This is a genomic window from Pseudomonas oryzihabitans (assembly GCF_014522265.1).
In the GTDB taxonomy this organism is placed as follows: domain Bacteria; phylum Pseudomonadota; class Gammaproteobacteria; order Pseudomonadales; family Pseudomonadaceae; genus Chryseomonas; species Chryseomonas aestiva.
Window position 1 is genome coordinate 2,979,248 of the sequence record NZ_CP017024.1, and the last position, 451,420, is coordinate 3,430,667.

The following is a 451,420-nucleotide window of genomic DNA, read 5'->3' on the forward strand; positions in this document are numbered from 1 at the left end:
GCGGCCGGTGCCCACCGCCAAGGTCCCGGTGCTGTTTTCCCCGGAAATGGCGGCCGGTCTGTTCGGCACCTTTCTCGCCGCCATCTCCGGCGGCAACCTCTATCGCAAGTCGTCCTTCCTCGAAGGCGCCCTGGGCCAGCAGGTGTTTCCCGACTGGCTGACCCTGGACGAGCGGCCGCACCTGCCGCGCGCCCTGGGCAGTGCCGCCTTCGACGGCGAGGGCCTGGCCACCTACGCCAAGCCCTTCGTCGAGAATGGCCGCCTGGTCTCCTATGTGCTCGGCAGCTATTCCGCACGCAAGCTGGGCATGCAGAGCACGGCCAATGCCGGCGGCGTGCACAACCTCCATGTCAGCCACGGCTCGGCGGGCCAGGCCGAACTGATCCGGCAGATGGGCACCGGCTTCCTGGTCACGGAAATGATGGGGCAGGGCACCAACCTGGTCACCGGCGACTATTCCCGTGGCGCGGGCGGCTTCTGGGTCGAGAATGGCGAGATCCAGTTTCCGGTCCAGGAGGTCACCATCGCCGGGCGGCTGGGCGACATGTTCCGCCAGATCCTGGCGGTGGGCAGCGACGTGGAACGCCGCGGCAGTCTGCGCACCGGCTCGGTGTTGATCGATGGCATGACCCTGGCGGGCAGCTAGTGCAGGTCACCGCAGACGTCGTGGAAAGGAAAATCCTGTCGAACGGGAGACAGCCCACCCCGTTACTCGTTAGTATCCTAGCAATGCACTAGGACATAGCCGTGCGGTCGAATCTGCTGACCGGACGGCCCAGGCTTCAGACGGTGCGCCGTGGCGCACCAGCCGTACACCCCATCGCCCAAGGGCAATGGGTCCTTACCAAAGCCACCATGGAGACAATCCGCATGCCGCATACTCTGCCTCAGCTGCCCTACGCCTACGACGCGCTGGAACCGCACGTCGATGCCCAGACCATGGAAATCCACCATACCAAGCATCACCAGACCTACATCAACAACCTGAACGCGGCGCTGGAAGGCACCGAGTTCGCCAACCTGTCGGCCGAAGACGTGGTTCGCCAGCTGGACAAGCTGCCCCAGGACAAGCGCGGCGCCGTGCAGAACAACGGTGGCGGCCATGCCAACCACAGCCTGTTCTGGACCGTGATGGCCCCCAACGCCGGTGGCAAGCCCGAAGGCGCCCTGGCCGAAGCCATCGAGTCCCAGCTGGGCGGCTTCGATGCCTTCAAGGAAGCCTTCACCAAGGCTGCCCTGACCCGCTTCGGCAGTGGCTGGGCCTGGCTGAGCGTCACCCCCGAGAAGAAGCTGGTGGTCGAGAGCACCGGTAACCAGGACAGCCCGCTGATGACCGGCAACACCCCGATCCTCGGCCTGGACGTCTGGGAGCACGCCTACTACCTGCGCTACCAGAACCGCCGTCCCGAGTACATCGGCGCCTTCTTCAACGTCATCAACTGGCCGGAAGTGACCCGTCGCTACGAAGCGGCGCTGAACGCCTGAGTCGACGCCCAATAAAAAAGCCGCCCTCGGGCGGCTTTTTTATTGGGCGATGCTGGAGGAGGGCCGATCACTCACCTTCGTCGAAGTAGTTGTTGATCAGCTCGACCAGGGCGCGCATGGCCTCGTCGCTCTGTTCACCCTCGGTTTCCAGTTGCAGCACCGTGCCCTTGCCAGCGGCCAGCATCATGACCGCCATGATGCTCTTGCCATCCACGGGCGGCTCGCCACTGCGGCCGACACGAATGCTGGCAGGATAGCGGCCGGCCACGCCGACGAACTTGGCAGCCGCACGGGCGTGCAGGCCCAGCTTGTTGATGATGGTGATCTGTTGGGCAGGCATTGAGTCTGTCCTTGTCGAAACAAAACGGGCGTCAGAGATCGCGGTGACGAATCTGGACGTTCTTGAGCAGGTCTTTGAGTTCGCGACCCAGGCGATCGGCCAGATAGACCGAACGGTGGTGACCACCGGTACAGCCAATGGCCACGGTCACATAGGACCTGTTGTTGGCGGCAAAACGCGGCAGCCACTTCACCAGGTAATCGCGGATGTCATTGTACAGGGTCTCTACCTCGGGCTGTTGCTCGAGATAGTCGCGTACCGGCGCATCCAGTCCGGAAAAGTCGCGCAGGTCCGGTTTCCAGTAGGGATTGGGCAGGAAGCGCACATCGAACACCATGTCCGCGTCCACCGGCAGCCCGCGCTTGAAGCCAAAGGATTCCACCAGGTAGGCGGTACCGGGCTCCGGCGCGTTCAGCAGGCGCAACTTGAGGATGTCACGCAGCTGATAGAGATTCAGGTGGGTGGTGTCGATCTTCAGGTCGGACAGGTCGGCGATGGGCGACAGCAGCACCTGCTCGTCATGGATAGCTTCGGCCAGGGACCTTTCCTGGTTCGACAGCGGATGCCGGCGGCGCGTCTCGGAAAAGCGCTTGAGCAGCGCCTGGTCATCGGCATCCAAGTAGAGGACGTCGCAGCGGATGTTGCGACTGCGCACCTGTTCGAGCAATTCGGGAAAGCGTTGCAACTGACTGGGCAGGTTGCGCGCATCGATGGACAGGGCGACCTTGGGCTGGGGGCGCTCCATGTCGGTCAGCGCATGCTGGGCCAGATCGGGCAGCAGACTGGCCGGCAGGTTGTCGATGCAATAGAAGCCATTGTCCTCAAGCACGTTGAGCGCCGTACTCTTGCCCGACCCGGAACGTCCGCTCACGATGATGAGGTGCATGTCAGTGTCCGCTCTGGGCCTCGACGACGATCTGATAGAGCGCCTGGCTATCCCTGGCCTTGCGCAGCCGCTCGCGGATGTCGGCGCGATCAAGGATGCCGGCGATCTGGCGCAGCAGGGTGAGGTGCTGCTCGGTGGCGGCTTCCGGGACCAGCAGGACGAACACCAGGTCTACCGGAGCGCCGTCCAGGGAATCGAAGTCCACCGGTTGCTGCAGGTGGAAGAGCACGCACAGCGGTTGTTGCAGACCCGCCAGGCGGCAGTGGGGAATGGCAATGCCATTGCCGAAACCGGTCGAGCCCAGGCGCTCGCGCGCCATCAGGCATTCATGGATGTGCGCCGCGTCGTGGCCGGGCAGTTCCTGCGCGGCCAGTTCGGCAATGCGCTCCAGTACAGCGGCTTTGCTGCCACCCGGCGCACCCGTCTGGGTGCGGCCGGGGGTCAGGATGTTTTCGAGTCTGATCATAAAGCGGCGATCGAAACCTCAGCGGACGCCGACGCCCTGCTGGCGTTCGATCGATTTTTCCTTGTGTTTAATCAATTGGCGGTCGAGCTTGTCGGCCAGGAGATCGATGGCGGCATACATGTCGTCGTGCTCGGCATTGGCAACCACCGCGGCGCCGGCGACGTGCAGGGTGGCTTCGGCTTTCTGCTTGAGCTTGTCCACTTCCAGGATGACCTGGACGTTGGTGATACGGTCGAAGTGCCGTTCGAGGCGGGCGAGTTTCTCGCCGATGTAGTCACGCAGGGCTTCTGTCACTTCAAGCTGATGGCCACTGATGTTGACTTGCATACCGCTTCTCCTTATTGCCGGGCTGCGATCGGCGAAGCTGCTCGCCGACATGACAAGGATCGAACGAAGCACGGTCACACATCAGGACGCGTCAGATGAGACGCTTGCGTTCGCTGGACGGAGCGATACCCAGGGATTCCCGATACTTAGCCACCGTGCGACGAGCGACTTGTATACCTTGCGATTCCAGTAAACCAGCGATCTTGCTGTCACTCAACGGCTTTTTCGCGTTTTCCGCCGCCACCAATTTCTTGATGATCGCGCGGATCGCGGTGGAGGAGCATTCGCCCCCCTCGGCGGTGCTGACGTGGCTGGAGAAGAAATACTTGAGTTCGTAGATGCCACGCGGGGTGTGCATGAACTTCTGGGTGGTCACCCGGGAGATGGTCGACTCATGCATGCCTACCGCCTCGGCGATGTCATGCAGGACCAGCGGCTTCATCGCCTCTTCGCCGTATTCGAGAAAACCGCGCTGGTGCTCGACGATCTGGGTCGCCACCTTCATCAGGGTCTCGTTGCGGCTCTGCAGGCTCTTGATGAACCAGCGCGCTTCCTGCAGCTGGTTGCGCATGTAGGTGTTGTCGGCGCTGCTGTCGGCGCGCTTGACGAAGCCGGCGTACTGGGGATTGACCCGCAGACGCGGCACGGCTTCCTGATTGAGCTCCACCAGCCAGCGCTCGTTGTGCTTGCGGACGATGACGTCCGGCACCACGTATTCGGCTTCGCCGGATTCGATCTGCGAGCCGGGGCGCGGATGCAGGGTCTGGATCAGTTCGATGACGGGCTTGAGCTCGTCTTCCTTGATCTTCATGCGCCGCATCAGCTGCGCATAGTCGCGGCTGCCGAGCAGATCGAGATAGTCACTGACCAGGCGCCTGGCCTCGCCGAGCAGGGGGAGATTGGCCGGTAGCTGGGCCAGCTGGATCAGCAGGCATTCGCGCAGATTGCGGGCGGCGACGCCGGCCGGCTCGAATTGCTGGACGCGTCTGAGCACCACCTCGACTTCATCGAGATCGACTTCCAGCTCGGGATCCAGCGAGGCATGGATGTCTTCGAGGCTTTCCTGCAGATAGCCGTCGGTGTCGATGCCGTCGATGATCGCCACGGCGATCAGGCGATCGAGATCCGACATGGGCGCCAGGTTGAGTTGCCAGAGCAGGTGGGTCTGCAGGCTCTCGCCCGCCGAGGTGCGGGTGGTGAAGTCCCACTCGTCGTCGTCATTGCTGGGCAGGCTGCTGGCGCTGGTCTGGTAGATGTCTTCCCAGGCGGTATCGACCGGCAGCTCGCTGTCGCTGGGAATACGCTCGCTCCATTCGGAGTCGTCGGCCATCTCGTTGACGGCGACCGAGGTTTCCTTGAAGGTGGTTTCCAGGTTGCCCGCGCCCGAGCTCTCATCGCCTTCGCTCGAGGCTTCGCTCTGGTCGAAGTCTTCACCTTCTTCCTGGCGTTCCAGCATCGGATTGGATTCCAGGGCTTCCTGGATTTCCTGCTGCAAGTCGAGCGTCGAGAGCTGAAGCAGACGTATGGCTTGTTGCAGCTGCGGCGTCATCGTCAGCTGCTGGCCCATCTTGAGGACTAGCGATGGTTTCATGGCTGCGGAAATACACCTTGTCTACCGACGCGAACAGCGCCACCGAACCTCGCGAACCCTGCGAGCGTTAGCAAATTATATGCCTTGTTTCCCCGGGTTTGCCTAGAGGCGGAATTCGTGGCCCAGATAGACTTCCTTGACCAGATCGTTGGCGAGGACTTCCTCGGCGGTACCCTCGGCGATGAGCTGGCCGTCGTTGACGATGTAGGCCGTTTCGCAGATGGTCAGGGTTTCCCGGACATTGTGGTCGGTGATGAGCACACCGATGCCCTTGGCCTTGAGGTGGCGAATGATCTGCTTGATGTCGCCCACCGAGATGGGGTCCACGCCGGCGAAGGGTTCGTCCAGCAGGATGAACTTGGGTGCGGTGGCCAGGGCGCGAGCGATCTCGACGCGACGTCTTTCGCCACCCGACAGGCTCATGCCGCGATTGTCGCGGATATGGGTGATGTGGAATTCCTGCAGCAGGCTTTCCAGTTCGCGCAGGCGACCGGCCTTGTCCAGATCCTTGCGGGTTTCCAGGATGCCGAGGATGTTGTCGGCCACAGTCAGCTTGCGAAAGATCGAGGCTTCCTGCGGCAGGTAGCCGATCCCGGCGCGGGCCCGGCCATGCATGGGCAGGGCGGTGACATCCTGATCGTCGATCAGCACGCGACCCTGATCGGCCTTGACCAGGCCGACGATCATGTAGAAACAGGTGGTCTTGCCGGCGCCGTTCGGACCGAGCAGGCCGACGATCTGACCGCTGTCGATGCTGACGCTGACGTCGCGAACGACCTGACGACCCTTGTAGCTCTTGGCCAGATGCTGGGCTTTGAGCGTGACCGTCATTGTCCCTGCCCCGACTGCTGCTGATCCTTGGGCTGGATGACCATGTCGATGCGCGGCCGCGGCGTGGTGACCTTGCTGCCGTTGGCGCGCCCGGCGTTGACGATCTGGCGCTGGGTGTCGTAGACGATCTTCTCGCCTTCGAAGGTGTTGCCCTGTTGGACCACCTTGGCCTGATCGATCAGGATGATGCGATTTTCCTGGGCGAAATACTGGATCGTCAGACCATAGGCCTTGACGATGTCCTTGTCTGCCGAGGGCTTCTGCTCGTAGTAGGCCGGTTTGCCCACTGCGGTGGCGACCTTGATGTTGCCCTGATTGTCCTGGGTCAAGGTCACCGTGTTGCCGGTGATCTTCATGCTGCCCTGGGTGATGACCACGTCTCCGCGGTACACGGCCACGCCCTGCTTGTCGTCGAGCTCGGCGCTGTCGGCCTGCACGCGGATCGGCTGGGTGCGATCGGTCGGCAGGGCCCAAGCCGCGGCACTGCCAAAGGTGGCGCCGAGGGTGAACAGGAAGGGGAGGGTTTTAACGAACCTCATGCTGGCCTCTTACGTTGGACAGCAGGAGCATTCTGCCGTCTTCTAGATACGCTTTCATGCCATTGGCCGTGGTCACCCCATTGGCGGCCTCGATTCTAACGGCTTGCTCGGTTTGCGCATATTGTTTGTCAGGAAAGACGGTCATGCGGGTGGTGGTCAACACCACCGGGCGGCCTTTTTCATCGGTACGCTCGACACGCACGTCATCGATCAGCTCCGCCTGACTGCCACCGGGGGCGACCTCGGCGCGGGCACTGCGAATGTGCCAGGGATAGTCGGTGCCGCGAAAGGCCAGCATGTCGGGCCGGGTCACCAGGGTGACGTCGGTCGCCTTGACGTGTTCGCTGCGCTCCGCCTTGAGTTCGTACTGGATCTTGCCGTCCAGGCGATACTGGATCGTCCGGGTATTGAGGGCATAGCCGTCGATGGCGCTGTCTTGCGGGGTCGACGAGGCCGGAGCATCGACGAAGCGCTGCGGCAGGATGTTCCAGTAGCCGATCGCGATGAGCGCGGCGGCGATCAGGACCAACAGCACGGGGCGGCGCAAGCTGCGAAACATGAGGGTACCTGTGGTGGGCCGCACCAGGGGCGGCGGGTTGAACACGAGATTGCGGCGTATTAGTCGGGCAGTATAACCCGGCCTACAGCACCCCGGCGCGTAGCAGGTCACCCATGTTGAGGGCGCCGATCGGCCGGTGCTCGTCATCGATCACCACCAGCGCGTTGATCTTGTGCTCTTCCATGATCTTCAACGCCTCGGCGGCGAGTATCTGCGCCCTGGCGGTTCGACCGCCACGGGTCATCACGGTTGCGATCGCCGTGGTGCGCACGTCGATGCCGCGATCCAGGGCGCGACGCAGATCGCCGTCGGTGAAGATACCGGCCAGACGACCATCGGTGGCGAGCACGCTGGTCATGCCCAGCCCCTTGCGCGACATCTCCAGCAGGGCATCGGAGACCAGGGTGTCTTCGCTGACCTGCGGCAGGTCGGCGCCGGCATGCATGACGTTTTCCACCTTGAGCAGCAGGCGCCGACCCAGGGCGCCACCCGGATGGGAGAAGGCGAAATCCTCGGCGGTGAAGCCGCGGGCCTCGAGCAGGGCGATGGCCAGGGCGTCGCCCAGTACCAGGGCGACGGTGGTGGAGGAGGTGGGCGCCAGATTGAGCGGGCAGGCCTCAGTGGCCACGCTGGTATCCAGGTTGACGTCCGCGGCCTTGGCCAGCGGCGAGGCCGGATTGCCGGCAAAGCTGATCAGCGGGACGCCAAGGCGCTTGATCAGCGGCAGCAGGGTCAGGATCTCGCTGGAGGTGCCCGACTGGGAGATGGCGATGATGACGTCATCGCGGGTGATCATGCCCATGTCGCCATGGCTGGCTTCGGCCGGGTGTACGAAGAAGGCCGGACTGCCGGTGCTGGCCAGGGTCGCGGCGATCTTGTTGCCGACATGCCCGGATTTGCCCATGCCCAGGACCACGATGCGCCCACGGCAGGCGAGCAGGTGGCGACAGGCGGCGGCAAAGCTTTCGTCGATGCGTTCGCCCAGGGCGGCCACGGCCGCTCGCTCTACATCTATGGTGCGCTTGGCGGAAGCGATGAAATCTATTGAGTCGGGCATGGGTCAGAAGGCAGGTGACGGGACAATCGGAAATTATATGCGCAAAGCCGCGACACTCAGCAACGCCGCCCGCAGTTCAGGAGTCACATCGGCAACGAATGCTATAGTGCCGCCCTTTTGCCGGGGTCGCCGAACGCGAGAGCCGCGTGCCCTGAAGCGGCGGAGCGGCGTCTCCCTGCACAGAGTTGAACCTTAGGAGTCTCGATGACCGTCGATAGCCCGTACGCCGTGGAGCTAAAGGGCGTTTCCTTCAAGCGCGGCACGCGTCTCATCTACGACCGGGTCGATATCCGCATCCCGCGGGGCAAGGTCACCGGGATCATGGGACCGTCCGGCAGTGGCAAGACCACCCTGTTGCGCCTCATCGCTGCCCAGTTGCGACCGAGCAGTGGCGAGATCTGGGTCAATGGCGCCAACCTGCCGCAGTTGTCCCGGGGTGAGCTGTTCGACATGCGCCGGCAGATGGGCGTGCTGTTCCAGAGCGGCGCGCTGTTCACCGATCTCGATGTGTTCGAGAACGTGGCCTTTCCACTGCGCGTGCACACCAAGCTGCCCGAAGAGATGATCCGCGACATCGTCCTGCTCAAGCTGCAGGCGGTGGGCCTGCGCGGTGCCGTCGAGCTGATGCCGGACGAGCTGTCCGGCGGCATGAAGCGTCGGGTCGCCCTGGCGCGGGCCATCGCCCTGGATCCGCAGATCCTCATGTACGACGAGCCCTTCGTCGGCCAGGACCCCATTGCCATGGGCGTGCTGGTACGGCTCATCCGCCTGCTCAACCAGGCGCTCGGACTGACCAGCATCGTGGTCTCCCACGACCTGGCCGAGACGGCCAGCATCGCCGACTACCTCTATGTGGTCGGCGATACCAAGGTGCTGGGGCAGGGCACGCCGAAGGAGCTGCGCGAATCGCCCGATCCGCGGGTTCGCCAGTTCATGCAGGGCATCCCCGATGGCCCGGTACCCTTCCACTACGCCGCGCCTGATCTGCGCGATGCCTTGCTGGGGAAACACTGATGCGTAAGGTCTCCGCCGTGGAGCGGATTCGTCGGCTGGGCAAGGCCGGGCTGGACGTCGTGGCGGCCATTGGCCGCTCGGTCATCGTCCTGCTCCTGGCAGTGTTCGGTCGCGGTGGCGTGGGCAGCGGCCTGCAGCTGCTGGGCAAGCAACTCTATTCCGTGGGCGTGATGTCACTGCCCATCATCGTGGTGTCGGGCTTCTTCATCGGCATGGTGATCGCCCTGCAGGGCTACAACATCTTGGTCAAGTACGGCTCCGAGCAGGCGGTAGGGCAGATGGTCGCCCTCACGCTGCTGCGCGAGCTGGGCCCGGTGGTGACGGCCTTGCTGTTCGCCGGTCGGGCCGGTTCCGCGCTGACCGCCGAGATCGGCAACATGAAATCCACCGAGCAGCTGTCCAGCCTGGAAATGATCGGCGTGGATCCGCTCAAGTACATCGTCGCGCCGCGTTTCTGGGCCGGCTTCATTTCCATGCCCTTGCTGGCCGCCATGTTCAATGTGGTGGGTATCTGGGGCGCGGCCATGGTCGCTATCGACTGGCTCGGCGTTTACGACGGCTCCTTCTGGGCCACCATGCAGAACAGCGTGATGCTCAGTGACGTGCTCAATGGCGTGATCAAGAGCCTGGTGTTCGCCTTCGTGGTGACCTGGGTCGCCGTCTTCCAGGGGTATGACTGCGAGCCGACCTCCGAAGGCATCGGTCGCGCCACCACCCGTACCGTCGTCTATGCGTCGCTTGCCGTGCTCGGCCTCGACTTCATTCTTACCGCCCTGATGTTTGGAGATCTCTGATGCAAACCCGCACCCAGGAAATCGGTGTCGGACTCTTCCTGCTGGCCGGCGTGCTCGCATTGCTGCTGCTGGCGCTGCGGGTAAGCGGTCTGACGATGAGCGACCATCACGATACCTACAAGGTCTATGCCTACTTCGACAACATCGCCGGTCTCACCGTGAGATCGCGGGTGACCATGTCGGGCGTGACCATCGGCAAGGTCACCGCCATCGATCTCGACCGCAACAGCTACCGGGGTCGGGTCACCATGCAGATCGACAAGCAGGTGGACAATCTGCCGACCGACTCCATCGCCTCGATCCTGACTGCCGGCCTGCTCGGCGAGAAATACATCGGCATCAGCGTGGGCGGGGACGAACAGGTGCTCAAGGAAGGCTCGACCATTCGAGATACACAATCCTCCCTGGTTCTCGAAGACCTGATCGGCAAATTCCTGCTCAATTCGGTCAATAAAGACTCTTCCGCCAATAAATGATGAGAGGCTTCTCCATGCTCAAGCTACTTCGTCACGGAGTGATCGCGATCCTGGCCCTGCTGCCCCTGGTGTCCCAGGCGGCACCCTCGGCCCACGACGTGATCCAGCAGACCACCAGCACGCTGCTCAGCGATCTCGAGGCCAATCGCGACAAGTATCGCAGCAGTCCGGAAGCCTTCTACGAGTCGCTCAACAACATCCTCGGCCCGGTGGTGGATGCCGAAGGCATCTCGCGCAGCATCATGACCGTGCGCTATAGCCGCAGCGCCTCGCCCGAGCAGATGACGCGCTTCCAGGAAAACTTCAAGCGCAGCCTGATGCAGTTCTATGGCAACGCGCTGCTGGAGTACAACAACCAGGGTATCCGGGTACTGCCCGAAGGTCCGTCCGATGGTCCCGATCGCACCAGCGTGGGCATGGAGGTCAAGGGCAACAACGGCGCCGTCTACCCGGTGCAGTACAGCATGGTCAAGCAGGGCAATGACTGGAAGGTGCGCAATGTCATCATCAATGGTCTGAATCTCGGCAAGCTGTTCCGCGACCAGTTCGCCCAGGCGATGCAGGAAAACGGCAACGACCTGGACAAGACCATCAACAACTGGGCGGGCACCGTGGCCAAGGCCAAGGATTCTCCCGAGGCCCAGAAGGCCAAGGTCGGTTCGTGAGTCGCGCCGCCATCACCCGCGAGGGCGCCCGGCTGCAGCTGTCGGGCGTACTCGATCACGCCAGTGTGCCGTCCCTGCGCGAGCAAGGTCGTACCCTGATCGCCCAGGGCAGCGGTCCGCTGGTGCTGGACTGCGCTGGCGTTGAACATTCCAACAGCGCCGGCCTGGCGCTGTTGCTGGCCTGGTTGCGCGATGCCCAGGCCGCAGGGTGCTCGCTGACCATCGCTGGCCTGCCCTCCGAGTTGCGGCAGATCGCCGAGGTCTCGGATGCCCTCGAACTGCTGCCCCTGGCGGACGACGCTCACGGGTAACGGTCATCGCAGTCGCCGTACAGCCGGTTTTTTTGTATGATCGCCGGCTGTACTAGATTGCCGAGGTGCCGCCATGCAGGCCCAAGAAGTCAAAAGCCTCCTTGAGGCAAAACTGGCCGATACCCAGGTCGAAGTGGAAGGCGAGGGCTGCAATTTCCAGCTCTACCTGATCAGCGACGAGCTCCAGGCACTCAGCCCGGTCAAGCGTCAGCAGCAGGTCTACTCCCATCTCCAGCCGCAGATCGCCGATGGCAGCATCCATGCTGTCACCATGAAATTCTTCACCCGTGCTGCCTGGGCCGAACGCGCCTGATTCGCAGCGCCGAGAACTCGCTATGGACAAACTGATCATTACCGGCGGCAACTGCCTGAACGGTGAAATTCGCATTTCCGGGGCCAAGAACTCCGCCCTGCCGATCCTCGCCGCGACCCTGCTCGCCGACACCCCGGTGACCATCGCCAACCTGCCGCACCTGCACGACATCACCACCATGATCGAGCTGTTCGGCCGAATGGGCGTCCAGCCGGTGATCGGTGAAAAGCTCAATGTCGAGGTGGATGCGTCCAGCATCAAGACCCTGGTCGCGCCCTATGAACTGGTCAAGACCATGCGCGCCTCGATCCTGGTGCTGGGTCCGATGGTCGCGCGCTTCGGCGAAGCGGAAGTCGCCCTGCCCGGCGGTTGCGCCATCGGCTCGCGTCCGGTCGATCTGCACCTGCGCGGCCTGGAGGCCATGGGTGCCAAGATCACCGTCGAAGGCGGCTACATCAAGGCCAAGGCGCCGGCCGGTGGCCTGCGTGGTGCCCACTACTATTTCGATACCGTCAGCGTGACCGGTACCGAGAACGTGCTGATGGCCGCCACCCTGGCCAAGGGTCGCAGCGTCATCCAGAACGCCGCTCGCGAGCCCGAGGTCGTCGATCTGGCCAACTGCCTGATCGCCATGGGTGCCAACATCCAGGGCGCCGGTACCGACACCATCACCGTGGAAGGCGTCGAGCGCCTGGGCGGCGCCACCTATTCGGTGCTGCCGGACCGCATTGAGACCGGCAGCTACCTGGTCGCCGCCGCTGCCACCCGCGGTCGCGTCAAGCTCAAGGACACCGATCCGACCATCCTCGAGGCCGTGCTGGCCAAGCTGGAAGAGGCCGGTGCCCACATCTCGACCGGCAGCAACTGGATCGAGCTGGACATGAAGGGCAATCGCCCCCGCGCGGTCAACATCCGCACGGCGCCCTACCCGGCGTTCCCCACCGACATGCAGGCCCAGTTCATCTCCATGAACGCCGTCGCCGAAGGCACCGGTACCGTGGTCGAGACCATCTTCGAGAACCGCTTCATGCACGTTCACGAGATGGTGCGCATGGGCGCCAACATCGCCATCGAAGGCAATGCCGCCATCGTCACCGGCGTCCAGCGCCTCAAGGCCGCCCCGGTCATGGCGACCGACCTGCGCGCCTCGGCGAGCCTGGTCATCGCGGCCCTGGTGGCCGAAGGCGATACCCTGATCGATCGCATCTACCACATCGACCGCGGCTACGAATGCATCGAGGAGAAATTCCAGCTGCTCGGTGCCAAGATCCGTCGTACGCCCAAGTAAGGACCTCCGATGCTGACCATCGCCCTGTCCAAGGGCCGTATCCTCGACGACACCCTGCCGCTGCTGGCAGCGGCGGGGATCGCGCCGACCGAGAATCCGGACAAGAGCCGCAAGCTCATCATCCCGACCACCCAGGACGATGTGCGCCTGCTCATCGTCCGCGCCACCGACGTGCCCACCTACGTGGAGCATGGCGCCGCGGACCTGGGCGTGGCCGGCAAGGACGTGCTGATGGAATACGGCGGCGATGGTCTCTATGAGCCGCTGGACCTGCGCATCGCCCGCTGCAAGCTGATGACCGCGGGTGCCGTGGGCGCTCCGGCGCCGCGTGGCCGGCTGCGGGTGGCGACTAAGTTCGTCAATGTCGCCAAGCGCTACTATGCCGAGCAGGGCCGCCAGGTCGACATCATCAAGCTGTACGGCTCCATGGAGCTGGCACCGCTGGTGGGGCTGGCCGACAAGATCATCGACGTGGTCGACACCGGCAATACCCTCAAGGCCAACGGTCTCGAACCCCAGGAGCTGATCGCCCACATCAGCTCGCGCTTGATCGTCAACAAGGCCTCGATGAAGATGCAGCACGGTCGTATCCAGGCGCTCATCGAGACCCTGCGCCAGGCCGTCGAGGTGCGAGGCGCCTGAGAACCTGTTCAAAGCCTGCTGCGCGTCGGCCAAACTACGTTGAAAATGGCTTCGGAATGCTCATTTACCACTCGTAAACTCCGCTTCCTCAGCCACTTTTGCCTTGTTTGTCTCTAGCTCGCGAGACTTTGAACAGGCTCTGGGTCCTGGCCGGCAGGTTGATGCCGGCCCGGACCGCTTCCATCCCTCCAGCTTCGCCTATCCGTGCCATAGCCAAATTGTCGGGCGCCCACACGGAGCCGGCTGTTACTCTCGGGCGCCCCTTTCGCTCTCCTGAAGAGGATCCGCCATGACCGCTCCGCTCGCCATCCGCCGACTCGCCGCCGCCGCTCCGGATTTCGCCGAGCATCTGGATCATCTGCTGAGCTGGGAAGGGGTGTCCGACGCCGACATCAACCAGCGGGTCCTGGCGATCATCGCCGACGTGCGCCACCAGGGCGACGCCGCGCTGCTCGAATACACCCGCCGCTTCGATGGCGTCGAGGCGACCGCCATGAGCGATCTCATCCTGCCGCGCGCGCGCCTGGAAGAAGCCCTGACCCGCATCACGCCGGAGCAGCGCACCGCGCTGGAAGCCGCCGCCGAGCGCGTCCGTCGTTATCATGAAAAGCAGCGCCAGGATTCCTGGCAGTACCAGGAGGCCGATGGCACCGTGCTCGGCCAGCAGGTCACCCCGCTGGATCGTGCCGGTCTCTATGTGCCGGGGGGCAAGGCCTCCTATCCGTCCTCGGTGCTGATGAACGCCATCCCCGCCAAGGTCGCCGGTGTGCGCGAGGTGGTCATGGTGGTGCCGACGCCCCGCGGCGAGGTCAACGAACTGGTGCTGGCCGCTGCGGCCCTGGCCGGTGTCGATCGCGTCTTCACCATTGGCGGCGCCCAGGCCGTGGCCGCCCTCGCCTATGGCACCGAAAGCGTACCGCCGGTGGACAAGATCGTCGGTCCCGGCAACATCTATGTCGCCACCGCCAAGCGCCACGTGTTCGGCAAGGTCGGCATCGACATGATCGCCGGCCCATCGGAGATCCTGGTGGTCTGCGATGGCCAGACCGATCCCGACTGGATCGCCATGGACCTGTTCTCCCAGGCCGAGCACGACGAGGACGCCCAGGCCATCCTGGTTAGTCCGGACGCCGCCTTCCTCGACGCCGTGGCGGCCAGCATCGCTCGCCTGCTGCCGGAGATGGAGCGCGCCGACATCATCCGCGCCTCCCTGGAAAGGCGGGGTGCCCTGATCCAGGTTACCGACATGGCCCAGGCCATCGAGGTGGCCAATCGCATCGCCCCCGAACACCTGGAACTGTCCGTCGCCGAGCCCGAGCAATGGCTGCCCAAGATCCGCCACGCCGGCGCCATCTTCATGGGTCGCTACACCGCCGAGGCCCTGGGCGACTACTGCGCCGGTCCCAACCATGTACTACCGACGTCGGGCACCGCGCGCTTCTCCTCGCCCCTGGGCGTATACGACTTCCAGAAGCGTTCCTCGATCATCCACTGCTCGGCCGCTGGCGCTTCCGCGCTGGGCCGGGTCGCCTCGGTCCTGGCGCGTGGCGAGTCCCTGACCGCCCACGCCCGCAGCGCCGAATACCGCATTCAGGAGGAGCAGGCATGAGCGAACTCTGGAGTCCCTTCGTCAAGAATCTGGTGCCCTATGTACCCGGTGAGCAGCCCAGGCTGACCAACCTGGTCAAGCTCAACACCAACGAGAATCCCTACGGTCCGTCGCCGCGGGCGCTGGACGCCATCCGCGCCGCAGCCACCGACGACCTGCGCCTCTATCCCGACCCCAACGGCCAGGCGCTGAAGGACGCCGTCGCCCGCTACTACGGCATCCAGAGCGACCAGGTGTTTGTCGGCAACGGCTCGGACGAGGTGCTGGCGCACATCTTCCTGGGGCTGTTCGGCCATGGCCGACCCGTGCTGTTCCCGGACATCAGCTACAGCTTCTATCCGGTCTATTGCGGCCTCTACGACATCGCCTTCGAGACCCCGGCGCTGGACGAGGATTTCCAGATCGTCCCCGAGGACTATCTGCGCCCCAATGGCGGCATCATCTTCCCCAACCCCAATGCACCGACCGGCAGCGCCCTGGCGCTGGACGCCATCGAGCGCATCGTCGCCGGCAATCCGACCTCGGTGGTGGTGGTGGACGAAGCCTATGTCGACTTCGGGGCGGAGTCGGCGGTTGCCCTGATCGAGCGCCATGCCAATCTGGTGGTGACCCAGACGCTGTCCAAGTCCCGTTCCCTGGCCGGTCTGCGGGTAGGCCTGGCCATGGGTCAGGCGCCGCTGATGGAGGCCCTGGAGCGGATCAAGAACAGCTTCAACTCCTATCCGCTGGATCGCCTGGCCCTGGCCGGCGCGACCGCTGCCTTCGAGGATCGCGCCTATTTCGACGAGACCTGCCGGCAGGTGGTCGAAAGTCGCGAAGCCCTGGTCGGCCAGTTGCTGGAGCGCGGCTTCGAAGTCCTGCCCTCGGCCGCCAACTTCATCTTCGCCCGTCATGTGCAGAAGGGCGGGGCGGTGCTGGCCGCGGGCTTGCGCGAGCATGGCGTCATCGTGCGCCACTTCAGCCGTCCCGAACGCATCGCCGACTTCCTGCGCATCACCATTGGTACGCCCGTGCAGAATCAGGCGTTGATCACGGCCCTCGATACCCTCTGAGCTTAGGCTCTGTTCGAAAAGTTGCCGAGCGATGGTCAAGCGAGGCGAAAAGCGCTGATGAAGCGGAGTTTACGAATGGTAAAAGAGCATTCCGAAGCGCTTTTCAACGAAGCATCACCGAGCGTAGGCACTTTACGTATAGAGCCTAGCGTGCCTTCTCCATCAAGGGACGCAGCCCGACGGTAACCTTGACCTGCACGGTCTTGTCCTGGCGCAGCACCTCGATGGGGATGCTGTCGCCGGGTTGCTTGCGGGCGATCTGGTTCATCGCCAGCCGGCCGTCCCTGATCGGTTGGCCGGCCAGCTTGACCAGCACGTCGCCGGCACGCAGACCGCCCTTGTGCGCCGGTCCTTCCGGATCGATATCGGTCACCACGATGCCCTGGTCGACCTTGAGGCCGTAGGTCTTGACCAGCTCTGGCGTGATGACTTCCACTGCCACCCCCAGCCAGCCGCGGATAACCTGGCCATGCTGGATGATCGAGCGCATGACCTCCATGGCCAGCTTGATCGGGATGGCGAAGCCGATGCCCTGGGAGCCGCCGGAAAGGATGGCGGTGTTGATGCCGATCAGATTGCCGTTGGCATCCACCAGCGCTCCGCCCGAATTGCCCAGGTTGATCGCCGCATCGGTCTGGATGAAGTCCTCGTAGGTATTGAGACCCAGCTGGTTGCGGCCGGTGGCGCTGATGATGCCCATGGTCACCGTCTGGCCGACGCCGAAGGGATTGCCGATGGCCAGCACCACGTCGCCGATGCGGATGGCGGTCGAATCGCCCACCGAAATGGCCGGCAGGTTGGGCAGGTCGATCTTGAGCACGGCGAGGTCCGTGGCTGGATCGTTGCCGATCAGCTTGGCCAGGGTCTGACGCCCGTCGGCGAGCGCCACCACGATGGATTCGGCATCGAGGGTCACGTGGTTGTTGGTCAGCAGATAACCGTCATGGCTCATCAGCACGGCCGAGCCCAGGCTGAGCTCCTCCACCGGTTTGGTCACACCCTTGCGGTCACTGGCCGTGTCACCGGCCTTGCCCGGCTTGGCCGCCTTGGTCGAACGCAGCGACACCACCGCTGGCGCGGCGCGACTCGCCGCGTCGGCATAGGAGACCGGTCCCTGCTGGCGCGAATGCGCGGGCGCCTGGGCCGCCTCGAACAGCGGCGGCTGGGCGGGCAGGCCGAGCCATTGCGGATAGCGCTGCATGATCAGGGCTGCAACGAGCAGACCGCACAGCACGGGCCAGCCGAGATAACGCAAAGCCTTGTACATCGATCACATCCTTGAATTTGTCCACCCGGGGTGCGCCGGATAAGCTGGTGGGCATTATAAGGAGCGGCGCCACCCGAAGACACGCTGTGGCGCCGCCAGTGAGGAGGTAAGCCGTCCGTGACCCTGTCCCTTGATCAATTGGTGGAGACCGCCGATCGCTACCTGGAATCGGCCCGGATCCAGGATTATTGCCCCAATGGCCTGCAGGTCCAGGGCCGCGAGCAGGTGCGTCTGCTGGTCAGTGGCGTCACCGCCTCCCAGCAGCTGCTGGACGCCGCCGTGGCGGCCGGGGCCGATGCCATCCTGGTGCACCATGGCTATTTCTGGAAAAACGAAGATGCCCGCCTCATCGGCATGAAGCACCGGCGGATCAAGACGCTGCTGAGCCACGACATCAGCCTGCTGGCCTACCACCTGCCGCTGGACGTCCATCCCGAGGTGGGCAACAACGTCCAGCTGGGTCGCCGCCTGGGTCTGCAGGATATCCGGCCGCTGCCGGGTGACGCCAAGGGACTGATCTGGCAGGGCGAGTTGCCGCAGGCGCAATCCGCCGTCGACTTCGCTCGGCGGGTGGCGGACGTGCTGCAACGCGGGCCGCTGGTGGTCGATGGCGGACGGTCGATCCGGCGCCTGGCCTGGTGCACCGGCGGTGCCCAGGGCTACATCGATCAGGCCATTGCCGCGGGAGTGGATGCCTATCTCACCGGTGAGGTGTCCGAGCAGACGGTGCACAGTGCCCGCGAGAACGGGGTGAGTTTCTTTGCCGCCGGCCACCATGCCACCGAGCGCTACGGGGTCCAGGCGCTGGGCGACTTTCTGGCCGCGCAGCTGGGCATCGAGCATCGCTTCATCGACTGCGACAATCCCGCCTGAGCGTCATAAGCATATAACTTCTGGATCTAGATGGCCTGGCGGGCCATAACCGTTGCCTATGGTAAGGTTGAGGTTCGTCCACGGCCCGCTCTGTCCGGTGTGTCCAGTCGACTGGATGCCGCAACGGACATCTCCTAGGCCACCTTTCTGCAATCGTGAGTAGCCATGCTCGACAAACAGACGCACCTCAAACAGCTTGAGGCGGAAAGCATCCACATCATCCGTGAAGTGGCCGCCGAGTTCGACAACCCGGTCATGCTGTATTCCATCGGCAAGGATTCGGCCGTGATGCTGCACCTGGCCCGCAAGGCCTTCTTTCCCGGCAAGCTGCCGTTCCCGGTACTCCACGTGGACACCGGCTGGAAATTCCAGGCCATGTACGAATTCCGCGATCGCATGGTCGCCGACATGGGGCTCGATCTGCTGGTGCACAAGAATCCGGAAGGGGTCGCCCAGGGCATCAATCCCTTCACCCATGGCAGCGCCAAGCACACCGACATCATGAAGACCCAGGGCCTCAAGCAGGCGCTGGACAAGTACGGCTTTGACGCGGCCTTCGGCGGCGCGCGCCGCGACGAGGAGAAGTCTCGCGCCAAGGAGCGCGTCTATTCCTTCCGCGACAGCAAGCACCGCTGGGATCCCAAGAACCAGCGTCCCGAGCTGTGGAACATCTACAACGGCAAGACCAACAAGGGCGAGTCGATCCGCGTCTTTCCGCTGTCTAACTGGACGGAGCTGGACATCTGGCAGTACATCTATCTCGAAGGCATCCCGATCGTGCCGCTGTACTTCGCCGCCGAGCGCGAGGTGATCGAGAAGAACGGCACCCTGCTCATGATCGACGACGACCGCATCCTCGAACACCTCTCGCCCGAGGAGAAGGCACGCATCCACAAGCGCCAGGTGCGCTTCCGTACCCTCGGCTGCTACCCCCTGACCGGCGCGGTGGAGTCCCAGGCGACCACGCTGACGGACATCATCCAGGAGATGCTGCTCACCCGCACCTCCGAACGCCAGGGCCGGGTCATCGACCACGATGGCGCCGGATCCATGGAAGAGAAGAAACGTCAGGGGTATTTCTAAGATGTCGCACCAATCCGATCTGATCGGCCAGGACATCCTGGCCTACCTCGCGCAGCACGAACGCAAGGAGCTGCTGCGCTTCCTCACCTGCGGCAATGTCGACGACGGCAAGAGCACCCTGATCGGGCGCCTGCTGCACGACTCCAAGATGATCTACGAGGATCACCTGGAAGCCATCACCCGCGATTCCAAGAAGGTGGGGACCACCGGCGAAGAGGTCGACCTGGCGCTGCTGGTGGACGGCCTGCAGGCCGAGCGCGAACAGGGCATCACCATCGATGTGGCCTATCGCTATTTCTCCACCGCCAAGCGCAAGTTCATCATCGCTGACACCCCCGGCCATGAGCAGTACACCCGCAACATGGCCACCGGTGCCTCCACCTGCGACCTGGCGATCATCCTGGTCGACGCCCGCTACGGCATCCAGACCCAGACCCGCCGGCACAGCTACATCGCCTCGCTGCTGGGTATCAAGCACATCGTGGTCGCCATCAACAAGATGGACCTGCTGGGCTTCGACGAAGCGGTGTTCGAGCGTATCAAGGACGACTACCTGGCCTTCGCCCAACGCATCGAGCTGAACGCCAAGGACATCCATTTCGTGCCCATGTCGGCGCTCAAGGGCGACAACGTGGTCAATCGCAGCGAGCAGACGCCCTGGTACAGCGGCAAGCCTCTGATGGAGATCCTCGAAAGCGTCGAGATCGCTGCGGATCGCAACCTCGACGACCTGCGCTTCCCGGTGCAGTACGTCAACCGGCCCAACCTCAACTTCCGCGGGTTCGCCGGGACCCTGGCCTCGGGCGTGGTCACCAAGGGCGATGCCGTGGTGGTCCTGCCGTCGGGCAAGGGCAGCCGGGTCAAGTCCATCGTCACCTACGAAGGTGAGCTGGAGCAGGCGGGTCCTGGCCAGGCGGTGACCCTGACCATGGAAGACGAGATCGACATCTCCCGTGGCGATGTCCTGGTGCATGCCGACAATCGTCCGCAGGTGACCGACAGCTTCGAGGCCATGCTGGTGTGGATGGCCGAAGAGCCCATGCGCCCGGGCAAGAAGTACGACATCAAGCGGGCCACCAGCTATGTGCCGGGTTCGCTGCCGAGCATCGTGCACACGGTGGACGTCAACACCCTGGAGCACGGCGCGGCCAGCGAACTCAAGCTCAACGAGATCGGCCGGGTCAAGGTGGCCCTGGATACCGCCATCGCCCTGGACGGCTATGGCGTCAACCGCACCACCGGTGCCTTCATCGTCATCGATCGCCTGACCAATGGCACCGTGGGCGCCGGCATGATCATCGCCGAACCGGTGGGCGCTACCGGTCACGGCCAGGGCGCGCATCAGTTGCACGTCGCCACCAGCGAGCGGGCGGCGCGTTTCGGTCAGCAGCCCACCACGGTGCTCTTTACCGGTCTTTCCGGTGCCGGCAAGACCACCCTGGCCTATGCGCTGGAGCGTCGGCTGTTCGATGCCGGGCGTGCGGTCTTCGTGCTGGACGGCCAGAATCTGCGCCACGACCTGAACAAGGGGCTGCCGCAGGATCGCGCCGGTCGTCGCGAGAACTGGTTGCGCGCCGCCCAGGTGGCCCGCCAGTTCAACGAGGCTGGCCTGATCGCCCTGGCTGCCTTCGTTGCACCCGATGCCGAGGGCCGGGCCCAGGCCCAGGCGCTGATCGGCGCCGAGCGGCTGCTGACCGTGCATGTCAAGGCATCGCCCAAGGCCTGTGCCGAGCGCGATCCCCAGGGGCTCTATGCCGCGGGTGGTGACAATATCCCGGGCATCTCCTTCGCCTACGATTCCCCGGAAGACGCCGATCTGGTGCTCGACACCGAGCAGCTGTCGGTGGAGGAGGGCGTCCAGCAGATCCTCGACGTCCTGCGTCGGCGTCAGGTGATCTAGGGCGTTCAGTCATGAAAAAACCCGCCTCTCGGCGGGTTTTTTCATGGGCCTTTACCAGCGCGGGGGCGGGCCGTAATAGTAGGCGCCAGGCGGCGGGCCGTAGTACACGGGGCGCGGCTCCACCACGCGATATTCGTAGACCGGTGCCGGTTCGTAATAGACCACGCGCGGCGGAGGCGGCGGCGGTGGCCCTTCGACATAGACTGGCTCGCGGGCGTAGGAATGGGAGACGATGGCTCCGCCAACCACGGCGCCCACTACGGCACCGAGAAAGGCCGGACCGGGGCCACGACCGTGGGCGGACGCCTGACCGGCGATGGCGAGGCAACCGGCAAGCACCACGACTTGAGTGATGCGACGTAGCATGATCATTCTCCTGCAACCCGGGGATATGAAACCGGGTATGTCTATCAGACCGCAAGGGCGGCGAGTCGCCTAGATCGACACGGGTAAAGTTTGGGTAAAACCAAATACGGGGACATCAGTCCCAACAACTCGAGGTCGACGTGTCCCCACTCCCGCGGGATGCATCTCCTGTATCTGGTACCGCGACCGGTACCCTGACCACGAGACCACCGTGCAGATTCTCTATACCGCTCTGATCCTCCTGCTGATGGTGGGTGCCACCCGTCTCAGCGTCCATCTCATTCCCATACCGCTGCCCCTGATCCAGGTGGTGGTTGGCGCCTTGCTCGCCTGGCCCACCCTGGGGCTGCATGTCGCCCTGGACCCCGAACTCTTCCTGCTGCTGTTCATCCCGGCATTGCTGTTCTCCGATGGCTGGCGCATGCCCAAGCGGGAGTTCTGGCGCCTGCGCCGACCGATCTTCGTCCTGGCCTTCGGCCTGGTGTTCCTCACGGTGCTGGGCGCCGGCTGGTTCCTGCACTGGATGTTGCACCTGCCCTGGGCGGTGGCCTTCGCCCTGGCGGCGGTACTGTCGCCCACCGATGCCGTGGCGGTCTCCAGCATCGTCCGCGGCCGGCTGCCCAGCGCCCTGCTGCACGTCATCCAGGGCGAGGCCCTGCTCAATGACGCCTCGGGTCTGGTGACCTTCAAGTTCGCCGTGGCGGCGGCCCTGACCGGCGCCTTTTCGCTGAGCCAGGCCAGTCTGGAATTCGTCATCGTCGCGGTGGGCGGCGTACTGGTCGGCGGGGTGCTGAGCTGGCTGGTCGGCCAAGCGCGCGCCTGGATGGTGGTGAAGCGCGGCTGGAGCGACGCCGCGCCCCATGTCGTCTTCATGCTGTTGCTGCCCTTCGCCGCCTATGTGCTGGCGGAGCGACTGGGCGTTTCCGGCATCCTGTCCGCCGTGGCCGCCGGAATGATGCAGAGCCGGGTCGACATGCTGCCCCGCCAGACCGCTACCCGCCTGCTCAATCACAGCGTCTGGGGGCTGGTGGAGTTCGCCTTCAACGGCCTGGTGTTCCTGATCCTAGGTCTGCAGCTGCCCGACATCCTGGCGGCCGCGCTGCCGGCCTCCCAGGCGCTCTGGCCGGCCGCGGGCTGGCTGATGCTCTATGTGCTGGGTGCCTACGGGGTGATCATGGCCATTCGCTTCGGGGTCATCCTCGGCTACTGGCACCTGACCCAGCCTGGCAGCGGGCCCATCACCATCGCGGGCGACCCCCGCCTGATCGCCGCCATCGCCTCGCTCAGCGGGGTGCGCGGCGCCGTGACCCTGGCCGGTGTGCTCTCGCTGCCGCTGATGCTTTCGGATGGCACGCCCTTTCCCCTGCGTGACATCCTGGTGTTCATCGCCGCGGGCGTGATCCTGCTGTCACTGGTGGTGGCGAGCATCGGGATTCCGTTGCTACTGGCGCGCTTGCCGGAGCAGTCCAATGACCTGCTGGAGCGGGAGCGTTGCGAGGTGCGAATCAATGCCGCCCGAGCCGCCATAGCGGCGCTGGAAGACGTGGCATCGAGCGATGCCGACGAGCCGGCGCGGGCCGCGCTGCAGGCGGAGATCAAAGCCGGCATCATCGCCGAATTCCGCGACGAGCTGAGTTCCGCCGATGACAGCGAGGATGCCCGTTCCCTGGCGCGGCTGAGGGATACCCTGGATGGCGAGCTGCGCCTGCTCGCCATCCGCGCCCAGCGCCGCGAACTCTATAGGTTGCGTATCGCCGGGGTGATCGATGACCTGGTGGTCAGCGAATTCCTGCGTGAGCTGGACATCCAGGAGACCGCGCTGATGCGCGATCAGGGCAACCGCTAGCCCTGGCAGAAGCGGCGGATGCGCTCCGCCGCCTCCACGCACTCGGCCAGGGGCGCGACCAGCGCCATGCGGATCCGACCGGCGCCCGGATTGACGCCCGCGACGTCCCGCGACAGGTAGGAGCCCGGCACCACGGTCACGTGTTCGCGGGCGAACAGATCGCGGGCGAAGGCTTCGTCATCGCCCGGTGTCCGGGCCCAGAGATAGAAGCCACCATCCGGCAGCGACACTTCCAGGTTGCCCTGCAGGATATCCAGCACGGCGGCGAATTTCTGCCGATAGAGCTCGCGGTTCTCACGGACATGGGACTCGTCGCGCCAGGCCACGGCACTGGCCTTCTGCACCTGCACCGGCATGGCGCAGCCGTGGTAGGTGCGATAGAGCAGGAAGCGCTTGAGAATGGCGGCATCGCCCGCGACGAAGCCCGATCTCATGCCCGGCAGATTGGAGCGCTTGGACAGGCTGTGGAAGACCACGCAGCGGGCGAAGTCGCTGCGACCCAGTTCGGCGCAGGCGGTAAGCAGGCCGGGCGGAGGGCTGGCTTCGTCGAAATAGAGTTCGCTGTAGCACTCGTCGGCGGCGATCACGAAGTCATAGCGATCGGCCAGGGCGATGAGCTTTTTCAGCGTCGCCACCGGCAGCAGGGCACCGGTAGGGTTGCCGGGTGAGCACAGGAACAGCAGCTGGCAGCGCTGCCAGACCGCGTCCGGCACACTGTCGAAATCGGGATTGAAGCCCTTGTCCGCCAGGCACGGCAGGTAGTGGGGCTCGGCGCCGGCGAGCAGGGCCGCGCCTTCGTAGATCTGATAGAAGGGGTTGGGACTCAGCACCAGACCCGCCTGGCTGCGATCCACCACCGCCTGGGTAAAGGAGAACAGCGCCTCCCGGGTACCGGTCACCGGCAGCACGTGACGCGCCGGATCCAGCCAGCCCGCGGGTACGCCAAAGCGCTGGCCGGCCCAGCTGGCGATGGCCTCGCGCAACTCGGCGATGCCAAGGGTGGTTGGGTAGACCGCCAGCTGATCCAGGTTGGCGGTCAGGGCCTCGGCGACGAAGGCCGGTGACGGGTGCTTGGGCTCGCCGATCGACAACGGAATCGGCTTGAGCGCCGCCGGCGGGGTCACGCCAGCGAGGAGGGCGCGCAGCTTCTCGAACGGATAGGGCTGCAGCAGGTCGAGGGTGGGATTCATCGTCGGGTGGTCCTTCGTTCGAGGCGTTAGATCAGGGAGCTAGATGCTGATACGACTGAGCGGCGGCGTCTGGCTGTCCGGCTCGCGCAGCTGTTTGATCAGGGCCTGCTGCAGGGCGCTGCACAGGCCGGGATCCGCCAGCGGACGACCCTCGGCGTCGGTGACGTAGAAGACGTCTTCCACGCGTTCGCCGAGGGTGGCGATCTTGGCGTTGAGCACGGACAGGTCGAAGTCGAGGAAGATCCGCCCCACCCGCGCCAGCAGTCCGGGTCGATCCGGTGCCGTCAGTTCGATCAGGCTCGCCGAGCGCGTGGTGTCGGTGTAGATGTTCACCTGGGGCGAGAAGGCGAAATGCTTGAGCTGGCGGGTCACGCGGCGGTTGATGATGCTCGGGTATTCCTCGGGATGCTTGAGCGCCTCGATCAGGCCGCCGCGGATCTGGGCAATCCGCGCGGGATTGTTGCCGATCGAGCCACCATCGGTATCCAGCACGATGTAGGTGTCCAGGGTGAACTGGCTGCTGGAGGTGATGATGCGCGCGTCCTGAATGTTCAGGTTGAGCTGGTCCATCACCGCCACGGTCACCGCGAAGAAATCGTGCTGGTCCGCGGCATAGATGAAGATCTGGGTGCCACCTTCGGAATCGCGCTGGGTGGTCTCGCGGATCAGCACCAGCGGCTCGGCGGTATCGCCATGGCCGAGGATGGCCTCGGTGTGCCAGGCGACGTCCAGCGCGGTATGTCGCAGGAAATAGGTGTCGCCCAGCTGCGACCAAAGCTGCTCGGCGTCATCGGCATCGATGCCGCGCCGCATCAGGGTGTCCAGCGCCGATTGCTGGGTGCTGCGGATCTGCTCTTCGCGATTGACCGGATTTTCCAGGCCGCGCCGCAGGGCGCGCTTGGTCTCGGTATAGAGCTGGCGCAGCAGGGTCGCGCGCCAGGAATTCCACAGCGACGGATTGGTCGCGGTGATGTCGGCCACGGTGAGGACGTACAGATAGTCCAGGTGGGTGTGATCTCCGACCGTCAGGGCGAAATCGTGGATCACCTGCGGGTCGGAGAGATCCTTGCGCTGGGCGGTGGTGGACATCACCAGGTGATTGCGCACCAGCCAGCTGACCAGGCGGGTATCCCATTCCGGCAGCTGGTGGCGCCGGCCGAAGGCTTCGACGTCTGCCGCGCCCAGTTCCGAGTGATCGCCACCCCGGCCCTTGGCGATGTCGTGGTAGAGCCCGGCGATGTAGATCAGCTCCGGCTTGGGCAGCTTGTGGATCACCCGCGTCGCCAGCGGATACTTTTCCGCCAGGACGTCGTAACTCATCTTGCGCAGATGCTTGATGAGATTGAGGGTGTGGGCGTCGACCGTATAGATGTGGAAGAGGTCATGCTGCATCTGGCCGACGATCTGGCCGAATTCGGGCAGGTAGAGTCCCAGCAGGCCGTAGCGATTCATCCGCCGCAGGTTGCGATGGATGCCGGATTCGCTCTTGAGCAGTTCGATGAAGAGGCTGGTGTTGCGGATGTCCTGGCGAAAGGCATCGTCGATGAGGTGACGGCTGTCGCGCAGCAGACGGATGGTGCCGGCACTAGGTCCCTTGATCGCGGGATTCTGCGCCAGCAGCACGAACAGCTCCATCAGCGCGAAGGGGGTGCGCAGGAATACCTGGGGGTGCACCACCTCCAGGTAACCGTTGCGGATCTGGAATCTGTTGTTGAGCGGGGTCACCGCCACCGGTACCTGCTCGTCGCGCAGATTCACTTCCTCGAAGTGCTGCATGACCACATCGCTGAGCTGGGACACGTCCATCACCACCCGGTAGTACTTCTGCATGAAGCGCTCTACCGCCAGCTTGGCGTCGTTGTCCTCGTAGCCGAGCAGGCTGGCGATGCGCCGCTGGTGGTCGAACAGCAGCCGATCCTCGGCGCGCCCGGCCAGCATGTGCAGGGCATAGCGGACCTTCCACAGGTATTCCTGCGCCGAGATCAGCAGGCTGCATTCGCTTTCGGTCAGGAAGCCCTGGCCTACCAGCGCCTGCAGGTTGAGGGTGCCGAACTGCCGCCGGGCGATCCACAGCAGCGTCTGGATGTCGCGCAAGCCGCCGGGCGAACCCTTCACGTTGGGTTCGAGGTTGTATTCGGTGTCGTTGTACTTGGCGTGCCGCGCACTCTGCTCGGCGCGCTTGGCCAGATAGAAGGCGCGTCCCGGCCAGAGGTGCTCGACACTCGTGGCCGCCAGCATCGCCTGGCGCAGGTGCTCGGGGCCGGCGAGGGTACGGCTTTCCATCAGGTTGGTGATCACCGTCAGGTCGGCCAGGGCTTCGGTGGTGCATTCGCGCAGGGATCTGACGCTCTGCCCCACGGCCAGGCCCACGTCCCACAGCAGGGTCAGGAAGCCCTCGATGGATTCGCGGAAGCGTTCCTGTTCCTCCTCGGCCAGCAGGATCAGCAGGTCGATGTCCGAGTGCGGATGCAGCTCACCGCGGCCATAGCCGCCCACCGCGAGCAGGGCGATGCCATCCTCCGGCCAACTGAAGCGATTCCAGGCGGCGATCAGCATCTGGTCGATGAACCAGGCGCGATCCTCGACCAGCCGGCGCACGCTGCGGCCCGCCATGAAGCGGGCATCGAGAGTGGCGTTCGCGGCCCGGATGAATTTCTTGAAGGCCGCGAGAGGGCTGGCTTTCAGCGAAAGCTCAGCCTGGAACTGACCGGCGTCGAACAACTCCGAATCGACCTGGGGCATGGGCGCTCACTCACGCAGAAACGCGGGGAAAGGTTTCGTCCTTGCGCAGGGTCAGGATCTCGTAACCCTCTTCGGTGACCAGCACCGTGTGTTCCCACTGCGCGGACAACTTGCGGTCCTTGGTGATGGCGGTCCAGCCATCGCCCAGCAGGCGGGTCTCGTAGCGGCCCTGGTTGATCATCGGCTCGATGGTGAAGATCATCCCGGCCTGCAGTTCGAGGCCCGTGCCGGCACGGCCGTAGTGCACCACCTGCGGCTCCTCGTGGAAGCCCTTGCCGATCCCGTGGCCGCAGTATTCGCGAACCACCGAGAAGCCGTTCTTCTCGGCGTGCTTCTGGATCACTTCGCCGATATCGCCCAGCCGCGCGCCGGGGCGCACCAGGTCGATGCCCTTGTAGAGGCATTCCTGGGTGACCTGGCAGAGCCGGTCGGCCCACTCGGGCACGTCGCCCACCAGGTACATCTTGCTGGTGTCGCCGTGGTAGCCATCTTTGATGACGGTGATGTCCACGTTCATGATGTCGCCGCTCTTGAGCGGCTTGTCATTGGGAATGCCGTGGCAGACCACGTGGTTCAGCGAGGTGCAGATGGATTTCGGATAGCCCTTGTAGTTCAGCGGGGCGGGGATGGCCTGCTGCACGTTGACGATGTAGTCGTGGGCCAGCCGATCCAGTTCTTCGGTGGTGATGCCGGGACGCACGTGTTCGTCCAGCATTTCGAGCACTTCGGCGGCCAACTGGCCGGCGATGCGCATCTTGGCGATGTCTTCAGGGGTCTTGAGGATGACGGTCATCGGAAATCTCTAGGTATCACGCCGGGTGTCAGCTTTCGATCCGCTATTCTATCAGAGCCGGCGCCCGCGCTGTGGCTGCCGGCGGTACCCCGGACCTCCGGCATGCGGCAATCGCCGCTGGTGGTATCCGGCAGGGCGTGATATAAAGTCGCGCGCTTTTTCGGGGCTATGCCCTTCAGCGCTCCCAACCCCACACACGCATCGACACGATGACCTGGGTGCTTCCCGATGGGAAGTTGGTCATTGGGATGCGTGGAGGCCCAACCCGACTACGAGGAACATCTAAATGTCTCAAGTCTCCATGCGTGACATGCTGAAAGCCGGCGTGCATTTCGGCCACCAAACCCGTTACTGGAACCCGAAGATGGGCAAGTACATCTTCGGCGCGCGTAACAAGATCCACATCATCAACCTCGAAAAGACCCTGCCGATGTTCAACGAGGCCCTGACCTTCGTTGAGCGCCTGGCGTCCGGCAAGAACAAGATCCTGTTCGTCGGCACCAAGCGCGCCGCCGGCAAGATCGTTCGCGAAGAAGCCGCGCGTTGCGGTCAGCCCTTCGTTGATCATCGCTGGTTGGGCGGCATGCTGACCAACTACAAGACCATCCGTGCCTCGATCAAGCGTCTGCGTGATCTGGAAGTCCAGTCCCAGGACGGTACTTTCGACAAGCTGACCAAGAAAGAAGCCCTGATGCGTACCCGCGACCTCGAAAAGCTCGAGCGCAGCCTGGGCGGTATCAAGGACATGGGCGGTCTGCCGGATGCCCTGTTCGTGGTCGACGTTGACCACGAGCGCATCGCCATCACCGAAGCCAACAAGCTGGGCATCCCGGTCATCGGCGTCGTCGATACCAACAGCAGCCCGGAAGGTGTTGACTACATCATCCCCGGCAACGATGACGCCTTCCGCGCCGTTACTCTGTACCTGAGCAGCGTTGCCGATGCCGTGATCCGTGGCGGCAGCAATGGCGGTGCCAACGAGCAATTCGTCGAAGAACCCGCTGCCGAAGCCGTCGAGGGCTGAGCATTTCGACCCTAGGGTCGAGCGGTTCGACGTGCGAGAAGGGGGCCTAGCCCCCTTTTTGCCTACTGGCGTTTCATTGGCTCCGCCTGCGTGCGGAGTGACCTCGAAACCGATTCAAGAGGATTTCAAACATGGCAGAAATCACTGCAGCCCTGGTCAAAGAACTGCGCGAGCGCACCGGCCAAGGCATGATGGATTGCAAGAAGGCCCTGACCGCTGCCGGTGGCGACATCGAGAAAGCCATCGACGACATGCGTGCCGCTGGCGCCATCAAGGCTGCCAAGAAAGCCGGTAACGTGGCTGCCGAAGGTTCCATCGCGGTCAAGGTCGCTGACGACCACAAGGCTGCCGTCATCATCGAAGTCAATTCCCAGACCGATTTCCTGGCTCTGCAGGACGACTTCAAGGGCTTCGTCGCCGCCAGCCTGGACAAGGCCTTCGCCGAGAAGATGAGCGATGCCGCTCCGCTGATCGCCGCTCAGGAAAGCGCCCGTGAAGCGCTGGTCGCCAAGTGCGGCGAGAACGTCAACATCCGTCGCCTGACCCGTGTCGAAGGCGATGTCGTTGGCGCCTACCTCCATGGTCACCGCATCGGTGTGGTCGTTACCCTGCAGGGTGGCACCGCCGAACTGGCCAAGGAAATCGCCATGCACGTCGCGGCGAGCAATCCTCAGTTCCTGAATCCCTCCCAGGTTTCCGAAGAAGCTGTCGCCAAGGAAAAGGAAATTTTCCTGGCGCTGAATGCCGACAAGATCGCCGGCAAGCCGGAAAACATCGTGGAGAACATGGTCAAGGGTCGTATCAACAAGTTCCTGGCCGAAGCCAGCCTGGTTGAGCAGCCTTTCATCAAGGATCCGGAAGTCAAGGTCGGTGAGCTGGCCAAGAAGGCCGGTGCCGAAATCGTTTCCTTCGTGCGTTACGAAGTAGGCGAAGGCATCGAGAAGGCTGAAGTCGACTTCGCTGCCGAAGTCGCTGCCCAGCTGGCTGCCAGCAAGCAGTAAGACCGGCATCCGCCGTTGACCAGGAGGCCGCCCGCTTCGAGCGCGCGGCCTCTTTGTCAAATTGGAAGGAAGGTCTGATTTCTGGTCTTCCAAGGAGTTTTTTGCCGATTGGAGTGAACGCAACTGCGGTTGCGCTTTCCTATCGCAGGATCAAAATCCCCCGCACATGTTCATCGCCACAGGAGAGAGTGAATGGCACAGCAGATGAGTGGTCGCCAACCCCGTTACAAGCGTATTCTGCTGAAGCTCAGTGGCGAAGCCCTGATGGGAAGTGAAGACTTCGGGATCGATCCGAAGGTGCTGGATCGCATGTCGCTGGAGATCGGCCAACTGGTGGGCATCGGTGTCCAGGTCGGTCTGGTGATTGGCGGTGGCAACCTGTTCCGCGGTGCGGCGCTGTCCGCCGTGGGTATGGACCGGGTGACCGGCGACCACATGGGCATGCTGGCTACCGTGATGAACGCCCTGGCCATGCGCGACGCCTTGGAGCGTTCCAACATTCCTGCCACGGTGATGTCCGCCATTTCCATGGTCGGCGTGACCGACCAGTACGACCGCCGCAAGGCCCTGCGTCAGTTGAAGGACGGCGAAGTCGTCATCTTCTCCGCCGGTACCGGCAATCCGTTCTTTACCACCGATTCCGCCGCCTGCCTGCGGGCCATCGAGGTCGAAGCCGATCTGGTGCTCAAGGCCACGAAGGTGGATGGTGTATACACGGCAGATCCCTTCAAGGATCCCAACGCCGAAAAATTCGAGCGTCTGACCTACGACGAGGTGCTCGACCGCAAGCTGGGTGTCATGGATCTCACGGCCATCTGTCTCTGCCGTGATCACAACATGCCCTTGCGGGTTTTCAACATGAACAAGCCCGGCGCCCTGCTCAATATCGTGGTGGGCGGAGGTGAGGGCACCCTGATCGAGGAGGGAGCAGCATGATCAACGAGATCAAGAAGGATGCGCAGACGCGCATGACCAAGACCCTGGAAGCCCTGGGCCACGCCTTTGCCAAGATCCGTACCGGACGCGCTCATCCGAGCATTCTGGATAGCGTCATGGTGTCCTACTACGGCAGCGATACCCCGCTGCGTCAGGTGGCCAACGTCACCGTCGAGGATTCGCGGACCCTGGCCCTGAGCGTGTTCGACAAGAGCATGATCCAGGCGGTCGAGAAGGCCATCATGACCTCCGACCTGGGCCTCAACCCGGCCACCGCCGGTACCACCATTCGCGTGCCGATGCCGGCGCTGACCGAAGAGACCCGCAAGGGCTTCACCAAGCAGGCGCGCTCCGAGGCCGAGCAGGCGCGCGTTTCCGTGCGCAACATCCGCCGCGATGCCCTGGCTCAGCTCAAGGATCTGCTCAAGGAAAAGGAAATCAGTGAAGACGAGGATCGTCGCGCTCAGGATGAAGTCCAGAAGCTGACTGATAAATTCGTCGCCGAGGTGGACAAGGCTCTGGAGGCCAAGGAAGCCGACTTGATGGCTGTTTGACAACGGTTGGGATGTAACATGGGCATGAGCAAGCCAGGCAAGGTGGTGCCGCGTCACGTGGCGATCATCATGGATGGGAACAATCGCTGGGCGCGCCGACGGTTGCTGCCGGGCGTCGCCGGTCACAAGGCCGGAGTGGACGCCGTGCGCGCGGTCATCGAGGTGTGTGGCGATGCGGGCGTCGAGGTGCTGACGCTGTTCGCCTTCTCCAGCGAGAACTGGCGGCGTCCGGCCGACGAGGTCGGCGCTCTGATGGAGCTCTTCCTTTCCGCCCTGCGGCGGGAGGCCAAGAAGCTGCACCAGAACGGCATCCGGCTGCGCATCATCGGCGATCGCTCGCTGTTCCATCCGGAACTGCAGGCAGCCATGGCGGAAGTCGAGGCACTCACTGCCCATCACACCCGGTTCGTGCTGCAGATTGCCGCGAACTACGGGGGGCAGTGGGACATCACCCAGGCCGCCCAGCAGCTGGCGCTGCAGGTTCAGCAGGGCACGCTGCAGCCGGGTGAGATCACTTCCGAGCTGTTGCAAGGCCGTCTGGCGACGGCCGACCTGCCACTGCCCGATCTGTGCATCCGCACCGGCGGCGAGCGGCGGGTGAGCAACTTCCTGCTCTGGCAGATTGCCTATGCCGAGCTGTATTTCTCCGACCTGTTCTGGCCGGACTTCAAGCACGAGGCCATGCGTGCCGCGCTGGCCGACTTCGCCACCCGCCAGCGGCGGTTCGGTCGGACCTGCGAACAGGTGGAAGCGGAGCTACGCGCCTAATGTTGAAGCAGCGAGTTATCACGGCGATGGTGCTCCTGCCCATCGCCCTGGCCGGATTTTTCTGGCTGGAAGGGGCGACCTTCGCCCTGTTCATCGGTGCGGTCGTGGTCCTGGGTGCCTGGGAGTGGGCGCGCCTGGCGGGGCTGGAAACCCAGCCGCTGCGTTGCGCCTATGCCGCCGTGATCGCGCTGGCGCTGCTGCTCTGCTGGTGGTTGCCCGGCGGTGCTCATGGGCTGCTGTTCATCAGTCTGGCCTGGTGGCTCTATGCGACCGTGCTGGTGCTTACCTATCCCGACAGCGCCCGGGCCTGGCAGGCTTCCTGGCGGCGTCTGCTGATCGGTCTGGTGGTGCTGGTTCCGGCCTGGCAGGGGCTGATGCTGCTCAAGGCGGCACCGGGTGGCAATCTGCTGATTCTCGAAGTGATGATGCTGGTGTGGCTGGCCGACATCTTCGCCTATTTCTCCGGGCGGGCCTTCGGCAAGCGCAAGCTGGCGCCGGCCGTGAGTCCGGGCAAAAGCTGGGAAGGCCTCTACGGCGGCCTGGCCGCCGCGCTGGTGGCGACCCTGGTGCTCGGCCTGGTGCGTGGCTGGGGGCTGGGTGATCTCTTGCAGGCGCTCATCGGCGCCGCCTGCGTGGTGCTGATCTCCGTGGTCGGCGATCTCACCGAGAGCATGTTCAAGCGCCAGGCCGGACTCAAGGACAGCAGTCAGCTGCTGCCCGGACACGGTGGCGTGCTGGATCGCATCGACAGCCTTACGGCTGCCGTTCCGTTGTTTGCCCTGCTGCTCTGGTGGGCTGGCTGGGGTGTTCAGTGAGTCTCCAGCAGCTTTGCGTGCTGGGTGCGACCGGCTCCATCGGCGCCAGCACCCTGGATGTCGTGGCCCGGTATCCCGATCGCTATCGAATCTTCGCCCTCAGCGGACATCGTCGGCTGCAGGAGCTGGCTGACCTTTGCCGGCGTTTCCAGCCGATCTATGCGGCCGTGCCTGACCAGGCCTCCGCCGAGCAGTTGGCTGGCCTGCTGCAGGATGTCGAGCAGCGCCCGAGATCCTCGTGGGGGAGGGTGGCCTGGAGGCTATCGCGGCTCATCCGGAGGTCGATACCGTCATGGCGGCGATCGTCGGCGCAGCGGGTCTGAAGCCGACGTTGGCTGCGGTCAAGGCCGGCAAGCGCGTGCTGCTGGCCAACAAGGAAGCCCTGGTCATGAGCGGCGCGCTCTTCATCGAGGCGGTGCAGGCCAGTGGCGCGACCCTGCTGCCCATCGACAGCGAGCACAATGCGATTTTCCAGTGCCTGGCCGATCCGGCGACGCCGGGGTTGGCTCGTAAGGGTGTGCGCCGAATCTTGCTCACGGCCTCGGGCGGTCCGTTCCGTGAGACACCGGCCGAAGAGCTGATCGGCGTGACACCGGACCAGGCCTGTGCCCATCCCAAGTGGTCGATGGGGCGCAAGATTTCGGTGGATTCGGCCACCCTGATGAACAAGGGGCTGGAGCTGATCGAGGCCTGCTGGCTGTTCGAGGCGATGCCGGAGCAGGTCGAGGTGGTTATCCATCCGCAGAGCGTGATCCATTCGCTGGTGGACTACGTGGATGGGTCAGTGCTGGCCCAGCTGGGCAATCCCGATATGCGCACGCCGATCGCCCATGCCCTGGCCTGGCCCGAGCGGATCGACTCCGGTGTTGCGGCGCTGGATCTGTTCGAGATCGGCCGCCTCGACTTCGAGCGGCCCGACGAAGAGCGCTTTCCCTGTCTGCGCCTGGCGCGAGAGGCGGCTCAGGCGGGCGGTTGCATGCCGGCGACGCTCAACGCGGCCAACGAGATCGCCGTCGAAGCCTTTCTCGAAGGGCGGCTGGGCTTCACCGAGATCCCCCTGCTGATCGAAGCGGTCCTCAAGGGTGTCGAGCCCGGTGCGGCCACTGATCTCGCTGCGGTCTTCGCGGCCGACAACACCGCTCGGCGGCTGGCTGGGGAGTGGCTGTCGAGACGCTGATCCCGCGCCTCGACACCTGGCCTGCGAGTCCGCAGAATCTGCACACTGAGGTAGCGGAGGCAGCCAATGTCCATCCTTTATACGATACTGGGAACCCTGATCGCCCTGGGCGTGCTGGTGACCATCCACGAGTATGGCCATTTCTGGACGGCGCGCCGTTGCGGCGTCAAGGTCCTGCGTTTTTCCGTAGGTTTCGGCAAGCCGCTGTTGCGCTGGCACGACCGTCAAGGCACCGAATTCGTGGTGGCCGCGATCCCGCTGGGCGGTTACGTGAAGATGCTGGACGAGCGCGAAGCGCCGGTGGTGCCCGAAGAGCAGCATGCGGCCTTCAATCGCAAGACGGTCCGTCAGCGTATCGCCATCGTCGCCGCCGGACCGATCGCCAATTTCCTGCTCGCCATCCTGTTCTTCTGGCTGCTGGCCATGCTTGGCTCCCAGCAGCCGCGCCCGGTCGTGGGAGCGATCGCGCCCGATACTCCGGCTGCCACTGCGGGCATTCCCGTCGGCGCAGAGTTGACCGCGGTCGATGATGCGGCGGTAGACAGCTGGTCGGCGGTCAATCTGCGGCTGGTCGATCGCCTGGGTGAAAGCGGTCCGCTGCGCCTGAGCTACCGGGTGCCGGGCACCACCGCCGAACAGAGCAGCGTCATCCAGCTCGATGCCTGGTTGCGTGGTGCGGAAGATCCCGATCCGATCCAGGCCCTGGGCCTGAAACCCTGGCGACCGCAGATTCCGGCGGTCTTCGCTGAGCTCGATCCGGCCGGCCCGGCGAAAGCGGCCGGCCTGCAGGCGGGAGACCGCCTGATCGCCCTGAACGATACTTCCATCGGTGACTGGCAACAGGCCGTGGACTGGGTACGGGCGCATCCCGGTCAGCAGGTCAGGCTGACCTATGAGCGCGAGGGCCAGCAACGGGACCTGACCCTGCGCCTGGGCGCGCGGCGCGTCGATTCCACCGAGAGCGGTTACCTCGGTGCGGGTGTGGCCCCGGTCAAGTGGCCAGCGGAAATGGTTCGCGAAATCAGCTATGGACCCGTGGCTGCCGTAGGCGAAGGTATCGGCCGAACCTGGCAGATGAGCGTGCTGACGCTGGTTTCCCTGAAGAAGATGCTCTTGGGAGAGCTGTCGGTAAAAAACTTGAGCGGGCCGATAACCATTGCTAAAGTGGCGGGCGCTTCAGCTCAGTCAGGCCTGGGGGATTTCCTCAATTTTCTGGCGTACCTGAGCATAAGCCTGGGGGTTCTGAATCTGTTGCCTATCCCTGTGCTCGACGGTGGTCATCTGGTCTTCTACTTCGTCGAGTGGATTCGCGGGCGGCCCTTGTCCGAGCGTGTACAGACATGGGGCATGCAGATCGGTATTAGCCTCGTCGTGGGTGTGATGCTGCTGGCCTTGGTCAATGACCTCGGTCGCCTCTGACACTCTGCTGATTGCCGAATCTGCCGCCCAGTGCGGCAGATTCTTTATTTGCCAGTTGGAATAAAAGGGACTCATGAAACGCCTGCTGCTACCTGCGGTAATAGCCGCGCTGATGATCGGCGAGGTACACGCCGAGTCCTTCACCATCTCCGATATCCGCGTCAACGGACTGCAACGAGTATCGTCCGGCAGCGTCTTCGGTGCCCTGCCGCTCAACGTCGGCGAGTCCGTCGACGACAACAAGTTGGCCGAAGCCTCGCGCTCGCTCTTCCGTACCGGATTCTTCCAGGACATCCAGCTGGGTCGTGACGGTAACGTCCTGGTCGTGAACCTGGTCGAGCGTCCCTCCATTTCCAGCATCACCCTGGAAGGCAACAAGGCGATCTCCAGCGACGACCTGATGAAGGGTCTCAAGCAGGCCGGCCTCGCCGAAGGCGAGATCTTCCAGCGTGCGACGCTGGAAGGCGTGCGCAATGAATTGCTGCGCCAGTACGTCGCCCAGGGCCGTTATTCGGCCAGCATCGACGCCGAAGTGGTGCCTCAGCCCCGTAATCGGGTGCAGCTGAAGATCACCATCAACGAGGGCGAGGTCGCGACCATCTCCCACGTCAACGTGGTGGGCAACACGGTCTTCCCCGAAGATGACCTCACCTCGCTGTTCGAGCTCAAGCCGAGCAACTGGTTGTCGTTCTTCCGTAACGATGACAAGTACTCCCGGGAAAAGTTGTCAGGTGACCTCGAGCGCCTGCGCTCCTATTACCTGGATCGTGGCTACATCAACATGGACATCACCTCGACCCAGGTGTCCATCACGCCCGACAAGAAGCACGTCTACATCACCGTCAACGTCAACGAAGGGCAGAAGTACACCGTTCGTGAAGTCAAGCTGTCCGGCGACCTCAAGGTGCCGGAGGAAGAGCTGCGCAAACTGATGCTGGTCCAGCCTGGCCAGGTCTTCTCGCGCAAGGTCATGACCAGCACCTCGGATCTGATCACCCGCCGATTGGGCAACGAAGGCTATACCTTCGCCAACGTCAATGGTCTGCCCGAGCCCCATGACGACGATCACAGCGTGTCCCTGACCTATGTGGTCGATCCGGGCAAGCGTGCCTACGTCAATCGCATTAACTTCCGCGGCAACACCAAGACCGAGGACGAGGTGCTGCGTCGCGAGATGCGTCAGATGGAAGGCGGTTGGGCTTCCACCTATCTCATCGACCAGTCCAAGACCCGCCTCGAGCGCCTGGGCTACTTCAAGGAAGTCAAGGTCGAGACGCCCCAGGTACCGGGCACCGACGACATGGTCGACGTCAACTACAACGTCGAAGAGCAGCCGTCGGGCTCCATCACCGCCAGCATCGGCTTCGCTCAGAGCGCCGGTCTGATCCTCGGTGGTTCCATCAGCCAGAACAACTTCCTGGGCACCGGCAACCAGGTCAGCATCGGTCTGACCCGTTCCCAGTACCAGAGTCGCTACAACTTCAGCTTCACCGATCCCTACTTCACGCCGGACGGCGTCAGCCTGGGCTACAACATCTTCTATCGCAGCACCGACTACAGCAAACTGTACGACAGTGACGTCTCCTACTACTCGATCAACAGCCTGGGTACCGGTGTCACCCTGGGCTATCCGATCAGCGAGACCTCGCGCCTGACCTATGGTCTGAGCGTGCAGAACGACGAGATCAACCCCGGTACCTACAGTGCCGACGAGATCTACGATTTCGTCGAGCGCGAAGGGGACAACTTCACCAACTTCAAGGCCAGCATCGGCTGGTCGAGCTCGACGCTGAACCGTGGCGTCCTGCCGACCCGTGGCGCCTCTCAGAGCATGACCGGCCAGATCACCATCCCGGGTAGCGACCTGAGCTTCTACAAGCTCGACTATCGCGGCCAGCTGTTCACTCCGCTGACCGACAATACGGCGCTGCGCTTCCACACCGAGCTGGGCTATGGCGACAGCTATGGCAGTACCGACGGCCTGCCGTTCTATGAGAACTACTACGCGGGTGGCTTCAACTCGGTACGGGGCTTCGAGGACAGCAGCCTGGGTCCGCGGACTACACCGCCACGAATCAATCCAGCGACTGGTCAGACCAACTATGGGCCTCAGGGGCAGGGTTATCGTGACCGTGATAAGTCAGAGGCATTCGGTGGCAACGTCCTGATCACAGGCGGCGTGGAATACCTCTTCCCTCTGCCGTTCGTGAAGGATCAGAAATCGCTGCGTACCGTGTTGTTCTGGGACGTGGGTAATGTGTTCTCGACGGGCAACTGCTACAAGGCGGCTGATGGCGTCGGCGGTACATCGAATTGCGGAGATATCAGCCTCTCCAACATGGCCAGCTCCGTTGGCGTCGGCGTGACCTGGGTTACCGCCCTGGGCCCGCTGAGCTTCAGCCTGGGCGTCCCGGTCAAGAAGCCGACCAACTCCGATCCGCAGGTCTTCCAGTTCTCGCTGGGTCAGACGTTCTGACCCAGGCAACACCTTTGCGCTTTACGCAGGAGTCAACTGTGCACAAGTACACTCGTTACGCTCTGTTCGCTGCCGTTCTCGTTGCCGCTCCGGTCTTCGCCGATACCAAGATCGCTGTCCTGAACTACCAGATGGCCCTGCTGGAATCCGATGCCGCCAAGAAGTACGCGGTGGATTCCGAGAAGAAGTTCGGTCCCCAGCTGAACAAGCTCAAGGGTCTGGAAAGCTCCGCCAAGGACATTCAGGACAAGCTCAACAAGGGCGGTGACAAGCTGGCCCAGGCCGAGCGTAGCCGTCTGGAGAACGACTTCCGCCAGAAGGCCCGTGACTTCCAGTTCCAGTCCAAGGAACTCAACGACGCCAAGGCCGCCTCGGATCGCGACATGCTCAAGCTGCTCAAGCCGCGCCTGGACAAGGCCGTGGAAGAGGTGCTGAAGAAGGGTGACTACGATCTGGTGCTCGAACGTGGCGCCGTGGTTGACGTGAAGCCGCAATACGACATCACGCGCCAGGTCATCGAGCGCATGAACGCGGGTCGTTGATGAGTCATAGCACCTTTACGCTGGGCGAACTGGCGCAGTGGCTGGAAAGCCGCCAGTTGACCGTGGAATTGCGCGGTTCGTCCGAGCGCCTGGTCACCGGTCTGGCTACCCTGCCCGAGGCCGGTCCCGACCAGTTGAGTTTTCTCGCCAATCCGCAGTACCGCCGTTACCTGGCCGATACCCAGGCCGGGGCCGTGCTGCTGACGGACAAGGACGCCGACGGCTATGCCGGCGATGCCCTGATCCTGGCGAATCCCTATCTGGCCTACGCGCGGCTTTCCCACCTGTTCGATCGCAAACCGCGCAGCGCGGCCGGTATTCATCCGACTGCACTGGTCGCGGCGGATGCCCAGGTCGATCCGACCGCGGCCATTGGTCCCTATGTGGTGATCGAGGCGCAGGCATGCATCGGCGCAGGTGTCAGTCTCGGTGCTCACTGCGTGGTGGGTGCGCGCAGCGTCATCGGCGCCGATAGCTGGCTGGCGCCGCGGGTCACGCTCTATCACGACGTAACCATCGGTGCGCGCGCCGTCGTGCAGTCCGGGGCCGTGATCGGCGCCGAGGGCTTCGGCTTCGCCAACGAGCGTGGCCAGTGGCAGAAGATCGCCCAGCTGGGTGGCGTGCTGATCGGCGACGACGTCGAGATCGGTGCCAATACCACCATCGACCGCGGCGCCCTGGCGAACACGGTCATCAGCGATGGCGTCAAGCTCGACAACCAGATCATGATCGCGCACAACGTCCAGGTCGGTGAGCACACCGCCATGGCCGCCTGCGTCGGCATCTCTGGCAGTACCAAGATCGGCAAACACTGCACCATCGCCGGCGGCGTGGGCATGGTCGGTCATATCGAGGTGTGCGATCACGTGTTCGTTACCGGTATGACCATGGTGACCCGCTCGATTACCGAGCCTGGCGCCTATTCCTCCGGCACGGCCATGCAGCCGGCCGGTGAATGGAAGAAGAGCGCCGCGCGGATTCGTCACCTCGACGACATGGCCCGCCGTCTGCAACATCTGGAAAAAATCGTTGCTACCGTGACCTCGCGGGATGACGCTGCTTCTGATGCTTGATTCTGCATCGGATGTTCCCCCTTTCTTAACAGGCCTTCCCCGACCATGATGGACATCAACGAGATCCGTGAATATCTCCCGCATCGCTATCCCTTTCTGTTGGTGGATCGCGTGCTGGAGCTGGATATCGAAGCCAAGCGCATTCGCGCCTACAAGAACGTCAGCATCAACGAGCCGTTCTTCACCGGCCATTTTCCCCAGCACCCGATCATGCCGGGCGTGCTGATCGTCGAGGCCATGGCGCAGGCCGCTGGCGTGCTCGGCTTTAAGATGATGAATTCCTCGCCGGCCGATGGCACCCTGTACTACTTCGTCGGATCGGATAAGCTGCGTTTTCGCCAGCCGGTGACGCCGGGTGATCAGCTGATGCTCGACGCTCGCTTCATCAGCACCAAGCGCGGTATCTGGAAGTTCGAATGCCACGCCAGTGTGGACGACAAGCCGGTCTGCTCGGCTGAAATCATCTGTGCGGAACGCAAGCTATGACGTTGATTGACCCCAGGGCTATCGTCGACCCCAAGGCACGGCTCGCTGCCGATGTCCAGGTCGGCCCCTGGTCGATCATCGGGCCCGATGTCGAGCTTGGCGAGGGGACCGTCGTCGGTCCTCACGTCATCCTCAAGGGGCCGACCGTGATCGGGCGTCACAATCGTATCTTCCAGTTCTCGTCCATCGGTGAGGACACCCCTGACCTCAAGTATCAGGGCGAACCGACCCGGCTGCGGATCGGCGATCACAATACCATCCGTGAAGGGGTCACCATCCATCGCGGTACCGTGCAGGATCGGGAAGAGACGACTATTGGCGATCACAATCTGCTGATGGCCTATGTGCACATCGGGCATGACAGCGTGATTGGCAATCACTGCATCCTGGTCAACAACACGGCCCTTGCCGGGCACGTGCATGTCGATGACTGGGCGATCCTGTCCGGCTATACCCTGGTGCATCAGTTCTGCCGCATCGGCGCCCACAGCTTTTCCGGCATGGGCACGGCCATTGGCAAGGATGTACCGGCCTATGTCACGGTGTTCGGCAATCCGGCGGAAGCCCGCAGCATGAACTTCGAAGGCATGCGGCGGCGGGGTTTCTCGGCCGAAGCCATCAAGGAATTGCGCCGCGCCTACAAGGTGGTCTACCGCCAGGGCCTGACCGTCGATGACGCCCTGCGCGAGCTGGAGCCGGTGGCTCAGCAGTTTCCCGAGGTGGCGGTGTTCCGCGATTCCATTCTGAGTGCGACGCGTGGCATCACCCGCTGAGTTCGCCCAGCGCCCGCTGCGCGTGGCGCTGGTGGCCGGGGAGGCGTCGGGTGATCTGCTGGGCGCCGGCCTGATGCAGGCGTTGCGCGAGCAGCACCCGAATATCTCCTTCATGGGGGTGGGCGGTCCGCGGATGGAAGCCGAGGGCCTGGTGTCCGAATTTCCCATGGAACGCCTGGCGGTCATGGGGCTGGTCGAGGTGCTCGGCCGCCTGCGCGAACTCCTGGGGCGGCGCAAGGCGCTGATCGCTCAGTTGCTCGACGCCCGTCCCGATGTCTTCATCGGTATCGACGCCCCGGATTTCGTCCTCGAGATCGAAGCCCAGCTGCATCGCGCGGGCATTCCCGCCGTGCATTACGTCAGCCCCTCGGTCTGGGCCTGGCGGCAGAAGCGCGTATTGAAGATCCGCGATGGCTGCGACCTGATGCTGACCCTGTTCCCCTTCGAGGCGCGCTTCTACGAAGAACAGCAGGTGCCGGTGCGCTTCGTCGGCCATCCGCTGGCCGATACCATTCCCTTGGACAGCGACCGGCTGGCGGCCCGGCAGGCCCTGGGGCTGCCGCAAGACGGTCAGGTCGTCGCCCTGCTGCCCGGCAGTCGCGGTGGCGAAGTAGGGCGCCTCGGTGCGCTGTTTCTCGACGCCGCCGCTCAGTTGCTGGCCGTACGTCCTAACGTGCGCTTCGTGTTGCCCTGTGCCAATGCCGCGCGGCGGGCGCAGGTGGAGCAGTTGCTGGAAGGGCGGCCGCCTTTGCCGCTGCTGCTAACCGATGGCCGTTCCCATGAGGTGCTGGCCGCCTGCGACGGCGTGCTGATCGCCTCGGGCACAGCCACCCTGGAGACACTATTGTTCAAGCGACCCATGGTGGTCGCCTATCGAGTGGCGCCCCTGACCTATCTGATTCTCAAGCAGCTGGTGAAGAGTCCCTACATTTCGCTGCCGAACCTGCTGGCCGGGCGCAAGCTGGTGCCCGAGCTGATCCAGCACGAGGCGACGCCGGAACGGCTGGTGGCCGAGCTCCTGCCGTTGCTGGAACAGCCACAGCAGCAGACCGATAGCTTCGCGGCCATCCATCACAGCCTGAGGCGCGATGCCTCGGTAGAGGCGGCCGCTGCCGTGCTGGATCTCCTGCGGTCGCGCAGCTGATGCAGCTGGGTCTGGACTTCAACCTGGTCGAGGCACTGGTCGCCGGGGTGGATGAAGTCGGCCGCGGTCCGCTGTGCGGCGCCGTGGTCACGGCCGCGGTGATCCTCGATCCGGGCAAGCCCATTCTTGGGCTGAACGATTCGAAGAAGCTGTCGCTGGCGCGCCGCGAAGCCCTGTTCGACGAGATCCAGGAAAAGGCCCTGGCCTGGTGCGTGGCCCGTGCCGAGGTCGCCGAGATCGACCAGTTGAACATCCTGCACGCTACCATGCTGGCCATGCAGCGCGCGGTGGAAGGCCTGCAGGTGCAGCCGCGGCTGGCCCTGATCGATGGCAATCGCTGTCCCAAGCTGGCGGTGCCCAGTTCGCCGGTGGTGAAGGGCGACAGCCAGGTCCCGGCGATCGCTGCGGCCTCCATCCTGGCCAAGGTGAGTCGCGATCGCGAGATGCAGGTGCTGGACGCCCTCTATCCGGGCTATGGCCTGGCCGGGCACAAGGGCTATCCCACCGCCGAGCACCTGGATGCGCTCAGGCGCCTGGGGCCCACGCCCATCCACCGGCGTTCCTTCGCGCCGGTGCGTGACGCCTGGCACGCCCTCGAGACCCAGGCCTCCACCCAGATCATCGCGACCTACTGACGGCCGTCGCGGCGGTCTGACCCCGGGTCGACAATCCAGTACAATCTCGCGCCTCATGCATCAAGGGGTCTCTGCCATGTCCGCATCCTTCGTCCACCTGCGTCTGCACACGGAATACTCCCTGGTCGACGGGATCGTGCGGGTGAAGGGGCTGGTAAAGGCCGCCGAAGCGGCCGGAATGCCGGCCGTGGCGGTGACCGACCAGGGCAACCTCTGTTCCCTGGTCAAGTTCTACAAGGCCGCCATGGGCGCCGGGATCAAGCCTATCGCCGGCGCCGACATCTGGCTGGCCGGTCGCGATGGCGATGCGCCGCTGAGCCGCATGACCCTGCTGGTCATGAACGCCAAGGGTTATCGCAACCTCACCGAGCTGCTGTCGCGGGGCTTCCAGGAAGGTCAGCAGGATGGCCAGATCGTCATCCAGCGCGACTGGGTGAAGGCTGCCAGCGAAGGCCTGATCGCCCTTTCCGGCTCCAAGGAGGGCGAGGTCGGCCTGGCGCTGCTCGAAGGCGATCTGGCCCTGGCCGATCAGCTGTTCGCGGAATGGCAGCAGGTCTTCCAGGATCGCTTCTATCTGGAAGTACAGCGCACCGAGCGCGTCGGTGACGAAGAGCACCTGCATGCCGCCGTGGCCCTGGCCGATCGCTGCGGTGGCGCCCTGGTGGCGACCAACGACGTGCGCTTTCTCAAGGCCGAGGATTTCGAGGCCCACGAGACCCGTGTCTGCATCGGCGAGGGCCGCCCGCTGGATGATCCTCGTCGCGAGCGCAAGTACAGCGACCAGCAGTACCTGAAGTCGGCGGCCGAGATGGCCGAGCTGTTCAGCGACCTGCCCGAGGCGCTGGAAAATACCGTCGAGATCGCCAAGCGCTGCAACATCGAGATCCAGCTGGGCAAGTATTTCCTGCCCAACTTCCCGATTCCCAACGGGATGACCATCAACGACTACCTGCGCCATGTGTCCTTCGAGGGCCTGGAAGAGCGCCTGGCCGTGCTCTGGCCGCGCGAGACCACGCCGAACTACGAAGAGAAGCGCCAGGAGTATGTCGACCGACTCAACTTCGAGCTCGACATCATCATCCAGATGGGCTTCCCCGGTTACTTCCTCATCGTGATGGACTTCATCAAGTGGGCGAAGAACAACGGCGTGCCGGTCGGCCCCGGCCGGGGCTCGGGTGCCGGCTCCCTGGTGGCCTATGTGCTCAAGATCACCGACCTCGATCCGCTGGCCTACGACCTGCTGTTCGAGCGCTTCCTCAACCCCGAACGGATCTCCATGCCCGACTTCGACGTCGACTTCTGCATGGACGGTCGCGACCGGGTGATCGAGTACGTGGCCGACCTGTATGGCCGCGAGGCGGTGAGCCAGATCATCACCTTCGGCACCATGGCGGCCAAGGCGGTGGTGCGCGACGTGGCGCGGGTGCAGGGCAAGTCCTATGGCCTGGCCGATCGCCTGTCGAAGATGATCCCCTTCGAAGTGGGCATGACCCTGCAGAAGGCCTTCGAACAGGAAGAGGTGCTGCGCGACTTCCTGGCGACCGACGAGGACGCCAAGGAAATCTGGGACATGGCCCTGAAGCTGGAAGGCATCACCCGCGGCACCGGCAAGCACGCCGGGGGCGTGGTGATCGCGCCGACCAAGCTGACCGACTTCTCGCCCATCGCCTGCGACGAGGACGGCAACGGCCTGGTGACCCAGTTCGACAAGGACGACGTCGAGCAGGCCGGCCTGGTTAAGTTCGACTTCCTCGGTCTGCGTACCCTGACCATCATCAAGTGGGCGCTGGAGACCATCAACCGCACGGAAGTGGAGGAGGGGCGCGAGCCGCTCAACATCGACTTCATCCCGTTGGACGACAAGCCGACCTACGCCCTGCTGCAGAAGGCCGAGACCACCGCCGTCTTCCAACTTGAATCCCGCGGCATGAAGGAGCTGATCAAGAAGCTCAAGCCGGACTGCCTGGAAGACCTCATCGCCCTGGTGGCGCTGTTCCGCCCCGGTCCGCTGCAGTCCGGCATGGTGGACGACTTCATCAACCGCAAGCACGGCCGCGCCGAGTTGGCCTATCCGCATCCGGACTACCAGTACGACGGCCTGCAGCCGGTGCTGGCGCCCACCTACGGCATTATCCTCTACCAGGAACAGGTGATGCAGATCGCCCAGGTCATGGGCGGCTACACCCTGGGCCAGGCGGACATGCTGCGCCGGGCCATGGGCAAGAAGAAGCCCGAGGAGATGGCCAAGCAGCGCGGCGGCTTCATCGAGGGCTGCGCCAATAACGGCATCGATGGCGAGCTGGCGGGCAACATCTTCGACCTGGTGGAGAAATTCGCCGGTTACGGCTTCAACAAGTCGCACTCGGCCGCCTACGGCCTGGTTTCCTACCAGACCGCCTGGTTGAAGACTCACTATCCGGCGCCCTTCATGGCCGCGGTGCTGTCGGCGGACATGCACAACACCGACAAGGTGGTGATCCTCATCGAGGAATGCCGCCACATGAAACTGCGCATCGACACGCCGGACGTGAACATCTCCGAGTTCAAGTTCACCGTGAACGAGGGCGGACGCATCGTCTACGGCCTGGGCGCCATCAAGGGCGTGGGCGAGGGGCCGGTGGAGGCCATCGTCGAGGCGCGTGCCGAGGGGCCCTTCAAGGACCTCTTCGATTTCTGCGCGCGGGTGGATCTCAAGCGTATCAACAAGCGCACTCTGGAAGCCCTGATCCGTTCCGGTGCCCTGGACCGCCTGGGGCCGCACTATCACGATGAGCTCAAGGCCTATCAGGCGACCATCGACCAGAATCGCGCCGTACTGCTGGCGGCCATGGAAGAGGCCATCGCCTCGGCCGAGCAGACCGCCCGCAGTCACAACAGTGGTCACGTGGATCTCTTTGGTGGCGTCTTTGCCGAACCCGAGGCCGACGTCTATGCCAACCACCGGCGCGCCCGCGAGCTCAATCTCAAGGAGCGTCTGCGCGGGGAAAAGGAAACCCTGGGGCTGTACCTGACCGGCCACCCCATCGAGGAATACGAAGGCGAGGTCCGGCGGCTGGCGCGTCAGCGCATCGTCGACCTCAAGCCCTCGCGCGAAACCCAGACCGTGGCCGGTCTGATCGTCAACCTGCGGGTGATGAAGAACAAGCGCGGCGACAAGATGGGCTTCGTCACCCTGGACGATCGCTCCGGGCGCATCGAAGCCTCGCTGTTCGCCGAAGCCTTCAATGCCGCCCAGGCGCTGTTGCAGACCGATGCCCTGGTGATCGTCGAGGGCGAGGTCAGCCAGGACGATTTCTCCGGTGGCCTGCGCCTGCGCGCCAAGCGCGTGCTGGGGCTGGAAGAAGCCCGGACCGCTCTGGCGGAAAGCCTCAGGATCGCCGTGCGCAGCGAGGCGCTGGCCGGCGATCGGCTGCGCTGGCTGGGCGAGTTGTGCGGTCGCCATCGCGGCGCCTGTCCGGTCACTATCGACTACCAGGGGCCCACCGCGCGGGCGCTGCTGCAGTTCGGCGAGAACTACCGGATCGACCCGGCCGATGGCCTGATTCAAACCCTGCGTGACCAGTTCGGCAGGGAGAACGTCTTTCTGAACTATCGTTAAGTCCGAGCGCCTCGTGCGCTCCGTCCCAACCCTCGCCAGCGGCGGGTGCCGGTGATGTGGCAGGAGTCTCGACCTGTCCCGTCCGATCCCTTAAGGTAGGCGCCCCGGCCCCTGGCTCTAGATTGTAATAACGGATGCCCATGAACCCGAACTATCTCGATTTCGAACAGCCTATCGCCGATCTCCAGGCCAAGATCGAAGAACTTCGACTGGTCGGTAACGACAATGCGCTGAACATCAGTGACGAGATCGCCCGGTTGCAGGAGAAGAGTCAGGCGCTCACCAAGAGCATCTTCAGCGACCTGTCCAGCTGGCAGGTGGCTCGTCTGGCCCGGCATCCGCTGCGTCCCTATACCCTCGACTACATCAGCTATCTGTTCAGCGATTTCGAAGAGCTGCACGGTGACCGCCACTTCGCCGACGATCCAGCCATCGTCGGTGGCATCGCCCGCCTGGAAGGTCGTCCGGTGATGATCATCGGTCACCAGAAGGGCCGTGAGGTACGCGAGAAGGTCCGCCGCAACTTCGGTATGCCGCGTCCGGAAGGCTATCGCAAGGCCTGCCGCCTGATGGAAATGGCCGAACGCTTCAAGATGCCGATCCTGACCTTTATCGACACCCCCGGGGCCTACCCGGGCATCGACGCCGAAGAGCGCGGTCAGAGCGAGGCGATCGCCTGGAACCTGCGGGTCATGGCGCGCCTCAAGACCCCCATCATCGCCACCGTGATCGGCGAGGGTGGTTCCGGTGGCGCCCTGGCCATCGGCGTCTGCGATCAGCTGAACATGCTGCAGCACTCCACCTACTCGGTGATCTCGCCGGAAGGTTGCGCCTCCATTCTGTGGAAGACCGCCGAAAAGGCCCCCGATGCCGCCGAGGCCATGGGCATCACCGCCGAGCGGCTGAAGAGCCTGAACATCGTCGACCAGGTGATCGACGAGCCCCTGGGCGGTGCCCATCGCGATCCCCAGACCATGGCCAACAGCCTGCGCAGCGCACTGCTGGAGCAGCTGGATGAACTCAAGGACTACGACCTGCCGGCGCTGCTGGATCGTCGTTACAAGCGCCTGATGAGCTACGGCATTTCCTGATACCGCGGCCATGAGTCTGCTGGACCGGCTGCACGCCCGCCTGGAGCGGCAGCCGCCCACCCGTCACTGGCGAGTGGGCTTCTCCGGCGGACTCGACTCCACCGTTCTCCTGCACCTCTGCGCGCGATTGCGCGCGCGCGGCCTGCTGGTCGACCTGCAGGCGGTGCATGTGCACCACGGCCTGCAGGCCGCGGCGGATGCCTGGGTCGCGCATTGCACCCGGGTCTGCCAAGGGCTGGCCATTCCTCTCGCTATCCTGCACGTCCGCACCGATGGCGCCGCCAGTCTTGAGCGAGCCGCCCGCGAAGCGCGCTATGCCGCCTTCGCCCGGGTGCTGCCGGAGGATGGCTGCCTGGTGCTGGGCCAGCATCGTGACGATCAGCTGGAGACCCTGTTGCAGCGGCTGGTACGTGGCGCGGGTGTGAAGGGCCTCGCCGGCATGCCGGAGACCCGATCGCTGGCGGCCGGTCGCCTCTGGCGCCCGTTGCTGGACGAGCCCCGCGCCGCACTGCTGGCCTATGCCGAAGCCGAAGGGCTGGACTGGATCGAAGACCCCAGCAATGCCGATACCGGGCTGGATCGCAATTACCTGAGACACAAGGTGCTGCCACGGTTGCGCCAGCGCTGGCCAGGGGTCGATCAGGTCATGGCGCGCAGCGCCCGTCACCTGGCCGAAGCCGACGAACTGCTCGGCGAACTGGCCAGCCTGGATCTGCAGCAGGCCCGGCTCGTCGCCCAACCCTTCCCCTGGATTCCCTTGCCCAGTCTGGCCCTGGCGCCCTTGCAGCGCTTGAGCGAGGCCCGCCAGCGCAATGCCCTGCGTGCCTGGCTGGCTGCGCTGACGCGCCAGCCCGACAGCGCCCATTGGGCCGGCTGGCAGGCGGTGCGCGAGGCGGGCACGGCCAGCGATCCCGTCTGGCGCCTCGAAGGCGGCAGTGTGCGCCGTGGAGCCGGGCGGATCTGGTGGGTGCCGGACGCCTGGCAGGTCATGCCCTCTCCCCAGCCGGTCGCCGCTCGGGTCGGCACCCTGGAACTGAGGGGCAATGGCCGCCTGATCTTTACCGGGCAGGCCGTCGAAGCCGGCTGGCGAATCGGCTATCGCCAGGGCGGCGAGCGACTGGTCGTACCCGGTCGCGGCAGTCGCGATCTCAAGCGCCTGCTCAACGAGCGGGAGGTCCCGCCTTTCCTGCGCGGCCGTTTGCCGCTGCTCTGGCGAGGCGACGAACTGCTGGCCGTGGCCAATCTGCCCGGCCTGAGTGCTCTGCCAGGGGGAGGGCGGCTTGAGTGGCAGCCCGCAGACGGCATGGGTGGGTTTGAGCTGGGATGACCTTTAGGCTAGACTACGCTCCCGTCTTATACCGCATTTTCCGCTCGCTCCGAGTGGACGGTGTGCATTGGTCCGGCGCCAGGCCGACCGCTCTCGCTTTCATCGGCGGCTCTCCGCCTCAACGCAGATTCTAGGAATTTTCATGACGCGCTTTATTTTCGTCACGGGCGGTGTTGTTTCTTCTTTGGGGAAAGGCATCGCCTCGGCTTCCCTGGGCGCCATTCTGGAAGCGAGAGGGCTGAAGGTCACCATGCTCAAGCTGGATCCCTACATCAACGTGGATCCCGGCACCATGAGTCCCTTCCAGCACGGCGAGGTGTTCGTCACCCATGACGGCGCCGAGACCGACCTGGACCTAGGTCACTACGAGCGGTTCATCCGCACCACCGTGACCCAGAACAACAACTTCACCACCGGTCGCATCTACATGGACGTGCTACGCAAGGAGCGTCGCGGCGACTACCTGGGCGCCACCGTGCAGGTGATCCCGCACATCACCGACGAGATCAAGAGACGCATCATCAAGGGCGCCGGCGATGCCGACGTGGCCCTGGTGGAGATCGGCGGTACCGTCGGCGACATCGAGTCGCAGCCCTTCCTCGAAGCCATCCGCCAGTTGCGGGTGGAGATCGGGGCGCGCCGCGCCATGCTGATGCACCTGACCCTGGTGCCCTATATCGCCACCGCCGGCGAGACCAAGACCAAGCCGACCCAGCATTCGGTCAAGGAGCTGCGCTCCATCGGCCTGCAGCCCGATGTGCTGATCTGCCGGTCCGACCACACCGTCGACAGCTCCTCGCGTCGCAAGATCGCGCTCTTCACCAACGTCGAAGAGCGCGCGGTCATCTCCCTGGAAGACGTCGACACCATCTACCGCATTCCCTCCGTGCTGCACGCCCAGGGCCTGGACGAGTTCGTCATCGAGCGCTTCGGCCTGGAGTGCAAGCCGGCCGATCTGTCCGAGTGGGATCGCGTGGTGGACGCCAAGCTCAACCCCGCGCAGGAAGTCACCATCGCCATGGTCGGCAAGTACATGGAACTGCTCGACGCCTACAAGTCGCTGATCGAGGCCATGACCCACGCCGGCATCCAGAGCCGCACCAAGGTCAACCTGCGCTATATCGATTCCGAGCACATCGAGCAGCAGGGCACCCATCTGCTCAAGGGCGTGGACGCCATCCTGGTTCCCGGCGGCTTCGGCCTGCGCGGCGTGGAAGGCAAGATCGCCACCGTGCAGTACGCTCGCGAGAACAAGATTCCCTACCTGGGCATCTGCCTGGGCATGCAGGTGGCGGTCATCGAATTCGCCCGTAACGTGCTGGGCTGGAAAGACGCCAATTCCACCGAATTCGACAAGGCCAGCGGGCACCCGGTGGTCGGCCTGATCACCGAGTGGCAGGACGCCACCGGCGCCACCGAGATCCGCACCGAAGGCTCGGATCTGGGTGGCACCATGCGTCTGGGCGCCCAGGAGTGCCAGCTGAGCGAAGGCACCCTGGTGCACGACTGCTACGGCCAGGACGTCATCGTCGAGCGCCATCGTCACCGCTACGAGGTCAACAACAACCTGCTGCCGCAGATCCAGGCCGCCGGCCTGAAGATCTCCGGTCGCTCGGGCGACGGCGCCCTGGTGGAGGTGGTGGAAGCCCCGGACCATCCCTGGTTCGTCGCCTGCCAGTTCCACCCGGAGTTCACCTCCACCCCGCGTGACGGCCATCCGCTGTTCAGCGGCTTCGTCAACGCCGCCCTGCGTTACGCCAAGAAGGATTGAGCATGACCGTGCAGAAGATCGTCCGCGCCGGCAACATCGAGATCGCCAACGACAAGCCCTTCGTGCTGTTCGGCGGCATGAACGTGCTGGAATCCCGTGACCTGGCCATGCAGGTCTGCGAGCAATACGTCAAGGTGACCGAGAAGCTGGGCATCCCCTATGTCTTCAAGGCCAGCTTCGACAAGGCCAACCGCTCCTCGGTGACCAGCTATCGCGGTCCGGGCATGGAAGCCGGCCTGCGCATCTTCGAAGAGCTCAAGGCCACCTTCGGCATGCCGGTGATCACCGACGTCCACGAGCCCTATCAGGCGGCTCCGGTGGCGGCGGTGTGCGATATCATCCAGCTGCCGGCCTTTCTCTCGCGGCAGACCGACCTGGTGGTGGCCATGGCCAAGACCGACGCCGTGATCAACATCAAGAAGGCGCAGTTCCTCGCGCCCCAGGAGATGAAGCACATCCTCGCCAAGTGCGAAGAAGCCGGCAACGACCAGTTGATCCTCTGCGAGCGGGGCTCCTCCTTCGGCTACAACAACCTGGTGGTCGACATGCTCGGCTTCGGCGTCATGAAGAGCTTCGGCTACCCGGTGTTCTTCGACGTGACCCATGCCCTGCAGATGCCGGGCGGTCGCGCCGATTCCGCCGGCGGCCGCCGCGCTCAGGTCACCGACCTGGCCAAGGCGGGCATGAGCCAGGGCCTGGCCGGTCTGTTCCTCGAAGCCCATCCGGATCCCGAACATGCCAAGTGCGACGGCCCCTGTGCCCTGCGCCTGGAGAAGCTGGAGCCCTTCCTGGCCCAGCTCAAGGCGCTGGACGAGCTGGTGAAGTCGTTCACGCCGATCGAAACTGCCTAAGCGGCGGCTGAACCAAAAGGCCCAGGCGCAGCCGAAGGCTGATCCGTCAATGACCGGTAACATGGAGATCGATACAAAAATGGCTAACATCGTCGACATCAAGGGACGTGAAGTCCTGGATTCCCGCGGCAACCCCACCGTTGAAGCGGACGTTATCCTGGACAATGGTATCGTCGGTCGCGCCACCGCGCCGTCCGGCGCGTCCACCGGTTCGCGCGAGGCACTGGAGCTGCGCGACGGCGACAAGAGCCGTTATTTGGGCAAGGGCGTGCTGAAGGCCGTGGGCAACATCAACGGCCCGATCCGTGACCTGCTGCTGGGCAAGGATCCGAGCGACCAGAAGGCCCTGGACCGCGCCATGATCGAGCTGGACGGTACCGAGAACAAGGCCAAGCTGGGCGCCAACGCCATCCTGGCCGTGTCCCTGGCGGCCGCCAAGGCCGCTGCCGAAGACCAGGACCTGCCGCTCTACGCCCACATCGCCAACCTGAACGGTACCCCCGGTCAGTACTCCATGCCGGTGCCGATGATGAACATCATCAATGGCGGCGAACATGCCGACAACAACGTCGACATCCAGGAATTCATGGTCCAGCCGGTCGGCGCCAAGAGCTTTGCCGACGCCCTGCGCGTGGGTGCCGAGATCTTCCATCACCTCAAAGCCGTGCTCAAGGCTCGGGGCCTGAGCACCTCCGTGGGTGACGAAGGCGGCTTCGCGCCGAACCTGGCTTCCAACGCCGACGCCCTGGCCGCCATCGCCGAAGCGGTGAAGAATGCCGGCTACGCGCTGGGCACCGACGTGACCCTGGCCCTGGACTGCGCTTCCAGCGAATTCTACAAGGACGGCCAGTACGACCTGTCCGGCGAGGGCAAGGCCTTCGACGCCAACGGTTTCGCCGACTACCTGGCCGGGCTGACCGAGCAATTCCCGATCATCTCCATCGAAGATGGCATGGACGAGTCCGACTGGGCCGGCTGGAAGGCGCTGACCGACAAGATCGGCAGCAAGGTGCAGCTGGTGGGCGACGACCTGTTCGTCACCAACACCAAGATCCTCAAGGAAGGCATCGAGAAGGGCATCGGTAACTCGATCCTGATCAAGTTCAATCAGATCGGCTCCCTGACCGAGACCCTGGAAGCCATCCAGATGGCCAAGGCCGCCGGCTACACGGCGGTGATCTCCCACCGCAGCGGCGAGACCGAAGACTCCACCATCGCCGATCTGGCCGTGGGCACCGCCGCCGGTCAGATCAAGACCGGGTCGCTGTGCCGCTCCGATCGCGTCTCCAAGTACAACCAGCTGCTGCGCATCGAAGAGCAGCTGGGTGCCAAGGCGCCTTACCGCGGCCGTGCCGAGTTCCGCAGCTAAGGGCTGCGCGACCGGGGAGGTGCTGACTCAGGTCAGCGCCTCCCGCCACGTCCGACGGACCACAGGATAGATGCCCAGTTTACAAGCGTAGAGCTGGGCTTCTATCCTGTTTTCGTCTCTGCCGCCGCCTTTGCGGCATCCGCCGTCCGCGAATCCGTTATCTCCCATGCGAAGTCCCTACTGGCTGTTCCCCTTCCTGCTCCTGCTGCTCGGCGGTCTTCAGTATCGCCTGTGGGTCGGTGATGGCAGCTTCGCCCAGGTGCGCGAACTCAAGCAGCAGATTGCCGACCAGAATGGTGAGAACAAGCGCCTGCTGGAGCGCAACGAGATCCTCGAAGCCGAGGTCGTCGAGCTCAAGAAAGGCATGGAGACCGTCGAGGAGCGTGCCCGCCACGAACTCGGCATGGTCAAACAAGGCGAAACCCTCTTCCTGCAATCCAAATAATGTCCCTCCTGCCTTCCTTCTGGGCGGTCATCCCCGCCGCGGGCGTGGGTGCGCGGATGCGTGCCGACCGACCCAAGCAATACCTCGACCTGTGCGGCCGCAGTCTGCTGGAGCGCACCCTCGACTGTTTTCTCGACCACCCGCGCCTGCGCGGCCTGGCGGTGAGCCTGGCGCCGGAAGACCCCTGGTGGCCGACGCTGGCCTGCGCCCGCGATGCCCGCATCCTGCGCGCACCGGGCGGTCGCGAGCGCGCCGACTCGGTACTCGGTGGCCTGCTGCTGCTGAGCGAGCAGGGCGCCACCGACGGCGACTGGGTGCTGGTGCACGATGCCGCGCGACCCAATCTCTGTCGCGAGGATCTGGACCGGCTGCTGGCCGAACTGGCCCAGGACCCGGTGGGTGGCCTCCTGGGCGTGCCGGCACGGGATACCCTCAAGCGCGTTGGCCGCGATGGCCGGGTGAGCGAAACCGTGGATCGCAGCCAGGTCTGGCTGGCCTATACGCCGCAGATGTTTCGCCTCGGTGCCCTGCGTGACGCCCTGAGCGCCGGCCTGGCTGCGGGCGCTGCCATCACCGATGAGGCGTCGGCGATGGAATGGGCCGGTCATGCGCCGCGCCTGGTCGAAGGCCGCGCGGACAACATCAAGGTCACCACCCCCGAAGACCTGCAGCGGCTGCAACAGGTCTTCGCCGAGGCCTAGGACCCAGGCCCGCAGTGGCCCATCGCTGAAAAGACTCGCTCGCTGCGCTCAATCCACTGGGTGGCGAGCCCCTGGGCGCGGGGTGCCCAGGCCCTGCTTGAGGTGTTCCACCAGCAGGCGAATCTTCGGCGAGAGAAAGCGCCGCTGCGGATAAAGCGCCCAGACCGCGCTATTGGGCGGCTGACGATTGTCCAGCAGGGCGCGCAGCTCGCCGCGGGCCAGATGCGGCTGCACGTAGTAATCCGGCAGCTGGCAGAGGCCGAAGCCACGCAGGGCAGCGTCGAGCACCGCCTGGCCGCTGTTGCAGCGCCAGGAGCCCTGGACCCGGTGCAGCACCTCGCGCTCGTTTTCGCGAAAGCTCCAGATATCGCTGGTACCCACCAGGCAACGATGGCGACTCAACTCGGACAGGGTATGGGGCGCACCGAAGCGCTCCAGATAGCTCGGCGCGGCGCACAGATAGAGCTCCCGTGGTGCCAGGCGCGTCGCTACCAGACGCGAGTCGGCCAGGCGGCCCAGGCGGATGGCCAGATCGTAGCCCTCGTGCAGCAGGTCGACGGTGCGGTTGGTCAGGTCCAGTTCCAGACTCACCTCGGGATGGCGGGCGAGAAAATCGTTGACCAGGGGCACGACGAAGCGTTCGCCATAGGTCACGGCGCAGGTCATGCGGATCAGCCCCTTGGGCTGGCTGGAGAGATCGCTGACCTCGCGCAGGGCTTCGTCGCGTGCCTCCTGCAGGCGGCGGCAGTGCTGGAGAAATGTGTGACCGGCTTCGGTGAGGGCGACGCTGCGGGTGCTGCGATAGAGCAGACGCGCCTGCAGACGCTCCTCCAGCCTTGCCACCTGACGGCTGACGTGGGACGTGGAGGTGCCCAGGCGATCGGCGGCCTGACCAAAGTGCAGGGTGTTCGCCACCGCGACGAACTCATCGATACCCTCCCAACCCATCATTGTTTCCCTGTGGCAAAAATGAATTCCAGTATGCCCGATTGTTCCAGGATTTCTGGCGTCTAAACTGATCACCTCGTTTTTTCGTCCTACTGGAGTCGAGCATGATCAAGTCCCGCGCCGCCGTAGCCTTCGCGCCCAATGAGCCCCTGAAGATCGTCGAAGTGGACGTCGAGCCGCCCAAGGCCGGTGAGGTGCTGATCCGCATCGTCGCCACCGGCGTCTGCCACACCGACGCCTACACCCTGTCCGGCCAGGACTCCGAGGGGGTCTTTCCCTGCATCCTCGGTCACGAAGGCGGTGGCATCGTCGAGGCGGTGGGCGAGGGCGTGACCTCGGTCGCCGTGGGCGATCACGTCATCCCGCTGTACACCGCCGAATGCGGCCAGTGCAAATTCTGTAAATCCGGCAAGACCAACCTGTGCAGCTCGGTGCGCGCGACCCAGGGCAAGGGCCTGATGCCCGACGGCACCACCCGCTTCTCCTACAACGGCGAGCCGATCTACCACTACATGGGCTGCTCGACCTTCTCCGAGTACACGGTGCTGCCGGAGGTCTCGGTGGCCAAGATCCCTGCTGAGGCACCCTTGGAAAAGGTCTGCCTGCTGGGCTGTGGCGTGACCACCGGCATCGGCGCCGTGCTCAACACCGCCAAGGTGGAAGAGGGCGCCACCGTTGCGGTCTTCGGTCTGGGTGGCATCGGTCTGGCCGCCATCATCGGCGCCAAGATGGCCAAGGCCAGCCGCATCATCGCAATCGACATCAATCCCTCGAAGTTCGACATCGCCCGCGAACTGGGCGCCACCGACTTCGTCAATCCCAAGGATCACCAGAAGCCGATCCAGGAGGTCATCGTCGAGCTGACCGACGGCGGCGTCGACTACAGCTTCGAATGCGTCGGCAACGTCAACCTGATGCGTGCGGCCCTGGAATGCTGCCACAAGGGCTGGGGCGAGTCGGTGATCATCGGCGTGGCCGGGGCTGGCCAGGAGATCAGCACCCGGCCGTTCCAGCTGGTGACCGGTCGCGTCTGGCGCGGCAGCGCCTTCGGCGGCGTCAAGGGCCGCAGCGAGCTGCCCGGCTATGTGCGCAAGGCGCAGAGCGGCGAGATCCCGCTGGACACCTTCATCACCCACACCATGGGCCTGGAGCAGATCAACGAGGCCTTCGAGCTGATGCACGAAGGCAAGAGCATCCGCACCGTCGTCCATTACTGATCACCAGGCGGGCGCCCAGGGGCGCCCCCTGTTCGGGAGATGACCATGAGTCTCGAACTGCTCTCCAGCAACAAGAGTTTCGGCGGCTGGCACAAGCGCTATCGCCATCGCGCGCGCAGTCTCGACTGCGACATGACCTTTGCCGTCTACCTGCCGCCGCAGGCGGAAGCCCGTAGCGACCTGCCGGTGCTCTACTGGCTGTCGGGGCTGACCTGCACCGACGAGAACTTCATGCAGAAAGCTGGCGCCCAGCGCCTGGCGGCCGAGCTGGGCCTGGTGCTGGTGGCGCCGGACACCAGTCCGCGCGGCGAAGGCGTACCGGACGACCCCGAAAAGGCCTGGGACTTCGGCCTGGGCGCCGGCTTCTACATCAATGCCACCCAGCAGCCCTGGGCCAAGCATTACCGCATGCACGACTATGTGGTGGAGGAGCTGCCGGCGCTGATCGAGGCCAACTTCCCGGTCTCGGATCGCCGCGGCGTCAGCGGTCATTCCATGGGCGGCCACGGGGCCCTGATCTGCGCCCTGCGGCATCCGGGTCGCTATCGTTCGGTGTCGGCCTTCTCGCCCATCGTCAATCCGCTGGATTGTCCCTGGGGGCACAAGGCGTTCTCCCACTACCTGGGTGACGACCGCAGCAGCTGGGCGGAGTGGGATGCCTGCGCGCTGCTGGCCAAGGCCGAGGAGCGCCTGCCGCTGCTGGTCGACCAGGGTGAGCAGGACAGCTTCCTCGCCGAACAGCTCAAGCCCCAGGCCCTGCAGCGGGCGGCGGAAGCCACGGGTCATCCGCTGGAACTGCGGCTGCAGCCAGGCTATGACCACAGCTATTTCTTCGTCGCCAGCTTCATCGACGACCACCTGCGGCATCACGCGGCGGCCCTGTCGACCTCGTAAGGGCGACGGCGCCTGTCCACAGCCGGTAGAATCGACGCCCTGTCATTTTCCAGGGCGTCTCTGTTCATGCGCATAGGTCACGGTTTCGACGTTCACGCCTTTGGCGAGGGCGACTTCATTACCCTCGGTGGCATTCGTATTCCCCACCACCACGGCCTGGTTGCCCACTCCGATGGCGACGTGCTGCTGCATGCCCTGGCCGATGCCCTGCTGGGTGCGGCCGCCCTGGGCGACATCGGCAAGCATTTCCCCGATACCGATCCGCGCTTCAAGGGCGCCGACAGCCGGGTGCTCCTGCGCCATGTGGTCGAGCTGGTCCGTGAACAGGGCTGGAAGGTCGGTAACGTCGACGGCACCATCGCCGCCCAGGCGCCCAAGATGGCGCCGCACATTGAGGCCATGCGCCAGGCCATCGCCGAGGACCTGCAGGTCGAGCTGGGCCAGGTCAACGTCAAGGCCACCACCACCGAGCGTCTGGGTTTCGTCGGGCGCGAAGAGGGCATCGCCGTGCACGCCGTGGCCCTGCTGTTGCCACTATGACCGAAGACCAGCTGCTCGGGCCGCGCGCCCATGGCGAGCCCTGCGGCCAGGCGATTCTCAAGGCCAGTGCCGAGGACTTTCAGGTGGACGAGGTGCTGGACATCCCGCTGAGCGGTGATGGCGAGCACCTCTGGCTGTGGGTCGAGAAGCGCGGCCTCAACACCGAGGAAGCCGTGCGCCGCCTGGCGCGTGCCGCCGGGGTGCCGCAGCGGGCGATCAGCTACGCCGGCCTCAAGGATCGCCAGGCCCTGACCCGCCAGTGGTTCAGCCTGCACCTGCCCGGCAAGGCCGATCCGGACCTGGCGGCCGCCTGCGACGAGACGCTGGTGATCCTCCAGCAGGGTCGGCACCGGCGCAAGCTGCAGCGGGGCGCCCATGCCGCCAATGGCTTCCGCCTGCGCCTGACCGGGCTCCAGGCCGATGCCGCGCTGCTGGAGGCGCGGCTGCAGGCCATCGCTACCGGCGGCGTACCCAACTATTTCGGCCCGCAGCGCTTCGGCTACCAGGGCGGCAATCTGGCCGACGCCCAGGCGTGTGCTCGCGAGCAGCGTCTGCCCGAACAGCGCAACCGGCGTTCACGGACGCTGTCCGCCGCGCGCAGCTGGCTGTTCAATCAGGTGCTGGCCGAACGGATCGCCGACAACTCCTGGAATCAGGCGCAGGAGGGCGATCTGCTGGCCTTCACCGACAGCCGCAGCCACTTTCCGGCGACCGCCGCCGATCTGGCGGATCCGCGCCTGGCGGCGCTCGATCTGCACCCCACGGGCCCGCTGTGGGGCGCCGGTGAATCCCTGGTGCAGGGTCCGGCCGCGGCCCTGGAACAGGAGGTGGCCAGGGCCGCCGGAGAGCTGCCCGCCTGGCTGGCCGGTGCCGGCCTCTCGCATGAACGGCGCATCCTGCGCCTCCCCATCGGCGGCCTGACGTGGCATTATCCCGCTCCTGACATTCTGCAACTCGAATTCGTCCTGCCGGCCGGCTGTTTTGCCACCGCAGTGGTTCGCGAGCTGGTAACGCTTGGCGAGGCAGGGCAGACGGAACATCCATGCGACTTCTGATCGCCAACGACGATGGGGTGCTGGCCCCCGGTATCGCCGCGCTGCATGCCGCGCTCTCCGCCCGTGCGGACTACGAGTGCCAGGTAGTCGCGCCGCTCTATGACATGAGCGGCGTGAGCAGTGCCCTGACGCTGGACCGCCCCCTGCATCCGCAGCGCCTGCCCAACGGCTTCCTGGGCGTCAACGGCACGCCTACCGATTGCGTTCACCTCGGCCTCAATGGCCTGTTGGAAGCTACGCCGGACATGGTGGTGGCCGGGATCAACCTGGGCGCCAATCTTGGCGACGACGTCCTCTATTCCGGTACCGTGGCCGCGGCCATGGAAGGGCGTTTTCTCAACCGCCCGGCGCTGGCCTTCTCGCTGGTGTCGCGCAGTGCCGACAACATGGCGGTCGCGACCGAGATCGCCGCCCGTATCGTGGCCTTGCACGAGCGCTTCGATCTGCCGCCGCGCACCGTCCTCAACGTCAACATCCCGGATCTGCCGCTTGCGCAGATCAAGGGGCTGCAGCTGACCCGTCTGGGTCATCGCGCCCAGGCCAAGCCGCCGGTGCGCGAGGTCAATCCGCGTGGCAAGGCGGGCTACTGGATCTCGGTTTCCGGCGATGCGGTGGATGGCGGACCGGGCACCGACTTCCATGCCGTGCTGGAAGGCTATGTCTCGGTGACGCCACTGCAGTTCGATCGCACCTTCCGCGAGGGTTTCGCCGGCCTGCAGGCACTGACGGAGCTGCTGGCATGACTCAGGGGCAAGAGCATATGCAAAGACACGGCATCGGCATGACCTCCCAGCGCACCCGGGAGCGCCTCATCCAGCGCCTCTACGAAGAGGGGCTGTCCAACGCCCAGGTGCTGGAGGTGATCCGCCGTACGCCGCGTCACCTGTTCGTCGACGAGGCCCTGGCCCATCGCGCCTACGAAGACACGGCGCTGCCCATCGGCCACAACCAGACCATTTCCCAGCCGTTCATGGTGGCGCGCATGACCGAGCTGCTGCTCGCCGGCGGTCCGCTGGACAAGGTCATGGAGATCGGCACCGGCTCCGGCTACCAGACCGCCATCTTGGCGCAGACCGTGGAGCGGGTGTTTTCCGTGGAGCGCATCCAGTCGCTGCAGGACAGAGCCAAGGAGCGTCTGCTCGAACTCAATCTGCGCAACGTGGTGTTTCGCTGGGGCGATGGCTGGGAAGGCTGGCCGGCGCTGGCGCCCTACAACGGCATCATCGTCACCGCCGCGGCGCGGGAAGTGCCCCAGGCGCTGCTCGACCAGCTGGCACCCGGCGGTCGCCTGGTGATCCCGGTAGGCGTCGACGAGGAGCAGAAGCTCCTGCTGATCGTGCGCGAAGCCGAAGGCTTCGTCCGCCACGAACTCAATGCCGTCCGTTTCGTGCCCCTGCTCAATGGACCCCTGGCCCAGTGAGCGACAGGGAACGTTACCCCGGTACCGCGCTCCAAGGCTGCCTGGCGGCTGCGGCCGCTTGAGGCCGGCGGGATGGCCGGACGGTAGATGATCAGACTCTGCGGGAGGAACGGGTGAAGGCCCGAGCGCAAGGATTTCCAGGACGAGGGCGTTCAGGCTGGCTGGCGGGGATGCTCGTGGCTCTGCTGCTGGCGGGCTGTTCGAGCAACGGCTCGCGAGCGCCGGTGGTCGACCGCGGCGATGGCCGCAGCAGCGTACCCCAGGTCACTTCCGGGCAGTATCGCGTCAAGCGCGGTGACACCCTGTTCTCCATCGCCTCCCGCAATGGTTGGGAATGGCGTGCCCTGGCAGCCCAGAACGGCCTCGGGGCACCCTATGTCATCCATGTCGGCCAGGTCATCCGTTTCGGCAGCGGTTCCAGCGCCAGTGGTTCCAGTCGCATCATCCGTCGACCGGCCACGGTAGCTTCTGCTCCGGCACCCGGCACTCCGGTGGCGACACCAGTGCCCATCCTGCCGCCCGTCACCTCCAGTCCCACTGTCGCCACCCCGGTGGTGACCCCCAATCTGCCCGCCGCGCCCCCGCCGACGCCGGTAACGCCCGCTCAGACGCCGACCCGTGATGTCCCCAATCCGCATCCGGTTGGGCCTGGCCGACGAAAGGTACGTTGATCAGCCGCTTCTCGGCCAGCAGCAGCCTAAACAAGGGAATAGACATCGCCGGGCAGGAAGGTCAGCCCGTGATGGCCGCTGCCGACGGTACCGTGGTCTATGCGGGAAATGGTCTACGGGGTTATGGTGAACTGGTTATCGTCAAACACAGCGAAACCTACGTTAGTGCCTACGGTCACAATCGTAGGTTGATGGTTCGGGAAGGTGAGCGTGTCAAGATAGGGCAGACGATTGCCGAGATGGGTTCGACCGGGACTGATCGGGTCAAGCTCCATTTCGAGATTCGCCGTCAGGGCAAGCCGGTGGATCCCTTGCAGTTTTTGCCCAATCGCTGATTCGCTAGGCGCCGACTCGATCCCGCAGCTTTTTTGGGGCGAGTCATGGCGCATCGGCAACGTATCGATACGCCCTGGCTCGAAGCGCAGACGAGCAAGGGTTACTCAAGATGATCCAGAACAAACAAGAAACCGAGTACGACCTCGGCGATGATGTCCTGCTTCTCGATTCCAATCCCTTCGGTGAGGAATCCGCCGATTCAGCCATGACCAAGGCGCTCTCCGGGCGCGGCAATCAGGTCTTGCGGGGGGCGAAACTGGCCGACTACGGCCGAGCGCTCGACGCTACCCAGCTCTATCTCAACGAAATCGGCTTTTCGCCGCTGCTGTCACCAGCGGAGGAAGTGCATTTCGCCCGTCTTGCCCAGCGTGGCGATCCTGCCGGTCGCAAGCGCATGATCGAAAGCAACCTGCGCCTGGTGGTGAAGATCGCTCGACGCTACATCAATCGCGGTCTGTCGCTGCTCGATTTGATCGAGGAGGGCAATCTCGGCCTGATTCGCGCGGTGGAGAAATTCGATCCCGAGCGAGGTTTCCGATTCTCCACCTATGCCACCTGGTGGATCCGGCAGACCATCGAGCGGGCGATCATGAATCAGACCCGCACCATTCGCCTGCCGATCCATGTGGTCAAGGAACTCAACCTGCATCTGCGCGCCGCGCGCGAACTGACCCAGAAGCTCGACCACGAGCCTTCACCCGAGGAAATCGCCGCCCTGCTGGAAAAGCCGGTAGCGGACGTCAAGCGGGTGATGGGCCTGAACGAGCGGATCAGCTCGGTTGACATGGTCCTCGGCCCCGATTCCGACAAGACCCTGCTCGACACCCTGACCGACGACCGCCCCACCGATCCCTGCGAATTGCTGCAGGATTCGGATCTCAACCAGAGCATCGACCAGTGGCTGCTGGAGCTGCCGGAAAAGCAGCGCGAGGTCGTGGTGCGTCGCTTCGGCCTGCGTGGTCATGAAGCCTGCACCCTGGAAGAGGTCGGGCAGGAGATAGGGCTCACCCGCGAGCGGGTCCGGCAGATCCAGGTCGAGGCGCTCAAGCGGTTGCGCGAGATTTTCGAGCGCAATGGCCTGTCCAGTGACTCGCTGTTCTGAACATGCCTAGCTGAATGTCAGCCAAACGGAGCCCGGATTTATCCGGGCTTTTTTCTGCGTGTCGTTGTAAGCCAAGGCTTACAGTCCGCGTAAGCATGCATCGCTTCAGGCTGCCGGAAAGTATCGCTTGAGCAGCTCGACCAATAGCCAAGTGCTTGCCGCGTAACGTTTTTTTGTTTCGAGGGGCGTGCTTAGCGAGTTCGCCGTGACCGACTGTGGCAGATTGCCAGCCTTCGGCAGAAGCGTACTATCGGCGCTGTGTCTGGGACGACGCGGATCGGCAGGAAGCGGATCGGGAACACCTCGGGACGAGGTTCACCAGGACGGTGACAGGATTACAGGGACAGGGACGAAGGGGGCGGAGCGATCCGCCCCCTTTTTTTTTGGCCTGGATTTCCAGGCGCGGCCTAGCGCTCGAGCTGGGCGAGCTTGCCGGTCTTGCCATCCCATTCGGCCGCGTCGGGCAGGGCTTCCTTCTTCTCGGTGATGTTCGGCCAGATGTTGGCCAGCTCACTGTTGAGTTCGATGAAGGCTTCCTGGCCGGCCGGTACCTCGTCTTCCGAGAAGATCGCCTGGGCCGGGCACTCGGGCTCGCACAGGGCGCAGTCGATGCACTCGTCCGGGTGAATTACCAGGAAGTTGGGGCCTTCGTAGAAGCAGTCCACCGGGCAGACTTCCACGCAGTCGGTATATTTGCATTTGATGCAGTTGTCAGTGACGACGAAGGTCATCTGCTCGTTCTCCTCAGGCTAAGGCGGCGGATTCTAGCAGCATTGCCGGAACCCTCGTATCCGTTAACTCAGATACGCTTTTTCCATTCGTAGATAAGCTCCATGGCCCGTCTGGGTGTGATGTCGTCCGGCTGCAGGCGTTCCAGTTCCTCGATGAGAGGATGGGTGGCGCTGGCGAACAGATCGGCCTGCAACGGACGACCCTTGGCCGGCGCGCTTACCGGCAGGGGGGCACCCACCTCACCGTTGAAACTGGCCGCTTCCAGGCGGGCGAGATGCTCCCGCGCGCGCAGGATGACGTCCTCTGGCACGCCGGCCAGTTGGGCCACGGCCAGGCCATAGCTCTGGCTGGCCGGACCGGGCAGCACATGGTGCAGGAAGACGATGCGGTCGTTGTGCTCGGTGGCGTTGAGGTGGACGTTGGCCACGCTCGGCTGGCCTTCCGGCAGCACGGTCAGCTCGAAGTAATGGGTGGCGAACAGCGTCCAGGCGCGCAGGCGCGCCAGTTGCTCGGCGGCGGCCCAGGCCAGGGACAGGCCGTCGAAGGTACTGGTGCCGCGGCCGACCTCGTCCATCAGCACCAGGCTGTGTTCGCTGGCGTTGTGCAGGATGTTGGCGGTCTCGCTCATCTCCACCATGAAGGTGGAGCGGCCACCGGCCAGGTCGTCGCTGGAGCCGATGCGGGTGAAGATGCGATCCACCAGGGACAGCTCGCAACTCGCCGCCGGGACGAAGCTGCCGACATGGGCCAGCAGCACGATCAGCGCGGTCTGGCGCATGTAGGTGGACTTGCCGCCCATGTTCGGGCCGGTGATCACCAGCATGCGGGTGTCGTTGTCGAGGGTGACGTCGTTGGCGACGAAGGGCGTTTCCAGCACCTGCTCCACCACCGGGTGACGTCCCTGGCCGATTTTCAGGCAGGGCTCCGCGACGAAGCGCGGCTTGTTCAGGTCCAGGTTGAGGGCGCGCTCGGCGAAGTTGGCCAGGACGTCCAGTTCGGCCAGGGCCGCGGCGCTGTCCTGCAAGGGCGCCAGGTGACCGATGAGTTCCTCCAGCAGCGCCTCGTAGAGGGCCTTTTCCCGCGCCAGGGCGCGACTCTGGGCCGACAGCGCCTTGTCTTCGAAGGCCTTGAGCTCCGGGGTGATGAAGCGCTCGGCGCCCTTGAGGGTCTGGCGGCGGATGTAGTCGGCCGGTGCCGACTCGGCCTGGCGGCTGGGGATCTCGATGAAATAGCCGTGGACGCGGTTGTAGCCGACCTTGAGGCCTTGCAGGCCGGTGCGGGCCTTTTCCCGGGCCTCCAGGTCCATGAGGAACTGGCCGGCGTTTTCGCTCAGGGTCTGCAGCTCGTCCAGCTCGCTGTCGTAGCCGCGCTTGATGACGCCGCCGTCGCGGATCACCGCCGGCGGATTGTCGATGATGGCGCGAGCCAGGGTCGCAGCCAGTTCCGGATAGGTCTTGATGCTTTTGGCCAGGTCGAGCAGGTGCGGGGCGATCATCTGCGTCAACCCCTCCTGCAGCGCCGGCAGCGCGGCCAGGGCGTCTCTCAGGCGCGCGAGGTCGCGCGGGCGGGCGTTGCGCAGGCCGATACGGGCGAGGATGCGCTCCAGGTCGCCGATGTCCTTGAGTTGCGGCTGCAGCGTCTCGAAGCGATAGCCTTCCAGCAGGCAGGTGATGGCGTCCTGGCGCGCCTCGATCACCGCGCGATTGCGCAGCGGCCGATTCAGCCAGCGGGTCAGCAGACGACTGCCCATGGCGGTCTGACAGCGGTCCACCACCGACTGCAGGGTGTTGTCGCGGCCACCGGCCAGGTTGACGTCCAGCTCCAGGTTGCGGCGGCTGGCGCCGTCGAGGATGACGGTGTCGTCCAGGCGCTCGTGCCTGAGGCTGCGCAGGTGCGGCAGGGCGGTGCGCTGGGTTTCCTTGGCATAGGCCAGCAGGCAGCCGGCGGCGCCGAGGGCCAGGCCCAGCTTGTCGCAGCCGAAGCCCTTGAGGTCGCCGGTACCGAATTGCTGGCAGAGACTCTTGAGCGCCGAATCGCAGTCGAAGTCCCAGGGCGCCCGGCGGCGCACGCCGCGGCGCTTCTCGGCGGGAAGGCCGGCGGGCCAGTCGTCGGGGATCAGCAGCTCGGCGGGATTGAGACGATCAAGCTCGGCCAGCAGGGTCTCCCAGCCGGCCAGTTCCTGCACGGTGAAGCGGCCGCTGGCGATGTCCAGCACGGCCAGGCCGAACAGGCGCTCGTCGCCCAGCACGGCGGTCAGCAGGTTGTCGCGGCGCTCGTCCAGCAGCGCTTCGTCACTGACGGTGCCAGGGGTGATGATGCGCACCACCTGGCGTTCCACCGGGCCCTTGCTGGTGGCGGGGTCGCCGATCTGCTCGCAGATCACCACGGATTCGCCGAGCTTGACCAGCTTGGCCAGGTAGCCTTCGGCGGAGTGGAAGGGGATGCCGGCCATGGGGATGGACTTGCCGGCCGAGGCGCCGCGGGCGGTCAGGGTGATGTCGAGCAACTTGGCGGCACGCCGGGCGTCGTCATAGAACAGCTCGTAGAAATCGCCCATGCGATAGAACAGCAGCTGCTCGGGATGCTGATGCTTGATCTTGAGGTACTGTTGCATCATGGGCGTGTGCGCGGAGAGATCGCTCATGCGGGTGTTTCGATCCGGTTGCCTGTGGATAGCCGCGTATTGTCCACCAACTGGCGGCGTTTGTCGGCCCCGCTCGGCTCAGTGCAGCGGTATCAGGCCTGCGGCCCTTGTTCGCGGGCAGCCAGCAGCTGATCGATGCGGGCCATCAGCCGTTCCAGGGTGAAAGGCTTGGCCAGCACCTCGACATCTGGAACAGGCAAGGCCTCGCCAGGCAGGTTTGCCTCGGCATAGCCGGTGATCAACAGGGTCATCAGACCCGGGCGGCGTTCCCGGGCCAGGGCGGCGAGCTGGCAGCCACTCAGCCCGCCCGGCAGGCCGACATCGGCAATCAGCAAGTCCAGCGAGATATCCGATTCCAGTACCTGCAGCGCCGCGGCGGCATCGGGTGCCTCCAGGGTATGGATGCGATGTTCGCGCAGGGCTTCGTCCACCAGCATGCGCACCAGAGGTTCGTCGTCCACCACCAGGACGGTCATGCCGTCGGGATAGCGCAGCGCTGGAGCCGACGGCGTCTCCACTGACGACGCTGAAGGCTCCACCAGGCGCGGCAGATAGAGGGTCACGGTGGTGCCTTGGCCGGGTGCCGAGGCGATATGGGCGACCCCGCCGGATTGCCTGGCGAAGCCATAGATCATCGACAGGCCAAGCCCGGTGCCCATGCCCACCGGCTTGGTGGTGAAGAAGGGATCGAAGGCCCGCGCCAGCACCGCGGGCGGCATCCCGGAACCGGTGTCGAGCACTGCCAGGGTCACATAGTCGCCAGCCGGCAATTCCAGCGCGGCGGCCTGGGCGTCGTTGAGTCGGCGATTGGCGGTGACGATGCGCAGCATCCCGCCCTCGGGCATGGCATCCCGGGCGTTGATGCACAGGTTGAGCAGGGCGTTCTCCAGCTGATGGGGATCGCACAGGGTGAGATTCAACGCCTCCGCCAGTTCGATATGGATCTCGATCTGGGGGCCGACCGACCGGCGGATGAGTTCCTCCATGCCCAGCACCAGTGCGTTGGTCTGGGTGGCCGAAGGATCCAGCGCCTGGCGACGGGAAAAGGCGAGCAGGCGGTGGGTCAGGGCCGCGGCGCGCTCGGCGGCACCCTTGGCGCCACTGGCATAGCGCTCGAGATCGGTGAAGCGGCCTTGTTCGAGTCTCAGACTGAGCATGTCCAGACTGCCGATCACACCGGTCAGCAGGTTGTTGAAGTCATGAGCGATGCCTCCGGTCAGCTGGCCCACGGCTTCCATCTTCTGGCTCTGGCGCAGCTGTTCCTCGGTCTGGCGCAGGGCTTCCTGTTGCTCACGGATGGCGGTGACTTCGCGCACCGCAGAATAGATGAGGCCATCCTGCAACACCGAATTCCACGACAACCAGCGATAGCCGCCTTCTCGATGCCGATAGCGATTCTCGAAGCCGAACACCGGTTCGCCGTGCTTCAGGCGTTCCAGGGCCGCCTCGGTGCGGGCGCGATCCTCGACATGCACGAAGGCCATGAAAGGCTCGTGGCGCAACTGCTCTTCGCTCCAGCCCAGGGTGCTGGTCCAGGCTGGATTAAGGTCCAGCAGCTGGCCCTCCAGGGTCGCCGTACAGAGCAGATCGGGGCTGGCCTGCCAGATCAGATCACGCTGGCGGGTGCGCAGGGTGACCTGTTCGCCGAGATTGCCGGCGAAGCGATAGAGGGACTCCAGGCTGCGGCGCTGGGCCGCGCAGACCACCGCCATGATGACGTTGACCAGCACGAACAGCGCATGGGACACCCAGCGTTCCGAGAACAGTGCGAAATAGGCGGGTGCCTTGACGAAGAGGGTCTCGGCCAGCAGCACCGACAACAGGGTGGCGAAGATGCCGGGACCCAGGCCGAACCAGAAGGCCGCGGCCATGATGAAGGGAATGAACAGCAGATAGGGCAGGCTGTCGATGCCCAGGCTCAGGCGGATTCCGGCCGCGATGGCGATCAGCAGGGTAGCGCCCAGAAAGCGCAAGGAAGCCGGCGTCTCCCGCGGGACCAGCTTGAGCAGCCGGCCGAGCAGGGTATGGGTGGCAATGGGCACTGGCGCTAGACCTCGGGGCGCTGATCGCTCACGGTATCGAACGGGTCACGACCGGCAGGCCGGCTCAGGTGCCCTCGTGCCGCTCGAATTCCTCGACTGCGCGTACCACGCCAGCGTTGTCCGCCGCCGTGCTGCGGGCCTGGCGCTCGAAGGCGGTGGCCAGCTCATTGACCAGTTGCAGCAGACGCGGGATGTCGCCGCTGCGTTCGGCATCGGCGGCCTGCTCGCGCACGCGGTTGACGAAGGCTTGGGGATCGTCGAAGGCGGTCATGGGGCGTTCTCCGTTGTGATGATACTTGTCTGACCACAAATGACGGCCAAGGCTCACTCGCGCCGCGTCCAGGCCTGCGGATTGACCAGATTTGCCGGTCGCTGACCGCCCAGGGCGGCCAGTAGGTTGTCCACCGCGCAACGGGCCATGGCCTCGCGCGTCTCCCGGGTCGCCGAGCCCAGGTGCGGCGTGGGCACCACGTTGGGCAGCTGCAGCAGGGGCGAGTCCGGCGCCACGGGTTCCCGATCGAAGACGTCCAGCCCGGCGCCACGCAGCCGGCCTTCCTGCAAGGCGGCGATCAGGGCGGCTTCATCGATGACCGGGCCGCGCGAGACGTTGATCAGGATGGCGTGGGGCGGCAACCGGGCCAGTTCGGCGGCGCCCAGCAGGTGATGGGTCTCGTCGCTCAGGGGTACGGTGATGCAGAGGAAGTCGCAGCTCGCCAGCAACTCGGGCAGCGGCAGGAAGCGCGCGCCGAAGCGCTCGTCCACCTCGGGCTTGGCGGCGTGGGCGGTGTAGTTGACCTGCATGCCGAAACCCAGGTGGGCGCGGCGGGCGATGGCCTGGCCGATGCGGCCCATGCCCACCAGGCCCAGGGTCTTGCCATGGACGTCGCAACCGAAATGCGCCTCGCCCAGACTGGCCTGCCACTGGCCGGCGCGGACCCAGTCCGCCAGTTCGACAATGCGCCGCGCGGTGGCCAGCAACAGGGCGAAGGCGGCATCGGCGACGCTTTCGGTGAGCACATCCGGGGTGTTGCAGAGCAGGATGCCACGCCGCTCCAGATAGGGCAGGTCATAGCTGTCGAAGCCGACCGAGACGCTGGCGATGGCTTCCAGCCGGGGAGCCAGGTCCAGCAGTTCGGGCGTCAGCTTGTAGCTGGAGCCGAGCAGCCCCTGGGCCTCGGGCAGGCGTTCGCGCAGGCGGGCCTCCCCGCCCGGCGCCTTGACGTCGACGTATTCCAGATCGAAGGCTTCGTCCAGTCGCGCGGTCAGCGCCGGCGACAGGGCCTTGTAGTGGATCACCTTCTTTTTCATGGACAGCGCTTCCTCTAGTGACTGGTGGCGGGCTTGAGCGCCGCGGCGCGGGTGACCTGTTCCTGGCGCAGCAGCAGGGTCAGGACCACGGCCACCAGCAGGGCGCCGCCCATGAAGCCGAAGGACGCGCCGGGACCACCGGTCACGCCGTTGAGATAGCCCACCAGGTAGGAACCGGCAAAGGAGCCCAGGGCGCCCATGCTGTTGATCAGCGCCATGGCGCCGCCGGCGACGTTGCCAGGCAGGATCTCCGGAACGATGGCGAAGAAGGGGCCGTAGGGGGCGTACATGCAGGCACCGGCGACCACCAGCAGGGCATAGGACCACCAGAAGTGCTGGGTGCCGAGGGCGAAGGAGCCGAGGAAGGCCAGGGCGGCGATCAGCAGCGGCGGCCAGACGAACAGCTTGCGATTCTGCATGCGGTCCGAGGCCCAGGACACCCCGAGCATGGCCAGTACCGCGGCCAGATAGGGCAGCGAAGACAGCCAGCCGGCCTGAACGATGTCCAGATGGGCGCCCTGGCGCAGGATCGACGGCAACCAGATGACGAAGCCATAGACGCCGATGCTCCAGCAGAAATACTGCAGCGACAGGAGGATGACCTTGGGCGAACGGAAGGCTTCGGCGTAGTTCTTGACCGGCTTCATGCCCTGCTGCTCGGCCTTCAGCGCCTCTTCCAGGCGGGCCTTTTCGTCAGCGGCGAGCCACTTGGCATCCTTGGGCCGCTCGGCGGCCAGGCGCCACCAGATGAAGGCCCAGATCACCGCCGGCAGGCCTTCGATGATGAACATCCAGCGCCAGTCCAGGGCATGGATCAGATAACCCGAGACCACCGACATCCAGAGGATGGTCACCGGATTGCCGAGGATCAGAAAGGTATTGGCCCGGGAACGCTCACGCTTGGTGAACCAGTGGCAGAGATAGACCAGCATCGCCGGCATCACCGCCGCCTCGACGACGCCGAGCAGGAAGCGGATGGCGATCAGCAGGGTGACGTTGGGTACCAAGCCGGTCAGGGTCGCCAGACCGCCCCAGGCGATCAGGCTCCAGAAGATCAGTCGCTTGACGCTGCGCTTCTCGGCATAGATGGCGCCGGGCACCTGGAAGAAGAAGTAGCCGAGAAAGAACAGCGCGCCGAGCAGCGAGGACATCGCCGGGGTGATGCCCAGGTCGTCGGCCATGCCCGAGGCCGCGGCGAAGCCGTAGTTGGCCCGGTCGAGATAGGCCAGGCTGTAGGTGATGAAGACCACCGGCATCAGATACCACCAGCGGCGTGGAGCGAGAGGGGAAGCGTTCATGGGGTCACCTGCTTGATTGTTCTTGTCAGGGGGTTGGCGTCGATCAGGGGAGTTCGTGGCGGTAGGGCAATCCTTCCATGTCACCGACCACCTGCACGGCGCGGGCGCCGATCCAGTTGCCGCGGGCGACGGCGGCGGCGACATCGAGACCGTCGAGCAGGGCGCTGACGAAGCCGGTGGCGAAGCCATCGCCGGCGCCAACGGTGTCGACCACCTCGGCCACCGCTACGCCGGGGACCTCGCCCTCGGCGTCGGGCGTGCGCCAGTAGCCACCCTCGGGGCCGAGCTTGATGGCCACGGCCTTGGCGCCGCGATCCAGGTAGAAGGCGGCGATGTCCGCCGGGGTGTCGTAGCCGGTCAGCAGCCGGCCCTCGGCCAGGCCGGGCAGCACCCAGTCGGCCAGGGCGGCGAGGTCATTGAGTTCGCGGCGCATCTGGTCTTCGCTGTCCCACAGCGACGGCCGCAGATTGGGGTCGAAGGAGATGCTGCGGCCAGCGTCGCGCATGGCCTGCAACAGGTGGCGGCTGAAGGCGCGGGCGCTGGGCGAAAGGGCAGGTGGAATACCGGTGGCGTGCAGGTGGCGCGCCTGCAGCAGGCTGGGGTCGAAGTCTTCTTCGATGTTGAGGTGGCTGGCGGCCGAGCCGCGGCGGAAGTACTCCACCACCGGATCGCTGCCATCGGTGGCGCGGGACTTGAGCTGGAAGCCGGTGGGGTGCCGGGGATCGACGGTGAGGCGGCGGCAGTCCAGGCCCTCGGCCTCGAGACTGGCGCGCACGAAGCGGCCAAAGGAATCATCGCCCACCCGCGACAGCCAGGCGACCTTGAAGCCCAGGCGACTCAGGCCGATGGCCACGTTGTTGTCGGCGCCGGCGATGCGCTTGCCGAACTGGTCGACCGTGGCCAGCTCGCCCGGCGTCTCGGCGACGAACATGGTCATGGTTTCGCCAAAGGCGAGGATGTCGATGTCAGCCATGCCGGCGCTCCTCCCGGATCTGCCCATCCAGGGTGCGTAGCGCCGCTACCTGGCGGCGGGTCTCGGCCAGCAGATCCGCCCCCATCAGCGGAAATTCGATGGCGCGGCGCAGGCCGCTGGGGAAGTGCGCCATCAGGCCCTGCCAGGCCAGCAGGTCGGCGGCTTCCGGCGGTACGGCGTGCAGGCCACCGGCCCGCCGGCGCACCGCCTTGCAATGCAGGTAGCGGACGTCGGGGCCGAGCAGGCGAGCAGCCTGCAAAGGGTCTTCGTCCTGCCAGCGCCAGTTGCCGACGTCGAAGGTCAGCGCCACCGGCAACTGGATTGCCCGGGCCGCCTGGATGAAGGCGCGCAGTGGCTCGACCCGGCCGCCCTGGGCGGTCTGGTCGTTTTCCACCAGCAGCTGTGGGCCGTCGCCCGTCAGCAGGCTGGCGAGCGGCGCCAGATCGGCCGCCGCGCGGTAGTGCCCGAGGGACACCTTGAGTGTATCGGCGCCCAGCAGGCGGGCTTCCGCGAGGGCCGAGGGCAGACGTGGCGAGAGGGCCGCGCCGGCGTCGGGCCAGAGTTCGAGGGGGACCGAATAGACACAGCCCAGACCAACTGCCTGGATGGCGGCGCCCAGGGCGGCGAAATCGGGCGCCTCGGTAAAGAGTTCGGCGCGGATTTCCACATGGGTGGCGCCCGCGGCGGCGATCAGGTCGAGCCAGGCGGCCTGACCCTGGGTACGGACCCCGTTGGCACCAAAGGCCGAGGTGGTGATGGCGATCTCCGGTGGCATTGTTGTTCTCCTGAAACCGGTTTCAACAAAAGACGAGCAAAAGGGCGAAAGGTGCCTCTAGGTTCGGGCGCGAGTCGACTGACGGATGCGCAATTCCGCGCCGAAGGTCTGCTGCACCGGGGCGCTGCGATCCCCGTCGATCCGCCGCTGCAACCGCTCGAAGGCGGCTATGCCCAGGGCATGGGTCGGCTGGGCGAGGGCGCTGATGCCGCCACCCACCAGGGGAAACCAGTCGAGGTCGTCGAGAGCGAGCAGGCCGAGGCGTTCGAACAGGGGTTCGCCTAGGGCCTGCAGCGCCAGGGTCGTCGCCAGGGTCGCCACGCCATTGGCGGTGAGCAGCGCCTTGGGGCCGGGTCCGGGGCTGGCGAGAAAGGCGGCCAGTGCCGTCTGCAAGGCCAGGGCATCGTCGGCCTGGGCGCAATGCCCGCCACGACAGCCAGGATGGTCGGCCAGGGCCGCGTCGAAGGCCGTCAGCCGCTGGCGGCGGGAGCTGGTGCCGTCCAGAGGTTCGCTGACCAGCAACAGGTCGCGATACCCCTGACACTGCAGGTGGGCCACGCCTTCGGCGATGGCCTGGTGGTTGTCGAGGCCGACCAGATCGGCCTCGACGCCCGGCAGTTCGCGATCCAGCAGCACCAGCGGCAGGCGGCTGCCCAGGTGGCGCAGGTCGGCGGCGTGCTGGCCAAAGGTGTTCACGATCAGGCCTTCGATGCTGTAGGACTGCAGCGCGGCCAGTTGCTGGCGCTCCTGGCGGGCGTCCTGGTCGGTGTTGCAGATCAGCAGCGAATAGCCCTGCTGGCGGCAGGCGGTTTCCACGCCATGCATCACCGCGGTGGAGTAGGGATTGAGCAGATCGGCCACCAGCATCCCGATCAGGCGGCTGCGACCGCGCTTGAGGCCACGGGCCATCTGGTTGGGCTGGAAATCGAGGGCGACCACGGCCTGCTCGATACGCGCGGCGAGGGAATCGGACAGCAGGCGGCGATCGTCGCTGATGTAGCGAGACACGCTGGCCTTGGACACGCCGGCGGCGGCGGCCACTTCGGCGATGGTCGCACGGGTGGCGCGCGGACCGGGGAGAAAGACATCGTTCATGGCGTACCGCTGTTAGGATTTTGTAGGTGCCTGAAACCGGTTTCAGTAAATCTTTTCTCACGCGGACCGGCAAGCCGGTCTAAGGTGCAGGCCGACCAGTGGTCGCCGCAGGCGGTCGCTGGCCGCGGTCACCTTTTATGTTCTCCTTTGCACAGGAAGGTCTCGATGGACTCCCTCGACAGTCTCGCCCAACAACTGGGTGAAGCCCTGCAGGCGGCCGGCGCCCAGGTCACCACTGCCGAATCCTGCACCGGTGGCGGCATCGCCGAGGCGATCACCCGCGTCGCCGGCAGCTCGGCCTGGTTCGAGGCCGGCTTCGTCACCTACTCCAACCGCCAGAAGACCCTGCAACTGGGCGTGCCCGAGGCGCTGTTCGAGCAGGTCGGCGCGGTCAGTGAGGAGGTGGTGGCGGCCATGGCGCTGGGCGCGCAACAGCGTGCCGGTGCCCGCTTCGCGGTCGCGGTGAGCGGTATCGCCGGGCCGGGCGGCGCGGTGCCGGGCAAGCCGGTCGGTACCGTCTGGCTGGCCTGGCGCGACGGCGAAAAATTGCACACCGAACGGCAGGTATTTGCGGGTGATCGCGCCGCCGTTCGCCAGCAGACCCAGGTCCGCGCGCTGGAGGTTTTATTGGCCTTCCTGACCGAGGAAAAAGGCCCTCAGGTGTAGCAACCAGGGGGTGAATATGGTTTAATACTGTTCACTTATACAGGTATCCACGGCCGTCTGGCCCTTTTTTCTCCGAGAGGAATCTAATGGACGACAACAAAAAGCGTGCCCTGGCCGCGGCCTTGGGACAGATCGAAAAGCAATTCGGCAAGGGCACCGTGATGCGCATGGGCGATCACGAGCGCCAGGCCATTCCGGCGATTTCCACCGGCTCCCTGGGCCTGGACATCGCCCTTGGCATCGGTGGTCTGCCCAAGGGCCGGATCGTCGAAATCTACGGTCCCGAGTCCTCGGGCAAGACCACCCTGACCCTGTCGGTCATCGCCCAGGCCCAGAAGCAGGGCGCCACCTGCGCCTTCGTCGACGCCGAACATGCCCTGGATCCGGACTACGCCGGCAAGCTGGGCGTCAATGTCGACGACCTGCTGGTGTCCCAGCCGGATACCGGTGAACAGGCCCTGGAAATCACCGACATGCTGGTGCGCTCTAACGCCGTCGACGTCATCATCGTCGACTCCGTGGCCGCTCTGGTGCCCAAGGCCGAGATCGAAGGCGAGATGGGTGACATGCACGTGGGCCTGCAGGCGCGCCTGATGTCCCAGGCGCTGCGCAAGATCACCGGCAACATCAAGAACGCCAACTGCCTGGTCATCTTCATCAACCAGATCCGCATGAAGATCGGGGTGATGTTCGGCAACCCCGAGACCACCACCGGCGGTAACGCCCTGAAGTTCTATTCGTCGGTCCGCCTGGACATCCGTCGCATCGGCGCGGTGAAGGAAGGCGACGAGGTGATCGGCAGCGAAACCCGCGTCAAGGTGGTCAAGAACAAGGTGGCACCGCCGTTCCGCCAGGCCGAGTTCCAGATCCTCTATGGCAAGGGTATCTACCTGAACGGCGAGATCATCGATCTGGGCGTGCAGCTGGGTCTGATCGAGAAGTCGGGTGCCTGGTACAGCTACCAGGGCAGCAAGATCGGCCAGGGCAAGGGTAACGCTGCCAAGTTCCTGGAAGACAATCCCGAGATCAAGGGCGCCGTGGACAAGGCGATCCGCGAAAAGCTGCTGAGCCAGCCGACCAATCAGAAAGCCGAAGTGGCTGCTGAAGAAGGCGCTGACGTCGATCTCTGATCGCCTGCCAGTGTTCCAGACGACCCCCGCCCCGTGCGGGGGTTTTCGTATGAGGAGGATCACCCTTGGGCAATCCGCTGGATACCACCGCTGCCATCCGTTTCGCTGCCATGGATCTGCTGGCGCGTCGCGAGCATGGCCGTGAAGAGCTGTCGCGCAAGCTGCGTCGGCGCGGGGCCGAGGAGGAACTGCTCGGTCCGGTGCTGGATCGCCTGGCCGAGGATGGCCTGCTCGATGAAAGTCGCTATCTGGAGAGCTATATCGCCAGCCGTGCCCGCTCCGGTTACGGGCCCATGCGCATCCGCGAGGAACTGGGCCAGCGTGGCCTGAAAAGAGAGCAGGTGGAGATGGCCCTGCGCGAAGCGGACGTGGACTGGCAGGCGCAGCTGGAAGAGGTATGGCGCCGGAAATTCGGTACGCCGCCGGCCGACGCCAAGGAGCGTGCCAAGCAGGGGCGTTTCCTGGCCTACCGAGGCTATGCCATGGACGGGATCAACCGGGTGCTGAGTCGGCGGTAGTGGGGTGTGGCTTGCGGTGTTGGGCTTCGCTGTGATCAGCGCCAGCCTGCAGGTCCATCCCGCCCAAGGTGAGTGATTGATTGCGGGAAATGAACGCGCGCACGACTAACCCCCTCTCCCTGAGGAAGAGGGTTGGGGTGAGGGGGTGCTTCGCGGTGATGCCGAATGGAAAGGAGGCGCCATTTTCCGTGCGTTTGCCAGGACACGAATCGAGTTCAGAGCCATCGCGGCCATGGGCCGCTCCTACAGTCAAATCAGTGTCTGTAAGAGCGGCCCATGGCCGCGATGGCAGCGATCACTTCGGTCCCGCACCGCAGGTTCGCGCTGAGCACAGTGGAGCCTAGCATCGGTTCTGGTGTTGGATATCGTTGGGCTTCGCTGCGCTCAACCGAACCTACGGGAGAGTGCTGCAGGTTGGGTTGAGACGGCCCCATCGTCGAAGCCCAACATGGCGGCAGAGTCTGGATAGGTTGGGCTTCGCAGTGCTCAGCGCCAACCTACGTGACTGCCCAATGCTCCGGCCGATTGAGTTCGTCCACCAGTTCGCGCAGACGACCGTAGTGACGGCCATGGAAGTCGAAGGCGAGGCGCGTCAGATGGGCGAATTCCGCTTCGTCGGGCTGGCCTTCCCCGGGCGCCAGCTGGGTGAAGCCCGGGGTCCGGCAGAGGTCGCCGAAATCCGTTGCCAGGCGCTCAAGACAGGCCGGTGTCAGGGCGTGCTTGAGGCGGATATGCAACAGGCCGTCACGTCGGCGGGTGGAGTGGTAGTTGCCATAGAAGTGCTCGATCTCGGCGGCGGCGGCTTCCGGTGAGCGTACCAGCCTGACCAGCTTGAGATCGGCTGGCAGGATGTAGCCTTCCTCCAGCAGATTGCGCTGCAGATAGGCCAGGGTGTCGTCCCAGAAGTGGCCGTCGGGGGTGTCCAGCAGGACCAGCGGCACCAGCGGACTCTTGCCGGTCTGGATCAGGGTGAGCACCTCGAAGGTCTCGTCCAGGGTGCCGAAACCGCCGGGGCAGAGCACCAGGGCATCCGCCTCCTTGAGAAAGAACAGCTTGCGCACATAGAAGAAGTGAAAGGACAGCAGGTGATCCGTGCCCTCGATGGTGGGATTGGCGCGCTGTTCGAAAGGCAGGGTGATGTTGAAGCCGAGACTGGCCTCGGGCCCTGCGCCTTCGTGGGCCGCGCCCATGATGCCGGCGCCGCCGCCGGTGATGACCATCATGTCGCGGCGGGCCAGGGCACTGCCCAGTTCGCGGGCGAGGGCATAGAGGCCATGATCGATGCGGGTCCGCGCCGAGCCGAACACCGTGACCTTGCGTCGCCGGCGGAAACGCTCGAGGGTGCGGAAGGCCTGCTCCAGCTCCTTGAGGGTCTGCAACATGATCTTGGCGTCCCAGCGTGCCGGATTGGTCTGCGCCATGCGCACCACCGTCACCAGCATCTCGCGGTAGAGGCCCAGGTTGGGACTGCCGCCCGGGAGGGCGTGCTCCAGCAATTCGTCGATGCGCTGACCGAGGTCGGCGGCGCTGGGCTCCACGTGGCGGGCCAGGTAGCTGTCGTCGCTGTCCTCGGTCATGGCCGCGGTCTCCGCTTACTTGCCCAGGCCGCAGTCGGCCGCCTGGAAGCGCTCGACCATGACCGGCTTGTTGGTCTGGTATTCGGTGAAGTCATAGACCAGGGTGGCGCCACGGGCCAGCAGCTGGCGATAACCATTGTTTTGGCAGACGCTTTCGGCGAGCTGTACCCGCACCGTGGCCGGATTCTCGCGCATGCGGGCGGCATGGGCCGGGCGGACGCTGAGGTTGTTGATCAGCTGCTTGCCCTGCACGGTATAGCCGCGGTCGAGGATGTCTTCGTTGATGGCGCGGGGCGTGCCCTGGCTGCTCTCGGTCGCCACCTTGCGCAGCATCTGGTTGAGCTCGTGGTCCTTGAGCGACTCGGCCGCCTGGACGGTGAAGGGCAGGGCGAGGGTCAGGGCGAGCAAAGCAAAACGAGGCATCGTGTTCTCCAGCGTAGAGGAGCCCGTTTCGACCGTGGTCGCGGGCGGGGGTTCGCAGGGCGTCTGCGCAGGGTAACCTGCCTGGCCGCCGCGGGCATCCCGATCGCTCTGGTAAACTGCGCTTTTGCCCCGCGAGCCCGGCATGACCCCGATCAGCGACACCCCTCTGCATGCCGTGGCCCGTCTGCGCCAGGAGCGCCTGGCGCGCAGCATCAAGCCCTTCATCGCCCGTGGCTCGCGCATGGCGCGCTGCCCGAATTGCCGCCTGGCACCCAGCCACTGCCTCTGCGACCTGCGTCCCCTGCGCCAGACCCACGCCGGCATGTGCCTGCTGATGCACGACGTCGAGCCGCTCAAGCCGAGCAACACCGGTTGGCTGATCGCCGACGTGGTGGCCGACACCCATGCCTTCGGCTGGAGTCGCACGGCGGTGGATCCGGGGCTGCCGGCATTGCTCGCGCAGCCGGAATGGCAACCGCTGCTGGTGTTTCCCGGCGAGTACGCCGCGCCCGAGCGGGTGGTCGAGAGCCTGCCGCTGGCGCCCGGTCAGCGCCCGCTGTTCGTGCTGCTGGATGCCACCTGGACCGAGGCGCGCAAGATGTTTCGCAAGAGTCCCTATCTGGACCGCCTGCCGGTGCTGAGCTTCCAGCCCAACGCCCTGTCGCGCTATCGCCTGCGGCGCTCGACCCGGGGCGAGCACCTGTGCACCGCCGAGGTCGCCGCCCTGTGCCTGGAACTGGCCGGCGAGGCACCGGCCGGTCGGTTGCTGGAGGCCTATCTGGATGTCTTCAGCGAGCGCTACCTGGACGCCAAGCATCACCTGCCGCTGGCGGCGGACAGCCCGGCCAGCCGGCAACTGAAGGCCCTGCGAGATTAGTTGACCGGCTTGATCTCCACCGGCGCCTGGCGCGGCCAGAGCTGGGCCGCGAGCATGCCGGCGAACATCAGGCCGCAGCCCAGGTAGCCACGACCGCTGAGGGCCTCGCCCAGCAGCCAGGCACCGAAGAAGGCGGCGAACACCGCCTCCAGGGAAAAGATCACCGCCGCATGGGAGGCGATGGCGCCGCGCTGGGCGAACACCTGCAGGGTGTAGCCGATGCCGGCGGCGATCACGCCGCCATAGAGCAGCTCGGGCAGGGCGAGGACGATCCCGGTCGACTGGATCGGCTCGAAAGCCAGTGCCAGCGCCAGGCTGAGCACGGCGCAGACGCCGAATTGCAGGATCGACAGCACCGTGGCGTCGTGGCGACTGGAATAGTGCCCCACCAGCAGCACATGGATCCCCCAGGCCAGGGCGCCGGCCAGTTGCAGCAGATCGCCCGAGGCCACGTGGAAGTTGTCGCCGATGCTCAGCAGCCCCATGCCGACCACCGCCAGGCTGGCGCCGATCCAGGTGCCCAGGTGGCTGCGCTGGCCGAGCAGCAGCCCCAGTAGCGGCACCACGATGACATAGAGGCCGGTGATGAAGCCGGAATTGGTCACGCTGGTGAACAGCAGGCCGACCTGCTGCAGGTTGATGCCCAGGGTCAGTACCAGGCCCATCAGCAGGCCGCCCTTGAAGGTGTCGCGGGTCAGACGCTGCTGGCGGCCGCGGCGGCGCAGGAACAGGAGCAGCGGGACCAGGGTGAGGGCGCCCAGGGCGAATCTCAGGCCGGTATAGAGAAAGGGACCGATGTGCTCCATGCCGCCGGTCTGGGCGATGAAGGCGCTACCCCAGATGAGGGCGGTGAGCAGCATGAGCAGATCGGCACGCAGGGCGGCGCTGGGCATGGGACGTCTCTTGGGCAAAACGGCAACTGTGCCGCAAACCGCAGGGCCTTGCCTACCGTCCGCGGTCCGCCCGGCCTTGCCCCCGTCCGCGCCGTTCGGCATGCTTGCGTGCAGCCCGTGCGCCAGCTACCTGGTCGACGTGGGCGCTCACGACAACAAGGAAAGCTACACCATGGCGGCTGCCTACCAGATACTGATCGCCGACGATCATCCGCTGTTTCGCAGCGCGCTGCAGCAGGCCCTGACCCTGGGCCTGGGCGCCCAGGCACGGCTCACCGAGGTGGCCGACATCGCCGAACTCCAGGCCTGCCTGGCCGAGCGCACCGACTGGGATCTGGTCCTGCTCGATCTCAACATGCCCGGCGCCTATGGCTTTTCCGGACTGGTCCTCCTGCGGGGCCAGTATCCCCAGGTGCCGGTGGTGATGATCTCGGCCCAGGAGGAACCGGCGGTGGTGCAGCGCGCCCGGGAATTCGGCGCCAGTGGCTTCATTCCCAAGTCCAGCGATCTGAGCACCCTGCAGCAGGCGGTCAGTCAGGTGCTGGATGGCGATACCTGGTGGCCGCCCCAGGTGGAAGGCGCTCCCGCCCTGAGCGAGGAAGCCAAGGCCGCCAGCGCCGGACTCGCCAGTCTCACCCCCCAGCAATTCCGGGTGCTGACCATGCTCTGCGAAGGCCTGCTCAACAAGCAGATCGCCTTCGAGCTCAATGTCTCCGAGGCCACGGTCAAGGCCCATGCCACGGCCATCTTCCGCAAGCTCGGCGTCCGCACCCGCACCCAGGCGGCGCTGCTGCTGCAGCAACTGGAGAGCACCTCCAGCTGACCCAGGCGCTGTCGGCGCCTGAACCGGGCGCGACCCTCGACTTTCACTTTCTGGCAGCTGCCGTCCATCCGGATCGGCGGTTCGCCCCTGCTGGATGGAGCTTTCGGTGATCTCTCCCTACAAAGGCAAGACCGGCCTGCGCCGGGTCATCAATGCCACCGGCTATTCCCTGGCCGGCCTGCGCACGGCCTTTCGCCAGGAAGCGGCCTTTCGTTCGCTGGTGATGCTCAATGTGGTGCTGGTGCCCCTGGCCTTCTGGCTGGACGTCAGTCGCGGCGAGCGGGCGTTGCTGGTGGCGGTCTGCCTGCTGTCGCTGGTGGTCGAACTGTTCAACGCGGCCATCGAGGCGGTGGTGGACCGCATTTCCCTGGATTGGCACGAACTGTCGAAGAACGCCAAGGATCTGGGCAGCGCTGCGCAGTTCGTGGCCATGATCATCATCGCCGTGGTCTGGGGCATCGTCCTGCTCGGGTGAGCAGGACCCCGGTCAGAGGGTAGCGCCCAGGGTGGCACCCGCCGTGGTGTCATCCGCGGCCAGGCCCTGTTCCAGCACGCTGGGCTGGGCCGAGTGGATGACCTTGTGGATGAAGTGCAGCTTGGCGATCACCGGGGCGGGCAGGGCGAAGGGATAGAAGTCCGGCTGGCCCATGCTGCGCGACAGCTCGTTGAGCATGGCCGCCAATTCGATCCAGGCATTGGCGAAGCCGAGGAATTCGTCGTCGCTGCGATCCTCGGCCTCGTACAGCGCCTCGCGGGTGAACGGCTGGAAGTCCAGCTGCAGGCTGCCGGCGTTCATGCCCAGGCTGGCGGCGGTGGCCAGGGTGTCCATCATGTGCAGGTAGTGCGCCCAGGTTTCCGCCCAGTCCTCCCAGGGGTGCATGGTGGCGTAGGCGCTGACGTACTGGCTCTCCCAGCCTGGCGGTGCGCCCTGCTCGTAGTGGTGCTGGAGCGCCTGGCCATAGTCGGCGCGTTCGTCACCGAACAGGGCGCGGAAGGGTTCTTCCCAGTCGGTGCCGGCGACCAGGCGATCGAAGTAGTAGTGGCCGACCTCGTGGCGGAAGTGCCCGAGCAGGGTGCGATAGGGTTCGTGCATGTCGGCGCGGACCTTTTCCCGGTGGGCATCGTCCGCTTCGAGGATGTTCAGGGTGATGAGGCCATTGGCGTGCCCGGTGGTGGGGGTGCCGGTGGCATCGGGGGCGAGGAAGTCGAAGGCGAGGCCGTGCTCGGCATCCACGGTCTGGGGGATCACCTGCAGCCCCAGGCCCAGCAACTGGGCGACCAGTTGCCGCTTGGCCAGCTCCAGCTTGCGCCAGCGCTCGCCGTTGCCGTCGAAGGACAGGTCCGGGATGGTGTGATTGAGCTGGCAGGCCACGCAGAAGTTTTCTCCCGAGTCGGCCGGTACCAGCCAGTTGCAGGCGGCGGGCATGTCCAGGTTGGCGCAGCGGCGATAGAGCGCGCTGGTCGCCTCGGGCAGTTGCCAGAGGCCGCCTTCGCCCGGCAGCAGCGCCGTCGGCGTGCCCTGGTCCGGGGCGTAACCCAGGGCGTTGCCGCAGGCCAGGCACTCGCTGTTGGGAAAGAAGATGGCCTGGCCGCAGGTGCAGTTGGCGACCTTGCGCTGGACGGGCAGGGCGCGCAGGGCGTTGCGTTGCTGACGATTCGAGCTGTAGCTTCCGAGAAAATTGCGCATGGGGCTGATACCTGGCGAGAGCGGCCGCGTCGGACGTCGGCGGAGCGCCGGCGTCTTGCTAGCGGATTAGTAGAGCGGCTCGACCCGGGAGTTCCGGGTTGTTCGTCGCCTGGGACGGCCGGCGAGGGCTCTGGGATCGGCTCCCGCACCGGGCGACGCGCCACAGGCAGCGGCGGCCAGCGTTAGCGGTGGCGCATCCCGACGCACATCACTACCCTAGGTTACCGGTCGCGACCGGCGCGTGCGGTCCGGCGTGCCCGTCGAGGCGACCTCTCCGAACCTGCTCGCGCACCCTGTCAGCCGTCCTCCGACCATGCCCCCGAACGCTTCCCGCAATGCCAGTGACATGACCGGCAGCTACCACGAACTCTGGAGTCCGCGGGGTGGCGTGCGGCCGCCCTGGCGCCGCTTCTACGGCCATCTGGCCGGACTGCGACCCGCGCAGCTCGATCAGCGCCAGGCGTTGATCGCCCGGCAGATCCAGGAAAACGGCGTGACCTACAATGTCTATGCCGATCCCAAGGGCAGCGACCGGCCCTGGGCACTGGACCTGCTGCCGCAACTGATCTCGGCGGAGGAGTGGGCGCCCCTGGCGGCGGGCGTGGCGCAGCGGGCGCGTCTGCTGAACCGGGTACTGGGCGATCTCTATGGCGAACAGCGGCTGCTGCACGAGCGGCTGCTGCCGCCGGAGCTGGTGTTCGGCCACAACAACTTCCTCTGGGCCTGCCAGGGAATGCGCCCGCCGGGCGATACCTGGCTGCACGTCTATGCGGTGGATCTGGCGCGCGCGCCCGATGGCCGCTGGTGGGTGCTGGCCGATCGCACCCAGGCGCCCTCCGGCGCCGGCTATGCCCTGGAAAACCGCCACATCGTGGCGCGGGCCTTTCCCGAGTTGCACCGCGATCTGCAGGTCCAGCCACTCAATGGCTACTTCCAGGCCCTGCAGCGCACCCTGAGCACCGGCCTGGACACCGGCGAGGAGGCACCGCTGGCGGTGCTGCTGACGCCGGGACGCTACAACGAGACCTACTTCGAGCACCTCTACCAGGCCCGGCAACTGGGCTTTCCGCTGGTGGAAGGCCAGGACCTCACGGTGCGCGACGCCTGCCTCTATCTGAAGACCCTGAGCGGGCTGAGGCGCGTCCACGCGGTGTTCCGCCGGCTGGACGACGACTTCTGCGATCCGCTGGAATTGCGCACCGATTCGGCGCTGGGCGTACCCGGCCTGCTGGAAGCGGTGCGCAGGGGCAACGTCATCATGGCCAATGCCCTGGGCAGCGGCTTGCTGGAGTCGCCCGGCCTGCTGGGCTTTCTGCCCGGCGTCTGCCAGGCGCTGCTCGGCGAGACCCTGGCGCTGCCCTCCGTCGCCACCTGGTGGTGCGGCGAGACACCGGTGCGGGAAGCGGCCCTGGCGCGGCTGGCGGAGCTGGTGATCAAGCCGGCCTATCCGGCCCAGGGCTTCGAGCCGGTGTTCGGCAAGGCGCTGGATGCCGCGGGACTGGCCGATCTGCGCGCGCGCATCCTGGCCACGCCCCATGCCTATGTGGCCCAGGAGCGTATCCAGCTGTCCCAGGCGCCGGTCTGGCAGGGCGGCAGTCTGCAGTCGCGCGCCATCGGCATGCGCGTCTATGCGGTGGCCAGCGAGGACGGCTACTGGGTGATGCCCGGCGGTCTGACCCGGGTCGCCCACGAGGGCGCCGCGGTGGTGTCCATGCAGCGCGGCGGGTCGAGCAAGGACACCTGGGTGCTGGGTGGCAGTCGCGGCGCCGCCGAGGTGCCCGGAGCGCGGGTGCTGGGGGTACGCGACCTGGTGCGCAAGGACCCCTTCCTACCCTCGCGTACCGCCGAGAATCTGTTCTGGTACGGTCGCTACAGCGAGCGCTGCGAGGATGCCGCGCGCCTGCTGCGGATCGTCCTGAGTCGCCACCTCGATGCCGATGACGGCGGGCCGGCGGTGCAGTCGGCCATCGATCTGGCCACGGCCCTGGAATTGCTGCCGGCGGGTGGCCGGCTGGCGGAGCAACTGCGCGCGGCCCTGGGGCCGGGTGACTTTCCCAGCGGCCTGGGCGCCAATCTGCAGCGCCTGCATTGGGCCGCGGCCCAGGTGCGTGGCCGGCTGTCGCCGGAGAACTGGCGCGCCATCCGCGAGGTGGAGCGTGAGGCCCATGGCCTGGGCCAGGTCGGCAGCGAGCCGGGCGAGGCGCTGCAGAGTCTCAACCGCCTGGTGATGGCGCTGGCGGCGGTGGCCGGCTTCACCTTCGACGACATGACCCATGACGAGAGCTGGCGCTTCCTGATGATCGGCCGGCGCATCGAGCGGGTGCAATTCCTCGCCGGCAGCCTGGCGCACTTTCTCGAAGGCGGCGCCACCTGGGACGCGGCCGGCCTGGAATGGCTGCTGGAACTGGGCAACAGCATCATCACCTATCGGTCGCGCTACCAGGCGGCGCCCCAGCTGATCCCGGTGCTGGACCTGCTGATGCTGCACGAGCACAACCCCTATTCGATCCGCTTCCAGCTGCATGCGCTGATCAACGCCGTGGAGCACCTGGAACGCTACTACGGCCTGCCCCGCGATCCGGCGCTGCACGATGCCTACGATCGCCTGCGCCGCTTCGACCTTGCGACCCTGGAGAACACCCTGTTCGGCGACGCCGGTCGGGTCGAGGTGCAGCAGGGGCTGGCGCGCCTGCTGCGGCAGGTCGCCGAGGCCAGCAGCCAGCTGTCCGAGCGGGTCATCTATCGCTGCTTCGCCCATGTCGACGCCGTCAGCCAGCGCACGGTGTCCATGTGATGAACCAGGTCCGCTATCGCATCCAGCACGACACCCACTATCGCTACGCGACGCCGGTGTCGCTGTCGCAGCAGCTGCTGCATCTGTTGCCGCGCGACTGCGCCTGGCAACGCTGCCTGTCCCAACAGTTGGTGATCCTGCCGCAGCCGACCCAGCGCCAGGACGCCTGGGACGCCTTCGGCAACCCGCTGACGCGATTGTCCTTCGAGCGACCCCACGACGAACTCTATGTCGGCACCGAGCTGGAAGTGGAGGTGGATTCCCGCGCCGGTCTCAGGCTGGCGGATTCGCCCGCTTGGGAGGGGGTCCGTGACGGCCTGCGCTATCCCGCCGCCCAGGTATCGCTGGACGTCCATCACTTCCGCTTCGAATCCCCGGCGGTGCCGCTGGACGGCATCTTCGCCCGCTTCGCCGAGGAGTGTTTCCCACCGGGCCGTCCCCTGTTGCTGGGCTGCCGGGCGCTGATGGAAAAGATCCACCGCGAATTCCGCTTCGATGCCACCGCCACCCAGGTGGCGACACCCCTGCGCGAGGTGCTGGAGCACCGCCATGGCGTCTGCCAGGACTTCGCCCACCTGATGCTGGCCTGCCTGCGTGGCCTGGGGCTGGTGGCGCGCTACGTCAGCGGCTATCTGCTGACCCGGCCGCCACCCGGCAAGCCGCGGCTGATCGGCGCCGATGCCTCCCACGCCTGGGTCAGCGTGCATTGCCCGCTGCAGGGCTGGGTCGACTTCGATCCCACCAACGACGTCCTGCCGGACCTGGAACACATCACCCTGGCCTGGGGCCGCGACTTCACCGACGTCTCGCCGCTGCGCGGGGTGATCCTCGGCGGCGGCGATCACGATCCGGTGGTCGAGGTGACGGTAACGCCGCTGTAGCGTGTTTGGCTTGGCAGGAACTCCAGCTAAGGAACACCTACCTACAGCACCGTAGCGTGGAAAACGGCGCAGCCTTTTCATCTGGGACTGCGTGGCGAGGGGCGCCCTCACCCCAGCCCTTTCCCGCGGGGAGAGGGGGGTGTCGGAGCAGGCGTTCAGCTCTGTCACTCCTGGCGAGACCGCGATCGACTGTCGCACGCGCTTGTAGAGGCGGCTCTGGCTGTGGCGCTTTTCCAGATAGCGCCCCAGGTGCCGCCGGCCTGCGCTGAGTCATGGCAACAGGCGAATCGCCCCTGTGTCTCCGCATATGTCTTATTGTCTATACAAAATGACTGTCGTCTTTCCCCGGAACCGAGCTCCGTTGCCTTGTCATTAGCATTCCGCTGGCTTCGTAAATAGGGAGCAGCTCTGCCTGCTTGACGATCGATCGACTCTGGATTAAATGTATATACATTAACCGGAGAGGTCACCATGTCCGTCGCTACCCAACCGCTGCTCTGGCGCCACGTCACCCTGTTCGATGGTCTCCAGACCTGGCCCGCGCCCATGGCCGTGCGGGTGGACGCTGGCCGCATCACGGGTCTTTGGCCGGAAGCCGACTTCCAGCCCGCGCTGGGCGAGGGGGCCGAGCTGGCCGGGGAGGGCGGGGTCATGACGCCCGGGCTGGTGGATTGCCACACCCACCTGGTCCATGCCGGCCAGCGCGCCGGGGAATTCGAGCAGCGGCTGGAGGGGACGAGCTACGCCGAGATCGCCCGTGCCGGTGGTGGCATCCTCGGCACGGTGCGCGCGACGCGGGCGGCCAGCGAGGCCGAATTATTCGCCGTCGCCCGACCGCGCTTGCAGGCGCTGATCGATGAGGGCGTCACCACCGTCGAGATCAAGTCCGGCTACGGCCTGACGGTGGCCGACGAACTCAAGCTGCTGCGGGTCGCCCGCCAATTGGGCGAGGCGCTGCCGGTCCGGGTGATCACCACGCTGCTGGGCGCCCATGCCGTGCCGCCGGAATTTCAGGGCGATGCCGACGGCTATGTCGAGCTGGTCTGCCAGGAGATGATCCCGGCCGCGGTGGCCGAAGGGCTGGCCGATGCGGTGGACGTCTTCTGCGAGGGGATCGCCTTTTCGCCGGCCCAGTGCGAAAGAGTCTTCCAGGCGGCGCACGCGCACGGTCTGCCGATCAAGGCCCATGCCGAACAGCTGTCCAACCTGGGCGGCAGCGCCCTGGCCGCGCGCCTGGGCGCCTTGTCGGCGGACCATGTTGAGTATCTCGACGAAGCCGGGGTGCGCGCCCTGGCGGCCGCCGGCACCGTCGCCGTGCTGCTGCCCGGCGCCTTCCTGATGCTGGGCGAGACTCAACATCCACCGGTCGAACTGCTGCGTCGCCACGGGGTGCCCATGGCGCTGGCCAGTGACGCCAATCCCGGCACCTCGCCGCTCTATCTGCCTACCCTGATCGCGCACCTGGGCTGCACCCTGTTTCGCCTCACGCCCCGCGAGGCCCTGGCCGGCATGACCGCCCACGCCGCCCAGGCCCTGGGGCGCCCGGAGCTGGGCCGCATCCAGGCGGGCGCCCCGGCGGAGCTCTGCTTGTGGGACGTCGGTCAGCCGGCGGAGCTGGCCTATGAGGTACGTCCGGGCCGCCTGCGTCAGCGCGTCTTCGGCGGCGAGGTGCAGCATGTTCGCTGATCGCCAGACCCTGGAGCTCTGGACTGGCCGTACCGATCCGGAAGCCGATGCCTTGCGCTGGCACCAGCGCATCGAGCCGCTGGCTGCGGACAGCGCGCCCGGCGTGGCCCTGCTGGGCTTCGCCTGTGACGAGGGCGTGCGGCGCAACCAGGGTCGCCCCGGCGCTGCCGAGGGTCCTGGCGCCCTGCGGCGTGCCCTGGCCAATGTCGCCTGGCAACGCCAGGGCCCGGCCTATGACGCCGGTGATATCCGCTGCGCCGACGGTGATCTGGACGGCGCCCAGCAGCGCCTGGCCGAGGGTGTGTGCCTCTTGCTGGAGGCCGGTCACCTGCCGCTGGTACTGGGCGGCGGTCATGAGGTGGCCTGGGCCAGTTGGTCGGGCCTGGCGCTGCACCTGGCCAGGACCCTGCCCAAGCCGCGCATCGGCATCGTCAATTTCGACGCCCACCTGGACCTGCGCGATCCGACTCGGGGCCCCACCTCCGGCACGCCCTTCGCCCAGATCGCCGCGCACTGCGCCACCCATGGCTGGCCTTTCCGCTATGCCTGCCTGGGCCTGAGCCTGGCGGCCAATACCCGCACGCTGCTCAGGCGTGCCGCCGAGCTGGACGTGCTGATCCGCGAAGACCACGAGATCCGCGAAGGCAGCCTGGAGCGCATTGGCGCCGAACTGGACGCCTTCGCGGCTCGCTGCGATGCCCTCTATCTGACCTTCGACCTGGATGTGCTGCCCGCGGGCGAGGCGCCGGGGGTCAGCGCCCCCGCCGCCCATGGCGTGAGCCTTGCGCTGCTGGAACCCCTGATCCGCCGGCTCAAGGCCAGCGGCAAGTTGCGCCTGGCCGATGTGGCCGAACTCAATCCCGCGCTCGACCAGGACGGCCGCACGGCCCGGGTCGCGGCGCGGCTGATCCATACCCTGGCACTGGACCTCTAGGGCCTGCCGCGAACAACAAGAGAGGAAGATTCCATGACCCGCTTTCGTAGAGGTGAGATCCGCGCCCCCCGCGGCACCCAGCTCAATGCCAGGAGCTGGCTGACCGAGGCGCCGCTGCGCATGCTGATGAACAATCTCGATCCCGCGGTCGCGGAAAATCCCGAGGAGCTGGTGGTCTACGGTGGCATCGGCCGGGCGGCGCGCGATTGGGAAAGCTACGACCGCATCGTCGCCACCCTCAAGGAACTGGGCGACGACGAGACCCTGCTGGTGCAATCGGGCAAGCCGGTGGGGGTATTCAGGACCCACGCCGACGCGCCGCGGGTGCTGATCGCCAACTCCAACCTGGTACCGCACTGGGCCAGCTGGGAGCACTTCAACGAACTGGATGCCAAGGGCCTGGCCATGTACGGCCAGATGACCGCCGGCAGCTGGATCTACATCGGCAGCCAGGGCATCGTCCAGGGTACCTACGAGACCTTTGTCGAGGCCGGGCGTCAGCATTACCAGGGTGACCTGCGTGGCCGCTGGGTGCTCACCGCCGGTCTCGGCGGCATGGGCGGTGCCCAGCCGCTGGCCGCGACCCTGGCCGGCGCCTGTTCGCTGAACATCGAATGCCAGCAGAGCCGTATCGACTTCCGCCTCAAGACCCGCTATGTGGACGAACAGGCCAGCGACCTGGACGACGCCCTGGCGCGCATCGCCCGGCACACCGCCGCCGGTGCCGCGGTCTCCGTCGCCCTGCTGGGCAACGCCGCCGAGATCCTGCCCGAACTGGTCCGCCGCGGCGTGCGCCCGGATATGGTCACCGACCAGACCAGCGCCCACGACCCCCTCAACGGCTATCTGCCGATCGGCTGGACCTGGGCCGAGTACCGGGATCGTGCAGTCACCGATCCGGCGGGGGTGGTCACGGCCGCCAAGCAGTCCATGGCCGTGCACGTCCAGGCCATGCTCGACTTCCAGAAGCGCGGCGTCCCGACCTTCGACTACGGCAACAACATCCGTCAGATGGCCCAGGAAGCCGGCGTCGCCGATGCCTTCGCCTTCCCGGGCTTTGTCCCGGCCTATATCCGCCCGCTGTTCTGCCGCGGCATCGGCCCCTTCCGCTGGGCCGCGCTGTCGGGCGATCCCGAGGACATCCAGCGCACCGACGCCAAGGTCAAGGAGCTGATCCCCGACGATGCCCACCTGCACCGCTGGCTGGACATGGCCCGCGAGCGCATCGCCTTCCAGGGCTTGCCGGCACGCATCTGCTGGGTCGGCCTGGGCCAGCGGGCCAGGCTGGGCCTGGCCTTCAACGAGATGGTGCGCAGCGGCGAACTCAAGGCGCCCATCGTCATCGGTCGCGACCACCTGGACTCCGGCTCGGTGGCCAGCCCCAACCGCGAGACCGAGGCCATGCAGGACGGCTCCGATGCCGTCTCCGACTGGCCGCTGCTCAATGCCCTGCTCAATACCGCCAGCGGTGCCACCTGGGTCTCACTGCACCACGGTGGCGGGGTGGGGATGGGCTTCTCCCAGCACTCCGGCATGGTCATCGTCTGCGACGGCAGCGACGCCGCCGCGGCCCGTATCGCCCGGGTCCTGCACAACGACCCGGCCACCGGGGTGATGCGTCACGCCGACGCCGGCTACGACATTGCCATCGACTGTGCCCGCGAGCAGGGCCTGAATCTGCCCATGATCAAGAGTTGAGCGTCCTGACGCCGGTGGTAGCACCGGCGTCCCGTTCCCGACAACAACAAGAGCGCCGACCTTCGGCGCCGTGGAGCGTGAACCATGCCCAAGGCCAACACCCCCCTGATCGAGCGGCGCTCGATCGACTTCATTCCCGAGACCGAGCGGCACGGTCGGCTCTACAGCCAGTTCACCCTCTGGCTGGGCGCCAACCTGCAGATCACCGCCATCGTCACCGGTGCCCTCGCCGTGGTGCTGGGAGGTGATGTCTTCTGGTCGTTGATCGGGCTGTTCATCGGCCAGTTGCTGGGCGGTGGGGTGATGGCGCTGCATGCCGTCCAGGGCCCCCGGCTCGGCCTCCCGCAGATGATCTCCAGCCGGGTGCAGTTCGGCGTCTATGGCGCGGCGATTCCCATCGTGCTGGTGTGCCTGATGTACCTGGGCTTCACCGCCACGGGCACCGTGCTGTCCGGCCAGGCGATCGCCCAGCTGGCCGGCATCAGCGACAGTGCCGGCATCCTGGTCTTCGCCACCTGCATCGTGGTGGCCACGGTCCTCGGCTACCGGGTGATCCACTGGGTCGGTCGACTGGCCAGCGTCCTGGGCATCCTCGCCTTCTGCTACCTGTTCGCCCGGTTGATCAGCCTGGGCGACCTGGGCGACCTGGGCGCCTTGCTGCAGATCCGCCACTTCAGCTGGGCGTCCTTTCTACTGGCCGTGTCCCTGGCCGCTTCCTGGCAGATCGCCTATGGCCCCTATGTGGCGGACTATTCCCGTTATCTGCCGAGCGCTACTTCGAGCTGGAAAACCTTTGCCGCCGTGGGGGCCGGTTCGATACTCGGCGCCCAGGCGGCCATGATCCTCGGCGTGCTGGCTGCAGCCTTGGCGAACGGCCAGTTCGCCGGGCGCGAGGTGGCCTATATCGTCGGCCTTGGCGGCAGTGGTGTTACCGCGGCGCTGCTGTACTTCAGCATCGCCTTTGGCAAGATCACCATCTCCACGCTCAATTCCTATGGCAGCTTCATGTGCATCGCCACGGTGATCAGTGGCTTTCGCGGTCATCTGGAGGTGTCGCGGCTCCAGCGGCTGTTCTTCGTGCTCGCCATCGTCGGCGCCGCCACCCTGGTGGCGCTGCTTGGCCAGCGGGAATTCCTCGGCGCCTTCAAGTCATTCATCCTCTTCCTGCTGACCTTCTTCACGCCCTGGAGCGCGGTCAACCTGGTGGACTACTACGCCGTCAACCACGGCCGCTACGACCTGGCCGCCCTGGCTGATCCTGACGGGCGCTACGGTCGCTGGAATCGGGCCGGCCTGCTCGCCTACGGCGTCGGGGTGCTGATCCAGCTGCCGTTCCTCTCGACCAAACTCTACACCGGCCCGCTGGTGGCGCATCTGGGCGGCGTGGACATCTCCTGGATCATCGGCCTGCTGGTGCCGGCGGTCCTCTACTACCTGCTGGCCCGTCGCCAACCACTGCCGAACACGCGCCCGGCGGCAATCTGAATTTCTCGATCAACGCCGACACCTGCGGTGTGCGGCTCTGGAGTCCTAGATGAACACCCTGACCCTGAAACCTGGCACCCTCGATCTGACCCAGCTGCGCCAGGCCTATCAGCAGCCGCTGCGCGTCGAGCTCGATCCGGCGGCCTATCCGGCCATCGATGCCAGCGTGGCCTGCGTGGAAAACATCCTGGCCGAAGGCCGGACCGCCTATGGCATCAACACCGGCTTCGGCCTGCTGGCCTCGACGCGGATCGCGCCGGCGGATCTGGAAAAGCTGCAGCGCTCCCTGGTGCTGTCCCATGCCGCCGGGGTGGGCGAGGCGCTGGACGACGACCTGGTGCGGCTGATCCTGCTGCTCAAGGTCAACAGCCTGGCCCGTGGCTTTTCCGCCATCCGCCGCCAGGTCATCGAAGCCCTGATCGGCCTGATCAATGCCGAGGTCTATCCGCACATTCCGCTCAAGGGTTCGGTAGGGGCCTCCGGTGACCTGGCGCCGCTGGCGCACCTGTCGCTGGTGCTGATCGGCGAGAGCAAGGCGCGCTACCGGGGCCAGTGGCTGCCGGCCCGCGAGGCGCTGGCGGTGGCGGGTCTCGAACCCATAACCCTGGCCGCCAAGGAGGGCCTGGCGCTGCTCAATGGCACCCAGGTGTCCACCGCCTATGCCTTGCGCGGGCTGTTCGAGGGCGAAGACCTGTTCGCCGCGGCCACGGTCTGCGGCGGCCTGAGCGTCGAGGCCATGCTCGGTTCCCGGGCGCCCTTCGATGCGCGCATCCATGCCGCGCGGGGCCAGCGCGGCCAGATCGACGTGGCCGTGGCCTATCGCGAGCTGCTCACTGACAGCAGCGAGGTCTCCCGTTGCCATGCCAACTGCGACAAGGTCCAGGATCCCTATTCGCTGCGTTGCCAGCCCCAGGTGATGGGTGCCTGCCTGACCCAGTTGCGCCAGGCCGCCGAGGTCTTGGAGGTGGAAGCCAACGCCGTGTCCGACAACCCCCTGGTATTCGCCGAGGAGGGCGACGTCATCTCCGGTGGCAACTTCCACGCCGAGCCGGTGGCCATGGCCGCCGACAACCTGGCCCTGGCGCTGGCCGAGATCGGTGCCCTGTCGGAGCGGCGCACCTCGCTGATGATGGACCGACACATGTCCCAGCTGCCGCCTTTCCTGGTGGAGAACGGCGGGGTCAATTCCGGCTTCATGATCGCCCAGGTCACCGCCGCGGCCCTGGCCAGCGACAACAAGGCCCTGGCCCATCCGGCCAGCGTCGACAGCCTGCCCACCTCGGCCAACCAGGAAGACCACGTCTCCATGGCGCCCAATGCCGGCAAGCGACTGTGGGCCATGGCCGAGAACGTGCGCGGCATCCTCGCCATCGAGTGGCTGGGCGCCTGCCAGGGCCTGGACTTCCGTCACGGCCTTAAGAGTTCGGAGCGCCTGGAAAGGGCGCGCAGCCTGTTGCGCGAGCAGGTGCCCTACTACCAGGAAGACCGCTTCTTCGCCCCCGACATCGAGGCCGCCAGCGCATTGCTGGCCAGCGGCTGCCTGAACGCGCTGGTCACGCCGCGGCTGCTGCCCAGTCTCTGAGAGGGACGCGGTCCGGCAGCCAGAACGCCGGACCGCGCGTTATCATCGGCGTCCCATTTTTCGGCCTGGAGTTCGCGTGAGCAGCACGACACCCCCGCGCTACAAGGTGATCGAGGACTTCCTGCTCGAACGCATCCAGGGTGGTGCCTACCCGGTGCATCACCAGATTCCCACCGAGGAGCAGCTGGCGCGGGATTTCGCCGTCAGCCGCATGACCGCCAACAAGGCCATCACCCGCCTGGTGCAGCAGGGCTACCTGATGCGCCAGGCGGGGCTCGGCACCTTCGTCATCGAGCGCAAGGCCGAATCCTCGCTGCACGAGGTGATGAACATCGCCGCCGAGGTACGCGCCCGGGGGCATGCGTATTCCAACGAGGTGCTGCGCAGCGAGGCCATCGCCGCCGACGACGAGGTGGCCTTGCGCCTGGGGCTGCGGATCGGCAGCCAGGTGTTCCACAGCATCCTGGTGCATCGCGAGAACGGCCTGCCCATCCAGTTGGAAGATCGTTACGTCAATCCGCGCTGGGTGCCGCACTACCTGGAAAGCGATTTCAGCCGCCAGACCCCCAACGAGGTGCTGGTGGCCAGCTGTCCGATCAGCGATGTGGAGCACATCGTCGAGGCGGTACTGGCCAATGCCCAGACCGCACTCTGGCTGGATATCGCCGAAGGCGCGGCCTGCCTGTCGATGATCCGCCGGACCTGGTCGGACGAACACCTGGTCAGCTATGTGCGGCTGCTGCATCCGGGCGACAGGTACAAGCTGAGTTCAACGACCCGGCATCGCTGAGGGGCGTGGAGTGGGGAGGGGTGTTGGGCTTCGCTGCGCTCAGCCCAACCTACGAGACTGCCCCCTCTCCCTCTGGGAGAGGGTTGGGGTGAGGGTGTTGTGAGTTGGCAGCGGGTGTTGGGCTTCGCGGTGCTCAGCCCAACCTACGAGACTGCCCCCTCTCCCCCTGGGAGAGGGTTGGGGTGAGGGTAGCCCCTGCAGCCAGCGATCAGAGCTTGCCCACCAGCGCCACGGCGTCCTGTTTGGCCTGGTCGCGTGAAGCCTGGTCGACCTCGGCACCGAACAGGGTCTTTTCCACCACCACGGTATGCATCCGGTCGATGCCGACCATCTCGCACCAGGTGCGCAGATAGGATTCCTGGTGCTCCTGGCGATCCAGGGCCGCACCGCGCGCGGCGATCACCAGCGCCTGGCGACCGCCGAGCAGGCCATTGAGGCCGCGCTCGTCGAAGGTGAACAGCAGGTCCTTCTGGCTGACCACGTCGAACAGTTGCTTGAGCTTGTAGGGGATGCCGAAATTCCAGCAGGGCACGCCGAACACCAGCACATCGGCGGCCTTGAAGCGCTGTGCCAGCGCCTTGGCCACTGTCCAGGCGTGCGCCTGCTCGGCGCTGAGGGACTCGCCCTGGATGCCGGCGTACTTGGCGTCGAGGATGGGACCGTCGAATTCCGGCAGGTCGCAATGCCAGGCATCGAGGGTATCCACCTCGGCGTCGGGATGTTCGCCCTGCCAGGCCTGGATGAAGGCGGTGGCGACTTCCAGCGAGGCGGAGCGATCCTGGCGGGGCGAACCTATCACGTGCAACAGACGAGGCATGGCAGATCCTTGGATGATGGGGATTGCGATAACTATAAGCGTCTCGCTGGGGTGCGCCAGCCTCGAAGGGGGTATGCCGATGGATGGTCTGAAGGGATTCTCGGCCTGACAAACCGTGTTGGGCGGACCCTCACCCCAGCCCTCTCCCGGAGGGAGAGGGCTGGGGTGAGCGGGAGGCTGCATTCCACGCGTTCGGGATGGACCCAGGTGGAAAACACTGCGCGATTTTCCACGCTGCGGCTGCGATTTGGGGCGGGCCCTCACCCCAACCCTCTCCCAGGGGGAGAGGGGGTGGTCTGGCGCGTACGGGAGGCTGCATTCCACGCGTTCCGCATAGGCACAGGCGGAAAACGCTGCGCGATTTTCCACGCTGCGGCTGCGATTTGGGGCGGGTCCTCACCCCAGCCCTCTCCCGGAAGGAGAGGGGCAGCCTGGCGCAGGAGGGAGGCTGCACTCCACGCATTCGGCATTGGCACAGCGCTGTAGAGTGGACAACGGCGTAGCCTTGTCCACGCGTTCGGCGTCGCCCAGGCGGAAAACGCTACGGCTGGGTGAGGAAGGCTCCGTAGGTTGGGTTGAGCGCAGCGAAGCCCAACAGCTACCCAGCCCACCTCAAGCCGAGCCGGCCTCCGTGCGCAGTGCCGGGCCGCGCAGGCCGAGCAGGGTGTCCAGCAGCAGGAACAGCAGCAGGCTGCCGCCCAGCACCGGCAGGCACAGACCGATCAGCAGGGCCGTCGCCGGCACCAGCAGACGCGGCAGCGGCGACAGCTGCCGCCATAGGACGAGCAGCCCGGGTTGCGCCGGATCGCGGCTGGGCCGGCGGCGCCACCAGAGCAGATAGCCCCAGACGGTCATCACCAGCAGGCCGAGGGCGATGGCCGCCAGCACCAGCTGGTTGGCCAGGCCGAACAGCACGCCCATGTGGGCATCGATGCCCCAGCGGGTCAGCTTGGCCGGCAGCGAGTACTGGGCGAAGCGCACCTGATCGATCACCTTGAAGCTGGTCGGGTCGACGGCGACGGCATCCACCCGGGTCGGCCAGCGCCGGTCGATCTCGCTGACCGTCCAGGCCTTGTCGGCACTGCGGGCCGGGCGGATCTCCAGTTTGCCGGCGTCGATGCCGGCGGCGCGGGCGCTGGCCAGTACCCGGTCGAAGGTGGCCGGATCCAGAGCCGGCCCATGGCCATGTGCATGGCGCCATGGTGATCGGCGTGCTCGTCATGGGCCATAGTGGGTGTCGGCGCGGTGCCTAGGGCAGTCTTCACGCCTGGCGTGGACCAGCCGTAGTGGGCGCGCAGCACGCCGATGTTGTCGCCGGCGAAGCGCGACCAGGTCAGGCCGGTGGCGGAGAGGAACAGCAGGCCACCCAGCAGCCAGACGCCGGTGCTGGCGTGCAGGCCGCGCAGGCCCCGGGCCGGGCGGCGCTGGCGGCGGCGTGCCAGCCACAGGGTCAGCCCGCCGAGGGCCGCGACCCACAGCCAGGAGGCGGCCAGCTCGCTGTAGAGACGACCGGGCTCGCCCAGAAGCAGGCTGCGGTGGAACTGGTCGATGGTGGTGCGCAGCGGCAGGATGCCGCTGGTGCCATAGACCGCCAGATCGCCGCGGATGGCGCCGGTGACCGGGTCGATGAACAGCGCTCGATGGGTCGACTCGCCCAGCGCCGGATCATTGAACATCACCCGGGTGGTATCGCCCTCGGCAGGGGCCGGGCGCACCGCGCCCAGGGTCAGGGTGGGACCTACCGCGGCCTGGGCGATATGGACCTGCTCGGCCAGCGGCAGGGGCTTGCCACGGCTGGGGGTGTGCAGGGCCTCGGCATAGAGGTGCGCCTCGAGTTGCGGCGTGAGGGCATAGATCAGGCCGCTGGCGGCGGCCACCAGCAGGAAGGGACCGACGAACAGACCGATGAGAAAATGCAGCCGCGCCAGCAGCTGCAGCAGCGGCCCCGGCGTCTTGGCGGCCGGAACGGAGGGGTGCGAAGTCATAGCGTTCACCACGGAGCGACGCGCAGCCAGCGAGAGGCCACGCGCGGGATTACGAAAAAGGAGGACAGCCGTCTTTCGTCGCCGGAGTGTCAGGGGGCCTGGGGATGGAGCGTGGAGCGTCGTGCGCGCGGTGGCGGCGGCAGGGCGCTCTGGTAGCGAGGACGATGAGGATCGCCGGGGCGCAGCAGCCACTGCAGCACGACGGCGGCCAGCGTGGCGAGGAACAGGGTGGCGGCGAAGACGCAATCACCCGTGGGGGAAAGGGTGGTCACGCTGCCGCTCGGCAGTCCCGCATGCATGCCGGCCATGTCACCCTGGGCGGTCTGGGCGTGCAGACCGTGATGGTGCTCGTGTGCCTGGGTAAGGGGCGGCAGGACCGGCAGGGTCAAGCGCGCCAGCATCTGACCGTGGCCCAGGGCGCAGACGAGTCCGTTCAGCAGGATGCAGGCGAGCAGCATCCAGGCGAGCGAGGCGCGCGGTGAACGGACGGTTTTCATGGCGAGGGACTGTATCATCGTCGCGGGCGGCGCACAGCCCGGCCGGCGCGGCCCTGCGCCGAAATGTCGCGCCCCTGCCACTGCCAGAGAGACGCACAGGACCATGAGCGAAGCGCCACCCATTACCCTCGAACGGCTCACCGTGGCAGATGACGAGACGCTGAGCTTTTTGCTGGCGAGCTATCACGAGCTGTTCGGTAGCCGGGTCGAGGCGACGGCCGTACCCCGGGATCTACGGCGCTTCGCCGACCACTATGGCGCGGGTCATGGCTGCCTGCTGATCGCCCGGGGCGCCGCCGGAGAGCCCCTCGGCAGCATCGGCTACCGGCCCTACGACCGGCGCTTTGCCCAGCTGGCCTATCCCGGCGAGCGGGTGGTGGAGGTGGTCCGGCTGTTCGTGGTGCCCCGGCAGCGGCGCCAGGGCCTGGCGCGGCGGCTGTTCGCAGCGCTGCTGACCCAGGCGCGGCGCGATACCGTGGAGCGCCTCTACCTGCACACCCATCCCTTCCTGCCCGGGGCCGAAGCCTTCTGGCTGGACCAGGGCTTCCGAGTCGTCGCGCGGGAGTCGGCCTTGCCCTGGCAGACCCTCCATCTGGACCGATGGCTGGACAGCCCTCAGGCGTCCGCCGGCCCCGACAGAGCAGATAGGTGTCCATGATCCAGCCGTGTTCTTCGCGCGCAGCGCTGCGCACTCGGTGGATCTCCTCGGCTACCTCCTGCAGCGGACCGGCGATGAGGATCTCGTCCGCCGTACCGACGTAGGCACCCCAGTAGATATGCAGACCGGGCTCGTCCAGGCGGCGATAGGCTTCGTGGGAATCGAGCATCACCACCAGGCTGTCCAGGTGCGCGGGGAAGCGCTCCAGGCGCCGGCCGGGGGTGATCTCCAGGGCCTGGCCGATGCGATTGAGCGGCACCCGGTGGCGCGCGGCCAGGGCCTGGACGCTGGAGATGCCGGGGATCACCTCGTAGTCGAAGTCCAGCCGGCCTTCGCGCCTGATCGCCGCCAGGATGCGCAGGGTGCTGTCGTACAGCGCCGGATCGCCCCAGACCAGGAAGGCGCCGCATTCGTCGTCCGCCAGCTCGTGCTCGATCATCTCCACCATCAGCGCCTGCTTGGCGGCGTTGAGGTCGTCCACCGCCTGGCGATAGTCGCCTTCGCGGCGGCGCTCGGGGATGGGCGCGGTGACGAACCGATAGTCCGCCTGGCGGATGTGGCGGGCGCAGATGGTTTCGCGCAGGTGGATCAGGCTGTCCTTTTCCGTGCCCTTGTCGAACAGGAAGAAGGTACTGGCGCGATTGAGGGCGGCGACGGCCTGGAGGGTGAGGTAGTCGGGATCGCCAGCGCCGATGCCGATGACCAGCAGGGTTTTCATGGGGTGGCCTCGAAGGAAAGAGCGGCGCCCAGTGTAACGGGGGATGTCTTCTCCGTAGAGACTCGGGCAATCGTCATGCTAGTTTCGACCGGTTTGCCTGCTGCCAGGCAGGGATGGACAGGATCAAGGAGGACAGGGGCGTGACGATGACGGCGAGCTGGCGACGGATACCCCGCGGGGTCTGGATTCTGGGTGGGGTGAGCATGTTCATGGATATCTCCTCGGAGATGATCCACAGCCTGCTGCCGCTGTTCCTGGCCACCGGCCTGGGCCTGAGCGTGCTCTATATCGGCATCCTCGAAGGGGTGGCCGAGGCGACCGCGCTCATCACCAAGATCTTTTCCGGCGTCATCAGCGACTACCTGGGCAAGCGCAAGGGCCTGGCGGTGCTGGGCTATGGCCTGGGCGCCTTGAGCAAGCCGCTGTTCGCCCTGGCCAGCGGTGCCGGCCTGGTGTTCGGCGCGCGCTTCATGGATCGCATCGGCAAGGGCATCCGCGGGGCGCCGCGCGACGCCCTGGTGGCCGACGTCACGCCGCCGGAGATCCGCGGCGCCGCCTATGGCCTGCGCCAGTCGCTGGACACCTTCGGCGCCTTTCTCGGTCCGCTGCTGGCGGTGGGGCTGATGCTGCTCTGGGCCAACGATTTCCGCGCGGTGTTCTGGGTGGCGGTGATCCCGGCCTTTATCGCCGTGGCCCTGCTGTATTTCGGGCTGGATGAGCCCCAGGCGGCCATCGTCCAGGCACGCACCAATCCGCTCACTCGCAGTCAGCTGCGCAAACTGCCGGCGGCCTTCTGGCAGGTGGCGCTGCTCGGCGGCGTCTTCACCCTGGCGCGCTTCAGCGAGGCCTTCCTGGTGCTCAAGGCCGAGCAGGTGGGCGTGCCCCTGGCGCTGGTGCCGCTGGTGATGGTGGGCATGCAGCTGGTGTTCTCGCTGTCGGCCTATCCGCTGGGGGCGCTGTCCGACCGGGTCAGCCATCGCGCGCTGCTGGCCTGGGGCCTGGTGCTGCTGATCCTGGCCGACCTGGCCCTGGCCTTCAGCAGCAGCTGGACCGGTCTGGCGCTGGGCGTCCTGCTCTGGGGCCTGCACATGGGCATGACCCAGGGCCTGCTCGCCGCCATGGTCGCCCGCACCGCCCCGGCCGAATTGCGCGGTACCGCCTTCGGCCTGTTCAACTTGGTCAGCGGCATCGCCCTGCTGCTGGCCAGCAGCATTGCCGGTGCGCTCTGGCACTTCCTCGGCTCCGCCGCCACCTTCCAGTTCGGTGCCCTGGCGGCGACGCTGACGCTGCTGGTGCTGGCAGCCTGTCGCCGCAGCGTGGCACCGCTGGCAGGCTAGTCGAACAGGGGGCGCAGATAGGGCGCCGTGGGACTGGCGGGGTCGTCCGCCACCGCCCGGGGCGTGCCGCAGGCGACGATGCGGCCGCCCGCGGTGCCGGCACCGGGACCGATGTCGATCAGCCAGTCGCTGCCGGCCACCACCTGCAGGTTGTGTTCCACCAGCACCACCGTGTTGCCTTCGTCGACCAGGCCGTGCAGCTGGCGCATCAGGCGCTCCACGTCGGCCGGGTGCAGACCGGTAGTGGGTTCGTCCAGCACATAGAGGGTGGTGCCTCGGCTGGTGCGCTGCAGTTCGGTGGCCAGCTTGATGCGCTGGGCCTCGCCGCCGGAGAGTTCGGTGGCCGGCTGGCCCAGGCGCAGATAGCCCAGGCCGATGTCGGCCAGCACCCGCAGCGCGCGCGCCACCGGGGCTTCCTCGGCGAAGAAGGCCAGGGCCTCGTCCACCGTCAGATGCAGCACCTCGGCGATGGTCTTGCCCTGCCAGCGCACCTCCAGGGTCTCGGGGTTGTAGCGCGCGCCCTGACAGGTGGGGCAGGCGGCGTAGACGCTGGGCATGAACAGCAGTTCGACGCTGACGAAGCCCTCGCCCTCGCAGGTCGGGCAGCGGCCCTTGGCGACGTTGAAGGAAAAGCGTCCGGCGTCGAAGCCGCGTTCCTGGGCCTCGGGGTGGCGGCGAACAGCTTGCGCACCCCGTCGAACAGGCCGGTGTAGGTGGCCAGGTTGGAGCGTGGGGTGCGGCCGATGGGCTTCTGGTCCACCGGTACCAGCCGACGGATGCCGCCGAGGCCATCGACCACCTGGCCGGTGGTGGCGGGCAGGGCATCGCCGTCCAGTTCCGGGGCCTCGTCGCCATCTTCGGCGGCGCGCTGGCCCAGGTCGGCGCCCACCAGTTCCAGCAGCGCCTGGCTGACCAGGCTGGATTTGCCCGAACCGGAAACGCCGGTCACCGCCGTCAGGCAGCCCAGGGGGAAGGCGGCGTCCAGGCCCTGCAGGTTGTTGCGGGTGACCCCGGCCAGCCGCAGCCAGCCCTGGGGTTCACGGGGCGGCCGGGTCTCGCGTTGCGGCGCGGCGAACAGATAGCGCGCCGTCACCGACTCCTCGACCTCGGCCAGACCGGCGGGCGGGCCGCTGTAGAGTACCCGGCCACCGCCTTCGCCGGCCGCGGGACCGACATCCACCAGCCAGTCGGCACGCTTCATGGTGGCCAGGTCGTGCTCCACCACGAACAGCGAATTGCCCTGGGCCTTGAGGCCGTCGAGGGCTTCCAGCAGCGACTCGCCATCGGCCGGATGCAGACCGGCGGAGGGTTCGTCCAGCACATAGACCCCCCGAACAACTGGGACACCAGCTGGGTCGCCAGGCGCAACCGCTGCAATTCGCCGGAGGAGAGGGTGGTGGTGCTACGTTCCAGCGCCAGGTAACCGAGGCCGAGGCGAGTCAGGGTCTGCAGCCGTTCCAGCAATTCGGTGGCCATGCGTTGGGCGGCCAGGCGCTTTTCCGGGGAAAGATCGGGGGTACGGCGCACGTCCGGGGCACTGGCGTGATCGCTGCCGCCGGCGGCCTTGCGCCGGGCGCGATCCTGCTTGCCGGCCTTGGCGTCCAGCACGCGGCCATCCTTCGCCTCGTCGAAATCGCCGGCAGCGACCCGACGCAGCAGCACGGTGAGGTCGTCCAGCGGCAGCCGCGACAACTCGCCGATGTCCAGGCCGGCGAAGGTCACCGAGAGCGCCGCCCGGGTCAGCCGCTTGCCGTTGCACAGCGGGCAGGTCTGGCCGATCATGAAGCGCGCCGCGCGCTGCTTCATCTTGGCGCTCTGGGAGTTGGCGAAGGTGTGCAGCACATGGCGCCGCGCCCCGGTGTAGGTACCCTGGTAGCTTGGCTCGGCCTTGCGCTTGAGCGCGGCGCGGGTCTGCTCGGGGTGAGGCCGGCATAGACCGGCACCGTGGGCTGCTCCTCGGTGAAGAGGATCCAGTCGCGCTGCTGTTGCGGCAGGTCGCGCCAGGGGATGTCGACGTCATAGCCCAGGGTGACCAGGATATCGCGCAGATTCTGCCCGCCCCAGGCGGTGGGCCAGGCGGCAATGGCGCGCTGGCGGATGGTCAGCGAGGGGTCCGGCACCATGGAGGCCTCGGTCACCTCGTAGACCCGGCCCAGGCCGTGGCACTCCGGGCAGGCACCCTGGGGCGTGTTGGGCGAGAAGTCCTCGGCATAGAGCATCGGCTGGTCGGCGGGGTAGCGCCCGGCGCGGGAGTAGAGCATGCGCACCAGGCTGGACAGCCCGGTCACGCTGCCCATGGACGAGCGACTGCTGGGCTGGCCACGCTGCTGCTGCAGGGCCACCGCCGGTGGCAGGCCTTCGATGGCCTCCACCTGGGGCACCCCGACCTGGTCGATCAGCCGCCGCGCATAGGGCGCCACGGATTCGAAATAGCGCCGCTGGGCCTCGGCATAGAGGGTGCCGAAGGCCAGCGACGACTTGCCCGAGCCCGACACCCCGGTAAAGACCACCAGGGCATCGCGGGGGATATCCACGTCGACGTTCTTCAGATTGTGCTCGCGGGCACCGCGGACGGAGACGAAACCGGGACGGGGAGAGGAGGGCATGACGGGCGGAAACCTTGTCTGAGAGCGTGCAGATTCGGACCGCGGCACGGCGCAAAGGATCGCCGGGCGATGGCGGACGACGGGACGGAGGTCTCGGCGGCCGCCTGCCCAGTCTCAGAAGTTGTAGCTGACCGACAGCGTCGCGTTGCGTGGCGCACCGTAGTTGCCACTGGTGGCGTTGTTGTACAGCGACAGCAGGTATTTGCGGTCGGTGAGGTTGTTGAGATTGAGCTGGGTGCTCCAGTGCTCGTCGAAATCGTAGCTGCCCAGCACATCCACCAGCGCGTAGGCGTTCTGGCGGATGCGGCTGTTGTTGTCATTCTCGATACCGCTCTGCCATCTCAGCCGCGCGCCGACCTTGGCCTGGGGCAGGCCTGGCAGGCGATAGGTCGCCAGGCCTCGCAGGCTGTGGCTGGGCACGAATTTGCGCGCCCGCTCGCCGTCCGCGTCGTCGATACGGACATAGGTGTAACCGGCCAGCAGGTCCAGACCGGGCAGCGCCTCGCCGGAGACCTGCAGTTCCAGGCCATGGCTCTGGTAGTCGGTGGTGTCATAGAGATAGCGCGAACCGGCGAGCACCGAGGTGGCGGCCACGTTGCGCTGCGTGGTCTTGAACACCGCGGCAGTCAGGCTCAGGCGATCGTCGAGCAGGTCGCCCTTGATGCCCGCTTCCAGGCTCTTGCCCTCCAGCGGATCGAGTAGCCGGCCATCCAGGCCGAAACTGTGTTGCGGGCTGAAGATCCTGGTCCAGCTGGCATAGAGACTCCACTGCGGATTCAGGTCGTAGACCAGGCCGGTATAGGGGGTGACCTCGCCATGGGCACGGGTGTAGTAGTCGTCGCCATAGCTCAGGCCGCTGGCATCGGCGCTGAGCATCCGCGCACCGACGATCCAGTGCAGGTCGTCGATCAGGTTGAAGCGGGCGCCGGCGAACAGGCTCTTCTGGCGATCGATGAAGTCCTGGGTATGGCCGCTGTCGTCGGTGTATTGCAGCGACGGCTCGGGGACGCCGGCCAGGGAGCCGGAGAGGGTGGTGGGGTAGTAGCCGTCCTCGGCGAGGATCTTTTCGCGCAATTTCTGGTGGGTCCGGCCGTAGCTGGCGCCCAGGGTGAGTTCGTGGTCGCGGCCGAACAGTTCGAAGGGACCGGACAGCCTGGCCTCGCCGATCAGCTGGTGCGCCTTGCTGGCGGAGTGGTCGCCGAAGGCAGTGGCGTCGTCGCCGCTGACTCGGAAGATGTAGTACATGTCGGCGTTCTGCCGCTCGGTGACGCCGGTCGCCGTGAGGGTACCCTGCCAGCCGTTGCCGAAGTCGTGGGTGAATTCACCGAAGACACGCTGGGTATCCAGATTCCAGTAGGTCCAGTCCTGGCCGATGCTGGAACTGCGACGGCCGTAGTGCAGCGGAGCGCCGTTCGCGTCGGCCAGCGGCAGGTTGCCCCAGGAGCTGCCGTTGGCGTCGCTGTTGTGCTGGGAGAAACCCAGGGTCAGGGTGTCGGCGTCGCTGAGGTCGAAGGCCACCAGACCGGCCGCTATGTTCTTTTCATGGCCATAGCGATCCAGCCAGGAATTGCCCTTGTCGTGGGCGTAGATGAAGCGTCCGCGCACGTTGCCGGTCTCGGTCAGGGGGCCGGAGACATCGGCATCCACCCGACGGTTGTCCCAGGAACCGACGCTGGCGCCGAGCCTGGCCTGGAACTCGGCGGTGGGCCGCTTGCGGACGAAGTTGACCGCCGCGGAGGGATTGCCGGTGCCGCTCATCAGGCCATTGGCCCCGTGCAGGACGTCCACCTGCTCGTATTCCGCCAGATCCTGGTCGCCCACCAGGGTGGTGCTGACGAAGGGCATGCCCATGCCGTCGTACTGGAAGCTGTTGATGTCGAAGCCGCGCGAGGTAAACTGGGTGCGGTCGGTCTCGGTCTGCTCGACGGTCACCGACGGGGCGGCGCGCAGGGCTTCCTTGATGCTCTGCAGGCGGAAATCCTCGACCTGGTCGCGGGTCAGGGTGGTGATCGCCTGGGGCGTCTGGCGTTCGCTCAGTCCCAGGCGCGTGGTGCTGGTGCTGACCGGGCGCCGGTAGCCGACATCGGCGCCGCCGCCTGCGGCACTGGCCTGAATGACGGTCTCGGGCATCGCGAGGGCGGCCTCGGCGCTACCACCTTCCAGGGCGTAGATACCGGCACCGCGTTCGCTCCAGCGATAGCCGCTGCCACGCAGCAGGTGCTCGAAGCCCTGGTCGAGGGTATAGCGGCCCTGCAGCCCCGGACTGCTGCGACCGGCCAGCGGCGCCGGATCGAACACCAGCTGGACCCCGGCCGTGGCGGCGAAGCGGGCCAGTACCGCGTTCAGCGGACCCGCGGGAATCCGGTAGTCACGCCCCTCCGCGGCGGCCAGGGCCGGCAGGGGCAGCAGGGCCAGTCCGGCACCGGCCAGGGGCACGCCCTGCAGGGCGACGGCCAGGATCAACGGAGTGAAGCGTCGGGTGCCGGGTTGCTGCCGGTGGATCTTTGCCATGTCGTGTTGCCGTCCTCTAAAGCGCACCAGGCGCGGGCTGCCACCGCTCCCCATGAGGGTGTCTGCAGCTATCCCGGACGAGCGCGGAAAAGTGCTCAGGGGGCGGGGACTTTTTTCGGCGACGTCGTTGACGTTCAGGGGGCGCCCACCGCCACCCAGTAGCGGGTGCGACGGGTGATGCGGATCGGCAGGGTGCGTTGCAGCGCCAGCAGGGCCTGGTCGGTATCGTCCAGTGACAGGGCGCCGGACACCCGCAGCCCGGCGACGGCCGGGTCGCAGCGCAGCAGGCCTGGGCGATGGCGACCCAGTTCTGCCAGCACCTCGTCCAGCGGGCGGTCGTGGGCGACCAGCATGCCGCGCGTCCAGAGGCTGGCATCCTCGTCTACCGAGGCAAGGCGCCGCACGCCGTAGGCATCGAACCAGGCCTGTTGCCCGGCAGCCAGCCGTACGGCAGCGCCCCGTTGCGGACGCAGCTCCACGCCGTGGGCGAAGACCGCGACCCGGCACAGCGCCTCTTCCAACCGCACGCTGAAACGGGTGCCCAGGGCCTCGATCCCGCCTTGTGCCAGGTCGATCACGAAGGGTCGGCGCGGCACGACCGGATCGGCATGGGTGGTCACCAGCACCTCGCCCCGTCGCAGGTGCAGGCGGCGGGTGCCTTCGTCGAAGCGTACGTCCAGGGCAGAGTCGCTGTTCAGCACCAATTGGCTGCCATCGGCGAGTAGCAGGGAGCGCCGCTCGCCGATGGCGGTCGTCAGCTCGGCACCCAGCGTATCCAGTCGCAGGGTGCGCAGGGCCAGCCAGCTGCTGGGAGCCCCCACCAGCAGGGCGGTGAGCAGGCGCAGGGTGCGCCGCCGGCTGAAGGCCCGGTCACCTGCGCGGCATAGCGCCTGCTGACCGATATCCAGCGGAACGCTGGCGAAGGTACCCATGACCCGCTCGGCCCGTGCCCAGGCTGCGCGATGGGCCTCGCTCTGCGCTCGCCAGCACTCGAAGGCCTGGCGCTGCGCCTCGTCGGCGTCGTCGAAGTTCAGCGTGAGTAGCCACTCGGCCGCTTCTTCGAGCAGCTGCGACGCGGGAGGACTCATGCTTCGCCGGCCACCAGGCAAGCCACCAGGGCGCGCTGGATGTAGCGACGTACGGTGATCACCGCCAGATCCAGCCGCACGGCGATTTCGGCCAGGGTCAACCGCTGGAATTGCGCCAGCAGGAAGGCTTCCCGTACCGGGCCGGGCAGGCCGTCGAGCATGGCATCGATGCGCAGCAGGGCGTCGACGATCAGCCAGTGCGTCTCTGGCGAAGGCACCTGGGCCTCAGGGAGATGGGCGATGGCTTCGCGATAGGCGCGCTCCACCTCCTGGTGTCGCCAGAGGTCGATCACCAGCCCCTTGGCCACCTGCACCAGATAGCGCCGCGAGTCCTCACGCAGCGGCAGCCGTCCGGAGCTGAGGATGCGCAGATAGGTGTCCTGGGCGATGTCCGCCGCATCCGGCGCGTTGCCCAGCCGCCCGCGCAGCCAGCCGCTGAGCCAGCCGTGATGATCGCGATAGAGCCGATCCAGGGCGACGGTGGGCGAGCCGGAAGACAGGGCAGGGCGCATGGAAGATCCTTGGCGCGAGCGCCGGTCTTAAATGATAAAGCGTCTCATTTTAGTTAAAGCCTGAAGGGCGCACAATGCGTGATCGAGCGGATCGACGAAGCGGGCAGGTGGTCGAGGGTCAGGTGGGCTCCGCCTGCCGCTCCAGGGTTGGACCGGTCAGGCCGCTGGAGAAAGGGCGGGAGGGAGAAGCGCGGCCCGAGGCGGTTAGCCTTGGGCCGGTCTCACGGTGGCCTCAATCCTGCGCATGCTCCAGGGCATAGGCGCGGCAGTGGGCCAGGTAGCCCATCTCGTGGGCGCCCACCAGTTGCACCACGCTGCTCCACAGCCAGGAGGGCGCATCCAGGGTGCGGGTGCGATTGCGCTGCAGATCGCTCATCCACTCGACGCGGGTGGCCAAGTCCATCTGCCGGGCGTGGGCGCGGCCGACCACCCGGGCCAGGTAGGCCGCGGCGCTCATGGCTTCGCGGGCGCTGAGTTCGTCCAGTTCCAGCTTGAGATCCTGGGGCAGCAATTCGCGGATGAAGAAGGAGTGATCCAGCAGGCGCACCGCCAGCATGCGATTGCCGAGGGCCGGGGAGAGCTGGCGGGCGCCTTCCACCACCCGCTTGCCGTTGTCGCGGGGCATGGTGGCATGGGCCACGCGCGGAGCGGCGGCGGCCACCGCCTGCTTGACGTCGATCAGGCAGTAGTCCTGGTCATCGCCATCGTCCACGCCCAGCAGCACGGCGTAGCGGCGCAGGCCCAGGGAGCTGCAGCCCTTGACCCAGTAGGCACTGTCGAGCAGTTCGACGCGGCTGTCGTGGCTGCGGCCCTTGAGCGAGGTCACCAGGGCATGGATGCCCGGCGTCTCGCACAACTCGGCGATGGCCTGGCGCTCGGCCTTGCTCAGCTGCCAGAAGTGCTTGCCCAGCGGCAGCTTGGGTCGAGTGTTTTCCATGCGCTCCTTGGCCAGGTGCTTCCAAGTGCGCTGCACCGCGCTGCGCATGCCGGCCTTGACCTGGGCCGGCCGCGGCACCTCGCGCTCGAGATCGTCCTCGAAGGCTATCTCGTAGCCGCGCATCATCTCTTCGAGCATCCGCGCCGTGGTCACCCCCGGCAGGTCGGAACCGCGCGCCGCGGTGGCCAGCGACAGCGCCAGGCGCACCAGGTCATGGGCCGGATTGCCGACCACGGTCTGGTCCAGGTCGCGGATGTTGACGTCGGTGGAACCGTGCAGGTCGCCGGTGGGGCCCAGGTTGCCGGCATGGCAGTCGCCGCAGATCCATACCGCCGGCCCATTGGGCAGGTTGCGGCCGGGCTGGCTGTGCAGCCACTCGTAGAACTGCACCGTGCTGCCGCGCACATAGGCGTGGGCGGAACGGGCCATTTTCAGATTGCGCAGTTGGTTGAGGCGGGGGAGACGATCGACGGGACGCGGGGTTTTCATGCAGGGCGCAGGCCTTGAGGGAGACGCCTTTGTGACCGTTGCGCTGGATGAATGTTGCGAGGTGTTTCGGCAAGTCGATCCCGGCCAGGTGCCGGGATCTAGGGGACAGGCTACGGGGAGGCCTGGCGCTAGCAGCGGAACTGGCTGATCTGGCGATTCAGGTCGTTGGCCAGGGCGTCCAGGGACACCGCGGTCTGCACCGTCTCGCCGATGGCTTCGCTGTTCTGCTGGGCCATCTGCGCCAGACGCTCCACGGTACGGGCGACGTCGTGGCTGGCAGCGGTCTGCTCGCGCAGGGCCAGGGAGATCTGGTTGACCACCCGCACCACCTTGTCCGAGGCGGTGTTGATGCTGACCACCGCCTCACCCGCCTGGTTGGCCAGGTCGACCCCGCCATTGACCTGGCGGACGCCCACCTCCATGTCGCTCATGGCCGCCTGGGTCGCCGCCTGGATCTTCTCGATCATGGCGGCGATCTCCTGGGTGGAATTGGTGGTGCGTTGCGCCAGCTGGCGCACCTCGTCGGCCACCACGGCGAAGCCGCGTCCCTGTTCGCCGGCCCGCGCCGCCTCGATGGCGGCATTCAGCGCCAGCAGGTTGGTCTGGTCGGCGATGCCCTTGATCACGCTGACGATGGAGGACACCCGCTCGGAATGCTCGCCCAGTTCGCCGATGCGGGTGGCCGAGGACTGCACGGTACCGGCGATGGATCTCATACTGTCCACCGAGGCCTGGATGGTCTGGCCGCCATCCTGGGCCAGCCGGCCCGACTGGCTGGAGAGGTCATGAGCCTCCCCGGCATTGTCCGAGACATGGTTGATGCTGACGGTCAGCTCTTCCACGGTAGCCGCCATGCTGGAGGCGGCGCTGGACTGTTCCTGGGCGGCGGCGGACAGCTGCTGGGAATTGGCCGAGATGCTATGGGAGGCGGCGACCAGGTGATCGGTGCCCTGCTTGATCCCCTGGATCATGCCGCGCAGCTTGTCCTGCATCTGGGCGAAGGCGGTCAGCAACTGGCCCAGTTCGTCGCGCCCGCCAGCGGGAATCGGTGAATCCAGTTGGCCGGCGGCGATGGTACGGGCGACGGCGACGGTCTGGGCCAGCCGGCCCACGATGGTGCGGGTCAGCGACCAGGCGATGCCCAGCGCCAGCAGGGTAGCGAGCACGCCGCCACTGATCAGGATCGTCAGGGCCTGCTGCTTGGCGTCGTCCATCGACTGGGTGCGGCCGTCCAGCAGGCGATTCTCGCGGGTCTTGAGCTGTGCCAGCAATTCGCGCATGCCATCCATCCTGCCCTTGTCCTGGGCGGTGGCGATGCGCGCGGTCAGAGCGTCCAGCGGCTGGGTACCGGCATTGACCTGCCGGCGCAGGGCCAGGATCTGCTGCACGGACTCAGAGTTCCACTGCTGCTTGGCCTGGCCCAGCTGAGCCAGGCCGGCCTGCTGCTCAGGGTTGTCGCGGGTGAGTTGAGTGAGTTCCTGCAACTGCTCGGCGAACTGCTGCTCGCCCTTGTTCAGGGGATCGAGAAATTCTTCCTTGCCGGTCAGGGCGAAACCGCGCATCCCGGTTTCCATGTTGACCAGCGCCAGCAGGGCCGCATCCGAATCCTGCAGGACGTGGTAGGAATGGATGTTCTGCCGGACAGCCTGGTTGACCTGGTTGAAGCCCTGCCAGGCCGCCAGGATCAGCGCCAGGATGATGACCAGAATGGCACCGAAGCCGAGTCTGAGTTTGTTCGCGATGGTCAGCTGTTGCAGCATGGAAAGGCCTCACGCGCCAGGTTGTCGACTCACGCCCAGGGGGCAACGTTTGGGGTACAGCAAGCTAGCGGAGGGGAACGCGACTGATCCGTGTCTTGCGTCGACGGTGGGGACGCGTGGCTCCTGATAGTGCCGATACCGCGGATGACTCCAGTCGCGCCGCGCCTAGCCGAATGCAGGCCGAAAAAGGCCGGTATTCCGCGCGAGAGTGGCAGGCTAGAGCCTCCGAGCCTGGTCTTTGAGCGGACCCTCCTGAAAAAGTTTTGTGTGACGCAATAAACATTTTTGCGCTTCGCAGAGGCGCTGGCGGACGGTCCGCCGCAAAGGACAGGCGCGAAGAAGGTGCCGTCAGCGTTCCAGGCGGGCCAGCCGGCGAGCCAGTTCGCCGGCTTCCACCGCGCTGGCGACATTGGTGAACCCCAGCAGCAGCCCCTGGGCCTGGGGCGTTTCCAGATACCAGCGCGACAGGGCCTGAACCCCCAGGCCGTCGGCCCGGGCGGCCTCCGCCCAGCGGCGATCACCGCCCTGCGGCAGGCGCGCCAGCAGGTGCAGCCCGCCGGCCTGCAGGTCGATCCGCACCGCGTCACCCAGGCTGTTCGCCAGTGCCTCGGCCAGCCACTGGCGGCGCTGTCGGTAGAGACTGCGCATACGGTTGAGATGGCGGGCGAAATGCCCTTCTTCCAGAAAGCTCGCCACCGTGGCCTGCAGCAGCAGGGGCGCATGGTTGTGCAGCCGGTCGGCGCTGCGACCGAAGGCGGCGACCTGCGCGGGCGGTACCACCAGGTAGGCGAGGCGCAGACCGGGAAACAGCACCTTGCTGAAGGTCCCGGTGTAGAGCACCCGACCGCCGTCATCCAGGCTCTTGAGCGCGGGCAGCGGCTTGCCCTGGTAGCGGTATTCGCTATCGTAGTCGTCCTCGATGATCCAGGTGTTCTGCCGCATCGCCCAGTTCAGCAGTGCCAGCCGCCGAGGCAGGGCGAGGGACACGCCCAGCGGACTCTGGTGACTGGGGGTGACCAGGGCGCACCGGGCGGCCGGGGCCCGGGCGAGACCGGCGGCGACGTCCAGTCCCGCCGCGTCCACGGGCACCGGCACCAGATCCAGGCCGGCGCCCTGCAGCGCCTGGCGGGCGATGAAATAGCCGGGCTCCTCGAACCAGCAGGCGTCGCCAGGTGCCAGCAGCGTCTGGACGACCAGGTCCAGGCAGGCGCGATAGCCCGCGCAGACGAACACCTGCTCCGGACGACAGGCAATCCCGCGGGACAGGCCCAGGTAGGTGGCGATGCCGGCGCGCAGACCGGCGTGACCCCGGGCATCGGGATAGATCAGTCCTTCCAGGCCCTGGCTGCGCAACTGCCGCGCGGCGAGGCGCGTCCAGCCTTTGCGTGGAAAGGCGTCCAGCGCCGGCAGGCCCAGCTGCAGGGGCAGCGGCGCGCCACCGGCATGAATCGCCGCGGCGTCCGGTGAGGAGGGTACGGCCGGTGCTGGAGCGGCCGGGCAACGCCACTGGGGCGAGACGATGGTCCCGGCCGGACCGCGCGGCAGCAGAAAGCCTTCGGCGATCAGCTGCTGATAGGCCATCTCCACCGTCCCCCGGGCCACGTTCAGCTCCGCCGCAAGGGCGCGCACCGCAGGCACCCGGTCACCGGGTCGCAGGCGCCCTTCGTCCAGCGCCTGGCGAAAGCGCTGATAGAGCTGCCGGTAGAGCGGCAAGGCGAGGCGACTGTCGAGGGCAGCGGTGAGGGTCATGGCCTGGTCGTTTGTATCTTTCTTGGCTCTATAGCCTAGGCCATCGGCTGCCTAGAGTGGGTCATCTTTCCCGGAGACAGCCGTCATGCCCCTGACCTTCCAGCCTTTGTTGCCCGATCATCCGCTGTGCCTGGCCAGCCTGACGCTGATGCGGATATTGCGCCCGCATCTGGACGATGCCGAACGTTACCAGGCGCAACTCCAGCGCCAGGCGGCCCAGGGCTACCGGCTGCTGGCCGCCCTAGAGGAGGGCGAGGTGGTCGGCCTGGCCGGGTATCGCGAGCTGGAGAATCTGCTCTACGGCCGCTTCCTCTATGTCGATGATCTGGTCGTGCAGCCGGCCCGTCAGCGCGACGGCCTGGGTGGACGGCTGCTGGCGGCGGTCCGCAGTGAAGCCCTGGATCGCGGCTGCTCCCACCTGATCCTGGATACCGGTCTGCACATGCCGCTGGCCCAGCGCTTCTATTTCCGCCAGGGCCTGCTCGCCCGCGGCCTGCATTTCGCCGAGCGGCTGACGGGGGCGGTGACGCCATGAAGACCGCCCTCCATGTCAACGCCAGCCCACGTCCGGCCACCTCCCAGGGCTATCGGCTGGCCGGTGAACTCCGGGCCGCGCTGAGGCTGAGCTGGCCTCGCCTGGAAGTACTGGAGCGGGATCTGGCCGCCATGCCGCTGCCGCCGCTGAGCACCGACTATGCCGAGGCCCTGACCCGGCGCACGCCACCGCAGGCAGCGGTATTCACCCTGTCCGAAGCCCTCATTGGCGAACTGGAGGCCAGCGACCTGCTGCTGATCAATACGCCGTTGCACAACTTCACCCTGCCTGCGGCGCTCAAGCTATGGCTCGACTACGTGCTGCGCATCGGCCGCACCTTCGCGTCCACCGCGGAGGGCAAGCGCGGTCTGCTGGCAGACCGGCCGGTCTACCTGCTGGTCGGCTCGGGTGGTCATCACCGTGGCCCCCAGGCGCGGCAGCCGGACTTCCTCACCTCCTACCTGCGCCATGCCCTGGGCACGCTGGGGCTGTTCGACCTGCACTTCATCTATCTGGAAGGCCTGGTCGGCGACCCGGCTGAGGTGGCTGACACCCTGGCGTCTGTCCGTGAACAACTCTCCCGCGAGGTGCCATTCCGCGCGCTCGCCAACCCTGTGACCGCTACCCGGAGTAAACCATGAGCCAACTGCGACTGCCGTTTTCCACCCTTTCACCCGCCGCCTACCAGGGCCTGATCGCCACGGGCCAGGCCCTGGCGCAGAGTTCGCTGGGCCTGGAACTGGTGGAGCTGATCTATCTGCGCATCTCCCAGATCAATGGCTGCGCCTTCTGCCTGGGCAAGCACGCCGAAACCCTGCGCGAGCAGGGCGTCAGCCAGGCCAAGCTGGATCGTCTGGCCGGCTGGCGCATCAGCAACCTCTTCGATGCCCGCGAGCGCGCTGCCCTGGAATGGGCCGAGACCCTGACCGCTGTCGCCGAGAAGGGCGCCCCCGACGCGCTCTACGAACCACTCAAGGCGCAGTTCAGCGACGCGGAAATCGCCGACCTGACCTTCGCGGTGGCGCTGATGAATGCTTTCAACCGGCTGGCAGTGGGGATGCGCCTCTAGGCGAAGGCAGGCCGCAGCGAAGGACGATTTCCGGACTTCGCTGCGCTCCCGGCAGGCAGGGCGCTCGGCAGTCGGAGTCAATGACGGGCGCTCACCGGCCAGGCCGGGCCCGGGCTATACTGGGCCTTTCTACCCGACTACCCAGGTGCAGCATGGCTACCGATACCTCGAAGCTGGATCGAATCCTCGCCGAGACCCAGCGCGAGCGCGAACGCGGCTACCGTGACAAGGCGCTGAAGATGTATCCCCACGTCTGCGGTCGCTGCGCCCGCGAGTTCGCCGGCAAGCGCCTGAGCGAACTGACCGTGCACCATCGTGACCACAACCACGACAACAATCCCCAGGACGGCTCCAACTGGGAGTTGCTCTGCCTGTACTGCCACGACAACGAGCACAGCCGCTACACCGATCAGCAGTACTTCAGCGACAGCTCGCTGAGCACGCCCAAGGTGGCCCAGGCCACCCACAACCCCTTCGCCGGGCTGGCCGGGCTGCTGAAAAAGGACTGAGTGCGCGGCGATCAAGGCAGGTCGCCCTGCCTTAAGCCGATCTTAAGTCTCACGCTCTAGCGTTTCAGGTCTTTGGCCGGTTGCCGACCTGGGAGCGAGCAGGGATGAGACGTTCGAACGTTGCGAAGCGATTGTCCGCCGGGGCCTTGGCCTTGCTGGCCGCAGGCTGCCTGACGGAGGCCTCCGCCGAGATGACCGTCATCCGCGGAGAAGGCTCTGCTGCCAGTGCCGACACCGCGTCGGTGTACTTCAACAGCGGTATCAGCGACCGCTCGGTCAGCTCCCTGCTGGCTGCCCTGAGCGACATCGCCCTCAAGTATCCCGCGACCAAGAACGTCAATCTCTACCTCAACAGCCCTGGCGGCAGCATGGAGGCGGGCTATGTCGCCTACGAGTTCATCCGCCACTATCCGCTGCACATCAATACCATCGACGCCGCTGCGACGGATTCATCCGCCACCATGATCTATTGCGCGGCCGAAGATCGTTATGCCGCGCCACTCGCCAGCTTTCTCCTGCATCCGGCCGCGGCGGCCATCGCCGTCAACGGCTACATGAAGCCGGACCAGGCCAAGCAGGCGTTCGAGGACGTCGAGCGTGAGAACCTCAAGTTCCGCGAGATCTACAAGGGCTGTCTCAAGCTGACCCCGGAGGAGCTCACCACCCTGCTGTCCTCCGAAAGCAACAGACGACGATTGGGCTACGACGCAGCCAAGGACATCGGTTTGATCACCCGGACGCCGGACCGGTTGCCGCGTGGGATCGACCGGGCTACCTACCTTGTCAGCGATGGCGGTAGCCGGTGAGGGCAGGTTGACGCCCAGCCACACCGGCGGGCACGGTCTACAAGCGCTCGTTCTTTCGTGATACCCTCGGCGCATGCATTTCCCTTCCCGCGACTGGCAACCCAGTCCCCCATAGCTCGCGCCTCCCTCGTCCTTGCCTCGCTGCAAGGACCTCTGCCGTCCTGTCGCGCCCGCGACGTGGCGGCTGCCAACCCTGGAATTCACGCCTGATCCGGCGTCTGCCACTCGCTTGACGGGTCAGGCACAGGTGCGAGTTGTCTATGTTGAATACCCTCAGAACACATTGGTTTTCCAATGTGAAGAACGATGTATTGTCCGGATTGGTCGTCGCCCTGGCGCTGATCCCCGAAGCCATCGCCTTTTCCATCATCGCCGGACTCGATCCCAAGGTGGGGCTCTATGCCTCCTTCTGCATCGCCGTGGTGATCGCCTTCGTCGGCGGTCGCCCCGGGATGATCTCGGCGGCTACCGGCGCCATGGCGCTGCTGATGGTGACCCTGGTCAAGGAGCACGGCCTGCAGTATCTGCTCGCCGCGACCCTGTTGACCGGGGTGCTGCAGATCGCCGCCGGCTACCTGCGTCTGGGCGCGCTGATGCGCTTCGTGTCCCGTTCCGTGGTGACGGGCTTCGTCAACGCCCTGGCGATCCTGATCTTCCTGGCCCAGTTGCCCGAGCTGACCCATGTCGGCTGGGAGGTCTACGCCATGACCGCCGCCGGGTTGGGCATCATCTATCTGTTCCCGCTGCTGCCGATGGTGGGCCGGCTGCTGCCGTCGCCGCTGGTGTGCATCCTGGTGCTGACGGGCGTCTCCCTTGCCCTGGGGCTGGATATCCGCACGGTGGGTGACATGGGACAGCTGCCCGATACCCTTCCGGTGCTGCTCTGGCCCCAGGTGCCACTGACCCTCGACACCCTGCTGATCATCCTGCCCTATTCCCTGGCACTGGCCGTGGTGGGGCTGCTGGAGTCGCTGATGACGGCCACCATCGTCGACGACATCACCGACACGCCCAGCGACAAGAATCGCGAGTGCAAGGGGCAGGGGATCGCCAACATCGCCGCCGGCCTGCTGGGCGGCATGGCGGGCTGCGCCATGATCGGCCAGTCGGTGATCAACATGAAATCCGGCGGGCGAACCCGGCTGTCCACCCTCTGTGCGGGTGTCTTCCTGCTGCTGATGGTGGTGTTCCTTGGCGACTGGCTCGCGCGGATCCCCATGGCGGCGCTGGTCGCGGTGATGATCATGGTGTCCATCGGCACCTTCAGCTGGGATTCGATCCGCAATCTGCGGCGCCATCCGCTCTCCACCAACCTGGTGATGGTGGCCACCGTGGTGGTCGTGGTCGCTACCCACAACCTGGCGCTCGGCGTGCTGGTCGGGGTCTTGCTGGCCTCGCTGTTCTTCGCCAACAAGGTGGGGCACCAGCTGAGGCTGACGTCCCGTCTGGAAGCGCCCGGCATTCGTGTCTACGAGGTGCGTGGCCAGGTGTTCTTCTCGTCCACCGCGGCCTTCATCGACGCCTTCGACTTCAAGGAGGTGCTGGACGAGGTCCGCATCGATCTCAAGGCGGCCCAGTTCTGGGACATCACCGCCGTCGCCGCCCTGGACAAGGTCGTGCTCAGGTATCGCCGGGAAGGCGTGACCGTGCAGGTCCTCGACCTCGACCAGGCCAGCGCGACCCTGGTCGATCGCTTCGGCATCCACGACAAGCCGGGGGCCTGCAGTGAACTGCTGGGCCACTGAGGAGAGACACCTATGAGCAAGATCATCGCCTGTATCGACGGCTCGCCCCTGGCGGGCAGCGTCTGCGACCACAGCGCTTGGCTGGCCCACCGCCTAACGCTACCCATCACCCTGCTGCATGTCCTGGAACGCAGCCTCTATCCGAGCTCACCCGACACCAGCGGCGCCATCGGTCTCGGCTCGCGCGAGCACCTGCTCGAAGAGCTGGCCCGCCTGGACGAGCAGCGTGCCCGTCTGGCGCGGGCTGACGGCGCGGCGCTGCTGGATGGGGCTCTGCAGCGGTTGCGCGAGCGAGGCATGGCGGCGGTCCCAACGACGCTCCAGCGCCATGACTATCTGGCGGATACCCTGCACGAGCTGGAGGCGGAGCTGGGTGTGCTGGTGATCGGCAAGCGCGGGCAGCATTCTGGCAGTCGTGGCATCGGCAGCCAGCTGGAAACGGTGGTGCGGACGCTGCACAAACCCATCCTGGTCTGCGCTACCGACTTCACCGAGCCCCGGCGCTTTCTGGTCGCCTACGATGGCAGCGAAGCCACCCATCAGGGCTTGTTGCGTGTCGCGAAGAGCCTGCTGTTGTCTGGGCTCGAAGGCGAGATCCTGCAGGTCGGCGACGCCACTCCGGCCCGGCTGGCCGGACTGGAAGCCGCCGCGGATCTCTTGAGGTCCTGTGGCAGTGTGGTGACGACGCAGCTCGTTCCCGGGCATCCGGAAGAGGTGATTCCCAATCGGGTCCAGGCTACCCGGGCCGATCTGCTGGTGATGGGCGCCTACAGCCATTCCGCCGCCAGGCGCTTCCTGTTGGGCAGTCAGACCTCTCACATGCTGCGGCACACCGACATCAACATCCTGGTACTGCGCGCCTGAGCGCGCGGCCCTGGTCAGGATCGCGACCAGGGCCCTGGCCGGATTTCGGCTGCAAGGCCTGTTCGAGAAAGTCGATGAAGGCCCGCACCTTGCCGGTCAGTGCCGAGCGTTCGGCGACGCAGGCATAGATATCCATGGCTTCCGACCGGGCCGACGTGACGCCCTGGCCCTCTGCGCCGAACAGCGGTACCAGCTGCCCGCCCTCGATCAGCGGCAGGGCGACGAAGTCCGCCAGGCGCGCGATGCCACCACCGTTCACCGCGATCTGCGCCAGCATGTCGATGTCGTCGCAGACGAAGCCGGGGCGCGTGGCCGCCTCGAAGACCTGGCCGTCGCGCTCGAACCGCCAGGGCAGATAGCGACCGTCGGTAGGGTAGCGAAACAGCAGGCAGGCGTGCTGCTGCAGGTCTTCCGGAGTGTGTGGCGTGCCCGCGTGCGCCAGATACGCGGGCGCCGCGCAGAACAGGAAGGCGCGGGACGCGATGCGCCGGGCGACCAGGCTGTCGCTGAGCTGCGCCTTGATCCTCAGGCTGACGTCTATCTGTTCCAGGCGATGATCCAGGCGCCGATCGGAGCCGATCAGTTCGATGTCGATGCCGGGATAGCGGCGCTTGAATGTCGGCAGCAGCGGCGCCAGCAGATGCCGGCCGAAGGCGGCGGTGGTCGCCACTCGCAGCGCGCCCTGGGGTTCGCTTTCCAGGGTCACCGACTGGGCGGCGCTCTCGACCTCCTGCGGGATGTACCGGACCTTGTCGAAATAGCGGGCGCCGCTTTCCGTCATGGCCAGGCGGCGCGTGGTCCGCGACAGCAGGCGCACGCCCAGATGGGCCTCCAGCCGGGTCAGGCTCTGACTCACCGCGGCCGCACTCAGGCCCAGGCCGCGGGCAGCCCCGGCGATGCTGCCGGCTTCCACGACCTTGATGTAGGTACTGATCAAACCCAGGATGTCCACGAGATTCCTGTCGGTGTATTCGTTGATTTCTGTTGAAGGTGAACCAACGACGAGGCGGCTACCGGCCGGTTCCGGTGCTTGTTAGCTTGGCCTCGCTCATCCACCAGAGACTAGCCGATGAATTCCCAGACTCCAGCGCTTCCCGCCAGACGACGCCTGCCCAAGGGTGTGACGCCCTATGTGTTTGCGCTCTATATGTCGACCATCATGGCCTTGCTGATGTGCCTGGTGATCACCCTGGCTGAGTTCGGGTTCGATGCCCATTACTTGAGGAATGTGATGAATGCCTATCAGGTGGCGATGCCTTCGGCGTTCGTCTGCGTGTTGCTGGTGCGACCGCTGGTGGCGCGACTGGTCGCCCTGACCGTACAGGCCTGAGGCGTCCGCTGTGGCGCTCGCCGCTGTTCGTCGATTACCCGCGTTCGCGCCGGGCCAGCCAGACCAGGACCGCGAGCCAGCAGACGCCCGCGGCGTAATTGAGGCGCTGGTACAGGCCGAAGCCCTGGCCGTCGGTGACCGCTCCGGCCATCAGGGCCGCGGTGACCAGCGCCATGCCGGTACAGAGGATCGAGAAGCAGGCAAAGCCCGGCGAGGCCAGCAGGCGCCTGCCGAGCCAGCCCCAGAGTGCGCTGGCGAGGGTCAGCGACAGGAACATCACCAGGCCCGCCAGGTTGTGCAGCGCTTGCGAGCGCGACGGCTGCACCGGGGCGCAGCCCTGGTCGCACGGAAAAAGCCCGGTGGCGAAGCTGGCCAGGCCATGCAGCAGGATCAGGGCTGCACTCAGGCAGGCCAAGCGCGATCTGCGAAAGCGCCGGACCAGACCCAGGCCGACCAGCACGAAGAGCACTCCGAGCGGCATGTTGTTGATCCAGGCGGAAAAGCCCTGCGTGGGGGCATCGACTGCACCCAGCCGACTCAAGGCATGGTCCATATGGCTATAGCCGGGATAGGCCAGGGCGGTCAGTCCTACACCGATCGCCAACCAGACAGGAATCACCAGACCCATGCCCAGCAGAACCCGGTCGGTCCTGTTCAAGGTGGACGTCCTCGTCATCATGGCGCGCGCTTCCTGGGTCTCGAGATCCGCTCATGCTAGGAGGCGCTGGCGGCGAGCGTTACCGATTTTTTTGCAAGGCAGCTTGCCCAGGCGTCATCCTGTGCCGTTCCGCTGCCAAGGATGACCGCTGATGACTAGACGCCTGCCCAGCACCACGGCGCTGGTGGCCCTGGAAGCGGCCGCCCGCCATCTCAGTTTCGCCAAGGCCGCGCAGGAGCTGGCACTGAGTGAGGGCGCGATCAGCCGGCAGATCGCCAAGCTGTAGGCTGCTCTGGGCGTCCGGTTGTTCAATCGGGTCGGCAATCGCGTCGAGCTTTCCGCCGCCGGTGCCGGCTATGCCACTCATATGCGCACTGCGCTCGCCGACATCGAGCGCCATACCCAGCAACTGATCGCCCAGGCCCGCGGCGCCACGGCACTGGAAATCGGCGTTATCCCGACCCTGGCCGGTCGCTGGCTGATTCCCCTGCTGGCGCGCTTCCGCGAGCGCCATCCGGACATCGAGGTCAACCTCCGTGAGCGGACGCAGCCCTTTGCCCTGGAAGACAGCGGTCTGCATGCCGCGATCAACTACGAGCATCCGAGCTGGCAGAGCCTGAGGGTGCAACGGCTGTTCGAGGCGCAACTGGTGGCGGTCTGTCATCCCCGTCTGGCTGACCAGCCTCCCGTCAGTCTGCCGCTGTTGCACAAGCGGGAGAGCCCGCACAGCTGGACCCGCTATGCCGCACTTGCAGGGCTATCCCTGGGCGCCCCGACGGCTGGCCCCACCTATGATCGTTACTCGCTGCTGATCGAGGCCGCCAAGGCCGGCTTCGGCATGGCCCTGGTACCTGAGCACTACATCGAGGAAGAGCTGGTCGCCGGGCGGCTCCAGGCGCCGTGGCCGGTCCTGCCGGAACTGCGCGAACGCTATGTGCTGGTCACCCGTCCAGCGGAGGAGAGCGATCCGGCGCTGGCAAACTTCGAGCGGTGGTTGCTGGAAGAGGCGAGAGTGAGGTGAAAGAAATCCAGCCGTAGGTTGGGCCGAGACAGCTCCACCGTCGAAGCCCGACGATTCAGCGTTCATCCGACAGGTGTTGGGCTTCGCTGCGCTCGGCCCAACCTACCTTCTGTGCCGCGTTTTCCTTCCCGCTGCAAGTCCATCCCAGGCGCCCCTCTCCCTTGGGGAGAGGGGCGGGGTGAGGGGAACGAGCGTCCGTCAGGATCACACCTTGAAGCGCGCCGTCATCTCCTGCAGGCGTACGCCGATGCGGGCCAGCTCCATGCTCGAGGAAGCCGTCTCTTCACTGGCGGCGGCGGTCTGATCGGAGATGTCGCGGACGTTGGTGACATTGCGGCTGATCTCTTCGCCAGCCGAACTCTGCTGCTCGGCGGCGCAGGCGATCTGTTCGTTCATCGACTCGATGTCCTTCACCGAGCGGGTGATGCGCTTGAGCATCTCGCCCGCCTCGCGCGACAGGCCGACGCTGCTTTCGGTCAGTTGCACATTGTGGTCGAGCACCGTGCCCATGCGGTCGGTGCTCTGATGCAGACCGGTGATGAGCTGAGCGATCTCGTCCGTCGAGGAGCGGGTGCGCTGGGCCAGACCGCGGACCTCGTCGGCGACCACGGCGAAGCCGCGTCCCGCCTCGCCGGCGCGGGCGGCTTCGATGGCGGCATTGAGCGCCAGCAGATTGGTCTGCTCGGAAACCGCCTTGATCACGTCGAGCACGCCGCCGATGCTGTCGGCATGGCCGCGCAGGGTGGCCATGGCCGTCTTGGTCGATTCCATTTCCCGGGCCAGCACCTCGATCTGGTCGACCGCCTTGCTCACCGACTGCTCGCCCTGCAGGGCCTGGTGACTGGCTTCCAGCGCGGACTTGGCCGCGTTCCCGGCGTTGCGCGCCACCTCGTGGGTGGTGGCGGTCATCTCCTGCATGGCGGTGGCGATCTGGTCGGTCTCGACCTTTTGCGCTTGCACGCCAGCGCTGGTCTGTTCGGTGACCGCCGACAGCTGCTCGGCGGCACTGGCCACCTGGACCACACCGTCGCGTACCTCGCCGATCAGGCGGCGCAGGTTGCCGGTCATGCCTTGCATGCTGGTCTGCAGGGCGCCCAGTTCATCCTTGCGGGTGACCTGCTGCTGATGGGTGAAATCACCGTTGGCGACCTGCTCGGCCAAGGCCACGGTGTCCTGCAAGGGCTTGACGATGGAACGGGTGATCAGCCAGGCACAGGCCAGGCCCAGGGCGATGGCGACGGCCAGCCAGATCAGCAGCAGCTGACGGGCACCGGCCACGTCGGCCGTGCGGAATTCCTGCTGGATGCCGGTGAGCTTGTCGGCGATGCCGAGCAGGGTGGTGATGGTCGTGGTGATACCGCCCTGCGCCTGATCCACCTGCGCCTGCGCGGCCACCAGCTGATCGAGACGCTGCCCGTAGCCGGAGATTTCACCGACGAGCTTTTGCACGGTCTCGGTCGACAACGCCGTGGCGCCGAGCGCCTTGGCCTGGGTGAGGGCGGTATTGACTGAGGTGCGCGCGGTCTGCTCGCTGTCCTTGCCGGGTGCGGTGGCGTAGCCACGGAAATCGACCCTCATCCGCTGCACACCGATGAAGAGCGTCGCCAGCTGCTGGCGATCGGCAGGACGACCGGTCTCGCCATTCGCCTCTTCGGCCAATGTCAGCAACTGGGCATTGGCTGCCTCTGCCGCGCTGCTGGCGATCTTGCGGATGGATTCCCGCTCGCGGGTGGCGGTGATCGTCTGGTTGTAGAACTCGCGATAGCGTTTGAGCGCGGCCCCGGCCTCGTCTAGCAAGGCCTTGTTCGCCGGCGAGTTGAAGTGTGGAAGGATGGCCTGCAGCTGGCCTTCGGTCTTGTCCAGGGCGGCAAGCCACTTGGCCGCCTGGGCGTCATCGGCCTTGGTGAAATACACCAGCCGTTCGATGCGCATGTCGCGGGCCAGGGTGCTGTAGCCGGCGATATCGTTCATGCGCTCGCTGCGATCGCGCAGGGTATCGGTGGCCGACCAGCCGGTGTAGGCCACCAGCAGGATCATGCCGATGAGCAGGGCGAAGCCAAGGCCCAGCTTGGCCCTGACGCTTATATTGCTTAATGGATTCCAGCCAACTTGCTGCATGTGGACTACCTGGATAGCGGAGCGTTGGAAGGTGCGGGCCTGGAGACCTCGCGCCTCGTGCTTCGCGGTTACGGCAGCCTCTTTCGATTCGTCAACCGCCCGGCAGGACCGGTCGGTGCGAAGGGGCGCTTGGCCGCTGGTGCGGGTAACCACGGATTGGCCCCAAGGAATCGTCGGGTCTTTGGCGCTCGATCCGCCACCGCGCCGAGGGGATGGCAGGCGACAGCGAGGGCTCAAGGACGGGCATATCCATGGCTACGATTCTTAAGGCCTGCTTAATAGAACGCGAATCGCCGTAATATTCGAATCTGGACGATAGGCTGCGTGATTACCTGGATATTCGGCAGTATCCGGAGTAATCACATGTCGTATCTGTTTGTTTTTACTGGGTTTTCCCGTCTATTAGTTTGACGATATGAGTGGTGGATTGAGGGTCCGGAGAGGACGGGGTATTTCCTTCGGCCGCAATGAAAAACGCCCCGGCCTGGAGGCCGGGGCGTCAATTGGATCGTTGGGCTAACCGATCAGACCGCCGCGCTGCGTTCCTTGATGTCCTGGTGCAGGATGCGGTCGTTCTCGGAGTAGTCCACCGGGCAGTCGATGACGTGGACGCCAGGGGTGTCCAGGCAGTGCTGCACCAGCGGCGCGAAGGCGGCCGCGCTTTCCACGCGATGGCCATGGGCGCCGTAGCTTTCGGCGTAGCGGACGAAGTCCGGATTGCCGTAGTCCAGGCCGAAGTCCTCGAAGCCCATCTGCGCCTGCTTCCAGCGGATCATGCCGTAGCCGTCGTCGCGCAGGATGATGACCACCAGGTTCATCTTCAGGCGTACCGCGGTTTCCAGTTCCTGGCTGTTCATCATGAAGCCGCCGTCGCCGCACACCGCCACGATGGGGGTGCCGGGATGCACCAGGCGCGCGGCCATGGCCGACGGCAGGCCGGCGCCCATGGTGGCCAGGGCGTTGTCCAGCAGCACCGTGTTGGGCATGTAGGCCTTGTAGTTGCGGGCGAACCAGATCTTGTAGATGCCGTTGTCCAGGGCGACGATGCCGTCGGACGGCAGCACGTTGCGCAGGTCGGCCACCAGGCGCTGCGGATAGACCGGGAAGCGGTCATCGGTGGCGCCTTCGGCGACATGGGCCTCGTTGGCTTCGCGGATGTGCAGCAGGCGGTCGAAGTCCCAGGTGGGCTGGACCTCGATGCGCTCCTTGATCTCCCAGATGGCGTTGGCGATGTCGCCGACCACCTCGACCTGGGGGAAGTACACCGGATCGACTTCGGCGGAGCGGAAGTTGATGTGGATGACCTCGGTGCCGCCCCGGGTCATGAAGAACGGCGGCTTCTCGATCACATCGTGGCCGATGTTGACGATGAGGTCGGCGGACTCCAGGGCGCGGTGCACGAAGTCACCGGCGGAGAGGGCGGCGTTGCCCAGGAAGCGCGGGTGGCGCTCGTCGACCACGCCCTTGCCGAGCTGGGTGGTGACGAAGGGGATGCCGGTCTTCTCGATCAGCTGCCGCAGCACCCGCGCGGTCATCTTGCGGTTGGTGCCGGCGCCCAGCACCAGCACCGGGCTGCGGGCGTTTTCCAGCTTGGAGACGGCGGCGGCGATGGCCTTGGCTTCGGCGACCGGACGACGGCTCAGGCTCGGCGGGACCGGCAGGCTCTCGGTGTGCTCGTCGGCGATGTCTTCCGGCAGTTCCAGGTGCACGGAGCCGGGCTTTTCTTCCTCGGCGAGGCGGAAGGCCTCGCGGATGCGCGACGGGATGTTGTCGGCGGAGGCGAACTGGTGGGTGTACTTGGTGAGCGGTGCCATCATGCGGCACACGTCGAGAATCTGGAAACGCCCCTGCTTGGATTTCTTGATCGGCTTCTGGCCGGTCAGCATCAGCATCGGCATGCCGCCCAGGTAGGCGTAGGCGCCGGCGGTGACCAGGTTGGTGGCGCCTGGACCAAGGGTGGAAAGGCAGACACCGGTCTTGCCGGTGAAGCGGCCGTAGGTGGCGGCCATGAAGCCGGCGGACTGCTCGTGGCGAGTCAGGATCAGCTTGATCTGCGAGGAGCGCCGCAGGGATTCCAGCAGGTCCAGGTTCTCTTCGCCGGGAATGCCGAAGATGTATTCCACACCCTCGTTTTCCAGGCAGCGAACGACCAGATCGGAGGCCTTCATCATGAGTGTCGTGTTCCTTGTAGGGTGGGTGGCGAGCGCCTGAAGCGCCTCCTCTATGAGGCGCGGCGGTCACTGTACTCAGGAACGGCGAAACATTTCAAAACAAGGAACCACCCAGTTTTACTTCTGTGACGAAAGGCCGCAGCGGAAACGATTCAGGCGACGCAGCGCTGCAGCGAGGCCCGGGCGTGGCGCAGGTGCAGGCCGGCGAACAGCAGGCCCAGCGCGGCGATCACCAGGGCCGGTTGCAAGTTGCCGGCAAAATGACTGCTGGCTGCGCCGAGCAGCGGACCGACGAGTTGGCCGCTGGCGAAGCTGGCGGTCAGCACCCCGGCATTGCGCTGCGGCGTGGCCGGTGCCAACTCGCGGCCGTACTGCATCACCAGCTGCATGCAGGCGAGGAAAGGGCCACCGCAGAGCAGCACACCGAGGAACAGCGCCAGGCTGCCCGGCAGGAGGCAGAGCAGCACACCCGCGGCCTGCAGCCAGAGGGTGGCGATCAGCCAGCGGCGGGTATCGGTGCCCGGGCGTCTCAGGCTGACCAGCACCACGCCCAGCGCCGCCGCCAGGCCATAGCCGGGCCAGAAGAGGTCGGCCTGCCACTGGCCGTGGAAGCGGCTGGCGGCCATCTGCGAAAGGAAGGTCGCCGGCAGGATGTAGCCGACGCCTACCAGGCCATAGGCCAGGATCAAACGATTGAAGGCGGGTGAGCGCTTGGCCGGCGCCGCGGCGGTGTTGGGTAGCGGGGTGGCCGGACCGCGCCGCGGCAGCAGGGGCAGCAGGGCCAGGGTGGCCACGCTGGCAAGCAGGCCGTAGCTCAGCCACAGCTGGTTGGAATCGCCACCCAGGCGATTGCTGACCAGGGCCATTAGCCCGCTGATGAGAATGCCTACTCCGGGCCCGGTAAAGACCAGGGCGCCCAGGCGTGGCCGGCCGGCTTCGGCGGCCAGGGGCTGGCTCAGACCGGTCACCATCACCAGTACCCAGGCGCTGGCCAGGCCGGTGCCGAAGCGCAGTAGCGCCTGGGCGGCCAGGCCATCGGCCAGCAGGGAAGCCAGGGTCAGGCCGGCGCAGAGCCAGAGTCCTCCGACCAGACGCGCATGGGTCCGACGGGCGAAGAGCGCGTCCAGGGCGCCGAGCAGATAGCCCAGGTAGTTGGCCGCGGCCAGCAGGCTGGCGCCGGTGAGGTCGATCTGACCCTCGGCGATCAGGTGGGGCAGGGCGGGGGTAAGGGCGAAGCGGCCGATGCCCATGGCGGTGGCCAGGGCCAGCAGGCAGGCCAGCAGGCGGGTAGTGGCGGTCATCGCAGGACTCCAGTAGCGAGCGGATGAGTACAGCCTAGGCCTTGAAGTTGATCAATAAAAACGAATAATAGAGAAATAGATGTTCAGCTAAAGAGAAAGGTGGTGATCCATGGAGTTCGCAGAGCTACGCATCTTCCAGGCGGTGGCCGAGGAAGGTTCCCTGGTGAAGGCCGCCGAGCGACTCAACCGGGTGCCGTCCAATCTCTCCACGCGCCTACGCCAGCTGGAAGACAAGCTGGGGGTGGAGCTGTTCCTGCGCGAACGCCAGCGGCTGCACCTGACCGCCGCCGGCCACCGAATGCTGGACTACGCCCATCGCCTGTTCGCCCTGGCCGACGAGGCGCGCAGCGCGGTGCAGGGCGGCGAGCCGGCCGGTACCTTCGTCCTGGGGTCCATGTTCAGCACCGCGGCCATCCATCTGCCAGGGCTGCTGGCGCGCTATCACCAGCGCTATCCCAAGGTGAATCTGCAGGTGCACAGTGGCCCCAGCGGCGAACTGGTGGAAGGCTTGCTGGCCGGTCGCCTGGACGCCGCCCTGGTGGACGGCCCGGCGCCCGACGCGGCGCTGGAAGGCCAGCCCTGGTTCGAGGAGCGGCTGGTGCTGATCACCGGGCTGGAACTCGGTCCGGTGCGTTCACCTGCCGACGTGGCGGGACGCCCGGTGTTCGGCTTTCGCGCCGGCTGCTCCTATAGACGCTACCTGGACACCTGGTACGCCGCGGCGGGGGTGCCTAGCGGACCGGTGATGGAGATCGAGTCCTACCACAGCATGCTGGCCTGCGTGATCACCGGCGGGGTGGCGCTGATGCCGGAATCCATGCTCGACAGCCTGCCCGGCCGCGAGCGGGTGCAGCGTCATCCGATCCAGGCGCGCTTCGCCCAGGCCACCACCTGGCTGATGTGGCGCAAGGGCCGTGAGGGGGCCAATCTGCGCAGCTGGCTGGAGTTGCGCGAGAGCCTGCAGACCGACCGCGAAGCTGTTGCTTTGGTGTGATGATTGCCCGATCCTAGGCGGCGGACTCCTACCGTCTACCGAGGACGATCATGATAAGAATAGCCATCGTCGGTTTGGGCAAGATCGCCCGTGACCAGCACCTGCCGGCGCTCGCCGCCAATTCCGACTACGAGCTGGTCGCCGTGGCCAGCCGCAACGCCCAGCTCGACGGCGTCGCCCACTATCCCAGCCTGAGCGCCCTGCTCGAAGACGGCCCGGCGATCGACGCCGTGTCGCTCTGCGCGCCAGCGGCGGTACGTTACGAACAGGCCCGCGAGGCCCTGGCGGCGGGCAAGCACGTGATGCTGGAAAAACCGCCGGGGGCGACCCTGAGTGAAGTGGAAGCCCTGACGCGGCAGGCCGAGATGGCGGGTCTGTCGCTGTTCGCCACCTGGCATTCCCGCCATGCCCAGGGCGTCCAGCCAGCCCGCGAATGGCTGGAAGGCAAGCGCATCCAGGCGGTGCGGATCGAGTGGAAGGAAGACGTGCGCGTCTGGCATCCGGGTCAGGCCTGGATCTGGGAGCCGGGCGGCATGGGCGTCTTCGATCCGGGCATCAATGCCCTGTCCATCGTCACCGCCATCCTGCCACGGCCGTTCTTTCTCAAGGAGGCGACGCTGCAGGTGCCCGGCAACTGCCAGACCCCGGTGGCCGCGCAACTGGCCTTCGTCGACAGCGCCGGCGTGCCCATCGCCGCCGACTTCGACTTCCTGCAGACCGGTCCCCAGACCTGGGACATCCATGTCGACACCGATGGCGGTCGCCTGACCCTGAGCAAGGGCGGCAGCGAGCTGTACCTGGACGGGCAACTGAGCCACCAGGGCCCGGACCGGGAGTACGCCGGCCTCTATGCCCGCTTCGCCGAGCTGGTGGCCCAGAACCGCTCCGATGTGGACGTGGCCCCGCTGCGCCATGTGGCGGATGCCTTCCTCTATGGCCGTCGCGAGACGGTGGCGGAGTTTCATGAGTAGGGCGACCCTCACCCCGGCCCTCTCCCCGAGGGAGAGGGGGCGTCATGATGGGCTCTTGTAGGTTGGGCTGAGCGCAGCGAAGCCCAACGCTACCCGGGCCTGTTGGGCTTCGACGATAGGGCCGTCTCAGCCCAACCTACGGGTTGGCGGTCCCCTCACCCCAACCCTCTCCCGGAGGGAGAGGGGCGTTCGAACCAGGCGTAGGGTGGAAAACGGCGCAGCCTTTTCCGCGTGCGGTATCTCGTAGGTTGGGCTGAGCGCAGCGAAGCCCAACGCTGCCCGGGCCCGTTGGGCTGCGACGATAGGGCCGTCTCAGCCCAACCTACGGGTTAGCGGTCCCCTCATCCCAACCCTCTCCCGGAGGGAGAGGGAGCGTTCGGACCAGGCGTAGGGTGGAAAACGGCGCAGCCTTTTCCGCCTGCGGTATCTCGTAGGTTGGGCTGAGCGCAGCGAAGCCCAACGCTGCCCGGGCCTGTTGGGCTTCGACGATGGAGCCGTCTCAGCCCAACCTACGGGTTGGCGGCCCCCTCACTCCAACCTGATCCTCGAGGGAGAGAGTGCGCTTGGACCAGGTGTAGGGTGGAAAACGGCGCAGCCTTTTCCACGCGGGCTAGCTCGATGCTCAACGCCGCTCCAGCAATACCCCACTTTCCATATGGTGCGTCCAGGGGAACTGGTCGAACAGGGCGCAGCAGGTGATGCGGTGGGTGTCCTGCAACTGGGCGATGTTCTCGGCCAGGGTCTCCGGATTGCAGGAAATATAGAGGATGCGCTCGAAGCGGCGGGTCAGCTCGCAGGTGTCGGGGTCCATGCCGGCGCGGGGCGGGTCGACGAAGACGGTGCCGAACTGGTAGCTCTTGAGATCCACGCCGGCCAGGCGGCGGAAGGGACGGACCTCGTTGAGCGCCTGGGTCAGTTCTTCGGCGGAGAGACGCACCAGGGTGACGTTGTCCACGCCATTGCTGGCCAGGTTGTGCAGGGCGGCGTTGACCGAGGTCTTGCTCACCTCGGTGGCCAGTACCTTACGGACCCGGCTGGCCAGCGGCAGGGTGAAGTTGCCGTTGCCGCAATAGAGCTCCAGCAGATCGTCGTCGCGCTCGCCCAGGGCGGTATGGGCCCAGCTCAGCATCTTCTGGTTGACGGTGCCATTGGGCTGGGTGAAGCCGCCCTCGGGTTGGAGATAGCGGTAGGTCGTCCCGGCCACCTCCAGTTCTTCGAGCACATGGTCACGCCCGATCACCAGGCGCTGGCCGCGGGAGCGACCGATCAGGCTGACGCCCAGGTCGGCGGCCAGGCGCTCGGCGGCGGCTTGCCAGGCGGCGTCCAGGGGGCGGTGGTAGGCCAGGGTGATCAGGGCGTCGCCACTCAGGGTGGTGAGGAATTCCACCTGGAACAGCTTGAACGACAGTGCCACGTCCGCCTGCCAGCCGGCCTTGAGGCGCGGCATCAGATCGTTGATGCGCTGGCTGGCGATGGGGAAGGCCTCGATGAGGATCGGCGTGCGCTTGTCGCCCGGGGCGAACATGGCGTAGTGGCGTTCCTCGTTCTCCCGCCACAGGCGGAATTCGGCGCGCAGCCGGTAGTGCTGCAGCGGCGAGGCGAAGACCTCCGGCTCGGGGGCCTGGAAAGGCGCCAGCAGTTCGCGCAGGCGGTTGGCCTTGGCGTCGAGTTGAGCCTGGTAGTCGGCGGGAACGAAGGAGGGTTGGGACATGGTAGATCCGGAGCAGGGTGGGGCGGGGAGACCTCGGGCCGGAGCCCCGAGGGGAGGGGTCAGGCGTTGAACCAGCCCAGCTTGATGACGAACAGGATCGACAGCACGATCAGCGCCGAATTCAGCTCGCGGGTACGGCCGGAGAGCAGCTTGATGACCGTCCAGGTGATGAAGCCGAAGGCGATGCCGTTGGCGATGGAATAGGTCAGCGGCATGGCCAGGGCGGTGACCAGCACCGGGGCGGCGGTGGTCAGGTCGTCCCACTCGATCTCGGCCAGGCCCGAGGTCATCAGCACGGCGATGAAGAACAGCGCCGGGGCGGTGGCGAAGGCTGGCACGCTACCCGCGAGGGGAGCGAAGAACAGCGCCAGCAGGAACAGCACCGCGACCACCACGGCGGTGAGGCCGGTACGCCCGCCCGCGGAAACGCCGGCGGCGGATTCGATGTAGCTGGTGGTGGTGGAGGTGCCCAGCAGCGAGCCGAACATGGCGGCGGAGCTGTCGGCGATCAGGGCGCGGCCCATCTTCGGCAGATGGCCGTCCTTGCCCATCAGGCCGGCGCGCTTGGCCACGCCGATCAGGGTGCCGGAGTTGTCGAACAGGTCGACGAACAGGAAGGCGAAGATGACGCTGATCAGGCCGACGTCCAGGGCGCCCCGGATGTCCAGCTGCAGGAAGGTCGGTGCCAGCGACGGCGGCATGGAGACCAGGCCGCCGAAGGCGCTGACGCCCAGGGCGATGGCGATCACGGTGATCACCAGGATGCCGATCAGCACCGCGCCGGTGACCTTGCGCGCTTCGAGCACGACGATCAGGAAGAAGCCGAGGATGGCCAGCAGCGGACCCGGCTTGGACAGGTCGCCCAGGCCCACCAGGGTCGCCGGATTACCCACCACGATGCCGGCGGTCTGCAGGGCGATCAGCGCCAGGAACAGGCCGATGCCGGCGGCGATGCCCGAGCGCAGCGGGAGCGGGATGCTGTTGATGATCCATTCGCGGATGCGAAAGATCGACAGCAGGAAGAACATCAGCGCCGAGAGGAATACCGCGCCCAGGGCCACCTGCCAGGTATGGCCCAGGTGCAGGACCACGGTGTAGGTGAAGAAGGCGTTGAGGCCCATGCCCGGGGCGAGGGCGATGGGGTAGTTGGCGATGAGTCCCATGAGCGCCGAGCCGATGGCGGCGGCCAGGCAGGTGGCGACGAAGATCGCGCCCTTGTCCATGCCGGTGGCGCCGAGGATGCTCGGGTTGACGAACAGGATGTAGGCCATGGCCAGGAAGGTGGTGACCCCGGCCAGCAGTTCGGTGCGGACAGAGGTGTTGTGGGCCTTGAGTTGGAAGAGTCTTTCCAGCATGGGATGCCTCGTGCGCGCCGGTCTGATCGGAAAAAGGCGCGCATCATAACAGGTCGGTAAACACGGGTAAGACGCTAAGCCCTAACCCCCAATCGACATCGCCTGGAGCCCTGTCCGCCTGGTCAACTTTCAGAGGTATGACCGCTGACCGAATCGCCTGCGTTGCGGACCAGGCGGAAGGCATCCAGGGTGCTCAGGATGCCGAGCACGGCCACTATGCAAAAGGCTAGCCGAAAGTCCGCCAGTTGCGGGTCGAGGTGGCCGTGCCAGTCCATCGAGGCGCGTAGCAGCAGGGCGGCGATGGCCACGCCCAGGCCCATGGCCAGCTGGAAATTGGTGCTGAACAGGGTGGAGGCATGGCTCAGCCGCGACTTGGGGATGTCGGCGAAGGCCAGGGCATTGCTGGCGGTGAACTGCAGCGAGCGGAACACCCCGCTGAAGAACAGCAGGAGCAGGATCGCCGGCAAGGGCCAGTCCGGAGTGAGCAGGCCACAGGCCAGCAGGCTGAACGCGCTGAGCAGGCCGTTGACGGTCAGGATGGTGCGCAGGCCGAAGCGGCGCATGGTGGCGGTGGTGAAGGGCTTGGCCGCCAGGTTGCCGGCGAACAGTGCCAGGAGCAGCAGGCCGGCCTGGAAGGCGTCCAGGCCAAAGGCCAGCTGGAACAGCAGGGGCAGCAGGAAGGGCGCCGTGGCGATGGTGACGCGGAACAGGCCGCCACCGAGGATGGCCGCGCGGTAGGTGGGGATGCGCAGTGTGCCAAAATCGATCAGCGGGCGTTCGATCCGGGTCATGTGGCGCACCGCCTTGGTGCCGAGGATCAGCCCTATGCCCATCCAGGCCAGGTTGGCGCCCAGGCTGCCATGGTTCTGGCCGAGGCGCTCCACGCCCCACATGAAGGCCACGCAGGCGCCGCCCAGCAGCAGGAAGCCGCGCCAGTCCAGCGGATGGCGCTGGGTCGGCAGGTCGGCGGGCACCAGGCGCCAGGCCAGCAGCAGGGCGATCAAGCCCAGCGGCAGGTTGAGGTAGAAGATCCAGCGCCAGTCGGCATAGGTGGTGATCAGGCCGCCCAGGGGCGGGCCGAGCACAGGGGCCACCAGGCCCGGCCAGGTGATGAGGGCGATGGCGCGCACCAACTCGTGCTTTTCGGTGACCTGCAGGACCACCAGACGCCCCACGGGCACCATCAGGGCGCCGCCGAGCCCCTGGAGGATACGCGCGGCGATGAAGTGTTCGAGGGACAGGGCCATGCCGCAGAGCAGCGAGGCCAGGGTGAAGACGCCGATGGCCAGGGTGAAGACCGGGCGGGGACCGAAGCGCTCGGCGATCCAGCCACTCACCGGGATGCCCACGGCGATCGCCAGCAGATAGGCGCTGATGCCCAGGTTGAGGTCCACCGGCTCGCGGCCGAAGGACAGGGCCATCTGCGGCAGCGCCGTGGCGATCACCGTGGCGTCCAGGTTTTCCATGAAAAAGGTGAAGCTCACCAGGCCGGCGAGAAGCTTCCAGCGTTCCAAGGGCTGCACCTCTGGGCAGGGGGGGTGGGCTACTCTGCCTGAGGTGTCGCAAGGCGCGCCAGCCCTGGCTTGCCGATAAAAAGTCAAAGGATTCACCACCCTGTTCGGACGGGCTGCTAAAGTCGAGAAGAAACAGGTTCGATAATTGTCATCGCCACGAGGAAACCGTTGCATGAAGGACGTGACCGACAGCCACATCGTGGCCATGGCGGAAGCCCGGCGCCTGCTTGAACGGGGTAGCCAGGCCAAGCGTCAGCACCAGCGCTATTTCCTCAACTTCCTCACCTTGCGCCAGGAAGCCTCGCGACTCAGTCAGCAGTCCTATCGGCTGAGCTGCGCGCTGGACGCCTTTTCCACCGAGCGCTCGCGCCAGTTGCCGCGGGTGCTGACCCTGGTAAAGGCCGACCGGGACGAACGGTTGTAAGGCCAGCAGCGCAACCGTAGGTATTCGTGGAGCTTTTTCTCCGGCCCCAGGGTCAAAACCTCGAACGCAGAGGAGAAACACCCCATGACCAAGCAATCACTGCTCTCCCTGGCGCTGGGCGCCGTCGTCCTGACCGGAGCCCTGCATGTCCAGGCCGCGCCCGAATCCATGACCCCGACCAAGCCGGCCGCCGACAAGGCCGCTTCGGAGCCCACCAGCTCGCAGTACCAGAACAAGGTCAACAAGAAGGACGCCAGTCAGAGCGATGAGGCGGTCACCCACGACCCTGATCATCCTACCTTTGAACTCGAAGAGGGTGGCCGGGCGCCGCGCAAGTACATCCGTGACGAGTACGTGATCAAGGATTTCAAGAAGCATGGTCTGGAGCAGCCGGGCGAAGACAGCCAATGGGTCAAGATCGGCTCCGACTATGTGCTGATCAAGCGCAGCAATGCGGTGATCGACAAGATCGTCAAAGCCAAACAGTGATCCACCATGACCGGGGCCGGCCCTCGGCCCCGGTGGCATTCAGGGTGTCCAGTCGCCAGGCTGAAGCACCCCTTCTGGAGTTTTTGCATGACCAGTGAAATCCATGTCGTCGCCATTCTGCAGGCCAAACCCGGTCAGGCCGAGGCTGTCGAAAACGCCATGCGTGCCATCGTCGCGCCGTCCCGCGCCGAAGCCGCCTGTCACTTCTATACCCCGCACCGCGATCCGAGCCATGCAGGTCGCTATGTCTTCGTCGAACGCTGGGCCAGTCGCGAAGCCCTGGCCGAGCACGAGCAAACCCCTCACTTCAAGCAGTTGCTGAGCGATCTGGACGGTCTACTCGTCGACGCGCCGCAGGTCATGATCCTCGAGGAATTGCCGCTGGCCTGAGCCGCCGACATGCCGTTGTCACCTGCCTGAGCCACCCTGGCCTCTTTTCCTGGAGGCCAGGATGAGTACCTCTCGACGTCAAGCGCTGGGCCTGCTCGGCCTGGGTCTGAGCGCACCCTGGTTCGCCGGTTGCAGCGCTCGCACGCCACAGCCGGATCCCTTCACCCTGGGCGTCGCCAGTGGTGATCCTGCTACCGACGGCTTCGTCATCTGGACCCGCCTGGCGCCCGATCCGCTGGCCGAGGACGGCCTGGGCGGTCTGCATGGTCCGGTCAAGGCTGGGTGGGAAGTGGCCCTGGATCCGGGGCTGCGCCAGGTGGTGCAGCGCGGAGTGATCCAGGCACAGCCACAGTCTGCTTTCTGCCTGTCCATCCCCCTGACCGGTCTGCTGGCGGGACGGCCCTACTGGTACCGTTTCACCGCGCTGGGCCACCAGAGTCGTATCGGGCGCGCCACTACGCTACCGCCGTCAGCCAGCGCTCCGCAGCGGCTGAAGCTGGTGGCCGCTTCCTGCTCCCACTATGAGAAGGGCTTCTTCAGCGCCTATCGGCACATGGCGGACGAACAGGCGGATCTGGCGCTGTTCCTCGGGGACTATATCTACGAGGCCAACGTGCCCCTGCTGCTGCCGGCCGTGCGTCGGCATGGCCTGCCGGAAGCCCGGGACCTGGCCAGTTACCGCCGGCGCCATGCGCTGTACCGCACCGATCCCGATCTGCAGTACCTGCACGCCAATGTCACCAGTCTCATGACCTGGGACGACCACGAGGTGCAGAACGACTATTCCGGTCCCTGGGCGGCGGACCCCAGGGTCAGTCTGGCTGCCTTCGCCGCGCGGCGGCAGGCTGCCTACCAGGCTTTTCGCGAACATGCGCCGCTGCGCGGGTGGCGGACCCAGGGCAGCGCGCTGCGCCTCTATGACCGGTGGCGCTTCGGTGACCTGGCGGAGATCCATCTGCTCGATGGTCGGCAATACCGCAGCGAACCGGCCTGCACGACGCCCAGGACCCGCGGTGGCCAGCTGGTCGCCCCGGATTGCCCGGGTCTGCGCGACGCCGCGCGCAGCATGCTCGGGCAGGCGCAGGAGCGCTGGCTGCTGGATGGCTTTCGCCACAATGCCACCCGCTGGAATCTGATCGCCCAGGATCTCCTGCTGGCACCCCTGCGGCAGCGCCTGCCGGAGGGCGATCCGGCGCGCTGGACCGATGGCTGGGACGGCTATCCGGCGACTCGCGAGCGGCTGCTCGCGGCCATGGCTGACAGCCGCCTGGCTAATCCGGTAACCCTGGGCGGGGACATCCATTCCTTCTGGGTGACGGACCTGCACCGCGAGCCGGAAGACGAGCGGAGCCCGGTGGTGGCGAGCGAATTCGTCGGCACCTCCATCACCTCTGACGGACCGGACTACCGCCGTTTCCAGGCGCTGTTGCCGGAGAATCCCCAGGTGCGCTTCTTCGACAGCCGGGAGCGTGGCTATCTGGCCCTGGAGCTGACGCGGGAACGGTTGCAGGTGGACCTGCGCACCATCAGTGATCGAACGCGCCCGGATGCCGGACGCGGCACCCGGGCAAGCTTTGTGGTGGAGGCGGGGCGGCCAGGGGCCGTCCCTGCCTGAGAGCCTGCTCCAAAGCTGCTGCGCGTCGGCCAATCTGCGTTGAAAATGGCTTCGGAATGCTCATTTACCCTACGTAAACTCTGCTTCCTCAGCTATTTTCGCGGGGCCGCCTAGGCCTTGCTTGGCTCTAGCTCGCTAGCCTTGGAACAGGCTCTGCGGGGCTCAGACGAACAGCGACAGCAGCATGATGAAGGCCAGGGCCACCACCGAGAGGATGGTTTCCATCATCGACCAGGTCTTGAAGGTCTCGGCCACGGTCATGTTGAAGTACTGCTTCACCAGCCAGAAGCCGGCGTCGTTGACGTGGGAGAGGATCACCGAACCGGCACCGGCGGCCAGTACCAGCAATTCCTTGTTCACACCGGGGATCAGCGCCACCACGGGGGCGACGATGCCGGCGCCGGTGATGGTCGCCACGGTGGCGGAACCGGTGGCCACGCGGATCACCGCTGCCACCAGCCAGGTCAGCAGGATCGGCGAGATCTGCGTCTGCACCGCCAGGTTGCCAATCACCTCACCCACGCCGCTGGCCACCAGCATCTGCTTGAAACCACCGCCGGCGCCGACGATCAGCACGATGGCCGCCACTGGCGCCAGGCTCTGGTCGAGCAGCTTGACGATCTTCTCGCGAGAGAAGCCGCAGGCGGTGCCGAAGCTGTAGAAGCTCAGCAGCAGGGCGGCGAGCAGGGCGGTGATGGGGTGGCCGATGAAGTCCATCCAGATGCGGAAGTGGTTGTCGGCGGCGAAGAAGATGTCGGCGAAGGCCTTGAGCAGCATCAGGATCACCGGCAGCAGCACGGTGAAGACGGTGATGCCGAAGCCCGGCAGATTGCGGTTGTCGGTCTCCTGGGCGATCTGGGCGACCAGTTCGGGGTTGGCCGAACCGGGGATGCGCTTGGAGATCCAGGCACCGAAGAGGGGACCGGCGATCATGGCGGTGGGCAGGCCGACCAGCAGGCCATAGAAGATGGTCTTGCCGATGTCGGCACCGAACACCCCGACCGCCAGCAGCGGACCCGGGTGCGGCGGCACCAGGCCGTGTACGGCGGACAGGCCGGCCAGCAGCGGGATGCCCAGCTTGACCAGCGACAGCCCGGTCCGGCGGGCGACGATGAACACCAGGGGTGCCAGCAGCACGAAGCCGATCTCGAAGAACAGCGGGATGCCCACCAGGAAGGCGGCGAACATCATCGCCCAGTGCACGCGCTTGATGCCGAAGGCGCGGATCAGCGTCTGGGCGATCTGGTCGGCGCCGCCGGAATCGGCCATCAGCTTGCCGAGCATGGTGCCCAGGCCGAGCAGGATGCCGACGAAGCCGAGTACGCCGCCGAAGCCGTCCTGGAAGGATTTCATGACCTTTTCCACCGGCATGCCGGAGGTCAGGCCGAGAAAGCCCGAGGCGATGGTCAGGGCGATGAAGGGATGGACCTTGAACTTGGTGATCAGCAGCACCAGGCCGATGATGGTGACCAGGGCGTCGAGCAGAAGGAAGCTGTTGTGGTCCATGCCGAACATGGCGCCTCTCCTATTGTTGTTGTGGGCGTTGCGGGTGATTGGATTGGAATGGGTAGCGCTGTCTCGTCAGGCCGGCTGGGCCAGGCGCGCCGAGGTGTTCCACCAGGCCGACACCTGGGTGCCGATGGCGGGCAGGCTGTCGCGTGCATCCACTACCAGCGTAGCCGGTTCACCGTGGGGTGCTTCGAGGGCGGCGAACTGGCTGTCGATCAGGCTGGCGGGCATGAAGTGCCCCGGACGATTGGCGACGCGCTGGGCGGCGGTCTCGCGGGTCAGTTCGAGAAAGACGAAGCCGAGACCGGGCACGGCCTGGCGCAGCTGGTCGCGATAGCGGCGCTTGAGCGCCGAGCAGGTGAGCACCGGGCGTTCGCCGGCGGCCACCGCAGCGGCCAGTTCTTCACCGAGGCGGGTCAGCCAGCCAGCGCGATCTTGGTCGTCGAGGGGGATGCCGGCGCTCATCTTGGTGATGTTGGCGGCGGGGTGGAAGGCGTCGCCTTCGATCAGGCGGCCACCGTCCTGCTCGGCAATGGTCGCGCCGACGCTGCTCTTGCCGCAGCCTGCGACGCCCATGACCACCAGCGCGGGAATGGGAGTGTTCATCGTCACCTCCGGTCTGGAGACAGCGCTACCCCGAAAAAGGAAAAAGGTAGCGGTTTCCAGTTCTTGTCGATCTTGTTAGGCCGAATGCCGACGTGTCCCGGAGGGGCACGCCAGGCTTGTAGTGTCTGGTGAGACAGCGCTACCTTAGGCGCGTTCTCCGTCTCTGACAAGCCTGAAACCATAACAATGAATCGAACGGGTTCTCGTAGTTCCGGTCGGCCCACCCTTACCGAGGTGGCGCTGCAGGCCGGTGTTTCCCCCATCACGGCCTCGCGTGCCCTGCGCGGTGTCGCCAGCGTGGCACCCGAGCTGGTCACCCGCGTGCAGGAAGCTGCCGCGCGCCTTGGCTATGTCACCAATCCGGCCGCCCGCGCCCTGGCCTCCGCCCAGGGGCATTCGGTGGTGGTGCTGGTCCCCTCGCTGTCCAATCATCTGTTCATCGAGCCGCTGGAGGCCATCCACGAGGTCCTGCGCCCCCGTGGCCTGGAAGTGCTGATCGGCAACTATCACTACGATCCCGTGGAAGAGGAAAAGCTGATCCGCAACTACCTGGCCTATCAGCCCCGGGGACTGCTGCTGACCGGCTTTGACCGTACCGATGCCGCACGCCAGCTGCTGGCTGCTAGCGGGGTGCCGCGGGTGCACATGATGGAGCTGGATCCGGCGGGGTCGGTGCCCAGCGTCGGCTTTTCCCAGCACGCCGCCGGCGCCGCCGCGGCGCGGCACCTGCTGGCGGCAGGGCGCAGATGCCTGGGCTATGTCGCGGCCCAGCTCGACCCGCGGGCGCTGGCCCGGGGCGAGGGCTTTCGCGAGGTGCTGCGCGCGGCGGGCTGCTATGACCCGAGTCTGGACGTGCTGGATCCGCAGCCGTCATCCGTGGGCCTGGGCGCCCGCCAGTTCCGCGAACTGCTGGCCCGCCGGCCGGAGGTCGATGGCCTGTTCTTCTGCAACGACGACCTGGCCCAGGGTGCGCTGTTCGAGGCCCAGCGGCTGGGCATTGCCATCCCCGCGCGGATCTCGGTGCTGGGCTTCAACGACCTGCCCGGCTCGGCGCATACCGTGCCCCGGCTCACCTCCATCCAGACCCCCCGCGCCGCGGTAGGGCGCCAGGCCGCGACCCTGTTGCTGGGGCTGCTCGACGGCCGCAGCCAACCGACCTGCGTGGATCTGGGATTCGAGCTGGTGAGTCGGGAGAGTGTGTAGGGCTGGTCGCTCGCGTCGGATCATCGCGGCCATGGGCCGCTCCTACAGGTACCGATCTCTCCTGTGGGAGCGGCCCATGGCCGCGATAGGACAGTTACTCGCAGTAGGTGTCGATGTCTCCATTGGGAGCAGCTTTCTTATCGCCTGAGCCATCGAAAACGAGCATCCGCTCCAAGCGCCTGCTCTCCCTCCTGGGAAGGGCGGGTGTGAGGCAAGTCCTCGCGGCTGGCCTCTCGTGAAAAAGGCTACGCCGTTTTCCACGCTACGGCGCTGCGTGGATCTGGGATTCGAGTTGGTGAGCCGCGAGAGCGTGTAGGGACCCTCGTCGAAGCTTCAGGTCGGCGATGGGGTCTGTTGGGCTTCGCTGTGCTCAGCCCAAGCTACAGGGGCCTGCGCGGTGGCCGCCGACCGCTCCGCTAACCCCCTCTCCCCCTGGGAAAGGGCAGGGGTGAGGGTGCTGGTCCATCGCACTCATGGTCGCGATCGCGCGGCAGCCAACCCTACCGCAACGCCTTGGCCAGAATCCGCGATTGCCCCTGGAAATCCTGGCGGGCATAGAAGGCCTGGGCGTCCTCGTTGAACTCCATCACCTCCAGGCGCAATTCGTCGACGTCGTTGTCCCGGGCCCAGGCTTCCACGGCTTCCAGCAGCCGCGCACCCACGCCCTGCCGTCTGTGGCTGGCAGACACCACCAGGGTGCCGATCCGGCAGAGGATCAGCGGCTGCAGAAAGGAAATCGAGCGGGTATCGGACAGTCGAGCGGTGACGAAGCCGACCAGTTCGTCGCTGGCGTCAGCGACGAACAGCACCCCGTCTTCCGGCTCCAGCTGGGCAGCCCAGTAGTCCTGGTCGCGCCAGCCGCCGGAGGGCTTGGCGAAGGTCGCCGGCGCCTGCCGGTGATGCTGCTCGGCGAGTTGTTCGGCCAGCCGGCAGATGGCGGCGAGGTCGGTGACGAAGGCGGGGCGGATACGCAAGAGCGGTGCTCGCAAGAGGATTCAGCCGTTCACCTTACGCCGCACGGTGCGGCTCAGGAAGTCTCGACATCCAGCTGCCGGTACCAGTCGGCATAGGGGGTGTTCCGGGCCATCCGCCGGTTGTAGTCGGGGGCGCCATCGGTCCACCAGACCGGTCCGCGCTCGCCCAGGGCGTGCTTGGCGGCGTCCACCGCGGCGCGTGCGCTGCGCAGGGCGGCCTCGTCACCCTGGCGCTTGGCTGCGCCCACCTGGCGGCGCGCATCCATCAGCTCATGGGTCAGGGCGTCGCGGCGATCGGCGGGCAGGCTGGGATCAGTGCAGCGCCAGAGCCGGCCCCTGACCACGAAGTAGCGTCCGTCCGGGGTGGTGGGATAGCGCATGGCAGGAACCCCTTGGTCAGTCGTCGATGTCGAGCAGGGCGCGGCAATCCGGGTAGTTCGAGCAGGCCCAGAATTCCCGCCCCTGGTGGCGACCGCTGCGCGCTCGACGGCGGACCATGGGCGCCTGGCACTCCGGGCATTCCGGCGCCAGCGCCTGGCTCGGGGGCGCTACCCGGGTGCGCGGACGGCGCCCGCCGAACACGGCATCGCGTACGGCGGTGGCGGAATAGCGCGCCGCCGCGGGAATCTCCACCAGGCGCAACTGGGCGGCCTCGCACACCGACCTCACGAAGCGATCGCGCTGCTGGCGATGGCGCTGCAGGTGCGACCTGTCGTTGAGTTCGACCACGGCGTGCACGGCGAGGTCGTCACGCCGGCAGATGGCGAAGTCGAAGTGCTTGCAGTTGATACGGTTCTGCGCGATCAGATAGCGGCGGCGGTCGCGCAGCGGCAGGGTCTGGACCACATCGGCGATGCGCACCTTGCCGAACACCCGGTAGTCGTCGCCCACGGCTTCGTCGAGCACGGCGAGAAAGGCCTGTTCGGCGGGAGTGAAGAGGGCTTCGACCTGGCGATAGGGAAAGGCGGCCTGGCGCCGGCGCTGCCACCACCACAGCGCCCCCAGAAGCAGCAGTCCGGCCGGGACCAGCAGGGGCAGGTAACGCTCGTACATCTCGAACTCCAACAGCGGGGCGCCATGATAGTGAGTTCCGGCGCCGGACAGCAGCAGTGGCGACGAAGCGTCAGTCGCGCCGCGGTAGTTGCCGTTGCAGATCGTCCAGCCGCAGCAGGGTCACCGACTTCAGACAACTCAGATACTGCAGCTGCTGCATGGTGCCCTGGAAACCCCGCGCCGCGGTGGCGCAGCGGGGGGCGCGATCGTCCTGCCAGAGTCGTTGCAGGCGTTCGAAGGCAGGTCGTTGTTCAGTGGAGAGGCCCGCCAGCCGGCGCCCGTAGACGTCGGCCAGCCGGGCTTCGGCCACGGCCAGGTCCTGGCTGGCGCAGGCCGCCAGCTGCGCCTCGCTGCCCTGGCGATCGCAGGTGCCCGGGGCCTGTTCGGCGGCCAGGGCAGCGGTCGAGAGCAGCAGGGCGAGCAGGGCGGACAGGCGACAGGTGATCATGCAGGCTGACTATTGCAAGGGCAGGCCGCCTAGACTGCCGTAAAAGCCCGGCGCTCACCAGGCGCCGCCGGTCTCCTGCGGTTCGCCCTGGGTCTCGCGGAATTGACGGATCTGCACCAGCAGCCAGTCGATCCAGCGCTGTACCGGCGCGTCCACCGCGCCCTTGGGCAACACCAGGAAGTAGGCCTGGGCCGACAGCTGGTCGAACCGATCCGGCAGCGGGCGGACCAGGGCTCCGCTGGCCAGCAGGCGCTGGGCCAGCACGCCGCCGCCGAGCGCCACGCCCTTGCCGGCGGCTGCCTGTTGCAGGGCCATGCCGCTCAGTGAATAGCGCGGACCGCGCAGACTGTCGCCCAGGGGCACCTGCTGGCTGGCGAACCAGTCCTGCCAGGCGTTGGACCGGCTGCTGGGGCGACCCGAACGCCAGCCGCCGGGCCATTCGGCATGCAGCAGCGGATAATCCAGCAAGGCGGCGGGCCCTGCCAGCGGCGCCGGGATCAGCGCCGGGCTGCACACCGGAAAGATCCATTCGCGCAGCAGCAGGCGCGTCTCGCCGTCCTGCCAGTCGCCGCGGCCATAGCGGATCGCCGCCTGGGCACCGCCCTCGGTGCCAAGGGGCACGATGGCGGACGAGGCGTCGAGAAAGACCTCGATATCCGGATGCTGGCGCTGGAAGTCTTCCAGCCGCGGCAACAGCCATTCCTGACCAAAGGTAGGGGGCGCGCTGACGGTCAGGACGCAGCTCTTGATCCGTGCCCGGGCGACCGCGCGGGTCAGGCCATCGAGGTGCGGCGCGATCTCCCCGGCCAGGGCGCGACCCTGGGCGGTGAGCCGTACGCCCTGGGGCAGGCGTTCGAACAACGGCTGTCCCAGTTCGGCTTCGAGCAGGCGGATCTGCCGGCTGATGGCACCGGCCGTGACATGCAACTCGTCCGCGGCCTTGGCGAAGTGCTGGTGTCGCGCAGCGGCGGCAAAGGCGCGCAGGGCGTTGAGGGGGAGGGCAGTGGTCACTGCTGAGCCTTAATTTTCCTGAGCCTGACGCCCATTAAACATCGTTTGTCCGACCTGTTCAGCCACGGTCATCCTGCAGGCTCACTTTTTTCCTGGAACGATGCCCATGCGCAAGGAGCTCGACCTCCCCGCCGTGCTGGTCATGCTGGTGCTCTGCCTGGTCTGGGGCCTGCAGCAGACGGCGATCAAGGCCATCGCCGAGCAGGTGGACCCCTTGCTGCAGATCGGCTGGCGTTCGCTGCTGGCGGCCGGGCTGCTCTATGGCCTGGCGCGCTGGCGCGGCATCCGCTGCCTGGGCCGTGACCGGACGCTGATTCCCGGGCTGCTCGCCGGTTCGCTGTTCGCCCTGGAGTTCCTCTGCATGGCGGTGGGCCTGAAGTACACCAGCGCCGCGCACATGGTGGTGTTCATCTACACGGCGCCGCTGTTCGCCGCCTGTGGCCTGCACTGGCTGGTGCCCGGCGAGCGGCTGTCGGGGCGCCAGTGGCTGGGCATACTGCTGGCGGCCAGTGGCGTGGCCTGCGCCTTCCTGATCGGCAAACCGAGCGGCGGCACCAGCTGGCAGGGCGATCTGATCGGCCTGGTCGGCGGTGCCGCCTGGGGCGCCACCACGGTGCTGATCCGCCGCAGCGCCCTGGCCGAGGCGCCGCCGCTGCGCACCCTGTTCTATCAACTCGGGGTGACCGGGGTGGTGCTGCTGGCGCTGGCCCTGCCGCTCGGCAAGCGCCTGGATCTGGCCGGGCTGGATTTCCTGGCCTGGTCGAGTCTGGCCTTCCAGGTGTTCATCGTCGCCGGCATCAGTCTGCTGGGCTGGTTCGTGCTGCTCAGTCGCTATCGCGCGGCGCCCCTGGGCGTGCTGACCCTGCTGACGCCGCTGTTCGGTGTACTGATGGGCGTCTGGCTGCTGGGCGAGACCCCGGGACCGGGATTTCTCGCCGGCGCGGCCCTGGTGCTCAGCGGCCTGCTGATCGTCAGCTATCCTTCCCGCTCGCGAGTCGCGTCCCGCTGACTCGCCTGGCCCTGAGCGTCCGATGTCGTCCACTCCGCTGAATCCCTGGTTGCTGCGCCTCATCCCCCTGGTGTTCCTGGCCCTGTGGTCCGCCGGTTTCGCCGTGTCCAAGGTGGGCCTGGCCTATGCGCCCCCCTTCACCCTGTTGGCGATGCGCTATGCCCTGGCTTTCAGCGTGCTGCTGATCGCCTTCCTGGTCCTGCGTCCGCCGCTGCCGCGCACCCGGCGGGAATGGGCGAATCTGGCGGTGGTGGGCTTTCTCATCCAGGGCGTCTATTTTGGCATGAGCTATGGCGCCCTGGTGATGGGTGCCTCGGCCAACGTGGTGGCCATGGTCGCCTCGTTGCAACCCATCTTGGTGGCTCTGGGCGCGCCCCTGCTGGTGGGCGAGCGGGTGGCGCCGCTGCAGTGGCTGGGACTGGCCCTGGGACTGCTCGGCGCCATCGGGGTGATCGTGGCGCGCGCCAGCGTCGCCGTGGAATCCCTGTTCGGCATCTGCCTGGCGGTGGGTGCCTTGCTGGGTATGACCAGTGCCGTGCTCTACGAAAAGCGCCTGGGCGTGGCCCAGCATCCGGTCACCAACAACCTGGTGCAGTACAGCGTCGGCCTGGTGTGTTGCGCGCCCCTGGCGCTGCTGTTCGAGCATAGCCCGGTGCACTGGGCGCCGGCCTTCATCGGTGCCCTGGCCTATCTGGTGCTGGCCAACTCGCTCTTGGCCATCAGCCTGCTGGTGTGGATGATCCGCGCCGGCGAGGCGGCGCGGGTCAGTGCGCTGTTCTTCTGCGTGCCGCCGGGCGCCGCCCTGAGCGCCTGGCTGCTGCTGGGCGAAACGCTGCCGCCCCTGGCCTGGGTGGCCATGGTCATCGCCATCGGCGGGGTGCTGCTGGCAACGCGGGCGGGAAGCAAGGCGGCGCGCTGAACCGCGCCGCCTGCCGCTAGGCCGTCTTGAGTCCGGCCAGCACCTTGTCCACCGTCAGCGGATAGTCGCGGATGCGCACCCCGCAGGCGTTGTAGACGGCGTTGGTGAGGGCGGCTCCGGCGCCGCAGATGCCCAGTTCGCCGACGCCCTTGATCTTCAGCGGATTGGCCTTGTCATCCACTTCCGGCAGGAAATGGGCTTCGATGGCCGGGATGTCCAGATGGCAGGGGTAGTGGTAGTCGGCCAGGTCATGATTGACGAAGTGGCCGTGGCGGGTATCGATTACCCCATCTTCGTGCAGGGCGCTGCCCACCCCCCAGATCATCCCGCCAAGCATCTGCGAATGGGCGGTCTTCTCGTTGAGGATGCGCCCCGCAGCGAACACCCCGAGCATGCGCCGCAGGCGGATTTCGCCGGTGAGGGCGTGCACCCCCACCTCGGCGAAGAAGGCCCCGTAGCCCTGCTGGGAATAGTCCTTGAGCGTCTGCCCCGGCGTGATCTCGCCGATGGCCTGGAGATCGTGCTCGCGCGCCAGTTCGGCGAGGTCGCGACTGCCGTTGTCGGCGATCAGCCGGCCACCGACGAAGCGGGCGCTGGCCGGATCGAGGCCCGCCGCTTGCGCCGCCTTCAGGCGCAGGTTCTCGCAGGCGACATAGACCGAGGAGCCGGAACTGGCCGCGCCAAAGGAGCCGCCGGAGCCGGCCCCGGCCGGATCGTCGCTGTCGCCCAGCAGCACCTTGACCCGCTCCACCGGCAAGCCGAGCGACTCGCCGGCGATCTGCGCCAGGATGGTGTAGGTCCCGGTGCCGATATCGGTCATCGAGGTCTTCACCGTGGCCGTACCGTCCGCTTCCAGGCGGACCCCGGCCTGGGACGGCCTGAGCATGTTGGCGCGACTGGCCGCGGCCATGCCCATGCCGATCAGCCAGTCGCCGTCGCGCACCTGACCGGGCTTGGCATTGCGTTTGGTCCAGCCGAAGCGGCGGGCGCCGTCCTGCATGCACTCCACCAGCTTGCGGGAGGAGAAGGGGATGTGCTTTTCCGGGTCCTGGCTGGGTTCGTTGCGGATGCGCAGCTCGATGGGATCGAGCGCGAGCATGACCGCCAGCTCGTCCATGGCGCTTTCGCTGGCAAGCATCCCCACGGCTTCGCCGGGCGCCCGGCAGGAGCCGGACTCGGGCAGATCCAGCTCGACCATGCGGTGCGCTACCAGGCGGTCATCGCCGGCATAGAGGGTACGCGAGGACAGGCCGGTGGGTTCGTAGTAGGTCAGGCCACGAGCGGAATGGGACCAGCCCTCGTGGGCCATCGCCTGGATACGGCCATCGCGGTCGGTACCCAGGCGGATGCGCTGCACGGTGGCCGAGCGGTGATCGGTGATCTGGAACATCTGCTGGCGGGTGAGGGTGACCTTGACCGGCCGGCCGATGGCGCGGGCGGCCATGGCGCCGATCAGGGCATCGGCATAGATCGGCAACTTGCCGCCGAAGCCGCCACCGATATAACGCGCCACGATGCGCACCTTGTCCTTGGGCAGCTGCAGCGTATTGGCCACGCAACTCTGCGCCTGCTCGACGAATTGGGTTGAGCAATAGATCGTCACCCGGTCGCCGTCCCACTGGGCGAGACTGGCGTGGGGCTCCATCTGCGCATGGATGTGGTAGGGCGTGGTGTAGCGCTCGTCGAGCTTGACGGGCGCCCGGGCAAAGGCGGCATCCACATCGCCCGAGGCGGTGTCGGTGGGCTGATCGGCATCCGGCGGCTTCACCGCCTGTCCGAGGTTGGCGGCCAGGTCGAAGACGCCCGGCTCGGCCGCGTAGTCGATCTCCACCAGGGCCGCCGCCAGGCGCGCCTCCTCGAAGGTCTCGGCCACCACGAAGGCCACGGGTTCGCCGAAATAGCGCACCTGGTCGCTGTCCAGGTAGGGCTTGGGCCGGGTGAAGCGGCCGCTGTTGTCCGGCTCGCGGGCGGCCTGGCGCGGCGCATTGCGATAGGTCAGCACGCTGAGCACACCGGGCGCGCTCTCCGCAGCCGAGGTGTCCAGGCGCCGGATGCGGCCCTTGGCGATGGTGGCGCCGACGATGAAGCCGTAGGCGACGCGATCGTTGCGGAATTCGAAGCTGTAGGGCGCCTGGCCGGTGACCTTGAGCAGGCCGTCAACGCGATCGATGGGCTTGCCGATCAGGCCGCCGCGATTCTCATCGATCAGGTTGCGGCCAGCGGGTTCATTCATTTCCATGCTGCTGTCCTCAGGCCTGTTGGCGAGCGTCGGCCACCCCGGCGCGCAGGATGCGACGGGTCAGCTCGAGTTTGAAATCGTTGTGGCCATAGCCCCGGGCTCCGGCGAGCAGGGCATCACCCACGGCCGCCAGATCGCTGTCCAGGGTCTGGCCGGCAAAGGCCCGGTCGGCCGCCGCCACCCGCCAGGGCTTGTGCGCCAGGCCGCCGAACGCCGCGCGACCGCTGCGAATACGCGTGCCGTCCAGCTCGACGATGGCCGCCATGGACACCAGGGCAAAGGCATAGGAAGCGCGATCGCGCACCTTGCGATAGACCTGGATGCCGGGCGGTGGCGGCGGCAGGGTCACGGCGGTGATGAGTTCGCCGGGTTGCAGCACCGTCTCGATCTGCGGGGTGTCACCAGGCAGGCGATGGAAGTCGGCGATAGGAATGCGCCGGGTGCGGCCAGTGGCTTCCCGGGTTTCCACGGTGGCGTCCAGCACCCGCATGGCCACCGCCATGTCGGAGGGATGCACGGCGATGCACTGGTCGCTGGCGCCGATCACCGCGTTCATCCGATTGAAGCCGCCCAGGGCCGCACAACCGCTGCCGGGTTGGCGTTTGTTGCAGGGCATGGCGGTGTTGTAGAAGTAGGAGCAACGGGTGCGCTGCAGGAGGTTGCCGCCGGTGGTGGCCTTGTTGCGCAATTGCGCCGAGGCGCCGGCCAGCAGCGCACGGGAGAGCACCGGATAGCGCTCCCGTACCCGGGGGTCGGCGGCCAGGGTGGAATTGCGCACCAGAGTACCGATGCGCAGGCCACCCTCCTGGGTGGCGCTGATCTGGTCCAGCTGCAGGCGATTGATGTCCAGCACCTGGCTGGGTGTTTCGATCTCCAGCTTCATCAGGTCCAGCAGATTGGTGCCCCCGGCGATGAAGCGGCTGCCGGCCTGGGCGCCCTGGCGGCTGGCATCGGCTTCGGTCTGCACGCGTTGATAGTCGAAGACCCTCATGCCTGGCCCCCCGCCATCTGGATGGCCGCAACGATGTTGGGATAGGCACTGCAGCGGCAGAGGTTGCCGCTCATGCGCTCGCGGATTTCTTCTTCGCTCAGCCGCATCGGCTCGTCGAGGCGCGTCGAGACGTGGCTGGGCATGCCGGCCTTGACCTCGTCCAGCAGGGCGACCGCCGAGCAGATCTGCCCCGGGGTGCAATAGCCGCACTGGAAGCCGTCCTTGGCCAGGAAGGCCGCCTGCATGGGATGCAGGCGCTCGGCGTTGCCCAGGCCTTCGATGGTGGTGATGGTGTCGCCTTCGTGCATGGCCGCCAGGCTCAGGCAGCTATTGATGCGCTGGCCGTTCACCAGCACCGTGCAGGCGCCGCACTGGCCATGGTCGCAGCCCTTCTTGGTGCCCGTGAGGTGCAGGTCCTCGCGCAGGGCATCGAGGAGGGTGGTACGGCTGTCGACCTTGAGCCTGCGCACCTCGCCATTGATCTGCAGGGTCAGCGGCAGCAGTTGCGGCAGCCGCGCGGCGATGGCCTGGGGCGTCAGGGGTGCGCCACCACTGGCCTGGGCGAAGGTGTAGCCGGGAATGGCGCTGGTCGCCACCAGCACCGCGGAGGTGCCGAGAAACTGCCGCCGCGACAGGCGCCAGCGTGCATCGGAGTCGGAAGCCATGGTCGGATTCTCATCGTTAGGGCACATCACGGGAGTTCTGATGACTACCCCGGTGGCAGTGGGGTTCAGGCCACTGGGCTGCTGGCATGAACAGGCGCCATACCGAATATGTCCTGACGCCGAGGAAAGGCTCTGGATCGGGAATCTCACCGTTTCGCTGAGCGGCTTTCAACGTTACGTTGAATACCGCTGGGCAGGGGTGCTGAACCGGTTCCGGTCGGGGACAGTCCCTTACCTGAGGTGGCCCTTCGCTGCCACCGCCTATTCCGACCACGGGGGCAATCTGCACCCCGCGGCTTTAACCGTGAGGTCCGCCATGAACGCCACCCCCGCGCGCCAGGTTCAGCCCCTGGCCGAACCCGAGTCCCATACCATCGCCCTGACCCTCAATGGCAAGCAGCTGCAATTGGCCGTGGAGCCCTGGACTACCTTGCTTGATCTGCTGCGCGACCACCTCGACCTGACCGGCACCAAGAAGGGTTGCGATCATGGTCAGTGCGGCGCCTGCACCGTGCTGGTCAATGGCACCCGCATCAACAGCTGTCTGGCCCTGGCGGTCATGCAGGACGGCGCCGAGGTCACCACCGTCGAGGGCCTGGCCCAGGGCGACCAGCTGCACCCCATGCAGGCCGCCTTCGTTGCCGAAGATGCCTTCCAGTGCGGCTATTGCACCCCTGGGCAGATCTGCTCGGCGATCGGCATGCTCAAGGAAGGCCACGCCCACAGCGAGGCCGAGGTGGCCGAGCAGATGAGCGGCAACCTCTGCCGCTGCGGGGCCTATCGGAACATCCGTGCCGCCATCGAGCGGGCGCGTCCGGATTGCCAGCAAGGGGAGGGCCGCGAATGAACCGCTTCGGTTATGCCAAGCCCAACGCCGTGCCCGATGCCATTCGCCAGCATGGCCCCCAGACCCACTTCATCGCCGGCGGCACCAATCTGCTGGACCTGATGAAGGAAAACGTCGAGCGCCCCGAGCAACTGATCGACGTCAACGGTCTGCCCCTGCGCGAGGTCGAGACCACCGCCGAAGGCGGTCTGCGCATCGGTGCCCTGGTCAAGAACGCCGAGGTGGCCTACCACCCCGAGGTGCAGCGTCGCTATCCGCTGCTGGCCAAGGCCATCCTCGCCGGCGCTTCCCCGCAATTGCGCAACATGGCCTCCACCGGCGGCAACCTGCTGCAGCGCACCCGCTGCTATTACTTCTATGACGTGGGCACCCCCTGCAACAAGCGCGAACCCGGCTCCGGCTGCGGCGCTCGTGAAGGGCAGAATCGCATCCACGCCATCCTCGGCCACAGCGAGCAGTGCATCGCCACCCATCCCTCGGACATGTGCGTGGCCCTGGCTGCCCTGGAAGCCCGGGTCGAGGTGAGCGGTCCGAACGGCGAGCGGGTCATCGACTTCGCCGATTTCCACCGCCTGCCCGGCGACACTCCCGAGCGAGACACCCACCTCGCCGCCGACGAACTCATCACCGCCGTGACTCTGCCCGCCGAGAGCCTGGCCGCCCACAGCGCCTACCTGAAGATCCGCGACCGCGCCTCCTATGCCTTCGCCCTGGTCTCGGTCGCGGCAGCCCTGGAGCTGGATGGCGAGCGCATCAAGCAGGTCCGTGTCGCCCTGGGCGGCGTGGCCCACAAGCCGTGGCGGCTGCCGGAGGCCGAACAGGCATTGATCGGCCAGGTGGCGGACAAGGCGGCCTTCGGCCAGCTGGCCGATCGTCTGCTGCAAGGCGCCCAGGGCTTCGCCCATAACAGCTTCAAGATCGAACTGGCACGGCGCGCCATCGTGCGTGCCCTTACCGAAGCCGCCGGAGGTACCCTGCAATGACCGTCGTCCATCTGCAAAAAGCCGTTCCCCGCGTCGATGGTCCGCTCAAGGTCACCGGCCAGGCACTGTATGCCGGCGAATTCAGCGTGCCGGATCTGGCCTTTGGTTTCGTGGTCAACGCCACCATCACCAAGGGTCGCCTGCTCGGCCTGGACGTCAGCGAAGCCCTGGCCCAGCCCGGTGTCATCGAGGTGCTCAGCCACCTCAATCGACCCAAGATGGCCAGCTACGACGAGAGCTATACCGACATGGATGCGGCTGACGGCAAGCCCTTTCGGCCGTTGTACAACGACCGCATCCTCTACAGTGGCCAGCCCATCGCCCTGGTAGTGGCCGAGACCTTCGAGGCCGCGCGCCACGCTGCCGCGCTGATCCGTGCCCAATACAGCGAAGAGGAGCACGCCACCGACCTGGCCCAGGCTCGCGACCAGGCCCACGAAGCACCCATGGAGTTGCCGGAGAATCGGGGTAACGCCCCGGCAGCCTGGGCCGCGGCGCCTACCCGCATCGAAGCCGAATACCACTCCGCGGCGGAATTCCATAACCCCATGGAGATGCATGCCTCCACCGTCATCTACCACAAGGACGGCAAGTTGACGGTGCACGACAAGACCCAGGGTGTGCAGAACAGCGCCCAGTTCGTCAGCAGCATCTTCGGCCTGGGCGAGGGCGACGTGAAGGTCATCTCGCCCTTCGTCGGTGGCGCCTTCGGTTCCGGTCTGCGTCCGCAATACCAGCTGGTGCTGGCGACCATGGCCGCGCTGCAGCTCAAGCGCTCGGTGCGGGTGACCCTGACCCGCCAGCAGATGTTTACCTTCGGCTATCGTCCCGAGACCTATCAGCAGATCAAGCTGGCCTGCGACAGCGACGGCAAGCTGCAGGCCATCGACCACAGCGCCCTCGGCATCACCTCGCGCTTCGAAGACTTCACCGAAATGGTGCTGGTCTGGTCGGCGTCGCTCTATGCCTGTCCCAACGTCAAGCTGGCCTATCAACTGGCCGCGCTGGACGTCTACACCCCGCTGGACATGCGCGCTCCCGGCGCGGTGCTGGGTGTCTATGCGCTGGAAAGCGCCATGGACGAACTGGCCTATGCCGCCGACATCGATCCGCTGGAATTGCGCATCCGCAACTTCACCGACACGGATCCGGCCAAGGGCAAGCCCTATTCCAGCAAGGAACTGCTGGAATGCTATCGCCAGGCGGCCGAGCGTTTCGGCTGGGAACAGCGCAGCATGGCGCCGCGTTCCATGCGCGACGGCAACCAGCTGGTGGGCTGGGGCATGGCCACCGGGGTCTGGGAAGCCATGCAACAACCTGCCACCGCCAAGGCGGTGATGAACATCGACGGCAGCCTGGTGGTGGCCAGTGCCACGGCCGACATTGGCACCGGCACCTATACGGTGATGACCCAGATCGCCGCCGAGAACCTCGGTCTGCCGCTGGACAAGGTGACCTTCAAGCTCGGTGATTCCACTCTGCCCAAGGCACCCCTCGAAGGCGGTTCCTTTACCGTGTCTTCGGTGGGCACCGCCGTGAAACTGGCCTGCGACCAGCTGCGTCAGCAACTGCTGGATACGGCAAAGGAGATGGACGACTCCCCGCTGGCCGAGGCCGAACTGGAGCAGGTGGTGTTCGCCGATGGCGGCATCAGTCTCAAGACCGATCCGGCCCAGCGCGTCGACTTCACCGCCATCCTCAAGGCTTCGGGTTCGCCGTCCATGGAAACCCTGGCCAGCGCCGAGCCGGCGGAAGAGCGCGACAACTACACCACCGGTACCCACTCGGCGGTGTTCGTCGAGGTCAAGGTCGACGAAGACTTCGGCAGCGTCCAGATCAGTCGCGTGGTCACCGCGGTGGCCGCCGGCCGCATCCTCAATCTCAAGACCGGCGAGAACCAGGTAGCCGGTGGGATCGTCTGGGGCATCGGCATGGGCCTGCAGGAAGAGGGGATGATGGACACCCACGAAGGTCGCTGGATGAACCACAGCCTCGCCGAATACCACTTCCCGGTGCAGGCCGATATCCAGCAGCTGGAGGTGATCTTCGTCGAGGAGCACGACGAGATCGTCAATCCGCTGGGCGCCAAGGGCATTGGCGAGATCGGTATCGTCGGGGTGGCGGCAGCCATCGCCAACGCCATCTTCCACGCCACCGGCAAGCGGGTCCGGGATCTGCCCATCACCCTGGACAAGGTCTTCGCCGACGAGCTGCTGCACTAAGGGCGAGGTTGGGGCCATGTTGGGGTTCGACGATAAAGCCGTCTCAGCCCAACCTACGGGACACTGACCTATGCCAGACCACCCCCTCTCCCCCTGGGAGAGGGCTGGGGTTAGGGATGCCGAGCACACCGTTGGGCCAGGTGATGTTGGGCTTGGCTACGCTCAATCCATCCTACCGCAGCCCCTCGCTCCGCCCTGAAACGAAAAAGGCCCGCCTCCAAGAGACGGGCCTTTTTCAGGCAGTCGGTAAAAAGGTCTTTCGACTCACTGGGCGTGCGACGCGCTTTCGTGTTCGATCTGCTCCTTGTACTCCAGGGCATCGGCTTCGCTCTGGTAGACGCCGACCAATTCCCCTTCCTGTTTCACGTCCCACAGATGCATGCCCAGGCCACGGGCTTCGCGGGACATATGGTCTTCGTCACGTTCGGTTACGGTAATGGTCATGCTGTATCTCCTTGGTCGAGCCCGCACTACGGCAGGGCTTGAAAACCCATACTAGAGCGTTTCGCTTCAGGACCAAGGCGTATCTCGGCAACAAGTCGTTACAACTTCTGCGACAATCTGTCGCGCCTGCGGTTGTCGTCCGGCGGCGGCATCATCGCCTTGGGCCGCTCCTGCAGGATCAGCACGTGTGTAGGAGCGGCCCATGGCCGCGATAGGCACCTCTGTAAAACGCCAGAAGAGGGCTGCTGGATGCGCACCGCCTTCCTGCTGAGACAGCAACCACGCCTGCTTGGTGGATAAAGGAAAACGCCCTCCGAAGAGGGCGTTTTGCCTGCAGACCTGATCAGTTGGCGCCTTTCACCGTGCGCCCGTTGACCGAGCCTTCCTTGAGGCTGGTCTGGTATTCCTTGCCGTCGCTCTCCTGCTGGTAGAGACGCACCAGCAGATAGTCCCAGTCCTTGGCGAACCACAGTTCGGTCTTGCGGCTGCTCTTGGTGGGATCACGCACGCGCTCCACCTTGATGGCATCGAACAGGCCCAGCGGGGTGCGGATGCGCTCCGGACCGATGACCCGGAAGTCGTAGGTGTCGATGCTGTCGCCGTCGACGATCTGGTAGCTCATGCTCTTCTTGCCGTCGGCCACGTCCTGCTGCAGCTTGAGCTGATAGGTCGACTTGTCCAGCAGACCGCGATCCAGGGGCAGGCTGACCGGATCGTCCTTGTCCTTACCGGTGACCTTCTTGGCGGCCCAGTCGAAGGTCAGCTCGCTCTCGCGGCTCTTGCCCAGCCCGCTGCGCTTGTACTGGTAGGTGTCCGGCAGGAAGGCTTCGCCTTCGTGGCGGAAGGTGCTGGACTCGTTGAGGCCGGCTACCAGCATGGAGGCTTCGAACTTCAGCTCCCAGCGACCATCGGCTTCTTTCTCCAGCGAGCGTTCGGCCGAGCCGCTGACCGGCATCTGCTTCCAGTCGGCGGTGTAGCTGGCCGTGAACGGCTGCAGGTCGAAGGCGAAGGCCGAGGCACTGCAGAGGGTGGCCAATAGGAACAACAGACGTCGCATCAGTTTCTCCTTGGATCAGGAAAGGGAGGCCGCGGCCGTCAGCGACGGCAATGTGGCCCCGGTAGGCGGCAGTGCCTCGCCATCGAGCTCGGCACCCAGGGTACCCAGCCGCAGACGACCTTCGGCGAACAACCGCACGGCCACAGGATAAAGGAGGTGCTCGGCGGCGTGTACCCGTGTCGCGAGGCTCTCCGCCGTATCTTCGGCCCGTACCGGCACCCGCGACTGCAGGACGACCGGACCGCCATCCAGTTCTTCGGTGACGAAGTGCACGCTGCAGCCGTGCCAGGCATCGCCGGCATCGAGGGCGCGCTGGTGGGTGTGCAGGCCCTTGTACAGGGGCAGCAGCGAGGGATGGATATTGAGCAGGCGACCCTGGTAGCGCCGCACGAAGGCGGGCGTGAGGATGCGCATGAAGCCGGCCAGGACCACCAGATCGGCGCCCTGGGCGTCGATGGCGGCCGCCAGGGCCGCATCGAAGCTGTCGCGATCGCCGTGTTCGCGGTGATCGATCACCCGGGTGGCAATCCCGGCCTGGCGGGCCCGCTCCAGGCCATAGGCCTCGGCGCGGTTGGCGATCACCGCCGCGATCCGCACGGGCGGCGTCGCGGCGTCGAGCAGGGCTTGCAGGTTGCTGCCGTGGCCGGAGATGAGCACCACCACGGCGCAGTCGGCAGGGCTCATCCGTGCTGTTTCAGATTGTTCAGCACGACCTGGTCGGCGCCCTCGGCGGCCTGTTCGATACGGCCGATGACCCAGGGCTGCTCGCCCTCGGTACGCAGCACCTGCAGGGCGCCTTCGACCTGATCCTGGGCCACGCAGATGACCATGCCCACGCCGCAGTTCAGCACGCGGTGCATCTCGGTCTCGTCGACGTTGCCCTGCTGCTGCAGCCAGTCGAATACCGCCGGACGCTGCCAGCTGGCCACGTCGAGCACCGCCTGGGCACCCTCGGGCAGCACGCGCGGGATGTTGTCGAGCAGACCGCCACCGGTGATGTGGGCCATGGCCTTGATCGCGCCGGTGTCCTTGATCAGCTTGAGCAGCGGCTTCACATAGATGCGGGTGGGCGCCATCAGCAGTTCGGTCAGCGGCTGGCCGTCGAGCTGGATGTTCTCGATGTCGGCGCCGGCCACCTCGATGATCTTGCGGATCAGCGAATAGCCGTTGGAGTGCGGGCCGGAGGAGGGCAGGGCGATCAGGGCGTCGCCGGTGGCCACCTTGGAACCGTCGATGATCTCGGACTTTTCCACCACGCCGACGCAGAAGCCGGCCAGGTCGTAGTCTTCGCCTTCGTACATGCCGGGCATCTCGGCGGTCTCGCCACCCACCAGGGAGCAGCCGGCCTGTTCGCAACCGGTACCGATGCCGGTCACCACCTGGGCAGCGACGTCGACATTGAGCTTGCCGGTGGCGTAGTAGTCGAGGAAGAACAGCGGCTCGGCACCGCAGACCACCAGGTCGTTGACGCACATGGCGACCAGGTCGATGCCGATGCTGTCGTGCTTGGCCAGGTTCATGGCCAGGCGCAGCTTGGTACCGACGCCGTCGGTGCCGGAGACCAGTACCGGCTGGCGATAGCCTGCCGGGATCTCGCACAGGGCACCGAAGCCCCCCAGGCCGCCCATGACTTCCGGGCGGGCGGTGCGCTTGGCGACGCCCTTGATGCGTTCTACCAGAGCCTCACCGGCGTCGATGTCTACACCGGCGTCCTTGTAGCTCAGCTGGGGTTGTTTGCTCATGAATCCTGGCCTTTGGCTAATGGCGAAACGAGCCGGCTGGCGCCAGCCGGCAATGAGGCGGGCGATTTTACCAGAAGCCGTGCCAAAGCACGCGGCCGGCCGCGGCCTCCGGTCCGCGCGGCGATGGCACCCGGCCAGCCTGCCGTGGTCTGAGCCTGGTCGCCCATCCGTTCGCCGGGCGGGCAGTCTCCGTCGCTACCTTCTGCGCAGCCCGCGACCCAGTGCCCTTGCTCGCGGATCGGGCGGCTTTTAAGGTATGCCCCTTGCCCTTTCTATGGAATCGCCATGCGCCGTCTCGTCCTTCCGTTGCTCGCTTCGCTGCTGGTCCTGAGTCCGCTCGCCCGCGCCGAGGTGGTGGACAACCTCTACCAGGTCCGCGAGCCGGTGACCTCGCAACAACCGGACGAGCGCAATGCCGCCCTCAAGCGCGCCCTGCAGGTGCTGGCCGGACGCCTGACCGGCAATCCCCAGGCCGGCCAGACCCCGGGTCTTGCCAGTGCCCTGGCGGTGCCCGAATCCCTGATCAGCCAGTACAGCTATGACGCCGGCCCGCCGGAGGTGCTGGTGGCCAACTTCGACCCGGCCGCTACCGAGCGTGCCCTGGGCCAGGCGGGGCTCTCGGTATGGGGCGCCAATCGTCCGGTGGTGATGATCTGGTGGCTCAACGACGCCGACAGCGGGGCGACCCTGGTGGGTGATGGCCAGCCCGCCAGCACCGGCGTCCAGCGTGGCGCCCAGCGCGCCGGCCTGCCGATCCGCCTGCCGCTGGCCGATCTCAACGAGCAACTGGCCGGCACCGCCGCCAACATCGACGCCAGCGACCCGACCGCCCTGCGCCAGGCCTCCGAGCGCTATGGCGCCAATGCCCTGCTGGCGGTGCACGCCAAGCCCCAGGGCAATGGCTGGCAGGCCCAGTGGCGCCTGTGGAACAACGGCGCCGCGGAGCAGGGCAGCAGCCAGGCGGCCGATCAGGACGCCCTGGCGGCTGCGGTATTGCAGGACGTGGCCGCGCGCCTGTCGAAGAAATTCGTCTCCCGCCCGGGCACCACCCAGCCGCTGACCCTGGTGGCCGACAATTCCAACTTCGAGCGTTATGCCCAGCTGCAGAAAGTCCTGGAGCCCCTGTCGAGCCGCCTGGTCAAGGTCGAGGGGACTCAGCTGACCTACGACCTCACTGCCAATCCGGACCAGTTGCAGGCGCAACTCGGTCTTGCCGGGCTGCAGCCCGCCTCGGCGCCGGCCGCCAATGCTGCGCCTGCCACTCCGCCAGCTGCGACCCCGGGCACGCCCGTCGACGCCACGGCCACGCCGAACGCGCCTGCGGCCCAGCCGGCCCCATCCGCTCAGCCGGCGCGTACCACCCTGTATTTCCGCTGGCCATGAGGGCCGACACCCAAGACTGAAGCGGCTGCTGCGAGGGACCCGGGATTTGGTTAGACTTGGCGCCCTCGCGAAACTGCCAAGAGCCGTTCGAGCTGGCATGATGCCTTTACAGCTGCCCCTGGGCATTCGTCTGCGTGACGACGCCACCTTCGTCAATTACTACCCTGGCGCCAATGCCGCGGCGCTCGGCTATGTCGAGCGTCTCTGTGATGCGGACGCCGGCTGGACGGAAAGTCTGATCTATCTCTGGGGCGGCGCGGGCGCCGGTCGCAGCCATCTGATGCAGGCCGCCTGTCACCGCCTGGAGGAACTGGGCGAGCGCGCCATCTACCTGCCCATGGGCGAACTGGCCGACTACGGCGTCGAGCTGTTCGACAACCTCGAGCAGTGCGAGCTGGTCTGCCTCGACGATCTCGACGCCCTGGCCGGCCAGCGACGCTGGGAAGAGGCGCTCTTCCACCTGTTCAATCGTCTGCGTGATGCCGGCAAGCGGCTGCTGATCTCCAGCACCGCGGCGCCGCGGCAATTGCCGGTGCAGCTGGCCGATCTCAAGTCGCGGCTGACCCTGGCGCTGGTCTTCCAGTTGCGCCCGCTGTCCGACGAAGACAAGCTGCGCGCCCTGCAGCTGCGGGCTTCCCGCCGTGGCCTGCACCTGACCGACGAGGTCGGCCGCTTCATCCTCTCACGCAATACCCGCAGCATGGACGCCCTGTTCGACATGCTCGAACGTCTGGATCAGGCGTCACTGCAGGCGCGACGCAAGCTCACCATTCCCTTCGTCAAGGAAATCATGGGCTGGTAGCCGCGCCGGCTCCTACTTCTTCTGCAAGCGACCCGCCAGGGTCGCCAGGCGCTTGCCCAGGGCCCGGCACAGCGCCGTCTCCTGTTCGTCCAGTGCGCGCTTGCCATCCGCCCCGGCGAAATGACTCGGGCCATAGGGCGTACCGCCCCCCCTGGTTTCCAGCAGGGCGCTCTCGCTGTAGGGCAGGCCGGTGATAAGCATGCCGTGATGCAGCAGCGGCAGGGCCATGGACAGCAGCGTGCTCTCCTGACCACCGTGCAGGCTGGCGGTGGAGGTGAAGACGCCGGCGGGCTTGTCCACCAGGGCACCGGTCAGCCAGAGGCTGTTGGTGCCGTCGAGAAAATACTTCATGGCGGCGGCCATGTTGCCGTAGCGCGTCGGGCTGCCCAGGGCGAGTGCCGCGCAGTCGCGCAGATCATCGAGGGTGGCATAGACCGCACCCTGCTCGGGCACTGCCGGGGCAACAGCAGCGCACTCGGCGGACACCGCCGGCACGGTACGCAGGCGCGCGGCCATGCCGGCCATCTCGACCCCGCGTGCAACCTGGCGAGCCATCTCGGCGGTGGCGCCATGGCGGCTGTAGTAGAGCACCAGGACGTAGGCTTCGGGGGTCATTGCAGGATCTCCAGGACACGCTCGGGGGACGACCGACGACGGCGCGTTCGCCGCACACGGCGATGGGTCTTTCGATCAGCTTGGGATGGGCGGCCATGGCCGCGATCAGGGCTTCTTCGTCCAGCGCCGGATCGGCCAGGTTCAATTCGCGATAGGCCTCCTCGCCGGTACGCAGTAACTGGCGCGCCTCCAGGCCCAGCTTGCCGAGCAGCTCGCGCAAGGCGCTGGCATCCGGCGGCGCCTCCAGGTAGGGCACCACCGACACGGCTAGCTCGCGGCTTTGCAGCAGCTCAAGCGCTGCCCGCGATTTCGAGCAGCGAGGGTTGTGATAGAGGACGATTTCACTCATGGGCTGATCCATAGAAGGTAAGATGCCCATTGTAGCGGGTTGGCGAGGACTGCCGCGCCAGCCCTTGACCGTGCCTTTCGAGGAACCGCCAATGCCGGCCCGCTTGCGTGAACTGCTGTCCTTCGTTCGCTACCTCGCCGACCGCTTCATCGAGGATCGCGCGCCCAACAACGCCGCGGCCCTGACCTACACCACGCTGTTCGCCGTGGTTCCGGTGATGACCGTGACCTTCGCCATGCTCTCGGCGATACCCGCCTTCCAGGGCACCGAAGTGCAGATCCAGGCCTTCATCTTCCGCAATTTCGTGCCCTCCACCGGGGCGACCCTGGAGGAATACCTGCGCAACTTCATCGAGCAGGCCCGGCACCTGACCTGGCTGGGCGTGGCCCTCTTGGCGGTGACGTCTTTCTTCATGCTGGTGACGGTGGAAAAGACCTTCAACGACATCTGGCGCGTGCGTATTCCGCGGCGCGGGGTCTCCAGCTTCCTGCTCTACTGGGCCGTGCTCAGCCTGGGGCCCCTGCTGCTGGGCGCCGGCTTCGCCATGAGCACTTACCTGGCCTCGGTGGCTCTGGTGTTCGGCTCCTACGGCATGTCCGGCGCCCAGGCGCTGCTAAAGGTCACGCCGCTGCTGTTCAGCATCGCCGCCTTCACCCTGATGTACGCGGCCGTGCCCAACACCCGGGTCCCGCTGCGCCACGCGCTGATCGGCGGGGCCCTGACCGGGGTGCTGTTCGAGGCGGCCAAGAGTCTGTTCGGTCTCTATGTCTTCTACTTTCCCGGCTACCAGCTGATCTATGGCGCCTTCGCCACGGTGCCGCTGTTCCTGGTCTGGATCTATGTCTGCTGGCTGATCGTGCTGCTGGGCGCGGAGGTGGTCTGCAGCCTGTCCACCACCCATCACTGGCGCCGCGCGCCCTTGCCGGCCTTCTTCATCCTGCTCGCGGTGCTGCGGGCCTTTCTGGAGCGCCAGCAGAGCGGCTCCAGCCTGCACCTGGGACGGCTGCACCAGGCCGGCTGGAAGCTGCCGGAGCATGAATGGCACGCGGTGCTGGCCTTCCTGCAACAGGAACGCCTGGTGTGCCAGAACGACAGCGGCCACTGGGTGCTCTGCCGCGATCTGCATGGCTATGCGCTACTGGACCTGCTGGATCGCGCGCCCTGGGCGCCTCCCGCACCGGACTGCTGGCCGCCCGCCGAACGTTTTCCCGGTGACTGGTATCCGCAGCTACGGGACGCCTTCGCGCGGCTGCAGGCACAGCGTCATGAACTGCTGGCCGGGAGCGTGGCCCACTGGCTCAAGGTCGCGCCGGCGCTGGAAGAAAGGAGCGCCCCGCGATGATGGATAGAGCGGCGCGTCACGGCCTGATCAGTGGCCGCGTACAGGGCGTCTACTACCGCGAGAGCACGCGGCAGGAAGCGCAGCGCCTGGGCATCACCGGCTGGGTGCGAAATCTGGCGGATGGCCGGGTGGAGTGCCACCTGGAGGGTTCGGTCGAGGCACTTGCCCAGCTGGAACGCTGGCTCTGGCAGGGGCCGGCAGCGGCCCGGGTGACCGGGGTGGTGCTGGAGGAGGTGGCCTGTGAAGGCTTCACCGACTTCCAGGTCAGGCGCACGGACGCCTGACCTGAAGCGGTAGTCCTCAGCGGGCCTTGAGGAAGTCGACGATCTCGGCCAGGGCGATGTTCTGGCTGTCGCTGTCGGTACGGCCCTTGTATTCGACCAGACCTTCATTGAGGCCGCGCTCACCGACCACCAGGCGGTGGGGGATGCCGATCAGCTCCATGTCGGCGAACTTCACACCGGGGCTGGTCTTCTTGTCACGGTCGTCCAGCAGCACATCGAAGCCGGCGGCCTTCAGTTCGGCATAGAGGCGATCGGTCGCGTCCTTCACCGCGGCGTTCTCGTACTTCATCGGCACCAGGGCGACGTTGAACGGTGCCAGGGCAGCCGGCCAGCGGATGCCACGCTCGTCGTGGTTCTGCTCGATGGCGGCGGCGACCACGCGGGACACGCCGATGCCGTAGCAACCCATGGTGAGCAGGGTAGGCTTGCCTTCCTCGCCCAGGACCGACAGCTTCATGGCCTCGCTGTACTTGGTGCCCAGCTGGAAGATATGGCCCACTTCGATGCCGCGCTTGATCACCAGGGTACCCTGGCCATCCGGGCTCGGATCGCCCGCCACCACATTGCGCAGGTCGGCGACCTGGGGCAGCGGCAGATCGCGCTCCCAGTTGACGCCGAAGTAGTGCTTGTCTTCCTGGTTGGCGCCGATGCCGAAGTCGCTCATCAGGGCGACCGAGCGATCAACGATGCAGGGAATCGACAGATTCATCGGGCCCAGGGAGCCAGGGCTGGCACCGATGGCCGCGCGGATCTCGGGCTCGGTGGCGAACACCAGGGGGCTGGCGACTTCCGGCAGGTTGGCCGCCTTGATCTCGTTCAGTTCGTGATCGCCACGCACCACCAGGGCGACCAGCTTGCCTTCCTCGGCCCCGCGTACAACCAGGGTCTTCACGGTCTTCTCGATGGCCAGACCGAATTTCTCCACCAGATCGGCGATGGTCTTGGTGTCGGGGGTATCGACCAGACGCAACTCTTCGCTGGCGGCACCGCGCGCGGTTTCCCGCGGCAGGGCCTCGGCCTTCTCGATGTTGGCGGCGTAGTCGGAGCTGTCGCTGAAGGCGATGTCGTCTTCACCGGAGCCGGCCAGCACATGGAATTCGTGGGAACCGCTGCCACCGATGGAGCCGTTGTCGGCCTGCACCGGACGGAAGTTCAGGCCCAGGCGGCTGAAGACGTTGCAGTACGCCTGGTACATGGCGTCGTAGGTTTGCTGCAGCGACGCCTGGTTCAGGTGGAAGGAGTAGGCGTCCTTCATCACGAATTCGCGGCCGCGCATCAGGCCGAAGCGCGGGCGGATCTCGTCACGGAACTTGGTCTGGATCTGGTACAGATTGATCGGCAGCTGCTTGTAGCTGTTCAACTCGTTGCGCATCAGATCGGTGATGACTTCCTCGTGGGTCGGGCCCACGCAGAAATCGCGCTGATGACGATCCTTCAGGCGCAGCAGCTCGGGGCCGTACTGCTCCCAGCGACCGGATTCCTGCCACAGCTCGGCGGGCTGGATCGCCGGCATCAGCACCTCCAGGGCGCCGGTGGCGTTCATCTCCTCACGCACCACGGCTTCCACCTTGCGCAGCACGCGCAGGCCCAGCGGCAGCCAGGTATAGAGGCCGGAGGCCAGCTTGCGGATCATGCCGGCACGCAGCAGCAGCTGGTGGCTGATCACCACGGCATCGGAAGGGGTTTCTTTGAGGGTGGACAGCAGGAACTGGCTGGTACGCATGGCTAGGCGGTCTGTCGGCATCGAGACGGGACCGGCATTGTACGGCGGGGTGGGGCAGGGCGTACAGGGACGCGGGTGGCACCGACTAAGGGTCGGAAAAGAACAGCCCGGCGAATGCCGGGCTGCTGGATCGTGCGAGTGACGCTGGCCTCTATCAGAGGATGTTCAGCGGGTACTCGGTGATCAGGCGGAACTCGTTGACGGTGCCGCCGGTGCTGGCGTCGCCACGGTGCCAGGCTTGACGGACGCGGAAGGACAGGTCCTTGGCCGGGCCGCTCTGCAGGACATACTTGGCTTCGACGTTGGTCTCGCGCTCTTTGTCGCCGTCCTGGTAACCAATGTTGGCGTATTGAGTGCTGGCCTTGGGTGCGTCGATGTCATGGCCGTAGATGTAACGGGCCATGAAGCTCAGGCCAGGCACGCCCAGGGTCGCCATGTTCAGGTCGTAGCGCGCCTGCCAGGACTTCTCGCCGGAGGCGTTGAAGTCGGAGTACTGGATGGAGTTGGCCAGGAAGATACTGTCGCCACCGTTACCAGTGTTGGCACCTTTGCCACCGACGCCGACGTAGTCGAACGGCGCATCGCTGCTCACACCCTGGTAGGCCAGAGTGAAGGTGTGGGCATCGATGCTGTAGGCGGCGGCCAGCGAGTAGGCGTTGTTGGAGAAGTCGCCCAGCTTGGCGCTGCCGGTGTCTTTGGTGTGGTAGTAGTTGAAGTCGAAGGTCAGCGCCTGGTTGGCCGCCAGCGGCTGCACGAAGTTGACGTTGGCGTAGTACTGGTTCCACAGGTCTTCCAGACGGCCATAGTACAGCGACGCACTTAGCTGATCGTTGATCTTGTACTTGCCACCCAGGTAGTCGCCGGAACTGGAAGTGATGCCAGAAGCGTAGGTCGAGCCCAGGTTGCCGTCGTGGTAGGTGTTGGTGCGGTCACGCGCAGCGGTGATGTGGCCAGCTTCCAGGAACAGGTTCTCGATTTCTTCGCTGGTCAGCATGAAGCCGGTAGCGGTCTGCGGGAACAGGCGGCTGCCACCCACGGCGAAGACCGGGGAGGTGGGCTGCACGTTGCCGTACTTCAGGACGGTGTTGGAGACGCGCAGTTTCACTGCGGCGCCAGCGGTGGAGTACTCGTCCTTGTTGCGACCGTCGCTGTCGATCTGCAGGTTGCCGGAACCGACGTGGCCGCGGCCGCCGTCCAGTTTCAGGCCCAGGTAGCCGAAGGCATCCACACCGACACCCACGGTGCCCTGGGTGAAGCCCGATGCGTAGTTCATCAGGAAGCCATGGCTCCAATCTTTACGATCGTTGGCGCCGTTCTTGAGATCCCGGTTGAAGTAGTAGTTGCGGTTCAACAGGGTCAGCTTGCTGTCTTCGACAAAGCCCTTGGATTCGGACTGCTGGTCGGCGAAAGCCAGTTGAGTGGTCCCTGCGGCTACGGCCAGGGCGAGAATGCTCCACTTCATCGCTTGCATCAGAAATGCTCCTTTGGGTTGAAAGTCAGCCATCGTGTCAGCCGTGGCTGTTTGTTCTAATGGCGGCACATATAGCACCTCTCTCGGAGGGGCGATAGGCTTCATCAAAATTTTGCGTGTGATGAGCGGATTAACCGTGACTCTTAAGAAAGCTCTTTAAGAGTTCCCGTCCGATCGTCGTACCCGGATCGTGATAGCAAAAAGCGTGCACAAATCCCCAAGCGCCGAGCCCACCTGTCTATCACTAGGCCATTCCCCGGGTGACGGGCAGTTTCGGGCGGGTTGATTGCACCTTTGTGACACCAAAGGTTTCACGTTCCCCAAGCCGTGCACACTTTTAGTGCTGACTGGTGTTAGCAGGAGATGAGATGTTCCAAATAGATCCACGACTCGCCGGCGATTCCCTGGAAGTGACGTCCTTGACGCTGTGCCAGGTATTGCTGCTGAACGATCGCCGCTATGACTGGCTGGTGCTGGTGCCGCGGCGCGAAGGTGTTACCGAGGTCCTCGACCTGTCACCCCAGGACCAGGTGCAACTGTGGCGAGAGGTGACACTTGTTGCCCAGGTGTTGCGTAACGCTCACCCTGACCGCAAATTGAACATCGGCGCCCTGGGTAACGTTGTCCGGCAGTTGCACCTGCATGTCCTGCTGCGGCAGGAAGGTGATCCGGCCTGGCCCGGCCCGGTGTGGGGGCACTCGCCACGCGAGCCCTATACCGCGGAAGCCGGTCGTGCCGCTACGGAACGCTGGCGAGCGCTGCTCGAACAGGAGGCACAGGCATGACCCTCGAAGAACGTATCGCCGATCTGGAGATGCGCCAGGCGTTCCAGGACGACACCATCCAGACGCTGAACGACATCATCGTCGAGCAGCAGCGGACGCTGGATCGCTGCGCGGCGCAGATCCGCATGCTGGCCGAACGCCAGGCGGAGTTGCAGAGCGCAGGCGGTGGCGGCATGCCGGACGAAGCCCCGCCGCCGCACTATTGAGATCCGTTCCGCAGCTGAATCTTGTTGTCGCCCTGACGTACGTGCGCAGGCGGCTTTGCCGGCTACTCTAGCGGCACTGCATCCTTGCACTTTTTTGGTGCAGTCCGGCCTCGTCCCTTGTGGAACTCGCTCCGGGAGAGGCCTGTCCTCTGCGGAGCGAAGCCCACAGCACCTTCAGGACGGAGTACGGTTATGGCGTTTTTCACCGCTGCCAGCCAAGCGGATTTCCAACAACAACTCAAGAATGCCCTCGCGGCCCATGTCGAAGGCGATACCCTCGAACAACTGGATCGCTTCACCGCCCAGTTCTTCGGCATCGTCCCGCTGGAAGAACTCACCCAGCGTCGGCTGTCCGATCTGGTCGGCTGCGTGCTGTCGGCCTGGCGCCTGCTGGACGTCTTCGATCCGGCCGAGCCGCGGGTGCAGGTCTTCAATCCGGATTACGAGCGGCACGGCTGGCAATCGAGCCACACCGTGGTCGAGGTGCTGCACGCCGATTCCCCCTTCCTGGTGGATTCGGTGCGGATGGAGCTCAACCGCCAGGGCTATAGCGTCCATACCTTGCAGAACAGTGTCCTCAGCGTGCGCCGGGATGCCCAGGGTCGCCTGCTCGAGTTGCTGCCCAAGGGCCAGCAGGGCGAAGGGGTCACCCGCGAAGCCCTGATGTTCCTCGAGATCGACCGCTGTGCGGCCGCCACCGAGTTGCGCACCCTGGAGGCGGCGCTGCAGGAGATCCTCGGCGAGGTCCGGTTGACCGTTGGTGACTTCGCGGCCATGAAGGCCAAGGTCGCCGATCTGCTGACCTGGCTGGATCGGCGTCCGGCCGGTGTGGAGGAGGGTGAACTGGCCGAGGTGAAGGCCTTCCTCGACTGGCTGCGCAACGACAGATTCACCTTCCTCGGCTACGAGGAATTCACTGTCGAAGGCGATGGCGAGACGGCGATTCAGCGCTATGTGCCCGAGTCCCTGCTGGGGCTGTCGCGCCGCCTGCGTGGCCGGCCCGAGACCGCCGAGATCACCCTGTCCGGTGATCCGCTGCGCTATCTGCGCGAGCCGGTGCTGCTGTCCTTCGCCAAGGCGGCCGACCCGAGCCGGGTGCATCGCCCGGCCTATCCCGATTTCGTTTCCCTGCGCGAGGTGGATGCCAGCGGCCGGGTGGTGCGCGAGCACCGCTTCATGGGCCTCTATACCTCCAGCGTCTACAACGACAGCGTGCGGGAGATTCCCTATATCCGCCGCAAGGTCGACGAGGTGCGTCGCCGCGCCGACTTCGACAGCAGCGCCCACCTCGGCAAGGAACTGGCCCAGGTCCTCGAAGGCCTGCCGCGGGACGATCTGTTCCAGACCCCGGTGGACGATCTGTTCAGCACGGCCATGGCCATCGTGCAGATCCAGGAACGCAGCAAGGTCCGCGTCTTCCTGCGCCGCGATCCCTATGGTCAGTTCTTTTACTGCCTGGCCTATGTGCCGCGCGACATCTACTCCACCGAAGTGCGCCAGCGCATGCAGCAGATCCTCATGGATCGCCTGCATGGCACTGACTGCGAATTCTGGACCTTCTTCTCCGAATCCGTGCTGGCGCGGGTGCAGTTCATCCTGAGGGTCGATCCGCTGCAGCCGCAGGACGTCGATCCGGCGCGCCTGGAGCAGGAGATGGTGCAGGCCTGTCGCAGCTGGAAGGACGACTTCGCCAGCCTGATGGTGGACAGCTTCGGCGAAGCCCAGGGCACCTCCATCCTGGCCGACTATCCGCTGGGCTTCCCGGCCGGCTATCGCGAGCGCTTCGCGCCACACCTGGCCGTGGTGGACATGCGTCACCTGCTGGACCTGAAGGACGATCGCCGTCTGGCCATGGGCTTCTACCAGCCGCTGACCCAGGCCGGCGACAACATCCTGCACTGCAAGCTCTACCACGCCGATACGCCCCTGGCGCTGTCGGACGTCTTGCCGATCCTGGAAAATCTCGGTCTGCGCGTGCTCGGCGAATTCCCCTACGAGCTGCGTCATCGCAATGGCCGCCGCTACTGGATCCACGATTTCGCCTTCACCACCGTGGCCGGCCTGGAGCTGGACCTGCAGCAACTCAACGATACCTTCCAGGACGCCTTCGTCCAGGTGGTGGACGGCCAGGCGGAAAACGACAGCTTCAACCGCCTGGTACTGACCGCCGGGCTGCCCTGGCGGGACGTCGCGGTGCTGCGTGCCTATGCGCGCTATCTCAAGCAGATCCGCATCGGCTTCGACATCGGCTACATCGCCGCCACCCTCAATGCCCACGTCGACATCGCCCGGGAGCTGGTGCGGCTGTTCCGCATGAAGTTCTACCTGGCACGGCGCATGACCAGCGAGGACCTGGACGACAAGCAGCAGCGTCTGGAGCAGGCCATCCTCAGCGCCCTCGACGATGTGGCGGTGCTCAACGAAGACCGCATCCTGCGGCGCTATCTGGACCTGATCAAGGCGACCCTGAGAACCAACGTGTTCCAGACCGACGCCGCCGGCAAGCCCAAGGCCTACTTCAGCTTCAAGCTCGATCCCAAGGCCATTCCCGAGCTGCCGCGCCCGGTGCCGCGCTACGAGATCTTCGTCTACAGCCCGCGCGTGGAAGGGGTGCACCTGAGATTCGGCAACGTCGCCCGCGGCGGCTTGCGCTGGTCGGATCGCGAGGAAGACTACCGCACCGAGGTGCTGGGCCTGGTCAAGGCGCAGCAGGTCAAGAACTCGGTGATCGTCCCCGTGGGTGCCAAGGGCGGCTTCGTGCCGCGGCGTCTGCCGACCGGTGGCTCCCGTGACGATATCCAGGCCGAAGCCATCGCCTGCTACCGCATCTTCATCAGTGGCCTGCTGGACATCACCGACAACCTCAAGGATGGCGAGGTGGTCCCGCCGGCTGCGGTGGTGCGCTACGACGGCGACGATCCCTACCTGGTGGTGGCGGCCGACAAGGGCACCGCGACCTTCTCCGACATCGCCAACGGCATCGCCCAGGACTACGGTTTCTGGCTCGACGACGCCTTCGCCTCCGGTGGCTCGGCGGGCTATGACCACAAGAAGATGGGCATCACCTCACGGGGCGCCTGGGTCAGCGTGCAGCGCCACTTCCGCGAGCGCGGCATCGATGTGCAGACCGATCCGGTCACCGTGGTGGGCATCGGCGACATGGCCGGCGACGTCTTCGGCAACGGTCTGCTGCGTTCGCGCAGCCTGGAGCTGGTGGCGGCCTTCAACCACCTGCACATCTTCATCGATCCCAATCCGGATGCCGAACGCAGCTATGTCGAGCGCGAGCGGCTGTTCAACCTGCCACGTTCGAGCTGGACCGACTATGACACCAGCCTGATCTCCCAGGGCGGCGGCATCTTCCCGCGCAGTGCCAAGCGTATCGCCATCAGCCCCGAGATGAAGGCGCGCTTCGATCTGCAGGCCGATCACCTGACGCCCAACGAGCTGATCAACGCGCTGCTCAAGGCACCGGTCGATCTGATCTGGAACGGCGGCATCGGCACCTACGTGAAGGCCAGCTTCGAAACCCATGCCGATATCGGCGACAAGGCCAACGACGGTCTGCGCGTGGACGGCTGCGACCTGCGCGCCAAGGTGATCGGCGAGGGTGGCAACCTGGGCATGAGCCAGCTGGCACGGGTGGAATTCGGCCTGCACGGCGGCGCCTGCAACACCGACTTCATCGACAACGCCGGTGGCGTGGACTGCTCCGACCACGAGGTCAACATCAAGATCCTGCTGGGCGACGTGGTCTCCGCCGGCGACATGACCGTCAAGCAGCGCAACACGCTGATGGGCGAGATGACCGACGAGGTCGGCGAGCTGGTGGTCGCCAACAACTACATGCAGACCGGTGCCCTGTCCCTGGCGGAATATCGGGCGCGGACCCACCTGGCCGAATACCAGCGGCTGATCGTGGATCTCGAGGGTCGCGGCAAGCTGGATCGTACGCTGGAATTCCTGCCCAGCGACGAGGTGCTGGCCGAGCGCGCCGCCAAGGGGCAGGGGTTGACCCGTTCCGAGCTGTCGGTGCTGATTTCCTACAGCAAGATCGACCTCAAGGAACAGTTGCTGGCCTCTTCGATGCCGGACGACGAATACCTCGCCCGGGACATGCAGGGCGCCTTCCCGCAGCGCCTGACCGAGCAATTCCCCGAGGCGATGGCGCGCCATCGCCTCAAGCGCGAGATCGTCGCCAACCAGATCGCCAACGACCTGATCAACCACATGGGCATCACCTTCGTGCAGCGCCTGTGCGAGTCCACCGGCATGAGCGCGGCCGATGTCGCCCGCGCCTATGTGGTGATGCGCGATGTGCTGCACCTGCCGCATTGGTGGCGTCAGGTGGAGGCCCTGGATCATCAGGTGCCGGCCGAATTGCAGTTGCGCCTGATGAGCGAGCTGATGCGCCTGGGGCGGCGGGCGACCCGCTGGTTCCTGCGCAGCCATCGCAGTGGCCTGGACGCGGGCGCCGTGGCGGCCTTCTTCGGGCCACGCATCGCCGCGCTGGGCGTACGGCTGGACGAGCTGCTGCAGGGCGAACCGCGCCAGGACTGGGAAGAGCGCTTCCGCGCCTACACCGAGGCGGGCGTGCCTGAACTGCTGGCACGGGTCGTCGCCGGGACCAACCACATCTATACCCTGTTGCCGGTGATCCAGGCCGCGGAGGTCACCGCCCAGGATCCGCTGGAGGTGGCGGGCACCTGGTTCGCGGCGGGTGATGTGCTGGATCTGGCCTGGTATCAGCAGCAGCTCAACCAGTTGCCGGTCGCCAATGCCTGGCAGGCCCTGGCCCGCGAGGCGTTCCGCGACGAGGTGGATCTCCAGCAACGCACCATCACCATCGGCATGCTCAACTTGAGCGAGGCGCCCAGCGATCCGGAAGCCCGGCTGTCGCTATGGCTGGAGCGTCACCGGGCGGCGGTGGAACGCTGGCGCGGTCTGCTGGTGGATCTGCGCAATGCCAGCGGTCAGGACTATGCGATGTACAGCGTCGCCAGTCGTGAACTGGCGGATCTGGCCAGCAGCAGCGTCTGAGGTGGCGGGCAGGCGCGAGCGGTTGGCGCGGCTGCCCTGATCCGCTAGAGCGACAAAAAAGGCGGCGTGCCCCTAGGAACGCCGCCTTCTTTGTGCCTGGATCAGCTCAGGGTTTCGGCTGGGTCGAGGGTGCCTTGAGGGCGCTCAGCCCTTGCAGGAGCGCCTGGTGAAAGCGTTCCGGTGCCTGCATCTGCGGCGCATGGCCCAGGTCCGGGAATTCCACCAGGGTCGCCTGGGGAATGCGCTGCGCCGCCGCCTTGCCCAGTTCGGGATAGTGGCCCAGCTGCGCCTTGAGGGCGGCCGGCGCCGCATCCTTGCCGATGGCGGTGGTATCGCGCTGGCCGATCAGCAGCAGGGTCGGCATGCGCAGCCGCTCGAATTCGTAGACCACCGGCTGGCTGTAGATCATGTCGTAGATCAGGGCGGAGTTCCACGCCACCCGCTCCTTGCCCGGTCCCTCGTTGAGACCCGCGAGCATGTCCACCCAGCGATCGTAGGCGGGAGACCATTGGCCGGCGTAATAGGTGCTGCGCTCGTAGTCGCGGATGGCGGCGGCCGAGGTCTTGAGCTCCCGGGCATACCACTGGTCGACGCTGCGATAGGGCACGCCCAGCGCCTTCCAGTCTTCCAGGCCGATGGGATTGACCAATACCAGCTGCTCGGTGGCCTCGGGATAGAGGAGGGCGTAGCGGGTCGCGAGCATGCCGCCGGTCGAATGACCGATCAGGGTCGCCCGGGCGACGCCCAAGTGGTCGAGCAGGGCGCGGGTGTTGGCGGCCAGTTGCTGGAAGCTGTATTGATAGTGCGCCGGTTTGCTCGACTTGCAGAAGCCGATCTGGTCCGGCGCCACGATCCGATAGCCGGCAGCGCTCAGCACCTGGATGCTTTGCGCCCAGGTACCGGCGCAGAAGTTCTTGCCGTGCAGCAGGACCAGGGTCCGCCCGTTCGGTTTTCCGCTCGGCGCGACGTCGAGATAGGCCATTTCCAGAGGCTGTCGCTGGGAGTCGAAGCTGAAGGTCCTGACCGGGTAGTCGTAGGCGAAGCCTTCGAGACGTTCGCCATAGACGGGCGCCGCCTGGCTGAGCGGACTCAGCAGCAGGGCGGCCAGGGGGAGGGCGAGGCGCAGGGACATGGGCAGGATCCTGGGGCTAAACCAGTTCCGACCGGACGCCGGTGGAGAAGATTCCGGATCGCGCCTCGAACCCTGTCGGCCTTGCTGCGGGTGTCCGGGCTGCGGGCCGTTTCGCTTCGCCTCCCGCCCCGGGTCTGATAGTCTGGATGACCTTTGTTTCCAATTCGGCGCACCGCTTTCCCTGCGCTTCTTCCCGATCACACGAGGTTCCCGGTTTGGCGCTCGAGTCACCTTCCAAGACGCAGCCCGACGCTCTGGCCGATTGTGCCAATGAGCCGATCCACATTCCCGGCAGTATCCAGGAACATGGCTTCCTGTTCGCCGTGGAAGAGCCGGATCTGCGCATTGTCCAGGCCAGCGCCAACGTGCGCGAGTACCTTGGCGTCGCCGTGGAGGATGTACTGGGTCGCACGCTTGGCGAATTGCTGCCGGGGTGCGATCTGCCGGCCATGCTCGGGGCCCTGACCCAGGAAGAGCAGAATCCCATCTATCAGGGCGACGTCACCCTGGGGCCGCAGCGGCAGACCTTCGCGCTGTTCATGCATCGCTTCGGTGGGGTGCTGATCGTCGAATTCGAGGCGCCGGTGGACAGCCGGCTCGGCCTCAATACCCTCTATCCCATGGTGCGGGTGTTCATCGAGCAGTTGCACCAGGCCGAAACCGTGGATGCCATCGCCACGCTCGCGGTGCGCGAAGCCAAGCGCATCTCCGGCTTCGACCACACCATGATCTATCGCTTCGACGAAGAAGGTCACGGACAGGTGCTGGCCGAGGAGTGCGATCCCGGCGTACCCAGCTATCTGGGGCTGAGATTTCCCGCCTCGGACATCCCGGCCCAGGCCCGCCGCCTGTACCTGGCCAACCGCATCCGGGTGATCGGCAACGCCTACTACCAGCCGTCGCCGCTGCAGCCGCAGACCAATCCGCTGACCGGCCAGCCGCTCGACCTCAGCTTCGCGCAACTGCGCAGCGTGTCGCCGGTGCACCTGCAGTACATGAGAAACATGGGCACCCTGGCCTCCATGTCGGTTTCCATCGTGGTCGGCGGCCGTCTCTGGGGTCTGGTGCTCTGTCACGATCGCCAGCCGCAGCGGGTATCCTTCCAGACGCGGACCGCCTGCGAGCTGTTCGGTCGGGTGCTGTCGCTGCAGATCGATGCCGCCGAGACCCACGCGGAATCCGATCGTCGGCTGGCGCTGCGTCAAGCCATGGTGCAGATGCTCTCGACCATGGCCGACCGCGACAGCGTCTGCCAGGGACTGCTGGAGCTGCCCCAGGTCTATCTGGATTTCGCCCGGGCACAGGGCGCCGCCATCATTTCCTCCGACGGCACCGAGCTGATCGGCCAGGCGCCGCCGCGCGACGTGGTGGATAGCCTGGTCGAGTGGTTGTCGGTCAACGTCAAGGATCACTACGTCACCGACAACCTGGCCAAGGACATCGCCGCGCTGCCACAGCTGGCCCAGTATGCGGCCGGGGTGCTTGCCGTACCCATTTCCGAATTGCATTCCCACTATCTGATCTGGTTTCGCAGCGAGCTGGTGCAGGTGGTCAACTGGGCCGGGCGGCCAGCCAAGCAGGAAGGCAGCGACGGACGCCTGTCGCCCCGACAGAGTTTCGTGCTCTGGCAGGAGACGGTCCGCGGCCTGTCGCTACCCTGGTCGCCGCTCGAGCTGGAAAGCGCCATCGAATTGCGCAATGCGGTGCGCGGGATCGTCCTGCGCAAGGCCGAGGAGATGGCCGAGCTGGCCGAGGAGCTGCAACGCAGCAACAAGGAACTGGCGGCCTTCTCCTACAGCGTGTCCCACGACCTGCGTGCGCCGCTGCGCCACATCGCCGGCTATGCCGAGCTGCTGGGCGACATCGAAGGCGGCAAGCTGTCGGACCGGGGGCGGCGCTTCCTGGAAAACATCGGGTCGTCGGCGCGCTTCGCCGGCAGCCTGGTCGACAACCTGCTGAGCTTTTCGCAGATGGGGCGGGCGGCGATCCGCTATTCCGACGTCAATCTGACCGCCCTGGTGGAAGCCATTCGCGAAGAGATGGCCCCGGACTATGCCGAGCGGCAGGTGGAGTGGCACATCGGCCCCCTGCCTGTCGTCATCGCCGATGCCGCCTTCGTCCATCTCGCCTTGCGCAACCTGCTGGCCAATGCCATCAAATACAGTCGCTACGAAGAACCGGCGGTGATCGAGATCGGCACCTTGCCGAGCGATTCCGAGGACATCATCTTTGTTCGGGACAACGGTGTCGGTTTCAACATGGACTATGTCGGCAAGCTGTTCGGCGTCTTCCAACGCCTGCACCATGCCGATGAATTCGAAGGGGTCGGCATCGGTCTGGCCAGTGTCAGACGCATCATCGAGCGTCATGACGGTCGGGTCTGGGCCGAGGGTGCCATCGGCGAGGGCGCTACCTTCTTTTTCGCCCTTCCCAAACAACGTCCGTCCCCGGTACACAAAAGGTAGTTCTGTTCATGCTCAAACCCATTGTGCTGGTCGAAGACAATCCGCACGATCTGGAGCTCACCCTGGTGGCTCTGGAGCGCAGCCAGCTGGCCAACGATGTCGTGGTCCTGCGTGACGGTGCCGAAGCGGTCAATTATCTGCTCAGGCGCGAACCCCATGCCGATCGCGAGCCGGGCAATCCCGCCGTGATGCTGCTGGATCTCAAACTGCCCAAGGTCGATGGCCTGGAAGTGCTCGAACTGATTCGTCGGACGCCTGAGCTGTGCAGTATTCCCGTGGTCATGCTGACTTCATCACGGGAAGAGCCGGATCTGGAGAAGGCCTACGAGCTGGGCGTAAACGCCTACGTGGTCAAGCCGGTCGAGTTTCGTGATTTCGTCGCCGCGATCAGCGACCTCGGCGTATTCTGGGCCGTGCTCAATGAGCCGCCGCCAGGATCGCGTCGTGTCACCAGGCGCATTGGCCGCTAGCGAGTGAAGATCAGTGCATCCGCATCCAGTCATCCGCGACCGGCCGATATGCGCGATCCGGCTTCCCTGAGTGAACAGATTCAAGGCCGACGTCCGTTTATGCCGCTCTCGAAACAGATCAAGATCCTGCTGGTAGAGGACAGCAAGCTCGATGCCGAGCTGATCCTGATCGAGCTGGAAAGGCACGGCTTCGAGCTGCAATCCAAGATCGTCTATGAACGTACCGGTCTGACCCTTGCGCTGAGCCAGCAGACCTACGACATCATTCTTTCCGACATCATCCTGCCGGGCTTCTCCGGTGCCGAGGCCCTGCGCGTGGCGCGGGCGCTGACGCCGGAAACCCCCTTCATCTTCGTCTCGGGCATCTTCGGTGAAGTGCACGCGGTGGAGATGATGCGCCTGGGCGCCAACGACTATGTGCTCAAGCAGAGCATGGAGCTCTTGGCCAAGGCGGTCGAGCGGGCACTGCTGGTAGTGCACGAGCGCCGCGAGCGGCGCCGCGCCGAAGAGGCCCTGCACAGCCTGGAAGTCAGGTCCCGCCTGGCCATGGACGCCTCCCGGCTGGGCATGTGGGAGTATCTGCCGGCCAGCCGTACGCTGGTCTGGGACGAGCGCTGCAAGGCCATGTTCGGCCTGCCGGCCGATGCGGTGGTCGATCTCGAGGTGTTCGCCCGCCTGTGCGGCAGCGATGGCCTCGAACGCTTTCTCGATACGGTCCGCCAGGCGGGCGCCGACGAGCGCGACGACGACTACCGCAGCGAATACCGCATCCGCCTCGATGATGGCGCCCAGCGCTGGGTCGAGACCCGCGGCCAGCCCTTCTTCGATGCCGGCGTCTGCACCCGCTTCCTTGGCGTGATGCTCGACATCACCCAGCAGCGCGATGCCGCGGAGAAACTCGAACGACTCAACGTCAGTCTCGGCGAGCGCGTCGAGGAGCGTACCCGCGAGCGCGATCGGACCTGGGATCTCACCCGCGATCTGCTGCTGGTGTGCAAACCCGACGGTACCCTGGTAGCGCTCAACCCGGCCTGGGAAGAAAATCTGGGCTGGTCGCGGGTGGAGCTGCTCGATTCCTCGCTGCTGGCGCTGGTGCATCCCGACGAGCGCTTCATCACCGACAACGAACTCAAGCAGCTGGCCACCGGTGCGACCAGTCAGCGCTTCGTCAATCGTATCCGCCACCGCGACGGCAGCTATCGCTGGATTTCCTGGACGGCGGTGCCGGATGCCGGCATGACCTACTGCTCCGGACGGGACATCTCCTCGGAGGTCCTGGCGATGGAAGAACTGGCCGCGGCGAATCGCCAGTTGCGCGAGCAGATCGACGAGCGCGAGCGGGTGGAAGACACCCTGCAGCAAATGCAGCGCCTGGAGGCCGTGGGTCAGCTCACCGCCGGCGTGGCCCATGACTTCAACAACCTGCTCACCGTGGTGCTCAGCAGTGCCAGCTTCCTCGAGCGGGATCTAGCGCGCCTCGAAGCGAGCGACAAGACCCAGGGGCGGGTGCAGAACATCCGCGAAGCGGGCGAGCGGGGCGCCAAGCTCACCGCCCAGCTGCTGGCCTTCTCCCGCCGTCAGCGTCTGGCGCCCAAGCCGGTCAAGCTCAACGAAACCGTCGAAGGCATGCTCGAACTGCTGCGCAGCACCATGGGTGGCAGCGTCTGGATCGAGACCCACCTGCGCGCCGATTGCTGGCATGCCCTGGTCGACCCGACCCAGATCGAACTCATCATCCTCAATCTGGCGATCAATGCCCGGGATGCCATGGCGGTCGGCGGCACCCTGCGGCTGAGCACCTCCAACCAGACCATCAGCGAGCCACCCCAGCGCCCGGAAGAACCCGAGCCGGGCGAGTACGTGCTGCTGGCGGTGCAGGATTCCGGCACCGGCATGAGCGAAGAGGTGCTGGCCAAGGCCTTCGAACCCTTCTTCACCACCAAGGAGGTGGGCAAGGGCTCCGGTCTGGGCCTGGCCCAGGTGTTCGGCTTCGCCAAGCAGTCCGGTGGTGGCGTGCGCATCGAGACGCAGATGGGCAGCGGCACCACGGTGCTGGTCTATCTGCCGCGTACCGAGGCGGAAGATGCCGTGGATCCGGTCGGGTTACCGACCCCGGGGCGGGACGAACAGGCCGCCGAGCGACGCATCCTGCTGGTCGACGATGATCATGCGGTGCGCAACGTGACCGCCGCGCTGCTGGCGGATCTCGGCTATCAGGTGGTAGAGGCCAGCAACGGCTTCGCCGCCCTGAGCGCCCTGGAGCGCGATCCGCAGATCGATCTGCTGCTGGCCGATTTCGCCATGCCCGGCATGAATGGTGCCGAGCTGGCTCGCCAGGTGCGCAAGCGGTTGCCGCAGTTGCCGGTGGTCTTCATCACCGGCTACGCCGAACTGGGCGAACTCGATCCCGAACAGTCATTCATCGTGCCCAAGCCCTTTCGCGAGGCGGATCTGGCCGCACGGCTGCAGGCCGCCCTGCGTGGCGAGAAGCCCCAGCCTTCGCCGCTCTGAAAACCGCGGTCACTACGAGGTATTTGCGTGTCCACCATCCGTGAAATGTTGCGTGCCGAGGGCGGTGCCCTGCACCAGCAGGTCGATGCCACCTTTGGCCGCTATGCATTGCAGACGCGACCCCATTACACCGCCTTCCTTCAGGCCCATGCCCAGGCCCTGATCGGCCTCGAAGAGTTGCTGGAGCGCTCCGGCATCCAGCGGCTGTTGCCCGACTGGGCAGAGCGTCGCCGCCGCGGGGTGCTGGCGGAGGATCTGCAGCGTCTGGCCGCCGACAGGCCCGAACCCGTCGTCCTCGAGCGCCTGCTCGACGAAGGGGAATGCTGGGGGGTGGCCTATGTGCTGGAGGGTTCCCGATTGGGCTCGCGACTGCTGGATCGTCATGCCGGCGAGAGTCCGGATGAAGCGGTGCGCGACGCCCGGGCCTATCTGGGACATGTGCCGCCCACCGGTGCCTGGCCGGGATTCCTGCAGCGACTGGACGAGGCGGGCAGCGACGCGCAGTTGCATCCGGCGATGCTGGCCGGTCAGCGCCTGGCCTTCGAGGTGTTCCTGGCGGCGGGGCAGCGTCACGCGCCTGCGGTCGCTGCCGGCTGAGACACTTGCCTAGAACGCCTGCAGATAGCCGATCACCTCGGCGGCACCCAGGCGTTCGAGAATCTCGGCGAGGACGCGGGTGGTCGCCACTTCATTGGGTAGCAACAACCACTCCAGATCCTGGCCAGGTGCGGGCAGCGGCAGGCGGGCATAGTCGAGCTTCAACCCCAGCAGCACCTGGACGAAGTCCGGGTGATTCCAGACCGCATTGGGCAGGGCATAGACCGCGAAGGCCTCCTGCAGGCGGTTGATGGCCGCCTGATCCAGGCTCAGGCACTGAATCTGCGCCGGCACTTCCACGGCGATACCGCGGATGCGGGCGTAGGCGATGATGCTGGCAAGGGCGAGGGTGGTGGCCGCCTCGTTTTCCAGGAACAGCCGCGTGCCCCGCCAACTGGCCTGGCGCAGGCGCAAGGGCTGCTCCGCAGAGAGATTCGGCAGGGTGCGATAGAGCGCTGCCTGGAAATCCCGATAGCCGATGATCCGGACCTGCTCGCGAGCCGCAGGCAGGGCGGCCAGTTCTTCCAGTTGCACCGCGAAGTCAGAGTCGCTGTCGCCCAGCCGCTGGCAGAGGCCTTCGATGGCGCGCAGGTCCAGGGCGGCGACCTGCTGGGTATCGGCGATCACCAGCTGGCTGAGCAGGGCATGGGCGCGACTCTTGATCTCCTGGGTCGGACCGGACAGGGCGGCGCGTGGCAGGCCAAGGAGCAGATGCAGGGGGTGGCCTTCATCCCACCAAAGACTGGCGCTGGGCGCGGGCAGGGGGAGAAAGGCATCGGCCAGGCGTTCCAGGCAACGCTGGATGCGGCGACTGGCCAGCGAGGGATGCAGATGCAAGGCCAGTGAAGACCAGGGGCTGCCCAGGAGGTTGGCACTGTTGCTCATGAGGTCTCCGGGGCGGATAGGAACTGCACGACCGATTCTAGCGTGGGACAGACAGCGTTATCGTCAAATGATTCCTGAAAGGTAGGATCTTTTGTGCGAGTGACCGTTCGAGTCCGGGGCGAGCGACGTATGGCGGGTGGCAAGCCTGTATAATGCGCGCTTTCCGAATTGCCTGTGAGTCCGCCATGTACGACGCGCTCCGTCCTCTGCTTTTCAAAATGTCTCCCGAAGGATCGCATGATCTGGCGTTGGACCTGATCGGCGCCGCGGGTCGGCTGGGCCTGACGGGCCTCGGTCGGCGGCCGGGCCGGCTGCCGGTGCAGGTCATGGGTCTGGAGTTTCCCAATCCGGTGGGTCTGGCCGCCGGACTCGACAAGAACGGCGCCGCCATCGACGGCTTTGCCGGTCTGGGCTTCGGCTTCATCGAGATCGGTACCGTGACGCCTCGGCCGCAGCCGGGCAATCCCAAGCCGCGGCTGTTCCGCCTTGAGCAGGCCGACGCCATCATCAACCGCATGGGTTTCAATAATGCGGGCGTGGATGCCCTGATCGAGCGGGTCAAGGCTGCCCGCTTCCAGGGCGTACTGGGGATCAACATCGGCAAGAACGCCAGTACCCCGGTGGAACGGGCGGTGGACGACTACCTGATCGGTCTGGAGCGGGTCTATGCCCACGCCAGCTACATCACGGTAAACGTGAGCTCGCCCAACACGCCCGGCTTGCGCAGCCTGCAATTCGGCGATGCGCTCAAGAGCCTGCTGGAAGCCCTGCGCCAGCGTCAGGAAGACCTGGCGGTCCGGCACGGCCGGCGGGTGCCCATCGCCATCAAGATCGCTCCGGACCTGACCGATGCAGAGATCGTGTTGACCGCCCAGGCGATACGCGATGCCGGGATGGACGCCATCATCGCCACCAACACCACGCTGGGCCGGGAAGGAGTGGAGAATCTGCCCTATGCCGCCGAGGCTGGTGGCCTGTCGGGTGCTCCGGTGCGGGAGAAGAGTACCCATGTGGTACGGGTGCTGGCCGCTGAGCTGGGTGGTCGACTGCCGATCATCGCGGCGGGTGGGATCCTGTCCGGGGAAGATGCGGCGGAAAAGATCGCGGCGGGCGCCAGTCTGGTGCAGCTCTACAGCGGCTTCATCTATCGCGGACCGGCGTTGATCCGGGAAGCCGTGGATGCGATCGCCGCGGCGCGCCCCTGAGGGGAGGGGGCTCGCTGGGAGCCCCCGTGGGACCGGGTCCCTGATCCCGGGAGAGGATCTGACTGGAAAGAAGCCAGAACGCTGTGGAAGCCCGGGGCTTCCGCTAGTGAAATCGAATTAGCCTGCGGCTTGAAGTTGATTCATGCGTTGAAGACCGGCGGTGCCTACGTAGCCGTCCCATTGGTCGCTACGGCCCTCACGCCAGCCATTGAGCCAGGCCTGCCGGACGGCGTCCTGGGTGAAGGGGCAGAGGTCCCGCGATTTGCCCACAATGCCGTGCTGATAACCACGCTGGAAAGCTCGTTCCATTGGATCACGCTTGAGTCTTCTCATAGGGTAGTGCCCTCGTAGGTTGACTTGCAGATTGTCCATGGCCCGTTGCAGGCCTGGATGCCAGAGCCGGCGTCCTGACATCCGCCCCGCACCTTCGCGCTGCGGGTGGTCAATTACTAACCAAAGGGGCTCCGGCTGGGAACGACCTTTTAGCTATAAGCCGTAATCAAATCGAAATGAAATGGCGATAAACCGCCGCTGGAATGCCGTCACTGCGGCTTGTTGAGACGCAGTCAAACCTTCTCGCGAGGAGCTGTCCTTGGCGGTCAATCCGACCAAAGGCAGAAAGCTCCTCGCGCTAACCTATGGATTCAACGATGTCCGCGATGCAACAACTCATCCTCACCTGTCCCAAGGGGCTCGAGACCCTGCTGCTGGAAGAGGCCCAGGGCCTCGGCCTGCAGGAAGCCCGCAGCCAGACCGCGGCGGTGCGCGGCGAGGCGAGTCTCGCGGACGCCTACCGCCTGTGCCTCTGGTCGCGCCTGGCCAACCGGGTGCTGCTGGTGCTGGCCCGTTTCCCGGTGGAAGATCCCCAGGGCCTGTACCTGGGCGTGCACGGTGTGGAATGGGAAGAACACCTGGCCCCCGACGGTACCCTGGCGGTGGGCTTCAGTGGCCAGGGCGCCGGCATCGACAACACCCATTTCGGTGCCCTCAAGGTCAAGGACGCCATCGTCGATCGCCTGCGCGAGCGCACCGGGCAGCGGCCCACGGTGGACAAGATCGCTCCGGATCTGCGCGTCCACCTGCACCTGGAGCGCGGCCAGGCCATCCTCTCGCTGGATCTTTCCGGTCAGAGTCTGCACCAGCGTGGTTATCGCCTGCAGCAGGGCGCCGCGCCGCTCAAGGAAAACCTCGCGGCCGCGGTGCTGATCCGCGCCGGCTGGCCGGCCCTGGCCGCGGCCGGCGGCGCGCTGGCCGACCCCATGTGCGGGGTAGGTACCTTCCTGGTCGAGGCCGGCCTGATGGCGGCGGACATCGCCCCCAACCTGCGCCGCGAGCGCTGGGGCTTCTCCGCCTGGCTGGGCCACGTGCCCGCGCTCTGGCAGCAGCTGCATCAGGAGGCTGAAGCCCGCGCCGCTGCGGGTCTGGCCAAGGCGCCGACCTGGATCCGTGGCTACGAAGCCGATCCGCGACTGATCCAGCCGGCGCGCAACAACATCGAGCGGGCCGGGCTGTCCGAGTGGATCAAGGTCTACCAGGGCGAGGTCGCCAGCTTCGAGCCGCGGCCGGACAAGGGCCAGACCGGCCTGGTGATCTGCAACCCGCCCTATGGCGAGCGCCTGGGCGATGAAGCCAGCCTGCTGTACCTCTATCAGAATCTCGGCGAGCGGCTGCGTCAGGCCTGCCTTGGCTGGCGCGCGGGGGTCTTCACCGGCGCGCCCGAGCTGGGCAAGCGCATGGGCATCCGCAGCCACAAGCAATACGCCTTCTGGAACGGCGCCTTGCCCTGCAAGCTGCTGATGTTCGAGGTCGAGACCCGTCAGTTCGTCACTGGCAGCCGCAACGGCGAGCGTTCGACCACCGACCAGGCGGCCGAGCCGGCCAAGCTCAGCGAGGGCGGCCAGATGTTCGCCAATCGCCTGCAGAAGAATCTCAAGCAGCTCGGCAAGTGGGCGCGTAACCAGGGCGTGCAGTGCTATCGCCTCTATGACGCCGACATGCCCGAGTATGCAGTGGCGGTGGATCTCTATGGCGATCGGGTGCACGTGCAGGAATACGCGCCGCCGCGCTCCATCGATCCGGACAAGGCCCAGGCCCGTCTGCTCGATGCCCTGGCGGCCATTCCCCAGGCGCTGGACATCGATCCGTCAATGGTGGTGGTCAAGCGGCGCGAGCGACAGAGTGGTACCAAGCAGTACGAACGCCAGGCCGCCCAGGGTGAGTTCCTGCAGGTGGAAGAAGCGGGTGCCAAGCTGCTGGTCAATCTCACCGATTACCTGGATACCGGTCTGTTCCTCGATCACCGTCCGCTGCGCCTGCGGCTGCGCCAGGAAGCCCAGGGCAAGAGATTCCTCAACTTGTTCTGCTACACCGGTGCCGCCACGGTGCAGGCCGCAGTAGGCGGGGCGCGGAGCACCACCAGCGTCGACCTGTCGCGAACCTACCTGGACTGGGCCCGGCGCAACCTGGCCCTCAACGGCTTCTCCGAGCGGCATCGCCTGGAGCAGGGTGATGTGCTGCACTGGCTGGAAAACGATCGTGGCGAATATGATCTGATCTTCGTCGATCCGCCGACCTTCTCCAACTCCAAGCGTCTGGAAGGGGTGTTCGACGTCCAGCGCGATCACGTCGCCCTGATCGACTCGGCCATGGCCCACCTGAGTCGCAATGGCGTGCTGTACTTCTCCAACAACTTCCGCAAGTTCGAGTTGGACGCAGGCCTCGCCGAGCGTTATCGCGTCGAAGAGATCAGCGCCAGCACCCTGGATCCGGACTTCGCGCGCAATCCCAAGATCCATCGCGCCTGGCGGTTCAGCCTGCAATGAGGTCCGCCGCCTGAACTGCCGCTGAACGGGTCGGGCATCGAGCCGTTCAGCCTGTGATCCGGCGCAATCCAGCCTTTTCCCGGGAACACCCGACCCCGCCATGCCGTCCACAATGACGGCGCGGCGCTGGGTCGTGCCTGGCGGGACGTGGAGGGAAAGGTTCTACAATGCTGGTTTCACTGCAGGCTCTCAGGGCCCTGGCCGCCTGGCTGGTGGTCTTTCATCACTTCATGCAGGTGTTCTTCGACTTCCACGCCGACAGCCTCGGCGGTCATCTGCTCTCCACCCGGGGACAGGTCGGGGTCGATATCTTCTTCGTGCTCAGTGGCTTCGTGATCTACCTGTCCACCGCCGGCCGATCGCTCAGGCGCAGCACCTTCCTCTGGCACCGCATCGCCCGTATCGTCCCGGCCTATTGGCTGTACACCGCGGTGACGGCGCTGATCCTCTATCTGGCCAGCGACGTGATGCCCATCTATGGCGTCGCCGCCCGTGAATTGCTGCTCTCGCTGTTCTTCATTCCCAGCGAGAACCCCGCGGGCTTCGGCCATTATCCGATCCTGCCGGTGGGCTGGACGCTCAACTTCGAGATGCTGTTCTACCTGCTGTTCGCCCTGTCCTTCGGCGTGGCCGAGCGCTGGCGCATCGGCGTGGTCAGCCTGCTGGTGATCCTGGTCAGCCTGGTGCTGGCCCGCGAGTCCTTTGTCAGCAGCTTCTATCGCAATCCGATCATCTTCGAATTCCTGCTGGGCGTGAGCCTGGCCGCGCTTTATCGCCGCGGCGCCCTGCGCGGACCCCGGCCGCTGGCGCTGGCGGCGGCCCTGGCGGCCCTGACCTGCCTGGTGGCCTTTCCGGCCGACCATCCCTGGCGCCTGCTGACCTGGGGCGTGCCCAGTGCGGTCCTGGTGGGCGCCTGCGTAATCCTCGAGCCCTGGTTCGCCGGCTCGCGCCTGTGCAAGGCGATGGGGGACTGGTCCTATTCGGTTTATCTGGTGCACGTCATCGTGCTCTGGCTGGGCGACTACTGGCTGCACCAGCAGTGGGGTTTCAGCCCCTACCAGACCCTGGCGGTCTGTCTCCCGGTGATCCTGCTGCTGGCCTGGGGGAGCTACGAATGGATCGAGCGACGCCTCTCCCGCACCCTGCGCCAGCTGGGCGAACGCCTGGCGGGACGGCGTCCGCAGTGGGTGGCCGGTCAGTAGGACGCGCGTTCGGCGGCGGTGAGTTCGGGCAGCAGCGCTCGACCTTCCGCCGAGGAGCGCTGGGCGGCTTCCAGCAGGGCCATCAGCGCGCAGGCCTGGGCCGGAGGGACGGGATTGGTGGCGCGCCCGGCGAGGGCCTCGACCAGGGCGAGGTAGTAGCGGCGGTGATCGCCCGCCGGCGTCGGCAACGCCTGGCGTTCGCCATCGCCGGTGATGAGCCAGCCCGAATCCGGATCCTGGCCCCAGTCCGGACCACCGGGGCGCACGCCGGCCTTGAGCGCGTCTTCCTGGCAATCCGCTCCCTGCTTGATCCAGCTGCCCGCGGTACCCTGGGCGAGAAAGCGCGGCACACCGCCTGCGGCCAGCATCCCGGCTCTCAGGGTCACTTGACGGGTGCCGTAGTCCAGTTGCACCTGGAACCAGTCGTCGGTGAGGGCGCCGGCGCGCTGCCGCACCAGCTGCGCCTGTAGGCGCTCGGGCAGGCCGAACAGGCAGAGCGCCTGATCCAGCAGGTGGGGGCCGAGGTCGAACCAGAGTCCACTGCCGGGGAGTGCCGCTTCGCGCCAGCGCGTGCGTACCTCGGGACGAAAGCGCTCGATGCGCGATTCCAGGCTGGTCAGCTCACCCAGGGCGCCACTGGCGAGTACCGCCTGCAGCCCGAGAAAATCACTGTCCCAGCGGCGATTCTGGAACACCGACAGCAACCGGCCGGCCTGTTCGGCTTCAGCGGCCAGTTGCCTGGCTTCGGCGAGGGTAACGGTAAAGGGCTTGTCGACCACCACGTGCTTGCCGGCGGCCAGGGCGGCGCTGGCGAGGGGCGCATGGGTCTGGTTGGGTGAGGCGATCACCACCAGGTCGATGGCTGGATCCTGCACCGCGGCCAGGTAGTCCGCGGTGACGCGCACCTTGGGCAGGTCGGCCTGTACGCGCGCGGCATCCCGTGAGGCCACCAGCTCCAGGCTAAGACCGGGAATCGACCCCAGCAGGGGACCATGGAAGGTCTGACCGACGAAGCCGTAACCGATCAGGGCGACGCGAAAGGGGGAGGGCATGAGGCATCCTTGTGCCGGGGTGGAAAAGAGCGAGGCCGCTCAGGGAGCGGCCTCGGTTGAACGCGGAAACCAGAGGTTGCCCTATTTCAACTCGTGATCGTGAGCCAGTTGCTCTCTTTCGAGGAATTCGTCCTGCCGCAGGGAGTCCTTGAACTCCTCAGAGTCCTCCAGGGCCAGGGGGTCATTGAGTTCGCCGCTGGAAAGACGCTTTTTCTCCAGTTTGCCGGACAGGTGGGTAATGGCTCGCAGCAGCTTGTCCGCTGCACCTTCCACTGCCAGGTCGAGGGAATCGGCCTTGTGAGTTACCGAGAGCGGCTGGTGCCCCTTGATACGGGCCTCCATCTGGCACCGCTTGTCCTGAGCACCCGATTTGCCGGCGTTTTCGTCGTTGAGGTGCACCTCGACACGGGTCAGGAGTTCGTCGAAGCGATCCAGGCGGTCTTCCACCACGGACGCCACCCAATTCTGCAAACCGGCACTGCTTTCGATGTTGTGATCACTGTTGACTTGGACTTGCATGCGGCTTCCTCTTTTTGACGGGCCTGACCATTGGATGAGGCCGGTCAGGCCGAGGTTCAAGGCTGTTCGTCCGTTGTGCGTGTCACCCGATGTTTCCTTCTGGCAGTGTTGAGGCGCGTCGCAACTTTCGAAAAACGACGCTCAAGTCGCGGGTCGCTGGCGTTTTGCCCTTATCCACTGATAATGCGCGACCTCTCATCGTCCGTCGCAGTGGGGATTGTCAATGCCAGATGTGCTCACCCGTGGCCGCAGTTTTGCCCGGCGGCTCTGGCTACCCCGTGCGATAGGTCTGTTGCTCAGCCTCAGTTGCATCGTCTCGGTGCAGCTTACCCAGCCGGTGTCCATCGGCCTGTGGCTGCTGCTGCTGGCCAATGCGCTGTGCTGGTCGCCGCTCGCCTACTGGCGCGCCGTCCGCGCGCGCGATCCCTATCGCGCCGAGCTGGGCAATCTGCTGCTGGATTGCGGCTCGGCCGGCTTCTGGGCGGCGAGCATGGGCTTCAATCTCCTGCCCAGCGTGACCCTGCTCGCCATGACCGGTATGAACATGCTCGGCGCCGGGGGCCTGGCGTTCTGGCGCCGGGGTCTGCTCGCGCAGCTGGCGGGCATCCTGGTCGGCCTGGTGGTGCTGCGCCATCCGGTCGCCCTCGAGACCTCCACCGCGCAGATCTATGCCTGCCTGCCGATGATCGTCGCCTATCCCTGGGCCCTGGGCCTGGTGAGCTTTCGCCTGGCGCGGCAGCTGTCGCGGCGCCAGCAGGAGCTGGAGCTGATCAGCAAGCAGGATGGCATGACCGGCCTGCATAACCGCACCCACTGGGATCAGCTGCTGCAGCGCGAATTCGCCCGCTGCAAGCGCAGTGGCGCCACGGCCAGCCTGGTGATGATCGACCTGGACAACTTCAAGCTGGTCAACGATCGCTTCGGTCATCAGGCCGGGGACGAGATGCTGCGGCAATTTTCCGGCCTGCTGGCCCGGACCATCCGCACCAGCGACCTGGCCGGTCGTTTTGGTGGCGATGAATTCGGTATCCTCTTGCCCGACACCTCGCCCGAACGGGCCCTGGACCTGATTCGACGGCTGCAGGAGCGGTTGCACGAGATGCAGGCGGGCGGCCCCGGCGATCGTCAGAACGTCCGCGTCGGCATGAGCTGCGGCGTCGCCGGATTCGACCGGGCCTACGATGACGTTGCCCACTGGCTGCAGGCCGCCGACTTCGCCCTCTACCGGGCCAAGGCGCAGGGCCGCGGGCGGGCTGAGGTGGCCGATCCCCAAGGAGTGCTGGCATGACCCCGGCGATAGAGTTGCTCAAGAAAGCCCAGGTGCCCCACGAGGTGCTGAGCTACCACCATGATCCCAAGGCCGCCTCCTACGGCCTGGAAGCCGTCGAAAAGCTTGGCCTGGCGCCGGAAACGGTGTTCAAGACCCTGTTGGCGGCGAGCGAGAAGCAGGAGTTGCTGGTGGCCATCGTGCCGGTCGCCGGAACCCTGGATCTCAAGGCCCTGGCCCAGGCGGCCGGCGTCAAGAAGCTGGAGATGGCCAAGCCCGACCAGGCCCAGCGCAGCACCGGTTACCTGGTCGGCGGTATCAGTCCGCTGGGGCAGAAGAAGCGACTGCGTACCTTCATCGACAAGTCCGCGGCGGAGTTGCCGGGCATCCATGTCAGCGCCGGACGCCGGGGGCTGGAAGTGGCCCTGGCACCTACGGACCTCGCCCGCTTGCTGGATGCGCCCTTCGTGCCGATCGGCAAGGCCTGAGCGCCTGTCTTTCGGGCAGGGTGGAAAACCGCGTAGTGTTTTCCACGCGCGCTCGGGCTGGTGGTGGACAAGGCTGCGCCGTTGTCCACCCTGCGACGGGTTGGTTGCCGACCTCCAGTAGGGTGAAAACCGCCTGGCGTTTTCCACCCCCTCCGCCCGCTAGGCTATTCCGTAGCTCTCACGCAGCTGCTGCCGGTAGCGCTGGTAGGCCGCTTCGTACTCGGCGACCCGTGCGGGATCCGGTTCGGCACGGCTGGCCGGGTCCAGATGCACGCAGCGCTCGGTGAGGCTGTCGAGCGACTCCGGATGCCCCTGTTCGCGACTCCAGCACCAGGCGGCCTGCAGCGCGCCACCCAGGGCCGCGGCTTCGCCGTGGATCGGGCAGACCACCGGGGTGTTCATCAGATCGGCGATCAGCTGGCGCCACACCGGACTCCTGGCGCCGCCGCCGATCAGTCTCAGGGTATCGCCGGGCATGCCCAGGTCACGCAGCAGATCGAAGCCGTATCTCAGGGCGAAGCTCACTCCCTCGACCACCGCCCGGCACAGGTTGGCGCGGGTGAGGTTGGTGGCGGTGAGGCCATGCAGGCTGGCGGTGGCGGTCGGCAGCGCCGGCACCCGTTCGCCATTGAGGAAGGGCAGCATCAGCACCCCCTCCGCGCCGATGGGCGACTCCGCCACCAGACGGGTGAATTCGGCGAGATCCAGGCCGAGCAACTCGCGGATCTGGCCGCTGGCATTGGTCAGGTTCATGGTGCAGATCAGCGGCAGCCAGCCGCCGTTGGACGAGCAGAAACCCGCCACGGCGGGATGCTCGCTGATGCGAGGTTCGTCGGAATACCCATAGAGGGTGCCCGAGGTGCCCAGGCTCAGGGTGATCTGGCCGGCGCGGCTGTTGCCGGTGCCCAGGGCGCCCATCATGTTGTCGCCGCCACCGCTGGAGACCAGCGCCTGGGCGTTGATGCCCAGTTGGCTGGCGACCTCCGGTCGCAGCCGCCCGACCGACTGATCGGCTTCGATCAACTCCGGCAGGGCGCGCTCCAGGCGACCACTGGGGTCGATATGGCGCAGCAACTCCAGGTCGTACTGGCGCGTGCGCACATTGAAATAGCCGGTGCCCGAGGCGTCGCCGTATTCGGCCACGGCACGGCCGGTCAGCCAGAAGTTCAGGTAATCGTGGGGCAGCAGCACCTGGGCGATCTGGTCGAACACCTCCGGGTGCTGCTCTTTGGTCCAGAGCAGTTTGGAGACGGTGTAGCCCGGTGCGATGGCCAGGCCCAGGCGCTCGATGGAGCCCTCCACGCCGCCCAGGTAGTCCAGCAGACGCTGGTTTTCCGGGGTGGATTCGGTGTCGCACCAGAGCTTGGCCGGACGCAGGACCTTGCCGCTGTCGTCGAGCAGTACCAGACCATGCTGCTGGCCGGAGACGCCGACGCCGAGGATGTCCTGCCCATCGCTGCCGGCCTGCGCCAGGGCGGCGCGGGTGGCCGCCACCAGTGCCCGGATCCAGTCCGCCGGATTTTGCTCGCGGCGGCCGTTGGCGGCCTCGGTCAAGGGGTGCGGCGCACTGCCTTCGCCCAGTACCACCCCGCGCTCGACATCCAGGATCACCGCCTTGGTGCCCTGGGTGCCGCAGTCGATCCCGAGAAACTTCATGCCTGGCCGCTCCTTGTTGTTGTTAGGGCTTGTCTGAAAAGTCGACGCTGAGCAGGCAGCTTTCTGCCAGGGCTAGTCGCCGAGCAGGGTCTGCAAGGTGGCGCTGACCCCGTGGGTACGCAAGTTGTACAGCTGCCGCTCGAAGGCGGCAACGAAGGCCGCGGATTTCGGGATGTGCTTACCGAAGATTTCCTCGGCGCCCAGCAGGCGCTCGGTGAGATTCTTCTGATCCTGCACCAGTTCCTCGCAGTAATTGGCGCGCGGATCGGGGATGCGATAGGTCACCCCGGTCTCGTCCACGCCACGCAGATAGACCGCCCAGGCGGCCACCACCAGGGCGGCGCGATCCATGGCCTGGTCGTCTTCGATCAGGCGGTTGATGGTCGGCACGGTGAACTTGGGAAACTTCGACGAGCCATCGGAGCAGACCCGCTCCAGCTGGTCGGCGATGGCGCGATTGGAGAAGCGCTCGATCAGGGTGTCCTTGTACTGGTCGAGATCGATGCCGGGCACCGGTGCCAGCTGCGGGGTCACGTCCTCGTCCATGTAGGCGCGGATGTAGCGCACGAACAGCGGATCGGCCATGGTCTCGTGGACGAAACGGTAGCCCTTGAGGAAGCCGAGGTAGGTCAGCGCCAGATGGCTGCCGTTGAGCAGCTTGATCTTCATCTCCTCGTAGGGGGTGACGTCATCGGTGAACTGGACGCCGACGTCGTCCCAGGCCGGACGACCGGCGACGAACCTGTCTTCCAGCACCCACTGCAGGAAGGGCTCGCAGACTACCGGCCAGGCGTCCTCGACGCCGTGTTCGGCCAGCAGTGCCTCGCGATGGGCGGTGCTGGTCATGGGGGTGATGCGATCAACCATGGCATTGGGGAAGCTGACGTGCTCGGCGATCCAGCCGTGCAGCTCTTCGTCCACCAGGGCGGCATAGGCCAGCAGGGCCTTGCGGGTGACCTGGCCATTGTGCGGAAGGTTGTCGCAGGACATCACGGTGAAGGGACCGGTGCCCTCGGCGCGGCGCTTGGCCAGGGCCGCCAGCAGGAAGCCGAAGACGCTGCGCGGATCGCCCGGATGCTGCAGGTCGTGCTGGATCTGGGGCAGCTTGAAGTTGAATTCGCCGGTGCTGTCATCCATGCAGTAGCCGCCCTCGGTGATGGTGAGGGAGACGATGCGGGTGCTGGGATGGGCCAGCTTGTCGATCAGCGTCTGGGTGCCTTCCTCGGCCAGCAGCATGCCGCTGATGGCGCCGACGACGCGCACCTCGGTGTCCGGCTCGTCGGCCAGCACCACCTGGGTGTAGAGATAGTCCTGGCCGGCCAGGGCATCACGCATGGCGCGGTCTTCGGCGCGCAGGCCGACGCCGCAGATGCTCCAGTCCAGGTCGCGGCCCTGATTGAGCAGGGCCTCGGTGTAGATGGCCTGGTGCGCGCGGTGGAAGCCGCCGACGCCGATGTGGACGATCCCCTGACGCAACTGGCAGGAGGCGTAGCCGGGCTTGGCGATGTAGTCGGGAAGCTGTTCGAGGTGCTGGCGATTGAGTTTCACGATGGCGATCCTGCAAGGCGGTGCCCCGGGCGCGTGCGGGACGCCGGGGCAGAAAAAGGGGGAAGGGTCAGGCGGCTTTGCGCAGCAGTGGCGCCACGGCGCGGCCCTGTTCGTCGAACAGGTGGCAGAAGTCGACGTCCAGCGCCAGGCGCTGGCGTTCGCCGTAGGCGACGGCGCAGTCACCCGGCACGCGCACGGTCAGCGGCTCTTCGGCCTCGGTGACCATGTGGCAATAGGTGTCGCTGCCCAGGCGTTCGGCCACGTCGCTGATGACCGGCAGCTGGCCGTCGGCGGCCAGGCGCAGGTGTTCCGGGCGAATGCCCAGGGTCACCGGGCTGCCGATCGCGAGGTCGTCACCACGGCGTGGCAGGTGCAGGCGCGGACCGGCCGCCAGCTCCACCTCCACGCCCTGGGCGTCGGTGGCCACCACCTTGCCCTTGAAGAACGCCATCTTCGGCGTGCCCAGGAAGCCGGCGACGAAGAGGTTGGCCGGATGGTGATAGAGCTCCAGGGGCGAACCGACCTGTTCGACGCGGCCGCCGTTGAGCACCACCACCTTGGTCGCCAGGGTCATGGCTTCCACCTGGTCGTGGGTCACGTAGATCATGGTGGCCTGCAATTCCTGGTGCAGACGCGCCAGTTCCAGGCGCATCTGCACGCGCAGGGCGGCGTCCAGGTTGGACAGGGGTTCGTCGAACAGAAAGATCTTCGGCTGGCGGACGATGGCGCGGCCGATGGCCACCCGCTGGCGCTGGCCACCGGAGAGCTGGCGCGGCTTGCGCTCCAGCAGCGGCGTCAGCTCGAGAATGCGGGCGGCATCGGCGACCTTGCGCTCCACTTCCTGCTTGTCGATCTTGGCCAGGTCGAGGGCGAAGGACAGATTCTTGCGCACGCTCATATGCGGATAGAGGGCATAGGTCTGGAACACCATGGCCAGGTCGCGCTTGGCCGGCGACACTTCGGTGATGTCGCGACCGTCCAGCTCCAGGGTGCCGCTGCTGACCTCTTCCAGGCCGGCGATGAGGCGCAGCAGGGTTGACTTGCCGCACCCGGACGGGCCGACGAAGACCACGAATTCGCGGTCGTTGATGTCGAGGTCGACGCCCTTGATGATTTCCAGCGAGTCGAAGCCCTTGCGCAGGCTGCGGATTTTCAGATTGGCCATGACAGGAGTCCTCTTGTTCTTATTTCACCGCGCCGAACGACAGGCCGCGGACGAGTTGTTTCTGGCTGATCCAGCCAAAGATCAGGATGGGCGCGCAGGCCAGCGTCGAGACGGCCGACAGCTTGGCCCAGAACAGTCCCTGGGGACTGGAGTAGGAGGCGATCAGCGCGGTCAGCGGCGCGGCGTTGGACGAGGTCAGGTTCAGCGACCAGAAGGCCTCGTTCCAGCAGAGGATCAGCGACAGCAGCATGGTCGAGGCGATGCCGCCCTTGGCGATCGGCAGCAGCACCCGGACGATTTCCTGGTAGGTGGTGGCGCCATCCAGGCGCGCGGCCTCGAGGATGTCCTTGGGGATGTCCTTGAAGTAGGTGTAGACCATCCAGACCACGATCGGCAGGTTGATCAGGGTGTAGACGGCGATCAGCAGCAGCCGGCTGTCGAGCAGTTCGAACTGCTTGGCCAGCAGATAGATGGGCACCAGTACGCCCACCGCCGGCAGCATCTTGGTGGACAGCATCCACAGCAGCAGGCGCTGGGTGTTTTTGGTCTCGTGGAAGGCCATGGAATAGGCCGCCGGCAGCGCCAGCAGCAGACTCAGCAGGGTGGCGCCAAAGGAGATCACCACCGAGTTCAGCGCGAAGTGGAAGTAGTCGCTGCGTGCCTGGATGGTCAGGTAGTTCTCCAGCGTGGGCGTGAAGAAGAACTGCGGCGGCGTGGCGAAGGCGTCGATCTCGGTCTTGAAGCTGGTCAGCACCATCCAGAAGATCGGGAAGAACAGCACCAGGGCTACCAGCCAGGCGAGCAGGCCCAGCAGCAGGCTCTGCAGGCGCCGGGATTGCTTGAGCGTCAGCATGTCAGGGTCCTCACTGTTGGGTCAGGTTCTTGCCGAGCATCCGCACCAGGATGATGGCGGCGATGTTGGCGATGAGCACGGCGATCAGGCCGCCGGCGGAGGCCAGGCCGACGTCGAACTGCAGCAGGGCCTGGTTGTAGATCAGGTAGGCGAGGTTGGTGGAGGCGAAGCCCGGACCGCCACTGGTGGTGGTGTAGATCTCGGCGAACACCGACAGCAGGAAGATCGTCTCGATCATCACCACCACGGCGATGGGCCGCGCCAGGTGCGGCAGGGTCAGGTGCCAGAAGATGGCGAGCGGGCCGGCGCCATCCAGGCGGGCCGCTTCCTTCTGCTCCTGATCCAGCGACTGCATGGCGGTCATCAGGATGAGAATGGCGAAGGGCAGCCACTGCCAGGACACGATCAGGATGATCGACAGCAGCGGATGGGTGGCCAGCCAGTCCACCGGGGTGGCGCCGAAGAGTTTCCAGACCGCGGCGAGAATGCCGGAGACCGGATGGAAGATCAGGTTCTTCCAGATCAGGGCGCTGACCGTGGGCATGATGAAGAACGGCGAGATCAGCAGGACGCGGACGATACCGCGGCCAAGGAACTCGCTGGCCTCCAGCAGCGCCGAGATCAGCACGCCGAAGACCACGCTGATCAGCAGCACGCTGCCCACCAGCAGCAGGGTGTTGCTCATGCCGGGCCAGAAGCCGGCATCGGTGACGAAGTATTCGAAGTTCTCCAGGCCGACGAAGGCGTGCTCGCCCGGATAGAGCAGGTTGTAGCGGATCAGCGAAAACCAGATGGTCATGCCCAGGGGCACCAGCATCCACACCAGCAGCAGAGCCACCGAAGGGCTGATCAGGAACCAGCCGGGACTAGCACGACGGCGTTGACGACGGGCGGGAGCGGCAGGGGTTTCGACGGCGGGCGTCTTGAGGGTGGAGGTCTGCATGGCGATGCTCCGCAAGGCAGTGGGCCGTGACGAGGCACTGGCGTCTCGCGACGCCAGCGACGGATCAGGCAGGAAAAGCCGCTAGCCCTGGGTCCGCGGGGTGCGGACCCAGGGCTCCAGCGCTACTTGGGATAGCCGGCGCGCTTCATTTCCCGGGCGGTGGACTGCTGCGCCGCCTGCAGGGCCTGCTCGACCGACATCTGCCCGGTGAGGGCCGCGGCGAACAGCTTGCCTACCGAGGTGCCGATGGCCTGGAACTCGGGGATGGTCACGTACTGGATGCCCACATAGGGCACCGGCTTGGCCGAGGGATGGGCCGGGTCGGCGTGCTGCAGCATGTCCAGTGAGACCTTGGCGAAGGGCGCCGCGTCCATGTAGGCCTGGCTGTAGGTGGACTTGCGGGTACCCGGCGGCACGTTGGCGATGCCGTCCTTGTCCGCGACCAGCTTGGCGTAGTCCTTGGAGGTGGCCCAGGTCACGAAGGTCTTGGCGGCATCCTTGTGCTTGGAGGAAGTCGGGATACCCAGGGACCAGGCGTACAGCCAGGAGGAGCCCTTGTCGGTGACCTCGCGCGGCGAGCCGGCGAAGCCGACGCTGTCGGCGACCTTGCTCTGGCTCTTGTCCATGGTGAAGGAGCCGGCGACGCTGGCATCGACCCAGATGGCGCACTTGCCGCTGTTGAACAGCGCCAGGTTCTCGTTGAAGCCGTTGCTGGAGGCGCCGGGCGGACCGTACTTCTTCATGTTGGTGACGTAGTAGTTGGCCGCCGCGGTCCATTCCGGGCCGGTGAATTCCGGTTGCCACTTCTCGTCGAACCAGCGCGCGCCGAAGGCGTTGGCCATGGTGGTGACCAGGGCCATGTTCTCGCCCCAGCCGGCCTTGCCTCTCAGGCAGAGACCGTACTGGTCCTTGTCCGGCTGGTGCAGCTTGCCGGCGAACTCGGCGATCTGGGTCCAGGTGGGCTGGGTGGGCATGGTCAGCCCAGCCTGCTGGAACAGGTCCTTGCGGTAGTAGGTGATGGAGCTTTCGGCGTAGAAGGGCAGCGCATAGAGGGTGCCCTTGACCGACAGGCCTTCGCGAACCGACGGGAAGAGGTCGTCCAGGTCGTAGTTGGCGGGCAGGTCCTTCATGGGCTCCAGCCAGTTCTGGGCGCCCCAGAGGCCGGTCTCGTACATGCCGATGGTCAGGACGTCGAACTGACCGCCCTGGGTGGCGATGTCGGTTGTCAGCCGCTGCCGCAGCACGTTTTCCTCGAGCACCACCCAGTTGAGCTTGATGTCGGGGTGCTGTTCTTCGAAGGTCTTGGACAGCCGCTGCATGCGGATCATGTCACTGTTGTTGACGGTGGCGATGGTGACCGTTTCGGCGGCCTGGAGGGCCAGCGAGAAGGTCAGGCCTGCAGAGAGGGTGACAGCGGACAATAAAAGCGCTTTTGGTGTTGTTTTCATCTTGCACTCCGCGTCCTGTGCAACTGCAGCAGACGCTTTTCTTGTTGTTGTAACCCACTACGCGGCCGGCTGTGACGGCCTTTGCAGCGGAAGCCACGGACCGATTACAGCCCGTTGCCGCCCGGGAAACAAATGCTGAAAGACACCAAAATCGGTATTTTTTTGCACATCCGCGCAAGGCTGCGCGGGACGTGCGATCCGGCCGGCGGCTCTGCCTAGAGACTTTCCGCCTTGACCTTGGTGATGCCGTCCTCGCGATAAAGCTGCAAGGTTCCGGGGGTGGATTCGATCACCCGCTCGTTTTCGATGAGGAAGGAATAGACCGGCGTCGCACTGCCCGGGGCGCGCAGGTTGCGATATTCGTAGACCACCAGGCGATCGAGCTGCGCGACCCGCTGCGGCGAGCCGAAACTCTGCCGGAGTTGTTCCTGGGTACGGCCGCCGAATTGCGACGGATCGGCCGGGGGCTGCGTGGGAGCCGAGCTGCAGGCCGACAGGGCGGCGAACAGGAGAAGGGACAGGCGTTTCATGACGGCTCCGCGTGCAGGTTGAAAGGGCAGAAGAGTTGAGCTGCCCGTAGAACCAGACGGACCTGAAAAAAAGCGATTCATTCCCCAGACAGGATCAAAAAGCATACGAATGGGAAACCATCCGTCGACATCAATCCAACGGACTAGAATACCCAGCGTTGCTCTTGAGCAAGGGTTCGATGTTCGTTCAGCCAGCGGGCGCCATTGACTGGCTGCCGACTGTCGCGCAACTGGGCGTCAGTTCTGGCAGGGATGGCATCGGTACTCGAGAGGGGGACCTGAAGGGTGAGGTCCGCCAGCTTGAGCGGCGGTACGGCGGGGAGGGTGGCAGCTTCGGCATGGAAGGCGGCGAAGGTTGCGATGACGCTGGCCAGAATACGAATTCCCATTCCTTGGGTCTCCTGGTAGATCCGAAGCGCGAATCTACCATTCCACTGCCTATTTGGTTCCCGCTTAGTCTGACGTTACTGCGTATTTGTGATCCCGTTCGTCATCCTCGATACCGGTCGGTCACGCTACCGACAAGCGGATGCCGGGTCGCTCAGGCGACCGGTAGCGGCTCGCGGTGCTTGGCCGCCAGATAAGCGAAGAGCGGCGGGCAATCCGACACCAGGCTGACCAGGGTCTGGCCACCGGCGGGCTCTTGCCGCAACAGCACCTTCTCGCCTCGCACGTTGAGATAGAGGGTGTATTCCGGCGTGCTGGACTGAGCCATGAATCCTTCGCCCATCAGGGCGCTGCCCAGGGCCATCCGCTGTGGCAGATCGCAACTGCCCTGCCACTGGAAGGCACGAATGCCAAGGTTCTCCAGGGTTTCGGCAACGGCGCAGTCGATGCTCAACGGCGGATGATCGAAGAGCGGAAATTCCTGCGACAGCAACTCGAGATGGCGTTCCAGACCTTCGAAATGCTGTCTGGGAATCAGTCGCCGCAACTGCTGCAGCTGACCATTGCCGTGGAATAGCGAAGTTTGTGCGGTCATGGCGTCCTCCCGGTACAACGAGCACTCAACTGTTCTGACGGCGGCGAGCGGATTTGGTGCGGTCCGTCGCTGCATTTCGCCGTCCTGAGTGCCAATACCCGACAGCCTGCGCCGCCGAGATGACACGGCCATGACCAGGGGCTTCTAGTCGGACCTTTGCCGACATCGGCAGAATTTGGCCAGTGCACGGCCACGGTCTGACCGGGGCCAGCGTCAAGGGCGCTGACGGGCAGGATCGCGACTATTCTTTTCCACCGGTGGAACTGGCACCCTGACGCCTTTTCCCGTTCCAGGAGCGCTCATGACCGCTATCGCCCCCGCCATTGCCGAACGCTACCGCGTTGTCCAGGACATCGCCCGGGAAGCGGCGCAGCTCGGCCTCGACTTCTATCGCCGGCGCGGTGCGCTGCAGGTGGACCACAAGGGCAGCGACCTGCAGGACGTGGTGAGCATCGCCGACAAGACGCTGGAGGAGCTCATCCGCCAACGCCTGATCGAGCGCTTTCCGGAGGATGGCCTGCTGGGCGAGGAGGGCGGCGCCACCGACCTGTCCGCGCCCTACCTCTGGGTCATAGACCCCATCGACGGCACCGCGCCCTTTCTCAACGGCCTGCACAACTGGTGCGTGTCCATCGGCCTGATGCACGAGGGCGAGCCCTTGCTCGGCGCCATCATGGATCCGAATCACGACGAACTCTTCCATGGCCTGCGCGGGCACGGCGCCTTCGTCAACGGCCAGCCGCTGCGCGTCCATGCGGCCACCGAAATCCGCCAGGGCCTGACCGGGCTGGGTACCACTCATAGACGCGGCAAGGAACACTTCCTGCCGTTCGTGACCGGTCTGCTGGCAGAGGGGGGGCAATTCTTCCGCAATGGCTCGGGTGCCCTGATGACGGCCTATGTCGCCGCCGGCCGGCTGATCGGCTATTACGAAACCCTGATCCATGGCTGGGACTGCCTGGCGGGCCTGGTCCTGATCCAGGAGGCAGGGGGGCGCCACAACGCGTTCCTGCGCAACGATGGCCTGGTCAATGGCAATCCCCTGCTGGTGGCGGCGCCCGGTGTCTACGATCAGCTCGCCGCGCTGGTCGGGCCGTCGCTGGACGCTTGAGCGAAACGACCCGGAAGCGCTCGCCTTTCAATGTCCGGAGGAATGCCGATGAAAGACCGAACCAGGACAGTGCTGTTCGCGACCAGCCTGTTGCTGCCCGGCATGGCTGTGGCGGCCGACGGCGGCTGCGCGGCGAAGCGCCTGACGCTGGAGCGGCAGATCGCCCAGGCGCAGGCGCAAGGCGATGCAGGGCGGCTGGCGGGGTTGCGGCGGGCACTCGGCGCGGTGCAAGCGCATTGCACCGACGCCGGCCTGCGCCAGCAGCGGCTGGACGTCATCCAGGCCCGGAGCCGCGAGGTGGCCGAGCGAGAACGGGATCTGCGTAGCGCCCAGGCCAAGGGCGACGCCGACAAGATCCAGGTGCGCACCCGAAAGCTGGCCGAGGCGCGCCGTGAACTGGAAGAGGCCCGCGCCAGGGCGGACCGCTGAGCGATCTCAGCGCGTTTCCTTGCGATAGATGCTCGGCTTCCAGTAGTCCTTGAGCAGCAGGTGCAGGGGGCCGCGCCAGCCGCGCTTGCGCAACTGCCAGGCGATCAGCACGTTCATGATGCCGTGCCCCAGCAGCAGTACCGAACCGTGGCGTTCGGCCAGTTCGATGAGGTGATCGGCCGCCTGGCCGGCGCGTACCGAGGAACTGCCGATGGACTCGGTATGGGCGGCGAAACCCAGGAACCAGGCGGATCTGAACAGCAGGCGCCAGGCCTTGACCGGCAGTCGCGGCGTATCCAATTCCAGATAGGGCAGGTGGGCTTCGGCATAGCGGTCATCCACCGGGCTGCCGGGGCGCCCCATCAGGTACTCGAGCGAGCGCACGCAGCGACTCAGGGGACTGCTCACCACGTAACCCGCCTCTTGCGCCAGCCGCCGCGTCTCCGCGGGCTCCTGGCCTGCGGGCACCGGCGCCTTCTGATAGCGCGCGACCCAGTCCTTCATCTCCCTTGGAGTGCAGCGGGCCTTGCTGGATAGATCGGGCTTGCCGTGACGGACCAGAATGATCTGCATGAAAGGTGACCTTGGAAAGATTGCTCACTAGACCGCTGCCGGTGCCGTTCGTCTCGCGGGGTCGTGATGGCATGACTAGTGGCCAGGTGCCATTCGTACTACTTTGCGTGCCGCTTGGCTTGTTTATCTGGTAGAAGGTGACTGGGTTCACGAGTCTGGAGCCCTGACCGCTGCGCAGCAGGCCGCTTCAAGGTTCCATCCGAGGTCCTGCCGGCAATCCGTCGCCCTCACGGCGGCCACGCCCTTCCATCCAGGGACCAGGAAAGCATGAAGACAACACTGTTCGCATTGGCGCTGCTCGGGCTGCAATTGCTGGGGTCTGCGCCGGTCACGGCCGCGGAAGAGGCACATGTGGCGCTGATCAAGAGCGTCTCGGGCAGCGTCAAGGTCCTGCGCCAGAATGCCACCCTGGACGCTCAGGCCGGTACCACCCTGGAGGTGGCCGATCGCCTGCAGGCCGGTCCGGATGCCACCGCCGCCATCGTCTTTCTCGACGGCACCCTGCTCACCCTGGGCAGCGACGCCGATGTGCAATTGCGTGACTATCTCTTCGAGCCCAAGCGCAGTCGCTATGGCTTCTCGCTGTACCTGACCAAGGGCTCCGCCATCTACTCGTCCGGCAAGATCGGCAAGGTCGCCCCCGACACGGTCAAGATCGAAACGCCGACCGCTACCATCGGCGTGCGCGGCACCCGTTTCCTGGTCCAGGCCCAATGAACGCGATGGTCGCTGTCGCGTCCCCTGGGCGTCTGCTGCTGAGCGTGCTGTTGTCCGCGCTGCTGCTGGGCGGCTGTGCCAGTCCGCCGCCGCCGCAGACGCGGGTCATCCTCATGCCCGATGAAGACGGCCATGTCGGCGCCGTTTCGGTAACCAGCCCGGCCGGTCGCCAGGCCATCGACCAGGGCTTCGGCGAGGTCACGGTGGGCGCACCGGGGCAGGCGCCGACCGCTGTGCAGGCGGTCGCCCAACCCCTTTTCGAGCAGCAGCATCGACAGGTGCTGGCGGCTCAGCCGTCGCCGCCGAAGACCTACATCCTCAACTTCCTCTCCGACAGCATGGAGCTCACGCCGCAGTCCAAGGCGCTCCTCCCTGAGGTGCTGGAAACGGCACGGCAGCGCATCCCCACGGAGATTTCGGTTTTCGGCCATGCGGATGGCTCGGGAGCGCCTTCCTACAACCTCGACCTCTCGGGGCAGCGTGCCCGCAAGGTGGCCGGTCTGCTGCAGCGGCTCGATCCCAAGTTGCGTATCAATGTCGAGTTTTTCGGCGATACCGTGCCCCTGGTGCCGACCCGTCCCGGCAAATCCGAGCCGCGCAACCGGCGTGTCGAAGTCCTGATTCTCTAGGTTCGCGGGCATGAACTCCGTTGCGACCCTGCTGCGCCGGCGCGCGCCCTGGATGTTCCTGGTCAGCCTGGGGCTGTCGCTGGCCTTCGGCCTCGCTGCCCTGGCGCAGTTGCCGCCGCTGCAGTACCTCGATCGCCTGGCCTACGACCAGCTCAGTCGCCTTGCGGCCAGCACCGAGGATGCCACGGATGTCCAGGTGGTCAGCATCGACGAGGCGAGTCTGGCGGCGCTCGGGCAGTGGCCCTGGCCCCGCTACCGGGTCGCTCAGCTGCTCTCCCGCATCGCCGAGGCCGAGCCGGCGGCGATCGCCGTGGATGTCCTGTTCAGCGAGCCGGACCGGACCTCGCTCAAGGCCTTGCAGCAGAGTTTCCGCGACGACTTCGGTGTGGACCTGAACTTTTCCGGAGTGCCTGCGGAATTGCAGGACAATGACGGTTATCTCGGCTACGTCATGGGGCAGACGGGGGCCGTCGGCGCCCGTTTCTTCTTTCTCGATCTGCAGCAACCCGTCTCCGGCGGACTGCGGCCAGGGGTCGGCTTCACCGGCGACCTCGACGCCCTTCAGCTGCCCGCAGCCAGCGGCGCGCTGGACAACGTGGCCCCCATCGCCAGCCAGACGCGCTTCAGCGGCTTCATCAACAGCCAGCGTGACAGCGATGGCATCCTGCGGCGCGTCCCCCTGCTGCTCAGCCACCAGGGCATCCTCCATCCGAGTCTGGCGCTGGCCGCCACCCTGCGCGCCCTGGGGCTGAACGAGGCGGTGGTGGATAGCGGCCTTGCCGGGCCGATGCTGCGACTCGGCGATCACCGGCTGCCACTCGATCGCGAAGGCCAGGCGCTGCTGCGGCTGCACAGCGGGGCCGAGCACTATCCGGAGGTCTCGGCAGTGGCGGTGCTCAGCGGCGCGGTGGCGCCGGCCACCCTCAAGGGCAAGGTCGTCTTCGTCGGCGTCTCGGCCGCAGGCTTCAACGACCTGCACACGACGGCGCTGGGCCAGATCTTTTCCGGTGTCAGGCTGCAGGCCGCCCTGACCCAGGACCTGCTGGACGATGCCCTGGTACGGATTCCCCAGTTCGCCGGCGTGCTGCAACTGGTGCTATGCCTGACCGGCGGCCTGCTGCTCGCCGTTGGCTTTCTCTTCAATCGCAGTCAGCGTCGCTTCGCCCTGCTGGCGGCCGCCTTGATCGTCCTGCCGCAACTGCTGGGCGCCTGGCTGTTCGTTCGCCATGACGTCTTCCTGCCGCTGGCCGCGCCTCTGCTGCTGGTGGCGATGCTCTCGGCGCTGGCGCTGATCACCCGGATCATCCTGGCGCGTCAGCACGAAGAGCGCTGGCGCCGGCAGCTGGAACGCTCGCGGCAGGTCACCATCGAGTCCATGGCGGCGGTCGCCGAAACCCGCGATCCCGAAACCGGTGCCCATATCAAGCGCACCCAGTACTACGTTCGCGCCATCGCCGAGCAGTTGCGGCTGTCCGGCCACGCGCCGGAGCAACTCACGCCCGATTACATCAAGCTGCTGTTCCTGTCCGCGCCCCTGCACGACATCGGCAAGGTGGGCGTGCCGGATGCCATCCTGCTCAAGCCCGGCCGGCTGACCCCGGAGGAGATGCAGGTGATGCAGCGGCATGCCGAATTCGGTCGGCAGATCATCCTCAGCACGGCCAGCCATCTGGAGGATGACAACTTTCTCGCCCTGGCCGCCGAGATCGCCAGCACCCACCACGAGAAGTGGGATGGCAGCGGCTATCCCAACGGATTGTCCGGTACCGGCATCCCGCTGGCGGGGCGGATCATGGCGGTGGCCGATATCTACGACGCCCTGATCAGCCGGCGCTGCTACAAGGAGCCGTTCAGCCATGCGGATTCGCTGCAGATGATGCGCGAGATGCGCGGCAGCACCTTCGATCCCCTGGTGCTCGACGCCTTCCTGGCCATCGAGCCGCAGATCTGCGCCATCGCCCAGCGCTTTCACGATGAGGGAGTGGGTGGCTCCAGGCGGCTGGTTTGAACCCGCCCACCGCCGTCTGTAGTTTCCCCAGCCCTCCATTTCCAATTCCGCCTTCACCACAGCGATAGGCCACCGCTCGCGCAACAGCTTTGCCCACTGCCGCGCAAGGTAGGCAGGTCAGTCCCTGTTTCCTTGAAACATTTCCTCGAAAATAGTCAGGACAGGGCGATGGAAGGCTGACACCGGCAGAGGCGCGTCCTTGAGCGCTTCCGGAGCGGAATCGGCTGATTTGCGTTCGCTTATGATATTAATTTGCATTTACAGATGCATCCAGGTTGCATAGCCTGCGTTCCGCCGCGCAAGACGGCAATGGATACCGGTCCCTGGAAAGCCTCCAGCGAGTCCTTACGTGGGGTACGGACGGGTCGGTGTTTCCCTAGAGGACGACCAACGACATGCAGCTCTTCTCCCTTCGTCTCATCGCGCTTTCCGTCTCCCTGGGCGTGGCGACCCTCGCCCAGGCCGCTCCCGTGGCGCTGTCGCAACCGGCGCAGCCGCTGGCCGATGCCTTGCAGAGCTTCGCGCGCGCGAGCGGTTTCCAGGTGAATTACGATCCTGCTGCCCTGGTGGGCAAGCGAGCACCGGCACTGGCGGGGCGGATGGAGCCGGATGTCGCCCTGCAGCGCCTGCTGGCGGGCAGTGGCCTTGCGGCCTCGGTCAGCGGCTCGGTCGCGACCGTCGCCCCGGTGGCCACCCAGGCGGCGACCGGCAGCGTGGCGCTGGAGGCCACCACCATCAGCGCGGACGATGGCTCCCTGACCGGCCGGACGACCACCGAAGGGACACGCTCCTACACCACCGGCGCCATGAGCACCTCCACCGGCCTGCCCCTGTCGATCCGGGAGACGCCCCAGTCGGTGAGTGTCATCACCCGGCAGCGCATGGAAGACCAGGGCATGACCGATCTCAATGATGTGGTCAGATACGCCCCTGGAGTGACGCTGAACAAGTTCGGCGGCGACCGTCAGGAATTCCTCTCCCGTGGCTTCCGCATCGACAACATCATGTACGACGGCCTGCCCACCACGGCCGGGACCTTTACCCTCGACACCCTGTCCTCGGCCGATCTGTCCATCTACGACCGCGTCGAGGTGGTTCGCGGCGCCACCGGCCTGATGACCGGCGCCGGCGATCCTTCGGCCACCCTGAATCTGGTGCGCAAGCGCCCGACCGCCTTCCCCCAGGTCAGCGTCACCACCAGCGCCGGCAGCTGGGACCGCTACCGTACCGAGGTCGACGCCTCCAACAAGCTCAACGAAGCCGGCACCCTGCGCGGTCGCGCCGTGGCCGCCTACGAGGACGGCCACAGTTTCCAGGACGTGCGCGAGCGCAAGCGCCAGACCTTCTATGGCGTCCTCGAAGCGGATCTCAGCGACGCCACCACCTGGACCATCGGCGCGTCCAAGCAGCGCGAGGACAAGACCTCCGATTGGGGCAGCCTGCCCAGCGGTCCCAATGGGGAAAACCTGCACCTGTCGCGCTCCACCTTCCTGAGCGGCGACTGGGCTTACTGGGATCAGGACAACTACACCCTGTTCTCCGACATCACCCACACCTTCGACAACGGCTGGAAGGCCAAGCTGGCGGCGCAGCAGGTCTGGGCGAATTCGGATACCTATTCCAACTACGTCACCACCCTGCCGAGCAACAACTACGCCTACAACACGGTGGCCGATCTCGGTACCGCTTCCGGCGCCTACCGTACCGATTCCGACCAGCTCAACATCGACGCCTCGGTCAGCGGTCCCTTCCAGTTGCTGGGCCGCGAGCACGAATTGATGGCCGGGGTGAGTCGCCGTCAGGAGAAGTTCTATCAGCGTGGCGGCTACTCGGGTGCTACACCGATCGATATCTACAACTTCCGCCCCAGCAGCATTCCCAAGCCGGCCAAGGACAGCCTGACGCCCTATGCCAGCAAGAACACCACGACCGAAGAAGCGATCTACGCGGCGGCGCGTTTCAACCCCATAGACCCGCTGCACGTCATCGTCGGCGGCCGGGTCAGCTGGTATGACTTCGACAACCTCTACAGCGATGACGACTACAAGGCCACGCGTGAATTTACGCCCTATGCCGGCATCATCTACGACCTGAACGACACCTATTCGGTCTACGCCAGCTACACCGATATCTTCAAACCGCAGAGCCAGCAGAACACCGGTAACTCCGTGCTCGCGCCCATGACGGGCAAGAGCTACGAGATTGGCCTGAAGGGCGCCTATTTCGACGGTGCCCTGAATGCCTCCGTAGCGCTCTTCGAGACCATTCAGGAGGGCCGCGCCTATGAGCTGTCCCCCCAGCCGATCGAGTGCACCCGGCAGAGCCGTACCTGCTACGACACTGCCGGCGAAGTGCGCAGCCGTGGCATCGATGCGGAGATCTCCGGGCAACTGGCGCCCAACTGGCAGGCATCGGCGGCCTATACCCTGGTGCTGAGCGAGTACACCAAGGATCTGGTCTACGAAGACCGCCGCTTCGCTCCGGAGCAGCCCAAGCATCTGTTCAAGGCTGCCACCAGCTATCAACTGACCGGGGATCTGAGCAAATGGCGCATCGGCGCCGATGTGCTGGCGCAGAGCGAGACCTTCAAGCGGGTGGGTAATGGCGAGGCCAAGCAGGACAGCTATTCCGTGGTCGGCCTGATGGCGGGCTACCGCTTCAACGACCACTGGGATGGCCGGGTCAACTTCAACAACATCTTCGACGAGAAGTATTGGCAGGGCATTCCCAGCGGCACGGGTTTCGGCACCTACGGCGATCCTCGCAACGTCATGCTTAGCCTGAAGTGGACGCTGTAACCGGCGCGTGACTCGTACGCTTCGCCCTTGTCCGATCCCCCGGACCTGGGCGAAGCTGCGGACTTCCGCGAAGGAGTGCCACCCATGTCCAGCTCGCTCGTCCATCTGGAACGCTATGCCGATCGTCACGCCGAGGGCCTGGCCGCCCTTTATGGCGATCCGGTAGTGGCGCGACAGGTGCTGCAATTGCCTTATCAGACCGCCGAGCAATGGCGGCAGCGGCAGAGCGCCGAGCGCGAAGGCCGGGTGGCGCTGGTCGCCCTGCAGCAGGGGCGGGTGGTGGGCAGCGCCAGTCTCGAACAGCAGCCGCGCATTCGCCGCCAGCATTGTGGTGCCATCGGTATGGGCGTGGCCCGGGATTGCCAGGGGCAGGGCATAGGCACCCAGCTGCTGACGGCGCTGCTCGACCTCGCTGACAACTGGATGAATCTGCAACGGGTGGAGCTGACGGTTTTCAGCGACAACGAGCCGGCCCTGGCGCTCTATCGCAAGCTCGGTTTCGAAGAAGAAGGTCTGCTGCGGCGCTATGCCCTGCGCGATGGGGTGTTCACCGACGTCTACAGCATGGCGCGCTTCAAGCCCTGATCGGGTGTATGAAAGAAACTTGAGTTCATCACAAGAAACCTGAGTTTGTTTCATGCGTCGTGCGAGAAGACAATCTCCAGCCTGTCAGGTGGAGGTGTGCAATGGTCAAGATTCATTCCCAGGGTTCCGCGCGCAGCGAGCAACAGGGTGACGCGTCCCTGGCGTCTCTCGACAATTGCGACCGCGCCGCCCTGATCGCCCAGGGACGCGAGCAGCGTCGGCAGGCGTGGCGTGCCCAGCAGGCTGCGGGGTGTGAGTGGCTTACGGTAGGCGACTTTGGCTGGGGCGATCGGGTGCTGGCGCACTCCTATCTGGTAGGCGCTGCCGCCCATGTCGAGCCGGCGGACGATCACGGGTTCGCCGGCACCTGTCAGGTTCCCGTATTCACCTCGGACCAGTCCTTTGCCATCGGCTGGGAACAGCTTTTCGATGAGGTCGCCGAGGCCCAGGCGCTCGGTCTGGCCGTCAAGCCGATAATCCTCGGGCCGCTGAGCTATCTGTGGCTTGGTCGCGCACTCGATCCCGCCTTCGACCGCCTCGAGCTGCTGGAGTCGCTGCTGCCGGTCTACGGCGAGATCTTCGCGCGGTTGGCCGCCCAGGGCGTGGAATGGATCCAGCTCGACGAGCCGCTGCTGGCGCTGGAGCTGCCGCTGGCCTGGCGTACCGCCTTCGAAAGGGCCTACAACCTGCTGCAGCGCGAGCCGCTGAAGAAGCTGCTGGGCGTGTGTCACGGTGAGCTGATCGACAACCTGGGCCTGGCTACCGCTCTGCCGGTGGAGGGGCTGCATGTGGACTGGCCGCGTTCGGTCCAGGCCCAGCAGGGTCTGCTCGATCGGCTGCCGGCCTACAAGACGCTGTCGCTGGGCCTGGTCGAAGACACCGAGGCCGGGCAGATCGGCCAGCAGCGGCGGCTGCAATTCGCCTACCAGATCGGCGAACGCCTGAAGGAGCGCCTCTGGCTGTCGCCCGTGGTCTTTACCGGAGATGCGGACACGGCCCAGGCCGCTGCTCTGACAGCCGAATTCAACGCTCTGGTGCGGACCGCTCGCCAGGCAGCCGTGGACAAGCCGGTAGCGCCCAGGCAGCAGCCCTGGTCGGCGATCGAAGCGGCCCTGGCCAAGCTGGGCGCCGCCCAGTCCGGGCTGGTGTCGTCCTGAATCAGCGGTGGGCGGTCAGCAACAGACCGCCTGCGCCGGCAAAGAAGGCCCCGGTAGCCTGGTTGAGGCGACGGACCCCACGGGGTCCGCGGATGAAGCGGCGGATCTGCCGGCCGAACAGACCATAGATGAAGGCCGCGACCATTTCCGCGAACAGATGGGTGCCACCCAGGTAGACGAATTGCTGGGTCGTCGGCTGGCTGGGGTCGATGAACTGCGGAAAGACCGCGGCGAACAGCAGGATCGCCTTGGGATTGCTGATGCCGATGAGGAATTCCTGCAGCATCAGCCGGTGCAGCGCCCGCGGTTGGGCCGCCCCGGTCTCGGTCAGGTCCAGGCCGTCAAAGGCCCGGCTGCGCCAGCTCTTCACGCCCAGGTAGAGCAGGTAGAGCGCGCCGATCCACTTGATGACGGTGAAGGCCGTCTCCGAAGCCAGCAGCATGGCGCCCAGGCCCACCGCCGAGATCACCAGGAAGATCACGAAGGCCACATCGCGACCTAGGGCTGCCAAGCCCGCGGTCACCGCGCCATGGCGGATGCCATTGCCGAGCGAGCAGAAGTTGTTGGGGCCGGGGGTCAGGGCGATGAGCAGGGCGACCGGAAAGAACAGCAGGGCATCGACGAGGTTCATGGCGGTCGCCTGGCGCGCCACGCAGGCGCTGAAGAGGAGGGTGGTCGGCTATTTAAACCGTCTTTCCACGCCTTTCTCCACCAGAATCTTCGCCGAAATCTCCTCCACGGAAAAATGCGTGGTGTTGATGAAGGAGATGTTCTCGCGACGGAACAGACTCTCCACCTCGCGCAGTTCGAATTCGCACTGGGCGAAGCTCGCATAGCGACTGTTGGGCCGGCGCTCGTGGCGGATCGCCGCCAGGCGCTCGGCGTCAATGGTCAGCCCGAACAGCTTGTCCTTGTAGGTCTTGAGCGAAGCGGGCAACTGCAGGCGCTCCATGTCCTCTTCGGTCAGCGGATAGTTCGCCGCGCGGATGCCATATTGCAGCGCCATGTAGAGGCAGGTCGGCGTCTTGCCACAGCGCGAGACCCCCACCAGGATCAGATCGGCCTGCGCATAGTGGGTCGTGCGGGCGCCGTCGTCGTTTTCGAGTGCGAAATTGACGGCCTCGATCCGCTCCATGTAGTGACTATTGTGCATGATCGAATGTGACTTCCCTACCGAATACGAAGATTCGGCGGAAAGTTCCCGTTCGAGCGGGGATAAAAACGTGGAGAAGATGTCGATCATGAACCCGTTCGACTGGTCCAGAATGGCCCGGATGTCACGGTTGACGATGGTATCGAAGATGATGGGTCGCGCACCGTCCTGGACGGCGGCGGCATTGATCTGCTGTACCATCGCCCTGGCCTTGTCCAGCGTATCCACGTAGGGGCGCGTGATCTTTCTGAAGGTGATGTCCCCGAACTGGGCCAGGAGGCTCTGACCGAGGGTTTCGGCCGTGATGCCGGTACCGTCGGAAATGAAAAAGGCGGTTCGTTGCATGGAGGGACGTCCTGGTGGCGTACGGGGCAGGGATCGCTGCACTGTAACCTACCGCCGTCCACTGTCCATGGGGCGGGCGCCGAGGCGTACTGCTTTCCCACAAAGACACAAGATGGAGAGAAGACCTTGGACGAGTATGTAATTTCACTGGAGCAGCTTGGCGTACACGACGTCGAGCGCGTGGGCGGCAAGAACGCATCTCTCGGCGAGATGATCGCCAACCTGGCCAACGCGGGCGTCTCCGTGCCGGGCGGGTTCGCCACCACGGCCCAGGCCTATCGCGATTTCCTTGAGCAGAGCGGGCTGAACGAGCGTATCCACGCCGCCCTCGATGCCCTGGATGTCGACGACGTCGTCGCCCTGGCCAAGACTGGCGCCCAGATCCGCCAGTGGGTCATGGATGCACCCTTCCCCGAGCGCCTGGACGCCGAGATTCGCCGGGCCTTCGCCGAGATCTCGGCAGGCAACCCCAATCTCGCCGTGGCCGTGCGCTCTTCGGCGACCGCCGAAGACCTGCCGGATGCCTCCTTTGCCGGCCAGCAGGAAACCTTCCTCAACATCCGCGGCGTCGACAACGTCATTCGCGCGGCCAAGGAAGTCTTCGCCTCCCTCTTCAATGACCGCGCCATCGCCTACCGCGTCCACCAGGGCTTCGATCACAAGCTGGTCGCCCTGTCCGCCGGCGTGCAGCGCATGGTGCGTTCGGAAACCGGCGCCGCCGGCGTGCTCTTCACCCTGGATACCGAATCCGGCTTCCGCGATGCGGTCTTCGTCACCGCCGCCTATGGCCTGGGCGAGACCGTGGTGCAGGGCGCGGTGAACCCGGACGAATTCTATGTCCACAAGCCCACCCTGGAAGCCGGTCGCCCGGCCATCCTCAGACGCAACCTGGGCAGCAAGGCGATCAAGATGGTCTATGGCGAAGAAGCCAAGGCCGGCCGCTCGGTCCGTACCGTCGATGTCGAGCCCGCGGATCGCGCGCGTTTCTCGATCACCGACGCCGAGGTCACCGAACTGTCCAAGCAGGCGCTGATCATCGAGCGCCACTATGGACGGCCGATGGACATCGAGTGGGCCAAGGACGGCGACGACGGCAAGCTCTACATCGTCCAGGCCCGTCCTGAAACCGTGAAGAGCCGGGCCAGCGCCACCGTCATGGAGCGCTACCTGCTCAAGGACAAGGGCCAGGTGCTGGTGGAAGGCCGTGCCATCGGCCAGCGCATCGGCGCCGGCAAGGTCAAGATCATCCGCGACGTCAGCGAGATGGATCGCGTCCAGCCCGGCGATGTCCTGGTTTCGGACATGACCGACCCCGACTGGGAGCCGGTGATGAAGCGCGCCAGCGCCATCGTCACCAACCGGGGCGGGCGTACCTGTCACGCCGCCATCATCGCCCGCGAGCTGGGTATCCCGGCGGTGGTCGGCTGCGGCAATGCCACCAGCCTGCTCAAGGAAGGCCAGACCGTCACCGTCTCCTGCGCCGAGGGCGATACCGGCCTGATCTACGAAGGCGAGCTGGACTTCGACATCCGCAAGAGCTCGGTGGATGCCATGCCCGAGTTGCCATTCAAGATCATGATGAACGTCGGCAACCCCGACCGTGCCTTCGATTTCGCCCAGCTGCCCAACGCCGGCGTGGGTCTGGCGCGCCTCGAATTCATCATCAATCGAATGATCGGCGTGCATCCCAAGGCGCTGCTGAACTACGACAGCCTGCCCTTCGAGGTGAAGGAAAGCGTCGACAAGCGTATCGCCGGCTATTCGGATCCGGTCGGCTTCTATGTCGAGAAGCTGGTGGAAGGGGTCGCCACCCTGGCTGCCGCCTTCTGGCCGAAAAAGGTCATCGTGCGCCTGTCGGACTTCAAGTCCAACGAGTACGCCAACCTGATCGGCGGCAAGCTCTACGAACCCGAGGAAGAGAACCCCATGCTGGGCTTCCGCGGTGCCTCCCGCTACATCAGCGAGAACTTCCGCGACTGCTTCGAGCTGGAATGTCGCGCCATGAAGAAGGTGCGCGAAGAGATGGGCCTGACCAACGTCGAGCTCATGGTGCCCTTCGTGCGCACCCTGGACGAGGCGGCACGGGTGGTCGAGTTGCTCGGCGAGAACGGCCTCAAGCGCGGCGAGAACGACCTGCGCGTGATCATGATGTGCGAGCTGCCCTCCAACGCCCTGCTGGCGGACGAGTTCCTCGAGCACTTCGACGGCTTCTCCATCGGCTCCAACGACCTGACCCAGCTCACCCTGGGCCTGGATCGCGACTCCGGCATCATCGCCCACCTGTTCGACGAGCGTAATCCGGCGGTCAAGAAGCTGCTGGCCAATGCCATCGCCGCCTGCAACCGGGCCGGCAAGTACATCGGCATCTGCGGTCAGGGTCCCTCGGATCACCCGGACCTGGCCAAGTGGCTGATGGAGCAGGGCATCGAGAGCGTCTCGCTCAACCCCGACTCCGTGCTCGACACCTGGTTCTTCCTGGCTGAAGGCAACGCCTGATCCCAGGACTCACCCCGCCTGGCAGGCGGGGTGAGCCTTTCCAGGATTAATTCCCCCATTCCCCACGAAGGTGGCGCCTGCGCCCTGTTCAGGGCCGCCTTTGCCGGAGCGCTTGACCGGAAGCGGTCGCGATCCCTGCAAGAGACGTCAGATGCAGCAGTACGACAGCGATGTGGAACAGGGTCTCATCTATGGCTATCTCCTCGATGGCCGTGGCGGCGGAAGACGCCTTAGCCGCCGGGAACTGGCCGAGGCCGAGCCGGGCCCCGGCGAGGTGCTCTGGCTACACTGGGATCGCAGCGTTCCCGAAGCCCAGGCCTGGCTCCGGCAATCCAGCGGCCTGAGCGAATTCGCCTGTGACCTGCTGCTGGAGGAGGCGACCCGCCCGCGGCTGGTCAATCAGCCCGACGACAGCCTGCTGCTGTTCCTGCGCGGGGTGAACCTCAATCCTGGCGCCGTGCCCGAAGACATGGTGTCGCTGCGGGTATTCGTCGACAAACGCCGGGTGATCTCGCTGCGCATGAGACCCATGAAGGCTGCCGCCGAAGTCCAGGAAGACCTGGAAACGGGCATCGGCGCCCAGAGCGCCGAGGAACTGGTGCTCTATCTCGCCAGCTACATGACCAGCCGGGTCGATGACCTGGTGCGCGGCCTGTCCGACCAGCTCGATGGCCTCGAAGAGCAGGTCGACCAGGATGAGAACAGCCTGCCCGACCATGCCCAGGTGCTCACCCTCAGGCGTCGCGCGACCGGGTTGCGCCGTTACCTGGCCCCGCAGCGCGACATCTATGGCGATCTGGCCCGTGGCAAGCCCGCCTGGTTCGTCGAGGCGGCCAGTCAGGGGTACTGGAGCGAATTGCACAACAGCCTGGTGCGCAACCTGGAAGAACTCGAGGTAATGCGCGAGCGGGTGGCGCTGCTGCAGGACGCCGAACAGCGGGCGACCACGGAAAAGACCAATCGCACCCTCTATCTGCTGGCCATCATCACCGGTTTCTTCCTGCCCATCAGCTTCATCACCGGTCTGCTGGGAATGAACATGGGCGGCCTGCCGGGTTCGTCGTCTCCCTTCGGCTTCGTGGCCGCCTGCCTGCTGATCGCGGCGGTATCGATCTTCCAGGTCTGGCTGTTTCGCCGACTGCGCTGGCTGTGACCCGCCTCCACCTCGTTGCGTCAAGAGGAAACGACCAGCGAGGTGCTTATGCACGATCCTTTCGAAGCGTCCCTCAAGGCGCTCCTCAATACCCCGGCCAACGCTCAGGACGAGGAGGGCGATGACCAGGCGCGCTTGCACCGGGTGCTCAAGACCGCCAACCGCCAGGTGGGCGCGGGTGCGCTGTTCGATCTGATCGGGCGGCACTGGGTATCGGTGCTGCTGCTGGCGCTGGGCAACGGTGCCCCTCATCTGAAGCCGCGCTTACGTCGCACCCGGCGTAGCGAATCTTCCCCGGAGATCCTGAAGTAGATGGAATTCGATATCTGGACCCAGAGTCTGTTGTCCGCCATGACCACCCTGTGGAGCAAGGTGGCCGGTTTCATTCCCAACGTCTTTGGCGCCCTGGTGGTGATCCTCGCCGGCTTCGCCGTCGCCAAGATTCTCGATACCGTGCTGTCGAAGGTACTCGCCAAACTCGGCCTGGATCGCATCCTTGCCGGTGCCGGTGTGACCAAACAGCTGGCCAAGATCGGCATCCGCATCCCGGTCACCACCCTGATCGGCCGGATTGTCTATTGGTTTGTCCTGCTGGTGTTCCTAGTGTCGGCCGCCGAATCCCTGGGCCTGCAGCGCGTGTCCTCCACCCTGGACGTCATGGCGCTCTATGTACCCAAGATCTTTGGTGCCGCCCTGGTGCTCATCGTTGGCGTGCTGCTGGCGCAACTGGTCAGTGGCCTGGTCCACGGCGCCGCCGAGGGTGTCGGCCTAGATTACGCCGCGGGGCTGGGGCGCCTGGCCCAGGGCCTGGTCATCATCATTTCGATTTCGGTCGCGGTCGGTCAGCTGGAGATCAAGACCGAGCTGCTGAACCTAGTCATCGCCATCGTGCTGACCGCCTTCGCCCTGGCCGCCGCCCTGGCCCTGGGTCTGGGCAGCCGGGGGCTGGTGTCGCAGATTCTGGCCGGCATCTATGTGCGCGAACTCTACGAAGTCGGCCAGTGGGTGACCCTGGCGGACGTCGAAGGCGAGATCGAGGAAATCGGGACCGCCAAGACCCTCATCATGACCGAGGAGGGCGATATCGTTTCGGTTCCGAACCGTCTATTACTGGAGGCTCAGGTGCGCAGCCGCTGACAGGCGCCGCGGAGATGGCTATCATGCCCGCCACTTTTTGGTAGCCAACTCCGTCTTGAACAAGCCTGCCCCTCATGCCTACGACCCGACTACGCTCAGTGATGAAGAGCTGGTCCAGCGCGCGCATGGTGAACTCTTCCACGTGACGCGAGCCTACGAAGAACTGATGCGCCGTTATCAGCGCACCCTGTTCAACGTCTGCGCCCGCTACCTGGGGAACGACCGGGATGCAGACGATGTCTGCCAGGAGATCATGCTGAAGGTGCTTTACGGTTTGAAGAATTTCGAGGGGAAATCGAAATTCAAGACCTGGCTGTACAGCATCACCTACAACGAGTGCATCACTCAGTACCGCAAGGAACGTCGCAAGCGGCGGCTGGTAGAGGCATTAAGTCTGGATCCGATGGAGGAAGCCTCCGAGGAACGGGCGCCGAAGCTGGAAGAGAAGGGAGGGATGGATCGCTGGCTGGTCCATGTGGGTCAGGTCGATCGGGAAATTCTGGTGCTGCGCTTCGTCGCCGAGCTGGAGTTCCAGGAGATCGCCGACATCATGCACATGGGCCTCAGCGCCACCAAGATGCGGTACAAGCGGGCACTCGACAAACTGCGTGACAAGTTCGCAGCTGAAGTTGAGGGCTGACCGGATGTGTCGGTCGTAAGTTTTTGAACTTCACGAAAACTTGTTGTCGAAGCCTCCGGAGATTGCCGGAATTAGTACCACTAAAATGGGGATACAAAGGATGAAACTGAAGAGCACCTTGGGCGTCGTTATCGGCTCCCTGCTGGCAAGCGCCTCGCTGAGCGCCCTGGCACAAGGTCAAGGCGCCGTCGAGACCGAGCTGTTCGGCAGCCGTCTGTTCACCGACAGCCAGCGCAACATGACCAATGCTGACCTGTACGGTGGTTCCGTTGGCTACTTCCTGACCGATGACGTTGAGCTGGCGTTGTCCTACGGTGAGTACCACAACGCCCGTGGCGACCACGACCTGGGTCACAAGAACATCAAGGGCAGCCTGGCCGCTCTGGATGCCTACTACCACTTCGGTCAGCCCGGCGTCGGCCTGCGTCCGTACGTGTCCGGTGGCTTCGCTCACCAGTCCATCAGCAACCGCGACATCAACGAAGGTGGTCGTGATCGCTCCACCTACGCCAACCTGGGTGCCGGCCTGAAGTACTACTTCACCGAGAACCTGTATGCCCGTACCGGCGTGCAAGCTAACTACAACATCGACTACGGCGACACCGAGTGGAGCGCTGCTGTAGGTGTTGGTCTGAACTTCGGTGGTTCCACCAAGAAAGAAGTAGCTCCGGCTCCGGCTCCGGCCCCCGTTGCTGACGTCTGCACCGATTCCGACAACGACGGCGTCTGCGACAACGTCGACAAGTGCCCGAACACCCCGGCCAACGTCACCGTTGACGCTACCGGCTGCCCGGCTGCTGCCGAAACCGTTCGCGTCGAGCTGGACGTGAAATTCGATTTCGACAAGGCCGTGGTCAAGCCCAACAGCTATGCCGACATCAAGAACCTGGCTGATTTCATGCAGCAGTACCCGCAGACCTCGACCACCGTTGAAGGCCACACCGACTCCGTCGGCACCGACGCCTACAACCAGAAGCTGTCCGAGCGTCGTGCCAACGCCGTGCGTAACGTCCTGGTTAACCAGTACGGCGTGCAGGGCGGCCGCGTGAATGCTGTTGGTTACGGCGAATCCCGCCCGGTTGCTGACAACGCCACCGAAGCCGGCCGCGCTGTCAACCGTCGCGTAGAAGCCGAAGTCGAAGCTCAGGCCAAGTAAACTGCCTGATCCAGACTCGAAAAAGCCCGCCTAGTGCGGGCTTTTTCATGCCTGACGTTTCTCGCGCCCGACTTCGATCAAGTGCTACAGGCATAAAAAAACCCCGCCAAAGCGGGGTTCTTACTGGCGGATCGATCAGCCGCGATCGTCCGAGATGTCGCGTTGGGCAACGCCGGTGTACAGCTGGCGCGGCCGGCCGATCTTGTAGGGACCGGACAGCATTTCCTGCCAGTGCGAGATCCAGCCGACGGTCCGCGCCATGGCGAAGATCACGGTGAACATGCTGGTCGGGATACCGATCGCCTTGAGGATGATGCCGGAGTAGAAGTCCACGTTCGGGTAGAGGTTGCGCTCGACGAAGTAGGGGTCCTTGCGAGCCAGTTCTTCGAGGCGCATGGCCAGTTCCAGCTGCGGATCGTTGATGCCGAGCTCGGCCAGGACCTCGTCGCAGGTCTGCTTCATCACCGTGGCGCGCGGATCGAAGTTCTTGTAGACGCGATGGCCGAAGCCCATCAGCTTGAACGGATCGTTCTTGTCCTTGGCCTTGGCCACGAACTTGTCGATGTTGGCCACATCGCCAATCTCGTCGAGCATCTTCAGTACCGCTTCGTTCGCGCCACCATGCGCCGGGCCCCAGAGGGCGGCGATACCGGCAGCAATGCAGGCGAAGGGGTTGGCGCCCGACGAACCGGCCAGGCGGACGGTAGAGGTGGAGGCGTTCTGCTCATGGTCGGCATGCAGGATGAAGATGCGATCCATGGCGCGGGCCAGCACCGGGCTGATCGGCTTTTCCTCGCACGGGGTGTTGAACATCATGTGCAGGAAGTTTTCCGCGTATCCCAGGTTGTTGCGGGGATACATCATCGGCTGACCCATGGAGTACTTGTGCACCATGGCTGCCAGGGTCGGCATCTTGGCGATCAGGCGCATCGCCGAAATCTCGCGGTGCTGCGGATCGGTGATGTCCAGGGAGTCGTGGTAGAAGGCCGAGAGGGCGCCGACCACACCGCACATGATCGCCATGGGGTGCGCATCGCGGCGGAAGCCGTTGAAGAAGTTCTTCAGTTGCTCGTGAACCATGGTGTGGTTCTTGATGGTGTCAACGAACTGCGCCTTTTCTTGCGCGTTCGGCAATTCACCCTTGAGCAGCAGGTAACAGGTCTCGAGATAGTCGGATTTCTCCGCCAGTTGCTCGATCGGGTAGCCCCGGTGCAGCAGGATGCCCTTGTCACCATCGATATAGGTGATCTTGGACTCGCACGAGGCAGTGGACATGAAGCCCGGGTCGAAGGTGAACACACCAGTGGAGGTGAGGTTGCGAACATCGATCACGTCCGGGCCAAGGGTGCCGGACATAACGGGCAGGTCAACCGGATCCGCTCCCGAGATGATCAACTGCGCTTTCTTGTCAGCCATTAGGCCTCCTTATTTTGCTTTGAAATCATCAATAAACCCTCCACTCAGGGCCTCGCCCACTATAGAGGGATAAATTTGAAAGTCAATTTACGAAAATATCACCCTAAAGGCTCTTTCTGGGCGGATTGTGCGGCGAAAAGACCTTAACACGCAGGCTTCTGAATATCAGCTGGCGACGTCGGAATCGGGCATCCGCGTTTGTCATGAGTAGGCTAACTGTCTATAATTCTCGCCCGACCGTACCGGGTCGGCGAGCTGATGCCGAGCGGTCGAGACGCTTCCAACAGGAAGCGTGTAGCAGATGTGGAATCTCCTATAACTAGCCCGACCGCAATTGGGCCCTCAGTGTGAAAGAAGCCGTGAATAGCAAACGACCTGTAAACCTAGATCTCAGGACCATCAAACTACCTATCACAGCTTATACCTCGATTCTTCACCGTATCTCCGGCGTCATCCTGTTCCTCGGCATTGCAGTCATGCTTTATGGCCTGCACCTGTCCCTGGGCAGTCCGGAAGGCTTCGGCCAAGTGAAAGCTTTTCTGGCCTATCCGCTGGTCAAGCTCGTGATCTGGGGTCTGCTGTCTGCATTGCTCTACCATCTGGTCGCCGGCATCCGGCACCTGATCATGGATGGTGGCGCCGGCGAAACCCTGCAGGGTGGCAAGCTGGGTGCGCAGCTTGTGCTGGTCATTTCCGCAGTTCTGATCATTCTGGCAGGGGTTTGGGTATGGTAACCAACGTCACCAATCTTTCGCGTTCCGGTCTCTACGACTGGATGGCTCAACGGGTCTCGGCAGTCGTCCTTGCGGTCTACTTCCTCTTTATCATCGGCTACCTGATCCTTCACCCAGGGCTCACCTTCGAGCAATGGCACGGCCTGTTCTCCCACACCCTGATGCGCATCTTCAGCCTGCTGGCGCTGGTGTCCGTCTGCGTTCATGCCTGGGTTGGTATGTGGACCATCTCCACCGACTACCTGACCACCATGGCTATCGGCAAGGGCGCTACCGCCGTGCGTTTCCTGTTCCAGGCGGTATGCGGGTTCGCGATGTTCGCGTTCTTCGTCTGGGGCGTGCAGATCTTCTGGGGTGTTTGATCTATGTCCACAATTCGTCATATCTCGTTTGATGCCATTATCGTAGGTGGCGGCGGCGCCGGTATGCGCGCAGCGCTGCAACTGGCCCAGTCCGGTCACAAGACCGCGGTGATCACCAAGGTCTTCCCGACCCGTTCCCATACCGTGTCCGCCCAGGGCGGCATCACCTGCGCCATCGCCTCGGCCGACCCGAACGATGACTGGCGCTGGCACATGTACGACACCGTCAAGGGGTCGGACTACATCGGTGACCAGGACGCCATCGAGTACATGTGCTCCGTAGGCCCGGAAGCGGTCTTCGAACTCGAGCACATGGGTCTGCCGTTCTCCCGCACCGAGCAGGGCCGCATCTATCAGCGTCCCTTCGGCGGCCAGTCCAAGGACTACGGCAAGGGCGGCCAGGCCGCGCGGACCTGCGCCGCGGCCGACCGTACCGGTCACGCCCTGCTGCACACCCTCTATCAGGGCAACCTGAAGAACAACACGGTATTCCTCAACGAGTGGTACGCCGTGGATCTGGTGAAGAACCAGGACGGCGTCATCGTCGGGGTCATCGCCATCTGCATCGAGACCGGCGAGACCGTCTACGTCAAGGCCAAGGCCACCGTGCTGGCCACCGGCGGTGCGGGCCGTATCTATGCCTCCACCACCAACGCCCTGATCAACACCGGTGACGGCGTCGGCATGGCGCTGCGCGCCGGTGTGCCGGTGCAGGACATCGAGATGTGGCAGTTCCACCCCACCGGCATCGCCGGCGCCGGGGTGCTGGTCACCGAGGGTTGCCGTGGTGAGGGTGGCTATCTGATCAACAAGCACGGCGAGCGCTTCATGGAGCGCTATGCGCCCAACGCCAAGGACCTGGCCGGTCGCGACGTGGTCGCCCGTTCCATGGTCAAGGAAGTGCTGGCCGGCAACGGTTGCGGTCCGGATGGCGACCACGTGCTGCTGAAGCTGGACCACCTGGGTGAAGACGTGCTGCACAGCCGTCTGCCCGGCATCTGCGAACTGTCCAAGACCTTCGCCCATGTCGACCCGGTCGTCGCGCCGGTGCCCGTGATCCCCACCTGCCACTATATGATGGGCGGCATCGCCACCAACATTCATGGTCAGGCCATCACTCAGGACGCCAACGGCAACGACAGAATCATCGAAGGCCTGTTCGCCGTGGGCGAAGTGGCTTGCGTGTCCGTGCACGGCGCCAACCGCCTGGGTGGCAACTCGCTGCTGGACCTGGTGGTCTTCGGTCGTGCGGCCGGTCTGCATCTGGAGAAGGCGCTCAAGGACGGCATCGAGCACCGCGGTGCTTCGGAAAGCGACCTGGAAGCCTCGCTGCAGCGTCTGTCCGGCGTCAATGAGCGGACCACTGGCGACGACGTCGCCACGCTGCGCAAGCAGCTGCAGACTTGCATGCAGAACTACTTCGGGGTGTTCCGCACCGGCGAGTACATGCAGAAGGGCATCGCCGAGCTGGCCGATCTGCGCGAGCGCATCGCCAAGGTCAAGATCAACGACAAGAGCCAGGGCTTCAACACCGCCCGTATCGAGGCGCTCGAGTTGCAGAACCTGCTGGAAGTGGCCGAAGCAACCGCCATCGCTGCCGAGAACCGCAAGGAGTCCCGTGGTGCTCACGCCCGTGAAGACTTCGAAGAGCGTGACGACGAGAACTGGCTGTGCCACACCCTCTATTTCCCCGGTGAAAAGCGGGTCAGTAAGCGTGGAGTCAACTTCGCGCCCAAGACCGTACCGATGTTCGAACCCAAGGTTCGGACTTACTAAAGGTGACCACCATGTTGAAAGTCAGCGTTTATCGTTACAACCCGGATCAGGACGGCCTGCCGTCCATGCAAGAGTTCCAGGTCGATACCGGTGGGAAGGACCTCATGGTGCTGGACGTCCTGGCTCTGATCAAAGAGCAGGATGAAGGCTTCTCCTACCGTCGTTCCTGCCGCGAAGGTGTGTGCGGCTCCGACGGCATGAACATCAACGGCAAGAACGGCCTGGCGTGCATCACGCCGCTGTCGGCCGTGGTCAAGAACGACAAGCTGGTCGTGCGCCCGCTGCCCGGCCTGCCGGTCATCCGTGACCTGGTCGTCGACATGAGCATCTTCTACAAGCAGTACGAGAAGGTGAAGCCGTTCCTGCAGAACGAGACTCCGGCCCCGGCCATCGAGCGCCTGCAGAGCCCGGAAGACCGCGAGAAGATCGATGGTCTGTACGAGTGCATCCTGTGTGCCTGCTGCTCGACGTCCTGCCCGTCCTTTTGGTGGAACCCCGACAAGTTCCTCGGCCCCGCCGCGCTGCTGCAGGCCTATCGCTTCCTGGCCGACAGTCGTGACACCAAGACCCAGGAACGTCTGGCGGCCATGGACGATCCGTTCAGCGTGTTCCGCTGCCGGTCGATCATGAACTGCGTGGCGGTCTGTCCCAAGGGGCTGAACCCGACCAAGGCCATTGGCCATGTGCGGGCGATGCTGCTGCAGAGCGGTACCTGATCCACGTCCCGCCCGGCCAGTTGTGCCGGGCGGGTTCGTTAGCGACCTCGATAGCTTGATTCAACCAATGTCCATTCAGGGATACCCGGAACAGCATCCGGGCATTGGCGCAGCCGTAGGGAGGCCAGGTCTCGCGTCGAGACTGGTTATCGGCTGATGCTATCTCTGCCGAAGGGGTGAACTAGATGCACGAAAGTCAGATGCAGCAACTGTGGGACAGCGCTCACCTGTCCGGCAGTAACGCTGCCTATGTGGAAGAGCTCTATGAGCTGTTTCTGCACGATGCCAACGCTGTGCCGGAAGAGTGGCGCACCTACTTCCAGAAGCTGCCTGCGGTCACTGGCAATTCGCCGGACGTCGCGCATTCCGCGATCCGTGACCATTTCGTGCTGTTGGGCAAGAACCAGCGGCGAGCTCAACCGGTTTCGGCCGGTACCGTCAGTTCCGAACACGAGAAGAAGCAGGTCGAAGTCCTGCGTCTGATCCAGGCGTATCGTCTGCAGGGCCATCAGGCTGCCCAACTCGATCCCCTGGGTCTGTGGAAGCGTCAGCCGCCTGCCGATCTGCTGCTCAACCACTATGGGTTGACCGATGCCGATCTGGATACCACATTCCGCACCGGTGAATTGTTCATCGGCAAAGAGGAGGCAACTCTCCGTGAAATCAGGGATGCGCTGCAAGAGACATATTGCCGCACGGTCGGTGCGGAGTTCATGCACATCGTCGATTCCGAGGAGCGCCGCTGGTTCCTGCAGCGCCTGGAAAGCGTCCGTGGCCGCCCGCAGTATTCCCCTGAAGTCCGCACCCATCTGCTGGAGCGCCTGACCGCCGCCGAAGGCCTGGAAAAGTACCTGGGCACCAAGTACCCGGGCACCAAGCGTTTCGGCCTGGAAGGGGCGAGAGCCTGATTCCGCTGATCGACGAGATCATCCAGCGTTCCGGTTCCTATGGCGTCAAGGAGCTGGTGATCGGCATGGCCCACCGTGGCCGCCTGAACGTGCTGGTCAACACCCTGGGCAAGAACCCGCGCGACCTGTTCGACGAATTCGAAGGCAAGAAGCTGGTCGAGCTGGGCTCCGGTGACGTCAAGTACCACCAGGGCTTCTCCTCCAACGTCATGACCCAGGGCGGCGAAGTCCACCTGGCGCTGGCGTTCAACCCTTCGCACCTGGAGATCGTCTCTCCGGTGGTGGAAGGTTCGGTACGTGCCCGCCAGGATCGCCGCGGCGATCGCTCCGGCGACAAGGTCGTACCCGTCGCCATCCACGGCGACGCGGCCTTCGCGGGCCAGGGCGTGGTCATGGAAACCTTCCAGATGTCGCAGACCCGCGCCTACAAGACCGGCGGCACCCTGCACCTCGTCATCAACAACCAGGTGGGCTTCACCACCAACCGCCAGGAAGACGCGCGCTCCACCGAGTACGCCACCGACGTCGCCAAGATGATCCAGGCGCCGATCTTCCACGTGAACGGCGACGATCCCGAAGCGGTGCTGTTCGTCACCCAGCTGGCGGTCGACTACCGCATGCAGTTCAAGCGTGACATCGTCATCGACCTGGTGTGCTACCGCCGTCGCGGCCACAACGAGGCCGACGAGCCGAGCGGCACTCAGCCGCTGATGTACCAGCAGATCGCCAAGCAGCGCACCACCCGCGATCTCTACGCCGATGCCCTGACCCAGGCCGGCGTGGTCACCGCCGAGCAGGTCCAGGCGCAGTTCGAAGCCTACCGCGGCGCCCTCGACGAGGGCCGTCACGTCGTGGCCAGCCTGGTCAAGGAACCCAATCGCGACCTGTTCGTCGACTGGAAACCCTACCTCGGCCACGCTTGGACCGCCCGGCACGACACCGGCTTCGACCTCAAGACCCTGCAGGACCTGGCCAACAAGCTGCTGCAGGTTCCGGAAGGCGTCGTGGTCCAGCGTCAGGTCGGCAAGATCCTCGAAGACCGCCAGAAGATGACTGCTGGCGGTCTGCCCCTGAACTGGGGCTTCGCCGAGACCATGGCCTACGCCACCCTGTTGCACGAAGGCCACCCGATCCGCATCACCGGTCAGGACGTCGGCCGTGGCACCTTCTCGCACCGTCACGCGGTGCTGCACAACCAGAAGGACGCCGTACCCTACGTGCCCCTGCAGCACCTGGCCGAAGACCAGCCGTCGTTCGAGATCTACGACTCCTTCCTTTCCGAGGAAGCGGTGCTGGGCTTCGAATACGGTTATGCCACCACCACGCCCAACGCGCTGGTGGTCTGGGAAGCCCAGTTCGGTGACTTCGCCAACGGTGCCCAGGTGGTCATCGACCAGTTCATCACCAGCGGCGAGATCAAGTGGGGTCGTCTCTGCGGCCTGACCATGCTGCTGCCCCATGGCTACGAAGGCCAGGGTCCGGAGCACTCGTCGGCTCGTCTGGAGCGTTACCTGCAACTGTGCGCCGAGCAGAACATCCAGGTCTGCGTACCGACCACGCCGGCGCAGATCTACCATCTGCTGCGTCGTCAGGTGATCCGCCCGCTGCGCAAGCCGCTGGTGGTGCTCACGCCCAAGTCGCTGCTGCGCCACAAGCTGGCCATCTCGACCCTGGAAGACCTGGCCCATGGTTCGTTCCAGACCGTGATCAACGAGCTGGATCAGATCGATGCCCAGCAGGTTAAGCGCCTGGTCCTGTGCAGCGGCAAGGTCTACTACGACCTGCTGGAAAAGCGCCGCAGCGAGAATCGCCAGGACATCGCCATCGTGCGTCTGGAGCAGCTCTATCCGTTCCCGGAAGACGATCTGGCCGAGGTACTGGCCGGTTATCCGAACCTCGAGCGCGTGGTCTGGTGCCAGGAAGAACCGATGAACCAGGGTGCCTGGTACTGCAGCCAGCATCACATGCGTCGCGCCGTGTCCGGGTACAAGCAGGGCCTGGGCCTGGAATACGCCGGTCGCGATGCGTCCGCCGCGCCGGCCTGCGGCTATGCCTCCATGCACGCCGAGCAGCAGGAAAAACTGCTGAACGATGCTTTCTCCGTTTGATTCGCCACGCGACTACTAGAGATCACTAAGGAAATTCATAGAATGGCTATCGAGATCAAAGCCCCTACCTTCCCGGAATCGGTCGCTGACGGCACCGTCGCCACCTGGCACAAGAAGCCGGGCGAAGCGGTCAAGCGTGACGAATTGCTGGTTGACATCGAGACCGACAAGGTCGTGCTGGAAGTCGTGGCACCTGTCGATGGTGTCCTGGCCGAAGTCCTGAAGAACGAAGGCGACACCGTGCTGAGCGAAGAAGTCATCGCTCGCGTGGAAGAGGGTGCCACTGCCGCCGCCGCGCCGGCTGCCCAGCCGACCGCTGCCAGCGCTCCGGCTGCCGCGCCGGCCGCCGGTGGTGAAGAGGACCCGATCCTGGCTCCTGCCGCACGCAAGATCGCCGAAGAGAACGGCATCGATCCGGCTACCCTGGTCGGCACCGGCAAGGGCGGTCGCATCACCAAGGAAGACGCCGTCGCCGCCGTCGAGGCCAAGAAGTCCGGCGCCACCGCTCCGGCTGCCAAGCCCGCTGCCGCCGCCGCTCCGGTGGTGACCTCCGCTGGCGACCGTACCGAGAAGCGCGTGCCCATGACCCGCCTGCGGGCCAAGGTCGCCGAGCGCCTGGTGGAAGCCCAGTCCAGCATGGCCATGCTGACGACCTTCAACGAGGTCAACATGAAGCCGATCATGGACCTGCGCTCCAAGTACAAGGACATGTTCGAGAAGAAGCACAATGGCGTGCGCCTGGGCTTCATGTCCTTCTTCGTCAAGGCCGCCACCGAGGCGCTCAAGCGTCAGCCGGGCGTCAATGCCTCCATCGACGGCAACGACATCGTCTACCACGGTTATCAGGACATCGGCGTGGCCGTGTCCAGCGACCGCGGCCTGGTGGTCCCGGTGCTGCGCAACGCCGAGTTCATGAGCCTGGCGGAAGTGGAAGGCACCATCGCCGACTTCGGCAAGAAGGCCAAGGCCGGCAAGCTGACCATGGACGACATGCAGGGTGGTACCTTCACCATCTCCAACGGTGGTGTCTTCGGTTCGCTGCTGTCCACCCCCATCGTCAACCCGCCGCAGACCGCGATCCTGGGCATGCACAAGATCCAGGAGCGCCCCATGGCGGTGAACGGCCAGGTCGTGATCCTGCCGATGATGTATCTTGCGCTGTCCTACGACCATCGCCTGATCGATGGCAAGGAAGCCGTGACCTTCCTGGTCACCATGAAGGACCTGCTGGAAGACCCGGCTCGTCTGCTGCTGGACATCTGATCCGGCTCTCGCGGTGCGGGGCAGGGGCCACGCACCGCTTCAAGTTTTCCTGCCTGAAGCTGCTCCAAGGGGATTAGTGTATGAGCGACAAATTCGACGTAGTGGTGATCGGCGCAGGCCCTGGTGGCTACGTGGCCGCCATCCGCGCCGCGCAGCTCGGTCTGAAGACGGCCTGTGTCGAGCGCTACAAGGGCAAGGAAGGCAAGGTCGCCCTGGGCGGCACCTGCCTGAACGTGGGTTGCATTCCCTCCAAGGCGCTGCTGGACAGCTCCTACAAGTACCACGAGGCCCACGAGGGCTTTAAGGTCCACGGCATCGACGCGCCGAACGTCACCATCGACGTGCCCACCATGATCGGCCGCAAGGACCAGATCGTGAAGAACCTCACCGGCGGCGTGGCCACCCTGTTCAAGGCGAACGGCGTGACCCTGCTGGAAGGCAACGGCAAGCTGCTGTCCGGCAAGAAGGTCGAAGTCACAGGTCTGGACGGCAACGTCCAGGTGGTCGAGGCCGAGAACGTCATCCTGGCGTCCGGCTCGCGTCCCATCGACATCCCGCCGGCTCCGGTGGACCAGAAGGTCATCGTCGATTCCACCGGCGCCCTGGAATTCCAGAGCGTGCCCAAGCGTCTGGGCGTGATCGGTGCCGGCGTCATCGGCCTAGAGCTGGGTTCGGTCTGGGCTCGCCTGGGCGCCGAAGTCACCGTGCTGGAAGCCCTGGACAAGTTCCTGGTCGCCGCCGATGAGCAGGTGTCCAAGGAAGCCTACAAGATCCTCTCCAAGCAGGGTCTGAACATCCGCATGGGTGCTCGCGTGACCGGTTCCCAAGTGAACGGCGAAGAAGTCACCGTCAACTACACCGAAGCCGGTGAAGAAAAGCAGATCACCTTCGATCGTCTGATCGTCGCCGTGGGCCGTCGTCCGGTCACCACCGACCTGCTGGCATCCGACAGCGGCGTGGAAAGCGACGAGCGTGGCTACATCTACGTCGACGACCATTGCGCTACCAGCGTGCCGGGCGTGTTCGCCATCGGCGACTGCGTGCGTGGTCTGATGCTGGCCCACAAGGCCTCGGAAGAGGGCGTGATGGTTGCCGAGCGCATCGCCGGTCACAAGGCCCAGATGAACTATGATCTGGTCCCCTCGGTGATCTACACCCACCCGGAAATCGCGTGGGTCGGCAAGACCGAGCAGGCCCTGAAGGCCGAAGGCGTCGAAGTCAATGTCGGCACCTTCCCCTTCGCGGTCAGCGGGCGTGCCCTGGCGGCCAACGACACCGCCGGCTTCGTCAAGGTCGTGGCGGATGCCAAGACCGATCGCGTCCTGGGCGTCCATGTGGTCGGCCCGAGCGCGGCGGAACTGGTGCAGCAAGGCGCCATCGCCATGGAATTTGGCTCCAGCGCCGAAGACCTGGGCATGATGGTGTTCTCGCACCCGACGCTGTCCGAGGCGCTGCACGAAGCGGCCCTGGCGGTGAACGGTCATGCGATCCACGCGGTGAATCGCAAGAAGCGGTAAGAGGTTTACAGAACCACGGGGTCGCCGACCGCCGTGGAGCCTCAGGGCTCCACCGCAGGAAGGCACCTCGGACTCTTGTTAGTGGGGTGTGAGACACCCCACTAGGGCAGGGGTCACAGGTGGCGCGGTGCCCGCGACCGTCCGGAGGACGGCTCGGAGAACGCACAGCGTCGAATGCGCAATACCCAACGAAGACGGTAGACAAGCATGAATCTCCACGAGTATCAGGGTAAGCAGCTGTTCGCTGAATACGGCCTGCCCGTTTCCAAAGGCTACGCTGTCGACACCCCCCAGGAGGCCTACGAGGCTTGCGGCCGTATCGGCGGCGACGAGTGGGTCGTCAAGGCCCAGGTACATGCCGGTGGCCGTGGTAAGGCCGGTGGTGTGAAGCTGGTCAAGAGCAAGGAAGAAGCCAAGGAATTCGCCGCCAAGTGGCTGGGCCAGCGTCTGGTGACCTACCAGACCGACGCCAACGGTCAGCCGGTCACCAAGATCCTGGTTGAATCCTGCACCGACATCGATCAGGAGCTCTATCTGGGCGCCGTGGTCGATCGTTCCAGCCGCCGTATCGTGTTTATGGCGTCCACCGAAGGTGGCGTGGACATCGAGAAAGTCGCTCACGACACTCCGGAAAAGATTCTCAAGGCCACCATCGATCCGCTGGTGGGCGCTCAGCCCTACCAGGGTCGCGACCTGGCTTTCCAGCTGGGCCTGAAAGGTGACCAGATCAAGCAGTTCACCCAGATCTTCGTCGGTCTGGCCAAGCTGTTCCAGGACTACGACCTGGCGCTGCTGGAAGTGAACCCGCTGGTGATCAAGAAGGACGGCAACCTGCACTGCCTGGATGCCAAGATCAACATCGACAGCAACGCCATCTACCGTCAGCCCAAGCTGCGCGCCTTCCACGACCCGTCGCAGGACGACGCCCGTGAAGCTCATGCGCAGAAGTGGGAACTGAACTACGTGGCCCTGGAAGGCAGCATCGGCTGCATGGTCAACGGTGCCGGTCTGGCCATGGGTACCATGGACATCGTCAACCTGCACGGCGGCAAGCCGGCCAACTTCCTGGACGTTGGCGGTGGCGCGACCAAAGAGCGCGTGACCGAGGCGTTCAAGATCATCCTGTCCGACAGCAACGTGAAGGCCGTTCTGGTCAACATCTTCGGCGGCATCGTGCGCTGCGACATGATCGCCGAAGGCATCATCGGCGCCGTGAAAGAAGTTGGCGTGAAGGTGCCGGTCGTGGTTCGCCTGGAAGGCAACAACGCCGAACTCGGTGCCAAGGTCCTGGCCGAAAGCGGCCTGAACATCATCGCGGCAACCAGCCTGACCGACGCTGCCCAGCAGGTCGTCAAGGCCGCGGAGGGTAAGTAATGAGCGTCCTGATCAACAAAGACACCAAGGTCATCTGCCAGGGCTTCACCGGTAGCCAGGGTACCTTCCACTCCGAACAGGCCATCGCCTATGGCACCCAGATGGTCGGCGGCGTGACCCCCGGCAAGGGCGGCTCCACCCACCTGGGTCTGCCGGTGTTCAACACCGTGCGTGAAGCCGTCGAAGCCACTGGCGCCGACGCTTCGGTGATCTATGTGCCGGCTCCCTTCTGCAAAGACTCCATCATGGAAGCGGCGCTGGGCGGTATCAAGCTGATCGTCTGCATCACCGAGGGTATCCCCACCCTCGACATGCTGGATGCCAAGGTGAAGTGCGACGAGCTGGGCGTACGCCTGATCGGCCCGAACTGCCCCGGCGTCATCACCCCCGGCGAGTGCAAGATCGGCATCATGCCCGGTCACATCCACCTGCCGGGCAAGGTCGGTATCGTGTCGCGTTCCGGCACCCTGACCTATGAAGCCGTGAAGCAGACCACCGACGCCGGCTTCGGCCAGTCCACCTGCGTGGGCATCGGCGGCGATCCCATTCCGGGTTCGAACTTCATCGATATCCTGAAGCTGTTCCAGGAAGATCCGCAGACCGAAGCCATCGTGATGATCGGCGAGATCGGCGGCAGCGCTGAAGAAGAAGCCGCGGCCTACATCAAGGCCAACGTGACCAAGCCGGTGGTGTCCTACATCGCCGGTGTCACCGCACCGCCCGGCAAGCGCATGGGCCACGCCGGCGCCATCATCTCCGGCGGCAAGGGTACTGCGGACGAGAAGTTCGCCGCCCTGCAGGACGCGGGTGTGAAGACCGTGCGTTCCCTGGCTGACATCGGCAAGGCCCTGGCCGAGCTGACCGGTTGGGAAGTCAAGAAGGCCTGAGCCTGACTGACGATAGAAAAGGCCGCCTTCGGGCGGCCTTTTTCATGGGCGCGACCATGACGCCTCATCAGCTGCCGGCTGCCTTTTCGCCGGTAATTCGTTAGGATGGCAACCTTCCGCTCCAACGGCCACCCCGTGGCTCCGCCAAGACCTGCCCCCATGAGGGCGGGCTGCCTTGTTTTCCTCATTGCTGGTACTGCCTTCCATGAAAGCTTTGCAAAGCCGGGATGTCCTGGCCCTTGGATTCATGACGTTCGCGTTGTTCGTCGGCGCGGGCAACATCATCTTTCCCCCGATCGTCGGTCTGCAGGCGGGCGAGCACGTCTGGAGCGCCGCCCTGGGCTTTCTGCTGACCGCTGTCGGCCTGCCGGTGCTGACGCTGATCGCCCTGGCACGGGTCGGAGGCGGCATGGACGCCCTGAGCAAGCCGCTCGGCCAGACCGCTGCCCGCACCTTGGCCATCGTCTGCTACCTGTCTGTAGGCCCGCTGTTCGCCACGCCGCGCACCGCCACGGTGTCCTTCGAGGTCGGCGTCGCGCCGCTGCTGGGCAACGGACCCATACCGCTGTTCCTCTACAGCCTGGCCTATTTCCTGGTGGTGCTGGTGGTCTCGCTCTATCCGGGACGCCTGCTCGATACCGTGGGGCGCTTTCTCGGTCCGCTGAAGATCCTGGCGCTGGCGGTACTGGGCGGCGCCGCGCTGTTCTGGCCGGCTGGCGGTCCTGCCACGGCGGCACCGGACTACGCCTCGCGGGCGCTGTCCCAGGGCTTCGTCAACGGCTACCTGACCATGGATACCCTGGGTGCCCTGGTATTCGGCATCGTCATCGTCAACGCCATTCGTGCCCGTGGCGTGACGGCGCCGCAGCTGCTGACGCGCTACACCATCATCGCCGGGCTGATTGCCGGGGCAGGGCTGGTGCTGGTCTACCTGAGTCTGTTCCAGCTCGGCGCCGGTAGCGGAGTGCTGGTGCCCCATGCCAGCAATGGCGCCGAGGTCCTGCATGCCTATGTGCAGCACACCTTCGGTAGCGTCGGCAGCGACTTCCTCGCGGTGCTGATCACCCTGGCCTGCCTGGTGACGGCGGTGGGCCTGACCTGCGCCTGCGCGGAGTTCTTCAGCGAATTCCTGCCGTTCAGCTATCGCAGTCTGGTGGTTCTGCTGGCGGCGTTCTCGCTGTTGGTGTCCAACCTGGGTCTGACCCAGCTGATCCAGATCTCGGTGCCGATCCTGACCGCCATCTATCCGCCCTGCATCGCCCTGGTGGTGATGAGCTTCTTCACCGCCCGCTGGGTGGCGCCCGGGCGCATCCTCGGGCCGGTGCTGCTGGTGGCCCTGGCCTTCGGCATCCTCGATGGCCTACAGGCGGCGCACCTGACGGTGCCCTATCTGAGCGGTGCCGTACAGTGGCTGCCGCTGGCCGACTCGGGGCTGGGCTGGCTGTTGCCGGCCGTGGTGGTGGGGCTGGTCGCCCTGACGCTGGAAAGCCTGCGGCCTGGCGAACGCGTCCAAGAGGACGAGGCCGAACCGGATCCCTCGCGTTCCTGAATAAGCCGCCCACAAAAAAGCCCGCATAAGCGGGCTTTTTTCATATCCAGACAGCTTACGGCTTGGGCTGGGTAGCCGGCGCGTTGCCGTTGGCGGTACCGGTGGCCGGGCTGACCGAGGTGGCTTCGCCTTTGGATTGCTCCTTGGCAGCCTCGTTGGCGGCTTCGTTGCGCTGCTCAGCAGCCTTGTTGCTCTGCTCAGCGGCTTTGTTCAGGTTTTCCTGGGCTTTCTGTTCGGTCTTGGCAGCATCCTGAGCCTTGTTTTCGGAAGGCTTGTCACAAGCGGCGAGGCCGAAGGCGGCAGTGAAGAGCAGGGCAATAGCGAAGGGCTTTTTCATGTGTTTTCTCCTTATGAACTACACGACAGCCGTTCGAGCGCCCCGTTAAAAGTTAAGTTCCGCGTCTAGCCCAGGCATCGCGCAAATTCCTACTTGCATCGCGAACCGAGCGCGCCAAGGTTGAAATGTCATCGGGCGCCCCCATCTCCGCGACATCGCCAGGCATCTGGTGCGTTCCTATCGATAGCGGAGTTCGTAGCATGAGTGTGGAGACTCAAAAGGAAACCCTAGGCTTCCAGACCGAAGTGAAGCAGCTGCTTCACCTGATGATTCACTCGCTGTATTCCAACAAGGAAATCTTCCTGCGCGAATTGATTTCCAACGCCTCCGACGCGGCCGACAAGCTCAGATTCGAGGCCTTGTCCAAGCCCGAACTGCTCGAAGGCGGGGATACGCTGAAGATTCGCCTGAGCTTCGACAAGGAGGCCGGCACGGTCACCCTCGAAGACAACGGCATCGGCATGAGCCGCGAAGAGGTGATCGCTCACCTCGGCACCATCGCCAAGTCTGGTACCGCCGATTTCCTGAAGAATCTCAGCGGCGACCAGAAGAAGGATTCCAACCTCATCGGTCAGTTCGGCGTGGGCTTCTACTCGGCGTTCATCGTCGCCGATCAGGTCGACGTCTACACCCGCCGTGCCGGCCAGCCTGCCGCCGAAGGCGTGCACTGGTCGTCGAAGGGGGAAGGGGAGTTCGAGGTCGCGAACATCGACAAGCCCGAACGCGGTACCCGCATCGTGCTGCACCTCAAACCCGAGGAAACCGAGTTCGCCGATGGCTGGCGCCTGCGCAATGTGGTCAAGAAATACTCCGACCACATCGGCCTGCCCATCGAGCTGCCCAAGGAGCAGCAGGGTGGCGAGGACGAGCAGCCGACCGCCGCCGAGTGGGAAACCGTCAACCGTGCCAGCGCGCTCTGGACCCGTCCGCGTACCGAACTCAAGGACGAGGACTACCAGGAGTTCTACAAGCACGTCGGCCATGACTTCGAGAATCCGCTGACCTGGAGCCACAACAAGGTCGAGGGCAAGCTCGAATACACCTCGCTGCTGTACGTGCCGGCCCGTGCGCCCTTCGATCTCTACCAGCGTGAAGCGCCCAAGGGCCTGAAGCTCTATGTGCAGCGCGTCTTCATCATGGACCAGGCCGACCAGTTCCTGCCGCTGTACCTGAGATTCATCAAGGGTGTGGTGGATTCCAACGACCTGTCGCTGAACGTGTCCCGCGAGATCCTGCAGAAGGATCCGGTGATCGACTCCATGAAGTCGGCGCTGACCAAACGCGTGCTGGACATGCTCGAGAAGCTGGCCAAGAGCGAGCCGGAGAAGTACCAGTCGTTCTGGGGCCACTTCGGCCAGGTGCTCAAGGAAGGTCCGGCGGAAGACTTCGCCAACCGCGAGAAGATCGCCGGCCTGCTGCGTTTCGCCTCGACCCACAATGGCGACGATGCCCAGAACGTGTCCCTGGCCGACTACATCGGCCGGATGAAGGACGGTCAGGACAAGATCTACTACCTGACCGGCGAGAGCCATGCCCAGATCAAGAACAGCCCGCACCTGGAAGTCTTCCGCAAGAAGGGTGTCGAGGTGCTGCTGCTGACCGATCGCATTGACGAGTGGCTGATGAGCTATCTCACCGAATTCGACGGCAAGCATTTCGTCGATGTCGCCCGTGGCGATCTGGATCTCGGCAAGCTCGACAGCGAAGAAGACAAGCAGGCCCAGGAAGAGGTCGCCAAGACCAAGGAAGGCCTGGTGGAGCGCCTCAAGCAGGCCCTGGATGCCCAGGTCAGCGAAGTTCGCGTGTCCCATCGCCTGACCGATTCGCCGGCGATCCTGGCCATCGGCGAGCAGGACCTCGGCTTGCAGATGCGCCGCATCCTGGAAGCCAGCGGTCAGAAGGCGCCGGATTCCAAGCCGATCTTCGAGATCAATCCGCAGCACCCGCTGATCGAGAAACTCGATGGCGAGCCCGACGAGGACCGCTTCGCCGACCTGTCGCACATCCTGTTCGATCAGGCTGCGCTGGCCGCCGGCGACAGCCTCAAGGATCCCGCCGCCTATGTCCGCCGGTTAAACAAACTGCTGGTGGAATTGTCCGCTTGAAGATGGAGAAGCCCGCCTCGGCGGGCTTTTTCTTATCTATCCTTTGGAGGACCCCATGGTCGAAGTCACTGTAAAACCCGTTGCCTACGAAATCGATGGCCAGCCGTTCGAGAGCCAGCTGGTGTACGCCACCAGCAGTAATCCGACCCGTCCGGGCGTGCTCTTCGCGCCCAACTGGATGGGGGTGTCCCATGGCGCCGTCGACCAGGCCAAGGCGCTGGCCGAGGCCGACGGCCTGGCTTACCTGGTCGTGGATTTCTACGGTCGCAATGTGCGCCCGCAGAATGCCGACGAGGCCCTGGCGGCCATGACGCCGATCCGCGGTGATCGCGCGTTGTTGCGCCAGCGCATGCAGGCGGCTCATGCGGCGCTGGTCGCCCAGGCCGAGACGGCGGCGGTGGACGTCCACCAGATCGCTGCCATCGGCTTCTGTTTTGGCGGCTGCGCGGCGCTGGAACTGGCGCGCGATGGGGCGCCGCTGAGCGCCGTGGTGACCTTCCACGCCAATCTGGATACGCCCAACCCGGCCGATGCGGCCCGTATCACCGGTCCGGTGCTGGTGCTGCACGGTGCCGCCGATCCCATGGTGCCGGACGAGCAGCTCACCGGCTTCCGCCAGGAGATGGATGCCGCCCAGGTGGATTGGCAACTGCTGAGCTATGGCGGCGCGGTGCATTCCTTCACCGATCCCGAAGCCAACAATCCGGGCAAGCAGCAGTATCACCCGGTGGTGGCCAAGCGTGCCTTCCTGGCGATGCACAACCTGTTCGACGAAGTATTCGCCCAGGGCTGATGATTTTCGTTGTCTGCCGGAGCCCGGGTCGGGCCCGGCAGGGTCAGCCGCGGATGACTTCCTGGGTGAAATCCAGGGGCCCGCGGCAGCGTCGGCACAGATAGCGCCGTCCCTTGCGCACCAGGGCGTGACGCTGGGCGGTGAATTCGAAGCGACCGTCCGGACAGTTGCAGCGATACAGGTACAGGGTGCGGGCCCGTTGCGGCAATTCGTAGGTATGGCAGCGATCCGGCGGCAGGCCATAGACGCCACGCATGATCAGCTGCCACTCCTCGCCATGAGGCCTGATGCCGCCACCAAACACCTGGTGCGCCACCAGATGCGCCACCTCATGGGCCACGGTCTGTTCGAGGAAGTGAGCGCGATTTTGCTGATAGAGCTGCCCGTTGAATCTCAACCGGTTCTCGGTGAGATGGGCGACGCCGGCGCGCTGGCCGCGCAGGGCCAGGCCGACGTCAGGGCGCGGGAAGCGACGTTTGAAGAAGGCCTCGGCCTGCCGATAGCAGTCTTCGACCCGGGCGTGGAGTTGTTCAGGCATGGGCAACCTCTGGCGAGGCGGGTGATTATGCCGAAGCTGGTGCCTGCGCCCTAGCGTCCGCGGTCGGCTGATGCCCATAGTGCCGCCTCAGCGTATCCATGGCCGCGTTGATGGTCTGCAGTCGACCGGTGCTGCCGCCACGATCCGGATGGTGCCGGCTGGCGAGCTGGCGATAGCGGCGGCGGATCTGGCCATAGTCCGCCGAACGATCCAGGCCGAGCAGGCGCAGGGCTTCCAGCAGTTCGGACTCGCCATTGACCAGTGCCCAGAAGTGATTGAGCAGGTTGGCCACGTCTTCCGGCGTGGTGGTCTCCAGCTGGGTGAGATCCAGGTAATAGGCGCGCAGCGGATCGGCCACGATCAGCCCGGGCCGGGCACGCAGATAGGGTCGCAGTTCGATGCGCAGGGCGCTGATGATCAGTTCGGCGCGCTGTTCGGCACGCAGCTGGTCGCGCAGCTGGTAGAGGGCATTGAAGACGCGAAAATGCAGGCGGAAGAGTTCGTAGTTGTCGGTCACCGGGCGCGGCGGGACCAGGTGCGAACCCGCCCGACGCAAGGCCTGCAGCAACTCGTACTCCGACAGGCTGGTCTGGGCCCCGAGCAGTTCCTGATGGAGCGCCGTCATGAGCGCCTGGGTTTCGCTCATGGCTGCCGGTCGCCGCGGACTGACGTTCGGGGTAGGGCGGCGGAAGCTTTGCGCGTAAAATGCCGGCCTTTCGTTTTTTCCTTTCGCGGATTCATCCATGGGCACCCTTTCGGTCAACCAGAACAAGCTGCAAAAACGCCTGCGCCGTCTTACCGGCGAAGCCATCGCCGACTACAACATGATCGAGGACGGCGACAAGGTCATGGTCTGCCTGTCCGGTGGCAAGGACAGCTACACCCTGCTCGACATGCTGCTCTATCTGCAGAAGGTCGCGCCGATTCGCTTCGAGATCGTGGCGGTCAACCTCGACCAGAAGCAGCCGGGCTTTCCTGAACACGTTTTACCCCAGTATCTGCAGGAACTGGGGGTCGAGTACCACGTTCTGGAACGTGATACCTATTCCGTGGTGAAGGAAAAGATCCCCGAGGGCAAGACCACCTGTTCGCTGTGCTCGCGCCTGCGCCGGGGCATCCTCTATACCTTCGCCGACGAGATCGGTGCGACGAAGATGGCGCTCGGCCATCATCGCGATGACATGGTAGAAACCTTCTTCCTCAATTTGTTCCATGGCGGCACCCTCAAGGCCATGCCGCCCAAGTTGCGCGCCGATGACGGCCGCAATGTGGTGATCCGCCCGCTCGCCTACTGCAACGAGAAGGACATCGAGGCCTACGCCGTCCTGCGCGAATTCCCCATCATTCCCTGCAACCTTTGCGGCTCCCAGGAAAACCTGCAGCGCAAGGTGGTCAAGGAGATGCTGCTGGAGTGGGAGCGCAAGACGCCGGGGCGCACCGAGATCATGTTCCGCGCCCTGCAGAACGTGGTGCCCTCGCAGCTGGCCGATCGCGAGCTGTTCGACTTCGCCGGTCTCAAGATCGATGACAGCGCGACCCCGCGCTTCGTCCAGGTGATGAATCTCTGATGCGGGACTACGCTTGGCTGCTCGAATACGCCCTCAACCGCTGTGGCTCGCGTGCGGCCCTGGAAGCGCGACTGCCGCAACCGGTGGACGCCGCGACCCTGAGGTCCGTGGGCGATGACCGCTATCTGTCGCTGCTGACCCGCCGCATCTTTCGCGCCGGCCTCAAGCACAGCCTGGTGGATGCCAAATGGCCGGCCTTCGAGGAGGTCTTCTTCGGCTTCGATCCGGAGAAGGTGGTGCTCATGGGCGGCGAACGCCTGGAGCGGCTGATGCAGGATGCGCGGCTGATCCGCCACCTGGGCAAGTTGCGCAGCGTGCCGATCAACGCCCAGATGGTGCTCGATTTCCAGCGCAGCCACGGCAGCTTCGGCCAGTTGCTGGCCGAATGGCCCACAGAGGACATCGTTGGCCTGTGGGAGCTGCTGACCAAGCGTGGCAACCAGCTGGGTGGCCTGTCGGCGCAGCGCTTCCTGCGCATGGCCGGCAAGGACACCTTCCTGGCGACCGACGATGTGGTGACGGCGCTCAAGGCGCAGAACATCCTCGACAAGGCGCCCACCGCCAAGCGCGATCGGCAGAAGATGCAGGAGGCCTTCAACCTCTGGCAGGAACAGAGCGGGCGTCCGCTCTGCCAGCTGTCGGTGATGCTGGCCCTGACGGTGAATCATTGACTGACGCCCTGGCCCGCGCCCGGGGTCTGCTCGCGCGGGCCGGGCGGGTGCTGTTCATCACCGGGGCTGGGCTTTCCGCCGACTCCGGACTGCCGACCTATCGCGGCCTCGGCGGGCTGTACAACGGCCTCACCGAGGAAGGCATCCCCATCGAGGCGGCTCTTTCGGGCAGCATGCTCCGGCAGCGCCCGGAGCTCTGCTGGCGCTACCTGGCGCAACTCGGCCGCGCCTGCGCCGCGGCCGTGCCCAATGCGGCGCACCAAGCGATCACCGATTTCGGCATTCGGCGTCCCGGCAGCTGGGTACTGACACAGAACATCGACGGCTTTCATCGGCAGTCGGGTTTTCCATCGGAGCGGCTGATCGAGATCCACGGACAACTGGAGCCGCTCGCCTGCATGAGTTGCGCGCAGGTCGTCGAGGAGGCCCAAGATTACCTGGCCGGCCCTTTGCCGCCGCGGTGTCCCTCCTGTGGCGGCGTGCTGCGGCCACCCGTGGTGCTGTTCGAGGAAGCCTTGCCGGTCACCGAGCTGCAGCGCCTGCAGGAGGCGGTGGAGGAGGGCTTCGACCTGGTGATCGCCGTCGGCACCACGGCTGCCTTCGGCTATATCCAGACGCCGATCGGGCAGACCCTGGCGCAGGGTGGTGACCTCATCGAGATCAACCCGGACCGTTCGTCGTTGAGTGGCCTGGCGACCGTTCAACTCAAAAAAAGGGCCGTAGACGTCCTTCCCGGGCTTTTGAGTCACATCGAGGGCTAAAAAAACTTGCCATCTGTGATCCAGGTCGGCAAGGTGTCGAAACTTTGAAAAAACGACACGGTCGTGCCCATGCCAAGGAACCGCCTCGCACCCCTCGTGCCCCTGTCTTTTGTCTGTCTGCTCGCCGCCTGTGCGAGTGCGCCGCAAAGTCCCGATGCCGTCGTTAGCCAGGATTCTTCCAATACTTCCCGGACGTTCCAGACCGCTTCGCTGCATGGTCTGGGTGGCGCTGGTAACGGCTCCGCGCCTGTGGAGACCGAGGGTGCTCAGCAACGTCCGGTCTTTCCGCATACCCAATCGCCGCATCAGCTCGACTGGGAGCGCGAGGTCGGCCCGCGCCAGGCGCTGCCGAATCTGGCGGACCAGATCCTCAATCGTGCCACCCAGCTGGTGGGGACGCCCTATCGCCGTGGCGGCAGCACCCTGGCCGGTTTCGACTGCAGCGGTTTCGTCAATTACGTCTTTCGCGAGCGCGCCGGCATGACCCTGCCGCGTTCCACCCGCGAGATCATCGATCTCGAAGTACCGGTAGTCAGCAAGAACGACCTGGAACCTGGCGACCTGTTGCTGTTCAATAGCAACGGCCGTGGCCGGGTCAGTCACACCGGTATCTACATGGGCGAAGGCAAGTTCATCCATTCCTCCAGTCGTCGTAGCGGCGGGGTGCGGGTGGACAGCCTGAACGACCAGTACTGGAAGGTGAGTTTCCTGGAAGGCAAGCGCGTATTGCGCTGAGGCGTATCGCCGCGATCTTCGCCGGTGCGCCTCGAGGACCCGTCGAGGCTGCGTGGCAGGCCGACGGTGATCGATGGATAACTAAGGATGTCTCCAATGCCGCATGCGGCTCGCCTCGGATTGTATTGCGCCTTCGTACTGCTGGCCGCCTGTGCCGGTAGGCCGCCTCAGGCCCCCGCACCGGTCGCCCCGGTCGTCTCCCGTCCCCTGCTGGAAAGCCAGGCCCAGGCGGCCAACGATGTACTCTTTCGGGCCATCGGCCTGGTCGGCACCCCCTATCGCTACGGCGGCAACACCCCGGCCGGTGGGTTCGACTGCAGCGGTCTGATTGGCTACGTCTATCGCGATGCGGCTGGCGTGACCCTGCCGCGCTCGACCCGCGAGATGATCACCCTCGGCTCGCCCAATGTGGCGCGCAACGCCCTGCAGCCCGGTGATCTGATCTTCTTCGCCACCGCCGGTGGCCGTCAGGTCAGCCATGCCGGTATCTATGTCGGGGAAGGGCGCTTCGTCCATGCGCCGCGTACCGGCGGTACCGTGCGCCTGGACAGCCTGGCCAAGCCCTACTGGCAGAACAGCTACCTGCAGGCCAAGCGCGTGCTGGTCACGCCGAGTCTCGCCGGCGGCTATTGAACCCCGTTTCGCCCGGGCCGCTCGAATGGGTATCCAGCCCGTGCGGAGCCCATCATGCCCCAGGCGATACGTCTGCCGCCCCAGCCGGCTCGCTGCGAGCTGTGCGGTCGGGCGGCGCCGCTCACCCGCCATCATCTGATCCCTCGCTCGCTGCACGACAAGGCCTACGTGCGCAAGAGATTCGACCGCATCAGCCGGATCACCGCCACCCTCTGGGTCTGCCGGCCCTGCCACAACCATATCCACCAGACCTTCGACGAAAAGACCCTGGCGCTGGAATACAACAGCCGCGAATTGCTGCTCAGCGATCCGCGCATTCGCCAGTTCGTTGACTGGCTGGCGGCCAAGCCCGATGGCTTCGTGCCCAAGCGTTGAGTAATACCACCCCCTGTAGAGTTTCACGTCTGGGTGGTTTCCTTCCTGTTCGGAGTGCAGGTAATCAGGATCCGAGGCAGGCAGCGTTCCAAGGGCACGCATCAGGACGAAGCCGGACCAGGGTGGGAATGTAAAGGCCGTCGTCAAGGTGCGGGTCGAAACTGTCGTCTGTATCTCACCTCCGGGGGCGAACGTCACGGCGGCTTGCCGCTGCGATTAGGATGAAGGCAAAGCCACGGCGTAATCGGCCAGTCCGATTCGACCTCACGAGGAGAGCTGATGAGATCCCTGGCCCTGCCCCTGCTGGCGGGGATGCTGCTCCTGTCCAGGACCGCGCTGGTCCACGCCGACGAGACGCCCCTGGCGCGTGGCGAATATCTGACCCGCCTGGGCAACTGCCAGGGCTGCCATACCCGTCCCGATGGCGCGCCCTTCGCCGGTGGCGTCGCCTTCGAGACGCCTTTTGGCCGTCTCTATTCGAGCAACATCACCCCGGATCGCGAACACGGACTGGGGGACTGGACGGCAGACGAGTTTCGCCGGGCCTTGCACGAAGGCCTCGGGCGCGAGGGTGAGCAGCTCTATCCGGCCTTTCCCTATACGGCCTTTACCCGCTTGAGCGACGAGGATGTCGCGGCCATCTTCGCCTACCTGCAGGTCCAGCGCCCCGTGCCCTATGCACCGCCCGCCAACGCGCTGCGCTTTCCCTTCGATCAGCGCGCGCTGATCCGTGGCTGGAAATGGCTGAACTTCCGTCAGGGCCCACTGCCCGCCGTGACGGACGCTCAGGTGGCGCGGGGCGCCTACCTGGCGGAGGCGGTGGGACACTGCCAGGAGTGCCATACGCCGCGCACCTGGAGCCAGGGTCTCGACAGCGGCCGGGCCTATGCCGGCGCGACCCAGCAGGGCTGGACCGCCTGGAATCTCACCGCGGATCCCCGCGGCCTTGGCGGCTGGAGCGATGCCAAGCTGGCCAGCTATCTGCGCGAAGGGCACCAGCGTGGCGAAGCCGTGGCGGCGGGACCCATGGCCGAGGTGGTGAGTGGCGGTACCCGTCATCTGAACGATGCGGACCTCGGCGCCCTGATCGCCTATCTGCGGACCCTGCCGGCGCAGCCCGGAGCGGTGCCGGCACGGGCCGAGGTGCAGCCGCCCGGGGAAACCGGGCCGCTCACCGCCGCCGAGGCGGAAAGCGCGGCCTTGCTGCAATCCGCCTGCGCCAGCTGTCATGCCCCGGACGACCGGGGCCGGCTGGTCCCTATCCGCGATCCTTCAGCAACTATTCGGCGGTGCGCGATCCCGCGGGGACCAACCTGGTGCGTGTCCTGCTCGACGGCCTCGATCGCCAGGGGCGGACCGAACATGCCTTCATGCCAGCCTATCGGGACTTGCTCAGCGATCAGCAACTGGCCGACCTGGCCACCTACATCGGCCGCCGCTTTGGCGGTTACGCCGCCGACATCCGTGCTGCGGACGTGGCGGCCGCGCGCAAAGGAGAGAAATAGCGGTGGCGGCCATCGAATTGAAGGTCAATGGCGAGCAGCGACAACTCGACGTCGATCCGCGCATGCCCTTGCTGGAGGCCTTGCGTGACGAACTGGGTCTCAAGGGGCCGAAGTTCGGCTGCGGCCTGGGCGAGTGTGGCGCCTGTACGGTGCTGGCGGATGGCAAGCCGGTGCGTGCCTGCCTGTTGCCGGCAGTCTCCTTTGCCGGTCGTGAGCTGCTGACCCTGGAAGGTCTGGGTACGCCTGAGGCGCCGCACGCGCTGCAGCAGGCCTTTATCGAGGAACAGGCGGCGCAGTGCGGCTATTGCATCCCCGGCATGGTGATGACCGCCCGGGCGCTGCTCGAACGCGTGCCCGATCCCAGCGATGCGCAGATCCGCCAGGCGCTGGCGGCCAACTTCTGTGGCTGCGGTACCCACTATCGCATCCTGCGGGCGGTCAAGCGGGCGGCGGTGCTCCTGCGCGACGGGCAGGCTCCGGCATGACGCTGTCGCGACGTGCCTTTCTCGGCGGCAGCGCAGTGCTGCTGCTGGGCTTCAGCCTGCAGCGACCGGTCGCCGCCCAGGTGCTGCCTGCACCGGCTGACCCGGCGGACCTGGCCAAGACCCTCGATCAGCGCCAGCTGGACGCCTGGCTGGCGGTGGATGCCCAGGGCCAGGTCACCGTCTACAGCGGCAAGGTGGAACTGGGTACCGGGGTCAGCACGGCGTTGCGGCAGATCGTGGCCGAGGAGCTTTGCGTGGCCTTTGCCGCCACCCGGCTGATCCAGGGCGATACCCGGCTGACCCCGGACCAGGGCATCACCGCCGGCAGCAAGAGTCTGCAGGTGGGCGGCGCCCAGTTGCGCAAGGCCGCCGCCAGCGCGCGGCAATTCCTGTTTCTGGAGGGATCGCGGCGCCTGGGGCTGGATCTGGCGGTGGTGGATACGGTGGATGGCCGCGTGGTCTATCGCGGCGATCCCACCGGGCGCTTTGTCAGCTATGGCGAACTGGTGGGCGGACGACCCCTGGGGCGGCTGGTCAATCAGGCCGTGCGTACCCGCGCCGTCAAGGATTACCGCCTGGTCGGCACCTCGGTGCCGCGCGAGGACATCCCCGCCAAGCTGTTTGGCAGCTTCGATTACGTCCACGACCGGCGCCTGCCCGGCATGCTGCACGGCTGCGTGATACGGCCACCCTGCACCGGTTCGGCGCGGTTGGCGGGGGTGAGCCTGCGCGGTATCGATGCCAGCGCGCTGCCGGCTGGCGCTCGGCTGGTGTACGAGGGCGCCTTCGTCGCGGTGGTGGCCGAGCAGCCCTGGCTGGCGCGGCAGGGCGCGGCGGCGCTGCGGGTGGACTGGAGCCTGGTGCCGGACCTGCCGCTGCCGGGCGAACTCTACGCCCGGCTGGAAGCCAAGGCCGGACCGGCCGACATCCAGCAGGAGGCCGGCGATGTCGCGGGCGAATTGGCGAATGCCGCGCAGCGGCTGGACGCCGAGTATCGCTGGCCCTATCAGAACCATGACTCCATCGGTCCCTCCTGCGCGGTGGCGGACGTGCGTGCCGACGGCGCCACGGTCTGGAGCGGTACTCAGGGCGTCTTCCAGCTCCGGGCGGCACTGGCGGATTTGCTGGCGCTGCCGGAAGACAGTATCCATGTCATCTATCAGCAGGCATCGGGTTGCTATGGCCATAACGGCGCCGATGACGCGGCGGCCGATGCGGCGCTGCTGTCCAAGCTGTGCGGCCGTCCGGTGCGGGTGCAGTGGAGTCGGGCCGACGAGCACGGCTGGAATCCCAAGGGCCCGGCCATGCTGCTGCGTCTGGCGGGTGGCCTGAGCGCGGCTGGTGATCTGCTCGCCTGGCGCTTCGCCAACTGGACGCCTACCCACCTGACCCGACCCAATGGCCAGACCGGCAAGGCGGCGCTGCTCGCCGGGCAGCTGGCCTACAACCTGCCGCTCAAGGGTGGGCGGGGCGGTGGCAATCGCAATGCGCCGCTGGACTACGACCTGCTCAACGTCCAGGTGGCGACCCATTGGCTGGAAGCCGGGGATTCGCCGCTGCGACCCTCGGCCCTGCGCGCCCTGGGAGCGGTCGGCAATACCTTTGCCAACGAATCCTTCATGGACGAGCTGGCCCTGGCGGCCGGGGTCGATCCGCTGGAATTCCGCCTGCGCTATCTGCAGGACCCTCGCGCACGGGCGGTGCTGCAGGCCGCCACCGCCAAGGCCGGTTGGCAACCACCCATCCGGCAGGAAAAGGTCTGGGACGGCGCCCTGGCGAAAGGGCAGGGGCTGGCCTTCCTGCACTACGAAAACGAGAACACCTATGTGGCCGCGGTGGTCGAGGTGGCGGTGAGCGAGGCGACGGGGATCCGGGTCACCCGCGTGGTGGTGGCCCATGACTGCGGTCTGATCGTCAATCCGGATGGCCTGCGCAATCAGCTGGAAGGCTGCGTGATCCAGGGCATCGCCCGGACCCTCAAGCAGGCGGTGCGTTTCGATCACCAGGGAGTGACCAGCCTGGAGTGGGGTGCCTATCCGCCGCTGACCTTCAACGAATTGCCCGAGCTGGAACTGGAGTTGATCGATCGGCCGGAAGAACCGGCGGTGGGGCCGGGGAGGCCACCACCGCGGCCATCCCCGCGGCCATCGCCAATGCCGTGGCGGCAGCGACCGGTCTGCGCCTGCGCGAGGTACCGCTGAATCGCCAGCGTCTGAGCGAGGCGCTAGCCGCTAGACGCGTTTCAGCCGCTGCTTGAAGAACAGTGCGGCGCCGGCGCCCAGCACGGCGATGATCGCCGCGCCGATCCACAGCGACTCGTTGCCGGCGAAGCTGAAGTGGTTGGCGCCCTTGGCCGCCAGATAACCCGGGCCCATCATCAGCGGCGCCCAGACGATGGCCGAAAGCACGTTGGCCGACTGGAAGCGCAGCTGGTTCATCGCCATCATCCCGGCCACCAGGGGCACGGTATTGCGGATCATGGTCAGGAAGCGCCCGCCGAATACCGCGAAGAAGCCATAGCGGCGAAAGAACAGCCGGGTCCTGGCCACCTGCTTGCGATAGCGGCGAAAGGGCGGGCGGTGGACGATACTGGGCCCGAGCCAGCGACCGATGATGTAGGAGCAGATGTCGCCGAGGATGGCGCCGACGATGGCGGCCAGCACTAGCGGCACCGGCGAGAGCACTCCGGAGCCGGCCAGGCCGCCGACCACCAGCAGCAGCGCCGTGGCCGGAATGAAGACGCCCAGCAGCACCAGGGATTCGCCAAAGGCGAGCAGGCCGACGAGCAGCGGCGCCCAGGCCTGGTGGGTTTCGATAAAGCCAAGCAGCGATTGCGTCAGGGATTCCATGGAGGCCACTCTTGCCGAAAGTCCTAAGACTACGCGGCGCCCGTGGCCTGCCAGCCGTTTCAACAGCTTGAATCAATTTCCATTGCTGGAAGTGCGCGGGAGCGCGCATCGGCACCCCGGGTAGACGCCTCAGCTTTTCGCCAGGGCGTCCTGCGCGGCCTGCCAGCGCAGTGCATGACGCTCGCCGACGACGAAACGATCGCCCTGGAAGTCCCAGCGTTCCACGTCCACGGTCTTCTCCGCCCCTTCGCCGACCAGCAGGCGATTGAAGGAGTTGGGCGAGGTGCCGCGCACGCGAGAGGAGAGGGCGGTGCCGGCCTGGACGATCCAGACCTCGCGGGGCAGGGTGGGGTACTGGCGACTCAGCGGCAGCACATAGGGCAGGTGGATATGCCCACCCATCACCAGATCCAGTCCGGCGTCGGCCCAGGTGGCCAGGGCGTGATCGGCGTTGTGCTGCAGATTGCTCAGGTCACTGAGTTCGAGGGCGCCGAAGGGTTGGTGGGCGATGACGATGCGCAGCTTGCCCGGACCGGCGCGGCGCAGGCGCTCAGCCACCCGCTCGATCTGCTCGGTGCTTACCGCGCCATCCTTGTGGCGTTGCGGAGCGGTGGTGTTGAGCCCGACCAGCAACAGCTCGTCGTTTTCGAAACTGGGCTCCAGATCCTGGCCGAAATGGCGGCGATAGTTGCCATAGGGCGTCAGGAAACGCGCGAAGACGTTGTACAGCGGCAGGTCGTGATTACCTGGGATCACCAGGGTCTGCGGAATGCCGTGGCTTTCCAGGCGTTCGACAAAGGTCTTGGCGGCGGCGAATTGTTCGCGCCGGGCGCGCTGGGTGATGTCCCCGGAGAGAATGAGAACATCGGCGCCGTGTTCGCGGACATGGGCTTCCAGAGCCGCGACCACGGCGGGTTGCTCGGTGCCGAAGTGAGTATCGGAGATTTGCAGGAGGGTCGTCATGAGGACCTGGTTTCCAACGGATTTCCCTTTACGACCGCAACGGGCGCCAAGCGATCCGGCGAAGGCTAGTTAGACTTCGCCGTCGTGGTGCCAGGCGTCATGCAGCTCGGAGGCGTTGGCTTCGCCGACTTCGGTGCGGGCCTTGAGCCAGTCCAGCAGGGCGGTACGGTCTTCCGCGGTGGGCGAGGTGTAGCGCTTGTTGGCCATGATGGTGCCTTCGACCCAGGCGTTGTCGAAGCCGCCGATGTAGTCCAGCGTGCGCTCTTCGACGTAGTCGATGAAGTCGCCCAGGAAGGTGTCCAGATCGTCTTCGCTGAGTTCGTTCTTGAAGCTCACCTTGATTTCAAAGGCCAGTTCCTGGAATTCGCCCAGGTACTGCTTCTTGCGCAGGCGACGCTTCATGCGGCTCAAACGGGGATCTTGGTTGGTATCGGTCATGGCGAAGGCCTGGATATCGATTAAAGGGCGGGCATTATCCCTGGCGTCGACGGGTAATGCCAATGCCGACCGCTCCAGCGGTGGGTCGGCCGGACCTTTTTGTCTGCGACCGGAGGGCGCAGTAGCGGAAGGACCTGCTCAGGCCGCCATGGTCGCGCAGGCATCGGCGCAGGCTTCGCAGGCCCGGGCGCAGGCCTGGCAGTGATCGGCCTTGTGCTTGCCGCATTCGGCGGCGCAGGCGCGGCAGGTGGCCAGGCACAGGGCACAGACTTCGGCGATGCGGTCGCTATTGCGCTGCATGAAGGTGGCGGCCAGGCGGCAGGCATCGGCGCAGTCCCGGTCCAGGCGGACGCAGTCGCGCATCATGTCCAGATTGGCTTCGCCCAGGCAGGCGCTGGCACAGGTTTCACAGGCGGCGGCGCAGTCGAGACAGGCCTTGATACAGGCGGCGAGAGTGGCATCGTTCATCCGGTAGCTCCTGGTGTGGGGTGCCTAGGGTGGACCCGGTCGGCTGGCGCCGAGTTCGGCCGGTGCGATCGATTGACGCTCTCCCGGGTAGTCCGTACCCTGCGCCCTTGCACGTGGTGCCCCGCCTCGCCGGGGTGAAACAGGGAAGCCGGTCGAGCCGGCGCTGCCCCCGCAACGGTAGTTGAGCAGTAGCTGCGCGACACCCACTGGCCCTGGCCGGGAAGGGGCGCAGCGGATGCCCCCAGGGCATCGGCTCACCAGCCCGGAGACCGGCCACGCTTGCGTTCATCTCGGCGATGCGGAGGGCGTCGCGCGGCGTCGCCACCTGCCTTGCGCGGGCGGCGTCTCTGCCCGTTTCTCCGCCGCGCCCGCACCCGGAGAACCACCCATGACCGATAGCCCCGATTCGACCAGCCCCGAGCGCGATGAGCGCCACCGCGCGCGCATGGTGCGCAAGAAGGCGGTGATCGACGCCCGCATCGCCGAAGCTCAGGACGAGCGCGGCCTGCTGCTGGTCCACACCGGCATCGGCAAGGGCAAGAGCAGCTCGGCCTTCGGCATGGCGGCGCGTGCCCTCGGCCACGGCATGAAGGTGGGCGTGGTGCAATTCATCAAGGGCCGCCGCGACACCGGCGAGCAACTCTTCTTCAGGCGCTTCCCGGACGAGGTGCGCTACCACGTCATGGGCGAGGGCTTCACCTGGGATACCCAGGACCGGGCCCGCGATCTGCAGTCGGCTGCCGCGGCCTGGGCGGTGGCGGTCGAGCTGCTGCGCGATCCGGCCATCGGCCTGGTGCTGCTGGACGAACTCAACATCGCCTTCAAGCACGGCTATCTGGACGTCGACCAGGTGCTGGCCGATCTGGCCGGGCGCCCGGCGCACCAGCACGTGGTGGTGACCGGGCGCGGTGCGCCGCCGGCGCTGGTCGAGGCGGCCGATACCGTGACCGACATGAGTCTGGTCAAGCATGCCTTCCAGGCCGGCGTCCGCGCCCAGCAGGGTATCGAATGGTAGGCGAGACGCGGCATTGCCCGGCGCTGCTGATCGCCGCCCCGGCCTCCGGTCAGGGCAAGACCAGCGTCACCGCCGCCCTGGCCCGGTTGCACGCCCGCCAGGGGCGGCGGGTACGGGTGTTCAAGTGCGGTCCGGACTTTCTTGATCCGATGATTCTCGCCCGCGCCAGCGGCGCACCCGTCTACCAGCTCGATCTGTGGATGATCGGCGAGGCCGAGAGCCGGCGCCTGCTGTGGGAAGCGGCGGGGGAGGCCGATCTCATCCTCATCGAAGGCGTCATGGGCCTGTTCGACGGCCAACCCTCGGCGGCCGACCTGGCCGAGCGCTTTGGCGTACCGGTGCTGGGAGTGATCGACGCCGCCGGCCTGGCGCAGACCTTTGGCGCCCTGGCCTATGGCCTGGCCCACTATCGGCCGGGCCTGCCCTTCGCCGGGGTGCTGGCCAATCGCAGTGGCAGTCCGCGGCAGACGCAACTGATCCGCGGCAGCCTGCCAGCGGGCATGACCTTCTTTGGCAGCCTGCCGCGCGATGCCGGCATCGAGTTGCCCAGTCGTCACCTGGGGCTGATCCAGGCCGACGAGGTCACCGACCTGGATCGTCGTCTCGACCTGGCGGCCGATGCCCTGGGCGCCAGTTCCACCCTTGAAGTGCCGCCGCCAGTGGCCTTTGCCGCACCGCCGCCGACCGTGGTCGAGCCGTTGCTGGCGGGGGTGCGGATCGGCGTGGCCCGGGATGCGGCGCTGGCCTTCATCTACCAGGCCAATCTCGATCTGCTGCGCGCCCTGGGCGCCGAGCTGCAGTTCTTTTCCGTGCTCACCGACACGGCGCTGCCAGCGGTGGACAGCCTCTATCTGCCCGGCGGCTATCCCGAGCTGCACCTGCAGACGCTGTCCAACAACCTGGGCATGCGCGCGGCCATTCGCGCCCACCATGCGGCCGGCAAACCGATCCTCGCCGAGTGCGGCGGCATGCTCTATCTGCTCGACGAACTGACCGACAAGGCCGGCGAATCCGCCAGCCTGCTCGGACTGCTGCCGGGCAGCGCGCGGATGCAGGCGCGCCTCACCGCCCTGGCCTTGCAGTCGGTGGAGTTCGAGCAGGGCACCCTGCGTGGCCACACCTATCATCACTCGGCCCTCGAGTCATCCGAGGTGCCCTGGGCGCGCGGGCTGTGCCCCAACGGCAAGGCGGTCGCCGAGGCGGTCTACCGCGACGGTCGCCTCACCGCCAGCTATATTCACTTCTACATGCCGTCGGCACCCGCCGCGGCCGCCGCGATGCTCAAGCCGTGACCACGACCCCCTATACCCCCGCCGAACAAGCCGCCGTCTACCGAGCCATCGCCGAGCGCCGCGACATGCGCCACTTCTGCGGTGGCGAGGTGCCTCCCGAGCAACTGGCCCGCCTGCTCGGTGCCGCCCACCAGGCGCCCAGCGTCGGGCTGATGCAGCCCTGGCGCTTCCTGCGCATCAGCGATCCGCCCTTGCGCCAGCGCCTGCACGAGCTGGTGGAAGAAGAGCGCTGCGCCACCGCCGACGCCCTTGGCGAGCGCAGCGACGACTTCATGAAACTCAAGGTGCAGGGCATCCTCGATTGCGCCGAGGTGCTGGTGGCCGCGCTCATGGACGGCCGCGAAGCCCACGTCTTCGGCCGCCGTACCCTGCCGGAGATGGACCTGGCCTCGCTGTCCTGCGCCATCCAGAATCTCTGGCTGGCGGCGCGCTGCGAAGGCCTGGGCATGGGCTGGGTGTCGCTGTTCGAGCCGGAAGCCGTGCGCAGCCTGCTGGAGATGCCGGAAGGCGCGCAGCCGGCGGCCATCCTCTGCCTGGGACCGGTGGAAGCCTTCTATCCGCGCCCGATGCTGGAAGAGGAGGGCTGGCGCCAGGGGCGGCCGCTGGAGGAGCTGGTCTTCGAGAATCGCTGGGGCCAGAAACCATGATGCTGGCCTTCGCGGTCGTCAGCGGCATGCTGCTCGACCTGCTGTTCGGCGAACCCCGCCGCGCCCACCCCCTGGTGCTGTTCGGGCGCCTGGCCGACAGCCTCGAAGCCCGCTTCAATCCCGGTGGCCGTGGCTGGCGCAGCCATGGCGTGGTGGCCTGGAGCCTGGCCGTGCTGCCCTGGGTGCTGCTCACCGCCTTGCTCTGCCAGCTCGACTGGCTGGCCTGGATCATCCAGCCCCTGGCGCTGTATCTGGCCGTGGGACTGCGCAGCCTCGGCGAGCACGCCGAGCCGGTGGCCCGCGCCCTGCAACGCAACAATCTGCCCGAGGCACGGCGGCGGGTCGGCTACCTGGTCAGCCGCGAGACCAGCGAGCTGGACGAGACCGCCGTGGCCCGCGCCGCCACCGAATCGGTGCTGGAGAATGGCAGCGATGCCGTCTTCGCCGCGCTGTTCTGGTTCGCCCTGCTGGGTGCCCCGGGCGTGGTGCTCTATCGCCTGGCAAATACCCTGGACGCCATGTGGGGCTATCGCACGCCGCGCCTGGAGCGTTTCGGCTGGGCCGCGGCGCGGCTGGACGATGTCCTCAATTACATCCCTGCGCGCCTGGTAGCCCTGACCTATGCTGGCCTTGGCCGCTTCTGGAGCGCCATCGAAAGCTGGCGCACCCAGGCACCGCTGTGGGACAGCCCCAACGCCGGTCCGGTGATGGCGGCCGGTGCCGGCGCCCTGGGCGTGAGCCTGGGCGGCCCGGCTCGCTACCACGGCGAATGGCACGAGCGTCCGGTGCTGGGCCGTGGACCGGCGCCGACCTTCCTGGCCATCACCCGCGCCCTGAAACTGGTGCGCCGTGGCGCCTGGTTGTGGACCGCGCTGATCGCCCTGGGAGGACTGCTGCTTGCTTGAGCATGGCGGTCGACTGCGGCGTGCCGCCCGCAGCTACGACATTCCCCTGGGCGATTGGCTGGACCTGTCCACCGGCCTGGCCCCCTGGCCCTGGCCGCTGCCGGAGATTCCGGCCAGCGCCTGGGCCCGGCTGCCGGAGCCCGATGATGGCCTGGTGGAGGCTGCCGGTGCCTGTTACCGGGCCGGCGCGCTGCTGCCGGTGGCCGGTTCCCAGGCCGCCATCCAGGCACTGCCGACCCTGCGCGCACCCGCGCGGGTCGCGGTACTGGCGCCCTGTTACGCCGAACACGCCCTGGCCTGGCGTCGCGCCGGGCACGAGGTGCTGGAGTGGAGCGAAGCCCGGATCGCGGCCGACCTCGACCAGCTGGACGTGGTGGTGGTGGTCAATCCCAACAATCCCACGGGCGAACGCCTGTCGCCGGCCCGGCTGCTGGACTGGCACGCCCGCCTCGAACGCCGCGGTGGCTGGCTGGTGGCGGACGAGGCCTTCATGGATCCCACCCCGGCAGCGAGTCTTGCACCCTTCAGCGATCTGCCCGGGCTGATCGTGCTGCGCTCCTTTGGCAAGTTCTTCGGACTGGCCGGGATGCGCCTGGGCTTCGTGCTGGCGGCGCCGAGCCTGCTGGCGCAGCTGGACGAGCAACTGGGTCCCTGGACGGTGAACGGCCCCAGTCGTCATCTCGCCCGGCAACTGCTGGCCGATCAGCCGGGCCAGCAGCGTCAGCGCGAGGCGCTGCTCAAGGCCGGTGAGCGCCTGGCGGCGTTGCTGGCCCGGCACGCCCTCGCGCCCAGCGGTGGCTGCGCCCTCTTTCAATTGCTGCAGCGCGCGGACGTCGCGGAGCTGCACGAACACCTGGCCCGCCAGGCCATCCTTACCCGCCTGTTTCCCGCGCTTGGCGCCCTGAGATTCGGGCTGCCCGGCGACGAGTCCGGCTGGCAGCGCCTGGACCAGGGCCTCGCCAGCTACCGGAGTCCCCTATGAGTACGCTGATGGTGCAGGGCACCACCTCCGACGCCGGCAAGAGCACCCTGGTGGCCGCCCTGTGCCGCTGGCTCTATCGCCAGGGCGTAGCGGTGGTGCCCTTCAAGCCGCAGAACATGGCGCTCAACAGCGCCGTGACCGCCGATGGCGGCGAGATCGGCCGGGCCCAGGCGGTCCAGGCCCAGGCCTGCGGCCTGGCGCCCCATACCGACATGAATCCGGTGCTGCTCAAGCCCAACACCGATGTCGGCGCCCAGGTGATCATTCACGGTCGCGCCGTCACCAGCATGGATGCCAAGGCCTATCACGCCTACAAGCCGATAGCCCGGGAGGCGGTGCTGGCCTCCCATGCCCGCCTCTCGGCGGGCTATCAGGTGGTGCTGGTGGAGGGCGCCGGTTCGCCGGCCGAGATCAACCTGCGCCAGGGCGATATCGCCAACATGGGCTTCGCCGAGGCGGTGGACTGCCCGGTGCTGCTGGTGGCCGACATCGACCGGGGCGGCGTCTTCGCCCATCTGGTCGGCACCCTCGACCTGCTCGAACCCAGCGAGCAGGCGCGCGTCGCCGGCTTCATCATCAACCGCTTCCGCGGTGACCTGGCGCTGCTGCAACCCGGGCTGGACTGGCTCGAAGCCCGTACCGGCAAGCCGGTGCTCGGCGTGCTGCCCTATCTGCACGACCTGCACCTGGAAGCCGAGGATCGCCTGGCCACCGGCCAGGTCGCCAAGCAGGGACCGCGTCTGCGGGTGGCGGTGCCGGTGATGCCGCGATTGAGCAACCACACCGATTTCGATCCCCTGCGCCTGCATCCCCAGGTGGAGTTGCTGTTCGTCCGTCAGGGCGAGGCGCTGCCCGCCGCCGACCTGATCATCCTCGGCGGCTCCAAGAGCGTGCGCAGCGACCTGGCCTTCCTGCGCGCCCAGGGCTGGGACGCGGCCATCACCCGCCACCTGAGATACGGCGGGCGGGTGATGGGGATCTGTGGGGGCTTCCAGATGCTCGGCGAGCGGATCGCCGATCCTCTCGGGCTGGAAGGCGCGCCGGGTGACAGCGCCGGTCTGGGCCTCCTGGCCATGAGCACCGAATTAGCGGCGGAAAAGCAGCTGCGCAACGTGCACGGCTGGCTGAGCGACGGCGACGCCGAGGTGGCCGGCTACGAGATCCATGCCGGTGTCAGCCAGGGCCCGGCCCTGGAGCGGCCGGTGCTGCGCTTGGCCGATGGCCGCGTGGATGGCAGCCTCAGCGACGACGGCCAGGTGCTGGGCACCTACCTGCACGGCCTGTTCGAGTCGCCCGCTGCCAGTGTCGCGCTGTTGCGCTGGGCGGGTCTGGCCGAGCCGCAGCAGCTGGACTACCACGCCCTGCGCGAGCGCGATCTGGAGCGCCTGGCCGATCTGGTCGAACACCATTTGGACACCGGGCGCCTGCGCGCCCTCTGCGAGCTCTAGATGCGCGAATTCATCCTCGGTGGCGCTCGCTCCGGCAAGAGCGCCCTGGCCGAGCGCCTGGCCGCCGAGTCCGGCCTTGCCGTCACCTATATCGCCACCGCCGGCGGCAGCGACGCCGAACTGGCCCGGCGCATCGAACGCCATGCCGCCCGCCGACCGGCGCACTGGGCGCTGGTGGAAGAACCCCTGGCGCTGGCCGAACGTCTGGAGGCTTTGGCGGCGCCGGATGCCTGCCTGCTGGTGGACTGCCTGACCCTCTGGCTGACCAATCTGCTCTTGCTCGACGATCCCCGGCGCCTCGACAGTGCCTGCGCGGAGCTGCTCGAGGTCGTGCCGCAGTTGCCCGGCCACCTTATCTTCGTCAGCAACGAAACCGGTCTGGGCGTCGTCCCGCTGGGCGAGCTGACGCGCCGCTATGTCGATGCCGCCGGCGAATTGCACCAGGCCCTGGCCGCGCGCTGCGAGCGCGTGGTGCTGACCGTCGCCGGTCTCCCCCTGACCCTCAAAGGAACCCCGCTATGAGCATGCCCTGGTGGCAAGGACCCTGCCGCCAACCCGATACCGCCGCCGCCGAAGCCGCGCGCCAGCGGCAGGCGGTATTGACCAAGCCGAGCGGTTCGCTCGGCGATCTGGAAGTGCTGGCCATCCAGCTGGCGGCCCTGCAGGGCACGCCGCGGCCACTGCTGCAGCGGACCGCCATCGCCGTCTTCGCCGGTGATCATGGGGTGGTGGAAGAGGGCGTCTCGGCCTATCCGCAGTCCGTGACCGCCGAGATGGTGCGCAACTTCGTGCGTGGCGGGGCCGCCATCAGCGTGCTCGCCCGGCAACTGGACGCCGCCCTGGAAGTCATCAACCTGGGTACCGTCACGCCGCTGGAAGCCCTGCCCGGGATCATCGACCTGCCCCTGGGCCGCGGTACCGCCAACTTCACCCTGACCCCGGCCATGACCCATGACCAGTGCCAGGCCGCGCTGCAGGCCGGGCGCGACGCCGTCCTGCGCGCCTGCGCCGGGGGTGCCGATCTGTTCATCGGCGGCGAGATGGGCATCGGCAACACCACCGCCGCCAGCGCCATTGCCAGTGTGCTGCTGGATACCTCGCCGCTGGCCCTGGCCGGGCCCGGTACCGGCCTGGACGCCGATGGGGTGGCGCGCAAGGTGGCGGTCATCCAGCGCGCGCTGCTGCGCCATGGCGACGCCCTGGACGATCCCTACGAGCTGCTGCGCCGCCTGGGCGGCTTCGAGCTGGCGGCCCTGACCGGTGCCTATCTGGCCTGCGCCCAGCAGGGCCTGCCGACCCTGATCGACGGCTTCATCTGCTCGGTGGCAGCGCTCTGCGCCCAGCGCCTGCAACCCGCTACCCGCGACTGGCTGCTGTTCGCCCACTGCGGCGCCGAGCCCGGCCATGCCGCGGTGCTGCTGGCGCTGGGCGGCGAGCCGCTGCTGGACCTCGGCCTGCGTCTGGGCGAAGGCAGCGGTGCGGCGCTGGCCGTGCCGCTGCTGCAACTGTCCTGCCGCCTGCACAGCGAGATGGCGACCTTTGCCGAAGCCAGTGTCTCCAGCCGCGCCCATGACTGACTGCTGGCTGCTGCGCCATGGCGTCACCGAAGGCCCCGAAGGCTTTCGCGGACGCCTCGATCCGCCGCTGGCGGAGCAGGGCTGGGCGCAGTTGCATGCCGCCGTCGCCACGCAGCCGCCTTTCGAGCTGATCCTGACGTCGCCGCAACAGCGCTGCGCGCGCTTCGCCGAGTGGCTGGCGGCGGAGCAGGGCGCCGAGCTGGTGCTGGAAGCGGATCTGCGCGAACTGGATTTCGGCGCCTGGGAAGGCCGTAGCGCCGCGGAGCTCATGCAGGACCAGGCGGAGGCCCTGGGGCGGTTCTGGGCCGATCCCTATGCCTATACCCCGCCCGAGGGCGAGCCCGTGGCGGCCTTCGCCGAACGGGTCCTGGGGGCGGTGACGCGCTGGCGGCCCCGGCTGCAGGGCCACCGCAGCCTGATCGTCACCCATGGCGGCGTCATCCGCCTGCTGCTGGCCCGCCAGCGGGGTCTGGCACCCAGGGACCTGCTGCAGGTCGAGGCGCCCTACGCGACCCTGCAGCCACTGACGCTGGAGGAGGGCTGATGCCGCTACCCCTGCTGATCGCCGTGCAGTTTCTGACCCGTCTGCCGGTCCGGCTGCCCGGCCTGCCGCCCGCCGAGGCCGTCGGCCGCTCGGTGCTCTGGTATCCGGCGGTTGGCCTGCTGCTGGGTGCGCTCCTCAGTCTGATCGCCTGGCTGGGCGCCGCGGGCGGCGTCTTCCTGCAGGCGGCCCTGGTGCTGGCCGGCTGGGTGATCCTCACCGGCGGCCTGCATCTGGATGGCCTGGCTGACACCGTGGATGCCTGGATCGGCGGCTATGGCGATCGCGAGCGGACCCTCGCCATCATGAAGGATCCGGCCTGCGGACCCATGGGCGTGCTGGCGCTGCTGCTGACCCTGCTGCTCAAGTGGAGCGCTCTGGTGGTGCTCCTGCCGCACGCGCCGGGCTGTCTGTGGCTGGCGCCCCTGGCCGGTCGCCTGGCGCTGCCCTGGCTGTTGCTGACCACCCCCTATGTACGCCCTAGCGGTCTGGGCGATCTGCTCAGTCGCCACCTGCCGCGGACAACCTTGACTCGGGTGCTGCTGCTGGGCGCGCTAGCCATCCTCCTGCTGCCCCAGGGCTGGACCGCACTGCTGGTCACCGCCGGAGTCGCGCTGCTGGTGCGACGCGCCCTGCGCCAGCGTCTCGGCGGTACCACCGGGGATACCGCCGGAGCCCTGCTGGAATTCACCGAGACCGGGGTATTGGTCGCGCTGGCCCTGACGCTGGGCTGAAAAATCGGCCCAAGCGTGAGGCACCCGGGATTTTGCGACCGTGGTCCTTGAACGACGTCGGTTAAACCGTTAAGAAGGCGCCTGGTTGCGCGTCCAGCGAAACCGCCTCGGCACGAGCGGGTCCAGGGGGAGTCGTCGTCAGTTGGACAAGGAGCCCCAATGCTCGATGCGCCTCACAGCGTCGCCTCGCCCCGGGAAGTCGCCCCCGCGTCGCGGCTCCGCTTCAAGCCACGCAGCCTGTTCGCCAAGTTCTTTCTGGCGTTCATCCTGGTGGATGCCCTGGGCACCCTGCTGTTCACTCTGCACAGCTACCACCAGGCGCGCGAAGCCAGCAGCCAGAGCATCGACTATCGCTTGATGAGCGCGGCCCTGGCGCTGCCGGAAATTCTCGGCGAGGACTATCTCGCCCAATTGCAGGATCCGGCCCAGGCCGATCCCGAACGCTACCAGCGAACCCTGATCACCCTGGATCGCTATGCCCGCAAGGCCGGGCTGGCCTCGCTCTATGCCTTCGTCAAGGAAGGCTCGAGCTTTCGCTTCATCATGGATTCGGCCAACGAGGAGGAAATCCGCGTTGGCTATTTCGGCGACTATCGCCAGCTCTACGAGCAGGCACCCCCGGAACTCGCAGCGGTGTTTGCCGATCATCAACCGCGTTTCGCGGAATACCAGGATAACTTTGGCAGTTTCCGTTCCCTGTTCCTGGCCATTCCAGGGCAGAACGGGCAAGCAGTCGTCATAGGGGCGGACATGTTCATGGAAGGAATAGCAGCGGCGGAGCAGTCGGCTCTGCTGGATTCGCTGCTCATAGGGGCGATCATCTTCGCGATGGGCGCTCTGGTCAGCCGGATCTTGGCAGGCGCACTCAATCGCTATCTGCTCCGTCTGGGTCAGGCCACCGAACGCATCGCCGATGGCGACTATCAGCTGGGCCTCAAGGAAGGCCGCGATCCGGTCGGCCGGCTCGGTCGCGCCATGAATCAGATGGGCGCCGCCCTGGCCGCGCGCGAGCGGCGCATCAGCCAGCTGGCGTTTCGCGACATGCTCACCCGGCTGCCCAACCAGGTGCGACTGGTCCTGGAGATTCGCCAGCGCATCGAGCATGCCGCGGCCGGGCGCTTCGCCGTGCTGCTGCTGGATGTGGCCAACTTCCGCAACATCAACGAACTGCTCGGCCAGGAAGGTGGCGACAAGATCCTGCGCCACCTGGCGCGTCGGCTGAGGGTCGCGGCGCCGGAAGAGAATGGCGTGGCGCGGATCGGCGCCGACACCTTTGTCCTGCTGCTACCCTGGTTCGACGACGCCTCGGCGGAGGCGGCGCTGCTGTCGCTGCGCAACCTGGTGGAAAAACCCTTCGTCAGCGGCAACCAGCGGGTGTCGCTGCGCATCACCTTCGGTATCGCCTGCTACCCCGAACATGGCGCCAGCGCCGAGGCCCTGCTGGCCAACGCCGAGACCGCGCTGCAGGATGCGCGCCGGCGCCAGCTGCCCTTCGCCTTCCACGATCCGGACCAGGAACGTCAGCGGCAGCTGGGCATCGCCATGCTCGACGCCCTCGACCTGGCCGTGGACCACGATCAGCTGCGCCTCTATCTGCAACCCAAGATCGCGCTACCCGACGGCCGCGTGGAAGGCGCCGAGGTCCTGATCCGCTGGCAGCATCCGGAACTGGGGCTGCTCAAGCCGGACGCCTTCGTCGGCATCGCCGAACAGAGTCGCAAGATCTGCGACATCACCCTCTGGGTGCTGGAGCGCTGCATGCGCCTGCAGCGCGAGCGGCAGCTGGGCGCCCTCAAGCTCAACGTCAATCTGTCACTGCTGGACCTAGAGCACCCGGCCTTCATCGCCCGCATTGGCCGGCTGCTGGACGAGACCGGCGCCGTCGCCGCCGGCTTCTGCCTGGAGATCACCGAGTCCCGGGCCATGAGCAATCCGGTACAGGTGCTCGACTGCCTGCGCCAGCTCAAGGCCATGGGCTTCGAGCTGTCGCTGGACGACTTCGGCGCCGGACATTCCTCGCTGGCCTGCCTGAGCAGCTTTCCCATCGACGAGCTGAAGATCGATCGGCAATTCATCGAGCACTGCCAGCTGCCCGGCGATCAGGAGGTGATCAGGCTGCTGGTCCAGCTCGGCCAGTTGCGCGGGCTACGGGTGGTGGCCGAAGGCGTGGAGACCCGCCAGGCCCTGCAGGTCCTCACCGAGCTGGGCTGCGACCAGATCCAGGGCCAGCTGGTGGCCGGCGCCCTGTCGCTGGACGACTTCCAGCGCTGGTACGCGGAGCAGGAGCAGGGCTACTGGGGGCTCAGGGCGTAGGCGAGGACCGCGGCTATTCGTCGACGCGGAGGGTGCTGCGCGATCCCGGTCCCGGAAAGCACGAAGCCGCCTGGCGGCGGCTTCGGTAGCGGACCCTGACGCTTAGAAACGGTAGGTCAGCTGGGCACCCAGACCGTGGGCGCTGTTGTCGTACTTGGCGCTGTAGCCGGCCTTGGTGGAGGTGGCGGGGCGATTGATCGACACATCGTCTTCCCAGAGGTAGGCATAGGCCACATCGATGGTCATGTCCTTGGTCGGCGACCAGCCTGCGCCCACCGAGAAGGTCTTGCGATCGCCCACCGGGATGCGCACGTTGCGGTTGCCGTTGTCGGCCGGCGAGGGGTCGATGGCCATGCCCGCGCGCAGCACCCACTGGGGATTCAGCTGATAGGCCGCGCCGATGGCGTAGGACCAGGTGTCCTTCCAGTTGAGTTCTTCCGTCACGGTCGCCAGGGGCGAACCCAGCACCGGCAGGGTGGGGGTGCCCTCGTTCTCCACGTCGATCGACTTCAGGCGACTCCAGCGGGTCCAGGTGGCACCGGCGTACATCGTCCAGTCGTTATTCAGACGGTAGGTGAAGGAGGCATCGCTGCTTTCCGGCAGGGTGATGTTGAGGCTGGCGTCATACTTGCCATTGAGCCGGCTGACCAGGGCGTTGGTGATCGGACTGGCCTGGCTGTTGGCACCCGTGACCTCGGTGTTGCCCTTGAGCTTGTAGGTGACCTTGGAGTGGTAGGTCAGGCCGAAGGTCAGGTCATCGGTCAGGTCCGCGAGCAGGCCGACGTTGAAACCATAGGCGGTGTCGTCGCCATCGATCTTGACCTGGCCATCCTGGGTGCTGCCGAAGTTGACGTTGCTGTTGAGCTTGCCTTCGATGCGGTTGATGGTCGGACCGAAGCCGATGGAAACCTTGTCGGTGATCTTGTAGCTGACGGTGGGCTGGATGGTGATGACTTCCACCTTGCTCGCCTGACCCTGGTAGCGACCCTGGAAGGCGTGCTCGTAGTTGCTGATCAGCGCATAGGGGACATATACACCCAGGCCGAAGTGCAAACGGTCATCCACCGGGGTCACGAAGTAGCCGAAGGGCACCACCGAGTTGGGCACCATGTCGCCGGCGTTGCTGCCCTGCACGGCCTGGCCGTTGGCGTAGCGACCACTGGCGTCCTTGATGTCGATCTTGGCGTGGATGTAGGCGCCACCCAGGGACACCTCGCGGCCCAGGCGCGACATGCCGGCCGGGTTGCCATAGATGGTGGAAGCGTCCTGCGCGGAGGAAGAGCGTCCGGCGAAGGAGGTACCCATCCCGCTGACACTCTGTTCGTTGATAGCCAGACCGTTCGCCAGGGCATAGCCGGAAGCGCTCGAAACGGCCAATGCAAGTAGGGTCAGTTTTATTGTTTTCATGCTCTTGCAGCTCCATTGAAAGGCGAGAAGCGCTTACCTCCGCGGATTCCCAAGTCCGAGTGAGTACCTGCGCACACTCAGCTTTTAGCAGGCCCTGCTTGCGAATACAAAAAAAACTATTCGGTCACGTTTGGTTCGGGGCGGTCATCAGGCGTTCATCCGACGAACCCGCCTGGAAAGCCGCTGAATGCCACGCTTCCCGGTGTGTGACAGGGGCGTCAAGCGGCACCGAAGAACCGGCCCGGGTGGCTTATACTGTCGGCTCATCTGTTCGGAGTGCGCCCTTGACTTCTGCCCCTCACTGGATCCGCGACGACGCGGCGCTGGCCGCCCTCTGCGCGCGGTGCCAGACCCTGCCCTTCATCGCCCTCGACACCGAATTCATGCGGGTCGACACCTTCTATCCCAAGGCCGGCCTGATCCAGATCGGCGACGGCGAACAGGCCTACCTGGTCGATCCCCTGTGCATCGGCGACTGGACACCCTTCGCCGCGCTGCTGGAGGACCCGGCGGTGGTCAAGGTGCTGCACGCCTGCAGCGAAGACCTGGAAGTGTTGTTGCGCCTGACCGGCAGCCTGCCGCAGCCGCTGTACGACACCCAGCTGGCGGCGGCCTATCTGGGGCTGGCCCATTCCATGGGTTATTCGCGGCTGGTCGCCGAAGTGCTCAAGATCGACATCCCCAAGGACGAGACCCGTTCCGACTGGCTGCAACGGCCGCTGACGCCGTTGCAGGAACGTTACGCGGCGGCCGACGTGACCTATCTGGTCGACGTCTATCTCTATCTCGACGCGCGCCTGGATGACCAGCGGCGTGCCTGGCTGCTGGAGGATGGCGCCGAGCTGGTGGCCAATCTGCGCCGTATCAGCGATCCCTGGGAAGCCTATCGCGACGTCAAGCTGGCCTGGCGCCTGTCGCGCCAGCAACTGGCGGTGCTGCGGGTGCTCTGCCACTGGCGCGAGGTCAAGGCCCGCGAGCGCGATCAGCCACGCAACCATGTCCTGCGCGAGCGCTCGCTGTGGCCGCTGGCGCGTTTCCAGCCGACCGACAAGCAGGCCCTGGCGCGCATCGACGACATGCACCCGCGCACCGTGCGCCAGGATGGCGATACCCTGCTGGAACTGATCGCCGAAGGCGCGGCCACCCCGGCTGAGCAATGGCCGGCGCTGCAGGCCGAACCCTTGCCCCACGAGGCGTCGCCGCTGCTCAAGGCCTTGCGCGCCATCGGCGAACGGGATGCCAAGGCCCTGGGCATGGCGCCGGAACTGATGCTGCGCAAGAAGGTGCTCGAAGCCCTGCTGCTCACCGGCTGGCCTGATGGCGACTACCAGCTGCCGGCTAATCTGCGCGGCTGGCGCCGCGAGCGCTTCGGCCAGGCCCTTCTCGATCATCTGCAGGCGCAACGCACCCCGCCGGCGCCCCTGGAAGACACGCCATGAAACTGCTCTGCTCCATCTACCGCAGTCCGCGCAAGCCGGAAATGTACCTTTATGTCGACAAGCTCAAGGGCCTGAAACCCGTGCCCGAGGGCCTGCTCGCGGCCTTCGGTCCGCCGGCGCTGGCCTTCGAATTCGTGCTGACCCCGGAACGCAAGCTGGCACGGGAAGACGTCGCCAAGGTCCTCGAGAACATCGCCAAGCAGGGCTATCACCTGCAGATGCCGCCGCCGGAGCTGGAGCGCGATGATTACCTCGAGCACCTGCCTGAAGAACTGCTGCGGCTCAACGATCCGCTATGACCGCCGTCCTGCTGCTGGAAGACGCGCCGACCGGCTATGCCGCTGCCTGGCGCCAGTGGGCGCCGGAGCTGGACCTGCAGGTACCGGCGGACCCGGCCGAGGCCGTGCGTCTGGCGCAGCAGCCCTGCTACTGGCTCGGCCAACCCGATCGCGCTGCGGCCCTGTTGCGCCAGGGCGTCAAGCCGCTCTGGCTGCAATCGACCTGGGCCGGCTACGCACCGCTGCTGGCGGCGGATCTGCCCTGCGACTATCGTTTCAGCAGGGCGGTGGGCTTGTTCGGCCAGAGCATCGGCGAATACGTCCTGACCTATCTGCTGCAGTTTGAGCGCCAGGTGGCTGCGCGGCAGGTCAGTCAGCAGGAAGGACGCTGGGATACCCGGTCGCCGGGCACCCTGGCCGGGCGGCGGCTGTTGCTGGTCGGGGCAGGGGACATCGGCCAGGACATCGCCCGCCTGTTCGCGCCGTTCGGCATGATCCTCACCGGCGTCGCCCGCAGTGCACGAACCTTGCCTGGCTTTGCCCGGGTGGTGCCGCTCGCGGAACTGCGCCAGGCGGCGCGGGATGCGGACTTCGTGGTCAATCTGTTGCCGGACAGCGGCAGCACCCGGGATCTCTACGATGCGAACTTCTTCGCCGCCTTGCCTGCAGGTGCCTTGTTCATCAATGCCGGACGCGGCACCAGCGTGGTGGACGCCGAGCTGATCGCCGCGTTGGAGAGCGGACAGCTGGCCGGGGCGGTGCTGGACGTGTTTCGTCAGGAGCCGCTGCCGGCCGAGCATCCCTTCTGGCGGACGCCCAACCTGCACCTCACCGCCCATGTCGCCGGACCCACGCCGCCGGCGGCGGCGGTCCGGCTGTTCGTCGACAATCTCCAGCGCCTGCAACAGGGGCAGCCCCTGCGCGGCGCCGTCGACCTGGCCGCTCAGTCGAAGGTATAGGGGCCGGCCACCGCCAGCTCTTCGACGGTCAGGCGCGGACTGGGCAACTCGCGCCCCTGCAGGGACTCCGGCAGGCTGGCCTTGTCGCCCAGCTTGCCGATGGCCACCGCCAGCTCGACCTTGAACGCCGCCGGTACCTTCAACTCACGCTGGATGCCTTCGCGATCGATCCCGGCCATGCCGTGGGCGTGCCAGCCGGCGTTGGTCGCCTGCAGCGCCAGGTAGGCCCAGGCCGCACCGGCATCGAAGCTGTGACTGGGGAAGGGGACTTCCTCGCCACTGCTGGCGCGCAGCAGGGTGGTCTTCGACAGGATGATCACCAGCGCCGAGGCGTGCTGCGCCCAGCCGCGGTTGAATTCACTGATCAGCGACAGGAAAAGCGCCCAGTGGGCGTCGTCGCGGCGGGCATAGAGGAAGCGCCAGGGCTGGGCGTTGAAGGCTGACGGCGCCCAGCGCGCGGCCTCGATGAAGCCGAGTAGTGTCTCCTCCTCGATGGCGACCGGGTCGAAGGCGCGGGGCGACCAGCGCTGGACGAACTGGGAATCGACGGGATACTGGGGCGTACGGCTGCTGCTGGTCATGGCTTCACCACGGGAGGAAAGGGGAGTCCGGCACGGTAATCCGGTCGGGCGGAGTCGACAAGGGTGCGAACGGTGCTTGGCGCTCGCGGCGTGCGGCACTAGACTGCGCGCCCCCTTTCCTTGCCACGATCTCTGCCATGGCCGCCATCACCCAGCCGTTCTGGAAGCGCAAGACCCTCGATCAGCTCGATGCCCAGGAATGGGAGTCGCTGTGCGACGGCTGTGGCCTGTGCTGCCTGCAGAAACTCGAAGACGAGGACGATGGCGCCGTCTACTACACGCGCATCGCCTGCAAGCTGCTGGATCTCAAGACCTGTCAGTGCAGCCGTTACGCCGAGCGTACCCGCTTCGTTCCCGACTGCATCCAGCTCACGCCGGCCCAGGCCGACCAGTTCGCCTGGCTGCCGCCCACCTGCGGCTATCGCCTGGTGGCCGAAGGCAAGGATCTGCCGGAGTGGCACCCGCTGATCTGCGACGACCGCGAGGCGGTGCACAAGGCCGGTATCTCCCAGTCCGGCCGCATGCTCAGCGAGACCCAGGTCGCCGAAGACGACTGGGAAGACTATCTGATCTTCCGCGCGGGCTGATAACGGCTTCAGACCACCGCGGGGCTGGCCCGCCGCGGTACGGCCAGGTCCGCCGCTCGATGGCAGCGTACCTCCGCCAAGGTGCCTGGCAGCAGTGCCTGAGGTCGCTCGCAACCGGCGCCCGCCTGCGGACAGCGATCCCGAAAGAAACAGCCCGTCGGCAGCACCCGGTTGCCCGGCAACTCGGTGCGCTGCGCTGCGGCATTGCCGGTGAGCGGCTGGTCCAGCCGCGGCACCGCCTCCAGCAACAGCCGGGTATAGGGGTGGCTGGGCTGCTCCAGCACCTCTGCCGCCGCCCCCAGCTCGACGATCTGTCCCAGGTACATCACCGCCACCCGGTCGGCCAGGTGGCGCACCACCGAGACGTTGTGGGAGATCAGCACGAAGGTCAGGCCGCGATCGCGTTGCAGCTGGGCCAGCAGGTTGAGGATCTGGGCCTGTACCGAGATGTCCAGGGCCGAGGTGGGTTCGTCGAGAATGATGACGTCCGGGTCCGACGACAGCGCCCGGGCGATGGCGATGCGCTGGCGCTGGCCACCGGAGAACTGGTGCGGGTAGCGATCCAGGTATTCGGGACGGATACCGACCTGCACCGCCAGGCGCTCGGCCAGGGCGCGCAATTCGACAGAGGAGCTGCGACCCCGCACCACCAGCGGCTCGGTGATCAGCTTCCACACCGGCAGGCGCGGATCCAGTGAGGATTGGGGGTCTTGGAAGACGATCTGGATGTTGCGCTCGCCACGGGCCGTGCCTCGAAGGGAGCCGCTCACCGGCGCCACCAGCCCCATCAGGACCTGAGCCAGGGTGCTCTTGCCGCAGCCGGATTCACCGAGCACGCCCAGGGTCTCACCGGGAAAGAGCCGCAGGTCGATGCCGTTGAGGGCATGGGCCTGGCCCTTGGTGCGCCCGAGCCAGTCGCGGCCCACCGGATAACGCACCTCGACGCCGCTGAGTTCCAGCAGCGGTACGGCAGGCGGAGCAAGGGTGTTCATGCCGGGGCGTCCTCCGCCTGCAGCCAGCAGGCGCTCAGATGATCGGGGGTGTCCGTCGGCAGCAGCGCGGGGCGCGTCTCGCAGCGTTCATGGCGCCGACTGCAACGATCCTTGAAGCTGCAGCCGCCAGGCAGCTGGGCCAGGTTGGGCACCTGCCCGGGGATGCTGGCCAGGTCGCTGCCCGGCACCGCCTTTTCCGGCAGGCAGGCCATCAGGCCCTGGGTATAGGGATGCCGAGGTGCCTGCATGACCGCCGCGGTAGCCCCCTGTTCGACGATGCCGCCGGCGTACATCACATAGACGCGATCGCAGAATTGCGCGACCAGGGCCATGTCGTGGGTGATCAGCAGGATGGCGGTGCCCCGGGCCCGTGCCTTCTCGCGCAGCAGCAGCAGCACCTGGCGCTGCACCGTGACGTCCAGCGCGGTGGTCGGCTCATCGGCGATCAGCAGCTGCGGCTCGCAGGAGAAAGCCAGGGCGATCATGATGCGCTGGCGCATGCCGCCGGACAGCTCGAAGGGATAGCGTTCGAGGATCTGCTCGGGATCGGCGATATGCATGTCCTTGAGCAACTCGATTGCCTTGGCGCGGGCCTGGGCGGTATCCAGCGCGGTATGGCGGCGAATCACGTCCAGCAGCTGGCGACCGATGCGCCGCGTCGGATTGAGCGCGGTCATCGGCTCCTGGAAGATCATCGCCGCCTCGCGGCCGCGGACCTCCATCAGCTGGCGCTCGCTCAAGGCGAGCATGTCGTGGCCCACCAGGTTGACGCTGCCGCCGGTGACCCGGTAGCTGCCGGGGGGCAACAGGCCGAGGGTGAGCATCGCGGTGACCGACTTGCCCGAGCCGGACTCGCCCACCACGCCGACGATCTCGCCGGGGGCCACACTCAGGCTGACGCCGTTGAGCGCCTTGGCGCTGCTGCGAAAGCCGGGGAATTCCAGATTCAGCTGGTCGATGTGCAGAACGGGCTGGCCCATGTCATTTGCCCTTTTGGCGAGGATCGAGCAGATCGCGGATGCCATCGCCCAGCAGGTTGAAACCGATGGCGGTGACCAGGATCGCCAGGCCCGGAAAGGTCGAGTACCACCACTGATCGAGGATGAAATTGCGGCCGCTGGCGACCATCACGCCCCATTCCGCGGTGGGCGGCTGGGCGCCCAGGCCGATGAAGCCCAGCGCCGAGGCCATGAGGATGGCGTTGCCGATGTCCAGGCTGAATTGCACCAGCAGCGGCGGCATGGCGTTGCGGGCCACGTGCCAGTGCACCAGGTGCCACTTGCCGGCGCCGAAGGTGCGTGCCGCCTGGACATAGGCCAGCTGGCGGATGCTCAGGGTCTGACCGCGCGCCAGGCGCACATAGAAGGGGATGCGCACCAGGGTGATGGCCAGCATGGCATTGAACAGACTCGGCCCGAGGGCGGCGGCCAGGGCCATGATCAGCACCAGCGAAGGCACCGAGAGGATGATGTCCATCAGGCGCATCATCAGCCGGTCGAAGGCGCCGCCGACGATGCCCGACAGGCAGCCGAGCAGGCCGCCGCTGGCGCAGGCGGCAAAGGCCACGAACAGGCCGACGCCCACCGACTGGCGGCTGCCGTAGATCACCCGGCTGAGCAGGTCGCGACCCACCTCGTCGGTGCCGAACCAGTGCAGGGCGCTGGGTGCCTGCAGGCGGGCGGTGAGTTTCAGCGCGTTGGGCTGGTAGGGCGCGAGCCAGGGTGCGGCGACCATGCACAGCAGCACCAGCAGGGTGATCACCAGCCCCGTGAGCATCAGCGGATTGCGGCGGATGCGCCAGGCCAGCCAGGCGGTCTGCTCGCGCCAGCCGGGGCGCGCAGAGATCAGGGTCGTCATGCTAGTTCACCTTGCCGATGCGGGGATCGACCAGCCGGTAGAGCAGGTCGATGAAGCGGTTGAGCAGGACGTAGATGAAGGACACCACGATGGCGAAGCCCATGACCGCCGGGAAATCCAGCGCCTGGATCGACTTGACCACATAGGCGCCCATGCCCGGCCAGGCGAACACGGTCTCGGTGAGCACCGCGCCATAGAGCAGGTCTCCCAGGGCCAGGCCGATCACCGTGATGGAGGGAATCAGCGCATTGGGCAGCGCATGGCGCAGCACCACGGTGGTCTGCGACAGGCCATAGGCGCGGGCGGTGCGGATATAGTCCTCGCCCAGCTGTTCGAGCATGGCGCCGCGGATCTGCCGGGTGATGACGCCCAGGTTGACGAAGGCCAGGGTCACCGCCGGCAGCAACAGGTGCCTGGCCGCGCTGACGAAGCCGGTGAGATCTCCCGCCAGCAGGGTATCGATCAGATAGAAGCCGGTCACCGCTGGCGGTGGCGTCAGCCCCTGGTCCAGGCGCCCGCCGCCGGGCAGCCAGCCGAGGTGCCCGTAGAACAGCACGATCAGCCCCAGGCCCAGCCAGAAGGCCGGGGTGGAGATGCCGGCCACCGCCAGGGTACGGCTGATGTGATCGATCCAGCGGTTGTTGTAGACCGCCGAGAGCACGCCCAGGGGCACGCCAATGAGGATCGACAGCAGCAGCGCGGCCAGGGCCAGCTCCAGGGTGGCCGGGAAGAACAGCTGCAGGTCTTCCAGCACCGGGCGATGGGTGCGGATCGACTGGCCCAGATCGCCCTGCAGCAGGTCTCCCATGTAGCGGAAGTATTGCTGGTACAACGGCAGGTCCAGGCCCAGCTGCTGACGGATGCCGGCGACGATTTCATCGCTGGCACGCTCGCCGGCGATCAGCCTTGCCGGATCGCCCGGGATCAGATGGGAGATGACGAAGGTGATCAGGGACACCCCGATCACCACGATGAGGATATCGGTCAGCTGCTTGCGCAGCAGATGGAAGAAGGCCATGGCATACCTCGCGAGGCGGGTGCCGGAGCGCGCCGGCACCCGTCGCCCTTACTTGGACATCGCAACGAAATCGAAGACCTGTTCGAGCATGGGGTTGAACACGTACCCCTTGACCGCGGCGCGCATCGGCACCGTGTAGGCCTTCTGGTAGAGGTAGGCGTAGGCAGCGTCGCCCACCACAATCTTCTGGGCCTCTTGGTACAGCGCCTTGCGCTGGGCCACGTCGCTGACGCTGGCGGCGTCGCGCAACAGCTGGTCCACCTTGGGATTGCTGTAGAAGGCGCGGTTGCCCGCCAGTCCCGCATTGGTGCTGTCGAACCAAAAGTTCATGAACATGTAGGGATCGGCGAAGTCCGGACTCCAGTTGCCGATGGCGACGTCGAAGTCGCCCTTGCCCAGGCGTTCGCGGAAGGTGGCGTTGGCCAGCTTCTCCATCTTCAGGTTGACGCCCAGGGTGCCCAAGCCCGCCTGCAGGGTGAGGCCGATGGGCTCCCAGGCCGGGTCCTTGTCCGAGTAGAGGAATTGCAGCTCCCGCACCTTGGGCGCCTTGCCCAGGGCGGCCTGGGCCGCTTCCAGGTCCTGCCTGGGCATTGGCAGGCTCGGATCATGGCCCCACATGCCGTCCGGGATCGGGCCGTTCATGAGCTTGGCCTTGCCCATGGCGATGCCTTCGACGATGCCCTGGTAGTCGAGGGAGTCGACCACCGCCTTGCGCGCGTTGACATCGTTCAGGGGCGCGCGCCTGTTGTTGAGGTAGAGGTAGGTCACCCGCAGCGAGGGGTAGGCGGTGGTGACGAAGCCGGACTTCTGCGCCAGCGCCTTGACCTGGTCTTCGGGCAGGTCCTCGATGATGTCCAGATCGCCCTGTTCCAGTTGCAGGCGCCGTACCGAAGGCTCGGCGATGATGCGGATCACCACCTGCTTGAGCGTGGGTGCCTGGCCGGCGTAGTGCGGGTTGGGTTCCAGGGTCAGCGCCTGGCCCTTCTGCCAGGCGGCCAGGCGATAGGCGCCGGAGCCGGCGGTATGGCCGGCCAGCCAGGCGTCCACGTCCTTGCCGTGGGTGCTGGCCACCTTGGGGTTGATCACGCTGGCGCCGTCGTGGGCCAGGGCGAAGAGGAAGGGCGCGAAGGGCTTCTGCAGGGTGAATCTGATCGTCTGCGGATCCACCACGGTCACCGTCATGTCCGCCGGGAAGATGCTGGACGGGCCCTGCTTGAGCTTCATCAGGCGCTCGACCGAGAACTTGACCGCCTCGGCGGTGACCTCGCTGCCATCGTCGAACTTGTTGCCGGGCTTCAGGGTGAAGGTCCACAGCAGGTTGTCGGGGGATACGGTCCAGCCGCTGGCCAGGTCGCCCTCGACGTCGGTGCTGCCCTTGCCGTCTTCCACCTTGTAGCGCATCAGGCGCTGGTAGGCCGGGTAGGTCACGGTCCAGTCGTTGTTGTCGAAGGTCACGCCCGGATCGACGGTCTGCAGATCCGCAGGCTTGCCGATGACCAGGGTGTCGGTCGCGGTGGCGGCGCTGGCCGGTTGCCAGGCGCCGAGGCCCAGCAGGGAAACCAGGGCGAGCACGCGGGACGCCGATGAAACGTGGGTGCGCGAAGACGAGAACATGCCGGTACCTCGGATTGTTTGGGTTTATGGGTGTTTCGGCAGTGGGCAAGGCGGTCGAGCGAAGGGCTCGCGGCGCCGGATTCGAATGACCCGGTCGCCGGCAGGATCAGTTCAGCAGGGCGGCGAGCTCCTCCTGGCCGAGATGGTGGTAGTCGATCAGCGCATAACGACGGGCGTCGGGCAGTTCGAAGTGCCACCACTCGCTGGGGATGAAGGTGAAGCCGGCGCTCTGCATGATGCCCAGCAGCAGCAGGCGGTTGCGCTGGGCGGCGGCGGGCAGCGCCGGATTGAACAGGTGCGACAGCTCGCGCATGTCGTCGAAGCCGGTACCCATGTCCAGCGGCTCACCGGCCTCGTCGAGCAGGGTCACGTCCACGGCCACGCCGCGGCTGTGGTGCGAACCCTGCGCCGGATCGCTCACGTATTGGGCGTCGGGCAGCACCCGCCACAGCAGTTGCTGGGCATAGGGCGGGCGGTAGGCATCCAGCACCTGCAGGCGCAGACCGGCCTGTTGCGCCAGCGCGCTGGCGCGGTGCAGGCGGACGGCGGCATCCCGGTGCAGCAGGCAGTGGGCGTCCTGGTAGAGCACCTTGCCGGCCAGGTTGTCGGCGGTCGCATAGACCAGGTGGATGGCTACGCCGTAGTGGTCGGCGTCGATCTCGACGAGTTCTGGATGGTTCACGGTACGGAAGGCTTCCTTGGGGTGAAGAAGAGGGCCAGGGCTCATTCGAATTGCCCGAAGCGCTGCTGCAGGGCGCGGTTGCTGGCCAGCCGCTGTTCCAGGGCATCGCCCGAGCGATCCGCCACCGCCGACACCAGCAGGTTCAGCAGGCAGGCCAGCGGCGCCAGGGAGTCCCAGAACTGGTCGACTTCCAGGCGCAGTTGCAGCAGGTCGGCGGGGTAATCCCGCGCCCAGGGGCAGTGGTAGTCGGTGATCAGCGCCATGGGCAGCCGGGCATCGCGAGCGCTCTCGCAGAGCTTGCGGGTCACGCTGGAATAGGCGCGAAAGTCGGCCACCACCAGGTAGGGCTGGGCGAAGCCGCTGTTGAAGATGTCGGCGTAGGTGCCCGACAGGCCATCGACATAGAAGGCCTTGGGCCGGATGTATTCCAGCAGGCTGTGAAAACTGCCGAGTACCCCGCGGGTGGTCTGGATACCGGCGATGAACACCGCGTCCGCGCCGGTCAGCTGCCGGACCACCTGTTCGAACACCGGGCCACGGGCCAGCTGGTAGACGTCCTCGATGGCGGCGAGCTCGGCGGCCAGGGAGCGGTCCAGGGCGTCGCTGCGTCCGCTCTGCTGGCGAAAGGCACTGAAGCGATCGGTGATGCGCCAGGCTTCCAGGCCTTCGTCTCTCAGGCTCTGCTTGACGTCGTCGAGGTTGCGATAGCCCAGCGAGCGCAGCAGCCGGCCCACGGAAATGCCGGTGGTGTTGGTGCGCTGGGCGATGCTGTCGGCGGTCTCGAAGGGCAGCTTCTCCGGATTGGCCAACAGGTAGCCCGCGACGCGTTTGCCGGTGGGCGTAAGGTCGGCGAAGGCACCTTCGAGGGCCTGGAAGAACAGCGGCTTGGTCAAGGTTCGGATTCGCAATGTTATCGAGCTGTCATTAAAAGCTCCGTTGTTCGAAAGCTAACATTGGTTTTCCAGGCGTCGCAAGAGGCCGCACGCCGGTTGTCACCGAGGTGTCGCAAAGCGGGGTTGGGGGTCGTTAAGAGATAAGCCAATCGGGGCTGAATGGCCTGAAGGAAGGTAGCAGCGTCCCGGAAGAGACGCCGCGGTACAGCCGGAGGTCAGCCCAGCGGCGACTCCATGTGCGAGGTGCGCTCGACGGCGCCATAGTGATCGCCGACCGCATGGGCGCGTTCCAGCAGCACCTTCAGCTCGGCCAGGTCCTGGGCGATGCGGGTACCGGGGTCGCGACGCAGCAGGCGGGCGAACAGATGGCCGAGGCGCCCGGCTGGCGGCTCGTAGGCCATGACCGCGGTCACCTCGGTGCCACCGGGCACATCGGCGAAGCTGACCCAGCCCAAGTTGTTCAGGCCGGCATAACCGCAGGAGCGCCAGCCGATCAGCCGACCCGGCACGTCGTCGGTGACTTCGGCGTCCCATTCGAAGCGCCCCATGGGCGCCTTGACCACCCAGTGGGAATAGCGGTCGTTGAGCACGTCCACGCGTTCGATATGGCGCATGAAGATCGGCAGGTTGGAGAAGTCGCGCCAGAAGCGATAGAGCTCATCGTGGGGGCGGGCGATGACGATCCGGCGGGTCTGGGAGGCTGCCGAATGCCAGGCCAGCGAACGGCGGACGTCGCGCTCGAAACGCACCTTGGTCAGGGTGCTCTTGATCGAGCAGTGACCGCGCAGGCCGCGTTTCAGCAGCCAGGCGCCAGTGGCGCCGGTCAGCAGGCCGAGCAGACCGCCACGCGCCAGGCCGCGGCTGATCAGCAGGCCACCGCCGGCCACGGAGGCCAGGCGTTCGACGCCCTTGATGGCAGCGGCGTCGCGAGGCGGAGGAGCGAGAGTGGGAGTGGGGGCATCTAGGTGCATGGCAGATTCTCCTTTAGCTGTGGAAAAGACCTGCCCAGAGCCCCCGCCGTTCCCTAGCCGGTCAGGCCCAGTACCCGGAAGACGAAGGCGTATTCCAGGGCCACGTCGCGCAAGGCCTGGTAACGCCCGCTCATGCCGCCGTGGCCGGCGCCGAATTCGGTCTTGAGCAGGAGCAGGGGCGCCTGATCGGTCCGCCGCTCGCGCAGCCGCGCCACCCACTTGGCGGCTTCCCAGTACTGCACCCGGGTGTCGTGATAGCCGGCCACCGCCAGGATGGCCGGATAGGCCTGGGCCTTGACGTTTTCGTAGGGCGCGTAGCTGGCGATGCGCGCGCGCACCTCGGGCTCGTTCGGATCGCCCCACTCGTCGTACTCGGTCACGGTCAGCGGCAGGTCCGGCTTGAGCATGGTGTTGAGCACATCGACGAAGGGCACCTCGGCAATGGCGGCGGCATAGAGGTCCGGACGCTGGTTGAGCACCGCACCGATCAGCAGACCGCCGGCGCTGCCGCCGCTGATGACCACCTGTTGCGGTGTCGTCAGGCCCTGCTCCAGCAGATGCTCGGTGCAGGCGATGAAGTCGTCGAAGGTGTTCTGCTTGTGTTCCAGCTTGCCGCTGCGATACCAGGCTTCACCCAGCTCGCCACCGCCGCGCACATGGGCGATGGCGAAGCGCACGCCACGATCCAGAAGGCTCAGGCGGGCATGGGAGAACCAGGGATCGAGGCTGTGGCCATAGGCGCCGTAGCCATACAGATAGAGCGGGGCGCTTTGCGGCAGGTCGCGCTGACCGACCAGGCTGATGGGGATACGGGTGCCATCGGCGGCGGTGGCCCACAGGCGGCGGCTCTCGTAGGCATCGGCGTCGAACGGGCCTTCCACCGGGACCTGCTTGAGCACCCGCTGGGTACCGCTGGCCAGGTCCAGTTCGCGGATCTCGGCGGGGCGATTGAGCGCTTCGTAGCGCAGGCGCATGACCGGACTGTTGAATTCCAGCACGTCCATGGCATCGAGGCTGTAGACCTCGTCCGGCAGGTCGACCCGATAGGGCGCCTGGCCGTAGGGCCGCACCTCCAGAATCGGCAGGCCGGCGGTGCGCAGGCTCAACACCAGCGCCTGGGCGCCGAGACTGGCATCCTCCAGCATCACCTGCGGGTCATGGAGCACCACCGGCTGCCAGTGCGCGCGCGTGGGGCTGTCCTCGGGGGCCTGGTAGAGCGCGAAGTTGATGCCGTCCTGATTGCTGCGGATGTACCAGCCATCGACGCCATGATCGGGGAAGTACTCGTGACCTTCCTCGCGGGGCGCCAGGCAGACAAAGGCCTCGTCCGGCCGATCCGCGTCCAGCACCCAGGCTTCGCTGGTGGTCTTGCTGTGCGACAGCAGCAGCAGCTTGCGCTCGGAGCTCGAACGATAGCAGCCGAGGAAGAAGCGCCCGTCGGTCTCGTGGAAGACCAGTTGCGGCTCGGCATCGGCCAGGTGGTAGCGATAGAGCTTGTGCGGACGATGGGATTCGTCGCGTTCACCAAAGAACAGGGTACGGCTGTCGTTGGCCCAGGTCAGGCTCCCGTCGCACTCCTCGAAGGGCAGTTCGGTCACCATGCCGGTGGCCAGCTCCTTCACATAGAGCCGGTAGGTCTCGTCACCGACCTGGTCGAGGCTGTAGGCGAGGCGGGTCTGGTCCGGACTGATGGTGAAGCGGCCGACCGAAAGAAAGCCGCCGTCGGCGATGGCATTGCCGTCGAACAGCAGCTCCTCGGTCGCCGGATCGGGCGTCAGGTCGCCATTGGAGGGGCGACGGCAGCGATAGTTACGGCCGTATTCGTCACCGGCCTGGGTGCGCTGGTAGTAGAGATAGTCGCCGCGGGGGACGGGCAGCGACAGATCCGTCTCGCGAATGCGCGCGCGGATCTCTTCGAACAGCTGTTCGCGCAGGGCGGCCTCGGGTGCCAGCTCGGCTTCCAGGTAGGCGTTCTCGGCTTCCAGGTGCGCCAGCACCTCGGGGGCGTCGCGGCTCTCCAGCCAGGCGTAGGGATCGTCACCGGGGGCGCGGCGGGCAATGGGGGCTTGGGTCATGCGGGCTCCTTGGGCGCCGCGCAAGAGCACGCGGGCGGGGCAAAACCGCTATCATAGGCTTCTCCTTTCCGCTATCGCCATGGATCGCAATGACCGAGCAAGAGTACCTGATCGCCTGGGCCGTCTACGCCATCGCCGCGCTGCTGCTGTTGGTGGTGTCTTTCAAGGCCACCGGCTGGCTCTGGCGCTGGCTGCGCGAACCCATCCGGCTGGTGGTGGCCGTGCTGCTGGTGACGCCGGCCCTGGTGGATGCCGAGCATGGCCTCTACGCCCCGGCGATCGCCGTGACGGTGCTGGATCTGGTGTTCAAGGTGGGCAACAGCGCCTGGTCGGCCGTGGCCAACCTGGCGGCCGCCGGCACCATTGGCATAGTGCTCTATCTGATCTTCGTCCTCTGTCGCTGGCTGTACCGGCGCTCCCATCCGCGTCCGGCGCCGGTCGCCGCAGCGGCGCCGACGGATGATCCGCAACCGGAATCGCCGGTGGCCCCGCGGGCCCCGGCAGCCCCGGTCGAGCGCCGCGAACCCCGGGGACGTGGCGAGCGCGTCGAACCCCGCCTGTAATCCAGGCTTGCGCCCGGGACGTGACCCCTTCAGCATGCTGGCGAAGGGCAGCGGCTGCAGCCGCCGTTGAACCAGGCAGCCACCCCGGAGGGACGGACATGTGCGAATTGCTGGGCATGAGTGCCAACGTGCCCACGGATCTGGTCTTCAGTCTCCAGGGCCTCATGCAGCGCGGCGGCCGCACCGGTCCGCATCGGGATGGCTGGGGCGTGGCCTTCTACGAGGGCAGGGGACTGCACCTGTTCAAGGATGCCCTGCCAGGCGCCGATTCCGAGGTGGCCAAGCTGGTCCAGGGCTACCCGATCAAGAGCCATACGGTAATCGGCCATATCCGTCACGCCAACGTCGGGTCGGTCAATCTGGCCAACACCCATCCCTTCGTGCGGGAACTGGGTGGACGCTACTGGAGCTTTGCCCATAACGGCCAGCTGCAGGATTTCCATCCCGAGCCGCGCTTCTACCGGCCGGTGGGCGATACCGACAGCGAGACGGCCTTTTGCAGCCTGCTGGATCAGGTCCGCGAGCGCTTTCCCGAACCCGTCCCGGTGGAGATGCTGTTGCCGCAGCTGGTGAATGCCTGCGATGGCTTTCGCAAGAAGGGCGTCTTCAACTGCCTGCTCAGCGACGGCGACTGGCTGTTCAGCTTCTGCACCACCAAGCTGGCCCATATCACCCGCCGCGCCCCCTTCGGTCCGGCCCAGTTGCGCGATGCGGAAGTCCACATCGACTTCAAGGCCGAGACCTCGCCCAACGACGTCGTCACCATCATCGCCACCGAGCCGTTGACCTCCGACGAGGTCTGGACCCTGCACCAGCCAGGGGAATGGCATCTCTGGTGGGATGGCGAGATCGTCTCCCAGGGCCGCGTCTAGACAGGAAGCCACACCACGATGCTGCGCAGTTATATTCGTCTGCTGTTGTTTACCCTGGCCTTGCTGGTAGGGGTACAGATTCCCGGCTTCATGCTCGACTACGAGCAGCGCGTGGATGCCCATCGCCTGGAGTCCGATCAGGCCCTGAGCGGTTTCAGACGGACCGCGCAGCAGTACTTCGAGGGCAGTCTCGAGGGTCTGTTGGCGCATTACCAGGCCAGTGACGATCCGGTCTTTCGCAGCGATGCCGACAGTCTCGGCATACTGATACGTCGTAATGCGCTGTTCAACGAAGAGTGGCAGGCGCTGCAGGGGCCCTGGTACCAGCGGGCCTGGCACATCCTGGTGTCGCCCAACAGCGAACTGCGCGACGAGACCCTGCAGCAGTATCGCTATCAGGTGGTGCTTACCCCCGAAGCCATCGGCTGGGGAATAGGGCTGGGATTGGCTTTGGCGGTGACGGTGGAAACCCTCGCGCTCTGGCTTTCTATCCTGCTCTATCCGCGGCGTCCCGCCCGGCGGGTGTCCTAGCCTTCAAAAAAATTTCACGTTTTCAGGCGTTTAGCTGAAAAAAGGGCTTGACGCTAAAGTCCCGCGCTGTAGAATGCGCACCCACAGCAGGCACGTAGCTCAGTTGGTTAGAGCACCACCTTGACATGGTGGGGGTCGTTGGTTCGAATCCAATCGTGCCTACCAAACAAAACCCGCACTGCTGGCGGGTAAGAAAAAAGGCGATCCGAAAGGGTCGCCTTTTTTCGTTTGGGGTGGATTAGCAAAGTGGTCAGGACTTCAGATCCGTCCTGGCGATTTGGGCTGATGATTAATAGCGCGGCACCGCCATTCCACCGTCGCAGCTGCCCTTGAGTAGCCACTAGGCCCTCTCGGCAAGCCGCTGGCGCTGCTGCTCGGCATGCTTCATGACCTGAGTCATTCCAACGGCGTGCTGCTGGCCAGGGTCTTTGCCCCCAAGAAGGCGAGGCGCTAGGCGTCTCGCTGCCGGGCAGTCATCGGCCATGTGAGCGCCACGAATGCCATCCCGCCACCAACCAGCAGCAGCGCGGCACTCAGGCTCCAATGCTGCGCTACGAAGCCGATGGCGGCCGGGCCAAAGAGAATGCCGGCGTAGCCGATTGTGGTGATCGCTGCAATGGCGTGGCTTGCGGGCATCCGGGTCTGCCTTCCGGCGGCACTGAAGAGCACGGGGACGATGTTGGACGCCCCGAGGCCAACCAGCAGAAAGCCTGCGAAGGCAAGGGGCTGGGTAGGTGCCAAGACCGCCATCAGGAAGCCTGCCGCGGCGAGTAGACCGCCGCCTACGACCACTTTCAGGCCGCCCAGCGTCTTCACGATCCAGTCGCCGGTCAGGCGGCCGATGGTCATCGCCAGTGCGAATACCGTGTAACCGAAGCCGGCCTGCGCCGGCTCTACACCATGCGCATCGATCAGGAACAGGGCGCTCCAGTCCAGGATCGCGCCTTCGCCGAGAAAGATCAGAAAACAGAGCAGGCCGATGAAGGCGACGATCCCGCGCGGCAACGTGAACAGCGGAGTATGCCCGGCGTCATGATTGCCGTAGGGCAGCAGACCCTTGATTGAGGCCGCGAGTAGAAGGATCAACAACGCGCTGAACACCAGGGTCGCAACCAGCGGTTGGATTCCAGCCCCCAGCAGAACGCTCATGCCGCCGGCGCCGACGATCCCGCCGACACTGAACAGGCCGTGGAAGCCGGACATCATGTTGCGCCCGCTGTCCTTCTCGACCATCACGGCCTGGATGTTGATTGCGACATCCAGAGCGCCAACGCTGGCCCCGAACAGGGCCAGGGCTATGGCCATGCCGAGAAGCGAATCGGCGACCGCAAGCAGCGGCAGCACCAGCGCCAGTGCCACCGAGCTGGTCGCGATCACCGCACGGCATCCGAAGCGGCTGGCGAGGATGCCGACGATGGGCATCGCGACAATGGATCCCAGGCCCAGGCAAAGCAGCAGGAGGCCAAGCGTCGAATCATCGGCGCCGATCCTCGCCTTGGCGACGGGCACCAGGGGTGCCCACGCGGCCATGGCCGAACCCGCAATGAGGAAGCCGGCGCGGGTCGCCCATTGCTCGATCGCTCCCGAAGGCTGTTGGGCGGCGAGTTGCACATGTTGCATTGGTGAGGCTCCGAAATAAGACGGCAGTAGGGGTAATCACACCTCATACCAGTGTTAGCTGATCATGCATGATTAAGCAAGATTACGCACAATCGTGCATTTCAGGACGATATGCGCAGAGCTGGATGACCATGTTTGATCCGAGCGTTGGCAGCCGCCTGGCGGGGAGGTATCGGCGGGGCCTGGTAGCTCTGCCTGCGGGGAGGTGAAGGCCTGTACGAACTTGTGGGCGAAGTGGAGCTGCAACGCGCCAACAGGCCTGGGTGTCATCTGCACACCGACTGCCTTTCCTGCAGCGGCAGCCCCTGTCTGGCGCCTTGAAGTTTTAGGTGCCGGCGGCTGTGGACAGCTGTCGCCAAGGCTTATGCGGGGAGGGGTATGGGTTTGGGGCAGCTGGACCTGGCAAAACGAAATTCCCATCGGTGGCGGGTAATAGAAAGGGCGATCCGAGAGATCGCCCTTTTCGTGTTTGCCTGTGCTGTACGCCGTGATCGAGGCGGACTTGCCGGGCATGGAGTCGTTTAACCGGGCGACCTTGCGATCGCCCTGTTGTGCGTCCCAAGCCATCAACTGCTCGGGGTGACGGTCTCGGTGAAGGAGCCTGCCGGCTGCAGCCCGTGCTTGTTCGCCGTGAAGTCCAGGGCCGTCGAGGCATAGCGCACGCCATCCTGAACCTGCTTGAGCGTCAGGTTGGCCTCATAGAACTTGTCGCTGGCCAGTTGCTTGGCCGCCTGGTCGACGTCCGTCATGGTCTGCTTGAGCGGTGCCAGGGCAATGGCCGTATCGATATCCACATCGGCCAGGCGCAGGGTTTCCGCAGCACCCTTGGCGTCGCCATGTTTGAGTTTGTTATTGGCATCGGCCACTGCCTTAACTTTCTGCGGGCTGGCCATATAACTGTCCTGCACCACGGTATCGCCCCAGATAGGTAACCAGGAGGTTACGGTGGTACTGGTATCGGCCTTGCCGTGATTATCCTTGACCTGTAATTCACTCGCGGCTTTTTTCAGCGCGGTATTATCCGACTGCGCCAGTTTGAGTGCCTGCTGGGCGTCCTTGACATGGGACACCGCTTGCTTAGTTTGCCCCTGGAAGAGCTCCAGGCGTGCCGCGGAGATGTCGGTGAAGGCCCGTTGCCCCTGGGTGGACAGGGCCTGGAAGCTGCCCAGTTCGTTTGCCGAGGGGGCTTGGTTCGCGGCGATGGCCGCAGACGAGCAGGCGGCTACGATGGCGACGACCAGCATGCTCTTTGCCAGTTTATTCTTGACGTTCATTTGCTGCCTCCAGCGGATATGCAATTGAAGTAAGGCTATCGCTCAGGTACCAGAACCAGGTTCTGCAGTGCCTGGAATCGATACTCCGCCGTATCGCTTAACACTGGATTAATAAAAGCGGAGCTTTCTTGAATAGCTGCTGAACGAGTTCGCTTGGCTAATCTGGGTGATCTTGCTGCGCATTAATCAAGGTGAGTATTTGATCGAGTCCGGCATAATTTTGTTTTGCGCGGTAAAACTTTTCGGAAGTCCACGTCGGTCTTCCGTGGATCATTCGAATAGGGGTGTGACCGCTTGCCTCGGTCGTGAGGCCCCGGGTTTTCACGTAGACTGACGGATGATTTTTCTTGGGCTTCGTTGCTTCGCCAGGCGCGAGCAGGGCCCGTTACCGCGAGGAGCAAGTCATGACGCAGGGTGGTGAAGGCCGGCAGATCGGCAAGGGTGGTTGCCTGGGATTGATCCTGCTGTCGATCCTGTTCGCGGTCGTGGTCTTCGGCTCCATCATCTACGTCTATCGCCACAATGCGACGCCGGTCAGCCGCGCCAACGAGCAGCAGGCCATCGACCAGTGCCTGGCGCGGGCCAACGCCGCGGACACCTCGCCGGCCGATCGCCAGGCGCTGATGGAAAACTGCCAGGAAATGCAGAAGCAGTTCCTCAAGAAGTACCCCGATGCGGCGCGCTAGGTAGATGACAGTCCCTTGCGAGGTTGCGCTAGGTCTCAGTTTCTGAAAGGATTTCCGTCCCAAACTTTCCAGTGATCCTTTCGCGTCGCCCGGAATGCCTTGCGGCCCTGCCACTGTGCGGCGGGATTTCCAGCGGTGCGGCTGCTTACTGGCCAATCCCACCATGTGGCCCTTGGTATGGGTCACCACTGAGTTGAGGAGGCGCCATGCCTGTCATTACTCTCCCTGACGGTAGCCAACGTCCATTCGACAAGCCCGTCACCGTAGCCGAAGTCGCCCAGTCCATTGGTGCCGGTCTTGCCAAGGCCACCATCGCCGGTCGCGTCGACGGCCAGCTGCGCGATGCCAGCGATCTCATCGAGCAGGATGCCAACCTGCAGATCATCACCGCCAAGGACGAGGACGGTCTGGAGATCATCCGCCACTCCTGCGCCCACCTGGTGGGTCATGCGGTCAAGCAGCTGTTCCCGACCGCCAGGATGGTCATTGGTCCGGTGATCGATGAGGGCTTCTACTACGACATCGCCTTCGAGCGTCCCTTTACCCTCGATGACCTCTCGGCCATCGAGACGCGGATGCGCGAGCTGATCGACAAGGACTACGACGTCATCAAGAAGATGACGCCGCGCGCCGAGGTCATCGAGGTGTTCAAGGCCCGGGGTGAGGAGTACAAGCTGCGCCTGATCGACGACATGCCCGAGGAGCAGGCCATGGGCCTGTACTACCACGAGGAATACGTCGACATGTGCCGGGGCCCCCATGTGCCCAACACCCGTTTCCTCAAGGCGTTCAAGCTGACCAAGCTGTCCGGCGCCTACTGGCGTGGCGACGCCAAGAACGAACAGCTGCAGCGCATCTATGGCACCGCCTGGGCGGACAAGAAGCAGCTGGCGGCCTATATCCAGCGCATCGAGGAAGCCGAGAAGCGCGACCATCGTCGCATCGGCAAGCAGCTCGACCTCTTCCACCTGCAGGAAGAAGCGCCCGGCATGGTGTTCTGGCACGCCAATGGCTGGACCGTCTACCAGGTGCTCGAGCAGTACATGCGCAAGGTCCAGCGCGACCACGGCTACCAGGAGATCAAGACGCCCCAGGTGGTCGATCGCGTTCTGTGGGAGCGTTCGGGTCACTGGTCCAACTACGCCGAAGGCATGTTCACCACGGCCTCGGAAAGTCGTGACTTCGCGATCAAGCCGATGAACTGCCCCTGCCATGTGCAGGTGTTCAACCAGGGCCTGAAGTCCTACCGCGACCTGCCGCTGCGCCTGGCCGAATTCGGTGCCTGCCACCGCAATGAGCCGTCCGGTGCCTTGCACGGCATCATGCGCGTGCGCGGCTTCACCCAGGATGACGCCCACATCTTCTGCACGGAAGAGCAGGTCAAGCAGGAAGCCGACAACTTCATCAAGCTGACCCTGCAGGTCTATGCCGACTTCGGTTTCACCGACGTGATCATGAAGCTCTCCACCCGGCCGGCCAAACGCGTCGGTTCCGAAGAGCTGTGGGATCGCGCCGAGAAGGCCCTGGCCGATGCGCTGGATGCCTCGGGTCTGGACTGGGAATACCAGCCGGGCGAGGGCGCCTTCTACGGGCCGAAGATCGAATTCACCCTCAAGGACTGCCTGGGTCGTCAATGGCAGTGTGGTACCCTGCAATACGATCCGAACCTCCCGGAGCGTCTCGATGCCAGCTACATCTCCGAGGACAACAGCCGTCAGCGTCCAGTGATGCTGCACCGCGCCATCCTCGGTTCCTTCGAGCGTTTCATCGGCATGCTCATCGAGCACTATGCCGGTCTGTTCCCGGCGTGGCTCGCTCCGACCCAGGCGGTGGTGCTCAATATCACCGACAAGCAGGCCGATTTTGCCCAGCAGGTCGTCGGCGAATTGAACGCTGAGGGCTTCCGAGCCAAAGCCGACTTGAGAAACGAGAAGATCGGCTTTAAAATCCGTGAGCATACTTTGCTCAAGGTTCCCTATCTCCTGGTTATTGGAGACCGGGAGGTTGAGACACGATCCGTTGCCGTGCGTACCCGTGAAGGCGTTGACCTAGGCTCCATGCCCGTCGAGCGTTTCCGCGAGCTGCTCACGCAAGCGGTTTCCCGGCGTGGCCGGCAAGATTCGGAGTAATCACTATCAAGCAGCGTGACATGAGACAAGACAAGCGAGCCGCACCCCGGGCACCGATCAACGAAAATATCACCGCCCGGGAAGTTCGCCTTATTGGCGCCGATGGTCAGCAAGTAGGCATCGTCTCCATCCAGGAGGCCCTGCAGGCTGCTGAAGACGCCAAGCTGGATCTGGTGGAAATCACCGCCGACGCCCTACCTCCGGTCTGCCGGATCATGGACTACGGCAAGCACGTCTTCGAGAAGAAGAAGCAAGTCGCGGCGGCGAAGAAGAACCAGAAGCAGGCTCAGGTCAAAGAAATCAAGTTTCGTCCAGGGACGGAAGAAGGGGATTACCAGGTAAAACTACGCAACCTGGTACGTTTCCTAACCGAGGGGGACAAGGCCAAGGTCTCGTTGAGATTCCGCGGCCGGGAGATGGCCCACCAGGAGCTGGGCATGGAGCTGTTGAAGCGGGTCGAAGCTGACCTCGTCGAACACGGCGCCGTTGAGCAGCATCCTAAGATGGAAGGACGCCAACTCATCATGGTCATCGCCCCCAAGAAGAAAAAGTAACTACCAGGGCACTGGCAGGCCTTGCTGTTATGCGTAATCACTCAATGCGGAGTATCCGAACATGCCAAAGATGAAAACCAAAAGCGGCGCTGCGAAGCGCTTCGTGAAAACTGCTGGTGGCATCAAGCACAAGCACGCTTTCAAGAGCCACATTCTGACCAAGATGACCACCAAGCGTAAGCGTCAGCTGCGCGGTACGTCGCTGATGCATGCATCCGACGTCCAAAAGGTCGAGCGCATGCTGCGCCTTCGTTAATCCTGGTTAAGAATTTAAAGGAAGTTACTCATGGCTCGTGTTAAGCGTGGCGTTATCGCTCGTCGCCGTCACAAGAAAATCCTGAAGCTCGCAAAAGGCTACTACGGTGCCCGTTCGCGCGTCTTCCGCGTCGCTAAGCAAGCGGTAATCAAGGCAGGCCAATACGCCTACCGCGACCGCCGTCAGAAGAAGCGTCAGTTCCGCGCTCTGTGGATCGCTCGTATCAACGCTGGTGCTCGTATCAACGGTCTGTCCTACAGCCGTCTGATCGCCGGCCTGAAAAAAGCGGCCATCGAGATCGACCGTAAGGTACTGGCCGATCTGGCCGTGAACGAAAAAGCGGCGTTTGCTGCGATTGTCGAGAAAGCTAAAGCTTCGCTGGCTTAAGCCCCCGGCAATCTCGCGTCTCTGGCGCGAAGCAACGTTATCAATAGGGGAAGAGCCTCATAGCTCTTCCCCTATTTTGTATCTGGAGTCCCTAGATGGAAAACCTGGATGCGCTGGTCTCCCAAGCACTGGAGGCCGTGCGGCACACCGAAGACACCAATGCCCTGGAACAGCTCCGGGTCAATTACCTGGGCAAGAAGGGTGAGCTGACCCAGATCATGAAGACCCTGGGCCACCTCACCGCGGAGGAGCGTCCCCAGGCTGGCGCGCTGATCAACGCCGCCAAGGAACGTGTCCAGGACGCAATCAACAGCCGCAAGGCGACGCTGGAGCAGGCCGCCCTGGCCGCTCGCCTCGCCGCGGAACGCATCGACGTGACCTTGCCCGGGCGCGGCCAGGCCTCCGGTGGCCTGCATCCCGTCACCCGCACCCTGGAGCGTATCGAGCGCCTGTTCGCCAACATCGGCTATGGCGTCGCCACCGGTCCCGAGATCGAAGACGACTACCACAACTTCGAAGCGCTCAACATTCCCGGCCACCACCCGGCGCGGGCGATGCACGACACCTTCTATTTCAACGCCAACATGCTGCTGCGCACCCATACCTCGCCGGTGCAGATCCGCACCATGGAGAGCCAGCAGCCGCCGATCCGCATCATCTGCCCAGGTCGTGTCTATCGCTGCGACAGCGATCAGACCCACTCGCCGATGTTCCATCAGGTCGAAGGCCTGGTGATCGACGAGGAGGTCAGCTTCGCCGATCTCAAGAGCACCCTGGTGACCTTCCTGCGCGAATTCTTCGAGGAAGAGCTGGAAGTCCGCTTCCGTCCCTCCTACTTCCCCTTCACCGAGCCGTCGGCCGAGGTGGACATCCGCCGCCCGAGTCGCGATGGCGAACCGGCTTCGCGCTGGCTCGAGGTGCTGGGCTGCGGCATGGTCCATCCCAACGTCCTGCGCATGGCCGGCATCGATCCGGAGAAATACCAGGGCTTCGCCTTCGGCATGGGCGCCGAGCGCCTGGCCATGCTGCGCTATGGGGTCAACGACCTGCGCCTCTTCTTCGACAACGATCTGCGCTTCCTGGCGCAATTCCGCTAGCTGCCAGACGGGAGTCCTATGAAATTCAGTGAACAATGGCTGCGTAGCTGGGTGAACCCTGCGGCTACGCACGAGGATCTGGTTGCCCGGCTGTCCATGGCCGGCCTGGAAGTGGACGGCGTCGAAGCGGCGGCCGGGAGCTTCCAGGGCGTCATCGTCGGCGAGGTGGTTTCCGTCGAGCGTCATCCCGATGCCGACAAGCTCAATGTCTGCCAGGTCAGCAACGGCCAGGAGTCCTTCCAGGTGGTCTGCGGCGCACCCAATGTGCGCGCGGGCCTGAAGGTGCCTTTCGCCACCGTCGGCGCCACCCTGCCCGGTGACTTCACCATCAAGAAGGCCAAGCTGCGCGGCGTGGAATCCCACGGCATGCTCTGCTCAGCCAGCGAACTGCAGATCAGCGACGACAACAGCGGCCTGCTGGAGCTGCCGGCCGCTGCGCCGGTGGGCGAGAGCATTCGCAGCTACCTGCAGCTGGACGACGCCATCATCGACGTCGACCTGACCCCGAACCGCGGCGACTGCCTGTCCATCGCCGGTCTGGCGCGGGAAGTGGGTGCCCTGTACAACGCCCAAGTCGAGCCCCTGCAGGTCGAGGCCGTAGCGGCTACGCACGAGGAAACCCGTCCGGTCGAGGTGCTGGCGCCCCAGGCCTGCCCGCGCTACCTGGGTCGTGTAGTCAAGAACGTCGACTTGTCCCGTCCCACGCCGGACTGGATGGTCGAGCGCCTGCGCCGCAGTGGCGTGCGCAGCATCGACGCCGCCGTCGACGTCACCAACTACGTGATGCTCGAACTGGGTCAGCCCATGCATGCCTTCGATCTTGACCAGATCAAGGGCGGCATCCGCGTGCGCCTGGCCGATGCCGGCGAGCGCCTGGTGCTCCTGGATGGCCAGGACATCGAACTGCGCAACGACACCCTGGTGATCGCCGACCACGAACGCGCCCTGGCCATCGCCGGCGTCATGGGGGGCGAGCACAGCGGCGTTGCTGCCGGTACCCGTGACCTGTTCCTGGAGAGCGCCTTCTTCGACACCATCGCCGTGGCCGGCAAGGCCCGTTCCTATGGCCTGCACACCGATTCCTCCCACCGCTTCGAGCGGGGCGTGGACTTCGAGCTGGCACGCAAGGCCATGGAGCGCGCGACCCGCCTGCTACTGGACATCGTCGGCGGTGAACCGGGTCCGGTGATCGAGGCGGTGAATGCCGAGCACCTGCCGCAGGTCGAGCCGATCCTGCTGCGCGCCGAGCGCATCGAGCGCGTCCTGGGTCTGACCCTGGATGATGCCCAAGTCGAGCGTCTGCTCAGCGGCCTGGGTCTGGCCGTAGCCCGCCTGGAGGCCGGTCGCTGGCAGGTGGGCGTACCCAGCCACAGGTTCGACATCAGCATCGAAGTGGACCTCATCGAAGAACTGGCGCGCCTCTATGGCTACAACCAGCTGCCGATCCGCTTCCCCCAGGCGCGCCTGGCGCCGCAGCCCCTGCCCGAGAGCAAGGGCGAGCTGAGCCAGCTGCGTCGCCTGCTGGTGGCCCGTGGTTACCAGGAAGCCATCACCTACAGCTTCATCGACGAAAAGACCTTCCGTCTGTTCGCCCCTGAGGCCCAGCCGGTAATGCTCGCCAATCCCATCTCCACCGACATGGCCGCCATGCGCTCGTCGCTGTGGCCGGGTCTGGTCAAGGCCGTGCAGTACAACCTCAACCGTCAGCAGGACCGCGTCCGGCTGTTCGAGTCGGGTCTGAGATTCGTCGGTCAGCTGGACGGCCTGGTACAGGAAAACGTCCTGGCTGGCGCCGTCTGCGGTTCGCGTCTGCCGGAGAGCTGGTCGTCCGGGCGTGAGGCGGTGGACTTCTTCGACGTCAAGGCCGATGTCGAGGCGCTGCTGGCGCAGTCCGGTGCAGGTAATGACTTCCGCTTCGTCGCAGGCGAGCATCCGGCCTTGCACCCGGGGCAGACCGCGCTGATCGAAAGGGCAGGGCAGCCAGTCGGCTACCTGGGCGCCCTGCATCCGGAAGTGGCACGCGAGCTGGACGTGGATCGTCCGGTGTTCCTCTTCGAGCTGGTGCTGGATGCTCTGACCACTGGCAGCCTGCCGCGCTTTGGCGAGCTGTCGCGCTTCCCGGAAGTGCGTCGTGACCTGGCGCTGGTGGTGGACGAAACCGTAGCCGCGGGCGACCTCCTGGCCGACATCCGCGAAAACGCCGGAGAAGGCCTCAAGGAGCTGCGTCTGTTCGACGTCTACCAAGGCAAAGGTATTGATCCACATAGAAAAAGCGTCGCCATCGGCTTGACCTTGCAACATCCATCGCGCACATTAACCGATGAAGAAGTCAACGAAACGACGCAGAAAATCCTCGTTTCTCTGGAAAGAAGGTTCAACGCCACCTTAAGGAAATAGTGCATGGGGGCCCTGACGAAAGCTGAGATGGCCGAACGTCTGTTTGAAGAGCTCGGTCTGAACAAACGTGAAGCCAAGGAATTGGTCGAACTGTTCTTCGAAGAAATTCGTCATGCGCTCGAAAGCAACGAGCAGGTCAAGTTGTCCGGTTTCGGCAACTTCGACCTGCGCGACAAGCGCCAGCGCCCCGGACGCAATCCCAAGACAGGGGAGGAAATACCCATCACGGCTCGCCGTGTGGTGACCTTCCGCCCCGGGCAGAAACTCAAAGCCAGGGTCGAGGCCTATGCTGGAACCAAGTCATAACGACGAACTGCCGGTCATACCGGGCAAGCGCTACTTCACCATCGGTGAGGTGAGCGACCTTTGCCTGGTCAAGCCGCACGTGCTGCGCTACTGGGAGCAGGAATTTCCCCAGCTGAACCCGGTGAAGCGCCGCGGCAACCGGCGCTACTACCAGCGCCACGACGTGCTGATGATCCGCCAGATCCGCTCTCTGCTGTACAACGAAGGCTTCACCATCGGCGGGGCGCGCCAGCGCCTCACCCAGGGCGACGAGACCCGCGACGAGGGTTCGCAGTACCACCAGCTCATCCGCCAGATGATCAGCGAACTCGAAGAAGTCCTCGTCGTACTGAAGAAGTGAAAAAAAAGCTTCCACTAATCAAAGCGTTGCAGTAAGATGCACGCCGTTCCCTAGAGGAACACAGTCGGGGCGTAGCGCAGCCTGGTAGCGCACTTGCATGGGGTGCAAGGGGTCGAGTGTTCGAATCACTCCGTCCCGACCAAATATAGAAAACCCAGTCACTTAGCGGTGACTGGGTTTTTTTATGCCTGCTTGTTTTTGGCGGACTCTAGGGAGTAGGCGTTTTGGTTGCCCATTGAGATTGGCTTATGACGACCATCAGTGATTCCTCTACCCATTCAGCTCGCGACATCACCGTGCTGACCGTGCTGACCGTGCTGACCGTGCTGACCGTGCTGACTGCGCGGGCTATCAGCGGGGAGCCTGCTGAACAGCGGAGATCCTGACAAGGACGATACGGCTTTATCCCTTATGGGAAGATCTAACCTAGGAAGGCGATGTGGGTCATAGGGCGTCAAGCTGATGCGCTTGCGCGCACCTGCTTTTTATCTTCAAACGTCATCAGGTACTTAGCAGCAATTGATAGTACTGACTAAGTATTTGATCCAACTTATCTAACTCAGCGCGCCCGTAATCACGTCATCCAAACTACTGGCTCGACCGAAGCGGAAGCTGGCTTCATCCGTTGCAAGTAGTTTGAAATGAGCGGTACCGCAGTCGATCTTGGCTTGCTCAATAGGGCGAAGGTCATCATTGAACAAGCTGCTTTTGGTTTCCACCACAAAGTAGAGGCGTTCGGCACCGTCTTGCTCAACCAGTATTGCCCAGTCGGGGTTGTAGCTGCCTAGTGGCGTGGGGATGCGGAACCAGCCTGGCAGCTTGGCATACACCTTCACGGCGTCGTTGTTTTCGAGTGCTTGAGCGAAGTCGCGCTCGATGGCTGAGTCGTAGACCACGTGCTCGTAGACGGATTTTTCGGTGTTGAGCAGCATGTTTTTCAGGTAGCCGGTGAGCTCTTGCTGCTCGAATAGCTCCTGGGCATAGAAACTGTCTTCGCCCAGCTTCACGTACCTGATGCCGTCCACCAACGCCAGGCGCTTGCAGCGGTTGATGATTTCGCCCGCCAGCTCAATGAACTGCTGGGGGTTACGCTTGAAGTCATCTAGGCGCTTGCTCTCAGTGAGGATGCGCACAAGGGTGCGGCGAGTGAGCTGTGTGCGATCCTGCAGGTCGGTCAGAATGTCCGGCAGCTCGATATCGCTCTCGTCCAGGGTGACGGTGTAAGCACCTTTTTTCTCATTAGCTTCCACGCCCGACTTGCCGATGGCTAAATCCGCTTTGCGCCATTGCAGGCGAGGGCGGAACACTGCTGGTGCTTTCTGCAGATTGTCGATGCAGTCGGTGATCAGCTGTTCGTTGTTGAAGTCAACGCGATAGGTCGTCTGATGCTTGATTCGATCCCAAAGTGCTTTGAACTCTTCGCTGTGCAACACGGCTTGGCGAGTCGGGACGGCACGGCGCTCATCAGCGTTTTTGATCTCCAGGCGTCCGGAGACTTTCTTCAACAGCTCAACTATTTGTGAGCGCTGCGCCTCGAACTCGGGGGGAGTTGCAGCAGGCCATCTTTGAGTGCCTGCTTCAGTGAGTCCTGCACTTTGCCCTTGGCGTCCACGTACTGCTGAGCTTTCAAGAAATCCCAGAGTACTTTTGATTGCTCAAAGCCAAGCGGTTTTGACTCGCCATCTGCGCTGGTGATGGCAACAGCAGCGAACTGGTGCTCCTCGACGATGCCGAAGCGAATGCCCGTGTCTTCTTCAATCTCTTTCTGCAGATTTTCAGCGAAGGCTTCATAGCTCTCAGTGGCAATCACGGTGAGGGTGTTCACCTCGAACCCGCGCACCCTATCGCCGTTTTGGTTGACGCACAGGCGCAGGCCGCGGCCGATGGTCTGTCGGCGCTCACGCTCGGATTGAATGTCCCGCAGTGTGCAGAGCTGGAACACGTTGGGGTTGTCCCAGCCTTCCTTGAGTGCCGAGTGGGAAAAGATAAACTTCAGCGGTGTGCTGAAGCTGAGCAGCTTTTCCTTGTCCTTCATGATCAGGTTGTAGGCGCGCTCAGCGTTCTCTCGGTTGCCGGCGTTATTCTCAGCGGTGTCAGACCAGCCGCCCTTTTTGTCGATGGAGAAGTAGCCGTTATGCACCTCTTCAGCGCTGTGGTTGAAGTCGACCTCGCTGAACAGGCTTTGGTAGTCCGGGTGCTTGGCGAAACGTTTGTATTCTTCTTCGAAGATGGTCGCGTACACGCCTTTCACTGGATTGCCGTCAGCGTCGTACTGGCGATAACGCTCGACCGTATCGATGAAAAATAGCGACAGCACCTTGATGCCCATGGGGCGAAAGCGCTTTTCCTTGTCCAGGTGCTCCTTGATCGTGCGGCGGATCATTTCGCGCTGAATCGCCAACGGTTCCACGCCGCCATGGACCTCACCAATGCGCAGGTACTTCTCGCCACCTGGGTAGCGCAGCTCGACGAACTCCTCGCCTTTGGCGGTGTTGATTTCGCCGATGCGAAGGTCTTTATAGACGGCGCGCTTGGTTGCCTGCTCCAAATCGTCGCCGTCGTAAACCGTGACCTCTTGGGTGGATACGCCACCTGTGGCTGTGCCCAGATCCAGCTCGACCTTGGCTGAAATCGTGCCGCGCTTGTTGCTGACCGCTACCAGCCGCACAAACGGCTTATTGTGGGCATCCTCAATCGTTGCCGAGGCCACCTCGATTTGCTTGACCAAGCGGCGCTCATAGGCGTCCACCGCGTCCAGCCGGTAGACCATGTGGTGCTTGTCTACATGAGTTGCGGAATAGCGCAGGGTGCACAGCGGGTTCATCGCATCCAGGGCGGTCTTGCCGGCCCCTTTAAGGCCGCCATCGACGCTCTGCGGCTCGTCGACAATGAGGATCGGGCGAGTTGCCTTGATCAGGTCGATGGGCTTCTCGCCGCCGGTCTTCTCGCTGTCCTTGTAGAGGTTGTTGACGTCCTTCTTGTTGATCGCGCCTACGGTCACCACCATGATCTGGATGGTTGAACTGGTCGCAAAGTTGCGCACCTCGCCGAGCTTGTTCGAGTCGTACAGGAAGTAGTCGTAGGGCACGCCGGCATAAAGGCTTTTGAAGTGCTCCTCGGTGATCTGCAGGGACTTGTAGACGCCTTCCTTGATCGCAACCGACGGCACCACGATGACGAACTTGGTAAAGCCGTAGCGTTTATTCAGTTCAAAGATGCTGCGCAGGTACACGTAGGTTTTGCCCGTGCCGGTTTCCATTTCGACGGTAAAGTCGCCTGACGTGAGCAAGCCGGAAGGCGGGAGCCCGCCGCGCAGTTGGATGTCTCTAAGGTTCTTGTGCAGTTCATCATCAAGCAGGGTCAGGCGATTACCAACGCCCAGGTCGGATTCGGCAATGCCCAGGGCGAACTGCTGTGGCGCGTCGCTCGGGTCGCTTTCGGCCGGGGCAGGGGCCTTCATGGTGACCGTGAACTCGGTACGGCACGCTTCCTGGCCACGGAACAGATCGCATACCGCTTCGATAGCCTGTAGTTGATAGTCGAGATCCGGCTCGAAGTGCAGTTTCATGTTCAATCCATTTTCAAGCTCGCCTTCAGGCAAGGGTGAGAAATTCTGTCAGTTAGCTGCTCGACTCCCCATGCCGCGAGGCGGCAGGGGGAGTCAGATTCAGGGTGTCTTTTCAGGCGCTCAGGGCTATGGGCTCGATCCAGCCTTTGCTTGCCAGTACATCTACGGCGATACCGATCTGGCGTGGCGTGAATTGCTTCTTGCGAGCGTTCCAGGCGTAGGTGCGGGCGACTACCTCTTCGACGCTGGAAACTGGATCACCCTCTTTGACGATCCAGTGCACGGTCGCAAGCAGCTCCAAGCCGAAGGGCGTTTCAAAGCCTTCTACCAGCTCTCCGACGCGGTCGAATCGGGCGCGGGTTTCAGCATTCGCTTCCAGGAAGGCGTTAGCGTCATCGACTGCGCCAGGCACCAGCGTCAACGGCTTTTCTGGGGCATCTCCGCCGTCTGCATAACCCGCGACCAGATGACCTTCAATCGCGCGCAATACGTGCCGAAGATTCTCGGCGTACGGGCCGTAGGGGCTTGGACGTACTTGAGGCGCAGCGGCTCGCCCGCTGCCTGCATGAAGTACATCAGCTTGTGTACTTCCAGCAGGCTAATCGTTGGGTCAAGCAGGCCGCGAACATAGCGATTCATCAGCTCCACCAGTGCGGCGCGCCCAGCGGTCATGCTCGGCACTTCGCGACTGTGGTGCATGGTGTCTGCAGCGGGGGCGCCCTTGGGTTCGTAGACGCGCACGTGCACGTCCGGTAGATCGGCCATGGCTGCTTCGATACGCGGGCGCACCTCTGCCCAATCAAGCCCACCCAAACCGCTGCCCAACGGTGGGATGGCGACGGAGCGGATACCACGGCGGTGAATCTCGGCCACCAGGGCGCTGAGCCCTGCGTCTATGTCTTGCAGGCGACTCTTGCCACGCCAGTGGCGCTTGGTAGGGAAGTTAATGATGTAACGTGGCGACGTGAGCTGGTTGGTGTCGAACACGAACATCCGGCCAGGCTGCACCTCTTCACGCTTGCAGGCCGCCTCGTAAGCCTTGAAGTTCTCCGGCCACATATTCTTGAACTGCAAGGCAATGCCACGGCCCATTACACCGACACAGTTCACGGTGTTGATGATGGCTTCGGAGTCATCCCGCAGGATGTCGCCGCTGGTAAATTCGATCATGACAGGCTCTTCACTCAGTAATACCACTCAGGGCGCAGCTCGACCGCTGGTCTATGCCCCTGTGCAGGCAGTGCATTCGCTACCTGCGTATAAATTTGCCGCGACTGTACGCCGATACGCTTGACCAAGTGCCATGGAAAGCTCTGTTCAAGTAGGAACTCTGCTTGCTTAGGCTCTTTGCACTGGTGCCAGATCCGCGCTGCGACGGCATCCCAATCGATCTCGTTCAGTTGCGCCAGATCTGCACGATCCTCGAAGTAGTTCGAACCTGCATTGGACAATGTGAATGCCCAGCGTCTGGCTTGGGCATTAGCCCACTGTACGGTCGCATGCAGGTCAGCCTGCAAATGCACGATAGGCCCTTGGCCGCCGTTGTAGGCGAGGTCTTGATGGCCCGGCTGATCAGGAACAGCATCACCGAGCGTGGGCAGAAGTAGAACGGCACACATTCACCGACATGCAGGCCCGGATGGCTATCCAGCTCCAGTTGCAGGCGGCGCTGCTTGATATGGTTCATGCCAATGACAGTGCCTGGCAACGCCTGATTCAACAGTACCGCATCGGACAGCAAGCCAGCGCTGGCGATGATGGACGGCAAACGGTCCACATGGCAGATATGGTAAATCTTGGGTTGCGCTGGCACGGCCATTTTACAGGCTCCGCACGTTTTTGATGCCAGCCTGACTGAGGATTGCGGCCAGGTTGGTTTTGGCAATGTCGTCGGCAAAGGCACTGTCGCGAAAAACGCAGGTGCTGTCGCTGGCTGGGGCTTGCGCCTTGTGCCATGCAACAATGCCCTGAGCCAGGTCTTCCACTTGACCGCGGGTTATCTGCTCGGTCAGGCAGGCCAGCAGAACGCCACCGCCGATGCTGTGCACGGTTTTGCCGGCGATCTGCTGCTGCTCGATGGGGACGCACAGGTCCAGACCGAGCTTAAGCAGCAGCTCGTAGAGAATGTCAGATTCGCTCCGGCCTTCAATAAGGTGGTTTTCGTGAGCTAAAAGATCTGCCGCTAAGTCAGCTGGTGCGTGGTTCCATACGCGGATGTTACTAGTGTCAAGTTTAAAGACTCGAAAACCTGTATCACCAGAAAAACTAGGATTTTTTGCTTTAACTCTTTTTGCGGCTCTACGAAGACGCTCTTTGGTCAATTCGGAAATTGTGCGGGGTTTCCCCATTGCGTCGCAGTAGTCAGCCGCTGCTTTCTGATTTTTATTCTCAGAAGATAGCGGCTCAGGAAGTTGCACAACAACGTAGCGTCTATTGGCCATGTCCAGGGCATTCTGCGCCATAACTGCGTGCGCGGTTGTGCCCGATCCTGCAAAAAAATCTACTATTAAATCGCCTTCGCTGGTCATCATTCCGATGAGTTCCTGTAAGACTGTCTCATCCTTAGGAAAATCGAAACAGTCTTCTCCCATAAGTTCGCGAAGGCGCTTAGTCGCAGCCCGACCATCCTGATAGAAAACACTGTAAGGAGCTTGGTATTCTTGATCCTTAAGATAGGCCTTGAGGCAAGGGACTGATGTTTCGTCAACACCAAAATGGACTCTATTTTCGTCTATCCAGCCCTGCATTTTATCCGGGGAAGGTGTAATCCATCCTCGCGCGGGTACCTTGACTGGCTTTTGTGTGACTGGATGCAAAACCTCATACTTTGGACCGCCGCCACCTGGCCAGGAAATATCCGCCGCGAAATAAATCCCGCTTGTATCTATCTGGCAGTAGTGCTTGTGTGCTTTGGCCGGATGACCATCTGCAAGGTCCCGGTACCAGCTCTTAAGACCTGCTGTCATAGCAACAGTATCAGCGCCAAATTCACGCTTCAGCTTTTCGTACTGCGCATAAATGTCTTCAAGGCCTTTTTTGCGCTGTCGCCACTCAATTTTTTGTTCCGTTAGGAACGCTTTGTTGCGTGCATAACAGATTATGTACTCGTGAGAAATCGATATTAGCCGGGAGTCATTCTTGCGGCCGGCAGCCCAGACCATATCCGCTACAAAATTCTCTTCGCCAAAGATCTCATCCATCGCAACGCGCAGTCGGGCTTGCTCACCCTCATCGCAAGAGACGAAAATTGCACCGTCTTGTTGCAGTAGGTTTTGCGCTAGTTTAAGTCTAGGGTAAATCATATTTAGCCAGTCGGTATGGAATCGCCCGCTGGTCTCTGTGTTGCTGCTGTTTGAAATGCCGTCGGAGTTAACTTGGCCAGTAATCTCTTTGTAGTTGCGGATGCTGTCCTGGAAGTTATCCGGATATACGAAATCCTTGCCAGTGTTATAGGGCGGGTCAATATAGATCAGCTTAACCTTGCCCGCATAGCTCTTTTGCAGCAGTTTGAGTACTTCGAGGTTATCGCCCTCGATCATCAGGTTCTGTGTAGTGTCCCAATCCACACTTTCATCCGGGTAGGACAGTAGCGTACCGGTGCTGGGCGTGAGCGCCAGTTGGCGCGCTGCGCGCTTGCCGTGCCAGTTCAGGCCGTACTTTTCGTCGGCGTCCGTTACGGTGGCGTCGCCGACTAGCTGTTTGAGCACGTCCTGGTTGACGGCCACGCCATTGGGGCCTTCGGTGATCAGCTCAGGGAACAAGGCTTTGAGTTTGTCGATGTTCTCGGCCTTGAGGTCGGCGCTGTGCGCTTCCGGCGACTGTGCGTCGATTTTTTGCATGGTCATTCGCTATTTCCTTCACGATCTACCTGCACGTATGTGTTTGCAGGCGCGGTGTAATGCTGGCTGGCATGGTATTCCATTTCGACAGCCTTTTAATGCTTGGCGGCCAGGTTTTGCTGCTTGCTAGAAGCATCGGCCTAGAGTCTTGCTTGGGCTTCGCTGAGCGCTTGCTGTAGCTGCTTCAGTTGCAGGTTTAGCTCCACCTGACGGGCAATCTGCTGAGTCTTTTGCGCCTGGGCGCGCAATGTGGCGATCTGCCCTTGTAGCTCGATGCAGGCTTGCAGGGCTTGGCGTCGGGCAGAGGCATCGAGCAGGTTGTTGACGGCGCGAAAACTTCCCGTGTGCTGCGCTGCCTGCAGGGCAAGCAAGGTATCTACCCAGCCCTGATAAAAGACGCTCAGGTCACTACGCGGTTGACGCTCCAGACTGATCGCATCGAGAAAGGCTGTGGTGATCTGAGGGGCGGCTGGCAGCACCGTAGCGGTAGTGATTTCACCATCGAGCACGGTCTTGCTGGCTTCGTTCTGCGCCCAACGTTTATGGCTGAGGGAGAGCTGTACCGATTCCGGTGTGCTGACCATTAGCAAGATTGGGTGAGGGACGGCGCGGTGCAGCAGTTCAATGAGCCTGGCTGGTCGAGCTGACGGGCGCAGGGTGAGGCGCAGCACGGCGACTTCCACGTATTCACGTTGGGCGTCGCGGTAAGCGGGTATGCCGCAATTGCCGGGCTTTAGCGCGGCAACCCACTGGACCTCCTCAATGCCTTCATTGATCTGCTGGCGATCCGCTGCTGTCGGAGCCAGATTATCGATCAGCAGCTTTTTGGATACGCGCTGATTGACCCGTGCCTGCTCAGGTAGTTGCAGGGCTGCAATGATGTCCTCGGCAACCACGGCTCACTCCTGGGGCAGTATGACCATGAAGGCGATCACTTCGAAGTCGTTGCTGCCGGCGAACTCGCCCTTCATCGCATGGCTACCGGCTGGGTTGAATAAGCTGGCGACGGCCCGCTCTTCACTCTTGCCGGCTACGGATGACACTGCAGCTGCCAGCAGGCTTTGTGCATAGCGCATGTCTTCGCCTAGCTTGGTGAGCTCGTCGAATCGGTTGCCAGCGGTGGCGTCAGGCAGTTCGCGGCCAAGGGCCAGGCGCTTGAGGCGATCCAGAATGCGCTTGGCCTGGGTGAAGGGCAGTAGCACGGTTTGGTCTTCTGCCACATGGATGAGGTAGTGGGGTGCAAGTGGGTAGCCATCGCTGATCTTGTCGGCGGCTTCTCCCTCAGCACGCAGGCAAAAAATAATGCCGGGCGGTATGTCCTCGTCACGTGTTGTAGTGATGGCACAGGCACCCAGCGGCATGTTCTCCAACACCCCCGGATGGGCCTTGAGGTACTGGGCGAGGTCGATACGGAAGTCGGTGAGGGTGAGGTCGGTAATCGATACGCCACTGGACAGGTCTTCCAGGTCGATGACGGCATCCTGCAGCTTGAGCAGCTGCTTGCGGCGGTATTCCAGATCGTTCATCGCATCGCCGGACTGCGCTTCGATCAGGTTCTCTTCCCCGGTGGCGGATACGTCTAGCAGAACCATACGACCACTGACGCGTTGCTCCAGGTTGATATATTCCTCCAGCTCCATATTGGGCCAGAAGTTGACCAACTGGATGTGCTGGTTGGGTGAACCGATACGGTCGATTCGACCAAAGCGCTGGATGATCCGCACCGGGTTCCAGTGAATGTCGTAGTTGATCAGCCAGTCGCAGTCCTGCAGGTTTTGGCCTTCGGAAATGCAGTCGGTGGCAATCAGCAGATCCAGCTCGCCTTCCTCGGCCATGTCGGCAGGGCGCTCTTTCGAGCGTGGAGAGAAGGTAGTCAGTATGGATGCCAGATCGGTACGCAGACCGGGGATCGTAGTTTGGTTGCGGCCGGAGCCGGTGACCAAGGCCGTTTGCACGCCCAAGGTTTCATTGGCCCAGGAGGCGAGCTGCTCGTACAAGTAGCGCGCCGTGTCGGCAAAGGCGGTGAAGATAATGACTTTGCGATTGCCAGGATTGATCGGGCTCTGGCACTTCTCAGCGAGCATCTTGCGCAGCTCTGCCAGTTTGGCATCACGCTGGGGTTGTACTTGTTGTGCTGCAGATAGCAGCGTGGCCAGGCGATTGCGATCTTCCAGCAGATCTTGCTTCCAGCGCACCAGGTCGACGTCACTCAGTAGCACCTTGACCTTGCGTCCGACCAGCAGTGCTTCAAACGCCGGATCGTCGATGTCGACATCGGCGATGTCGATTTCTTCAATTTCGTGGGCGTGCTGCTCGATACGTTCGAGGGTGCGTTCGACATCTTTGAGTTGCCGTTCGAGGGTCAGCGCAAACGACGACACCGCGCTTTCCATGCGCTTGAGGACGTTGATGCGCAGCAGGTGGATCAGACTCTCCTCGCGGTCAGCCTGGCGGAAGAAGCTTTCGCCACCGCGGATCTCGGTGCTGTATTTGGCGTCGTAAGCCGCTTGCTTGTGCTGCAGGACGTAGCGCAGCGGCGCATAGCTTGCGAGGTTGAGCCGGCGAATCTCTTGGTTGATTTCGCGAATGGCGCGAAATTGCCCAGCAGCATCCACGTCAGCCTTGATGTTGATCGGGGGCAAGCGTGTGGGGAAACGGCCGGTTTCGGTGGTGCCGTAGTACTTCTCGATATGTCGACGCGAGCGGGCGATGGTCAGCAGGTCGAGAAGGGTAAAGTAGTCGAAGCCAAGCATTTCGACCAGGCGCTCCGGGGTCTTCTCGCGCTCGTCCAGATCCAGCCAGCGATTGAACTGCAGCTGGGCTTTGCGGGTGGTGGCTTCGATGCTGCTGATACCGTGCTCAAACAGAGCGTTGTCATCACCCTCGGTCACGAAAGCGATCTGGTTACGCAGGTCAGCCAGCCGGTTGTTGACCGGGGTGGCGGACAGCATCAGGACTCGGGTTTTTACACCCTCGCGGATGATTCTGCGCATGAGGCGGTCGTAGCGTGTTTCCTGCCCCTGGCGTGGGGCTTTCTTGTTGCGGAAGTTATGCGACTCATCGATCACGACCAGGTCATAGTTGCCCCAGTTGATGTGGGACAGATCGAGGTCGCCGGAAAGTCCGGCCTCGCGAGAAAGGTCGGTATGATTGAGAACGTCATAGTTGAAACGGTCTGACGCCAGCACGTTGCGCCGGTCATTTGCCTTGTAGAGCGTCCAGTTGTCACGCAAGCGCTTTGGACACAGCACCAGCACACGGTCGTTGCGCAGTTCGTGGTATTTGATGACGGCAAGTGCTTCGAAGGTCTTACCCAGGCCCACACTGTCGGCAATGATGCAGCCGCCAAAGCGGTTGAGCTTGTCGATGGCCCCCACGACGCCATCGCGTTGAAATTTGAAGAGCTTGTTCCAAACCACCGTGTTGCGGATGCCAGTGGCGGATTTCACCACGCGATCCTCATCCAGCCCGTCGTCCTTTTCTTTGAAGAGCTGATGGAGAACCAGGTTGTACAGCGTGGCCGGCGAGCGCTGCTCGGCAATTTCGCGCAGTGCATTCAGCAGCTCGGTTTTATCGCCGGGGCGGGCATTCAGGGTTTGCCATTGGTTATCAAACCAAGGTGCAAACATGGCCGCCTCCTGGGGCGACTCGCTGGCTTGGATCAGGCTCATGGGGTTGCCCGGCGTGATACCGAGGCCATCGGTGGTCAGCGCGAAGGAGCCCATGACGACCTGGTCGGGCGCGCCGACAGCATCCCTCAGTAAACCGATCCCTTGAGGGATAACTGAATTAGCGCGTTTCAGCTCGACCTTGGCATTCAGCCAATCGTGGCAGCGTTTGGCGAGGCTTCGGGTAGTGAGGCGATTACGTGCGGCTCGGTCTGCTTCTCCGCCGAGCAGTTCCAGGCTCTCGCTATCGGACGGCAGAATCAACTGAACTTTGCGCAGCTGAGCAAGGGCTTTGGCCAGTTCAGAGAATGCAAACAAGGAGAGCCTTGGGGAGGCACAGGCTAGCTGGTGATCCGCTTTCATTCGCTCGTTGAGCAAATCGATCACTCGGTCTTGGCCGGCGTTCTGAATCAGTCTCATTAAGTATACCTTTGCATGATTCACATCCTGCTGATCAGCATAGACGTCCTGACCCTCATTCCTCACCTCGCCCGAATTTATGACTTTGCGTCCATCTTTCACAGTGAGGCAGCTGATCTACTCAGCGAGGCCAGCCCGCAGCGATGATCGGCGCTATTGATCCTGTCATTTTCCTCAGCTATCTGAGCGCGCCCGCATGGCGACTATCGAAACTCTGGTGGCTGGTCAAGCACCGTGGCTGCCTCTAAAGCTCGCCGCAGGGGAGCGCATTCTGCTCGATGCTCGTGCCCAATTCCTCTTTCGTATTCTTGAACCACGCCGTGAGAACCGATCGCCCGGATCACTTTGGTGCTAAATAAGCCCTGCGAATGGTTTTAGTAAGGGAAATGAATCGAGTAATGCTTACGTAAAGCTTGAATAAAGTCCGTCGCCAGCGGCGTCTGGCCCGACCCCGCCGGTGCAACTACGTAAACCGGAAACAACAGCTCGGGCTCGAAGCGGTGGATGGTGATGCCCTTGTGCAGGAAGTCTTGGGCGACGTTCGGGCTCATGAGGGCTGCGCCCATTCCGGCGGCCACCATTTCGCAGGTGATTGAGCTGTATTGGCCTTCCACGGCGAGCTTGCGTTCGACACCGGCCTGCTCGAAGACCCTGTCCATCTGCTCGCGGGTGCCGTCGCCGTGGCAGAGCGAGACGAAGTTCTCGCCGTGGAGATCCTGAGCCCTGATGACCTCCCGTGACGCTAGGCGATGGCCTGGTGGTAGCACGCAGACGGCGCGGAGTCGGGTGATCAGTAGTGTTTCCAGAGGGCCAGCGTCGCTGGGCTGGACTACTACGCCAAGATCGCAGAATTGAGACTGCACCCACTGCACCACTGTGGGCGAGGCGTTCATGTGCAGGGAGACGGTCAGCTCTGGACGGGTCGCAACGAAGTCCTTGATGACGTGGGGAATGAGCGTGAGTCCGGTAGAGGGTACCGCGGCGATACGCAGGCGGCCGGTACCGAGGTTACGGATGTTCTTGGCTGACTGACGCAGGCTGTCCAGCCCTACATATGCCCGTTCCACTTCCTGGAAGAAGGCGCTGCCTTCCTTCGTGGGTATCAGCCGTACCCCCGCGCGCTCGAACAGTTTGAGTCCGGTGCTCAACTCAAGCTGGGCGATAAGTCGGCTGACATTGGGCTGCGAGGTGTGCAGGGCTTCGGCGGCCGCGGTCATGGAGCCTAGACGCATCACGCTGCGGAAGGCTTCGATCTGCCTGAGATTCAACAGAGCTCTCCATATCAAATATGAATACTTAACCCGTACCTTCGTATTTGACCCTATGGGTTTAGGCTGACAATACTCGGTCACAAGCCAAATGGCCCCATAAAAAGAAAGCGTTTCCGAATGGCGGTTACCGCGATGTCCTCGGAGGCGGATGCATGGATCTTCCGGTCGTGTTCTCACGACGTTCTCGATCTGCCGCAACGCAAAAAAGGGAGCATTGCCCGTGACCAGTCCGTATCTCGTCCGTACCTCATCCATCTCCTTGCGTCAGGGGTTGTCCGCGCTGCTGTTGGCCGCAGCGGGCGCTGGCATGACGCTTCCCGCTCACGCTGAAACGACGCTCTACGTGGCCGGCGTCGGCGGTTCTACCGAGCAGATGTACAAGACCCGCGTCATTCCCGCCTTCGAGAAGGCGCATGGGGTCAAGGTCGTGTATGTGTCGGGCAACTCGACTGAAACGCTGGCCAAGCTGCAGGCGCAGAAGGGGCGGCAGCAGATCAACGTCGCCATGATGGACGACGGCCCCATGTACCAGGCGCTGCAGCTTGGGTTCTGCGAAAAGCTCACGGATGCGCCTGTCTACCAGGACCTGTATCCCCTGGCGCGCCTGAGTCCCGAGGCCACGGCAGTGGGTATGGTCGCCACCGGGATCGGCTACAACGAAGAAGCCTTCAAGAAGCGCGGTTGGGCGGCCCCGACGTCCTGGACCGATCTTGAAGATCCCAAATATCGGCAACTGCTGGGCATGCCGCCGATCACCAATACCTATGGATTGCATTCACTGATCGAGATGGCGCGGCTGAATGGCGGCGGCGAGAAAGACATCGATCCGGGCTTCGCGGTGTTCGAGAAGAAGATCGCGCCCAACGTGCTGGCCTGGGTGAGTGCGCCGGGCGAGATGGACGGGATGATGCAGAACGGTGATGTGGTCATGGCGGTGTACGGCAGTGGCCGGGCGGTGGCGTTGCAGAACACCGGCTTTCCGCTCAAGTTCATCTATCCGAAGGAGGGTGCCGTAGCCCTCCAGGTGGCCGCCTGCTCCGTCACGCCCAATGCGCAGTCCGAACTCTCCCAGCAATTCATTCAGTACGTGCTGTCGCCAGAAATCCAGAAGATCCAGTCCGAAAGTAACGGCTTCGCGCCGGTGAATCGCACCGTGAAGCTGCCGCCAGAACTGGCTGCCCGTATGCCTTACGGACAGGAAAAGGTCGACAGCCTGCTCAAGGTCGATTGGGACACCATCAACCAGAAGCGTTCCGAGTGGACGACGCGCTGGAACAGGACCATCGAGCGGTAAAGGGCATGTCGACCAGACGGCGATGAAGTGACACCGGGATTGCGGCTGGGGAGGAAGGCGCCTTCGGGCTACTTATCTACCCGCCACAGCGCCAAGCCCTGAATCCATTTCACCATCGTCCGGTTCCGACTCGCTCAATGATCGAGTGGCTGGTTTTTCCCTAGGAACCGGTCGCTCCCACCTCCCTTGTACGAACAGTGATCACGCCCTCGTGATCGCCGGAGGCATGCCCATGGCTTTCCTGATCCTCGACGGACTCGTCAAAACCTATGGTGACTTCACCGCCATTGCCGGACTCGATCTGGCCGTGGAGAAAGGCGAATTTCTTTCCCTGCTCGGCCCTTCGGGTTGCGGCAAGACCACGACGCTGCAAAGTGTTGCGGGTTTCGTACAGCCCAGCGCCGGGCGCATCGTGCTGGACGGTCGTGACATCACCCATGTCCGCCCGGAAAAGCGCGGACTGGGGATGGTGTTCCAGAGCTATGCCCTGTTTCCCCACATGACCGTGGCCGAGAACGTCAGCTTCGGCCTGGAGATGCGCGGTGTCCCGCGTAGCGAAAGGGCAGAGCTGGTGAAGTCGGCGCTCGACATGGTTAGGCTGCAGGGCCTGGGCGAACGCTATCCCAAGGCATTGTCCGGCGGGCAGCGCCAGCGGGTGGCCATCGCCCGGGCACTGGCGATCCGCCCGGACCTGTTGCTGCTGGACGAGCCGATGTCGAACCTTGACGCCAAGCTGCGCGAGGACATGCACATCGAGTTGCGCGCCATCCAGCGCGACCTCGGCATCACCACCATCCTGGTCACCCACGACCAGGTTGAAGCGATGACCATGAGCGACCGCATCGCGGTGATGCACGGCGGGCGCATCGTGCAGATCGGTTCGCCGTTCGAGACCTACGAGCGGCCCCAGTCGCCCTTCGCCTCGAGCTTCCTGGGCAAGACCAATGCCTTCCCTGGCGCCGTCCATAACCGCAAGCCACGCTGCTACGAGGTCAAGGTCGATGGCCTGATGCTGCACGTCCCTCATGAGGGGCATCAGTTCGACGGCGATGTAAACGTCTACCTGCGTCCGGAAAAGATTCGCCTGGCCGATCCTGCCGACGCACGCTTGCGCGGCACGGTGCGCATGCGGGTGTTCCTCGGCAACCTCTGGCTGATCGGTGTCGAGAGCCACCTGGGGCCGGTGAATCTGACGCAACCAAACCTCGGCGCGCCGCCGCCGCTGGAAGGGGAGGAGGTGGGCCTGACCTGGCTGGACGATGACCTGCGCCTGCTCGGCCGGGAGGTGTCCCATGACCACCTATGATGCCGAGCGTGTCGGCAGCGCGCCCTGGCTGCTGACCGGGCCTGCGCTCCTCGTGTTCCTGACCTTGCTGGCAGCGCCGCTGGTGCTTACGGCCATGCTGTCGTTGAACCTGTTCAGCGACACCAAGGGCGTCATTCCCGTGTACTCGCTCGCCAACTACCTGGAGGTATTCGGCGACGACTATTTCCACGAGATCTTCTTGCGTACGGGCGGAATGGCGCTCGCCGTGACCGTGTGCTCGGTCCTGATCGGCGTGCCGGAGACGCTCATCATCGCTCGCATGCGAGCACCCTGGCGGTCGCTATTCCTGCTCGTGGTGCTCGGTCCGCTGCTCATCTCGGTGGTGGTGCGCACCTTGGGATGGGCCATCCTGCTGGGCAACAACGGGCTGATCAACCAGGCGTTGCAGGCGTTGGGCATCATCGATTTCCCTATCCGCATGATGTTCACCCAGTTCGGCGTGGTGCTGGCGCTGACCCATGTGCTGGTGCCCTTCATGGTGATCGCCGTCTGGGCCAGCCTGCAGAAGCTCGATCTGCAGGTGGAGCAGGCCGGCCTGTCGTTGGGCGCTTCGCGGATGACGACCTTCAGGCGGGTGGTGCTCCCGCAGATCGTGCCGGGGATCCTCTCGGGCTCGATCATCGTCTTCGCCCTGGCGGCCTCGGCTTTCGCCACCCCCGCGATCATTGGCGGACGTCGCCTCAAGGTGGTCGCCACGGCCGCCTACGACGAATTCCTGGGTTCGCTGAACTGGCCGCTGGGCGCCGCCATCGCGGTGCTACTGCTGATCGCCAACCTGGTGATCGTGGTGGGCTGCAGCCGGCTGGCCGAGCGCCGTTTCAAACACGTCTTCGAGTGATCGCCATGTACCGGAACGGTTTCTTCTCCCTTGCCTTTCATACGCTCTTCATCGCCTTCATCGTCGCGCCGCTGGTGGTGGTGATGGCGGTGTCCTTTACCGGCGAAGGCTTCATCTCGCTGCCCTCCGGTGGCCTGTCGCTGCGCTGGTTCCAGGCACTGTGGGCCAATCAGGAAATGGTCGATGCCTTCTGGCTGTCGCTCAAGCTGGGCCTGGTGTCGGCGACGGTCGCCACCCTGCTAGCGGTCCCCGCGGCGCTGGCCATCAGTCGCTACGACTTTCCCGGCCGCGGGGCGATCACGGGCTTCCTGATGTCGCCGCTGATGATTCCCTCGGTGGTGCTGGGGATCGCCTTCCTGCGCTTCTTTTCCCTCGCCCAGGTGGGCGGCTCGCTGTGGGCCCTGAGCATCACCCACGTCATCGTCGTGCTGCCCTATGCCTTGCGGCTGACCCTGGCGTCCACCATCGGCCTCGAGCGCGATGCGGAGCACGCGGCGCTGTCCCTGGGCGCCAATCGGCTGCAGACCTTCTGGCGGGTGATCCTGCCGCGGATCCGCACCGGCGTGGTGGGTGGCTGGCTGCTCGCCTTCATCCAGAGTTTCGACGAGCTGACCATGACGGTCTTCGTCGCCACGCCAGGCACCACGACCCTGCCGGTCGCCATGTACAACCAGATCGCCCAGACCATCGATCCCCTGATCACGGCGGCCTCTACGGTGCTGATCCTGGGGACCCTGGCGGTGATGCTGCTGCTGGATCGGCTCGTTGGCCTGGATCGCGTGCTGATCGGAGAGAAGCAATGAACGACAGCAGCATGTCCACCTCGGCAGAGGTCATCGTGGTTGGCGGTGGATTGGTCGGCATGGCGGTCGCCTATGGCCTGGCAAAGGCCGGTACCAGGACGCTGGTGCTCGACCAGGGCGATGACGCCTTCCGCGCCTCGCGAGGCAACTTCGGCCTGGTCTGGGTGCAGGGCAAGGGCTTCGACCGCCTCGAATATTCCCGCTGGACGCGGTCCTCGGCGCTGGCCTGGGCAGGGCTGGCCGAGGACTTGCTGCAGGAGACGGACGTCGATGTCCGCCTGAAGCAGCCCGGCGGCTTTCATATGTGCTTTTCCGATCAGGAGTTGGCAGAGCGGCAGGCGCGGCTGGCCGGTATGCAGGCGGGCCTGGGTGATTACCCCTTCGAGATGCTCGACCGAGCAGATCTGCGGGCACGCTTGCCCGGTATCGGTCCGAAGGTCGTCGGGGCGAGCTACACGCCCATGGATGGCCACGTGAATCCGCTCAAGCTGCTGCGCGCTCTGTACGCCGGGGCGCGGCACCACGGGGCGACGATACTGGGGCGGATGTCGGTCGAGCGGATCGATTCCGCGCCGGGCGAATTCGCCGTGGTCACGCCGGGGCAGCGCTTCACCGCGCCGCGCCTGGTGCTGGCGGCAGGCCTGGGCAATCGAGCGCTGGGGGAGCAGGTCGGGCTGCATGCGCCGGTCGCGCCGAATCGGGGGCAGGTATTGGTCAGTGAGCGGGTTCGCCCCTTCCTCGACTACCCGACGATCAATGTGCGCCAGACCGACGAGGGCAGCGTGCAGCTCGGCGATTCCATGGAGGAGGTCGGCTTCAACGACCTGACCACTACCGACGTGCTCGCCCGGATCGCCCAGCGCGGCGTCAACACCTTTCCGCTGCTGGCTGATGTACGCCTGGTGCGCGCCTGGGGCGCCTTGCGCGTCATGAGCCCGGACGGCTATCCGATCTATCAGGAGTCCGCTTCGCATCCCGGTGCCTTCGTCGTCACCTGCCACAGCGGCGTGACCCTGGCCGCGGCGCACGCGACCCGGATCGCGCCCTGGGTCCGCGGCGGTGTTCAGCCGGAAGAGCTGGCGGTGTTCGCTGGCGAACGTTTTCTTACGGGGGAGGTGTTTTCCCATGCCCACTGATTCCTTGTTTCGCCGCATCGATGCCGAAGGCGGCCGCCTCATCACCCTGACCTTCGATGACCAGGCCTTCCAGGTACCGAGCGGTCTCACGGTTGCCGCCGCCTTGCTGCTGGCCGGCGTACGGCAGTTCCGCACCTCGCCGGTGGGCGGTGAAGCCCGTGCACCCTATTGCATGATGGGCGTGTGCTTCGAATGCCTGGTTGAGATCGACGGGGTGCCGAGTCGCCAGAGCTGCCTGATCGAGGCGGCCGACGGCATGCGTATCCGTTCGCAGCAGGGCGCCCGGGAGCTGCCCTTCACCGCTGCCGAACCCGTGGTGATGGAGGTGCAGCCATGAATCTCGAACCTGTGGACGTCGTCGTCATCGGCGCGGGCCCGGCCGGCATGGCCGGGGCCCGCACCCTGGCGGACCTGGGACTCTCCGTCGTGCTGCTGGATGAGCAGTCGGCGGTGGGCGGACAGATCTATCGCGGTATCGACAGCGCCTCAGCGGCACGGCGTACGCTGCTCGGGCCGGATTATGCGGCTGGCGCCGACTTGGCGAATGCGGTGAAGAGCACGACCTTGCGCCATGAGACGGGTGCCTCCGTCTGGCAGATCACCCGCGAGCGTCAGGTGCACTATCTCAAGAACGGACAGGTACGCTCCTTCGCCGCCAGGGCCGTGCTGCTGGCGACCGGTGCGATGGAGCGACCCTTTCCCATTCCCGGCTGGACCCTGCCCGGTGTGATGACCGCCGGAGCCGCGCAGATCCTGCTCAAGACCGCTGGCATCGGTCCGCAGGGACCGGTGGTGCTGGCCGGGTGCGGACCGCTGCTCTACCTGCTCGGCTGGCAATACCTGCGGGCGGGTATACCCATTGCGGGCCTGGTGGACACCAGTCGACGTGAGGATTACTGGCGCGCCCGTGGGCACCTGCTGGCGGCGCTGCGGGCCTGGCCCTATCTGCGCAAGGGCGTCTCGCTGCTGCGCGCCCTGCGCAAAGGAGAGGTCCCGCACTACACCGGTGCCGAACAACTCCAGGTCGAGGGGGAAGGGCAGGCGCAGGCGCAGGCGCTTCGCTTCGTCGTCGATGGGCAGTCGCATCGCTTGCCGGCCAGCACCGTGCTGCTGCACCAGGGTGTGGTGCCGAACATCCAGTTCACCCAGGCGCTCAGGGCCCAGCATCGTTGGGATGACGCGCAGCTGTGCTTCGTCCCGGAAGTCGATCAGTGGGGCGCGCTCGACGTGCCCTTCATCTCGGTGGCCGGCGATGGCGCGGGCATCGGTGGTGCCCAGGCGGCCGCGCTGCAAGGACAACTCTCGGCACTGGGGCTGGCGCGTAGTCTTGGCCAGATCACCCCGGCCCAGCGCGATGCCCAGGCCGCTCCCTTGCGTGCGGAGCTGGAGCGCAACCTGCGTATCCGCCCCTTCCTCGATGCCCTGTATCGCCCGCGCGAGGAGAACCGGATTCCCGCGCGTGACGACGTCACCATCTGCCGCTGCGAAGAGGTAACGGCGGGCGACGTCCGGCGCTTCGTCGAGCTGGGCTGCAGCGGGCCCAATCAGGCGAAATCCTTCGGGCGCTGCGGCATGGGTCCCTGTCAGGGACGCATGTGCGGACTGACCGTCACCGAGATCATCGCCAAGTCACGCGGACTCACGCCCGACGAGGTGGGCTACTACCGCATTCGGCCACCGATCAAACCCATCACCCTGGGAGAACTCGCCAGTGGCTGACAGGACGGCGGACGTGATCGTCATTGGCGCCGGGCTGCATGGGTTGAGCACGGCCTGGCATCTCGCGCAGCGCGGCGTGCGGGTGGTCGTGCTCGAAGCCGACTATGCCGGGCGACATGCCTCCGGGGTGAACGCCGGCGGGGTGCGGACGCTTGGCCGGCACCTGGCGGAAATCCCCCTGGCGCTGGCGTCGCGCGCGCTCTGGCACAACCTGCCGGCGCTGCTGGGGACGGATGCGAGCTTTGTCGCCAGCGGTCAGCTCAAGCTGGCCGAAAGCGACGAGGAGCTGCAGGAATGTCGGGACCGAGTCGCTCACCTCCAGGCGCATGGTTTCTCCCATGAGGTGCTCGTCGATCGGCAGGAGGTCTTCGAACTCCTGCCGACGGTGGCGCCCCATGTGGTGGGAGGCATCTGGGTGGCGGACGATGGCTACGCGACGCCTTACCGGGTAGTGACGGCGGTTCGGCAGGCAGCGGAGCGCCTGGGCGTGGTGCTGCATGAGCAGACGCCTGCGCTAGCCATCATGCAGCGAGGCACCCGTTGGCAGGTCGAGACGCGCCAAGGGCGGTTCGCGGCGGACCAGCTGGTGGTGACGGCCGGTGCCTGGGCGGGGCGCCTGGCTGCCGAAGTGGGCGAGCCGGTACCCACCTATCCGCAAGGCCTGATGTTGATGGTGACCCACCGGGTAGCGCCCTTCTGCAGGCAGGTACTCGGCGCCACCGGCCGCGCCCTGTCCTTCAAGCAATTCGACAACGGCACGGTGGTCATTGGCGGCAAGTTGATCGGAGCCCTGGACTTCGATGCCCGCCACGGCGAGGTCGATATCGCTCGGCTCGTGACCAGCGCCCAGACCGTGACGGATCTCTTTCCGCACCTCAGGCATTTGGGCATCAACCGCGCCTGGTCCGGTATCGAAGCCTTCACCGAAGACGATCTGCCCGTCATCTCAAGCAGCAGTCGCGCCAGTGGCCTGACCTACTCGTTCGGTTACTGCGGCAGCGGTTTCCAGATGAGTCTCGGCACCGGCCAGCGCGTCGCGCAGCTGGTGCTGGGCGAGTCTTCACCCATCGATCTCGCGGCCTTTGCCATCGATCGCTTCCACAGAGATTTCTCAACCCCCAGGCAACCCAAGGAGCCTATATGCAACCCATTACCCGTATCGAAACCAACCAGCGCATGAGCCGGGTCGTCCAGTACAAGGGCGGCATCACCTTCGTCGGCGGCCAGACGGCCAATGATCGCACCCAGGACATCAAGGGGCAGACCGCGCAGGTGCTGCAGAAGATCGACGACTACCTGGCCAAGGTCGGCCTGGACAAAACGCGCATCCTCAGCGCCCAGGTGTGGCTGTCGGACATCCAGGCCAACTTCGCCGGCATGAACGAGGTGTGGGACGCCTGGGCCCCGGAAGGGCAGGCACCTGCACGGGCTACGGTGGAGTCCAGGCTGGCGGCGCCGGAATTGCTGGTCGAGATCGCCATCGTCGCGGCGGGGGAGTGAGGCAGGGCGCATCGACTCGCGTGAGGCGGTGCGCCTATCCGTAATCACCCGCGGTTGGCGACGCCGGGGGCAGGTCGCTCAGGACACCACTTCGACCCTTACCAGGCCCTGCTGCCTGAAGGGGTCAGGACCTCGCTCGCCGTCGCATCGGTGATCAGCGTCCAGTCCGTCTTGAGCGGCGTCCAGTGTTGCTGGCGATCACGCCCCAGCTTGGTCGAGTCGGCAAGCACGAAGACCTCGGCGGCCTGCTGGATCATCAGCTCCTTGAGGTAGGCCTGCTCGGTACTGGCCTCGCAAAGGCCGCGGCCGGCGACCACGCCGTCGGCGCTGAGGAAGACCTTGTCGGCCGACAGCCGCTCCAGCATGGTGAAGGCCGCCGGGCCGAAGGTGGACATGCTGCCGGGGCGCAGGTCGCCGCCGAGCAGGGTGACGTGGCCTTCAGGCAGATCACGCAGCAGCGGCACCGCCAGCAGGTTGTTGGTGATGACGTGCAGACCACGTCTTTCGTTGAGCAGCTTGGCCAGGGCTGCGGTTGTCGTGCCGCCGTCCAGCACCAGGGTGTCGTGGTCGTTGATATGGGCGAGGGCGGCGCGGGCCAGCAGGGCCTTTTCCGGACCGGACTGGTTGCTGCGTTGCTCCAGGGACGGTTCGGGCTCACGGGTGCCGATGTGCGTCGCGCCGCCATAGGTCCGCAGGATCTGGCCTTCTTCCGCGAGGGCGGTCAGGTCGCGGCGGACCGTGGCTTCGGACACCCCCAGATGCCGGCACAGGGTTTCGACGTTGGTGTGACCGGCGAGAACCAGTTCGAGGATGGCCTGGCGACGTTTGGCGACCTTCATGAGGAATCCATCGGGAGAGACCGCGCTACTCTAGCGCAGTCACGCTTCCCCCACATCACAGCGACGCGCCACCGCAGACCGTCAGCGTCTGGCCGGTGAGGGCGCCGGCATCCGGACCGAGCAGGAAGGCGGTCAGGCCCGCGACCTCTTCGGGCTGCACGTAGCGACCCAGTGGCGGCAGTCGCGGCGGCGTGCCGGCGCGACCCGGATCGCGCAGCATGGGCGTCTCGGTCGCCCCGGGCGCCACCAGGTTCACGGTGATGCCACGCGAGGCCAACTCCAGCGCCCAGGAGCGTACAAGACCCACCAGGGCTGCCTTGGTGGCGGCGTACTGGCTGCGTCCAGCTGCGCCTTGCATAGTGCGGCTGCCAATCAGCACGATACGACCGCCTGCGGCGAGGCGCTCGATCAGGCGGTCCACCAGCCGGCTGGCCACGGCGACGTGCAGGTGCCACATGGCGGCGCCATCGGCCGGATCCAGGGTGCCCAGCGGTGCTGTACGCATGAAGCCCGCCGCATGGACGATGGCGTCCAGCGGGCCAATATCAGCCAGCACGGCATCCAGTGCCTGGTCATCGGCCAGGTCGACGCCGATCCAGGTCAGCGCCGGGTGCGGCTGCTCGGGCGGGCGGCGGCTGAGGCCGGTCACCTGCCAGCCCTCGGCGAGCAGGCGCTGGGCGATGGCGGCGCCGATGCCGGAGCTGACGCCGGTAATCAGGGCATGAGGCTGAGTTGTCATCGCCGTCTCCTCTAACGCAGCGCGGCCAGCGGCAGGCGGACGTGCTTGATGCGCTGACGAAAGTAGGTGAAAGCCAGGTGGAGATCACCGTCGGGCGCTTGCACCAGGCTCGGATAGGAGTACTCGCGATTGAGCTTTTCGGTGGAGTTGTTGGTCAGGCAATAGCCATCGCCAGCCTCGATATCCAGGCGCCGCCAGCTCTGACCCTCATCCGTGGACACGGCCAGGCTCATGGGGCCGCGCGGCACGCCCCAGACGGCGCTACGCTCACCGTCCTTCGCCACCGGATCGACGCGACTGTCGCCGTCGTCGATCTCGTCATAGAGCGAGGCGCGGCGTTCGCTGTAGTCGGCGGCGCTGGTGGGGTTGTAGGCCACGACCAGTTCGCCGCTGGTGAGGCGAACGAACTGGATGGAGGAGTTGTTGTTGGGCAGGGCCGTCGGGGTGGGGACGCTCCAGCTGCGCCCGCCATCCTGGGAGCGGCTGGCGTGGATGAAGTCGGCCCAGCGACTGCGGAACAGCGCCAGCAGGCTGCCGTCACCCAGCAGCTGGATATTCATGTGCACGCAGCCGGTGCTCTCGGGTACCGCATGTTCGGTCCAGCTGCGGCCCTGATCGCTGGAAAGCAGCACGGCGCTGGTGTCATGGCTACCCACCCATTTCTCGCCGGGGCGGGCGATGCAATGGAAGATCGGCAGCAGCCAGTCACCATTGGCGAGCACCACCGGCGGCTGGCGAACAAAGGTCCCGGGGGTGTCGATCAGGGTCTCGATGGCGCCCCAGCTGTGGCCGCCATCCGTGGACAGCCGACGACGGACGATAGCGGTGTCCTGATTGCCAGCCACCTGGGCCGTCCATAGCAGCCACAGCGGGCCATTCGGCGCTTGGAACAGGATGGGGTTCTGCTCGGAGCGGGTCGAGTCGTCCGACAGTTGCACGGGATCGCTCCAGGTACCACTAGCCGGATCGCGGCGGCTTAGCAGCACCGAGATGTCGGCCTTGCCTTCCTGGGTCCCGGCGAACCAGGTGCACAGCAGGGTGCCGTCGGGCTGAGCCAGCAGGTTGGCGGCGTGGTTCTGTGGATAGGGCGTCGGCAGGAAGCTGTCCTGGCGGCCGGCGATGGCGATTTCAGTGGTGGGCATGGGGGACCTCGGCAGGGGCGGCTTTGGCGGCAGACTGGGGGAAGAGACGTTCGATGACCACGACGATGGCGGGCGTCGCCAGGGCAACGTACATGTTGTCGATGCCATAGGGATTGCCCAGCAGATACCAGACGCTGGTGGTGATGGTCGAGGCCAGCAGGCCCAGGGTCGCACCGCGGTTGGTGGCGAACAGCGGCAGGTAGATCGCGATCATGGCGATCACCGCGATGGACAGGCGCAGCGCCCGGGTGAAGAACGACAGGTTGAGGATCTCGGGCACGAAGAACACGAAGAACAGCGGCACGAAGCCGATGATCAGGGAGATCACCCGGGTGGCCTTGAATTCACGCTCGGGCGTGGGCTTGCGCAGCGGCACGTAGAAGTCGCGGACCACCAGCGAGGCGATGGCCAGGGCCACGGTGCTGACGCTGACGAAGATGGAGGCGACCAGGGAGATGGTCACCACACCGGCCAGCACCGGATGCATTGACTGCAGGAAGACGGGCAGCGCGTAGAGGCTGCTCATCTCCGGATGCAGGTACCTGGACGCGACCCCGATGAAGCCCAGCGCCAGGGAGATGGGGATGCACAGCAGCGAGGCATGGAAGGTGGAGCGTTGCGCGGCCCGGGCATCCTTGGTCGAGGAGATTGCCTGGATGATGAACTGGGTGGAGAAGATCGCCCCGACGGTACCGATGATCCAGGCGAAGATCTTGCTGCCGCCAATGGCGCCGTCCCAGGTGAAGTAGTGCTCCGGCATGTTCTGCATGACCGGGGTGAAACCACCGGTCATGTGCAGGGCCACGCCCGTGACGATGAGCACGCCCACGTACTTGACCGCGGTATGCAGGATGCTGACGTAGGCCACGCTGTTCAGCCCGCCGAACGCGTAGTACAGGGTACTGACGATGGCGGTGATGAAGGCCGCGGTGGGCAGGTTGATCTTGAGTACCGTGGCGATGGCCGCGGCGCCGCTGACGTAGTTGCCCACGTTCACCAGCAGGAGGGCGTAGATCATGATGATCGACACCATCAGCTTGGTGGACAGGCCGTACTTCTGGGCGATGAAACCGGAGATGGTGAATTCGCCGGAGGCGTAGAGCTTGCGCGCCATCAGCAGGCCGAACAGTGGGAAGCCGATGGCCGCGGCGATCACCGACCAGGAGGCGGCGAAACCGCTCTCGAAGGCCGCCTGGGCGGTGCCCACCGTGGACTTGGCGCCGATGAACTCCGACATCATCAGGATACCCACCACGAAGGCCGGCATGCTGCGCGCGGCCACCATGAATTCGCCGCTGGTGCGGCTGCGCAGGCGGATGCTGAGCCAGGTGGTGAAGAGGATGTAGACCACCACCATCCCGATGATGATGGCGGTGCTTTGCACGTCGAACGTCTGCATGGAAATCGCTCCGTGTTGTTGTTGTACGAGCTTTTTCACAGGGCGCCGACAGGCCGCCGGCGCCCTGAACGAGGAACGTCAGTGGCTGGGTTGGCCGGCGCCCAGCAGGTCCGCCTCCGGGTCGTCGTCGGTGACGATGGGTTCCACCCGGCCGAGCAGGAACAGGTAGTTGAGGATGGCCGCCACGATCAGCGCCGCCGAGAACAGCAGGGCGATGTTGAAGGAGCCGGTGGTGGCGACGATGAAGCCGGTGACGATGGGGCCGACCACGCCGCCCATGTTGGAAACCGAGTTCTGCAGGCCGGCCAGCATCGAAGTCATGCCGCGCGGGGCGATATCGCCGGGCATGGCCCACACCTGGGTGGCAGCCACGGTGGTGCCGGACTTGGCGATGCACAGCAGCACGATGGCGATCCAGGCCGACTCGGCGAAGGCGGCCAGGCCGATGCAGGAGGCCATCAGCAGGCCGACGATCAGAAAGGTCTTGCGGATCGTGGTCAGCGAATAGCGGCCACTGCGGTAGATGCGGTCCGACAGCCAGCCGGCGAAGACTTCCACCACCATGGCGATCAGCAGCGGCAGCGCCGCCATGAAGCCCATGGAGATGAGGTCCATGCCCTTTTCCTTGACCAGGTAGGTGGGCAGCCAGGTGATGAAGAAGTAGGAGTTGTAGTTGATGAAGAAGAAGCCCAGGCACATGGCCCAGACGTTGCGGTAGCGCAGCAGCTCGTACCAGCGCATGGCCGGCTTCTCGCCATTGCCTTCGCGGCGCCGCTGGCCTTCGCGGATGTAGCGCAGCTCGGCCTCGTTGATGCGCGGGTGGTCTTCCGGATCGTTGCGGTAGAAGGCGAACCAGGCCAGGGCCCAGAGGATGCCGAGGGCGCCGCTGATGACGAAGGTCAGCTTCCAGCCGAACAGTGCGATCAGGCCGACGATCAGCGGCATGGCCACCGCGCCGCCGAACTTGGAACCGCTGTCGAAGATGCCCGAGACGGTGGCGCGCTCCTTGTCGGGAAACCAGCGCGAGGTGATGCCGGCGTTGCTCGGGTAGGCCGCCGCCTCGCCGATGCCCAGTCCGATGCGCAAGGCGAACAGCGACTTGAAGCCCGTAGCGAGGCCGGTCAGGGCAGTCGCCAGCGACCACCAGAGCACCGCGCCGCCCAGCGTGGCCTTCTGACCGAAGCGGTCGGCCAGCCAGCCCGCGGGCAACTGCAGCAGGGCGTACGACCAGAAGAAGGCCGACATGATCAGCCCCATCTCGGTCGCGTTGAGGGCGAATTCCTTGCTGATGAAGGGGGCGGCGGCGGAGAGCACCACCCGGTCGATGTAGTTGATGGCGATCGCTGTCCACATCAGTCCGGCGATGATCCAGCGAATCCTGGTGGCCTTGTTGTTGTTATCCATGATCAGGTTCCGAAAGGGGTAGGGGGGTCAGGGGGCGACGACGACGGACTCCAGGGGGCCGTTGCCGGTGAGGGCGGCGACCACGTTGCGGGCGCAGGTGAGGCTGAGGATGTCCAGGGCGCCGGGGGTGTAGCCGGCGATGTGCGGCGACACCACCACGGTGGGTAGCTGGTACAGCGGGTGCTGGTTGGCCGGTTCGTCCTCGAACACGTCCAGGGCCGCGCCGCCCAGGTGGCCGCTGAGCAGTGCCTGGTAGAGCGCCTCTTCGTCGACGATGCCGCCGCGGGCCGCATTGATCAGGTGGGCGCCGGGCTTCATCAGGCCGAGGCGACGGCCGTCCAGCAGGTGGCGCGTGGCATCGGACAGGCCGATGTGCAGGGTGACGAAGTCGGCTTCGGCGAGGAGCTCGTCGAGGTCGCGGAATTCGATACGTTCGCGGTCGGCGAAGGCCTGGTCGGGGTAGGGGTCGTGGGCGATGACGCGCATGGCGAAGCCGCTGGCGCGCCGCGCGACCTCCTTGCCGATGCTGCCCAGGCCGACGATGCCCAGGGTCTTGCCGTGGACGTCCGCGCCGAACAGCCGTGGCCAGTCGCCGGCGCGGGTCTCGCGGTCGGCGCGGGCCACCTGGCGCGCCGAGGCCAGCAGCAGGGCGAAGGTGTAGTCGGCCACCGCATGGCGGTTGGAGTTGGGCACGTTGCAGACGGTCACGCCGTGGGCGCGGGCCGCGTCCAGGTCGAGGTTGTCGACCCCGACGCCGTGCTTGCACACCAGGCGCAGCCCCGGCAGCGCGGCGAAGGTGGCGGCGTCGAACAGGTTGAAGGCGGTGATGGCCGCCTGGCAGTCGCCGGCCGCGGCGATGAAGCCCTGGACATCGATGTCGGCCGGGACCACCACCAGCTCGATGCCGTGGCGGGCCAGCAGCTCCAGCGGTTCCCGGGAGTACTTGGCGAAAGAGGGCGAGGTGCAGATGACTTTCATGGTCGGCCTCCTCAGGCAGCCTGGCTGGCGCGCTGCCGGCTGGCCAGTTCGGTGGCCTGGCGCAGCGCCTCGATGAGGCTGCGCTCGTCAGCGATGCCCTTGCCGGCGATGTCGAAGGCGGTGCCGTGGTCCACCGAGGTACGGATCACCGGCAGGCCGACGGTGACGTTGACGCCGGCCTCCAGGCCCATGACCTTGACCGGGCCGTGGCCCTGGTCGTGGTACATGGCCACGACGCAATCGAAGTCACCGCGCCCGGCGCGGAAGAACAGGGTGTCGGCGGGCAGCGGGCCTTCCACGCGCCAACCACGGGCGCGTAGCTCCTCGATGGCCGGCTGGATCTTGGTTTCTTCCTCGCCGTAGCCGAACAGGCCGTTCTCGCCGGCGTGGGGATTGATGCCGCAGACGGCGATCAGCGGGTCCTGGATGCCGGCGCGTTGCAGGGTGGCGTGGGCGCGTTCGATGGTGCGCTTGACCAGGCCCGGCTCGATACGGGCGATGGCATCAATGATGCCGATGTGGGTGGTGACGTGGATAACCTTGAGGATCGGCGTCATCAGCATCATCGACACCTCCTCGGTGCCGGTGAGGTGCGCCAGCAACTCGGTGTGGCCGGGGAAGATGTGGCCGCCCGCGTGCAGGGCTTCCTTGTTCAGCGGGGCGGTGCAGATGGCATCGAGTTCACCGGCCGAGGTGAGCTGCACGGTGCGTTCGATGTAGCGATAGGCGGCGTCGCCGGCCAGGGCCGACAGCTTGCCGTAGGGCAGGTCGGCGGGGATCAGGCCGAGGTCGATGCAGTCCACCACCCCCGGTTGGAAGCGCGCCTGGTTGGGTCGCTCGATGGCGTTGATCTGCAGCGTGCCACCGACGATGCGATTGGCGTCTTCCAGGCGGCCGGCGTCGCCGATGACCAGCGGGCGGCAGCTATCGTAGACCGCGGCGTGGGCCAGGGACTTCATGATGATCTCGGGACCGACGCCGGTGGCGTCACCCATGGTGATGCCGATGACGGGACGTTCAGACATGGTGGGCTTCCTTCTGCAGGGAGGCCGTGGCGGCCTGTGCGGGTAGGCTGGCGCGCAGGTGGCGCCAGGCATCGAGGAGGGTGTCGGGTTGGCCGAAGCCGCCGGCCTTGGTCACTATCCGCAGGGCGCGACCGCGCCAGCGGGTGCTGGCCAGGGCCACGCCCGGGGCGAGGGCGCCGTGCAGGTCCAGCGCCGTGATGCCGGCCTGGGCGAGCAGGGCGCGAGCGGTCTCGCCACCGGTGGCCATGACGGCAGCGGCTTCCTGCAGGACGGGCTGCAGCAGTTCGGCCAGGGCCTGGCTCAGGGCCACAGCCTGGCGCGGGTCGCGGGCCTGCTGGTCAAGGCTCACCAGGACGTCTTCGCCGCGGGCGAGCTGCCGAGCGAGGGCCGCGGCCAGCGCGGTACGCTCGGCGGCGTGCTGCGGCTCCAGCAGCCAGGCAGGGGCCAGCCGCTGCCAGTGTTGGCCGCTCCCCGCCACCAGTCGCTCGGCCTGGGCCTGGGAGTGTCGTGACATGCTGCCCACCACCGTGAGGATCGGGCCGTCCCCATGAGGGCGGAGTGCGGTGTGGCCGGTCAGGCCCAGGGCTGCAGGCAGCGCCTCGGCCAGGCCTGCGGAGCCGACCCAGAACAGCTGCTGCGCCACGGGCGCGGAAGCCCGGGCCAGTGCCTCCAGGTCCGTTTGCCGCTCGGCGTCGCAGACCAGCGCGGGCAGACCACTGTCCAGCGCGCGGCGCAGGGCGGCGGCCAGGGCCACCGGCTGACGAAGGGTGGCGAGATCCAGCCGCGCACAGCTGATGCCGTGATCGGTCAGTTGAGCAACCAGATCGGCACTGCCGGTCAGGCCTTCGTTGCGCCAGACATCGGTCTGGTCGACCGGTACGCCGTCCAGGTACTGGATACCCCCCAGGGTGGTGCGGCCCAGTGCCGGGTAGGCGGGCGCGACCAGGGCCAGGCCGCGCGGGGTGAGGGCCGCCACCTCGGCGGCGACATTGCCACGCAGGGTGGAGTCGATCTTCTTGTAGAGCGCGGCGCCCGCCAACGCCGGGTGCCCGAGCAGCGCGGCGTGGCGTGCGGCCGCCGCACGCGCATCCAGTCGACGGCTGTCCAGATCCAGTGCCGTCACCGGCGCCTGGGCGTCCAGGGCCTCGGCGTCGAGCAGCACCCGGGTCGCCTGGGCCTTGGCAAAGCCCAGGGCGCAGTCGGCGGCGCCGCTGAGGTCGTCGGCCAGGATCAGCAGGCGGGTCATGGCAGCAGGCGCCGGTACAGCGCCTGGATGTCGTCCAGGCTCAGCGGCTTGGGATTGTTGACCATCAGCCGAGTGACCTTGGAGGCCGCCACGGCCATCTCCGGCAGATGCTCCTCGCGCACGCCAAAGGCGGCCAGGTCCTGGGGGATTTCCAGGGTGGCGGTCCAGGCGGCGATCTGCTCGATCAGCTGGTGCGCGGCGGCTTCGTCGCTGTCTTCCGCGCGGGCCAGGCCGCAGACCATGGCGGCGCGCTTCAGGCGCGGCGCGCAACTGTCCAGATTGAAGGCCATGACATGGGGTAGCAGCATGGCGTTGGCCACCCCGTGGGTGACGTGGAACTTGCCACCGAGGGGATAGGCCAGCGCATGGACCGCGGCCGTACCGGCGGCGGTCAGGGCCACGCCGCCGTAGGTGGAGCCGAGCAGCATGTCGCTGCGGGCGCGCACCGAGTCCGGCTGCTGATAGGCCTCGACGATACTGCCGGCGATCAGGCGCATGGACTCCAGGGCAAAGGTATCGCTGACCGGGTTGGCCTTGTTGGAGATGAAGGACTCCAGCGAATGGGTGAATGCATCCATCCCGGTAGCCGCGGTGATGGCCTTGGGCAGGCTCAGCGTCAGCAGCGGATCGAGCAGCACCAGCGCGGGCAGCAGGTGGCGGCTGACCACGCCCACTTTCAACTCTTCGTCGGGCAGGGTGACGATGGCATTGGGCGTCACTTCCGAGCCGGTGCCGGCGGTGGTCGGGACCAGCACGGTGGGCAGCCCGGCGCGGGCGACCTGGTCGATGCCGAGCATGGATCTGAGCGACTGCTCGTTGGTGAGCATGACCGCGAACAGCTTGGCGGCATCCAGCACCGAGCCGCCGCCGATGGCGAGCAGGGCGTCCGGTTGGCGCGGCGAGACCTGTTCGCGAAAGACCTGCTCGATGTTCTCGAGGGTCGGCTCGATCTCGACGTTGTCGATGACGGCCACGTCGATGTCGCGGGCGGCCAGTTGCGCCTTGACGCGCTCGGTCACGCCCAGGCCATGCATGGCGTTCTGGGTGACCAGCACCACGCGGCGCAGCGGGACATCGAGGAGGGCGAGCTTGTCGCCGAGCTGATCCAGGGCGCCGGCGCCGTGGACCAGGTGTTTGACGGTCTGGAAATGATAGAGGGACATGGGCGCTCCGGGTCAGTCGCGATAGATGGCCAGCAGGCCTTCGAGCTTGTGCACCGTGGCTTCGTCCAGCGGCGCGACCGGAGCGCGGCAGGGGCCGACCGGGACGTTGAGCAGGTCGGCGGCCTTCTTCAGTACCGATGGCATGGTGCCCAGGGCGAAGGCATCGCGCAGCGGCCGCAGCTTTTCCTGGGCGGCGCGGGCGGTGGCGTGATCGCCGGCCTGGAAGGCGTTCCAGATGGTCATGACGACCTGAGGTACCGCGTTGGCCGTGGCGGCCACCGCGCCATCGCCGCCGGCCAGCAGGTTCCAGTAGATGAGGGAGTCGGTACCGGCGAAGACGGCGAAGTCATCGCTGCGGTACTTCATCATCTGCACCAGGGCGTCGAAGTTGCCCGCGCTGTCCTTGATCCCCTTGATCTGCGGATGCTGGCTCAAGGTGGCCACGGCGCCGATGCCGATCGACATGCCGGTCTTGGCCGGAATGTTGTAGAGCATGAGCGGCAGTGGGGAGGCGTCGCCAATGGCTTCGTAATGAGTGATCAGCTCTTTCTGGCTGACAGCATTGAAGTAGGGCGTGATCACCGACAGGGCATCGACGCCGCGATCCGCCATCTTTTTGTTCAGTTCAATCACTTCGTGCGTCGCGAAGGCACCGGTACCGGCTACGACCGGGACCCGGCCGCCCGCGGCGTCCACCGTGAGCTCGGCGATACGCAGCTTTTCGGCTTCGGAGAGAGCGAAGAACTCGCCGTTGGTGCCCAATACGAACAGGCCGTGGACGCCGGCGCCAATCAGGTTTTCGATCAAACCGCGCAAAGCGTTTTCATCGACACGTTGTTGGGCGTCAAAGGGGGTAACGAGGGCGGGAACGATGCCGCGGAATTTCATGGTCATGCCTACCTTGTGATTGTTCTGATCACAATAAAGCATGTTTTGATCTAATCGATCAATAGCGACCCGATGGTTTTGCGTGGTCGATGGGCCTGTGCACTTCCGGAAAGCAACGGCCCTTCGTGAGCCCACTGTCGACTCGGGTCGCTGGCAATAGAGAGGGATCAAGGCAACGGGAGCCTCGGCGCGTTACCCACGCGCCGCGAGGCAGGAATGTCAACGCTGCGGGCGAGGGGTGACGCTGTCGGGTCGGGACAGCTATCTCGCTGATCCTTCTGACAAAATTGTCATTCTGCAGTACCCGTTCCTGACCGAACGATCAGGATAGGTTGGCGGGGTCATCTCCTGGACCTCGAATCATGTCGCGCTTTCTTTCCTCTCTCACCCTCGCGCTGCTGGGCGCTGCCGCCCTCGGTCAGGCGCAGGCGGCGCTGCCGCAGCACCCCGATCTCGACCTCGCGGCCGCGCAGCGCCTGGCGCAGGCCGCGCCCTGCAGCGCCGCGCTGGCGGTGCTCGACCGCAGCGGTCAGTTGATCCTCCTGCAACGCGATACCCGCGTCGGACCGCACAACGCCGAGGCGGCGCGGCGCAAGGCCTTTACCGCCCTGTCCACCCGCACCCCGTCGCAGGCGCTGGCCGAGCGCGCCCGGCAGAACCCGGATGCGGCCAATCTCGTCACCCTGCCCGAATTGCTGCTGCTCGGCGGTGGCATCCCCCTTTACGAAGGCGACCAGCTGGTCGGCGCCCTGGGCATCGCCGGTGCCGGCGGTGGCGGGGCGGACGAGCGCTGTGCGCTGGCGGCCGCTGAACACCTCAACCTCACCTCTCATCCTTGAAGGAGATCTCCATGAAGACGTTCGTACTGTTGTCGGGTCTGGCCCTGTCCGGCTTCGCGGTCGCCGCGCCCAATCCCCTGAGTGTCCATGTGCTCAACCTGGAGGACGGCAAGCCGTCGGCGGGGGTGCACGTGACCCTGGAACGCCAGGTAGGGCAGGGCTGGCAGCCGCTGGCGGAAGAGGTCACCAACGAGCAGGGCCGGGTGCCGGCGCTGTTTCCCAAGGAAAAGACCTTCGAGAAGGGCGAGTACCGGGTGGTCTTCAAGACCGGCGACTACTATCGCCAGCAGGGCCGCAGCGCCTTTTTCCCTGAGATCCCGGTGGTGTTCGACGTCACCCAGCCGGAACAGCACTACCATATCCCGCTGTTGCTCAGCCCCTACGGCTTCAGCACCTACCGCGGTTCCTAGCGGCAAGGCCTTCCAGGCTGGCTAGTATCCAGCCTCGGAGGCGTCAGGGCAGCAGCGGTCATGACTCAACGCCGGACTTTGTAAGGATCCGGATACAAGGTGGCGACGGACTTTTACCTGGGGTAGAAATCCAGCAGCGGCAGGTTCACGCACAATGGGCGACGGGACCGCAGCGCTGTCCAGTGCTGGGCCCTGTCACGTGGCGCGTTCGCTAGTGGTCGATCGCCGCGCCAGGTCTGGTCATCGTCACTCCGAGGAGTCGTACCTTGTACCTTTCACCCCTCTCGTTCCACCCGACCGAAGCTGTGAGTTCGAGTGCTGGCGCCTTCGCCGCCTGGCGCAATGCCTACCGCGGCCCCGTGCTGCTGCTGGCCTCGGGGCCGTCGGCGGGCAGGCTCAACCTCCCGGTCTGGCGGGACATTCCGGTCATCACCATGAATGGCGCCATCGCCAAGTTGCTGGGCAGTCCCCTGAGTCCGCTGTTCTACGTCTGCAGCGATCTCAGTTTCGCGCAGCAGCAACCCGAGCTCTATCGACAGGGACTGGAGCGGGCCACCCGGCTGGCGCTCTGGCCGGAAGCCATCCAGGCCCTGCCCGCGGAACTGGCCGCCAAGGCGCATCCGTTGCACCGCGCGCCAGCCACACGCCTGGAGCACCACCTGGGCGCCGAGCAGGAACAGGCGCAACGGCTGCCCGCCTGGTTCAGTCGTCGCGCCCGGGATATCGGCTTCAGCTGCAACCTGGATTACGGCATCTTCGATGTCCGCACGGTGGCCTTCATCGCCCTGCAACTGGCCTATCACCTGGGATTCACCGAGATCTATCTTGCCGGCGTCGATCTCGACAGCGACCGTCCGCGGTTCTACGAGGATGGCCGCTCGCCGGCGTCGCCCTGCGGCCTCGACGAGCACCTGCACAGTCGCATCCTGCCCGGCCTGCAGGTCATGCAGACCGCGATGCGCGCCGCGGGTCGCCAGGTGTTCAACCTGTCGAACTGCAGTCGTATTCCCGCTGACCTGATTCCGCTTGCCGATCTCGCCGCCGTGGAAACGCGCTGGTTGTGGCGCCGCCGGCGTCAGCTTGGTTAGCGAACGATAGCCAGGCCGACTCAGCGCCAACCCAGGGCAAGACCCCAGACCACGGTGTAGCGCGTGGCCTTGGCCAGGGTCACCACCAGCAGAAAGCGCCACAGCGGTTCGCGCATCACCCCGGCCACCAGGGTCAGGGGATCGCCGATCACGGGCGTCCAGCTGAGCAGCAGCGAACACCAGCCCCAGCGCTGGTAGGCCGCCTGGATACGGTCAAGACGTTGCGGCGACAGCGGAAACCAGCGGCGTTGGCGAAAGCGTTCGAGGTGGGTGCCCAGCCACCAGTTCAGCGTCGAGCCGGCGACATTGCCCAGCGTCGCGGCCAGCAGCAGGAGCGCCGTGGCATAGCGCTCGGTGAGCAGCAGCCCGGCCAGGGCCGCTTCCGATTGCAGGGGTAGCAGGGTGGCCGCACCGAAGGCGAGGGCGGCCAGGCCCAGGTAGACGCTCAGGGCTTCCAGGATGAGTCTCCAGCGGGGAGGGCCATCAAGGGTCTGTCTCGGGTCGGGACGGGGCCGCCGAGCATAGCGCGAGTGGTCAGGCTACGCCGCCTCTCGACCCTGGGCCTGCTGCTCAACCCAGTCGAGCGAGCCAGTCCGCGACCGAATCCCCGCTGCTGATATCGAGCTGCACCAGGCCATCGATCATGAAGGTCGGCGAGACATGGATACCGTTCTGCCGGGCGTACTTGCAGTGCCACTTGATGGCGTGCTGCAGGTCCGGATTGGCGAAGGCGTCGGCCAGGGCCAGGCCGCTGTAGCCTTCCAGGCGCGCGATGATGTCGTTGGGCGTGGCGTCGCGGTTGGGTCCGGTGGCGTGATCCTTGAACTCGAATTCCTCGCGATGGGCCGCCACCGCGGCCAGCACCGCCTTGGCGCTTTCCCTGCCGCCGTCGAGGGTGGCGGCGGCCAGCACGCAGCGCACCACCACCCCGGAGAACAGGTGCCAGGGTTGGGATTGCAGGCGGATCTTCAGGGTGATCCGCTCGGGGCCGGCCTGGGTCAGCAGGTCGTCGAGCTTGTTGAAGGCCTTGACCGAAAAGGGGCAGGTGGGCTCGAGAAAGACTTCGAAGGTGCGGGGGCCATGGCCCCAGGTGAGGGTGTCGGCGTACAAGGTAGGACTCCAATGGCGAGACGTTGGGGTTGAGACCGCATGTCGTCCCGGGCGTTTTGCCTCTATCGGGACGGTGCGGGATGCCTCAGGGAATCAGTCGCCGCCGACGCATGTCCTCCAGGTGCGCGAGCAGGACCTCGTCCGATCTCAGGACCATCTGCCCGAAGCCGGCCTGCCGCGCCTTGGTCACATCGAAGATGGCGTCCTTCTCGACATGGAAGATGAAGTCGCCGAAGGCCCCGGGCGCAATCCGCTCGGGATTGGCCTCGGCCAGTCCTTCCCTTGCGCCAGCGTCTGCCAGAGCGGCTTCAGCGCGGTCAGGCGCTGGGCCAGGGAGATGGGTTGCGGCTCGCCCACGTCCAGCCCGAACCAGTCGGCCAGCTGTGGCCAGACGTGACTCCAGCGAAAGACATCGCCGTTGGTGAGGTTGAAGGCGCCATCGTGCTGCTCTTCGGCGGCCCAGACCGCGGCTTCGCCCAGCAGCGGCGCGGCCGTGACGTTGACCAGGGCGCCGCGATAGGCCTGCTCGGTTCCGGGGAATTGCATGGCGGTGCCGGTCGCCTTGCACAGGGCGCCGTAGAGACCGATCAGGTTGCCCAGGTTCATGGCCGAGCCCAGTGAGTGACCGATGACGATGTCGGGGCGCAGGGCGGTCCAGCGGATGCCGTCGGCCTCCAGGCTGCGCACGAAGTCTTCATGGCGGAAATAGAGGTTGGGCGGGAAGTGGCGGCTGTCATCCTCGCGGGCTGGGGTCTTGTACACCCCCAGGTGGGCGCCGTAGATCTTGCCGCCCTGGACGAAGGTGATGCGGGCCAGGGGGGCGCCGGCATCCCGTACCGCGGCGACCAGGTTCTCCAGCATGGCGGCGTTTTCGTCCGCCTCGACGCCTGGGTCGGGGTTGGGCTTGAGGGCGCTGTAGAAGAGATGGGTCACGCCGGCGAGATCGGCCTTGGCCGCGGCCAGGCTGGCCGGGTCCAGCAGGTCGGCGGTCAGATGAGGAAAGCGACTGGGTGCCTGTCGCGAGCGGCCGACGGTGGTGATGGACCAGCCGGCCTTGGCGAAGGCGTCCAGCACGGCCTGGCCGATGATGCCGCTGGCGCCGGCGATGAGGAGTTGTCGTGCGGTCATGGGGTCTCCCGATAGCGTGGGTGGGCTGATGAAGGGGAGACCCAGGCAGAGGGCGATTTGTCCCCGTGTCGCGCTGGACGGTAGACGGACGAACGCCGGTGTCCTGCTCGCGCAGGCAGGGCTACTGTGAGAGCACTGCCTGCTGCCGCGGAGGACCCCACCCGTCCCGTACGCCTGCCGTCTTTCAATCCCTGCTCGACGAACTCGTCACCGCCCTGGATCTGTCTGCCGCCCAGGCGGCGAATCTGCAGGTCCGGGGCAACGATAGCCTGGCCTCCTGCTTTCCGGTCAGCGACCTCGCCACGGCGGCGATCGGGGTCGCCGGCCTGGCCGCCGCCGATCTGCTGGCCGAAGGGGCACCCGGATTGCCGGTGCAGGTGGACCGGCACCTGGCCGCGGCCTGGTTCAAGACCTCCCTGCGTTCCCTGGGCTGGGAATTGCCCGCCGTCTGGGATGCGATCACCGGCGACTACCGTACCCGCGACGGCTGGCTACGGTTGCACGCCAATGCGCCTCATCACCGGGAGCGTGCCCTCGCCGTGCTGGGCTGTGGCAATAGCCAGGCTGCCGTCGCCGAGGCCATGGCCGACTGGCCTGGCGAAGCCCTGGAGACGGCCATTGTCGCGGCGGGTGGCTGCGCGGCCAGGCTGCGCACCCAGGCGGAGTGGCAAGCGCATCCCCAGGGGCAAGCGGTGCGCGCCGAATCCCTGATCGCCCAGGAATGGACAGCCATTGCCATCGCGCGCGACTGGCGCCCCGATCCACAACGCCCCTTGCAGGGCATTCGCATCCTCGACCTGACCCGCATCCTCGCCGGACCCATCGCCACCCGCCTGCTGGCCGGGCTGGGCGCCGAGGTGCTGCGGATCGATCCCCCGACTGGGACGAACCGGCCCAGGCACCCGAGGTGACGCTGGGCAAGCGCTGCGCGCGACTGGACCTGCGCCGGCCGGCCGACCGTCGGGTGTTCGAAGCCTTGCTGGAGGAGGCGGATGTCCTGGTGCACGGCTATCGCGCCGACGCTCTAGAGCGGCTCGGCTATGGTGCCGCCCAGCGCCGGGCATTGCAGCCGGCGCTGATCGACGTGTCCCTGTGCGCCTACGGCTGGACCGGGCCCTGGGCCCTGCGGCGCGGCTACGACAGCCTGGTGCAGCTGTCCTGCGGCATCGCCGCGGCCGGGCGCGACTGGCAGCAGGCGCAGCAGCCGGTGCCTTTGCCGGTTCAGGCCCTCGACCACGCCACCGGTTACCTGATGGCGGCCGCGGTCATCCGCGGCATCACCGGTCGCCTGCGCGAGGGCCGTGTGCTGAGCGCGCGCCTGTCGCTGGCGCGTACCGCCTGCCTGCTGACCGAGCATCCCGCCGTGGCCTGCGCGCCCCTTTATACCGGCGTGCAGGACGCCGACTACGATGCCACCCCGAGCCCACCGCCTGGGGGCCGGCGCAGCGGTTGCGCCCGCCGCTGCAGATCGGCGACCTGCGCCTGCACTGGCAGCGGCCGGCTACGCGGCTGGGATCGGCGAGTGCGGCCTGGTCGAGCGCAGGCTGAGCGGGTCAAGTCTCCAGGCAATAGCCCACGCCATAGATGGAGCGGATCAGCTCGCAGTCCGGGTCGAGGCGGTGCAGCTTGCGGCGGACGTTGCGCACGTGGCTGTCGACGGTGCGGTCGGTGAGGATGCGGTAGTCGGTGTGCAGGTGGTTGAGCAACTGGTCGCGCGAAAGCACCTTGCCGGGGTGCTGGGCCAGGGTCGCCAGCAGGCGGAATTCCACCGGGGTCAGCTCCAGCGGCCGCCCGTTGAAGCTGGCCTGGTAGGTCTCGGTGTCCAGCTGCAGGCCGCTGGGCGCGGGCCGGCCGTCCGGCACGCTGCTGCGGCGCAGCACGGCCTTGACCCGGGCCACCACCTCGCGCGGGCTGAAGGGTTTGCAGATGTAGTCGTCGGCGCCCAGTTCCAGGCCGAGCAGGCGGTCGATCTCGTCGACCCGGGCGGTGACCATGATGATCGGCAGGGCGCTGAAGGTGCGTACCGCGCGGCAGATCTCCAGGCCGTCGAGGCCGGGCAGCATCAGGTCGAGCAGCAGCAGGTCGGGTGGCGTGGCGCGGAGGACGGCCAGGGCCTGTTCGCCGTCGGCGTGCCAGTCGCAGGTGAAGCCGGCGGCCTTGAGGTAGTCACCCAGCAGGGCGGCGAGCTTGGGTTCGTCTTCCACCAGCAGGATGGTCTGGCTCATGCCGGGCTCCGGTCAGCGAGGGCGGGCAACCGCAGTTCGAGCCAGAGGCCGCCAAGCGGTGATTCCTTGGCCTGCAGCTGACCGCCATGCACCTCGGCGATGCCGCGACAGATGGCCAGGCCCAGGCCGGCGCCGCCGCTGCGGCGGCTGCGCGAGCCTTCGACGCGGTAGAACCGCTCGAACAGCCGTTCGCGGTCGGCCGCGGGAACGCCGGGCGCGGAGTCCTGCAGATCGACCTGCAGCCGGTTGCCGACCTGGCGCGCGGAAAGGTGCACCTGACCAGGGGCTTCGGTGTACCTCAGGCTGTTCTCCAGCAGGTTGTAGAACAGCTGGCCCAGGCGCGCCTCATCGCCGCGGATCAGCAGCGGGGCGTCCGGCAGCTCCAGCCGCAGTTCCAGGCCGGCCTGGCGATAGCGCGGGCGCCAGGCATCGGCGGTCAGCGCCAGCAGGGTCGCCAGGTCCAGCGCTTCGTGGCGGTAGGTGGGGCCGCCGACTTCGGCCAGCGACAATTCGAAGAGATCGTCCACCAGCTTGTTCAGCGAGCCGACCTCGGTCTGCAGCGACTTCAGCCCGCTCACGTCCAGCGGGCGGATTCCGTCCTCCATGGCTTCCAGTTCACCCCTGAGCACCGCCAGGGGCGTCCGCAACTCGTGGGAGATGTCGGCCATGAAGGCGCGGCGCTGCAGCTCGTTGCTGGCCAGGACGCGGGCCAGGCGGTTGAAGTCCTGGGCCAGCTGGCCGGCCTCGTCGGCGGAGCGGATGGGCAGCTGGATGCCGTAGTCGCCGGCCGCCAGGCGATGGGTGGCGCCGGCCACGGTGCGGATCGGGCGCAGCAGGGTGCGGGCGATCCACCAGGCCAGGGCGGCGGCCAGCAGCAGGCAGACGAAGGCGATCACCAGGCTGGAGCGGATCTGGCTCTGCTGGAAGCGGCGGTCGCCGTCGCTGATGACCGCCTCGAAGGGCGTCAGCGCCAGCCAGCCGACCACCCGGCCCTGCCAGTGGATGGCCCGCAACAGCGGGACGGGCGGCAGGTCGCGAAAGCCGATCAGGTAGCGATGCTCGGCATCCAGCAGCGAGAAGCGCAGAAAGGCGCCGGTGAGATCCGACACCGGCGGGGAGGGGCGGACGCTGGTATTGGCGGGCAATTCCGGGCGCAGCAGCTGGATCCAGGCCTCGGGCGGGTGCTGGTTGAGCAGGAAATTCCAGTCGCCATGCTCGGCGTAGGCGTGCTCGAAGCGCGGCACCAGGGCATCCAGCCGCTGTTCGGCCTGGCCGTTGAGATAGCCGAGGAAATCCCGCGAGAAACTCAGGTAGGAGGCCCAGGCCATGCCCAGCACGGCGAAGGCGCAGAGCGCCAGGGCGGCGAGAAAGACCTTGGCGGAAAGGGACAGACGCAGCAGGCCCATGCGGATCTCGACGGCGGAAGGTAAGGGCACGCTAGCAGCTCCACGGGTGGCTGTCAGAACCTATTCTTGATCTGCTGCGCGTCGGCCAAACGGCGTTGAAAATAGCTTCGGAATGCTCATTTACCACTCGTAAACTCGAACGCGAGTGCGATCCGCTTCCTCAACCATTTTCACCTTGTTTGTCTCTAGCTCGCGAGATCGAGAACAGGTTCTCAGGGGGCGTCGGCCAGACGCGCGGCCTGCCAGTCGCCACCCAGCGCCATCTGCAGCTGGACGCTGGTTACCAGCTGGCTGGATTCCAGTTGCAGCAGGCTCTGCTCCTGGCTCAGCTGGGTCGCCTGGGTGGTGGCCACGTCCAGGTAGTCGATGATGCCGGCTTCGTACTGGTCGCGGGTCACGCTGGCCGAATCGCGGGCGGCGGCCACGGCGCGGCGCTGGGCGGCGAGTTCGGGGCCGAGCACCTGCAGCGCCACCAGGTCGTCTTCCACCTCGCCCAGGGCGGTGAGCACCGTCTGCCGGTAGCTCGCCACCTTGGCGTAGTAGGCCGCGCGCGCCTGGTCGACGCTCGCGCGGGTGGCACCGAAATCGAACAGGGTACCGGAGAGGGTCGGTCCCAGTGACCAGAAGCGGCTCGGCGTCTTGAGCAGCTCGCCGAGCAGGCTGCTCTGGTAGCCGCCGCTGGCGCTCAGGGTCAGGTCGGGGTAGTAGGCGGCGGTGGCCACGCCGATGGCGGCATTGGCGGCGGCCACCTGGCGCTCGGCCTGGGCGATGTCCGGGCGGCGCTCCAGCAGGGCAGTGGGCAGGCCGGCAGGAATGTCCGGCAGCCGGGCCTGCCACCGGGGATCGGCGGCCAGGGCGAAGTCCGCGGGCGGCTTGCCCAGCAGCAGGGCGATGGCGTGTTCCAGCTGGGCGCGCTGGGTGGTCAGGGCCAGCCGATTGGCGTCGGCGCTCTCCAACTGGGTCCGTGCCTGGGCGAGATCGGCACGGGAGGCGAGCTGTTCGTCGTACTTGTTCTGGATCACCGCGAGATAGCGTCGGTAATCGGCCAGGGTCTGCTCATAGAGCGCCAGACGCCGATCCAGCACGCGCAGCGCGAAGTAGTCCTGGGCCAGTTCCGCCTGGGCGCTGAGGGTGGCGTTGGCCAGCTCGGCGGCGCTGGCCTGGGCACTGGCGCGGTCTTCTTCCAGGGTGCGGCGCAGCCGGCCCCAGAGGTCCAGGTCCCAGCTCAGGCCGAGGCTGAGGCTGTCGGCGTTCCTGACCGTGGCGCCGCCGGCACTGGCACTGCCGCTGTCGCTGCTGCTGGCGTTCTCGCTGCGGGTGGTCTTGGCGTCCAGGGTGGCGCTGGGCAGGGTCTCGGCGCGGCTTTCGCGGACCAGGGCGCGTGCCTGGCGATAGAGCGCCTGGTACTGGGCGACGTTCTGGTTGGAGACCGCCACCTGGGTCAGCAGGGCGCTGAGCTGGGGATCGTCGTAGCGTTGCCACCAGGCGCCCTTGGCCTGGTCGTCGCGCGGATGGGCGGCCTTCCAGCCGGCCGCCTCCTTGAATTGCGTCGACAGCGGGGCGCTGGGCCTTTGGTAGTCGGGCCCCACGGTGCAGCCGGCAAGCAGGGTCAGCAGGAGCAGCGGGGGCAGGAGGCGCGGGAGCGGCATGGTCGTTACCTTCAGGCCGCGGCGCGGCGCAGATGCTGGCGCCAGAACCGGCGGCTGGCGCGGCTCAGGCGGTCGAGACAGAGGAATACCACCGGGGTGGTGAAGAGGGTCAGCACCTGGCTCAGCGCCAGGCCGCCAGCGATGGCCAGCCCCAGGGGCTGGCGCAGGGCGTCGTCGCAGCCGCTGCCCAGCGCCAGCGGCAGGGCGCCGAAGAAGGCCGCCAGGGTGGTCATCAGGATCGGCCGGAATCTCAGCCGGCAGGCCTCGCGGATGGCGGCCTCGGGCGAGAGGCCGCGGTCGCGCTCGGCGACCAGGGCGAAGTCCACCAGCAGGATGGCGTTCTTCTTGACGATGCCGATCAGCAGCAGGATGCCGATCAGGGCGATGAGGGTCAGCTGGGTGCCGGTCGCCAGCAGCAACAACAGGGCACCGACCCCGGCCGAGGGCAGGGTGGAGAGAATGGTCAGCGGATGGATGTAGCTCTCGTAGAGCATGCCCAGCACCAGGTAGATGGCCGCCAGGGCCGCGGCCACCAGCCAGGGAATCTGCGCGACCAGGGTGGCGAAGGCCTGGGCGGTGCCCTGGAAGCCGGACTGGATCTCCCGCGGCAGGCCGACCTTGACCAGCGCCGCCTGGATCGCCGCCTGGGCCTGCTCCAGGGAGACCCCGTCGGCCAGGTTGAAGGCCAGGGTGCTGGTGGCCATCTGGCCCTGGTGCGCCACTGCCAGGGGCGCGTTGCCGCCGGTGAAGCGGGCAAAGGCGGCCAGCGGGACCTGGGCACCGCTGCCGGTCACCACGTACAGCTGCTTGAGCACCTCGGGGTCCTGGGTGTAGGCCGGCGCCAGCCCCAGCACCACGTGGTACTGGTTGAGGGTGCGATAGAGGGTGGCCACCTGGCGCTGGCTGAAGGCGTTGTCCAGCAGGGTGTCGAGGTCCTTGACGCTCACCCCCAGGCGACTCGCCGCGGCGCGGTCGATCTCCAGGCGCACCTCCTGGCCGCCGTTCTGCGCATCGGAATCCACCCCGGTGAGTTCCGGCAGGGTCTTGAAGGCGGCTTCCACCTTGGGTGTCCAGCGGCGCAGTTCGTCGAGGTCGTCGGCCTGCAGGCTGAATTGATAGGTGGCGTTGGCGCTGCGCCCGCCGACCCGCAGATCCTGGGCCGGCATGAGGAACAGCTGGATGCCGGCATGGCGGCTGCCAAGCTGGCTGAGGCGATTGGCGATCCGCTGGGCGCTGTCCTGGCGCTCGTTGTAGTCCTTGAGGCGGATGAAGAATTGCGCCGAGTTGCGCGAGCCGAACATGCCGCCGCCCGTAGAGGCCATCACCGCCGCCACGTCGGGATCGTCACGCAAGCGGGCGGCGATCTCCTTCACATGGGGCGCCAGGGCCTGGTAGGAGATGCTCTGGTCGGCACGAATGGCGCCGAGCACCACCCCGGTATCCTGGTCCGGAAAGAAGCCCTTGGGCACCACCACATAGAGGTAGACGTTGAGCCCCACGGTCAGCGCCAGGCTCGCAAGAGTCAGCAGCGGGTGCCGCAGCACCCAGTCCAGGCCGCGCAGATAGCCGCCTTGCAGGCGCGCCAGGCCGTTCTCGATCCACCGATAAAGCGCCGGCACAGTTGCTTCGGGTGAGCGCTCGCGCAGTACCCGCGCGCAGAGCATGGGGGTGAGGGTCAGCGACAGCAGCATGGAGATGACCAGGGCCACGCTGAGGGTCACGGCGAATTCGCGGAACAGCCGGCCGACGATGCCACCCATGAGCAGCAGCGGGATGAACACGGCGATCAGCGACAGCGTCATGGACAGCACGGTGAAGGCCACCTCGCGGCTGCCGATCAGTGCCGCGCGCAGCGGACCGCGACCCAGCTCGCGGTGGCGGGTGACGTTCTCCAGTACCACGATGGCGTCGTCCACCACGAAACCGGTGGCGATGATCAGCGCCATCAGCGACAGGTTGTCCAGGCTGTAGTCCAGCAGGTACATGACCGCGCAGGTGCCGATCAGCGACAGCGGCAGGGCCACGGCGGGTACCAGGGTGGCCCGCAGGTCGCGCAGGAAGACGAACACCACCGCGATCACCAGCAGCATCGCCACCAGCAGGGTCTCTTCGGTGGAGTGCAGCGAGGCGCGGATGCTGGCGGAGCGGTCGATCACCGGCACCAGGTCCACGTCGCCGGGCACCAGAGCCTGCAGCACCGGCAGCTGGGCCTTGATGGCGTCCAGGGTCTGCAGCATGTTGGCGCCGGCCTGGCGGGTGACGCCCAGGGTCACCGAGGGCTGGCCGTTCAGCGAGCCGCTGACGTAGACGTCCTCGACCGTGGCGTAGACCCGCGCCACGTCGCTCAGGCGCACCGCGGCGCCCTGCTGGTAGCCGACGATCAGCTGCGCATAGTCCGCCGCCTGCTCCAGCTGGCCGTTGCTCTCAATGGACCAGGTCTGGCCCTCGGCATGCAGCACGCCCTTGGCGCCATGGGTGGTGGCGTTGGCGATGGCCGCGCGCACGCTGTCCAGGGCGATGCCGGCATGGGCCAGTTGCTGGGGCTGCAGGTCGATGCGGATCGCCGGCAGCGAACTGCCGCGGATCGATACCTGGCCGACGCCCTGCACCTGGGCGATCTTCTGCTGCAGGATGCTCGACGCCAGGTCATAGAGTTCGCCCGGGCTGCGCGTCTTGGAGGTCAGCGCCAGCATCAGGATCGGCGATTCCGTGGGATTGGCCTTGCGATAGGTGGGCAGGCTGGGCATGCCGCTGGGCAGCAGGCTACGGGCGGCATTGATGCCGGCCTGGACGTCGCGGGCGGCGCCGTCGATGTTGCGCGACAGGTCGAATTGCAGGATCAGGGTGGTGGCGCCCTGGCTGCTACTGGAGGTCAGCTCGGTGATTCCGGCGATCTGGCCGAGGCTGCGCTCCAGCGGCGTGGCCACGGTGGCGGCCATGGTCTCGGGGCTGGCGCCCGGCAGGCTGGCGGTGACCACGATGGTGGGGAAGTCCACCTTGGGCAGCGGCGCCACCGGCAAGCGGGCGTAGCCGAGCAGGCCGAGCAACAGCACCGCCAGACTCAGCAACAGGGTGGCGACCGGCTTGAGCACGAACAGGCGGATGGGATTCATCGTCCGCCGCTCCGCTGCCAGCGCCGCCCCAGTCGTTCGCCGAGTCTATCGAAGACCAGGTAGATCACCGGCGTGGTGTAGAGCGTCAGCACCTGGCTGACCAGCAGCCCGCCGACGATCACCAGCCCCAGCGGCCGGCGCAGTTCGGCGCCGGAGCCACTGGCGAACATCAGCGGCAGGGCGCCGAGCAGGGCGGCCAGGGTGGTCATCAGGATGGGTCTCAGGCGCAGCAGGCAGGCGCGGTGAATGGCCTCCCGCGGCGCCAGGTGCAGCTGCTGGCGTCCCTCCAGGGCGAAGTCCACCATCATGATGGCGTTCTTCTTGACGATGCCGATCAGCAGCACCACGCCGATCAGGGCGATCAGGGAGAACTCGGTGCCCGTCAGTAGCAGGAGCAGCAGGGCGCCGATGGCCGCCGAGGGCAGGGTGGAGAGGATGGTCACCGGGTGGATGAAGCTCTCGTAGAGCACCCCCAGCACGATGTACATCACCACCACCGCGGCCAGGATCAGCCACAGGGTATTGCCCGCCGCCTGCTGGAAGGCCTGGGCCGCGCCCTGGTACCTCAGGGTGACGCTACTCGGTGCCTGGGCCTCGGCCATGCTCTGGGCGATGGCCTGCTGCGCCTGCTCCAGGGAGTAGCCGTCGGCCAGGTTGAAGGACAGCGTCACCGCCGGGAATTGCCCCAGGCGCGTCAGGGACAGGGGGCCCGGGCGCTGCTCGATGCGGGCGATGTCGGTGAGGCGTACCAGGCCCTTGGGGGTGCTGGTGGTCGTTGTCGTACTGCTGCTGGTGCCACTGGCCGTGGCGGTGGTCGCCGGCGCCAGGTAGATGTCGCCGAAGGCCGCCGGCGTCGCCCGGAAGGCACCGGGCACCTGCAGCACCACCCGGTACTGGTTGGCCTGGGTGAAGATGGTGGAGATCAGCCGTTGGCCGAAGGCGTTGTAGAGCGCGGTGTCCACGTCGGCGGCGGTGATGCCGAAACGGGCGGCGGCGGCGCGGTCCAGCTCCACCTGGGCGGTGAGGCCCTGGTCTTCCAGGTCGTCGAGCACGTCGCGCAATTCCGGCCGGGCCTGTAGACGCGGCATCAGCCGCGGCAGCAGGGCGGCCAGCCGGGTGCCGTCGGCATCGTCCAGGGTGAACTGGTACTGGCTGGGCGTGAGCTGGTCGTCCACCGTCAGCTCCTGGTTGGCTACCAGGTCCAGGCGAATACCGGCGACGCCCGCGGCGCCCTGCTTGAGGCGCTGGATGATGGCCGGCGCCCGCTCGCTGCGCTCGTCGAAGGGCTTGAGCTGGATCTGCAGGCGGCCCTGGTTGAGGGTGGCGTTGCTGCCGTCGACGCCGAGGGTCGAGGTGACCGTCGCCACCGCCGGATCGGCCAGCACCTGCTCGACCAGCGCCTGCTGGCGGCGGGCCATGGCGTCGAAGGAGACATCCTGGGAGGCGCGGGTGAAACCGACGATCAGCCCGGTGTCTTCGCCGGGAAAGAAGCCCTTGGGCACCAGCAGATAGAGCAGGGCGGTCAGCGCCACGGTGGCCACGGCCACCAGCAGGGTCAGCCGCTGATGGTCCAGCACCACGCTCAGGGTGCGGTCGTAACCCGCTACCAGGCGTTCGAATTGCCGCTCGCCCCAGCGCGCGAAGCGGCTCTGGCGCTCCGGCGGCACGTGCTGCAGCAGCCGGCCGCAGAGCATCGGCGTGAGCGTCAGGGAGACGAACATGGAGACCAGGATGGCCACCGCCAGGGTGATGGCGAATTCGCGGAACAGCCGACCCACCACGTCGCCCATGAACAGCAGCGGGATCAGCACGGCGATCAGCGAGAAGGTCAGGGAAATGATGGTGAAGCCGATCTCCCGCGAACCGCGCAGCGCCGCCTGCAGCGGCGGCTCGCCCTCTTCCAGGTGGCGGGCGATGTTTTCCACCACCACGATGGCGTCGTCGATGACGAAGCCGGTGGCGATGGTCAGGGCCATCAGCGTCAGGTTGTTCAGCGAGAAGCCCGCGAGATACATGATCCCGAAGGTGCCCACCAGCGACAGCGGCACCGCCAGGCTGGGAATCAGGGTCGCGGTGAGGTTGCGCAGGAAGAGGAAGGTCACCATCACCACCAGGGCGATGGACAGCAGCAACTCGAACTGCACGTCGGCAAGCGAGGCGCGGATGGTCTGGGTGCGATCGGCCAGCACCGTTAGCTGGACATTGTCGGGCAGGGCGGCCCGGAGCTTGGGCAACTGTTTCTGGATGGCGTCGACCACGCCGATGACGTTCGCCCCCGGTTGGCGCTGGATGTTGATGACGATGGCCGGCCGGCCGTTGGCGGTGGCCTGCAGATAGGCGTTTTCCGGTGCCTCTGCGACCGTGGCCACGTCCTCGAGGTGCAGGGCGGCGCCCTGCGCATAGCTGAGCACCAGCTCGCCGTACTCGGCGGCGCTGCGCAACTGGTCGTTGGCGTCGATGGTAATGGAGTGGTCGGGGCCGTCGAAGCCGCCCTTGGAGCCGTTGACGTTGGCGGCATTGACCACCGTGTAGACGTCTTCCAGGGTCAGGCCGTGGGCGGCCAGGGCCTTGGGGTCGACATCGATGCGCACCGCCGGCTGCTGGCCGCCGGCCAGGCTCACCAGGCCAACCCCGGAGATCTGCGACAGCTTCAGCGCCAGGCGGTTGCTGACCAGGTCCTGCACCCGGGTCAGCGGCAGGCTGTCGGAGGTGGCGGCCAGGGTCAGCACCGGGGCGTCGGCGGGATTGACCTTCTTGTAGGTGGGCGGATTGGGCAGGTCGTCCGGTAGATAGCTGTTGGCGGCGTTGATCGCGGCCTGCACCTCCTGCTCGGCGACGTCCAGCGACAGGCTGAGATCGAATTTCAGGGTAATGACCGAAGCGCCGGCCGAGCTGGTGGAGTACTGCTGCGCCAGGCCGGCCATCTGTCCCAGCTGGCGTTCCAGCGGCGCCGTCACTGCGGTGGCCAGCACCTTGGCGCTGGCGCCGGGGTAGAGGGTGGTCACCTGGATGATGGGATAGTCCACCTCCGGCAGCGCCGAGATGGGCAGCAGGCGATAGCCGAGCAGGCCGGCGAACAGCACCGCCACCATCAGCAGCACCGTGGCCACCGGTCGCTGGATGAACAGCCGTGACGGATTCATCGGCGGGCATCCGCCGCCGGCGCGCCTTCCACGCGGACCTGGGCGCCGTCGCGCAGGTGGTCGATGCCGCGAATGACCACCCGCTCATCGCCCGCGAGTCCCTGGGTGATGGCCAGCCGCTCGCCCAGTGCCGGCCCGGCGGTCACGCTGCGTCTTTGCACCCTGTCATCGGCGCCCACCACATAGACGAAGCTGCCGTCGCTGCTCAGCTGCACCGCGGCGGCGGGGACCACCACGGCGTTCTTCAGGGTGTCGGTCTGCAGGCGCACGTTGACGAACTGGTTGGGGTAGAGCTTCTCTTCCGGGTTGGCGAACACTGCCTTGAGCTTGAGGCTGCCGGTGCTGGTGTCGATCTCGTTGCTGATGAACTTCAACGCGCCATCGGCCAGCGTCGTACCGTCCAGCTGGCCGAGCGCGGTGACCGGCAGCGCCTGGCCCTGGCGGACCTTGGGCAGCAGGCTGGCAAGCGTCGCCTGGGGCAGGCTGAAGGTCACGGCGATGGGATCGGTCTGGGTGATGCTGACGAGGCCGGTGGTGTCGCCGGCCGCGAGGTAGTTGCCCGGGTCCACCAGGCGCAGGCCGACATAGCCTTCCAGCGGCGCCATGATGCGGGCGTACTGCAGATTCAACTGGGCGGCGGCGATCTGCGCCTGGTCCGCCTGCACCGCGCCCTGGTACTGGCCCACAGTGGCGACCTGGGTGTCCAGCTCCTGTTTGGCCAGGGAATCCTTGGCCACCAGCCGGCGATAGCGTTCCAGGGTCAGCTGGGCACTCTTGAGTTGCGCCTGGTTCTGCGCCAGGTCACCGCGATACTGATCCAGGGTGGCCTGGTAGGGCCGCGGATCGATCTGCGCCAGGAGCTGGCCCTTCTTCACCCGCTGACCTTCGGTGAAGAACACCTGCTCCAGCTGACCGGCCACCCGGGTGGTCACCGTGACGCTGGCGTTGGCCACCACGGTGCCCAGGGCGGTGAGGGTGACCGGCACATCCGCATGCCCGGCCTGGCCCACTGCCACGGTGATCGCCTGGCCCTGTCCCGCGGCCGCGCCCCAGGCCCGGCCACCCTGGCTGCCATGCGCAGCGCTGCCGGCATTGGTCGAACGCCCGTGCAGCACCAGCCCCAGCGCCACGGCGGCACCGACCAAGACAACGACGACGAGAATGCGGGATTTCCTGCTCATGCCTGCCAGACCTGACTGAGATGGAAGTCAGGCTGCTGGGCAAATGTGCAGGAAATATGGAAAGGCGCTCAGCGCCTGCTAATGGGGTAGTCCAGACGCTCGCGCAGGAGTTGGCGAGCGCTTTGGGTCCGGTTCGGTATCTAGAGCTGGCCAGGGGCCGCGCAGGGCTATGGCGGCTTCAGCTCCGGTCACTCGCGATCAGGTTCCGCGCCAGTGGCAAATAGGTTGCGGCCGAGCACTGCAGTAGCGTGGAAAACGGCGCAGCCTTTTCCACTGGGCCTGGTGGCGAGAGGGCTTTTCGAGCAGGCGCTCATCTGCATCACCCTGGCAAAAAATCGGGATCAACTGTCGCCCCTTTCGTAGCAGCAACTGTCTTTATCGCGGCCATGGCGGTCCGCCGATGCGGCCGCTCCTACGGAAACATCAAGCCTCTGTAGGAGCGGCCCATGGCCGCGATCAGCGAACCCAACGGCTCCGCTGACGTCTACCCCGCGTCAATCCAGGTCGGCCGCCGAATGCCGCTCGGCCAGTTGCTCGCCCGGCTCGCCCCAGGTGCGATTGACCCGCCGACCGCGCTGCACCGCCGGCCGTGCGGCGATGGCCTGGGCCCAGCGCTGCACGTGGGTATAGTCCTGCACCGCGAGGAATTCCGCGGCGTTGTACAACTGGCCCAGCACCAGGTTGCCGTACCAGCTCCAGATGGCGATGTCGGCGATGCCGTAGTCCTCGCCGGCCACGTAGCTGCGCTCGGCCAGCAGGCGGTCGAGCACATCGAGTTGGCGCTTGGCTTCCATGGCGTAGCGGTTGATGGGGTATTCGAGCTTTTCCGGCGCATAGGCGTAGAAATGCCCGAAGCCGCCGCCGAGGAAGGGCGCCGAGCCCATCTGCCAGAACAGCCAGTTCAGCGTCTCGGTGCGACCGGCGTGATCCTTCGGGATGAAGGCGCCAAAGCTGTCGGCGAGATAGAGCAGGATGGCGCCGGACTCGAAGACGCGCAGCGGCTCGGCGCCGCGCCGATCCACCAGGGCCGGGATCTTGGAATTCGGATTGATCTCGACGAAGCCGCTGGAAAATTGCTCGCCCTCGCTGATGCGGATCAGCCAGGCATCGTATTCGGCGTCGCCATGTCCGGCCGCCAGCAGCTCTTCCAGCAGGATGGTCACCTTCATGCCGTTGGGCGTGCCCAGCGAATACAGCTGGAAGGGATGCTCGCCGACCGGCAGCTCCTTGTCGTGGGTCGACCCGGCGATGGGGCGGTTGATGCTGGCGAAGTTACCGCCGGAGGTGGTGGGGGTCCAGACGCATGGGGGCGTGTAGGGTTCGCTCATGGTGGCTCTGTCCTCGGTCGGCACGGATGGGTAGTTCGATCATAACCGAACTTTGCGCCAGGTCTGTTCAGTGGCTCTCACGCTGGCAACAAACCGGATCAAGGAAAGCCGCTCAGGCGTTCTGTTCGGTCAGGCGCTGCACCGTCAGGCTGCGGTACTGGCGCGGGGTCATGCCCTTGAGCTGGTGGAAGCGTCGATTGAAGTTCGAGATGTTGTTGAAGCCGGCCTCGAAGCAGATGTCGGTGACCGGCATGCTGCTGTGGGAGAGCATCTCGCAGGCCTTGCTGATACGCAGGCTGTTGACGAATTCGACGAAGGTGCGCCCGGTGGCCTGGCGGAAGAAACGCGAGAAATAGGTGGGCGTCATGCCCAGGTGCTCGGCCACTTCTTCCTGGGTGAAATCACGCTGGTAGTGATCGAAGATGAAATTCAGCGCCCGGTTGGTGCGATCCACGGCCTGCTCGCTGGCCGTGGCCGGCTCGACGCTGCCCGACAGCAGCTGATAGCGCTCCGAGGTGGCCAGTGCCTCCATCAGCACCAGGAAATGACCGAGTCGGGTGGCGCCGCCGCTCTCCGAAATCTGTTGCAGCAACGCCTCGGCGCGGGCGATCAGCTGCGGATCCTGGAATTCGATGCCGTAGCGGGCGCGCTCCAGCAGCGGCGCCAGGCCGCTGAGTTCGGGAAACACCGCGGTGGCGTTGTCCACCGTCTCGTTGGTGAAGTTGACCAGCATGTCGCGCTTGGCCACCACCTCGCCCTCGGCGACGCGGCTGATCCAGTTGTGCGGCAGATGCGGACCGGTAAGGAAAAGGCTGCCCGGATAGAAGTTGCCGATGTAGTCGCCGATGAAGGCGGTCCCCGAACTGGCCACGATCAGGTGCAGCTCGTATTCCTTGTGGAAATGCCAGCGCACCAGCGGGCAGGGAAAGCCATGCTCCCGATAGATCACCGAGTGACCGCTCAGGTCCTCCATCAATTCGTAGGAGGGATTGCGCTTGCGCAAGGACTGACTCATCGACCGCCCCGTGATTCTTGTTGGCCTTGATCCTGGCCCTGTTCGGCGTCCAGTACAACCCCGGGTTCAGCCGGCCCTTCGGTCCTGTACGAAAAGTGCCTGCGCTCGGTGATGCTTCGTTGAAAAAGGCTTCGGAATGCTCATTTACCACTCGTAAACTCCGCTTCCTCAGTCTTTTTCGCCTCGCCTGACCTTCGCTCGGCGACTTTTCGTACAGGACCTAGGATCACCGCTGCGCGCAGCTTGCCGCGGCCGAAGCGACTCATCTTGTCGAACTCGGCGTGGGACACCGGGATGTGCTGGCAGTCCAGTTCGCGGCGGTGCTGGCTGTGGTCGACATCGGGATCGTGCAGGTAGACGAAGTCCTCGTCGCAGTCGGTGACCAGCACCCAGTGCGGTCCCTTGGCCTTGGTCAGCCGGAAGGAGCTGATCAGCACCAGCGGGAAGGCGCCCTGGTTGACCCAGTGGGCGATGTCCAGGCGCGTCCGGTAGAGGCGCTCGATGGGCGATTGCTTGATCTCGGCGCTGAAGTCCTCGTGCACCAGGCGCATGACCTCCTTCTTTTCTTCGCTGCGTACGCCGTCGAGGAACAGGGGGCCCCGGGTATTGACCTGCAGCGTGACCCTGAAGCCCCGGCGCAGCGCGGCCAGGGCCAGGCCATGGGGGCCGCAGCCGCCGTGCCCGGCGGTCATGTAGATGGTGGTGGCTTCGCGCCACAGCCGCAGTTCCTCGCGGCGCTCCAGCGGGCGACCAGGCTGCAGGGCGCCCATGGCCATCAGCAGGCTGGCCGGGCCGCAGGTGAAATCGGTGGTCTGGCGATAGAAGGGCACCGGGCGCGCCTGGCCTTCGCGCGGCTGGCGGATGCGCTTCTCGAAGCGCAGGGCCTGGCTATGGTCCTCGTAGTAGTCCTCCACCGTGGCGAAGGGCAGGTAGCCGTTGCGCTCATAGAGAGCGATGGCGGCGGCGTTGTCCGGCCGGACCTCAAGGCGCAGGTAGGCGCAATCGCGCTCCACCGCCTCGGCTTCGGCAGCCTCCAGCAGCCGCTGGCCCAGGCGATGGCCGCGCGCCGCGGGGTCGACGGCGATGGAATAGAGCCGCGCCAGCGAGGTGTTCTGGTGGAACAGCACCAGGGCGTAGCCCGCCACCTGGCGGTCGTTTTCCGCCAGGATCAGCACGGCGTTCGCCCGGGTGAGCATGTAGTGGAAATTGCGCCGGGAAAGGCGGTCATAGCTGAAGCAGCGCGCTTCCAAATCGACCAGCGCCGCCAGATCATCCAGCCCGGCGGGCCTGAGTGTGAAACTCATCGCGAAGGATTCTCCTGGAGCAGAGCGGGCAGCCTGGCATGGTTAAGCAACGGTTAATAGCACCCGCGTTACAACAGTTGGAGTGGTCCGGCGGCATCCGGGTTTCCGCCGGGACCACGCCCCGCAACCAGGAGGTCCAGTGAGCAAGCTGTATATCGTCGTGGAACGCAAGGAAGACTGGTCGTCCTACTATCCCAGCGAAGACGTCATCACCGCCCAGGAATACCTGGAACAATCCAACGAACAGGACAATGGCAAACGCGTGCAGGTGATCAATCTCTGCCGCAGCCAGAAGTACCTCGGCCACGGCTACTACTGCTCGCTGCTCGCCGAAGCCCGGGGCACAAGGTCATCCCCTCGGTGCGCACCATCAGCGAACTGGCGCGCAAGTCGCTCTATGGCCTGGCGCTGGAGGACCTGGACAAGCTGCTGACCAAGGCGCTGGCCGGTCATCCCTATGGCAGCGCCGACGGCTTCACCCTCACGCTCTATTTCGGCAACACCGACATCGCGCCCCTGCAGGATCTGGCGCGCCAGGTGTTCGAGGCCTTTCCCTGTCCACTGCTGCTGGTGGAATTCCGCCGCGATCGCGCCGGCTGGCACATCGGCGGCCTCAAGCTGGGCAGCATCCACAAGTTGCACGAACAGCAGGAAGATCAATTCGCCAACGCCCTCGACGGCTTCAGTCGCCGCGTCTGGCTCAAGCCGGGGCGGCGCGAAAAATACCGTTTCGACCTGGCCATCCTGCACGACCCCAAGGAAGCCTTTCCGCCGTCAGATGCCAAGGCGCTGAAGAATTTCGTGCGCGTCGGCAAGCACCTGGGGCTGGACGTGGAGCTGATCGAAAAGAAGGATTACGCACGGCTGGGTGAATTCGACGCCCTGTTCATCCGCGAGACCACCGCCATCGACCACCACACCTATCGCTTCGCCAAGAAGGCCGAAAGCGAGGGCCTGGTGGTGATGGACGATCCACGTTCCATCCTGAGATGCACCAACAAGGTCTATCTGGCCGACCTGCTGCGCGCCCACAAGCTGGACATGCCGGCGACCGAGATCCTCTACAAGGACAATCCCGGTCAACTCGAAGACCTCGGCGAGCGCCTGGGCTTTCCGCTGGTGCTGAAGATCCCCGACGGCTCCTTTTCCCGCGGCGTCATCAAGGTCGAGGACGCGGCGCAGCTGCGCAAGGCCAGCGCCGAACTGTTCGAACGCTCGGTGCTGCTGCTGGCCCAGGAGTTCTTCTACACCGAATACGACTGGCGCATCGGCGTGCTGAACCAGGAGCCGATCTTCGCCTGCCAGTACTTCATGTCCAAGGGGCACTGGCAGATCTACGACCACAGCGCCAGCGCCACCGAGGTCAGTGGCGATTTCCGTACCCTGGCAGTGCAGGACGCGCCCCATGCGGTGGTCGAGCTGGCGGTACGCACCGCCAACCTGATCGGCGATGATCTCTATGGCGTGGATCTCAAGCAGGCGGGCGACAAGCTGGCGGTGATCGAGGTCAACGACAATCCCAACATCGATTGCGGGGTCGAGGACCTGGTGCTCAAGGACGATCTCTACGCCCTGGTGCTGGAGGAATTCATCCGGCGGCTGGAGTCGCAACGCGGCGGACAGCCCTGGTAACGCGCCAGGGTCGCGGAGGGGTAGGTTGGGTTGAGACGGCGCTATTGTCGAAGCCCAACCTGGCAGGTTCGACCCAGGCTGTTGGGCTTCGCTGCGCTCAGCCCAACCTACCGGGAAGTGCTCAGGCGCCGTGGCACTTCTTGAATTTCTTCTCGCTGCCGCACGGGCAGGGATCGTTGCGACCCACTTCCTTCAGCGGATTGCGCACCGGCTCCTGGGCCGGGCCATGGTTGCAGTGCGGGCCGTGCACATGGTGCGCATGGCCATGATCGTGGTCATGGTCGTGATTACAATCGGGACCGTGGACGTGTTGGTTCATCTCATAACTCCGGGATGTAGGCGCCAGGCACGAACTGCCCCTGGCGAGAAAAATGGACGCTGCGCCCGAACAGCCAGCCGGTCTTCACCCGACCGCGCAGCCGATAGTTGATCGGCTGGTTGGGGTCTTCCAGCATGCGACCGACGTCCTTCACATAGCGCCACAGATTGGTCTGCACCGGCACTGAGAAGCTGCGCTGACCGTTGGCCGGCACCGACGAATGCAGGTTGGCGGTCCCCTGGGACAGCAGCAGATCGTTCAGGTAGACGGTATAGGCCAGGCTGCGCACGGGCAGGGTGCTGTCGTTGGGATTCTGGACGCGGAAGTGCAGCACGAAGTCCTGGCTCCACAGCCGTGCGCGGATCAGCTCCACGCCGGTCAGTTCGACCTGGGGCTCCTCATAGTTGCGCCCGATGTAGGTACAACCGCCAAGGCTGCTCAGCAGGACGCCGAGCAGGGTGATGAACAAGGCCTGGCGAAGCATGCGGCACTCCCGTTTTCTGCGCAGTTTAACAAGCACCGATTGCTGCACAAGTCGGGGCCGCTTCGGCACAGGCTAACAAAAAAACGCCTGGGCCAGGCGACCGTGCGGACTGGACCCCTCCGGCGCGACGTTGCATCCTGCAGCTCTTGCCGTGACCGAGGAGGTCGTCATGTCCGCTGTGCTCTATGAAATCGCCTTCCAGGGCGAGCTGGTCGCTGGCGCCGATGCGCAGCAGACCCGACAGAATCTGATGCGGCTGTTTCAGGCGGATGAACAGCGCATCGCCGTGCTCTTCTCCGGTCGCCGCATGATCATCAAGAATCGTCTCGACGCCGCCACCGCCGAGCGCTATCGCGCCACCCTGGCCCAGGCCGGGGCGCGGGTCGAGGTGGCGCCCATGGCCGAGACGGGCGAGCCGGCTGCGGCACCCGTCGAGACCCAAGAGCCAGCCGCCACCGCACCTACCGCCGCGTCTGCCGCCGAGCGCGGGTCGCTGTCGGTCGCGCCCCGGGATGCCGTGATGGCGGCCTTCGTCGATGTCCAGGCACCGGATTTCGGCCTGGCTCCGGTGGGCGCCGATCTCCAGGACGAGGCCGCACCGGTAGCACCGTCGCGGGTCGATCTGTCGCACCTGAGTCTGGCGCCGGTGGGCAGCGACCTGGGCCCGGCCTCCGAGCCACTGCCCGTGGCGGTCCCGGATACCGATCACCTGACGCTGGTCAGGGAATAGGCGCGGTCGGCGCTACAGGAAGCCGGCGCAGCACTTCTTGAACTTGGCGCCGCTGCCGCACAGGCAGGCGTCGTTGCGGCCTGGCAGGGGTCTGGCGGTCGGATCGAGAAAGTACCAGCGCCCCTCGCGCTGGACGAAGCCCGAGCGCTCTTCATGACGATGTGCGCCGCGCCCATCCTCCCAGCGCGCCACGAAGCTGACCCGCGCATGGTCAGGATCGCCGGGCTCGGGGCGATGCTCCAGTACCTGCAGACCCTGCCAGCGACTGCCCAGACTCCAGGCCGTCAGCGCTTCCCTGTCCAGCAGCGCCTGCTGCGCGGGGGCCGTGGTGGCCACGAGATAGTCGATCAGCCCCAGCGCATAGGCGCTGTAGCGCGAACGCATCAGGCGCTCGGCATCGGGCGCCGGCGTGCCGGCATGAAAGGCGCCGCAACAGTCGCCAAGCGACAGGTCCGAGCCACAGGGGCAGGGGGCCATGGAATGCATCTCACCACCAGTACTTGCCGAAATTCTGCGGATTGGCCCAGAACCGGGCATTGAGCCAGTCCGGGACCTGCTTGTAGTCGTGCAGATCATAGCTGAACAGGGTGACTACCTGGCCGTCCCGGGCGAAGCGCTCGCTGGCCTGCAGGGCCAGGGCGTAGAAATCCGTCAGCTGCCATTCGCTGGCGGCCAGGTCCACCAGCACGGCCAGCCGCGAGGTGTTGAGGTTGCGCAGGCCGCCGAGCAATTCGCGGCCCGTTCGCAGCGGCAGATGTTCCAGGCAATCGGCGAGGATCACCAGATCGTAGCGTTCGGCCAGTAGGCTCGGCTCGTCCAGGGGGACCGCGGCCTGCACCAGCTGGCAGTGGGGATGGGCCTCGGCATAGGCCTGCAGCGCCGGTAGCGGCTCACGCGCGACGCAGAGCAGACGTGCCGGGCGATGATGGTCGAGCAGGCTTGCCAGAGCCTGTTGCGGGGTACGGGACGAGAATATGTTTGCCATTAAGGGAACCCTAATCAAATCGCGATTGACTAAGCAACCAGCGTTGTCAAGATGTGTACGCCACCATTAGTCTGACAGCGCACTACAACGAAAGACGAGCCTAACTCGCGGTACCTGGTCTATAGGAGACCCTTCATGAGCAAGAGCATCGCAAGGACAGCTTTACCCCTCATCCTGGCAAGCACCGTGCTGGCCGGTTGCGCGGGCGGCGTACAGAAATCCGATTGGCCGGTGTGCGCTGCGGTCGGCGCCCTGGTCGGCGGTGCGGCCGGCGCTACCCAGAGCGGTAACGTCGCCGGCATGGCGGCCCTGGGCATAGGTACCACCGCTGGCGCCTATTGCTGGGTGCACGGCAAGGGCAACGAGCAGGTCGCCCGCATGGAGCCCGCTCCGGCCCCGGCTCCGGCGCCCGCACCGGCTCCCGCGCCGGCACCGCTGCCCAAGCAGGAAGTGATCACTGCGCGTGATCTGCACTTCGCCTTCGATTCCGCCGAAGTCAGTCCGCAGGATCGTGCTCAGCTCGACGGTATCGCCGGTCGTCTGCGTGGCGAAGCCGCCAGCACTCGTCTGTCGATCACCGGCCATACCGACAGCAAGGGTACCGACGCCTACAACCAGCGTCTGTCCGAGCGTCGCGCCAAGTCGGTCAGCAACTACCTGGTCCAGGCCGGTGTGCCGGCAGCCAGCATCGTCTCCGTGAAAGGCATGGGCGAGCGTCAGCCGATCGCCACCAACGAGACCGCTGAAGGCCGTGCCACCAACCGCCGCGTCGAAATCCAGATCGACCGCGAGTGATGCATCGGCGGCGGACCTAGGTCCGCCGCCTTTACTTTTTCCGGCTCCAGGCGTTATGGTCCGATCCATCTCGTCCTCCTGCTGGAATCCATGAAAACCCTGTCCCTCACCGGCAAAGTCCTCCTCCTGCTGTTCTGGCTCGCCGCAGCCGCCGCTGTCGCCCTGCCTCTCGCTCGCCCGTTCCCCCAATTGCTCGCCCTGGTCGCCCTGGCCCTGCTGCTGCTGCACCTGGGTGAAGTCTTCGCCAGCCGTCGTGCCCTGCGCCTGCGCCGCCATCCCTGGCTCGATCGTCTGAGCCTGCTGATCTTCGGCGCCTTTCATCGGCTGCCGCCCCAGCTGCCGGGCGCCTGAGCGGCCTGCGACCTCAACGTCGGGCGCATCCTGACGACAGGCGCGTTATCATAGCGCCCAAGATCCATTACTGTAGATGCATACAGTGCTCGTCCGCCGGACGGGGCGCTGCTTTGCCATCGCCCGGAACCAGGCATGCTCAGCACCGAACTCAAGACCCAGATCCAGGGCGCCTACACGCGTTTCCTCGAAGCCAAGTCGCTCAAGCCACGCTATGGCCAGCGCCTGATGATCGCGGAGACCGCCAAGGGCCTGGGTGGCATCGCCCAGGACGAGGAGGGCCATCGCGAAGGCGAGCCCGCCGTGGTGGCGGTGGAGGCGGGTACCGGTACCGGCAAGACCGTGGCCTATGCCCTGGCCGCCATTCCCGTGGCCAAGGCGGCCGGCAAGCGGCTGGTGATCGCCACGGCGACGGTGGCGCTGCAGGAGCAGATCGTGCACAAGGACCTGCCGGACATCCTGCGCAACAGCGGACTGTCCTTCAGCTTCGCGCTGGCCAAGGGCCGGGGGCGTTACCTGTGCCTGTCCAAGCTGGACATGCTGCTGCAGGAGGGTCAGGCGCAGAACGCCACCGCCCAGCTGTTCGCCGAGGATGGCTTCAAGATCGATGTGGACGAGGCGTCCAACGAACTGTTCGGCAAGATGATCGAGCGCCTGGCCGGCAATCGCTGGGACGGTGATCGTGACAGCTGGCCGGAGGCCATCGAGGACGTCCAGTGGTCGCGCATCACCACCGACCATAGCCAGTGCACCAATCGTCACTGCCCGAATTTCCAGCAGTGCGCCTTCTACCGGGCGCGCGAAGGCATGACCAAGGTCGATGTCATCGTCACCAACCATGACCTGGTGCTGGCCGACCTGGCCCTGGGCGGCGGCGCCATCCTGCCCGATCCCCGCGACACCCTCTATGTGTTCGACGAAGGCCACCACCTGCCGGACAAGGCCATCGGCCACTTCGCCCACTTCACCCGGCTGAGATCCACCGCCGAGTGGCTGGAGCAGATCGCCAAGAATCTCACCAAGCTGCTGGCCCAGCATCCGCTGCCGGGTGATCTCGGTCGCCTGGTCGAGCAGGTGCCGGAGCTGGCGCGGGAGATCCGCACCCAGCAGCAGTTCATGTTCACCGCCTGCGAAGCCCTGGCGGATTTTCGCGCGGGCGAGGACATGGAAGGCCGCGAGCGGCCGCGGCACAGATTCGTCGGCGGGGTGATCCCCGAAGACCTGCGCGAGATGGGCATCGAGCTCAAGAAGGGCTTCGCCAAGCTTACCGACCTGTTCACCCGCCTGACCGAGATGCTCAAGCAGGCCATGGATGGCGAATCCAGCATCGGTCTGGCCAGCTACCAGGCCGAGGAGTGGTATCCGCTGTTCGGTAGTCTGCTGGCGCGCGCCCAGGGCAACTGGGAGTTGTGGACGGCCTTTACCTGCGAAGACCCGGAAGACAGCCCGCCCATGGCGCGCTGGATGACCCTGGCCGAAACGGGTTCGCTGTACGACATCGAGGTCAACGCCAGCCCCATCCTCGCCGCCGAGATGCTGCGCCGTCACCTGTGGAACGTCGCCTTCGGCGCCCTGGTGACTTCGGCGACCCTGACCGCCCTGGGCACCTTCGACCGCTTTCGCATGAGATCCGGCCTGCCGCGCTCGGCGGCCACCGCCGTGGTGCCCAGTCCGTTCCGTCACGCCGAGGCTGGGGTGCTGCGGGTGCCGGATCTCAAGGCCGATCCGCGCAACGCTGCCGAGCACACCGCGGCCATCGTCCGCGAATTGCCGGCGATGCTCGAAGGCGCGCGTGGCGCCCTGGTGCTGTTTTCCTCGCGGCGGCAGATGCAGGACGTCTTCGACGGCCTGGAACGGGACTGGCGCAAGCGGGTGCTGATCCAGGGCAACCTGTCCAAGCAGGAGACCCTGAACAAGCACAGGAAGCGTGTCGACGATGGCGAGGCCAGCGTGCTGTTCGGCCTGGCCAGCTTCGCCGAGGGGGTCGACCTGCCCGGCGCCTATTGCGAGCATGTGGTCATCGCCAAGATTCCCTTCGCCGTACCCGACGATCCGGTGGAAGCCGCCCTGGCCGAGTGGATCGAGGCGCGCGGCGGCAATCCCTTCATGGAGATCGCCGTGCCCGACGCTTCCTTGCGGCTGATCCAGGCCTGCGGTCGGCTGCTGCGCACCGAGCAGGACAGCGGCACCATCTCGCTGCTGGATCGCCGTCTGGTGACCCAGCGCTACGGCAAGGCCATCCTCAATGCGCTGCCGCCGTTTCGGCGGGAGATTCAATAAGAGGTGGCCCTGGCTGCGACAAGCCGTAGGTTGGGCTGAGACGGCTCTATCGTCGAAGCCCAACAGATCCGGCCCCGAGGCAACAGCTGTTGGGCTTCGCTACGCTCAACCCAACCTACCGCGACCTTTGGCAGTGGCCGTATCAGCGGACCGTCTGACCCACGGCGCCAGCGCATCACCCGTAAGGAAAACCCATGACCGTCCACGGCTATCACGACCTGAGATTCGAATCCGTCCGCGAGGCCTTCGCCGAGTTGTTGGCCGCCGGGCAGACCCGCGGGGCGGCGCTGTGCGTCCAGGTCGGCGGTGAAACGGTGCTGGATCTCTGGGGCGGCATGGCCGACAAGGACGGTCAGACGCCCTGGCACACCGATACCCTGCTCAATCTGTTCTCCTGCACCAAGGCCTTCACCGCGGTGGCGGCGCTGCAGCTGGTGGAGGAGGGCAAGCTGGCCCTCGATGCCCCGGTCGCCGAACGCTGGCCGGAATTCGCCACCGCCGGCAAGGCCGACGTTACGCTGCGACAGCTGCTCAGCCACAGATCCGGCGTCTCCGCCTTGCGCGAACGCCTGGCGGGTGACGCCCTGTACGACTGGGACACCATGACCGCCGCGGTCGCCGCCGAGGCACCCTGGTGGACGCCCGGCACCGCCCATGGCTATGCCCCCATCACCTTTGGCTGGCTGCTGGGCGAACTGATCCGTCGCGCCGACGGCCGTGGCCCGGGCGAGGCCATCGTGGCCCGGACCGCCGAGCGCCTGGGCCTGGATTTTCACATCGGCCTGCCGGCCAGCGAAGACGAGCGCGTCGCCCATATCGTGCGGGCAAGGGCGTGCTGGGCGATGCCGCTGCGCAGCGCCTGCTCAAGACCACCCTGAGCGACCCCGTGGCGCTGCCGACCCTGGCCTTTGGCAATCCAGCCGGGGTGCTCACCAGCACCAACAAGGCCGAATGGCGGCGCTTCCAGCAGCCGGCGGCCAACGGCCACGGCCATGCGCGCAGTCTGGCGGGCTTCTATGCCGGTCTGCTGGCCGGCGATCTGCTGGAATGGGAGACACTGAGCGAGGCTCTGGTGGAGCACAGTCAGGGCGAGGACCGCACCCTGCTCACGCCGACCCGCTTCGGGCTGGGCTTCATGCTCGACCAGCCGGACCAGGCCAATGCCACCTATGGTCTCGGCCCTCAGGCCTTCGGCCATCCGGGGGCGGGTGGCTCGACCGGCTTCGCCGATCCGGAGCGCGAGGTGGCCTTCGGCTTCGTCACCAATACCCTGGGGCCCTACGTGCTGATGGACCCACGCGCCCAGGCCCTGGCGCGCGCGGTAGGGGAGTGCCTCTAGGGCGGTCGGCTAGCGGGCGATGGCCGCCTCGATGTCCTTGAATTCGATCACCCGGACATAGGGCGCGATCTCGCCGCTGATGGAGAAGTGCGCGCCGATCACCGTGACCTCGACCCCTTCGTTTTCCACCAGGTACTGCACCACCTCGTGGAAATCGCCGTCGCCCGCCACCAGGTAGAGCTTCTTCCAGCCGCGCTTGGCATGGGAGCGCATCAGATTGAAGGCCAGGCCGACATCCACGCCTTTCTGGCTCTTGGTGGTGTACTGCTCGCCGGTCACCGGATGCAGGATCGGCCCGCCACCCACGGAGGCAGGCCATTCGTGGGCCTTGCTCTGCAGCCAGTACAGCTTGACCCTCAGGCCGGCGCCCTTGGGTGGGGCCGAGCTCAAGAACTTGTTGAAGCCGGTCTGGGCGATGGTGGGTGGGTCGCTATCGCAGTTGAAGTAGTAGGCGTCGCCTATGGGTTCGCCCGCATCCTCTTCAATGAAAAGCCGTAGCTTGAGATAGTCGAATTTCGCGCCATAGACCGAACCATTCCAGGCGCTCAGGGCATAGGCACCGTCGACAAACCAGGCGACGCCCGTTCGAGTTGTAGTTGCCATCGTATTGCTGGGACCAGGTTTTTTACCGTTGATGGGCGCACACCCGCACGCGGGATACGCGGCGCCTATTGTGGGCTTAATTCCCGGTTTGCGCCTCAGGTAACGAGAAGGGATTGCAAACGCCGCGACCTAGAGCGTCCGCCCGGGCGCGAAAGTGGCCCTGGATACCGAAAGACGAGCGCTTGATCGCCCTTTGTCAGATCGCTGGCGCTGGAGGCCGGAGGTCAGGTCGTTGTGGCTTCGCGCCCGTCATTGGCGTGGGGGGCATCGATGATCAGGGCGCTCTGCAGCAGGCGAATGCGCGGCGCCAAATGGTAGGCGCCATCGTCATCATGCCGCAGGTAAAGACGTTCGCAGCCCAGGCACCGCCATACCGTGCTCTGGTTGTAGGGATAGAAGCAGGGCGCGATGGGGGCGTCAGCTGACCAGTAGTGAGTGCCCGCCGGGTGGTACTCCGCGATGATGGCGTCTTCGGGGGCGTGACGTGCCAGGGTGCCGATCTGCGCGAACTCCGTTTCCCGGTAGCCCACCGGCCAGGCCGTCCATCCCGCCAGGTCCCGCCGCAGACAGCGACAGTCGCGGGTAATGGCTGCGGCGCTGGCGGCCAGACGCTCCAGGGTCGCGACATCGATGAGTCCTTCCATGCTCTCGCCTCCGGGCGGGTAGCCATGCCTTCAACGTAACCTTCGCTCGCCGCCAACCCATCAGCAGCGCCCTGGCAGCGATTCGCCTGGATCTTCCTTCGCTCGCTGCCAGGGGCACTGCCACTGGTCGGCACAGACGCAAATTTCGTGACTCGACCGCTTTGCCCGGCGTAGGTTTGCGGCCACAATCTCGAAACTACTTTAAGTTCACTCATGCCGCCGGCTCTGGCCGGGGCATTGATTCACTCTGTCCTCCGGCTCGCCGATGGGAAACTTTGCATGAAGCTGATCAAATCCACCACCCTCATTCTCTGCATGGGCGTATCCGCCTGCAGCTCCTTCCAGGGCACTGGCGACCAGGCCGCCGCGCCTGCCACGCCGGGCAATGCCCAGGCCAGCACCGCCGCCAGCGGCAGCCACTGGTGGTGGCCGTTCGGTGGTGGCGACCAGGCGGCCGCGCCGGCCAAGCCGGTAGCCAAGGCGGCCGAGCCCAAGGCCGAAGCCAAGGTCACGGCGAAGGCGCCCGCCGCCAAGGCCGAACAGGCCGCCGCGGCAGGCGAGAAGGGCAGTCGCTGGTGGTGGCCCTTCGGCAGCGAAGACGTGAAGCCCCTGGCCAAGGCGGAAGTGCTCAAGCCGGTACCGGTCAAGGTCAGCAAGGCCTGGCTGGATGAACACGAGCAGAAGCTGCGCGTCGCCGTGGCCGGCAGCAATGTCAAGGTCGAGCGTCGCGACGACGCCCTGGTACTGATCACGCCGGTGGACAGCTCCTTCAACCCGGATCGCGCCGAGATGCTGCTGCCGGTGATGCTCGGCCCGCTGTCCCGCTCGGCCAAGTCGGTGAGCGTCGATGAAGACAGCGCCGTCATCGTGCTGGGCTTCAGCGACAGCACCGGCGCCGCCGCGCTCAACGACAAGATCAGCCTGCAACGCGCCCAGGCCGTGGCGGCGATCTTCCGTCTCAGCGGCTACAGCGGCAATCGCCTGATCGTGCGCGGTCTGGCCGCCGCCCATCCGCGTGCCGACAACACCACCGCCGCCGGTCGTGCCGTCAACCGCCGCGTCGAGGTGCTGATCCAGCCGCGCGCGACCGTGCTGGCCAGCCTGCAGTCGCTGGCGGCGCGCTAGCGACAAAGCTTGTCCTGAAGCAGGCGAGCCGGGCGGGACTTGGTTAAGCTAGGTCGATACCGACCTAGCAGGAGACTTCCATGTCACCGTCCCTCGCCGATATGCGTCGCGACTACACCCGCGACGGCCTGACCGAAGCCCAGGCGCCCGCCGATCCCTATGCCCTGTTCGGGCAGTGGTTCGAAGAGGCGGTGCGTACCGAGCAGCCTCCGGTCGAAGCCAATGCCTGCTGGCTGGCCACCGTCGATGACCAAGGCCAGCCCCATTGCCGCGTGCTGCTGCTCAAGGGCGTCGATGCCCAGGGCTTCGTCTTCTATACCAATTACGACAGCGCCAAGGGGCAGCAGATGGCCGTGCAGCCGCGGGCGGCCATGACCTTCTTCTGGCCGGCACTGGAGCGCCAGGTGCGCATCGAGGGCCGGGTGGAACAGGTGTCCGCCGAGGAATCCGATGCCTACTACCGGGTCCGTCCACTGGGCAGTCGCCTGGGTGCCTGGGCCTCGCCGCAGAGCCAGGCCATTGCCGATCGTCACGAGCTGGAGCAGCGTCTGGCCGAGGTGCAGCGGCGCTTCGCCGACGGTGATCCCAGCCGGCCGCCGTTCTGGGGTGGCTATCGCCTCAAGCCCCAGCGCATCGAGTTCTGGCAGGGGCGTTCCAGCCGCCTCCACGATCGGCTGGATTACCAGCGCGTAGAGGGTGGCTGGCAGCGCCAGCGCCTGGCACCTTAAGGCGTTCGCAAGGTGCCGAGGTTACATTCGCCGGAAACCTCCCCGGACGCCCTGGGTCAAGGATAATAGCGATCTGCGCCCGTACCGCTGCCCGGTACGGCCAGTGTCTTTCAACTGCCCCTGGAGTTGCCCCATGAACAGAGTCCTTCAACTCGCCGCTTCCCTGACCGCCGTCGCCCTGCTGGCCGGCTGCGCCTCCGATCAGTCCGGCGACGTCTATTCGCGCGATGAGGCCCGGCAGGTGCAGACGGTCCGTACCGGTACCATCACCGCCCTGCGTCCGGTGACCATCGAGGGCACCAAGTCGCCCGTTGGCGCCGGGGCCGGTGCCGTGGTCGGTGGCATTGGCGGTAGCGCCATTGGCGGCGGGCGTGGCAGCTTCGTCACCGCCATCATCGGTGCAGTAGCCGGCGGCCTGCTGGGTGCGGCCACCGAAGAGGGCTTCACCAAGGCCAGCGGTGTCGAGATCACCGTGAAGGAAGACGACGGCGGCTCCCGCGCCTATGTGCAGGCGGTCAACAAGGGCGAGATGTTCCGCGTCGGCGAGCGGGTGCGCATCATGACCGTCAACGGCACCAGCCGCGTCGCGCCCAACTGATCTTCCGGACGTACCCGAAGGTACGTCCTCGCCCTTCCAGAGCGGGTGTCCGAATCGCTAGACTGCGAGTCGGACGCCCGTTTGCGTTTTCGCCCGTAAATAGTTGTCGCCTGGGCGCAATGCCGCGCCTGGAGGTCGTCCTACAATCCCCCTCAGTCACCGCCGTGATCGGCAGGAGAAATCCCGATGTCCGCTTCTCAACCCAATGTGCAACGCGCCGCCTTCGATGAGGTGATGGTCCCGACCTACGCCCCCGCCGCGTTCATTCCGGTGCGAGGAGAGGGTTCCCGCGTCTGGGATCAGGCCGATCGCGAATACGTCGACTTCGCTGGCGGCATTGCCGTCAGTGCCCTGGGCCATGGCCATCCCGCGCTGATCAAGGCCCTGACCGAGCAGGCCGGCAAGCTCTGGCACGTGTCCAACATCTACACCAACGAGCCTGCCCTGCGCCTGGCGCGCAAGCTGGTGGACCATACCTTCGCCGACCGGGTGTTCTTCGCCAACTCCGGTGCCGAAGCCAACGAGGCGGCCTGCAAGCTGGCCCGTCGCTATGGTCATGACGTCAGTGGCGGCAGTCGCTACGAGATCGTCGCCGCCACCAACAGCTTCCACGGTCGGACCCTGTTCACCGTCAGCGTTGGGGGGCAGCCCAAGTATTCCGATGGCTTCGGTCCCAAGATCGAAGGCATCCGCCACGTGCCCTACAACGACCTGGCCGCCCTCGAAGCCGTGGTTTCGGACAAGACCTGCGCGGTCATCCTCGAACCCATCCAGGGCGAGGGCGGCGTGCTGCCGGCCGACCAGGCCTACCTGGAAGGCGCGCGTCGCCTGTGCGACACCCATGGCGCCCTGCTGATCTTCGACGAGGTGCAGAGCGGGGTCGGTCGCAGCGGTCATCTCTACGCCTACCAGCACTATGGCGTGGTGCCGGACATCCTCACCACCGCCAAGAGCATCGGCGGCGGTTTCCCGCTGGCAGCCATGCTGACCACCGAGCAGGTCGCCCAGCACTTCAGCGCCGGCGTGCACGGCAGCACCTATGGCGGCAATCCGCTGGGCTGCGCCGTGGGCGCCGCGCTGCTGGACATCGTCGCCACCCCGGAAACCCTGGCCGGCGTCGCCGCGCGCCATCAGCGCTTTGTCGCCGGTCTGGAGCAGCTCAACGCCCGTTACCACCTGTTCCAGCAGATCCGCGGCCTGGGCCTGCTGATCGGCGCGGTGCTCAACGACAGCTGGAAGGGGCGCGCCAAGGACATCGTCACCGCCGCCAACGAGGAAGGCCTGATGATCCTGCAGGCCGGCCCGGACGTGCTGCGCATGGCGCCGAGCCTGATCATCGCCGAGACCGATATCGACGAAGGCCTGGCCCGCCTGGATCGCGCCCTGGCGCGTCTTACCCAAGGCTAATCTCCGGACGCGGGACGCGTACCGCTGGCATCCAAGGATGGATCCGTACACAAGGAGTTCTCATGCTGGTAATGCGCCCTGCGCGCGCGGCGGATCTGCCCCTGGTCCAGCGGCTCGCCGCGGATAGCCCGGTTGGCGTCACCTCGCTGCCCGACAACCCCGAACGGTTGCGCGACAAGATCCGCACCTCGGAGTCGTCGCTGGCGGCCGAGGTGGGCTTCCATGGCGAGGAGAGCTATTTCTTCGTGCTCGAAGACACCCGCAGCGGCGAGCTGCTGGGCTGTTCGGCCATCGTCGCCTCGGCCGGTTTCTCCGAGCCCTTCTACAGCTTTCGCAACGAGACCTTCATCCACGCCTCGCGCGAGCTGAAGATCCACAACAAGGTCCATGTGCTGTCGCTCTGTCACGACCTGACCGGCAACAGCGTGCTGAGCAGCTTCTACGTCCAGCGCCCGCTGCTCGACACCCCTCACGCCGAACTCAATTCCCGCGCCCGTCTGCTGTTCATGGCCGCCCACCCGGCGCGTTTCGCCGATACGGTGGTGGTGGAGATCGTCGGGCTGGCGGACGATGACGGCGAATCGCCGTTCTGGAACGGGGTAGGGCGCAACTTCTTCGACATGGACTACGCCGCCGCCGAGCGCCTGTCCGGGCAGAAGAGTCGCACCTTTCTCGCCGAACTGATGCCGACCTATCCGCTCTATGTGCCCCTGCTGCCCGACAGCGCCCAGGAAGCCATGGGGCAGGTGCATCCCCGGGCTCAGATCACCTTCGACATCCTCAGCCGGGAAGGCTTCGAAACCGACAACTACATCGACATCTTCGATGGCGGTCCGACCCTGCACGCCCGCACCACGGCCATCCGCTCCATCGCCGAGAGCCGCCTGGCGCCGGTGAGCGAAGGTAGTCCGGCCGGCGACGAGGCACCCTGGTTCCTGGTCGCCAACGATGGCCTGGAAAATTTTCGGGCGCTGGCCACGCCGCTGCGCTGGACGCCTGGCGAAGCCGTCGTCCTTTCCCCCGAGCAGATCGCCACCCTGGAGATCGCCGAAGGCGACCGGGTTCGTCTGGTAGCGCTGTAGCCGACCCTAGCGTCTTTGGAGGTCCGATGATCGTCCGTCCCGTCACCCGTGCCGATGTGCCCGCGCTGCTGCAACTGGCGCAGGCGGCCGGCGCCGGTCTCACCACCCTGCCAGCCAGCGAGGAACGCCTGGCGCAGCGGGTGGAAAATGCCGAGCGCAGCTTTCTGCGCCAGGTCGAATCCGCCGACGCGGACTATCTGTTCGTCCTGGAAGAGGACGGCGAGGTCATCGGCATCGCGGGGATCGCCGCGGCCCTGGGGCTGCGTGAGCCCTGGTACAACTACCGGGTCGGCCTGACGGTGAGCGCCTCGCGCGAACTGGACATCCACCGGCAGATCCCCACGCTGTTTCTGGCCAATGACATGACCGGCAGCTCCGAACTCTGCTCGCTGTTCCTGCGCGCCGATCGGCGCGGTGGCGCGGCCGGGCGCCTGCTGTCCAAGTCACGCTTCCTGTTCATCGCCGAATTCCGCGAGCTGTTCGCCGAGCGCATCATCGCCGAATTGCGCGGCATGTCCGATGACCAGGGCCAGTCACCCTTCTGGGAAGCCCTGGGCCGGCATTTCTTCAAGATGGAATTTTCCCAGGCGGACTACCTCACCGGCATCGGCAATCGCGGTTTCATCGCCGAGCTGATGCCGCGCTTTCCGCTGTACACCTGCTTCCTGTCGCCGGAAGCGCGCCAGGTGATCGGTCGGGTGCACCCGGATACCGAGGCCGCGCGCCGCCTGCTGGAGGCCGAGGGCTTCAACTACCAGGGCTATGTCGACATCTTCGACGCGGGTCCGACCGTCGAGGCCGAGACCGCCAAGGTGCGCGCGATCCGCGACAGCCAGCGCCTGGTCCTCGCGGTCGGCACGCCGGGCGACGATGCCGAGGTCTATCTGATCCACAACCGCAAATGCCAGGACTGTCGCATCACCAGCGCCCGCGCGCGCCTGGCTTCCGGCACCCTGGTGGTCGATCTGGCCACTGCCCGCGAACTGCGGCTGATGGCCGGCGCTCAGGTGCGCGCCGTGCGGCTGATGCCCTGAGGAGACCCCATGGATAGCCTCTATATCGCTGGTCAGTGGTGCCCCGGACGTGGCGAGACCTTCACCTCGCTCGATCCCTACGCCGGTACCTCGCTCTGGCAGGGCGCCGCCGCGGATGCAGCGGACGTCGATCAGGCGATCGCCGCGGCGCGCCAGGCCTTTCCTGCCTGGGAAAGACGCGGCCAGGCCGCGCGCCTGGAAATTCTGCAGGCGTTCGCCCAGGCGCTGCAGCAACGTCGTCCCGCGCTGACCCGGGCCTTGGCCGAGGAAACCGGCAAGCCGCTGTGGGAGGCCGATACCGAGCTCGGCAGCATGATCGCCAAGGTGGCCATCTCGGCCCAGGCCGAAGCGGCCCGCGGTGGCGAGCGCGCGGCCAGCGTGGCGGACGCCCGCAGCGTCACGCGTCATCGACCGCATGGTGTCCTGGCGGTCTTCGGTCCCTACAATTTTCCCGGCCATCTGCCCAATGGCCATATCGTCCCGGCGCTGCTGGCTGGCAACACGGTGGTATTCAAGCCCAGCGAGCTGACGCCGCGTTTCGCCGCCCTGACCCTGGAATGCTGGATCGCCGCCGGGCTGCCGGCCGGGGTGCTCAATCTCGTGCAGGGCGGCCGGACCACCGGCGAGGCCCTGGCCGCGCATCCGGGCCTGGACGGCATCCTCTTCACTGGCTCCAGCGCCACCGGCGCGGCGCTGCATCGTCTCAACGCGGACCGTCCGCAGCGACTGCTGGCGCTGGAGATGGGCGGCAACAATCCCCTGGTGGTGGCGCCGGTGGCCGATCTGGACGCCGCCGTGGTGACCATCGTCCAGTCGGCCTTCCTCTCTGCCGGGCAGCGCTGCACCTGTGCCCGCCGCCTGCTCGTACCCGAAGGGGCCTGGGGCGATGCCCTGCTGGCGCGCCTGGTGAGTGTCAGTGCCGGGCTCAGCACCGGTCCCTTCGACGCCGATCCGGCGCCCTTCATGGGCACCGTCATCTCTCTTGCCGCTGCCCAGGCCCTGCTGCAGACCCAGGCCCAGCGCCTGGCGCAGGGTGGCCGGGCACTGCTGGAGTTGCGGCAGCCGGAGCCCCAGCGAGCGCTGCTCACGCCGGGGATCATCGAGGTGTCGGGGATCGCCGACCTGCCCGATGAAGAGGTCTTCGGGCCGCTGTTGCAGGTCCAGCGCTATGGCGACTTCGACGAGGCGCTGGCGCTTGCCAATGCCACTCGCTTTGGCCTGGCGGCCGGCCTGCTGGCCGACGATCCGGCCCTTTACGAACGCTTCTGGCAAGGGGTGCGCGCCGGCATCGTCAACTGGAATCGGCCCCTGACCGGGGCGGCCAGTGCCGCCCCCTTCGGCGGCGTCGGTGCCTCGGGCAATCATCGACCCAGCGCCTATTACGCCGCGGACTACTGCGCCTTCCCGGTCGCCTCGCTGGAAAGCGACGCCCTGACCCTGCCTAGCCAACTGCCTCCAGGACTACAGCTATGAGTCAACTCGCCCCTGCCGCGCGGGAGGTCAATTTCGACGGCCTGGTCGGTCCGACCCACAACTATGCCGGCCTGTCCTACGGCAACGTGGCCTCCCAGGCCAGCAAGCAGCAGTGCTCGAATCCACGCGAGGCCGCGCGCCAGGGCCTGGCCAAGATGCAGGCGCTGATGGAGCTGGGTTTCGAGCAGGGTGTGCTGGCCCCTCACGAAAGACCCGACATCGCCTCGCTGCGCCGCCTGGGGTTCGCCGGCAGCGATGCCCAGGTGCTGGAGGGTGCGGCGCGCGAAGCCTTGCCGCTGCTGCTGTCCGCCAGTTCCGCCTCGGCCATGTGGACGGCCAATGCCGCCACCGTCAGCCCCAGCGCCGACACCCGCGACGGCCGCGTGCATTTCACCCCGGCCAACCTGGCCTGCAAGTTCCACCGCAGCCTCGAACCCAGCACCACGGCGCGTATCCTCCAGGCGATGTTTCGCGATCCCGCGCATTTCCAGCACCATGCGCCGCTGCCCTCGGTGGCCCAGTTCGGCGACGAGGGCGCGGCCAACCACACCCGCTTCAGTCGCGACCACGGCGCCCCGGGCGTGGAATTCTTCGTCTTCGGTCGCAGCGCCTTCGATCCGCGCTATCCCGAGCCCCATCGCTATCCGGCGCGGCAGACCCTGGAAGCCTCCCAGGCCATCGCCCGTCTGCATGGCCTGAGCGAGGAGGGCGTGGTGTTCGCCCAGCAGAATCCGGCGGTGGTGGACCAGGGCGTCTTCCACAACGACGTCATCTCGGTGGGCAACGCCCAGGTGCTGTTCCACCATGAGGATGCCTTCCTCGACAGCGACCACGTACTCGACGAATTGCAAGCCAAGCTCGCCCGACGCGGCGCCACCTTGCAGCGCCTCTGCGTGCGGCGCAGCGAGATCAGCGTCGGCGACGCCGTGCGCTCCTATCTGTTCAACAGCCAGCTGCTGGATCGACCGGGGCAGGGCGCATTGCTGGTGGTGCCCGACGAGTGCCGACAGAATCCGCTGGTCTGGGACTATCTGCAGGCCCAGGTCGGCGGCGCAGGCCCGCTGGGTGAGGTCAAGGTCTTCGATCTCAAGCAGAGCATGCAGAACGGCGGTGGCCCCGCCTGCCTGCGCCTGCGCGTGGCGCTCACCGCCGACGAGCTGGCCGCGGTGAATCCGGGGGTGCGCTTTACCCCGGCGCTGCACGCCCAGCTGCTCGACTGGGTGGATCGCCACTACCGCGACCGCCTGACACCTGCGGATCTCGCCGATCCCCAGTTGCTGGGCGAGGTCCGCACCGCCCTCGACGAGTTGACCCAGTTGCTGGGCCTCGGCTCGGTCTATCCCTTTCAATTGCCCTGACCTCCGGAGCCCCCATGAGCCACCTTCTCGATCTCATCCTCGAACCCACCGCGGACGAGCAGCAGACGCTGCAGGTCCAGCGCCTGGCCATCCGCCTGGCCGGTCGCGACCTCTGGCTGGAAGCCGATGGCAGCGGCGGTCTCAACATCTTCGCCGACTCCCAGGATGATGAGGAGCAGACCCCGGTCCTGGTGCTGCGCCCCCAGGCTCTCAATGCCCTGGGCCTGTCCATCGCCCTGGAGACCTTCGCCGACGAAGGCGATGAGAATCACGTGCATGACGCCGATTGCGGTTGCGGCCACGATCATTGAGTATCTAGTGTGGTGTTCCGGAAGTTCGCGCAAGAATTGGCGAGTGATTTTTGTCTCCGGGCAACGTCGCTTGGGGACAAAAAGCGCCGCCAAAATTGTGTAGACAACTTCTGAAGCGCCACACTAGCCCCGACACGTCGCTCAGCGGAGTAGAGCATGCCTGCATCTGAACGTTATCGGTTGGCGCTTGGCCGCCTGCTGGACCTGACCCTAGCCGGCCGCGAGCCGACCGAGAAGATTCAACTGACTGCCGACGGCACCCGTCTCCACTGGCTGACCGAAGGCGTGCTGGAAGTCACCCCGCCGGTGGCGCGCGACAACCGCATGGACCTGCTGCTCTCCGCAGGTATCCATGGCAACGAGACGGCGCCCATGGAGCTGCTCGACGCGTTGCTCAGCGGCATCGCCAGCGGCGCCCTGCGTCCCGCCTGCCGTCTGCTGTTCATGTACGGCAATCCCGACGCCATGCGCCGGGGCACCCGCTATGTCGAGCAGGATCTGAATCGCCTCTTCAATGGCCGCCACGCCCAGGCCGAGGGCTCCGAGGCGCAACGCGCCAACGACCTGGAACGCCTGTCCGCGCAGTTCTTCAGCAAGCCCGATCGGGCGCGCCTGCACTACGACCTGCACACCGCACTGCGCGCCTCGGCGCTGCCGCGCTTCGCCCTCTATCCCTGGAGCGCCGGGCGCGAGCATTCGGAAGCCGAGCTGCAGCGCCTCGAAGCCGCCGGCATCGAGGCCGTGCTGCTCTACGACAAGCCGGGCATCACCTTCAGCGCCTACACCTACGCCGAATGCCAGGCCGAGGCCCTGACCCTGGAACTGGGCCAGGCACGGCCCTTCGGCGAGAACAGCGAACTCGACCTGAGTCGCCTGCGCCTGCTGCTGGAAGCCCTGGTCGAAGGCCGCGAAGCCGAGTTGCCGCCACCGGATTCCGCGCTGCTGAGATTCCGCGTGGCGCGTCAGGTGTACAAGTCCAGTCCACGCTTCCAGTTGCACCTGGCCGACGACGTGGCCAACTTCTCGCCGCTGCGCCAGGGTTCGCTGCTGGCCGAAGACGGCAGCGAGCGCTGGATCGTCGACGAGGCCGAGGCGCGCATCATCTTCCCCAATCCCAAGGTCGCCGTCGGCCTGCGGGCCGGACTCATCGTGGTCCCGGCATAAGGAGCTAACGCTTGATCGATCTGCGCAGCGACACCGTCACCCAGCCCACGCCGGCCATGCGCCAGGCCATGCTGGCCGCCGAACTCGGCGATGACGTCTACGGCGAAGACCCCACGGTCACCCGCCTGGAACAACGTCTGGCAGGCGATCTCGGTCTGGACGCCGGACTCTTCGTGCCCAGCGGCACCATGAGCAACCTGCTCGGCCTGCTGGCGCACTGCGAGCGGGGCGACGAATACCTGGTCGGCCAGCAGGCCCATACCTACAAGTACGAGGGCGGCGGCGCCGCCGTGCTCGGCTCCATCCAGCCGCAGCCCATCGAGATGGCCGCCGACGGCAGTCTCGACCTCGACCTGGTGCGCAGCTACATCAAGGCCGATGACTTCCATTTCGCCCGCACCCGGCTGCTGGCGCTGGAAAACACCATGCACGGCAAGGTCCTGCCACTGGCCTATCTGGCGGCGGCGCGGGCCTTCACCCGGGAGCACGGCCTGGCCCTGCACCTGGATGGCGCGCGGCTGTACAACGCCGCGGTCAAGCTCGGCGTACCGGTGCGCGAGATCAGCCAGCATTTCGACTCGGTGTCGGTCTGCCTGTCCAAGGGCCTCGGCGCCCCGGTGGGTTCGGTGCTCTGCGGCGAGGCCGCGCTCATTGCCAAGGCGCGGCGCTGGCGCAAGGTGGTGGGCGGTGGCATGCGGCAGGCCGGCATCCTCGCGGCCGCCGGCCTGCATGTCCTCGATCACCAGGTCGAGCGGCTGGCCGAGGACCACGCCCACGCGGCGCAACTCGGCACTGCCCTGGCCGAGCTTGGCTATCAGGTGGAGCCGGTGCAGACCAACATGGTCTATCTCGCCCTGGGCGACGAGGCGCCCGCGCTGCATGCCTTCCTGGCCGAGCGTGGCATCCGCATCAGTCCGGCAGCACGCCTGCGGCTGGTCACCCATCTGGACGTCAGCGCCGCCGATATCGAGGCGGTTATCGCCGCCTTCTCCGCCTACCGCCGCCGCTAAGTCTTCCGACGACGTTTTTCCTGCGCAACCGGGGCGACACCGGGGCGCGGGCGTCGATATACTCCCAGACATGCGTGTCCGTTTTCCGCACGTGCCGCGTCTGCGGCGCCCGCTCCGTTCGTCTCGTCTGCGATCCAGTCGGATGCCCGTCACGCGCGTCGAAAAGCCCATTGTCTGGAATGAATATGAAAAGCGCCGAAATCCGCGAAGCCTTCCTCCGCTTCTTCGAAGAGAAGGGGCACACCCGGGTCGCCTCCAGTTCGCTGATCCCCGCGAACGATCCGACCCTGCTGTTCACCAACGCCGGGATGAATCAGTTCAAGGACTGCTTCCTCGGCATGGAAAAGCGCAGCTACACCCGCGCCGCCACCAGCCAGAAGTGCGTGCGCGCGGGCGGCAAGCACAACGACCTGGAGAACGTCGGCTACACGGCGCGTCACCACACCTTCTTCGAGATGCTGGGCAACTTCAGCTTCGGCGACTATTTCAAGCGCGACGCCATCACCTTCGCCTGGGAATTCCTCACCTCGCCCCAGTGGCTGGGTCTGCCCCGGGAAAAGCTCTGGGTCACCGTCTATGCCACCGATGACGAGGCCTACGACATCTGGACCAAGGAAGTCGGGGTGCCCGAGGCGCAGATGGTGCGCATCGGCGACAACAAGGGCGCGCCCTATGCCTCGGACAACTTCTGGACCATGGGCGACACCGGTCCCTGCGGCCCCTGCACCGAAATCTTCTTCGACCATGGCGCCGAGATCTGGGGTGGCCCGCCCGGCTCCCCGGGAGAAGACGGCGATCGCTACATCGAGATCTGGAACAACGTCTTCATGCAGTTCAACCGCACCGCCGATGGCGTCCTGCATCCGCTGCCGGCGCCCAGCGTCGACACCGGCATGGGCCTGGAGCGGGTCAGCGCGGTGCTGCAGCACGTGCATTCGAACTACGAGATCGACCTGTTCCAGCAACTCCTGGCGGCTTCGGCCGAGGCCATCGGCTGCGCCAATGACGATGCCCCGTCGCTCAAGGTGGTGGCCGACCACATCCGCTCCTGCAGCTTCCTGATCGCCGACGGCGTGCTGCCGTCCAATGAAGGCCGCGGCTACGTGCTGCGGCGCATCATTCGTCGCGCCTGCCGTCATGGCAACAAGCTGGGCGCCAAGGGCACCTTCTTCCACAGGATCGTCGCCGCCCTGGTGGCCGAAATGGGCCAGGCCTATCCCGAGTTGATCCAGCAGCAGGCGCACATCGAGCGCGTGCTGCGCACCGAGGAAGAGCAGTTCGCCAAGACCCTGGAGCAGGGTCTGAAGATCCTTGAGCAGGATCTGGCGCAACTGCAGGGCGACACCATCCCCGGTGACGTGGTGTTCAAGCTCTATGACACCTACGGCTTCCCGGTCGACCTGACCAACGACATCGCCCGCGAGCGCAACCTCAACCTCGACGAGGCCGGTTTCGAGCGCGAGATGGAAGCCCAGCGCGAGCGCGCCCGCTCCGCCAGCGCCTTTGGCGTGGATTACAACAGCCTGGTCAAGGTCGAGGGCGAAACCCGCTTCCTCGGCTACGACACCACCAGCGCCTCGGGCACCATCGTCGCCCTGTACCGTGCCGGTCAGCCGGTGGACAGCCTGGCCGAAGGCGAGGAGGGCGTGGTCATCCTCGACCAGACGCCGTTCTACGGTGAATCCGGTGGCCAGGTCGGTGATACCGGTACCCTGGAAAGCGCCGGTGTCGGCTTTGCCGTGCGCGACACCACCAAGACCCAGGGTGCCTTCCTGCACCATGGCGTGGTGACCAGGGGCAGCCTCAACGTCGGCACCGCGCTCATGGCCCAGGTCGACGCCAGCCGCCGCCAGGGCATCGCCCTGAACCACTCCGGTACCCACCTGCTGCACGCCGCGCTGCGCCAGGTGCTGGGCGATCATGTCCATCAGAAGGGCTCCCTGGTCAACGACCAGCGCCTGAGATTCGACTTCAGCCACTTCGAGGCCATCAAGCCCGAGGAGCTCAAGCGCATCGAGACCATCGTCAACGAAGAGATCCGCAAGAACAGCGCGGTGACCACCGAGGTCATGGCCATCGACGAAGCCAAGGCCCGCGGCGCCATGGCGCTGTTCGGCGAGAAGTACGGCGACGTGGTGCGCGTGGTCGGCATGGGCGGTGAGTTCTCCGTCGAGCTGTGCGGTGGCACCCATGTGGCCCAGACCGGCGACATCGGCTTGCTCAAGCTGGTCAGCGAAGGCGGCGTGGCCTCCGGCGTGCGCCGCGTGGAAGCCATCACCGGCACCGCGGCCCTGGCCTACCTCAACGGCGCCGAGGAGCAGCTGCGCGAAGCCGCCAGCCTGCTCAAGGGCAGTCGCGACAACGTGCTGGACAAGCTGGCCGCGCTGGTCGAGCGCAATCGCCAGCTGGAAAAGGAAATCGAGCAGCTCAAGGCCAAGGCCGCCAGTGCCTCGGCCGGTGACCTGCTGGACCAGGCGCAGGACGTCAAGGGCGCCAAGGTGCTCACCGCGCGCCTCGACGGTCTCGACGGCAAGGCGCTGCTGGCGCTGGTCGACCAGCTCAAGAACAAGCTCGGCAGCGGCATGATCCTGCTGGGTGGCGAAGCCGACGGCAAGGTGGTGCTGGTGGCCGGCGTCACCGCCGACCTGACCGCCAGGCTCAAGGCCGGCGAGCTGATGAAGCGCGCCGCGGCCGTGGTCGGTGGCAAGGGCGGCGGTCGTCCGGACATGGCCCAGGGCGGCGGTACCGATGCCAGCCAGCTCGAAGCGGCCCTGGCCTGTGCCGGCCAGTACGCCGAGGAAAGCCTATAGGAGCCATAATCTCGCGAGCTAGAGCCAAACAAGGCGGAAGTGCTTGAGGAAGCGGATCGGACTCGCGTTCGAATTTACGAATGGTAAATGAGCATTCCGAAAGCAATTCCAACGCCGTTTGGCCGACGCGCAGCAGATTATGAGCGGGCTCGGGTCGCCGGGGAGGGCGGCCCGCTTCCTCCCTCAACAACTTGAATCAGATTTTTCTGCGGACGGGCAGCAAGCAATGGCATTGATCGTACAGAAATTCGGCGGTACCTCGGTGGGTACGGTGGAGCGTATCGAGCAGGTCGCCGACAAGGTGAAACGCTTCCATGAGGCGGGCGACCAGATCGTGGTGGTGGTGTCGGCCATGAGCGGCGAGACCAATCGCCTGATCGGCCTCGCCAAGCAAATCATGGAGCAACCCGATCCGCGCGAGCTGGATGTCATGGTTTCCACCGGCGAGCAGGTCACCATCGGCTTGCTGACCATGGCGCTGCTCAAGCGCGGCGTCCAGGCGGTTTCCTACACGGGCAGCCAGGTGCGCATCCTTACCGACAGCGCGCACACCAAGGCACGCATCCAGCAGATCGACGACGCCCGCATCCGCGCCGACCTCAAGGCGCGCAAGGTAGTGGTCGTGGCCGGCTTCCAGGGTGTCGACGAGCAGGGCAACATCACCACCCTGGGCCGTGGTGGCTCCGACACCACCGGCGTGGCCCTGGCGGCCGCGCTGAAGGCCGATGAGTGCCAGATCTACACCGACGTCGACGGCGTCTACACCACCGATCCGCGCGTGGTGCCCCAGGCCCAGCGCCTGGACAAGATCACCTTCGAGGAAATGCTGGAAATGGCCAGCCTCGGCTCCAAGGTGCTGCAGATCCGCTCGGTGGAATTCGCCGGCAAGTACAACGTGCCGCTGCGCGTGCTGCACAGCTTTCAGGAGGGTCCGGGCACCCTCATTACCCTTGATGAAGAGGAATCCATGGAACAGCCGATCATCTCCGGCATCGCCTTCAACCGTGACGAAGCCAAGCTGACCATTCGCGGTGTGCCGGATACCCCCGGCGTGGCCTTCAAGATCCTCGGCCCGATCAGTGCGGCCAACATCGAAGTCGACATGATCGTGCAGAACGTCGCGCACGATAACACCACCGACTTCACCTTCACCGTGCACCGCAACGACTACCAGGCGGCCCTGGAGATCCTCAAGCGCACCGGCGTCGAGATCGGTGCCCGGGAGTCCGTCGGCGACACCAAGATCGCCAAGGTCTCCATCGTTGGCGTGGGCATGAGATCCCATGCCGGTGTGGCCAGCCAGATGTTCGAAGCCCTCGCCAAGGAGAGCATCAACATCCAGATGATCTCCACCTCCGAGATCAAGGTATCGGTGGTCATCGAGGAGAAATACCTCGAACTGGCCGTCCGTGCCCTGCATACCGCTTTCGAGCTCGACGCCCCCGCACGCGGCGCCGAGTGACCGGTCAGATGAGGTCCCTGCCACAGGGACCTCATCTGACGCGGGTTCTACGGAACTTTACTTGCATGGACAGAGGTCAATAGCGACTAGAACGTCCATTCAGGGATCGTTTCGGTTCATACGTGCAGACTGAGTTAAAAGCTTAAGGAGAATGGAATGCTTATTTTGACTCGTCGGGTTGGTGAGACCCTGATGGTGGGTGATGAAGTCACCGTGACGGTACTGGGAGTCAAGGGCAACCAGGTCCGTATCGGCGTCAATGCACCCAAAGAAGTCGCGGTTCATCGCGAGGAAATCTATCAGCGCATCCAGAAGGAAAAGGACCAAGAACCAAACCACTGATTTTTTTTGAATTTTTCTCTTTGCAAACGGGCAAACCTTCGATATAGTTTCGCCCCGTTGCGGTGAGGTGGCCGAGTGGCCGAAGGCGCTCCCCTGCTAAGGGAGTACACCTCAAAAGGGTGTCGAGGGTTCGAATCCCTCCCTCACCGCCATTTGCTTCAAACTGGCTCCGCTGTACTGACCGATTGGTAAGTACCTGATAAACAAGCAAATTTGCTTGACACGTCAGAAACGGAAGCTAGAATACGCAGCTTCAACGCACTCGTAGCTCAGCTGGATAGAGTACTCGGCTACGAACCGAGCGGTCGGAGGTTCGAATCCTCCCGAGTGCGCCAAATCGACGAAGCCTCTGGCTTCAGCAGTACCAGCGGTGTCCTGGTTAAACTCACCGAAACGCACTCGTAGCTCAGCTGGATAGAGTACTCGGCTACGAACCGAGCGGTCGGAGGTTCGAATCCTCCCGAGTGCGCCAAACATGAAGAAGGGCCTGCAGCGATGCAGGCCCTTTTTTATTGTCCGTGGATTCGTGCCAGTATCCGCGACCGATGACCTGGCCAGGTTCGTATCCGGTCCGGCTTCCCGTCTTCCGACCTTGCCCGCGAGAGGGTCTCTTCATGCAGTGGGACAGACCGACTCCCCATCTCCTGCCGCTGCGCATCGGCGCCGAGCACATCGACGGCCTGGGCCATGCCAACAACGCCGTCTACGTCAGCTGGCTCGAACAGTGCGCCTGGCAGCACTCGGCGGCCCTGGGTCTGGATCTGGCCACCTTCCAGCGCCTGGATCGCGCCATGGCCGTGGTACGCCACGAGATCGACTACCTCAGCAGTGGCTATCGGGACGATGAGCTGGTGCTGGGCACCTGGCTGGTGGACTGGGATCGCCGTCTGCGCATGACCCGGCAATTCCAGTTGCAGCGGCCCGCCGATGGCGTGACCCTGCTGCGCGCCCGGACGACCTTCGTCTGCATCGAGCTGTCTTCCGGCAAGCCCAGGCGCATGCCACCCGAATTCCTGGTTGGCTATGGCCAGGCGCTCCCTGGCGAGGACCTCTGAGCATGGAGATCGCCCTGGCGCCCATGGAGGGTCTCGTCGACGACATCCTGCGCGAACTGCTGACCGAGGTGGGTGGACTCGACTGGTGCGTGAGCGAATTCATCCGCGTCTGTGATCGGCTGCTGCCGGCGGCGGCCTTCGCCAAGCTGGCACCGGAGCTGGAGGAGGGCGCGCGCACGCCATCCGGTACGCCCATGCGGGTGCAACTGCTGGGCTCGGATCCGGCCTGCCTGGCGGACAACGCGGCCTTTGCCTGCACCCTGGGCGCGCCAGTGATCGATCTCAACTTCGGCTGCCCGGCCAAGACCGTCAACAAGTCCCGCGGCGGAGCGGTGCTGCTCAAGGAGCCGGAGCTGCTCAACCGCATTGTCGAGAGCGTGCGCCAGGCCGTTCCGGCGCACATTCCGGTCACCGCCAAGATGCGCCTGGGCTATGACAGCCCGAACGGCGCCCTGGCCTGCGCCGAGGCGCTGGCGGAGGGGGGCGCGGCGCAACTGGTGGTCCATGCGCGGACCAAGGTCGAGGGTTATCGTCCGCCGGCGCACTGGGAGTGGGTGGCGCGGGTGGCTGACCGGGTGTCCGTGCCGGTGCTGGCCAATGGCGAGATCTGGACCCTGGACGACTACTGGCGCTGTCGCAGCGTCAGCGGCCAGGCCTCGGTGATGCTGGGGCGCGGTCTGGTCTCGCGACCGGACCTGGCGCTGCAGATCGCCGCTGCCGTACGCGGAGAAGAAGCCGTCCCGCAGAGCTGGGCCGAGATCCTGCCGCGGGTGCAGCGCTTCTGGAGCATGGCGCAACGCAAGCTGGCACCGCGCTATGCCCCGGGACGCCTCAAGCAGTGGCTTGGCATGCTGACGCGCAGCTATCCCGAGGCTGCGGCCCTGTTCGCCCAGGTGCGGCGCGAATCCGATTGCGCCCTGATCGACCGCCTGCTTGGCATGACCGGACAAAACCCGGCAAACCTTGATCTCGATCAAGAGCGGCGGCTGCAACTCGGCTAGTCTGCAGGGAGTGGTGACGACGGAGCGTCGTCGCTCGAGCACGCAAGGCACTTCAGGCGACCCCGGGTCGCCTTTTTTTCGTCCGGCATAACCGCTGGAACTTCGCCTGGGCCGCGCGGCCTATGCTGGATCCCCCGCAATCCAAGAGCCGACGTGCGTCTACCCTGGACGGTCTTTCTCGCTCCCACGCCGACGGCGCTCCTCTTTGCCGGCAAGACCCTGTTCGCCGCCGGACTGGCGCTCTGGCTGGCCTTTCGCTTCAGTCTCGAACAACCGGTCTGGGCCTGCATGACAGTGATGATCGTCTCCCAGCCGCTGTCCGGCATGGTGCTGGCCAAGGGATTGTTCCGCCTGCTCGGCACCCTCGTCGGCACCTGCATGGCGGTGGTGCTGATGGGCTTCTTCGCCCAGACGCCCTGGCTGTTCCTGCTCGCGCTGGCCGGCTGGATGGCGCTGTGCACGGCGGCCTCGACCCTGCTGCGCAATCACGTCGCCTATGGCTTCGTGCTGGCCGGCTATACGGTCGCCATCATCGGCCTGCCCGCCATCGCCCATCCGCTGACGGTGTTCGACCAGGCGGTGGCCCGCTGTACCGAGATCTGCCTGGGTATCGTCGTGGCCTCGGCGGTGAGTGCGCTGTTCTGGCCGCAACGGGTGGAGCAGAATCTAGCTGTCCAGGCACGCCGCACCTGGGAACAGGGCGTGGCTGCCGCCCGGGCGGAGCTGGCCGAGGCCCAGGATGCAACCCAGGGACTGCTGGCCATGCTCGGTCAGGTGGTGGCGGTGGATGCCCAGCGCGATCACGCCTGGTTCGAAGGCCAGCGCGGCCGGCAGCGCGCCAGGGCGTTGCGGCTGCTGTCGCGGGACCTGCTCAGCCTGTTGCGGACCGCTCGCGGCGCCATGCGCCAGTGGCGTGGCCTGGACGAGCCGCGGAGGGCCGTCCTGCAGCCCTGGCGCGACGAACTGCTTACGACCCTGGCCGACCCCCAGGCTCCGGCCCTGGAAGCCCTCCTGCAGCGTCTGCGAGAGGCTGCCGGCACCTCGCCGCAACTCGACAACGACCAGCGCTACCTGCTGGCCCGTTTCGCCATCCTGCTGGACAAGATCCTGCTCGCCGGTCGCGCTCTGGACAGCGTCCATACGGCCCGGCTCAGCGCCGTGGCGCCCTCGGCGCTAGCCCGCCATCGCGATGTCCAAACGGCGCTGCTCTATGGCCTGCGCAGCGCCTGTGCGTTGCTGGCCGTGGGGGTGTTCTGGCTGGCCAGTGCCTGGCCGTCCGCGCCAGGCGCCATGCTGATGGCCGGCGTCATCTGCAGCCTGTTCGCCAATCGCGACAACGCCGCCGCCATCGGCCTCGGTTTCCTGCGGGGCATTCTCTATGCGGCGCCGGTCGCCATCCTGATCAGCCAGGTGCTGCTGCCGCAGATCAGCGGCTATCCGCTGCTGTGCCTGGTGCTGGGGGTGCCGCTGTTTTTTGCCGCCCTGGGGATGGCCGGGCCTCCCAGCGTGGTGGGGACAGCGACGGCCTTCGCCATCCATCTGCTGGTGCTGGTCTCGCCCAACAACCACGGCCAGGTGGAGATGGGTGCCTTGCTCAACCAGCTGCAGAGTCTGCTGATCGGCGTCGGTTCGGCCGTGCTCATGTTCCGGCTGATCAGTCTGCGCACGCCGCGGCGCACCAGTCGCCGGATCCTCGAGGCCACCACCCACGACCTGCAGCGGCTGACCACGGTCCCCCTGGCCAATGCCGAGACCTGGTTCGGCGGGCGGATGGCGGATCGCCTGCTGCTGCTGGCGCGGCATATCGAGCAGTTGTCGGCCAGCGAACGCGGCCGCTGGGAGCGGGGCCTGCTGGCGCTCGATCTGGGCAACGAGCTGCTGCACCTGCGCGCCTGCCTGGCAGGTGCCCGGGGCGAAGTGGCACGGGCGCGGGATGCCTTTCTCGGGCGCTTCGCCGAGCAACTGGCGGTCGGCTTCGATGACCTGCAGCCGGACGCGCTGGACACGGCGGCCCAGCGCCTGCGCGTGGCGCTGGGCCAGGCCCCCGACGATGAGCCGCATCGCCTGGCGCGCGGCGCCATCGGCCAGCTCCAGCAGACCTGGCGTGGCTGTTGTCTGAAAGCGGTAGCGGAGGAGGGCGCGGATGAATCTGCATGAATGGGCCATCGGCGGGGTCTATCTGGGGCCGCTGTTCGTCTATGGCGTCCTGGCGCTGCTGCTGACGGCGCTGTCGCTGTGGCTGCTGCAGCGCAGCGGCCTCGGCCGCCATCTGTGGCACAGCGCCCTGTTCGGCTGTGCGCTGTTCGTGCTCTGGCTGGCCGGCCTCGTCGCCGTCCTGGCCACCTGAGCCCCCTGACAAGAGGATCCCCAAGGCGATGCACAAGACCCTGCGTGTGGCGATAACCCTGAGCGTGGTACTGCTCGCCATCCTGGCCGGCACCTGGCTGTGGCATTTCTATCTCTACACCCCCTGGACCCGCGATGCGCGGGTACGGGCGGACGTGGTGGTGGTGGCGCCCGACGTGTCGGGCTGGGTGACGCGCCTGGCAGTGGTGGACAACCAGCTGGTAAAGCGCGGCGATCTGCTCCTGCAGATCGACCAGCAGCGCTATCAGGCCAATCTCGACCATGCCAAGGCGGTGGCCGATACGCGCCAGCAGCAACTGCGTCTGCGCGAAAGCGAGGCGGCCCGGCGCCAACGCCTGGGTACCAGTGCCATCAGCGCGGAGGACCGCGAGACCGCCCAGGTCAATGTCGCCGTCGCCCGCAGCCAGTACCAGGAAGCCCTGAGCGACGTGAACCTGGCCCAGATCAACCTGGATCGCAGCCGGGTGCTGGCGCCGCGGGAGGGGCGGATCACCAACCTCAGATTCGCCGAGGGCAACTATGTGCAGACCGGCCAGGCGGTGATGGCGCTGGTGGATACCCGTTCCTTCTACGTCATGGCCTATTTCGAGGAAACCAAGATCCCCCATATCCACCCCGGCGCTGCGGTACGGGTGCGCCTGATGAACCAGGCAGCGCCGCTGCAGGGACGGGTGGCGAGCATCAGCAGCGGCATCACCGATCGCAATGCGGCCAATGATGCCCAGTTGCTGGCCAACGTCGAGCCGACCTTCAACTGGGTACGCCTGGCGCAGCGCATTCCGGTGCGCATCGAACTGCTCGACGTACCGGCGGATATCCACCTCAGTGCGGGGATGACAGCGAGCGTTTCAGTGCTCGATGGCGAGGGTCACCACCCGTTGCAGGGCTGGCGTCGCCTCTGGGATTACTGAGGTCTGGAGGGGTACGACTAAAGTCGTCTGGAAGCCTTACCGGGCGGGCCTAGAGTAGAGCTCGACGCTCCCGTCATGCTGTAAGGAACAACAATAATGAATGACAGCACCTACCGGCGGATTGAAGCCAGTCCGCGTTTCCAGGAGCTGGTGGCGAAACGCGGGCGATTCGCCTGGACGCTTTCGGCCATCATGCTCGGACTCTATTCCGCCTTCATCCTCCTGATCGCCTTCGCCCCCAAGGTCCTCGGCACCCGTATCCATGCGGAGACCGCCATGACCTGGGGCATTCCCCTGGGCGTCGGTCTGATCCTTTCGGCCTTCGTCCTGACCGGTATCTATGTACGCCGGGCCAATGGCGAATTCGATCGGCTCAACGCGGAAATCCTCCGGGAGGTGCAGCCATGAAACGTCTTTCCCTGACCGCCGCGCTGCTGGCCCTCTCGCCTTCGCTCTGGGCCGCCGATGCCATCAGCGGCGCGGTCCAGCGCCAACCCCTGAACGTCTCCGCCATCCTGATGTTCGTGGCCTTCGTCGGGGCCACCCTGGGCATCACTTACTGGGCCTCGAAACGCAATCGCTCTGCCGCGGACTACTACGCCGCCGGTGGACGCATCACCGGTTTCCAGAACGGCCTGGCGATCGCCGGTGACTACATGTCGGCCGCCTCCTTCCTGGGCATTTCCGCCCTGGTGTTCACCTCCGGCTACGACGGCCTGATCTACTCCATCGGCTTCCTGGTGGGCTGGCCGATCATCCTGTTCCTGATCGCCGAGCGCCTGCGCAACCTGGGCAAGTACACCTTCGCCGACGTGGCCTCCTATCGCCTCAAGCAGAAGGACATCCGTACCCTGTCCGCCTGCGGGTCGCTGGTGGTGGTCGCCCTCTACCTGATCGCCCAGATGGTCGGTGCCGGCAAGCTGATCCAGCTGCTGTTCGGCCTGGACTACAGCATCGCCGTGGTGCTGGTGGGTATCCTGATGGTGCTCTATGTGCTCTTCGGCGGCATGCTGGCCACCACCTGGGTACAGATCATCAAGGCGGTGCTGCTGCTCTCCGGTGCCAGTTTCATGGCCTTCATGGTGATGAAGCACGTCGGCTTCGACTTCAACCGCCTGTTCGCCGAAGCCATCGCCGTGCATCCGAAGGGCGAAGCCATCATGAGTCCCGGCGGTCTGGTGAAGGATCCGATCTCGGCCTTCTCCCTGGGTCTGGCGCTGATGTTCGGCACCGCCGGCCTGCCGCACATCCTGATGCGCTTCTTCACCGTCAGTGACGCCAAGGAAGCCCGCAAGAGCGTGTTCTACGCTACCGGCTTCATCGGTTATTTCTACATCCTGACCTTCATCATCGGCTTTGGCGCCATCCTGCTGGTCAGCACCAACCCGGCCTTCAAGGACGCCGCCGGCGCCCTGCTGGGTGGCAACAACATGGCCGCGGTACACCTGGCCAACGCCGTGGGTGGCAGCATCTTCCTGGGCTTCATCTCGGCGGTGGCCTTTGCCACCATCCTGGCGGTGGTCGCCGGTCTGACCCTGGCCGGTGCTTCGGCGGTCTCCCATGACCTCTACGCCAGCGTGATCAAGCAGGGCAAGGCCAACGAGAAGGACGAGATCCGCGTCTCCAAGATGACCACCGTGGCGCTGGGCGTCGTCGCCATCGCCCTTGGCATCCTCTTCGAGAAGCAGAACATCGCCTTCATGGTGGGCCTGGCGTTCTCCATCGCCGCCAGCTGCAACTTCCCCATCCTGCTGCTTTCGATGTACTGGAAGCGGCTGACCACTCGTGGCGCCATGATCGGTGGCTGGCTCGGCCTGATCACCGCAGTGGCCCTGATGGTGCTCGGCCCGACCATCTGGGTGACCATCCTCGGTCATGCCAAGCCGATCTACCCCTATGAATACCCGGCGCTGTTCTCCATTGCCGTGGCCTTCATCGGTATCTGGTTCTTCTCCATCACCGACAAGTCGGCGGCTGGCGAAGAAGAGCGTGCGCGCTTCTATCCGCAGTTCGTCAGATCCCAGACCGGTCTGGGTGCCAGCGGCGCCGTCTCGCACTGACAGATATCTGCGACAAGACCAAGCCCGGATCTCTGATCCGGGCTTTCTTTTGGGCGTGAAAACACCGACTTGGCATGGGCAGCCGGAGTTACCTGACGACGTCGGGATTTTCCGTCGCTGGCGCGGGTCCATGGAATAGGCCCGTTGCTTCGTATCAAGCTGTTACGGCGACGGTCGACCCCTGGCCTCCATGGAGAATGGCAGATGACTCTCTCGACCATCCTGGTTCTGGTGCTGCTGGTCCTGCTCATCGGCGGACTTCCGGTATTCCCGCATTCGCGCAGCTGGGGCTATGGCCCGTCCGGTATCGTGGGCGCCATCCTGGTCGTCCTGCTGGTACTGCTCTTGCTCGGCATGATCTAGCCCGTCAAAGGCCTGAAAATGCCCCACAAGGGTGCGTGGGACAAAGTTCTTGCCCAATGCGGTGCAGCGCGGTAACGTCGGCTTTCCGGCCTGCCTTGCCGAGTGTGGTAAACAAAACCGGCGTCTGTGCAAGCAGACGCCGGTTTTGTTTTGCGCGTCAGTTGGCGACCGCGCCATCCTGGCGGCTGCGCTGATAGAGGTCCAGCACCACCTCGTCCAGGATCGACGAAGCTCCCCAGGGGCGGCTGCTGTTGAGAATGGCGACCACCACCCAGTTGCGCGCGTTGGCGTCCCGGACGAAGCCCGCCAGGGCCCGTACATTGTTCAGGGTGCCGGTCTTCATGTGGGCCTGGCCGGTCAGCGGTGAATTCTTCATGCGCTTGCGCAGGGTGCCGTCCATGCCGGCCAGCGGCAGTGAAGAGATGAACTCCGGGCCATAGGGACTCTGCCAGGCGGCGCGCAGGATCTCCGCCATCTCCCGGGCACTGACCCGCTCGGTCCGGGACAGGCCGGAGCCGTTCTCCATGATCAGGTGACTGGCGTTGATGCCCTTGCGCGCCAGCCACGAACGGATGACTCGCAGCGCCGCCTTGCTGTCGTCGGCATCCGCCGAGGTGCGGAATTGCGCCCCGATGGAGAGGAACAGCTGCTGGGCCATGGTGTTGTTGCTGTACTTGTTGATGTCGCGAATGATCTCCACCACATCGGGCGAGAAGGCCCGGGCGAGCAGCTCGGCATTGCGCGGCACGCTGCCCTCGCGGGTACGGCCCTTGATGCTGCCACCCAGTTCCTGCCAGATGGCCCGGACCGCGCCGGCGGTATAGGCCGGGTGATCGAGCAGCGACAGATAGCTCTGGGCGTTGCAGCCGTCCGGCAACTGGCCGCTGACGATGAGGCTGGTACTGCCATCGGCCTGAGGCACCGGATTGAAGCGCACTTCGGGCCAGGCCGGGCAACCGCTCTTGCCGGTGGCGCGCATCTGGTTGTCGATGTTGACGTTGGTCAGCGGCGGATCCATGGAGACGCTGACCCGGCCATCGGCCGAGCGGACCACCATGCGCACCGACTTGAGATTGACCAGCAGCGAGTCCGGACCGACCAGGAAGGTCTTGTTCTCGTCTTCGCCATCGTCGTTGAAGGCCGGCAGATTGGGTTTCACGAAGCGACCGCGATCCAGCACCAGGTCACCGGTGACTTCCAGCACGCCATTGGCGCGCAGATCACGCATGAGCAGCCACAGCCGCTCCATGTTCAGCTTGGGATCGCCGCCACCCTTGAGGTAGAGATTGCCGTTGAGGATGCCGTCCTTGAGCGTGCCGTCGGTATAGAACTCGGTCTTCCACTGATAGGTGGGACCCAGCAGTTCCAGGGCGGCAAAGGTGGTGATCAGCTTCATGGTCGAAGCCGGATTCACCGAGACGTCGGCATTGTAGTAGTCGTTCTCGCCCGGGCCATCGAGGGGCAGCATCACCAGCGACAGGTCGCTGCCGGGAATCTTGTTGGTCTGCATCGCCTTTTCGATTCGCGGCGGCAGGTAGGAGGTATCGGCATTGACGGGCAGGGAAAAGCCCAGGGCGCAGCAGCTCAGCAGCAGGCCCAGAGATCGGAAGGTCTTTCGCATCGGGACACACACCTTGGCAGGGTATCGGCCTAGTTGAAGAGAAAAAGGGGCCGATAGACGTCGGAGTGTGGGCATTATGCAGTAAGGAGGGAGGGGCGAGCCAACCCCAAGGGGCAGGGCGCGGATAAAGAAACGACCGCCGCAGCAGTCGTTTCCGGAAAGGCGGGATCAGTTGTAGCCGGTGGCGTCCTTGGTACGGTCCGGACTGTTAGGCGAAGGCGGATCGCGCCCGTCGTCGGTCTTGGCGTGCTCGGTGCGCAGGGGCTTTTCGTCCTTGGGCAGTTCGCGTTCGTCGGCTTTGCGCTTTTCTTCGGCCATGGGATCCTCGTCTACGTGATTGCCGGTCAAGGTGTGACCGGCGCAGACGTTTCGCCGTTCCCCTGGGGCGAGGAGTGGTCAGCGAACACGCCGGCGTTCTGCAGCTGGCGCAGGGCTTCGTTGACCTGGCGGGCGAAGGATTCCTCGATGGCGGTCCCGGCCTGATGGCTGGCGGCCAGGGGCAGGAACCACACCCCCATCCAGGTGCGCACCGAGCTGGCGTTGCGCACGCGGGTGGACGGTCCGCTTCCCGGCGCGATCCATTCGGCGGTCAGCACATAGTCGTCCCTGGCGGTTCCCGGGACGAGAAAGAAGGTGGCGCCGGTGATCAGGCCACTGGCGATGGCGGCGGCGTAGGAGGTGCTGTTGTAGAGCTTGAGGCGCAGCAGGGCGTCGTCGGGTCTGCCGGGTTCCGGCACCAGGGTGATGCGGTCGAACAGTCCGGAGCCTGCCAGGATCTCGCGCAGCCGGGGCTTCAGGCCTTCACGGGCGACGGCGATCGACGTCGCCTCCTTGGCGTCCTCGACAGTGCCACGATAGAAATTGAATTCCACCAGCACATTGGGCCGCTGTGGTGGCGCGCTCAGGGACGTGCGGAATGGCTGGGAAGAGAGTTCGTCACCGGGAAAGGCGGCGCAACCGGCGAGCAGAAGCAGGCAGAGCAGGGCAGCGAGAGTCTTCATGAAACGCACCTCATCCCTAAGTGGCGATAGCGAAAGCTGGCAGGGGCCAACGTTCGCGCAAAAAAAAGCCCAACCGGGGTTGGGCTTTTTCGAGAAGGCGGGTGATTAGATCACCTGCACCTCATCGGCCTGCAGGCCTTTCTGGCCTTGCACGACCAGGAAGGAAACAGCCTGGCCTTCTTGCAGGCTCTTGAAGCCGTTACCCTGAATGGAACGGTAGTGAACGAACACGTCCGGACCGCTCTGGGGGGTGATGAAGCCGAAGCCTTTCTCGTCGTTGAACCACTTGACGGTGCCAGTTTGGCGAGTAGACATGGATTTCTCCTTGAATAAGATGACGTTGTTGTCCAAAGGACGACAGTTTTGAAACGAGGAGAAACCCATGCCGCGAAAGCTGGCCCTGATGTACTCCAGGTTCTCGACAGGTGAGCCGCTTTGTAGAGACAGCCTCACCTGACAGCGATGGATGGTCTCAGACTGGCTTGCGCAAAACAAGACCTTTGAGCTGCCCGATGTTGACTTTACCGACCATGGTCGAAGCGGTAGCTGGAGCAGGTAAACGGCTGTTGGCAGAGGGAGCGCCGAGCGCTGTCCTGGGCCTCGCCCCGTCGACTGCGAGCAGCGATCCGTGCTGAATCGTTTCCTGAACGGAGGGTACCGGGGAGCGAGACGCAGGGCAGTACGTCGAGTTCGGCAAGCCGTATTGCGCACCTGATGGTTCTGGAGGTTTTTCAGGAGCCTATGCGCCCCCTGCAGGCTCCTTTGAACGTCGTTGCAGGTCGGCACCCTGGTCCTCGCGCCGAGATGTCGCCAGTTGGCGTCCAGGCAGAGCTATTCCGTGGCCGGCCTGAGCCATGCACAGCCGTTGCGGGCGAGGGCTTAGCCTGGCGTGGCGGGTCTCATAGGCCAGTGGTGTCGAAACGGTGATGACCTGCTCAATTCGGATGGTGGCTAGGTGCTATTATTTTGTTCGAATTATTACCCCGGACCGCAAGGGTCCAAGGATCTACTGTGAAAAACGGACTGGAAAGCGCAGGACGCGCACTGGGCCATGGCCTCGCCGGATACCGCGTCGAGCTTCGTCGCCTGAACCTCAACGAGATACTGATAGCGGTTTACCACGCCCACCAGGCGATCAAGCTGACCCAGCGCATAGTGACCAACGAGCAGGCTACCAATCCGTTCCTGTTGAATACGGTCGTGGCGGCGATGCGCGTCGAGGCTGATACGGTCGGTCTCTTCATAGAGATTCCACTCGCAGCTGACTGCCTGACTGCCTGAGTCAGGCGGTCACTGGATTCGACGTGGAGCAGTGGGCGCGCTCCTCGCGCGTGGGCTGCTTCCCTTCAGCTTGCGGTTCCAAGCCGCAAGCAGCCGCCAATAACATGATGCTCCGGCCCTACGGATGTGCCTTCGGCAACTCATGGCGCCGAGCTATGCGGGGATGGAGTCAGGTCAGGTCGAGGTTCGTCACACGAGCACTGCCTTGCCGCCATCAGCGCTGCGCATGCCGCCGAGCGACCTTTTCGACGATGCAGGCCAGCGATCGAGCAGTGGCCTTGATGATCGCGGTAAAATAGACCGCTTTCTACAGGAGTCTCCATTCATGGCCTTGCTGGGTCGCTTCAACAGCTTGCAGATTTTGCGCAACACCCCCATCGGTCTGTTCCTAGATGCCGGCAACGACGGCGAGGTGCTGCTGCCGCGTCGTTATGCGCCGCGTGACGAACCCTGCGCCGAAGGCGACTGGCTCAACGTCTTCCTTTATCTGGACAGCGAAGACCGCCTGATCGCCACCACCGATAAGCCGAAGGTGCAGGTCGGCGGCTTTGCCAGTCTGCGGGTGGTGGAGGTCGGCCGGGTAGGGATCTTCCTCGACTGGGGCCTGCCCAAGGACCTGCTGCTGCCGCATTCGGAAGAGAAGCGTCCGCTGCAGGTGGGCGACCATTGCGTGGTGCACGTGCATCTGGACGCCCGCACCCGGCGGATCGTCGCCACCGCACGCCTGGATCGCTATCTGGACCGCGACCCGCCGCGCTACAAGGTCGGCCAGCCGGTGCCGTTGCTGGTGGTCGAGCAGACCGACCTCGGCTACAAGGTGATCGTCGACAACAAGCACTGGGGCTTGGTGCATCGCAATGAGGCCTTCAAGCCGCTGCGCCTGGGTCAGCGCGAGCGCGGCTTCATTCGCGAGATCCGAGCGGACGGCAAGATCAGCCTGACCCTGCAGGCCCAGGGAGCCGCGGCGGGCGCCGATCTCGCCGAGCAGATCATCGCCCTGGCCAAGGCGCGCGGCGGGGTGCTGGAGCTCAGCGACAGCAGTCCGCCAGCCCTGATCCACCAGCTGTTCGGCGTCAGCAAGGGCAATTTCAAGAAGGCCATCGGCCATCTCTATCGCCAGGGCCGGATCGTTATCGAGGACGACCGGATTTCTGTACGCGAGGACGCCGCGCAGTAGCGCCACGGCGGGGCGTCAGATCGCTGTCATGGCTGGGTTGCACCAGGGATTCGGGATCGAAGGCGCGTGCTCGCTCGTCGGGCCCGGCTTCGCGTTCAAGATCGCCGACCAGGCGGGTGATGCGGTCGGCCAGCTTTTCCGAACTCAGACTCTCGCGCAAGCGCTCGACCATGAGGGGCAGCGCGAAGGGCGAGGGATGGTCCAGGTTCACCAGGCGCAGGGGCAGGGCGCCGGTCCGGGTCAGGGTCTGCTGCAGGCGATCGGCATCGAGTTCCTGGCGCAGGACTTCGGTCTGGGCCTGGCCGAGCAGCAGGTTGTCCGGGTCGTACTGGCGAAAGACCTGGTAGAAGAGACTGCTGCTGGCCTGCAGCTGGCGGTTGCTCTTGTGCGCCCCCGGATAGCCGGAAAAGATCAGCCCCGAGATGCGGGCGATCTCGCGAAACCGGCGCTGGGCGAGTTCGGCGGCGTTCAGACTGGCGAGGGTATCGCTGACCAGGTTGTCGGTAGTGAAGAGGCTGGCATCGAGTAGCTCCTGCCAGTCCAGGCTGACCGGTGAGACCAGTTCCAGGCCGTAGTCGTTGACGGCGATGGAAAAGGTGCAGGGTCTCCTCTGCGCCAGGCGCCAGGCCAGCAGGCTGGCCAGCCCCAGATGGGCATGCCGGCCGGCGAAGGGATAGAGGAACAGGTGCGAGCCTTCGCGGGATTCCAGGGTCTCGGCGAGCAGGTAATGGGCGCTGGGCAGTGCCGACCACTGCCGCTGTACATCCAGCAGCGGTTGCAGCAGGCGCATTTCCGGGCTTTCGTAACGCTGGGCCTCGGCGTCTTCGAGCAGGGCCAGCACGTGCTGGGCGAGGGTGTCCGAGAGCGGCATGCGACTGCCGCTCCAGCGCGGGATGGCGGCCTTGCGCCCGCTGGCACGGCGCACGTACACCGTCATGTTTTCCACCCGTACCAGTTCCAGGGTACGACCGGCGAAGAGAAAGTGGTCGCCGGGCCGCAGCCGGGCGATGAAGCCTTCCTCGATATTGCCCAGGCGATTGCCACCGCCGCCCTTGGACCAGAACTGCACATTGAGGCTGGTCTCGCTGACGATGGTGCCGATGCCCAGCCGATGCCGCTTGGCCAGTTGCTTGTCAGGCACCCGCCAGATGCCTTCGGCATCGGGCTCGGCACGGCGATAGTCCGGATAGGCCGACAGCGAGGCGCCCCCGTTGCGAACGAAGGCCAGCGCCCAGATCCATTCGCCTTCGCTGAGGTGGCGATAGGCCCAGGCGCTGCGGATCTCCGGTAGCAGGTCGTCCGGTTCGAAGCCGCCGCCCAGGGCGACGGTCACCAGATGCTGCACCAGGACGTCCAGGGGCTTGACCGGGGCGGTGCGCGCCTCGATCTCGCCCGCGGTGATGGCACGCCGAGTGGCCGCCGCATCCAGCAGATCGAGGCTGTAGGTGGGTACCAGGGTCGCCCGCGAGGCCCGGCCCGGGGCGTGACCACTGCGGCCGGCGCGTTGCAGCAGGCGCGCGATGCTCTTGGGCGAGCCGATCTGCAGCACCCGCTCCACCGGCAGGAAATCCACCCCGAGGTCGAGGCTGGAGGTACAGATCACCGCCTTGAGCAGGCCATTCTTGAGACCGGCCTCCACCCATTCGCGGGCCTGCTTCTCGATGGAGCCATGGTGCAAGGCGATCAGACCGGCCCAGTCCGGGCGCGCCTGCAACAGGGCCTGGTACCAGAGTTCGGTCTGGGCGCGGGTGTTGGTGAAGACCAGGGTGGTGGGGCTGTCTTCCAGTTCGCGGATCACCTGCTGCAGCAGCCGCATGCCCAGGTGCCCGGCCCAGGCGAAGCGTTCGACGCCGCCTTCGGGCAGCAGGGTGTCCACCTGCAGGCGCTTGTCCTGACGACCCTGGACGAGCTGGCCCGGGGCACCGGCCAGCAGCACGTCCAGCGCATGGGCCTGATTGCCGAGGGTGGCCGACAGGCCCCAGGTCTGCAGCCCGGGATTCCAGCGCCGCAGGCGGGCCAGGGCGAGTTGCGTCTGGGTGCCGCGCTTGTTGCCGAGCAATTCGTGCCATTCGTCGATGACCACCAGGCGAACCTGGCCCAGGGCTTCCTGGGCGTCCTCACGGGAGAGCAACAGCGACAGGCTCTCCGGCGTGGTGACCAGGGCCGTCGGCAGGCGGCGATTCTGCCGGGCGCGCTCGCTGCTGCCGGTATCGCCGGTGCGCAGGCCCAGAGTCCATTCCAGTTCTTCGTCGAGCACCGGCCGCTCCAGGGCGCGCAGGGTGTCCGCCGCCAGGGCGCGCATGGGCGTCAGCCAGAGCACGGTGAGCGGCGGTGGCGCCTGTTTGCGCTTGCTGGGCAGGCCCTTGGCGGTGATCGGCCTGGGCGCGACGAAGGCATCCAGGGCGGCGAGCCAGACCGCATAGGTCTTGCCCGAGCCGGTGGTGGCGTGCAGCAGACCGGATTCGCCGGCGGCGATGGCCTTGGCCACCTCGCGCTGGAAGGGAAAGGCCTTCCAGCCCTGGGCGGCCAGCCAGCGACTGCCAGGACCCTTGCGCGTACGGGGTACGGTGGCCATCGTGGCGCTCCTTAGACCGGGTTCGAACGCCCGGTCATCTCGGCCGCCATGGCGGTGGCGTAGCTGTCGGTCATGCCGGCGATGAAATCGATCACCCGCATGAAGGCCTGGTGCAGGGTCCAGGAAGGATCGGGCGCGCTGTTGCCCAACAGGTCGAGGATGCGGCGGCTCTTGAACGACGGCTCACGCCCGCGGTGCTGCTCCAGGGCGGCGCCACAGAAGGCGTTGAGCAGGATCTCCAGGGTGGTGTAGGCGCCGATCTCGTGCAGGGTCTTGCGCTTGTCGTGGAAGATCTTTTCCCGGGCCAGCGCCTTGGCGCGCTGCACGCAGAGCTTGGCCGGCCCGGCCATGTGTTCGACCAGGTCATCGCCCAGGGTGCCGGCGAGCAGGGCATCCTGCTGGTCGACGAAGGCGCGGGCGGTGGCGTTGGTCAGGTGTTCGATGGCCTTGCCGCGCAGAATGGCCAGCTTGCGCCGCCGCGAATCCTTGGGGCCGAGTTGCCGATAGGTTTCCGGTAGGTCGTCGCCGACCAGGCCCAGCAGCAGCGCCTCGACCTCGGCATAGTCCAGCAGCTCCATCTCCAGGCCGTCTTCCAGATCGATCAGCCCGTAGCAGATGTCATCGGCGGCCTCCATGAGGTAGACCAGGGGATGCCGTGCCCAGCGCTCCGGGCCCAGCAGCGGCAGTTCGAGTTTCTCGGCGATCTGCTCCAGCAGCGGCAGCTCGCTCTGGTAGCAACCGAACTTGTGCTTCTTGTACCCGGGCGCCGCAGCATAGCGCGAGGTCCAGGGATACTTGAGATAGGTGCCGAGGGTGGCGTAGGTCAGGCGGGTGCCGCCGTCGAACTGGTGGTATTCAAGCTGGGTCAGCACCCGGAAGCCCTGGGCGTTGCCTTCGAAATGCAGGAAGTCCTGGCGCTCCGCCTCGCTCATGTCGTCCAGCCAGCCGCGGCCGGCGGCCTGGGTGAACCAGTAGCGGATGGCGTCTTCGCCGGAATGGCCGAAGGGCGGATTGCCGATGTCGTGGGCGAGGCAGGCCGACTGCACCACCATGCCGAGATCGCTTGGATCGCACCAGTCGGGCAGCGCCCCCCTCAGGCTCTCGCCCACGCGCATGCCCAGCGAGCGCCCGACGCAGCTGACTTCCAGGCTGTGGGTCAGGCGGGTGTGGATGTGATCGTTGCTGGTGACGGGGTGAACCTGGGTCTTGCGCCCCAGCCGGCGGAAGGCACCGGAAAAGATGATGCGGTCGTGGTCCTTGTGAAAGGGGCTGCGCCCCAGTTCATCCGGGCTGTGCAGGGGTTTGCCCAGCCGTTCGCGGATAAGAAGTGTCTGCCAGTCCAAGGCCGTCCTCGAGCTATCACCGATAAGGGGAGCGCCGGCGGTTGCCGTGCGGCGCTTCTGCGTTCTGACCTCGGCAACATACGATCATCACCGCTCACTTGGCAAAGCCTGGCAGTTGACTGGCGTCCAGGTCGATCAGCAGCAGGCGCTGACCGCTTTCCAGGAACTGGCTGGCGGTCAGGCAGTACTGGTTGGTGGTGGCGTCGCGGTAGACCGTCGAAAGCGCCAGGCGGCGCTCGTTCCAGCCTTCGGCCAGCAGGGCGTAGAAGTAGGGGCGCCAGGACCAGTTGTGATTGAGGTAGCGGCGATTCTCGCGCCAGAACATGCCGTTCCATTCCAGATTCGGGGTGATCTGGGTACCGGCGCGGTCGCACTGGTAGATGCGCAGCAGTCCGGGAAAGGCCTGGGGATCGGGCAGCGCGCTCAGGGGGCCGCCGTGTTCCGCCCAGGGTCTGAGCCGGGTGACGAATTCGGCGAGTTGCTGGCGCAATTCCAGTAACCGGGTCTGCTGGGCCAGCTTGCCATCGACGAAGCGGCTGCGCAGGGCAGCGAAGCGTTGCTGATGGCTGTCGCTCGCGCCCAGTTCGGCGGTGGCCTCGGCGAAGAGAAAGCCCTGCACGTAGCGGGCGCCGCACTCCAGGGCGAAGTCGAGTTCGGTCTCGGTCTCGACGCCCTCGGCGATCAGCCAGCAACCGGTCTTTTCGGCCATCTGCGCCAGTGCCTTGACCGCGTCGCCCCGGGGGCCGCCTCGCGCGGCGGCCTGGAATAGCCGCATGTCCAGCTTGAGGATATCCGGCTGCAGATCCAACACCCGATCCAGTTGTGAATAGCCGGAACCGAAATCGTCGATGGCGATGCGGATGCCGAGTTCGCGGTAGCGGGCGACGGCCTGGGTCAGGCTCGGCAGATCGCCGGCTGCCTCGGTGATCTCGTAGACGATCCGCGTCGGGTCGATACCGGAACGCTGCAATTGCGCCAGGCTGGGCAAGGCGACGCCATCGTCCAGCTGGCTGATCCAGCGTGGCGAGAGGTTGAGGCTGAGAAACCAGTCCTCCGGCGCGCCGGCGAAGCGCCGCAGCGCATCGTCCCTGAGGGTGCGGTCGAGCTGCAGCAGCTCCGCGGTCGGGGTATCGGGATTGGCGAACAGGGGGCCGACGGAGGCGTGGCGGCCATCGGCCTGACGCAGACGGCCCAGGGCTTCGACGCCGGCGATGCGCCCGGTCGCGGTGTCGATGAAGGGTTGGAAGAAGGCAGTGGGCTGGCCAGAAAACACAGGGCTATCCTTATCGTGGGCGGAGCGTTCAGCTTAGCCATGCGATAAGGGTGCCAGATGACAGAATGGCTCTCGAGGGAGCCATTCTTCATAACGCCGCTAGCGGGGCGGCGGCAGCGGCTGGTCAGCCTGCTCGCGATGGCGATTCTGCAAGCGGTTGACAATCGGGTAGAGCGCCAGGCCGATGCGGGCCAGCCGACCCACCGCGCCCAGGCGTTTGCCGAACAGCGACAGGAACACCGTGGCACCCAGCATCAACGGCTTCTTCGCCGAGCTGGCCACCTTGTCCCGGTTCGGTCGCACCAGGTCACCGATGAGGCTGATGGGATTGTGCAGGGGCTGGGCGTTGTAGATCAGCTGCTGGCGATACATCTCCATGCGCAACCGGACCAGTTCCTTGCGCTTTGCCTGGCTGGTGGCAGAGGTAAGCGGCTGGTTCATGGCAGTAGGCGCTCCCGGTTACGGTTGAGTTCTTCCAGGGTGGCATGGAAGGGCGCCGCACCCTTGACCAGGCTCAGGGCCCGCAGGATGCAGATCACCAGTGCCACCGCATAGAAGGCGCACAGGCCCAGCGTTGCGGCCATGCGGTAGGTATCCCAGAAGGCGATGATGACCGCTGCCGAGACGCCGACCAGTACCAGCAAGCCGAAGATCAGGCTCAGGCCGGTAAAGAGAAACAGCTGGAAGGTACGGACCTTCTCTTCCTGAACCTCGATGCCCAGCAGTTCCAGGTGACTCTGCAGCAGGCCGACCACTGCGCCGGCGAGGCGCTTGACCGATGGCTTGGGCGCCTCGTCAGGCAGCTCCCGTGGAGGAGAGGAGGTGTCCATGGCAGTCCCCCAGGCTTAGCGGCGCGAGGCCAGCAGGCCAATCAGGAAGCCGACGCCAGCAGCGATGCCGAGGGCCTTGAAGGGATTGTCGACCACGTATTCCTCGGTGGTTTCCTTGGCCGCGACGCCCTGGCGATAGAGATCGTCCTGCTTGGACTTGAGCACGTCGCGGGAGCGTTCCAGGCTGGAGCTCAACTTGGCACGCAGTTCGTCTGCCTGCTCACCGGCCATGCTGGCGGTGTGCTTGAGCAGCTGCTCGGCATCTGCCAGCAGGGTGTGGAATTCGTCGGTCAGTGCCTGCTCGGCCTCGCCCAGATGACGACGGACCCGGTCAGCGTTCTGCTTGTGTGCCTGCTCATCGATGTCAGCGGCAAGCTCGTCTTTGATCACGGGAGGGATTTTGTCGTTCATGGCGCGCTCCTGATAGGCGATGGGTATCCGTTTCAGCCCTTTCGAGTGAGCGCTGGAAGCAAAGGTTCCACCGATCAGGACCGCCATGGCGCTCTACCGGCGCCTTTTATAAGGTCGGGAGGCAAGATGCCCAACGACCGGCAAGGCGGACGAATGGTCATACCTTATCGATTTTGCTCTGCTGAAAGTTCCGCAGCAAAACCCGATTAGCAGAGCTGGCTCACAAAATCGGGCACTAGCGCCATTGCGAGTCTTATTCAAGTAGAGCGCAAGAACTTTGCTGTTTCTATCACTGTCAGTTGCGTCGTATTTGATCGTCCATGCACTTCTAGACAAATAAGAGGGGGAAGAATGGAAAACGCCATAGATAGACTGACTGCCGCTTTCAGTACTTATAAATGCTCGGTCACGGCGCCTCGCCCTGATGGCAGTATTGTGCTGACGGTGCAGGATCAGCAGTGTGACGATGCGCGGGTGAACCGGGTGGTCAGCGCCCGGCAACTGGGCGAGAGCCAGCTGCTGAAAACGGTAATCGACGAGGTTCGCAAGGACGTATCGCTGCGGGCCGGCGCGCTGGCGCCGCAATCCATGGCGGTGCTGCGGGCCACGGGCGCCAACATGCTGAGATATTCCGAGTAACGACTCGGCGCAGAAAGCTTCAGCGCGAGACTTGCAGTACGGATGCCCTGGCATTCGTTGGTCTCGAACGTTGAAGATTCAAAGATGCTAAAAAAGATACTAAACAAGTAGTTAGCGTCAGAGTTTTAGCCGTAACGCTTCTCTCAGCTCTTGCACTTCAGCAGCCGGCATCCCGCACAGGGCAGTTGGGTGACAGGCAGCTCATACATGGGGCAGGCGACGTCCACTACACCCCAGGACGGAAAGCCCTGTCCGGCTTGCACGGCAGCCAGCCGCGCACTGGCGATCACACCATTGAGCAGTTCCTCTTCCCGATACAGCGCCTGACGCAAGGTCGGCGAGCGGTAGAGGATGCGTCCGCAGCGGTCCAGCAAGGTAAAGGAAAAGCGCCCGGTCCGGTCCGGCAGCGTTGGCCAGACCTTGAGTGGCGCCAGTTGCTCGTCGAGACGGGCGCAGGTGAGCTGGTACAGCGAGGCGCGTGGGGTATGCAGCGCAGCTGCCGTCTCCAGGCCATCGAGCAGGGTGACCGGGCTAGGGCCCGGTAGCAGGCCGTCGCTGATGCCTTCCATGGTGTGCATAGTGCTGCTTCCTGCTCAGTTCGCTACGGTCAGACGATTCACGGTGCCACTGCCGCCGGCCAGCAAGGCCGTGACGCCATGACCTTCATCGATGGCGATACCCAGGCGGATGCTGTCGATCAATCGAGAGAGGCGGGTGTGGTCATGCAATTGCTGCTTGCTGATCAACCGCTTGACCTTGACGCCGCTGTCGTCGGACAGCGTCAGGCTGACGCTGCCGTCGAGGCGCTCGATGCGGAAATTGACCCGGAAGTCATGCTCGAAAGCCGCGGCGATGAGTTGGAAAGGGTTGTCCATGACGTACCTGACTGGCGTGAGCGGGGTCAGTGCCATTGACTTCGAGAGGCTGGGGTAGTTCTGGAGCAGATCCCAGAAGTATGACCGACGGCCCGTTTCAGCCGCTCACCTGAAGTTCGCGCTCGCTCCAGCACTGGGCGAAAGCCGCTTGCCAGTCGGGTAGCGGCTCACCCAGCACCGCCGCCAGCTTTTCAGTGGACAGGCGGGAATTGATGGGGCGATGGGCCGGGGTGGGATAGGAACTGCTGGGGATGGGATTGAGGCGGGCCTTCAGCTGGCCGGTCTCGCGCAGGCGCCGGGCGATCTGCTCGGCGAATCCGAACCAGGAGGTGGTGCCGTTGGCGGTCAGGTGATAGGTACCCCAGAGTTCGTCCTGGTCGCTGTGGGCGAGCAGCCGGTCGGTGGCGGCGGCGATGGTGCGGGTCCAGGTGGGCGCGCCGATCTGGTCGTCGACGATGTTCAGTTCGTCGCGCTCGCTGAGCAGCCGCACCATGGTGCGCAGGAAATTGTTGCCCTGCCAGGAATAGACCCAGCTGGTGCGCAGGATGAGGTGGCGCTCGGCGTGTTCACGCACGGCGTTCTCGCCGGCCAGCTTGGTCCGACCATAGACATTGAGTGGGCAGGTCGGATCCTCTTCCCGGTAACGGCCTTCCTTGCTGCCATCGAAAACATAGTCGGTGGAGTAGTGGACCATCGGAATGCCGAGCTGCTGTGCGGCCCGGGCGAAGACCTCGGGCACCCGTTCGTTGATCAGGGCAGCGGTCTGGGGATCGCTCTCGGCGGCGTCCACGGCGGTGTAGGCGGCGGCATTGATGATGACGTCGGGCTTTGCGGCCAGGACGCGTTCATGGAGTGCCTCCAGCTGGGTGAAATCCACCTGGGCCCGGCCGATGACGGTTATCCGGGCCTTGGCGGCCAGCAGTTGTTGCAGCGCCTGAGAAAGTTGGCCGTGTTGACCCGCGATGAAGACGTTCATGTGACTGAGCTATTCCAGAAGGGCTGGCGCGTCCATGCCTGATTGACAGGTTGGGCGTCGCCACGACAGCCCTGAGCAAAAGCAGGCAGTCTACCCGATGACCGGCAGAGGACAAGGCTAGCCTTTGGCCTGCGTGCGGCCGCAGCTGTCGGCTCTAGCCTGCGGCCCGCCTCCCGATACTGCCTCCCGGGAGGCTCGAAAAAATTTGTTTCACGAATACTTGACAATTGTGCGACAGCTGCGGGGTATCCGTTGGTCTTTTTTACCTAGAGTTGTGCACAAGTTGTGCTAGCGCATGTCAAGCCCTGTCTGGCCTGGAGTTTTCCCTGCCGAAAATCCTGCTTTTGAATTAAGTTGTTGATTATGTTGAACTTATTAAAGTGATTAAAAAATGACCAACTTGTTTGGGGGGCCCGCAGAGCAAGGCTCCGGGTTCTTTTCCACCATGTTTTCAACAAAGTTATCAACAGAAGCTGTGGATTGTTCTGTCTCTCAGGCCTCTGACAACCTTAATCGACGCTGAACGAAAGGCCGTTCGGCGTCGTGACGTGCCGTCTGCGTGTTCCCTCAACCGGAGAGCGCCAGTTGCCGACTCAGCAAGGCGCGTAGCGAGGCCGGCTTGACCGGCTTGGGCAGGAAATCCAGTCGCGCCTGACGCACCCGGTCCAGGCATTCCGGTCGGCCATCGGCACTGATGACGATGCCGGGGATGTCCTGGCCCAGGGCCTGGCGAATCCATTCGGCGACATCCGGACCGGTGTCGGCATCGCTCAGGTGATAGTCGACGATGAGCAGTCGCGGTACCACGCCCTGGGCGAGCAGGGCAGCGCATTCCTCGCGACTGCGTGCGGTCCAGACCTGGCAGCCCCAGCGGCCCAGCAGGCTGCGCAACCCGAGCAGGATGCTGTCTTCGTTGTCGATGCACAGCACCGGATCGCCGGCCAGGGGCTGGGCGGTTTCGCTGGCGGTCGCCGCCTGGATGGCCAGCGCGGGTGCCAGGGGCACCTTGACGCTGAAGACGCTGCCATGACCCGGCCAGGAGCGCACCGAGAGTTCGTGACCAAGCACCCGGCAAAGGCGATCGGCGATCGCCAGGCCGAGCCCCAGGCCCTTTTCCGCGCGGGTCTGGTGGCTGTCCAGGCGCTTGAATTCCTCGAAGATCAGCTCCAGCTTGTCCGCCGGGATGCCGGGGCCGCTGTCCCAGACCTCCAGGCTCACGCTCTGGCCCTGGCGGCGGACCCCGAGCAGCACCCGGCCATGGGCATATCTCAGGGCATTGGTGAGGAAATTCTGCAGCACCCGCCGCAGCAACTTGCTGTCGCTGTTGACCACCAGCCGACTGCTGCGGATGCGCAGGTTGGTGCCCTGGTTCTGCGCCAGAGCCTTGAATTCCACGCCCAGGGCCTCGAACAGGGTGGCCAGGGAAAAGGGTGCCGGCGTGGCCTGGATGCGACCGTTCTCCAGTCGCGAGATGTCCAGCAGATCGGCGATCAGGTCTTCGCTGGATCTCAGGGCGCTGTCCATGTTGCGCACCAGTTCCTGGGCTTCCTGGGCCAGGCCGTCCTGGTGGGCGAGGGCGGCGGTGAAAAGGCGGGCGGCGCTCAGCGGCTGCATGAGGTCGTGGCTGACCGCGGTGAGGAAGCGGCTCTTCGACTGGTTGGCCGCTTCCGCATGAGCCTTGGCTTCCTCCAGCGCCTGGTTGAGCTGGGACAGTTCGCGGGTGCGTTCCTCGACGCGCTGCTCCAGGCCCTCGTTGGCTTCGCGCAGAGCGCGCTCGGCCTCGCGGAAGGCGGTGATGTCGGTAAAGCTCATCACGAAGCCGCGCCCGGGCATGGGACTGCCGATCAGCTCGATCACCCGGCCATTGGGAAAGGTGCGTTCCGAGGTGTGGGGGATGCCCTGGCGCATCCGCTCCACCCGCCGGGCCACGTGCTCGTCGGGATCGCCCGGTCCGCAGAGGCCGCGCAGGGCGTTGTAGCGGATGATCTCGGCGATGGGCCGGCCGACCTGGATCATGCCGTCAGGATAGTCGAACAGCTCCAGGTAGCGCTGGTTCCAGGCCACCAGCCGCAGCGACTGGTCGACCACGCTGAGGCCCTGGGAGATGTTCTCGATGGCGCCCTGCAAGAGCGCCCGGTTGAATTCCAGCACCTCCGATGCCTCGTCGGCGATGCGCACCACGTCGTCGACCTGCATGTCGCGGCCTTCGATGGCGGCCTTGACCACGGCGCGTGCCGAGGAGGCGCCGATCACCCCGGCCAGCAGGCGCTCGGTCTGGGCGATCCATTCGCTGTTGGCATTCATCGCGGGGTGATAGGTCAGGCCGCTCTGCTCGGCGAAGCGACTGAAGCTCAGGCGGGCGCGCTCGTCGCCGACGAAGCGGGCGGCGAGCAGCCGCAGGTCCTCCAGCTTGACCGCCAGCAGGGCGCGATTGCGCGGTCGGGGCAGGGCGTACTGGGCGATGAAGCGCCCGGCTTGCCAGTATTCCGATACCCGGGTCCGCGAGAGCAGCGACACCAGGGCGAACAGCAGGAAGTTGCCGGCCAGGGAGACCAGAGCACCGACCGTAGTTGGTTGCAGCGTCCGCTCCCCCGCGGGTTGCTCGAACCAGGCGAGGCCGGGAAAGGCGTGCAACGGCCACTGCAGACTGGTGGCCACCACCGGCAGCACCATCAGGTAGCCCCATAGCAGGGCCCCGGCGGTGAGGCCGGCAAAGACGCCGCGGCGATTGGCGGCCTTCCAGAACAGCGCCCCGACCATGGCCGGTCCGAGCTGGGCGATGGCGGCGAAGGCGATCTGGCCGATGGTGGCCAGGCTGGCATTGGAGCCCAGCAGGCGATAGCTGCAGTAGGCCAGGACCAGGATGACCACGATGCTGGCGCGGCGCACCGTGAGCATCCAGTGGCTGAACACCGCATGGGGACTCTCCACCTGGCCCCGGCGCTTGAGTAGCCAGGGCAGGACGATGTCGTTGGAGATCATGGTGGAGAGGGCCACGCAGGCGACGATCACCATGCCGGTGGCGGCCGAGGCGCCGCCCAGGAAGGCCAGCAAGGCCAGCCAGGGACGCTCCTGGGCCAGCGGCAGGCTGATGACGAAGGAGTCGGGCAGTACGCCGCCGGGCAGGTGCAGCTGGCCGGCCAGGGCGATGGGGATGACGAACAGGGCAGCCAGCGCCAGATAGAGCGGAAACACCCAGCGCGCCAGGTTGACGTCCCGGGTATCGGTGTTTTCCACCACCGTGACATGGAACTGGCGCGGCAGGCACATCACGGCGATGAAGGCCACGCCGGTCTGGATCAGCAGGCCCGGCCAGTCCAGCGTCTCGCGCCAGTATTCCTGCAGTTGCGGCGCCTGCTGCGACCGGGTCAGCAGATCGGCGAAGCCGTCGTGCAGGCCATAGGTGACCCAGAGGCCGACGGCGATGAAGGCGGCGAGCTTGACCAGGGATTCGAAGGCGATCGCCAGCATCATGCCGCGATGGTGCTCGGTGACGTCCAGGTTGCGGGTGCCGAAGAGAATGGCGAAGACCGCCAGCACCAGGGAGACGAACAGCGCGGTGTCTTGGGCGCGGGTGCTCAGGGACTCGGCATTGATGCCGGTCAGCAGGTTGACGCCGATGACGATGCCCTTGAGCTGCAGCGCCAGGTAGGGCAGGACGCCGACCAGGCAGATGAGCGCGACGACGATGGCCAGGGTCTGCGACTTGCCGTAGCGGGAGGCGATGAAGTCGGCGATGGAGGTGATGTTTTCCTTCTTGCTGATCAGCACCATCTTCTTGACCAGTTGCGGCGCCAGCAGCAGGAACAGGATGGGCCCCAGGTAGATGGGCAGAAAGGACCAGAGCTGATCGGCGGCCTGGCCGACCGCACCGAAGAAGGTCCAGCTGGTGCAGTAGACGGCCAGCGACAGGCTGTAGACCCAGGCCCGCAGGCGCGGCTTGAGCGGTGGTCGGCGATCGCCATAGAAGGCGATGGCGAACAGCAGGGCCAGGTAGCCGAGGGTAACGGTGATGATCAGCCCGCTGGGCAGGGACATGGCGACTCCAGACATTCCAGGCGCCCATCGCGCCCGGACAAAGTGTCGCACCTTGGGCTGCCAGACGTCAGTTCCGGCACGTGGAGAGACGCCGTGGGTTGAGCCGGACGGCTGGCCCTGTTAGGTTTGCGGGCTGATTCAAGCGAGAGAGACCGCCATGTTCCAAGCGCAGCCCATTTCCCTGCAACGTGGTGCGCTGCGCCTGGACCCCCTGGCGGAAGGTGACGTGCTGGAGCTGGTCAGCCTGGCCGAGCGCAATCGCGAAGCGCTGCACTACCTGAGCGGTCCTCTGCGTCCGGACTGGTATCGCCAGGCGCTGGCCGAGCAGCGCGAGGGGCGCGCCTTGCCCTTCGCCGTGCGCATCGCCGACCGGCTGGTAGGCACTACCCGCTTCGCCGACTTCCTGCCAGCACTGCCCGCCGCCGAGATCGGCTGGACCTGGCTCGACAGCGAGCAGCATGGCAGCGGGCTCAACGGCAACATCAAGTACCTGATGCTGCGCCATGCCTTCGAGCAGTGGCAGCTGGTGCGCGTGCAGCTCAAGACGGCCGCGACCAATCTCAGATCCCAGGCGGCCATCGAGAAGTTGGGCGCGGTTCGCGAAGGCCTGCTGCGTCATCATCGCCGGCTGGCGGATGGCCGGCTCGACGACACCGTGATGTACAGCATCACCGATCGCGAATGGCCCGAGGTGAAGGCCCGGCTGGAGGCGTCCTTCAACTAGCGGTGGCGTCTGACCTACCGTTCGTCGGCAACCTCTGGCAGCAGCATGGCCAGAGGCCGTCTATGTCGCTTGTTTGGCGCCGGTAATCCAGCGCAGCAGTTTTCCATGCCAACAGTTTTCCGCAAAACGGCCGACATGCCTGCTCAATGGCAAGAATTCGCCTGTCTCCTTTTGCGGATCGCTGTATGTCTTCACTGTCGCCTTCCTCTGCGCTGCGTACGCTGCGGGTCGTCTGGCCCTTCGTCATCATCCTGTCCTGCCAGGCACTGGTCGCCATCGTCAGCCTGCAACTGCTGTCGACGGTGCGTGCCTACGTTTCCGCGGAAAGTCTGTGGAGCAAGAGCCTCGGCAACGCCATGCTGTCGCTTGGCGCCTATCTAGATGAGGGGCGCTCGGAGTCCTATCGGGATTATCTGGCGTCCATCAGCGTCAACGATCTCGACCGGGCGGCGCGGCAGGAGCTGGATACCGACGGCAATCCTGCCGAGGCGGCGCGCCTGCTGCGCCTGGCGGGCAACCACCCTGACGATATCGACGGCCTTATCGCCCTCTTTCAAATGGCTCGCCATGTGGAGCCCTTCGAAGGGGTGATCGCCCGCTGGCAGATCACCGATCCCTACATGGACGAATTCCAGGCCCTGGCACGCACCGGCTTCGAATTGATCAAGCTGCAGGGACCGGGACCGGCGCTGATTCCGCTGAAACGCCAGCTGCTGGATCTGCATGACCGGATGATGCCGGAAACGGTGGCCTTCTCGGAGCGCCTCGGGTCGGCCTCGCGCCAGTTGGTCGAGGCCCTGTTCATCGCCAACGTCCTGGTCGGCGCCCTGCTGGTGCTCCTGGCGCTCTGGCGCATGCACAGCCTGGTACAGCAGCGCTGGCGCTCCGAGCAGGCGCTGCAGGCCGAGAAGGAACATATCCAGGTCATCCTGGCTTCCCTCGGCGATGCGGTACTGGCGCTGAATGCCCAGGGGCGGCTGCTCTATCACAACCCGGCGGCGGAGCGCCTGCTGGCGCGGCCGGGGCTGGCCGCGGGCACGCCCGTCACCCACCTGTTCGACATCCAGACCGAGGATCAGCCGGCGTCGACCCGACCGCTGGCCGAGCGCTTGCGCAGCCAGGACTGGCTGGTGGGCGACGAGCCCCTGGCGCACCAGCTGGTGCGCGTCGACGGCACCCGGGTGCCGGTGGCCCTGACGGTGACCACGCTGCCGCGGGACGAATCCGGCACCGGGGTGGTGCTGGTCATGCACGACCAGACCCGCGAGCGCGCCTTCCTGCATGATCTGGCCTGGCAGGCCAGTCACGATGCCCTTACCGGGCTGCTCAATCGCCGCGAATTCGAGACCCGTCTGGAGCGGCTGCTGGCGCGCGAGGACCTGGCCTGTGCCTCGCTGCTGTTCATCGATCTGGATCAGTTCAAGATCGTCAACGACACCTCCGGCCATTTCCATGGCGATCGCCTGCTGCGCCAGCTGTGCGAATTGCTCGGCCAGCAGCTGGGCGAGGACGACTGCCTGGCGCGCCTGGGTGGCGACGAATTCGGCGTGCTGCTGGAAAATCGTACGCCGGCCCAGGCCGAGGCGGTTGCCGAGCGACTGCGCTGCTGCGTGGGTACCCTGCAATTCGAAGCGGCCGGACAGGGCTTTCGGGTCGGTCTGAGCATCGGCGTGGTGCACCTGGGGGGACAGGCCCTGGCGCCCGAGGAGGCACTGCGCCTGGCGGACCTGGCCTGCTACGCGGCCAAGGACAAGGGCCGCAATCGCATCCAGGTCTTCGCCCCGGGCGATGTGGAGCTGGACCAGCGCCATGGCGAGATGGCCTGGGTGCAGCGGCTGCACCGGGCGCTGGCCGAGGACAGCTTCCGGCTGTATGTCCAGCCGATCCTGGGGCTGGGCCAGGAGACCGCCGCGGATCGCCACGTGGAGGTGCTGATGCGGCTGGAAGAGGGCGAGCGGCTGATCGCGCCGGGTGCCTTCATTCCGGCCGCCGAGCGCTATGGGCTGATGCCGGACCTGGATCGCTGGGTGATCGCCGCGGCGCTGGCCCGTTTCGCCGAGCTGCCCGCCGGGCTGCTCGACACCCTGGCCATCAATCTGTCCGGGCATTCCCTGGGCGAGGCAGGTCTCGCGGATTTCGTCAGGCAGCAACTGCAGCGCTGGCAGATCGCGCCGGCGCGGATCTGCTTCGAGATCACCGAGACCAGCGCCGTGGCCAATCTGGATGCGGCGCGGCTGTTCATGGACGAATTGCGCGGCCTGGGGGTGAGATTCTCCCTGGACGACTTCGGCGCCGGGATGTCGTCCTTCACCTATCTCAAGCACCTGCCGGTGGACTACCTGAAGATCGACGGCAGCTTTGTCCGCCATCTCCTGGAGGACGCCGTGGACAGCGCCATGGTCGAGGCGATCAACCAGCTCGGCCATCTCACCGGCAAGAAGACCATCGCCGAATTCGCCGAAAATGCAGCGGTGGTAGCGGCGCTGGCCACCCTGGGGGTCGACTATGCCCAGGGCTATGGCATCGCCCGGCCGCAGCCCTTCACCGAAGACACCTGCCAGGCGCTGGTCCGGCAGGTGTGGCGCGAGCCCTCAGGGACGGACGTCGTCGTCCTTGAAACGGCGGAAGAGGGTCGCCAGTAGCGCCCCGGATATGTTGTGCCAGACGCTGAACAGGGCGCTGGGAACCGCGGCCAGCGGCGAGAAATGCGCCGTGGCCAGGGCGGCGCCGAGTCCGGAATTCTGCATGCCCACTTCCAGCGCCAGGGACTTGCGCTGGGCCACTGGCAGCTTGCAGAACTTGCCGGTGAGATAGCCGAGCAGGAAGCCGAAGCCGTTGTGCAGGATCACCACCGCCATGATCAGCAGCCCGGATTCGGCGATGCGCGCCTGGCTGGCGGCCACCACCGCGGCGACGATCACTACGATGCTCACCACCGAGGCCAGCGGCAGCACCTCGACCAGGGCGCCGACGCGCTGGCCGAGCAGGCGCTGGGCGACCAGGCCCAGGGCGATGGGCAGCAGCACCACCTGCAGGATCGACCAGAACAGCCCGCCAAAGGAGATCGGCAGCCAGGTGGAGGCCAGCAGCCAGATCAGCGCCGGGGTCAGCAAGGGGGCGAGCAGGGTGGTCACCGCGGCGATGGCGACCGACAGGGCCAGGTCGCCCTTGGCCAGCCAGGTCATGACGTTGGACGCCGTGCCGCTGGGGCAGCAGCCGACCAGGATGACGCCGACGGCGATTTCCGGCGGCAGGTGGAACAGCTGGCAGAGCGCCCAGGCCACGCCCGGCATGATGACGAAGTGGGCTACCACACCCAGCAGCACCCGCCAGGGGTGACGGCCGACCGCGGCGAAATCCTCGACCTTGAGGGTCAGGCCCATGCCGAACATGATCACCCCCAGCAGCGGCACGATGGCCACGCTCAGCGGCTTGAACACCGCGGGGGCGAAGAACGCCAGCAGGGCGGCGAGCAGCACCCAGAAGGCGAAGGTATTGCCGACGAAGCGGCTGAAGGCGGCCAGGGCACGCATGGCAAACTCCTTTTCAAAAGGGCAGAAAAAAGGCCGGTCTGCGCCGGCCTTGAAACGAGCTTAGAGCCCCTGGGGCAATTCTTCACCCCCCAGAGCCTCGATCAGCTGAGGCAGGAATTCCGCCAGGGTCATCATCATCAGCACGAAGCTGGCGTCCTGCTGGCCGAGGGCGTCTTCGCCGCCATCCTGTTCGGCCTGGTCCTGCAGCAGGTCCTCGAACTTCAGCCGCTTGATGGTGACCTTGTCGTCCAGCAGCAGGGCGAGCTTGTCCTGCCAGGCCAGGGCCAGCTTGGTGACCAGCTTGCCGGCGCCCAGGTGGTTCTGGATCTCTTCGCTGGTCAGGTCCTGACCCTTGCAGCGCACCACGCCGCCGTCTTCACCGGCATCGCGCAATTCGCACTCGTCGAGGATGTAGAGGCCATGGGTGGCGTCACCGGCCTTGACCCAGTCGGTGAAGGTGGCCATCGGCGCCTGCTTGACGCCCAGCGGCCGGACCGGCAGCGAGCCCAGGGCATCGCGCAGGGTGGAGAGCAGGTCCTCGGCGCGCTTGGCGCTGGAGGCGTCCACCAGGATCCAGCCCTGCTTGGGATCGATGGCGGCATAGGTGGTCTGGCGACGGATGAAGGCGCGCGGCAGGAAGGCCTGGACGATCTCGTCCTTGATCTGCTCCTTCTCCTTCTTGTAGACCTTGCGCATCTGCTGGCTTTCGATCTCGTCGACCTTTTCCTGCACGGCTTCCTTGACCACGCTGCTGGGCAGGATGCGTTCTTCCTTGCGCGCGGCGATCAGGAAGAAGCCCTGGCTTTCGTGCACCAGCGGCAGGTCCGGGCCCTTGCCGAAGGGCGCGACGAAGCCGTAGGTGGACAATTCCTGGCTGGCGCAGGGGCGAGCCGGCTTGGCGGCGAGCGCGGCTTCGAGGGCTTCGGTCTCGAAGGCGACTTCCTGGGTGAGACGGTAGAAGAGCAGATTACGGAACCACATGGTGTCACTCCCAAAAACGAAGCGCGCATTATCCGCGTCGCCCGCCCCGGAGGCCAACCCCGGATCGCGGTGGTCGTCGGGAATGCGCGCTTTCTCCGGTTGCGCCGGGGGCGGCGCTAAGCCTTTGGAAGTGCTGGAAAATTTTTTTTCAAAAAGGGGTTGCCAGGTCGGGAACCCCTCCGTAGAATGCGCCCCACTTCGAGAGCAAACGGGTGATTAGCTCAGCTGGGAGAGCATCTGCCTTACAAGCAGAGGGTCGGCGGTTCGATCCCGTCATCACCCACCACTCGAGGTAATGCGCAGCGGTAGTTCAGTCGGTTAGAATACCGGCCTGTCACGCCGGGGGTCGCGGGTTCGAGTCCCGTCCGCTGCGCCATTTAAGGGTTGTCTGGTTCTGAACGCCAGCAGCCATCGAAGAGCGGCCCTAGTGGCCGCTTTTTCGTTTGGGCGCGATTTTTCAGGTCGGGCTTTCTCAAGGTTTTCCCTTCTTTATATAAATTGCTAGGTCGAGGGTTTTGCCCGACGGCGCTGATTGCATGCGTGTGGAAAACGCTGCGCGGTTTTCCACACCATCTGGCTACGCGTTGCTCGTGGTCGTGGTCGCGGCGGTCCGCCGATGCGGACGCTCCCATGATAGAGCTCTGATCGCGGCCATGGGCCGCTCCTACAGGCACGGAGACCTCCGTAGGAGCGGCCGCATCGGCGGACCGCCATGGCCGCGATAGCGTGGCAGAACGCGAGGCGAGTTCAGCCCCTTACCGCATCCAACACCGCTTCCAGCGGGTGGCGCAGGCGGCGGTCGTCGATGCGCTTGACCTGGCTGCGGCAGGAGTAGCCGGTGGCCAGGGCTTCGCCCTGTTCCGCCGGTATCGCCAGGGCGCGGGCCCAGGACTGGTCGTAGATCACCCTGGAGGTCGCCAGGTTGCGCGCCTCGTGGCCGTAGGTGCCGGACATGCCGCAGCATCCGGTGCTTTCCGGCTTGAGCCCCAGACCCAGGCGCTCGAACACCTGCTGCCACTGGCTGACGCTGGCGGGGGCGTTGGTCTTTTCGGTGCAGTGGCCGAGCAGGCGATAGACCTTGTCACCGACCACCTGCTGCTCTTTCGGCAACACCTGCAGCAGCCACTCCTGGGGCAGCAGCACCTCGGGCATCCGGGCGATGCCGGGAACCTTGGGTATTCCTGGCGATAGACCAGGGTCATGGCCGGATCGAGGCCGACCAGTTTGACGCCGAAGCCGGCCAGGCTGGCGAGCCCCGCCGCGTTGCGCCGCGCCGTGCGCTCGAAGGCGCCGAGGAAACCCTGCACCTGCAACGGCTTGCCGTTGGCGCGATAGGGCGCGAGGAACACTCGCTGGCCGAGCCGCGCGGCCAGTTCGAGGAAGGCGGCGGTGAGCGGAGTCTCGAAATAGCGGGTGAAGGCGTCCTGCACCACCACGAGGGTCCTGGCGCGTTCTTCATCGCTCAGGGCCAGCAGCCGCTCGGGGTGGCGATCTGTACCTGCCATTGATGCATGACCGGCACCAGGTCGAAACGGCTGAGCAGGGGGCTGTCGACCATGCCGATGCGCTCGGCGAACAGCCGCTGAATGGGTGTGGCGCCCATGACGGCGTTGTAGAGACCGGGGGCGCGGGCGAGCAGCGGCAGGCTGAATTCCAGCGAACCTATCAGGTAGTCGCGCAGGGGGCGCAGGTAGCGACGGTGATAGAGCTCGAGAAAGCGCGAGCGAAATTCCGGCACATTGACCTTGATCGGGCACTGGCCCGCGCAGGACTTGCACGCCAGGCAGCCGGCCATGGCGTCATAGACCTCGTGGGAGAAGTCCGCCTCGGCCTGGCGGCCATTGCGCCAGCGTTGCGGCAGGGCCTTGAGCCAGTTCCGGGCACCACGCGGCGCGGGGGCCAGGACATCGATGCCGGCCTGGCCCTGCAGGCGCAGCCATTCACGGATCAGGGCGGCGCGCCCCTTGGGTGAGTGGATGCGCTGGCGGGTGGCCTTCCAGGACGGGCACATGGCGTCGTCGGGATCGTAGTTGTAGCAGGCGCCATTGCCGTTGCAGTGCATGGCGGTGCCGTAGCTCTGCCAGACGCGCTCGTCGAGGGTGCGGTCCAACTCGCCCCTGAGGGTCACGCCATCGACCTTGAGCAACTCGGCGCCGCTGGCGAGCGGGGTGGCGATCTTGCCCGGATTGAGCTGGTTGTGCGGATCGAAGGCACCCTTGAGCGCCTGCAGCGCGGGGTAGAGGTCGCCGAAGAAGGCCGGCGCATATTCCGAGCGCACGCCCTTGCCGTGTTCGCCCCAGAGCAGGCCACCGTATTTCTGCGTCAGCGCGGCCACCTGGTCGGAGATCGGCCGCACCAGCGCCGCCTGGCGTGGGTCCTTGAGATCCAGCGCCGGACGCACGTGCAGCACCCCGGCGTCGACATGGCCGAACATGCCGTATTGCAGGTTGTGGCCATCGAGCAGGCCGCGGAATTCGGCGATGAAGTCGGCCAGGCGCTCGGGCGGGACCGCGGTGTCTTCGACGAAGGGCTGCGGACGGATCTCGCCCTGGACGTTGCCCAGCAGGCCCACGGCGCGCTTGCGCATGGTGTAGACGCGGGTCACGGCGTTGCGGCCGATGGCCAGGGTGTGGCCGAGGCGCTCGACGGTAGTGTCCTGGCGCAGGTGGTCGAGGAAGCCCTGGACGCGGGCATCCACTTCCTCGGGATCGTCGCCGCTGAATTCCACCAGGTTGATGCCCAGGGTGGGGCGCTCCACATCTTCGGGGAAATACTCCGCCACGCTGTGCCAGACGATGTCCTGCATGGCCAGCAGGAGCACCTTGGAATCCACCGTCTCGATGGACAACGGCTTGAGTTCGATCAGGGCGCGGGCGTCGCGCAGGGCGTCCATGAAGCTGGCGTAGCGGACGTTGACCAGCACCGAATACTTGGGAATCGGCAGGACGTTGAGCTTGGCCTCGGCGATGAAGGCCAGGGAGCCTTCGGCGCCGCAGAGCACGCTGTTGAGGTTGAAGCGGCCGTCCGCCTCGATCAGGTGCGCCAGGTCATAACCGGTCAGGCAGCGATTGAGCTTGGGAAAGCGTGCCTCGATCAGTTCGGCCTGCTGCTCGGCGATGTCCCGCGCGCAGCAGTAGACGGCCCCGGTGCGATCGTCGCGGGCGCAGAGGGCGTCCAGTTCGGCGCTGTCCACCGGGCGACTTTCCAGGCGTTCACCGCCGATCAGGTAGGCGTCCAGTTCCAGCACGTGGTTGCGGGTCTTGCCGTAGGTCACGCTGCCCTGGCCGCTGGCGTCGGTGTTGATCATGCCGCCGATGGTGGCGCGGTTGGAGGTGGACAGCTCCGGGGCGAAGAACAGGCCGTGGGGGCGGAGCGCGGCGTTGAGCTGGTCCTTGACCACGCCGGCCTGGACCCGCACCCAGCCCTCCGCGGCGTTGATCTCCAGGATCCTGTTCAGGTGGCGGGAAAGGTCGACCACGATGCCGTCGGTGAGGGACTGGCCGTTGGTGCCGGTACCGCCACCGCGCGGGGTCAGGACCACGCCCTGGAAACGCGCCTCGCCCATCAGTCGGGCCAGGCACTGGACGTCGGCGCTGTCCTTGGGAAAGACCGCCGCCTGGGGCAGGCGCTGGTAGATGGAGTTGTCGGTGGCCATGACCGTGCGGCTGGCATGGTCCAGCGCGATCTCGCCCTGGAAGCCGCTGGCGGCGAGGGTGGTCAGGAAGTCGGTGTAGGCGGCGGCGAGGGGCGCCGGGGCCGGCAGGCGGGCGATCATGTTCATCAGGCGGGCTCTCTGGCGGCGGACGGCCGTCTCCTTCAGCGAGCGAAGGAATGGCGTCGACCTTTTCTGGCTATAGTAGGCATTCTCACCACAGCGCGGCGGCGCCACAACCGAAGATTCCGCCGCCTATGCCGGAAGATCCTGAATGAATCACCGCCGCCTGACGCCCTCCATGTCGCTGCTGCTGGCCTTCGAGGCGGCGGCGCGGCATGAGAGCTACACCCGGGCGGCCGAGGAGCTGTCGCTGACCCAGAGCGCCGTAGGGCGCCAGGTGCAGGCGCTGGAACAGTTGCTGGGGCTGACGCTGTTTCGTCGCGAGGGCCGGCAGATCGTGCTCACCGATGTGGGGCGCGCCTATAGCCGTGAGCTGGGCCTGGCCCTGGGGCAGATCCGCAGCGCCACCCTGCAGGCCATGGCCTTCGCCTCCGGGCAGGGCACGCTGCGCCTGGCGGTGCTGCCGACCTTTGGTTCCAAGTGGCTGTTGCCACGCCTAGGTGACTTCTACGCTGCCCATCCCGGCATGCTGGTGCACCTGCATTCGCGCATCCAGGCGGTGGACTTCGCCGCCAGCGAGATCGATGCGGCTATCAGCGTCGGCAGCGGTAACTGGCCTGGGCTTTGTGCTCATCCGCTGCAGGCCGAGCAGCTTGTGGTGATTGCCAGCCCGACGACGCTGGCCGAGTTGCCGGATGCGACGCCGGCGACCCTGGCTGGCCAGCTGCTGCTGGGCGTGGCCAATAATCCCCAGGCCTGGGGTGAATGGTTCCGCCACCATGAGCTGCCCCATCGGGCCATGCGCCCGGGACCGAGTTTCGAGCTGACCTCGCACCTGATCCAGGCGGTACGCGCCGGCATCGGCATCGGGCTGGTACCGCGGGTACTGGTGGAGGACGAGCTGGCCCAGGGCGAGCTGCGGGCCTGCGGTCCGGCATTGGTCAGTCGGCGCAGCTATTACCTGGTCTATCCGCCGCGCAACGAAGGGCTGCCGTCGCTACAGGCCTTTCGCCAGTGGCTGCTGGCCGAGATCAACGAAGGAGAGGGGCAGCCATGAGCAAGCCGGGACAGCGGGTGCTGGCCGCGCTGCGGCAGATGATCCTGTCCGGCGAACTGGGCGCGGGCGAACGCCTGGCGGAGCTTCCCACTGCCGAGCGCTTCGCCGTGTCGCGCATGCCGGTGCGCCTGGCCCTGCGCACCCTGGCCGAGGAAGGTCTGCTGGAGCGCAGCGGTGCCCGCGGCTATCAGGTGCGGGCCCTGACCGGGGCCGATCTGGAAGGCGCGGTGGAGGTGCGCGGAGTGCTGGAAGGCCTGGCCGCGCGCCAGGCCGCCGAACGTGGCCTGGACGCTGCCACCCGCGTTACCCTGGAAGACTGCCTGCGGCGGGGTGATCGGCTGTTCGCCAAGGGCCATGTACTGCTGGAGGATCTGGAGGACTACCACGATCTCAACCGGGCCTTTCACCAGGCCATCGTCGCCGCCAGCGGCAATTCGGCCATCGCCCTGGCGCTGGGACGCCACGAGCATCTGCCGTTCGCCTCGGTGAGCGCCCTGGCGGTGGATGCCGAGGATCTCGACCGCGAGTACCGTCGCTTCAATTTCGCCCACCTGCAGCACCACGCGGTGTTCGACGCCCTGGTGCGCGGCCAGGGTGCCCGCGCCGAGGGCATCATGCGCGAGCACGCCCAGGCGACCCTGGGGTATGCGCGGTGGTTTGGTGGGGAAGAGGGCGAGGCGGGGGGGATGAAGGTGCTGGTGTAGAGCGGACCCTCACCCGGCCCTCTCCCAAGGGGAGAGGGGGAGGTAGGGCGGGCTCGGTTTGTCAGAGATCCAGCACCAACCGCTCGCCCTTGGCGCGCGAGCAGCAGGGGGTGAAGCGGTCGTTGGCGGCGTGCTCGGCCGCGGAGAGAAAGAGGTCGCGGTGCTCGGGTTCGCCGGCCAGCACTGGGGTCAGGCAGGTGCCGCAGAGGCCCTGGCCACAGGAGACCGGCAGGACGATTCCGAGGTCGGCCAGCACCTCGACCACGCTGCGCTCGGCCGGTACCTCGACGCGGCGTCCGCTGCGCGCCAGCTCCACCTCGAAGGGCCTTTGCTCGCCGTGGGTGGCGGGGTCGGCGGCGAAGTATTCGCGGTGGATCTGCCCGGGTTGCCAGCCCTGGGCCTGGGCGGCGTCTACCACCGCGGCCATGAAGCCGGCCGGGCCGCAGACATAGAGGTGATCGTCCGGTGCCGCCGGACCGAGCAGGTGCTGGAAGTTGGGCCGCAGCGCCGGATCGTGCTGGTCGAAGTGCACCCTGACCTGCTCGGCATAGGGCCGCGCCTTGAGCCAGGGGATGAAGGCGGCGTGTTCGCGGTCGCGTACCAGGTATCTCAGGGTGAAGTGCGCCCCCTGCTGATAGAGCTGTTCGGCCATGGCCAGGAGCGGAGTGATACCGATACCTCCGGCCAGCAGCTGGGTGCGGCGCGCGCTGGGGACCAAGGCGAACAGGTTGCGCGGCTCGCTGGCCAGCAGGCGATCGCCCACCTCCAGTTTATGCATGGCCTGGGAGCCGCCGTGGGAGTCGGGGACGAGCAGCACGGCGATGCGATAGCGGGTCGGTACCGGTTCCGGCGCGGTACAGAGCGAATAGTGGCGCACCAGGCCGTCGCCCAGGGTGATTTCCAGATGGGCGCCGGCGGCGAAGCCGGGCAGGGGGCCGCCGTCGGCGCGGGCCAGGTCGAAGGCCAGGATGGTGGGGGCCTCGCGCTGTACGGCGGTGACGATCAGATCGAGCATGAGAGGTCTCCTAGGCGATCTGCCGGACCGGGATGCCGGTGGCGGCCTGTTCGGCGGCCAGCAGGCGGTCGATGATCTGCCGCGACTGCACGCCGCCGGCATCGATGTTGAGCTTGAGCAGGCCGCGCTCCGGATAGCGCAGCAGGTTCTGCTGCTGGCGTTCGAGCATCTCCAAGTCTTCGCCGAAGATCTTGCCCTGGCCTTCGCGGATGCTGGCGGTGAGCTCGGCATCGTCCGGCTTGAAGTTGCGCGCCATGCCCCAGAAGTACCAGATGGAGGTCTCGGTCTCGGGGGTGATGAAGTCCACCACCACGCTGGCGGCCTTGACCGCCGCCGGGGCCTCGTAGCCGCCATGGCCGGCATGGGCCACGCCCACCTCGATCATCACGTGGCTGGGCGGGGTGAAGCGGCAAATCTGCCAGCGATCCACCGGGACGTCGTCGGCCAGGCCATTGCCGCGCAGGGCCATGCGCCAGAAGGGCGGGGCGGAGATGTTTTCCATGTGCCGGCTGGTGATGACCTCGTCACCGTCGACGCGGGTGGCCGGCGGCGCCTCGTCGATCTCCTTCTGGCCGATGCTGGAGGCGTGGACATAGGTCTCGTGGGTGAGATCCATGAGGTTGTCGATCATCAGCCGGTAGTCGCACTGGATGTGATAGAGGCCGCCGCCATAGGCCCAGTCGGGACTCTCGGCCCACTCCAGGTGGGGAATCAGCGCCGCATCGGCCTTGGCCTGGTCGCCCGGCCAGACCCAGATGAAGCCGTGCCGCTCGACGGCGGCATAGGGGCGCACCGCGGGAAAGACGCCGACCCGCTGCCCCGGCATGCCCAGGGTCTTGCCACCGCAGCCCATCTCCAGGCCGTGATAGCCGCAGACCAGGGTGCCGTCGCGGACGAAGCCCAGGGACAGCGGCGCACCGCGGTGCGGGCAGAAGTCTTCCAGGGCCACCACCTGGCCATTGGCGTCACGGTAGAAGACCAAGGGTTCGCCACAGATCTGGCGACCCAGGGGCTTGTCTTGGACTTCGTCGGGGGTACAGGCGACGTACCAGGCGTTCTTCGGGTACATGAGCGGGGCCTCTTGTTGTTGTCTATTGGATCCAATGGTTATGACGGTTAACGATTCCTGTCAACGGCATTCGCCGTACGAGACCGTTCTCAGGACGAATGGCGTTACGAGTGTTGCGCTCATTTCTGCTCAATTGGATCCTGTTTGCCCACACCCCCCTATCGTTCACCGGCATCATGCATGCTCAGCAAAATAGTTAATTGACTTAACTAATTCCTTGGCGTAGCTTCAGCTCCATACCCACCCAACAACAAGAGGCACACGCCATGGGCAGTTATGACGGACGCTGGCAGACGGTCAAAGTGGACATCGAGGACGGTATCGCCTGGGTGACGCTCAATCGTCCGGAAAAACGCAATGCCATGAGTCCCACCCTCAACCGCGAGATGGTCGAGGTGCTGGAGACCCTGGAGCAGGACGCCAGTGCCGGCGTGCTGGTGCTGACCGGTGCCGGCGATGCCTGGACCGCGGGCATGGATCTCAAGGAATACTTCCGCGAGACCGACGCCGGCCCCGAGATCCTGCAGGAAAAGATTCGCCGCGAAGCCTCCCAGTGGCAGTGGAAGCTGTTGCGCATGTACGCCAAGCCGACCATCGCCATGGTCAACGGCTGGTGCTTTGGCGGCGGCTTCAGCCCGCTGGTGGCCTGCGACCTGGCCATCACCGCCGACGAGGCCACCTTCGGCCTGTCCGAGATCAACTGGGGCATTCCCCCGGGCAACCTGGTGAGCAAGGCTCTGGCCGATACCGTGGGCCACCGTACCGCCCTCTACTATGTGATGACCGGCAAGACCTTCAGCGGTCCCGAAGCGGCGGCCATGGGCCTGGTCAACCAGAGCGTGCCGCGCGACCAGTTGCGCGAGGTGACCACCGCCCTGGCCCGCGAGCTGCTGGACAAGAATCCGGTGGTGCTGCGGGCCGCCAAGGTCGGTTTCAAGCGCTGCCGCGAACTCACCTGGGAGCAGAACGAGGACTACCTCTATGCCAAGCTCGACCAGTCGCGGCTGCAGGATCCGGAAGGCGGTCGCGAACAGGGCATGAAGCAGTTCCTCGACGACAAGAGCATCAAGCCCGGGCTGCAGACCTACAAGCGCTGAACCGCCACCGCCCACCCGTACAACAACAAGAGGTAGCGTCATGGTCGAGGTATCCCTGCTCATCGGCGGCGCCAGCCGCCCGGCCGGCGACGGTCGCAGCTATCAGCGTTGCCATCCGGTGACCGGCGCGGTGGTCTCCACGGTGGCCGCCGCCACCCTGGACGATGCCGACGCCGCGGTGGCCGCGGCCCAGGCCGCCTTTCCCGCCTGGGCTGCGCTACCACCGGGCGAGCGTCGTCGCCGTCTGCTGGCCGCCGCCGATGGTCTGGTCGCGCGCAGTAGTGAATTCGTCGCCCTCGCCGGAGAGACCGGGGCCATGGCCAACTGGTACGGCTTCAATGTCCACCTGGCGGCCAACATGCTGCGCGAGGCGGCGGCCATGACCACCCAGATCCAGGGCGAGGTCATACCGTCCGACGTGCCCGGCAGCTTTGCCATGGCGCTACGCCAGCCCTGTGGCGTGGTGCTGGGCATCGCGCCCTGGAACGCGCCGGTGATCCTCGGTACCCGCGCCCTGGCCATGCCGCTGGCCTGCGGCAACACCGTGGTGCTCAAGGCCTCCGAACAGAGTCCGGGCGTGCACCGGCTGATCGGCCAGGTGCTGCAGGATGCCGGCCTGGGCGACGGTGTGGTCAATGTCGTCACCAATGCTCCGGAGGATGCCCCGGCCATCGTCGAGCGGCTGATCGCCAACCCGGCGGTGCGGCGCGTCAACTTCACCGGCTCCACCCGGGTGGGTCGCATCGTTGGCGAGCTGGCGGCGCGCCATCTCAAGCCGGCCGTGCTGGAACTGGGCGGCAAGGCACCGCTGCTGGTGCTGGAGGATGCCGACCTGGATGCCGCGGTCGCCGCGGCGGCCTTTGGCGCCTATTTCAATCAGGGGCAGATCTGCATGTCCACCGAGCGCCTGCTGGTGGACAGTCGCATCGCCGACGCCTTCGTCGAGCGCCTGGCGGCCAAGGTACGCACCCTCAAGGCCGGCGATCCCGGCGCGGCCGATTCGGTGCTGGGTTCCCTGATCGACGCCGGTGCCGGCACCCGCATCAAGGCGCTGATCGACGACGCCGTGGGCAAGGGCGCCCGGTTGGTCTGCGGTGGCGAGCTGGAGGGCAGCATCCTGCAACCGACCCTGCTGGATGGCGTCACCGCCGAGATGCAGCTCTATGCCGAGGAGTCATTCGGCCCGGTGGCCGTGGTGATCCGTGCCGAGGGTGACGAGGCCCTGCTGCGCCTGGCCAACGATTCCGAATTCGGCCTCTCGTCGGCCATCTTCAGTCGCGACACCGCCCGTGCCCTGGCGCTGGCGCAGCGGGTGGAGAGCGGCATCTGCCACATCAATGGACCCACGGTGCACGACGAGGCGCAGATGCCCTTTGGCGGCGTGAAGTCCAGCGGTTACGGCAGCTTCGGCTCACGGGCCTCCATCGATCATTTCACCCAGTTGCGCTGGGTGACGCTGCAGACGGGGCCGCGCCACTACCCGATCTGATCAGCGTCCGCCGTCCCTAGGTTCTGTACGACAAATGCCTGCGCTCGGTGATGCTTCGTTGAAAAAGGCTTCGGAATGCTCATTTACCGCTCGTAAACTCCGCTTCCTCAGCCTTTTTCGCCTCGCCTGACCTTCGCTCGGCGACTTTTCGTACAGAACCTCGCTCCTGTTGCAACAACAATAAGAGGCGCCCTCGGGCGCCAGCCCAGAGGAGAATTCAAGGTGAGTCACGTCACGCATACCCGCGCGCCCGCCGATCAGCCGCTGCGCTATCGCCCGGTGACCCTGGGACACCCTGGCGTCACCGTGGAAGAGCGGGGTGGACTGCTTTACATGGCCTCCCAGGAAGCCCTGACCCCGCCGCCGCCGCGACTGCTGGACCGGCTGCTGCACTGGGCCGCGGTGGCCCCGGACCGCACCTTCTTCGCCGCCCGGGAAGCCGGCGGCGCCTGGCGCGAATTCTCCTATGGCGAGATGCTGCAGCGGGTGCGCCAGCTGGCCGCCGCGCTGCTGGAATTCGGTCTTTCCGCCGAGCGGCCGCTGGCAATTCTCTCCGGCAACGACCCGGAGCACCTGCAGCTGGCCATGGCCACCCTCTATGCCGGCATTCCCTTCTGCCCGGTGTCGCCCGGCTACGCGCTGCTGTCCCAGGACTACGCCAAGCTGCGCCATGTCTGCGGCCTGCTGCAGCCGGGACTGGTGTTCGTCAGCGATGGCCCGGCCTTCCAGAAGGCGCTGGACGTCGTGCTGCCCGCCGACGTACCGGTGATCGCGACCCGCGGTCAGGTCCAGGGCCGCAATAACCTGACCTTCGCGGCGCTGCTCGCCCGTGGTGAGCTGGCCGCCGCCGAGCGTGCCTTCGCCGCCACCGGCCCGGACAGCATCGCCAAGTTTCTCTTCACCTCCGGTTCCACCAAGTTGCCCAAGGCGGTGACCACCACCCAGCGCATGCTCTGCGCTAACCAGCAGATGCTCTTGCAGACCTTTCCGGTGTTTGGCGAAGAGCCGCCGGTGCTGGTGGACTGGCTGCCCTGGAACCACACCTTTGGCGGCAGCCATAACCTGGGCATCGTGCTCTACAACGGCGGCACCTTCTATCTGGACGAAGGCAAGCCGACCCCCCAGGGCTTCGGCGAGACCCTGCGCAATCTGCGCGAGGTATCGCCCACCGCCTACCTGACGGTGCCGCGCGGCTGGGAAGAGCTGGCCAATGCCCTGGAGCGCGACGCCGAGTTGCGCGAGCGCTTCTTCGCCCGCATGCGGCTGTTCTTCTTTGCCGCGGCGGGGCTGTCGCAAAGCGTCTGGGATCGCCTGGATCGCATCGCCGAGGCCCATTGCGGCGAACGCATCCGCATGATGGCCGGTCTGGGCATGACCGAGGCCTCGCCCAGTTGCACCTTCACCACCGGACCGCTTTCAGTAGCCGGCTATGTCGGGGTGCCGGCGCCGGGCTGCGAACTCAAGCTGGTGCCGGTGGACGGCAAGCTGGAAGGGCGCTTCCGGGGTCCGCACATCATGCCCGGCTACTGGCGCGACACCGCCCAGACCGCCGCCTGCTTCGACGAGGAGGGTTTCTACTGCTCGGGCGATGCCCTCAAGCTGGTCGACCCGGCCAATCCGCAACTGGGCCTGATGTTCGACGGCCGCATCGCCGAGGACTTCAAGCTGTCGTCCGGGGTCTTCGTCAGCGTCGGTCCCCTGCGCAATCGCGCGGTGCTGGAGGGGACGCCGCTGGTGCAGGACGTGGTGGTGGCGGCGCCGGATCGCGAGTGTCTGGGACTGCTGGTCTTCCCGCGCCTGGCGGATTGCCGGCAACTGGCCGGGCTGGAAGACGGCGTCGATGCCGCCACGGTACTGGCCAGCGCCCCGGTGCAGGACTGGTTCGCCGCCTGGCTCAAGCGCCTCAATCGCGAGGCTTCGGGCAACGCCAGCCGCCTGGAATGGATCGCCCTGCAGGAAGAACCGCCATCCGCCGACCGCGGCGAGATCACCGACAAGGGCTCGCTCAACCAGCGCAGCGTCCTGACCCATCGCGCGGAACGGCTGGAGGCCTGCTATCGCGGAACGGCGCCGTTGTTGATCAGGGCGTGAGATGTAGCGCCAGGACCAGGGTGCCCGGTGCAATGCCGGCCATCCCGGTCCTGGTGGCCCGCTTCGGCACCCCGTTGCCATCCTTGCACTCCCGACTGCAGAGGCGCCTGGCGCCCCGGAGGGCGCCGGGCATTTTCCTGTTCGTCTGTCGCGGAACCAGGCGCCAGTCGCTGGCTGCATCCCTGTCTTGCTTCCCAATAGCCGCTGACCGGACCTGGCTTTCCAGGTAGCTGGCCGCGTGCTGGCCCGTCAATCGGGGCCTTTCCAGAGTTTCGTTCTGATTCCAGAGTATGAGTCTGTAATTTCCGTAAGGAATCCAGGCTATCAGGGCTTGCATTTGGCTATTCATCCTTTATTTTGAAATAGCGTTTCATAAATACAAGGGTAACCCCCCTCCGCTAGCCGGCCTACGCCGCCGCCAAAGGTCTCTGTGCATGAGCTTCTTCACTGCGCCTCCGACGCTGGAAACTGCTGTCTTCACCCGCCTGCCCGAGCGCTATCGCCAGCCGCGGCGGACCGCCTGGGCCGATGCCAATCGCCAGGGCCGCGCCATCGATTCCTTTCTGGAAGGGCCCTCCTTCGATCGCCAGGGCAATCTCTATGTCACCGACATCCCCAACGGGCGCATCTTCCGCATCGATCCCAGGGGCGAGTGGGAGCTGGTCTGCGAATACGACGGCTGGCCCAACGGCCTGAAGATCCACCGCGACGGGCGCATCTTCATCGCCGACTACAGGCGCGGCATCCTGCAGCTCGATCCGCTGCGCGGCGAGGTGGAGACGGTGCTGGACAGCGCCGGCTCCGAAGGCTTCAAGGGCGTCAACGACCTGGTGTTCTCGCCGGCCGGTGATCTCTATTTCACCGACCAGGGGCAGACCGGTCTGCAGGACGCCAGCGGCCGGGTCTATCGTCTGGGCTCCGATGGCCAGCTCAGCTGCCTGCTGGCGACGGTGCCCAGCCCCAACGGCATCGTCTTCGATCCCCGGCTCAACCACCTGCTGGTGGCGGTGACCCGCGCCCAGCAGGTCTGGCGCATTCCTCTGGGCAACGGCCCGCTGATCGGCAAGGTCGGCGTCTTCGCCCAGTTGCATGGCGGCCTGGGCGGCCCCGATGGCCTGGCGCTGGACGAGGAGAGCAATCTCTACATCGCCCACACCGGTTTCGGCTCGGTCTGGCAGCTCTCACCGGTGGCCGAGCCGCTGGCCCGACTCAAATCCTGCGCCGGCATCAGCAACACCAACCTGGCCTTCGGCGGCCCCGAAGGGCGCAGCCTGTTCATCACCGAATCCGAGACCGGCAGCATCCTGCGCGCGGAGACTCCGGTACGCGGCCTGCCGCTGTTTTCCCATCTCTGACCGGCGCTGCGGCGTCTCGCGCTTTACCCCACAACAACTACAAGAGAGGTTACCCATGAGCCAGACCCATCCGGGCGAGCAGCCGCCCCTGACCGATGCCGAGGGCGAGCAACTCCTGCGGCGCGCCCTGTGGCGCATCCTGCCGTTCATCTTCGCCTGCTATGTGGTCAGCTACCTGGACCGCACCAATGTCGGCTTCGCCGCCATCAGCATGAACCAGGACCTGGGGCTCACCGCGACGATGTTCGGCTGGGCGGCGGGCCTGTTCTTCTTCGGCTACTTCCTCTTCGAGGTGCCGAGCAACCTGCTGTTGCAGCGCTTCGGCGCACGGGTCTGGATCGCGCGGATCATGATCAGCTGGGGCCTGATCTCCATGGCCACGGCCTTCGCCACCGGGCCGGTCAGCTTCAGCATCCTGCGCTTCCTGCTGGGAGTGGCCGAGGCCGGCTTCACCCCGGGGGTCTACCTCTACTTCACCTACTGGTTTCCCGGCAAATGGCGCGCCAAGGCCACCGCGGCCTTTCTGCTGGGCATCCCCACCGCCAACATCATTGGCTCGCCGCTGTCGGGGATGCTGCTGGACGTGCATGACTTCATGGGGCTGAGAAACTGGCAATTCCTGCTGGTGGCGGAAGCCCTGCCGGCGGTGCTGCTCGGCATTCTCTGTCTGTTCGTGCTGGTGGATACGCCGGCCAAGGCGCGCTGGCTGTCGACCCGCGAGCGCACCTGGCTGACCGAACGCCTGGCCCGCGAGCAGCGCGAGATCGGTGCCACCCATGGTTCCACGCTGCGCCACGCCTTCACCAACTCCAAGGTGTTCATGCTGGCCGCCATCAACTTCTGCGGCATCGTCGGCTCCGTGGGGATCGGCATCTGGATGCCGCAGATCATCAAGAGCCTGGGCATGCAGAACACCACCGTCGGCCTGGTGGCCACCATCCCCTATATCCTCGGCGCCGTCGCCATGACGCTCTGGGCGCGCCAGGCCAACCAGGGTGCCCAGCGGCTGCCCTATGTGGCCGGTGCCCTGGCGCTTGCCGCGCTGGGCCTGGTGGGCGCTGCGCTCTCGGCCGATCCGCTGCTGCGCATGACCTGCCTGAGTGTGGCGGTGGCAAGCATCCTGTCCTTCCAGGCGACCTTCTGGGCCATTCCCTCCACCTTCCTGACCGGTCGGGCCGCGGCGGGGGACTGGCGCTGATCGTCTCCATCGGCAACCTGGGCGGCTTCGTCGGACCCTTCGCCATCGGCCTGGTCAAGGATGCCACCCAGAGTTTCTCCGGGCCCTTCTATGTGGTGGCCTCGGTGCTGGCGCTGGGCGTCGTGCTGATGCTCTGGCTGGGTGATCCGAGTCGGCGGGAGCCGGTGAAGCCGCTGGGCACGACGGGCCTGGAAGGGGTGGGGCGTACCTGAGGCGCAGAGGTTCGGGATGGAAAGAGGCGGCCCAGGCCGCCTCTTTCTTTGGCAGGCCGCGCCGGCAGCAACTGCGCCAGGCGCGAAGGCGGTGTGGAAGGCGTCGGGATGCCGCCGCCTGCAGTGGTCGGGAGTGCGGGAGCCATCAGCAGAGCGGTTTCGAGAGGGTGCCAACATGAAAAAAAGGCAGCCAAGAGCTGCCTTTTTTCATACCGGCAAGAGGTCGCTAGGGCAGGGCGCAGCCCTTCTTCCTGAGCGATTCCAGGACCCAGCTGCGGTCGTTGGTGCCTTCGGCGATCTGTTGCATCTGCTTTTCTTCGGCGGCGTGCTTGGCGGCGGCGCGGTCATAGACCTCGGCGACATGATCGTAGGGCACGCAGAGCAGGCCGTCGTCGTCGCCGATCACCAGGTCACCCGGCTCTATGACCATGCCGTCGATGGCGATGGGCACGTTGATCTCGCCGGGGCCGTCCTTGTACGGACCGCGATGGGAGATGCCGGCAGCGAACAGCGGGAAGTCGCCGGCGCCGATGTTGGCGGCATCGCGGATGGCGCCGTTGATGACGATGCCGGCCACGCCGCGCTTGACCGCGTAGGCCACCATCATCTCGCCGATCAGCGCATTGCTCAGGTCGCCACCGGCATCCACCACGATGACGTCACCCGGTTCGGCGATGTCCAGGGCGTGGTGCAGCATGAGGTTGTCGCCCGGACGCGCCTTGACGGTCAGGGCCGGGCCGGCGAGTACGCCCTGGCGATGCATGGGGCGCAGGCGCGAGCCGCCGGCGGTCATGCGGTGCATGGAGTCGCTGACGTTGGCGACCGGGATGTCGCGGTAGCGCGCGACCCAGTCGGCCGCGACCTTGCGTTGGGCAGTGAGCACTCTGAAGCCGATGGTCATGGGCATTTCTCTTGTGGGAATTGTCGGATGCCGCCACGTATTAGCTGGCTGATTTCAGAATTGCATTTCGTTTTCAAGGTTTCAAGTCCTTTGACCGGCCCTCTTGATCGATTACAAGATAAAATTTGCAATGGCGTTTCATTATGATAGGTTCTGAGACAGATCGCTCGCCTTAGGCGCTGTGCCCGTCCATAACAACAAGGGGTACTCCGATGACCCGCAAGATCCTGCTCACCGGTCCGGCACTGGCTCCCGAAGCCATGGCCCTGGCCGCCGCCCATGACGTCCAGGTCATCCCGACCGAGCCCTACATGCCTCATGACGACCTGCTCGCCCTGATCCGCCAGGAACAGCCGGACGCCATCATCGTCCGCCAGGGCAAGCTGACCCGGCCCATGATCGAGGCGTCGGCCAAGCTGGCGATCATCGCCAAGCACGGCGTGGGCTACGACACCATCGACCTCCAGGCCGCGGCCGACCGCGGGATTCCGGTCACCATCGCCCTGGGCGCCAATGCCCAGTCGGTGGCCGAACACGCCTTTGCCCTGATGTTCAGCGTGGCGCGGCAGACCGCCTGGCTGGATGCGCGGATGCGCGCCGGACACTGGGACAAGTCCCAGGCCAACGGCACCGAGCTGTTCGGCAAGACCCTGGGTCTGGTCGGGCTGGGCGCCATCGGCAGTGTGCTGATGGATCTGGTGGCGCCGCTGCGGATGCAGGTGCGGGTCTATGATCCCTATCTCAAGCACCTGCCCGCGCGCGATCATGTCCAGCGCGAGGAGAGCTTCGATGCCTTGCTGGCCGAGTGCGATGTCATCAGCCTGCATTGCCCCCTGACCGAGGCCAATCGCCACCTGTTCGGTGCCGCCCAGTTCGCCCGCATGCGCCCCGGCAGCCTGCTGATCAACACCGCCCGCGGCGAGCTGATCGATACCCAGGCCCTGGTCACGGCGCTGCGCGAAGGCCAGCTCGGCGGCGCCGGCCTGGACACCTTTCATCCCGAACCGCCGCCGGCGGACAGCAACCTCTGGGGAGTCGCTAACCTGGTGGCCACGCCGCACGTCGGCGCCAACACCACCGAGGCGCGCGACCGCGTCGGCCTGGTAGCGGTGCAGCAGGTGCTCGATTGCTGGCACGGCAAGACGGTGGAGTCGCGCGCGGTGGTCAATCGCCACCTGACGGCCGCCTAAGCGCGGCGGCGACGGGGTGGCCCCACGGGGCCGCCTGCCACGCGATCTCCACAACAATAAGACGGAGAGCTCTCATGACTACCCCCACGTCCCCGGTCAGCGAACTGGAACGCGCGACCATGCGCCGCGTCGCCTGGCGCATCCTGCCGTTCCTGATCGTCTGCTACCTCATCGCCATCATCGACCGCGGCAACATCGGCATGGCCTCGCTGCAGATGAACAAGGATCTGAGCCTGACGCCCGCGATCTTCGGCTTCGCCAGCAGCCTGTTTTTCTTTTCCTATTTCCTGGTGGAGGTGCCGAGCAACCTGGCATTGCAACGCTTCGGTGCGCGGATCTGGATCGCCCGGATCATGATCACCTGGGGGCTGATCTCGGCCGGTACCGCCTTCGTCCAGGGCGCCAACTCGCTGTACGTGATGCGCTTCCTGCTGGGCGCTGCGGAAGCCGGCTTCTTTCCCGGGGTGCTGCTGTATCTCACCTACTGGCTGCCGTCCAACTACCGGGCGCGCATGGTCGCCCTCTTCATGGTGGCGATACCGGGGGCGAATTTCCTCGGCTCGCCGCTCTCCGGCCTGCTGCTGAGCATGGACGGCTGGCTGGGTATCCGTGGCTGGCACTGGCTGTTCATCCTGGAAGGCATCCCCGCCGTACTGCTGGGTATCGCCTGCCTGTTCGTGCTGACCGACCGCCCGGAGCAGGCCAAATGGCTGAGCGACGAGCAGCGCAGCTGGCTGACGCTCAAGCTGGCCGAAGAGCGCGGACGCAAAACCAGCATCGGCCATATCTCCCTCTGGCAACTGCTCAAGCACAAGGATATCTGGGTGATGGCGCTGATCTATTCGGGCGCCTCGGCGGCCGGCAGCACCATGAGCGTCTGGGCGCCGCAATTGCTCAAGTCCTTTGGCCTGTCCAATCTGGAGGTCGGCCTCACCAATGCCATTCCCTATGGCCTGGCCTCCGTGGCGATGGTCCTCTGGGGCCGTAGCTCGGATCGCACCGGCGAACGTCGTTGGCACACCTCGCTCACCATGCTGCTGATCGCCGTGGGTCTGTTGGCGGGCATGTTCACCTCGTCGCTGGCCGCCACGGTGATCCTGCTGAGCCTGGTGCTGATCGGTGCCTATTCGATGAAGGGACCGTTCTGGGCGCTGGCCTCGGGCTGGCTGTCGTCCTCTACCGCCGCGGCGGGTCTGGCCGCCATCGGCGCCCTGGCCAACCTCATCGGCGGCGGGGTGATGGTCAACGTCTATGGCGCCATCCACGGTGCCACCCATAGCCATGCCCTGGCGGTACTGCCGCTGGCCACCCTGTGCGCCATCAGCGGTCTGCTGGTGCTGGTCATGGGCCGCAAGGCCATGCGCGCCAAGGCCGAAGCTCAGGCCGCAACCGCCAACGCCAGCTAGGACCTGTCACGGCCGGCCCGCTCGGGCTGGCCGGCCGCTCGAGGAATTCTTCATGACCTTCAATCGTCGGCGCTTCTTGCAAGCGAGCGCCCAGACGGGTGCCGTTCTGTGCCTGTTCAACACCCTGGGGGCCCAGGCCTCCACACCCTTTTCCAGTATCCAGACGGCGCCCCGGCTCAAGCCGCCGGCCGGCAGCGTCGACTGCCACATGCATCTCTACGACGACCGCTATCCGGCCGCGCCCGGCGCCAAGCTGCTGCCGCCCAATGCCTCCCTGGACGACTACCGCCAGCTGCAGGCGCTGCTGGGGCTGCAACGCCTGGTGATCGTCACGCCGTCCACCTATGGCACCGACAATCGCTGCCTGCTCGACGGTCTGGCCCGCAGCGGCGGCCAGGCCCGCGGGGTGGCGGTGATCGACCAAGCCATCACCGCTGCCGAGTTGCAGGAGCTGCACCAGGCCGGGGTACGCGGTATCCGCTTCAACCTGAGCTATGGGGGTGCCGACCTGGACGATCTGGAGCCCCTGGCCGCACGGGTCAACGAACTGGGCTGGAACGTCCAGGTGGTCGCTCCGGGTAATCAGCTGGTGGAGCTGGAGAGCCGTCTGCAACGCCTGCCGGCGCGACTAGTGATCGATCACCTCGGCCATGTGCCCCAGCCGGAAGGCGTGCAGTCGGCGGCCTTCGCCGTGCTGGGGCGGCTGCTGGACGGTGGTCGTACCTGGGTGAAACTATCGGGGCCCTACATCAGGTCGCGCAGTGGTCCGCCGGACTATGCCGATGTCGGCGCCGTGGCGCGGGAGCTGGTCCGCCGGCATCCCGAACGGCTGCTGTGGGGCAGCGACTGGCCGCACCCCACGGTGGCGGCCGGCCACAAGCCGGACGACGGACACATCTTCGACCTGCTGGCCGACTGGGCACCCGATGAACAGGCGCGTACCGCCATCCTGCGCGACAACCCGGTCAGTCTGTACGGTTTTTGACCGTCGAGCCGTACAGTGGCTTGCCGCCCAGGCTGCGGGTCAGTTCGTCGGCGGTGGCACCCAGTACCCCATGCAGGGCGCGAGCGCGTTCCTGGGTAAGGCGGTTGGCCGGACCGGAGATGACCAGGGCGCCCAGCAGCTCTTCCTGAGCGCCATAGATCGGCAGCGCCAGGGATGCGGCATGGGGATCGGTGACACCACAGGAGTAGTAGGGCGTCAGCCCGGCCTTGGCGACCTCATGGGAGGTCTGCAGGGCCTGGGCGCTGGCCGCCTCGTCCATGGGCCGCATGTCGCCGGGTTGCAGGTGCAGGCGCAGGCGATGCGGCGAATTCACCCGGTACTGGCAGAGGCGATAGGCGCCGTGGCGCACATAGAAGGAGGCGGTCTCGCCGCTCTCTTCGGTCAGCTGATGCAGGCGCGGCATGATGTGGCGCTCCACATCGTGGGCGTCCTGGTAGATGGCGTTCAGCCGTACCACTTCGCTGGCCAGCATGTAGCGACCGTCGGCGAGGCGGGTGACCAGGCCAAAGGTCTCCAGCGAGACCAGCAGGCGCATGATGGTGCTCTTGATCAGCCCGGTGCGGGTGGTCAGCTCGGCGAGACTCAGGGCCGAATCGCCGATGCGAAAGGCGGTGAGCACGGTCAGGACGCGGTCGGCGGAGGCGACGCCGGCAACTTCCGGGCGCGGACGAGGGGTATTCAACCTGGATGTCTCCTGAGCGGACGGGGAGCCGCATTATCCGCGAGCGGACCGGAGGCGCCTAGGGTCAGGTTGACCCTCACCCCGGCCCTCTCCCGGGGGGAGAGGGGGAAGCTGGATATAGGTCAGCTTTTCGTAGGTTGCGGTTGAGCGCAGCGAAGCCCAACAGGGCGGTGCCTCGGGCGCTGCTGGTGTACCTCACCCTGGCTCTCTCCCGGGGGAGAGGGGGAAGCTGGACATAGGTCAGCTTTTCGTAGGTTACGGTTGAGCGCAGCGAAGCCCAACAGGGCGGTGTCTCAGGCACTGCCGGTGTCCCTCACCCCGGCCCTCTCCCGGCGGGAGAGGGGGAAGCTGGACATAGGTCAGTTTTTCGTAGGTCGCGGTTGATCGCAGCGAAGCCCAACGGGGTGGTGCCTCGGGCACTGCCGGTGTCCCTCACCCCGGCCCTCTCCCGTGGGAGAGGGGGAAGCTGGACATAGGTCAGCTTTTCGTAGGTTGTGGTTGAGTGCAGCGAAGCCCAACAGGGAGGTGTCTCAGACGCTGCCGGTGTCCCTCACCCTGGCCCTCTCTCAAAGGGAGAGGGGCTAGTCATAGGAGAGGTTCGGGCTTGAAATCTATCTTTTTGGCCCACTCGTAGCTGGCCACGAGCTGAGCAGGCGGATTCGAACGGAAGGACGCTCAGGGCATGAAACGATAAACCCGGCGCTGCCACACCGGGTTTCCTGCGAACGTAGGATTGGACGCCCTGGCAGAGGCTGCTCGTTCGATCAGGTGACCTCAGTATAGGAAGCCTGCATAGCGAAAGTCACTGTCGAATTCGGCAGCCTCTGGATACTGACTACGCCACAGTTCGTTGCCACAGGATTGCAGTCGTCCTAGACGATTTTGCCGTATCTGGGCGAATACGCGACTCAAGGCGCACCTCGAAATCGACCTAGCCCAATTCCCCATTGAGCTTGCGCAGCAGACGCAACAGCTCGGCCCGCTCGGCATCCTCCAGTGGCGCGCTGGCGGCGCGATCGCTGGCGGCGGCGCGTTCCTTGAGTTCACCCACCAGGGCACGGCCCTGCTCGGTGAGGTGCAGGGCGTAGGCGCGGCGATCCTGGGTGCCCCGTACCCGCTCGGCCAGGCCCTGGCGTTCCAGCTTGTTCAGCAGCAGCACCAGTTGCGGTGGCTCGATGGCCAGGCGCCGGGCCAGGTCGGCCTGCATCAGGCCCGGTTCCTGTTCGAGGATCACCAGGGCGGTGAACTGGGCGGGGCGCAGGTCATAGGCGGCCAGGCTGTCCACCAGGTGCTGGAACATCTTCATCTGGGCGCGGCGCAGGGCATAGCCTACGGCGGTGTCCAGCCAGGGGGTGGCGGCAGGGTCCAGGGGCGTGGCGTCGTCGGGGGAACTCATCGGCGGGAAGGGCTTCCGTCGGAGATGGCGAGAGGAGGGTATCGAGGGGTCATTCTAGTCCAGATCCTGGCGCGCGCGGCGATGGCGATAGGCGAACTGGGCACGACTCAGGCCGAGCAGTCGCGCCGCGGCGGCCACGTTGCCCTGGCTGCGCGCCAGGGCTTCGTCGAGCAGCTCGGCTTCCAGCTGTCCCAGGTGCAGCGGGCGTTTGCCGTCCACGCCCAGGCGTTCCAGCCAGCTGGCTGTCTGCGGCGCCGGTTCCAGGAGGTCGGCCGGCAGCGATTCGCCGCGAAACAGGTGGGGCAGGTCGATGAGTTCGCCCGGATCGCTGGCGATCACCCCGCGCTCCACCAGATTCTGCAATTCCCGCACGTTGCCGGGAAAGTCGTAGCGCAGCAGGGCCTTGAGGGCGCGCATGGTCAGGCCCACTGGCGGACGTTCGTAGGCGGCGCAGAAGCGCCGCAGGAACAGATCCACCAGCAGCGGCACGTCGTCGCGGCGGTCCCGCAGGGGCGGGATGCCGATGGGATAGACGTTGAGGCGATAGAAGAGGTCTTCGCGGAAGTCGCCGCGGCGTACCGCGTCGCGCAGGTCCAGATTGGTGGCGGCGATCACGCGCACGTCCACCTTGAGGGTGCGGCTGCCGCCGACCCGCTCGATCTCGCGCTCCTGGAGCGCGCGCAGCAGCTTGCCCTGGCCGGGCAGACTCAGGCAGGCGATCTCGTCGAGAAACAGGGTGCCGCCCTGGGCGCGTTCGAAGCGCCCGGCGCGGGACTGGTTGGCGCCGGTGTAGGCGCCGCGCTCCACGCCGAACAATTCGGCTTCGATGAGATTCTCGGGAATGGCCGCGCAGTTGAGTGCGACGAAGGGGCCGTCGGCGCGGCGGCTGAGGCGGTGCAGGTGGCTGGCGAACAATTCCTTGCCCACCCCGGATTCGCCGGTGAGCAGCACCGTGGCCGGGGTCGGGGCGACCCGCTGCAGGGCCTGGAAGGCGCTGTTGAAGGCCGCCGAGGCGCCCACCAGCGGTTGCTGGCCGTCGGCGGCGTGGGGCAGGGGCGCGGGCAGGCGTTCCGTGGCGGCTGTCGCGGGGGCGCCGTCGCCAGCGGCATTGAGATAGCGCAGGTCTTCCGCCACATCGGGCCAGCGTTCGGCATTGCGGCCTTCGACCCGGCAGACGTGGTGGCCCATGGCGCGGCATTCCACCTCGCGAAAGATCACCAGGCGACCGAACAGGCTGCTGACATAGCCGATCGCATAGCCGATCTCCATCCAGCAGGCCGGGTCGCTGCCCTGACCGTGGGCGATCTGGTGCTCGTCGCATTCGGCCGAGTGATGCCAGAGGAATTCGCCGCCATAGCGCCCTTGGTCGACATCGAATTCGAAATGCAGCGGCTCGACCCGCACCAGACCCTCCAGGCCATGCAGGCGGGTACCGGCCGCGAAGATGGCCGCGGCGTCGGCCTGGGGCCAGCGCTTGCGCACCAGTTCGGCGTCCCTTACCCCAGAAAGATAGCCCACCCGGGTCAGCAGACCGCGGGCGCGCTCCTGACCCAGGGCGCCGATCAACTCGCGCCGCAGGGCACCAAAGGCGGAGGCGTGCACCAGCAGCATGCGCTGGTCATTGAGCCAGATGCGGCCATCGCCGGGCGAGAAGAACAGGCACTCGGCCAGTTCCGCCTGGGTCGGGCTGGCGCTGCCGTCCCAGGCGGCACTGTCGCCCCGGTGCAGGCCCGGCGCGACCTGCTGCAAGGCGTTGAGGGACAGGCGTTCGGACAGGGCCATGGCAGGACTCCCGGAGTAATTGCGCAAATGCGCAATCGAGAGAAAGGTTATACCTCATAACTTTATCTTTTGAGCAAGACGTTTGCCGGGTAGGCCGGGTGTCTTTGTCCACCTAAATCAGCAAGTCCCTGATTGAACGGCTCTTTCTCCTGCCAGCCCGGGCTGGGCACAGCCTTTGCTCCCCTGTCCTTGCCCACCGTGGCCCGATAACAACAAGGAGAAGGCTATGAGCAGACCATCCACACCGTTCCTGGACGGCGCACCCTGGCGCGAGCGGATTTTCGATGGCGACTGGATCGCCGCCCAGGGTGGCATCCTGGAGGTCGTCGAACCCGCCACTGGCCAGCCCCTGCATTGCACCGGCCTGGCCAGTGGCGCCGACATCGACCAGGCCTGCGCCAAGGCGGCCCAGGCGCAACCGGCCTGGGCCGCCTGGACAGCGCGGCAAAAGGCCGGGCTGTTCCTGGCCGCGGCCGCGCAGCTGGAAATGCAGCGCGCTGAACTGGCCCCCCTGATCGCCCGGGAGACCGGCGGCATCCTGCCCAAGGCCGAGCTGGAATTGCGCGAAGCCGGGGTCATCCTGCAGCAGGTCGCCGGCCAGTTGCTGCAGCCCCATGGCGTGGTCCTGCCCAGCGAGCGCGGGGCGCTGTCCTATGCCCGCCGCCTGCCCCATGGCGTGGTGGGGGTGATCTCGCCCTTCAACTTCCCGCTGATCCTTTCGCTGCGCGCCGTGGCACCGGCGCTGGCCTGCGGCAATGCCGTGGTGCTCAAGCCGGATCACCAGACGCCGGTGAGCGGCGGCATCCTGATCGCCCGACTGTTCGAGGCCATCGGCCTGCCCAAGGGCGTGCTGCAGGTGCTGCCCGGTCGCGCCGAGGCCGGGGCGGCGCTCTGCGCCCATCCCCAGGTGCGGATGATCGCCTTCACCGGCTCGACCCAGGCCGGGCGCCAGGTGGCGGAAAGCGCCGGGCGCCACCTGAAGAAGGTGGCCCTGGAGTTGGGCGGCAAGAATCCGCTGATCGTGCTCGACGACGCCGATCTCGACCGCGCCGTCGGCTGCGCCGCCTGGGGCAGTTTCCTGCACCAGGGCCAGATCTGCATGGCCACCGGGCTGATCCTGGTGCACCAGCGCCTCGCCGCCGCCTTCACCGAACGCCTGGTCGCCCGCGCCGCCGCCCTGCGCCTGGGTGATCCGCTGGAACCCACGACCCAGCTGGGTCCGCTGATCAACGCCCGGCAGCTGCAACGGGTACAGGGCATCGTCGCCGACAGCCTCGCCGCCGGTGCCCGGCTGGAGCAGGGCGGCCGGCACGAAGGGTTGTTCTATGCCCCGACCGTACTGAGCGGTGTCCGTCCCGGCATGCGCGCCTTCGACGAAGAGATCTTTGGTCCGGTGGCCAGCGTGGTGACCTTCGCCAGCGAGGCCGAGGCCGTCGACCTGGCCAATCGCACCCCCTACGGCCTGGCGGCCGGCGTGCTCTCCGGCTCCCTGGCCCGCGCTCGCGCCCTGGGTGAACGCCTGGAATGCGGAATGCTGCACCTCAACGACCAGACGGTGAACGACGAGGTGGTCAATCCCTTCGGCGGGCGTGGCCAGTCCGGCAATGGCGGCAGCGTCGGCGGCCTGTGCAACTGGGACGACTACAGCCAGTGGCAGTGGGTGACCGAGCATATCGAGCCGCCACGCTATCCCTTCTAGCCCGTGTTACCCAACCAATAACAACAAGAGGAAAATCCCATGACCCTGTATGGCAAGACCCTGGTCGTCACCGGCGTGGCTTCCGGCATCGGCGCTGAACTGGCGCGTCTGGCGCGCTTTCAGGGCGCCTATGTGATCGGCGTCGATCGCAATCAGCCCCAGCTCAGCCTGGACGACTTCCACCAGGCCGACCTGGGCGATCCCGACAGCATCGCCGCCCTGGTCAACCGCCTGCCGGAGCGTCTGCACGGCCTGTGCAATGTCGCCGGGGTGCCAGGCACGGCGCCCCGGGAGGCCGTGGCGCGAGTCAACTATCTCGGCCTGCGGCTGCTCAGCCAGCAACTGGTCGCGCGGCTGGGGCAGGGTGGCGCCATCGTCAACGTCGCCTCCATCCTCGGCGCCGAATGGCCACAGCGCCTGGAACAGCATCGCGCGCTGGCGCAGATCGCCGACTTCGCCCAGGCCCAGGCCTGGCTGGAAGCCCATCCGGTGGACCAGGCCACCTGCTACCAGTACTTCAAGGAGGCGCTCATCGTCTGGAGCTTCGTGCAGTCCCAGACCTGGCTCCGCGAATTCGGCGTACGGCTGAATTGCGTGGCGCCGGGGCCGGTATTCACCCCCATCCTCGGCGACTTCGTCAGCATGCTCGGCGAAGAGCGCGTCGCCCGCGACAGCCAGCGCATGCTGCGCCCGGCGCTGGCCGACGAGGTGGCCGAGGCCATTGCCTTCCTCTGCAGCGATGCCTCGCGCTGGATCAACGGCGCCAACCTGCCGGTGGATGGCGGTCTCGCCGCCAGTTACGTCTGATCCGGATCGCCGCGCCTGCCCGGGTGCGGCGATCGCGTTTTCCCACAACAAGAACAACTTTAGGACGACGTCATGCGCACACGTTTCGGATTCGGTCTGCTGGCCGCGGCCAGCCTCGCCTCCCTGCAGGTCCAGGCCTACGATCTGCCCGGTCTCAACCTCGGCTCCACCAGCTTCTACGATGGCGCGCCGGCGCCGGATGGCCCCGGCTGGTACCTGTCGGAGTACCTGATCTATGGCAAGACCAGCCGCTTCAACGACCAGGACGGGCGCAAGCTGCCCTTGCCCAAGCAGGAGCTGACCACCTTCGCCCCGGTCAGCCAGATCATCTATGTCGGCCAGCCCCTGGCCAATGGCGCCATGCCCGGCTTCACCGCCATCCTGCCCTGGCTGGCCCATGCCGATGTCGATGACGGCCTCGGCGGCCAGGCGCTGAGCGCCCGCGAAGGGGTAGGGGACCTGACCCTGGGCGCCTTCCTGCAACTGCCCACTACCACCCGCCCCGACGGCGGACCGCGCTGGGCGCAGCGCATCGAGGCCGAGATCGTCGCCCCCACCGGTCGTTACGACCGCGACCGGGCGATCAATCCGGGCAGCAACTTCTGGTCCTTCAATCCCTACTACGCCACCACCTACTGGCTGACGCCGCAGTGGTCGGTGACCGGACGCTTCTGGTACCTGTGGAATGGCAAGAACGACCAGCCGCTACGCAGCTTTGGCGATGTGTCCGATACCCGGGCCGGCCAGGCGCTGCATGCCAACTTCGCCACCCAGTACGCGCTGAACGATCGGCTCAGCGTCGGCCTGAGCGGCTACTGGCTTCGGCAGATCACCGATACCCAGGTGGACGGGCATGACGTCAGCGGGCGGCGGGAAAAGGTCTGGGCCTGGGGCCCGGGTTTCACCTACGCCTTTTCCCGGGAGAACCTGGTCACCGTCAACAGCTACTTCGAGCAGGACGCCGAGAACCGCACCGAGGGGCGCAAGTTCGTCGTCAACTTCCTGCACAAGCTGTAGCGCTAGCGATCGATGGGGATGCCCCGGTTCGGCGGTGGTGGAGGCGCTGGCGGCTGGGGCTGCTGGGCCTGGGGATGGGGCACCATGTGCCAGGTCTCGTTGCGTGGCCGGCGGTCGATGTAGACCGGCACCGGCTGATAGATGATGCCGGAGCCACGCACCTCGGTTTCCTGACGAGAGCTGGAAGAGGACGAGGAGCCGCCGACCACGGTGACGCCGTCGACCGGACGTTGGCGGCTGGAAGCGGGGCGGGTACCACGGTGACCTCGCGCGGCGCACTGACCGGCGGAGGCGCGGCGGGCCTGGGCGGCGGCGTGAAGCCGTTGCTGTCGGGCAGACTCTGCAGCGGAATGGTAGTGATCTGACTATTCGTCGGGCAGGCGCCCTGGGTATAGGTCGTCCGGCCCTGGTCGTCCACGCACTTGTAGACATCCTGAGCGGCCACGACGCCACTGGCGAGCAGCAGGCCATAGAGCAGCGAACGCATGATGAGGCCCTCCGGGCACTCGAAGTGTCTTCCGCAGGATACAAGATGCCTGCCACGACTCCCAGTGCCGGCGCGTGCTCGGGATGAATCCGGTGGCTGGACGGCCGACGTCGGCGCAAGAACCCTGCGACCTTGCCGATGGCTGTCGCGCCTCCTCGTGTTCTTCGCCTCGCAGGTATCCAGCGCCTCCAGGCCTACCGTCGAGCGCTTTATCGGAAGTCAGGTGCTACAGGTTAGTAGACAGCCTTATCGCCTCCGCCACGCCCTCGAACACTGAGGGTTGCCGGCAGCGCAGGGCGAGGGTGATCCGAATCCGGGCCGCCCCTCATCGACCAGCACAGCGGTTCGACTTGACCCAGATGCGAATCGCCTTTAATACTGTATGCATATACAGATAGAGGCGATGGCCATGGACAACACCCCTGCAGGTCTGGCGGCATGAGCGGCGGCGGCGCCAGCCTGGCCCGGCTGTTCGAGGAGCGGCGCCTGTGGAAGGGGCAGACCAGTTCCGAAGCCCGGCGCAGTGGTCAGCCCACCGGGGTCGCTGCCCTGGATGCCCATCTGCCTGGCGCCGGCTGGCCCGAGGCGGCCCTCACCGAATTGCTGCTCGCCGGCCCCGGCCATGGCGAGTTGCGGCTGCTCTGGCCGACCCTGGCGCGCCTGAGCCAGGCCGCCGAGCGCATCGCCCTGATCGCGCCGCCGCTGTCGCCCTATCCATTGGCCTGGCAGGCGGCCGGGGTGGCGCTGGATTCCCTGGTGGTGATCCGCGCCCAGGGCGCCGAGGTGCTCTGGGCCGCCGAGCAATGCCTGCGTTCGGGTTGCTTTGGCGCGGTGCTCTGCTGGCCCGAGCGCGCCGACGATCGCCAGTTGCGCCGGTTGCAGGTCGCCGCCGAGAGCGGTCGCACCCTGGCCTTCGCCCTGCGTCCGGCCGCTGCCTTGGACAATCCTTCGCCAGCGGCCTTGCGCCTGGAACTTCGGGCCCCCCTGGAACGGTTGCACATCCGCAAATGCCGGGGCGGGCAACCTGGGGTGCTCGATTTGGCCGGCGGCGCTTGAGCTGGCCATGCGCTGGGCCTGCATCCTCTTTCCGCAGCTGGCGCTGGATGCCGTGCTGCGCCGTCACCCGCAGCCGGAGCAGCCGCTGGTGCTGCTCTCCGGACCACCGCACCGGCGTCTGCTGCAGGCGGTCAATCCGGCCGCCCGGGCCCTGGGACTGCGCCCGGGCCTGACCCTGACCGCCGCCCAGGCGCTGACCCGCGACTTCGAGCAGCAGGAGCACGATCCGGCACTCATCGAGACTGCCGAGGCGCTGCTGGCGGCCTGGGGCTATGGCTTCAGTTCCCAGGTCAGCCGCCACTACCCCCGGGCGCTGCTGCTGGAGGTGCAGTCCAGCCTGCCGCTGCTGGGGCCGTGGCCGCGGCTGGAACGGCGCCTGCGCCAGGAGCTCCAGGGCCTTGGCTTTCGCCATCGGCTGGCCCTGGCGCCCAATCCGGTGGCGGCGCGGGTGCTGACCAATGTCGCCGACGGTCTGGCCGCCTCCGCCGATGAGCTGCCGCGTCTGCTCGATCGGCTCCCGGTGGAACGGGCCGGTTTCGCCCCCAGCAGGCCCAGGCGCTGGCACGCATGGGCATCCGCCGCCTGGCGCAGCTCAAGGCCCTGCCCAGGGCCGCCCTGGCCCGCCGCTTCACCCCAGAGCTCCTGCAGCAGCTGGATCTGCTGGGTGGCGGCCGCAGCCTGGCGCTGGAGTTCTATCAGCCTCCCGACCGTTTCGTGACGCGGGTGGAGCTCAATTTCGAGGTGGAATCCCACCAGGCCCTGCTGTTCCCGCTGCGCCGCCTCACCGCCGACCTGGCCGCCTGGCTGGCCAGTCGCGACCGTGGCGTGCAGCGCTTTCTGCTCTGGCTGGAGCATCGCCAGGGTCCGGCCACCGCCCTCACCATCGGCCTGCTGGCGCCCGAGCGCGATGCCGCCCTGCTATTCGAATTCGCCCGAGGTCGTCTCGAACAGCTGCAGGTGGTGGCGCCGGTACTGGCGCTGCGCCTGGAAAGCGAGGAATTGCCGCTCTTCGTGCCGGAACGCCATGGTCTGTTCGACGAACGCCCGGCCCAGGCCGTGGGCTGGGAAGTATTGCGCGAGCGCCTGCGTGCCCGGCTGGGCGAAGCAGCGGTACTCGGTCTTGGCATCCAGGCGGATCACCGTCCCGAGCGCGCCCTAGTCTGGCGCCCGGAACGACGCCTGGAGACCGCGCTGCCCGGTCTGCGTCCGGGTTGGCTGCTGAGCGAACCGCGTCCCCTCGACGGTCAGCCACGCCGCGTCCTCGCGGGCCCTGAACGCATCGAAAGTGGCTGGTGGGACGGGGGCGACCAGCGCCGCGACTACTATCGCATCGAGGTGGCCGACGGACGCCAGGCCTGGGCCTTTCGCCGCTATGGCGAGGAGACGCCCTGGTGGATCCAGGGCTGGTTCGCATGAGCGGCTATGCCGAGCTGCATTGCCTGTCGAATTTCAGTTTCCAGCGCGGTGCCTCCAGCGCCCTGGAGTTGTTCGAGCGCGCCAAGGCGCTGGGCTACGCGGCGCTGGCCATCACCGACGAAGGCACCCTGAGCGGCATCGTCCGTGCCTGGCAGGCGGCGCGTCAGGTCGGGCTGCCACTCATCGTCGGCAGTGAGCTGACCCTCGACGATGGCCTGCGGCTGGTGCTGCTGGCGGAGGATCTGTCGGGTTACGAGACCCTCTGCGCCCTGATCACCCGGGCGCGCCGTCGTGCGCCCAAGGGCCGCTACCAGCTTGCTCGCGCGGATCTGCAGCCGCCACTGCCCGGGCTGCTGGCGATCTGGTTGCCGGGAGAAGAACCCGTGGCCGAGGCAGGCGCCTGGCTCAAGCAGGTCTTCGCCGAGCGCCTCTGGCTCGGCGTCGAATTGCTGCGCGGCGCCGACGATACCGCCCGACTCCTGCAGTTGCAGGCACTGGGCACCCAACTGGGCGTGCCGGCAGTGGCCTGTGGCGACGTGCACATGCACACCCGCGGGCGCCGGGCCCTGCAGGATGTGCTCACCGGCATCCGCCATCACCTGCCGGTGGCCGAGGCCGGCTATCGCCTGCATCCCAACGGCGAGCGCCATCTGCGCCCGCTGGCGGTGCTCGAAAGCCTCTATCCCGCGGCGCTGCGCGCCGAGACCCTGAGGATCGCCGCCCGCTGCCGCTTCGATCTGGGCGAGTTGCGCTATCGCTATCCCCAGGAGGTGATACCCGCCGGCGCGACGGCCGGCGCCTGGCTGGCCGAGCTGACCCGCCGTGGCCTGGCCTGGCGCTGGCCGGAAGGCGCGCCGGAAAGGGTCACCGACCAGGTGGCCCGGGAGCTGGCGCTGATCGCCGAAAAGGGCTACGAGAACTACTTCCTCACCGTGTACGACATCGTCGACTACGCCCGCCGCCAGCACATCCTCTGCCAGGGCCGCGGCTCGGCGGCCAACTCGGTGGTCTGCTATGTGCTGGGCATCACCGAGCTGAATCCGCTCACCGGCAATCTGCTGTTCGAGCGCTTCATCTCCCGCGAGCGCGACGAGCCGCCCGATATCGACGTCGATTTCGAGCACGAGCGGCGCGAAGAGGTCATCCAGTACGTCTTTCGCCGCTATGGGCGCGAGCGGGCCGCGCTCACCGCGGTGGTCAGCACCTATCACGCCGCCGGCGCCCTGCGCGATGTCGGCAAGGCCCTGGGCCTGCCGGGCGACCAGCTCGACGCCCTGTCCGGGTGCGCCGGGCGCTGGACCGACGAGATCCCCGGTCCGCAGCGTCTGCGCGAAGCGGGTTTCGACCCGGACAGCCCGCTGCTGCAGCGAGTGCTCATCCTCGCCGGCCAACTGATCGGCTTTCCCCGGCACCTCTCCCAGCATCCCGGTGGCTTCGTCATTTCCGCAGCGCCCCTGGCGACGCTGGTGCCGGTGGAAAACGCCGCCATGCCCGAACGCACCCTGATCCAGTGGGACAAGGACGACCTCGATGCCGTGGGCCTGCTCAAGGTCGACATCCTCGCCCTGGGCATGCTCAGCGCCCTGCGCCGCTGCTTCGATCTGGTCGCCGGCTGGCGCGGCCAGCGCTGGACCCTGGCCAGCCTGCCCCAGGAAGACCCGCCCACCTACGCCATGATCTCCCGCGCCGATACGGTGGGGGTGTTCCAGATCGAATCCCGCGCCCAGATGGCCATGCTGCCGCGCCTCAGGCCGCAAACCCTCTACGACCTGGTGATCGAGGTGGCCATCGTCCGTCCCGGCCCCATCCAGGGCGACATGGTGCATCCCTATCTGCGCCGCCGGAACGGGGAAGAGGAGGCCGACTATCCCCATGACGAATTGCGTCCAGCCCTGGAGCGCACCCTGGGAGTGCCGCTGTTCCAGGAACAGGTGATGCAGATCGCCATGGTCGCCGCCCAGTACACGCCCGGCGAAGCCGATCAGTTGCGCCGCTCCATGGCTGCCTGGAAGCGCCACGGCGGCCTCGAACCCCATCGCCAACGGCTGCACAGCCGCATGGTCGAGCGCGGCTATCGCCCGGAATTCGCCGCGCGCCTCTTCGAGCAGATCAAGGGCTTCGGCAGCTACGGCTTTCCCGAATCCCATGCCGCCAGCTTCGCCCTGCTGACCTATGCCAGCTCCTGGCTCAAGTGCCACGAGCCGGCCGCCTTCGCCTGTGCCCTGGTCAACAGCTGGCCGATGGGTTTCTACAGTCCGGATCAGGTGTTGCAGGACGCCCGGCGCCACGGCATCGAGGTGCGCGCGGTGACCGTGCAGGCCAGCGACTGGGATTGCCGGCTGGAGGCGAGTGCCGGCCATCAGCCGGCGATCCGCCTGGGCCTGCGCCTGGTACAGGGGCTGGCGGAAGCGGCTGGCCAGCGCCTGGTAGCGGCACGGGGTACGCAGCCCTTTCGCGACGTCGAGGACCTCTGTCGTCGGGCCGAGCTGGATGCCCGGGCGCGCGGACAGCTGGCGGAGGCCGGCGCCCTGGCGGAGCTGGCCGGGGATCGCCATCAGGCACGCTGGGCCATGGCCGGGGTGGAGCGCCAGCTGCCGCTGTTCGCGTCGGCGGACAGCGCCCTGGAGGAACGCCCGGCCTTGCTCGCACCCAGCGTCGCGGAGGACGTGCATGCCGACTACCGCATGCTGGGCACCACCCTGGGACCCCATCCGCTGAGCCTGTTGCGCGGTGAACTCCAGGCCCGGCGCTGCCGGGATTTCCGTGAGCTGGACGAGATCAGACCCGGTGCCCTGGTGCGGGTGGCCGGACTGGTACGCGGACGACAGCGACCGGGCACGGCCAGCGGGGTGATCTTCGTGACCCTGGAAGACGAGCACGGCATGCTCAATGTGGTGGTCTGGCGCGCGGTGGGCGAACAGCAGCGGCGACCGTTGTTGCAGGCACGATTGCTACAGGTCGAGGGGCATCTGGAACGGGAAGCGGGGGTGCAGCACCTGATCGCCGGTCGCTTGACCGACCTGAGTCCTTTGCTCGACGAACTCATGGTGTCGAGTCGGGATTTCCACTAGGGCTTGAGGGAGAGGTGAGGCGGGGGAGAGGCTGGTGGAGCGGGGGACTGTCTTCCGAAGCGCTCTGAAGCGCCCGGAAGACAAGAATCGACCAACGCAGTCTTAGCTGACGGCGTCTTTGAGGCCTTTGCCGGGCTTGAAGCCGGGCAGCTTGGCAGCGGCGATCTTGATGGTGGCACCGGTCTGCGGGTTGCGGCCTTCGCGAGCAGCGCGCTCTTTTACTGCGAAAGTTCCGAAACCGACCAGGCTGACGCTGTCGCCTTGCTTCAGGGCGTCGGTCACCGCAGTGGTGAAGGCGTCCAGGGCTTTGGCAGCGGTGGCCTTGGGCAGGTCGGCAGACGCGGCAATGGCGTCGATCAGCTCAGCTTTATTCATGTAAAAACTCCATGTGTGAGTATTGGCCAGGCAGTATAGCGGCAGCTTTGCCTTGCGTAGAGCCTTTGTGAGCCTCTACGTGGCCGGTTGAAGCAGCCTTGTTGTTCGGCGCTACAGGATACGCATAGCGGGCGAAAGAACGATAGGGTATTCGATCTGGCAGGGGCGTGAAAACCTGATCCGCACTGCATTTTCCACGCTTCACAGCCCAACCGTCGCCTTTTTGGGCAGCGGCAATGGCCGTTTGGTTTCCTCTAGTCGCTGAACGAAAAGTCGCCGAGCGATGGTGAGGCGAGGCGAAAAACCTTGAGGAAGCGGAGTTTACGAGTGGTAAATGAGCATTCCGACCGGGCTGGCGATCCAGAGGTTTTTCAACGAAGCATCACCGAGTGCAGGCAGTTTTCGTACAGTGCCTAAGCTACGCGGTCGGGCGAGATATGCGGCTGCAACGGTGGCGTCAGGGGCGGCAGGCCATAGGCCGCACGGGCGGCATCGCAGTGCGGATTGGCTTCGCCATGCTCCCAGGCGGCGGTGAACTCGCGGCAGGTGCTGGAACGGTTTTCATAGACGGTGCAGCGCGTGCCGCAGCCCACCTCGCCGAGCAGGGCCGCACAGCGTACCGGCTTCTGCTCGGTGCCCTGCATGGCTACCAGGTGCGGGCTGATCGCGACGGTCAGGTAGTCGGGCACCAGGCCGCCTGCCGACTGGCATTCGCCCCAATAGAAAGACACGCGAAAATGGGCGCAGCAGGCGCCACAGCTGAGGCAGGGATTCTCGGTCGACATGGACGACAGCCATCGTAGGAACCGGCAGGGCCGGCGGGACAGGCACGGATTCTAGGCAAGCCCCGTGAGGCTGCGAAGCCCCCTCCAACGACCGTTCGGCGGCGACCTACGGCAGTCTTTTCAGGTGCTCGGGCGTGACCAGATGTCGCTGCAGCCAGGCAATGAACAGCCGCACCTTGGCCGGCACCAGGCGCCGATGGGGATAGAGGGCGTGGATGGCGATGGCCTGGGTGTACCAGGGGGCGAACAGTCGCTCCAGGCGACCCGCCGCCAGGTCATCGCCCACCAGGAAATCCGGCTGGCGAATGATGCCGTGGCCGTCCAGCGCCGCCTGGTGGAGGACGCTGCCATTGTTGGCGCGCAGTGGACCGCTGACCTTGACCTGCAGGCGCTCCCCCTCACGCTGGAATTCCCAGAGATCGCCATCGCTGGCGTAGCTGTAGAGCAGGCAACGATGCTCACGCAAGGCGGTGGGATGCTCGGGGCGACCATGGCGCTGCAAATAGGCGGGTGCGGCACAGATGAACAGCTCGACCGCTCCCAGGGGCTGCGCCACCAGACTGGAGTCGCTGAGGTCGCCGATGCGCACGGCCAGATCGAAGCCTTCCTCGACCAGGCGCACCTGGCGATCGCTCAGCTCCAGATCGATGGCGACCTCGGGATATTCATGCAGGAAGCTACTCACCAGCGGCGCCAGGTGACGTACGCCAAAGGTGAGGGGCGCACTGACCCTGAGCCGCCCCTGGGGCCGCTCGTGGCCTTCCTGCAGGCGCTGCTCGAGGGCCTCCAGATCACCGAGCAGCGGGACCAGTCCTTCATGCAGCGTACGCCCGGCCTCGGTCAGGCTCAGGGTGCGGGTGGTGCGTTGCAGCAGCCGAGTGCCGTAGTGGCGCTCCAGGGCCGCCAGGTGCTTGGTAAGCGCCGAGCGCGACAGCTCCAGCCGCTCCGCTGCGGCGGTCAGGCTGCCCAGTTCGACGATCTTGATGAAGGCTTGCAGGGCTCTCAGAGTGTCCAAGGATTGTTTCCATAGCGTGCACAGTTCATTCCCAGGGTGCGCCTTTATTCGCGTGCTGGAAACAGGACAATAGCGTCATCCTTCCTCCGTTCGAGAATCAGCATGACCGACCGTACTGCATCCTATGCCCCGCTGTTGCTGCGCCTGGCCCTGGGCGCCATGTTCCTGGCCCACGGCCTGACCAAGCTGCTGGTGTTCACCCTGCCGGGCACGGCGGGTTTCTTCGCCTCGGTGGGCTTTCCCGGCTGGCTGGCCTATCCGGTCACCTTCTTCGAGCTGGGCGCGGGCGTACTCCTGATCCTCGGCGCCTGGGTGCGTCCGGTCGCGGCAATCGCCGCCGTCCAACTGTTCGCGGCCGCGACGGTCCATTTCGGCAACGGCTGGTCCTTCTCCAATCCCCATGGCGGCTGGGAATATCCGGTCTTTCTCGCCGTGACCGCCGCCGCCCTGGCACTGCTGGGCGCTGGCCAGCTCTCCTGGGATGCCCGCAAGCATTCCTGAACCCTGCTCAGAGGTCGCCACCATGTCGCTTCCCACCCTGTTCGTTTCTCACGGTTCGCCCATGGAGGCGCTCGACGCCGGCGCGGCGGGAACGGCCTGGCGCGACCTGGGACGGTCGCTGCCGCCCCCGGCCGCCATCGTTGTGGTCTCGGCGCACTTCGATACCCGGGTTCCGCTGTTCGGCAGCGCCAAGCGGCCGGCTACCGTCCATGACTTCTATGGCTTTCCCGAGGCCCTCTATCAACTGGACTATCCCGCGCCTGGCGCTCCGGCCCTGGCCGAGCAGCTGGCGCAAGGGCTACGTGATCAGGGCTGGGAGGCCGAGACGGGCGAGCAAGGACTGGATCATGGCGCCTGGGTGCCGCTGCGCTATCTCTATCCCGACGCTCGGATCCCCGTGGTGCCGCTGTCGATGAGCGCTGCCCGCGGGCCGGACTACCACTATGCCCTGGGCCAGGCGCTGGCCAGGGTGCTACCGGCGGACACCCTGCTGATCGGCTCGGGCAGCCTGACCCACAACCTCGGTGATTTCCGCCGTGGCGGCGCCGACTCCCCCAGCTATGTGCGGGACTTCCAGCAATGGATGCAGACCCGCCTGCGCGAGCGGGACCTGGACGCCTTGCTCGATTACCGACGTCAGGCGCCGCAGGCCCGCCAGGCCCATCCCACCGACGAGCACCTGTTGCCGCTGTTCGTCGCCCTGGGCGCGGCCGACCCCGAGGGCACCTTCAGCGTCCATCACGACGGCATCGCCCATCGCATCCTGGCCATGGATCTCTACGGCTTTTCCCGTCACTAGCCGTTCGCCAACAAAAAGCCCGGAGCGGTAACGCATCCGGGCTTTTTGCTAACGGCAGTGTGACGTTCGATCAGCCGAACAGCTTGGGACCATAGCCCCACATCAGAACCGTGGTCGCCATCAGCACCTCCAGCACCAGCACCCCGATGGCCAGGGTGGAACCGGACATGATGAAGCCTTCCCGCTGGTCGATATTGAGGAAGGAGGGGATACCCGTATAGAGCAGGTAGGCCGAATAGGCCAGGCCGACGATCCCGGCGATGGCGCACAGCCACACCAGCGGATAGAAGCCCACCAGACCGCTCAGCAGCATGGGCGTGGCCACGTAGCCGGCGAAGAGGATGCAGCGGTTGGCACTGGGCCGATCCGGATAGCGCCGCGCCAGCCAGTGGATCACATGCCCCATGGCTACGACGGCCGCCATGATCAGCGCATAGCTGATGACCGCCAGGACCACCGCCGTGGGTATGTCCAGCACATGGGCTTCACCGCCGCCGAAGCGCCAGCCGAAGGTGGTGGTCCCTACCAGGGAAGCGACGACGGGAATGGCCGCCAGGAAGGCGACATGATGGGCGAAGAAGTGTCCGACCGTTTCCCCTTCGCGACGGATCTGTTGCCACTCGCGATCGGGATGGGCCAGCAGGCCCCAGACATGATTGATCATGATCCTGCTCCTCACCCGCTGTGGTCGCCGCAAGCGGGCCTCTATGGATGGCGAACGCTGGGTAAAACGCGACTGGCGACTACCTTAGGAGTATAGAAGAGGTCTGGAATGCGTCATGCGAGCCGACGAAGGGCAGCTTGCCTGCAGACGAAGCGACTAATGGTGCACAGAGCACCAGGCTGGTGCGTTTCTTGGCCTCTGCTGTCCGGCCAGCGCCCGGAAGGCAATACCTGACCACTTGGACAGGAAATTGCTTGTTCAGGGTATCTGTTACCGCCAAACGAGGCCTGTCATGCCATCTCTCGACATCATCATCGCCGGCGCCGGCATGGGCGGTCTCACCGCCGCCCTGGCGTTGCAGCAGGCCGGGCACCGGGTCCGCCTGTTCGAGCGCGCGCAGGATCTCGCCCCCATCGGTGCGGCCATTTCCATCTGGCCCAACGGCGTCAAGGTACTCGAACACCTGGGGCTCGGGTCCGCTATCGCCGCGGTCAGCGGTGACATGCAGACCATGAGCTACCGGGACCACGAGGGACGGTTGCTTACCCAGTTCAGCCTGCTGCCTCTTTATACGGCCGTGGGCCGGCCAGCACGTCCCATCGCCCGTGCCCACCTGCAGCGACTGCTGCTGGAAGCCGTGGGCGCCGAGCGGGTGACCCTGGGTGTTGGTTGCGACGGCTTCGAGCAGGATGCGACCGGGGTGACCGTGCTCCTTGGCGACGGTCGGCGCGAACGGGCCGATCTGCTGATCGCTGCCGATGGAACCCACTCGCGCCTGCGGGAGCGGGTGGTGGGCCAGGCCATCACCCGTGAGTATTGCGGCTACGTGAACTGGAACGGGCGGGTGAGGATCGCGCCGGAGCTGGCCGAGGCCCACGACTGGGCGCAATTCGTCGGGGCGCACCAGCGGGTTTCCCTGATGCCCATGGGCGGCGGCGAATTCTATTTCTTTTTCGACGTACCCCTGCCCAAGGGCACACCCAACGACCGCGGCCGTTACCGCGCGGAGCTGGCCGAGCACTTCGCCGGCTGGGCGCCGCCGGTGCAGCGCCTCATCGAACGACTGGATCCCCAGGGTGTGGCCCGCGTGGAGATCCACGATACCCGGCCATTGCCGACCCTGGTGCAGGGACGGGTGGCGCTCCTGGGCGATTCCGCCCATGCCATGGCCCCGGACCTGGGGCAGGGCGGTTGCCAGGCCATGGAGGATGCCTGGGTGCTGGCGCGCTGCCTGGACGCCGAGACCGATCCGCGCGCGGCCCTGCAGGCCTACGAGCAGGCCCGGCTGGAACGGGTCGCCGGCATCGTCGAGCGGGCGCGCAAGCGCTGCGAGATCACCCACGGTCATGAGCCCCTGGCCACCCAGGCCTGGTACGCCGAGCTGGCCCGGGAAACCGGCGAAACGGTGATCGCCGGCCTGCGCAAGACCGCCGAGGGCGGTCCGCTGTGAAATAGCCCTGGCCCGCGGGGACGAATGGCAGTGCCGGGGGTCGAAAGGCCCACGTCCTCGTCGGAGAGTTAGCCCATGCGCCTGCGTCTCGCCCTGACCCTTGCCAGCCTTGCCATCACCCCGCTGGCCTTTGCCGCCGACGGCGGCTGTCCCTATCCGCAGACGGTGAAATTCGCCGGCCCCAACTGGGAGAGCGGCATGTTCACCACCGAGGTGCTGCGCCTGCTGGTGGAGAAGGGCTATGGCTGCCAGACCGACAGCGTGCCGGGCAATACCGTGACCCTGGAAAACGCCCTGGCGCAAAACGACATCCAGGTCACGGGCGAGCAGTGGGCCGGGCGCAGTCCGGCCTGGCGCGCGGCGGAAAAGGCCGGCAAGGTCTTTGCCGTCGGCGAGACGGTCAAGGGCGCTACCGAGGGCTGGTGGGTACCGGAATACCTGGTCAAGGGTGATCCCGCGCGGGGCATCCAGGCCAAGGCGCCGGACCTGAAGAGCGTCGCCGATCTGCCGCGCTACAAGGAGTTGTTCCGCGATCCGGAAGAGCCCGGCAAGGGGCGTTTCCTCAACTGCCCGACCGGCTGGACCTGCGAGATCGTCAACAGCCAGAAGCTCAAGGCCTACAAGCTGACCGACAGCTACACCAACTTCCGCACCGGCACCGGCCCCGCGCTGGACGCGGCCATCGCCACCGCCATGCGCCGTGGCGAGCCAGTGCTCTTCTACTATTGGTCGCCGACCCCGCTGATGGGCCGCTACAAGCTGGTCCAGCTGGAAGAACCGCCGTTCAGCCAGAAGGCCTGGGATACCCTGTCGGATCCGAAGAATCCCGATCCGCTGCCGTCACGCTCCCTGCCGGCCAAGATCACCATCGGCGTCTCCCGCGACCTGCACGACAAGGCGCCGGCCCTGGTGGCGCTGTTCGAGAAGGTCGAATTCCCCCTCGACCAGTTCAACGGCATCCTCGCCGGCATGGCCGAGAAACGCGAAGACGCCCAGGTCGTGGCCAAGCGTTTCCTCAAGGAGCATCCGGAGGTCTGGACGTCCTGGCTGCCGGCGGAAAACGCCGAGCGGGTAAAGGCGGCGCTCTAGGCGCCGTGATTAGGGGATAATGGCGGTTTCCCGTGCTGGAGCCGCCCATGACCGTCGCCGCCCTCACCATGTACGTCGAGCCTGCCGAGGTGCGCGACGCCTATCGCCAGCTGGCCGAGGCCGTGGCGCTGCGCCTGGGCGAGACGCTCGACCCTGCGCCCGAGGAGCTGCCGGCGCTCTGGACGCATCCCGCGCTGCTGCTGGCCCAGACCTGCGGCTATCCCTGGGCGACCCGCCTGCGTGGCCAGGTGCGCCTGGTCGCGGCGCCGCGTTATCGCTTCGAGGGTTGCCAGGCGGCCGAGCACTGCGCCTTCATCCTGGTGCCCGAGACGCTGGAGGTGACCAGCCTGGCCGATCTGCGCGGCAAGCGTGTCGCCCTCAACGGCCTGGATTCCAATACCGGCATGAATCTGCTGCGCCACGCCGTGGCGCCCCTGGCCGAGCGTGCCCGCTTCTTCGGCGAGATGATCGTCAGCGAAAGCCACGCCAACAGCCTGGCGCTGTTGCAGCAGGGGCACGCCGATGTGGCCGCGGTGGATGCCGTGACCTATGGCTATCTGCAACGCGCCCAGCCCGCGCGGGTCGCCGGTCTGCGCCTGCTGCAACGCACTCGCACCAGCCCGGCACTGCCCTTCATCACCGCCGCCAGTCGTTCGGACGCGGAAGTGCAGGCCTTGCGCACGGCCCTGAACGACAGCCTGGCCGCCGATCCTGCGTTGGCCGACATCCTTGCCCTCGACGGTGTCACGGCCGTGGAAGAGGCGACTTATCTACCCCTGCTGGATTGGCGCCGGGAGGCGGTGGAGCAGGGTTACCCAGTGATTGCCTAGGTTGGGTTGAGACGGCTTTACCGTCGAAGCCCAACACGGGGGGCTTGGCCCTGTTGGGCTTCGCTGCGCTACGGGTCCCGACCCTGGCGTAGGGTGGGTTGAGACAGCTTTATCGTCGAAGCCCAACATCGAGGAGCTCGGCCTAGGTCCTGTTGAGCTTCGCCGTGCTCAGCGCAGCCTATGCCCGCTCACCCTCCTGCAACCGCTTTAACTCCACCAGGTCATGGCTGCAGAACAGCGTCAACCCCAGGTCCTGGCGCAGGGAAAGTTCGCGCAGGCGCGCCTGGTTGTCCAGGCGGCTGGCGCGGTCGGCTTCCATCAGGCGCTGGTAGAACCTCAGGCCCGGTGTGCAGTGACGTTCGGGCTGGCGCATCTCGTCGCGATAGAAATAGGCGTCGCCAGCGTGCAGCAACCAGCCTCCGTCGTGCTGGATGGCAATACCGGCATGACCCGGGTATGGCCGGGCAGCGGGATCATCAGAATCTCCGGCGGCAGCCCAGGCAGGTCACGCACGCTGGCGAAGCCATTCCACCGCTCGCCCTGGGGTTCATGGAAATGCCAGTGGCGAATGCCTTGCCACTGTGCCGGACGGTAGCGGCGTCGAACGATGAAGCCATGGCGCTGCCGCTGCGCATCCCACTCGCGCTGCAGGACATGGACCTGGGCCTGGGGAAAGTCGTCCAGGCCGCCGGCGTGGTCGAAATCCAGATGGGTCAGCACGATATGGCGGACGTCGCCCGGACGAAAACCCAGGCGGCGGAGCTGCGCCAGGGCGCTGAGTTCGGGATCGTACTGGATGCGATTCATCAGCCGGAAGAACGGACTCAGCCGCCGGCCGCGTTCCCTGAGATCGGCTTCGCCAAAGCCGGTATCCACCAGCACCAGGCCGTCCCGGTCGGTTTCCACCAGCAGGCAATGACAGGCGAGGTGGGCGGCAAGGCCATGGCTGAAACCGTCGTACAGTGCCCCGCCCAGGGGCACATGCAGCCGCAGTTGAGGTGATGGATACGCATGATCGGCTCCGCGAGGGTGACCTCCGGTAGAAGAGGCGAGCGCGTGCAAAGTTCGAGCGCAGCGGTTGTCCGCGCGAGTGTCATTGCGGCGAGGGAGAGGTCGACGGGTCTGGGTGGCGCCGCTTGATCGACCAGAGCACGACGCTGTGTTCAGCGCCCGCGAGCCTCACAGGGGCGGCCCCAGGGGCTCTGGCTGAACCCTGAGCCCGCGGCGCTGACCAAGGTAGGATCGCCAGCGGAACGGCTCTGCCGCCCTGGCCCTCCCAGTGCAGACGGAGTCACCCATGCCCACAGCCTTTCCCCGCCGTTCCCTCCTGGCCGCCGGCCTCTCCCTTGGCCTGCTCGCCGCCGGCACCGCCCAGGCCGACAGCTGGTGCGCCAGCAAGCCGGTGAAGTTCGCCGGGGTGAACTGGGAGAGCGGCATGCTGCTCTCCGAATTGATGGGCTTCGTCCTGCAGCACGGCTATGACTGCAAGGTGGACAGCATCCCCGGCAACTCCATCACCCTGGAGCAGGCCCTGGGCAACAACGACATCCAGGTGTTCGCCGAGGAGTGGATAGGCCGCAGCGAGGCCTGGAACAAGGCCGCCGCCGCTGGCAAGGTGGTCGGCGTGGGCGCTCCTATAGAAGGTGCCACCGAAGGCTGGTACGTGCCACGCTATCTGGTGGAAGGCGAGGGCGCCAAGGCCCCCAACCTGAAGAGCATCGCCGACCTGGGTCAGTACGCCGAGCTGTTCCGTGATCCGGAAGAACCGGGCAAGGGCCGCTTCTACAATTGCCCGGCCGGCTGGACCTGCGAACTGGAAAACACCCAGATGCTGCAGAGCTACGGCCTGAGCGACAAATACACCAACTTCCGCCCCGGCACCGGACCGGCGCTGGATGCGGCCATCGTCTCGGCCACCCGGCGCAAGCAGCCGATCCTGACCTACTACTGGTCGCCGACGCCGCTGCTGGGCCGAGTCGACATGGTGCAGCTCAAGCCCCGTGACGGCGAAGCCAAGCGCATCCAGGTGCAGGCCGGCCTCTCCAAGCCTTTCCACGACGGCGCCCCCGAGCTGGTGGCCGTGCTGAGTCGAGTCAACGTACCCATCGAACTGCTCAACCGCACCCTGGCCGAGCAGGCCGAAGCCAAGCAGGACGCCCCCGCCGCGGCCAAGGCGCTGCTCAAGGCCCATCCCGAACTGTGGCAGGCCTGGGTGACCGACGCCGCGGCGCGCAGCAAGATCCAGGCGGCGCTCTAGGATGTTTCCCGAAGGCCTGACCTTTTCCTTCGCCGACGCCGTCAATCGCGGTGTCGACTGGCTGGTGACCCGCTACGGCGACGTCTTCCGGACCATCTCCGACACCCTGCTGCAGGCCATCGTCTGGCTTGAAGGCCTGCTGCGCGGCACCCCCTGGTGGGCGCTGCTGCTGATCGTCGCGGCCCTGGCCGCCCATGCCACCCGGCGAGTGTTGCCGACCCTGCTGATCACCGGACTGCTGTTCCTGGTCGGCGCCCTGGGGCTGTGGGACAAGCTGATGCAGACCCTGGCCCTGGTGCTGGTGGCCACCGCCATCGCGGTGATCATCGGCATCCCCCTGGGCATTCTCTGCGCTCGTAGCGCCCGTCTTCGTCTGGTGCTGATGCCACTACTGGACATCATGCAGACCATGCCCAGCTTCGTGTACCTGATCCCGGTGCTGATGCTGTTCGGCCTGGGCAAGGTGCCGGCGATCTTCGCCACGGTGATCTATGCCGCGCCGCCGCTGATCCGCCTCACTGACCTGGGCATCCGCCAGGTCGATCGCGAGGTCATGGAGGCTGTCAACGCCTTTGGCGCCAGTCGCTGGCAGCAGCTGTTCGGCGTGCAGCTGCCGCTGGCGCTGCCAAGCATCATGGCCGGCATCAACCAGACCACCATGATGGCGCTGTCCATGGTGGTGATCGCCTCCATGATCGGCGCCCGGGGTCTTGGTGAAGAGGTGCTGGTGGGCATCCAGACTCTGGACGTGGGCAAGGGCCTGCAGGCGGGACTGGCCATCGTCATTCTCGCCGTGGTCATCGACCGCATCACCCAGGCCTATGGCCGCCAGCGCCACGAGGTGGAGCGATGAAGATCGTCGTCGAGCGGGTCTCCAAGATCTTCGGCAAACGCGAGCAGGCTGCCCTGGCCCTGCTCCGCGAGGGGCACGACAAGGCCGACATCCTCGCCCGCACGGGTTGCGTGGTGGGGGTGGACGATCTGTCCCTGGAAATCGCCGAAGGCGAGATCTTCGTCATCATGGGCCTCTCCGGTTCCGGCAAGTCGACCCTGGTGCGCCACTTCAATCGGCTGATCGATCCGAGCAGCGGGCGCATCCTCATCGATGGCCAGGACATCCTCCAGCTGCCGCTGCCGGCGCTGCGCGAATTGCGCCGCCAGCGCATCAGCATGGTGTTCCAGAGCTTTGGCCTGCTGCCCCATCGGCGGGTGCTGGACAACGTCGCCTACGGCCTCAAGGTGCGGGGCGAGCCCAAGGCGGTCTGTCGCGAACGGGCGCTGCACTGGCTCGAGGTGGTGGGCCTGGCCGGCTACGAGCGCAAGTGGCCGCACCAGCTCTCCGGTGGCATGCGCCAGCGGGTCGGCCTGGCCCGTGCCCTGGCGGCGGATACCGAGATCATCCTGATGGACGAGGCCTTTTCCGCCCTCGATCCGTTGATCCGCGCCGAGATGCAGGAGCAACTGCTGGAGCTGCAACAGCGCCTGCACAAGACCATCGTCTTCATCACCCATGACCTGGACGAGGCACTGCGCCTGGGTAATCGCATCGCCATCCTGCGCGACGGTCGACTGGTGCAGGTGGGTACCCCCGCGGACATCCTCGGCCAGCCGGCCGACGACTACGTGGCGCGCTTCGTCCAGCGGCGTACCGCTGCGACAGTTTGAAACAATTGCGGCAGAGGCCTTCACGAGCATTTCACAGGCGCGAGGCTCTGATGGTGAGACCTGCGGCCTGACCCTGTCAGGCCTTTCTCTTCCCACTGGAACCGTGCCGCAATGGACTATCTGCTACAACTCGCCGCCGACCCGACCGTCTGGGCTGCCCTGGCCACACTGATCGTGATGGAGGTGGTGCTGGGCATCGACAACCTCATCTTCATCTCCATCCTGACCAACAAGCTGCCCGCTCACCAGCAGCAGAAGGGCCGTCGCATCGGCATCAGCCTGGCGCTGATCCTGCGCCTGGGTCTGCTCGGCACCGTGGCCTGGATCGTCCAGCTTACCGAACCCATCATCGAGGTGTTCGGCAAGAGCTTTTCCTGGAAGGACCTGATCCTCATCGCCGGTGGCCTGTTCCTGCTGTGGAAGGCGACCAAGGAGATCCACCACAACGTCGATCCCGAGCCCGACAGCGCCCTGACCAAGGGCGGCGAGACGGCGACCCTGGCCTTCGGCTCGGCCATCGTGCAGATCCTCTTGCTGGACCTGGTGTTCTCGGTGGACAGCATCATCACCGCCGTCGGCATGACCGAGCACCTGCCGGTGATGGTGATCGCGGTGGTGGTGGCGGTGACCGTCATGTTGCTGGCGGCCGATCCCCTGGCCAAGTTCATCGACCGCAACCCGACCGTCGTGATGCTGGCGTTGGGGTTCCTGATCATGATCGGCATGACCCTGATCGCCGAGGGTTTCGGCGCCCATGTGCCCAAGGGCTACATCTACGCGGCCATGGCCTTCTCGGCGCTGATCGAGGGCCTGAACATGCTGTCGCGGCGAGCCAAGCGTCGCCAGCAGGCTGCCGGCAAGTGAGGGCAGGGCGTGTCGAAAAAGGCCTTGTTACATTCCGGCACGCCTATTGCTAACAATAACTGGAAAGTCTAGGCACTATCGGTCAAGACCTTTGTCATAGCAGCGTCACACGTGAGGTTTACAACTGAAGTCATGAACATACAAGCCCAAGCCCAGAACGCCATGCATGCCCTCAGCGCCGCTTTCGCGCCGATGAGCTGCGTCATCGACGCCCCCAGCAAGCGAGGTTTTTCCTTCATCGTCGTCAACGAGCATGGCGTGGCCAAGCACACCCGCCGGATCTACCGCGACGAATACAGCACCCCGAGCCGCCTGCAGGCCATCATCGACAGTACCCGTCTGGCCATCGCCGGCTGAGATTCAGCCGGCTCCCGCTTTACCCCTCCCGCCTTACTTTCTGCGCCCCACCCGAGCTACGGGTGTACCGGCGGCAGATATGCCAACGTTCCCCCCAACAGCCACAGCAGCACCAGCACCAAGGGTGCATGGACCAGCAGCTGCACGAAGGAAAAGCCGACCAGGTCGCGCGCCTTCAGCCCCAGCACGCCCAGTAGCGGCAGCATGTAGAAGGGATTGATCAGATTCGGCAGTGCCTCGGCGGCGTTGTAGATCTGCACGGCCCAACCCAGGTGATATTGCAGGTCGTTGGCCACCTGCATCACATAGGGCGCCTCGATGATCCACTTGCCTCCGCCCGAGGGGATGAAGAACCCCAGCAGCGCCGAGTAGACGCCCATCAATAGGGCGTAGGTGTCGTGGGTAGCGATCTGGGTGAAGAATGCCGCGATATGGTGCGCCAGGGTCTGGCCATCGGCGCCGTTGACCTTGGTCAGGATCGCGGCGATGGAGCCGTACAGCGGAAACTGGATCAGCACCCCGGTGGTGGCCGGCACGGCGCGGGCCACGGCGTCGAGGAAGTGCCGCGGCCGCCAGTGCAGCAAGGCCCCCACGCTGATGAACAGCAGGTTGTAGGTGTTCAGCCCGGAGATGGCCTCGATGGCCGGCTTGCTGGCGAATTCCTGTACCAGCCAGCCGGCGGCCAGCAAGACCAGCAGCACGATCAGGATCGGACTGTATTCGAGCCATTCGCCCGGACGGGTTGGCTTGTCTGCGGCCTTGGGCGCCGGGGTGACTTCGACACCGCAGGCGCGGGCATCGCGCGCGCTGTCCGGTCCTGGCGCGGTGACATAGGCGATCACCGCCGAGACCACCAGCAACACCAGCAGCAGGGCGCCGGATTGCCAGAGGAACAGTGTCTGGCTGAAGGGGATCACCCCGGTGATGGCCAGGATCGATGGCGGCAGACTGGCCGGATTGGCCTGCAGCTGGGCCGCCGACGACGACAGGCCCAGCGCCCAGACCGCGCCCAGGCCCAGGTAGGCCGCGGCGCCAGCGGCGCGATAGTCCATCTTGAGTTCTTCGCGGCGGGCCAGGGCACGCACCAGCAGGCCGCCGAACACCAGGCTCAGGCCCCAGTTGAGCAGGGAGGCGAGCATGGCCACCAGGGCGACCCAGCACACCGCGCCGCGGCCGGTCCGGGGCACCCGCGCCAGGCGCTCGATCAGGCGCGCGGCCGGACCGGAACTGGCCACCACATAGCCGCCGATGACCACGAAGGCCATCTGCATGGTGAAGGGAATCAGACTCCAGAAACCGTCGCCAAAGGCCTTGGCGGTCTTGGCCGCGGGGGCGCCCATGCCGAGGGCGGCCAGGGCCACCACGGCCACGGCGAGCACGGCGAACACCCAGGAATCGGGAAACCAGCGCTCGGCCCAATTGGAACAGGCCAGGGCGAACCGCGCGCTGCGCGAATCGCGGGAAGGGGTTGAGCTCATGGTGGATCCTTTTGTTGTTGTTTTTTGTGGGAATGTAGTGCGGGACGGTGATGCATTGATCGCGGCCATGGGCCGCTCCTACGGTGGTCTCCGGACCTGTAGGAGCGGCCCATGGCCGCGATAGGCTTTAACGCCGCTCCACCGCCAGGGCCACACCCTGGCCACCGCCGATGCACAGGGTCGCGAGCCCCCGACGCCCGTCACGGCGGCGCAATTCGTGGAGCAGGGTCACCAGCACCCGGCAACCCGAGGCGCCGATGGGATGGCCCAGGGCGATGGCGCCGCCGTTGACGTTGACCTTCTCGTCATCCCAGCCCAGCTCCTGACCCACGGCCAGGGCCTGGGCGGCGAAGGCTTCGTTGGCCTCGATCAGGTCCAGGTCGGCCAATTGCCAGCCGGCTTTTTCCAGGGTCTTGCGGGTGGCCGAGACCGGGCCGATGCCCATGATCGCCGGGTCCACCCCGGCGCTGGCGTAGGCGGCGACATGCGCCAGCGGTGTCAGGCCCAGGGCGGCCGCCCTGGTCGCGCTCATCACCAGCACCGCGGCGGCGCCGTCGTTGAGGCTGGAGGCGTTGCCGGCGGTGACGTTGCCGTCCTTGGCGAAGGCTGGACGCAGGCGCGCCAGTCCCTCGGCGGTGGTGTCGGCGCGGATGCCCTCGTCGGTGTCGAACAGCAGCGGCTCGCCCTTGCGCTGGGGAATGGCCACCGGGGTGATCTCCTCGCGGAAGCGGCCGGATTCCACCGCTGCCGCGGCGCGCTGCTGGGAACGCGCGGCAAAGGCGTCCTGGGCCTCGCGGCTGAGCTGGTACTTCTGCACCAGGTTCTCCGCGGTCTGGCCCATGTGGTAGTCGTTGAAGGCATCCCACAGCCCATCGCTGAGCATGGAGTCGACCAGCTCGGCATGGCCCAGCCGCAGGCCGGTGCGTACCTTGGGCAGCACATAGGGCGCCAGGCTCATGTTCTCCATGCCGCCGGCGATGACGATCTCGGCGTCGCCGCAGCGGATCGCCTGGACCGCCAGCTGCACCGCCTTGAGGCCGGAGCCGCAGACCTTGTTCAGGGTCAGGGCCGGCACTTCGTGGGGCAGGCCGGCCTTGACCGCTGCCTGGCGCGCCGGATTCTGGCCGGCGCCGGCGGTGAGCACCTGGCCGAGGATGACTTCATCCACCTGCGCCGGGGCCACGCCGGTCTGCTCCAGCAGGGCGCGGATGACGGTGGCGCCGAGCTCCACGGCGGGCACATTGGCCAGGGAGCCCTGGAAACTGCCGACCGCGGTGCGGGTGGCAGCGACGATGACGACGTCTTGCATGGCTGGGATCTCCTCAGGCCTGGATGGGGGCGCCGGTGGCGGCGCGCAGTTCATCGAGGCTGACGCCTTCGGCCAGCTCCACCAGCCGGAGACCGCCCTCGGTCACCTCCAGCACGGCCAGATCGGTGATGATCAGGTCGACCACGCCGACCCCGGTCAGCGGCAGGTCGCAAGCCGGCAGGATCTTGTGGGCGCCCTTGGCGGTATGCTCCATCAGCACCACCACGCGCTGCACCCCAGCCACCAGGTCCATGGCGCCGCCCATGCCCTTGACCATCTTGCCGGGGATCATCCAGTTGGCCAGGTCACCCTGGGCCGACACCTGCATGGCGCCGAGGATGGCCAGGTTGACGTGACCGCCGCGGATCATGCCGAAGCTGGCGGCGCTGTCGAAATAGCTGCTGCCGGGCAGGGCGGTGACGGTCTGCTTGCCGGCGTTGATCAGGTCCGGGTCGACCGTCTCGGTGGTGGGGAAGGGGCCGATGCCGAGCAGGCCGTTCTCCGACTGCAGCCAGACGTCCATGCCGGCGGGGATGTAGTTGGCGACGAGGGTCGGCAAGCCGATGCCAAGGTTGACGTAGAAGCCGTCCTGCAGCTCCCGGGCGGCGCGTTGCGCCATCTGTTCGCGGGTCCAGGCCATCTTACTTCTCCTCGCTCAGGGTGCGTTTCTCGATGCGTTTCTCGGGATTGGCGTTGACCACCAGGCGCTGCACGAAGATGCCGGGCAGGTGGATCTGGTCGGGGTCCAGCTCGCCGACTTCCACCAGCTCTTCCACCTCGGCGACGCAGACGCGACCGGCCATGGCGCACAGCGGATTGAAGTTGCGCGCGGTCTTGTTGAATACCAGATTGCCGGCCTTGTCGGCGCGTTGCGCCTTGACCAGGGCCACGTCGGCGGTCAGCGCCAGTTCCATGACATGCGGCTGGCCATTGAAGTCGCGGACCTCCTTGCCCTCGGCCACCAGGGTGCCGTAGCCGGTGCGGGTGTAGAACGCCGGGATGCCCGCGCCACCGGCGCGCAGCTTCTCGGCCAGGGTGCCCTGGGGGGTGAATTCCAGCTCCAGTTCGCCGGCCAGATACTGGCGCTCGAATTCCTTGTTCTCGCCCACGTAGGAGGAAATCATCTTGCGGATCTGCCGGGTCTCCAGCAGCTGGCCGAGGCCGAAGCCGTCCACCCCGGCGTTGTTGCTGATGGCGGTCAGTTCGCGGGCGCCGGTGTCGCGCAGGGCGGCGATCAGCGCCTCGGGAATGCCGCAGAGGCCGAAGCCGCCCACGGCCAGGGTGATGCCGTCGCCGACCAGCCCGTCGAGGGCGGCCGCGGCGTTGGGATAGAGCTTGTTCATGACGGAGATCCTCTTGTCGTTATTGAGCGGTCCAGCCGCCGTCCATGGTCCAGGCGGCGCCGCGCACCTGGGCGGCGGCGTCGCTGCACAGGAACAGCGCCAGCTCGCCCAGCTGGTCGGTGGTGACGAAATCCTGCGACGGCTGCTTTTCGCTTAGCAGTTCACGACGCGCCTGATCCGGATCGCTGCCACGGCTGTCCAGTTGCTGCTGGATCAGCGGGGTGAGCACGAAACCTGGGCACAGTGCGTTGCAGGTGATGCCGGTGCGGGCGGTTTCCAGGGCGGTGACCTTGGTCAGACCCACCACGCCATGCTTGGCGGCGACATAGGCGGCCTTGCCGGTGGAGGCCACCAGGCCATGCACCGAGGAGATGTTGACGATGCGGCCCCAGTTGCCTTCGCGCATGCCCGGCAGCGCCAGACGGGTGGTGTGGAACACGGCCGAGAGATTGAGGGCGATCACCGCGTCCCAGCGCTCCACCGGAAAGTCCTCCACCGGCGCCACGTGCTGGATGCCGGCGTTGTTGACCAGGATGTCCACGCCGCCGAAGTCGCGTTTGGCGTAGGCGAAGAGGTCTTCGATCTCCTCCGGCCTGGACAGGTCGGCCCCGTGGAAACCCGAGCGACCGGGGAGGCTGGCCTGGGCCGCAGCGGGATCGCCGAAGCCGTTGAGGATGAGGGTGGCGCCAGCGGCGGCCAGGCGCTGGGCGATGCCCAGGCCGATGCCGCTGGTGGAGCCGGTGACCAGGGCGGTCTTGCCGGTGAGGTCCATGGTGGTCTCCTTAGACGAGGCCGGTCAGGTAGTAGAGGGCGATGACGAAGAACACCGCCACGGTCTTGATCAGGGTGATCTTGAACACGCCGCCATAGGCTTCGCGGTGGGTCAGGCCGGTCACCGCCAGCAGGGTGATCACCGCGCCGTTGTGCGGCAGGGTGTCCATGCCGCCACTGGCCATGGCCGCCACCCGGTGCAGGACTTCCAGGGGAATGCCCGCGCCATTGGCGGCGGCGATGAAGGTGTCGCTCATGGCCGCCAGGGCGATGCTCATGCCGCCCGAGGCGGAACCGGTGATGCCGGCCAGCAGGGTCACGCTCACCGCCTCGTTGATCAGCGGATCGGGGATGGCCTTGAGGCCCTGGGCGAACAGCACGAAGCCGGGCAGGGCGGCGATCACCGCGCCGAAGCCGTATTCCGACGCCGTGTTCATCCCGGCCAGCAGGGCGCCGGAGACGGCGGTCTTGCTGCCTTCCGCCAGGCGCCCGCGGATGGCGCCGAAGCCGGTCGCCAGCACCAGCAGGATGCCCGCCAGCAGCGCGCCTTCCACCGCCCAGATACCGGTCAGCTTGGCCACCTCCTGGGTCACCGGCTTGGCCATGCCGGGCAAGGCCAGGTTATGGGTAGCGCCATACCAGTCGGGAATCCAGCGGGTCAGCAGCAGGTTGAGCACGCCTACCAGCACCAGCGGCGCCAGGGCCAGCCAGGGGTTGGGCAGCGGCAGGTCGGCGGCGGTCTCGGGTTCGTTGCGCAGCGGCACGCTGGCATAGCCTTCGCCGCTGTTGCGGGCCTTGCGCCGGGCGCTGCCGAGGTAGGTCAGGCCAACGGCGATGACGAACAGCGAACCGGCCAGGCCCAGCCAGGGCGCGGCCCAGGCGGTGGTCTGGAAGAAGCTGGTGGGGATGATGTTCTGGATCTGCGGCGTGCCGGGCAGGGCATCCATGGTGAAGGAGAAGGCGCCCAGGGCGATGGTCGCCGGGATCAGCCGCTTGGGGATGTCGCTCTGGCGAAACATCTCGGCGGCGAAGGGATAGACCGCGAAGACCACCACGAACAGCGAGACGCCGCCATAGGTGAGCAGGGCGCAGACCGCGACGATCACCGGGATGGCCCGTTCGCGACCGAGCAGGCGGATGGCCGCGGCGACGATCGCGCGGGAAAAGCCCGACAGCTCGATCAGCTTGCCGAACAGGGCGCCCAGCATGAAAACCGGGAAGTAGAGTTTGAGAAAGCCCACCATCTTGTCCATGAACACCCCGGTGAAGGCGGGCGCCACGGCGGACGGATCGGTAAGCAGCACGGCGCCGAGGGCGGCGAGGGGGGCAAAGAGGATGACACTGAAACCCCGGTAGGCGGCGAACATCAGCAGCGCCAGGGCGGCGAGTGCAATCAGGACACTCATGGCTTCTCCTAGAGCTTCGCCTGGGGCGAAGCGGTTCTTGTTGTTATAAGGGCGATGCAGGAATCGCCCGAATGCAGGAGCCAGAACCGTGCCAGCTTTGTAAGTTGTTGTTTTGTATAAGATTTTATTTTGATCTCTGCCCGCTACCGATAGATTGTCTCAAAAGCTGGACCCCGTAGGTTGGGCTGAGCGAAGCGAAGCCCAACATCAGTCCACGGGCGGCAATGTTGGCCTTCGACGATAAAGCGGTTTCAAACCAGCCTACGCCGTGACTCTGTAGGAGCGGCCCATGGCCGCGACAAACGATCTATCGCGGCCATGGGCCGCTTCTACGGACTGCGTCTCTATATCTGGACATGTCTCATGTTTGAGACATCAGCCCCAGCGCCACCAGCTTCTTGTACAGCGTGGACCGCCCCAGGCCCAGGCGGCGCGCGGCTTCGTCCACCTTGCCGCCACAGGCGGCCAGGGCGTCCTGCAGCAGCTCGCGATCAAAGCGCTGGCGGGCTTCGGCGTAGGTTTCGCCGGTCCGGTAACGGATCGACTCGCCGGTTGTCGAGGGGGCGGGGGCGATGCCCAGGGCCGCCGTCAGCGCCGCGGCATCCAGCTGACTGTCGTCACCCAGCAGCACGGCGCGCTCCAGCACGTTGCGCAACTCGCGCACGTTGCCGGGCCAGGGTTGGCGCTGCAGCAGCGCCAGGCCGTCGGCGGTGAATTCGGGCATTGGCTGTCCGTTCAGCTTGCGCAGGTCAGCGAGGATGGCCTCGGCCAGCCCCCCCAGGTCGTCGAGGCGTTCTCGCAGGGGTGGAATGCGGATCGGCAGGACATTGAGCCGGTAATAGAGATCGGCGCGAAAGCGCCCCTCGGCCACGGCCGCCTCCAGGTCACGCGAGGTGGCGGCGATCATGCGCACGTCACAGGCCAGCACCTCGTTGGAGCCCAGCGGCTCGTACTCCTTTTCCTGCAGTACCCGCAGCAGCTTGGCCTGCAAGGCCAGGGGCATGTCGCCGATCTCGTCGAGAAACAGGGTGCCGCCCTGGGCGATCTGCAGCTTGCCCGGGCGGGCCCGTCGCTCGGCGCCGGTGAAGGCGCCGGGCGCGGTACCGAAGAATTCGGCTTCCAGCAGGCTTTCCGGAATGGCCGCGGCATTGATGCTGACAAAGGGCCGCCCGGCGCGTGGCGAGGCTCCGTGGATGGCGTGGGCCAGCAACTCCTTGCCGGTGCCGGTCTCGCCCAGCAGCAGCACCGCGGCCTCGCTGGCGGCGGCGCGCCGGGCGCGACGCTTGACCTCCAGGCTGGCCGGTCCGCTGCCGACGAAGTGGCCGAAGCCATACTTGGCGGTGCGTGCATGCTGCAGCGAGCGCCGGGTGGTGGCCAGCTCTTCCTGGATGCGCAGGTAGCGGGTCACCAGCGGCGCCAGTTGCTGCAGCTGGTCGAACAGGGCGAAGCCGATGGCGCCGATCAACTCGCCTTCGTCGGTATGGATCGGCAGGCGCATCACCACCAGCGGTCCGTTGCGGGTCTCCAGCATGTCCAGCAGGATCGGCTGGCCATTGCGCGCCACCTCGCGCAGCAGGCTGTGGGGAATGATCTGTTCCACCGGCTGACCGATGGCGGCGGCGGCATCCGGCAGGCCGAAGTGCTGGGCGTATCTCTGGTTGATCCAGACGATGCGCGCCTCGCGGTCGACGATCACCGTGCCATTGCTGGTCTGCTCGATGATCTCGAACAGCGAGCGGATCGCCCGCTGGCGGATCTCGGCGTAGTCCTCCAGGTCCGGCAGGCCGGGCGAAGTGCGACTCATGGCTTCAGCGCATGGCGCAGCTGGTGCAGCCGGCGCTGGACGATACGCTCGCGCCGCGCCGCGTCCCACTCGTGAAAGCCCGCACCACTGCGCAGGCCGGTACGGCCGGCCGCCACCTGGTCTTCCAGCAGCTGCAGCGGCGCCTCGTCCCGCGCCAGGGTTGGCCAGAGGTGGCTGGCGATGTCGCGAAAGGTGTCCAGGCCGCCCATGTCCGCCGCTTCCAGCGGACCGACCATGGCATAGCGCCGGCCCAGCGAGGCACGCATCACCCGGTCCACCGTCTCGGCATCCGCCGCGCCGCTCTGCACGATGTGCAGGGCCTCGCGCAGCAGGGCGAATTGCAGGCGGTTGCCGATGAAGCCGGGAATGGCGTGCTGCAAGACCACGGCCTCCAGGTCGGCGGCCTCCAGCAGCTGGCGCACGGATTCCAGATGGGCGGGCAGGGTGGCCGTGCCGGGCACCAGCTCCACCAGCGGGATGAAGTGCGGCGGATTCCAGAAGTGGGCGATCAGCAGGCGCTCGGGATGGTGCAGGTGCGCGGCCAGCTCGTCCGGTGGCAGGCCGCTGGTATTGCTGGCGATCAGGGCATGGGGGCGCAGCACGGCTTCAAGCTGGGCGTAGAGCCGGTGCTTGAGCTCCAGGCGCTCGGGCACGGCTTCGAACAGCAGGTCGCAATCGGCGAGATCGGCCAGGTCGGTGGTGGTGGTCAGGCGGGCGATCACCGCCTCGGTGTCCACCGCGATGTCGGCTTCTTCCAGCTCGGCGAGCAGGGTGCGCGCGGTGGCTGCCACCTCGGCGAGGCGGACGGGGTCGAGGTCCTGCAGCCGCACGGCATGGCCGTGGCGCGCCAGATGCACGGCGATGCCGATGCCCATGAGACCGGAACCCAGGACGGCGAGGCGAGGCGTGGTCATGATCTTTTCCTTGTGAGACGGCCGCGGCAACCGTCTCACACTTGACTGCCCCCGGCCAAGGCACGGAGCGCCGCCTTGCACCAAAGGCGGGCCCTGGTAATGGATTCGTTGCGGGCCCCTGGGCTCTGTCACGCCCCTTGGCCGGGGCTGGCATGGGCACTGCTACAGGACAGGCACGTCCATCCCGAGGAGTCCCTTATGAGCAACGCCGGCAACGACTATCCCCTGAGCGAAGTGCCGCCCCACGCCCGCAAGGGTCTGGCCTCCCTGGCCATGGTGCTGCTGGGCTTCACCTTCTTCACCGCCACCATGTTCGCCGGTGGCAAGCTGGGGGTGGCCTTCGGTTTCGCCGACCTGCTGCTGGTCATCGCCCTCGGCAATCTGCTGCTGGGTCTCTATGCCGCCGCCCTCGGCCATATCGCCTGTCGCAGCGGCCTCAACTCGGTGCTGATGGGGCGCTTCGCCTTTGGCGAACGCGGCAGCAAGCTGTGCGACCTCATCCTCGGCTTCACCCAGATCGGCTGGTACGCCTGGGGTACGGCCACCGCTGCGGTGGTGCTGGGCAAGTACTTCGGCCTGGAGCAGGGCGCGGTGCTGGCGCTGATGGCGGTGTTCGGCCTGGGCTTCTGCGCCACCGCCTACATCGGCTACCGGGGCCTGGAGATCCTCTCCTGGATCGCCGTGCCGGCCATGGCGCTGCTGCTGATCCTGTCCATGAGCGTGACCACCACCAAGGCCGGCGGCCTGGCCGGCCTGCTGGCGATCCAGCCCAGCAGCAGCCTGGACCTGTCCACCGCCATCACCCTGGTGTTCGGCACCTTTGTCAGTGGTGCCACCCAGGCCACCAACTGGACGCGCTTCGCCCGCTCCACCCGGGTGGCGGTACTTGCCAGCCTGATCGGCTTCTTCCTCGGCAACGGCCTGATGGTGCTGATCGGCGCCTATGGCGCCATCGTCTACCAGCAACCGGACGTAGTGGAGGTGCTGATGTTGCAGGGCTTCGCCACCGCCGCCCTGGCCATGTTGCTGCTCAACATCTGGAGCACCCAGGACAACACCATCTACAACTTCGCCGTGGCCGGCTGCAACCTGGTGCGCACCAGCCGCCGCAAGACGGTGACCCTGGCCGGCGCCCTGATCGGCACCGCCCTGGCGCTGCTAGGCATGTACGACCTGCTGGTGCCCTATCTGGTGCTGCTCGGCACGGTGATCCCGCCCATCGGCGGGGTGATCGTCGCCGACTTCTGGCTGCGCCACCGCGGCCGCTATCCGCTGCTCGCCGAGGCCCGCCTGCCGCACTACAACTGGCCGGGCCTGGCCGCCTATGGGCTGGGCACCCTGGCTGCCTTCAATTCACCCTGGGTCGCGCCCCTGGTGGGCATCGGGGTGGCGGCGCTCGGCTATGGCGTGTTCAATGGCCTGAGTCGCGGTCGTCGTACCGCCGCCCCCGCTTCGCTCTAGGAGATCCACCATGCGCATCCTCAATGCCCGCCTGCGTGACCGCGAAGGCCTCCATGACATTCGCCTGGAAGGCGGACGCATCGCCGCCATCGCCGAGCAGCTCATGCCGCCCGCGGTAGGGCCGGACGACCTCGACGCCGCCGGCAACCTGGTGGTGCCGCCCTTCGTCGAGCCGCACATCCACCTCGATGCCACCCTGACCGCCGGCGAGCCGCGCTGGAACATGAGCGGCACCCTGTTCGAAGGCATCGAATGCTGGGGCGAGCGCAAGGCCACCATCACCCAGGAAGACACCAAGACCCGCGCCACGCGCACCATCCGCGCCCTGGCCACCCACGGCATCCAGCACGTGCGCACCCATGTCGATGTCACCGATCCGTCGCTGGCCGCGCTCAAGGCCATGCTGGAGGTGCGCGAGGAAACCCGGCACCTGATCGATCTGCAGATCGTCGCCTTTCCCCAGGAGGGCATCGAGTCCTTCAAGAATGGGCGCGAGCTGATGGAGGAGTCGATCCGCCTGGGCGCCGATGTGGTCGGCGGCATCCCGCACTTCGAGTACACCCGCGACCAGGGGGTGAGCTCGGTGAAATTCCTCATGGACCTGGCCGAGCGCACCGGCTGCCTGGTGGACGTCCATTGCGACGAAACCGACGATCCCCACTCGCGCTTCCTGGAGGTGCTGGCCGAAGAGGCGCGCAGCCGCGGCATGGGTTCGCGGGTCACCGCCAGCCACACCACCGCCATGGGCTCCTACGACAACGCCTACTGCGCCAAGCTGTTCCGCCTGCTGACCCATGCCGGCATCAACTTCATCTCCTGCCCGACCGAGAGCATCCACCTGCAGGGCCGCTTCGACAGCTTTCCCAAGCGCCGCGGCGTGACCCGGGTCAACGAGCTGCTGGAGGCCGGCCTCAATGTCTGCTTCGCCCAGGATTCCATCGTCGATCCCTGGTATCCACTGGGGAACGGCAACATCCTGCGCGTGCTGGAAGCAGGGCTGCACATCTGCCACATGCTCGGCTATCGCAACCTGCAATCTGCACTGGACCTGGTCACGGTCAATAGCGCCAAGGCCCTATGCCTGGGCGATCGCTACGGCCTGGAGGAGGGGCGGCCAGCCAACCTGCTGGTGCTCTCCGCCGACAGCGACTACGAGATGGTCCGCAGCCAGGGCCTGCCGCTGTACTCCATCCGTAACGGCAAGGTGCTGATGCAGCGCCGCCCGGCGCAGGTGGAACTGGCGGACGTGTTGTAACGGACCTTGGCCATGGCGGTCCGTCAAAGTGGACACCGCGAACGTAAGTCCCCCCCTCCCTCTGGGTGAGGGCGCGCCTCATGCCGAAGGCCCAGTGGAAATGGCTGCGCCGTTTTCCACGCTACGGCGCTGCGATTTTCAGGGCTAGCAAAGATCTGATTCTCACTCGAACAACCCCCTCTCCCTCTGGGAGAGGGCTGAGGTGAGGGCACGCCCCATTCCGAAGTCCCCAGTGGAAAAGGCTGCGCCGTTTTCCACGCTACGGCGCTGCGATTTTCAGGGCTGGCAAAGATCTGATTCTTACTCGAACAACCCCCTCTCCCTCTGGGAGAGGGCTGGGGTGAGGGCAGTCCCCATTCCGAAGTCCCCAGTGGAAAAGGCTGCGCCGTTTTCCACGCTACGGCGCTGATCGCGGCCATGGGCCGCTCCTACAGGAGAATCAAGATCTGTAGGAGCGGCCCATGGCCGCGATTAGGGGCTCCTGGCAGCAGCGGATCGTCCTGACCGCAACTGCCATTACCCATGTCGCGTTCCATCGCGTCGGCCTTCGCTGGCGCTCGACCCAACCTGTGAATCCTAGCGCCCACTCTCGGCGAAATCCCGTAGTGCCGCGCCGTCCAGGCGATAGCGCACCCACTCGCGCTGCGCCTTGGCGCCCAGGCTTTCGTAGAAGTCGATGGCCGGGGTGTTCCAGTCCAGCACGCTCCATTCCAGGCGGCCGCAGTCGTTGGCCACCGCCTCCCGAGCCAGTTCGCGCAGCAGCCCCTTGCCCAGGCCGGTGCCGCGGGCGCTGGGGCTCACATAGAGGTCTTCCAGGTAGATGCCGTTGCGGCCCAGCCAGGTGGAATAGCTGTAGAAATACACGGCATAGCCCACCACCGCGCCGTCGTGCTCGGCAACCAGCGCCCGGGTCGGAGTATCGGCTGCGAACAGCGTGGCCTCGATCTGAGCGGGGCTGGCCAGTACCTCGTGAACGGCCTTTTCATAGTCGGCCAGTTCGACGATCAGTTCATGGATGCGGGTGGCGTCTTCGCGGCGGGCGGGGCGGATCTGGGTGGTCATGGGTGCCTTGGTCTGGTCGCGGGGCGGCGCCGACCTCAGGAGGGCACCACTGCCCGATTGGCGGACCCGGCCAGCATGGCGGCGACCTGCGCGGCCAGCTGGTCCAGGGTGAAGGGCTTGGTCATCAGCTCCATGTTACCACCCAGGAAGGCGTTCCTACTGAGCGCGCCCTCGGCGTAGCCGGTAAGGAACAGCACCGGCAGCCGCGGCCTGAGCTGCTGGATGACCTCCGCCAGCTGGCGACCGTTGAGGCCTGGCAGGCCGACATCGGTCACCAGCAGGTCCAGCTGGGGAATCTGGTCCAGCAGGCG

The 451,420-nt window shown here is 65.8% G+C and carries 406 protein-coding genes, 7 tRNA genes, 15 pseudogenes and 1 riboswitch (2 of these 429 cut by a window edge); of the genes and pseudogenes, 246 read left to right on the top strand and 182 right to left on the bottom strand.

All coding sequences use genetic code 11. From position 1 onward, the window contains the following. Together pmbA and BGI51_RS13730 are read left to right on the top strand one after the other, a co-directional pair. Positions 1-646, top strand: partial view of a metalloprotease PmbA gene (gene pmbA / locus BGI51_RS13725; RefSeq protein WP_187978683.1) — the end only. 704 nt of this gene lie to the left of the window's left edge; the window shows 646 of its 1,350 coding nt (coding positions 705-1,350); the start codon falls outside the window, past its left edge; its stop codon occupies positions 644-646. Positions 647-870: 224 nt separating this feature from the next. After that, positions 871-1,485, top strand: coding sequence for a superoxide dismutase (locus tag BGI51_RS13730; RefSeq protein ID WP_133859843.1), 615 nt, complete (start codon positions 871-873; stop codon positions 1,483-1,485). 67 nt (positions 1,486-1,552) lie between these two features. Here BGI51_RS13730 and BGI51_RS13735 read toward each other — a convergent pair whose 3' ends face one another. The 9 genes from BGI51_RS13735 to BGI51_RS13775 form a co-directional block, all read right to left on the bottom strand. Then, a complete protein-coding gene (locus tag BGI51_RS13735; protein ID WP_133859842.1) occupies positions 1,553-1,825 on the bottom strand; it encodes an HPr family phosphocarrier protein in 273 nt (90 codons plus the stop codon). Between the two features lie 31 nt (positions 1,826-1,856). Next, complete coding sequence (rapZ, locus tag BGI51_RS13740) at positions 1,857-2,711, bottom strand: RNase adapter RapZ (RefSeq protein ID WP_133859841.1); 855 nt, start codon at positions 2,709-2,711, stop codon at positions 1,857-1,859. A 1-nt stretch (position 2,712) separates the two neighbouring features. Next, positions 2,713-3,177, bottom strand: a complete 465-nt coding sequence (ptsN, locus tag BGI51_RS13745) for a PTS IIA-like nitrogen regulatory protein PtsN (protein ID WP_133859840.1) — start codon at positions 3,175-3,177, stop codon at positions 2,713-2,715. 18 nt (positions 3,178-3,195) lie between these two features. Continuing rightward, positions 3,196-3,504 carry a ribosome hibernation-promoting factor, HPF/YfiA family gene (gene hpf, locus BGI51_RS13750; protein WP_007159519.1) on the bottom strand — a complete coding sequence of 103 codons (309 nt, stop codon included), beginning with the start codon at positions 3,502-3,504 and terminating at the stop codon, positions 3,196-3,198. Positions 3,505-3,595: 91 nt separating this feature from the next. Further along, positions 3,596-5,095, bottom strand: coding sequence for an RNA polymerase factor sigma-54 (locus BGI51_RS13755; RefSeq protein WP_133859839.1), 1,500 nt, complete (start codon positions 5,093-5,095; stop codon positions 3,596-3,598). A gap of 102 nt (positions 5,096-5,197) precedes the next feature. Beyond that, positions 5,198-5,926, bottom strand: a complete 729-nt coding sequence (gene lptB, locus BGI51_RS13760) for an LPS export ABC transporter ATP-binding protein (protein ID WP_017640054.1) — start codon at positions 5,924-5,926, stop codon at positions 5,198-5,200. Further along, the gene (gene lptA, locus BGI51_RS13765; RefSeq protein WP_007159516.1) at positions 5,923-6,465 is read right to left on the bottom strand and encodes a lipopolysaccharide transport periplasmic protein LptA; all 543 of its coding nucleotides are present in this window, start codon (positions 6,463-6,465) and stop codon (positions 5,923-5,925) included. The genes lptB and lptA overlap by 4 nt, the downstream gene beginning before the upstream one ends. After that, complete coding sequence (gene lptC, locus BGI51_RS13770) at positions 6,452-7,024, bottom strand: LPS export ABC transporter periplasmic protein LptC (RefSeq protein WP_007159515.1); 573 nt, start codon at positions 7,022-7,024, stop codon at positions 6,452-6,454. The genes lptA and lptC overlap by 14 nt, the downstream gene beginning before the upstream one ends. 82 nt (positions 7,025-7,106) lie before the next feature. Continuing rightward, entirely contained in the window at positions 7,107-8,081 is a 975-nt protein-coding gene (locus BGI51_RS13775; RefSeq protein WP_187978684.1) for a KpsF/GutQ family sugar-phosphate isomerase, read from the bottom strand. A gap of 204 nt (positions 8,082-8,285) precedes the next feature. Between BGI51_RS13775 and BGI51_RS13780 the strand changes: the two genes are divergently transcribed. From BGI51_RS13780 to hisC, 10 genes are all read left to right on the top strand, one after another. Then, positions 8,286-9,095 (top strand): ATP-binding cassette domain-containing protein, encoded by an 810-nt coding sequence (locus BGI51_RS13780; protein WP_187978685.1) that lies wholly within the window; start codon positions 8,286-8,288, stop codon positions 9,093-9,095. After that, positions 9,095-9,889, top strand: a complete 795-nt coding sequence (mlaE, locus tag BGI51_RS13785; protein WP_059314028.1) for a lipid asymmetry maintenance ABC transporter permease subunit MlaE — start codon at positions 9,095-9,097, stop codon at positions 9,887-9,889. The genes BGI51_RS13780 and mlaE overlap by 1 nt, the downstream gene beginning before the upstream one ends. Further along, positions 9,889-10,365, top strand: coding sequence for an outer membrane lipid asymmetry maintenance protein MlaD (mlaD, locus tag BGI51_RS13790; protein WP_007159511.1), 477 nt, complete (start codon positions 9,889-9,891; stop codon positions 10,363-10,365). Before mlaE ends, mlaD begins: the two co-directional genes overlap by 1 nt. A gap of 14 nt (positions 10,366-10,379) precedes the next feature. After that, on the top strand, positions 10,380-11,030 hold the full coding sequence (locus BGI51_RS13795; protein WP_187978686.1) for an MlaC/ttg2D family ABC transporter substrate-binding protein: 651 nt from the start codon (positions 10,380-10,382) through the stop codon (positions 11,028-11,030). Next, positions 11,027-11,341, top strand: coding sequence for an STAS domain-containing protein (locus BGI51_RS13800; RefSeq protein WP_187978687.1), 315 nt, complete (start codon positions 11,027-11,029; stop codon positions 11,339-11,341). The genes BGI51_RS13795 and BGI51_RS13800 overlap by 4 nt, the downstream gene beginning before the upstream one ends. Before the next feature lie 73 nt (positions 11,342-11,414). Further along, positions 11,415-11,654, top strand: coding sequence for a BolA family protein (locus BGI51_RS13805; protein ID WP_007159508.1), 240 nt, complete (start codon positions 11,415-11,417; stop codon positions 11,652-11,654). Between the two features lie 22 nt (positions 11,655-11,676). Continuing rightward, on the top strand, positions 11,677-12,942 hold the full coding sequence (murA, locus tag BGI51_RS13810; RefSeq protein ID WP_187978688.1) for a UDP-N-acetylglucosamine 1-carboxyvinyltransferase: 1,266 nt from the start codon (positions 11,677-11,679) through the stop codon (positions 12,940-12,942). A 9-nt stretch (positions 12,943-12,951) separates the two neighbouring features. After that, entirely contained in the window at positions 12,952-13,584 is a 633-nt protein-coding gene (gene hisG / locus BGI51_RS13815; RefSeq protein WP_187978689.1) for an ATP phosphoribosyltransferase, read from the top strand. Between the two features lie 289 nt (positions 13,585-13,873). Beyond that, complete coding sequence (gene hisD / locus BGI51_RS13820; protein WP_187978690.1) at positions 13,874-15,193, top strand: histidinol dehydrogenase; 1,320 nt, start codon at positions 13,874-13,876, stop codon at positions 15,191-15,193. After that, positions 15,190-16,245: a histidinol-phosphate transaminase gene (gene hisC, locus BGI51_RS13825; RefSeq protein ID WP_187978691.1), complete on the top strand. Its 1,056-nt coding sequence runs from the start codon at positions 15,190-15,192 to the stop codon at positions 16,243-16,245. Before hisD ends, hisC begins: the two co-directional genes overlap by 4 nt. 145 nt (positions 16,246-16,390) lie before the next feature. On the opposite strand, the gene BGI51_RS13830 is transcribed toward hisC, so the two are convergent. After that, on the bottom strand, positions 16,391-17,512 hold the full coding sequence (locus BGI51_RS13830) for a S1C family serine protease (RefSeq protein ID WP_133859829.1): 1,122 nt from the start codon (positions 17,510-17,512) through the stop codon (positions 16,391-16,393). 117 nt (positions 17,513-17,629) lie between these two features. Between BGI51_RS13830 and BGI51_RS13835 the strand changes: the two genes are divergently transcribed. The 3 genes from BGI51_RS13835 (at position 17,630) to cysN (ending at position 21,368) form a co-directional block, all read left to right on the top strand. Further along, positions 17,630-18,385 (top strand): Nif3-like dinuclear metal center hexameric protein, encoded by a 756-nt coding sequence (locus BGI51_RS13835; protein ID WP_187978692.1) that lies wholly within the window; start codon positions 17,630-17,632, stop codon positions 18,383-18,385. Between the two features lie 165 nt (positions 18,386-18,550). Then, positions 18,551-19,468 carry a sulfate adenylyltransferase subunit CysD gene (cysD, locus tag BGI51_RS13840; protein WP_007159501.1) on the top strand — a complete coding sequence of 306 codons (918 nt, stop codon included), beginning with the start codon at positions 18,551-18,553 and terminating at the stop codon, positions 19,466-19,468. Position 19,469: 1 nt separating this feature from the next. Next, the gene (cysN, locus tag BGI51_RS13845) at positions 19,470-21,368 is read left to right on the top strand and encodes a sulfate adenylyltransferase subunit CysN (protein WP_187978693.1); all 1,899 of its coding nucleotides are present in this window, start codon (positions 19,470-19,472) and stop codon (positions 21,366-21,368) included. A gap of 51 nt (positions 21,369-21,419) precedes the next feature. Here the strand turns inward: cysN and BGI51_RS13850 are convergent, their stop codons facing one another. Beyond that, a complete protein-coding gene (locus tag BGI51_RS13850) occupies positions 21,420-21,734 on the bottom strand; it encodes a hypothetical protein (protein ID WP_007159499.1) in 315 nt (104 codons plus the stop codon). A gap of 211 nt (positions 21,735-21,945) precedes the next feature. Here BGI51_RS13850 and BGI51_RS13855 point away from each other — a divergent pair, with 211 nt between their 5' ends. Then, positions 21,946-23,580, top strand: a complete 1,635-nt coding sequence (locus BGI51_RS13855) for a Na+/H+ antiporter (protein WP_187978694.1) — start codon at positions 21,946-21,948, stop codon at positions 23,578-23,580. Here the strand turns inward: BGI51_RS13855 and dapC are convergent. Genes dapC through map form a run of 3 tightly spaced genes read right to left on the bottom strand, consistent with a single transcriptional unit; the run spans position 23,577 to position 28,305 of the window. Further along, positions 23,577-24,770, bottom strand: a complete 1,194-nt coding sequence (dapC, locus tag BGI51_RS13860; RefSeq protein WP_187978695.1) for a succinyldiaminopimelate transaminase — start codon at positions 24,768-24,770, stop codon at positions 23,577-23,579. The two genes, BGI51_RS13855 and dapC, sit on opposite strands and share 4 nt — an antisense overlap. A gap of 39 nt (positions 24,771-24,809) precedes the next feature. After that, positions 24,810-27,512, bottom strand: a complete 2,703-nt coding sequence (locus BGI51_RS13865; RefSeq protein WP_133859823.1) for a [protein-PII] uridylyltransferase — start codon at positions 27,510-27,512, stop codon at positions 24,810-24,812. Between the two features lie 10 nt (positions 27,513-27,522). Further along, a complete protein-coding gene (gene map, locus BGI51_RS13870; protein WP_133859822.1) occupies positions 27,523-28,305 on the bottom strand; it encodes a type I methionyl aminopeptidase in 783 nt (260 codons plus the stop codon). 286 nt (positions 28,306-28,591) lie between these two features. On the opposite strand from map, the gene rpsB reads away from it, so the two are divergent. The 23 genes and pseudogenes from rpsB (at position 28,592) to ispD (ending at position 54,281) form a co-directional block, all read left to right on the top strand. Further along, positions 28,592-29,329: a 30S ribosomal protein S2 gene (gene rpsB, locus BGI51_RS13875; protein WP_133859821.1), complete on the top strand. Its 738-nt coding sequence runs from the start codon at positions 28,592-28,594 to the stop codon at positions 29,327-29,329. A gap of 131 nt (positions 29,330-29,460) precedes the next feature. Then, complete coding sequence (gene tsf, locus BGI51_RS13880; protein ID WP_187978696.1) at positions 29,461-30,330, top strand: translation elongation factor Ts; 870 nt, start codon at positions 29,461-29,463, stop codon at positions 30,328-30,330. Between the two features lie 192 nt (positions 30,331-30,522). Further along, positions 30,523-31,266 (top strand): UMP kinase, encoded by a 744-nt coding sequence (pyrH, locus tag BGI51_RS13885; protein ID WP_017639054.1) that lies wholly within the window; start codon positions 30,523-30,525, stop codon positions 31,264-31,266. Then, positions 31,263-31,820, top strand: coding sequence for a ribosome recycling factor (gene frr, locus BGI51_RS13890; RefSeq protein WP_133859819.1), 558 nt, complete (start codon positions 31,263-31,265; stop codon positions 31,818-31,820). Before pyrH ends, frr begins: the two co-directional genes overlap by 4 nt. An 18-nt stretch (positions 31,821-31,838) precedes the next feature. Further along, positions 31,839-32,588, top strand: a complete 750-nt coding sequence (uppS, locus tag BGI51_RS13895) for a polyprenyl diphosphate synthase (RefSeq protein WP_166655864.1) — start codon at positions 31,839-31,841, stop codon at positions 32,586-32,588. Beyond that, positions 32,588-33,403 carry a phosphatidate cytidylyltransferase gene (locus BGI51_RS13900; protein WP_187978697.1) on the top strand — a complete coding sequence of 272 codons (816 nt, stop codon included), beginning with the start codon at positions 32,588-32,590 and terminating at the stop codon, positions 33,401-33,403. Before uppS ends, BGI51_RS13900 begins: the two co-directional genes overlap by 1 nt. Beyond that, positions 33,400-34,580, top strand: a pseudogene (ispC, locus tag BGI51_RS13905) (1-deoxy-D-xylulose-5-phosphate reductoisomerase). The gene BGI51_RS13900 and the pseudogene ispC overlap by 4 nt, the downstream one beginning before the upstream one ends. Positions 34,581-34,646: 66 nt before the next feature. Then, entirely contained in the window at positions 34,647-35,999 is a 1,353-nt protein-coding gene (gene rseP / locus BGI51_RS13910) for a sigma E protease regulator RseP (protein ID WP_187978698.1), read from the top strand. 73 nt (positions 36,000-36,072) lie between these two features. Further along, entirely contained in the window at positions 36,073-38,475 is a 2,403-nt protein-coding gene (bamA, locus tag BGI51_RS13915; protein ID WP_187978699.1) for an outer membrane protein assembly factor BamA, read from the top strand. 38 nt (positions 38,476-38,513) lie between these two features. Then, positions 38,514-39,017, top strand: a complete 504-nt coding sequence (locus tag BGI51_RS13920; protein ID WP_187978700.1) for an OmpH family outer membrane protein — start codon at positions 38,514-38,516, stop codon at positions 39,015-39,017. After that, entirely contained in the window at positions 39,017-40,090 is a 1,074-nt protein-coding gene (gene lpxD / locus BGI51_RS13925; protein WP_423815027.1) for a UDP-3-O-(3-hydroxymyristoyl)glucosamine N-acyltransferase, read from the top strand. The genes BGI51_RS13920 and lpxD overlap by 1 nt, the downstream gene beginning before the upstream one ends. A gap of 45 nt (positions 40,091-40,135) precedes the next feature. After that, positions 40,136-40,576: a 3-hydroxyacyl-ACP dehydratase FabZ gene (gene fabZ, locus BGI51_RS13930; protein ID WP_007159483.1), complete on the top strand. Its 441-nt coding sequence runs from the start codon at positions 40,136-40,138 to the stop codon at positions 40,574-40,576. After that, complete coding sequence (lpxA, locus tag BGI51_RS13935) at positions 40,573-41,349, top strand: acyl-ACP--UDP-N-acetylglucosamine O-acyltransferase (RefSeq protein WP_187978702.1); 777 nt, start codon at positions 40,573-40,575, stop codon at positions 41,347-41,349. Before fabZ ends, lpxA begins: the two co-directional genes overlap by 4 nt. Positions 41,350-41,365: 16 nt before the next feature. After that, entirely contained in the window at positions 41,366-42,493 is a 1,128-nt protein-coding gene (gene lpxB / locus BGI51_RS13940; RefSeq protein ID WP_187981330.1) for a lipid-A-disaccharide synthase, read from the top strand. Beyond that, positions 42,493-43,128 (top strand): ribonuclease HII, encoded by a 636-nt coding sequence (gene rnhB / locus BGI51_RS13945; RefSeq protein WP_187978703.1) that lies wholly within the window; start codon positions 42,493-42,495, stop codon positions 43,126-43,128. Before lpxB ends, rnhB begins: the two co-directional genes overlap by 1 nt. 76 nt (positions 43,129-43,204) lie before the next feature. Continuing rightward, positions 43,205-46,726 carry a DNA polymerase III subunit alpha gene (dnaE, locus tag BGI51_RS13950; protein ID WP_187978704.1) on the top strand — a complete coding sequence of 1,174 codons (3,522 nt, stop codon included), beginning with the start codon at positions 43,205-43,207 and terminating at the stop codon, positions 46,724-46,726. A gap of 140 nt (positions 46,727-46,866) precedes the next feature. Next, the gene (locus BGI51_RS13955) at positions 46,867-47,817 is read left to right on the top strand and encodes an acetyl-CoA carboxylase carboxyltransferase subunit alpha (RefSeq protein ID WP_187978705.1); all 951 of its coding nucleotides are present in this window, start codon (positions 46,867-46,869) and stop codon (positions 47,815-47,817) included. Positions 47,818-47,827: 10 nt separating this feature from the next. After that, a complete protein-coding gene (tilS, locus tag BGI51_RS13960) occupies positions 47,828-49,144 on the top strand; it encodes a tRNA lysidine(34) synthetase TilS (RefSeq protein ID WP_187978706.1) in 1,317 nt (438 codons plus the stop codon). A 142-nt stretch (positions 49,145-49,286) separates the two neighbouring features. Further along, positions 49,287-50,915, top strand: coding sequence for a CTP synthase (locus tag BGI51_RS13965; RefSeq protein ID WP_158892280.1), 1,629 nt, complete (start codon positions 49,287-49,289; stop codon positions 50,913-50,915). A 2-nt stretch (positions 50,916-50,917) separates the two neighbouring features. Then, on the top strand, positions 50,918-51,766 hold the full coding sequence (kdsA, locus tag BGI51_RS13970; protein WP_187978707.1) for a 3-deoxy-8-phosphooctulonate synthase: 849 nt from the start codon (positions 50,918-50,920) through the stop codon (positions 51,764-51,766). Positions 51,767-51,845: 79 nt separating this feature from the next. Beyond that, positions 51,846-53,135, top strand: a complete 1,290-nt coding sequence (gene eno / locus BGI51_RS13975) for a phosphopyruvate hydratase (RefSeq protein ID WP_133859806.1) — start codon at positions 51,846-51,848, stop codon at positions 53,133-53,135. Positions 53,136-53,301: 166 nt separating this feature from the next. Continuing rightward, on the top strand, positions 53,302-53,580 hold the full coding sequence (locus BGI51_RS13980; protein ID WP_007159473.1) for a septum formation initiator family protein: 279 nt from the start codon (positions 53,302-53,304) through the stop codon (positions 53,578-53,580). Next, the gene (gene ispD, locus BGI51_RS13985; protein WP_133859805.1) at positions 53,580-54,281 is read left to right on the top strand and encodes a 2-C-methyl-D-erythritol 4-phosphate cytidylyltransferase; all 702 of its coding nucleotides are present in this window, start codon (positions 53,580-53,582) and stop codon (positions 54,279-54,281) included. Before BGI51_RS13980 ends, ispD begins: the two co-directional genes overlap by 1 nt. A gap of 48 nt (positions 54,282-54,329) precedes the next feature. On the opposite strand, the gene BGI51_RS13990 is transcribed toward ispD, so the two are convergent. Then, positions 54,330-55,232 carry a LysR substrate-binding domain-containing protein gene (locus BGI51_RS13990; RefSeq protein WP_133859804.1) on the bottom strand — a complete coding sequence of 301 codons (903 nt, stop codon included), beginning with the start codon at positions 55,230-55,232 and terminating at the stop codon, positions 54,330-54,332. 101 nt (positions 55,233-55,333) lie between these two features. Between BGI51_RS13990 and BGI51_RS13995 the strand changes: the two genes are divergently transcribed. From BGI51_RS13995 to rpoS, 8 genes and pseudogenes are all read left to right on the top strand, one after another. After that, the gene (locus BGI51_RS13995; RefSeq protein WP_017639036.1) at positions 55,334-56,446 is read left to right on the top strand and encodes an S-(hydroxymethyl)glutathione dehydrogenase/class III alcohol dehydrogenase; all 1,113 of its coding nucleotides are present in this window, start codon (positions 55,334-55,336) and stop codon (positions 56,444-56,446) included. Positions 56,447-56,485: 39 nt separating this feature from the next. Next, positions 56,486-57,340 (top strand): S-formylglutathione hydrolase, encoded by an 855-nt coding sequence (gene fghA / locus BGI51_RS14000; RefSeq protein WP_166655863.1) that lies wholly within the window; start codon positions 56,486-56,488, stop codon positions 57,338-57,340. A gap of 66 nt (positions 57,341-57,406) precedes the next feature. Continuing rightward, the gene (ispF, locus tag BGI51_RS14005) at positions 57,407-57,880 is read left to right on the top strand and encodes a 2-C-methyl-D-erythritol 2,4-cyclodiphosphate synthase (RefSeq protein ID WP_187978708.1); all 474 of its coding nucleotides are present in this window, start codon (positions 57,407-57,409) and stop codon (positions 57,878-57,880) included. Continuing rightward, positions 57,877-58,935, top strand: coding sequence for a tRNA pseudouridine(13) synthase TruD (truD, locus tag BGI51_RS14010; protein WP_187978709.1), 1,059 nt, complete (start codon positions 57,877-57,879; stop codon positions 58,933-58,935). Before ispF ends, truD begins: the two co-directional genes overlap by 4 nt. Beyond that, entirely contained in the window at positions 58,923-59,678 is a 756-nt protein-coding gene (gene surE / locus BGI51_RS14015) for a 5'/3'-nucleotidase SurE (RefSeq protein WP_187978710.1), read from the top strand. The genes truD and surE overlap by 13 nt, the downstream gene beginning before the upstream one ends. Positions 59,679-59,716: 38 nt before the next feature. Then, positions 59,717-60,355 carry a protein-L-isoaspartate(D-aspartate) O-methyltransferase gene (locus BGI51_RS14020; RefSeq protein WP_007159462.1) on the top strand — a complete coding sequence of 213 codons (639 nt, stop codon included), beginning with the start codon at positions 59,717-59,719 and terminating at the stop codon, positions 60,353-60,355. Between the two features lie 170 nt (positions 60,356-60,525). Then, positions 60,526-61,361: pseudogene (locus BGI51_RS14025) on the top strand (peptidoglycan DD-metalloendopeptidase family protein). 110 nt (positions 61,362-61,471) lie between these two features. Beyond that, positions 61,472-62,464, top strand: a complete 993-nt coding sequence (gene rpoS / locus BGI51_RS14030) for an RNA polymerase sigma factor RpoS (RefSeq protein ID WP_133859798.1) — start codon at positions 61,472-61,474, stop codon at positions 62,462-62,464. Between the two features lie 407 nt (positions 62,465-62,871). Here the strand turns inward: rpoS and fdxA are convergent, their stop codons facing one another. The 9 genes from fdxA to BGI51_RS14075 form a co-directional block, all read right to left on the bottom strand. Further along, positions 62,872-63,195 carry a ferredoxin FdxA gene (fdxA, locus tag BGI51_RS14035; RefSeq protein ID WP_059314069.1) on the bottom strand — a complete coding sequence of 108 codons (324 nt, stop codon included), beginning with the start codon at positions 63,193-63,195 and terminating at the stop codon, positions 62,872-62,874. Between the two features lie 68 nt (positions 63,196-63,263). Beyond that, a complete protein-coding gene (gene mutS / locus BGI51_RS14040; protein ID WP_187978711.1) occupies positions 63,264-65,840 on the bottom strand; it encodes a DNA mismatch repair protein MutS in 2,577 nt (858 codons plus the stop codon). A 92-nt stretch (positions 65,841-65,932) separates the two neighbouring features. Continuing rightward, a complete protein-coding gene (locus BGI51_RS14045; RefSeq protein ID WP_187978712.1) occupies positions 65,933-67,882 on the bottom strand; it encodes an ATP-binding protein in 1,950 nt (649 codons plus the stop codon). A 64-nt stretch (positions 67,883-67,946) separates the two neighbouring features. Further along, entirely contained in the window at positions 67,947-68,153 is a 207-nt protein-coding gene (locus tag BGI51_RS14050) for a hypothetical protein (protein WP_158895980.1), read from the bottom strand. Between the two features lie 53 nt (positions 68,154-68,206). Next, positions 68,207-69,190 (bottom strand): 2-hydroxyacid dehydrogenase, encoded by a 984-nt coding sequence (locus BGI51_RS14055; RefSeq protein WP_187978713.1) that lies wholly within the window; start codon positions 69,188-69,190, stop codon positions 68,207-68,209. Between the two features lie 14 nt (positions 69,191-69,204). Next, entirely contained in the window at positions 69,205-70,488 is a 1,284-nt protein-coding gene (locus BGI51_RS14060; RefSeq protein ID WP_187978714.1) for an MFS transporter, read from the bottom strand. A gap of 43 nt (positions 70,489-70,531) precedes the next feature. Beyond that, complete coding sequence (locus tag BGI51_RS14065; protein WP_187978715.1) at positions 70,532-71,461, bottom strand: sugar kinase; 930 nt, start codon at positions 71,459-71,461, stop codon at positions 70,532-70,534. Then, positions 71,454-72,236 carry a sugar phosphate isomerase/epimerase family protein gene (locus BGI51_RS14070; RefSeq protein WP_187978716.1) on the bottom strand — a complete coding sequence of 261 codons (783 nt, stop codon included), beginning with the start codon at positions 72,234-72,236 and terminating at the stop codon, positions 71,454-71,456. Before BGI51_RS14070 ends, BGI51_RS14065 begins: the two co-directional genes overlap by 8 nt. Positions 72,237-72,293: 57 nt before the next feature. Beyond that, positions 72,294-73,331 (bottom strand): substrate-binding domain-containing protein, encoded by a 1,038-nt coding sequence (locus BGI51_RS14075; RefSeq protein WP_187978717.1) that lies wholly within the window; start codon positions 73,329-73,331, stop codon positions 72,294-72,296. Positions 73,332-73,496: 165 nt separating this feature from the next. On the opposite strand from BGI51_RS14075, the gene BGI51_RS14080 reads away from it, so the two are divergent. The 3 genes from BGI51_RS14080 to recX all read left to right on the top strand — a co-directional run bounded on the left by BGI51_RS14080 (position 73,497) and on the right by recX (position 75,645). Beyond that, positions 73,497-73,997, top strand: coding sequence for a CinA family protein (locus tag BGI51_RS14080; protein ID WP_187978718.1), 501 nt, complete (start codon positions 73,497-73,499; stop codon positions 73,995-73,997). 86 nt (positions 73,998-74,083) lie between these two features. After that, a complete protein-coding gene (recA, locus tag BGI51_RS14085; protein ID WP_133859788.1) occupies positions 74,084-75,127 on the top strand; it encodes a recombinase RecA in 1,044 nt (347 codons plus the stop codon). Between the two features lie 65 nt (positions 75,128-75,192). Then, a complete protein-coding gene (recX, locus tag BGI51_RS14090; protein WP_158895966.1) occupies positions 75,193-75,645 on the top strand; it encodes a recombination regulator RecX in 453 nt (150 codons plus the stop codon). A gap of 497 nt (positions 75,646-76,142) precedes the next feature. On the opposite strand, the gene BGI51_RS14095 is transcribed toward recX, so the two are convergent. Then, entirely contained in the window at positions 76,143-77,222 is a 1,080-nt protein-coding gene (locus tag BGI51_RS14095) for a TIGR00730 family Rossman fold protein (RefSeq protein ID WP_187978719.1), read from the bottom strand. 15 nt (positions 77,223-77,237) lie between these two features. Continuing rightward, positions 77,238-77,645, bottom strand: coding sequence for a quorum-sensing-regulated virulence factor family protein (locus BGI51_RS14100; RefSeq protein ID WP_027597050.1), 408 nt, complete (start codon positions 77,643-77,645; stop codon positions 77,238-77,240). A 142-nt stretch (positions 77,646-77,787) separates the two neighbouring features. On the opposite strand from BGI51_RS14100, the gene BGI51_RS14105 reads away from it, so the two are divergent. Beyond that, positions 77,788-78,522 (top strand): tRNA-uridine aminocarboxypropyltransferase, encoded by a 735-nt coding sequence (locus tag BGI51_RS14105; RefSeq protein ID WP_187978720.1) that lies wholly within the window; start codon positions 77,788-77,790, stop codon positions 78,520-78,522. Here the strand turns inward: BGI51_RS14105 and BGI51_RS14110 are convergent. Next, positions 78,519-79,415 carry a DMT family transporter gene (locus BGI51_RS14110; protein ID WP_187978721.1) on the bottom strand — a complete coding sequence of 299 codons (897 nt, stop codon included), beginning with the start codon at positions 79,413-79,415 and terminating at the stop codon, positions 78,519-78,521. The genes BGI51_RS14105 and BGI51_RS14110 overlap by 4 nt on opposite strands. Positions 79,416-79,587: 172 nt before the next feature. Here BGI51_RS14110 and erdR point away from each other — a divergent pair, with 172 nt between their 5' ends. Both erdR and BGI51_RS14120 read left to right on the top strand, forming a co-directional pair. Then, complete coding sequence (erdR, locus tag BGI51_RS14115; protein WP_133859994.1) at positions 79,588-80,238, top strand: response regulator transcription factor ErdR; 651 nt, start codon at positions 79,588-79,590, stop codon at positions 80,236-80,238. A 94-nt stretch (positions 80,239-80,332) separates the two neighbouring features. Beyond that, the gene (locus BGI51_RS14120; RefSeq protein WP_178083871.1) at positions 80,333-80,713 is read left to right on the top strand and encodes a diacylglycerol kinase; all 381 of its coding nucleotides are present in this window, start codon (positions 80,333-80,335) and stop codon (positions 80,711-80,713) included. Between the two features lie 12 nt (positions 80,714-80,725). On the opposite strand, the gene BGI51_RS14125 is transcribed toward BGI51_RS14120, so the two are convergent. Further along, on the bottom strand, positions 80,726-81,925 hold the full coding sequence (locus BGI51_RS14125; protein ID WP_187978722.1) for a zinc-binding metallopeptidase family protein: 1,200 nt from the start codon (positions 81,923-81,925) through the stop codon (positions 80,726-80,728). Positions 81,926-82,238: 313 nt separating this feature from the next. On the opposite strand from BGI51_RS14125, the gene BGI51_RS14130 reads away from it, so the two are divergent. The 8 genes from BGI51_RS14130 (at position 82,239) to hutC (ending at position 93,775) form a co-directional block, all read left to right on the top strand. After that, positions 82,239-84,719, top strand: coding sequence for a circularly permuted type 2 ATP-grasp protein (locus tag BGI51_RS14130; protein ID WP_187978723.1), 2,481 nt, complete (start codon positions 82,239-82,241; stop codon positions 84,717-84,719). After that, positions 84,719-85,600: a transglutaminase family protein gene (locus tag BGI51_RS14135; RefSeq protein WP_187978724.1), complete on the top strand. Its 882-nt coding sequence runs from the start codon at positions 84,719-84,721 to the stop codon at positions 85,598-85,600. Before BGI51_RS14130 ends, BGI51_RS14135 begins: the two co-directional genes overlap by 1 nt. 471 nt (positions 85,601-86,071) lie before the next feature. Next, the gene (gene hutI, locus BGI51_RS14140) at positions 86,072-87,286 is read left to right on the top strand and encodes an imidazolonepropionase (RefSeq protein WP_187978725.1); all 1,215 of its coding nucleotides are present in this window, start codon (positions 86,072-86,074) and stop codon (positions 87,284-87,286) included. After that, positions 87,276-88,220, top strand: coding sequence for a formimidoylglutamase (gene hutG / locus BGI51_RS14145; protein WP_187978726.1), 945 nt, complete (start codon positions 87,276-87,278; stop codon positions 88,218-88,220). Before hutI ends, hutG begins: the two co-directional genes overlap by 11 nt. Positions 88,221-88,253: 33 nt before the next feature. Further along, positions 88,254-89,918 (top strand): urocanate hydratase, encoded by a 1,665-nt coding sequence (gene hutU, locus BGI51_RS14150; RefSeq protein WP_187978727.1) that lies wholly within the window; start codon positions 88,254-88,256, stop codon positions 89,916-89,918. A gap of 84 nt (positions 89,919-90,002) precedes the next feature. Further along, complete coding sequence (locus BGI51_RS14155; protein WP_187978728.1) at positions 90,003-91,403, top strand: purine-cytosine permease family protein; 1,401 nt, start codon at positions 90,003-90,005, stop codon at positions 91,401-91,403. Between the two features lie 49 nt (positions 91,404-91,452). After that, entirely contained in the window at positions 91,453-92,985 is a 1,533-nt protein-coding gene (hutH, locus tag BGI51_RS14160; protein ID WP_187978729.1) for a histidine ammonia-lyase, read from the top strand. Positions 92,986-93,061: 76 nt separating this feature from the next. After that, positions 93,062-93,775, top strand: a complete 714-nt coding sequence (gene hutC, locus BGI51_RS14165) for a histidine utilization repressor (RefSeq protein ID WP_133859773.1) — start codon at positions 93,062-93,064, stop codon at positions 93,773-93,775. A gap of 208 nt (positions 93,776-93,983) precedes the next feature. On the opposite strand, the gene BGI51_RS14170 is transcribed toward hutC, so the two are convergent. The 3 genes and pseudogenes from BGI51_RS14170 to BGI51_RS14180 all read right to left on the bottom strand — a co-directional run bounded on the left by BGI51_RS14170 (position 93,984) and on the right by BGI51_RS14180 (position 97,074). Further along, complete coding sequence (locus BGI51_RS14170) at positions 93,984-94,592, bottom strand: FMN-dependent NADH-azoreductase (protein WP_187978730.1); 609 nt, start codon at positions 94,590-94,592, stop codon at positions 93,984-93,986. Between the two features lie 612 nt (positions 94,593-95,204). After that, positions 95,205-96,577 (bottom strand): annotated as a pseudogene (locus tag BGI51_RS14175) (PepSY-associated TM helix domain-containing protein). A gap of 89 nt (positions 96,578-96,666) precedes the next feature. Beyond that, positions 96,667-97,074: a hypothetical protein gene (locus BGI51_RS14180; RefSeq protein WP_133859770.1), complete on the bottom strand. Its 408-nt coding sequence runs from the start codon at positions 97,072-97,074 to the stop codon at positions 96,667-96,669. A gap of 103 nt (positions 97,075-97,177) precedes the next feature. On the opposite strand from BGI51_RS14180, the gene BGI51_RS14185 reads away from it, so the two are divergent. Further along, a complete protein-coding gene (locus BGI51_RS14185; RefSeq protein ID WP_187978731.1) occupies positions 97,178-97,732 on the top strand; it encodes a GNAT family N-acetyltransferase in 555 nt (184 codons plus the stop codon). Here the strand turns inward: BGI51_RS14185 and cobF are convergent. Beyond that, positions 97,713-98,450: pseudogene (gene cobF, locus BGI51_RS14190) on the bottom strand (precorrin-6A synthase (deacetylating)); the annotation flags it as partial. The gene BGI51_RS14185 and the pseudogene cobF overlap by 20 nt on opposite strands. 113 nt (positions 98,451-98,563) lie before the next feature. Between cobF and BGI51_RS14195 the strand changes: the two are divergent. After that, on the top strand, positions 98,564-99,787 hold the full coding sequence (locus BGI51_RS14195; protein ID WP_437179406.1) for an MFS transporter: 1,224 nt from the start codon (positions 98,564-98,566) through the stop codon (positions 99,785-99,787). Here BGI51_RS14195 and BGI51_RS14200 read toward each other — a convergent pair. From BGI51_RS14200 to BGI51_RS14230, 8 genes and pseudogenes are all read right to left on the bottom strand, one after another. Then, positions 99,784-102,393 (bottom strand): annotated as a pseudogene (locus tag BGI51_RS14200) (excinuclease ABC subunit A). The gene BGI51_RS14195 and the pseudogene BGI51_RS14200 overlap by 4 nt on opposite strands. 114 nt (positions 102,394-102,507) lie before the next feature. After that, on the bottom strand, positions 102,508-104,904 hold the full coding sequence (locus tag BGI51_RS14205; protein ID WP_187978732.1) for a TonB-dependent siderophore receptor: 2,397 nt from the start codon (positions 104,902-104,904) through the stop codon (positions 102,508-102,510). A gap of 134 nt (positions 104,905-105,038) precedes the next feature. Then, the gene (locus tag BGI51_RS14210; protein WP_187978733.1) at positions 105,039-105,992 is read right to left on the bottom strand and encodes a FecR domain-containing protein; all 954 of its coding nucleotides are present in this window, start codon (positions 105,990-105,992) and stop codon (positions 105,039-105,041) included. Then, complete coding sequence (locus BGI51_RS14215) at positions 105,989-106,504, bottom strand: sigma-70 family RNA polymerase sigma factor (RefSeq protein ID WP_187978734.1); 516 nt, start codon at positions 106,502-106,504, stop codon at positions 105,989-105,991. Before BGI51_RS14215 ends, BGI51_RS14210 begins: the two co-directional genes overlap by 4 nt. A gap of 232 nt (positions 106,505-106,736) precedes the next feature. Continuing rightward, positions 106,737-107,930, bottom strand: coding sequence for a DUF2252 domain-containing protein (locus BGI51_RS14220; RefSeq protein WP_133859764.1), 1,194 nt, complete (start codon positions 107,928-107,930; stop codon positions 106,737-106,739). A 128-nt stretch (positions 107,931-108,058) separates the two neighbouring features. Then, positions 108,059-108,922 carry a methyl-accepting chemotaxis protein gene (locus tag BGI51_RS24075; protein ID WP_410003723.1) on the bottom strand — a complete coding sequence of 288 codons (864 nt, stop codon included), beginning with the start codon at positions 108,920-108,922 and terminating at the stop codon, positions 108,059-108,061. Then, positions 108,917-109,690 (bottom strand): annotated as a pseudogene (locus tag BGI51_RS24080) (CHASE3 domain-containing protein); the annotation flags it as partial. The pseudogene BGI51_RS24080 and the gene BGI51_RS24075, both read right to left, overlap by 6 nt. Positions 109,691-110,038: 348 nt before the next feature. Beyond that, positions 110,039-111,439, bottom strand: a complete 1,401-nt coding sequence (locus tag BGI51_RS14230) for a PLP-dependent aminotransferase family protein (protein ID WP_187978736.1) — start codon at positions 111,437-111,439, stop codon at positions 110,039-110,041. A gap of 85 nt (positions 111,440-111,524) precedes the next feature. On the opposite strand from BGI51_RS14230, the gene BGI51_RS14235 reads away from it, so the two are divergent. The 7 genes from BGI51_RS14235 (at position 111,525) to BGI51_RS14265 (ending at position 116,967) form a co-directional block, all read left to right on the top strand. Beyond that, on the top strand, positions 111,525-111,974 hold the full coding sequence (locus tag BGI51_RS14235) for a GNAT family N-acetyltransferase (protein ID WP_133859761.1): 450 nt from the start codon (positions 111,525-111,527) through the stop codon (positions 111,972-111,974). Continuing rightward, a complete protein-coding gene (locus BGI51_RS14240; protein ID WP_187978737.1) occupies positions 111,971-112,615 on the top strand; it encodes an FMN-dependent NADH-azoreductase in 645 nt (214 codons plus the stop codon). Before BGI51_RS14235 ends, BGI51_RS14240 begins: the two co-directional genes overlap by 4 nt. Beyond that, positions 112,612-113,043, top strand: coding sequence for a carboxymuconolactone decarboxylase family protein (locus BGI51_RS14245; protein WP_133859759.1), 432 nt, complete (start codon positions 112,612-112,614; stop codon positions 113,041-113,043). Before BGI51_RS14240 ends, BGI51_RS14245 begins: the two co-directional genes overlap by 4 nt. 152 nt (positions 113,044-113,195) lie before the next feature. Then, a complete protein-coding gene (locus BGI51_RS14250) occupies positions 113,196-113,552 on the top strand; it encodes a YajD family HNH nuclease (RefSeq protein WP_133859758.1) in 357 nt (118 codons plus the stop codon). 191 nt (positions 113,553-113,743) lie between these two features. After that, entirely contained in the window at positions 113,744-114,358 is a 615-nt protein-coding gene (locus BGI51_RS14255) for an ATP-dependent Clp protease proteolytic subunit (protein WP_187978738.1), read from the top strand. Positions 114,359-114,618: 260 nt separating this feature from the next. After that, the gene (locus BGI51_RS14260) at positions 114,619-116,103 is read left to right on the top strand and encodes a SulP family inorganic anion transporter (RefSeq protein ID WP_133859756.1); all 1,485 of its coding nucleotides are present in this window, start codon (positions 114,619-114,621) and stop codon (positions 116,101-116,103) included. A gap of 12 nt (positions 116,104-116,115) precedes the next feature. Then, positions 116,116-116,967, top strand: a complete 852-nt coding sequence (locus tag BGI51_RS14265; RefSeq protein ID WP_187978739.1) for a universal stress protein — start codon at positions 116,116-116,118, stop codon at positions 116,965-116,967. Here the strand turns inward: BGI51_RS14265 and BGI51_RS14270 are convergent. Continuing rightward, on the bottom strand, positions 116,942-117,919 hold the full coding sequence (locus tag BGI51_RS14270) for a LysR family transcriptional regulator (RefSeq protein ID WP_187978740.1): 978 nt from the start codon (positions 117,917-117,919) through the stop codon (positions 116,942-116,944). The genes BGI51_RS14265 and BGI51_RS14270 overlap by 26 nt on opposite strands. A 117-nt stretch (positions 117,920-118,036) precedes the next feature. Here BGI51_RS14270 and BGI51_RS14275 point away from each other — a divergent pair, with 117 nt between their 5' ends. Continuing rightward, on the top strand, positions 118,037-118,297 hold the full coding sequence (locus tag BGI51_RS14275; protein WP_187978741.1) for a DUF2798 domain-containing protein: 261 nt from the start codon (positions 118,037-118,039) through the stop codon (positions 118,295-118,297). 34 nt (positions 118,298-118,331) lie between these two features. Here BGI51_RS14275 and BGI51_RS14280 read toward each other — a convergent pair whose 3' ends face one another. Continuing rightward, positions 118,332-118,973 (bottom strand): DUF998 domain-containing protein, encoded by a 642-nt coding sequence (locus tag BGI51_RS14280; protein WP_423815028.1) that lies wholly within the window; start codon positions 118,971-118,973, stop codon positions 118,332-118,334. Positions 118,974-119,106: 133 nt separating this feature from the next. Here BGI51_RS14280 and BGI51_RS23520 point away from each other — a divergent pair, with 133 nt between their 5' ends. Both BGI51_RS23520 and BGI51_RS14285 read left to right on the top strand, forming a co-directional pair. After that, positions 119,107-119,241: a LysR family transcriptional regulator gene (locus tag BGI51_RS23520; protein WP_252977079.1), complete on the top strand. Its 135-nt coding sequence runs from the start codon at positions 119,107-119,109 to the stop codon at positions 119,239-119,241. An 18-nt stretch (positions 119,242-119,259) separates the two neighbouring features. Next, positions 119,260-119,976: a LysR substrate-binding domain-containing protein gene (locus BGI51_RS14285; RefSeq protein ID WP_252977080.1), complete on the top strand. Its 717-nt coding sequence runs from the start codon at positions 119,260-119,262 to the stop codon at positions 119,974-119,976. Positions 119,977-120,180: 204 nt separating this feature from the next. Here BGI51_RS14285 and BGI51_RS14290 read toward each other — a convergent pair whose 3' ends face one another. From BGI51_RS14290 to BGI51_RS14300, 3 genes are all read right to left on the bottom strand, one after another. Continuing rightward, positions 120,181-122,094, bottom strand: a complete 1,914-nt coding sequence (locus BGI51_RS14290) for a HAMP domain-containing methyl-accepting chemotaxis protein (RefSeq protein ID WP_187978743.1) — start codon at positions 122,092-122,094, stop codon at positions 120,181-120,183. Positions 122,095-122,618: 524 nt separating this feature from the next. Next, positions 122,619-124,265 (bottom strand): acetolactate synthase large subunit, encoded by a 1,647-nt coding sequence (locus tag BGI51_RS14295; protein ID WP_187978744.1) that lies wholly within the window; start codon positions 124,263-124,265, stop codon positions 122,619-122,621. 152 nt (positions 124,266-124,417) lie between these two features. After that, entirely contained in the window at positions 124,418-125,566 is a 1,149-nt protein-coding gene (locus tag BGI51_RS14300; protein WP_187978745.1) for a YbfB/YjiJ family MFS transporter, read from the bottom strand. Positions 125,567-125,675: 109 nt separating this feature from the next. Here BGI51_RS14300 and ptrR point away from each other — a divergent pair, with 109 nt between their 5' ends. Both ptrR and BGI51_RS14310 read left to right on the top strand, forming a co-directional pair. Beyond that, the gene (gene ptrR / locus BGI51_RS14305; RefSeq protein WP_068385143.1) at positions 125,676-126,560 is read left to right on the top strand and encodes a putrescine utilization regulator PtrR; all 885 of its coding nucleotides are present in this window, start codon (positions 125,676-125,678) and stop codon (positions 126,558-126,560) included. Between the two features lie 50 nt (positions 126,561-126,610). Then, positions 126,611-127,531: a Gfo/Idh/MocA family protein gene (locus BGI51_RS14310; RefSeq protein ID WP_187978746.1), complete on the top strand. Its 921-nt coding sequence runs from the start codon at positions 126,611-126,613 to the stop codon at positions 127,529-127,531. Between the two features lie 622 nt (positions 127,532-128,153). Here BGI51_RS14310 and trmA read toward each other — a convergent pair. The 3 genes from trmA to BGI51_RS14325 all read right to left on the bottom strand — a co-directional run bounded on the left by trmA (position 128,154) and on the right by BGI51_RS14325 (position 132,111). Continuing rightward, on the bottom strand, positions 128,154-129,242 hold the full coding sequence (gene trmA / locus BGI51_RS14315) for a tRNA (uridine(54)-C5)-methyltransferase TrmA (RefSeq protein ID WP_187978747.1): 1,089 nt from the start codon (positions 129,240-129,242) through the stop codon (positions 128,154-128,156). 59 nt (positions 129,243-129,301) lie between these two features. After that, positions 129,302-130,597, bottom strand: a complete 1,296-nt coding sequence (locus BGI51_RS14320; RefSeq protein WP_187978748.1) for an NCS2 family permease — start codon at positions 130,595-130,597, stop codon at positions 129,302-129,304. A gap of 122 nt (positions 130,598-130,719) precedes the next feature. Beyond that, positions 130,720-132,111 carry an MFS transporter gene (locus BGI51_RS14325; RefSeq protein WP_290127614.1) on the bottom strand — a complete coding sequence of 464 codons (1,392 nt, stop codon included), beginning with the start codon at positions 132,109-132,111 and terminating at the stop codon, positions 130,720-130,722. A 172-nt stretch (positions 132,112-132,283) separates the two neighbouring features. On the opposite strand from BGI51_RS14325, the gene BGI51_RS14330 reads away from it, so the two are divergent. The 4 genes from BGI51_RS14330 (at position 132,284) to BGI51_RS14345 (ending at position 135,029) form a co-directional block, all read left to right on the top strand. After that, entirely contained in the window at positions 132,284-132,535 is a 252-nt protein-coding gene (locus BGI51_RS14330; RefSeq protein ID WP_133859743.1) for a hypothetical protein, read from the top strand. An 84-nt stretch (positions 132,536-132,619) separates the two neighbouring features. Continuing rightward, positions 132,620-133,024, top strand: coding sequence for an RcnB family protein (locus BGI51_RS14335; protein WP_133859742.1), 405 nt, complete (start codon positions 132,620-132,622; stop codon positions 133,022-133,024). Between the two features lie 87 nt (positions 133,025-133,111). Beyond that, on the top strand, positions 133,112-133,414 hold the full coding sequence (locus BGI51_RS14340) for a putative quinol monooxygenase (RefSeq protein WP_187978749.1): 303 nt from the start codon (positions 133,112-133,114) through the stop codon (positions 133,412-133,414). 61 nt (positions 133,415-133,475) lie between these two features. Beyond that, a complete protein-coding gene (locus BGI51_RS14345) occupies positions 133,476-135,029 on the top strand; it encodes an alkaline phosphatase D family protein (protein ID WP_187978750.1) in 1,554 nt (517 codons plus the stop codon). Positions 135,030-135,191: 162 nt separating this feature from the next. On the opposite strand, the gene BGI51_RS14350 is transcribed toward BGI51_RS14345, so the two are convergent. Both BGI51_RS14350 and BGI51_RS14355 read right to left on the bottom strand, forming a co-directional pair. Beyond that, on the bottom strand, positions 135,192-136,544 hold the full coding sequence (locus BGI51_RS14350; RefSeq protein WP_133859739.1) for a GntP family permease: 1,353 nt from the start codon (positions 136,542-136,544) through the stop codon (positions 135,192-135,194). 66 nt (positions 136,545-136,610) lie between these two features. Then, entirely contained in the window at positions 136,611-137,144 is a 534-nt protein-coding gene (locus tag BGI51_RS14355) for a gluconokinase (RefSeq protein ID WP_187978751.1), read from the bottom strand. A gap of 186 nt (positions 137,145-137,330) precedes the next feature. Here BGI51_RS14355 and BGI51_RS14360 point away from each other — a divergent pair, with 186 nt between their 5' ends. Continuing rightward, a complete protein-coding gene (locus tag BGI51_RS14360; protein WP_187978752.1) occupies positions 137,331-138,347 on the top strand; it encodes a LacI family DNA-binding transcriptional regulator in 1,017 nt (338 codons plus the stop codon). Between the two features lie 500 nt (positions 138,348-138,847). Here the strand turns inward: BGI51_RS14360 and BGI51_RS14365 are convergent, their stop codons facing one another. The 5 genes from BGI51_RS14365 to BGI51_RS14385 all read right to left on the bottom strand — a co-directional run bounded on the left by BGI51_RS14365 (position 138,848) and on the right by BGI51_RS14385 (position 141,833). Beyond that, on the bottom strand, positions 138,848-139,321 hold the full coding sequence (locus tag BGI51_RS14365) for a GNAT family N-acetyltransferase (RefSeq protein WP_133859736.1): 474 nt from the start codon (positions 139,319-139,321) through the stop codon (positions 138,848-138,850). A gap of 53 nt (positions 139,322-139,374) precedes the next feature. Then, positions 139,375-139,701, bottom strand: coding sequence for a hypothetical protein (locus BGI51_RS14370; protein ID WP_187978753.1), 327 nt, complete (start codon positions 139,699-139,701; stop codon positions 139,375-139,377). A gap of 16 nt (positions 139,702-139,717) precedes the next feature. Continuing rightward, a complete protein-coding gene (locus BGI51_RS14375; RefSeq protein WP_187978754.1) occupies positions 139,718-140,374 on the bottom strand; it encodes a DUF2726 domain-containing protein in 657 nt (218 codons plus the stop codon). Between the two features lie 70 nt (positions 140,375-140,444). Next, entirely contained in the window at positions 140,445-140,822 is a 378-nt protein-coding gene (locus BGI51_RS14380; protein ID WP_187978755.1) for a lysozyme inhibitor LprI family protein, read from the bottom strand. A gap of 54 nt (positions 140,823-140,876) precedes the next feature. Continuing rightward, positions 140,877-141,833: a LysR substrate-binding domain-containing protein gene (locus BGI51_RS14385; RefSeq protein WP_187978756.1), complete on the bottom strand. Its 957-nt coding sequence runs from the start codon at positions 141,831-141,833 to the stop codon at positions 140,877-140,879. Positions 141,834-141,939: 106 nt separating this feature from the next. On the opposite strand from BGI51_RS14385, the gene BGI51_RS14390 reads away from it, so the two are divergent. Further along, on the top strand, positions 141,940-142,842 hold the full coding sequence (locus BGI51_RS14390; protein WP_356592503.1) for a DMT family transporter: 903 nt from the start codon (positions 141,940-141,942) through the stop codon (positions 142,840-142,842). Positions 142,843-142,864: 22 nt separating this feature from the next. Continuing rightward, complete coding sequence (locus BGI51_RS14395) at positions 142,865-143,761, top strand: DMT family transporter (protein ID WP_187978758.1); 897 nt, start codon at positions 142,865-142,867, stop codon at positions 143,759-143,761. 16 nt (positions 143,762-143,777) lie between these two features. Here the strand turns inward: BGI51_RS14395 and BGI51_RS14400 are convergent, their stop codons facing one another. Genes BGI51_RS14400 through paoA form a run of 3 tightly spaced genes read right to left on the bottom strand, consistent with a single transcriptional unit; the run spans position 143,778 to position 147,656 of the window. Next, a complete protein-coding gene (locus BGI51_RS14400) occupies positions 143,778-146,000 on the bottom strand; it encodes a xanthine dehydrogenase family protein molybdopterin-binding subunit (RefSeq protein WP_187978759.1) in 2,223 nt (740 codons plus the stop codon). Positions 146,001-146,010: 10 nt separating this feature from the next. Then, positions 146,011-146,991 (bottom strand): FAD binding domain-containing protein, encoded by a 981-nt coding sequence (locus tag BGI51_RS14405; protein WP_187978760.1) that lies wholly within the window; start codon positions 146,989-146,991, stop codon positions 146,011-146,013. Next, complete coding sequence (paoA, locus tag BGI51_RS14410) at positions 146,988-147,656, bottom strand: aldehyde dehydrogenase iron-sulfur subunit PaoA (protein ID WP_187978761.1); 669 nt, start codon at positions 147,654-147,656, stop codon at positions 146,988-146,990. The genes BGI51_RS14405 and paoA overlap by 4 nt, the downstream gene beginning before the upstream one ends. A 316-nt stretch (positions 147,657-147,972) precedes the next feature. Between paoA and BGI51_RS14415 the strand changes: the two genes are divergently transcribed. Genes BGI51_RS14415 through BGI51_RS14425 form a run of 3 tightly spaced genes read left to right on the top strand, consistent with a single transcriptional unit; the run spans position 147,973 to position 151,708 of the window. Continuing rightward, entirely contained in the window at positions 147,973-148,503 is a 531-nt protein-coding gene (locus tag BGI51_RS14415; protein ID WP_133859726.1) for a (2Fe-2S)-binding protein, read from the top strand. Further along, the gene (locus BGI51_RS14420) at positions 148,500-149,486 is read left to right on the top strand and encodes an FAD binding domain-containing protein (protein ID WP_187978762.1); all 987 of its coding nucleotides are present in this window, start codon (positions 148,500-148,502) and stop codon (positions 149,484-149,486) included. The genes BGI51_RS14415 and BGI51_RS14420 overlap by 4 nt, the downstream gene beginning before the upstream one ends. Beyond that, the gene (locus tag BGI51_RS14425; RefSeq protein WP_187978763.1) at positions 149,483-151,708 is read left to right on the top strand and encodes a xanthine dehydrogenase family protein molybdopterin-binding subunit; all 2,226 of its coding nucleotides are present in this window, start codon (positions 149,483-149,485) and stop codon (positions 151,706-151,708) included. The genes BGI51_RS14420 and BGI51_RS14425 overlap by 4 nt, the downstream gene beginning before the upstream one ends. 264 nt (positions 151,709-151,972) lie before the next feature. Here the strand turns inward: BGI51_RS14425 and BGI51_RS14430 are convergent, their stop codons facing one another. The 4 genes from BGI51_RS14430 to purM form a co-directional block, all read right to left on the bottom strand. Further along, positions 151,973-152,152 (bottom strand): hypothetical protein, encoded by a 180-nt coding sequence (locus BGI51_RS14430; protein WP_187978764.1) that lies wholly within the window; start codon positions 152,150-152,152, stop codon positions 151,973-151,975. Between the two features lie 343 nt (positions 152,153-152,495). Beyond that, positions 152,496-153,209 carry a DUF3108 domain-containing protein gene (locus BGI51_RS14435; protein WP_017638949.1) on the bottom strand — a complete coding sequence of 238 codons (714 nt, stop codon included), beginning with the start codon at positions 153,207-153,209 and terminating at the stop codon, positions 152,496-152,498. 15 nt (positions 153,210-153,224) lie between these two features. Continuing rightward, positions 153,225-153,893: a phosphoribosylglycinamide formyltransferase gene (gene purN / locus BGI51_RS14440; RefSeq protein WP_187978765.1), complete on the bottom strand. Its 669-nt coding sequence runs from the start codon at positions 153,891-153,893 to the stop codon at positions 153,225-153,227. Beyond that, positions 153,890-154,951 carry a phosphoribosylformylglycinamidine cyclo-ligase gene (purM, locus tag BGI51_RS14445; protein WP_187978766.1) on the bottom strand — a complete coding sequence of 354 codons (1,062 nt, stop codon included), beginning with the start codon at positions 154,949-154,951 and terminating at the stop codon, positions 153,890-153,892. Before purM ends, purN begins: the two co-directional genes overlap by 4 nt. A 285-nt stretch (positions 154,952-155,236) precedes the next feature. On the opposite strand from purM, the gene BGI51_RS14450 reads away from it, so the two are divergent. Then, positions 155,237-156,334 carry a DUF2066 domain-containing protein gene (locus BGI51_RS14450; protein WP_187978767.1) on the top strand — a complete coding sequence of 366 codons (1,098 nt, stop codon included), beginning with the start codon at positions 155,237-155,239 and terminating at the stop codon, positions 156,332-156,334. 97 nt (positions 156,335-156,431) lie between these two features. Next, positions 156,432-157,136: a DnaA regulatory inactivator Hda gene (hda, locus tag BGI51_RS14455; RefSeq protein ID WP_064306685.1), complete on the top strand. Its 705-nt coding sequence runs from the start codon at positions 156,432-156,434 to the stop codon at positions 157,134-157,136. Between the two features lie 12 nt (positions 157,137-157,148). On the opposite strand, the gene wrbA is transcribed toward hda, so the two are convergent. Both wrbA and arsC read right to left on the bottom strand, forming a co-directional pair. Then, positions 157,149-157,751, bottom strand: a complete 603-nt coding sequence (gene wrbA, locus BGI51_RS14460) for an NAD(P)H:quinone oxidoreductase (protein ID WP_133859719.1) — start codon at positions 157,749-157,751, stop codon at positions 157,149-157,151. Beyond that, positions 157,748-158,100: pseudogene (gene arsC / locus BGI51_RS14465) on the bottom strand (arsenate reductase (glutaredoxin)). The gene wrbA and the pseudogene arsC overlap by 4 nt, the downstream one beginning before the upstream one ends. Positions 158,101-158,191: 91 nt before the next feature. Between arsC and BGI51_RS14470 the strand changes: the two are divergent. Both BGI51_RS14470 and BGI51_RS14475 read left to right on the top strand, forming a co-directional pair. After that, positions 158,192-159,442, top strand: a complete 1,251-nt coding sequence (locus tag BGI51_RS14470) for a YihY family inner membrane protein (protein WP_187978768.1) — start codon at positions 158,192-158,194, stop codon at positions 159,440-159,442. Continuing rightward, entirely contained in the window at positions 159,442-159,726 is a 285-nt protein-coding gene (locus BGI51_RS14475; RefSeq protein WP_423815022.1) for an acylphosphatase, read from the top strand. Before BGI51_RS14470 ends, BGI51_RS14475 begins: the two co-directional genes overlap by 1 nt. 16 nt (positions 159,727-159,742) lie before the next feature. On the opposite strand, the gene BGI51_RS14480 is transcribed toward BGI51_RS14475, so the two are convergent. Together BGI51_RS14480 and BGI51_RS14485 are read right to left on the bottom strand one after the other, a co-directional pair. Then, on the bottom strand, positions 159,743-161,449 hold the full coding sequence (locus BGI51_RS14480; RefSeq protein ID WP_187978770.1) for a proline--tRNA ligase: 1,707 nt from the start codon (positions 161,447-161,449) through the stop codon (positions 159,743-159,745). A 154-nt stretch (positions 161,450-161,603) separates the two neighbouring features. Beyond that, positions 161,604-162,920 carry an OprD family porin gene (locus BGI51_RS14485; protein ID WP_187978771.1) on the bottom strand — a complete coding sequence of 439 codons (1,317 nt, stop codon included), beginning with the start codon at positions 162,918-162,920 and terminating at the stop codon, positions 161,604-161,606. A 368-nt stretch (positions 162,921-163,288) separates the two neighbouring features. On the opposite strand from BGI51_RS14485, the gene BGI51_RS14490 reads away from it, so the two are divergent. The 3 genes from BGI51_RS14490 (at position 163,289) to BGI51_RS14500 (ending at position 168,951) form a co-directional block, all read left to right on the top strand. Continuing rightward, a complete protein-coding gene (locus BGI51_RS14490) occupies positions 163,289-163,705 on the top strand; it encodes an HIT domain-containing protein (protein WP_187978772.1) in 417 nt (138 codons plus the stop codon). After that, positions 163,702-163,911 carry a SlyX family protein gene (locus BGI51_RS14495; protein WP_064306679.1) on the top strand — a complete coding sequence of 70 codons (210 nt, stop codon included), beginning with the start codon at positions 163,702-163,704 and terminating at the stop codon, positions 163,909-163,911. Before BGI51_RS14490 ends, BGI51_RS14495 begins: the two co-directional genes overlap by 4 nt. A gap of 192 nt (positions 163,912-164,103) precedes the next feature. Next, positions 164,104-168,951, top strand: coding sequence for an NAD-glutamate dehydrogenase (locus tag BGI51_RS14500; RefSeq protein WP_187978773.1), 4,848 nt, complete (start codon positions 164,104-164,106; stop codon positions 168,949-168,951). Positions 168,952-169,057: 106 nt separating this feature from the next. Here the strand turns inward: BGI51_RS14500 and BGI51_RS14505 are convergent, their stop codons facing one another. Then, a complete protein-coding gene (locus BGI51_RS14505) occupies positions 169,058-170,083 on the bottom strand; it encodes an alpha/beta fold hydrolase (protein WP_187978774.1) in 1,026 nt (341 codons plus the stop codon). 215 nt (positions 170,084-170,298) lie between these two features. Between BGI51_RS14505 and BGI51_RS14510 the strand changes: the two genes are divergently transcribed. The 4 genes from BGI51_RS14510 (at position 170,299) to BGI51_RS14525 (ending at position 176,126) form a co-directional block, all read left to right on the top strand. Continuing rightward, positions 170,299-172,548 (top strand): ATP-binding protein, encoded by a 2,250-nt coding sequence (locus BGI51_RS14510; RefSeq protein ID WP_187978775.1) that lies wholly within the window; start codon positions 170,299-170,301, stop codon positions 172,546-172,548. 8 nt (positions 172,549-172,556) lie between these two features. Further along, positions 172,557-173,018, top strand: coding sequence for a response regulator (locus BGI51_RS14515; RefSeq protein WP_133859710.1), 462 nt, complete (start codon positions 172,557-172,559; stop codon positions 173,016-173,018). Between the two features lie 99 nt (positions 173,019-173,117). Then, complete coding sequence (locus BGI51_RS14520) at positions 173,118-175,529, top strand: response regulator (RefSeq protein WP_187978776.1); 2,412 nt, start codon at positions 173,118-173,120, stop codon at positions 175,527-175,529. A 27-nt stretch (positions 175,530-175,556) separates the two neighbouring features. After that, positions 175,557-176,126: a biliverdin-producing heme oxygenase gene (locus BGI51_RS14525; RefSeq protein ID WP_187978777.1), complete on the top strand. Its 570-nt coding sequence runs from the start codon at positions 175,557-175,559 to the stop codon at positions 176,124-176,126. A gap of 9 nt (positions 176,127-176,135) precedes the next feature. Here BGI51_RS14525 and BGI51_RS14530 read toward each other — a convergent pair whose 3' ends face one another. Then, entirely contained in the window at positions 176,136-177,011 is an 876-nt protein-coding gene (locus BGI51_RS14530; RefSeq protein ID WP_187978778.1) for a hypothetical protein, read from the bottom strand. Between the two features lie 185 nt (positions 177,012-177,196). Between BGI51_RS14530 and BGI51_RS14535 the strand changes: the two genes are divergently transcribed. Next, on the top strand, positions 177,197-178,216 hold the full coding sequence (locus BGI51_RS14535) for a quinone-dependent dihydroorotate dehydrogenase (RefSeq protein ID WP_187978779.1): 1,020 nt from the start codon (positions 177,197-177,199) through the stop codon (positions 178,214-178,216). 117 nt (positions 178,217-178,333) lie between these two features. On the opposite strand, the gene rmf is transcribed toward BGI51_RS14535, so the two are convergent. Beyond that, a complete protein-coding gene (gene rmf / locus BGI51_RS14540) occupies positions 178,334-178,549 on the bottom strand; it encodes a ribosome modulation factor (protein ID WP_059232223.1) in 216 nt (71 codons plus the stop codon). A 317-nt stretch (positions 178,550-178,866) separates the two neighbouring features. Here rmf and rlmKL point away from each other — a divergent pair, with 317 nt between their 5' ends. Both rlmKL and BGI51_RS14550 read left to right on the top strand, forming a co-directional pair. After that, the gene (rlmKL, locus tag BGI51_RS14545) at positions 178,867-181,038 is read left to right on the top strand and encodes a bifunctional 23S rRNA (guanine(2069)-N(7))-methyltransferase RlmK/23S rRNA (guanine(2445)-N(2))-methyltransferase RlmL (protein WP_133859706.1); all 2,172 of its coding nucleotides are present in this window, start codon (positions 178,867-178,869) and stop codon (positions 181,036-181,038) included. 167 nt (positions 181,039-181,205) lie between these two features. Further along, positions 181,206-182,240, top strand: a complete 1,035-nt coding sequence (locus tag BGI51_RS14550) for an acyltransferase family protein (protein WP_187978780.1) — start codon at positions 181,206-181,208, stop codon at positions 182,238-182,240. Here the strand turns inward: BGI51_RS14550 and BGI51_RS14555 are convergent. Together BGI51_RS14555 and BGI51_RS14560 are read right to left on the bottom strand one after the other, a co-directional pair. Continuing rightward, positions 182,234-183,292, bottom strand: coding sequence for an oxidoreductase (locus BGI51_RS14555; protein WP_187978781.1), 1,059 nt, complete (start codon positions 183,290-183,292; stop codon positions 182,234-182,236). The two genes, BGI51_RS14550 and BGI51_RS14555, sit on opposite strands and share 7 nt — an antisense overlap. Positions 183,293-183,373: 81 nt before the next feature. Then, entirely contained in the window at positions 183,374-183,811 is a 438-nt protein-coding gene (locus BGI51_RS14560; RefSeq protein WP_133859703.1) for an HPF/RaiA family ribosome-associated protein, read from the bottom strand. 223 nt (positions 183,812-184,034) lie between these two features. Between BGI51_RS14560 and BGI51_RS14565 the strand changes: the two genes are divergently transcribed. Both BGI51_RS14565 and ybaK read left to right on the top strand, forming a co-directional pair. Next, positions 184,035-185,099: a diguanylate cyclase gene (locus BGI51_RS14565; protein WP_187978782.1), complete on the top strand. Its 1,065-nt coding sequence runs from the start codon at positions 184,035-184,037 to the stop codon at positions 185,097-185,099. Next, a complete protein-coding gene (gene ybaK, locus BGI51_RS14570) occupies positions 185,096-185,566 on the top strand; it encodes a Cys-tRNA(Pro) deacylase (protein WP_187978783.1) in 471 nt (156 codons plus the stop codon). The genes BGI51_RS14565 and ybaK overlap by 4 nt, the downstream gene beginning before the upstream one ends. A gap of 159 nt (positions 185,567-185,725) precedes the next feature. Here ybaK and xylB read toward each other — a convergent pair whose 3' ends face one another. The 9 genes from xylB to BGI51_RS14615 all read right to left on the bottom strand — a co-directional run bounded on the left by xylB (position 185,726) and on the right by BGI51_RS14615 (position 194,691). Then, complete coding sequence (gene xylB / locus BGI51_RS14575) at positions 185,726-187,222, bottom strand: xylulokinase (RefSeq protein ID WP_187978784.1); 1,497 nt, start codon at positions 187,220-187,222, stop codon at positions 185,726-185,728. 72 nt (positions 187,223-187,294) lie between these two features. Continuing rightward, positions 187,295-188,770, bottom strand: a complete 1,476-nt coding sequence (locus tag BGI51_RS14580; RefSeq protein WP_187978785.1) for a mannitol dehydrogenase family protein — start codon at positions 188,768-188,770, stop codon at positions 187,295-187,297. 67 nt (positions 188,771-188,837) lie between these two features. After that, complete coding sequence (locus BGI51_RS14585) at positions 188,838-189,935, bottom strand: ABC transporter ATP-binding protein (protein ID WP_187978786.1); 1,098 nt, start codon at positions 189,933-189,935, stop codon at positions 188,838-188,840. A gap of 19 nt (positions 189,936-189,954) precedes the next feature. After that, the gene (locus BGI51_RS14590; RefSeq protein ID WP_133859697.1) at positions 189,955-190,788 is read right to left on the bottom strand and encodes a carbohydrate ABC transporter permease; all 834 of its coding nucleotides are present in this window, start codon (positions 190,786-190,788) and stop codon (positions 189,955-189,957) included. 10 nt (positions 190,789-190,798) lie between these two features. Further along, a complete protein-coding gene (locus BGI51_RS14595) occupies positions 190,799-191,731 on the bottom strand; it encodes a carbohydrate ABC transporter permease (protein ID WP_133859696.1) in 933 nt (310 codons plus the stop codon). Between the two features lie 122 nt (positions 191,732-191,853). Beyond that, the gene (locus BGI51_RS14600) at positions 191,854-193,179 is read right to left on the bottom strand and encodes an ABC transporter substrate-binding protein (RefSeq protein WP_187978787.1); all 1,326 of its coding nucleotides are present in this window, start codon (positions 193,177-193,179) and stop codon (positions 191,854-191,856) included. Between the two features lie 215 nt (positions 193,180-193,394). Further along, positions 193,395-193,709, bottom strand: coding sequence for a hypothetical protein (locus tag BGI51_RS14605; protein WP_133859695.1), 315 nt, complete (start codon positions 193,707-193,709; stop codon positions 193,395-193,397). A 143-nt stretch (positions 193,710-193,852) separates the two neighbouring features. Then, positions 193,853-194,098: a hypothetical protein gene (locus BGI51_RS14610; protein ID WP_133859694.1), complete on the bottom strand. Its 246-nt coding sequence runs from the start codon at positions 194,096-194,098 to the stop codon at positions 193,853-193,855. Positions 194,099-194,250: 152 nt separating this feature from the next. Next, positions 194,251-194,691 (bottom strand): hypothetical protein, encoded by a 441-nt coding sequence (locus BGI51_RS14615; RefSeq protein WP_133859693.1) that lies wholly within the window; start codon positions 194,689-194,691, stop codon positions 194,251-194,253. A 301-nt stretch (positions 194,692-194,992) separates the two neighbouring features. Here BGI51_RS14615 and BGI51_RS14620 point away from each other — a divergent pair, with 301 nt between their 5' ends. After that, positions 194,993-195,802 (top strand): inositol monophosphatase family protein, encoded by an 810-nt coding sequence (locus BGI51_RS14620; RefSeq protein WP_187978788.1) that lies wholly within the window; start codon positions 194,993-194,995, stop codon positions 195,800-195,802. Positions 195,803-195,850: 48 nt separating this feature from the next. After that, positions 195,851-196,231 carry a DUF1090 domain-containing protein gene (locus BGI51_RS14625; protein ID WP_252977081.1) on the top strand — a complete coding sequence of 127 codons (381 nt, stop codon included), beginning with the start codon at positions 195,851-195,853 and terminating at the stop codon, positions 196,229-196,231. A 6-nt stretch (positions 196,232-196,237) separates the two neighbouring features. Here the strand turns inward: BGI51_RS14625 and BGI51_RS14630 are convergent, their stop codons facing one another. Continuing rightward, positions 196,238-196,804, bottom strand: a complete 567-nt coding sequence (locus BGI51_RS14630) for a histidine phosphatase family protein (RefSeq protein ID WP_187978790.1) — start codon at positions 196,802-196,804, stop codon at positions 196,238-196,240. Positions 196,805-197,071: 267 nt separating this feature from the next. On the opposite strand from BGI51_RS14630, the gene BGI51_RS14635 reads away from it, so the two are divergent. From BGI51_RS14635 to BGI51_RS14660, 6 genes are all read left to right on the top strand, one after another. Next, positions 197,072-197,521 carry a FecR family protein gene (locus BGI51_RS14635; protein WP_187978791.1) on the top strand — a complete coding sequence of 150 codons (450 nt, stop codon included), beginning with the start codon at positions 197,072-197,074 and terminating at the stop codon, positions 197,519-197,521. After that, on the top strand, positions 197,518-198,150 hold the full coding sequence (locus BGI51_RS14640; RefSeq protein WP_133859688.1) for an OmpA family protein: 633 nt from the start codon (positions 197,518-197,520) through the stop codon (positions 198,148-198,150). Before BGI51_RS14635 ends, BGI51_RS14640 begins: the two co-directional genes overlap by 4 nt. A 10-nt stretch (positions 198,151-198,160) precedes the next feature. After that, the gene (locus tag BGI51_RS14645; protein ID WP_187978792.1) at positions 198,161-200,158 is read left to right on the top strand and encodes a CHASE2 domain-containing protein; all 1,998 of its coding nucleotides are present in this window, start codon (positions 198,161-198,163) and stop codon (positions 200,156-200,158) included. A 395-nt stretch (positions 200,159-200,553) separates the two neighbouring features. After that, entirely contained in the window at positions 200,554-202,956 is a 2,403-nt protein-coding gene (locus tag BGI51_RS14650) for a TonB-dependent siderophore receptor (RefSeq protein ID WP_187978793.1), read from the top strand. Between the two features lie 84 nt (positions 202,957-203,040). Beyond that, on the top strand, positions 203,041-203,541 hold the full coding sequence (locus tag BGI51_RS14655) for a GNAT family N-acetyltransferase (protein WP_133859685.1): 501 nt from the start codon (positions 203,041-203,043) through the stop codon (positions 203,539-203,541). 101 nt (positions 203,542-203,642) lie between these two features. Further along, on the top strand, positions 203,643-204,698 hold the full coding sequence (locus BGI51_RS14660; protein WP_187978794.1) for a hypothetical protein: 1,056 nt from the start codon (positions 203,643-203,645) through the stop codon (positions 204,696-204,698). 1 nt (position 204,699) lies between these two features. Here the strand turns inward: BGI51_RS14660 and BGI51_RS14665 are convergent, their stop codons facing one another. Next, entirely contained in the window at positions 204,700-205,329 is a 630-nt protein-coding gene (locus tag BGI51_RS14665; RefSeq protein ID WP_133859683.1) for a LysE family translocator, read from the bottom strand. A gap of 48 nt (positions 205,330-205,377) precedes the next feature. Next, positions 205,378-206,196 (bottom strand): posphoenolpyruvate synthetase regulatory kinase/phosphorylase PpsR, encoded by an 819-nt coding sequence (gene ppsR / locus BGI51_RS14670; RefSeq protein ID WP_133859682.1) that lies wholly within the window; start codon positions 206,194-206,196, stop codon positions 205,378-205,380. A 126-nt stretch (positions 206,197-206,322) separates the two neighbouring features. Here ppsR and ppsA point away from each other — a divergent pair, with 126 nt between their 5' ends. The 6 genes from ppsA (at position 206,323) to BGI51_RS14700 (ending at position 212,778) form a co-directional block, all read left to right on the top strand. Further along, positions 206,323-208,692: a phosphoenolpyruvate synthase gene (ppsA, locus tag BGI51_RS14675; protein ID WP_187978795.1), complete on the top strand. Its 2,370-nt coding sequence runs from the start codon at positions 206,323-206,325 to the stop codon at positions 208,690-208,692. Between the two features lie 151 nt (positions 208,693-208,843). Then, positions 208,844-209,845: a zinc transporter ZntB gene (locus tag BGI51_RS14680; protein WP_187978796.1), complete on the top strand. Its 1,002-nt coding sequence runs from the start codon at positions 208,844-208,846 to the stop codon at positions 209,843-209,845. Positions 209,846-209,893: 48 nt separating this feature from the next. Further along, positions 209,894-210,157 carry a CrfX protein gene (locus tag BGI51_RS14685; RefSeq protein ID WP_187978797.1) on the top strand — a complete coding sequence of 88 codons (264 nt, stop codon included), beginning with the start codon at positions 209,894-209,896 and terminating at the stop codon, positions 210,155-210,157. Further along, positions 210,158-210,982 (top strand): mechanosensitive ion channel family protein, encoded by an 825-nt coding sequence (locus tag BGI51_RS14690; protein ID WP_158895487.1) that lies wholly within the window; start codon positions 210,158-210,160, stop codon positions 210,980-210,982. Positions 210,983-211,037: 55 nt separating this feature from the next. Next, positions 211,038-211,622 (top strand): RNA polymerase sigma factor SigX, encoded by a 585-nt coding sequence (sigX, locus tag BGI51_RS14695; protein ID WP_007159259.1) that lies wholly within the window; start codon positions 211,038-211,040, stop codon positions 211,620-211,622. A gap of 100 nt (positions 211,623-211,722) precedes the next feature. Continuing rightward, the gene (locus BGI51_RS14700) at positions 211,723-212,778 is read left to right on the top strand and encodes an OmpA family protein (RefSeq protein ID WP_187978798.1); all 1,056 of its coding nucleotides are present in this window, start codon (positions 211,723-211,725) and stop codon (positions 212,776-212,778) included. Positions 212,779-212,913: 135 nt separating this feature from the next. Here the strand turns inward: BGI51_RS14700 and gltA are convergent, their stop codons facing one another. Then, positions 212,914-214,194, bottom strand: coding sequence for a citrate synthase (gene gltA / locus BGI51_RS14705; RefSeq protein WP_017638893.1), 1,281 nt, complete (start codon positions 214,192-214,194; stop codon positions 212,914-212,916). A 347-nt stretch (positions 214,195-214,541) separates the two neighbouring features. Between gltA and sdhC the strand changes: the two genes are divergently transcribed. The 10 genes and pseudogenes from sdhC (at position 214,542) to brnQ (ending at position 227,388) form a co-directional block, all read left to right on the top strand. Continuing rightward, positions 214,542-214,928 (top strand): succinate dehydrogenase, cytochrome b556 subunit, encoded by a 387-nt coding sequence (gene sdhC, locus BGI51_RS14710; RefSeq protein ID WP_026083585.1) that lies wholly within the window; start codon positions 214,542-214,544, stop codon positions 214,926-214,928. After that, positions 214,922-215,290 carry a succinate dehydrogenase, hydrophobic membrane anchor protein gene (sdhD, locus tag BGI51_RS14715; protein WP_133859676.1) on the top strand — a complete coding sequence of 123 codons (369 nt, stop codon included), beginning with the start codon at positions 214,922-214,924 and terminating at the stop codon, positions 215,288-215,290. Before sdhC ends, sdhD begins: the two co-directional genes overlap by 7 nt. Before the next feature lie 3 nt (positions 215,291-215,293). Next, positions 215,294-217,066, top strand: a complete 1,773-nt coding sequence (gene sdhA, locus BGI51_RS14720) for a succinate dehydrogenase flavoprotein subunit (RefSeq protein WP_133859675.1) — start codon at positions 215,294-215,296, stop codon at positions 217,064-217,066. Positions 217,067-217,077: 11 nt separating this feature from the next. Next, entirely contained in the window at positions 217,078-217,782 is a 705-nt protein-coding gene (locus tag BGI51_RS14725; protein ID WP_007159253.1) for a succinate dehydrogenase iron-sulfur subunit, read from the top strand. A gap of 185 nt (positions 217,783-217,967) precedes the next feature. Continuing rightward, positions 217,968-220,798: pseudogene (locus BGI51_RS14730) on the top strand (2-oxoglutarate dehydrogenase E1 component). Positions 220,799-220,840: 42 nt separating this feature from the next. Further along, on the top strand, positions 220,841-222,061 hold the full coding sequence (odhB, locus tag BGI51_RS14735) for a 2-oxoglutarate dehydrogenase complex dihydrolipoyllysine-residue succinyltransferase (protein WP_187978799.1): 1,221 nt from the start codon (positions 220,841-220,843) through the stop codon (positions 222,059-222,061). Positions 222,062-222,141: 80 nt separating this feature from the next. Then, positions 222,142-223,578 (top strand): dihydrolipoyl dehydrogenase, encoded by a 1,437-nt coding sequence (gene lpdA / locus BGI51_RS14740; protein ID WP_133859672.1) that lies wholly within the window; start codon positions 222,142-222,144, stop codon positions 223,576-223,578. Positions 223,579-223,785: 207 nt separating this feature from the next. Beyond that, complete coding sequence (gene sucC, locus BGI51_RS14745; protein WP_064306646.1) at positions 223,786-224,952, top strand: ADP-forming succinate--CoA ligase subunit beta; 1,167 nt, start codon at positions 223,786-223,788, stop codon at positions 224,950-224,952. Then, positions 224,952-225,839, top strand: coding sequence for a succinate--CoA ligase subunit alpha (gene sucD / locus BGI51_RS14750; RefSeq protein WP_133859671.1), 888 nt, complete (start codon positions 224,952-224,954; stop codon positions 225,837-225,839). Before sucC ends, sucD begins: the two co-directional genes overlap by 1 nt. A gap of 205 nt (positions 225,840-226,044) precedes the next feature. Then, complete coding sequence (gene brnQ / locus BGI51_RS14755; RefSeq protein WP_187978800.1) at positions 226,045-227,388, top strand: branched-chain amino acid transport system II carrier protein; 1,344 nt, start codon at positions 226,045-226,047, stop codon at positions 227,386-227,388. Positions 227,389-227,443: 55 nt separating this feature from the next. Here the strand turns inward: brnQ and BGI51_RS14760 are convergent, their stop codons facing one another. Next, on the bottom strand, positions 227,444-227,725 hold the full coding sequence (locus BGI51_RS14760) for a hypothetical protein (protein WP_007159246.1): 282 nt from the start codon (positions 227,723-227,725) through the stop codon (positions 227,444-227,446). Between the two features lie 200 nt (positions 227,726-227,925). Between BGI51_RS14760 and htpG the strand changes: the two genes are divergently transcribed. Together htpG and BGI51_RS14770 are read left to right on the top strand one after the other, a co-directional pair. Continuing rightward, complete coding sequence (gene htpG, locus BGI51_RS14765) at positions 227,926-229,830, top strand: molecular chaperone HtpG (protein ID WP_187978801.1); 1,905 nt, start codon at positions 227,926-227,928, stop codon at positions 229,828-229,830. A gap of 55 nt (positions 229,831-229,885) precedes the next feature. Next, positions 229,886-230,623 carry a dienelactone hydrolase family protein gene (locus BGI51_RS14770; protein WP_187978802.1) on the top strand — a complete coding sequence of 246 codons (738 nt, stop codon included), beginning with the start codon at positions 229,886-229,888 and terminating at the stop codon, positions 230,621-230,623. 43 nt (positions 230,624-230,666) lie between these two features. Here BGI51_RS14770 and BGI51_RS14775 read toward each other — a convergent pair whose 3' ends face one another. Then, positions 230,667-231,239, bottom strand: coding sequence for a SprT family zinc-dependent metalloprotease (locus BGI51_RS14775; protein WP_290127615.1), 573 nt, complete (start codon positions 231,237-231,239; stop codon positions 230,667-230,669). Beyond that, positions 231,187-231,807 carry a DNA-J related domain-containing protein gene (locus tag BGI51_RS14780; RefSeq protein WP_187978804.1) on the bottom strand — a complete coding sequence of 207 codons (621 nt, stop codon included), beginning with the start codon at positions 231,805-231,807 and terminating at the stop codon, positions 231,187-231,189. Before BGI51_RS14780 ends, BGI51_RS14775 begins: the two co-directional genes overlap by 53 nt. A gap of 97 nt (positions 231,808-231,904) precedes the next feature. Here BGI51_RS14780 and ttcA point away from each other — a divergent pair, with 97 nt between their 5' ends. From ttcA to BGI51_RS14825, 9 genes are all read left to right on the top strand, one after another. Then, the gene (ttcA, locus tag BGI51_RS14785) at positions 231,905-232,729 is read left to right on the top strand and encodes a tRNA 2-thiocytidine(32) synthetase TtcA (RefSeq protein WP_187978805.1); all 825 of its coding nucleotides are present in this window, start codon (positions 231,905-231,907) and stop codon (positions 232,727-232,729) included. Continuing rightward, positions 232,729-233,400 carry a DNA-3-methyladenine glycosylase I gene (locus BGI51_RS14790; protein WP_187978806.1) on the top strand — a complete coding sequence of 224 codons (672 nt, stop codon included), beginning with the start codon at positions 232,729-232,731 and terminating at the stop codon, positions 233,398-233,400. The genes ttcA and BGI51_RS14790 overlap by 1 nt, the downstream gene beginning before the upstream one ends. Further along, entirely contained in the window at positions 233,397-234,161 is a 765-nt protein-coding gene (locus BGI51_RS14795) for an NAD-dependent protein deacylase (RefSeq protein WP_187978807.1), read from the top strand. Before BGI51_RS14790 ends, BGI51_RS14795 begins: the two co-directional genes overlap by 4 nt. A gap of 96 nt (positions 234,162-234,257) precedes the next feature. Continuing rightward, a complete protein-coding gene (locus BGI51_RS14800) occupies positions 234,258-234,896 on the top strand; it encodes a C40 family peptidase (protein ID WP_411566966.1) in 639 nt (212 codons plus the stop codon). Between the two features lie 96 nt (positions 234,897-234,992). Next, complete coding sequence (locus BGI51_RS14805; protein WP_017638877.1) at positions 234,993-235,529, top strand: C40 family peptidase; 537 nt, start codon at positions 234,993-234,995, stop codon at positions 235,527-235,529. A 54-nt stretch (positions 235,530-235,583) separates the two neighbouring features. Continuing rightward, positions 235,584-235,904, top strand: a complete 321-nt coding sequence (locus BGI51_RS14810) for a hypothetical protein (protein ID WP_133859661.1) — start codon at positions 235,584-235,586, stop codon at positions 235,902-235,904. Between the two features lie 279 nt (positions 235,905-236,183). Next, on the top strand, positions 236,184-237,497 hold the full coding sequence (locus tag BGI51_RS14815) for a c-type cytochrome (protein WP_252977083.1): 1,314 nt from the start codon (positions 236,184-236,186) through the stop codon (positions 237,495-237,497). Then, entirely contained in the window at positions 237,472-237,894 is a 423-nt protein-coding gene (locus BGI51_RS14820) for a (2Fe-2S)-binding protein (RefSeq protein WP_252977300.1), read from the top strand. The genes BGI51_RS14815 and BGI51_RS14820 overlap by 26 nt, the downstream gene beginning before the upstream one ends. Then, on the top strand, positions 237,891-240,095 hold the full coding sequence (locus tag BGI51_RS14825) for a molybdopterin cofactor-binding domain-containing protein (protein ID WP_252977084.1): 2,205 nt from the start codon (positions 237,891-237,893) through the stop codon (positions 240,093-240,095). Before BGI51_RS14820 ends, BGI51_RS14825 begins: the two co-directional genes overlap by 4 nt. Positions 240,096-240,125: 30 nt before the next feature. Here BGI51_RS14825 and BGI51_RS14830 read toward each other — a convergent pair whose 3' ends face one another. The 4 genes from BGI51_RS14830 to BGI51_RS14845 form a co-directional block, all read right to left on the bottom strand. Then, positions 240,126-240,743: a DedA family protein gene (locus BGI51_RS14830; protein WP_133859657.1), complete on the bottom strand. Its 618-nt coding sequence runs from the start codon at positions 240,741-240,743 to the stop codon at positions 240,126-240,128. Between the two features lie 129 nt (positions 240,744-240,872). Next, entirely contained in the window at positions 240,873-241,706 is an 834-nt protein-coding gene (locus BGI51_RS14835; protein WP_187978808.1) for a metallophosphoesterase family protein, read from the bottom strand. A 69-nt stretch (positions 241,707-241,775) separates the two neighbouring features. Beyond that, a complete protein-coding gene (locus BGI51_RS14840) occupies positions 241,776-242,144 on the bottom strand; it encodes a YggL family protein (protein WP_133859655.1) in 369 nt (122 codons plus the stop codon). A gap of 138 nt (positions 242,145-242,282) precedes the next feature. Beyond that, positions 242,283-242,612, bottom strand: coding sequence for a four-helix bundle copper-binding protein (locus BGI51_RS14845; RefSeq protein ID WP_187978809.1), 330 nt, complete (start codon positions 242,610-242,612; stop codon positions 242,283-242,285). A 97-nt stretch (positions 242,613-242,709) separates the two neighbouring features. After that, positions 242,710-242,904, top strand: a riboswitch (cobalamin riboswitch). A gap of 96 nt (positions 242,905-243,000) precedes the next feature. Here BGI51_RS14845 and cobO point away from each other — a divergent pair. The 11 genes from cobO (at position 243,001) to BGI51_RS14900 (ending at position 254,066) form a co-directional block, all read left to right on the top strand. After that, positions 243,001-243,627, top strand: coding sequence for a cob(I)yrinic acid a,c-diamide adenosyltransferase (cobO, locus tag BGI51_RS14850; RefSeq protein ID WP_158895445.1), 627 nt, complete (start codon positions 243,001-243,003; stop codon positions 243,625-243,627). Further along, positions 243,621-244,919, top strand: coding sequence for a cobyrinate a,c-diamide synthase (locus BGI51_RS14855; protein ID WP_133859652.1), 1,299 nt, complete (start codon positions 243,621-243,623; stop codon positions 244,917-244,919). The genes cobO and BGI51_RS14855 overlap by 7 nt, the downstream gene beginning before the upstream one ends. Then, entirely contained in the window at positions 244,916-245,566 is a 651-nt protein-coding gene (bluB, locus tag BGI51_RS14860) for a 5,6-dimethylbenzimidazole synthase (protein ID WP_187978810.1), read from the top strand. Before BGI51_RS14855 ends, bluB begins: the two co-directional genes overlap by 4 nt. Further along, entirely contained in the window at positions 245,563-246,471 is a 909-nt protein-coding gene (gene cbiB, locus BGI51_RS14865; protein ID WP_187978811.1) for an adenosylcobinamide-phosphate synthase CbiB, read from the top strand. Before bluB ends, cbiB begins: the two co-directional genes overlap by 4 nt. Then, positions 246,464-247,453, top strand: a complete 990-nt coding sequence (gene cobD / locus BGI51_RS14870) for a threonine-phosphate decarboxylase CobD (protein ID WP_187978812.1) — start codon at positions 246,464-246,466, stop codon at positions 247,451-247,453. The genes cbiB and cobD overlap by 8 nt, the downstream gene beginning before the upstream one ends. Then, positions 247,450-248,901 (top strand): cobyric acid synthase, encoded by a 1,452-nt coding sequence (locus BGI51_RS14875; protein WP_187978813.1) that lies wholly within the window; start codon positions 247,450-247,452, stop codon positions 248,899-248,901. The genes cobD and BGI51_RS14875 overlap by 4 nt, the downstream gene beginning before the upstream one ends. After that, entirely contained in the window at positions 248,902-249,423 is a 522-nt protein-coding gene (gene cobU / locus BGI51_RS14880; RefSeq protein WP_187978814.1) for a bifunctional adenosylcobinamide kinase/adenosylcobinamide-phosphate guanylyltransferase, read from the top strand. Continuing rightward, complete coding sequence (cobT, locus tag BGI51_RS14885; RefSeq protein ID WP_187978815.1) at positions 249,420-250,478, top strand: nicotinate-nucleotide--dimethylbenzimidazole phosphoribosyltransferase; 1,059 nt, start codon at positions 249,420-249,422, stop codon at positions 250,476-250,478. The genes cobU and cobT overlap by 4 nt, the downstream gene beginning before the upstream one ends. Then, the gene (locus tag BGI51_RS14890; protein ID WP_187978816.1) at positions 250,471-251,022 is read left to right on the top strand and encodes a histidine phosphatase family protein; all 552 of its coding nucleotides are present in this window, start codon (positions 250,471-250,473) and stop codon (positions 251,020-251,022) included. Before cobT ends, BGI51_RS14890 begins: the two co-directional genes overlap by 8 nt. Beyond that, positions 251,022-251,753: an adenosylcobinamide-GDP ribazoletransferase gene (locus BGI51_RS14895; protein ID WP_187978817.1), complete on the top strand. Its 732-nt coding sequence runs from the start codon at positions 251,022-251,024 to the stop codon at positions 251,751-251,753. Before BGI51_RS14890 ends, BGI51_RS14895 begins: the two co-directional genes overlap by 1 nt. A 159-nt stretch (positions 251,754-251,912) precedes the next feature. Next, complete coding sequence (locus BGI51_RS14900; RefSeq protein ID WP_187978818.1) at positions 251,913-254,066, top strand: putative bifunctional diguanylate cyclase/phosphodiesterase; 2,154 nt, start codon at positions 251,913-251,915, stop codon at positions 254,064-254,066. A gap of 102 nt (positions 254,067-254,168) precedes the next feature. Here BGI51_RS14900 and BGI51_RS14905 read toward each other — a convergent pair whose 3' ends face one another. Continuing rightward, positions 254,169-255,473, bottom strand: a complete 1,305-nt coding sequence (locus BGI51_RS14905) for an OmpP1/FadL family transporter (RefSeq protein ID WP_187978819.1) — start codon at positions 255,471-255,473, stop codon at positions 254,169-254,171. 284 nt (positions 255,474-255,757) lie between these two features. Between BGI51_RS14905 and rnd the strand changes: the two genes are divergently transcribed. From rnd to BGI51_RS14920, 3 genes are read left to right on the top strand one after another with little or no spacing between them, the layout of a single operon-like run. After that, the gene (rnd, locus tag BGI51_RS14910; RefSeq protein ID WP_187978820.1) at positions 255,758-256,912 is read left to right on the top strand and encodes a ribonuclease D; all 1,155 of its coding nucleotides are present in this window, start codon (positions 255,758-255,760) and stop codon (positions 256,910-256,912) included. After that, positions 256,909-257,211 carry a YcgL domain-containing protein gene (locus BGI51_RS14915; RefSeq protein ID WP_187978821.1) on the top strand — a complete coding sequence of 101 codons (303 nt, stop codon included), beginning with the start codon at positions 256,909-256,911 and terminating at the stop codon, positions 257,209-257,211. The genes rnd and BGI51_RS14915 overlap by 4 nt, the downstream gene beginning before the upstream one ends. Beyond that, positions 257,208-258,149, top strand: coding sequence for a D-2-hydroxyacid dehydrogenase (locus tag BGI51_RS14920; RefSeq protein ID WP_187978822.1), 942 nt, complete (start codon positions 257,208-257,210; stop codon positions 258,147-258,149). Before BGI51_RS14915 ends, BGI51_RS14920 begins: the two co-directional genes overlap by 4 nt. Here the strand turns inward: BGI51_RS14920 and BGI51_RS14925 are convergent. Further along, entirely contained in the window at positions 258,134-258,730 is a 597-nt protein-coding gene (locus BGI51_RS14925) for a nitroreductase family protein (RefSeq protein WP_133859638.1), read from the bottom strand. The genes BGI51_RS14920 and BGI51_RS14925 overlap by 16 nt on opposite strands. 137 nt (positions 258,731-258,867) lie before the next feature. On the opposite strand from BGI51_RS14925, the gene BGI51_RS14930 reads away from it, so the two are divergent. Next, complete coding sequence (locus tag BGI51_RS14930; RefSeq protein WP_058762427.1) at positions 258,868-259,317, top strand: YcgN family cysteine cluster protein; 450 nt, start codon at positions 258,868-258,870, stop codon at positions 259,315-259,317. 8 nt (positions 259,318-259,325) lie between these two features. Here BGI51_RS14930 and BGI51_RS14935 read toward each other — a convergent pair whose 3' ends face one another. From BGI51_RS14935 to BGI51_RS14975, 9 genes are all read right to left on the bottom strand, one after another. After that, positions 259,326-260,309 carry an oligopeptide/dipeptide ABC transporter ATP-binding protein gene (locus BGI51_RS14935; protein WP_187978823.1) on the bottom strand — a complete coding sequence of 328 codons (984 nt, stop codon included), beginning with the start codon at positions 260,307-260,309 and terminating at the stop codon, positions 259,326-259,328. After that, positions 260,306-261,289, bottom strand: a complete 984-nt coding sequence (locus tag BGI51_RS14940; RefSeq protein WP_187978824.1) for an ABC transporter ATP-binding protein — start codon at positions 261,287-261,289, stop codon at positions 260,306-260,308. Before BGI51_RS14940 ends, BGI51_RS14935 begins: the two co-directional genes overlap by 4 nt. 1 nt (position 261,290) lies before the next feature. Beyond that, positions 261,291-262,166: a D,D-dipeptide ABC transporter permease gene (gene ddpC, locus BGI51_RS14945; protein WP_187978825.1), complete on the bottom strand. Its 876-nt coding sequence runs from the start codon at positions 262,164-262,166 to the stop codon at positions 261,291-261,293. A gap of 1 nt (position 262,167) precedes the next feature. Further along, positions 262,168-263,184 (bottom strand): ABC transporter permease, encoded by a 1,017-nt coding sequence (locus tag BGI51_RS14950; RefSeq protein WP_133859634.1) that lies wholly within the window; start codon positions 263,182-263,184, stop codon positions 262,168-262,170. A gap of 48 nt (positions 263,185-263,232) precedes the next feature. After that, positions 263,233-264,798: an ABC transporter substrate-binding protein gene (locus BGI51_RS14955; protein WP_187978826.1), complete on the bottom strand. Its 1,566-nt coding sequence runs from the start codon at positions 264,796-264,798 to the stop codon at positions 263,233-263,235. Positions 264,799-264,904: 106 nt separating this feature from the next. Then, on the bottom strand, positions 264,905-265,480 hold the full coding sequence (gene ddpX / locus BGI51_RS14960) for a D-alanyl-D-alanine dipeptidase (RefSeq protein WP_187978827.1): 576 nt from the start codon (positions 265,478-265,480) through the stop codon (positions 264,905-264,907). A gap of 41 nt (positions 265,481-265,521) precedes the next feature. Further along, a complete protein-coding gene (locus BGI51_RS14965) occupies positions 265,522-266,373 on the bottom strand; it encodes a MurR/RpiR family transcriptional regulator (RefSeq protein WP_133859631.1) in 852 nt (283 codons plus the stop codon). Positions 266,374-266,588: 215 nt separating this feature from the next. Continuing rightward, positions 266,589-267,344, bottom strand: a complete 756-nt coding sequence (locus BGI51_RS14970) for an SRPBCC family protein (RefSeq protein ID WP_187978828.1) — start codon at positions 267,342-267,344, stop codon at positions 266,589-266,591. Between the two features lie 53 nt (positions 267,345-267,397). Further along, a complete protein-coding gene (locus BGI51_RS14975; protein WP_187978829.1) occupies positions 267,398-269,419 on the bottom strand; it encodes a S9 family peptidase in 2,022 nt (673 codons plus the stop codon). A gap of 89 nt (positions 269,420-269,508) precedes the next feature. Between BGI51_RS14975 and BGI51_RS14980 the strand changes: the two genes are divergently transcribed. From BGI51_RS14980 to BGI51_RS14995, 4 genes are all read left to right on the top strand, one after another. Then, on the top strand, positions 269,509-269,982 hold the full coding sequence (locus BGI51_RS14980) for an MFS transporter (protein ID WP_187978830.1): 474 nt from the start codon (positions 269,509-269,511) through the stop codon (positions 269,980-269,982). Positions 269,983-270,080: 98 nt separating this feature from the next. Continuing rightward, the gene (locus BGI51_RS14985) at positions 270,081-270,854 is read left to right on the top strand and encodes a class II glutamine amidotransferase (protein ID WP_158891991.1); all 774 of its coding nucleotides are present in this window, start codon (positions 270,081-270,083) and stop codon (positions 270,852-270,854) included. A gap of 18 nt (positions 270,855-270,872) precedes the next feature. Continuing rightward, on the top strand, positions 270,873-271,385 hold the full coding sequence (locus BGI51_RS14990) for a DUF2937 family protein (RefSeq protein WP_187978831.1): 513 nt from the start codon (positions 270,873-270,875) through the stop codon (positions 271,383-271,385). 88 nt (positions 271,386-271,473) lie between these two features. Continuing rightward, positions 271,474-271,550: transfer RNA gene (locus BGI51_RS14995), tRNA-Val, on the top strand. Positions 271,551-271,835: 285 nt separating this feature from the next. On the opposite strand, the gene BGI51_RS15000 is transcribed toward BGI51_RS14995, so the two are convergent. Together BGI51_RS15000 and BGI51_RS15005 are read right to left on the bottom strand one after the other, a co-directional pair. Continuing rightward, the gene (locus BGI51_RS15000) at positions 271,836-273,005 is read right to left on the bottom strand and encodes an MFS transporter (RefSeq protein WP_187978832.1); all 1,170 of its coding nucleotides are present in this window, start codon (positions 273,003-273,005) and stop codon (positions 271,836-271,838) included. Positions 273,006-273,571: 566 nt separating this feature from the next. Next, on the bottom strand, positions 273,572-274,279 hold the full coding sequence (locus BGI51_RS15005; RefSeq protein ID WP_187978833.1) for a YfdX family protein: 708 nt from the start codon (positions 274,277-274,279) through the stop codon (positions 273,572-273,574). A 404-nt stretch (positions 274,280-274,683) separates the two neighbouring features. Here BGI51_RS15005 and BGI51_RS15010 point away from each other — a divergent pair, with 404 nt between their 5' ends. From BGI51_RS15010 to BGI51_RS15060, 11 genes are all read left to right on the top strand, one after another. After that, positions 274,684-274,965 (top strand): hypothetical protein, encoded by a 282-nt coding sequence (locus BGI51_RS15010; RefSeq protein WP_158891983.1) that lies wholly within the window; start codon positions 274,684-274,686, stop codon positions 274,963-274,965. A gap of 206 nt (positions 274,966-275,171) precedes the next feature. Beyond that, a complete protein-coding gene (gene thrS, locus BGI51_RS15015) occupies positions 275,172-277,094 on the top strand; it encodes a threonine--tRNA ligase (protein ID WP_187978834.1) in 1,923 nt (640 codons plus the stop codon). A gap of 20 nt (positions 277,095-277,114) precedes the next feature. Continuing rightward, positions 277,115-277,648, top strand: coding sequence for a translation initiation factor IF-3 (infC, locus tag BGI51_RS15020; RefSeq protein WP_158891979.1), 534 nt, complete (start codon positions 277,115-277,117; stop codon positions 277,646-277,648). 61 nt (positions 277,649-277,709) lie between these two features. Further along, the gene (gene rpmI, locus BGI51_RS15025; protein WP_007159200.1) at positions 277,710-277,904 is read left to right on the top strand and encodes a 50S ribosomal protein L35; all 195 of its coding nucleotides are present in this window, start codon (positions 277,710-277,712) and stop codon (positions 277,902-277,904) included. 30 nt (positions 277,905-277,934) lie between these two features. Further along, complete coding sequence (gene rplT / locus BGI51_RS15030; RefSeq protein WP_007159199.1) at positions 277,935-278,291, top strand: 50S ribosomal protein L20; 357 nt, start codon at positions 277,935-277,937, stop codon at positions 278,289-278,291. Positions 278,292-278,386: 95 nt separating this feature from the next. Next, positions 278,387-279,388: a phenylalanine--tRNA ligase subunit alpha gene (pheS, locus tag BGI51_RS15035; protein WP_017638834.1), complete on the top strand. Its 1,002-nt coding sequence runs from the start codon at positions 278,387-278,389 to the stop codon at positions 279,386-279,388. Between the two features lie 18 nt (positions 279,389-279,406). After that, on the top strand, positions 279,407-281,785 hold the full coding sequence (gene pheT / locus BGI51_RS15040) for a phenylalanine--tRNA ligase subunit beta (RefSeq protein WP_187978835.1): 2,379 nt from the start codon (positions 279,407-279,409) through the stop codon (positions 281,783-281,785). Positions 281,786-281,788: 3 nt separating this feature from the next. Beyond that, positions 281,789-282,091 (top strand): integration host factor subunit alpha, encoded by a 303-nt coding sequence (gene ihfA, locus BGI51_RS15045; protein WP_007159196.1) that lies wholly within the window; start codon positions 281,789-281,791, stop codon positions 282,089-282,091. Then, positions 282,072-282,431: a MerR family transcriptional regulator gene (locus BGI51_RS15050; protein ID WP_007159195.1), complete on the top strand. Its 360-nt coding sequence runs from the start codon at positions 282,072-282,074 to the stop codon at positions 282,429-282,431. Before ihfA ends, BGI51_RS15050 begins: the two co-directional genes overlap by 20 nt. Before the next feature lie 65 nt (positions 282,432-282,496). Continuing rightward, positions 282,497-282,573 (top strand) — tRNA-Pro (locus BGI51_RS15055). 106 nt (positions 282,574-282,679) lie between these two features. Then, positions 282,680-282,817, top strand: a complete 138-nt coding sequence (locus BGI51_RS15060; RefSeq protein ID WP_187978836.1) for a hypothetical protein — start codon at positions 282,680-282,682, stop codon at positions 282,815-282,817. Positions 282,818-282,985: 168 nt separating this feature from the next. Here the strand turns inward: BGI51_RS15060 and BGI51_RS23525 are convergent, their stop codons facing one another. From BGI51_RS23525 to BGI51_RS15095, 10 genes are all read right to left on the bottom strand, one after another. After that, positions 282,986-283,936 (bottom strand): hypothetical protein, encoded by a 951-nt coding sequence (locus BGI51_RS23525; RefSeq protein WP_252977085.1) that lies wholly within the window; start codon positions 283,934-283,936, stop codon positions 282,986-282,988. Between the two features lie 8 nt (positions 283,937-283,944). Then, complete coding sequence (locus tag BGI51_RS15065; RefSeq protein WP_252977086.1) at positions 283,945-285,999, bottom strand: DEAD/DEAH box helicase family protein; 2,055 nt, start codon at positions 285,997-285,999, stop codon at positions 283,945-283,947. Between the two features lie 112 nt (positions 286,000-286,111). Next, positions 286,112-286,420, bottom strand: a complete 309-nt coding sequence (locus tag BGI51_RS23530) for a hypothetical protein (protein ID WP_252977087.1) — start codon at positions 286,418-286,420, stop codon at positions 286,112-286,114. After that, a complete protein-coding gene (gene darG / locus BGI51_RS15070) occupies positions 286,417-287,169 on the bottom strand; it encodes a type II toxin-antitoxin system antitoxin DNA ADP-ribosyl glycohydrolase DarG (protein WP_252977088.1) in 753 nt (250 codons plus the stop codon). The genes BGI51_RS23530 and darG overlap by 4 nt, the downstream gene beginning before the upstream one ends. A gap of 14 nt (positions 287,170-287,183) precedes the next feature. Further along, positions 287,184-287,504, bottom strand: a complete 321-nt coding sequence (locus BGI51_RS24085; RefSeq protein WP_437179452.1) for a DUF4433 domain-containing protein — start codon at positions 287,502-287,504, stop codon at positions 287,184-287,186. Continuing rightward, positions 287,396-287,818: a DUF4433 domain-containing protein gene (locus BGI51_RS15075; RefSeq protein WP_252977089.1), complete on the bottom strand. Its 423-nt coding sequence runs from the start codon at positions 287,816-287,818 to the stop codon at positions 287,396-287,398. The genes BGI51_RS24085 and BGI51_RS15075 overlap by 109 nt, the downstream gene beginning before the upstream one ends. Before the next feature lies 1 nt (position 287,819). Continuing rightward, positions 287,820-289,844 (bottom strand): site-specific DNA-methyltransferase, encoded by a 2,025-nt coding sequence (locus tag BGI51_RS15080; protein WP_252977090.1) that lies wholly within the window; start codon positions 289,842-289,844, stop codon positions 287,820-287,822. Positions 289,845-289,978: 134 nt separating this feature from the next. After that, positions 289,979-290,734 carry a DUF4391 domain-containing protein gene (locus tag BGI51_RS15085; protein WP_187978837.1) on the bottom strand — a complete coding sequence of 252 codons (756 nt, stop codon included), beginning with the start codon at positions 290,732-290,734 and terminating at the stop codon, positions 289,979-289,981. A gap of 3 nt (positions 290,735-290,737) precedes the next feature. Then, positions 290,738-293,926 (bottom strand): helicase-related protein, encoded by a 3,189-nt coding sequence (locus BGI51_RS15090; protein ID WP_187978838.1) that lies wholly within the window; start codon positions 293,924-293,926, stop codon positions 290,738-290,740. Between the two features lie 374 nt (positions 293,927-294,300). Further along, the gene (locus BGI51_RS15095; RefSeq protein WP_187978839.1) at positions 294,301-295,194 is read right to left on the bottom strand and encodes a LysR substrate-binding domain-containing protein; all 894 of its coding nucleotides are present in this window, start codon (positions 295,192-295,194) and stop codon (positions 294,301-294,303) included. Between the two features lie 223 nt (positions 295,195-295,417). Between BGI51_RS15095 and BGI51_RS15100 the strand changes: the two genes are divergently transcribed. The 9 genes from BGI51_RS15100 (at position 295,418) to BGI51_RS15140 (ending at position 303,814) form a co-directional block, all read left to right on the top strand. Then, on the top strand, positions 295,418-296,491 hold the full coding sequence (locus BGI51_RS15100; protein ID WP_252977091.1) for an ABC transporter substrate-binding protein: 1,074 nt from the start codon (positions 295,418-295,420) through the stop codon (positions 296,489-296,491). A 232-nt stretch (positions 296,492-296,723) separates the two neighbouring features. Next, positions 296,724-297,797, top strand: coding sequence for an ABC transporter ATP-binding protein (locus BGI51_RS15105; protein WP_187978840.1), 1,074 nt, complete (start codon positions 296,724-296,726; stop codon positions 297,795-297,797). After that, on the top strand, positions 297,784-298,656 hold the full coding sequence (locus BGI51_RS15110) for an ABC transporter permease (RefSeq protein WP_187978841.1): 873 nt from the start codon (positions 297,784-297,786) through the stop codon (positions 298,654-298,656). The genes BGI51_RS15105 and BGI51_RS15110 overlap by 14 nt, the downstream gene beginning before the upstream one ends. Before the next feature lie 5 nt (positions 298,657-298,661). Then, entirely contained in the window at positions 298,662-299,459 is a 798-nt protein-coding gene (locus tag BGI51_RS15115) for an ABC transporter permease (RefSeq protein WP_042135782.1), read from the top strand. After that, entirely contained in the window at positions 299,456-300,595 is a 1,140-nt protein-coding gene (locus BGI51_RS15120; RefSeq protein WP_187978842.1) for an NAD(P)/FAD-dependent oxidoreductase, read from the top strand. Before BGI51_RS15115 ends, BGI51_RS15120 begins: the two co-directional genes overlap by 4 nt. Continuing rightward, complete coding sequence (locus BGI51_RS15125) at positions 300,585-300,932, top strand: (2Fe-2S)-binding protein (RefSeq protein WP_042135778.1); 348 nt, start codon at positions 300,585-300,587, stop codon at positions 300,930-300,932. The genes BGI51_RS15120 and BGI51_RS15125 overlap by 11 nt, the downstream gene beginning before the upstream one ends. Continuing rightward, positions 300,929-302,314, top strand: a complete 1,386-nt coding sequence (locus BGI51_RS15130) for an NAD(P)/FAD-dependent oxidoreductase (RefSeq protein WP_187978843.1) — start codon at positions 300,929-300,931, stop codon at positions 302,312-302,314. The genes BGI51_RS15125 and BGI51_RS15130 overlap by 4 nt, the downstream gene beginning before the upstream one ends. 13 nt (positions 302,315-302,327) lie before the next feature. After that, positions 302,328-303,494, top strand: a complete 1,167-nt coding sequence (locus BGI51_RS15135; RefSeq protein WP_252977092.1) for an NAD(P)/FAD-dependent oxidoreductase — start codon at positions 302,328-302,330, stop codon at positions 303,492-303,494. Continuing rightward, positions 303,455-303,814 carry a RidA family protein gene (locus BGI51_RS15140; RefSeq protein ID WP_187978845.1) on the top strand — a complete coding sequence of 120 codons (360 nt, stop codon included), beginning with the start codon at positions 303,455-303,457 and terminating at the stop codon, positions 303,812-303,814. The genes BGI51_RS15135 and BGI51_RS15140 overlap by 40 nt, the downstream gene beginning before the upstream one ends. Positions 303,815-303,912: 98 nt before the next feature. On the opposite strand, the gene BGI51_RS15145 is transcribed toward BGI51_RS15140, so the two are convergent. The 10 genes from BGI51_RS15145 to dapA form a co-directional block, all read right to left on the bottom strand. Further along, positions 303,913-304,653: a DeoR/GlpR family DNA-binding transcription regulator gene (locus tag BGI51_RS15145; protein WP_187978846.1), complete on the bottom strand. Its 741-nt coding sequence runs from the start codon at positions 304,651-304,653 to the stop codon at positions 303,913-303,915. A gap of 55 nt (positions 304,654-304,708) precedes the next feature. Then, entirely contained in the window at positions 304,709-305,392 is a 684-nt protein-coding gene (locus tag BGI51_RS15150) for an SDR family NAD(P)-dependent oxidoreductase (RefSeq protein WP_187978847.1), read from the bottom strand. Between the two features lie 11 nt (positions 305,393-305,403). Then, positions 305,404-306,534 (bottom strand): sialidase family protein, encoded by a 1,131-nt coding sequence (locus tag BGI51_RS15155; protein ID WP_187978848.1) that lies wholly within the window; start codon positions 306,532-306,534, stop codon positions 305,404-305,406. Further along, positions 306,521-307,933, bottom strand: a complete 1,413-nt coding sequence (locus BGI51_RS15160) for a sodium:solute symporter family protein (protein WP_187978849.1) — start codon at positions 307,931-307,933, stop codon at positions 306,521-306,523. Before BGI51_RS15160 ends, BGI51_RS15155 begins: the two co-directional genes overlap by 14 nt. 78 nt (positions 307,934-308,011) lie before the next feature. Next, positions 308,012-309,337 (bottom strand): MFS transporter, encoded by a 1,326-nt coding sequence (locus BGI51_RS15165; protein WP_187978850.1) that lies wholly within the window; start codon positions 309,335-309,337, stop codon positions 308,012-308,014. A gap of 27 nt (positions 309,338-309,364) precedes the next feature. Continuing rightward, on the bottom strand, positions 309,365-310,315 hold the full coding sequence (locus tag BGI51_RS15170; protein WP_187978851.1) for a phosphoglycerate dehydrogenase: 951 nt from the start codon (positions 310,313-310,315) through the stop codon (positions 309,365-309,367). An 11-nt stretch (positions 310,316-310,326) separates the two neighbouring features. Then, entirely contained in the window at positions 310,327-311,340 is a 1,014-nt protein-coding gene (gene pdxA, locus BGI51_RS15175; protein WP_187978852.1) for a 4-hydroxythreonine-4-phosphate dehydrogenase PdxA, read from the bottom strand. Further along, entirely contained in the window at positions 311,333-312,586 is a 1,254-nt protein-coding gene (locus BGI51_RS15180) for a four-carbon acid sugar kinase family protein (RefSeq protein WP_187978853.1), read from the bottom strand. Before BGI51_RS15180 ends, pdxA begins: the two co-directional genes overlap by 8 nt. After that, positions 312,583-313,749 carry an iron-containing alcohol dehydrogenase gene (locus BGI51_RS15185; protein WP_187978854.1) on the bottom strand — a complete coding sequence of 389 codons (1,167 nt, stop codon included), beginning with the start codon at positions 313,747-313,749 and terminating at the stop codon, positions 312,583-312,585. Before BGI51_RS15185 ends, BGI51_RS15180 begins: the two co-directional genes overlap by 4 nt. Before the next feature lie 12 nt (positions 313,750-313,761). Continuing rightward, a complete protein-coding gene (gene dapA / locus BGI51_RS15190; protein WP_150340685.1) occupies positions 313,762-314,637 on the bottom strand; it encodes a 4-hydroxy-tetrahydrodipicolinate synthase in 876 nt (291 codons plus the stop codon). Between the two features lie 362 nt (positions 314,638-314,999). Here dapA and BGI51_RS15195 point away from each other — a divergent pair, with 362 nt between their 5' ends. From BGI51_RS15195 to BGI51_RS15205, 3 genes are all read left to right on the top strand, one after another. Continuing rightward, the gene (locus tag BGI51_RS15195) at positions 315,000-315,476 is read left to right on the top strand and encodes a GlcG/HbpS family heme-binding protein (protein WP_187978855.1); all 477 of its coding nucleotides are present in this window, start codon (positions 315,000-315,002) and stop codon (positions 315,474-315,476) included. 11 nt (positions 315,477-315,487) lie between these two features. Further along, a complete protein-coding gene (gene uraH, locus BGI51_RS15200; RefSeq protein WP_027602718.1) occupies positions 315,488-315,886 on the top strand; it encodes a hydroxyisourate hydrolase in 399 nt (132 codons plus the stop codon). Between the two features lie 305 nt (positions 315,887-316,191). Next, positions 316,192-316,974: a lipopolysaccharide biosynthesis protein gene (locus BGI51_RS15205; protein ID WP_187978856.1), complete on the top strand. Its 783-nt coding sequence runs from the start codon at positions 316,192-316,194 to the stop codon at positions 316,972-316,974. A 20-nt stretch (positions 316,975-316,994) separates the two neighbouring features. Here the strand turns inward: BGI51_RS15205 and BGI51_RS15210 are convergent, their stop codons facing one another. From BGI51_RS15210 to BGI51_RS15220, 3 genes are all read right to left on the bottom strand, one after another. After that, on the bottom strand, positions 316,995-317,432 hold the full coding sequence (locus BGI51_RS15210) for a YqaA family protein (protein ID WP_187981334.1): 438 nt from the start codon (positions 317,430-317,432) through the stop codon (positions 316,995-316,997). Between the two features lie 112 nt (positions 317,433-317,544). Next, positions 317,545-318,084, bottom strand: a complete 540-nt coding sequence (locus tag BGI51_RS15215; RefSeq protein WP_187978857.1) for a DsbA family protein — start codon at positions 318,082-318,084, stop codon at positions 317,545-317,547. 186 nt (positions 318,085-318,270) lie between these two features. Then, positions 318,271-319,212, bottom strand: a complete 942-nt coding sequence (locus tag BGI51_RS15220) for an SDR family oxidoreductase (RefSeq protein WP_252977093.1) — start codon at positions 319,210-319,212, stop codon at positions 318,271-318,273. Between the two features lie 191 nt (positions 319,213-319,403). Between BGI51_RS15220 and BGI51_RS24090 the strand changes: the two are divergent. After that, positions 319,404-320,760, top strand: a pseudogene (locus BGI51_RS24090) (CoA transferase). Positions 320,761-320,765: 5 nt separating this feature from the next. Here the strand turns inward: BGI51_RS24090 and BGI51_RS15230 are convergent. From BGI51_RS15230 to BGI51_RS15270, 9 genes are all read right to left on the bottom strand, one after another. Next, the gene (locus tag BGI51_RS15230; RefSeq protein ID WP_187978858.1) at positions 320,766-321,437 is read right to left on the bottom strand and encodes a response regulator; all 672 of its coding nucleotides are present in this window, start codon (positions 321,435-321,437) and stop codon (positions 320,766-320,768) included. Next, positions 321,434-322,834, bottom strand: coding sequence for an ATP-binding protein (locus BGI51_RS15235; protein WP_187981335.1), 1,401 nt, complete (start codon positions 322,832-322,834; stop codon positions 321,434-321,436). The genes BGI51_RS15230 and BGI51_RS15235 overlap by 4 nt, the downstream gene beginning before the upstream one ends. Before the next feature lie 221 nt (positions 322,835-323,055). Continuing rightward, complete coding sequence (locus BGI51_RS15240) at positions 323,056-324,492, bottom strand: efflux transporter outer membrane subunit (RefSeq protein WP_187978859.1); 1,437 nt, start codon at positions 324,490-324,492, stop codon at positions 323,056-323,058. 11 nt (positions 324,493-324,503) lie between these two features. Further along, positions 324,504-327,605, bottom strand: a complete 3,102-nt coding sequence (locus BGI51_RS15245) for an efflux RND transporter permease subunit (RefSeq protein ID WP_187978860.1) — start codon at positions 327,603-327,605, stop codon at positions 324,504-324,506. Next, entirely contained in the window at positions 327,602-330,748 is a 3,147-nt protein-coding gene (locus BGI51_RS15250; protein ID WP_187978861.1) for a multidrug efflux RND transporter permease subunit, read from the bottom strand. Before BGI51_RS15250 ends, BGI51_RS15245 begins: the two co-directional genes overlap by 4 nt. Continuing rightward, positions 330,745-331,929 carry an efflux RND transporter periplasmic adaptor subunit gene (locus tag BGI51_RS15255; protein ID WP_187978862.1) on the bottom strand — a complete coding sequence of 395 codons (1,185 nt, stop codon included), beginning with the start codon at positions 331,927-331,929 and terminating at the stop codon, positions 330,745-330,747. Before BGI51_RS15255 ends, BGI51_RS15250 begins: the two co-directional genes overlap by 4 nt. Positions 331,930-332,423: 494 nt before the next feature. Further along, positions 332,424-333,257, bottom strand: a complete 834-nt coding sequence (gene yghU / locus BGI51_RS15260; protein ID WP_187978863.1) for a glutathione-dependent disulfide-bond oxidoreductase — start codon at positions 333,255-333,257, stop codon at positions 332,424-332,426. Between the two features lie 112 nt (positions 333,258-333,369). Beyond that, complete coding sequence (locus tag BGI51_RS15265; RefSeq protein ID WP_187978864.1) at positions 333,370-334,272, bottom strand: AraC family transcriptional regulator; 903 nt, start codon at positions 334,270-334,272, stop codon at positions 333,370-333,372. Positions 334,273-334,412: 140 nt separating this feature from the next. Further along, positions 334,413-335,576, bottom strand: a complete 1,164-nt coding sequence (locus tag BGI51_RS15270; RefSeq protein WP_252977096.1) for a GNAT family N-acetyltransferase/peptidase C39 family protein — start codon at positions 335,574-335,576, stop codon at positions 334,413-334,415. Between the two features lie 268 nt (positions 335,577-335,844). Here BGI51_RS15270 and BGI51_RS23545 point away from each other — a divergent pair. Further along, positions 335,845-336,188, top strand: a pseudogene (locus tag BGI51_RS23545) (RimK-like ATPgrasp N-terminal domain-containing protein); the annotation flags it as partial. A 429-nt stretch (positions 336,189-336,617) separates the two neighbouring features. Then, positions 336,618-337,208, top strand: coding sequence for an ATP-grasp domain-containing protein (locus BGI51_RS23550; protein WP_252977301.1), 591 nt, complete (start codon positions 336,618-336,620; stop codon positions 337,206-337,208). 121 nt (positions 337,209-337,329) lie between these two features. Here the strand turns inward: BGI51_RS23550 and BGI51_RS15280 are convergent, their stop codons facing one another. Further along, on the bottom strand, positions 337,330-337,527 hold the full coding sequence (locus BGI51_RS15280) for an SEC-C metal-binding domain-containing protein (protein ID WP_007159125.1): 198 nt from the start codon (positions 337,525-337,527) through the stop codon (positions 337,330-337,332). A 1-nt stretch (position 337,528) separates the two neighbouring features. Continuing rightward, the gene (locus BGI51_RS15285) at positions 337,529-338,011 is read right to left on the bottom strand and encodes an LEA type 2 family protein (RefSeq protein ID WP_187978865.1); all 483 of its coding nucleotides are present in this window, start codon (positions 338,009-338,011) and stop codon (positions 337,529-337,531) included. A 169-nt stretch (positions 338,012-338,180) separates the two neighbouring features. Here BGI51_RS15285 and BGI51_RS15290 point away from each other — a divergent pair, with 169 nt between their 5' ends. After that, entirely contained in the window at positions 338,181-338,741 is a 561-nt protein-coding gene (locus tag BGI51_RS15290; RefSeq protein ID WP_187978866.1) for a hypothetical protein, read from the top strand. 12 nt (positions 338,742-338,753) lie between these two features. Here BGI51_RS15290 and BGI51_RS15295 read toward each other — a convergent pair whose 3' ends face one another. Together BGI51_RS15295 and BGI51_RS15300 are read right to left on the bottom strand one after the other, a co-directional pair. After that, complete coding sequence (locus tag BGI51_RS15295; RefSeq protein ID WP_187978867.1) at positions 338,754-339,227, bottom strand: YchJ family protein; 474 nt, start codon at positions 339,225-339,227, stop codon at positions 338,754-338,756. Position 339,228: 1 nt separating this feature from the next. After that, entirely contained in the window at positions 339,229-339,726 is a 498-nt protein-coding gene (locus tag BGI51_RS15300; protein WP_187978868.1) for a DUF6231 family protein, read from the bottom strand. A gap of 135 nt (positions 339,727-339,861) precedes the next feature. Here BGI51_RS15300 and BGI51_RS15305 point away from each other — a divergent pair, with 135 nt between their 5' ends. The 4 genes and pseudogenes from BGI51_RS15305 (at position 339,862) to BGI51_RS15320 (ending at position 344,491) form a co-directional block, all read left to right on the top strand. Then, on the top strand, positions 339,862-340,521 hold the full coding sequence (locus tag BGI51_RS15305; protein WP_187978869.1) for an OmpA family protein: 660 nt from the start codon (positions 339,862-339,864) through the stop codon (positions 340,519-340,521). 90 nt (positions 340,522-340,611) lie between these two features. Beyond that, on the top strand, positions 340,612-340,872 hold the full coding sequence (locus BGI51_RS15310; RefSeq protein WP_133859564.1) for a DUF1145 domain-containing protein: 261 nt from the start codon (positions 340,612-340,614) through the stop codon (positions 340,870-340,872). Between the two features lie 135 nt (positions 340,873-341,007). Further along, positions 341,008-343,152, top strand: coding sequence for an ATP-dependent DNA helicase DinG (dinG, locus tag BGI51_RS15315; protein WP_187978870.1), 2,145 nt, complete (start codon positions 341,008-341,010; stop codon positions 343,150-343,152). A gap of 194 nt (positions 343,153-343,346) precedes the next feature. After that, positions 343,347-344,491: pseudogene (locus tag BGI51_RS15320) on the top strand (serine hydrolase domain-containing protein). Positions 344,492-344,500: 9 nt separating this feature from the next. On the opposite strand, the gene BGI51_RS15325 reads toward BGI51_RS15320, so the two are convergent. Continuing rightward, positions 344,501-345,094, bottom strand: coding sequence for an NYN domain-containing protein (locus BGI51_RS15325; protein WP_133859562.1), 594 nt, complete (start codon positions 345,092-345,094; stop codon positions 344,501-344,503). Between the two features lie 224 nt (positions 345,095-345,318). Further along, a complete protein-coding gene (locus BGI51_RS15330; protein WP_187978871.1) occupies positions 345,319-345,738 on the bottom strand; it encodes a hypothetical protein in 420 nt (139 codons plus the stop codon). Positions 345,739-346,017: 279 nt separating this feature from the next. Here BGI51_RS15330 and BGI51_RS15335 point away from each other — a divergent pair, with 279 nt between their 5' ends. The 25 genes from BGI51_RS15335 to BGI51_RS15455 all read left to right on the top strand — a co-directional run bounded on the left by BGI51_RS15335 (position 346,018) and on the right by BGI51_RS15455 (position 369,399). Next, positions 346,018-346,863 (top strand): OmpA family protein, encoded by an 846-nt coding sequence (locus tag BGI51_RS15335; RefSeq protein ID WP_187978872.1) that lies wholly within the window; start codon positions 346,018-346,020, stop codon positions 346,861-346,863. Positions 346,864-346,943: 80 nt separating this feature from the next. Next, positions 346,944-347,591 (top strand): pyridoxamine 5'-phosphate oxidase, encoded by a 648-nt coding sequence (pdxH, locus tag BGI51_RS15340; protein ID WP_187978873.1) that lies wholly within the window; start codon positions 346,944-346,946, stop codon positions 347,589-347,591. 133 nt (positions 347,592-347,724) lie between these two features. Continuing rightward, complete coding sequence (locus BGI51_RS15345) at positions 347,725-348,189, top strand: hypothetical protein (RefSeq protein WP_133859558.1); 465 nt, start codon at positions 347,725-347,727, stop codon at positions 348,187-348,189. A gap of 186 nt (positions 348,190-348,375) precedes the next feature. Next, positions 348,376-349,596 carry an aspartate aminotransferase family protein gene (locus tag BGI51_RS15350; protein WP_187978874.1) on the top strand — a complete coding sequence of 407 codons (1,221 nt, stop codon included), beginning with the start codon at positions 348,376-348,378 and terminating at the stop codon, positions 349,594-349,596. A gap of 62 nt (positions 349,597-349,658) precedes the next feature. Beyond that, a complete protein-coding gene (gene aruF / locus BGI51_RS15355; RefSeq protein WP_187978875.1) occupies positions 349,659-350,678 on the top strand; it encodes an arginine/ornithine succinyltransferase subunit alpha in 1,020 nt (339 codons plus the stop codon). Positions 350,679-350,704: 26 nt separating this feature from the next. Then, positions 350,705-351,712, top strand: coding sequence for an arginine N-succinyltransferase (astA, locus tag BGI51_RS15360; protein ID WP_187978876.1), 1,008 nt, complete (start codon positions 350,705-350,707; stop codon positions 351,710-351,712). A gap of 9 nt (positions 351,713-351,721) precedes the next feature. Then, entirely contained in the window at positions 351,722-353,185 is a 1,464-nt protein-coding gene (gene astD, locus BGI51_RS15365) for a succinylglutamate-semialdehyde dehydrogenase (RefSeq protein ID WP_187978877.1), read from the top strand. Beyond that, positions 353,182-354,543: an N-succinylarginine dihydrolase gene (astB, locus tag BGI51_RS15370; RefSeq protein WP_187978878.1), complete on the top strand. Its 1,362-nt coding sequence runs from the start codon at positions 353,182-353,184 to the stop codon at positions 354,541-354,543. Before astD ends, astB begins: the two co-directional genes overlap by 4 nt. Positions 354,544-354,557: 14 nt before the next feature. Continuing rightward, a complete protein-coding gene (locus BGI51_RS15375; RefSeq protein WP_133859552.1) occupies positions 354,558-354,854 on the top strand; it encodes a GTPase in 297 nt (98 codons plus the stop codon). Positions 354,855-355,010: 156 nt separating this feature from the next. Continuing rightward, positions 355,011-356,018 (top strand): succinylglutamate desuccinylase, encoded by a 1,008-nt coding sequence (astE, locus tag BGI51_RS15380; RefSeq protein WP_187978879.1) that lies wholly within the window; start codon positions 355,011-355,013, stop codon positions 356,016-356,018. 11 nt (positions 356,019-356,029) lie between these two features. Next, positions 356,030-357,028 (top strand): low-specificity L-threonine aldolase, encoded by a 999-nt coding sequence (gene ltaE / locus BGI51_RS15385; RefSeq protein ID WP_187978880.1) that lies wholly within the window; start codon positions 356,030-356,032, stop codon positions 357,026-357,028. Positions 357,029-357,213: 185 nt separating this feature from the next. Next, the gene (gene alaS, locus BGI51_RS15390; protein ID WP_187978881.1) at positions 357,214-359,838 is read left to right on the top strand and encodes an alanine--tRNA ligase; all 2,625 of its coding nucleotides are present in this window, start codon (positions 357,214-357,216) and stop codon (positions 359,836-359,838) included. 226 nt (positions 359,839-360,064) lie between these two features. Beyond that, a complete protein-coding gene (locus tag BGI51_RS15395) occupies positions 360,065-361,300 on the top strand; it encodes an aspartate kinase (RefSeq protein WP_133859548.1) in 1,236 nt (411 codons plus the stop codon). Positions 361,301-361,456: 156 nt separating this feature from the next. Further along, positions 361,457-361,642 carry a carbon storage regulator CsrA gene (gene csrA / locus BGI51_RS15400; RefSeq protein ID WP_007159101.1) on the top strand — a complete coding sequence of 62 codons (186 nt, stop codon included), beginning with the start codon at positions 361,457-361,459 and terminating at the stop codon, positions 361,640-361,642. A 61-nt stretch (positions 361,643-361,703) separates the two neighbouring features. Then, positions 361,704-361,794: transfer RNA gene (locus BGI51_RS15405), tRNA-Ser, on the top strand. Positions 361,795-361,900: 106 nt separating this feature from the next. Further along, positions 361,901-361,977: transfer RNA gene (locus tag BGI51_RS15410), tRNA-Arg, on the top strand. Between the two features lie 60 nt (positions 361,978-362,037). Next, positions 362,038-362,114, top strand: a tRNA-Arg gene (locus BGI51_RS15415). Positions 362,115-362,256: 142 nt separating this feature from the next. Beyond that, the gene (locus tag BGI51_RS15420) at positions 362,257-362,697 is read left to right on the top strand and encodes an acyl-CoA thioesterase (RefSeq protein WP_187978882.1); all 441 of its coding nucleotides are present in this window, start codon (positions 362,257-362,259) and stop codon (positions 362,695-362,697) included. Between the two features lie 2 nt (positions 362,698-362,699). Continuing rightward, positions 362,700-363,698: a tRNA dihydrouridine synthase gene (locus tag BGI51_RS15425; protein WP_187978883.1), complete on the top strand. Its 999-nt coding sequence runs from the start codon at positions 362,700-362,702 to the stop codon at positions 363,696-363,698. Positions 363,699-363,851: 153 nt separating this feature from the next. Beyond that, positions 363,852-365,855: an FUSC family protein gene (locus BGI51_RS15430; RefSeq protein WP_187978884.1), complete on the top strand. Its 2,004-nt coding sequence runs from the start codon at positions 363,852-363,854 to the stop codon at positions 365,853-365,855. Next, positions 365,842-366,045 carry a DUF1656 domain-containing protein gene (locus BGI51_RS15435; protein WP_042135685.1) on the top strand — a complete coding sequence of 68 codons (204 nt, stop codon included), beginning with the start codon at positions 365,842-365,844 and terminating at the stop codon, positions 366,043-366,045. Before BGI51_RS15430 ends, BGI51_RS15435 begins: the two co-directional genes overlap by 14 nt. 28 nt (positions 366,046-366,073) lie before the next feature. Then, a complete protein-coding gene (locus tag BGI51_RS15440) occupies positions 366,074-366,976 on the top strand; it encodes an efflux RND transporter periplasmic adaptor subunit (RefSeq protein ID WP_187978885.1) in 903 nt (300 codons plus the stop codon). A gap of 96 nt (positions 366,977-367,072) precedes the next feature. Then, positions 367,073-367,384, top strand: coding sequence for a DUF485 domain-containing protein (locus BGI51_RS15445; RefSeq protein ID WP_133859542.1), 312 nt, complete (start codon positions 367,073-367,075; stop codon positions 367,382-367,384). Further along, positions 367,381-369,036, top strand: coding sequence for a cation acetate symporter (locus BGI51_RS15450; protein ID WP_187978886.1), 1,656 nt, complete (start codon positions 367,381-367,383; stop codon positions 369,034-369,036). Before BGI51_RS15445 ends, BGI51_RS15450 begins: the two co-directional genes overlap by 4 nt. A 204-nt stretch (positions 369,037-369,240) precedes the next feature. Further along, positions 369,241-369,399, top strand: a complete 159-nt coding sequence (locus tag BGI51_RS15455; RefSeq protein WP_007159093.1) for a DUF3309 family protein — start codon at positions 369,241-369,243, stop codon at positions 369,397-369,399. Between the two features lie 157 nt (positions 369,400-369,556). Here the strand turns inward: BGI51_RS15455 and dacB are convergent, their stop codons facing one another. The 4 genes from dacB to BGI51_RS15475 form a co-directional block, all read right to left on the bottom strand. After that, entirely contained in the window at positions 369,557-371,020 is a 1,464-nt protein-coding gene (gene dacB, locus BGI51_RS15460) for a D-alanyl-D-alanine carboxypeptidase/D-alanyl-D-alanine endopeptidase (RefSeq protein WP_133859540.1), read from the bottom strand. Between the two features lie 168 nt (positions 371,021-371,188). Then, positions 371,189-371,338, bottom strand: a complete 150-nt coding sequence (locus tag BGI51_RS15465; protein ID WP_017639713.1) for a hypothetical protein — start codon at positions 371,336-371,338, stop codon at positions 371,189-371,191. Between the two features lie 26 nt (positions 371,339-371,364). Then, positions 371,365-372,021, bottom strand: coding sequence for a hypothetical protein (locus BGI51_RS15470; protein ID WP_187978887.1), 657 nt, complete (start codon positions 372,019-372,021; stop codon positions 371,365-371,367). Between the two features lie 105 nt (positions 372,022-372,126). Further along, entirely contained in the window at positions 372,127-372,336 is a 210-nt protein-coding gene (locus BGI51_RS15475) for a cold-shock protein (protein WP_007159089.1), read from the bottom strand. A gap of 696 nt (positions 372,337-373,032) precedes the next feature. Here BGI51_RS15475 and BGI51_RS15480 point away from each other — a divergent pair. Both BGI51_RS15480 and BGI51_RS15485 read left to right on the top strand, forming a co-directional pair. Continuing rightward, a complete protein-coding gene (locus BGI51_RS15480; RefSeq protein WP_252977097.1) occupies positions 373,033-373,302 on the top strand; it encodes a hypothetical protein in 270 nt (89 codons plus the stop codon). A gap of 325 nt (positions 373,303-373,627) precedes the next feature. Further along, complete coding sequence (locus tag BGI51_RS15485) at positions 373,628-374,479, top strand: CvfB family protein (protein ID WP_187978888.1); 852 nt, start codon at positions 373,628-373,630, stop codon at positions 374,477-374,479. Here BGI51_RS15485 and BGI51_RS15490 read toward each other — a convergent pair. From BGI51_RS15490 to BGI51_RS15515, 6 genes are all read right to left on the bottom strand, one after another. Beyond that, complete coding sequence (locus BGI51_RS15490; protein WP_187978889.1) at positions 374,433-377,054, bottom strand: ligase-associated DNA damage response DEXH box helicase; 2,622 nt, start codon at positions 377,052-377,054, stop codon at positions 374,433-374,435. The two genes, BGI51_RS15485 and BGI51_RS15490, sit on opposite strands and share 47 nt — an antisense overlap. An 11-nt stretch (positions 377,055-377,065) precedes the next feature. After that, positions 377,066-378,397 (bottom strand): deoxyguanosinetriphosphate triphosphohydrolase, encoded by a 1,332-nt coding sequence (locus tag BGI51_RS15495; protein WP_007159085.1) that lies wholly within the window; start codon positions 378,395-378,397, stop codon positions 377,066-377,068. Positions 378,398-378,491: 94 nt separating this feature from the next. Further along, a complete protein-coding gene (locus BGI51_RS15500; protein ID WP_133859536.1) occupies positions 378,492-379,670 on the bottom strand; it encodes an EAL domain-containing protein in 1,179 nt (392 codons plus the stop codon). 99 nt (positions 379,671-379,769) lie between these two features. Continuing rightward, positions 379,770-380,111, bottom strand: a complete 342-nt coding sequence (locus tag BGI51_RS15505; protein ID WP_187978890.1) for a hypothetical protein — start codon at positions 380,109-380,111, stop codon at positions 379,770-379,772. Next, on the bottom strand, positions 380,108-380,500 hold the full coding sequence (locus BGI51_RS15510; protein ID WP_133859534.1) for a phage holin family protein: 393 nt from the start codon (positions 380,498-380,500) through the stop codon (positions 380,108-380,110). The genes BGI51_RS15505 and BGI51_RS15510 overlap by 4 nt, the downstream gene beginning before the upstream one ends. Positions 380,501-380,515: 15 nt before the next feature. Beyond that, positions 380,516-380,911, bottom strand: coding sequence for a DUF883 family protein (locus BGI51_RS15515; RefSeq protein WP_187978891.1), 396 nt, complete (start codon positions 380,909-380,911; stop codon positions 380,516-380,518). A 351-nt stretch (positions 380,912-381,262) separates the two neighbouring features. Here BGI51_RS15515 and BGI51_RS15520 point away from each other — a divergent pair, with 351 nt between their 5' ends. Continuing rightward, on the top strand, positions 381,263-381,550 hold the full coding sequence (locus BGI51_RS15520) for a DUF3509 domain-containing protein (RefSeq protein ID WP_007159080.1): 288 nt from the start codon (positions 381,263-381,265) through the stop codon (positions 381,548-381,550). Positions 381,551-381,693: 143 nt separating this feature from the next. Here the strand turns inward: BGI51_RS15520 and BGI51_RS15525 are convergent, their stop codons facing one another. The 4 genes from BGI51_RS15525 to BGI51_RS15540 form a co-directional block, all read right to left on the bottom strand. After that, a complete protein-coding gene (locus tag BGI51_RS15525) occupies positions 381,694-382,128 on the bottom strand; it encodes a hypothetical protein (RefSeq protein WP_187978892.1) in 435 nt (144 codons plus the stop codon). A 15-nt stretch (positions 382,129-382,143) separates the two neighbouring features. Further along, positions 382,144-382,425, bottom strand: coding sequence for a DUF3509 domain-containing protein (locus tag BGI51_RS15530; RefSeq protein ID WP_187978893.1), 282 nt, complete (start codon positions 382,423-382,425; stop codon positions 382,144-382,146). A gap of 97 nt (positions 382,426-382,522) precedes the next feature. Further along, entirely contained in the window at positions 382,523-383,401 is an 879-nt protein-coding gene (rfbD, locus tag BGI51_RS15535) for a dTDP-4-dehydrorhamnose reductase (protein ID WP_187978894.1), read from the bottom strand. Positions 383,402-383,968: 567 nt separating this feature from the next. Then, positions 383,969-387,439: a hybrid sensor histidine kinase/response regulator gene (locus tag BGI51_RS15540; protein WP_187978895.1), complete on the bottom strand. Its 3,471-nt coding sequence runs from the start codon at positions 387,437-387,439 to the stop codon at positions 383,969-383,971. A 157-nt stretch (positions 387,440-387,596) separates the two neighbouring features. Between BGI51_RS15540 and BGI51_RS15545 the strand changes: the two genes are divergently transcribed. Further along, positions 387,597-388,163 carry a GNAT family N-acetyltransferase gene (locus BGI51_RS15545; protein ID WP_133859529.1) on the top strand — a complete coding sequence of 189 codons (567 nt, stop codon included), beginning with the start codon at positions 387,597-387,599 and terminating at the stop codon, positions 388,161-388,163. Between the two features lie 185 nt (positions 388,164-388,348). Then, the gene (locus BGI51_RS15550; RefSeq protein WP_187978896.1) at positions 388,349-390,805 is read left to right on the top strand and encodes a putative bifunctional diguanylate cyclase/phosphodiesterase; all 2,457 of its coding nucleotides are present in this window, start codon (positions 388,349-388,351) and stop codon (positions 390,803-390,805) included. Here the strand turns inward: BGI51_RS15550 and BGI51_RS15555 are convergent. Both BGI51_RS15555 and rdgC read right to left on the bottom strand, forming a co-directional pair. Beyond that, positions 390,755-391,696 carry a bile acid:sodium symporter family protein gene (locus BGI51_RS15555; RefSeq protein ID WP_187978897.1) on the bottom strand — a complete coding sequence of 314 codons (942 nt, stop codon included), beginning with the start codon at positions 391,694-391,696 and terminating at the stop codon, positions 390,755-390,757. The two genes, BGI51_RS15550 and BGI51_RS15555, sit on opposite strands and share 51 nt — an antisense overlap. 60 nt (positions 391,697-391,756) lie before the next feature. After that, positions 391,757-392,677 (bottom strand): recombination-associated protein RdgC, encoded by a 921-nt coding sequence (gene rdgC, locus BGI51_RS15560; RefSeq protein ID WP_187978898.1) that lies wholly within the window; start codon positions 392,675-392,677, stop codon positions 391,757-391,759. Positions 392,678-392,887: 210 nt separating this feature from the next. On the opposite strand from rdgC, the gene BGI51_RS15565 reads away from it, so the two are divergent. Both BGI51_RS15565 and BGI51_RS15570 read left to right on the top strand, forming a co-directional pair. Then, positions 392,888-392,963, top strand: a tRNA-Val gene (locus BGI51_RS15565). A gap of 13 nt (positions 392,964-392,976) precedes the next feature. Beyond that, positions 392,977-393,053 (top strand) — tRNA-Asp (locus tag BGI51_RS15570). Between the two features lie 371 nt (positions 393,054-393,424). Here the strand turns inward: BGI51_RS15570 and ydiJ are convergent. Then, positions 393,425-396,452 (bottom strand): annotated as a pseudogene (gene ydiJ, locus BGI51_RS15575) (D-2-hydroxyglutarate dehydrogenase YdiJ). Positions 396,453-396,603: 151 nt separating this feature from the next. Here ydiJ and BGI51_RS15580 point away from each other — a divergent pair. Both BGI51_RS15580 and BGI51_RS15585 read left to right on the top strand, forming a co-directional pair. Continuing rightward, complete coding sequence (locus BGI51_RS15580; protein ID WP_187978899.1) at positions 396,604-397,509, top strand: LysR substrate-binding domain-containing protein; 906 nt, start codon at positions 396,604-396,606, stop codon at positions 397,507-397,509. Next, positions 397,506-398,213 (top strand): GntR family transcriptional regulator, encoded by a 708-nt coding sequence (locus BGI51_RS15585; protein WP_187978900.1) that lies wholly within the window; start codon positions 397,506-397,508, stop codon positions 398,211-398,213. The genes BGI51_RS15580 and BGI51_RS15585 overlap by 4 nt, the downstream gene beginning before the upstream one ends. 61 nt (positions 398,214-398,274) lie before the next feature. Here the strand turns inward: BGI51_RS15585 and BGI51_RS15590 are convergent, their stop codons facing one another. After that, a complete protein-coding gene (locus tag BGI51_RS15590; protein ID WP_187978901.1) occupies positions 398,275-399,228 on the bottom strand; it encodes a PDR/VanB family oxidoreductase in 954 nt (317 codons plus the stop codon). Positions 399,229-399,238: 10 nt separating this feature from the next. After that, a complete protein-coding gene (locus tag BGI51_RS15595; protein ID WP_187978902.1) occupies positions 399,239-400,297 on the bottom strand; it encodes an aromatic ring-hydroxylating dioxygenase subunit alpha in 1,059 nt (352 codons plus the stop codon). Positions 400,298-400,563: 266 nt separating this feature from the next. Here BGI51_RS15595 and BGI51_RS15600 point away from each other — a divergent pair, with 266 nt between their 5' ends. The 5 genes from BGI51_RS15600 (at position 400,564) to BGI51_RS15620 (ending at position 407,527) form a co-directional block, all read left to right on the top strand. After that, positions 400,564-401,394, top strand: a complete 831-nt coding sequence (locus BGI51_RS15600) for a p-hydroxycinnamoyl CoA hydratase/lyase (RefSeq protein WP_058792502.1) — start codon at positions 400,564-400,566, stop codon at positions 401,392-401,394. A 40-nt stretch (positions 401,395-401,434) separates the two neighbouring features. Continuing rightward, positions 401,435-402,883 (top strand): aldehyde dehydrogenase, encoded by a 1,449-nt coding sequence (locus tag BGI51_RS15605; protein ID WP_187978903.1) that lies wholly within the window; start codon positions 401,435-401,437, stop codon positions 402,881-402,883. Positions 402,884-403,105: 222 nt separating this feature from the next. Next, a complete protein-coding gene (locus tag BGI51_RS15610; RefSeq protein WP_187978904.1) occupies positions 403,106-404,974 on the top strand; it encodes a feruloyl-CoA synthase in 1,869 nt (622 codons plus the stop codon). A 434-nt stretch (positions 404,975-405,408) separates the two neighbouring features. Continuing rightward, complete coding sequence (locus BGI51_RS15615; RefSeq protein ID WP_187978905.1) at positions 405,409-406,329, top strand: SMP-30/gluconolactonase/LRE family protein; 921 nt, start codon at positions 405,409-405,411, stop codon at positions 406,327-406,329. Between the two features lie 55 nt (positions 406,330-406,384). Then, positions 406,385-407,527: an MFS transporter gene (locus BGI51_RS15620; RefSeq protein ID WP_252977098.1), complete on the top strand. Its 1,143-nt coding sequence runs from the start codon at positions 406,385-406,387 to the stop codon at positions 407,525-407,527. A 438-nt stretch (positions 407,528-407,965) separates the two neighbouring features. Here BGI51_RS15620 and BGI51_RS15625 read toward each other — a convergent pair whose 3' ends face one another. Continuing rightward, positions 407,966-408,640, bottom strand: coding sequence for an RraA family protein (locus tag BGI51_RS15625; RefSeq protein WP_187978906.1), 675 nt, complete (start codon positions 408,638-408,640; stop codon positions 407,966-407,968). Between the two features lie 212 nt (positions 408,641-408,852). Here BGI51_RS15625 and BGI51_RS15630 point away from each other — a divergent pair, with 212 nt between their 5' ends. The 3 genes from BGI51_RS15630 (at position 408,853) to BGI51_RS15640 (ending at position 412,221) form a co-directional block, all read left to right on the top strand. Then, positions 408,853-409,830 (top strand): hydroxyacid dehydrogenase, encoded by a 978-nt coding sequence (locus BGI51_RS15630; protein WP_187978907.1) that lies wholly within the window; start codon positions 408,853-408,855, stop codon positions 409,828-409,830. Positions 409,831-409,904: 74 nt separating this feature from the next. Continuing rightward, on the top strand, positions 409,905-411,236 hold the full coding sequence (locus BGI51_RS15635) for an MFS transporter (RefSeq protein WP_187978908.1): 1,332 nt from the start codon (positions 409,905-409,907) through the stop codon (positions 411,234-411,236). A 52-nt stretch (positions 411,237-411,288) separates the two neighbouring features. Then, entirely contained in the window at positions 411,289-412,221 is a 933-nt protein-coding gene (locus BGI51_RS15640; RefSeq protein ID WP_187978909.1) for an amidohydrolase family protein, read from the top strand. Here the strand turns inward: BGI51_RS15640 and BGI51_RS15645 are convergent. From BGI51_RS15645 to BGI51_RS15655, 3 genes are all read right to left on the bottom strand, one after another. Further along, the gene (locus BGI51_RS15645; RefSeq protein WP_059314331.1) at positions 412,202-412,924 is read right to left on the bottom strand and encodes an IclR family transcriptional regulator; all 723 of its coding nucleotides are present in this window, start codon (positions 412,922-412,924) and stop codon (positions 412,202-412,204) included. The genes BGI51_RS15640 and BGI51_RS15645 overlap by 20 nt on opposite strands. Positions 412,925-413,855: 931 nt before the next feature. Next, the gene (locus BGI51_RS15650; RefSeq protein WP_187978910.1) at positions 413,856-414,320 is read right to left on the bottom strand and encodes a MarR family winged helix-turn-helix transcriptional regulator; all 465 of its coding nucleotides are present in this window, start codon (positions 414,318-414,320) and stop codon (positions 413,856-413,858) included. 54 nt (positions 414,321-414,374) lie between these two features. Further along, complete coding sequence (locus BGI51_RS15655; RefSeq protein WP_187978911.1) at positions 414,375-416,102, bottom strand: sigma-54-dependent Fis family transcriptional regulator; 1,728 nt, start codon at positions 416,100-416,102, stop codon at positions 414,375-414,377. 226 nt (positions 416,103-416,328) lie between these two features. On the opposite strand from BGI51_RS15655, the gene BGI51_RS15660 reads away from it, so the two are divergent. The 3 genes from BGI51_RS15660 to BGI51_RS15670 all read left to right on the top strand — a co-directional run bounded on the left by BGI51_RS15660 (position 416,329) and on the right by BGI51_RS15670 (position 419,625). Beyond that, a complete protein-coding gene (locus tag BGI51_RS15660; RefSeq protein WP_187978912.1) occupies positions 416,329-417,801 on the top strand; it encodes a benzaldehyde dehydrogenase in 1,473 nt (490 codons plus the stop codon). Between the two features lie 39 nt (positions 417,802-417,840). Continuing rightward, positions 417,841-418,608 carry a coniferyl-alcohol dehydrogenase gene (locus BGI51_RS15665; protein ID WP_187978913.1) on the top strand — a complete coding sequence of 256 codons (768 nt, stop codon included), beginning with the start codon at positions 417,841-417,843 and terminating at the stop codon, positions 418,606-418,608. A 72-nt stretch (positions 418,609-418,680) separates the two neighbouring features. Then, complete coding sequence (locus BGI51_RS15670; RefSeq protein ID WP_187978914.1) at positions 418,681-419,625, top strand: SphA family protein; 945 nt, start codon at positions 418,681-418,683, stop codon at positions 419,623-419,625. Between the two features lie 2 nt (positions 419,626-419,627). On the opposite strand, the gene BGI51_RS23555 is transcribed toward BGI51_RS15670, so the two are convergent. Both BGI51_RS23555 and BGI51_RS23885 read right to left on the bottom strand, forming a co-directional pair. After that, positions 419,628-419,786 carry a hypothetical protein gene (locus BGI51_RS23555; protein ID WP_252977099.1) on the bottom strand — a complete coding sequence of 53 codons (159 nt, stop codon included), beginning with the start codon at positions 419,784-419,786 and terminating at the stop codon, positions 419,628-419,630. 161 nt (positions 419,787-419,947) lie between these two features. Beyond that, a pseudogene (locus BGI51_RS23885) lies at positions 419,948-420,112 on the bottom strand (DUF4124 domain-containing protein); the annotation flags it as partial. 438 nt (positions 420,113-420,550) lie between these two features. Between BGI51_RS23885 and imuA the strand changes: the two are divergent. The 3 genes and pseudogenes from imuA (at position 420,551) to BGI51_RS15690 (ending at position 425,655) form a co-directional block, all read left to right on the top strand. Then, positions 420,551-421,168: a translesion DNA synthesis-associated protein ImuA gene (gene imuA / locus BGI51_RS15680; RefSeq protein WP_187978916.1), complete on the top strand. Its 618-nt coding sequence runs from the start codon at positions 420,551-420,553 to the stop codon at positions 421,166-421,168. Positions 421,169-421,175: 7 nt separating this feature from the next. Beyond that, positions 421,176-422,584: pseudogene (locus BGI51_RS15685) on the top strand (Y-family DNA polymerase). Then, positions 422,581-425,655 (top strand): error-prone DNA polymerase, encoded by a 3,075-nt coding sequence (locus BGI51_RS15690; RefSeq protein ID WP_187981336.1) that lies wholly within the window; start codon positions 422,581-422,583, stop codon positions 425,653-425,655. Before BGI51_RS15685 ends, BGI51_RS15690 begins: the two are co-directional and overlap by 4 nt. Positions 425,656-425,757: 102 nt before the next feature. Here the strand turns inward: BGI51_RS15690 and BGI51_RS15695 are convergent, their stop codons facing one another. The 3 genes from BGI51_RS15695 to BGI51_RS15705 form a co-directional block, all read right to left on the bottom strand. Further along, complete coding sequence (locus BGI51_RS15695) at positions 425,758-426,030, bottom strand: HU family DNA-binding protein (protein WP_007159052.1); 273 nt, start codon at positions 426,028-426,030, stop codon at positions 425,758-425,760. A 413-nt stretch (positions 426,031-426,443) separates the two neighbouring features. Then, positions 426,444-426,815 carry a YkgJ family cysteine cluster protein gene (locus BGI51_RS15700; protein ID WP_187978917.1) on the bottom strand — a complete coding sequence of 124 codons (372 nt, stop codon included), beginning with the start codon at positions 426,813-426,815 and terminating at the stop codon, positions 426,444-426,446. A 106-nt stretch (positions 426,816-426,921) separates the two neighbouring features. Then, on the bottom strand, positions 426,922-427,830 hold the full coding sequence (locus tag BGI51_RS15705; RefSeq protein WP_187978918.1) for a LysR family transcriptional regulator: 909 nt from the start codon (positions 427,828-427,830) through the stop codon (positions 426,922-426,924). 102 nt (positions 427,831-427,932) lie between these two features. On the opposite strand from BGI51_RS15705, the gene BGI51_RS15710 reads away from it, so the two are divergent. Both BGI51_RS15710 and BGI51_RS15715 read left to right on the top strand, forming a co-directional pair. Further along, positions 427,933-428,331, top strand: a complete 399-nt coding sequence (locus BGI51_RS15710) for a DoxX family protein (protein WP_187978919.1) — start codon at positions 427,933-427,935, stop codon at positions 428,329-428,331. 22 nt (positions 428,332-428,353) lie between these two features. Next, positions 428,354-429,130, top strand: coding sequence for a DODA-type extradiol aromatic ring-opening family dioxygenase (locus tag BGI51_RS15715; RefSeq protein WP_187978920.1), 777 nt, complete (start codon positions 428,354-428,356; stop codon positions 429,128-429,130). 70 nt (positions 429,131-429,200) lie between these two features. Here BGI51_RS15715 and BGI51_RS15720 read toward each other — a convergent pair whose 3' ends face one another. After that, entirely contained in the window at positions 429,201-429,794 is a 594-nt protein-coding gene (locus tag BGI51_RS15720; protein WP_187978921.1) for a Yip1 family protein, read from the bottom strand. A 292-nt stretch (positions 429,795-430,086) separates the two neighbouring features. Between BGI51_RS15720 and hpxO the strand changes: the two genes are divergently transcribed. From hpxO to BGI51_RS15735, 3 genes are all read left to right on the top strand, one after another. Next, entirely contained in the window at positions 430,087-431,244 is a 1,158-nt protein-coding gene (gene hpxO / locus BGI51_RS15725) for an FAD-dependent urate hydroxylase HpxO (RefSeq protein WP_187978922.1), read from the top strand. Between the two features lie 75 nt (positions 431,245-431,319). After that, positions 431,320-432,333 carry an ABC transporter substrate-binding protein gene (locus tag BGI51_RS15730; RefSeq protein ID WP_133859490.1) on the top strand — a complete coding sequence of 338 codons (1,014 nt, stop codon included), beginning with the start codon at positions 431,320-431,322 and terminating at the stop codon, positions 432,331-432,333. 47 nt (positions 432,334-432,380) lie between these two features. Then, entirely contained in the window at positions 432,381-433,163 is a 783-nt protein-coding gene (locus tag BGI51_RS15735) for a phosphate/phosphite/phosphonate ABC transporter substrate-binding protein (protein ID WP_187978923.1), read from the top strand. Between the two features lie 178 nt (positions 433,164-433,341). On the opposite strand, the pseudogene BGI51_RS15740 reads toward BGI51_RS15735, so the two are convergent. Next, a pseudogene (locus BGI51_RS15740) lies at positions 433,342-434,176 on the bottom strand (MBL fold metallo-hydrolase). A gap of 284 nt (positions 434,177-434,460) precedes the next feature. Here BGI51_RS15740 and BGI51_RS15745 point away from each other — a divergent pair. From BGI51_RS15745 to BGI51_RS15765, 5 genes are all read left to right on the top strand, one after another. Further along, positions 434,461-435,420 carry an ABC transporter substrate-binding protein gene (locus BGI51_RS15745; RefSeq protein WP_187978924.1) on the top strand — a complete coding sequence of 320 codons (960 nt, stop codon included), beginning with the start codon at positions 434,461-434,463 and terminating at the stop codon, positions 435,418-435,420. Position 435,421: 1 nt separating this feature from the next. Continuing rightward, positions 435,422-436,273, top strand: coding sequence for an ABC transporter permease (locus tag BGI51_RS15750; protein WP_133859486.1), 852 nt, complete (start codon positions 435,422-435,424; stop codon positions 436,271-436,273). After that, positions 436,270-437,085: a quaternary amine ABC transporter ATP-binding protein gene (locus BGI51_RS15755; RefSeq protein WP_133859485.1), complete on the top strand. Its 816-nt coding sequence runs from the start codon at positions 436,270-436,272 to the stop codon at positions 437,083-437,085. The genes BGI51_RS15750 and BGI51_RS15755 overlap by 4 nt, the downstream gene beginning before the upstream one ends. A 111-nt stretch (positions 437,086-437,196) precedes the next feature. After that, the gene (locus BGI51_RS15760) at positions 437,197-437,949 is read left to right on the top strand and encodes a TerC family protein (RefSeq protein WP_158896822.1); all 753 of its coding nucleotides are present in this window, start codon (positions 437,197-437,199) and stop codon (positions 437,947-437,949) included. A gap of 132 nt (positions 437,950-438,081) precedes the next feature. Continuing rightward, positions 438,082-438,306, top strand: a complete 225-nt coding sequence (locus BGI51_RS15765) for a hypothetical protein (protein ID WP_059314350.1) — start codon at positions 438,082-438,084, stop codon at positions 438,304-438,306. A gap of 56 nt (positions 438,307-438,362) precedes the next feature. On the opposite strand, the gene BGI51_RS15770 is transcribed toward BGI51_RS15765, so the two are convergent. From BGI51_RS15770 to BGI51_RS15805, 8 genes are all read right to left on the bottom strand, one after another. Next, positions 438,363-439,784 carry a short-chain fatty acid transporter gene (locus BGI51_RS15770; protein WP_187978925.1) on the bottom strand — a complete coding sequence of 474 codons (1,422 nt, stop codon included), beginning with the start codon at positions 439,782-439,784 and terminating at the stop codon, positions 438,363-438,365. A gap of 127 nt (positions 439,785-439,911) precedes the next feature. Continuing rightward, positions 439,912-441,093 (bottom strand): acetyl-CoA C-acetyltransferase, encoded by a 1,182-nt coding sequence (locus BGI51_RS15775; protein WP_187978926.1) that lies wholly within the window; start codon positions 441,091-441,093, stop codon positions 439,912-439,914. 13 nt (positions 441,094-441,106) lie between these two features. Further along, a complete protein-coding gene (locus tag BGI51_RS15780) occupies positions 441,107-441,733 on the bottom strand; it encodes a CoA transferase subunit B (protein WP_187978927.1) in 627 nt (208 codons plus the stop codon). A gap of 1 nt (position 441,734) precedes the next feature. Then, on the bottom strand, positions 441,735-442,436 hold the full coding sequence (locus tag BGI51_RS15785) for a CoA transferase subunit A (protein WP_133859480.1): 702 nt from the start codon (positions 442,434-442,436) through the stop codon (positions 441,735-441,737). A gap of 19 nt (positions 442,437-442,455) precedes the next feature. Continuing rightward, entirely contained in the window at positions 442,456-443,208 is a 753-nt protein-coding gene (locus BGI51_RS15790) for a 3-hydroxybutyrate dehydrogenase (RefSeq protein ID WP_187978928.1), read from the bottom strand. A 10-nt stretch (positions 443,209-443,218) separates the two neighbouring features. Next, positions 443,219-444,613: a GntP family permease gene (locus BGI51_RS15795; protein WP_158896688.1), complete on the bottom strand. Its 1,395-nt coding sequence runs from the start codon at positions 444,611-444,613 to the stop codon at positions 443,219-443,221. A 361-nt stretch (positions 444,614-444,974) separates the two neighbouring features. Then, a complete protein-coding gene (locus BGI51_RS15800; RefSeq protein WP_187978929.1) occupies positions 444,975-446,417 on the bottom strand; it encodes a sigma-54 interaction domain-containing protein in 1,443 nt (480 codons plus the stop codon). Beyond that, complete coding sequence (locus BGI51_RS15805) at positions 446,414-447,331, bottom strand: 3-hydroxyacyl-CoA dehydrogenase family protein (RefSeq protein ID WP_187978930.1); 918 nt, start codon at positions 447,329-447,331, stop codon at positions 446,414-446,416. Before BGI51_RS15805 ends, BGI51_RS15800 begins: the two co-directional genes overlap by 4 nt. A gap of 198 nt (positions 447,332-447,529) precedes the next feature. Here BGI51_RS15805 and codB point away from each other — a divergent pair, with 198 nt between their 5' ends. Both codB and codA read left to right on the top strand, forming a co-directional pair. Then, a complete protein-coding gene (gene codB, locus BGI51_RS15810; RefSeq protein WP_187978931.1) occupies positions 447,530-448,792 on the top strand; it encodes a cytosine permease in 1,263 nt (420 codons plus the stop codon). Between the two features lie 10 nt (positions 448,793-448,802). Continuing rightward, positions 448,803-450,047, top strand: coding sequence for a cytosine deaminase (gene codA, locus BGI51_RS15815; protein WP_187978932.1), 1,245 nt, complete (start codon positions 448,803-448,805; stop codon positions 450,045-450,047). Between the two features lie 576 nt (positions 450,048-450,623). On the opposite strand, the gene BGI51_RS15820 is transcribed toward codA, so the two are convergent. Together BGI51_RS15820 and BGI51_RS15825 are read right to left on the bottom strand one after the other, a co-directional pair. Next, positions 450,624-451,109: a GNAT family N-acetyltransferase gene (locus BGI51_RS15820; protein WP_187978933.1), complete on the bottom strand. Its 486-nt coding sequence runs from the start codon at positions 451,107-451,109 to the stop codon at positions 450,624-450,626. Positions 451,110-451,144: 35 nt separating this feature from the next. Continuing rightward, positions 451,145-451,420, bottom strand: partial view of a response regulator gene (locus tag BGI51_RS15825; protein ID WP_187978934.1) — the final stretch only. It continues 1,827 nt past the right edge of the window; 276 of the gene's 2,103 nt are visible here — the last part of the coding sequence; its start codon lies beyond the right edge, outside the window — the gene reads right to left on this strand; its stop codon occupies positions 451,145-451,147.

Excerpts from the sequence above, each read along its gene's own strand:
- BGI51_RS14425 (WP_187978763.1), top strand. The coding sequence starts at position 149,483 with ATGACCGTCGTCCATCTGCAAAAAGCCGTTCCCCGCGTCGATGGTCCG.
- trmA (WP_187978747.1), bottom strand. The coding sequence starts at position 129,242 with ATGTCCCAACCCTCCTTCGTTCCCGCCGACTACCAGGCTCAACTCGAC.
- BGI51_RS14075 (WP_187978717.1), bottom strand. The coding sequence starts at position 73,331 with ATGAACGATGTCTTTCTCCCCGGTCCGCGCGCCACCCGTGCGACCATC.
- BGI51_RS15170 (WP_187978851.1), bottom strand. The coding sequence starts at position 310,315 with ATGAAAGTCATCTGCACCTCGCCCTCTTTCGCCAAGTACTCCCGGGAA.
- BGI51_RS14685 (WP_187978797.1), top strand. The coding sequence starts at position 209,894 with ATGCACGATCCTTTCGAAGCGTCCCTCAAGGCGCTCCTCAATACCCCG.
- hpf (WP_007159519.1), bottom strand. The coding sequence starts at position 3,504 with ATGCAAGTCAACATCAGTGGCCATCAGCTTGAAGTGACAGAAGCCCTG.
- BGI51_RS14130 (WP_187978723.1), top strand. The coding sequence starts at position 82,239 with ATGCCCCCGAACGCTTCCCGCAATGCCAGTGACATGACCGGCAGCTAC.
- BGI51_RS13780 (WP_187978685.1), top strand. The coding sequence starts at position 8,286 with ATGACCGTCGATAGCCCGTACGCCGTGGAGCTAAAGGGCGTTTCCTTC.
- BGI51_RS15475 (WP_007159089.1), bottom strand. The coding sequence starts at position 372,336 with ATGTCTACTCGCCAAACTGGCACCGTCAAGTGGTTCAACGACGAGAAA.
- BGI51_RS15580 (WP_187978899.1), top strand. The coding sequence starts at position 396,604 with ATGAATCACCGCCGCCTGACGCCCTCCATGTCGCTGCTGCTGGCCTTC.
- BGI51_RS15345 (WP_133859558.1), top strand. The coding sequence starts at position 347,725 with ATGAACAGAGTCCTTCAACTCGCCGCTTCCCTGACCGCCGTCGCCCTG.
- BGI51_RS14180 (WP_133859770.1), bottom strand. The coding sequence starts at position 97,074 with ATGAAAACCGTCCGTTCACCGCGCGCCTCGCTCGCCTGGATGCTGCTC.
- BGI51_RS14390 (WP_356592503.1), top strand. The coding sequence starts at position 141,940 with ATGCGCAAGGAGCTCGACCTCCCCGCCGTGCTGGTCATGCTGGTGCTC.
- codA (WP_187978932.1), top strand. The coding sequence starts at position 448,803 with ATGCGCATCCTCAATGCCCGCCTGCGTGACCGCGAAGGCCTCCATGAC.
- BGI51_RS15220 (WP_252977093.1), bottom strand. The coding sequence starts at position 319,212 with ATGACCGCACGACAACTCCTCATCGCCGGCGCCAGCGGCATCATCGGC.
- BGI51_RS15775 (WP_187978926.1), bottom strand. The coding sequence starts at position 441,093 with ATGCAAGACGTCGTCATCGTCGCTGCCACCCGCACCGCGGTCGGCAGT.
- BGI51_RS15300 (WP_187978868.1), bottom strand. The coding sequence starts at position 339,726 with ATGGCAAACATATTCTCGTCCCGTACCCCGCAACAGGCTCTGGCAAGC.
- BGI51_RS15425 (WP_187978883.1), top strand. The coding sequence starts at position 362,700 with ATGGAGATCGCCCTGGCGCCCATGGAGGGTCTCGTCGACGACATCCTG.
- codB (WP_187978931.1), top strand. The coding sequence starts at position 447,530 with ATGAGCAACGCCGGCAACGACTATCCCCTGAGCGAAGTGCCGCCCCAC.
- BGI51_RS14610 (WP_133859694.1), bottom strand. The coding sequence starts at position 194,098 with ATGGGAATTCGTATTCTGGCCAGCGTCATCGCAACCTTCGCCGCCTTC.
- csrA (WP_007159101.1), top strand. The coding sequence starts at position 361,457 with ATGCTTATTTTGACTCGTCGGGTTGGTGAGACCCTGATGGTGGGTGAT.
- BGI51_RS15700 (WP_187978917.1), bottom strand. The coding sequence starts at position 426,815 with ATGTCGACCGAGAATCCCTGCCTCAGCTGTGGCGCCTGCTGCGCCCAT.
- BGI51_RS14820 (WP_252977300.1), top strand. The coding sequence starts at position 237,472 with ATGCCCTTGCTGGAGGCCTTGCGTGACGAACTGGGTCTCAAGGGGCCG.
- eno (WP_133859806.1), top strand. The coding sequence starts at position 51,846 with ATGGCTAACATCGTCGACATCAAGGGACGTGAAGTCCTGGATTCCCGC.
- darG (WP_252977088.1), bottom strand. The coding sequence starts at position 287,169 with ATGATCGAATTTACCAGCGGCGACATCCTGCGGGATGACTCCGAAGCC.
- BGI51_RS14245 (WP_133859759.1), top strand. The coding sequence starts at position 112,612 with ATGAGCCAACTGCGACTGCCGTTTTCCACCCTTTCACCCGCCGCCTAC.
- BGI51_RS14645 (WP_187978792.1), top strand. The coding sequence starts at position 198,161 with ATGAACTCCGTTGCGACCCTGCTGCGCCGGCGCGCGCCCTGGATGTTC.
- hisC (WP_187978691.1), top strand. The coding sequence starts at position 15,190 with ATGAGCGAACTCTGGAGTCCCTTCGTCAAGAATCTGGTGCCCTATGTA.
- BGI51_RS15505 (WP_187978890.1), bottom strand. The coding sequence starts at position 380,111 with ATGAACCAGCCGCTTACCTCTGCCACCAGCCAGGCAAAGCGCAAGGAA.
- astD (WP_187978877.1), top strand. The coding sequence starts at position 351,722 with ATGGATAGCCTCTATATCGCTGGTCAGTGGTGCCCCGGACGTGGCGAG.
- BGI51_RS14515 (WP_133859710.1), top strand. The coding sequence starts at position 172,557 with ATGCTCAAACCCATTGTGCTGGTCGAAGACAATCCGCACGATCTGGAG.
- BGI51_RS15130 (WP_187978843.1), top strand. The coding sequence starts at position 300,929 with ATGAATCTCGAACCTGTGGACGTCGTCGTCATCGGCGCGGGCCCGGCC.
- BGI51_RS15805 (WP_187978930.1), bottom strand. The coding sequence starts at position 447,331 with ATGACCACGCCTCGCCTCGCCGTCCTGGGTTCCGGTCTCATGGGCATC.
- pheT (WP_187978835.1), top strand. The coding sequence starts at position 279,407 with ATGAAATTCAGTGAACAATGGCTGCGTAGCTGGGTGAACCCTGCGGCT.
- BGI51_RS14955 (WP_187978826.1), bottom strand. The coding sequence starts at position 264,798 with ATGTTCTCGTCTTCGCGCACCCACGTTTCATCGGCGTCCCGCGTGCTC.
- BGI51_RS14495 (WP_064306679.1), top strand. The coding sequence starts at position 163,702 with ATGACCCTCGAAGAACGTATCGCCGATCTGGAGATGCGCCAGGCGTTC.
- BGI51_RS14435 (WP_017638949.1), bottom strand. The coding sequence starts at position 153,209 with ATGCGACGTCTGTTGTTCCTATTGGCCACCCTCTGCAGTGCCTCGGCC.
- BGI51_RS14220 (WP_133859764.1), bottom strand. The coding sequence starts at position 107,930 with ATGAAAACCCCGCGTCCCGTCGATCGTCTCCCCCGCCTCAACCAACTG.
- BGI51_RS14355 (WP_187978751.1), bottom strand. The coding sequence starts at position 137,144 with ATGAACACTCCCATTCCCGCGCTGGTGGTCATGGGCGTCGCAGGCTGC.
- BGI51_RS14050 (WP_158895980.1), bottom strand. The coding sequence starts at position 68,153 with ATGACCGCCTTCGACGATCCCCAAGCCTTCGTCAACCGCGTGCGCGAG.
- pyrH (WP_017639054.1), top strand. The coding sequence starts at position 30,523 with ATGGCACAGCAGATGAGTGGTCGCCAACCCCGTTACAAGCGTATTCTG.
- BGI51_RS14840 (WP_133859655.1), bottom strand. The coding sequence starts at position 242,144 with ATGACCGATACCAACCAAGATCCCCGTTTGAGCCGCATGAAGCGTCGC.
- fabZ (WP_007159483.1), top strand. The coding sequence starts at position 40,136 with ATGATGGACATCAACGAGATCCGTGAATATCTCCCGCATCGCTATCCC.
- BGI51_RS14830 (WP_133859657.1), bottom strand. The coding sequence starts at position 240,743 with ATGGAATCCCTGACGCAATCGCTGCTTGGCTTTATCGAAACCCACCAG.
- BGI51_RS15795 (WP_158896688.1), bottom strand. The coding sequence starts at position 444,613 with ATGAGTGTCCTGATTGCACTCGCCGCCCTGGCGCTGCTGATGTTCGCC.
- BGI51_RS14105 (WP_187978720.1), top strand. The coding sequence starts at position 77,788 with ATGACCCCGATCAGCGACACCCCTCTGCATGCCGTGGCCCGTCTGCGC.
- BGI51_RS15125 (WP_042135778.1), top strand. The coding sequence starts at position 300,585 with ATGCCCACTGATTCCTTGTTTCGCCGCATCGATGCCGAAGGCGGCCGC.
- BGI51_RS15745 (WP_187978924.1), top strand. The coding sequence starts at position 434,461 with ATGCCCACAGCCTTTCCCCGCCGTTCCCTCCTGGCCGCCGGCCTCTCC.
- BGI51_RS14925 (WP_133859638.1), bottom strand. The coding sequence starts at position 258,730 with ATGACCAGCAGCAGCCGTACGCCCCAGTATCCCGTCGATTCCCAGTTC.
- ddpC (WP_187978825.1), bottom strand. The coding sequence starts at position 262,166 with ATGACGACCCTGATCTCTGCGCGCCCCGGCTGGCGCGAGCAGACCGCC.
- BGI51_RS14290 (WP_187978743.1), bottom strand. The coding sequence starts at position 122,094 with ATGCAGCAAGTTGGCTGGAATCCATTAAGCAATATAAGCGTCAGGGCC.
- yghU (WP_187978863.1), bottom strand. The coding sequence starts at position 333,257 with ATGAGCGAACCCTACACGCCCCCATGCGTCTGGACCCCCACCACCTCC.
- BGI51_RS14990 (WP_187978831.1), top strand. The coding sequence starts at position 270,873 with ATGCTGCGCAGTTATATTCGTCTGCTGTTGTTTACCCTGGCCTTGCTG.
- BGI51_RS15600 (WP_058792502.1), top strand. The coding sequence starts at position 400,564 with ATGGGCAGTTATGACGGACGCTGGCAGACGGTCAAAGTGGACATCGAG.
- BGI51_RS14275 (WP_187978741.1), top strand. The coding sequence starts at position 118,037 with ATGAATTCCCAGACTCCAGCGCTTCCCGCCAGACGACGCCTGCCCAAG.
- mlaD (WP_007159511.1), top strand. The coding sequence starts at position 9,889 with ATGCAAACCCGCACCCAGGAAATCGGTGTCGGACTCTTCCTGCTGGCC.
- BGI51_RS14335 (WP_133859742.1), top strand. The coding sequence starts at position 132,620 with ATGACCAAGCAATCACTGCTCTCCCTGGCGCTGGGCGCCGTCGTCCTG.
- pdxH (WP_187978873.1), top strand. The coding sequence starts at position 346,944 with ATGTCACCGTCCCTCGCCGATATGCGTCGCGACTACACCCGCGACGGC.
- BGI51_RS15065 (WP_252977086.1), bottom strand. The coding sequence starts at position 285,999 with ATGAAACTGCACTTCGAGCCGGATCTCGACTATCAACTACAGGCTATC.
- BGI51_RS13980 (WP_007159473.1), top strand. The coding sequence starts at position 53,302 with ATGCGAAGTCCCTACTGGCTGTTCCCCTTCCTGCTCCTGCTGCTCGGC.
- BGI51_RS15715 (WP_187978920.1), top strand. The coding sequence starts at position 428,354 with ATGTCGCTTCCCACCCTGTTCGTTTCTCACGGTTCGCCCATGGAGGCG.
- BGI51_RS14065 (WP_187978715.1), bottom strand. The coding sequence starts at position 71,461 with ATGGCTGACATCGACATCCTCGCCTTTGGCGAAACCATGACCATGTTC.
- BGI51_RS14155 (WP_187978728.1), top strand. The coding sequence starts at position 90,003 with ATGCCCAAGGCCAACACCCCCCTGATCGAGCGGCGCTCGATCGACTTC.
- BGI51_RS14430 (WP_187978764.1), bottom strand. The coding sequence starts at position 152,152 with ATGACCATTACCGTAACCGAACGTGACGAAGACCATATGTCCCGCGAA.
- BGI51_RS15785 (WP_133859480.1), bottom strand. The coding sequence starts at position 442,436 with ATGAACAAGCTCTATCCCAACGCCGCGGCCGCCCTCGACGGGCTGGTC.
- BGI51_RS14320 (WP_187978748.1), bottom strand. The coding sequence starts at position 130,597 with ATGCTGGAAAGACTCTTCCAACTCAAGGCCCACAACACCTCTGTCCGC.
- BGI51_RS14700 (WP_187978798.1), top strand. The coding sequence starts at position 211,723 with ATGAAACTGAAGAGCACCTTGGGCGTCGTTATCGGCTCCCTGCTGGCA.
- BGI51_RS14845 (WP_187978809.1), bottom strand. The coding sequence starts at position 242,612 with ATGAACGATGCCACTCTCGCCGCCTGTATCAAGGCCTGTCTCGACTGC.
- BGI51_RS14690 (WP_158895487.1), top strand. The coding sequence starts at position 210,158 with ATGGAATTCGATATCTGGACCCAGAGTCTGTTGTCCGCCATGACCACC.
- BGI51_RS14970 (WP_187978828.1), bottom strand. The coding sequence starts at position 267,344 with ATGCACCTAGATGCCCCCACTCCCACTCTCGCTCCTCCGCCTCGCGAC.
- BGI51_RS15310 (WP_133859564.1), top strand. The coding sequence starts at position 340,612 with ATGAAAACCCTGTCCCTCACCGGCAAAGTCCTCCTCCTGCTGTTCTGG.
- hda (WP_064306685.1), top strand. The coding sequence starts at position 156,432 with ATGATGCCTTTACAGCTGCCCCTGGGCATTCGTCTGCGTGACGACGCC.
- BGI51_RS14080 (WP_187978718.1), top strand. The coding sequence starts at position 73,497 with ATGGACTCCCTCGACAGTCTCGCCCAACAACTGGGTGAAGCCCTGCAG.
- BGI51_RS14595 (WP_133859696.1), bottom strand. The coding sequence starts at position 191,731 with ATGCAGACCTCCACCCTCAAGACGCCCGCCGTCGAAACCCCTGCCGCT.
- hisD (WP_187978690.1), top strand. The coding sequence starts at position 13,874 with ATGACCGCTCCGCTCGCCATCCGCCGACTCGCCGCCGCCGCTCCGGAT.
- cobO (WP_158895445.1), top strand. The coding sequence starts at position 243,001 with ATGACCGATAGCCCCGATTCGACCAGCCCCGAGCGCGATGAGCGCCAC.
- frr (WP_133859819.1), top strand. The coding sequence starts at position 31,263 with ATGATCAACGAGATCAAGAAGGATGCGCAGACGCGCATGACCAAGACC.
- tsf (WP_187978696.1), top strand. The coding sequence starts at position 29,461 with ATGGCAGAAATCACTGCAGCCCTGGTCAAAGAACTGCGCGAGCGCACC.
- dinG (WP_187978870.1), top strand. The coding sequence starts at position 341,008 with ATGCTCAGCACCGAACTCAAGACCCAGATCCAGGGCGCCTACACGCGT.
- hutI (WP_187978725.1), top strand. The coding sequence starts at position 86,072 with ATGTCCGTCGCTACCCAACCGCTGCTCTGGCGCCACGTCACCCTGTTC.
- BGI51_RS14940 (WP_187978824.1), bottom strand. The coding sequence starts at position 261,289 with ATGGGCCAGCCCGTTCTGCACATCGACCAGCTGAATCTGGAATTCCCC.
- BGI51_RS15615 (WP_187978905.1), top strand. The coding sequence starts at position 405,409 with ATGAGCTTCTTCACTGCGCCTCCGACGCTGGAAACTGCTGTCTTCACC.
- BGI51_RS14185 (WP_187978731.1), top strand. The coding sequence starts at position 97,178 with ATGAGCGAAGCGCCACCCATTACCCTCGAACGGCTCACCGTGGCAGAT.
- ispD (WP_133859805.1), top strand. The coding sequence starts at position 53,580 with ATGTCCCTCCTGCCTTCCTTCTGGGCGGTCATCCCCGCCGCGGGCGTG.
- rpsB (WP_133859821.1), top strand. The coding sequence starts at position 28,592 with ATGTCTCAAGTCTCCATGCGTGACATGCTGAAAGCCGGCGTGCATTTC.
- BGI51_RS14230 (WP_187978736.1), bottom strand. The coding sequence starts at position 111,439 with ATGACCCTCACCGCTGCCCTCGACAGTCGCCTCGCCTTGCCGCTCTAC.
- BGI51_RS14725 (WP_007159253.1), top strand. The coding sequence starts at position 217,078 with ATGTTGAAAGTCAGCGTTTATCGTTACAACCCGGATCAGGACGGCCTG.
- BGI51_RS14255 (WP_187978738.1), top strand. The coding sequence starts at position 113,744 with ATGACCGTCATCCGCGGAGAAGGCTCTGCTGCCAGTGCCGACACCGCG.
- BGI51_RS14070 (WP_187978716.1), bottom strand. The coding sequence starts at position 72,236 with ATGCCACCGGAGATCGCCATCACCACCTCGGCCTTTGGTGCCAACGGG.
- pheS (WP_017638834.1), top strand. The coding sequence starts at position 278,387 with ATGGAAAACCTGGATGCGCTGGTCTCCCAAGCACTGGAGGCCGTGCGG.
- BGI51_RS15145 (WP_187978846.1), bottom strand. The coding sequence starts at position 304,653 with ATGAAGGTCGCCAAACGTCGCCAGGCCATCCTCGAACTGGTTCTCGCC.
- rapZ (WP_133859841.1), bottom strand. The coding sequence starts at position 2,711 with ATGCACCTCATCATCGTGAGCGGACGTTCCGGGTCGGGCAAGAGTACG.
- BGI51_RS14680 (WP_187978796.1), top strand. The coding sequence starts at position 208,844 with ATGCAGCAGTACGACAGCGATGTGGAACAGGGTCTCATCTATGGCTAT.
- sucC (WP_064306646.1), top strand. The coding sequence starts at position 223,786 with ATGAATCTCCACGAGTATCAGGGTAAGCAGCTGTTCGCTGAATACGGC.
- BGI51_RS13965 (WP_158892280.1), top strand. The coding sequence starts at position 49,287 with ATGACGCGCTTTATTTTCGTCACGGGCGGTGTTGTTTCTTCTTTGGGG.
- BGI51_RS15640 (WP_187978909.1), top strand. The coding sequence starts at position 411,289 with ATGACCTTCAATCGTCGGCGCTTCTTGCAAGCGAGCGCCCAGACGGGT.
- recA (WP_133859788.1), top strand. The coding sequence starts at position 74,084 with ATGGACGACAACAAAAAGCGTGCCCTGGCCGCGGCCTTGGGACAGATC.
- BGI51_RS13850 (WP_007159499.1), bottom strand. The coding sequence starts at position 21,734 with ATGCTACGTCGCATCACTCAAGTCGTGGTGCTTGCCGGTTGCCTCGCC.
- BGI51_RS13805 (WP_007159508.1), top strand. The coding sequence starts at position 11,415 with ATGCAGGCCCAAGAAGTCAAAAGCCTCCTTGAGGCAAAACTGGCCGAT.
- wrbA (WP_133859719.1), bottom strand. The coding sequence starts at position 157,751 with ATGACCCCCGAAGCCTACGTCCTGGTGCTCTACTACAGCCGCCATGGC.
- BGI51_RS15105 (WP_187978840.1), top strand. The coding sequence starts at position 296,724 with ATGGCTTTCCTGATCCTCGACGGACTCGTCAAAACCTATGGTGACTTC.
- BGI51_RS15665 (WP_187978913.1), top strand. The coding sequence starts at position 417,841 with ATGACCCTGTATGGCAAGACCCTGGTCGTCACCGGCGTGGCTTCCGGC.
- ispF (WP_187978708.1), top strand. The coding sequence starts at position 57,407 with ATGCGCATAGGTCACGGTTTCGACGTTCACGCCTTTGGCGAGGGCGAC.
- BGI51_RS15265 (WP_187978864.1), bottom strand. The coding sequence starts at position 334,272 with ATGAGTCAGTCCTTGCGCAAGCGCAATCCCTCCTACGAATTGATGGAG.
- pdxA (WP_187978852.1), bottom strand. The coding sequence starts at position 311,340 with ATGTCTGAACGTCCCGTCATCGGCATCACCATGGGTGACGCCACCGGC.
- BGI51_RS14405 (WP_187978760.1), bottom strand. The coding sequence starts at position 146,991 with ATGAGGGTCTTCGACTATCAACGCGTGCAGACCGAAGCCGATGCCAGC.
- ttcA (WP_187978805.1), top strand. The coding sequence starts at position 231,905 with ATGGGCACCCTTTCGGTCAACCAGAACAAGCTGCAAAAACGCCTGCGC.
- BGI51_RS15605 (WP_187978903.1), top strand. The coding sequence starts at position 401,435 with ATGGTCGAGGTATCCCTGCTCATCGGCGGCGCCAGCCGCCCGGCCGGC.
- BGI51_RS14560 (WP_133859703.1), bottom strand. The coding sequence starts at position 183,811 with ATGCAAGTCCAAGTCAACAGTGATCACAACATCGAAAGCAGTGCCGGT.
- BGI51_RS14400 (WP_187978759.1), bottom strand. The coding sequence starts at position 146,000 with ATGGAAATGAATGAACCCGCTGGCCGCAACCTGATCGATGAGAATCGC.
- dnaE (WP_187978704.1), top strand. The coding sequence starts at position 43,205 with ATGTCCGCATCCTTCGTCCACCTGCGTCTGCACACGGAATACTCCCTG.
- BGI51_RS15075 (WP_252977089.1), bottom strand. The coding sequence starts at position 287,818 with ATGGCCGTGCCAGCGCAACCCAAGATTTACCATATCTGCCATGTGGAC.
- BGI51_RS14240 (WP_187978737.1), top strand. The coding sequence starts at position 111,971 with ATGAAGACCGCCCTCCATGTCAACGCCAGCCCACGTCCGGCCACCTCC.
- BGI51_RS15660 (WP_187978912.1), top strand. The coding sequence starts at position 416,329 with ATGAGCAGACCATCCACACCGTTCCTGGACGGCGCACCCTGGCGCGAG.
- erdR (WP_133859994.1), top strand. The coding sequence starts at position 79,588 with ATGGCGGCTGCCTACCAGATACTGATCGCCGACGATCATCCGCTGTTT.
- mlaE (WP_059314028.1), top strand. The coding sequence starts at position 9,095 with ATGCGTAAGGTCTCCGCCGTGGAGCGGATTCGTCGGCTGGGCAAGGCC.
- BGI51_RS14665 (WP_133859683.1), bottom strand. The coding sequence starts at position 205,329 with ATGAACCTCGTCGATGCCCTGCTGTTCTTTCCGGTCGCCCTGCTCATC.
- BGI51_RS15120 (WP_187978842.1), top strand. The coding sequence starts at position 299,456 with ATGAACGACAGCAGCATGTCCACCTCGGCAGAGGTCATCGTGGTTGGC.
- BGI51_RS14780 (WP_187978804.1), bottom strand. The coding sequence starts at position 231,807 with ATGAGCGAAACCCAGGCGCTCATGACGGCGCTCCATCAGGAACTGCTC.
- rfbD (WP_187978894.1), bottom strand. The coding sequence starts at position 383,401 with ATGAACGTCTTCATCGCGGGTCAACACGGCCAACTTTCTCAGGCGCTG.
- BGI51_RS15420 (WP_187978882.1), top strand. The coding sequence starts at position 362,257 with ATGCAGTGGGACAGACCGACTCCCCATCTCCTGCCGCTGCGCATCGGC.
- BGI51_RS15690 (WP_187981336.1), top strand. The coding sequence starts at position 422,581 with ATGAGCGGCTATGCCGAGCTGCATTGCCTGTCGAATTTCAGTTTCCAG.
- BGI51_RS15530 (WP_187978893.1), bottom strand. The coding sequence starts at position 382,425 with ATGGACAACCCTTTCCAACTCATCGCCGCGGCTTTCGAGCATGACTTC.
- lpxA (WP_187978702.1), top strand. The coding sequence starts at position 40,573 with ATGACGTTGATTGACCCCAGGGCTATCGTCGACCCCAAGGCACGGCTC.
- BGI51_RS15655 (WP_187978911.1), bottom strand. The coding sequence starts at position 416,102 with ATGGCCCTGTCCGAACGCCTGTCCCTCAACGCCTTGCAGCAGGTCGCG.
- BGI51_RS15755 (WP_133859485.1), top strand. The coding sequence starts at position 436,270 with ATGAAGATCGTCGTCGAGCGGGTCTCCAAGATCTTCGGCAAACGCGAG.
- bamA (WP_187978699.1), top strand. The coding sequence starts at position 36,073 with ATGAAACGCCTGCTGCTACCTGCGGTAATAGCCGCGCTGATGATCGGC.
- BGI51_RS15000 (WP_187978832.1), bottom strand. The coding sequence starts at position 273,005 with ATGCAACATGTGCAACTCGCCGCCCAACAGCCTTCGGGAGCGATCGAG.
- BGI51_RS14205 (WP_187978732.1), bottom strand. The coding sequence starts at position 104,904 with ATGGCAAAGATCCACCGGCAGCAACCCGGCACCCGACGCTTCACTCCG.
- BGI51_RS15245 (WP_187978860.1), bottom strand. The coding sequence starts at position 327,605 with ATGAATCCCATCCGCCTGTTCGTGCTCAAGCCGGTCGCCACCCTGTTG.
- BGI51_RS15470 (WP_187978887.1), bottom strand. The coding sequence starts at position 372,021 with ATGAAGACTCTCGCTGCCCTGCTCTGCCTGCTTCTGCTCGCCGGTTGC.
- BGI51_RS14650 (WP_187978793.1), top strand. The coding sequence starts at position 200,554 with ATGCAGCTCTTCTCCCTTCGTCTCATCGCGCTTTCCGTCTCCCTGGGC.
- lpxD (WP_423815027.1), top strand. The coding sequence starts at position 39,017 with ATGAGTCATAGCACCTTTACGCTGGGCGAACTGGCGCAGTGGCTGGAA.
- BGI51_RS15485 (WP_187978888.1), top strand. The coding sequence starts at position 373,628 with ATGGCCTTGCTGGGTCGCTTCAACAGCTTGCAGATTTTGCGCAACACC.
- BGI51_RS14915 (WP_187978821.1), top strand. The coding sequence starts at position 256,909 with ATGAAACTGCTCTGCTCCATCTACCGCAGTCCGCGCAAGCCGGAAATG.
- BGI51_RS15790 (WP_187978928.1), bottom strand. The coding sequence starts at position 443,208 with ATGGACCTCACCGGCAAGACCGCCCTGGTCACCGGCTCCACCAGCGGC.
- BGI51_RS14975 (WP_187978829.1), bottom strand. The coding sequence starts at position 269,419 with ATGACCCAAGCCCCCATTGCCCGCCGCGCCCCCGGTGACGATCCCTAC.
- BGI51_RS15465 (WP_017639713.1), bottom strand. The coding sequence starts at position 371,338 with ATGGCCGAAGAAAAGCGCAAAGCCGACGAACGCGAACTGCCCAAGGAC.
- BGI51_RS15760 (WP_158896822.1), top strand. The coding sequence starts at position 437,197 with ATGGACTATCTGCTACAACTCGCCGCCGACCCGACCGTCTGGGCTGCC.
- BGI51_RS14485 (WP_187978771.1), bottom strand. The coding sequence starts at position 162,920 with ATGCAAGCGATGAAGTGGAGCATTCTCGCCCTGGCCGTAGCCGCAGGG.
- BGI51_RS14100 (WP_027597050.1), bottom strand. The coding sequence starts at position 77,645 with ATGCCTCGTTTTGCTTTGCTCGCCCTGACCCTCGCCCTGCCCTTCACC.
- BGI51_RS14520 (WP_187978776.1), top strand. The coding sequence starts at position 173,118 with ATGCCGCTCTCGAAACAGATCAAGATCCTGCTGGTAGAGGACAGCAAG.
- BGI51_RS15305 (WP_187978869.1), top strand. The coding sequence starts at position 339,862 with ATGAGCAAGAGCATCGCAAGGACAGCTTTACCCCTCATCCTGGCAAGC.
- BGI51_RS14370 (WP_187978753.1), bottom strand. The coding sequence starts at position 139,701 with ATGCGCTATCCCACCACCCCGGACGGACGCTACTTCGTGGTCAGGGGC.
- BGI51_RS14310 (WP_187978746.1), top strand. The coding sequence starts at position 126,611 with ATGATAAGAATAGCCATCGTCGGTTTGGGCAAGATCGCCCGTGACCAG.
- BGI51_RS14260 (WP_133859756.1), top strand. The coding sequence starts at position 114,619 with ATGTTGAATACCCTCAGAACACATTGGTTTTCCAATGTGAAGAACGAT.
- truD (WP_187978709.1), top strand. The coding sequence starts at position 57,877 with ATGACCGAAGACCAGCTGCTCGGGCCGCGCGCCCATGGCGAGCCCTGC.
- hutU (WP_187978727.1), top strand. The coding sequence starts at position 88,254 with ATGACCCGCTTTCGTAGAGGTGAGATCCGCGCCCCCCGCGGCACCCAG.
- BGI51_RS14360 (WP_187978752.1), top strand. The coding sequence starts at position 137,331 with ATGAATCGAACGGGTTCTCGTAGTTCCGGTCGGCCCACCCTTACCGAG.
- BGI51_RS13775 (WP_187978684.1), bottom strand. The coding sequence starts at position 8,081 with ATGCCCGACTCAATAGATTTCATCGCTTCCGCCAAGCGCACCATAGAT.
- BGI51_RS14420 (WP_187978762.1), top strand. The coding sequence starts at position 148,500 with ATGAACCGCTTCGGTTATGCCAAGCCCAACGCCGTGCCCGATGCCATT.
- hisG (WP_187978689.1), top strand. The coding sequence starts at position 12,952 with ATGCTGACCATCGCCCTGTCCAAGGGCCGTATCCTCGACGACACCCTG.
- infC (WP_158891979.1), top strand. The coding sequence starts at position 277,115 with ATGAGACAAGACAAGCGAGCCGCACCCCGGGCACCGATCAACGAAAAT.
- BGI51_RS15765 (WP_059314350.1), top strand. The coding sequence starts at position 438,082 with ATGAACATACAAGCCCAAGCCCAGAACGCCATGCATGCCCTCAGCGCC.
- cysD (WP_007159501.1), top strand. The coding sequence starts at position 18,551 with ATGCTCGACAAACAGACGCACCTCAAACAGCTTGAGGCGGAAAGCATC.
- BGI51_RS14625 (WP_252977081.1), top strand. The coding sequence starts at position 195,851 with ATGAAAGACCGAACCAGGACAGTGCTGTTCGCGACCAGCCTGTTGCTG.
- BGI51_RS14380 (WP_187978755.1), bottom strand. The coding sequence starts at position 140,822 with ATGATCACCTGTCGCCTGTCCGCCCTGCTCGCCCTGCTGCTCTCGACC.
- ybaK (WP_187978783.1), top strand. The coding sequence starts at position 185,096 with ATGACCCCGGCGATAGAGTTGCTCAAGAAAGCCCAGGTGCCCCACGAG.
- BGI51_RS15090 (WP_187978838.1), bottom strand. The coding sequence starts at position 293,926 with ATGAGACTGATTCAGAACGCCGGCCAAGACCGAGTGATCGATTTGCTC.
- BGI51_RS14775 (WP_290127615.1), bottom strand. The coding sequence starts at position 231,239 with ATGGGCATCAGCCGACCGCGGACGCTAGGGCGCAGGCACCAGCTTCGG.
- purN (WP_187978765.1), bottom strand. The coding sequence starts at position 153,893 with ATGAGCCCTGCCGACTGCGCCGTGGTGGTGCTCATCTCCGGCCACGGC.
- BGI51_RS14210 (WP_187978733.1), bottom strand. The coding sequence starts at position 105,992 with ATGAGTCCTCCCGCGTCGCAGCTGCTCGAAGAAGCGGCCGAGTGGCTA.
- dacB (WP_133859540.1), bottom strand. The coding sequence starts at position 371,020 with ATGCGAAAGACCTTCCGATCTCTGGGCCTGCTGCTGAGCTGCTGCGCC.
- BGI51_RS15435 (WP_042135685.1), top strand. The coding sequence starts at position 365,842 with ATGAATCTGCATGAATGGGCCATCGGCGGGGTCTATCTGGGGCCGCTG.
- BGI51_RS14095 (WP_187978719.1), bottom strand. The coding sequence starts at position 77,222 with ATGACCGAGGACAGCGACGACAGCTACCTGGCCCGCCACGTGGAGCCC.
- BGI51_RS15735 (WP_187978923.1), top strand. The coding sequence starts at position 432,381 with ATGACCGTCGCCGCCCTCACCATGTACGTCGAGCCTGCCGAGGTGCGC.
- BGI51_RS15140 (WP_187978845.1), top strand. The coding sequence starts at position 303,455 with ATGCAACCCATTACCCGTATCGAAACCAACCAGCGCATGAGCCGGGTC.
- BGI51_RS15445 (WP_133859542.1), top strand. The coding sequence starts at position 367,073 with ATGAATGACAGCACCTACCGGCGGATTGAAGCCAGTCCGCGTTTCCAG.
- hutG (WP_187978726.1), top strand. The coding sequence starts at position 87,276 with ATGTTCGCTGATCGCCAGACCCTGGAGCTCTGGACTGGCCGTACCGAT.
- BGI51_RS14395 (WP_187978758.1), top strand. The coding sequence starts at position 142,865 with ATGTCGTCCACTCCGCTGAATCCCTGGTTGCTGCGCCTCATCCCCCTG.
- BGI51_RS14555 (WP_187978781.1), bottom strand. The coding sequence starts at position 183,292 with ATGCCCTCCCCCTTTCGCGTCGCCCTGATCGGTTACGGCTTCGTCGGT.
- sucD (WP_133859671.1), top strand. The coding sequence starts at position 224,952 with ATGAGCGTCCTGATCAACAAAGACACCAAGGTCATCTGCCAGGGCTTC.
- fdxA (WP_059314069.1), bottom strand. The coding sequence starts at position 63,195 with ATGACCTTCGTCGTCACTGACAACTGCATCAAATGCAAATATACCGAC.
- kdsA (WP_187978707.1), top strand. The coding sequence starts at position 50,918 with ATGACCGTGCAGAAGATCGTCCGCGCCGGCAACATCGAGATCGCCAAC.
- BGI51_RS15165 (WP_187978850.1), bottom strand. The coding sequence starts at position 309,337 with ATGGATAACAACAACAAGGCCACCAGGATTCGCTGGATCATCGCCGGA.
- BGI51_RS14300 (WP_187978745.1), bottom strand. The coding sequence starts at position 125,566 with ATGACCGCCACTACCCGCCTGCTGGCCTGCCTGCTGGCCCTGGCCACC.
- BGI51_RS15695 (WP_007159052.1), bottom strand. The coding sequence starts at position 426,030 with ATGAATAAAGCTGAGCTGATCGACGCCATTGCCGCGTCTGCCGACCTG.
- BGI51_RS15585 (WP_187978900.1), top strand. The coding sequence starts at position 397,506 with ATGAGCAAGCCGGGACAGCGGGTGCTGGCCGCGCTGCGGCAGATGATC.
- BGI51_RS13995 (WP_017639036.1), top strand. The coding sequence starts at position 55,334 with ATGATCAAGTCCCGCGCCGCCGTAGCCTTCGCGCCCAATGAGCCCCTG.
- BGI51_RS15005 (WP_187978833.1), bottom strand. The coding sequence starts at position 274,279 with ATGAACGTCAAGAATAAACTGGCAAAGAGCATGCTGGTCGTCGCCATC.
- rplT (WP_007159199.1), top strand. The coding sequence starts at position 277,935 with ATGGCTCGTGTTAAGCGTGGCGTTATCGCTCGTCGCCGTCACAAGAAA.
- BGI51_RS14950 (WP_133859634.1), bottom strand. The coding sequence starts at position 263,184 with ATGGCCTTCTTCCATCTGCTGCGCAAGCAGCTGACCGATATCCTCATC.
- BGI51_RS13730 (WP_133859843.1), top strand. The coding sequence starts at position 871 with ATGCCGCATACTCTGCCTCAGCTGCCCTACGCCTACGACGCGCTGGAA.
- BGI51_RS15285 (WP_187978865.1), bottom strand. The coding sequence starts at position 338,011 with ATGCTTCGCCAGGCCTTGTTCATCACCCTGCTCGGCGTCCTGCTGAGC.
- BGI51_RS14480 (WP_187978770.1), bottom strand. The coding sequence starts at position 161,449 with ATGCGTACCAGCCAGTTCCTGCTGTCCACCCTCAAAGAAACCCCTTCC.
- BGI51_RS15330 (WP_187978871.1), bottom strand. The coding sequence starts at position 345,738 with ATGGAAGGACTCATCGATGTCGCGACCCTGGAGCGTCTGGCCGCCAGC.
- BGI51_RS15295 (WP_187978867.1), bottom strand. The coding sequence starts at position 339,227 with ATGCATTCCATGGCCCCCTGCCCCTGTGGCTCGGACCTGTCGCTTGGC.
- BGI51_RS13990 (WP_133859804.1), bottom strand. The coding sequence starts at position 55,232 with ATGATGGGTTGGGAGGGTATCGATGAGTTCGTCGCGGTGGCGAACACC.
- BGI51_RS15590 (WP_187978901.1), bottom strand. The coding sequence starts at position 399,228 with ATGCTCGATCTGATCGTCACCGCCGTACAGCGCGAGGCCCCCACCATC.
- rpmI (WP_007159200.1), top strand. The coding sequence starts at position 277,710 with ATGCCAAAGATGAAAACCAAAAGCGGCGCTGCGAAGCGCTTCGTGAAA.
- aruF (WP_187978875.1), top strand. The coding sequence starts at position 349,659 with ATGCTGGTAATGCGCCCTGCGCGCGCGGCGGATCTGCCCCTGGTCCAG.
- rmf (WP_059232223.1), bottom strand. The coding sequence starts at position 178,549 with ATGAGAAGACTCAAGCGTGATCCAATGGAACGAGCTTTCCAGCGTGGT.
- BGI51_RS14215 (WP_187978734.1), bottom strand. The coding sequence starts at position 106,504 with ATGCGCCCTGCCCTGTCTTCCGGCTCGCCCACCGTCGCCCTGGATCGG.
- ihfA (WP_007159196.1), top strand. The coding sequence starts at position 281,789 with ATGGGGGCCCTGACGAAAGCTGAGATGGCCGAACGTCTGTTTGAAGAG.
- hpxO (WP_187978922.1), top strand. The coding sequence starts at position 430,087 with ATGCCATCTCTCGACATCATCATCGCCGGCGCCGGCATGGGCGGTCTC.
- BGI51_RS15335 (WP_187978872.1), top strand. The coding sequence starts at position 346,018 with ATGAAGCTGATCAAATCCACCACCCTCATTCTCTGCATGGGCGTATCC.
- BGI51_RS15490 (WP_187978889.1), bottom strand. The coding sequence starts at position 377,054 with ATGGCCACCGTACCCCGTACGCGCAAGGGTCCTGGCAGTCGCTGGCTG.
- BGI51_RS14125 (WP_187978722.1), bottom strand. The coding sequence starts at position 81,925 with ATGCGCAATTTTCTCGGAAGCTACAGCTCGAATCGTCAGCAACGCAAC.
- BGI51_RS15270 (WP_252977096.1), bottom strand. The coding sequence starts at position 335,576 with ATGAGTTTCACACTCAGGCCCGCCGGGCTGGATGATCTGGCGGCGCTG.
- BGI51_RS14490 (WP_187978772.1), top strand. The coding sequence starts at position 163,289 with ATGTTCCAAATAGATCCACGACTCGCCGGCGATTCCCTGGAAGTGACG.
- BGI51_RS14350 (WP_133859739.1), bottom strand. The coding sequence starts at position 136,544 with ATGTTCGGCATGGACCACAACAGCTTCCTTCTGCTCGACGCCCTGGTC.
- BGI51_RS14470 (WP_187978768.1), top strand. The coding sequence starts at position 158,192 with ATGCCGGCCCGCTTGCGTGAACTGCTGTCCTTCGTTCGCTACCTCGCC.
- BGI51_RS15510 (WP_133859534.1), bottom strand. The coding sequence starts at position 380,500 with ATGGACACCTCCTCTCCTCCACGGGAGCTGCCTGACGAGGCGCCCAAG.
- BGI51_RS14195 (WP_437179406.1), top strand. The coding sequence starts at position 98,564 with ATGGACAGGATCAAGGAGGACAGGGGCGTGACGATGACGGCGAGCTGG.
- BGI51_RS14020 (WP_007159462.1), top strand. The coding sequence starts at position 59,717 with ATGACCTCCCAGCGCACCCGGGAGCGCCTCATCCAGCGCCTCTACGAA.
- BGI51_RS15780 (WP_187978927.1), bottom strand. The coding sequence starts at position 441,733 with ATGGCCTGGACCCGCGAACAGATGGCGCAACGCGCCGCCCGGGAGCTG.
- rdgC (WP_187978898.1), bottom strand. The coding sequence starts at position 392,677 with ATGTGGTTCCGTAATCTGCTCTTCTACCGTCTCACCCAGGAAGTCGCC.
- BGI51_RS15080 (WP_252977090.1), bottom strand. The coding sequence starts at position 289,844 with ATGACCATGCAAAAAATCGACGCACAGTCGCCGGAAGCGCACAGCGCC.
- murA (WP_187978688.1), top strand. The coding sequence starts at position 11,677 with ATGGACAAACTGATCATTACCGGCGGCAACTGCCTGAACGGTGAAATT.
- rseP (WP_187978698.1), top strand. The coding sequence starts at position 34,647 with ATGTCCATCCTTTATACGATACTGGGAACCCTGATCGCCCTGGGCGTG.
- BGI51_RS15375 (WP_133859552.1), top strand. The coding sequence starts at position 354,558 with ATGAGCCACCTTCTCGATCTCATCCTCGAACCCACCGCGGACGAGCAG.
- BGI51_RS15635 (WP_187978908.1), top strand. The coding sequence starts at position 409,905 with ATGACTACCCCCACGTCCCCGGTCAGCGAACTGGAACGCGCGACCATG.
- BGI51_RS14060 (WP_187978714.1), bottom strand. The coding sequence starts at position 70,488 with ATGAACGCTTCCCCTCTCGCTCCACGCCGCTGGTGGTATCTGATGCCG.
- BGI51_RS15110 (WP_187978841.1), top strand. The coding sequence starts at position 297,784 with ATGACCACCTATGATGCCGAGCGTGTCGGCAGCGCGCCCTGGCTGCTG.
- BGI51_RS14340 (WP_187978749.1), top strand. The coding sequence starts at position 133,112 with ATGACCAGTGAAATCCATGTCGTCGCCATTCTGCAGGCCAAACCCGGT.
- BGI51_RS14250 (WP_133859758.1), top strand. The coding sequence starts at position 113,196 with ATGGCTACCGATACCTCGAAGCTGGATCGAATCCTCGCCGAGACCCAG.
- BGI51_RS15540 (WP_187978895.1), bottom strand. The coding sequence starts at position 387,439 with ATGTCCCTGCCCAGCGGGCTGATCATCACCGTTACCCTCGGCTACCTG.
- gltA (WP_017638893.1), bottom strand. The coding sequence starts at position 214,194 with ATGGCTGACAAGAAAGCGCAGTTGATCATCTCGGGAGCGGATCCGGTT.
- BGI51_RS15800 (WP_187978929.1), bottom strand. The coding sequence starts at position 446,417 with ATGAGTCGCACTTCGCCCGGCCTGCCGGACCTGGAGGACTACGCCGAG.
- BGI51_RS14835 (WP_187978808.1), bottom strand. The coding sequence starts at position 241,706 with ATGACGACCCTCCTGCAAATCTCCGATACTCACTTCGGCACCGAGCAA.
- surE (WP_187978710.1), top strand. The coding sequence starts at position 58,923 with ATGCGACTTCTGATCGCCAACGACGATGGGGTGCTGGCCCCCGGTATC.
- BGI51_RS14660 (WP_187978794.1), top strand. The coding sequence starts at position 203,643 with ATGGTCAAGATTCATTCCCAGGGTTCCGCGCGCAGCGAGCAACAGGGT.
- BGI51_RS14825 (WP_252977084.1), top strand. The coding sequence starts at position 237,891 with ATGACGCTGTCGCGACGTGCCTTTCTCGGCGGCAGCGCAGTGCTGCTG.
- BGI51_RS14760 (WP_007159246.1), bottom strand. The coding sequence starts at position 227,725 with ATGAAAAAGCCCTTCGCTATTGCCCTGCTCTTCACTGCCGCCTTCGGC.
- BGI51_RS14630 (WP_187978790.1), bottom strand. The coding sequence starts at position 196,804 with ATGCAGATCATTCTGGTCCGTCACGGCAAGCCCGATCTATCCAGCAAG.
- BGI51_RS14935 (WP_187978823.1), bottom strand. The coding sequence starts at position 260,309 with ATGAACACCCTTGCTCCGCCTGCCGTACCGCTGCTGGAACTCAGCGGC.
- BGI51_RS14815 (WP_252977083.1), top strand. The coding sequence starts at position 236,184 with ATGAGATCCCTGGCCCTGCCCCTGCTGGCGGGGATGCTGCTCCTGTCC.
- BGI51_RS13865 (WP_133859823.1), bottom strand. The coding sequence starts at position 27,512 with ATGCCCCAGGTCGATTCGGAGTTGTTCGACGCCGGTCAGTTCCAGGCT.
- tilS (WP_187978706.1), top strand. The coding sequence starts at position 47,828 with ATGAGTCTGCTGGACCGGCTGCACGCCCGCCTGGAGCGGCAGCCGCCC.
- BGI51_RS15770 (WP_187978925.1), bottom strand. The coding sequence starts at position 439,784 with ATGAGCTCAACCCCTTCCCGCGATTCGCGCAGCGCGCGGTTCGCCCTG.
- BGI51_RS14265 (WP_187978739.1), top strand. The coding sequence starts at position 116,116 with ATGAGCAAGATCATCGCCTGTATCGACGGCTCGCCCCTGGCGGGCAGC.
- BGI51_RS23550 (WP_252977301.1), top strand. The coding sequence starts at position 336,618 with ATGCCGGCGACCGAGATCCTCTACAAGGACAATCCCGGTCAACTCGAA.
- BGI51_RS14550 (WP_187978780.1), top strand. The coding sequence starts at position 181,206 with ATGCTGGTTTCACTGCAGGCTCTCAGGGCCCTGGCCGCCTGGCTGGTG.
- BGI51_RS14505 (WP_187978774.1), bottom strand. The coding sequence starts at position 170,083 with ATGTCCCTGCGCCTCGCCCTCCCCCTGGCCGCCCTGCTGCTGAGTCCG.
- BGI51_RS14600 (WP_187978787.1), bottom strand. The coding sequence starts at position 193,179 with ATGAAAACAACACCAAAAGCGCTTTTATTGTCCGCTGTCACCCTCTCT.
- BGI51_RS14135 (WP_187978724.1), top strand. The coding sequence starts at position 84,719 with ATGAACCAGGTCCGCTATCGCATCCAGCACGACACCCACTATCGCTAC.
- xylB (WP_187978784.1), bottom strand. The coding sequence starts at position 187,222 with ATGAAGTTTCTCGGGATCGACTGCGGCACCCAGGGCACCAAGGCGGTG.
- BGI51_RS14895 (WP_187978817.1), top strand. The coding sequence starts at position 251,022 with ATGCCGCTACCCCTGCTGATCGCCGTGCAGTTTCTGACCCGTCTGCCG.
- BGI51_RS15550 (WP_187978896.1), top strand. The coding sequence starts at position 388,349 with ATGTCTTCACTGTCGCCTTCCTCTGCGCTGCGTACGCTGCGGGTCGTC.
- BGI51_RS23520 (WP_252977079.1), top strand. The coding sequence starts at position 119,107 with ATGACTAGACGCCTGCCCAGCACCACGGCGCTGGTGGCCCTGGAAGCG.
- BGI51_RS14585 (WP_187978786.1), bottom strand. The coding sequence starts at position 189,935 with ATGGCCAATCTGAAAATCCGCAGCCTGCGCAAGGGCTTCGACTCGCTG.
- BGI51_RS13755 (WP_133859839.1), bottom strand. The coding sequence starts at position 5,095 with ATGAAACCATCGCTAGTCCTCAAGATGGGCCAGCAGCTGACGATGACG.
- BGI51_RS14875 (WP_187978813.1), top strand. The coding sequence starts at position 247,450 with ATGAGTACGCTGATGGTGCAGGGCACCACCTCCGACGCCGGCAAGAGC.
- BGI51_RS15440 (WP_187978885.1), top strand. The coding sequence starts at position 366,074 with ATGCACAAGACCCTGCGTGTGGCGATAACCCTGAGCGTGGTACTGCTC.
- BGI51_RS14170 (WP_187978730.1), bottom strand. The coding sequence starts at position 94,592 with ATGCCTCGTCTGTTGCACGTGATAGGTTCGCCCCGCCAGGATCGCTCC.
- BGI51_RS15670 (WP_187978914.1), top strand. The coding sequence starts at position 418,681 with ATGCGCACACGTTTCGGATTCGGTCTGCTGGCCGCGGCCAGCCTCGCC.
- BGI51_RS24075 (WP_410003723.1), bottom strand. The coding sequence starts at position 108,922 with ATGCAGGACAAGCTGCGCGGCATGATCCAGGGGATCAAGCAGGGCACC.
- BGI51_RS14620 (WP_187978788.1), top strand. The coding sequence starts at position 194,993 with ATGACCGCTATCGCCCCCGCCATTGCCGAACGCTACCGCGTTGTCCAG.
- purM (WP_187978766.1), bottom strand. The coding sequence starts at position 154,951 with ATGAGCAAACAACCCCAGCTGAGCTACAAGGACGCCGGTGTAGACATC.
- BGI51_RS13795 (WP_187978686.1), top strand. The coding sequence starts at position 10,380 with ATGCTCAAGCTACTTCGTCACGGAGTGATCGCGATCCTGGCCCTGCTG.
- BGI51_RS13955 (WP_187978705.1), top strand. The coding sequence starts at position 46,867 with ATGAACCCGAACTATCTCGATTTCGAACAGCCTATCGCCGATCTCCAG.
- BGI51_RS14565 (WP_187978782.1), top strand. The coding sequence starts at position 184,035 with ATGCCAGATGTGCTCACCCGTGGCCGCAGTTTTGCCCGGCGGCTCTGG.
- BGI51_RS15280 (WP_007159125.1), bottom strand. The coding sequence starts at position 337,527 with ATGAACCAACACGTCCACGGTCCCGATTGTAATCACGACCATGACCAC.
- ppsR (WP_133859682.1), bottom strand. The coding sequence starts at position 206,196 with ATGCAACGAACCGCCTTTTTCATTTCCGACGGTACCGGCATCACGGCC.
- uraH (WP_027602718.1), top strand. The coding sequence starts at position 315,488 with ATGAAGACGTTCGTACTGTTGTCGGGTCTGGCCCTGTCCGGCTTCGCG.
- dapC (WP_187978695.1), bottom strand. The coding sequence starts at position 24,770 with ATGAATCCCACCCTCGACCTGCTGCAGCCCTATCCGTTCGAGAAGCTG.
- BGI51_RS15750 (WP_133859486.1), top strand. The coding sequence starts at position 435,422 with ATGTTTCCCGAAGGCCTGACCTTTTCCTTCGCCGACGCCGTCAATCGC.
- BGI51_RS15060 (WP_187978836.1), top strand. The coding sequence starts at position 282,680 with ATGACGACCATCAGTGATTCCTCTACCCATTCAGCTCGCGACATCACC.
- BGI51_RS15180 (WP_187978853.1), bottom strand. The coding sequence starts at position 312,586 with ATGACCCGCCTGCTGATCCTGGCCGACGACCTCAGCGGCGCCGCCGAC.
- cysN (WP_187978693.1), top strand. The coding sequence starts at position 19,470 with ATGTCGCACCAATCCGATCTGATCGGCCAGGACATCCTGGCCTACCTC.
- BGI51_RS14450 (WP_187978767.1), top strand. The coding sequence starts at position 155,237 with ATGCGCCGTCTCGTCCTTCCGTTGCTCGCTTCGCTGCTGGTCCTGAGT.
- BGI51_RS14475 (WP_423815022.1), top strand. The coding sequence starts at position 159,442 with ATGGATAGAGCGGCGCGTCACGGCCTGATCAGTGGCCGCGTACAGGGC.
- BGI51_RS15455 (WP_007159093.1), top strand. The coding sequence starts at position 369,241 with ATGACTCTCTCGACCATCCTGGTTCTGGTGCTGCTGGTCCTGCTCATC.
- map (WP_133859822.1), bottom strand. The coding sequence starts at position 28,305 with ATGACCGTCATCCTCAAGACCCCTGAAGACATCGCCAAGATGCGCATC.
- BGI51_RS15515 (WP_187978891.1), bottom strand. The coding sequence starts at position 380,911 with ATGAACGACAAAATCCCTCCCGTGATCAAAGACGAGCTTGCCGCTGAC.
- BGI51_RS13735 (WP_133859842.1), bottom strand. The coding sequence starts at position 1,825 with ATGCCTGCCCAACAGATCACCATCATCAACAAGCTGGGCCTGCACGCC.
- BGI51_RS14530 (WP_187978778.1), bottom strand. The coding sequence starts at position 177,011 with ATGAGCAACAGTGCCAACCTCCTGGGCAGCCCCTGGTCTTCACTGGCC.
- paoA (WP_187978761.1), bottom strand. The coding sequence starts at position 147,656 with ATGGCTTCCGACTCCGATGCACGCTGGCGCCTGTCGCGGCGGCAGTTT.
- cbiB (WP_187978811.1), top strand. The coding sequence starts at position 245,563 with ATGATGCTGGCCTTCGCGGTCGTCAGCGGCATGCTGCTCGACCTGCTG.
- BGI51_RS15255 (WP_187978862.1), bottom strand. The coding sequence starts at position 331,929 with ATGAGCAGGAAATCCCGCATTCTCGTCGTCGTTGTCTTGGTCGGTGCC.
- BGI51_RS14770 (WP_187978802.1), top strand. The coding sequence starts at position 229,886 with ATGGTCGAAGTCACTGTAAAACCCGTTGCCTACGAAATCGATGGCCAG.
- BGI51_RS14110 (WP_187978721.1), bottom strand. The coding sequence starts at position 79,415 with ATGCCCAGCGCCGCCCTGCGTGCCGATCTGCTCATGCTGCTCACCGCC.
- BGI51_RS15720 (WP_187978921.1), bottom strand. The coding sequence starts at position 429,794 with ATGATCAATCATGTCTGGGGCCTGCTGGCCCATCCCGATCGCGAGTGG.
- BGI51_RS14330 (WP_133859743.1), top strand. The coding sequence starts at position 132,284 with ATGAAGGACGTGACCGACAGCCACATCGTGGCCATGGCGGAAGCCCGG.
- BGI51_RS14810 (WP_133859661.1), top strand. The coding sequence starts at position 235,584 with ATGCCCCAGGCGATACGTCTGCCGCCCCAGCCGGCTCGCTGCGAGCTG.
- BGI51_RS14280 (WP_423815028.1), bottom strand. The coding sequence starts at position 118,973 with ATGACGAGGACGTCCACCTTGAACAGGACCGACCGGGTTCTGCTGGGC.
- dapA (WP_150340685.1), bottom strand. The coding sequence starts at position 314,637 with ATGAAATTCCGCGGCATCGTTCCCGCCCTCGTTACCCCCTTTGACGCC.
- sdhD (WP_133859676.1), top strand. The coding sequence starts at position 214,922 with ATGGTAACCAACGTCACCAATCTTTCGCGTTCCGGTCTCTACGACTGG.
- BGI51_RS15185 (WP_187978854.1), bottom strand. The coding sequence starts at position 313,749 with ATGTCCCTCTATCATTTCCAGACCGTCAAACACCTGGTCCACGGCGCC.
- BGI51_RS14605 (WP_133859695.1), bottom strand. The coding sequence starts at position 193,709 with ATGAAACGCCTGTCCCTTCTCCTGTTCGCCGCCCTGTCGGCCTGCAGC.
- BGI51_RS14535 (WP_187978779.1), top strand. The coding sequence starts at position 177,197 with ATGTACGACGCGCTCCGTCCTCTGCTTTTCAAAATGTCTCCCGAAGGA.
- BGI51_RS15555 (WP_187978897.1), bottom strand. The coding sequence starts at position 391,696 with ATGCGTGCCCTGGCCGCCTTCAGCCGCTTCGTCGGCAATACCTTCGCC.
- BGI51_RS13900 (WP_187978697.1), top strand. The coding sequence starts at position 32,588 with ATGTTGAAGCAGCGAGTTATCACGGCGATGGTGCTCCTGCCCATCGCC.
- BGI51_RS15195 (WP_187978855.1), top strand. The coding sequence starts at position 315,000 with ATGTCGCGCTTTCTTTCCTCTCTCACCCTCGCGCTGCTGGGCGCTGCC.
- BGI51_RS14655 (WP_133859685.1), top strand. The coding sequence starts at position 203,041 with ATGTCCAGCTCGCTCGTCCATCTGGAACGCTATGCCGATCGTCACGCC.
- BGI51_RS14055 (WP_187978713.1), bottom strand. The coding sequence starts at position 69,190 with ATGAAAAAGAAGGTGATCCACTACAAGGCCCTGTCGCCGGCGCTGACC.
- lptC (WP_007159515.1), bottom strand. The coding sequence starts at position 7,024 with ATGTTTCGCAGCTTGCGCCGCCCCGTGCTGTTGGTCCTGATCGCCGCC.
- BGI51_RS15630 (WP_187978907.1), top strand. The coding sequence starts at position 408,853 with ATGACCCGCAAGATCCTGCTCACCGGTCCGGCACTGGCTCCCGAAGCC.
- BGI51_RS14120 (WP_178083871.1), top strand. The coding sequence starts at position 80,333 with ATGGAGCTTTCGGTGATCTCTCCCTACAAAGGCAAGACCGGCCTGCGC.
- BGI51_RS15115 (WP_042135782.1), top strand. The coding sequence starts at position 298,662 with ATGTACCGGAACGGTTTCTTCTCCCTTGCCTTTCATACGCTCTTCATC.
- astA (WP_187978876.1), top strand. The coding sequence starts at position 350,705 with ATGATCGTCCGTCCCGTCACCCGTGCCGATGTGCCCGCGCTGCTGCAA.
- BGI51_RS15620 (WP_252977098.1), top strand. The coding sequence starts at position 406,385 with ATGAGCCAGACCCATCCGGGCGAGCAGCCGCCCCTGACCGATGCCGAG.
- BGI51_RS15155 (WP_187978848.1), bottom strand. The coding sequence starts at position 306,534 with ATGCCCACCACTGAAATCGCCATCGCCGGCCGCCAGGACAGCTTCCTG.
- BGI51_RS14345 (WP_187978750.1), top strand. The coding sequence starts at position 133,476 with ATGAGTACCTCTCGACGTCAAGCGCTGGGCCTGCTCGGCCTGGGTCTG.
- BGI51_RS15450 (WP_187978886.1), top strand. The coding sequence starts at position 367,381 with ATGAAACGTCTTTCCCTGACCGCCGCGCTGCTGGCCCTCTCGCCTTCG.
- BGI51_RS14985 (WP_158891991.1), top strand. The coding sequence starts at position 270,081 with ATGTGCGAATTGCTGGGCATGAGTGCCAACGTGCCCACGGATCTGGTC.
- sdhA (WP_133859675.1), top strand. The coding sequence starts at position 215,294 with ATGTCCACAATTCGTCATATCTCGTTTGATGCCATTATCGTAGGTGGC.
- BGI51_RS15050 (WP_007159195.1), top strand. The coding sequence starts at position 282,072 with ATGCTGGAACCAAGTCATAACGACGAACTGCCGGTCATACCGGGCAAG.
- alaS (WP_187978881.1), top strand. The coding sequence starts at position 357,214 with ATGAAAAGCGCCGAAATCCGCGAAGCCTTCCTCCGCTTCTTCGAAGAG.
- lptA (WP_007159516.1), bottom strand. The coding sequence starts at position 6,465 with ATGAGGTTCGTTAAAACCCTCCCCTTCCTGTTCACCCTCGGCGCCACC.
- brnQ (WP_187978800.1), top strand. The coding sequence starts at position 226,045 with ATGAAAGCTTTGCAAAGCCGGGATGTCCTGGCCCTTGGATTCATGACG.
- uppS (WP_166655864.1), top strand. The coding sequence starts at position 31,839 with ATGGGCATGAGCAAGCCAGGCAAGGTGGTGCCGCGTCACGTGGCGATC.
- BGI51_RS15240 (WP_187978859.1), bottom strand. The coding sequence starts at position 324,492 with ATGCCGCTCCCGCGCCTCCTGCCCCCGCTGCTCCTGCTGACCCTGCTT.
- BGI51_RS14295 (WP_187978744.1), bottom strand. The coding sequence starts at position 124,265 with ATGATGAAGGCCTCCGATCTGGTCGTTCGCTGCCTGGAAAACGAGGGT.
- BGI51_RS13830 (WP_133859829.1), bottom strand. The coding sequence starts at position 17,512 with ATGTACAAGGCTTTGCGTTATCTCGGCTGGCCCGTGCTGTGCGGTCTG.
- BGI51_RS15150 (WP_187978847.1), bottom strand. The coding sequence starts at position 305,392 with ATGACAACTCAGCCTCATGCCCTGATTACCGGCGTCAGCTCCGGCATC.
- thrS (WP_187978834.1), top strand. The coding sequence starts at position 275,172 with ATGCCTGTCATTACTCTCCCTGACGGTAGCCAACGTCCATTCGACAAG.
- BGI51_RS14590 (WP_133859697.1), bottom strand. The coding sequence starts at position 190,788 with ATGCTGACGCTCAAGCAATCCCGGCGCCTGCAGAGCCTGCTGCTGGGC.
- BGI51_RS15230 (WP_187978858.1), bottom strand. The coding sequence starts at position 321,437 with ATGAGCCAGACCATCCTGCTGGTGGAAGACGAACCCAAGCTCGCCGCC.
- BGI51_RS15250 (WP_187978861.1), bottom strand. The coding sequence starts at position 330,748 with ATGAATCCGTCACGGCTGTTCATCCAGCGACCGGTGGCCACGGTGCTG.
- BGI51_RS15625 (WP_187978906.1), bottom strand. The coding sequence starts at position 408,640 with ATGACCATCGGCTTCAGAGTGCTCACTGCCCAACGCAAGGTCGCGGCC.
- BGI51_RS14920 (WP_187978822.1), top strand. The coding sequence starts at position 257,208 with ATGACCGCCGTCCTGCTGCTGGAAGACGCGCCGACCGGCTATGCCGCT.
- BGI51_RS14980 (WP_187978830.1), top strand. The coding sequence starts at position 269,509 with ATGACCGAGCAAGAGTACCTGATCGCCTGGGCCGTCTACGCCATCGCC.
- BGI51_RS15395 (WP_133859548.1), top strand. The coding sequence starts at position 360,065 with ATGGCATTGATCGTACAGAAATTCGGCGGTACCTCGGTGGGTACGGTG.
- BGI51_RS14375 (WP_187978754.1), bottom strand. The coding sequence starts at position 140,374 with ATGTACGAGCGTTACCTGCCCCTGCTGGTCCCGGCCGGACTGCTGCTT.
- BGI51_RS14500 (WP_187978773.1), top strand. The coding sequence starts at position 164,104 with ATGGCGTTTTTCACCGCTGCCAGCCAAGCGGATTTCCAACAACAACTC.
- odhB (WP_187978799.1), top strand. The coding sequence starts at position 220,841 with ATGGCTATCGAGATCAAAGCCCCTACCTTCCCGGAATCGGTCGCTGAC.
- BGI51_RS14900 (WP_187978818.1), top strand. The coding sequence starts at position 251,913 with ATGCTCGATGCGCCTCACAGCGTCGCCTCGCCCCGGGAAGTCGCCCCC.
- BGI51_RS15650 (WP_187978910.1), bottom strand. The coding sequence starts at position 414,320 with ATGAGTTCCCCCGACGACGCCACGCCCCTGGACCCTGCCGCCACCCCC.
- fghA (WP_166655863.1), top strand. The coding sequence starts at position 56,486 with ATGACCATGAGTCTCGAACTGCTCTCCAGCAACAAGAGTTTCGGCGGC.
- cobU (WP_187978814.1), top strand. The coding sequence starts at position 248,902 with ATGCGCGAATTCATCCTCGGTGGCGCTCGCTCCGGCAAGAGCGCCCTG.
- rnhB (WP_187978703.1), top strand. The coding sequence starts at position 42,493 with ATGCAGCTGGGTCTGGACTTCAACCTGGTCGAGGCACTGGTCGCCGGG.
- hutH (WP_187978729.1), top strand. The coding sequence starts at position 91,453 with ATGAACACCCTGACCCTGAAACCTGGCACCCTCGATCTGACCCAGCTG.
- BGI51_RS14790 (WP_187978806.1), top strand. The coding sequence starts at position 232,729 with ATGCGGGACTACGCTTGGCTGCTCGAATACGCCCTCAACCGCTGTGGC.
- BGI51_RS15595 (WP_187978902.1), bottom strand. The coding sequence starts at position 400,297 with ATGTACCCGAAGAACGCCTGGTACGTCGCCTGTACCCCCGACGAAGTC.
- rlmKL (WP_133859706.1), top strand. The coding sequence starts at position 178,867 with ATGTCCGCGATGCAACAACTCATCCTCACCTGTCCCAAGGGGCTCGAG.
- lpdA (WP_133859672.1), top strand. The coding sequence starts at position 222,142 with ATGAGCGACAAATTCGACGTAGTGGTGATCGGCGCAGGCCCTGGTGGC.
- BGI51_RS14235 (WP_133859761.1), top strand. The coding sequence starts at position 111,525 with ATGCCCCTGACCTTCCAGCCTTTGTTGCCCGATCATCCGCTGTGCCTG.
- cobT (WP_187978815.1), top strand. The coding sequence starts at position 249,420 with ATGAGCATGCCCTGGTGGCAAGGACCCTGCCGCCAACCCGATACCGCC.
- BGI51_RS14890 (WP_187978816.1), top strand. The coding sequence starts at position 250,471 with ATGACTGACTGCTGGCTGCTGCGCCATGGCGTCACCGAAGGCCCCGAA.
- astB (WP_187978878.1), top strand. The coding sequence starts at position 353,182 with ATGAGTCAACTCGCCCCTGCCGCGCGGGAGGTCAATTTCGACGGCCTG.
- BGI51_RS15525 (WP_187978892.1), bottom strand. The coding sequence starts at position 382,128 with ATGCACACCATGGAAGGCATCAGCGACGGCCTGCTACCGGGCCCTAGC.
- rpoS (WP_133859798.1), top strand. The coding sequence starts at position 61,472 with ATGATCCAGAACAAACAAGAAACCGAGTACGACCTCGGCGATGATGTC.
- ptrR (WP_068385143.1), top strand. The coding sequence starts at position 125,676 with ATGGAGTTCGCAGAGCTACGCATCTTCCAGGCGGTGGCCGAGGAAGGT.
- imuA (WP_187978916.1), top strand. The coding sequence starts at position 420,551 with ATGAGCGGCGGCGGCGCCAGCCTGGCCCGGCTGTTCGAGGAGCGGCGC.
- astE (WP_187978879.1), top strand. The coding sequence starts at position 355,011 with ATGCCTGCATCTGAACGTTATCGGTTGGCGCTTGGCCGCCTGCTGGAC.
- BGI51_RS15325 (WP_133859562.1), bottom strand. The coding sequence starts at position 345,094 with ATGGCAACTACAACTCGAACGGGCGTCGCCTGGTTTGTCGACGGTGCC.
- BGI51_RS14855 (WP_133859652.1), top strand. The coding sequence starts at position 243,621 with ATGGTAGGCGAGACGCGGCATTGCCCGGCGCTGCTGATCGCCGCCCCG.
- BGI51_RS15350 (WP_187978874.1), top strand. The coding sequence starts at position 348,376 with ATGTCCGCTTCTCAACCCAATGTGCAACGCGCCGCCTTCGATGAGGTG.
- BGI51_RS15820 (WP_187978933.1), bottom strand. The coding sequence starts at position 451,109 with ATGACCACCCAGATCCGCCCCGCCCGCCGCGAAGACGCCACCCGCATC.
- lptB (WP_017640054.1), bottom strand. The coding sequence starts at position 5,926 with ATGACGGTCACGCTCAAAGCCCAGCATCTGGCCAAGAGCTACAAGGGT.
- BGI51_RS14615 (WP_133859693.1), bottom strand. The coding sequence starts at position 194,691 with ATGACCGCACAAACTTCGCTATTCCACGGCAATGGTCAGCTGCAGCAG.
- htpG (WP_187978801.1), top strand. The coding sequence starts at position 227,926 with ATGAGTGTGGAGACTCAAAAGGAAACCCTAGGCTTCCAGACCGAAGTG.
- BGI51_RS14905 (WP_187978819.1), bottom strand. The coding sequence starts at position 255,473 with ATGAAAACAATAAAACTGACCCTACTTGCATTGGCCGTTTCGAGCGCT.
- BGI51_RS15160 (WP_187978849.1), bottom strand. The coding sequence starts at position 307,933 with ATGCAGACGTTCGACGTGCAAAGCACCGCCATCATCATCGGGATGGTG.
- BGI51_RS15010 (WP_158891983.1), top strand. The coding sequence starts at position 274,684 with ATGACGCAGGGTGGTGAAGGCCGGCAGATCGGCAAGGGTGGTTGCCTG.
- BGI51_RS14635 (WP_187978791.1), top strand. The coding sequence starts at position 197,072 with ATGAAGACAACACTGTTCGCATTGGCGCTGCTCGGGCTGCAATTGCTG.
- BGI51_RS15520 (WP_007159080.1), top strand. The coding sequence starts at position 381,263 with ATGGAAAACGCCATAGATAGACTGACTGCCGCTTTCAGTACTTATAAA.
- BGI51_RS15710 (WP_187978919.1), top strand. The coding sequence starts at position 427,933 with ATGACCGACCGTACTGCATCCTATGCCCCGCTGTTGCTGCGCCTGGCC.
- mutS (WP_187978711.1), bottom strand. The coding sequence starts at position 65,840 with ATGAGCGATCTCTCCGCGCACACGCCCATGATGCAACAGTACCTCAAG.
- BGI51_RS15730 (WP_133859490.1), top strand. The coding sequence starts at position 431,320 with ATGCGCCTGCGTCTCGCCCTGACCCTTGCCAGCCTTGCCATCACCCCG.
- ptsN (WP_133859840.1), bottom strand. The coding sequence starts at position 3,177 with ATGATCAGACTCGAAAACATCCTGACCCCCGGCCGCACCCAGACGGGT.
- BGI51_RS14640 (WP_133859688.1), top strand. The coding sequence starts at position 197,518 with ATGAACGCGATGGTCGCTGTCGCGTCCCCTGGGCGTCTGCTGCTGAGC.
- BGI51_RS15545 (WP_133859529.1), top strand. The coding sequence starts at position 387,597 with ATGTTCCAAGCGCAGCCCATTTCCCTGCAACGTGGTGCGCTGCGCCTG.
- BGI51_RS15290 (WP_187978866.1), top strand. The coding sequence starts at position 338,181 with ATGTCCGCTGTGCTCTATGAAATCGCCTTCCAGGGCGAGCTGGTCGCT.
- BGI51_RS14930 (WP_058762427.1), top strand. The coding sequence starts at position 258,868 with ATGGCCGCCATCACCCAGCCGTTCTGGAAGCGCAAGACCCTCGATCAG.
- BGI51_RS14805 (WP_017638877.1), top strand. The coding sequence starts at position 234,993 with ATGCCGCATGCGGCTCGCCTCGGATTGTATTGCGCCTTCGTACTGCTG.
- BGI51_RS14415 (WP_133859726.1), top strand. The coding sequence starts at position 147,973 with ATGAACGCCACCCCCGCGCGCCAGGTTCAGCCCCTGGCCGAACCCGAG.